Origin of the sequence: Sphingomonas sp. GCM10030256, assembly GCF_042666415.1 — a bacterium.
Taxonomy (GTDB): domain Bacteria; phylum Pseudomonadota; class Alphaproteobacteria; order Sphingomonadales; family Sphingomonadaceae; genus Sphingomicrobium.
Genome location: NZ_JBHTDI010000001.1, coordinates 750,857 through 1,191,813 on the forward strand (window position 1 = coordinate 750,857; position 440,957 = coordinate 1,191,813).

Annotated in this window: 456 protein-coding genes, 6 tRNA genes and 1 other RNA gene (2 of these 463 running past the window's edge); 290 read left to right on the forward strand and 173 right to left on the reverse strand. The window is 66.2% G+C overall.

The genetic code is table 11. The features are described 5' to 3' along the window. Positions 1-438, forward strand: the end of a protein-coding gene (gene hslU / locus ACFQPG_RS03605) for an ATP-dependent protease ATPase subunit HslU (RefSeq protein WP_380810376.1). It extends 861 nt beyond the left edge of the window; 438 of the gene's 1,299 nt are visible here — the last part of the coding sequence; its start codon lies beyond the left edge, outside the window; its stop codon occupies positions 436-438. Here the strand turns inward: hslU and ACFQPG_RS03610 are convergent. After that, positions 426-1,067: a TIGR02117 family protein gene (locus ACFQPG_RS03610; protein ID WP_380810378.1), complete on the reverse strand. Its 642-nt coding sequence runs from the start codon at positions 1,065-1,067 to the stop codon at positions 426-428. The two genes, hslU and ACFQPG_RS03610, sit on opposite strands and share 13 nt — an antisense overlap. Before the next feature lie 160 nt (positions 1,068-1,227). Between ACFQPG_RS03610 and ACFQPG_RS03615 the strand changes: the two genes are divergently transcribed. The 8 genes from ACFQPG_RS03615 to ligA all read left to right on the forward strand — a co-directional run bounded on the left by ACFQPG_RS03615 (position 1,228) and on the right by ligA (position 9,632). Next, a tRNA-Pro gene (locus ACFQPG_RS03615) sits at positions 1,228-1,304 on the forward strand. A gap of 31 nt (positions 1,305-1,335) precedes the next feature. After that, positions 1,336-1,674: a preprotein translocase subunit YajC gene (yajC, locus tag ACFQPG_RS03620; protein ID WP_380810379.1), complete on the forward strand. Its 339-nt coding sequence runs from the start codon at positions 1,336-1,338 to the stop codon at positions 1,672-1,674. Continuing rightward, positions 1,674-3,266, forward strand: a complete 1,593-nt coding sequence (secD, locus tag ACFQPG_RS03625) for a protein translocase subunit SecD (protein WP_380810381.1) — start codon at positions 1,674-1,676, stop codon at positions 3,264-3,266. Before yajC ends, secD begins: the two co-directional genes overlap by 1 nt. Positions 3,267-3,372: 106 nt before the next feature. Then, positions 3,373-4,326, forward strand: a complete 954-nt coding sequence (secF, locus tag ACFQPG_RS03630; RefSeq protein WP_380810382.1) for a protein translocase subunit SecF — start codon at positions 3,373-3,375, stop codon at positions 4,324-4,326. A 96-nt stretch (positions 4,327-4,422) separates the two neighbouring features. Beyond that, a complete protein-coding gene (locus tag ACFQPG_RS03635) occupies positions 4,423-5,214 on the forward strand; it encodes an outer membrane protein assembly factor BamD (protein WP_380810384.1) in 792 nt (263 codons plus the stop codon). Between the two features lie 20 nt (positions 5,215-5,234). Beyond that, positions 5,235-6,887: a DNA repair protein RecN gene (recN, locus tag ACFQPG_RS03640; protein ID WP_380810386.1), complete on the forward strand. Its 1,653-nt coding sequence runs from the start codon at positions 5,235-5,237 to the stop codon at positions 6,885-6,887. After that, positions 6,884-7,591, forward strand: coding sequence for a dienelactone hydrolase family protein (locus ACFQPG_RS03645; protein ID WP_380810388.1), 708 nt, complete (start codon positions 6,884-6,886; stop codon positions 7,589-7,591). Before recN ends, ACFQPG_RS03645 begins: the two co-directional genes overlap by 4 nt. A gap of 46 nt (positions 7,592-7,637) precedes the next feature. After that, positions 7,638-9,632 (forward strand): NAD-dependent DNA ligase LigA, encoded by a 1,995-nt coding sequence (gene ligA / locus ACFQPG_RS03650; protein WP_380811695.1) that lies wholly within the window; start codon positions 7,638-7,640, stop codon positions 9,630-9,632. A gap of 217 nt (positions 9,633-9,849) precedes the next feature. Here ligA and ACFQPG_RS03655 read toward each other — a convergent pair whose 3' ends face one another. The 5 genes from ACFQPG_RS03655 to ACFQPG_RS03675 form a co-directional block, all read right to left on the reverse strand. Next, positions 9,850-10,452, reverse strand: coding sequence for a cupin domain-containing protein (locus ACFQPG_RS03655; RefSeq protein WP_380810390.1), 603 nt, complete (start codon positions 10,450-10,452; stop codon positions 9,850-9,852). Between the two features lie 301 nt (positions 10,453-10,753). Beyond that, a complete protein-coding gene (locus ACFQPG_RS03660; RefSeq protein WP_380810392.1) occupies positions 10,754-11,629 on the reverse strand; it encodes a 50S ribosomal protein L11 methyltransferase in 876 nt (291 codons plus the stop codon). Next, a complete protein-coding gene (bla, locus tag ACFQPG_RS03665; protein ID WP_380810394.1) occupies positions 11,626-12,537 on the reverse strand; it encodes a subclass B3 metallo-beta-lactamase in 912 nt (303 codons plus the stop codon). Before bla ends, ACFQPG_RS03660 begins: the two co-directional genes overlap by 4 nt. Then, a complete protein-coding gene (locus tag ACFQPG_RS03670) occupies positions 12,527-13,228 on the reverse strand; it encodes an SDR family NAD(P)-dependent oxidoreductase (RefSeq protein WP_380810396.1) in 702 nt (233 codons plus the stop codon). Before ACFQPG_RS03670 ends, bla begins: the two co-directional genes overlap by 11 nt. A 57-nt stretch (positions 13,229-13,285) precedes the next feature. Next, entirely contained in the window at positions 13,286-14,626 is a 1,341-nt protein-coding gene (locus ACFQPG_RS03675; protein ID WP_380810398.1) for a methyl-accepting chemotaxis protein, read from the reverse strand. A gap of 148 nt (positions 14,627-14,774) precedes the next feature. On the opposite strand from ACFQPG_RS03675, the gene sdhC reads away from it, so the two are divergent. From sdhC to ACFQPG_RS03700, 5 genes are all read left to right on the forward strand, one after another. Further along, entirely contained in the window at positions 14,775-15,173 is a 399-nt protein-coding gene (sdhC, locus tag ACFQPG_RS03680; RefSeq protein WP_380810400.1) for a succinate dehydrogenase, cytochrome b556 subunit, read from the forward strand. Next, on the forward strand, positions 15,170-15,601 hold the full coding sequence (gene sdhD, locus ACFQPG_RS03685) for a succinate dehydrogenase, hydrophobic membrane anchor protein (RefSeq protein ID WP_380810401.1): 432 nt from the start codon (positions 15,170-15,172) through the stop codon (positions 15,599-15,601). The genes sdhC and sdhD overlap by 4 nt, the downstream gene beginning before the upstream one ends. After that, a complete protein-coding gene (gene sdhA, locus ACFQPG_RS03690; protein WP_380810402.1) occupies positions 15,601-17,406 on the forward strand; it encodes a succinate dehydrogenase flavoprotein subunit in 1,806 nt (601 codons plus the stop codon). The genes sdhD and sdhA overlap by 1 nt, the downstream gene beginning before the upstream one ends. Positions 17,407-17,500: 94 nt before the next feature. Next, positions 17,501-18,904, forward strand: a complete 1,404-nt coding sequence (gene creD, locus ACFQPG_RS03695) for a cell envelope integrity protein CreD (protein ID WP_380810404.1) — start codon at positions 17,501-17,503, stop codon at positions 18,902-18,904. Positions 18,905-18,962: 58 nt separating this feature from the next. Beyond that, on the forward strand, positions 18,963-19,844 hold the full coding sequence (locus tag ACFQPG_RS03700; RefSeq protein ID WP_380810406.1) for an LOG family protein: 882 nt from the start codon (positions 18,963-18,965) through the stop codon (positions 19,842-19,844). On the opposite strand, the gene ACFQPG_RS03705 is transcribed toward ACFQPG_RS03700, so the two are convergent. The 4 genes from ACFQPG_RS03705 to ACFQPG_RS03720 all read right to left on the reverse strand — a co-directional run bounded on the left by ACFQPG_RS03705 (position 19,820) and on the right by ACFQPG_RS03720 (position 22,912). Continuing rightward, entirely contained in the window at positions 19,820-20,263 is a 444-nt protein-coding gene (locus ACFQPG_RS03705) for a DUF1801 domain-containing protein (RefSeq protein ID WP_380810408.1), read from the reverse strand. The genes ACFQPG_RS03700 and ACFQPG_RS03705 overlap by 25 nt on opposite strands. A 13-nt stretch (positions 20,264-20,276) precedes the next feature. Next, entirely contained in the window at positions 20,277-21,017 is a 741-nt protein-coding gene (locus ACFQPG_RS03710) for a c-type cytochrome (RefSeq protein WP_380810410.1), read from the reverse strand. Between the two features lie 64 nt (positions 21,018-21,081). After that, positions 21,082-21,927, reverse strand: a complete 846-nt coding sequence (nudC, locus tag ACFQPG_RS03715; RefSeq protein WP_380810412.1) for an NAD(+) diphosphatase — start codon at positions 21,925-21,927, stop codon at positions 21,082-21,084. Beyond that, positions 21,917-22,912, reverse strand: a complete 996-nt coding sequence (locus tag ACFQPG_RS03720; RefSeq protein WP_380810414.1) for an A/G-specific adenine glycosylase — start codon at positions 22,910-22,912, stop codon at positions 21,917-21,919. The genes nudC and ACFQPG_RS03720 overlap by 11 nt, the downstream gene beginning before the upstream one ends. A gap of 27 nt (positions 22,913-22,939) precedes the next feature. On the opposite strand from ACFQPG_RS03720, the gene ACFQPG_RS03725 reads away from it, so the two are divergent. The 4 genes from ACFQPG_RS03725 to ACFQPG_RS03740 all read left to right on the forward strand — a co-directional run bounded on the left by ACFQPG_RS03725 (position 22,940) and on the right by ACFQPG_RS03740 (position 29,897). Beyond that, a complete protein-coding gene (locus ACFQPG_RS03725; RefSeq protein WP_380810415.1) occupies positions 22,940-23,488 on the forward strand; it encodes a DUF721 domain-containing protein in 549 nt (182 codons plus the stop codon). Between the two features lie 8 nt (positions 23,489-23,496). Beyond that, complete coding sequence (locus ACFQPG_RS03730; protein ID WP_380810417.1) at positions 23,497-24,243, forward strand: DsbA family protein; 747 nt, start codon at positions 23,497-23,499, stop codon at positions 24,241-24,243. 30 nt (positions 24,244-24,273) lie between these two features. Continuing rightward, entirely contained in the window at positions 24,274-27,681 is a 3,408-nt protein-coding gene (gene smc / locus ACFQPG_RS03735) for a chromosome segregation protein SMC (RefSeq protein WP_380810419.1), read from the forward strand. 119 nt (positions 27,682-27,800) lie between these two features. Further along, on the forward strand, positions 27,801-29,897 hold the full coding sequence (locus ACFQPG_RS03740) for a TonB-dependent receptor (protein ID WP_380810421.1): 2,097 nt from the start codon (positions 27,801-27,803) through the stop codon (positions 29,895-29,897). Positions 29,898-29,912: 15 nt separating this feature from the next. Here ACFQPG_RS03740 and ACFQPG_RS03745 read toward each other — a convergent pair whose 3' ends face one another. The 3 genes from ACFQPG_RS03745 to ACFQPG_RS03755 form a co-directional block, all read right to left on the reverse strand. Continuing rightward, positions 29,913-31,379 (reverse strand): UdgX family uracil-DNA binding protein, encoded by a 1,467-nt coding sequence (locus tag ACFQPG_RS03745; RefSeq protein ID WP_380810422.1) that lies wholly within the window; start codon positions 31,377-31,379, stop codon positions 29,913-29,915. Continuing rightward, positions 31,379-32,623, reverse strand: a complete 1,245-nt coding sequence (locus ACFQPG_RS03750) for a putative DNA modification/repair radical SAM protein (protein WP_380810423.1) — start codon at positions 32,621-32,623, stop codon at positions 31,379-31,381. Before ACFQPG_RS03750 ends, ACFQPG_RS03745 begins: the two co-directional genes overlap by 1 nt. A gap of 62 nt (positions 32,624-32,685) precedes the next feature. Beyond that, positions 32,686-33,483 (reverse strand): DUF1206 domain-containing protein, encoded by a 798-nt coding sequence (locus ACFQPG_RS03755; protein WP_380810424.1) that lies wholly within the window; start codon positions 33,481-33,483, stop codon positions 32,686-32,688. A gap of 113 nt (positions 33,484-33,596) precedes the next feature. Here ACFQPG_RS03755 and ACFQPG_RS03760 point away from each other — a divergent pair, with 113 nt between their 5' ends. Then, on the forward strand, positions 33,597-34,442 hold the full coding sequence (locus ACFQPG_RS03760; protein WP_380810425.1) for an MBL fold metallo-hydrolase: 846 nt from the start codon (positions 33,597-33,599) through the stop codon (positions 34,440-34,442). Here the strand turns inward: ACFQPG_RS03760 and ACFQPG_RS03765 are convergent, their stop codons facing one another. From ACFQPG_RS03765 to ACFQPG_RS03800, 8 genes are all read right to left on the reverse strand, one after another. Next, the gene (locus tag ACFQPG_RS03765; protein WP_380810426.1) at positions 34,443-34,856 is read right to left on the reverse strand and encodes a hypothetical protein; all 414 of its coding nucleotides are present in this window, start codon (positions 34,854-34,856) and stop codon (positions 34,443-34,445) included. It abuts the gene before it with no gap. 44 nt (positions 34,857-34,900) lie between these two features. Further along, entirely contained in the window at positions 34,901-35,464 is a 564-nt protein-coding gene (locus ACFQPG_RS03770; RefSeq protein ID WP_380810427.1) for a demethoxyubiquinone hydroxylase family protein, read from the reverse strand. Then, positions 35,440-35,892 (reverse strand): disulfide bond formation protein B, encoded by a 453-nt coding sequence (locus ACFQPG_RS03775; protein WP_380810428.1) that lies wholly within the window; start codon positions 35,890-35,892, stop codon positions 35,440-35,442. Before ACFQPG_RS03775 ends, ACFQPG_RS03770 begins: the two co-directional genes overlap by 25 nt. A gap of 61 nt (positions 35,893-35,953) precedes the next feature. Continuing rightward, positions 35,954-37,291 carry a S41 family peptidase gene (locus ACFQPG_RS03780; RefSeq protein WP_380810429.1) on the reverse strand — a complete coding sequence of 446 codons (1,338 nt, stop codon included), beginning with the start codon at positions 37,289-37,291 and terminating at the stop codon, positions 35,954-35,956. A 33-nt stretch (positions 37,292-37,324) separates the two neighbouring features. Next, positions 37,325-38,476 carry a murein hydrolase activator EnvC family protein gene (locus tag ACFQPG_RS03785; RefSeq protein WP_380810430.1) on the reverse strand — a complete coding sequence of 384 codons (1,152 nt, stop codon included), beginning with the start codon at positions 38,474-38,476 and terminating at the stop codon, positions 37,325-37,327. Positions 38,477-38,481: 5 nt separating this feature from the next. Beyond that, complete coding sequence (locus ACFQPG_RS03790) at positions 38,482-38,904, reverse strand: 23S rRNA (pseudouridine(1915)-N(3))-methyltransferase RlmH (RefSeq protein WP_380811697.1); 423 nt, start codon at positions 38,902-38,904, stop codon at positions 38,482-38,484. A gap of 124 nt (positions 38,905-39,028) precedes the next feature. Beyond that, positions 39,029-39,463: a ribosome silencing factor gene (gene rsfS, locus ACFQPG_RS03795; RefSeq protein WP_380810431.1), complete on the reverse strand. Its 435-nt coding sequence runs from the start codon at positions 39,461-39,463 to the stop codon at positions 39,029-39,031. After that, the gene (locus tag ACFQPG_RS03800) at positions 39,417-40,094 is read right to left on the reverse strand and encodes a nicotinate-nucleotide adenylyltransferase (protein WP_380811699.1); all 678 of its coding nucleotides are present in this window, start codon (positions 40,092-40,094) and stop codon (positions 39,417-39,419) included. The genes rsfS and ACFQPG_RS03800 overlap by 47 nt, the downstream gene beginning before the upstream one ends. Before the next feature lie 42 nt (positions 40,095-40,136). On the opposite strand from ACFQPG_RS03800, the gene ACFQPG_RS03805 reads away from it, so the two are divergent. Beyond that, a complete protein-coding gene (locus tag ACFQPG_RS03805) occupies positions 40,137-41,186 on the forward strand; it encodes a DUF3667 domain-containing protein (protein ID WP_380810432.1) in 1,050 nt (349 codons plus the stop codon). Here ACFQPG_RS03805 and ACFQPG_RS03810 read toward each other — a convergent pair. Together ACFQPG_RS03810 and ftsH are read right to left on the reverse strand one after the other, a co-directional pair. Beyond that, entirely contained in the window at positions 41,183-41,563 is a 381-nt protein-coding gene (locus ACFQPG_RS03810) for a hypothetical protein (protein WP_380810433.1), read from the reverse strand. The genes ACFQPG_RS03805 and ACFQPG_RS03810 overlap by 4 nt on opposite strands. A gap of 72 nt (positions 41,564-41,635) precedes the next feature. Then, positions 41,636-43,588 carry an ATP-dependent zinc metalloprotease FtsH gene (gene ftsH, locus ACFQPG_RS03815; RefSeq protein ID WP_380810434.1) on the reverse strand — a complete coding sequence of 651 codons (1,953 nt, stop codon included), beginning with the start codon at positions 43,586-43,588 and terminating at the stop codon, positions 41,636-41,638. A 239-nt stretch (positions 43,589-43,827) separates the two neighbouring features. Here ftsH and ACFQPG_RS03820 point away from each other — a divergent pair, with 239 nt between their 5' ends. Further along, entirely contained in the window at positions 43,828-44,694 is an 867-nt protein-coding gene (locus tag ACFQPG_RS03820; protein WP_380810435.1) for a serine hydrolase, read from the forward strand. On the opposite strand, the gene tilS is transcribed toward ACFQPG_RS03820, so the two are convergent. The 4 genes from tilS to ptsP form a co-directional block, all read right to left on the reverse strand. Further along, entirely contained in the window at positions 44,691-45,620 is a 930-nt protein-coding gene (gene tilS / locus ACFQPG_RS03825; protein WP_380810436.1) for a tRNA lysidine(34) synthetase TilS, read from the reverse strand. The genes ACFQPG_RS03820 and tilS overlap by 4 nt on opposite strands. Positions 45,621-45,649: 29 nt before the next feature. Beyond that, positions 45,650-46,522, reverse strand: a complete 873-nt coding sequence (locus tag ACFQPG_RS03830; RefSeq protein ID WP_380810437.1) for a hypothetical protein — start codon at positions 46,520-46,522, stop codon at positions 45,650-45,652. Positions 46,523-46,588: 66 nt separating this feature from the next. Then, on the reverse strand, positions 46,589-47,377 hold the full coding sequence (locus tag ACFQPG_RS03835; RefSeq protein ID WP_380810438.1) for a helix-turn-helix domain-containing protein: 789 nt from the start codon (positions 47,375-47,377) through the stop codon (positions 46,589-46,591). Between the two features lie 92 nt (positions 47,378-47,469). Next, positions 47,470-49,740: a phosphoenolpyruvate--protein phosphotransferase gene (gene ptsP, locus ACFQPG_RS03840; protein WP_380810439.1), complete on the reverse strand. Its 2,271-nt coding sequence runs from the start codon at positions 49,738-49,740 to the stop codon at positions 47,470-47,472. A 151-nt stretch (positions 49,741-49,891) separates the two neighbouring features. On the opposite strand from ptsP, the gene ACFQPG_RS03845 reads away from it, so the two are divergent. After that, a complete protein-coding gene (locus tag ACFQPG_RS03845) occupies positions 49,892-50,335 on the forward strand; it encodes a hemerythrin domain-containing protein (RefSeq protein WP_380810440.1) in 444 nt (147 codons plus the stop codon). A 3-nt stretch (positions 50,336-50,338) separates the two neighbouring features. Here the strand turns inward: ACFQPG_RS03845 and ACFQPG_RS03850 are convergent, their stop codons facing one another. Both ACFQPG_RS03850 and ACFQPG_RS03855 read right to left on the reverse strand, forming a co-directional pair. After that, a complete protein-coding gene (locus tag ACFQPG_RS03850) occupies positions 50,339-51,397 on the reverse strand; it encodes an NAD(P)H-dependent flavin oxidoreductase (RefSeq protein ID WP_380810441.1) in 1,059 nt (352 codons plus the stop codon). After that, on the reverse strand, positions 51,394-52,641 hold the full coding sequence (locus ACFQPG_RS03855) for an aspartate kinase (RefSeq protein ID WP_380810442.1): 1,248 nt from the start codon (positions 52,639-52,641) through the stop codon (positions 51,394-51,396). Before ACFQPG_RS03855 ends, ACFQPG_RS03850 begins: the two co-directional genes overlap by 4 nt. Positions 52,642-52,695: 54 nt before the next feature. On the opposite strand from ACFQPG_RS03855, the gene ubiG reads away from it, so the two are divergent. Further along, the gene (gene ubiG, locus ACFQPG_RS03860) at positions 52,696-53,415 is read left to right on the forward strand and encodes a bifunctional 2-polyprenyl-6-hydroxyphenol methylase/3-demethylubiquinol 3-O-methyltransferase UbiG (RefSeq protein WP_380810443.1); all 720 of its coding nucleotides are present in this window, start codon (positions 52,696-52,698) and stop codon (positions 53,413-53,415) included. Here ubiG and ACFQPG_RS03865 read toward each other — a convergent pair. From ACFQPG_RS03865 to ACFQPG_RS03875, 3 genes are all read right to left on the reverse strand, one after another. Then, positions 53,412-54,689: a hypothetical protein gene (locus ACFQPG_RS03865; protein ID WP_380810444.1), complete on the reverse strand. Its 1,278-nt coding sequence runs from the start codon at positions 54,687-54,689 to the stop codon at positions 53,412-53,414. The genes ubiG and ACFQPG_RS03865 overlap by 4 nt on opposite strands. Before the next feature lie 115 nt (positions 54,690-54,804). After that, positions 54,805-55,497: a pirin family protein gene (locus tag ACFQPG_RS03870; protein ID WP_380810445.1), complete on the reverse strand. Its 693-nt coding sequence runs from the start codon at positions 55,495-55,497 to the stop codon at positions 54,805-54,807. Between the two features lie 39 nt (positions 55,498-55,536). Beyond that, positions 55,537-56,064 carry a gamma carbonic anhydrase family protein gene (locus ACFQPG_RS03875; protein WP_380810446.1) on the reverse strand — a complete coding sequence of 176 codons (528 nt, stop codon included), beginning with the start codon at positions 56,062-56,064 and terminating at the stop codon, positions 55,537-55,539. A 327-nt stretch (positions 56,065-56,391) separates the two neighbouring features. On the opposite strand from ACFQPG_RS03875, the gene ACFQPG_RS03880 reads away from it, so the two are divergent. The 14 genes from ACFQPG_RS03880 to virB11 all read left to right on the forward strand — a co-directional run bounded on the left by ACFQPG_RS03880 (position 56,392) and on the right by virB11 (position 77,514). Further along, positions 56,392-57,123 carry a LuxR C-terminal-related transcriptional regulator gene (locus ACFQPG_RS03880; RefSeq protein ID WP_380810447.1) on the forward strand — a complete coding sequence of 244 codons (732 nt, stop codon included), beginning with the start codon at positions 56,392-56,394 and terminating at the stop codon, positions 57,121-57,123. 225 nt (positions 57,124-57,348) lie between these two features. After that, complete coding sequence (locus ACFQPG_RS03885) at positions 57,349-63,132, forward strand: peroxidase family protein (protein WP_380810448.1); 5,784 nt, start codon at positions 57,349-57,351, stop codon at positions 63,130-63,132. A 62-nt stretch (positions 63,133-63,194) separates the two neighbouring features. Then, positions 63,195-64,949, forward strand: a complete 1,755-nt coding sequence (locus ACFQPG_RS03890) for a type I secretion system permease/ATPase (RefSeq protein WP_380810449.1) — start codon at positions 63,195-63,197, stop codon at positions 64,947-64,949. Between the two features lie 4 nt (positions 64,950-64,953). After that, complete coding sequence (locus tag ACFQPG_RS03895) at positions 64,954-66,312, forward strand: HlyD family type I secretion periplasmic adaptor subunit (protein ID WP_380810450.1); 1,359 nt, start codon at positions 64,954-64,956, stop codon at positions 66,310-66,312. Positions 66,313-66,430: 118 nt separating this feature from the next. Then, a complete protein-coding gene (locus tag ACFQPG_RS03900) occupies positions 66,431-68,758 on the forward strand; it encodes a multicopper oxidase family protein (protein WP_380810451.1) in 2,328 nt (775 codons plus the stop codon). A 17-nt stretch (positions 68,759-68,775) separates the two neighbouring features. Beyond that, the gene (locus ACFQPG_RS03905; protein ID WP_380810452.1) at positions 68,776-69,738 is read left to right on the forward strand and encodes an SCO family protein; all 963 of its coding nucleotides are present in this window, start codon (positions 68,776-68,778) and stop codon (positions 69,736-69,738) included. 85 nt (positions 69,739-69,823) lie between these two features. Beyond that, the gene (locus ACFQPG_RS03910) at positions 69,824-70,141 is read left to right on the forward strand and encodes a TrbC/VirB2 family protein (protein ID WP_380810453.1); all 318 of its coding nucleotides are present in this window, start codon (positions 69,824-69,826) and stop codon (positions 70,139-70,141) included. A 1-nt stretch (position 70,142) separates the two neighbouring features. Next, positions 70,143-70,427, forward strand: a complete 285-nt coding sequence (locus tag ACFQPG_RS03915; protein WP_380810454.1) for a type IV secretion system protein VirB3 — start codon at positions 70,143-70,145, stop codon at positions 70,425-70,427. Next, positions 70,406-72,796: a VirB4 family type IV secretion/conjugal transfer ATPase gene (locus ACFQPG_RS03920; protein WP_380811701.1), complete on the forward strand. Its 2,391-nt coding sequence runs from the start codon at positions 70,406-70,408 to the stop codon at positions 72,794-72,796. The genes ACFQPG_RS03915 and ACFQPG_RS03920 overlap by 22 nt, the downstream gene beginning before the upstream one ends. Further along, positions 72,793-74,004, forward strand: coding sequence for a type IV secretion system protein (locus ACFQPG_RS03925; RefSeq protein WP_380810455.1), 1,212 nt, complete (start codon positions 72,793-72,795; stop codon positions 74,002-74,004). The genes ACFQPG_RS03920 and ACFQPG_RS03925 overlap by 4 nt, the downstream gene beginning before the upstream one ends. Further along, a complete protein-coding gene (locus ACFQPG_RS03930) occupies positions 74,001-74,789 on the forward strand; it encodes a virB8 family protein (protein ID WP_380810456.1) in 789 nt (262 codons plus the stop codon). Before ACFQPG_RS03925 ends, ACFQPG_RS03930 begins: the two co-directional genes overlap by 4 nt. 3 nt (positions 74,790-74,792) lie before the next feature. Next, entirely contained in the window at positions 74,793-75,455 is a 663-nt protein-coding gene (locus tag ACFQPG_RS03935) for a TrbG/VirB9 family P-type conjugative transfer protein (RefSeq protein ID WP_380810457.1), read from the forward strand. Further along, positions 75,452-76,519: a TrbI/VirB10 family protein gene (locus tag ACFQPG_RS03940; protein WP_380810458.1), complete on the forward strand. Its 1,068-nt coding sequence runs from the start codon at positions 75,452-75,454 to the stop codon at positions 76,517-76,519. Before ACFQPG_RS03935 ends, ACFQPG_RS03940 begins: the two co-directional genes overlap by 4 nt. Beyond that, positions 76,516-77,514 carry a P-type DNA transfer ATPase VirB11 gene (virB11, locus tag ACFQPG_RS03945; RefSeq protein WP_380810459.1) on the forward strand — a complete coding sequence of 333 codons (999 nt, stop codon included), beginning with the start codon at positions 76,516-76,518 and terminating at the stop codon, positions 77,512-77,514. Before ACFQPG_RS03940 ends, virB11 begins: the two co-directional genes overlap by 4 nt. A 25-nt stretch (positions 77,515-77,539) precedes the next feature. Here virB11 and ACFQPG_RS03950 read toward each other — a convergent pair. Continuing rightward, positions 77,540-77,626 (reverse strand) — tRNA-Leu (locus ACFQPG_RS03950). A gap of 92 nt (positions 77,627-77,718) precedes the next feature. On the opposite strand from ACFQPG_RS03950, the gene ACFQPG_RS03955 reads away from it, so the two are divergent. The 5 genes from ACFQPG_RS03955 to ACFQPG_RS03975 all read left to right on the forward strand — a co-directional run bounded on the left by ACFQPG_RS03955 (position 77,719) and on the right by ACFQPG_RS03975 (position 81,980). Continuing rightward, entirely contained in the window at positions 77,719-78,690 is a 972-nt protein-coding gene (locus ACFQPG_RS03955) for a complex I NDUFA9 subunit family protein (protein ID WP_380810460.1), read from the forward strand. 7 nt (positions 78,691-78,697) lie between these two features. Further along, a complete protein-coding gene (locus ACFQPG_RS03960) occupies positions 78,698-79,498 on the forward strand; it encodes an undecaprenyl-diphosphate phosphatase (RefSeq protein WP_380810461.1) in 801 nt (266 codons plus the stop codon). A gap of 69 nt (positions 79,499-79,567) precedes the next feature. Beyond that, positions 79,568-80,005, forward strand: coding sequence for a hypothetical protein (locus ACFQPG_RS03965; protein ID WP_380810462.1), 438 nt, complete (start codon positions 79,568-79,570; stop codon positions 80,003-80,005). A 58-nt stretch (positions 80,006-80,063) separates the two neighbouring features. Continuing rightward, positions 80,064-80,735, forward strand: coding sequence for a glutathione S-transferase family protein (locus ACFQPG_RS03970; protein WP_380810463.1), 672 nt, complete (start codon positions 80,064-80,066; stop codon positions 80,733-80,735). Between the two features lie 204 nt (positions 80,736-80,939). Further along, positions 80,940-81,980: a rod shape-determining protein gene (locus ACFQPG_RS03975; RefSeq protein WP_380810464.1), complete on the forward strand. Its 1,041-nt coding sequence runs from the start codon at positions 80,940-80,942 to the stop codon at positions 81,978-81,980. 11 nt (positions 81,981-81,991) lie between these two features. On the opposite strand, the gene ACFQPG_RS03980 is transcribed toward ACFQPG_RS03975, so the two are convergent. From ACFQPG_RS03980 to ACFQPG_RS04045, 14 genes are all read right to left on the reverse strand, one after another. After that, positions 81,992-82,615, reverse strand: coding sequence for a DNA-3-methyladenine glycosylase family protein (locus ACFQPG_RS03980; protein ID WP_380810465.1), 624 nt, complete (start codon positions 82,613-82,615; stop codon positions 81,992-81,994). A gap of 32 nt (positions 82,616-82,647) precedes the next feature. Beyond that, entirely contained in the window at positions 82,648-83,394 is a 747-nt protein-coding gene (gene rlmB, locus ACFQPG_RS03985; protein ID WP_380810466.1) for a 23S rRNA (guanosine(2251)-2'-O)-methyltransferase RlmB, read from the reverse strand. A gap of 68 nt (positions 83,395-83,462) precedes the next feature. Beyond that, positions 83,463-84,143 carry a phosphate regulon transcriptional regulator PhoB gene (gene phoB, locus ACFQPG_RS03990; protein WP_380810467.1) on the reverse strand — a complete coding sequence of 227 codons (681 nt, stop codon included), beginning with the start codon at positions 84,141-84,143 and terminating at the stop codon, positions 83,463-83,465. Then, positions 84,143-84,838, reverse strand: coding sequence for a phosphate signaling complex protein PhoU (gene phoU, locus ACFQPG_RS03995; RefSeq protein WP_380810468.1), 696 nt, complete (start codon positions 84,836-84,838; stop codon positions 84,143-84,145). Before phoU ends, phoB begins: the two co-directional genes overlap by 1 nt. Before the next feature lie 14 nt (positions 84,839-84,852). Then, complete coding sequence (gene pstB / locus ACFQPG_RS04000; protein WP_380811703.1) at positions 84,853-85,656, reverse strand: phosphate ABC transporter ATP-binding protein PstB; 804 nt, start codon at positions 85,654-85,656, stop codon at positions 84,853-84,855. Between the two features lie 175 nt (positions 85,657-85,831). After that, positions 85,832-86,728, reverse strand: coding sequence for a phosphate ABC transporter permease PstA (gene pstA / locus ACFQPG_RS04005; RefSeq protein ID WP_380810469.1), 897 nt, complete (start codon positions 86,726-86,728; stop codon positions 85,832-85,834). Next, the gene (gene pstC, locus ACFQPG_RS04010; RefSeq protein ID WP_380810470.1) at positions 86,721-88,100 is read right to left on the reverse strand and encodes a phosphate ABC transporter permease subunit PstC; all 1,380 of its coding nucleotides are present in this window, start codon (positions 88,098-88,100) and stop codon (positions 86,721-86,723) included. Before pstC ends, pstA begins: the two co-directional genes overlap by 8 nt. 18 nt (positions 88,101-88,118) lie before the next feature. Continuing rightward, positions 88,119-89,168, reverse strand: a complete 1,050-nt coding sequence (locus tag ACFQPG_RS04015) for a substrate-binding domain-containing protein (protein WP_380810471.1) — start codon at positions 89,166-89,168, stop codon at positions 88,119-88,121. Between the two features lie 109 nt (positions 89,169-89,277). Beyond that, the gene (locus ACFQPG_RS04020) at positions 89,278-90,282 is read right to left on the reverse strand and encodes a sensor histidine kinase (protein WP_380810472.1); all 1,005 of its coding nucleotides are present in this window, start codon (positions 90,280-90,282) and stop codon (positions 89,278-89,280) included. 34 nt (positions 90,283-90,316) lie between these two features. After that, positions 90,317-90,757 carry a hypothetical protein gene (locus ACFQPG_RS04025; RefSeq protein WP_380810473.1) on the reverse strand — a complete coding sequence of 147 codons (441 nt, stop codon included), beginning with the start codon at positions 90,755-90,757 and terminating at the stop codon, positions 90,317-90,319. 60 nt (positions 90,758-90,817) lie between these two features. After that, positions 90,818-91,159, reverse strand: coding sequence for a hypothetical protein (locus tag ACFQPG_RS04030; RefSeq protein ID WP_380810474.1), 342 nt, complete (start codon positions 91,157-91,159; stop codon positions 90,818-90,820). Positions 91,160-91,224: 65 nt separating this feature from the next. Further along, a complete protein-coding gene (locus ACFQPG_RS04035; RefSeq protein ID WP_380810475.1) occupies positions 91,225-91,836 on the reverse strand; it encodes a helix-turn-helix transcriptional regulator in 612 nt (203 codons plus the stop codon). A 97-nt stretch (positions 91,837-91,933) separates the two neighbouring features. Then, positions 91,934-92,019 (reverse strand) — tRNA-Tyr (locus ACFQPG_RS04040). Positions 92,020-92,141: 122 nt separating this feature from the next. Next, positions 92,142-92,215, reverse strand: a tRNA-Gly gene (locus tag ACFQPG_RS04045). 147 nt (positions 92,216-92,362) lie between these two features. On the opposite strand from ACFQPG_RS04045, the gene ACFQPG_RS04050 reads away from it, so the two are divergent. Continuing rightward, positions 92,363-93,274 carry a Ku protein gene (locus ACFQPG_RS04050; RefSeq protein ID WP_380810476.1) on the forward strand — a complete coding sequence of 304 codons (912 nt, stop codon included), beginning with the start codon at positions 92,363-92,365 and terminating at the stop codon, positions 93,272-93,274. A gap of 33 nt (positions 93,275-93,307) precedes the next feature. Beyond that, the gene (gene ligD, locus ACFQPG_RS04055; RefSeq protein ID WP_380810477.1) at positions 93,308-95,800 is read left to right on the forward strand and encodes a DNA ligase D; all 2,493 of its coding nucleotides are present in this window, start codon (positions 93,308-93,310) and stop codon (positions 95,798-95,800) included. Here the strand turns inward: ligD and ACFQPG_RS04060 are convergent. Further along, on the reverse strand, positions 95,797-96,765 hold the full coding sequence (locus tag ACFQPG_RS04060) for a sensor histidine kinase (RefSeq protein WP_380810478.1): 969 nt from the start codon (positions 96,763-96,765) through the stop codon (positions 95,797-95,799). The genes ligD and ACFQPG_RS04060 overlap by 4 nt on opposite strands. 52 nt (positions 96,766-96,817) lie before the next feature. Next, positions 96,818-97,786, reverse strand: coding sequence for a prolyl aminopeptidase (gene pip / locus ACFQPG_RS04065; protein ID WP_380810479.1), 969 nt, complete (start codon positions 97,784-97,786; stop codon positions 96,818-96,820). 35 nt (positions 97,787-97,821) lie between these two features. On the opposite strand from pip, the gene ACFQPG_RS04070 reads away from it, so the two are divergent. Further along, complete coding sequence (locus ACFQPG_RS04070) at positions 97,822-99,981, forward strand: penicillin acylase family protein (RefSeq protein WP_380810480.1); 2,160 nt, start codon at positions 97,822-97,824, stop codon at positions 99,979-99,981. Positions 99,982-100,009: 28 nt separating this feature from the next. On the opposite strand, the gene ACFQPG_RS04075 is transcribed toward ACFQPG_RS04070, so the two are convergent. Then, positions 100,010-101,380, reverse strand: coding sequence for a glutamate--cysteine ligase (locus ACFQPG_RS04075; RefSeq protein WP_380810481.1), 1,371 nt, complete (start codon positions 101,378-101,380; stop codon positions 100,010-100,012). 12 nt (positions 101,381-101,392) lie between these two features. Next, the gene (locus tag ACFQPG_RS04080; protein ID WP_380810482.1) at positions 101,393-102,127 is read right to left on the reverse strand and encodes a 16S rRNA (uracil(1498)-N(3))-methyltransferase; all 735 of its coding nucleotides are present in this window, start codon (positions 102,125-102,127) and stop codon (positions 101,393-101,395) included. Between the two features lie 161 nt (positions 102,128-102,288). On the opposite strand from ACFQPG_RS04080, the gene ACFQPG_RS04085 reads away from it, so the two are divergent. The 4 genes from ACFQPG_RS04085 (at position 102,289) to ACFQPG_RS04100 (ending at position 105,774) form a co-directional block, all read left to right on the forward strand. Further along, on the forward strand, positions 102,289-102,585 hold the full coding sequence (locus tag ACFQPG_RS04085; RefSeq protein WP_380810483.1) for a PspC domain-containing protein: 297 nt from the start codon (positions 102,289-102,291) through the stop codon (positions 102,583-102,585). Positions 102,586-102,676: 91 nt separating this feature from the next. Next, positions 102,677-103,387, forward strand: coding sequence for a hypothetical protein (locus tag ACFQPG_RS04090; RefSeq protein ID WP_380810484.1), 711 nt, complete (start codon positions 102,677-102,679; stop codon positions 103,385-103,387). Positions 103,388-103,425: 38 nt separating this feature from the next. Further along, positions 103,426-104,349, forward strand: a complete 924-nt coding sequence (ubiA, locus tag ACFQPG_RS04095; protein ID WP_380810485.1) for a 4-hydroxybenzoate octaprenyltransferase — start codon at positions 103,426-103,428, stop codon at positions 104,347-104,349. A 78-nt stretch (positions 104,350-104,427) separates the two neighbouring features. After that, the gene (locus tag ACFQPG_RS04100) at positions 104,428-105,774 is read left to right on the forward strand and encodes a TldD/PmbA family protein (RefSeq protein WP_380810486.1); all 1,347 of its coding nucleotides are present in this window, start codon (positions 104,428-104,430) and stop codon (positions 105,772-105,774) included. Here the strand turns inward: ACFQPG_RS04100 and ACFQPG_RS04105 are convergent. The 4 genes from ACFQPG_RS04105 to ACFQPG_RS04120 are packed head-to-tail and all read right to left on the reverse strand — an operon-like array spanning position 105,771 to position 107,707. Next, positions 105,771-106,202 (reverse strand): CoA-binding protein, encoded by a 432-nt coding sequence (locus ACFQPG_RS04105; protein ID WP_380810487.1) that lies wholly within the window; start codon positions 106,200-106,202, stop codon positions 105,771-105,773. The genes ACFQPG_RS04100 and ACFQPG_RS04105 overlap by 4 nt on opposite strands. 28 nt (positions 106,203-106,230) lie before the next feature. Then, positions 106,231-107,169 (reverse strand): Mrp/NBP35 family ATP-binding protein, encoded by a 939-nt coding sequence (locus tag ACFQPG_RS04110; RefSeq protein WP_380810488.1) that lies wholly within the window; start codon positions 107,167-107,169, stop codon positions 106,231-106,233. Beyond that, complete coding sequence (locus ACFQPG_RS04115; protein WP_380810489.1) at positions 107,169-107,462, reverse strand: CcdB family protein; 294 nt, start codon at positions 107,460-107,462, stop codon at positions 107,169-107,171. The genes ACFQPG_RS04110 and ACFQPG_RS04115 overlap by 1 nt, the downstream gene beginning before the upstream one ends. After that, entirely contained in the window at positions 107,462-107,707 is a 246-nt protein-coding gene (locus ACFQPG_RS04120) for a type II toxin-antitoxin system CcdA family antitoxin (RefSeq protein WP_380810490.1), read from the reverse strand. The genes ACFQPG_RS04115 and ACFQPG_RS04120 overlap by 1 nt, the downstream gene beginning before the upstream one ends. A gap of 93 nt (positions 107,708-107,800) precedes the next feature. On the opposite strand from ACFQPG_RS04120, the gene hflK reads away from it, so the two are divergent. The 8 genes from hflK (at position 107,801) to sseA (ending at position 117,776) form a co-directional block, all read left to right on the forward strand. Beyond that, on the forward strand, positions 107,801-108,892 hold the full coding sequence (hflK, locus tag ACFQPG_RS04125; RefSeq protein ID WP_380810491.1) for an FtsH protease activity modulator HflK: 1,092 nt from the start codon (positions 107,801-107,803) through the stop codon (positions 108,890-108,892). Continuing rightward, positions 108,889-109,728 (forward strand): protease modulator HflC, encoded by an 840-nt coding sequence (hflC, locus tag ACFQPG_RS04130; RefSeq protein ID WP_380810492.1) that lies wholly within the window; start codon positions 108,889-108,891, stop codon positions 109,726-109,728. The genes hflK and hflC overlap by 4 nt, the downstream gene beginning before the upstream one ends. A gap of 105 nt (positions 109,729-109,833) precedes the next feature. Further along, positions 109,834-111,381: a Do family serine endopeptidase gene (locus ACFQPG_RS04135; protein ID WP_380810493.1), complete on the forward strand. Its 1,548-nt coding sequence runs from the start codon at positions 109,834-109,836 to the stop codon at positions 111,379-111,381. Between the two features lie 51 nt (positions 111,382-111,432). After that, a complete protein-coding gene (locus ACFQPG_RS04140; protein WP_380810494.1) occupies positions 111,433-113,070 on the forward strand; it encodes a helicase HerA-like domain-containing protein in 1,638 nt (545 codons plus the stop codon). 67 nt (positions 113,071-113,137) lie between these two features. Further along, positions 113,138-114,343, forward strand: coding sequence for a M20 family metallopeptidase (locus tag ACFQPG_RS04145; protein WP_380810495.1), 1,206 nt, complete (start codon positions 113,138-113,140; stop codon positions 114,341-114,343). A gap of 103 nt (positions 114,344-114,446) precedes the next feature. Then, complete coding sequence (locus tag ACFQPG_RS04150) at positions 114,447-116,483, forward strand: OPT family oligopeptide transporter (RefSeq protein ID WP_380810496.1); 2,037 nt, start codon at positions 114,447-114,449, stop codon at positions 116,481-116,483. Next, positions 116,483-116,929 carry a preQ(1) synthase gene (gene queF / locus ACFQPG_RS04155; protein WP_380810497.1) on the forward strand — a complete coding sequence of 149 codons (447 nt, stop codon included), beginning with the start codon at positions 116,483-116,485 and terminating at the stop codon, positions 116,927-116,929. The genes ACFQPG_RS04150 and queF overlap by 1 nt, the downstream gene beginning before the upstream one ends. A gap of 16 nt (positions 116,930-116,945) precedes the next feature. After that, positions 116,946-117,776 (forward strand): 3-mercaptopyruvate sulfurtransferase, encoded by an 831-nt coding sequence (gene sseA, locus ACFQPG_RS04160; protein ID WP_380810498.1) that lies wholly within the window; start codon positions 116,946-116,948, stop codon positions 117,774-117,776. Here the strand turns inward: sseA and ACFQPG_RS04165 are convergent. Genes ACFQPG_RS04165 through ACFQPG_RS04190 form a run of 6 tightly spaced genes read right to left on the reverse strand, consistent with a single transcriptional unit; the run spans position 117,773 to position 123,592 of the window. Next, on the reverse strand, positions 117,773-118,138 hold the full coding sequence (locus ACFQPG_RS04165; protein ID WP_380810499.1) for a hypothetical protein: 366 nt from the start codon (positions 118,136-118,138) through the stop codon (positions 117,773-117,775). The genes sseA and ACFQPG_RS04165 overlap by 4 nt on opposite strands. A gap of 56 nt (positions 118,139-118,194) precedes the next feature. Continuing rightward, entirely contained in the window at positions 118,195-118,749 is a 555-nt protein-coding gene (locus tag ACFQPG_RS04170) for a winged helix-turn-helix domain-containing protein (protein WP_380810500.1), read from the reverse strand. 21 nt (positions 118,750-118,770) lie between these two features. Then, entirely contained in the window at positions 118,771-119,175 is a 405-nt protein-coding gene (locus tag ACFQPG_RS04175; RefSeq protein ID WP_380810501.1) for a DUF3035 domain-containing protein, read from the reverse strand. After that, positions 119,168-119,683 carry a signal peptidase II gene (gene lspA, locus ACFQPG_RS04180; RefSeq protein WP_380810502.1) on the reverse strand — a complete coding sequence of 172 codons (516 nt, stop codon included), beginning with the start codon at positions 119,681-119,683 and terminating at the stop codon, positions 119,168-119,170. The genes ACFQPG_RS04175 and lspA overlap by 8 nt, the downstream gene beginning before the upstream one ends. Then, positions 119,676-122,627: an isoleucine--tRNA ligase gene (ileS, locus tag ACFQPG_RS04185; protein WP_380810503.1), complete on the reverse strand. Its 2,952-nt coding sequence runs from the start codon at positions 122,625-122,627 to the stop codon at positions 119,676-119,678. Before ileS ends, lspA begins: the two co-directional genes overlap by 8 nt. A 38-nt stretch (positions 122,628-122,665) precedes the next feature. Continuing rightward, positions 122,666-123,592, reverse strand: a complete 927-nt coding sequence (locus tag ACFQPG_RS04190; protein ID WP_380810504.1) for a bifunctional riboflavin kinase/FAD synthetase — start codon at positions 123,590-123,592, stop codon at positions 122,666-122,668. 216 nt (positions 123,593-123,808) lie between these two features. Here ACFQPG_RS04190 and rpsM point away from each other — a divergent pair, with 216 nt between their 5' ends. From rpsM to ACFQPG_RS04250, 12 genes are all read left to right on the forward strand, one after another. Then, positions 123,809-124,177 carry a 30S ribosomal protein S13 gene (gene rpsM, locus ACFQPG_RS04195; protein ID WP_380810505.1) on the forward strand — a complete coding sequence of 123 codons (369 nt, stop codon included), beginning with the start codon at positions 123,809-123,811 and terminating at the stop codon, positions 124,175-124,177. A gap of 115 nt (positions 124,178-124,292) precedes the next feature. Beyond that, entirely contained in the window at positions 124,293-124,682 is a 390-nt protein-coding gene (gene rpsK, locus ACFQPG_RS04200; RefSeq protein WP_380810506.1) for a 30S ribosomal protein S11, read from the forward strand. A 100-nt stretch (positions 124,683-124,782) separates the two neighbouring features. Next, positions 124,783-125,853, forward strand: coding sequence for a DNA-directed RNA polymerase subunit alpha (locus tag ACFQPG_RS04205; protein ID WP_380810507.1), 1,071 nt, complete (start codon positions 124,783-124,785; stop codon positions 125,851-125,853). Between the two features lie 237 nt (positions 125,854-126,090). Continuing rightward, the gene (locus ACFQPG_RS04210; protein ID WP_380810508.1) at positions 126,091-127,407 is read left to right on the forward strand and encodes a hypothetical protein; all 1,317 of its coding nucleotides are present in this window, start codon (positions 126,091-126,093) and stop codon (positions 127,405-127,407) included. A gap of 11 nt (positions 127,408-127,418) precedes the next feature. Next, the gene (locus ACFQPG_RS04215) at positions 127,419-127,598 is read left to right on the forward strand and encodes a hypothetical protein (RefSeq protein ID WP_380810509.1); all 180 of its coding nucleotides are present in this window, start codon (positions 127,419-127,421) and stop codon (positions 127,596-127,598) included. 137 nt (positions 127,599-127,735) lie between these two features. Beyond that, the gene (locus ACFQPG_RS04220; RefSeq protein ID WP_380810510.1) at positions 127,736-128,704 is read left to right on the forward strand and encodes an acyltransferase family protein; all 969 of its coding nucleotides are present in this window, start codon (positions 127,736-127,738) and stop codon (positions 128,702-128,704) included. A gap of 395 nt (positions 128,705-129,099) precedes the next feature. After that, positions 129,100-129,519 carry a 50S ribosomal protein L17 gene (gene rplQ / locus ACFQPG_RS04225; RefSeq protein ID WP_380810511.1) on the forward strand — a complete coding sequence of 140 codons (420 nt, stop codon included), beginning with the start codon at positions 129,100-129,102 and terminating at the stop codon, positions 129,517-129,519. A 78-nt stretch (positions 129,520-129,597) separates the two neighbouring features. Continuing rightward, positions 129,598-131,793: a prolyl oligopeptidase family protein gene (locus ACFQPG_RS04230; RefSeq protein WP_380810512.1), complete on the forward strand. Its 2,196-nt coding sequence runs from the start codon at positions 129,598-129,600 to the stop codon at positions 131,791-131,793. A 16-nt stretch (positions 131,794-131,809) separates the two neighbouring features. Further along, complete coding sequence (locus ACFQPG_RS04235; RefSeq protein WP_380810513.1) at positions 131,810-132,526, forward strand: HAD family hydrolase; 717 nt, start codon at positions 131,810-131,812, stop codon at positions 132,524-132,526. A gap of 143 nt (positions 132,527-132,669) precedes the next feature. After that, positions 132,670-133,260: a hypothetical protein gene (locus ACFQPG_RS04240; RefSeq protein ID WP_380810514.1), complete on the forward strand. Its 591-nt coding sequence runs from the start codon at positions 132,670-132,672 to the stop codon at positions 133,258-133,260. 84 nt (positions 133,261-133,344) lie between these two features. Continuing rightward, complete coding sequence (gene guaA / locus ACFQPG_RS04245; RefSeq protein ID WP_380810515.1) at positions 133,345-134,904, forward strand: glutamine-hydrolyzing GMP synthase; 1,560 nt, start codon at positions 133,345-133,347, stop codon at positions 134,902-134,904. A 121-nt stretch (positions 134,905-135,025) separates the two neighbouring features. Beyond that, positions 135,026-135,601, forward strand: coding sequence for a L,D-transpeptidase family protein (locus ACFQPG_RS04250; RefSeq protein WP_380810516.1), 576 nt, complete (start codon positions 135,026-135,028; stop codon positions 135,599-135,601). Positions 135,602-135,611: 10 nt separating this feature from the next. On the opposite strand, the gene ACFQPG_RS04255 is transcribed toward ACFQPG_RS04250, so the two are convergent. After that, positions 135,612-135,794 (reverse strand): hypothetical protein, encoded by a 183-nt coding sequence (locus tag ACFQPG_RS04255; RefSeq protein WP_380810517.1) that lies wholly within the window; start codon positions 135,792-135,794, stop codon positions 135,612-135,614. Between the two features lie 199 nt (positions 135,795-135,993). Between ACFQPG_RS04255 and ACFQPG_RS04260 the strand changes: the two genes are divergently transcribed. The 6 genes from ACFQPG_RS04260 to ACFQPG_RS04285 all read left to right on the forward strand — a co-directional run bounded on the left by ACFQPG_RS04260 (position 135,994) and on the right by ACFQPG_RS04285 (position 141,448). Then, on the forward strand, positions 135,994-136,431 hold the full coding sequence (locus tag ACFQPG_RS04260; RefSeq protein WP_380810518.1) for a hypothetical protein: 438 nt from the start codon (positions 135,994-135,996) through the stop codon (positions 136,429-136,431). A gap of 4 nt (positions 136,432-136,435) precedes the next feature. Next, positions 136,436-137,308 (forward strand): 3-methyl-2-oxobutanoate hydroxymethyltransferase, encoded by an 873-nt coding sequence (gene panB, locus ACFQPG_RS04265; protein WP_380810519.1) that lies wholly within the window; start codon positions 136,436-136,438, stop codon positions 137,306-137,308. Between the two features lie 151 nt (positions 137,309-137,459). Then, entirely contained in the window at positions 137,460-138,158 is a 699-nt protein-coding gene (locus ACFQPG_RS04270; protein WP_380810520.1) for a tetratricopeptide repeat protein, read from the forward strand. A gap of 37 nt (positions 138,159-138,195) precedes the next feature. Then, positions 138,196-139,515: a PQQ-binding-like beta-propeller repeat protein gene (locus ACFQPG_RS04275; protein WP_380810521.1), complete on the forward strand. Its 1,320-nt coding sequence runs from the start codon at positions 138,196-138,198 to the stop codon at positions 139,513-139,515. A gap of 46 nt (positions 139,516-139,561) precedes the next feature. Continuing rightward, positions 139,562-140,926, forward strand: coding sequence for a ribosome biogenesis GTPase Der (gene der / locus ACFQPG_RS04280; protein ID WP_380810522.1), 1,365 nt, complete (start codon positions 139,562-139,564; stop codon positions 140,924-140,926). A gap of 84 nt (positions 140,927-141,010) precedes the next feature. Beyond that, positions 141,011-141,448: an Hpt domain-containing protein gene (locus ACFQPG_RS04285; RefSeq protein ID WP_380810523.1), complete on the forward strand. Its 438-nt coding sequence runs from the start codon at positions 141,011-141,013 to the stop codon at positions 141,446-141,448. Here ACFQPG_RS04285 and ACFQPG_RS04290 read toward each other — a convergent pair. The 3 genes from ACFQPG_RS04290 to ACFQPG_RS04300 all read right to left on the reverse strand — a co-directional run bounded on the left by ACFQPG_RS04290 (position 141,445) and on the right by ACFQPG_RS04300 (position 143,517). Beyond that, entirely contained in the window at positions 141,445-142,671 is a 1,227-nt protein-coding gene (locus ACFQPG_RS04290) for a DUF418 domain-containing protein (protein WP_380810524.1), read from the reverse strand. The two genes, ACFQPG_RS04285 and ACFQPG_RS04290, sit on opposite strands and share 4 nt — an antisense overlap. A gap of 88 nt (positions 142,672-142,759) precedes the next feature. Next, positions 142,760-143,242, reverse strand: coding sequence for a bacterioferritin (gene bfr / locus ACFQPG_RS04295; RefSeq protein WP_380810525.1), 483 nt, complete (start codon positions 143,240-143,242; stop codon positions 142,760-142,762). 74 nt (positions 143,243-143,316) lie between these two features. After that, the gene (locus ACFQPG_RS04300) at positions 143,317-143,517 is read right to left on the reverse strand and encodes a bacterioferritin-associated ferredoxin (protein WP_380810526.1); all 201 of its coding nucleotides are present in this window, start codon (positions 143,515-143,517) and stop codon (positions 143,317-143,319) included. 79 nt (positions 143,518-143,596) lie between these two features. Between ACFQPG_RS04300 and ACFQPG_RS04305 the strand changes: the two genes are divergently transcribed. Beyond that, on the forward strand, positions 143,597-144,370 hold the full coding sequence (locus ACFQPG_RS04305) for an alpha/beta fold hydrolase (RefSeq protein WP_380810527.1): 774 nt from the start codon (positions 143,597-143,599) through the stop codon (positions 144,368-144,370). A gap of 98 nt (positions 144,371-144,468) precedes the next feature. Here ACFQPG_RS04305 and purL read toward each other — a convergent pair whose 3' ends face one another. Together purL and ACFQPG_RS04315 are read right to left on the reverse strand one after the other, a co-directional pair. Beyond that, complete coding sequence (gene purL, locus ACFQPG_RS04310; RefSeq protein ID WP_380810528.1) at positions 144,469-146,706, reverse strand: phosphoribosylformylglycinamidine synthase subunit PurL; 2,238 nt, start codon at positions 146,704-146,706, stop codon at positions 144,469-144,471. Between the two features lie 79 nt (positions 146,707-146,785). Next, positions 146,786-147,181 carry a hypothetical protein gene (locus ACFQPG_RS04315; protein ID WP_380810529.1) on the reverse strand — a complete coding sequence of 132 codons (396 nt, stop codon included), beginning with the start codon at positions 147,179-147,181 and terminating at the stop codon, positions 146,786-146,788. A 137-nt stretch (positions 147,182-147,318) separates the two neighbouring features. Between ACFQPG_RS04315 and ACFQPG_RS04320 the strand changes: the two genes are divergently transcribed. The 20 genes from ACFQPG_RS04320 (at position 147,319) to ACFQPG_RS04415 (ending at position 169,806) form a co-directional block, all read left to right on the forward strand. Then, on the forward strand, positions 147,319-147,531 hold the full coding sequence (locus tag ACFQPG_RS04320; protein ID WP_380810530.1) for a hypothetical protein: 213 nt from the start codon (positions 147,319-147,321) through the stop codon (positions 147,529-147,531). Between the two features lie 119 nt (positions 147,532-147,650). Next, a complete protein-coding gene (locus ACFQPG_RS04325; RefSeq protein ID WP_380810531.1) occupies positions 147,651-148,256 on the forward strand; it encodes a hypothetical protein in 606 nt (201 codons plus the stop codon). Between the two features lie 332 nt (positions 148,257-148,588). After that, on the forward strand, positions 148,589-149,080 hold the full coding sequence (locus ACFQPG_RS04330; protein WP_380810532.1) for a division/cell wall cluster transcriptional repressor MraZ: 492 nt from the start codon (positions 148,589-148,591) through the stop codon (positions 149,078-149,080). Further along, positions 149,077-150,054: a 16S rRNA (cytosine(1402)-N(4))-methyltransferase RsmH gene (rsmH, locus tag ACFQPG_RS04335; protein WP_380810533.1), complete on the forward strand. Its 978-nt coding sequence runs from the start codon at positions 149,077-149,079 to the stop codon at positions 150,052-150,054. Before ACFQPG_RS04330 ends, rsmH begins: the two co-directional genes overlap by 4 nt. Beyond that, on the forward strand, positions 150,051-150,779 hold the full coding sequence (locus ACFQPG_RS04340; protein ID WP_380810534.1) for a hypothetical protein: 729 nt from the start codon (positions 150,051-150,053) through the stop codon (positions 150,777-150,779). Before rsmH ends, ACFQPG_RS04340 begins: the two co-directional genes overlap by 4 nt. Then, positions 150,776-152,479 (forward strand): peptidoglycan D,D-transpeptidase FtsI family protein, encoded by a 1,704-nt coding sequence (locus ACFQPG_RS04345; protein WP_380810535.1) that lies wholly within the window; start codon positions 150,776-150,778, stop codon positions 152,477-152,479. Before ACFQPG_RS04340 ends, ACFQPG_RS04345 begins: the two co-directional genes overlap by 4 nt. A gap of 4 nt (positions 152,480-152,483) precedes the next feature. Further along, on the forward strand, positions 152,484-153,899 hold the full coding sequence (locus ACFQPG_RS04350; RefSeq protein WP_380810536.1) for a UDP-N-acetylmuramoyl-L-alanyl-D-glutamate--2,6-diaminopimelate ligase: 1,416 nt from the start codon (positions 152,484-152,486) through the stop codon (positions 153,897-153,899). A gap of 130 nt (positions 153,900-154,029) precedes the next feature. Beyond that, positions 154,030-155,418, forward strand: coding sequence for a UDP-N-acetylmuramoyl-tripeptide--D-alanyl-D-alanine ligase (murF, locus tag ACFQPG_RS04355; RefSeq protein ID WP_380811705.1), 1,389 nt, complete (start codon positions 154,030-154,032; stop codon positions 155,416-155,418). Continuing rightward, positions 155,406-156,476 carry a phospho-N-acetylmuramoyl-pentapeptide-transferase gene (mraY, locus tag ACFQPG_RS04360; protein ID WP_380810537.1) on the forward strand — a complete coding sequence of 357 codons (1,071 nt, stop codon included), beginning with the start codon at positions 155,406-155,408 and terminating at the stop codon, positions 156,474-156,476. The genes murF and mraY overlap by 13 nt, the downstream gene beginning before the upstream one ends. Further along, on the forward strand, positions 156,473-157,756 hold the full coding sequence (murD, locus tag ACFQPG_RS04365; RefSeq protein ID WP_380810538.1) for a UDP-N-acetylmuramoyl-L-alanine--D-glutamate ligase: 1,284 nt from the start codon (positions 156,473-156,475) through the stop codon (positions 157,754-157,756). Before mraY ends, murD begins: the two co-directional genes overlap by 4 nt. A gap of 2 nt (positions 157,757-157,758) precedes the next feature. After that, a complete protein-coding gene (locus ACFQPG_RS04370; RefSeq protein WP_380810539.1) occupies positions 157,759-158,976 on the forward strand; it encodes an FtsW/RodA/SpoVE family cell cycle protein in 1,218 nt (405 codons plus the stop codon). Next, positions 158,973-160,133 carry an undecaprenyldiphospho-muramoylpentapeptide beta-N-acetylglucosaminyltransferase gene (gene murG / locus ACFQPG_RS04375; RefSeq protein ID WP_380810540.1) on the forward strand — a complete coding sequence of 387 codons (1,161 nt, stop codon included), beginning with the start codon at positions 158,973-158,975 and terminating at the stop codon, positions 160,131-160,133. The genes ACFQPG_RS04370 and murG overlap by 4 nt, the downstream gene beginning before the upstream one ends. Beyond that, the gene (gene murC / locus ACFQPG_RS04380) at positions 160,130-161,542 is read left to right on the forward strand and encodes a UDP-N-acetylmuramate--L-alanine ligase (RefSeq protein ID WP_380810541.1); all 1,413 of its coding nucleotides are present in this window, start codon (positions 160,130-160,132) and stop codon (positions 161,540-161,542) included. Before murG ends, murC begins: the two co-directional genes overlap by 4 nt. Next, a complete protein-coding gene (gene murB / locus ACFQPG_RS04385) occupies positions 161,539-162,480 on the forward strand; it encodes a UDP-N-acetylmuramate dehydrogenase (RefSeq protein ID WP_380810542.1) in 942 nt (313 codons plus the stop codon). The genes murC and murB overlap by 4 nt, the downstream gene beginning before the upstream one ends. Next, positions 162,459-163,427 carry a D-alanine--D-alanine ligase gene (locus ACFQPG_RS04390; protein ID WP_380810543.1) on the forward strand — a complete coding sequence of 323 codons (969 nt, stop codon included), beginning with the start codon at positions 162,459-162,461 and terminating at the stop codon, positions 163,425-163,427. The genes murB and ACFQPG_RS04390 overlap by 22 nt, the downstream gene beginning before the upstream one ends. Further along, on the forward strand, positions 163,424-164,344 hold the full coding sequence (locus ACFQPG_RS04395; RefSeq protein ID WP_380810544.1) for a cell division protein FtsQ/DivIB: 921 nt from the start codon (positions 163,424-163,426) through the stop codon (positions 164,342-164,344). The genes ACFQPG_RS04390 and ACFQPG_RS04395 overlap by 4 nt, the downstream gene beginning before the upstream one ends. Further along, a complete protein-coding gene (ftsA, locus tag ACFQPG_RS04400; protein WP_380810545.1) occupies positions 164,344-165,603 on the forward strand; it encodes a cell division protein FtsA in 1,260 nt (419 codons plus the stop codon). The genes ACFQPG_RS04395 and ftsA overlap by 1 nt, the downstream gene beginning before the upstream one ends. A gap of 162 nt (positions 165,604-165,765) precedes the next feature. Then, the gene (gene ftsZ / locus ACFQPG_RS04405) at positions 165,766-167,163 is read left to right on the forward strand and encodes a cell division protein FtsZ (RefSeq protein WP_380810546.1); all 1,398 of its coding nucleotides are present in this window, start codon (positions 165,766-165,768) and stop codon (positions 167,161-167,163) included. Between the two features lie 202 nt (positions 167,164-167,365). Next, positions 167,366-168,646 (forward strand): tetratricopeptide repeat protein, encoded by a 1,281-nt coding sequence (locus ACFQPG_RS04410; protein ID WP_380810547.1) that lies wholly within the window; start codon positions 167,366-167,368, stop codon positions 168,644-168,646. Next, entirely contained in the window at positions 168,643-169,806 is a 1,164-nt protein-coding gene (locus ACFQPG_RS04415; RefSeq protein WP_380810548.1) for a deoxyguanosinetriphosphate triphosphohydrolase, read from the forward strand. Before ACFQPG_RS04410 ends, ACFQPG_RS04415 begins: the two co-directional genes overlap by 4 nt. Before the next feature lie 3 nt (positions 169,807-169,809). Here ACFQPG_RS04415 and ACFQPG_RS04420 read toward each other — a convergent pair whose 3' ends face one another. After that, entirely contained in the window at positions 169,810-170,394 is a 585-nt protein-coding gene (locus ACFQPG_RS04420; protein ID WP_380810549.1) for a hypothetical protein, read from the reverse strand. A gap of 150 nt (positions 170,395-170,544) precedes the next feature. Here ACFQPG_RS04420 and argS point away from each other — a divergent pair, with 150 nt between their 5' ends. The 9 genes from argS (at position 170,545) to tatC (ending at position 177,682) form a co-directional block, all read left to right on the forward strand. Further along, positions 170,545-172,272, forward strand: a complete 1,728-nt coding sequence (argS, locus tag ACFQPG_RS04425; RefSeq protein ID WP_380810550.1) for an arginine--tRNA ligase — start codon at positions 170,545-170,547, stop codon at positions 172,270-172,272. 2 nt (positions 172,273-172,274) lie between these two features. Continuing rightward, positions 172,275-173,045: an SPOR domain-containing protein gene (locus ACFQPG_RS04430; protein ID WP_380810551.1), complete on the forward strand. Its 771-nt coding sequence runs from the start codon at positions 172,275-172,277 to the stop codon at positions 173,043-173,045. After that, a complete protein-coding gene (locus ACFQPG_RS04435; protein WP_380810552.1) occupies positions 173,045-173,725 on the forward strand; it encodes an SPOR domain-containing protein in 681 nt (226 codons plus the stop codon). The genes ACFQPG_RS04430 and ACFQPG_RS04435 overlap by 1 nt, the downstream gene beginning before the upstream one ends. Positions 173,726-173,727: 2 nt before the next feature. Continuing rightward, on the forward strand, positions 173,728-174,735 hold the full coding sequence (locus ACFQPG_RS04440; RefSeq protein WP_380810553.1) for a glycoside hydrolase family 3 N-terminal domain-containing protein: 1,008 nt from the start codon (positions 173,728-173,730) through the stop codon (positions 174,733-174,735). 74 nt (positions 174,736-174,809) lie between these two features. Then, positions 174,810-175,574 (forward strand): segregation and condensation protein A, encoded by a 765-nt coding sequence (locus ACFQPG_RS04445; protein WP_380810554.1) that lies wholly within the window; start codon positions 174,810-174,812, stop codon positions 175,572-175,574. Next, a complete protein-coding gene (gene scpB, locus ACFQPG_RS04450; RefSeq protein WP_380810555.1) occupies positions 175,571-176,143 on the forward strand; it encodes an SMC-Scp complex subunit ScpB in 573 nt (190 codons plus the stop codon). Before ACFQPG_RS04445 ends, scpB begins: the two co-directional genes overlap by 4 nt. 28 nt (positions 176,144-176,171) lie before the next feature. After that, positions 176,172-176,453, forward strand: a complete 282-nt coding sequence (gene tatA / locus ACFQPG_RS04455; protein ID WP_380810556.1) for a twin-arginine translocase TatA/TatE family subunit — start codon at positions 176,172-176,174, stop codon at positions 176,451-176,453. Between the two features lie 15 nt (positions 176,454-176,468). Continuing rightward, positions 176,469-176,843, forward strand: coding sequence for a Sec-independent protein translocase protein TatB (gene tatB / locus ACFQPG_RS04460; RefSeq protein WP_380810557.1), 375 nt, complete (start codon positions 176,469-176,471; stop codon positions 176,841-176,843). 29 nt (positions 176,844-176,872) lie between these two features. Further along, positions 176,873-177,682, forward strand: a complete 810-nt coding sequence (gene tatC, locus ACFQPG_RS04465) for a twin-arginine translocase subunit TatC (RefSeq protein WP_380811707.1) — start codon at positions 176,873-176,875, stop codon at positions 177,680-177,682. A gap of 99 nt (positions 177,683-177,781) precedes the next feature. Here the strand turns inward: tatC and ACFQPG_RS04470 are convergent, their stop codons facing one another. Both ACFQPG_RS04470 and ACFQPG_RS04475 read right to left on the reverse strand, forming a co-directional pair. Further along, positions 177,782-179,329: a sensor histidine kinase gene (locus tag ACFQPG_RS04470; RefSeq protein ID WP_380810558.1), complete on the reverse strand. Its 1,548-nt coding sequence runs from the start codon at positions 179,327-179,329 to the stop codon at positions 177,782-177,784. A gap of 27 nt (positions 179,330-179,356) precedes the next feature. After that, the gene (locus tag ACFQPG_RS04475; RefSeq protein ID WP_380810559.1) at positions 179,357-179,587 is read right to left on the reverse strand and encodes a NepR family anti-sigma factor; all 231 of its coding nucleotides are present in this window, start codon (positions 179,585-179,587) and stop codon (positions 179,357-179,359) included. Positions 179,588-179,842: 255 nt separating this feature from the next. Here ACFQPG_RS04475 and ACFQPG_RS04480 point away from each other — a divergent pair, with 255 nt between their 5' ends. From ACFQPG_RS04480 to ACFQPG_RS04490, 3 genes are all read left to right on the forward strand, one after another. Then, a complete protein-coding gene (locus ACFQPG_RS04480; protein ID WP_380810560.1) occupies positions 179,843-180,646 on the forward strand; it encodes a response regulator in 804 nt (267 codons plus the stop codon). Between the two features lie 76 nt (positions 180,647-180,722). Next, entirely contained in the window at positions 180,723-180,863 is a 141-nt protein-coding gene (locus tag ACFQPG_RS04485; protein ID WP_380810561.1) for a hypothetical protein, read from the forward strand. A 24-nt stretch (positions 180,864-180,887) separates the two neighbouring features. Next, positions 180,888-181,583: a sigma-70 family RNA polymerase sigma factor gene (locus ACFQPG_RS04490; protein WP_380810562.1), complete on the forward strand. Its 696-nt coding sequence runs from the start codon at positions 180,888-180,890 to the stop codon at positions 181,581-181,583. Positions 181,584-181,694: 111 nt separating this feature from the next. On the opposite strand, the gene ACFQPG_RS04495 is transcribed toward ACFQPG_RS04490, so the two are convergent. After that, positions 181,695-181,832 (reverse strand): hypothetical protein, encoded by a 138-nt coding sequence (locus ACFQPG_RS04495; protein WP_380810563.1) that lies wholly within the window; start codon positions 181,830-181,832, stop codon positions 181,695-181,697. A 110-nt stretch (positions 181,833-181,942) separates the two neighbouring features. Between ACFQPG_RS04495 and ACFQPG_RS04500 the strand changes: the two genes are divergently transcribed. The 3 genes from ACFQPG_RS04500 to ACFQPG_RS04510 are packed head-to-tail and all read left to right on the forward strand — an operon-like array spanning position 181,943 to position 185,558. After that, the gene (locus ACFQPG_RS04500; RefSeq protein ID WP_380810564.1) at positions 181,943-184,630 is read left to right on the forward strand and encodes a bifunctional [glutamine synthetase] adenylyltransferase/[glutamine synthetase]-adenylyl-L-tyrosine phosphorylase; all 2,688 of its coding nucleotides are present in this window, start codon (positions 181,943-181,945) and stop codon (positions 184,628-184,630) included. Continuing rightward, positions 184,627-185,088 carry a peroxiredoxin gene (locus ACFQPG_RS04505; RefSeq protein ID WP_380810565.1) on the forward strand — a complete coding sequence of 154 codons (462 nt, stop codon included), beginning with the start codon at positions 184,627-184,629 and terminating at the stop codon, positions 185,086-185,088. The genes ACFQPG_RS04500 and ACFQPG_RS04505 overlap by 4 nt, the downstream gene beginning before the upstream one ends. Further along, a complete protein-coding gene (locus ACFQPG_RS04510) occupies positions 185,085-185,558 on the forward strand; it encodes an MgtC/SapB family protein (protein ID WP_380810566.1) in 474 nt (157 codons plus the stop codon). The genes ACFQPG_RS04505 and ACFQPG_RS04510 overlap by 4 nt, the downstream gene beginning before the upstream one ends. Before the next feature lie 6 nt (positions 185,559-185,564). Here ACFQPG_RS04510 and ACFQPG_RS04515 read toward each other — a convergent pair whose 3' ends face one another. Beyond that, positions 185,565-186,638: a glycosyl transferase gene (locus ACFQPG_RS04515; RefSeq protein ID WP_380810567.1), complete on the reverse strand. Its 1,074-nt coding sequence runs from the start codon at positions 186,636-186,638 to the stop codon at positions 185,565-185,567. 98 nt (positions 186,639-186,736) lie between these two features. On the opposite strand from ACFQPG_RS04515, the gene ACFQPG_RS04520 reads away from it, so the two are divergent. The 3 genes from ACFQPG_RS04520 to zapE all read left to right on the forward strand — a co-directional run bounded on the left by ACFQPG_RS04520 (position 186,737) and on the right by zapE (position 189,228). Next, positions 186,737-187,519 (forward strand): succinate dehydrogenase iron-sulfur subunit, encoded by a 783-nt coding sequence (locus tag ACFQPG_RS04520; RefSeq protein ID WP_380810568.1) that lies wholly within the window; start codon positions 186,737-186,739, stop codon positions 187,517-187,519. Positions 187,520-187,663: 144 nt separating this feature from the next. Further along, positions 187,664-188,122, forward strand: a complete 459-nt coding sequence (locus ACFQPG_RS04525; protein ID WP_380810569.1) for a PaaI family thioesterase — start codon at positions 187,664-187,666, stop codon at positions 188,120-188,122. Continuing rightward, positions 188,119-189,228, forward strand: coding sequence for a cell division protein ZapE (zapE, locus tag ACFQPG_RS04530; RefSeq protein WP_380810570.1), 1,110 nt, complete (start codon positions 188,119-188,121; stop codon positions 189,226-189,228). Before ACFQPG_RS04525 ends, zapE begins: the two co-directional genes overlap by 4 nt. A gap of 73 nt (positions 189,229-189,301) precedes the next feature. On the opposite strand, the gene ACFQPG_RS04535 is transcribed toward zapE, so the two are convergent. Next, positions 189,302-189,712 (reverse strand): hypothetical protein, encoded by a 411-nt coding sequence (locus tag ACFQPG_RS04535; protein ID WP_380810571.1) that lies wholly within the window; start codon positions 189,710-189,712, stop codon positions 189,302-189,304. A gap of 145 nt (positions 189,713-189,857) precedes the next feature. Between ACFQPG_RS04535 and mdh the strand changes: the two genes are divergently transcribed. From mdh to lpdA (ACFQPG_RS04560), 5 genes are all read left to right on the forward strand, one after another. After that, a complete protein-coding gene (gene mdh, locus ACFQPG_RS04540) occupies positions 189,858-190,820 on the forward strand; it encodes a malate dehydrogenase (RefSeq protein ID WP_380811709.1) in 963 nt (320 codons plus the stop codon). 9 nt (positions 190,821-190,829) lie between these two features. Continuing rightward, entirely contained in the window at positions 190,830-191,714 is an 885-nt protein-coding gene (sucD, locus tag ACFQPG_RS04545) for a succinate--CoA ligase subunit alpha (RefSeq protein WP_380810572.1), read from the forward strand. A gap of 114 nt (positions 191,715-191,828) precedes the next feature. Beyond that, complete coding sequence (locus ACFQPG_RS04550) at positions 191,829-194,660, forward strand: 2-oxoglutarate dehydrogenase E1 component (RefSeq protein WP_380810573.1); 2,832 nt, start codon at positions 191,829-191,831, stop codon at positions 194,658-194,660. Positions 194,661-194,676: 16 nt separating this feature from the next. After that, positions 194,677-195,933 carry a 2-oxoglutarate dehydrogenase complex dihydrolipoyllysine-residue succinyltransferase gene (gene odhB / locus ACFQPG_RS04555; RefSeq protein WP_380810574.1) on the forward strand — a complete coding sequence of 419 codons (1,257 nt, stop codon included), beginning with the start codon at positions 194,677-194,679 and terminating at the stop codon, positions 195,931-195,933. A 108-nt stretch (positions 195,934-196,041) separates the two neighbouring features. Further along, on the forward strand, positions 196,042-197,442 hold the full coding sequence (lpdA, locus tag ACFQPG_RS04560; protein ID WP_380810575.1) for a dihydrolipoyl dehydrogenase: 1,401 nt from the start codon (positions 196,042-196,044) through the stop codon (positions 197,440-197,442). A 29-nt stretch (positions 197,443-197,471) separates the two neighbouring features. Here the strand turns inward: lpdA (ACFQPG_RS04560) and sppA are convergent, their stop codons facing one another. Continuing rightward, positions 197,472-199,334: a signal peptide peptidase SppA gene (sppA, locus tag ACFQPG_RS04565; RefSeq protein ID WP_380810576.1), complete on the reverse strand. Its 1,863-nt coding sequence runs from the start codon at positions 199,332-199,334 to the stop codon at positions 197,472-197,474. A gap of 199 nt (positions 199,335-199,533) precedes the next feature. Between sppA and ACFQPG_RS04570 the strand changes: the two genes are divergently transcribed. The 3 genes from ACFQPG_RS04570 to groL all read left to right on the forward strand — a co-directional run bounded on the left by ACFQPG_RS04570 (position 199,534) and on the right by groL (position 203,041). Continuing rightward, positions 199,534-200,919 (forward strand): MATE family efflux transporter, encoded by a 1,386-nt coding sequence (locus ACFQPG_RS04570; protein ID WP_380810577.1) that lies wholly within the window; start codon positions 199,534-199,536, stop codon positions 200,917-200,919. Positions 200,920-201,032: 113 nt separating this feature from the next. Continuing rightward, complete coding sequence (groES, locus tag ACFQPG_RS04575) at positions 201,033-201,320, forward strand: co-chaperone GroES (protein WP_380810578.1); 288 nt, start codon at positions 201,033-201,035, stop codon at positions 201,318-201,320. Between the two features lie 74 nt (positions 201,321-201,394). Further along, on the forward strand, positions 201,395-203,041 hold the full coding sequence (gene groL / locus ACFQPG_RS04580; protein WP_380810579.1) for a chaperonin GroEL: 1,647 nt from the start codon (positions 201,395-201,397) through the stop codon (positions 203,039-203,041). A gap of 315 nt (positions 203,042-203,356) precedes the next feature. On the opposite strand, the gene ACFQPG_RS04585 is transcribed toward groL, so the two are convergent. Then, positions 203,357-203,632, reverse strand: a complete 276-nt coding sequence (locus ACFQPG_RS04585) for a circumsporozoite protein (RefSeq protein ID WP_380810580.1) — start codon at positions 203,630-203,632, stop codon at positions 203,357-203,359. A 192-nt stretch (positions 203,633-203,824) separates the two neighbouring features. Here ACFQPG_RS04585 and ACFQPG_RS04590 point away from each other — a divergent pair, with 192 nt between their 5' ends. From ACFQPG_RS04590 to ACFQPG_RS04610, 5 genes are all read left to right on the forward strand, one after another. Beyond that, the gene (locus ACFQPG_RS04590; protein ID WP_380810581.1) at positions 203,825-204,805 is read left to right on the forward strand and encodes an ArsR/SmtB family transcription factor; all 981 of its coding nucleotides are present in this window, start codon (positions 203,825-203,827) and stop codon (positions 204,803-204,805) included. Further along, positions 204,802-205,725, forward strand: a complete 924-nt coding sequence (gene metF / locus ACFQPG_RS04595; RefSeq protein ID WP_380810582.1) for a methylenetetrahydrofolate reductase [NAD(P)H] — start codon at positions 204,802-204,804, stop codon at positions 205,723-205,725. Before ACFQPG_RS04590 ends, metF begins: the two co-directional genes overlap by 4 nt. Continuing rightward, on the forward strand, positions 205,722-206,792 hold the full coding sequence (locus ACFQPG_RS04600; protein ID WP_380810583.1) for a homocysteine S-methyltransferase family protein: 1,071 nt from the start codon (positions 205,722-205,724) through the stop codon (positions 206,790-206,792). Before metF ends, ACFQPG_RS04600 begins: the two co-directional genes overlap by 4 nt. 2 nt (positions 206,793-206,794) lie before the next feature. Further along, a complete protein-coding gene (gene metH / locus ACFQPG_RS04605; RefSeq protein WP_380810584.1) occupies positions 206,795-209,413 on the forward strand; it encodes a methionine synthase in 2,619 nt (872 codons plus the stop codon). Positions 209,414-209,513: 100 nt separating this feature from the next. After that, positions 209,514-211,514 carry a protein-disulfide reductase DsbD family protein gene (locus tag ACFQPG_RS04610; protein ID WP_380810585.1) on the forward strand — a complete coding sequence of 667 codons (2,001 nt, stop codon included), beginning with the start codon at positions 209,514-209,516 and terminating at the stop codon, positions 211,512-211,514. Here ACFQPG_RS04610 and ACFQPG_RS04615 read toward each other — a convergent pair. Further along, complete coding sequence (locus ACFQPG_RS04615; RefSeq protein WP_380810586.1) at positions 211,486-213,162, reverse strand: amidohydrolase; 1,677 nt, start codon at positions 213,160-213,162, stop codon at positions 211,486-211,488. The two genes, ACFQPG_RS04610 and ACFQPG_RS04615, sit on opposite strands and share 29 nt — an antisense overlap. Positions 213,163-213,213: 51 nt before the next feature. Between ACFQPG_RS04615 and ACFQPG_RS04620 the strand changes: the two genes are divergently transcribed. Next, positions 213,214-214,434, forward strand: a complete 1,221-nt coding sequence (locus ACFQPG_RS04620) for a threonine ammonia-lyase (protein WP_380810587.1) — start codon at positions 213,214-213,216, stop codon at positions 214,432-214,434. 135 nt (positions 214,435-214,569) lie between these two features. Then, positions 214,570-215,379 (forward strand): arginyltransferase, encoded by an 810-nt coding sequence (locus tag ACFQPG_RS04625; RefSeq protein WP_380810588.1) that lies wholly within the window; start codon positions 214,570-214,572, stop codon positions 215,377-215,379. Positions 215,380-215,400: 21 nt separating this feature from the next. Here the strand turns inward: ACFQPG_RS04625 and ACFQPG_RS04630 are convergent, their stop codons facing one another. Beyond that, on the reverse strand, positions 215,401-216,747 hold the full coding sequence (locus ACFQPG_RS04630) for an Nramp family divalent metal transporter (RefSeq protein ID WP_380810589.1): 1,347 nt from the start codon (positions 216,745-216,747) through the stop codon (positions 215,401-215,403). A 52-nt stretch (positions 216,748-216,799) separates the two neighbouring features. Next, on the reverse strand, positions 216,800-217,507 hold the full coding sequence (gene ctrA, locus ACFQPG_RS04635; RefSeq protein WP_380810590.1) for a response regulator transcription factor CtrA: 708 nt from the start codon (positions 217,505-217,507) through the stop codon (positions 216,800-216,802). A gap of 371 nt (positions 217,508-217,878) precedes the next feature. On the opposite strand from ctrA, the gene ACFQPG_RS04640 reads away from it, so the two are divergent. From ACFQPG_RS04640 to ACFQPG_RS04650, 3 genes are all read left to right on the forward strand, one after another. Beyond that, positions 217,879-218,538: an RluA family pseudouridine synthase gene (locus tag ACFQPG_RS04640; protein ID WP_380810591.1), complete on the forward strand. Its 660-nt coding sequence runs from the start codon at positions 217,879-217,881 to the stop codon at positions 218,536-218,538. Then, positions 218,528-218,938 carry an alternative ribosome rescue aminoacyl-tRNA hydrolase ArfB gene (arfB, locus tag ACFQPG_RS04645; protein WP_380810592.1) on the forward strand — a complete coding sequence of 137 codons (411 nt, stop codon included), beginning with the start codon at positions 218,528-218,530 and terminating at the stop codon, positions 218,936-218,938. Before ACFQPG_RS04640 ends, arfB begins: the two co-directional genes overlap by 11 nt. 107 nt (positions 218,939-219,045) lie before the next feature. After that, positions 219,046-219,525 carry a GAF domain-containing protein gene (locus ACFQPG_RS04650; RefSeq protein WP_380810593.1) on the forward strand — a complete coding sequence of 160 codons (480 nt, stop codon included), beginning with the start codon at positions 219,046-219,048 and terminating at the stop codon, positions 219,523-219,525. A 27-nt stretch (positions 219,526-219,552) separates the two neighbouring features. Here the strand turns inward: ACFQPG_RS04650 and ACFQPG_RS04655 are convergent, their stop codons facing one another. After that, positions 219,553-220,023, reverse strand: a complete 471-nt coding sequence (locus tag ACFQPG_RS04655) for a universal stress protein (RefSeq protein ID WP_380810594.1) — start codon at positions 220,021-220,023, stop codon at positions 219,553-219,555. 103 nt (positions 220,024-220,126) lie between these two features. Between ACFQPG_RS04655 and ACFQPG_RS04660 the strand changes: the two genes are divergently transcribed. From ACFQPG_RS04660 to ACFQPG_RS04850, 39 genes are all read left to right on the forward strand, one after another. Further along, positions 220,127-221,485 carry a pyruvate dehydrogenase complex dihydrolipoamide acetyltransferase gene (locus tag ACFQPG_RS04660; protein WP_380810595.1) on the forward strand — a complete coding sequence of 453 codons (1,359 nt, stop codon included), beginning with the start codon at positions 220,127-220,129 and terminating at the stop codon, positions 221,483-221,485. Positions 221,486-221,616: 131 nt separating this feature from the next. Further along, entirely contained in the window at positions 221,617-221,904 is a 288-nt protein-coding gene (locus ACFQPG_RS04665) for a hypothetical protein (RefSeq protein ID WP_380810596.1), read from the forward strand. Positions 221,905-222,093: 189 nt separating this feature from the next. Next, positions 222,094-222,282, forward strand: a complete 189-nt coding sequence (locus ACFQPG_RS04670; protein WP_380810597.1) for a hypothetical protein — start codon at positions 222,094-222,096, stop codon at positions 222,280-222,282. After that, positions 222,275-223,693, forward strand: coding sequence for a dihydrolipoyl dehydrogenase (gene lpdA / locus ACFQPG_RS04675; RefSeq protein ID WP_380810598.1), 1,419 nt, complete (start codon positions 222,275-222,277; stop codon positions 223,691-223,693). The genes ACFQPG_RS04670 and lpdA (ACFQPG_RS04675) overlap by 8 nt, the downstream gene beginning before the upstream one ends. A 100-nt stretch (positions 223,694-223,793) precedes the next feature. Further along, the gene (locus ACFQPG_RS04680) at positions 223,794-225,083 is read left to right on the forward strand and encodes an amidohydrolase family protein (RefSeq protein ID WP_380810599.1); all 1,290 of its coding nucleotides are present in this window, start codon (positions 223,794-223,796) and stop codon (positions 225,081-225,083) included. 63 nt (positions 225,084-225,146) lie between these two features. After that, entirely contained in the window at positions 225,147-225,737 is a 591-nt protein-coding gene (locus ACFQPG_RS04685; protein WP_380810600.1) for a DUF4142 domain-containing protein, read from the forward strand. Positions 225,738-225,768: 31 nt separating this feature from the next. Next, positions 225,769-226,170 (forward strand): cupin domain-containing protein, encoded by a 402-nt coding sequence (locus tag ACFQPG_RS04690; protein ID WP_380810601.1) that lies wholly within the window; start codon positions 225,769-225,771, stop codon positions 226,168-226,170. Between the two features lie 121 nt (positions 226,171-226,291). Beyond that, positions 226,292-227,587, forward strand: a complete 1,296-nt coding sequence (locus ACFQPG_RS04695) for an amidohydrolase family protein (protein WP_380810602.1) — start codon at positions 226,292-226,294, stop codon at positions 227,585-227,587. A 286-nt stretch (positions 227,588-227,873) separates the two neighbouring features. Beyond that, positions 227,874-230,189, forward strand: coding sequence for a M10 family metallopeptidase C-terminal domain-containing protein (locus tag ACFQPG_RS04700; protein WP_380810603.1), 2,316 nt, complete (start codon positions 227,874-227,876; stop codon positions 230,187-230,189). Positions 230,190-230,431: 242 nt separating this feature from the next. Beyond that, positions 230,432-230,803 (forward strand): 30S ribosomal protein S12, encoded by a 372-nt coding sequence (rpsL, locus tag ACFQPG_RS04705; protein WP_028969180.1) that lies wholly within the window; start codon positions 230,432-230,434, stop codon positions 230,801-230,803. 60 nt (positions 230,804-230,863) lie between these two features. Further along, positions 230,864-231,334, forward strand: coding sequence for a 30S ribosomal protein S7 (gene rpsG / locus ACFQPG_RS04710; protein WP_380810604.1), 471 nt, complete (start codon positions 230,864-230,866; stop codon positions 231,332-231,334). A gap of 107 nt (positions 231,335-231,441) precedes the next feature. Then, the gene (gene fusA / locus ACFQPG_RS04715; RefSeq protein ID WP_380811711.1) at positions 231,442-233,535 is read left to right on the forward strand and encodes an elongation factor G; all 2,094 of its coding nucleotides are present in this window, start codon (positions 231,442-231,444) and stop codon (positions 233,533-233,535) included. A gap of 76 nt (positions 233,536-233,611) precedes the next feature. Then, positions 233,612-234,802: an elongation factor Tu gene (tuf, locus tag ACFQPG_RS04720; RefSeq protein WP_380810605.1), complete on the forward strand. Its 1,191-nt coding sequence runs from the start codon at positions 233,612-233,614 to the stop codon at positions 234,800-234,802. Positions 234,803-234,934: 132 nt separating this feature from the next. Continuing rightward, entirely contained in the window at positions 234,935-235,702 is a 768-nt protein-coding gene (locus ACFQPG_RS04725) for a hypothetical protein (protein WP_380810606.1), read from the forward strand. A 169-nt stretch (positions 235,703-235,871) separates the two neighbouring features. Beyond that, on the forward strand, positions 235,872-236,183 hold the full coding sequence (rpsJ, locus tag ACFQPG_RS04730) for a 30S ribosomal protein S10 (protein WP_046347132.1): 312 nt from the start codon (positions 235,872-235,874) through the stop codon (positions 236,181-236,183). A gap of 211 nt (positions 236,184-236,394) precedes the next feature. After that, positions 236,395-237,144 carry a 50S ribosomal protein L3 gene (gene rplC, locus ACFQPG_RS04735; RefSeq protein ID WP_380810607.1) on the forward strand — a complete coding sequence of 250 codons (750 nt, stop codon included), beginning with the start codon at positions 236,395-236,397 and terminating at the stop codon, positions 237,142-237,144. A gap of 3 nt (positions 237,145-237,147) precedes the next feature. Beyond that, positions 237,148-237,774, forward strand: coding sequence for a 50S ribosomal protein L4 (gene rplD / locus ACFQPG_RS04740; RefSeq protein WP_380810608.1), 627 nt, complete (start codon positions 237,148-237,150; stop codon positions 237,772-237,774). Beyond that, on the forward strand, positions 237,767-238,087 hold the full coding sequence (locus tag ACFQPG_RS04745; RefSeq protein WP_380810609.1) for a 50S ribosomal protein L23: 321 nt from the start codon (positions 237,767-237,769) through the stop codon (positions 238,085-238,087). Before rplD ends, ACFQPG_RS04745 begins: the two co-directional genes overlap by 8 nt. 6 nt (positions 238,088-238,093) lie before the next feature. Then, entirely contained in the window at positions 238,094-238,930 is an 837-nt protein-coding gene (rplB, locus tag ACFQPG_RS04750; protein WP_380810610.1) for a 50S ribosomal protein L2, read from the forward strand. Between the two features lie 5 nt (positions 238,931-238,935). Continuing rightward, positions 238,936-239,211 (forward strand): 30S ribosomal protein S19, encoded by a 276-nt coding sequence (rpsS, locus tag ACFQPG_RS04755; protein ID WP_380810611.1) that lies wholly within the window; start codon positions 238,936-238,938, stop codon positions 239,209-239,211. Next, positions 239,211-239,588 carry a 50S ribosomal protein L22 gene (rplV, locus tag ACFQPG_RS04760; protein WP_380810612.1) on the forward strand — a complete coding sequence of 126 codons (378 nt, stop codon included), beginning with the start codon at positions 239,211-239,213 and terminating at the stop codon, positions 239,586-239,588. The genes rpsS and rplV overlap by 1 nt, the downstream gene beginning before the upstream one ends. After that, positions 239,588-240,301, forward strand: a complete 714-nt coding sequence (rpsC, locus tag ACFQPG_RS04765; RefSeq protein WP_380810613.1) for a 30S ribosomal protein S3 — start codon at positions 239,588-239,590, stop codon at positions 240,299-240,301. Before rplV ends, rpsC begins: the two co-directional genes overlap by 1 nt. 12 nt (positions 240,302-240,313) lie before the next feature. Beyond that, complete coding sequence (gene rplP, locus ACFQPG_RS04770; protein ID WP_380810614.1) at positions 240,314-240,745, forward strand: 50S ribosomal protein L16; 432 nt, start codon at positions 240,314-240,316, stop codon at positions 240,743-240,745. Between the two features lie 2 nt (positions 240,746-240,747). Further along, positions 240,748-240,972 carry a 50S ribosomal protein L29 gene (rpmC, locus tag ACFQPG_RS04775; protein ID WP_380810615.1) on the forward strand — a complete coding sequence of 75 codons (225 nt, stop codon included), beginning with the start codon at positions 240,748-240,750 and terminating at the stop codon, positions 240,970-240,972. Positions 240,973-240,984: 12 nt separating this feature from the next. Further along, on the forward strand, positions 240,985-241,260 hold the full coding sequence (rpsQ, locus tag ACFQPG_RS04780; protein WP_380810616.1) for a 30S ribosomal protein S17: 276 nt from the start codon (positions 240,985-240,987) through the stop codon (positions 241,258-241,260). 23 nt (positions 241,261-241,283) lie between these two features. Next, positions 241,284-241,652 carry a 50S ribosomal protein L14 gene (gene rplN, locus ACFQPG_RS04785; RefSeq protein ID WP_294173617.1) on the forward strand — a complete coding sequence of 123 codons (369 nt, stop codon included), beginning with the start codon at positions 241,284-241,286 and terminating at the stop codon, positions 241,650-241,652. 4 nt (positions 241,653-241,656) lie between these two features. Then, positions 241,657-241,977, forward strand: coding sequence for a 50S ribosomal protein L24 (rplX, locus tag ACFQPG_RS04790; RefSeq protein ID WP_380810617.1), 321 nt, complete (start codon positions 241,657-241,659; stop codon positions 241,975-241,977). Next, positions 241,970-242,551: a 50S ribosomal protein L5 gene (rplE, locus tag ACFQPG_RS04795; protein WP_380810618.1), complete on the forward strand. Its 582-nt coding sequence runs from the start codon at positions 241,970-241,972 to the stop codon at positions 242,549-242,551. Before rplX ends, rplE begins: the two co-directional genes overlap by 8 nt. Positions 242,552-242,580: 29 nt before the next feature. Beyond that, positions 242,581-242,886 carry a 30S ribosomal protein S14 gene (gene rpsN, locus ACFQPG_RS04800; protein WP_380810619.1) on the forward strand — a complete coding sequence of 102 codons (306 nt, stop codon included), beginning with the start codon at positions 242,581-242,583 and terminating at the stop codon, positions 242,884-242,886. Between the two features lie 9 nt (positions 242,887-242,895). Beyond that, entirely contained in the window at positions 242,896-243,291 is a 396-nt protein-coding gene (gene rpsH, locus ACFQPG_RS04805; protein WP_380810620.1) for a 30S ribosomal protein S8, read from the forward strand. Position 243,292: 1 nt separating this feature from the next. Further along, the gene (gene rplF / locus ACFQPG_RS04810) at positions 243,293-243,829 is read left to right on the forward strand and encodes a 50S ribosomal protein L6 (RefSeq protein ID WP_380810621.1); all 537 of its coding nucleotides are present in this window, start codon (positions 243,293-243,295) and stop codon (positions 243,827-243,829) included. Between the two features lie 3 nt (positions 243,830-243,832). After that, a complete protein-coding gene (gene rplR / locus ACFQPG_RS04815) occupies positions 243,833-244,186 on the forward strand; it encodes a 50S ribosomal protein L18 (RefSeq protein ID WP_380810622.1) in 354 nt (117 codons plus the stop codon). A gap of 2 nt (positions 244,187-244,188) precedes the next feature. Further along, positions 244,189-244,926 carry a 30S ribosomal protein S5 gene (rpsE, locus tag ACFQPG_RS04820; RefSeq protein ID WP_380810623.1) on the forward strand — a complete coding sequence of 246 codons (738 nt, stop codon included), beginning with the start codon at positions 244,189-244,191 and terminating at the stop codon, positions 244,924-244,926. 5 nt (positions 244,927-244,931) lie between these two features. After that, on the forward strand, positions 244,932-245,108 hold the full coding sequence (gene rpmD, locus ACFQPG_RS04825; protein ID WP_380810624.1) for a 50S ribosomal protein L30: 177 nt from the start codon (positions 244,932-244,934) through the stop codon (positions 245,106-245,108). Positions 245,109-245,172: 64 nt separating this feature from the next. Further along, entirely contained in the window at positions 245,173-245,727 is a 555-nt protein-coding gene (gene rplO / locus ACFQPG_RS04830; RefSeq protein ID WP_380810625.1) for a 50S ribosomal protein L15, read from the forward strand. A gap of 104 nt (positions 245,728-245,831) precedes the next feature. Beyond that, on the forward strand, positions 245,832-247,196 hold the full coding sequence (gene secY / locus ACFQPG_RS04835) for a preprotein translocase subunit SecY (protein WP_380810626.1): 1,365 nt from the start codon (positions 245,832-245,834) through the stop codon (positions 247,194-247,196). A 116-nt stretch (positions 247,197-247,312) separates the two neighbouring features. Further along, positions 247,313-247,999 carry an adenylate kinase gene (locus ACFQPG_RS04840; RefSeq protein ID WP_380810627.1) on the forward strand — a complete coding sequence of 229 codons (687 nt, stop codon included), beginning with the start codon at positions 247,313-247,315 and terminating at the stop codon, positions 247,997-247,999. 56 nt (positions 248,000-248,055) lie between these two features. Beyond that, positions 248,056-248,595, forward strand: a complete 540-nt coding sequence (locus ACFQPG_RS04845; protein ID WP_380810628.1) for an ATPase — start codon at positions 248,056-248,058, stop codon at positions 248,593-248,595. A gap of 116 nt (positions 248,596-248,711) precedes the next feature. Further along, positions 248,712-249,107 (forward strand): JAB domain-containing protein, encoded by a 396-nt coding sequence (locus ACFQPG_RS04850; protein WP_380810629.1) that lies wholly within the window; start codon positions 248,712-248,714, stop codon positions 249,105-249,107. Positions 249,108-249,360: 253 nt separating this feature from the next. On the opposite strand, the gene ACFQPG_RS04855 is transcribed toward ACFQPG_RS04850, so the two are convergent. The 3 genes from ACFQPG_RS04855 to ACFQPG_RS04865 form a co-directional block, all read right to left on the reverse strand. Then, positions 249,361-249,501 (reverse strand): entericidin EcnA/B family protein, encoded by a 141-nt coding sequence (locus ACFQPG_RS04855; RefSeq protein WP_380810630.1) that lies wholly within the window; start codon positions 249,499-249,501, stop codon positions 249,361-249,363. A gap of 42 nt (positions 249,502-249,543) precedes the next feature. Continuing rightward, entirely contained in the window at positions 249,544-249,669 is a 126-nt protein-coding gene (locus ACFQPG_RS04860) for an entericidin EcnA/B family protein (RefSeq protein ID WP_380810631.1), read from the reverse strand. A gap of 102 nt (positions 249,670-249,771) precedes the next feature. Then, the gene (locus ACFQPG_RS04865) at positions 249,772-249,933 is read right to left on the reverse strand and encodes a hypothetical protein (protein ID WP_380810632.1); all 162 of its coding nucleotides are present in this window, start codon (positions 249,931-249,933) and stop codon (positions 249,772-249,774) included. Between the two features lie 191 nt (positions 249,934-250,124). Between ACFQPG_RS04865 and ACFQPG_RS04870 the strand changes: the two genes are divergently transcribed. The 4 genes from ACFQPG_RS04870 (at position 250,125) to ACFQPG_RS04885 (ending at position 253,590) form a co-directional block, all read left to right on the forward strand. Continuing rightward, positions 250,125-250,265 carry a hypothetical protein gene (locus tag ACFQPG_RS04870; RefSeq protein ID WP_380810633.1) on the forward strand — a complete coding sequence of 47 codons (141 nt, stop codon included), beginning with the start codon at positions 250,125-250,127 and terminating at the stop codon, positions 250,263-250,265. A gap of 207 nt (positions 250,266-250,472) precedes the next feature. Further along, on the forward strand, positions 250,473-251,486 hold the full coding sequence (gene aroF, locus ACFQPG_RS04875; RefSeq protein WP_380810634.1) for a 3-deoxy-7-phosphoheptulonate synthase: 1,014 nt from the start codon (positions 250,473-250,475) through the stop codon (positions 251,484-251,486). Continuing rightward, complete coding sequence (locus tag ACFQPG_RS04880; protein WP_380810635.1) at positions 251,486-253,021, forward strand: anthranilate synthase component 1; 1,536 nt, start codon at positions 251,486-251,488, stop codon at positions 253,019-253,021. The genes aroF and ACFQPG_RS04880 overlap by 1 nt, the downstream gene beginning before the upstream one ends. After that, positions 253,018-253,590: an anthranilate synthase component II gene (locus ACFQPG_RS04885; RefSeq protein ID WP_380810636.1), complete on the forward strand. Its 573-nt coding sequence runs from the start codon at positions 253,018-253,020 to the stop codon at positions 253,588-253,590. Before ACFQPG_RS04880 ends, ACFQPG_RS04885 begins: the two co-directional genes overlap by 4 nt. Positions 253,591-253,603: 13 nt before the next feature. Here ACFQPG_RS04885 and ACFQPG_RS04890 read toward each other — a convergent pair whose 3' ends face one another. Further along, positions 253,604-254,500 (reverse strand): thymidylate synthase, encoded by an 897-nt coding sequence (locus ACFQPG_RS04890; RefSeq protein ID WP_380810637.1) that lies wholly within the window; start codon positions 254,498-254,500, stop codon positions 253,604-253,606. Positions 254,501-254,599: 99 nt separating this feature from the next. Beyond that, positions 254,600-255,091, reverse strand: coding sequence for a dihydrofolate reductase (locus ACFQPG_RS04895; protein WP_380810638.1), 492 nt, complete (start codon positions 255,089-255,091; stop codon positions 254,600-254,602). 55 nt (positions 255,092-255,146) lie between these two features. On the opposite strand from ACFQPG_RS04895, the gene ACFQPG_RS04900 reads away from it, so the two are divergent. After that, complete coding sequence (locus ACFQPG_RS04900) at positions 255,147-256,568, forward strand: FAD-binding oxidoreductase (protein ID WP_380810639.1); 1,422 nt, start codon at positions 255,147-255,149, stop codon at positions 256,566-256,568. A gap of 237 nt (positions 256,569-256,805) precedes the next feature. Here the strand turns inward: ACFQPG_RS04900 and ACFQPG_RS04905 are convergent, their stop codons facing one another. Then, complete coding sequence (locus ACFQPG_RS04905; RefSeq protein ID WP_380810640.1) at positions 256,806-257,669, reverse strand: outer membrane protein; 864 nt, start codon at positions 257,667-257,669, stop codon at positions 256,806-256,808. Between the two features lie 429 nt (positions 257,670-258,098). Between ACFQPG_RS04905 and ACFQPG_RS04910 the strand changes: the two genes are divergently transcribed. Continuing rightward, positions 258,099-258,788, forward strand: coding sequence for a M23 family metallopeptidase (locus ACFQPG_RS04910; protein WP_380810641.1), 690 nt, complete (start codon positions 258,099-258,101; stop codon positions 258,786-258,788). 67 nt (positions 258,789-258,855) lie between these two features. On the opposite strand, the gene ACFQPG_RS04915 is transcribed toward ACFQPG_RS04910, so the two are convergent. Continuing rightward, entirely contained in the window at positions 258,856-259,029 is a 174-nt protein-coding gene (locus ACFQPG_RS04915) for a hypothetical protein (protein ID WP_380810642.1), read from the reverse strand. Between the two features lie 61 nt (positions 259,030-259,090). Here ACFQPG_RS04915 and ACFQPG_RS04920 point away from each other — a divergent pair, with 61 nt between their 5' ends. The 11 genes from ACFQPG_RS04920 to ACFQPG_RS04970 all read left to right on the forward strand — a co-directional run bounded on the left by ACFQPG_RS04920 (position 259,091) and on the right by ACFQPG_RS04970 (position 271,543). After that, positions 259,091-259,879: an aldolase/citrate lyase family protein gene (locus ACFQPG_RS04920; protein WP_380810643.1), complete on the forward strand. Its 789-nt coding sequence runs from the start codon at positions 259,091-259,093 to the stop codon at positions 259,877-259,879. A 236-nt stretch (positions 259,880-260,115) separates the two neighbouring features. Continuing rightward, positions 260,116-262,062, forward strand: a complete 1,947-nt coding sequence (locus ACFQPG_RS04925) for an SLBB domain-containing protein (protein WP_380810644.1) — start codon at positions 260,116-260,118, stop codon at positions 262,060-262,062. Then, positions 262,059-263,198 (forward strand): capsule biosynthesis protein, encoded by a 1,140-nt coding sequence (locus ACFQPG_RS04930; protein WP_380810645.1) that lies wholly within the window; start codon positions 262,059-262,061, stop codon positions 263,196-263,198. The genes ACFQPG_RS04925 and ACFQPG_RS04930 overlap by 4 nt, the downstream gene beginning before the upstream one ends. After that, positions 263,198-264,217, forward strand: a complete 1,020-nt coding sequence (locus ACFQPG_RS04935) for a glycosyltransferase family 2 protein (RefSeq protein WP_380810646.1) — start codon at positions 263,198-263,200, stop codon at positions 264,215-264,217. Before ACFQPG_RS04930 ends, ACFQPG_RS04935 begins: the two co-directional genes overlap by 1 nt. 17 nt (positions 264,218-264,234) lie before the next feature. Next, entirely contained in the window at positions 264,235-265,578 is a 1,344-nt protein-coding gene (locus tag ACFQPG_RS04940; protein ID WP_380810647.1) for a hypothetical protein, read from the forward strand. Further along, positions 265,575-266,615 (forward strand): NAD-dependent epimerase/dehydratase family protein, encoded by a 1,041-nt coding sequence (locus ACFQPG_RS04945; RefSeq protein WP_380810648.1) that lies wholly within the window; start codon positions 265,575-265,577, stop codon positions 266,613-266,615. Before ACFQPG_RS04940 ends, ACFQPG_RS04945 begins: the two co-directional genes overlap by 4 nt. Then, a complete protein-coding gene (locus ACFQPG_RS04950; protein ID WP_380810649.1) occupies positions 266,612-268,429 on the forward strand; it encodes a thiamine pyrophosphate-binding protein in 1,818 nt (605 codons plus the stop codon). The genes ACFQPG_RS04945 and ACFQPG_RS04950 overlap by 4 nt, the downstream gene beginning before the upstream one ends. After that, a complete protein-coding gene (locus ACFQPG_RS04955) occupies positions 268,426-268,869 on the forward strand; it encodes a GtrA family protein (RefSeq protein ID WP_380810650.1) in 444 nt (147 codons plus the stop codon). The genes ACFQPG_RS04950 and ACFQPG_RS04955 overlap by 4 nt, the downstream gene beginning before the upstream one ends. A 4-nt stretch (positions 268,870-268,873) precedes the next feature. Then, on the forward strand, positions 268,874-269,791 hold the full coding sequence (locus tag ACFQPG_RS04960) for a class I SAM-dependent methyltransferase (RefSeq protein WP_380810651.1): 918 nt from the start codon (positions 268,874-268,876) through the stop codon (positions 269,789-269,791). After that, entirely contained in the window at positions 269,791-270,474 is a 684-nt protein-coding gene (locus tag ACFQPG_RS04965) for an SDR family NAD(P)-dependent oxidoreductase (protein WP_380810652.1), read from the forward strand. The genes ACFQPG_RS04960 and ACFQPG_RS04965 overlap by 1 nt, the downstream gene beginning before the upstream one ends. Further along, the gene (locus tag ACFQPG_RS04970; RefSeq protein ID WP_380810653.1) at positions 270,458-271,543 is read left to right on the forward strand and encodes a 3-dehydroquinate synthase family protein; all 1,086 of its coding nucleotides are present in this window, start codon (positions 270,458-270,460) and stop codon (positions 271,541-271,543) included. Before ACFQPG_RS04965 ends, ACFQPG_RS04970 begins: the two co-directional genes overlap by 17 nt. Before the next feature lie 16 nt (positions 271,544-271,559). Here ACFQPG_RS04970 and rfbG read toward each other — a convergent pair whose 3' ends face one another. The 5 genes from rfbG to ACFQPG_RS04995 all read right to left on the reverse strand — a co-directional run bounded on the left by rfbG (position 271,560) and on the right by ACFQPG_RS04995 (position 276,983). Next, positions 271,560-272,648, reverse strand: coding sequence for a CDP-glucose 4,6-dehydratase (gene rfbG, locus ACFQPG_RS04975; RefSeq protein ID WP_380810655.1), 1,089 nt, complete (start codon positions 272,646-272,648; stop codon positions 271,560-271,562). Further along, positions 272,615-273,382 (reverse strand): glucose-1-phosphate cytidylyltransferase, encoded by a 768-nt coding sequence (gene rfbF / locus ACFQPG_RS04980; RefSeq protein WP_380810657.1) that lies wholly within the window; start codon positions 273,380-273,382, stop codon positions 272,615-272,617. Before rfbF ends, rfbG begins: the two co-directional genes overlap by 34 nt. A 106-nt stretch (positions 273,383-273,488) precedes the next feature. Next, the gene (locus ACFQPG_RS04985; RefSeq protein ID WP_380810659.1) at positions 273,489-275,108 is read right to left on the reverse strand and encodes a glycosyltransferase family 39 protein; all 1,620 of its coding nucleotides are present in this window, start codon (positions 275,106-275,108) and stop codon (positions 273,489-273,491) included. Between the two features lie 170 nt (positions 275,109-275,278). After that, complete coding sequence (locus ACFQPG_RS04990) at positions 275,279-275,602, reverse strand: hypothetical protein (protein ID WP_380810661.1); 324 nt, start codon at positions 275,600-275,602, stop codon at positions 275,279-275,281. A 19-nt stretch (positions 275,603-275,621) separates the two neighbouring features. Then, on the reverse strand, positions 275,622-276,983 hold the full coding sequence (locus tag ACFQPG_RS04995; RefSeq protein WP_380810663.1) for a glycoside hydrolase family 43 protein: 1,362 nt from the start codon (positions 276,981-276,983) through the stop codon (positions 275,622-275,624). 75 nt (positions 276,984-277,058) lie between these two features. Between ACFQPG_RS04995 and ACFQPG_RS05000 the strand changes: the two genes are divergently transcribed. From ACFQPG_RS05000 to ACFQPG_RS05010, 3 genes are all read left to right on the forward strand, one after another. After that, complete coding sequence (locus tag ACFQPG_RS05000; protein WP_380810665.1) at positions 277,059-278,120, forward strand: glycoside hydrolase family 43 protein; 1,062 nt, start codon at positions 277,059-277,061, stop codon at positions 278,118-278,120. A 67-nt stretch (positions 278,121-278,187) separates the two neighbouring features. Next, entirely contained in the window at positions 278,188-279,105 is a 918-nt protein-coding gene (locus ACFQPG_RS05005) for an ABC transporter ATP-binding protein (protein WP_380810667.1), read from the forward strand. Next, entirely contained in the window at positions 279,102-280,595 is a 1,494-nt protein-coding gene (locus ACFQPG_RS05010) for an ABC transporter permease (protein WP_380810669.1), read from the forward strand. The genes ACFQPG_RS05005 and ACFQPG_RS05010 overlap by 4 nt, the downstream gene beginning before the upstream one ends. Before the next feature lie 15 nt (positions 280,596-280,610). On the opposite strand, the gene ACFQPG_RS05015 is transcribed toward ACFQPG_RS05010, so the two are convergent. Further along, positions 280,611-281,942, reverse strand: coding sequence for an MFS transporter (locus ACFQPG_RS05015; protein WP_380810671.1), 1,332 nt, complete (start codon positions 281,940-281,942; stop codon positions 280,611-280,613). 212 nt (positions 281,943-282,154) lie between these two features. Between ACFQPG_RS05015 and cyoA the strand changes: the two genes are divergently transcribed. From cyoA to hisIE, 15 genes are all read left to right on the forward strand, one after another. Continuing rightward, complete coding sequence (gene cyoA, locus ACFQPG_RS05020; protein ID WP_380810673.1) at positions 282,155-283,279, forward strand: ubiquinol oxidase subunit II; 1,125 nt, start codon at positions 282,155-282,157, stop codon at positions 283,277-283,279. A 19-nt stretch (positions 283,280-283,298) separates the two neighbouring features. Next, entirely contained in the window at positions 283,299-285,299 is a 2,001-nt protein-coding gene (gene cyoB / locus ACFQPG_RS05025) for a cytochrome o ubiquinol oxidase subunit I (RefSeq protein ID WP_380810675.1), read from the forward strand. 105 nt (positions 285,300-285,404) lie between these two features. Further along, positions 285,405-285,947, forward strand: coding sequence for a cytochrome o ubiquinol oxidase subunit III (gene cyoC, locus ACFQPG_RS05030; RefSeq protein ID WP_380811713.1), 543 nt, complete (start codon positions 285,405-285,407; stop codon positions 285,945-285,947). After that, the gene (cyoD, locus tag ACFQPG_RS05035; protein ID WP_380810676.1) at positions 285,944-286,336 is read left to right on the forward strand and encodes a cytochrome o ubiquinol oxidase subunit IV; all 393 of its coding nucleotides are present in this window, start codon (positions 285,944-285,946) and stop codon (positions 286,334-286,336) included. Before cyoC ends, cyoD begins: the two co-directional genes overlap by 4 nt. Next, the gene (locus tag ACFQPG_RS05040) at positions 286,333-287,049 is read left to right on the forward strand and encodes an SURF1 family protein (RefSeq protein WP_380810677.1); all 717 of its coding nucleotides are present in this window, start codon (positions 286,333-286,335) and stop codon (positions 287,047-287,049) included. The genes cyoD and ACFQPG_RS05040 overlap by 4 nt, the downstream gene beginning before the upstream one ends. Continuing rightward, positions 287,049-288,407, forward strand: a complete 1,359-nt coding sequence (locus ACFQPG_RS05045; protein WP_380810679.1) for an ATP-binding protein — start codon at positions 287,049-287,051, stop codon at positions 288,405-288,407. The genes ACFQPG_RS05040 and ACFQPG_RS05045 overlap by 1 nt, the downstream gene beginning before the upstream one ends. Then, positions 288,373-288,909, forward strand: coding sequence for a response regulator transcription factor (locus tag ACFQPG_RS05050; RefSeq protein WP_380810681.1), 537 nt, complete (start codon positions 288,373-288,375; stop codon positions 288,907-288,909). Before ACFQPG_RS05045 ends, ACFQPG_RS05050 begins: the two co-directional genes overlap by 35 nt. A gap of 111 nt (positions 288,910-289,020) precedes the next feature. Next, complete coding sequence (locus tag ACFQPG_RS05055) at positions 289,021-289,338, forward strand: YerC/YecD family TrpR-related protein (protein WP_380810683.1); 318 nt, start codon at positions 289,021-289,023, stop codon at positions 289,336-289,338. Further along, complete coding sequence (gene hisG / locus ACFQPG_RS05060) at positions 289,335-290,228, forward strand: ATP phosphoribosyltransferase (protein WP_380810685.1); 894 nt, start codon at positions 289,335-289,337, stop codon at positions 290,226-290,228. Before ACFQPG_RS05055 ends, hisG begins: the two co-directional genes overlap by 4 nt. Then, entirely contained in the window at positions 290,225-291,499 is a 1,275-nt protein-coding gene (hisD, locus tag ACFQPG_RS05065; protein ID WP_380810687.1) for a histidinol dehydrogenase, read from the forward strand. Before hisG ends, hisD begins: the two co-directional genes overlap by 4 nt. Beyond that, a complete protein-coding gene (hisC, locus tag ACFQPG_RS05070; RefSeq protein WP_380810689.1) occupies positions 291,496-293,133 on the forward strand; it encodes a histidinol-phosphate transaminase in 1,638 nt (545 codons plus the stop codon). The genes hisD and hisC overlap by 4 nt, the downstream gene beginning before the upstream one ends. Next, positions 293,130-293,717, forward strand: coding sequence for an imidazole glycerol phosphate synthase subunit HisH (gene hisH / locus ACFQPG_RS05075; protein WP_380810691.1), 588 nt, complete (start codon positions 293,130-293,132; stop codon positions 293,715-293,717). The genes hisC and hisH overlap by 4 nt, the downstream gene beginning before the upstream one ends. Beyond that, the gene (locus ACFQPG_RS05080; RefSeq protein WP_380810693.1) at positions 293,714-294,442 is read left to right on the forward strand and encodes a HisA/HisF-related TIM barrel protein; all 729 of its coding nucleotides are present in this window, start codon (positions 293,714-293,716) and stop codon (positions 294,440-294,442) included. The genes hisH and ACFQPG_RS05080 overlap by 4 nt, the downstream gene beginning before the upstream one ends. Continuing rightward, complete coding sequence (gene hisF, locus ACFQPG_RS05085; RefSeq protein ID WP_380810695.1) at positions 294,429-295,196, forward strand: imidazole glycerol phosphate synthase subunit HisF; 768 nt, start codon at positions 294,429-294,431, stop codon at positions 295,194-295,196. Before ACFQPG_RS05080 ends, hisF begins: the two co-directional genes overlap by 14 nt. Beyond that, positions 295,193-295,819: a bifunctional phosphoribosyl-AMP cyclohydrolase/phosphoribosyl-ATP diphosphatase HisIE gene (gene hisIE, locus ACFQPG_RS05090; protein WP_380810696.1), complete on the forward strand. Its 627-nt coding sequence runs from the start codon at positions 295,193-295,195 to the stop codon at positions 295,817-295,819. Before hisF ends, hisIE begins: the two co-directional genes overlap by 4 nt. On the opposite strand, the gene ACFQPG_RS05095 is transcribed toward hisIE, so the two are convergent. After that, positions 295,789-296,541 carry an inositol monophosphatase family protein gene (locus ACFQPG_RS05095; RefSeq protein WP_380810698.1) on the reverse strand — a complete coding sequence of 251 codons (753 nt, stop codon included), beginning with the start codon at positions 296,539-296,541 and terminating at the stop codon, positions 295,789-295,791. The two genes, hisIE and ACFQPG_RS05095, sit on opposite strands and share 31 nt — an antisense overlap. Positions 296,542-296,668: 127 nt before the next feature. On the opposite strand from ACFQPG_RS05095, the gene ACFQPG_RS05100 reads away from it, so the two are divergent. From ACFQPG_RS05100 to ACFQPG_RS05110, 3 genes are read left to right on the forward strand one after another with little or no spacing between them, the layout of a single operon-like run. Then, positions 296,669-297,421 (forward strand): ImuA family protein, encoded by a 753-nt coding sequence (locus tag ACFQPG_RS05100; protein ID WP_380810700.1) that lies wholly within the window; start codon positions 296,669-296,671, stop codon positions 297,419-297,421. Next, positions 297,336-299,801, forward strand: coding sequence for a DUF6504 family protein (locus tag ACFQPG_RS05105; protein ID WP_380810702.1), 2,466 nt, complete (start codon positions 297,336-297,338; stop codon positions 299,799-299,801). Before ACFQPG_RS05100 ends, ACFQPG_RS05105 begins: the two co-directional genes overlap by 86 nt. 6 nt (positions 299,802-299,807) lie before the next feature. Further along, complete coding sequence (locus ACFQPG_RS05110) at positions 299,808-303,158, forward strand: error-prone DNA polymerase (protein WP_380810704.1); 3,351 nt, start codon at positions 299,808-299,810, stop codon at positions 303,156-303,158. Positions 303,159-303,176: 18 nt separating this feature from the next. Here ACFQPG_RS05110 and ACFQPG_RS05115 read toward each other — a convergent pair. Beyond that, a tRNA-Arg gene (locus ACFQPG_RS05115) sits at positions 303,177-303,253 on the reverse strand. Between the two features lie 106 nt (positions 303,254-303,359). Here ACFQPG_RS05115 and ACFQPG_RS05120 point away from each other — a divergent pair. After that, positions 303,360-303,575 (forward strand): hypothetical protein, encoded by a 216-nt coding sequence (locus tag ACFQPG_RS05120; protein ID WP_380810706.1) that lies wholly within the window; start codon positions 303,360-303,362, stop codon positions 303,573-303,575. Here the strand turns inward: ACFQPG_RS05120 and purQ are convergent. Continuing rightward, entirely contained in the window at positions 303,572-304,237 is a 666-nt protein-coding gene (gene purQ, locus ACFQPG_RS05125) for a phosphoribosylformylglycinamidine synthase subunit PurQ (protein WP_380810708.1), read from the reverse strand. The two genes, ACFQPG_RS05120 and purQ, sit on opposite strands and share 4 nt — an antisense overlap. Positions 304,238-304,241: 4 nt before the next feature. Next, on the reverse strand, positions 304,242-304,475 hold the full coding sequence (purS, locus tag ACFQPG_RS05130; protein WP_380810709.1) for a phosphoribosylformylglycinamidine synthase subunit PurS: 234 nt from the start codon (positions 304,473-304,475) through the stop codon (positions 304,242-304,244). 125 nt (positions 304,476-304,600) lie between these two features. Between purS and ACFQPG_RS05135 the strand changes: the two genes are divergently transcribed. After that, on the forward strand, positions 304,601-304,753 hold the full coding sequence (locus ACFQPG_RS05135) for a hypothetical protein (RefSeq protein WP_380810711.1): 153 nt from the start codon (positions 304,601-304,603) through the stop codon (positions 304,751-304,753). 61 nt (positions 304,754-304,814) lie between these two features. Then, a complete protein-coding gene (gene mtnP, locus ACFQPG_RS05140; RefSeq protein WP_380810713.1) occupies positions 304,815-305,693 on the forward strand; it encodes an S-methyl-5'-thioadenosine phosphorylase in 879 nt (292 codons plus the stop codon). On the opposite strand, the gene ACFQPG_RS05145 is transcribed toward mtnP, so the two are convergent. From ACFQPG_RS05145 to msrB, 4 genes are read right to left on the reverse strand one after another with little or no spacing between them, the layout of a single operon-like run. Further along, the gene (locus tag ACFQPG_RS05145) at positions 305,608-306,309 is read right to left on the reverse strand and encodes a TIGR04283 family arsenosugar biosynthesis glycosyltransferase (RefSeq protein WP_380810714.1); all 702 of its coding nucleotides are present in this window, start codon (positions 306,307-306,309) and stop codon (positions 305,608-305,610) included. The two genes, mtnP and ACFQPG_RS05145, sit on opposite strands and share 86 nt — an antisense overlap. Next, positions 306,309-307,277, reverse strand: coding sequence for a radical SAM protein (locus tag ACFQPG_RS05150; RefSeq protein ID WP_380810716.1), 969 nt, complete (start codon positions 307,275-307,277; stop codon positions 306,309-306,311). The genes ACFQPG_RS05145 and ACFQPG_RS05150 overlap by 1 nt, the downstream gene beginning before the upstream one ends. After that, the gene (gene msrA, locus ACFQPG_RS05155) at positions 307,265-307,864 is read right to left on the reverse strand and encodes a peptide-methionine (S)-S-oxide reductase MsrA (protein ID WP_380810718.1); all 600 of its coding nucleotides are present in this window, start codon (positions 307,862-307,864) and stop codon (positions 307,265-307,267) included. The genes ACFQPG_RS05150 and msrA overlap by 13 nt, the downstream gene beginning before the upstream one ends. Beyond that, complete coding sequence (gene msrB, locus ACFQPG_RS05160; RefSeq protein WP_380810719.1) at positions 307,864-308,367, reverse strand: peptide-methionine (R)-S-oxide reductase MsrB; 504 nt, start codon at positions 308,365-308,367, stop codon at positions 307,864-307,866. Before msrB ends, msrA begins: the two co-directional genes overlap by 1 nt. A gap of 188 nt (positions 308,368-308,555) precedes the next feature. Between msrB and ACFQPG_RS05165 the strand changes: the two genes are divergently transcribed. Beyond that, the gene (locus ACFQPG_RS05165) at positions 308,556-310,664 is read left to right on the forward strand and encodes an FAD-dependent oxidoreductase (protein ID WP_380810721.1); all 2,109 of its coding nucleotides are present in this window, start codon (positions 308,556-308,558) and stop codon (positions 310,662-310,664) included. Positions 310,665-310,674: 10 nt separating this feature from the next. On the opposite strand, the gene ACFQPG_RS05170 is transcribed toward ACFQPG_RS05165, so the two are convergent. Genes ACFQPG_RS05170 through ACFQPG_RS05180 form a run of 3 tightly spaced genes read right to left on the reverse strand, consistent with a single transcriptional unit; the run spans position 310,675 to position 313,448 of the window. Continuing rightward, entirely contained in the window at positions 310,675-311,577 is a 903-nt protein-coding gene (locus ACFQPG_RS05170; protein ID WP_380810722.1) for an NAD-dependent epimerase/dehydratase family protein, read from the reverse strand. Beyond that, positions 311,574-312,617: a GTPase ObgE gene (gene obgE / locus ACFQPG_RS05175; RefSeq protein ID WP_380810723.1), complete on the reverse strand. Its 1,044-nt coding sequence runs from the start codon at positions 312,615-312,617 to the stop codon at positions 311,574-311,576. Before obgE ends, ACFQPG_RS05170 begins: the two co-directional genes overlap by 4 nt. A 45-nt stretch (positions 312,618-312,662) precedes the next feature. Further along, positions 312,663-313,448 carry a sulfite exporter TauE/SafE family protein gene (locus tag ACFQPG_RS05180; RefSeq protein ID WP_380811715.1) on the reverse strand — a complete coding sequence of 262 codons (786 nt, stop codon included), beginning with the start codon at positions 313,446-313,448 and terminating at the stop codon, positions 312,663-312,665. Between the two features lie 138 nt (positions 313,449-313,586). Between ACFQPG_RS05180 and epsC the strand changes: the two genes are divergently transcribed. Both epsC and ACFQPG_RS05190 read left to right on the forward strand, forming a co-directional pair. Next, positions 313,587-314,273: a serine O-acetyltransferase EpsC gene (epsC, locus tag ACFQPG_RS05185; protein WP_380810725.1), complete on the forward strand. Its 687-nt coding sequence runs from the start codon at positions 313,587-313,589 to the stop codon at positions 314,271-314,273. Further along, positions 314,270-314,614, forward strand: a complete 345-nt coding sequence (locus tag ACFQPG_RS05190) for a DUF2794 domain-containing protein (protein ID WP_380810726.1) — start codon at positions 314,270-314,272, stop codon at positions 314,612-314,614. Before epsC ends, ACFQPG_RS05190 begins: the two co-directional genes overlap by 4 nt. 57 nt (positions 314,615-314,671) lie before the next feature. On the opposite strand, the gene ACFQPG_RS05195 is transcribed toward ACFQPG_RS05190, so the two are convergent. The 4 genes from ACFQPG_RS05195 to ACFQPG_RS05210 form a co-directional block, all read right to left on the reverse strand. Beyond that, the gene (locus ACFQPG_RS05195) at positions 314,672-315,775 is read right to left on the reverse strand and encodes a hypothetical protein (protein WP_380810728.1); all 1,104 of its coding nucleotides are present in this window, start codon (positions 315,773-315,775) and stop codon (positions 314,672-314,674) included. 97 nt (positions 315,776-315,872) lie between these two features. Beyond that, a complete protein-coding gene (locus ACFQPG_RS05200) occupies positions 315,873-316,184 on the reverse strand; it encodes a glycine zipper 2TM domain-containing protein (RefSeq protein WP_380810729.1) in 312 nt (103 codons plus the stop codon). A 192-nt stretch (positions 316,185-316,376) separates the two neighbouring features. After that, positions 316,377-316,814, reverse strand: a complete 438-nt coding sequence (locus tag ACFQPG_RS05205) for a DUF3597 domain-containing protein (protein ID WP_380810731.1) — start codon at positions 316,812-316,814, stop codon at positions 316,377-316,379. Positions 316,815-316,817: 3 nt separating this feature from the next. Further along, entirely contained in the window at positions 316,818-317,264 is a 447-nt protein-coding gene (locus ACFQPG_RS05210; protein ID WP_380810732.1) for a PA2169 family four-helix-bundle protein, read from the reverse strand. A 145-nt stretch (positions 317,265-317,409) separates the two neighbouring features. On the opposite strand from ACFQPG_RS05210, the gene ACFQPG_RS05215 reads away from it, so the two are divergent. Both ACFQPG_RS05215 and ACFQPG_RS05220 read left to right on the forward strand, forming a co-directional pair. Continuing rightward, complete coding sequence (locus tag ACFQPG_RS05215) at positions 317,410-318,702, forward strand: dicarboxylate/amino acid:cation symporter (RefSeq protein WP_380810734.1); 1,293 nt, start codon at positions 317,410-317,412, stop codon at positions 318,700-318,702. Between the two features lie 207 nt (positions 318,703-318,909). Beyond that, on the forward strand, positions 318,910-319,236 hold the full coding sequence (locus ACFQPG_RS05220; protein WP_380810735.1) for a UrcA family protein: 327 nt from the start codon (positions 318,910-318,912) through the stop codon (positions 319,234-319,236). A 69-nt stretch (positions 319,237-319,305) separates the two neighbouring features. Here the strand turns inward: ACFQPG_RS05220 and ACFQPG_RS05225 are convergent, their stop codons facing one another. Both ACFQPG_RS05225 and ACFQPG_RS05230 read right to left on the reverse strand, forming a co-directional pair. After that, positions 319,306-320,055 (reverse strand): LytR/AlgR family response regulator transcription factor, encoded by a 750-nt coding sequence (locus ACFQPG_RS05225; protein WP_380810737.1) that lies wholly within the window; start codon positions 320,053-320,055, stop codon positions 319,306-319,308. Next, positions 320,048-321,304 (reverse strand): sensor histidine kinase, encoded by a 1,257-nt coding sequence (locus tag ACFQPG_RS05230; RefSeq protein ID WP_380810738.1) that lies wholly within the window; start codon positions 321,302-321,304, stop codon positions 320,048-320,050. Before ACFQPG_RS05230 ends, ACFQPG_RS05225 begins: the two co-directional genes overlap by 8 nt. Positions 321,305-321,455: 151 nt before the next feature. Here ACFQPG_RS05230 and ACFQPG_RS05235 point away from each other — a divergent pair, with 151 nt between their 5' ends. Both ACFQPG_RS05235 and ACFQPG_RS05240 read left to right on the forward strand, forming a co-directional pair. Continuing rightward, complete coding sequence (locus ACFQPG_RS05235) at positions 321,456-321,668, forward strand: hypothetical protein (RefSeq protein WP_380810740.1); 213 nt, start codon at positions 321,456-321,458, stop codon at positions 321,666-321,668. Between the two features lie 200 nt (positions 321,669-321,868). Further along, positions 321,869-322,420 (forward strand): hypothetical protein, encoded by a 552-nt coding sequence (locus ACFQPG_RS05240; protein ID WP_380810741.1) that lies wholly within the window; start codon positions 321,869-321,871, stop codon positions 322,418-322,420. Here the strand turns inward: ACFQPG_RS05240 and ACFQPG_RS05245 are convergent. The 3 genes from ACFQPG_RS05245 to ACFQPG_RS05255 are packed head-to-tail and all read right to left on the reverse strand — an operon-like array spanning position 322,417 to position 324,713. Further along, entirely contained in the window at positions 322,417-322,899 is a 483-nt protein-coding gene (locus tag ACFQPG_RS05245) for a hypothetical protein (protein ID WP_380810742.1), read from the reverse strand. The genes ACFQPG_RS05240 and ACFQPG_RS05245 overlap by 4 nt on opposite strands. Beyond that, positions 322,899-323,273, reverse strand: coding sequence for a hypothetical protein (locus ACFQPG_RS05250; protein WP_380810744.1), 375 nt, complete (start codon positions 323,271-323,273; stop codon positions 322,899-322,901). Before ACFQPG_RS05250 ends, ACFQPG_RS05245 begins: the two co-directional genes overlap by 1 nt. A 42-nt stretch (positions 323,274-323,315) precedes the next feature. Next, positions 323,316-324,713 (reverse strand): Mur ligase family protein, encoded by a 1,398-nt coding sequence (locus ACFQPG_RS05255; RefSeq protein WP_380810745.1) that lies wholly within the window; start codon positions 324,711-324,713, stop codon positions 323,316-323,318. Between the two features lie 48 nt (positions 324,714-324,761). Here ACFQPG_RS05255 and ACFQPG_RS05260 point away from each other — a divergent pair, with 48 nt between their 5' ends. Further along, positions 324,762-325,559: an LD-carboxypeptidase gene (locus ACFQPG_RS05260; RefSeq protein WP_380811717.1), complete on the forward strand. Its 798-nt coding sequence runs from the start codon at positions 324,762-324,764 to the stop codon at positions 325,557-325,559. An 86-nt stretch (positions 325,560-325,645) separates the two neighbouring features. Next, positions 325,646-325,921 (forward strand): SWIB/MDM2 domain-containing protein, encoded by a 276-nt coding sequence (locus ACFQPG_RS05265; protein WP_380810747.1) that lies wholly within the window; start codon positions 325,646-325,648, stop codon positions 325,919-325,921. 85 nt (positions 325,922-326,006) lie between these two features. Here the strand turns inward: ACFQPG_RS05265 and ACFQPG_RS05270 are convergent, their stop codons facing one another. The 3 genes from ACFQPG_RS05270 to ACFQPG_RS05280 form a co-directional block, all read right to left on the reverse strand. Beyond that, a complete protein-coding gene (locus tag ACFQPG_RS05270) occupies positions 326,007-326,729 on the reverse strand; it encodes an extensin family protein (RefSeq protein ID WP_380810748.1) in 723 nt (240 codons plus the stop codon). A 25-nt stretch (positions 326,730-326,754) separates the two neighbouring features. Further along, positions 326,755-327,486, reverse strand: coding sequence for an NUDIX domain-containing protein (locus ACFQPG_RS05275; RefSeq protein ID WP_380810750.1), 732 nt, complete (start codon positions 327,484-327,486; stop codon positions 326,755-326,757). Between the two features lie 108 nt (positions 327,487-327,594). Further along, positions 327,595-327,882 carry a hypothetical protein gene (locus ACFQPG_RS05280; RefSeq protein WP_380810751.1) on the reverse strand — a complete coding sequence of 96 codons (288 nt, stop codon included), beginning with the start codon at positions 327,880-327,882 and terminating at the stop codon, positions 327,595-327,597. Positions 327,883-327,992: 110 nt separating this feature from the next. Here ACFQPG_RS05280 and ssrA point away from each other — a divergent pair. The 6 genes from ssrA (at position 327,993) to ACFQPG_RS05310 (ending at position 331,651) form a co-directional block, all read left to right on the forward strand. Beyond that, positions 327,993-328,360: a transfer-messenger RNA gene (gene ssrA, locus ACFQPG_RS05285) on the forward strand. 137 nt (positions 328,361-328,497) lie between these two features. Further along, positions 328,498-329,094: a LemA family protein gene (locus ACFQPG_RS05290; RefSeq protein ID WP_380810752.1), complete on the forward strand. Its 597-nt coding sequence runs from the start codon at positions 328,498-328,500 to the stop codon at positions 329,092-329,094. Between the two features lie 10 nt (positions 329,095-329,104). Beyond that, positions 329,105-329,611, forward strand: coding sequence for a TPM domain-containing protein (locus ACFQPG_RS05295; protein ID WP_380810754.1), 507 nt, complete (start codon positions 329,105-329,107; stop codon positions 329,609-329,611). Then, on the forward strand, positions 329,608-330,429 hold the full coding sequence (locus tag ACFQPG_RS05300) for a TPM domain-containing protein (protein ID WP_380810756.1): 822 nt from the start codon (positions 329,608-329,610) through the stop codon (positions 330,427-330,429). The genes ACFQPG_RS05295 and ACFQPG_RS05300 overlap by 4 nt, the downstream gene beginning before the upstream one ends. Continuing rightward, positions 330,423-331,103 (forward strand): TPM domain-containing protein, encoded by a 681-nt coding sequence (locus tag ACFQPG_RS05305; protein WP_380810758.1) that lies wholly within the window; start codon positions 330,423-330,425, stop codon positions 331,101-331,103. Before ACFQPG_RS05300 ends, ACFQPG_RS05305 begins: the two co-directional genes overlap by 7 nt. Further along, the gene (locus ACFQPG_RS05310) at positions 331,100-331,651 is read left to right on the forward strand and encodes an NUDIX hydrolase (protein ID WP_380810760.1); all 552 of its coding nucleotides are present in this window, start codon (positions 331,100-331,102) and stop codon (positions 331,649-331,651) included. The genes ACFQPG_RS05305 and ACFQPG_RS05310 overlap by 4 nt, the downstream gene beginning before the upstream one ends. On the opposite strand, the gene ACFQPG_RS05315 is transcribed toward ACFQPG_RS05310, so the two are convergent. Next, on the reverse strand, positions 331,648-332,304 hold the full coding sequence (locus tag ACFQPG_RS05315; RefSeq protein WP_380810762.1) for a cyclic nucleotide-binding domain-containing protein: 657 nt from the start codon (positions 332,302-332,304) through the stop codon (positions 331,648-331,650). The two genes, ACFQPG_RS05310 and ACFQPG_RS05315, sit on opposite strands and share 4 nt — an antisense overlap. A gap of 154 nt (positions 332,305-332,458) precedes the next feature. Here ACFQPG_RS05315 and ACFQPG_RS05320 point away from each other — a divergent pair, with 154 nt between their 5' ends. Further along, positions 332,459-334,639, forward strand: a complete 2,181-nt coding sequence (locus tag ACFQPG_RS05320) for a M3 family metallopeptidase (RefSeq protein WP_380810764.1) — start codon at positions 332,459-332,461, stop codon at positions 334,637-334,639. 92 nt (positions 334,640-334,731) lie between these two features. On the opposite strand, the gene ACFQPG_RS05325 is transcribed toward ACFQPG_RS05320, so the two are convergent. Continuing rightward, positions 334,732-335,799, reverse strand: a complete 1,068-nt coding sequence (locus tag ACFQPG_RS05325; protein WP_380810766.1) for a phosphotransferase family protein — start codon at positions 335,797-335,799, stop codon at positions 334,732-334,734. A 139-nt stretch (positions 335,800-335,938) separates the two neighbouring features. Here ACFQPG_RS05325 and ACFQPG_RS05330 point away from each other — a divergent pair, with 139 nt between their 5' ends. From ACFQPG_RS05330 to ACFQPG_RS05360, 7 genes are all read left to right on the forward strand, one after another. Further along, positions 335,939-336,790 carry a metallophosphoesterase family protein gene (locus tag ACFQPG_RS05330; RefSeq protein ID WP_380810768.1) on the forward strand — a complete coding sequence of 284 codons (852 nt, stop codon included), beginning with the start codon at positions 335,939-335,941 and terminating at the stop codon, positions 336,788-336,790. Positions 336,791-336,835: 45 nt separating this feature from the next. Further along, entirely contained in the window at positions 336,836-337,690 is an 855-nt protein-coding gene (gene nadC / locus ACFQPG_RS05335) for a carboxylating nicotinate-nucleotide diphosphorylase (protein WP_380810770.1), read from the forward strand. Between the two features lie 98 nt (positions 337,691-337,788). Beyond that, positions 337,789-338,370, forward strand: coding sequence for a hypothetical protein (locus ACFQPG_RS05340; protein WP_380810772.1), 582 nt, complete (start codon positions 337,789-337,791; stop codon positions 338,368-338,370). A 103-nt stretch (positions 338,371-338,473) separates the two neighbouring features. Next, positions 338,474-338,881 carry a glycine zipper 2TM domain-containing protein gene (locus ACFQPG_RS05345; protein ID WP_380810774.1) on the forward strand — a complete coding sequence of 136 codons (408 nt, stop codon included), beginning with the start codon at positions 338,474-338,476 and terminating at the stop codon, positions 338,879-338,881. Positions 338,882-339,009: 128 nt separating this feature from the next. After that, the gene (locus ACFQPG_RS05350; RefSeq protein ID WP_380810776.1) at positions 339,010-340,416 is read left to right on the forward strand and encodes an NAD(P)H-dependent flavin oxidoreductase; all 1,407 of its coding nucleotides are present in this window, start codon (positions 339,010-339,012) and stop codon (positions 340,414-340,416) included. A 56-nt stretch (positions 340,417-340,472) separates the two neighbouring features. After that, a complete protein-coding gene (locus ACFQPG_RS05355) occupies positions 340,473-340,958 on the forward strand; it encodes an SH3 domain-containing protein (protein WP_380810778.1) in 486 nt (161 codons plus the stop codon). A 63-nt stretch (positions 340,959-341,021) separates the two neighbouring features. Then, positions 341,022-341,642 carry a glutathione binding-like protein gene (locus ACFQPG_RS05360; protein ID WP_380810780.1) on the forward strand — a complete coding sequence of 207 codons (621 nt, stop codon included), beginning with the start codon at positions 341,022-341,024 and terminating at the stop codon, positions 341,640-341,642. Positions 341,643-341,727: 85 nt separating this feature from the next. Here ACFQPG_RS05360 and ACFQPG_RS05365 read toward each other — a convergent pair whose 3' ends face one another. After that, complete coding sequence (locus ACFQPG_RS05365) at positions 341,728-342,921, reverse strand: thiolase family protein (protein WP_380810782.1); 1,194 nt, start codon at positions 342,919-342,921, stop codon at positions 341,728-341,730. Positions 342,922-343,120: 199 nt separating this feature from the next. Here ACFQPG_RS05365 and ACFQPG_RS05370 point away from each other — a divergent pair, with 199 nt between their 5' ends. From ACFQPG_RS05370 to ACFQPG_RS05415, 10 genes are all read left to right on the forward strand, one after another. Next, complete coding sequence (locus ACFQPG_RS05370; protein WP_380810784.1) at positions 343,121-344,278, forward strand: isovaleryl-CoA dehydrogenase; 1,158 nt, start codon at positions 343,121-343,123, stop codon at positions 344,276-344,278. Next, positions 344,275-345,876 (forward strand): carboxyl transferase domain-containing protein, encoded by a 1,602-nt coding sequence (locus ACFQPG_RS05375; protein WP_380810786.1) that lies wholly within the window; start codon positions 344,275-344,277, stop codon positions 345,874-345,876. Before ACFQPG_RS05370 ends, ACFQPG_RS05375 begins: the two co-directional genes overlap by 4 nt. Before the next feature lie 2 nt (positions 345,877-345,878). After that, complete coding sequence (locus tag ACFQPG_RS05380) at positions 345,879-346,352, forward strand: DUF4262 domain-containing protein (RefSeq protein ID WP_380810788.1); 474 nt, start codon at positions 345,879-345,881, stop codon at positions 346,350-346,352. Beyond that, positions 346,352-347,338 (forward strand): biotin synthase BioB, encoded by a 987-nt coding sequence (gene bioB / locus ACFQPG_RS05385; protein ID WP_380810789.1) that lies wholly within the window; start codon positions 346,352-346,354, stop codon positions 347,336-347,338. Before ACFQPG_RS05380 ends, bioB begins: the two co-directional genes overlap by 1 nt. Continuing rightward, positions 347,335-349,212, forward strand: a complete 1,878-nt coding sequence (locus ACFQPG_RS05390; RefSeq protein WP_380810791.1) for an acetyl/propionyl/methylcrotonyl-CoA carboxylase subunit alpha — start codon at positions 347,335-347,337, stop codon at positions 349,210-349,212. The genes bioB and ACFQPG_RS05390 overlap by 4 nt, the downstream gene beginning before the upstream one ends. An 81-nt stretch (positions 349,213-349,293) precedes the next feature. After that, positions 349,294-350,073 carry an SDR family oxidoreductase gene (locus tag ACFQPG_RS05395; protein ID WP_380810792.1) on the forward strand — a complete coding sequence of 260 codons (780 nt, stop codon included), beginning with the start codon at positions 349,294-349,296 and terminating at the stop codon, positions 350,071-350,073. A gap of 76 nt (positions 350,074-350,149) precedes the next feature. Then, on the forward strand, positions 350,150-350,974 hold the full coding sequence (cysQ, locus tag ACFQPG_RS05400; RefSeq protein WP_380810794.1) for a 3'(2'),5'-bisphosphate nucleotidase CysQ: 825 nt from the start codon (positions 350,150-350,152) through the stop codon (positions 350,972-350,974). Positions 350,975-351,348: 374 nt separating this feature from the next. Next, positions 351,349-352,047 (forward strand): hypothetical protein, encoded by a 699-nt coding sequence (locus ACFQPG_RS05405; protein ID WP_380810795.1) that lies wholly within the window; start codon positions 351,349-351,351, stop codon positions 352,045-352,047. Between the two features lie 9 nt (positions 352,048-352,056). Then, positions 352,057-352,269 carry a winged helix DNA-binding protein gene (locus tag ACFQPG_RS05410; protein WP_380810796.1) on the forward strand — a complete coding sequence of 71 codons (213 nt, stop codon included), beginning with the start codon at positions 352,057-352,059 and terminating at the stop codon, positions 352,267-352,269. A gap of 50 nt (positions 352,270-352,319) precedes the next feature. Then, positions 352,320-352,395 (forward strand) — tRNA-Val (locus tag ACFQPG_RS05415). 158 nt (positions 352,396-352,553) lie between these two features. On the opposite strand, the gene ACFQPG_RS05420 is transcribed toward ACFQPG_RS05415, so the two are convergent. After that, positions 352,554-353,117, reverse strand: coding sequence for a helix-turn-helix domain-containing protein (locus tag ACFQPG_RS05420; protein WP_380810798.1), 564 nt, complete (start codon positions 353,115-353,117; stop codon positions 352,554-352,556). A gap of 93 nt (positions 353,118-353,210) precedes the next feature. On the opposite strand from ACFQPG_RS05420, the gene ACFQPG_RS05425 reads away from it, so the two are divergent. Then, positions 353,211-353,690, forward strand: coding sequence for a DUF6456 domain-containing protein (locus ACFQPG_RS05425; protein WP_380810799.1), 480 nt, complete (start codon positions 353,211-353,213; stop codon positions 353,688-353,690). A 23-nt stretch (positions 353,691-353,713) separates the two neighbouring features. Next, a complete protein-coding gene (locus tag ACFQPG_RS05430) occupies positions 353,714-354,361 on the forward strand; it encodes a glutathione S-transferase family protein (protein WP_380810800.1) in 648 nt (215 codons plus the stop codon). Between the two features lie 41 nt (positions 354,362-354,402). Here ACFQPG_RS05430 and ACFQPG_RS05435 read toward each other — a convergent pair whose 3' ends face one another. The 4 genes from ACFQPG_RS05435 to rpsF form a co-directional block, all read right to left on the reverse strand. Beyond that, positions 354,403-354,816: a hypothetical protein gene (locus ACFQPG_RS05435; protein WP_380810802.1), complete on the reverse strand. Its 414-nt coding sequence runs from the start codon at positions 354,814-354,816 to the stop codon at positions 354,403-354,405. Between the two features lie 169 nt (positions 354,817-354,985). Next, entirely contained in the window at positions 354,986-355,591 is a 606-nt protein-coding gene (rplI, locus tag ACFQPG_RS05440) for a 50S ribosomal protein L9 (protein ID WP_380810803.1), read from the reverse strand. Positions 355,592-355,602: 11 nt separating this feature from the next. Beyond that, positions 355,603-355,827 (reverse strand): 30S ribosomal protein S18, encoded by a 225-nt coding sequence (gene rpsR, locus ACFQPG_RS05445; RefSeq protein ID WP_380810805.1) that lies wholly within the window; start codon positions 355,825-355,827, stop codon positions 355,603-355,605. 3 nt (positions 355,828-355,830) lie between these two features. Then, entirely contained in the window at positions 355,831-356,268 is a 438-nt protein-coding gene (gene rpsF, locus ACFQPG_RS05450; protein ID WP_380811719.1) for a 30S ribosomal protein S6, read from the reverse strand. A 357-nt stretch (positions 356,269-356,625) separates the two neighbouring features. On the opposite strand from rpsF, the gene ACFQPG_RS05455 reads away from it, so the two are divergent. The 3 genes from ACFQPG_RS05455 to alr are packed head-to-tail and all read left to right on the forward strand — an operon-like array spanning position 356,626 to position 358,470. Next, entirely contained in the window at positions 356,626-357,051 is a 426-nt protein-coding gene (locus ACFQPG_RS05455; protein WP_380810807.1) for an OmpA family protein, read from the forward strand. After that, the gene (locus tag ACFQPG_RS05460; protein WP_380810809.1) at positions 357,048-357,434 is read left to right on the forward strand and encodes a GFA family protein; all 387 of its coding nucleotides are present in this window, start codon (positions 357,048-357,050) and stop codon (positions 357,432-357,434) included. Before ACFQPG_RS05455 ends, ACFQPG_RS05460 begins: the two co-directional genes overlap by 4 nt. Positions 357,435-357,444: 10 nt before the next feature. Further along, positions 357,445-358,470 carry an alanine racemase gene (gene alr / locus ACFQPG_RS05465; RefSeq protein ID WP_380810811.1) on the forward strand — a complete coding sequence of 342 codons (1,026 nt, stop codon included), beginning with the start codon at positions 357,445-357,447 and terminating at the stop codon, positions 358,468-358,470. Here the strand turns inward: alr and nth are convergent. The 4 genes from nth to ACFQPG_RS05485 form a co-directional block, all read right to left on the reverse strand. After that, positions 358,426-359,112, reverse strand: coding sequence for an endonuclease III (nth, locus tag ACFQPG_RS05470; protein ID WP_380810813.1), 687 nt, complete (start codon positions 359,110-359,112; stop codon positions 358,426-358,428). The genes alr and nth overlap by 45 nt on opposite strands. Beyond that, a complete protein-coding gene (dapB, locus tag ACFQPG_RS05475) occupies positions 359,109-359,822 on the reverse strand; it encodes a 4-hydroxy-tetrahydrodipicolinate reductase (RefSeq protein ID WP_380810815.1) in 714 nt (237 codons plus the stop codon). The genes nth and dapB overlap by 4 nt, the downstream gene beginning before the upstream one ends. 73 nt (positions 359,823-359,895) lie before the next feature. Further along, the gene (locus ACFQPG_RS05480) at positions 359,896-360,666 is read right to left on the reverse strand and encodes a DUF72 domain-containing protein (protein WP_380810817.1); all 771 of its coding nucleotides are present in this window, start codon (positions 360,664-360,666) and stop codon (positions 359,896-359,898) included. Further along, a complete protein-coding gene (locus ACFQPG_RS05485) occupies positions 360,663-361,070 on the reverse strand; it encodes an acyl-CoA thioesterase (protein WP_380810819.1) in 408 nt (135 codons plus the stop codon). Before ACFQPG_RS05485 ends, ACFQPG_RS05480 begins: the two co-directional genes overlap by 4 nt. 117 nt (positions 361,071-361,187) lie before the next feature. Between ACFQPG_RS05485 and ACFQPG_RS05490 the strand changes: the two genes are divergently transcribed. Further along, complete coding sequence (locus ACFQPG_RS05490) at positions 361,188-361,892, forward strand: NAD-dependent deacylase (protein ID WP_380810821.1); 705 nt, start codon at positions 361,188-361,190, stop codon at positions 361,890-361,892. A 1-nt stretch (position 361,893) separates the two neighbouring features. On the opposite strand, the gene era is transcribed toward ACFQPG_RS05490, so the two are convergent. From era to lepB, 3 genes are read right to left on the reverse strand one after another with little or no spacing between them, the layout of a single operon-like run. Beyond that, on the reverse strand, positions 361,894-362,787 hold the full coding sequence (gene era, locus ACFQPG_RS05495; protein WP_380810823.1) for a GTPase Era: 894 nt from the start codon (positions 362,785-362,787) through the stop codon (positions 361,894-361,896). After that, positions 362,784-363,446, reverse strand: a complete 663-nt coding sequence (rnc, locus tag ACFQPG_RS05500) for a ribonuclease III (protein ID WP_380810825.1) — start codon at positions 363,444-363,446, stop codon at positions 362,784-362,786. The genes era and rnc overlap by 4 nt, the downstream gene beginning before the upstream one ends. Continuing rightward, entirely contained in the window at positions 363,443-364,246 is an 804-nt protein-coding gene (lepB, locus tag ACFQPG_RS05505) for a signal peptidase I (RefSeq protein WP_380810826.1), read from the reverse strand. The genes rnc and lepB overlap by 4 nt, the downstream gene beginning before the upstream one ends. Positions 364,247-364,347: 101 nt before the next feature. On the opposite strand from lepB, the gene pgi reads away from it, so the two are divergent. The 6 genes from pgi to ACFQPG_RS05535 all read left to right on the forward strand — a co-directional run bounded on the left by pgi (position 364,348) and on the right by ACFQPG_RS05535 (position 371,798). Next, the gene (gene pgi / locus ACFQPG_RS05510; RefSeq protein ID WP_380810827.1) at positions 364,348-365,853 is read left to right on the forward strand and encodes a glucose-6-phosphate isomerase; all 1,506 of its coding nucleotides are present in this window, start codon (positions 364,348-364,350) and stop codon (positions 365,851-365,853) included. After that, positions 365,850-367,196, forward strand: coding sequence for a glutathione-disulfide reductase (gorA, locus tag ACFQPG_RS05515; protein WP_380810829.1), 1,347 nt, complete (start codon positions 365,850-365,852; stop codon positions 367,194-367,196). The genes pgi and gorA overlap by 4 nt, the downstream gene beginning before the upstream one ends. Before the next feature lie 62 nt (positions 367,197-367,258). After that, positions 367,259-368,845: a phytoene desaturase family protein gene (locus ACFQPG_RS05520; protein WP_380810830.1), complete on the forward strand. Its 1,587-nt coding sequence runs from the start codon at positions 367,259-367,261 to the stop codon at positions 368,843-368,845. A 151-nt stretch (positions 368,846-368,996) separates the two neighbouring features. Continuing rightward, positions 368,997-370,196 carry a CaiB/BaiF CoA transferase family protein gene (locus ACFQPG_RS05525; RefSeq protein ID WP_380810831.1) on the forward strand — a complete coding sequence of 400 codons (1,200 nt, stop codon included), beginning with the start codon at positions 368,997-368,999 and terminating at the stop codon, positions 370,194-370,196. Positions 370,197-370,297: 101 nt separating this feature from the next. Then, positions 370,298-371,224, forward strand: a complete 927-nt coding sequence (locus tag ACFQPG_RS05530; protein WP_380810833.1) for a sulfotransferase domain-containing protein — start codon at positions 370,298-370,300, stop codon at positions 371,222-371,224. Between the two features lie 106 nt (positions 371,225-371,330). Beyond that, positions 371,331-371,798, forward strand: a complete 468-nt coding sequence (locus tag ACFQPG_RS05535) for a hypothetical protein (protein ID WP_380810834.1) — start codon at positions 371,331-371,333, stop codon at positions 371,796-371,798. Here ACFQPG_RS05535 and ACFQPG_RS05540 read toward each other — a convergent pair. Both ACFQPG_RS05540 and ACFQPG_RS05545 read right to left on the reverse strand, forming a co-directional pair. Continuing rightward, positions 371,758-372,489, reverse strand: coding sequence for a hypothetical protein (locus tag ACFQPG_RS05540; RefSeq protein ID WP_380810836.1), 732 nt, complete (start codon positions 372,487-372,489; stop codon positions 371,758-371,760). The genes ACFQPG_RS05535 and ACFQPG_RS05540 overlap by 41 nt on opposite strands. After that, entirely contained in the window at positions 372,486-373,679 is a 1,194-nt protein-coding gene (locus ACFQPG_RS05545) for a toxic anion resistance protein (protein WP_380810837.1), read from the reverse strand. The genes ACFQPG_RS05540 and ACFQPG_RS05545 overlap by 4 nt, the downstream gene beginning before the upstream one ends. Before the next feature lie 221 nt (positions 373,680-373,900). Between ACFQPG_RS05545 and ACFQPG_RS05550 the strand changes: the two genes are divergently transcribed. The 3 genes from ACFQPG_RS05550 to ACFQPG_RS05560 are packed head-to-tail and all read left to right on the forward strand — an operon-like array spanning position 373,901 to position 376,133. After that, entirely contained in the window at positions 373,901-375,226 is a 1,326-nt protein-coding gene (locus tag ACFQPG_RS05550; protein WP_380810838.1) for a pilus assembly protein TadG-related protein, read from the forward strand. Next, positions 375,226-375,714, forward strand: a complete 489-nt coding sequence (locus ACFQPG_RS05555; RefSeq protein WP_380810840.1) for a TadE/TadG family type IV pilus assembly protein — start codon at positions 375,226-375,228, stop codon at positions 375,712-375,714. Before ACFQPG_RS05550 ends, ACFQPG_RS05555 begins: the two co-directional genes overlap by 1 nt. After that, positions 375,711-376,133 (forward strand): TadE/TadG family type IV pilus assembly protein, encoded by a 423-nt coding sequence (locus ACFQPG_RS05560; RefSeq protein ID WP_380810841.1) that lies wholly within the window; start codon positions 375,711-375,713, stop codon positions 376,131-376,133. The genes ACFQPG_RS05555 and ACFQPG_RS05560 overlap by 4 nt, the downstream gene beginning before the upstream one ends. Here ACFQPG_RS05560 and ACFQPG_RS05565 read toward each other — a convergent pair. Further along, on the reverse strand, positions 376,130-376,891 hold the full coding sequence (locus ACFQPG_RS05565; protein WP_380810842.1) for an enoyl-CoA hydratase-related protein: 762 nt from the start codon (positions 376,889-376,891) through the stop codon (positions 376,130-376,132). The two genes, ACFQPG_RS05560 and ACFQPG_RS05565, sit on opposite strands and share 4 nt — an antisense overlap. A gap of 61 nt (positions 376,892-376,952) precedes the next feature. Here ACFQPG_RS05565 and fsa point away from each other — a divergent pair, with 61 nt between their 5' ends. From fsa to ACFQPG_RS05580, 3 genes are all read left to right on the forward strand, one after another. Beyond that, positions 376,953-377,606 carry a fructose-6-phosphate aldolase gene (fsa, locus tag ACFQPG_RS05570; RefSeq protein ID WP_380811721.1) on the forward strand — a complete coding sequence of 218 codons (654 nt, stop codon included), beginning with the start codon at positions 376,953-376,955 and terminating at the stop codon, positions 377,604-377,606. A 63-nt stretch (positions 377,607-377,669) separates the two neighbouring features. Next, a complete protein-coding gene (locus tag ACFQPG_RS05575; protein ID WP_380810844.1) occupies positions 377,670-378,227 on the forward strand; it encodes a DUF484 family protein in 558 nt (185 codons plus the stop codon). Beyond that, positions 378,209-379,135 carry a tyrosine recombinase XerC gene (locus ACFQPG_RS05580; RefSeq protein ID WP_380810845.1) on the forward strand — a complete coding sequence of 309 codons (927 nt, stop codon included), beginning with the start codon at positions 378,209-378,211 and terminating at the stop codon, positions 379,133-379,135. The genes ACFQPG_RS05575 and ACFQPG_RS05580 overlap by 19 nt, the downstream gene beginning before the upstream one ends. Before the next feature lie 105 nt (positions 379,136-379,240). Here ACFQPG_RS05580 and ACFQPG_RS05585 read toward each other — a convergent pair whose 3' ends face one another. Genes ACFQPG_RS05585 through rsmI form a run of 4 tightly spaced genes read right to left on the reverse strand, consistent with a single transcriptional unit; the run spans position 379,241 to position 382,020 of the window. Further along, a complete protein-coding gene (locus ACFQPG_RS05585) occupies positions 379,241-379,846 on the reverse strand; it encodes a DedA family protein (RefSeq protein WP_380810846.1) in 606 nt (201 codons plus the stop codon). A 2-nt stretch (positions 379,847-379,848) separates the two neighbouring features. Then, on the reverse strand, positions 379,849-380,805 hold the full coding sequence (gene gshB / locus ACFQPG_RS05590) for a glutathione synthase (RefSeq protein ID WP_380810847.1): 957 nt from the start codon (positions 380,803-380,805) through the stop codon (positions 379,849-379,851). Positions 380,806-380,839: 34 nt separating this feature from the next. Next, positions 380,840-381,190 (reverse strand): YraN family protein, encoded by a 351-nt coding sequence (locus ACFQPG_RS05595; RefSeq protein WP_380810849.1) that lies wholly within the window; start codon positions 381,188-381,190, stop codon positions 380,840-380,842. After that, the gene (gene rsmI / locus ACFQPG_RS05600; protein WP_380810850.1) at positions 381,187-382,020 is read right to left on the reverse strand and encodes a 16S rRNA (cytidine(1402)-2'-O)-methyltransferase; all 834 of its coding nucleotides are present in this window, start codon (positions 382,018-382,020) and stop codon (positions 381,187-381,189) included. The genes ACFQPG_RS05595 and rsmI overlap by 4 nt, the downstream gene beginning before the upstream one ends. A gap of 15 nt (positions 382,021-382,035) precedes the next feature. Between rsmI and ACFQPG_RS05605 the strand changes: the two genes are divergently transcribed. Next, a complete protein-coding gene (locus tag ACFQPG_RS05605) occupies positions 382,036-383,160 on the forward strand; it encodes a penicillin-binding protein activator (RefSeq protein WP_380810851.1) in 1,125 nt (374 codons plus the stop codon). Here the strand turns inward: ACFQPG_RS05605 and hemW are convergent. The 3 genes from hemW to rph all read right to left on the reverse strand — a co-directional run bounded on the left by hemW (position 383,157) and on the right by rph (position 385,794). Continuing rightward, the gene (gene hemW, locus ACFQPG_RS05610) at positions 383,157-384,344 is read right to left on the reverse strand and encodes a radical SAM family heme chaperone HemW (protein ID WP_380810853.1); all 1,188 of its coding nucleotides are present in this window, start codon (positions 384,342-384,344) and stop codon (positions 383,157-383,159) included. The genes ACFQPG_RS05605 and hemW overlap by 4 nt on opposite strands. A 134-nt stretch (positions 384,345-384,478) precedes the next feature. Further along, positions 384,479-385,087 (reverse strand): RdgB/HAM1 family non-canonical purine NTP pyrophosphatase, encoded by a 609-nt coding sequence (rdgB, locus tag ACFQPG_RS05615; protein WP_380810855.1) that lies wholly within the window; start codon positions 385,085-385,087, stop codon positions 384,479-384,481. Continuing rightward, entirely contained in the window at positions 385,084-385,794 is a 711-nt protein-coding gene (rph, locus tag ACFQPG_RS05620) for a ribonuclease PH (RefSeq protein WP_380810857.1), read from the reverse strand. Before rph ends, rdgB begins: the two co-directional genes overlap by 4 nt. Positions 385,795-385,945: 151 nt before the next feature. Here rph and hrcA point away from each other — a divergent pair, with 151 nt between their 5' ends. Next, entirely contained in the window at positions 385,946-386,977 is a 1,032-nt protein-coding gene (hrcA, locus tag ACFQPG_RS05625; RefSeq protein ID WP_380810859.1) for a heat-inducible transcriptional repressor HrcA, read from the forward strand. Continuing rightward, positions 386,974-387,516, forward strand: coding sequence for a nucleotide exchange factor GrpE (gene grpE / locus ACFQPG_RS05630; RefSeq protein WP_380810861.1), 543 nt, complete (start codon positions 386,974-386,976; stop codon positions 387,514-387,516). Before hrcA ends, grpE begins: the two co-directional genes overlap by 4 nt. A 32-nt stretch (positions 387,517-387,548) precedes the next feature. Here grpE and ACFQPG_RS05635 read toward each other — a convergent pair whose 3' ends face one another. Both ACFQPG_RS05635 and ACFQPG_RS05640 read right to left on the reverse strand, forming a co-directional pair. Then, positions 387,549-390,011, reverse strand: coding sequence for a TonB-dependent receptor (locus ACFQPG_RS05635; RefSeq protein WP_380810863.1), 2,463 nt, complete (start codon positions 390,009-390,011; stop codon positions 387,549-387,551). A 116-nt stretch (positions 390,012-390,127) separates the two neighbouring features. Then, entirely contained in the window at positions 390,128-390,604 is a 477-nt protein-coding gene (locus ACFQPG_RS05640; RefSeq protein WP_380810865.1) for a vgr related protein, read from the reverse strand. Positions 390,605-390,712: 108 nt separating this feature from the next. On the opposite strand from ACFQPG_RS05640, the gene ACFQPG_RS05645 reads away from it, so the two are divergent. The 3 genes from ACFQPG_RS05645 to mltG all read left to right on the forward strand — a co-directional run bounded on the left by ACFQPG_RS05645 (position 390,713) and on the right by mltG (position 393,323). Then, on the forward strand, positions 390,713-390,949 hold the full coding sequence (locus ACFQPG_RS05645; RefSeq protein WP_380810867.1) for an acyl carrier protein: 237 nt from the start codon (positions 390,713-390,715) through the stop codon (positions 390,947-390,949). Positions 390,950-391,051: 102 nt separating this feature from the next. Continuing rightward, positions 391,052-392,311 carry a beta-ketoacyl-ACP synthase II gene (gene fabF, locus ACFQPG_RS05650; protein WP_380810869.1) on the forward strand — a complete coding sequence of 420 codons (1,260 nt, stop codon included), beginning with the start codon at positions 391,052-391,054 and terminating at the stop codon, positions 392,309-392,311. Between the two features lie 40 nt (positions 392,312-392,351). Further along, complete coding sequence (gene mltG / locus ACFQPG_RS05655; RefSeq protein WP_380810871.1) at positions 392,352-393,323, forward strand: endolytic transglycosylase MltG; 972 nt, start codon at positions 392,352-392,354, stop codon at positions 393,321-393,323. A 55-nt stretch (positions 393,324-393,378) separates the two neighbouring features. Here mltG and ACFQPG_RS05660 read toward each other — a convergent pair whose 3' ends face one another. From ACFQPG_RS05660 to ACFQPG_RS05685, 6 genes are all read right to left on the reverse strand, one after another. Beyond that, positions 393,379-393,738 carry a hypothetical protein gene (locus ACFQPG_RS05660; protein WP_380810873.1) on the reverse strand — a complete coding sequence of 120 codons (360 nt, stop codon included), beginning with the start codon at positions 393,736-393,738 and terminating at the stop codon, positions 393,379-393,381. Then, a complete protein-coding gene (locus ACFQPG_RS05665) occupies positions 393,686-394,042 on the reverse strand; it encodes a MarR family transcriptional regulator (RefSeq protein WP_380811723.1) in 357 nt (118 codons plus the stop codon). The genes ACFQPG_RS05660 and ACFQPG_RS05665 overlap by 53 nt, the downstream gene beginning before the upstream one ends. A gap of 123 nt (positions 394,043-394,165) precedes the next feature. Further along, entirely contained in the window at positions 394,166-395,584 is a 1,419-nt protein-coding gene (locus tag ACFQPG_RS05670; RefSeq protein ID WP_380810875.1) for a leucyl aminopeptidase family protein, read from the reverse strand. 44 nt (positions 395,585-395,628) lie between these two features. Beyond that, the gene (locus ACFQPG_RS05675; protein WP_380810877.1) at positions 395,629-396,084 is read right to left on the reverse strand and encodes a CHRD domain-containing protein; all 456 of its coding nucleotides are present in this window, start codon (positions 396,082-396,084) and stop codon (positions 395,629-395,631) included. A gap of 73 nt (positions 396,085-396,157) precedes the next feature. Continuing rightward, positions 396,158-397,507, reverse strand: a complete 1,350-nt coding sequence (rimO, locus tag ACFQPG_RS05680) for a 30S ribosomal protein S12 methylthiotransferase RimO (RefSeq protein WP_380810879.1) — start codon at positions 397,505-397,507, stop codon at positions 396,158-396,160. A gap of 44 nt (positions 397,508-397,551) precedes the next feature. Then, positions 397,552-398,355 carry an energy transducer TonB gene (locus ACFQPG_RS05685; protein ID WP_380810881.1) on the reverse strand — a complete coding sequence of 268 codons (804 nt, stop codon included), beginning with the start codon at positions 398,353-398,355 and terminating at the stop codon, positions 397,552-397,554. Between the two features lie 212 nt (positions 398,356-398,567). On the opposite strand from ACFQPG_RS05685, the gene ACFQPG_RS05690 reads away from it, so the two are divergent. Further along, on the forward strand, positions 398,568-399,872 hold the full coding sequence (locus ACFQPG_RS05690; RefSeq protein ID WP_380810883.1) for a UDP-glucose dehydrogenase family protein: 1,305 nt from the start codon (positions 398,568-398,570) through the stop codon (positions 399,870-399,872). Positions 399,873-399,885: 13 nt separating this feature from the next. On the opposite strand, the gene ACFQPG_RS05695 is transcribed toward ACFQPG_RS05690, so the two are convergent. Together ACFQPG_RS05695 and parE are read right to left on the reverse strand one after the other, a co-directional pair. Beyond that, complete coding sequence (locus ACFQPG_RS05695) at positions 399,886-401,064, reverse strand: acetyl-CoA C-acetyltransferase (protein ID WP_380810885.1); 1,179 nt, start codon at positions 401,062-401,064, stop codon at positions 399,886-399,888. Continuing rightward, positions 401,057-403,036, reverse strand: a complete 1,980-nt coding sequence (parE, locus tag ACFQPG_RS05700) for a DNA topoisomerase IV subunit B (protein ID WP_380810887.1) — start codon at positions 403,034-403,036, stop codon at positions 401,057-401,059. The genes ACFQPG_RS05695 and parE overlap by 8 nt, the downstream gene beginning before the upstream one ends. A gap of 170 nt (positions 403,037-403,206) precedes the next feature. Between parE and ACFQPG_RS05705 the strand changes: the two genes are divergently transcribed. From ACFQPG_RS05705 to ACFQPG_RS05715, 3 genes are all read left to right on the forward strand, one after another. Beyond that, positions 403,207-403,689, forward strand: coding sequence for an Hsp20 family protein (locus tag ACFQPG_RS05705; RefSeq protein ID WP_380810889.1), 483 nt, complete (start codon positions 403,207-403,209; stop codon positions 403,687-403,689). Between the two features lie 361 nt (positions 403,690-404,050). After that, entirely contained in the window at positions 404,051-405,187 is a 1,137-nt protein-coding gene (locus ACFQPG_RS05710) for a cupin domain-containing protein (RefSeq protein ID WP_380810891.1), read from the forward strand. Beyond that, on the forward strand, positions 405,132-406,775 hold the full coding sequence (locus ACFQPG_RS05715) for an alpha/beta fold hydrolase (protein ID WP_380810893.1): 1,644 nt from the start codon (positions 405,132-405,134) through the stop codon (positions 406,773-406,775). The genes ACFQPG_RS05710 and ACFQPG_RS05715 overlap by 56 nt, the downstream gene beginning before the upstream one ends. Here the strand turns inward: ACFQPG_RS05715 and ACFQPG_RS05720 are convergent. Next, on the reverse strand, positions 406,772-407,494 hold the full coding sequence (locus ACFQPG_RS05720; protein ID WP_380810895.1) for a GcrA family cell cycle regulator: 723 nt from the start codon (positions 407,492-407,494) through the stop codon (positions 406,772-406,774). The two genes, ACFQPG_RS05715 and ACFQPG_RS05720, sit on opposite strands and share 4 nt — an antisense overlap. 81 nt (positions 407,495-407,575) lie before the next feature. On the opposite strand from ACFQPG_RS05720, the gene ACFQPG_RS05725 reads away from it, so the two are divergent. The 7 genes from ACFQPG_RS05725 (at position 407,576) to queE (ending at position 413,189) form a co-directional block, all read left to right on the forward strand. Beyond that, complete coding sequence (locus ACFQPG_RS05725; RefSeq protein ID WP_380810897.1) at positions 407,576-408,415, forward strand: ABC transporter permease; 840 nt, start codon at positions 407,576-407,578, stop codon at positions 408,413-408,415. A gap of 118 nt (positions 408,416-408,533) precedes the next feature. Beyond that, a complete protein-coding gene (locus tag ACFQPG_RS05730) occupies positions 408,534-409,040 on the forward strand; it encodes a hypothetical protein (protein WP_380810899.1) in 507 nt (168 codons plus the stop codon). 128 nt (positions 409,041-409,168) lie between these two features. Then, entirely contained in the window at positions 409,169-410,359 is a 1,191-nt protein-coding gene (locus tag ACFQPG_RS05735) for an aspartate aminotransferase family protein (RefSeq protein ID WP_380810901.1), read from the forward strand. A gap of 49 nt (positions 410,360-410,408) precedes the next feature. Continuing rightward, positions 410,409-411,302 (forward strand): Hsp33 family molecular chaperone HslO, encoded by an 894-nt coding sequence (locus ACFQPG_RS05740; protein WP_380810903.1) that lies wholly within the window; start codon positions 410,409-410,411, stop codon positions 411,300-411,302. 24 nt (positions 411,303-411,326) lie between these two features. Next, positions 411,327-411,722, forward strand: coding sequence for a DUF3617 domain-containing protein (locus tag ACFQPG_RS05745; protein WP_380810905.1), 396 nt, complete (start codon positions 411,327-411,329; stop codon positions 411,720-411,722). Positions 411,723-411,876: 154 nt separating this feature from the next. Next, on the forward strand, positions 411,877-412,560 hold the full coding sequence (queC, locus tag ACFQPG_RS05750; RefSeq protein WP_380810907.1) for a 7-cyano-7-deazaguanine synthase QueC: 684 nt from the start codon (positions 411,877-411,879) through the stop codon (positions 412,558-412,560). After that, entirely contained in the window at positions 412,557-413,189 is a 633-nt protein-coding gene (queE, locus tag ACFQPG_RS05755) for a 7-carboxy-7-deazaguanine synthase (RefSeq protein ID WP_380810909.1), read from the forward strand. The genes queC and queE overlap by 4 nt, the downstream gene beginning before the upstream one ends. Before the next feature lie 8 nt (positions 413,190-413,197). Here the strand turns inward: queE and ACFQPG_RS05760 are convergent, their stop codons facing one another. The 3 genes from ACFQPG_RS05760 to lipB all read right to left on the reverse strand — a co-directional run bounded on the left by ACFQPG_RS05760 (position 413,198) and on the right by lipB (position 414,564). After that, positions 413,198-413,449 (reverse strand): hypothetical protein, encoded by a 252-nt coding sequence (locus tag ACFQPG_RS05760; RefSeq protein WP_380810911.1) that lies wholly within the window; start codon positions 413,447-413,449, stop codon positions 413,198-413,200. A gap of 99 nt (positions 413,450-413,548) precedes the next feature. Continuing rightward, positions 413,549-413,821: a hypothetical protein gene (locus ACFQPG_RS05765; protein ID WP_380810913.1), complete on the reverse strand. Its 273-nt coding sequence runs from the start codon at positions 413,819-413,821 to the stop codon at positions 413,549-413,551. Between the two features lie 83 nt (positions 413,822-413,904). Next, complete coding sequence (gene lipB / locus ACFQPG_RS05770) at positions 413,905-414,564, reverse strand: lipoyl(octanoyl) transferase LipB (RefSeq protein WP_380810915.1); 660 nt, start codon at positions 414,562-414,564, stop codon at positions 413,905-413,907. A gap of 91 nt (positions 414,565-414,655) precedes the next feature. Here lipB and ACFQPG_RS05775 point away from each other — a divergent pair, with 91 nt between their 5' ends. Continuing rightward, complete coding sequence (locus ACFQPG_RS05775) at positions 414,656-415,456, forward strand: hypothetical protein (protein ID WP_380810917.1); 801 nt, start codon at positions 414,656-414,658, stop codon at positions 415,454-415,456. 1 nt (position 415,457) lies between these two features. On the opposite strand, the gene hemF is transcribed toward ACFQPG_RS05775, so the two are convergent. Continuing rightward, positions 415,458-416,300: an oxygen-dependent coproporphyrinogen oxidase gene (hemF, locus tag ACFQPG_RS05780; protein ID WP_380810919.1), complete on the reverse strand. Its 843-nt coding sequence runs from the start codon at positions 416,298-416,300 to the stop codon at positions 415,458-415,460. A 235-nt stretch (positions 416,301-416,535) separates the two neighbouring features. On the opposite strand from hemF, the gene petA reads away from it, so the two are divergent. The 4 genes from petA to ACFQPG_RS05800 all read left to right on the forward strand — a co-directional run bounded on the left by petA (position 416,536) and on the right by ACFQPG_RS05800 (position 419,990). Continuing rightward, positions 416,536-417,093, forward strand: a complete 558-nt coding sequence (gene petA / locus ACFQPG_RS05785; RefSeq protein WP_380811725.1) for a ubiquinol-cytochrome c reductase iron-sulfur subunit — start codon at positions 416,536-416,538, stop codon at positions 417,091-417,093. Between the two features lie 29 nt (positions 417,094-417,122). After that, positions 417,123-418,430 (forward strand): cytochrome bc complex cytochrome b subunit, encoded by a 1,308-nt coding sequence (locus tag ACFQPG_RS05790; protein ID WP_380810921.1) that lies wholly within the window; start codon positions 417,123-417,125, stop codon positions 418,428-418,430. Between the two features lie 15 nt (positions 418,431-418,445). Further along, positions 418,446-419,369, forward strand: a complete 924-nt coding sequence (locus ACFQPG_RS05795; RefSeq protein ID WP_380810923.1) for a cytochrome c1 — start codon at positions 418,446-418,448, stop codon at positions 419,367-419,369. A 69-nt stretch (positions 419,370-419,438) separates the two neighbouring features. After that, on the forward strand, positions 419,439-419,990 hold the full coding sequence (locus tag ACFQPG_RS05800) for an adenine phosphoribosyltransferase (RefSeq protein WP_380810925.1): 552 nt from the start codon (positions 419,439-419,441) through the stop codon (positions 419,988-419,990). On the opposite strand, the gene ACFQPG_RS05805 is transcribed toward ACFQPG_RS05800, so the two are convergent. The 3 genes from ACFQPG_RS05805 to ychF are packed head-to-tail and all read right to left on the reverse strand — an operon-like array spanning position 419,987 to position 421,917. Next, a complete protein-coding gene (locus ACFQPG_RS05805) occupies positions 419,987-420,433 on the reverse strand; it encodes a MaoC family dehydratase (protein ID WP_380810927.1) in 447 nt (148 codons plus the stop codon). The two genes, ACFQPG_RS05800 and ACFQPG_RS05805, sit on opposite strands and share 4 nt — an antisense overlap. After that, positions 420,430-420,801: a VOC family protein gene (locus ACFQPG_RS05810; RefSeq protein ID WP_380810929.1), complete on the reverse strand. Its 372-nt coding sequence runs from the start codon at positions 420,799-420,801 to the stop codon at positions 420,430-420,432. Before ACFQPG_RS05810 ends, ACFQPG_RS05805 begins: the two co-directional genes overlap by 4 nt. 15 nt (positions 420,802-420,816) lie before the next feature. Further along, the gene (gene ychF, locus ACFQPG_RS05815; RefSeq protein ID WP_380810931.1) at positions 420,817-421,917 is read right to left on the reverse strand and encodes a redox-regulated ATPase YchF; all 1,101 of its coding nucleotides are present in this window, start codon (positions 421,915-421,917) and stop codon (positions 420,817-420,819) included. 159 nt (positions 421,918-422,076) lie between these two features. Here ychF and ACFQPG_RS05820 point away from each other — a divergent pair, with 159 nt between their 5' ends. Together ACFQPG_RS05820 and ACFQPG_RS05825 are read left to right on the forward strand one after the other, a co-directional pair. Beyond that, positions 422,077-423,339: an MASE1 domain-containing protein gene (locus tag ACFQPG_RS05820; RefSeq protein WP_380810933.1), complete on the forward strand. Its 1,263-nt coding sequence runs from the start codon at positions 422,077-422,079 to the stop codon at positions 423,337-423,339. Positions 423,340-423,347: 8 nt separating this feature from the next. Further along, on the forward strand, positions 423,348-423,803 hold the full coding sequence (locus ACFQPG_RS05825) for a GGDEF domain-containing protein (RefSeq protein WP_380810935.1): 456 nt from the start codon (positions 423,348-423,350) through the stop codon (positions 423,801-423,803). A 12-nt stretch (positions 423,804-423,815) separates the two neighbouring features. Here ACFQPG_RS05825 and ACFQPG_RS05830 read toward each other — a convergent pair whose 3' ends face one another. From ACFQPG_RS05830 to ACFQPG_RS05850, 5 genes are all read right to left on the reverse strand, one after another. Continuing rightward, on the reverse strand, positions 423,816-424,412 hold the full coding sequence (locus ACFQPG_RS05830; RefSeq protein WP_380810937.1) for a TIGR02466 family protein: 597 nt from the start codon (positions 424,410-424,412) through the stop codon (positions 423,816-423,818). A gap of 8 nt (positions 424,413-424,420) precedes the next feature. Continuing rightward, entirely contained in the window at positions 424,421-425,866 is a 1,446-nt protein-coding gene (locus ACFQPG_RS05835) for a hypothetical protein (RefSeq protein ID WP_380810939.1), read from the reverse strand. Between the two features lie 96 nt (positions 425,867-425,962). Continuing rightward, positions 425,963-426,538, reverse strand: coding sequence for an aminoacyl-tRNA hydrolase (gene pth, locus ACFQPG_RS05840; RefSeq protein WP_380810941.1), 576 nt, complete (start codon positions 426,536-426,538; stop codon positions 425,963-425,965). Positions 426,539-426,620: 82 nt separating this feature from the next. Then, positions 426,621-427,259, reverse strand: coding sequence for a 50S ribosomal protein L25/general stress protein Ctc (locus ACFQPG_RS05845; RefSeq protein ID WP_380810943.1), 639 nt, complete (start codon positions 427,257-427,259; stop codon positions 426,621-426,623). A gap of 117 nt (positions 427,260-427,376) precedes the next feature. Continuing rightward, positions 427,377-428,282, reverse strand: coding sequence for a TraB/GumN family protein (locus ACFQPG_RS05850; RefSeq protein WP_380810945.1), 906 nt, complete (start codon positions 428,280-428,282; stop codon positions 427,377-427,379). Positions 428,283-428,389: 107 nt separating this feature from the next. Between ACFQPG_RS05850 and ACFQPG_RS05855 the strand changes: the two genes are divergently transcribed. After that, complete coding sequence (locus ACFQPG_RS05855) at positions 428,390-429,259, forward strand: glycine--tRNA ligase subunit alpha (protein WP_380810947.1); 870 nt, start codon at positions 428,390-428,392, stop codon at positions 429,257-429,259. 50 nt (positions 429,260-429,309) lie between these two features. Continuing rightward, positions 429,310-431,415, forward strand: a complete 2,106-nt coding sequence (gene glyS, locus ACFQPG_RS05860) for a glycine--tRNA ligase subunit beta (protein WP_380811727.1) — start codon at positions 429,310-429,312, stop codon at positions 431,413-431,415. Between the two features lie 89 nt (positions 431,416-431,504). Here the strand turns inward: glyS and ACFQPG_RS05865 are convergent, their stop codons facing one another. The 8 genes from ACFQPG_RS05865 to ACFQPG_RS05900 form a co-directional block, all read right to left on the reverse strand. Further along, on the reverse strand, positions 431,505-431,879 hold the full coding sequence (locus ACFQPG_RS05865; protein WP_380810949.1) for a hypothetical protein: 375 nt from the start codon (positions 431,877-431,879) through the stop codon (positions 431,505-431,507). A 96-nt stretch (positions 431,880-431,975) separates the two neighbouring features. Then, positions 431,976-432,965, reverse strand: coding sequence for a type II secretion system F family protein (locus tag ACFQPG_RS05870; RefSeq protein ID WP_380810950.1), 990 nt, complete (start codon positions 432,963-432,965; stop codon positions 431,976-431,978). Between the two features lie 13 nt (positions 432,966-432,978). Beyond that, complete coding sequence (locus ACFQPG_RS05875) at positions 432,979-433,953, reverse strand: type II secretion system F family protein (RefSeq protein WP_380810951.1); 975 nt, start codon at positions 433,951-433,953, stop codon at positions 432,979-432,981. A gap of 71 nt (positions 433,954-434,024) precedes the next feature. Beyond that, entirely contained in the window at positions 434,025-435,287 is a 1,263-nt protein-coding gene (locus tag ACFQPG_RS05880) for a pilus assembly protein CpaE (RefSeq protein WP_380810953.1), read from the reverse strand. Further along, a complete protein-coding gene (locus tag ACFQPG_RS05885) occupies positions 435,287-435,919 on the reverse strand; it encodes a CpaD family pilus assembly protein (RefSeq protein ID WP_380810955.1) in 633 nt (210 codons plus the stop codon). Before ACFQPG_RS05885 ends, ACFQPG_RS05880 begins: the two co-directional genes overlap by 1 nt. A 26-nt stretch (positions 435,920-435,945) precedes the next feature. Continuing rightward, the gene (locus ACFQPG_RS05890; RefSeq protein ID WP_380810957.1) at positions 435,946-437,388 is read right to left on the reverse strand and encodes a type II and III secretion system protein family protein; all 1,443 of its coding nucleotides are present in this window, start codon (positions 437,386-437,388) and stop codon (positions 435,946-435,948) included. Between the two features lies 1 nt (position 437,389). Further along, on the reverse strand, positions 437,390-438,463 hold the full coding sequence (cpaB, locus tag ACFQPG_RS05895; RefSeq protein ID WP_380810959.1) for a Flp pilus assembly protein CpaB: 1,074 nt from the start codon (positions 438,461-438,463) through the stop codon (positions 437,390-437,392). 46 nt (positions 438,464-438,509) lie between these two features. Further along, on the reverse strand, positions 438,510-438,995 hold the full coding sequence (locus tag ACFQPG_RS05900) for a prepilin peptidase (protein ID WP_380810961.1): 486 nt from the start codon (positions 438,993-438,995) through the stop codon (positions 438,510-438,512). Between ACFQPG_RS05900 and ACFQPG_RS05905 the strand changes: the two genes are divergently transcribed. Then, complete coding sequence (locus tag ACFQPG_RS05905) at positions 438,994-440,160, forward strand: NAD(P)/FAD-dependent oxidoreductase (RefSeq protein ID WP_380810963.1); 1,167 nt, start codon at positions 438,994-438,996, stop codon at positions 440,158-440,160. The genes ACFQPG_RS05900 and ACFQPG_RS05905 overlap by 2 nt on opposite strands. Here ACFQPG_RS05905 and rnhA read toward each other — a convergent pair. Both rnhA and ispH read right to left on the reverse strand, forming a co-directional pair. Next, positions 440,157-440,606, reverse strand: coding sequence for a ribonuclease HI (rnhA, locus tag ACFQPG_RS05910; RefSeq protein ID WP_380810965.1), 450 nt, complete (start codon positions 440,604-440,606; stop codon positions 440,157-440,159). The genes ACFQPG_RS05905 and rnhA overlap by 4 nt on opposite strands. A 1-nt stretch (position 440,607) precedes the next feature. Continuing rightward, positions 440,608-440,957: the 3' portion of a 4-hydroxy-3-methylbut-2-enyl diphosphate reductase gene (ispH, locus tag ACFQPG_RS05915; protein WP_380810967.1), read on the reverse strand. Its footprint extends 607 nt past the window's final position; 350 of the gene's 957 nt are visible here — the last part of the coding sequence; the start codon falls outside the window, past its right edge — the gene reads right to left on this strand; the stop codon is at positions 440,608-440,610.

The following is a 440,957-nucleotide window of genomic DNA, read 5'->3' on the forward strand; positions in this document are numbered from 1 at the left end:
ACCGACCATATCCTGTTCATCGCGTCCGGCGCGTTCCACGTGGCCAAGCCGGCCGACCTGCTGCCGGAGCTTCAGGGGCGTCTCCCCATCCGCGTTGAACTGAAAGCGCTGACCGAGGAGGATTTCGTTCGCATCCTGTCGGCGACTCGCGCCAGCCTGACCGATCAATATCGCGCGTTGCTGGGCACGGAGGGTGTGACGATCGAGTTTGCCGAGGACGGCATCCGCGGCCTGGCCCGGATCGCCGCGGAAGTGAACGAGGCGCTCGAGAATATCGGCGCGCGGCGGCTTCAGACGGTGATGGAAAAGCTGCTCGAGACGATCAGCTTCGAAGCTGAGGATCGCCGAGGCGAGACGCTGGTGGTCGATGCCGCGTTCGTCGACCAGCAGCTGGCGGGGATTGCGCGCAATGCCGATCTGAGCCGCTACGTGCTCTGATCGGCCTTCCGGTACCGCCACGTCAGCCCGAGCGGGAACGGTGGCCAGAGGCTGACCTCCACCCCGGCCAGGCGGAGCTGCTGGGCAACCCAGTTGTTGCAGGTGTTGATCGCACTGGCCGTGCCGCGCCCTTCGTAGAAGGCGTCGTTAGGTCCGTAGCCGGGATGGTCGAGGCGGATCGGCTGGCTGCGCCCGGTCAGGACGAATTGCGCCCGCACCGCGGCCCACAGGCGGCGATATTCCTCCGGCCGAAGGCGGATGGCGCGGAGGTCGGCTCCGGGGTGGACGGTCCGGTCGACGTGTACCACCCGCTCGCCGCCAGCGACGCCCGCCCACAACGTGCGCGGGCTGAGGTCCCACCAGGTCGGGGTGTCCAGATACACCCGCCGCTCGCCCGCGCCGAAGCCGAACCACTCCGGTTGAGCAGTGGCAGCGCGGAAATGACCGCCAGGAAAATAAGGCCGCCAGTCGAGCCCCTGGGCGACCGCCGGCATGACGATATCCACATGGATGCCGTTGGAACGGAGATAGACGGTGGTGCCCCGGCCGGGCTCGTTCCACTCACTATTGAGTGGCACCACCGCACCGATCAGCGCCGCCAACAGGTACAGCATGGGCACCATGGCCATTGCCCACAGCACCCGTGTCAGCGTCCTTTTCTTCCGCCCTCGTCTCCGCCGCGCCACCTTGCCCCTTTCGCCACGTCACTTGCCTTGCACCGCCGCGCCCCTTAGATGCGCCCCGTCGCTGCGAGGATTGTCCATCCGGGCATCACGCGGCGGCATCGGTCGGGGCGTAGCGCAGCCTGGTAGCGCATCACACTGGGGGTGTGGGGGTCGCTGGTTCGAATCCAGTCGCCCCGACCATTTAGGCCCGCGAAGGTTTCAACAAACGCCAATGATCAGCACCTTTTCCCTGATGACGGCCGCCGCGGCCGCTCCCGCCGGTGGCGCTTCGCCGTGGATCGGGATCCTGCCCTGGGTCCTCATCTTCGTCATCTTCTATTTCCTGATGATCCGGCCCCAGCAGAAGCGGGTGAAGGAACATCAGAAGGCGGTGGAAGGCATCGTCAAGGGCGACGAGGTGGTCACTGGCGGCGGAATCCGCGGGCGGGTCACGCGCGTGCTCGATGAGCGCGAAGCCGAGGTGGAGATCGCGCAGGGCGTCAAGGTTCGGGTCGTCAAGGCGACGATCAGCCAGGTCCTCACCGCGCCGACGAAGCCGGCCAACGACTGATGCTCGACTTTCCGCGGTGGAAGATCTGGGCGATCACCCTGACGATCGTCTTCGGCATCATCTTCGCGATCCCCAGCATCTTTCCCAAAGCCGAGGTCGCGCAATGGCCGGGCTGGGCGCCCAAGTCACAGATCAACCTTGGCCTCGACCTTGCCGGGGGAAGCCAGCTTTTGCTTGAGGCCGACCTCGCCGACGCCGCCAAGCAGCGGATCGCGGCGATGGAGGACAATGTCCAGACCGAGCTTCGGCGCAGTCCGCGGGTCGCGGTCGGCGATGTCTCGACGTCTGGCGGGCGCATCTCGTTCATGGTCCGCGATCCCGCGCAGCTCGATGACGCGGTCGAACGGATGCGTACCCTGACGCAACCCGTCGGGATGACGGGCGCGCGGACATGGGACGTGGTTCCAATCGACGGCAACCGGGTAGAGATGATCGCGACCGAAGCGGGCAATGCTCAGGCTCTCAAGGACGCGATGACCGTCGCCCGGGACGTGGTCCGCCGCCGGATCGACCCCAGCGGCACCAAGGAGATCACCGTCGTCAATCAGGGCGAGCGTCGAATCCTCGTTCAGGTGCCGGGTGTCGAGGACCCCGAGGCTCTCAAGAGCCTGATCGGTCAGACCGCACGGCTGGAGTTCAAGCTGGTCGATTTTGCTGCCGACCCGGCGCAGGTCGCGCAGGGCCGCGCCCCGGCGGGCAGCCAGGTGCTGCCGATGGCCGACGGCAGCGGCGCTATCGCCGTTCAGCGCCGGGTGATGGTGTCGGGCGAGCAACTCGTCGACGCCAAGCAGACCTTCGAGCAGCAGAGCGGCGCGCCGGTGGTCAGCATTACCTTCAACGCCGCCGGCGCCCGCCGCTTCGGCCGGGTCACGCAGGAGAATGTGGGCAAGCCGTTCGCCATCATCCTCGACGACAAGGTTTTGTCCGCGCCCAATATCAACGAGCCAATCCTCGGCGGTCAGGCGCAGATCAGCGGCAATTTCACCGTCGAGAGCGCCAACGCGCTGGCGATCAGCCTTGCCTCGGGCAAACTGCCGGTGAAGCTCAACGTCGTCGAGGAACGCACGGTCAGCGCCGAACTAGGCAAGGACTCGATCGATTCGGGAACCGTCGCCAGCATCGCCGCCACCGCAGCGGTGATCCTGTTCATGTTGGTCACCTACGGCCGCTTCGGAGTCTATGCGACCGCGGCGTTGCTGGTGAACGCGCTGCTGATCCTGGGCATCATGGCGATCTTCAACGCGACACTGACCCTGCCGGGAATCGCGGGCTTCGTGCTGACCATCGGTGCAGCGGTCGACGCCAACGTGCTGATCAACGAGCGTATCCGCGAAGAACAGAGGCGAGGACGCAAGATCCTCGACGCAATCGATACCGGCTACAAGGAGGCCTCGACGGCCATCTTCGATGCCAACATCACAAACACCATCGCCGCCGCCCTGATGTACTACTTCGGCTCGGGTCCGATCCGTGGCTTCGCGGTGGTGCTGTTCATCGGCATCATCACCTCTGTCTTCACGGCGGTGAACTTCACCCGCATGCTGGTCGCGCTGTGGGTCAAGCGCTCGCGTCCGCGGGAGCTCCACATTTGAAGACCCCCAATCTCCGGTTTGTTTCGCGCGAACCCGACAGACGCCCTGACGCCTCTCGGCTTTGCTCGGCACGAACGGGAGAGAGGGCCGTCAGGATCATGGCGTCATGAAGCTTCTCAAGCTCGTCCCGGACAACACCAACATCGACTTCATGCGCTGGCGTAACATCGCGCTGGCGATCTCGATCGCCGCGACGATCGCCAGCCTCGTGCTGGTTGGCATTCGCGGGCTGAACCTCGGCATCGACTTCGTTGGAGGACAGGTGGTTCGCGCCACCTTTGCCCAGCCGGTGGACATCGAGGAACTGCGCGGCCGCGTGGGGGCGCTGAATGTCGGGGAGGCGAGCATCCAGGAATTCGGCGATGACCGCACCTACCAGATCCGCCTGCCGCGACCGGACGGTCCCGAGTCGGCGTCCAATCGTGTGGTGACTGAAGTCCGCAGCCTGTTGCAGCGCTCCTACCCCGGGGTGCAGGTCGACGCGGGCGAGTCGGTGTCCGGCAAGGTCAGCGAAGAACTGGCGTGGGACGGCGCGCTGGCGATCAGCCTGGCGATGCTCGGGATCGCGCTCTACATCTGGTTCCGGTTCGAGTGGCAGTTCGGCGTCGGCGCGCTGGTCACCCTGTTTCACGACGTGTCGATGATCCTTGGCTTCTTTGCGTTGACCCAGATGCAGGTCGATCTGAACATCGTCGCCGCCTTCCTCGCGGTGGTCGGCTATTCGCTGAACGACACGGTGGTCATCTACGACCGCATCCGGGAGAATCTGCGCAAGTACCGGAAGATGGCGATCGTTCCCTTGCTCAACCTGTCGCTGAACGAGACGCTGTCGCGAACCATCGTCACCTCGCTGTCGATCATGATCGCGCTGGCGGTGCTGCTGTTCCTCGGTCCGGACGTGATCTTCGGGCTGACCCTGGCAATCCTGCTCGGCACCTTCATCGGGACCTATTCGTCCATCTACATCTCGGCGCCGATGCTGGTCTGGCTCGGCATCACGCCCGACAGCTTCATCAGGCTGGACGAGGAAACCCCGGCCGGCGCCAAGGCCGCGGTTTGATCCACCTGGCGGCCGGGCCGAAGACAGGCGGCATTCATCCCACGCGCGTCATTGCGCAGCTTCCCTCGCCCGATGAGCAGCGCTAGAAGGCCATCCATGCTGAAGACGTCCCGTATCGCCCTGGTTCTGGTTGCCTGCGCCGTGGTGCTTCCTGCCGGGGGCTGCGCCCGCAACAAGGTCAAGACCGATACGGCCTATGTAGCGACCGACGTGAACACGCTCTATGGCCTCGCCAAGAAGCGCATGGAGCAAGGGCGCTACGCCGAAAGCGCGAAGCTGTTCGACGAGGTCGAGCGCCAGCATCCCTATTCCGTGTGGGCTCGGCGGGCGCAGCTGATGAGCGCGTTCAGCTATTACATGGCGCGCTCCTATCCCGAGACGATCAGCTCGGCGCAGCGCTTCCTGACCATCCACCCGGGCAATAAGGATGCGCCCTACGCGCATTACCTGATTGCGATGAGCCACTACAATCAGATCGCCGATGTGACCCGCGACCAGCGGGTCACCCAGCAGGCGTCCGATGCGTTCAACGAGCTGATCCGCCGCTACCCGGAAAGCCGCTATTCGGCCGACGCGCGGCTCAAGCTGGACCTCATCAACGACCACCTTGCCGGCAAGGAGATGGAGGTCGGCCGCTTCTACCAGCGTTCGGGCAATTGGCTGGCATCGGTCAGCCGCTTCCGGGTGGTGGTCGACAAGTATCAGACCACCAGCCACACGCCCGAAGCGCTGCTGCGGCTGGTCGAGAGCTACCTGGCGCTTGGTATCCCTGCAGAAGCGCAGAAGGCCGCCGCGGTTCTCGGGCGCAACTACCCCGGCACCGACTGGTACCAGCGTGCTTACGCGCTGATCGGCCGGCACTCGCCGCAGCCCGCCGCCGCAAGCTGAGAAGGGGCTGACCCCGCGCGATGCTGAGGCAACTCGTCATCCGCGACGTGGTGCTTATCGACCGGCTGGAAATCGAATTCGGGGAGGGCCTCGGGGTTCTTACCGGCGAGACAGGCGCGGGCAAGTCGATCCTGTTGGACTCTCTTGGGCTGGCACTCGGCGCGCGGGCTGACAGTGGCCTCGTCCGGACCGGGCAGGAGGGCGCGTCGGTGTCGGCCGAGTTCGAGCTTTCGCCCGCGCATGCGGCGCTTCGGCTGCTGGACGACGCAGGCGTGGAGGTCGAGCCGGGCGAACCGCTGCTGCTGCGCCGCACGGTCAAGGCGGATGGGGGCAGCCGGGCGTTCGTCGGCGGCTCGGCAGCGCCGGCGGCGACCTTGCGCGATGTCGGCACGACCCTGGTCGAAATTCATGGCCAGCATGACGACCGCGGCCTGCTGAACCCCAAGGGTCATCGCGCGCTGCTCGACGCCTTCGGGCGCATCGACTCGCGGGAGGCGGCGGCGGCGTGGGCGGAGGTCCAGCGTCTGTCCGCCACGCTGGAGGAGCAGCGCCGTCGCACTGCCGAAGCGGAGCGCGACCGTGATTATCTGGCCCACGCCGCCGGGGAGATCGCCGCCCTCGCCCCGGAAGCGGGCGAGGAAACGCTGCTGGCCGAACAGCGCGCCGCCATGCAGGCCGGAGCCAAGGCGGGGGAAGCTTTGACCGGACTCGATGACCTGCTCGGCGGTTCGGACGGCGCCCTGGCGCAGTTGCGGCTCGCTGCGCGCAGGATAGAGCGCGGCGCAGCGGACCATCCGTTGCTCGCCGATGCGCTTGCTGCGCTGGACCGGGCACTGATCGAGGGCAGCGAAGCGGAGGACAAGATCACTCGGGCGGCCGATGCACTGGCCTTCGATCCGGCTCGCCTCGATGTGGTAGAAGCCCGGCTGTTCGATATTCGCGCGCTTGCCCGCAAGCATCGGGTGGACGCCGATGCACTCGCCGCCCTCGGCGAGGAGATGCAGGCGAAGCTTGCGGCCATCGATGCCGGCAGTCAGCAGATTGCCGAGTTGGAGCAGGCGCTGGAGCAGGCGCGCGCCGCCTTCGATGCTGCCGCGGCGCAGTTAACGGTCGCCCGCACCACTGCGGCGGCAAGGCTGGACGCCGCGGTGGAGCGGGAACTTGCGCCGTTGAAGCTTGAGGCCGCGCGGCTCCGCACGGCGGTCAGTGCAGCGGAACCGGGGCCGGCTGGCGCGGACCGGGTCGAGTTTGAGGTTTCCACCAATCCTGGCGCGCCGTTTGGACCGCTCACCAAGATCGCGTCGGGCGGCGAGCTGTCGCGCTTCATTCTCGCGCTCAAGGTGGCGTTGGCGGAGGCGGGCGGGGCAACCACCATGATCTTCGACGAGATCGACCGCGGCGTCGGCGGTGCGGTGGCGAGCGCGATCGGCGAGCGGCTGGCGCGGCTGGCGCAGCAATCGCAGCTGCTGGTGGTCACCCATTCGCCGCAGGTGGCGGCGCGGGCGGCGCATCATTACCGGATCGAGAAGAGCCACGGCCCAGGTGGCACACGGACCACTGTCCGCAAGCTGGGCACCGACGAGCGCCGCGAAGAGATTGCACGAATGCTGTCGGGCGCGGCAGTGACGGACGAAGCGCGGGCGCAGGCCGCGCGGCTATTGGAGGCAGCATGAGCGAACAGGGGATTTCACAGGAGTTCCGGGGCGAAGCGCTGGAGCATGTGTTCGTGCCGACAGCCGGCGAGGCGCGGGCCACGGTAGTGGTGGTGCCGACGGTGATGGGCGTCACCGACCTGGAGCGCGGCTTTGCCCGCCGGCTGAACGAAGGCGGCTACCACGCATTCATCGCCGACCTGTTCGGCAAGGCGTTCCGGGACGCGCCGCGCGACACGATGTTCGGTGAGATGGGACGGCTGAAGGGCGACCGCGAAGCGCTACGCGACCGGATGTTGGCGGTGGTCGAATCCGCGCGGCAGCAACAAGGTGTGGACGCGAGCCGGATCGCCGCCATCGGCTTCTGCTTCGGCGGGCTGTGCGTGCTCGATCTCGCCCGGAGCGGCGCGGACGTGGCAGGCGTGGCCAGCTTCCACGGCCTGTTCGATCCGCCGGGCCTCGCTCCGCGACCGATCAAGGCGAAAGTCGCGGCCTACCACGGCTGGGACGACCCGATGGTGCCGCCGGACGCCGTGGTTGCACTCGGCAAGGAGCTGACGGAGGCAGGCTGCGACTGGCAGATCCATGCCTATGGCCACACAGGCCATGGCTTCACCAATCCCAAGGCGCATGAGATCGGGATCGAGGGCGTCGAATATCAGGCGGCGGCTGCGCGGCGCAGCTGGGCTTCGCTGGAGCTGTTCCTGGACGAGCTGTTCGGCTGAGGTGGCGACACAGGACCTGAGCGAAGCGGAGGCCGCCAATCGCCTGATGCGGCTGGCGCGGGAGATTGCGCGCCACAACCGGCTCTACCACGACCGTGACGCGCCGGAGATCAGCGACGCCGACTATGACGCGCTGGTCCGCGAGAATGCCGAGCTGGAGGCGCGCTTCCCCCATCTGGTCCGCGCGGACTCGCCGTCCACGGTAGTCGGCGCGGCGCCTTCGTCAGCACTCGCCAAGGTCACGCACGCGCGGCCGATGCTCAGCCTGGAGAATGGCTTTTCGGCCGAGGAGGTGCGGGAGTTCGTCGCCCGGGTGCGGCGTTTCCTCAATCTGGCAGGGGATGAGCCGGTAGCGCTGACCGCCGAGCCGAAGATCGACGGGCTGAGTTGCTCGCTGCGGTACGAGGGCGGCGCGCTTGTGCTGGCCGCGACCCGGGGCGACGGAACGATCGGCGAGGACGTGACCGCGAATGTTCGGACCATCGGGGATGTGCCGCAGGAGCTGACCGGCGCACCCCGCATCCTTGAGGTGCGCGGCGAGGTGTACATGTCCAAGGCGGACTTCGCCGCACTGAACGAGCGGCAGCAGGCGAGTGGGGGGAAGGTGTTCGCCAATCCGCGCAATTCCGCGGCGGGGTCGCTCCGGCAAAAGGACCCGGACGTCACTGCGGCGCGGCCGCTGCGCTTCCTGGCCCATGGGTGGGGCGAGATCAGCGAGCCGCTCGCCGGAACCCAGCACGAGGCGGTAGACCGGCTCCGGGCGCTCGGCTTTCCCGTCGAACGGCTGTTCCGCCGCTGCGAGAGCGTGGAAGAGGCTCTCGAGCATTATGCCGCGATCGAGCATGCCCGCGCCGACCTGCCATTCGACATCGACGGGGTTGTCTACAAGGTCGACCGGCTCGATTGGCAGGAGCGGTTGGGGCAGGTCGCCCGGGCGCCACGGTGGGCGCTGGCGCACAAGTTTCCGGCGGAGCAAGCCGAGACCAGGCTGGAAAAGATCGAGATCCAGGTCGGCCGCACCGGCAAGCTGACCCCGGTCGGGCGGCTGACCCCGGTGGGCGTCGGTGGCGTGATCGTCTCCAATGTGACGCTGCACAACCGCGACGAGATCACCCGGTTGGGTTTGCGCGAGGGCGACCGGGTGCGGGTGCAGCGGGCCGGCGACGTCATCCCCCAGGTGGTCGAAAATCTGACGCGGGAGGAGCCGCGCGAACCCTACCTATTCCCCGATCACTGCCCGCAATGCGGGTCCGAAGCGGTGGCCGAGGAGGGCGAGGTCGACGTCCGCTGCACCGGCGGCCTGATCTGCCCGGCGCAGCGGTTCGAGCGGCTGCGGCACTTCGTCAGCCGAGGGGCGATGGACATCGAGGGGCTGGGCGAGAAGACGATTGCCGAGTTCCTGGGCCTCGGCTGGCTGCAGGGTCCGGCGGACATCTGGCGGTTGGCCCAGCATCGCTCCGATCTGCTCGGCCGCGAGGGGTGGAAGGAGAAGAGCGTCGACAATCTCCTCGCCGCGATTCAGGCGAAGAAGGGGTTCGACCCGGCCAGGCTGCTGTTTGGGCTCGGCATTCGCCACGTCGGCATCGTTACCGCCCGCGACTTGATGAAGTGCTTCGGGACAATCCAGGCGCTGGAAGCGGCGGCGACAGGCGGGAATGCTCAAGCCGAACTGTCCGCGGTCGAGGGCGTCGGCCCGGTGGTCGCCGAGGCCCTGCACGACTTCTTCCACGAGCCGCACAATCGCGAGGAGCTGGCGGACCTGCTTGCCGTCGCGCAGCCAGCGGCCTTCGTCAGCACCGCCCGGGAGACGGAGTGGACCGGCAAGACGATCGTCTTCACCGGGAGCCTCCAGACCATGAGCCGCGACGAGGCCAAGGCGCAAGCGGAGCGGCTTGGCGCACGCGCGGCGGGATCGGTCAGTGCCAAGACGGATCTGGTAGTCGCAGGGCCGGGGGCCGGGTCCAAGCTCAAGAAGGCCGAGGAACTTGGTGTTCGGGTGATCGGCGAGGAGGATTGGGCGCGGATCGTCGCCGAGGCGTGACCGATCGGAACCCGAGGGTGGCCGCCGGCGAATGTTCACAATGTTCACGGTGACGGCGGCGAAAAACCGCCATTTGCGCGCTGCGAGCGGGGTTGTCGCTTATTGAGCCGAGCGGGTGTTGTCGATTTCAAAGAGCCGGGCGGCAGGCCGCTAGGGCGACTGGAGCAGGCCAAATCCTATTGTTCAACGAATGTCTGCTTTGGGTGGAAAGCGGACGTTAGCGGGCCTTCGACGGTAGGGGGTCGTAGAGAACTGAGTCGGTGTGTTTCGCCCGGATGGCTGTCAGCTCCTCGACCGTGAGCGGCTTGGCTGGCTGGCCGGCTGGCACAGATATGTCCCGCTGGTATTTGTCGAAGCCCGGACGTGAGAAGATCGCCATCAGCGATATAGGCTGCTTGCCGTCATTGGTCAGGCGCACGCCTGTGTGGGGTGGCATGAAGATGATGGTGCCGGGGCCAACTTTGGCTTGCTTCCCGTCCAGCCACGCCGTGCCCGTCCCGGCATGAATGAAGAGGATCTCCTCGGAGTGCGGATGTCGGTGTGGTGAGATGGTCTGGCCGACGGGCACGTCCTCTGTGAAGATGACGAAGTCCTTGGCTCCGCCGTTCTGCTCATCCACCTTGATGAGGAACGGAGCGGCCAGTGTGGAAAGCGACGACGGCGGCGGACGCCGCATCCGCGGCTCGCCATCACCGGGCTGAAGGACGAGCGGTTTGCTTGCACCCGCAGCGGTCGGCTCCTGATGCGGTTGAGCAATGACCGGTGCCCCGCAGAGCAGTGCGGCGATAGCAAATAGAAGCGGCGAGCAGCGGTTCATCATCGGAGCACCTCCGCTACACTGGTTAACATGATTGCTGGCCGAGTGTCTGCTTTGGGTCGAAAGCTGCCACTACGCCGCTAACGGCAGGAATGGGTCGAAAGCGGACGTTGCTAGAACCTTCCCTGCTCCGCAGAGCGGAGTGGGGAAGGGGACCGCTCAGCCTTCAGGATGGGCGGTGGAGGGGCCGAACCGCTCAAGGTGGGTGCTGATTGCGGCGAGAGGATACTGGCGCGTGGACCACTCGGCTTTGCCGAGCGGTCCCTCTCCCCACCGCGCTGCGTGCGGCAAAGAGGTTCTTAGCCTACGCTCGCAGGACCAGCACCGGCCATTCGCCTGGGCCGCGCTCGACGAGGGTGAGGCCGCGGGTCGTGTAGGCCTCGGCGACCGCCTTTGCCTGCGTGTCGAGCAGGCCGGCGAGGACCAGTGTGCCGATCGGAGCCAGAGCTTTCACGAACGACTCCGCAAGCTCGATCAGCGGCCCTGCGAGGATGTTGGCGATGAGGAGGTCGTAGGGGGCTCGGGCGGTGAGGAGAGGGTGGTCCATGCCGTCGGCGACGGCGAGGAGGAGCTCGCCCGCGCCGTGTCCCAGCTTCACGCCGTTGATGGCGGCATTGTCGCGGGTGACGTCGATGCTGACGGGATCGATGTCGGTGGCGACGGACTTGGCTCGAGGCCAAAGCGCCATGGCGGCGAAGGCGAGGAGGCCGGTGCCGGTGCCGATGTCGGCGATGTTGCCGAAGCTGTTGCCCTCGCGCTCAAGCCGATCGAGCGCTTCGAGGCAGCCGGCGGTGGTGGCGTGCTGTCCGGTGCCGAAGGCGAGGCCGGCGTCGATCTCGAAATTGATCGCTTCCTCGGCCGGCGCATGGGTCGGGGTGTGAACGAAGAAGCGGCCCGCGCGGATCGGCTCGAGGCCGGACTGGCTGCGGGTGACCCAATCGTCTTCGCCCAGGCGCTCGGTGTGAGGCTCGCCGCTGGCGAGGCGGCGCAGGAGGGCGAGGTCGTCGGCCGTCGGCTCCGCTTCAAAATAGGCGTGGATCAGCCAGTCGTCGGGCCTGGCCGGGTCGGGTTCGTCGGCAACCAGAACGGGCGGGCTCTCGCGCTCCGCGAACGAGTCGTCCGCGTCGGGAAGTGCTTCGGCCTGGGCGCGGGTGCAGGCGAGGGTTACGCGGTAGCTCACCTGCCCGCCTCCTTTGCCAGCCGCTCATCGAGTTGCTTGGCCTTGGCGGCCGCATAGTTCCTGCAGCCTTCGGGGTCGAACAACGGCTGCTGGCCGGCCATTCGCTCCTTCATGGCGCTGGCGGAGGGGTGCGGGGTGAGGAGGATTTCGCAGCGGCTCGCGGCGACCTTGGCGATGGAACCCCGGTAGGCGGCAAGGTAAGGGGGGTAGTCGCTGAAGCGATAATCGTCGCGGCTGACCGGGGACAGGCTGTCGGCATAGACCATGGTCCGGCAGACCCCGCCATCGCAGCTTTCCCAGCGCCAGCTGAGCGCTCCGGCGGTGTGTCCCGGAGTGGCCAGGGCCGTGAGCATGAGGTTGCCCAGGCGGACCGTGTCTCCGTCCTTGACGATGCGGCCGGCCTGAGCGGCGGGAAACGGCTTGAACATTCCCGCCTGCGGGTCGTCGGGAGTGGCGGCGCCGGTTGCGAAGACCTTGGCGGCCACGGGCGAGGCGACCAGGGTGGCGCCGGTGAGCTGGACCAGCCGGGCAATTCCACCGACATGGTCCACATGCTCGTGGCTGTGCAGCAGATATTTCACGTCGCGGAGACGGAAGCCGAGGGCGCGGACGTTGGCGGCGACCAGCTCGGCGCCGTTCTCGGTGCCGGAGTCGATCAGGACGTGGCCGTCGCTGCCGGTGACCAGAATGGCGGAAATGCCGCAGGTGCCGACCAGATAGGTGTTGGCGTGAATGCGGACTGGTGGAGCGGGCTTGTTCCAGTCGGTCGAGTCGCCGCAGGTTCTGGCCCATTGCGGGCCGGAGCGCTCGATGGGAGCGCGGGGAAGTTCAACCTTTGGCGGGGCCTTGCCGAGCGGGACCGTGATCTGCTGCGCGGCGAGTGCGAGAAGGGCGAGGCTAGCGGACATAGCTGGCGCCGTTGACGTCGATCACCGCGCCGGTCGCGGAAGGAGGCGCGTCGGTCGCCAGCCAGCGGATGGTCTCGCCAACTTCGGCCGCGCTGGCGACACGGCCGAGCGGGATGTCCGCGAGAATCTTCTCGCCGCCGCGGCTGGCGAGATAATCTTCGGTCATTTCGGTCACCGTGAATCCGGGCGTGACCGCGAAGGCGAGGATGCCTTCCGCCGCATAGCCGCGGGCGATCGACTTGGTCATCGCGACCATGCCGCCCTTGGACGCCGCATAATGCCAGTGCGCGGGGGAGTCGCCGCGATATGCGGCGCGGCTGGCGACGTTGACGATCCGGCCGCCGGACTTGCGCTGCTGCCAGTGTTGAATGGCGAGGCGGCTGAGGTCGGCGGCGGACTGGAGGTTGACGGTCATGGTGCGCGCCCAGGCGGCGTGCCAGTCGTCGTCGCTGCCGGTCAGGTCGAACGGCTCGAACACGCCGGCATTGTTGATGAGCACGTCGATCTGACCGAGTTGGTCAAGTGCTGCGTCCCACAGCTGGCGGGGTGCTGCGGGGTCGCTGAAGTCGGCGGCGAGGAGGGTGGCGTCACCCTTGGTCGACTGGCCGGCGACGCGGTGGCCGGAGGATTCGAGCGCGGATCGGGCAGCGGCGCCGATGCCGCGGCTGGCGCCGGTGAGGAGGATATTCATGTCCACGCTCTAGCTGCTCCCCCAGAGTGGCGAAAGCCACTGCGGGGGAGGAGCTGGTTACGCCGCGAACCTCGACACGAACTCGCTGGTCGCGGTGCGGAAGTCGCTGATCTGTTCGGAGAATCGTCCGAAGCCCTGCTCGACCTGGTCGATGTCCCGGGCGACATTCTCGGTGTCGGAGCGGATCGCGGCGATGGTCGAACTCATCGAGTCGGCGGCGAGCGCTGTTTCATCGACGGCGGCGGTGATCATGGTGACGGTCTGTGCCTGGAGCTCCATCGCCTGGCGGATGCGGTCCGCGCTGGTCTGCACTTCCTCGACGGTGGTCTGGATCGAGCCGTTGGCGTCGACCGTCTGGCGGGTGGCCTGCTGGATGGCGGTGATCTTGGCGGTGATGTCGTCGGTGGCGCGGGCGGTCTGCGAAGCGAGGCTCTTCACCTCCTGCGCGACGACGGCGAAGCCGCGGCCGGCATCGCCCGCGCGCGCCGCCTCGATAGTGGCGTTGAGGGCGAGGAGGTTGGTCTGGGCGGCGATGTCGCGGATCAGGCTGAGGATCGACTCAATCGCCTCGACGTGGCCGGACAGGGCTTCGCTGACCTGCACCGCCTTGCACGCCTGGTCGCCGGCGCGGGTGGCGACGTCGGCGGCCACCTCGACTTCGGAGCGGGCGTCCTCGATGGCGCGAATCAGGCCGGCGGCGGTCTGGGCGGCTTCACGCATCGCGACGGCGGACTGTTCGGCGGCGGCGGCGACTTCGCTGGTCTTGCCCAGCATCCCGCGGGCGCTTTGCGACGTTGCGGCGGCCTGGGTGCGGAGCTGGTCGCTTTCGCCGGTGCAGCGCGAGACGACGCTCAGCACCTTGCGATTGAACTCGCCCGCCTGCTCGGCCTGGCGATGGTCGAGCTGGGTGCTGGTGAAGGCGACCGCATGGTGAACGAAGACGTCGATCTCCAGCGCTTCGACTTCGCTGAGGGTGCGGCACAGCGGTGGGATCGCGTCGGCATCGGCGACGATCTCCCGGATGGCGCGGAACGCGGCCTCGGTCTCCGCGGCCAGACCGGACAGAAGGGTTGAAAGGCTGACCTTGGCGGCGAGCGCGTCCTCGACATAGGTCCGGGCCGTATTGACCCACTCCGGGCTCCCGACGCGGGTGAACTTGTCGCGCAGGTAAGGCAGGATGCGTGCGCTCAGCTTTTCCAGCTGCTCGTCGGGAATGGACTCGCGGACCTCCGGCGAACGCCGATATCGCCGCCAGAATTCACGCGCGATCTCCATCTCGGCCTTGCCGATCAGCCGCCACAGGTCGGCCGAACGCTGGGGCAGGTCGCCACTGGTGTCGTACAGCGCCAGACCCCGCTCCAGATCGTAGCTCTGCGTCCCGCCCTGTCCTGCCGCCATGTCATCCTCTTCAAGCCAAAGTTCGTGAGGCGGCTATCGCAGCCAAGTGGTTAAAAGGGAGTTAGGGAGAAGCCGAGTGTCGTGCCTTGCCCAATCGGAGGCTGCGGCCTAATCGGCGTCAGCAATCGAACGCGCATCGGAAACCTGCATGGCTCGCAACACTTCACGGCCGCTGTCGCCGCATCTCACCATCTGGCGATGGGGGCCGCACATGCTGGTCTCGATCCTTCACCGCGCGACCGGAATGGCGCTGTCGATCGCCGGGCTGGCGCTGCTGACCTGGTGGCTGCTGGCCCTGTCCGGGCCGAGCGCAGGCTATGACGATTTCGCCTCGGCGGCCGGCCATCCGCTTGGGTTGCTGGTCCTGATTGGCCTGACCTGGGCGTTCTTCCAGCATACCCTGTCCGGCATCCGCCACCTGATCATGGACGTGGGCGCGGGCTTCGAACTCAAGACCAACAAGTCGATGGCGATCGCGACCATCGTCGGCTCCGCCCTCCTGACCGCAGGCCTGTGGGCCTATCTGCTGCTGAGCGACGCGAAATGACCGGTCCCAAGGACATCGGCGGCCACGACCGCTACAACGTGCCGGACGGCAAGACGGCGCTGGGTAAGGTCAAGGGTCTCGGCTCCGCCCACCATGGCGGCGACCACTGGATCCGCGAGCGCGTGTCGGCGGCGGCGCTTCTGCTGCTCGGGACCTGGTTCCTGGTCTCGCTGGTCCTGCTGCCCGACCTGCGCCAGGGGACGATCGTCGAATGGCTGCGCTCGCCGTTCGGGTTCGTTCCCATGGCCCTGTTCGTCTACCTCTCGTTCGAGCACAGCCTCGAAGGGGTGAAGGTGGTGATCGACGACTACCAGGGTGACGAGGGCGGTCGCATGATGTGGCACATCGTCAGCCTGTTCCTGCATGTCGGCGTCGGTGCGCTGGCGCTGTTCGCGCTGGCCCGGATCGCCTTCGGAGCTCAATCCTGATGCGTTCGACAACCTACCAGATCATCGATCATGTCTACGACGTGGTGGTCGTCGGCGCCGGCGGCGCGGGCCTCCGCGCAACCATGGGTTCGGCCGAAAAGGGCCTGAAGACCGCCTGCATCACCAAGGTCTTCCCGACCCGCAGTCACACGGTCGCGGCGCAGGGCGGAATCGCAGCCAGCCTCGGCAACATGGGCCCGGACCACTGGACCTGGCACATGTACGATACGGTCAAGGGCTCCGACTGGCTCGGCGACCAGGACGCGATCGAATATCTGACCCGCGAAGCTCCGGCGGCGGTCTACGAGCTTGAGCATTACGGCATGCCGTTCAGCCGCACCGACGACGGTCGCATCTACCAGCGCGCGTTCGGGGGCATGACCCAGAACATGGGCGAGGGCCCGGCCGCCCAGCGCACCTGCGCCGCCGCCGACCGGACTGGCCATGCGATGCTCCATACGCTGTACCAGCAGAGTCTGCGCTACGACGCCGACTTCTTCGTGGAGTATTTCGCGCTCGACCTGATCATGGTTGATGGCGAATGCCGCGGCGTGGTTGCGCTGTGCATGGACGATGGTTCGATCCATCGCTTCCGGGCGCAGGCGGTGGTCCTTGCGACCGGCGGCTATGGGCGCTGCTATTTCTCGGCGACGTCGGCGCATACCTGCACCGGCGACGGCAATGCGATGGTGCTTCGTGCCGGCCTGCCGCTGCAGGACATGGAGTTCGTCCAGTTCCACCCGACCGGCATCTACGGCGCGGGCGTGCTGATCACCGAAGGCGCGCGCGGCGAGGGCGGGTACCTCACCAACTCGGCCGGCGAGCGCTTCATGGAGCGTTACGCACCGAGCGCCAAGGATCTGGCCAGCCGCGACGTCGTGTCGCGCTCGATGGCGATGGAGATCCGCGAAGGACGGGGTGTCGGCAAGGAAGGCGACCACATCTTCCTTCACCTCGACCATATCGACCCGAAGATCCTGGCCGAGCGGCTCCCGGGCATCACCGAGACCGCGAAGATCTTCGCCGGCGTCGACCTGACCCGCGAGCCGATCCCGGTCACCCCGACCGTCCACTACAACATGGGCGGCATCCCGACGAACTATCATGGCGAAGTGGTGACGCTGCGCGACGGCAATCCGGACGCGGTGGTGCCCGGCCTGTTCGCGGTCGGCGAAGCCGCCTGCGTTTCGGTGCATGGCGCCAACCGCCTCGGCTCCAACAGCCTGATCGACCTTGTCGTGTTCGGCCGTGCCGCGGGCCATCGCCTGGGCGAAGTAGTGAAGGCAGGCGCCGCCCAGCCGGCGCTGCCGGAAGGCTCGGCCGACCTGTCGCTCCAGCGGCTCGACCGCTTCCGCCATGCCGACGGCGGCAGCTCGACATCCGAGATCCGGCTCGCGATGCAGAAGACGATGCAGGCCGACTGTGCCGTGTTCCGCACCGAGCGCAGCCTCGCCGAGGGGGTCGGCAAGATCGACGCGGTCTACAAGCGCATGGCGGACGTGAAGGTCACGGACCGCAGTCTGATCTGGAACACCGATCTGGTGGAAACGCTGGAGCTAGACAACATGCTCAGCCAGGCGGTGGTGACGATGCACTGCGCGGCCAACCGCAAGGAAAGCCGCGGCGCGCACATGCATGAGGACTATCCCAACCGCGACGATGCCGGCTGGATGAAGCACACTGTCGCCTGGGCGGACGGCTGGGGCGGTGAAGGCGGCAACGTGCGGATCGATTACCGCCCTGTCCACGAATATACGCTCACCGAGGACGTCCAGTACATCAAGCCCAAGGCACGGGTGTACTGAGCGACTGCTCAGCAACTCCTCATCGCTTGCTCATGACCGGGCGCGCCTGCACTGTCAGGCCTCCCGGCATGTGCAACGCAAGTGAGGACTGCCTGTGATCCGGATCGACGGCGAACGAACGCCTGCTTTCAAGCTTCTCATCACCATCCTGATCGGCGCGGCGCTGGCGATCCCGATCTTCATGGTCTGGTTCCTGGTCTACGACCGCGAATCGCAGTCCCGGCAGGCGCAGGCGTCGATCACCGCCGGTTGGGGCGGGCCGCAGGCGATTGCCGGGCCAGTGCTCGCCATCCCCTACCGGGCGACGGCGAGCGAAACGGTGATCGAGAACGGGCAAAGCGTGACCCGCAGCCGCGACGTCATCCGAGAGCTGACGCTGGCTCCCGAAGTCGTCCAACTGACCACCGCGATCAGCCCCGAACGCCGCCAGCGGTCGATCTACGAAGCGGTCGTCTACGACTCGCGGGTCAGCGGACAGGCCCGGTTCGCGCTTCCGCCGGACCTCGAGCGTTTTGGGCTGACCCAGGCCGACCTGCAGCTCGACCGGGCGGAGCTGCGCTTCTCGCTGAGCGATCCGCGCGGGCTTGGCGCCAATCCGCGAGTGACCGCGTTCGGCCGGCCGTTGCGGCTGCAGCCGGGCGGCGGGAGCAACGGCGGACGCGGCTTCTTCGCCTTTCTCGACTCCGCACAGCTCGCGGGCGGGGCAATCCCGGTGTCTTTCGCTTATGATTTCCGCGGCAACGGCGCGCTCGGGCTTGCACCGCAGGCGGGCGACACGCGCTGGACGGTGACCTCGCGGTGGCCGCACCCGTCGTTCGGCGGGTCGTTCCTGCCGGCCACGCGGCGCGTGGACGAGAAGGGGTTCAGCGCCTCCTACCGCATAGGCAACCTCGCGCTCGGACGGGCGCTGGTCACTACCGGTACGCCCGGCGCAGTCAGTGAGCCTCCCCCGCCGAGCACTCGCACCGAACCGCCACCACCGCCGGCTATGGCTGACCGGGGCCCCGTCCAGACGGCGGAGATCAGCCTGATCCAGCCGGTCGACCTCTACTCGCGGGTCAACCGGTCGGTGAAGTACGGCTTCCTGTTCGTCGGCTTCACCTTTCTTGCGCTGCTGATGTTCGACGTGATCGGCGGGGTGCGGGTGTCGCCGGTCGAATATCTGCTGATGGGCGCGGCGCTGGTGCTGTTCTTCGTGCTGCTGCTGGCCTTGGCGGAGGTGATCGGCTTCGCCGCGGCTTATGTGGTCGCGGCGGGAGCGATCGCGGGGCTCAACACCGCCTATGGGGCGGCGATCCTCAAGAGCTGGCGACGCGCTTACGCGATCGGAGGCCTGCTGATCGGGCTTTATGCGGTGCTCTATATCCTGCTCAGCCTGGAAGCCTTTTCGCTGCTGATCGGATCGCTTCTCCTGTTCGTCGCGCTGGCCGGGGTGATGTACGCAACCCGACGGATCGATTGGGGTCGCCGGAGTGACCCGGATGCACCCGCCGCCTGAGGCCGCAAGGGTAAGGGGCTGGTCGGGGGGAGCGGCTGCCGCTAAGCCGCTCCCCCTTATGACCGATCCAGTTCCTCCCGAGCGCATTTTCCCGTCGTCCAAGGTCGACGCGGAAGCCGCCAAGCACATCCCGTCGTCGCCGCAGACCGAGGATCCCGCCTACAAGCTGGCCTTCCAGGACAATGAGTTCCTGCTCCGCGAGGACCTGCGCCCGGTACGCTTCCAGCTCGAGCTGCTGAAGCCCGAACTGCTGCTGGACGAGCAGAAGATCGGTTCGACCTTCGTCTTCTACGGCTCCGCGCGGGTGCCCGAACCGGCCAAGGCCGATGCGTTGCTTGCAGCCGCGCAGACCGACAAGCAGCGGCTGATCGCGGAGCGGCTGAAGGCCAAGTCGCGCTACTATGATGTGGCGCGTGAATTGGCGCGAATTGCCAGCCGCGTGGATCGCGACGACGAAGGGCGCCGCCATTTCGTGGTCTGCTCCGGCGGCGGGCCGTCGTTCATGGAGGCGGCCAACCGCGGGGCGTGCGACGAGGGCGTGGATTCGATCGGCCTCAACATCGTGCTTCCGCACGAGCAATTGCCCAACCCTTATGTCACTCCGTCGCTAAGCTTCCAGTTCCACTATTTCGCGCTTCGCAAGATGCACTTCCTGCTGCGCGCGAGGGCGGTGGCGGTGTTCCCGGGCGGGTTCGGCACGTTCGACGAGATGTTCGAGCTCTTGACCCTGATCCAGACCGGCAAGGTCCGGCCGCTGCCGATCCTGCTGTACGGACGGGAGTTCTGGAACCGGGTGGTGAACTTCGAGGCGCTGGTCGAGGAGGGCGTGATCTCCGAGCGCGACCTGGACCTCATCACCTGGTGCGAAACGGCCGAGGAAGGCTGGGCAACCGTGTGCCGTTACTATGAAGAGGATCACCGCCTTCGCGTCGCCTCGTAATCGCGGATGTAGGTGTCGACCGGAACTGCGGCGATGGCGTCGCGGATTGCGGCCTCGCATAGGTCTTCGCGGCGTTTGAAGCGGAGGCAGCTCTTGCCCATGTCGAGCCGCTTGCCAGCGGCGGCGTAGGCCTGCTCAAACGCCCGGCTCCGCTGCGGCGAGAGATAAAGCCCCATCAGGTAGAGCGCGTTGTGATTCTTTTGCGCGGCCAGCGCGGCGAGCGCCAGCGGCTGCTTGTTGTAGGTGTCGGGGTATGTTTCGAGCGGAATGCTCCAGGTGATCATGCGGGGGGCGAACGATTCCCGATAACCGTCGGGAAGCGCCTGGTTCACGATCGCCCGGACCTGGGCGAGCAAGGCGCCGCGCTCCGGTTCCAGTCCGGCGATGAACTCGGCGATGGCGGCGTCTGCGCTGCTCACCGCCCGGCCCGCCTTACTGTTTCGGTGCGGGCGCTGCCGTGGTGCCGGGCGCGGTGACCTTTGGAGCGCCTTCGCCGCCGATGTTGGCGCGGCCGCCCTTTTGAGCCTCCTGCTCGGTCAGGACCGGTTCGTTCTCCGCCTTCTGAGCGCCCGCATCGTCGGCTTCGGCCGCCGACTTGTCTCCGGGGGCGCCTGGCGTGGAAGCGGTTGCGGCGGCTGCACCGGCGGCAGGCGCGGCCGGCAGCGGCAGCGGCGACGGGCTCTTGCTGTTGAGGAAAGCGATCACGTTGGCCCGGTCCTGCGGATTGGACAGGCCGGCGAAGGTCATCTTGGTGCCCGGCGCATATTTCTTCGGATTGGCCAGCCACTCGCTCATGGAATTCCAGTCCCAGCTTCCCGGAACGCCCTTGAGGGCTGGGGAATAGGCGAAGCCGGGAACATGGCCGTGCGGCTTGCCCATGGTGGCGTAGAGGTTCGGTCCGAGCCCGTTCGGCTGGCCTTGCTCCACGGTGTGGCAGGCCTGGCACTTCTTGAACACGTCGGCGCCCTTGGCCGGGTCGGCACTGGCGAGATAGAATTCGATCGGCTGTTCTGCCTCCCCACCTTCGCCTTCGGCCTCAACGCCCTCGATCGGATAGCCCATCTTCTCCGGACGCTCGCCGCGGAACACCTCGGCCGCGACAAGAGTCCCGCCGAGCGCGACGATGCCGGCGAACAGAACCCATCCCGCGGTGGTGTTGTGGCGATCGTTCATGGAGTTGGATGTCCGGACAAAAGGTGGAAAGCTGGCGCTCCTTTAAAGAGGAGGCGGGTGTTCTTCAAGCATCGAGCCAGTGCCGGATCAGGCTGTGCGCGATGGCGAATGGTGGGGGCGGCAGGAAGGCCGGATCGGCGTCGCCCGACAGTGCCGCGGCAACCTCGGCCCGGGTGAACCAGCGGGCATCGTCCAGCTCGGTGCGATCGATCGTCAGCTCGTCGCCTACCGCATGGGCAGTGCAGCCGATCATCAGCGACGACGGGAAAGGCCAGGGCTGGCTGGCGACATAGCGGACGTGCGTGACGGCGATCCCGGCTTCCTCGTGCAACTCCCGCGCGACGGCCGCTTCCAGCGTCTCGCCCACCTCGACGAAGCCGGCGAGCGCGGAATAGCGGCCGGGCGGGTACTGCGGCTGGCGGCCAAGGAGCAGGCGCCCGTCATGCTCCGCGAGCATGATCACAACTGGATCGACCCGCGGGAAATGTTCCGCTCCGCAGGCACCGCAGCGCCGCGACCAGCCGCCGCGCACGAGAGCGGTAGAGGCGCCGCAATTGGCGCAGAAGCGATGGCGGCGGTGCCAGTTGCCGAGGCTGAGCGCGGCGGCGAACAAGGGTGCGTCGTCGGGGTGGAGCAGGCCAAGGGCAGCGAACTGCGTGCGATAGTCATGCGGCGCGGCCGGGACAGTCGAAAAGCAGGGACCGCCGTCATCGAGGCCGAGGAACAGCGGATCGTCGGAAGGCGCGCGCCACTGCAGCCGGCCCGCCGGGTCCAGTTGCGGCAGCCCGTCCACCCACACGATGGCACGGGCGTCGGCCCGAGCGGCCAGATCCGCGATTGCCTGCGGATCGGCGCGGAGCAGATCGGCGCGGTCGATGCCGTTGCCGCTGAAGAAAGGTTCAGGCGGCAATCCGCGGCTCCTGCTCGGCCTGCAGGGCGGCGGCGACGGCCTTGCGGTACAGCGTCGGCAGGCCGGCCTTCTCAAGCGTGGCGAGCGGCTGCCACCAGCCATCGGGCTCCGAGTCTTCCGCGGCGACGACCTCAAGCTGGAGCGAGAAATGGGTGAAGTCGTGGCGGATCACGGCGATGGCATTCACTCGCCGCCTTTCGCCGGCCCATTCGCCGCCCGGAAGTGCCGCCATGCCGCCAAGCATCCCCTTGGGATCGCGGCGGACGAGGCGGATGTAGTCATCCTGGCGGCACCAGTAAGCGACTCCGAAACGGAGCGGACGGACGCGCTTTTCCGCCTTCGCCGGGAACGCTTCGGGGCAGCTGAGTTGCGCGGCGCGACAGTCGGCGCGAAGGGGGCAGATACCACACTGCGGCGCCTTGGGGCGGCAGATGGTGGCGCCGAGATCCATCATCGCCTGCGCGAAGTCGCCGCAGCCGCTGAGCGGCGTCAGTGCGTCGGCGCGTGGCGCGACCTCGGTCTTGTCCTTCAGCGCATGCAGGCGGGCCACGACCCGCTCGACATTGGTGTCGATCACCACCGCGCGCCGATCGAAGGCGATCGCGGCGATGGCGGCTGCGGTGTACGCGCCGACGCCGGGCAGCTTGCGAAGCTCGTCCTCTGTTTCCGGAAAGCCGCCTAACGCCGCGACTTGCCGGGCGCAGGCAATCAGGTTGCGGGCACGGGCGTAATAGCCAAGGCCGGCCCACTCGGCGAGGATGTCCTCGTCCGCCGCGGCGGCCAGCGCGCCGGCGGTCGGCCAGCGCTGTACGAAACGCTCGAAGCGGGGAGTGACTGCGGCAACCGTGGTCTGCTGCAGCATCACTTCCGACAGCCACACGCGATAGGGCTCCGGCGGCTGGCTGCCGGGCGGCGAGCGCCACGGCAGCTGCCGTGCATTGGCTCGATAATGGTCCAGCAGGCGATTTGCCGCATTGGCGTTCATGGGGCGCCTATGGCATGACCCGCCGCAATGTCGAAGCAGAAGCCAGCCGCTCAAGAGCCCAAGCGCCAAAACCGGGTCCGCTCCGCCGGCGAGATGGTCGGCGACATCGCCGGGCTGTCGTTCAAGCGGTTCGGCTTCGTCCAGGGCGCGATCGTCAGCCGGTGGACCGAGATCGTTGGTGAGCGCTACGCCCGGGTGTCGACGCCCGAATCGATCCGCTTTCCGGCCGGGCGCAAGGTTGGCGGTACGCTGACCCTGCTGGTCGAAGGCGCGCATGCGCCACTGCTGCAGCATCTGGCGCCGACCATCACCGAGCGGGTCAATCGCTTCTTCGGCTACCAGGCGGTGGCGAAGATCGCCTTTCGCCGGGGCGCTGCGGCCAAGAGCAGGCCGCGCCCGGCTCGGCCCGAGCCGGTTCCAGTGCCGACCGAACTAGGCGAGGGTCTGCGCGCAATCGCCGATCCGGGCCTCCGCGCCTGCCTCGAATCGCTCGCGTCCAGCCTGGCCGCGAGCAAGGGGCCGCCGCTGGTCGAGCGAGGTCCAATTCTTCCCAACCCGATCAACCGACCGGAGTAATCTTCACAATGACCAAACTCTCTCTGGCCGCTGCCGCGACCCTGATCGTGGCGCTTGGCGCCTGCAACGCGGAAGGTGGCAATGCCACCTCGACCGGTGCGCCCAATGTTGCGCCGGTGGCCGCGCCCAACGGGGGCGACTGGAGCAAGACGGTGTCCCAGACGCCCGAGGGCGGGGTGCTGATGGGCAATCCCGATGCCAAGGTGAAGCTGGTGGAATTCGGCTCGATGACCTGCTCCCACTGCGCGGAATTCTCCGAGGCGGGCATGCCCAAATTGGTCGACCAATACGTGAAGGCCGGCAACGTGTCGTTCGAGTTCCGCAACTTCGTGCGCGACCCGCTGGACATCACCATGGCGCTGGTCGCGCGCTGCGCCGGCGCGTCGCCGACCTTCTTCACGCTGACCGATGGCCTGTTCGCTGACCAGAAGGCGGTGTTCGAGCGCTACCAGGCGGTGCCGCAGGAGCAGCTTGCAGCATTGCAGGGGATGCAACCGGCTCAGCAGTTCGCGGCGATGGCCAAGTTCGCCAACCTGCAGGAATGGGCCGCCCAGCGGGGCGTGCCGTCGGCAAAGAGCTCGCAATGTCTTGCCAACCAGGCGGAGATCGATCGGCTGGTGCAGATGCAGAGCGATGCCGTCAGCCAGTATAACGTTCCGGGAACTCCGGCGTTCGTGATCAACGGCAAGCTGGTCGAGAATGCCGCGAACTGGGCCTCGCTGGAGCCCAAGATCAAGGAAGCGCTCGGCAGCTAGCCGGGCCTGAGTACCGGGGGGACGACAGACTTGCGCATCCGCCGGCTGAAACTCAGCGGCTTCAAGAGCTTCGTCGAGCCGGCGGAGCTGCGCATCGAGCCGGGGCTGACGGGGATCGTCGGCCCCAACGGCTGCGGCAAGTCCAACCTGCTCGAAGCCATCCGCTGGGTGATGGGCGAGGGCAGCCCCAAGTCGCTTCGCGGCGGGGGCATGGAAGACGTGATCTTCGCCGGCACCGCCACCCGTCCGCCGCGCGACTTCGCCGAAGTGTCGATGCTGCTTGAGGACGGCGGCAAGGGCGACGAGAGCGAGGTCACCCGCCGCATCGAACGCGGCGCCGGCTCCGCCTACCGGATCGACGGCCGCGACGTCCGGCAGAAGGACGTGTCACTGCTGTTCGCGGACGCGGCGACGGGGGCGCACTCGCCGGCGCTGGTCAGCCAGGGGCGGATCGGGGCGGTGATCGCCGCCAAGCCCGTCGAGCGGCGGCAGATGCTGGAGGAAGCGGCGGGCATCGCCGGCCTCCACGCCCGGCGCAAGGATGCGGAGAGCAAGCTCCGGGCGACCGAAACCAACCTTCAGCGGCTGGACGAAATCCTGACGGACCAGGAGGCACGGGCCGGCATGTTGCGGCGCCAGGCCCGCGCGGCGGAACGCTATCGCGCGCTGACCGAGCGGATCCGGCTCGCCGAGGGACGGCTGCTGTACAGCCGCTGGGCCGACGCGGATCGGCTGGCGAAGGCGGCCGCGGACGAGGCGATGGCGGCGGGGGAGGAGGTGGCGACCCTCCAGGCCAAGGCCGCGCAGGCGCGGGACGCCCAGGCCGCGGCGGCGAGCCACGTTGCCGACCGGCGCGCGGCGGCAGCACGGGCCCGGGAGGACAGCCAGGCACTGGCCCACCGGCTTGCCACCGGGCGGGCGCGGCTGGACAGTGTCCGGCGGCGGCTGGTCGAACTGGAGCGCTCGGCCCATCAGTTGGATGCGCAGCGGGCCCGCGAACAGGCGCTGCGGGAGGACGCCCTGGCGGCGCTGGCCGCACTGGAGGCGGAGCGCTCGGCGATCGAAACGCGGCTGGCGGACTCGGAAGCGCAGGGCGCCCGGATCGCGCGCAGCCTGAGCGAAGCGGAGGCCAAGTCGCGGGAGGTGGAAGCGGCGCTGGCGGGGCTGCTGGCACGCGAGGCTGCGCTGAAGGCCGAACGCAGCGTCGCCGAGGCTGCGCTTGCCGCGTCGCGGGCGCAGCAGGCGCGCACCGTTGCCGAGGCGCGGCGGCTGGACGAGCAGTTGCAGCAGCTCGGCGATGGCCGCGCCGAACGCTCGGCGATGGCAGAAGCGGCAGCGCGGCGGGGCCGGGCGCAACGGGAGCAGGTGACGGCCGAAGCGGCGCTGGCAGAGGCGGAGCAGGCGCGCGGCGCAGCGGCGGGCGAACGTGAGACTGCGGAGACGGAGGTCGCCACGGCAAGGGCCGCGCTGGCTGCGGCCCGGTCGGAACGAAGCGCTCTGGCGCAGGCGCTGGCCAAGTCAGACGGTACCGGCGTGCTCGGACAGGTGCGGGCGGCGGCAGGGTTCGAGCGCGCCCTGGCGGCTGCGCTTGGAGATGATCTGGGCGCGCCGGTTGCAACCGCGGGCGACCGTTACTGGGAGGGCAGCGAGGCGAGGGCGGACGATCCCCCGCTTGCGACTGGGTTGGCGGCGCTGTCCGAGCACGTCGAAGCGCCGCCCGAACTGAACCGCCGGTTGCGCCAGATCGGGGTGGTGGACGCCGACCAGGGCCAGCCGCTGGCGCTCGGGCAACGGCTGGTGACTCGTGACGGCAAGCTGCGGCGGTGGGACGGTTTCGTATCGCGAGGTTCGGGCGCAGCGGCGGCGGAGCAATTGCTGCGGCGGAACCGGCTGGTGGAGATCGAAGCGGCCATCCCCGCCCTTGAGGCTGCGTTGCGCGCAGCGGAGGAGCGACGCGATGCCGCGGCCGCGACCATGAATGCTGCACGAGTACGAGGCGAGGCGGCTCGCGAGGCGATCGTGATGGCCGAACGCTTTGCGCGGGATGCGGCCCGCGCCGAGGACAGTGCCGCCAACCTGCTCGATCGGCTGGAAGGGCAGAGGACCGCGCTGGAGGAGCGCCGTGCGGAGTTGCATCCGGTGGTGACGGCTGCGGCGGCGGCGGTCGCTCAGGCGGAGGGCGCGCTTGCCGGGTTGCCGGACGCCAGCCTGCTCGCCGACGGAATCGCCGCATCCCGCAAGGCTGCGGCGGACCGTGGCCAGGCGGTCGCGGAATGCCGTGCGGAAGCGGCGACTCGGGCGCGCGCCGCCGCGGCGGACCGTGAGCGGCACGCGGCGGCGGGCCGGGAGCAAGCGGCGTGGACCGAGCGGGCTGCGGCGGCGGCAAGGACCTTGGCCGATGCCGCTGGGCGCACCGAAGCGCTCGCCGCGGAGCAGGCGAGACTTGCGCGGGAACCCGACGAGCTTGCCCGCGGCATCGCCGAGCTGGAGGCCGAGAGCTGCCGAGCCGAGGGCCTCATCGCCGCCACCCTTGCCGCGGAGCGCGAGGCGGAAGGGGCGCTGGCCGAGCTTGGACAGGCGCTGTCCGCGGCGGGCGAGGCGCTGGCTGAAGCGCGCGAGCGCCGGGCTGGGGCCGACGCCCGCGCCGAGGCGCAGGTCAGCCGGCGGGTCGAGTATGGCAGCGTCTGCGGGGAAAAGTTCGAATGTCCGCCGCCTCTTCTTCCCGGCAAGCTGGGCTTTGCGGCCGACGAGCCCACCGAACCTGCCAAGGACTCCGCGTTGCTGGAGCGGCTGACCGCGGACCGCGAGCGGATCGGGCCGGTCAATCTCGTCGCTGAACAGGAACTGGCCGAGCTGGACGACAGCCGCACCCGAGGGGCGGCGGAGCGAGATGAATTACAGGAGGCGATCAACCGGCTGCGCGGCTCGATCGGCGCCTTGAACCGCGAGGGCCGGGTGCGGCTGCTGGAAGCCTACGAGCAGGTCGACCGTCATTTCCGGAGCCTGTTCACCACTCTGTTCGACGGTGGGCAGGCGCACCTGGAGCTGATCGAGAGCGACGACCCGCTTGAGGCGGGGCTGGAGATCATGGCGCAACCCCCGGGCAAGCGCCTGGCCGCGCTGACCCTGCTGTCCGGCGGTGAGCAGGCGCTGACCGCGGTGGCGCTGATCTTCGCGCTGTTCCTGACCAATCCGGCGCCGATCTGCGTGCTGGACGAGGTCGATGCGCCCTTGGACGATGCCAATGTCGAGCGGTTCTGCGACCTGCTCGCGCGGATGACCGCGGAGACCGACACGCGCTACCTGATCGTCACTCACAATGCCGTGACCATGAGCCGGATGCACCGGCTGTACGGAGTGACGATGATCGAGCGCGGTGTCAGCCGGCTGGTATCGGTCGATCTGGGCGACGCGGAGACCCTGCTGGCAGCGGAATAATCGATTGGAATTCCGCAAGCGATGAAGTTTGCCCATCACCTACTCACCCTTGTTGCGAACGACTAGCATTAGCAGTAGCAAGCCAGCGTCGAAACGATCGACCTGATGGGAGTTCAACAGTGCCTCATTCCGCTCGCGTCCTGCTCGGCGCAACGACCCTGTTCGTCTTCGCGCAGCCGGCGCTCGCCGCGGAGGAGGTCGCGGACTCCGGCGAGCAGACCATCGTCGTCACCGGCCAGCGTCCTGAATATGGAATCAAGGCGACCAGCACCGCGACAAAGACCGACACGCTGGTCCGCGACATTCCCCAAGCCATGTCGATCGTGTCCGAAGCGCAGATCGAAGACCAGTCGCTGCGTTCGATCGGCGACCTGCTGATGTTCGTGCCAGGCGCGACTCCCGGCACCGGGGAGAGCAACCGCGACCAGATCACCCTGCGCGGCAACAACACCACGGCCGACTTCTTCGTCGACGGGCTGCGCGACGACGCGCAATATTTCCGCGATTTCTACAATCTCGACCGGGTCGAGGTGCTCAAGGGCCCGAACGCGATGATCTTCGGCCGGGGCGGCGGGGGCGGTATCGTCAACCGGGTGACGAAGCGCGCGAGCTTCGGCAATCACCGGCAGGTGATCGTCAGCCACGACAGTGAAGGCGGTAACCGCGGGACGGCCGACCTGGACTTTGCGCTCGGTGGCCCCCTCGGCGTGCGGATCAACAGCGTGTGGGAAGATGCCGACAGCTTCCGCCGGGACACCCGCCTCAAGCGCTACGGCATCAATCCGACGCTTGGCGTGGCGATCGGCCGGGCCACGCGGATCGATGTCGGCTACGAATATTTCCACGATCGCCGCACCACCGACCGCGGGGTGCCTTCGCTCGACGGCAAGCCGTTGAAGGGGTTCGACCGTACCTTCTTTGGCGATCCGGACGACAGTTTCTCGGACGCCGACGTGCAGATCGGCAGCCTGGCCGTCGAACACGGCTTCAGTGACGCGCTGACGCTCCGTCACCGCACGCTGCTGGCGAACTATGACAAGTTCTACCAGAACATCTATCCAAACAGCGCAGTGACGGGGCAGGGCGGTCAGCCCGGTCTCAACCTCGGCGCCTACAACAGCCGCAACGACCGTCGGAACCTGCTCAGCCAGACCGATCTCGTCTGGACTGGCAGCCTAGCCGGCATCGACCAGACCTGGCTGGTGGGCGTGGAGCTTGGCCGGCAGACCAGCCGCAACCAGCGCTTGAGCGGAGCGATCGCAGGCGGCAACCGAATCACGCTCGCCGATCCGACGGTGGACCGCGGCGTAGTCTATGTCCGTGCCGCGAGCGATGCCGACAACCGGACCCGCACCACGGTCGCGGCCGGCTATGTCCAGACGCAGGTTCGTCCCTCCGATTTCGTCGAGATCGTTGCAGGGCTGCGCTTCGATCGCTTTCGCCTGAGCGTCGACGATGAGCGCGCGGGTGTGGCCACCGTCGGCCGCACGGACGAGCTGGTGTCGCCGCGCCTGGGCTTGATCGTGAAGCCGCGCCGCAACCTGTCGCTGTATGGCAGCTACAGCCGCTCCTACCTGCCGCAGGCGGGCGATCAGTTCAGCGGCCTGACGCCGGTGCTCGGCGAACTCAAGCCGGAGCGGTTCGACAATCTCGAGCTTGGCGCCAAGTGGGAACCGCTCGCGGGATTGCTTGCCACTGCGGCCATCTATCAGCTCGATCGCAGCAACAGCCGGGTCGGCGATCCGGCGCGGCCCGGCTTCTTCCTGCTCTCTGGCGAGCAGCGCACTCGCGGCCTGGAGCTTGGCTTGGAGCGCAGCATCAATGCGCGGTGGCAGGTGTCTGCAGGCTATGCGCTACAGGATGCCGAAGTGACCAAAGCGACCACGGCCTGCCCCAGCGGCGACTGTGAAGTGCCGGCTGTGCCGCGGCATAGCGGATCCCTGTGGACCAAGTATCAGCTGAGCAAGCCGTGGGCACTGGGGCTGGGCGTCCTCGCGAGATCGAAGAGCTACGCATCGATCAGCAATGCAGTGGAGCTGCCCGGCTATGCGCGGGTGGACGGCGCGGCCTATTACCGGGTGACCGCCGGGATCGAGGCGCAGCTCAACGTCGAGAATCTGTTCGGCGTCGATTATTTCCCGACCGCGCACAACGACAATAATATCGCGCCGGGTGCGCCGCGGACGGCCCGCCTGACCTTGCGCGCGGATTTCTAAATCTACTGCCCCGGCCTACGCCGGGGTACTCAGTTCTTCCGACCGTGCCTTGATCCGTTTCAGGTCGCTGACGAACCGCGTGCGCTCCTCGGCCCGGCGGTCCTCTTCGGGGATGCGCAGCAGGAAACTGGGGTGCACCGTCACCCAGCACTCGCTCCCGTCGGCAAGGATCAGCGGCGCTTCGCGCGCGCGGCTGATGGTCAGAGTCTTGCCAGTCAGCGAGCGTGCCGCGGTGGCGCCAAGCGCGACGGTCAGCGATGGCTTGATCAGTGCGCGTTCCTGTTCCTGCCACCAGCGGCACGCCTCGATCTCGCCGGCATCGGGCTTGCTGTGGATACGCCGCTTGCCGCGCTGCTCGAACTTGAAGTGCTTGACGGCATTGGTGACGTAGGTCTGGCTCCGGTCGATGCCGGCCTGTTCCAGCGAGGAGTTGAATAGCTGTCCGGCGGGGCCGACGAACGGCCGCCCGGCCAGATCCTCCTGGTCGCCCGGCTGCTCCCCAACGAACAGGATTCGGGCGTCCAGCGGGCCTTCGCCGAACACGGTCTGGGTGCCGCACTTGTACAGCTCGCAGCGGGTACAGGAGCGCGCGTCCGTCATCAGGGCTTCCCACGCAGCGCGCAGATTGCCGCCGGGCTCCAGCCGCCGTTCGGCTGCAATCGCGGCGTCCATGCCGTCCTTCCCGGCGCTACGGTCAATCATCTCCAGCTCCCGTGCCCGCGCTCCGGCGATCAGGGGCGCAACGAGCGAGGTTTCCGGCATGTTGCGCCAATATTTCCTGGGCATCTCCTTGGTCATCGCCTTCACCTTGAGCCGGGCCGGGTTGAAGATGGAGGCGTAATAGGTCTTCCATGTCTCCTCGAGCGGATCGCCATCGGGGGCATCGGCGCGGATGGCGCCGGGTCCCTCGGTGACAACCTCACCGTCCCAGTGGATCGACAGCTCGGGCGTCAGGATCGACCAGCGCATGTTTGCGAAGCGGCGCACAAAGAAGCCGGCCTCGCGGCGGACGATGTGGTGGTCGGGCTCGAACCATGCGATGAAGCGTGTGCCCCCATCCTCCTCCGCCACTTCGCGGAAGCGGACAAAGGCGTGCATCTTGTGCGCGTCGCGGCGGACTTCCTTGGCCAGGCGCTCCAGCCGGTCGACCAAGGGGTCGGCCCGGTCCTCGAGCGCCTGCCGATTGGTCCGGAGCTTCCACAGCAAGGCGTAGAGCAGGGCGAAACGCTCCGGGTCGGAATGACAGACCACGGCCTTGGCGAGATCGACGAAGGGACGGGGAACGGAGAAGCTTGGTGCGAGGTCGGGCTTCGGAGCCTCGCCGGCGAACAGGTCGCCGTCGCTCCCCTCGACCGTCCACACCACCCGCGCGGGCTCGACCCCGGCGTCGGCAAGGTTGCGAGCCGACTCGCGCCAGCCTTCGAAGTCGTCCGCGCCGGATACAGTAATCCGCACTGGGTCGGTCTGCGGCGGCGAGGCCATCAGGCGGCGAACAGCTCCAGCTGCTCGGTCTTGCGGTGCACCAAGCTCTTGAGGTCGGCCCGATCGGTCAGCAGTGTCGGACGCCAGTCGCTCGTGACGATGAACGGGCGCACCTTAGTGATGCTGACCGTCAGCCGGGCGACATCGTCGAGGGTGAAGGTGCGGAAGCGGCGGGACTTCAGGATGCGGTCGACTGCCTTGGTCCCGAGCCCCGGAACGCGAAGCAATTGCTCGCGGCCAGCGCGGTTGACGTCGACCGGGAAGTGCTCGCGAAACTTCAAAGCCCAGGCGAGTTTGGGGTCGATATCGAGCGGCAACATGCCGCTCTCGTCCGCAGCACTGACCACTTCGGCCGGCTTGAAGCCGTAGAAGCGCATCAGCCAATCAGACTGGTAAAGCCGATGCTCGCGCAACAGCGGCGGGCGCTGCAGCGGCAGCACCGCGCTGGCATCCGGAATCGGGGAGAAGGCGGAATAGTACACGCGACGGAGCGAGAAGCGGTCGTACAGGGTCGACGCCTTGCGGACGATGTCGCCGTCGGTGGCCGCGTCGGCGCCGACGATCATCTGCGTCGATTGGCCCCCCGGAGCGAAAAGGGGAGCGCTCTTGTACTTCTTCCTCGCGTCCTTGCCGTCCTCGATCGCGCCCTTCATGTCGCGCATCGCCCCCTCAATCCGCGGTGCGCTTTTTTCCGGCGCAAGGCGCTGCAGCCCCGGCTCGGTGGGAAGCTCGACGTTGATCGACACCCGGTCGGCATGGAGCCCGGCCTGGCGCACCAATTCGGGGTCCGCATCGGGGATGGTCTTGAGGTGAATGTAGCCACGAAAGTCGTGATCTTCGCGCAGGGAGCGGGCGACCTCGACCAGCTGCTCCATCGTGTAGTTGGATGAGCGAATGATGCCGGAGGAGAGGAACAGGCCCTCGATATAGTTGCGCTTGTAAAAGGCGAGTGTGAGCTGAACCACTTCCTGTGCCGTGAATCGGGCGCGACGGACGTTGGAGCTCTTGCGATTGATGCAATAATGACAGTCGAAGATGCAGCTGTTGGTCAGCAGGATCTTGAGCAGGCTGATGCAGCGGCCGTCGGGCGCGTAGGCGTGGCAAATACCCATGCCCTCGCTTGAACCCACGCCCTTGCCGTTGCGGCTGTCCCGTTTCGATGTTCCCGACGAAGCGCAGGACGCATCATATTTTGCCGCATCCGCGAGGATCGCCAACTTCTCGCGGGTGTCGAGCTGCGCCATCTGTTCGATATATGTTCCTGGAGCGCCTAAGTCCAGCTTTCAAGCGTTTTCCGGCGCTTAGCTCAGACCGGCAGCTTCGACCGGGCCTTGCTCGCGAGGCCATCCACAGGCACGTCGTGGATCACGCGGTACCGAGCTTCCACCAGGCTGAACAGACCAAACATCAGCAGGCCGATGGCGACGAGCACATCCCAAGGGCTGGTCAGCCAGGTGAGCGCCTCGCTCATCCCGCCGGCTTCGCTCGACCGGTCCGCCAATCCCGCCTTGGCGAGGAAGAAGCCACTGATCAGGAACACGAGGCCGCGCGCCGAATAACCGGCGCGGCCGAGCCACTTGACCCACGGCTGGCGTGCAACCGACGAATCGAGCGTGTCGCAGAAGCTATCTTTGCTCGCCTTGACGAACTGGAACAGGCCGACCCCGACGAGGATCAATCCAGCCAGCAGCAGCATCAACTGGCCCCCGGGAAGACTGAGCGTGGTCTGCGCGCCTTCTTGCGCCGCGCCGCCGCTCTCCCCGGCTGAGCCCTGGATCAGCCTCACGGCCTGCCAGGCGAGGAACAGATGAACGAGGCCGCTGGCCGCGGCTCCGACCCGCTCGCGCAGGCCCCTGTTGCCGGGTTCATGCTGTTCCACGTTGAACGCGGCATCGCTGAGCCGCCAGATGCCGTACGCGACGAAGCCGGCGGCCATCAGGATCAGCAGCCACTTGCCCCCGCCCTGACCCAAATATTCCAGCGCTCCGCTGGGGTCCTCGGCGCGTCCGGCGCGGATCACCAGGAAAGCGATCACGATGTAGAGCAGCCCCCGGGCGGCAAAGCCCAGGCGGGTCAATGTGGTCAGGCGTGCGCTTGCGGCCATGGTCGTCCCCTTGTTCGTTCCGGTAACGGTTCGCCGGCTGGTCCGTTCCGCAGGCGAAACCTCTGCGGCGCCGCACGACGTGGTTCGTTCGCGAGCGGTAAGGAGACTGGCCGGTGCGCATCCATCATCTGAATTGCGGAACCTGCTGTCCATGGGGGGGGCGGCTGTTCGACGGCGAAAGCCGGGGGCTGCTTCATGGGCACATCGTCTGCCACTGCCTGTTGATCGAAAGCGACGCCGGGCTGGTGCTGATCGATACTGGGGTCGGGCGAGGGGACATCCGCCGCCGCTCGCGCCTGTCGAAATTCTTTCGCTCGCTGAACCAGCCCCAATTTCGCGAGGAGGAGACCGCGGCCCATCAGATTCGCTCGCTTGGCTTCCGCGCCGAGGACGTGCGCCACATCATCATTTCGCACCTCGATTTCGACCACGCTGGCGGGCTGGAGGACTTTCCCAATGCGGCAGTCCACCTGACCGCTCGGGAAAAGGAGGTCGCCGACGAGCAGCGGGGCGGGGCGTTCGTCGGCACTCGCCGCTACCGGCCGGTGCAATGGGACGAGGTGGAGAATTGGAAGCTGTACCCGATGGGCCGCGGCGAGAGATGGATGGGCTTCGACGCGGTCCGGGACCTAGACGGGCTGCCGCCGGAGATCCTGCTGGTGCCACTGGCCGGGCACACCTGGGGGCATAGCGGGGTGGCGATCGACACCGGCGCGGGCTGGCTGTTCTACGCTGCCGACGCTTACTTCCACCATGGCGAGGTCGGATCGCTCAAGCGCAGCTGTACGCCCGGCATGCGCTTCTACCAGCGGATGATGGAAGTCGACCGAAGCGCGCGGCTAGCGAACCAGGCGCGGCTTCGGCGGCTATCCGTGGATCATGCGGGCGACGTCCGCCTGTTCTGCGCCCACGACCTTGCCGAGTTCGACCGCATGGCGGCCAAAGTCAGCGGAGACTGATCACAGTTCTGGCGGGGTGTTTCCGGTGGCTTCCTCGCGCTGCTCGGCGCGAGCCTGGTCGATGATCTGCTGCAAGCAGCCGGTATGCCCGCCGGGGCCGACGGCGGAACAGCTGTTGATGCCCGTGCGGCCGACGGTCTCAAAGCTCTTGGCGCGCTCCGCCCACGACTGGCGGCTTTGCAGAGAGCCACCGGCGCGCAGGGACTCCGGAATGCGGTAGCGTTCGGCTTCGGGCTTGCGGGCGCAGACCACCACTTCGTCGTCGGTCGAGCGTGGGCAGGGGTCGGTGCCATAGACGATGATCTCGGCGATCCGGCCGCTGGTGCCCTGCGCCGCCGCCGGCGCCATGCCCGCCGCGGCGAATGCGCCCGTAAGCGCGAGCGCAGCGAGAGGAGCCTGTACTCTGAACATCATTGCTTCCTTTCGAGGCTACAGCGGGCAAGCCGCCGAGCCGTTCCCTAGATCCGCTTGGAAAGTTCGATCGCCACCCGGCAGATGCCGCGGATGACGGTAGTGAAGACGGGGTATGCCGGCGCGTCCATCGCCCCCGCTTCGCGAGCGGTGTCGCGATGTTCCAGCTCCTCGGCCTGGAATTCGAGAATGTCGGCCGAAAGCTCCGGGTCGCTGTCGCCAAGCTCGCGCAGCTGCTCCTCGTAATGCTTGTCGATCTCCGTTTCGACCGCGTCGGTGCAGGCCATCGCCGCCTCTTCGGAGATCAGCGCGCTGACCGCCCCCAGCGCAAACCCGCCAACATGCCACAAGGGGTGGAGCAAAGTGGGACGCACCCGCCGCTCGGCAAGCAGATGGTTGAAGCGCTTGAGGTGACGTGCCTCCTGGCCGGCCATCCGGGCGACCAGGTGCGCTGCGGGCGACGAGCGGCGCAGTACGGCCAACTGCCCGGCATAGATGCGGGTCGCGCCGAACTCGCCGGCCTGGTCGACGCGCAGCATGGACGCGCTGTCCGGGCGGCGGTCGCCCGGCCGCCAGCGCGGCTGGGTCAGCGGCGGCGCAGGGTCAGCCATGCGACGGCTCCAGCGGTCGTGAGGGAGATGAGCGCGTTCCAGCCGGCCATGGAAATGCCGAAGAAGGCGAACTGGACCTGGTCGCAGCGGACCAGCGGCGTGTTCATGATCGAGTTGAGCAGGTCGGCGGGGCTGCCGCCGGTTGCGGTCGATGCACAGGTGGTGAGACCTTCCCACCAGCCGAGCTCTACGCCGGCATGGAACACCCCGATGGCGCCGGAGAGGGCAATGGCCAGTGCCGCCAGGATCACCAGTGGGCGCCGCGCTCCGACCGCGAAGAACGAAAATCCGGCTAGCGCGATTGCAGCCCAATGCGGGTAACGCTGCCAGTAGCACATCTCGCACGGGTGCAGGCCGCCCAGGTGCTGCGAACCAAGCGCTCCGGCGAGCAGGGCAGCCGGGACCAGCCACGCGATCCACTGCGCCATCCGCAGCGAATCGCCCGTGCGCGCCTGCGCAGCCAAGCTTCCGCTTCGCGCGTCCATGCGCCTAGCGCGACTTGGCCGGTACGCCGCCGGCCGCGGTCTGCGTTGGCGGGGCGAGCCGCTTCAGCGTCTGCAGCGCGTAGTGCAGCTGGAAGTCCTCGACGCCCTTCTTCTTCAGTTCCGCGGCGGTCATCGCGAAGCGCGGATCAGTCCCCTCGTCGCGTTCGAGCAATTTATCATCGACCTTGGCCTGGCTCAGCAGGTGGCGGCGAAGGTCGGCCTCGCGCACGGTCGGGCGGCTCTTGTAATCCTCGTCGCTGAGCTGCGGGACGGCGATGTCGGGATCGATCCCACCAGCCTGCACCGATTTGCCGGATGGGGTGAAGTAACGCGCAGTGGTCAGGCGGAGCGCGCTGTCCTGGGCGAGCTGGATGACCGTCTGGACCGAGCCCTTGCCGAAACTACGCTCGCCCATGACGATGGCGCGGCGTTGGTCTTGGAGCGCACCCGCGACGATCTCGGCGGCCGAGGCGCTGCCGGCATCCACCAGCACGATGATCGGCAGGCCGTGCGCCATGTCCCCCGGCTTGGCGTAAAAGCGCTCGATATCGCCTTTCTCGCGACCGCGTTCGGAAACGATCTCGCCACGTTCGAGGAAGGCGTCGGAGACGCGGATGGCCTGGTCAAGCAGACCGCCGGGGTTGGAGCGGAGATCGACGATGTAACCGGTCGGCCGCCCGCCCGTCGCCTTGTCGATGGCGGTCAGCGCCGCCTCGGTCGCCTCGCCGACGTTGGCCGAGAATTGGTTGATATTGAGGATTCCGACCCCGTCCTTGATCTCCCACTTCACCGGGCGGAGCTCGATCCGCTCGCGGACAATGGACAGGTCGAATGGCTTGTCGCGGCCCGGCCGGACCACCGTCAGCTTGATCGCCGACCCGGGCGCGCCGCGCATCTTTTCCACCGCCTGGTCAAGCTCGAGCCCGTAAAGCAACTCGCCATCGATGTGGGTGATATAGTCGCCGGCCTTCATCCCGGCGCGCGCGGCCGGAGTGTCCTCGGTCGGAGTGATCACCTTGACGGTGCCGTCCTCCATCGTGACCGACAGGCCAAGACCGCCGTAGTTCCCGTCGGTGGTCGTCTTCATCTGCTGGAAGTCGGACGCTTCCAGGTAGGAACTGTGCGGATCGAGTGCGGCGAGCATGCCGTCGATCGCGCCCTTGATCAGCGTATGATCGTCGACCTGGTCGACATAGTTGGCGCGCACCCGCTCGAAGACGCCCATGAACGTCTCCAGCTCCTTGTAGGTGTCGACATCGGCCGCGGCGAGCGAGCTGGTGGTCACCGGAACCAGGGCAAGCGCGCCGACCAGGGCGAGCGGGGGAAGAAGCTTGCGGATCATGAGCGCCGAATCCTTCGCTGGGCTTGATTCCATTTAGCCCGAGTTGCCGCCATTTGACAGCAAGGGAGATGAACGAGCGATGAGGGCAGCAGGTTCGGGCCGGCCGTTGCGGCTGAGCTCCACCGTGACGTCGCCGAGCGCCCGGCCGAGCGCGTCTCCGCGGACCACCCGGTCGCCGGACCGCAGGCTGGTGCGAACCTCGGTCAGCAAGGTCATCCAGCCGCTGCCATGATCGATGATCACCACTCCTTCGCGAGAGCGGAACGGGCCGGCGAAGGCGATCCGCCCATCGGCTGGAGCAGTCACGCGGGCGCCCCGCGCGGACCTCAGCTTGAGGCCGCGCGAGCGCACTCCGTTGGCGGAGATTTCACTAAGGCCGGTCAGCACTCGGCCGGACACGGGGAGTTGGTAGCGGATTGCCGGGGGCTCGGCCGAAGTGCCCGCCTGACCTGGCCGAGGCGGCGCCGGCGGCAAGGCTGCAAGCTGCGCCGCGAGTCGTGCGGTGGACCGCGCGCGTCCGCTGTTCTCGCCAAGCGCGGCTGCCAGGTCGGCACTGGCGAGCGCTACGTCGCCCGCGTTCAGGGCCTCTACCCCGAGGGCGGCAGAGCGGACGTTCGCCTGACGTTCGAGCGTCTCGAACCGCGTCTGCGCGGCGGCGAGCTGTTGGCGGCTTCGAGCGAGGTCGCCGCGCGTGGCGGCCACCGCTTCGGCGAGCCGGCGGTTCTCGTCGACCTGCGCAGCTAGCGCGGCCGAGCGGCGGCGAACCTCCGGCACCGTCATGGCGATGAGCGCACGCATGCGGACGAAATCGTCGACCGACCCACCGTCCGCCAGCGCCAGCAGAGGCGGCCGGCGGCCCATCTGCGCCAGCCCGGCGAGCAGCAAGGCAGCGGGCCGTTGCTCGCGCGCGAGCCGCGCGCGATGTTCACTCAATCTGCGCTGCAGGTTCCGACCCTCGAACTCCGCGGCGCTGATCCCCGCTTCGGCAGCCAGGATGGCGGCGGCGGCCGAGGCCTGGGCCCGACGAAAGCGCAGCGCGTCGCTGTCGGCAGACCTGGCCGCGGCGTCGAGCCGCTCGGCCTCGCGCTGCGCCTGGACCGCTTCGGCGCGAGCCTGGGCCGCCGGGTCCGCACCGGTAGCGGACAGCAAGGCCGGGGCGGCAAGCAGCAGGAGCAGGCGGTGCATCGGCCCTAGCCTTCACGATGATAGGGGTGGTTGGCAAGGATCGCGGTTGCGCGAAATAGCTGTTCGGTCAGCATCGCCCGGACCAGCAGGTGCGGCCAGGTTGCGGGACCGAAGCCAAGCAACAGGTCGGCACCTTCGCGGCCGGTGTCGCCGTGCCCGTCGGCCGCGCCGATCAGGAACCGTGCCTCGCGTTTTCCGCCGTCGCGCCAGCGCTCGAGCAGCTTGGCCAGATCGGCGGACGAGAGCGCCTTGCCGCGCTCGTCGAGCGCGACCGTGACGCTGTTGCCGGGCAGCGGGGGAATTGTACCGCCGCGGTCGGGCAGCTCCGTCAGCTTCACCGGCCAGCTGATCCGCTTTAGGTAGCGCTCGACCAGCTCAGCCTCGGGGGAGCGGCCGATCTTCCCGCGAGCAATGATGTGGAGGAGCAGAGTGCGGACCTTCAGACCGTCTGGTCCGCGCGAAGTCGAGAACCTCTATCGAGCCAAGTCGAGAACGTGGCCTCGGCTGCGCTCGGCAGTGCCCCTCGATTTCGCTCGGGCCGTACGGAAATGATCAGCCCGCCGGGCTTGAGTTCGCAGCCTGCTTCGGCGCGTCATCCCCGAACGCCCACATGCGCTCCAGATTGTAGAAGCTGCGGACCTCCGGCCTGAACAGGTGAACGATCACGTCGTCGGCGTCGATCAGCACCCAGTCGGCGGTCGGCAGCCCTTCGATCCGGACCAGGCGCCCGTGATCCTTCTTCAGCCGGTCGGCGAGCTTGGTCGCCATGCTGGCCACCTGGCGCGTCGAGCGGCCGGACGCGATCACCATATGGTCGGCGATGCTGGACTTGCCCGCCAGTGGAATGGAGATCACGTCGACCGCTTGGTCGTCGTCCAGCGACTGCAGAACGATGCGGTGCAGTTCTTCGACGTCGATCGGGGCGGCGGGTGCGCCGGCCTCAGGGGTGTCGTCGGCCAAGGGGTCTCCTGTAATTGCTGGATGCATGAACGCGCGAAAGCCGGCTTTCGGGGCCGGAGAAACGAAGATGCCAGTCGGGATCAGCCAAGCGAAGGGCGGTGGCGGAAGTCCTGTCGGGCGGAAGCCTCAGGAAGAAAATCGCCGGTGCACTCCAACGCGTCCAGCCTGGTGCCTGGCGTTGCGGCCGGACGAAGCCACGCAGCCAACCCATCGCGGGAGCCGCGCGGGCTTCACCATCATACCCGGGCCGCGAAAGCACCGCAATCGGCAGCATGGCGGCAATCCGGCGCCAGTCTTTCCACCCGTGGAACTGGGGCACGGTGTCCTCGCCCATCAGCCAGACGAAGCGGTCGCGCGGAAAGCGGGCCAGCAGCAGCCGCAGCGTGTCGACCGTGAAACGGGTCCCGTTCCGCGCTTCGAAGTCGCTGACCCGGATCCGCGCCCGCCGTGCCTCCACCCGTGCCGAGGCAAGCCGCGCGGCATAGGGCGCCATGCCCGCCTTGGGCTTGAGCGGGTTGCCGGGCGACACCAGCCACCAGACCTCGTCCAGGTCCAATGCGTCCAGCGCCGCCAGGCTCATCCGGCGGTGCGCACGGTGGGCCGGGTTGAAGGAGCCGCCAAGCAGACCGATGCGCCGCATGCGGTGAAGGGCTAGCAGCCGCGAACGGTTTGGACCACTGTGGCGCTGGGGGATGTAGAGATGACGGGCATGGAGCCGATTGCGGATGCGGTCACCGGCGGGCTGGTCGGGCGTGCGGTCGAGCCGGGCGCAGGCGAGGTCGCCGCCGACGGCCACACGCACGAAACCCGATGCCTGAATTGCGGGACTGACCTGGTCGGCGACTATTGCCATGCCTGCGGGCAGCGCGGTCATGTGCACCGCAGCCTCAGTGCCTTCGGACACGACCTCCTCCACGGCGTGTTCCACTTCGAAGGCAAGATCTGGCGAACCCTGCCGATGCTTGTCTGGCGGCCAGGAGATCTGACCCGCCGCTATATCGAAGTAGAGCGGGCCAGCTTCGTCTCGCCGATCGCGCTATTCCTGTTCAGCGTGTTCCTGATGTTCGCGGTGTTGAGCGCGACCGGAAGCGTCGTCACGCCTACCGCCGCCTCGATCGAGCAGGGAATGGAGAATAGTGCGGAGGCTCAGCAGAGGCTGATCGACAGGCTCATCGCGCAGCGGACCGAAGTCGTGTCGAGAGGAGGGTCGACTGCCGCGCTCGACCGCCGACTGGCCGCAGCGGGCGAAGAACTCGGCGTAGTTCGCGCCATGTCCGAACGTGGCATCATCGCCGGTAGTGCGGTGCGATTGTCGGACGACGTCCCGGAATTTCTCCGCGGCCCATTCGAAAAGGCCGGCAAGAACCCGGAGCTGTTGCTCTTCAAGCTGAAGACCAATGCCTACAAGTTCAGCTGGATGCTGATACCGCTGTCGGTGCCCTTCCTGTGGCTGCTGTTTCCGTTCAGCCGTCGCTTCCGGATGTACGACCACACGGTGTTCGTCACTTACTCATTGTGTTTCATGACCCTGCTTGCGCTGGTCGGGAGCCTGCTGATGGCCGCAGGATGGGGGAGCCTGGCCTCGTTCCTCTGGTTCGTGCCGCCGATCCATATGTACCGCCAGCTGCGCGACGCCTACTCGCTGTCCCGCGGATCGGCGCTGTGGCGGACACTGCTGCTGCTGGTCTTTACAATGACGGCGTTGACGGCGTTCCTGCTGATCCTCGTCGGGCTGGGGATCTTCGACTAGCCCTTGCAGGGAAATTTGACGGCGAGCACTCGCGTCGTGGCTTCTGTCATGTCGATCTTCTGCCGTTCCGCCTGCGGGATCGCGCTGAGATGCTTCATGAACTCCGTGCTGGTCATGCTTTGCGGACCTTCCGGCGGGCAGTAGCGCGGCCTGGAACCGGACTTGACCGCCGCGAGGCGGAGTTCGCGAGAGCGCTGTCCGGCCGCCTTCCCCTCGCTCATCAGTGCCTTGATCTCGCCCGGCGAGAAGACCGCCATGGCGCCCTTTTTGGTGAGCGCGGTCGCCCGCTTGTGAAAGGCTTCGGCATTCATCGACTGGGCGGACGCCGCCGCCGGGACCATCAAGAAGACAGCGGCAAGCACGATCGATTTACGCAAGAACATTCTCCCATTTCGGCGACGCGCAGAAAAGGGGAGATCGTCGCTGAATGCAACTTTAACGGTGCGTGATCAGGCGCCCGCCGGAGCCGCTCCGCCAACGCCCGCTTGCGGGCGCTTGCTCTTGGGAATGGAGGTGCCGGTCGCCGGTATGATCGGCTTGTGGCCGTGACCCCGGTCGATTGTTCCGCCGTTCAGGACCGACTTGATTTCGTCGCCGCTGAGTGTCTCATATTCCAGAAGGGCGCGGGCCAGCGTCTCCAGTTCGTCGCGATGCTCTTCCAGCAGATGCTTGGCGCGGTCGTAGCCAGTCTCGACGATCCGCCGGATTTCGGCGTCGATCGCCTGCGCGGTCTCGTTGGACATGTTCTTCTGGCGATTGACTGAATAGCCGAGGAACACCTCTTCGTCCGCTTCGGCATATTGCAGCGGCCCGAGCGCATCGGACATGCCCCACCGGGTGACCATGTCGCGCGCCAGGCCGGTGGCATACTGAATGTCAGACGAGGCGCCCGAGCTGACCTTGTCGTAGCCGAAGATCACTTCCTCGGCGACCCGGCCGCCCATGGCCACTGCCAGGTTCGCGTACATCTTGTCCCGGTGATAGCTGTAGCTGTCCCGTTCAGGCAGGCGCATGACCATGCCCAGAGCCCGGCCGCGCGGGATGATCGTCGCCTTGTGGATCGGATCGGACGCGGGCTCGTGCAGAGCGACGATCGCGTGACCGGCCTCATGGTAGGCGGTCATCTTCTTCTCATCTTCGGTCATGACCATCGAGCGTCGCTCGGTGCCCATCATGACCTTGTCCTTGGCTTCCTCGAACTCGCTCATCGCGACCAGCCGCTTGCCCTTGCGCGCGGCGAGCAGCGCCGCCTCGTTGACGAGGTTGGCGAGGTCGGCGCCGGAGAAGCCGGGCGTGCCCCGGGCGATCACCCGCGAGTCGACGTCAGGCGCGAGCGGCACCTTCTTCATGTGGACGCCCAAGATCTGCTCGCGGCCGTCGATATCGGGCCGTGGCACCACCACCTGGCGGTCGAATCGGCCCGGACGCAGCAGCGCCGGGTCGAGCACATCGGGACGGTTGGTCGCTGCGATGATGATGATGCCTTCGTTGGCCTCGAAGCCGTCCATCTCCACCAGCAGCTGGTTGAGCGTCTGCTCGCGCTCGTCGTTGCCGTTGCCGAGGCCGGCGCCGCGATGGCGGCCGACCGCGTCGATCTCGTCGATGAAGACGATGCACGGCGCCGACTTCTTGGCCTGCTCGAACATGTCGCGAACGCGGCTGGCGCCGACGCCGACAAACATCTCGACGAAGTCGGAGCCGGAGATGGTGAAGAAGGGCACTCCGGCCTCACCGGCGATAGCGCGGGCGAGCAGGGTCTTGCCGGTGCCGGGCGAGCCGACCAGCAGCGCGCCCTTGGGGATCTTGCCGCCCAGCCGGGCAAACTTGCCGGGATCCTTGAGATATTCGACGATTTCCTGAAGCTCTTCACGCGCTTCGTCGATGCCGGCGACGTCGGCGAAGGTCACACGGCCCTGCTTCTCCGTCAGCATTCGGGCGCGGCTCTTGCCGAAGCCCATCGCGCCCGACCCGGCATTCTTCTGCATCTGGCGCATGATGAAGAACGACACGCCGAGGATCAGCAGGAAGGGCAGCGACTGGTAGAGCAGGATCAGCCAGAAGCTCGACTGCTCGGCGTCCTTCGCCTGGACCTGGACGCCCTTCTGGATCAGGCGATCGGTAACCTGCGCGTCAGACGGCGCGGTGGTCGAAAAGCCGCTGCCGTTGGCCAGCTTGCCGACGATCACCTGATTGCCGCTGGCGCCGGTCGCGGTGGTGACCGAGCGAACATTGCCCTCGTCGACCTGGCGGACGAACTCGGAATAAGCGATTGGGTCTCCCGCCGCGGCGCGGCTGCCGCCGTCGATCATCTGCGCGAACAGCACCAGACCGAACAATACCGCGACCCAGATCAGCAGGCTCTTCGTCCAGGGGTTGCCGGGCTTCTTGTCCTTGTCGTTCATGACCGTCCTTTGCGTGCGTGCCGGCAAGATAGGCGCTTGGCCCTTAATGACAATGGAACGGCGACCTGTAGCCCCGCTGCAACGGCGAGCCGGTTAGCGGCGGGGTGGTTAAGCTGCGCGACAGGCCGAATCCCCGAAGGGGTGCCAGGATCGCTTTGTTCCTGCATGAAACAGGAGCCGGGCCGAATGGAACCGGCATCCTCTTTCAGGCATATTCACTTTGCCACCCGGGAGAAGAAATGCGCCTTCTTGCCCTGTTCTGCTGGCTTCTTGCATTTACCGCCCAGCCCGCGGCGGCCGCGTCGAGTGCCAACCTGCGCCCGCTGGAGCAGCAACTGGCCGCGCTGTTGGCCAATCGTCCGGGCGATTATGGGGTTTCCGCGCTCGACCTCGACACGGGTGAGGCGGTCAGCGTCAATGGCGACAAGGCGTTTCCGATGGCCAGCACGATGAAGGTCGCGGTGGCCGCCGCCTACCTGCAGCAGGTCGACTATGGCCGGCGGTCGCTCGACGACCGCATCGGCTCCCGCTCCGCGCGGCAGCTGATGGAGGCGATGCTGATCAAATCGGACAATGCCGCCACCGACATGCTGATGCGCGACCTGGGCGGACCGTCCGGCATCCAGACCTGGCTGAGCCACAACGGGTTCAGCAACATGCGTGTCGACCGCACCATCGCCCGGCTTCTCGCAGACCCGCGCGACCTGTGGGACCTGCGCGACTCGAGCACGCCCAACGCGATGGTGGCGATGTTGAAGCAGCTTGATCGCGGCCGGGTGCTGAAGCCGCACAGCCGCATGTACCTGCTGCAAACGATGGGCCGCTGCGCCACCGGGAAGAACCGCATCCGCGGCCTGCTGTCGCCCTTCACGCCGGTGCAGCACAAGACGGGCACGCTCAACAATTATACCAGCGACGTCGGCTACATCACGCTGCCGGACGGACGGCGGCTGGCGGTCGCCTTTTTCGCCCGTGGGGGCACCGACCGCCCGCGCGGGATCGCCGAAGCGGCACGCACCATCTACTACGGCTTCGCGACCATGGTCCGGCAGACCTTCACCGCTCCTGCCGTGCTCGGCGGTGCCCCGGTGCTCGGCGCCAACTAACGCCGGGGTGGCGCAGGGGCGATCCGCCATCGCTCGCCACCGCTGAGCTGGAGCCCCGACAAGGTACAACTGCCGTTTGAGCGGAGCACGGCCAGCGCACGGTCGAGGTCCGGTCCGCGCGGCGGGGGTGCGCCCAGCTTCACGAAAGCCAGCAGCATGAGGCGGCGCTGAAGCTCCGCCGGCAGGTCGGCAGCGGTCAGCAGGAGCTCAGAGGGCCGGTCCTCTGCCCGCAAACTGAACATGCTTGCGGCCGCGAATTCGAGGGCTTCCTCGGAAGCCGCAAGGTGGGCTGCGCTGGCCGCCAGCCGTGCGGGCTGTAGCCACTCCGTGCGCTCCAGCAGCTTGCGGGCAGCGGTACGATCGTGGCGCGGGTCGTGGTTCGCCGGGTCGCGGATGGGGATCAAACCGGCTGCTTCGACGATCGCCTCCAGTTCGCTCTTTCGCCAACTCAGGAGGGGCCGGAGCACCGTCGCCCCGGCCAGCGGACTGCAGGCGCGGATGCTGCTCAGCCCCGCCAGCCCCGCGCCGCGGGCCAGCCGCAACAGCAAAGTCTCGGCCTGGTCGTCGGCATGGTGGGCGGTGAGGATGGCGGCGAGGCGGCGTTCATGCGCCCATTTGGCGAGGGCGGCGTAGCGCACTTCGCGGGCCCGCGCCTGAAGGCTTGCGCCCGGCTCCACCCTGACTGGCAGGACGGCGTGCGGGATCGTCCGTTCGGCGCAGACCCGCGCAACGAACCGGGCCTCGTCCGCGCTGTCGTGCCGAAGCCCGTGGTCCACTGTCGCCGCCTCGATCTCGCCCGGGCGCGCGGCGGCGGCAAGCAACAGAAGCGCGAGGCTGTCAGGCCCGCCGGACACGGCAATACCGATCCGCCCGCCAGGCGAGAGTAAGCGGGTTAGATCGCGGTTGAAGCGCTCAAGCGGAAGCAATCCAGCCTACCGCCAGCTGTCCGATTGCCTCAGCAACCGGCCCTGCTTTTGGCTCCGGGCAACAGGCTCTTCAGCTCCCCGCGCATGTTGGCACCATAGACCTCTTCCAACTCGGCATAGGCCTTACAGGCCTGACCCGCCTGCTTGAGCGCAACGAGCGCCTGGCCGAGGTAGAACAGGCTGTCAGGCGCGCGTTCGCCCTTGGGGTTGCCGCGGTAGTTGGCGAGCAGGGCTTCCGCTGCGGCCCGCGGCTCGCCCTTGTCGAGCAGGGACCGACCAACGAGGTTGTTGGCCCAGCTCACCCGCCGGTGGCCGGGAAAAGACGAGGCCATCGCGCGCAGGGCGGTGATCGCCTGATCGTACTTCTTCTGGGTCCAGAGCTGGAAGCCGGCATCATAAGCCGCTTCGCCGTCGGCGACGAAGGTCGATCCGCTCGGGTCCGCGGGCTTGGGAGCCGCCGGCTTGGTGGCTGGCTCGGCCCTGGGTTGAACGCGCCTGGGAGCATCGGGGTCGGAGACGGTGCCGGTCGCCGGAGCAGCGGCTCGGGGAGCGTTCTCCAGGTCGCGAAGCCGCCGCTCGAGATCGCTGCGGGAGCGGGCAAGTTCGGCCTCCAGCGTCGCGACGCGGGTTCCATTCTCCTGTGCCACCCGGGTCATTTCCGCCAGCTGCCGCTCCAGATTGTCGATCCGGTTGGACAAGGCCACGACCACGATCTGGCTGGCGGCAGGGTCATCGGCGACCCCGGCGGTGTCGACCGGCTGCCCTTGCGGAAAGATGCGGCGCTGGATCTGCCGGGTCTGGCGTTCCAGCCGCTCGATCCGCTCTTCGGGCGAAATCGGGCGCTGCGCAGCCGCCGGCATGGCGAGGGACAAAGCGAGGGCGGACAGGACAATGGTGCGCATGGAGGTCTCTTGAAATGAAGGCCTTGGGACGAAGGGGTGCCGGGCGCTGCCTTGCGCGGAGATGAATCAGCGGCGCGCCGGAGTTGTTGCGGCAGGCGCTGTGGCGCCTGAGCCACGCATCAGCTCGGGCCCGAGCAGGCTGACATCGCGCACCGTGGTCGCCGCAGGGCCGATCGCCGGAGCATCGGCGGTGCCGACCGAAACGCGAAGCGCCTCAGGCTTGCCGGTGCGCAGCAACGGCGCGGTTGCCGAGGCCGGCACCTCGAAGCTCTGTCCGGCGCGGAGCTCACCCTGGAACAGAGTCTGGCCGGCGCGCTCATAGACCTGAATCCAGACCGGCTCGTTGGCGGTGATCACGACCGGCCCCGCCGCCGCCGGCGCTGGCGCCGCCGCCGGTTGAACCGGAGCCGCCTCCGTGCCCCCGGCAACCGCGACCGGGGCGGCATCGTCCGCCTCCAGGCTGCGCTCGCGCAGGAACAGCAAGGCCGCGATCAAGAGGCCGACCGCCACGACGGCCCCGATCACCAGCCACTTGGGCATGACCCGAGCCGGGTCGGCAGGCTCAAACACGTCCGGCGCAGTCGACTGCGGGCGAGTGCCGCCCATCTCGGCCCGCAGCTGGTCGCCGACTTCGGTCCGGTCCAATCCAACCGCGGAGGCGTAGGATTTGGCGAAGCCGATGGAATAAGTGGGTGCGGGAAGCTTGTCCCAGGCGCTGGCCTCGATGCTTTCCAGGTGGCGGGTTGGGATGCGGGTGCGGGCGGCCACGTCTTCAAGGCTCATGTCCTGAGCCTCCCGGGCGGCTTTCAACCGTTCGCCGACCGTCGTTTCGATACCCGCTGCCTCATCAACCATGATCGTCCCGCCTGGCCCCGTTTGCGCCTTGTCCAAACCCACGAGCAGCCTGTCAACGCCCTTCGACATCTGCGCTGGTCGCCGAGGGCTGCTCAGCCCAGCATCACACCCTGCTTCTTGCCCCATTCGGTCAGCGTCCGGCGCAGGTCGCGCGGCGGTCGCGCGAGCCATTGTTCCATCCGGGCGCGGATTGCGGAGGCATCGAGCGAGCGGATCATCGCCTTGACGGGCCCGACCGCCGCCGGCGTGATCGAGAAGTTCTCGAGCCCGATGCCGATCAGCGCCATTGCCTCGAGCGGGCGGCCGCCCATCTCCCCGCAGATGCGGACCGGCACTCCGGCAGCATCGGCCTCGCGGATCACCCGGCGCAGAAAGCGCAGGATCGCCGGGCTCAGCCAGTCGTAGCGCAGCGCCAGCCGCGGATCGGCGCGGTCGGCGGCAAACAGGAACTGGGTGAGGTCATTGGTCCCGATCGATAGGAAATCGAGCCGCGGCAGGAGCACGTCGAGCATCTCGGCTAGGCTCGGCACCTCCAGCATCGCGCCGAACTCGACCCGCGCGGGCGTCGGCCGCCCGGCCAAGCGGGCCCATTCCAGCTGATCCTCGAACAGCTTGCGAGCTTCTTCATATTCCCACGGTTCCGACACCATCGGAAACATCACCCGTAGCGTCCGCCGGTCCGCGGCTTCGATCAGGGCCCGGGCCTGGGCCTTCATCAAGGTCGAGCGTTCCAGGCTGAGCCGCAGCGCACGCCAGCCCATGGCGGGGTTCTCCGCCTCGTCCCTTTCGTCGGACAGGTAGGGCAGGGCCTTGTCGCCGCCGATGTCGACTGTGCGGAACACCACCGGCTTGTCGCCGGCGGACTCCAGCACCTGCTTGTACAGCCGGTGCTGGCTTTCGCGCCCCGGCAGCGTCGCCGCGACCAGGAACTGGAACTCTGTGCGGAACAGCCCGATGCCGTCCGCGCCGACCGCGCCGAGGCTGGCCGCGTCCTCGGCAAGCCCGGCATTGACCATCAGCGTCGTACGAAGGCCATCGCGGGTGACCGGCGGCTCGTTTCGGATCGCCGCGAACTCGGCCCGTCGGCGCTGGCTGGTCGCCATGCGGCTTTCGAACGTGGACAGGGACGCACTCGCGGGGCGGACGACAATGCTTCCCTGGTCGCCGTCGAGCAGGATGACGTCGCCCTCATTGGCGGTATGGCGGATGTCCGGCACCCGGCCGATCACCGGGACGCCCATTGCGCGGGCAACGATGGTGACGTGCGCGGTCAGCGATCCTTCCTCCAGGATCACACCCTTCAACCGCCGCCGGTCATATTCCAGCAGTTCCGCCGGCCCGAGGTTGCGCGCGATCAGGATCGTGTCACGGTTGAGGCCGGTCTGCGCCGCGGTGCCCATCCGGCCGGAGACGATGCGTTGCAGCCGGTTGGACAGGTCTTCCAGGTCGTGCATCCGCTCCTTCAGAAGCGGATCGTCGATCTCCTGCATCCGTGCTCGGGTGCGCTGCTGCACCCGCTCGATCGCGGCCTCGGCGGTGAGGCCACTGTCGATCGCCTCGTTGATTCGCCGCGCCCAGCCTTCGTCATAGGCGAACATCTTGTAGGTCTCGAGGATCTCCTGATGCTCGCCGGCTGTGCCGAACTCGGCCTCGCGCGTCATATGCTCGATCTGTTCGCGCATCTTGCGGAACGCGGCGTAGACCCGCGCACGCTCCAGCTCGGTATCCTCGGCGACCGTATGCTCCACCACGATGCGGGGTTGGTGGAACACGGCGCTGCCCTTGGCCATGCCGGTAACGAGCTTGAGCCCCGCCAGCCGCACCGTGCCGCCATCGCGCTGCCCGCGCCGGCGGTCCGACCCGTCGACCAGCCGGGCGCCGGCAATCAGTTCGGCCAGCACCATCGCCACGGTCTGCAAGGCCTCGATCTCGACATCGTCGTAGCGCCGCGCCTCCGCATGCTGGACGGCAAGCACGCCAATCGCCGTTTCGCGGCGGACGATGGGCACTCCGGCAAAGCTGTGGAAGCTTTCTTCGCCAGTTTCCGGCCGGTAGGCGAAAGCGGGGTGGCTCGACGCTTCCGCCAGGTTGAGGATCCGACCTTCGGCGGCAATGGTGCCGACCAGGCCCTGGCCCATTGCCAGCCGAGTGACATGCACCGCTTCCTTGCGCAGGCCGTGGGTCGCGAACAGTTCCAGGCTGTTGTCGCGCAGCAAGTAGATTGAGCAGACCTCACTCCTCATCGCCTCGGCGATCAGGTCCACCACGCGGTCGAGCTTGACCTGCGCCGAGCCCTTCCTGGCCATCACGTCGTGCAGACCCGTCAGGATCTCGCGGGCGGCGGTGGCGGCGGTCAGCGGCATGCAACAAGCGCTAACAGGAAGGGGCGGCGCTTCCAAGCGACAGCGGCCCGCGCCGTCGGCCGCGCGGCCGATCGGTCCGTTTCCGAGGTGATGGCAGTGTTCCGGAAAGATGGGCGGCTGCACCCGGGCGCTTCAATCGAGGAGCGGCGGCATGCCACGAACTACCCTGATGCGCGCCCAGCACGATCTTGCCGTGGCCCTTGTCGGGGAGATCGCGGCGCTGAGCCTGCAGCCGCCAAGCGAGCCGCAGGCGTTCCAGATCGTGCTCAAGCTCGCGAAGCTCACCGGCCTGCTGCGCATTCATTTCGCCCAGGAAGACCGGTTACTCTATCCGGCTCTGACCGCGGTCGACAACAGCGAAGCATCGCTCACCGCGATCCGGTTCCAGGCCGAGATGGGCGACCTGTCGCGCCGGTTCGAGGATTTCGCGCAACGCTGGTCGGCGTCGACGGTGGTGCTGGCCAACTTCGTCGAATTTCGCCGGGAGAGCCGTACGATCTTCGGCGCCCTGAAACACCGGATCGAGCAGGAGAATGCGGTCCTGTACCCGTTCGCCGACGCCCTTGACGATCCGGCGCTGGTGCGGATCGCCTAGTCGTCAGCCGCGGCTTTCCAGCGCAGCGGCGGCTTCGTCGACCAGTTCGGCAAGGATCGCTGCGACCGGCTCCTCGCGAGTGACCATGCCGACCGACTGACCCGCCATCACGCTGCCGGTCTCGACGTCACCGTCGATCACTGCTCGGCGAAGGGCGCCGGCCCAGTAATGTTCGATCTGCAGCTGCGCCTCGGCCATCTCCAGCCGCTTGCCGTCGAGATGCTCGGCGATCTCGCGCTGCTTGGCGGCGAAGCGCTCGGTTTCCTTGTTCTTGAGCGCACGGACCGGGATCACCGGCAGGCGCGGGTCGATTTGAACGCTCGGCACCGCGTCGCGGGCCGAGGCGCGCAGGAAGGCCTTCTTGAAATTGGCGTGGGCGATACTCTCGTGTGCGCAGACGAAGCGGGTGCCGAGCTGCACTCCGCTGGCGCCCATCTCGAGATAAGCGGCAATCGCTTCGCCGCGGCCGATGCCCCCGGCGACGAAGACTGGGATGTTGGCCGCCACGTGCGGCAGGATCTCCTGCGCCAGGACGGAGGTCGAGACCGGCCCGATGTGGCCGCCGGCTTCCATCCCCTCGATCACGATCGCGTCGACCCCGGAGCGCATCAGCTTTTTCGCCAGCGAGAGCGCCGGGGCGAACGCGATCAGCCTGGCTCCCCTCAGCTTGATCCGCTCGATCGCGCCACCGGGCGGCAGGCCACCGGCGAGGACGACATGGCCGACCCCATGCTTGGCACAGACGTCGATCAGTTCGGACAGCTGCGGGTGCATGGTGATGAGGTTGACGCCGAACGGCCGCTCCGTCCGCGCCCTCGTCTCGGCGATCTCGGTATCGAGCAGCTCCGGGTTCATCGCCCCGCAGGCGATCACGCCGAACCCGCCGGCATTGGAGATCGCGGAAACCAGGTGGCGTTCGCTGACCCAGCTCATCGCCCCGCCCATGATCGCCACTTCGGAGCCGAGGAACTCGGTTCCGCGCCGCCACAGATCGGCGAGGCGCTGGTGCCCGAGTGTGGCATGCACCGGGCGCGGGTTGGTGATCAGGCCTTCGCCGCTCATCGCGCGGCCTCGTCGGCCGGTTCGGGAACGGCATCGAGGCCGAAGGCGGTGTGAAGGACGCGCACGGCAAGCTCCAATTCTTCTTCTGCGATCAGGGCGCTGACCTTGATCTCGCTGGCTGAGACGGCGAGCAGGTTGATGTTGCGGTCGGCGAGCGTGTCGAACATCCGGGCGGCAAGGTCCGGATTGGAGCGGATGCCGACGCCGACGATGCTGACCTTGGCCACCGCCTGGTCGGTCATCATTTCCGAATAGCCGATCGCGGCGCGATGCTCGCCGATCACAGCCATCGCCTGCGCCAGGCTGGGGCGGGGCAGGGTGAAGGTGAGGTCGGACGCGCCCCGGTTCGGGGTGGCGGCGTGGACGATCATGTCGATGGTGATGCCCGCCTTGCTGAGCGGGCCAATGACCGCGGCGACCGTGCCCGGCCGATCGGCGATCCGGGTCAGCGTGACCCTCGCCTCGTTGCGGTCGGCGGCGATGCCGGCGATGGCGTTGCGTTCCATGTCGCTCCTCAAGGTGGTGACGATTTCGGTGCCGGGCCTGTCCTCAAACGCCGACAACACGCGCAGCGGCATGCCCTCGCGCATGGCGAGCCCGACCGAGCGGACCTGGAGCACCTTGGACCCGACTCCGGCCAGCTCCAGCATCTCCTCGAACGTGACCTGGTGCAGCTTGCGGGCGCGGGGCACGATGCGCGGGTCGGTGGTATAGACGCCGTCGATATCGGTGTAGATGTCGCAGCGGTCGGCCTTGACCCCCGCAGCAAGCGCGACCGCGCTGGTGTCCGATCCGCCGCGGCCGAGCGTTGCGATCCGGTTGTCGCCGCTGACGCCCTGGAAGCCGGGGATCACGGCCACCGTGCCGCGCTGCAGTGCTTCGTCGAGCAGCCGGTGCTCGACCGCCTCGATCCGGGCGTTGCCGTGAGCGCCGGAAGCCTGGACCAGCTGCCAGCCCATGAAGCTGCGCGCGTTCACTCCCAGGTTCTGCAGCGTCATCGCGAGCAGGCCGGCGGTGACCTGCTCCCCGCTGGCAACCACCACATCATATTCGCGCGCGTCATGGAGGGCGGCGGCTTCCCGGCACAGCTGGATCAGGCGGTCGGTTTCTCCCGCCATGGCGGAGACGACCACCAGCACCTCGTGGCCCGCTTCCGCTTCCCGCTTGACCCGCTCGGCGACGCTCCGGATGCGCTCCATTCCGGCCATGGACGTTCCGCCGAATTTCATCACGATGCGGGGCATAGGCGGAGCGGGCGGTTCCTTGGGTTGCGGGCGCCGCCCTGTTAGGGTGGGGCCATGAGCGAGACAAGTATACGCCCGTCCGAAGCCGCCCACTTCGGCGCCATGGCTGGTGACTGGTGGGACCCGGACGGTTCGTCGGCGATGCTGCACAAGCTCAACCCGGTGCGGCTATCCTATGTCCGCGACATGGTCGACCAGCATTGGCAGAGCGACGAGCGCTCGCTCCGCCCGCTGGCGGGCCGTATAGCGCTGGACGTTGGCTGCGGCGCGGGCTTGCTGGCGGAGCCGCTCAGCCGCCTGGGCGCGACGGTGACCGGAGTGGATGCCGCGCCCGAACTGATCGCGGCGGCACGCGCCCATGCGTTGGGCCAAGGGCTGGAGATCGACTATCGCGCCTGCGGGGTGGAGGATGTCGCCGGAGTGTTCGATCTGGTCACCGCGATGGAGGTGATCGAACATGTGGCCAGCCCTGCGGCCTTCGTCGCCGACCTCGCCACGCGGCTGGCGCCGGGCGGGCTGCTGATCCTGTCGACGCCGAACCGAACCGCCTGGTCGCGCCTGTTGACCATCACCCTGGCGGAAGGCCTCGGGCGCATCCCCAAGGGCACTCACGACTATGACAGCTTCATCGCTCCGGAGCAGATGAGGGACCTGCTCCATGCCGCCGGGCTGAACGTCATCGACATGGAGGGCATTGCCTTCTCGCCAATGCGCGGGCTGCACCTCAGCGAGGATCTGAGCCTCAACTACCTCGTCGCGGCGGCCCGCTCTTAGCGGCGCACCGCCGGGTCCAGGCGGCGGCGGGTCAGCCCGCGGAATTCGCGAGGGCCGAGGTCGAGGCGAAGCGGGCCCATCTTCTCGGTGTCTTCGCCGCCGCGGCCGACCAGGAAGGCAGCGCTGCTGCGGCCGGAGCCGCCGCTCCAGCGATAACCCGCGTTGAAAGCCACCACCGGCACCAACAGGCGGCGGCCCTCGACCTCATATTCGCGGATGGAGGCGCGCGGCATCCGCACCATGTTGCGCAGCGCAATCTGGCCAAGCGGAGGCACGATTTCGATTCCGCCGCCGTCGCCGTCGGGCCGCTCGTAGAACGAAGCGATCTCCTGGTCCTGCGTGTCGCCGGCGTTGAGCGGGATCGCTTCCACGACCAGGTTGCGGGCTGGAGCGCTGCCGCTGTTGGTGATCAGCAGCTCGAAATGGATGATCGCCTCGTCTTCGGTCACGGCCGCGCGCTCGGCGACCATGTCGATCTCGATCCAGGGACGCAGCCGGGTCGAGACGATGCCCGCCGGCCTAGATGGCGGAGCGGGAGTGGGGCGCGCCGCAGGAGCGGGGGCTCGAACGGGTGGAGCGGGCGCCGCGCGCGGCGGTAATGGCGCCGTCGGGGGAGCCGGGGACGGGAGACCCGCGCCGGCGAAGGCCAGATCGCCGCCCGCGTGCTGTTCACGCTGCCGGCGGACCAGGAACCAGGCGGCCCCGGCCGTGACCAGGGCAGCGAGAAGCCAAGGCAGCCAGCCGAGCGGCGACGGCCCGTCGGCCGGGTCCGCCGCAGCAAAGCTCGGGTCTTCCGCAGTGGCCGGGTCTGGCAGCGGCGGCTGGGTAAACGTTGGGGTGAAGCTCGGCTCGGCCGCGCCCGCGATCGGCGTGTCGGCCGGCGGTTGAAGGCCCAGCGTAACAGATTGCGCCGGCGAGGTGGGGCGGTTCGGCTGGTTTGGCGCCGGGCGGCTGGTCGTCACCGGCGCGGTCACGGTGCTCCGCGGGCGGTCGGGCGATGCGGCCGGGGTGCGAGCGGTGTCGCCTTGGTTGGTCGAAGGCTGCGGGCTCTGTGAAGGATCGCGCTCGGCGGGCGGCGGCGGCGCAGCGTCGGACTGCGCCGGCTCCTGCGTCCGGGTGCCGGGCAAGGAGAAATCGCGCAGCTGCTCGGGGCCGACCGTGCCTTCGCGAGGGGCTGGCGAGGGCGTCACGACATTGCTCTGCGCAGCGACACCCGAAGGGATCGCCGCGGCAGCAAGCATGATCAGGAACGGAATGCGCGAGCCGCGGGGCACAGGCAGTGATGGACCTTTCGAAGGCGCCGGCACCCCCAGGCGCCCCCGCGCCGGTCCGGCAGTCAATTGCGCGCGCCTATGCCTCGCTTCGCGCGCCGCTTCAAGCGATGCGGGATCAGCGCGCGTCCACCAGCACCAGTTCTGCGTCTTCCTGCGCCTCGATCGACAGCGCCTGCTCGCCGGTGATCGCCACCCCGTCGCGCGGCTGTGCAACCCGTCCGTTCACCGCGACTCGGCCGCTCGGGACCAGGTAGAGGTGGCGTGCGGGGTCCGTCTCCAGGCTCAGGCTCTCGCCGGCACGAAGGGTCGCGCCGAGCACCCGCACGTCGGCATTGACGGTCAGCGCGCCATCTGCCGCGTCGCCGCTGGCGAGCAGCTGAAACGCACCATTCCGGGCGTCCTTGGGGAACGGCATCGCGCCCCATGAGGGCGGTGCAGACCGGCGATCGGTGTCGATCCAGATCTGGAACAAGGTCGTTTCCTCGTCCTCCAGATTGTATTCGGCATGGGTGACCCCGGTCCCGGCGCTCATCACCTGCACGTCGCCGGCCGCGGTGCGGCCCTTGTTGCCGAGCGAATCCTGGTGGGTGATCGCGCCGGTGCGGACATAGGTGACGATCTCCATGTCGCGATGCGGATGCGGCGGGAAGCCGGACCGCGCCGCGATGCGGTCGTCGTTCCACACCCGGATCCGGCCCCAACCCATGCGGGCCGGGTCATGGTAATTGGCGAAGGAAAAATGGTGGCGGGCGTCGAGCCAGCCGTGGTCGGCGTGGCCAAGCGAGGCGAAAGGGCGAATGTCGATCATGAGCGAGGAGGTGGTGGCACAAGTCGAGCCCGCCAAGTGTCAGGGATGTAACCGGACCAGACCCTCCGCGTAGGCCTGCGCCTTGTCGGCATAATGGAGCGCCGACATCTCCAGCATGGCCAGTTCCTGCGCGGTCAGCGGGCGGGCGATCCGCGCCGGCGATCCGACCAGGAGATTGCTGCCCTCAAACGTCTTGCCTTCGGTGACCAGTGCCCCGGCCCCGACCATGCAACGCTCGCCGACGAAGGCACCGTTCAGGACCCGGGCGCCCATTCCGATCAGAGCTCCATCCCCGATCATGCAGCCGTGCAGGATCGCCTGGTGCCCGACGGTCACCCGGGCACCGATCGTCAGCGGCGCGTGCGGGTCCGAATGGCAGACGGCTCCGTCCTGGATGTTGCTCTGCGAGCCTATGACGATTGGCGTGTTGTCGGCCCGAATCACCGCCCCGAACCAGACGCTCGCGCGGGGGCCGAGACGCACGTCGCCGATCAGGTCGGCGGAAGGGGCCACCCAGGCGCCCGCCGCAAGGGAAGGGGCGTGGTCGTTCAGCGAGTAGAGCGGCATCGGCAGAGGGTAAGCGCCGCCGCATCATCTGTGAAGCGTTTCGGCCGCCGGGTGCGCAGCGCGAGCACAGCCGGTGGATGTCGCCGAATCGCCTGGCAATTTCACCAGAGTCGATGGTGCTGGATTGTTGACGGCGACTTGCAGATGGGTCTGCACGCGAGGTGCGCTGCAGCGTCCAAACCGCAGGTGTGATTAAGCATCGGCCAACGGGTCACGTTTAATCCCAGTTTAATCCCGAGCCGGATTCGGTTATTAAGTCCCACTGCTGAGTAAAGTGGCCCTAGAGCGAATGGAGTCGCTCTAGCCGGTGCGTAAACACATTTCGATGTGGGGGCGAAAGAACCGGACGTGAAGGGCTCGAGGCATGCTCGCCACATAATTGTAGCAGGCGCCCATCCGCTGGAGCGGCTTGGCTTCCGTGCAGTTCTTCGAGCAGCCTTTCAATGTGAGCGCTTCGACGATGCTTCTCACTTTTCCGAACTCCCCACCCTGCTCGGGAGGGATACCCATCTTGCGCTTTTGGATGAAAAGCTGCCGGGCCTGGCCTCATTAGAAGAACTGCGCCAGCTCAGACTTGTACATGCCACAGTCAAATTCGTCTTCATGTCAACAACTTGCACCCCCGATGAGGTATTCACAGGTCTCCTCGCGGGAGCGAATGGGTTTATCTCCAAGACTTTGTCGGAAGCCGAGATGATCGAGGCTTTGCGGCTCGTCTCTATGGGGCACATCTACGTCCCAACATGCCTTTTCAACGGGAAAGCCTTGCCCGGCGACAAAGCCACCGCACAGGACTGGGATCGAATCGCGCAGCTCAGCAGGCGTCAACGCCAGGTGCTGCAATTGGTCTGCGAAGGAGGAACGAACCGCGATATCGCCCGTAAGCTCGAGATCTCCGAGGCAACAGTCAAAGTGCATATCGGAGCAGCGTTCCGGGTGATTGGAGTGACGAGCCGCATCCAGGCAGCGGAGGTATTCCGTCACCACCGGCTGGCCCTGGATGGTGAGATGTCGAGCCTGACAAGTGTTGCAAGCCAGGACAGCGTTCCTCAAAACTGATCAAGTAATACCCGAATTAAGACCTGCAACGAGCGCCGGACTAGATCGCGCTCACCATGCGTAGACCGTTCGTCCCAATGGACCGCGGGTCAATCCTCGATCAATATCGCTTCCGGGCATAGATAAGTTCTTGGGGCGTACTCAGTTTCATTCGAGACATCGTTTGCGGGATCACCTGTGTGCGCCCTCACGAGCGATGGCTCGCGCACGGCAGGAGCAAGGGACATGGTCACCTACATCCGCAGCGATCTCGAGTTCATCCTGGAGCAGATCAAGATCGCCGAAGCGCACGCCTTGGGCGGGACGCTATACGACCTCAATGGCACCGGCCTTGTCCCCGCCTACAATCTTTCTCTCGGCCTCAGGACCGTTGACGGCTCTTACAACAATCTGCTTCCAGGGCAGGAATATTGGGGCGCATCCGGTCAGGCGTTCCCGTCCTACCTAGCCCCTAACTACCGCCCTGCGGACGGCACGCCGTTCGATCCGGACGGGCCGGGGCCGGCACAACCGATCCAGACTCAGCCAAACTATCTCCCGTCGAGCAATCCCAACTCGCTGGTGTTCGACTCGAGCCTGCGGACCATTTCCAACCTGATCGTCGATCAGACCCTCAGCAATCCGGCGGCCATCGCGGAGGCGCTGAAGCGGAACGGCATCGGGGACACCGTCGGGGAGCAGCTCGATATCGCTGCCACGATCAAGGCGAAATACGAAACTCCGCTCTCGGGCAGCGCCTACGGCGGAAAATCTATCCTGCTGCTGTTCAAGGCTGTGGATGCGGCCGATGACAAGTTGGCCGAAGCGCAAGCCGCTTATGCGGTGAACCCGACCGACACCAACCAGGCTGCGGTGTCGAGCGCGCAGAGCGCGCTGAACGCGGCGGAGGCGCTGCTCGCGGAAGCCCGCGCAGATCCCGGTGCCTTGCCTGGCGGATCGTTCAACGATCTGCTCGAAGTCCACGGCATCGAGCTGAGCGGCGCCAACGTGGTGCTGACGAACATCGCGCCCGACGTAGGTCTGTCCGCGCCGTTCAACAGCTGGTTCACCCTGTTCGGACAATTTTTCGATCACGGCCTCGACCTGATCAACAAGGGTGGCAACGGCACTGTCTTTGTTCCGCTCCAGCCGGATGATCCGTTGTACGTGCCTGGCAGCCATACGAACTTCATGGTGCTGACCCGGGCCACGGTTGCGCCCGGAGCGGATGGCGCGTTCGGCACGGCCGACGACGTGCGCCCGGTCAACACGACCACGCCGTTCGTCGATCAGAACCAGACCTACACGTCCCATCCTTCCCACCAGGTGTTCCTGCGGGAATATTCCATGGTGAATGGCCGTCCCGAAGCGACTGGGAGACTGATCGAAGGCGCCAATGGCGGAATGGCCAACTGGGGTGAGCTGAAGCAGTACACCAGGGACCATCTGGGCATCCAGCTGACCGACACGGACGTCGGCATGGTCCCGCTGCTTCGCACGGATCCATATGGCAATTTCATTCCTGGTGACCGCGGCTTCCCGCAGGTCATCATTGGAGTGGGACCTGACGGCATCCCCAACACCTCCGACGACCTGGTCGTGCAGGGCGATCCGAGTGCTAATGGCGGCCTTGGGATCAGCCTGGCCAATGCGGTCCGTACGCCCATGGCGTTCCTTGCGGACATTGCTCACAACGCCGTGCCGACTGACCTTGCCGACGGCGACATCGAGATCGGGCTCAGCAACGGCGATGGTACCCAGACCGATGGGACCTACGACAACGAGCTGCTGGACGCTCACTTCATTGCCGGCGACGGCCGGGTGAACGAGAACATCGGCCTGACCGCGGTCCACCATGTCTTCCACTCTGAGCACAACCGGCTGCTTCAGCACACCAAGGACGTCGTGCTCGGGACCGGCGACATCGCCTTCATCAATCAATGGCTGGACGCGCCGATCACGGCGATTCCGGCCGATCTGTCGACTCTCAATTGGGACGGCGAGCGCCTGTTCCAGGCGGCGAAGCTCGGCACCGAGATGCAGTACCAGCACCTCGCGTTCGAGGAATTCGCGCGCAAGATCCAGCCGGCGATCAACGTCTTCATTGTCCCGGACGGATATGATGCGACGATCAACCCTTCGATCATGGCCGAGTTCGCGCACGTCGTATACCGCTTCGGCCACTCGATGCTGACGGAGTCGATCGACCGGTTCAGCGCCGACTTCGCCGACGATTCGATCAGCCTGATCGCGGGATTCCTGAACCCCGTCGAGTTCAACAATGACGGCCAGACTGCGGACGGTCTGGCAGCCGGCGACATCATCCGCGGCATGACCCGGCAAGCCGGCAACCACATCGACGAGTTCGTCACAAGTGCGCTGCGCAACAATTTGCTCGGCCTTCCGCTCGACCTCGCGACGATCAACCTCGCGCGCGGCCGGGACACCGGCGTTCCGACCCTGCAGGCCGCACGGCGTGAGTTTTACGACGTCACGGACCACAATGGTCAGCTCAAGCCTTATGCGAGCTGGATCGACTTCGCGGACAACCTCCAGAACGAGGCATCGATCATCAACTTCATAGCGGCCTATGGCACGCATGACCTGATCACCAGCCAGACGACGGTCGAAGGCAAGCGCAACGCCGCGCTGACGATCATCACGGGCTCCAACGCATTCGGCTTCGCCGTACCCGCGGATGCCGAGGACTTCCTCAACGGCAGGAACGCTTTCGAAGACGATCTTGGCGGACTCGAAAACGTCGACCTGTGGATCGGCGGCCTGGCCGAGAAGACGATGCCATTCGGCGGGATGCTCGGCTCCACCTTCAACTTCGTCTTCGAAGTGCAGATGGAAGCGCTCCAGAACGGCGATCGGTTCTATTACCTCCAGCGCCTGGTGGGGACGAACCTGGTGACTGAGCTCGAAGGCAACACCTTCGCCTCGATCATCATGAAGAACACCAACGCGACACATCTGCCGGCGGATGTCTTCTCCACTCCGACATGGATCCTGGAGGTCGACCAATCCAAGCAGCGCAACGACGTCGATGGCGACGGCGACCTCGAAAGCACCGATCCGACGTCTGGATCGCTTACCCGCAAGCTCGTGATCCGGGATGATCCTTCGCCCACCGGCGATGACAACAATTACCTGAAGTATACCGGTGAAGACCATGTGGTCCTCGGCGGTACCAGCGCGAACAACAAGCTCATTGCTGGCGCTGGCGACGACACGGTGTACGGCGATGGCGGCAACGACATCATCGAAGGCGGCTTCGGCAACGATCTGCTCGAAGGCGGAGCCGGCGACGACATCATCACCGACACGGGTGGCGACGACAATCTCAAGGGCGGTGACGGCAACGATGCCATCCACGCCGGACCTGGCCTGGACCTCGTTCTTGCCGGCAGGGGCAATGACTTCGTGGTCCTCGGCCCGGATGTAGGCTCAGAAGCCTTCGGCGGTGAAGGCAACGACTTCATTCTCGGCAGCAGGAATTCCGAACCGAGCCGGGGTAACGAAGGTGACGACTGGCTCGAGGACGGCGCAAACGCGGCGATCGTCGGCGACAACTTCGACGATGTGAAAGCGGGAGACGCGATCCGCGGAAATGACGTTCTGATGGGCGCCGACGGCAACTTCGACGAATTCATCGCGGAGGGCGGCGACGACATCATGATCGGCAGCCCTGGGGCCGCCAAGATGGCCGGCATGTCGGGCTTCGATTGGGCGACCTTCGATCGGATGACCTTCGGGATGTCGCTCGACTTGTCCGAGGGCTTTGTCTTTGACGAAGCCCCGGCGGACACGGTCCTGAACCGCTTCGAAAGCGTTGAGGGACTGTCGGGAACCAAGTTCAACGACACTCTCGTCGGCACCGACTCTACGGCGGCCGACCGCGTTCCAGGGGGTCCCGATCATGCCGTTCTGGGCAGCGCGCTCGATGCGCAGGGCATCGCCTTGATTGGTGGATTGCAGGACCTGCTCGGCGCGGGGGTCAGCTCCTACTCGGCCGGTGACATCCTCCTCGGCGGCGGCGGAAGCGACACGATCTTCGGCGGCGGCGGCGACGATTACATCGATGGCGACAAGTTCCTCGACGTGACGATCGAGGTGCGAGGCGCTCCAGTGAATGGCGTCGCGCCGATTTTGGCCACCGCGCGCAGCATGCGGGAAATCTCTGCCGAAGTCTTGAACGGCACGTATAATCCGGGCCAGCTGTCGATCGTCCGGCAAATCAAGATCGCCACGGAAGGCGGAACGGACACCGCTGTATACACCGGAGCCCGGGCGGAATACGACATCAACATCCTCCAGGGCGGAAGAGTCCAGGTGGTCCACGCCCGCGGCACGCAGGTCGACGGCACCGATCTCCTGACGAACATCGAGTTCCTCCGGTTTGCCAATGTCACAGTCGATCTGATTGCAGGAACGCCTGCTACGGGCACCCCAGTGATCAGTGACCAGACGCCTCGCGAAGGCCTTGCTCTCACCGTCAACACGGCAAGCATCGCCGACGCGGACGGTCTGGGAGCGTTCAGCTACCAATGGCAGTCGTCAGGCAACAATGGTGGAACCTGGGACAACATCACCGGTGCCACTCTCGCGACCTTCACGCCGGTTGATGCTGCCGGCCAGATCTTCGGGCCGCAAGCGGGCAGGCTGCTGCGCGTCGTCGTGACCTTCACCGATGCCCTCGGCCACGCAGAGCGGCTGACGTCGGCGGCGACTGCTCCGGTTGGTGTGAACTGGGCAGGCAATGCTCAGCCGAACAACTTCCAGGGAACGGGCGGGGACGACACTGCCAATGGCGCGGGCGGAAACGATATCCTGTTCGGCCATGATGGTGTCGACACCCTTAATGGCGTAGGCGGCGCTGACACTCTCAACGGCGGCGGCGACAACGATGTCCTGAACGGCGGAAACGACAACGACAGCCTTACCGGCGGTGGTGGCAACGACAGCATCGCTGGTGGCGGTGGAACGGACACGGCCTTCTACGCTCTGGGTGCAGACCGCTATGTTCTGGACGAAACCGGCAACGGGCTGATCGTGACCAGCATCGACGGCTCGGAGGGAGTGGATACGGTCAACGCGGTCGAGGTCTTCCGCTTCGCCAGCATCGACTACACTCTGGTCCTCGGCACCGGCGCGAACAACATCCTCAACGGAACCGACGACAGGAGCGAGATCATCGCCGGCCGCGGCGGCGCCGATACGCTCAACGGTGGTCTTGGAAATGACATCATCCTGGGCGGCGCGGGCAACGACCGGATCAACCAGAATGCGACCGACACCGGCAAGGACTTCATCGACGGTGGCGGAGGTAATGCGGATACTTACGCACTGACCGGAACGTCGGAAGCGGAGGTGTTCCAGATCTTTGCCATCACGGCAACGGACAACTTCGGTTTCACGGATCTGCACAGCACAACCGAAATCGTGATCACCCGCAAGCTGGCAAGCGACGACCCCCTTTCCAAGGGCACGGTGATTGCCGAACTCGACAATGTCGAGGAGATCCTCGTCAACACCACCCTCAACCCAAGCAACAACAACGGCAACGGCACGGTGGATGGCGGGACAGTCGGCGGTGATACGGTGGCGGTGTTCGGCAACTTCACGCAGACCAGCCTCAACTACAGCACGATCACGGTGAACGGCGGATCGGGCACCGACATGGTCGACATCACCGGCCTGACCTCGGCCCATCGGATCGTGCTCAATGCCAATGGCGGAGCGGACGGCATCATCGGCGGGCAGCGCTCGCAGGACGTGGTCAACACCGCCGCTTCGACCTCCGGCTTCGTGCTTGACCAGGGCGCGATTGCTCATCTGCGCGGCAGTGCGCAGGCGCAGCCGCACAAGCTGTTCGACGGAGCGGAGCATCGTGCCGGTTCGCTACTGACTGCCAAGCTGGCGGCGTTGATGGCGGACCGCGGCTTCGATGGGCACTTCTCCCACGACTGGCTGCTTGAGCGGCACGAACTGCGGTTCGACGACGCGGATCACCTGTTCCCCGCTTGATGCCCTCCCCCGGAGGTCGGGCGAGCGGGCCCGACCTTCGCCAATAGGGCAGGAGACGATGAATGCGACTGATGTGGTTGCAAATTCCGGATGCGCTTGGGGAACCGGTCCGCGCCTGCCGAAGGCATTTTCTGCTTGCGGCAGGGTTCAGCGCGCTGATCAACATCCTGTACCTCGCGCCGACGATCTACATGATGCAGGTGTACGATCGGGTCGTCCCCACCGGCGGACTCATGACGCTTTACTGGATAACTCTGATCGTGGCCGTCGCGATCGGCGTGCTGGCGGCGCTGGACGCGGCCCGGGTCCGCCTGATGATGCGGGCGTCTCTGCGCCTTGATCGGCTACTCGCGCCAATGATCCTGGACCGTTCATTGTTGCAGGCCCGGCGCGGCGCCGACATTCCCCCTGGAGCCGAAGCGATGCGCCAGTTCGATGTCCTTCGGCAGGCCCTGTCGGGACCGGCGATGCTGGCAATCATGGACGCGCCCTGGGCGCCCCTGTACCTGGTGGTGGCCTTCATCATTCATCCGCTGCTTGGCGCAATCGTCGTTGCGGGTGCTGCGATCCTGGTCGTGCTGGCCAAGGGCAACGAACGCCACAACAAGCTCAGCGCGGCGCGCGCGCACGATGCGATGGCATCGGCCTATGCCTCGCAGGAGGCGAGCTACCGCGAGGCGGAAATCGTGCGCACCCTGGGAATGCGCCGCGCCCTGGTTGCTCGGCACGGCGAAGAGCGCCGGGCCGGCTTCGGGGCATCCCTCGAAACGCAGTTTTCCGGCAGCCGCTACAACGCGCTCGTGAAGTTCGTCCGCATGTTCATGCAATCCTTCGCTCTTGGCGCGGGAGCATGGCTGGCGGTCAAGGGAGAGATCTCCATCGGCGCGATCATCGCTGCGTCCGTTCTGCTGAGCCGGGCGCTCCAGCCCATCGAACAGCTGGTCACCTCCTGGCCTCAAATCGCGCAGGCGCGGAAGGCGGTTGGAACCATTGAAACCCTGTTCGACGCAACTGGAAGCGCGACCGAGCGGCGAACCGCTTTGCCCGACCCGACGGGGCATATCGAACTGGACCGGGTCGTCGTGCAAAGCCCGGACGGTGCGGCCGCGCTCCTGAAGTCCGTCTCCTTCAGCCTGGCACCGGGCCAATTGCTTGGGATCATCGGTCCGTCCGGAGCCGGCAAGACGACCCTGGCACGAGTGATCTGCGGTGCGATCGCCCCCGATCTCGGGGAAGCTCGCCTGGATGGCGCCAACATCGCGCTGTGGGATCCGGAGACACTGGCCGCGCATGTCGGCTACCTGCCGCAGACTTGCAGCCTCCTGCCCGGAACGGTCGCCGAGAACATCTCGCGCTTCGCCGTCGCCGGCGCCTCCAGCACTCACCCGATCGATGCCGAGGTTGTTCGGGCCGCCAAGATGGCGGGGGTTCACGACACGATCCTGCGCCTGCCGCACGGTTACGACACCCGCCTCGCCGGTCCGGGAGGGCACACGCTGTCCGTTGGGCAGGCCCAAAGGATCGCGCTTGCAAGAGCGCTCTACGGCAATCCCAGGGTGCTCGTTCTGGACGAACCTAATTCCGCGCTCGATGCGGAGGGGGAGGAGGCGCTGAAACGAGCGGTCGCCGCGGCTCGCCTGAATGGGGCTGCGGTGGCTATCGTTGCCCACCGCTCTTCCGCGCTCGCGGCCGCCGACCTGCTGCTGGTGCTGTCCGACGGCGCCGTCGCGCTGTTCGGTCCGCGCAACGAAGTGCTCGAGGAACTCGCCCGCAGGACCGCGAAGACGACGGTTGTGCCGCTCAAGGAAAGGGCCTGACCCCATGAACGCGATTGTGATCGACCGGAGTGCCCTTGATCCTCGGCTGCGGAGCGAGTTCGACGAGACCCCGCGGCGGGAATTCAGGCACGGTGGAATTGTGGCCGGCCTGTTCTTTGTCGGCCTGATCGGCGGAGCGGCTCTGATCCCGCTCGACGCCGGCGCCTATGCGGAGGCAGTGGTCGCGGTATCCGGACACCGGCAGGCCGTCCAGCACCGCGACGGCGGCATCGTGACGGACATCATGGTTGCCGAGGGCCAACAGGTTCGAAAGGGCGATGTGCTCCTCAAAGTCTCCGCGTCCGAGCTCGTAGCGACCGAACGCGGGATCACAGGCGAGGTTATCTCCCTGCTGGCCAACCGGGCGCGGTTGTTGGCGGAGCAGGCGGGAGCGCCTGTTGTCCACGAGCCCAAGGAATTCGGTGCGTTCAGCGGCAATGACCGCGAGCTCGCGCTGCAGGCAATGGACGGCCAGCGGCGGCTGTTCGCTGCCCGCCGCGCTTCACTCGAGACCGAGCGTGGCGTTCTGAGCCAGCGGATGCGGCAGCACTCGGAGCAGATTGGCGGCTATTCCCACCAGATGGCCGCGAACAGAGTCCAGCAGCGGTTGATCGCCGATGAGATCGGCGGCCTTCGCGAGCTGCTGCCGAAGGGTTATGTTTCCATGAATCGGCTGCGGGCCGTGGAACGCACTGCTTCCGAACTGAACGGGGCCCATGGTGCATACCGTGCGGAAATCGCGCGGTCGGCGGAAGCGCGCGGCGAGGCTCGCTTGCAGATCGTGGTGCTCGACAAGGAGCGCTTCACCGAAGTGGCCACCCAGCTGCGCGACGTGCAGGTGAGGCTGGACGAGCTGCAGCCGAAGCTGGTTGCGCTTCGCGAGCAACTCGCTCGATCGATCGTGCGCGCTCCTGCGAGCGGCAAGGTGGTCGGGCTCAAGGTGTTCACGGAAGGTGGCGTGGTCGCGGCTGGCGACAAGCTGATGGAGATTGTGCCTCAGGACCGTCAGCTGATCGTCGAAGGCAAGGCCTCGCCGACGGATGCGGACGACCTGAGGCCGGGGATGACGACCCAGGTGCGCTTCACCGGCCTGCACGAGCGTAACCTCCCGATCCTCAAGGGGCAGCTTACCAAGGTCTCTGCGGATAGTTTCGAGGACGAGCGCACCGGTGCGCGCTTCTTCCGGATCGAGGTGTCGGTTCCGCCGGAGCAGCTGGAACTCATTCGCCAGGTGCGGCCGGACGGCGGACTGCGCGCGGGGCTCCCAGCCGAGGTCCTGGTGCCGCTGAGAAAGCGGACCGCGCTCGGGTACCTCATCGAACCGGTAACCCAGAGCCTGTGGAAGGCCGGCCGCGAGCATTGAGCCGGTCACCGCGACTGTTGTGGGAGTAACTAGTGTTGGAGGCGTGATCGAACGACCTTGGTTGTGTCCGGATGGGAGGGAACCGGACACAGCCCGACGAAGACGAAGGGACATGATCGTGACCGGATTGCAAAGGCTGAGCCGCCAGAGCTTCCTCGCCTGCACCGCCCTCGGGTGCTGCATCGTCATGCCGACCCCCGCTGTGGCGCAGGTGACGGACGTCGTGGACATTCCCACCGGAGCACCGCGGAGTCCGCTGCTGAACGGCACCACCGCCTTCTCGCAGAAGCTGCTGATGCTTGAGGAATTCGGCCTGCAACCGCTGCCTGCGCAGGCGTCCGGCGCCCGCCTGCCGGTGCCCAGCGGCTGCACCAATTCGCCGGGCGCAAGCGCGCTCGACACTTTCTTGCGGCAGCCGATCGCGACCTTGCCAACGGAAGAGGCCAACATCCAGGATCAAAATCCCTGGCTCGCCAAGGTGAACGCGTGTCTCGGGCTCGGCTTAAGTACAAGCCCGATCGAGGGCCGGCCGCCGGGACGGTTCTTCGCCCATCAGCGCTTTCAGGAATTCTTTCCTGCCGTCTACTTCCAGAGCGCCACCGCCGGGGCACGGACCAACACGGGGCTGCGCGACAGCCAGCAGATGCATCGCTACGCGGCGGGCACCGAGTTCGGACCGGGCGGCCTCTACTATTCGCTGAACTCCGGTACGAGCGGGCCGCAAGGCACGACCAAGGGGGTCGCCCCAAGGCTCCATCCCAAGCTGCCGGTGCAGAACGCCAATTCGCTGTGGACCTTTGACGGCACGTTCCCGCTGAAGCTGGTGATGGCGCGCTATGGCGAGCCGGTTCTGTTCCGCCATTACAACGCCCTTCCGATCAGCCCCACCGCCAACCGCGGGTTCGGCATAAACCAGCTGACCACTCACCATCACAACGGCCACAATCCCGCCGAGAGCGATGGCTTCGCGGGCGCCTATTTCTTTCCCGGTCAGTTTTACGATTATCGCTGGCCCATGGTGCTGTCCGGCAATGACCGGCTGAACACCGATGCAAGCGGGCCGAGAGCCAAGACTCCCGACGGCCTTGGTGGCGAGAGGGGCGTCGCCGGCGACTGGCGCCAGACCATGAGCACCCACTGGTTCCACGACCATCGCATCGATCACACCGCGGAGAATGTCTACAAGGGCATGGCGGCGATGATGAATATCTACAGCGGTGTCGATCGCGGCCGCGAGGGGTTGAACTGTCACTATGCGGACCCCCAGAACAACAACAATCTCTGCCTGCCGAGCGGGACCTACCTCGACTGGGGTAATCGCGATTATGACGTGAACCTTGCCCTTGCCGACAAGGCGTGGAACTCGAAGGGGCAGCTCTACTTCAACCTGTTCAATACCGACGGCTTCCTTGGCGATCGCATCGTCGTCAACATGCAGTTCAAGCCGTTCATGGAGGTCCGGCCACGCCGCTACCGGTTCCGTATCCTGAACTCGAGCGTGTCGCGCTACTTCAAGGTTGCGGTGGTCACCGCCGGGGGTCAGCGGGTGCCCTTCCACCTGATCGGCAACGACGGCAACCTCATGGAGCACGCCGTCCGCTTTCCCAACGCGGAATCCCAGGAGTTGCCGATCCAGGGGACCGCGGAGCGGTTCGACATCATCGTCGACTTCAGCCGATATGCGCAGGGCACGAAGATCTACCTGGTGAACCTGGCCGAGCATGAGGACGGACGCCGACCGAAGAAGATCGCGGATCTCAGCAAGGCGATGAAGGGCGAGTCGGACGATCCCGGGGTCGGCAAATTCCTGGAGTTCAGGGTGGTCGCCCCACGGCCGGGCAGCACGGACTTGAGCATGAAGCCTGAGGATTATGAACCAGGCAAGCTGGCGATGGTGAATCTGCCCGAAATCCTTCCGGAAGAGCTCGCGAACGCCAAGCGCCGGACCTTTACCTTCGGGCGCAGCAACGGCACCGATGCCGACCCCTGGACGATCAAGACCGACGGGGGCCGCGGACTGACTTCGAAGCTGGAGCGGGTATCGGCCGCTCCGACGCTCGGGGCGGTCGAGATCTGGACGATCCGAACGGAGGAAGAAGGCGACCCCACCGGCTGGACTCATCCGGTGCACATTCACTTCGAGGAAGGCCAAATCCTGACCCGGGACGGCCTGCCGCCACCGATCTGGGAGCGCTGGGCCCGCAAGGACGTCTTCAACACCGGCCGGCTGGCCAGCAACGAAGTGGAAGTGGCACTCCGGTTCGGCGACTTCCTCGGCACCTACATGGAGCATTGCCACAACACGCAGCACGAAGACCATGCCATGCTTTTGCGCTGGGATGTGAACCGGCCCGGCGATCCGATGCTGATCCGCGCCCCGCTGCCGGATTGGGGCGGGGTTGGGTACGCGGACTCGTTCCTGACTTCGCCGGACGATCGGGACTAGCGGGGGAGGAGGCTCGAGTGCGCGCGATCATCACAGTTGCGGCGGTCCTGGGTTGCTCAGTGCTGGCGCTCAACCCAGGCCAGGCCCAGCAGCAATGGGGCCGGAACTATTTTCCCAACGTCCCACTGACCACGCAAGACGGCAAGAAGATCCGGTTCTACGACGACGTGCTCAAGGGCAAGGTCGTTGCCGTCAACTTCATCTACACGAGTTGCGGCGACGTCTGCCCGCTGGACACGGCAGCCCTGCGCCGGGTCCAGAAGCTGGTGGGCAACCGCATGGGCCGCGACGTCTTCTTTTACTCGATCAGCGTCGATCCGAAGACCGATACGCCGGCTGTCCTGAAGAAGTACATGAAGACCTTCGATGTCGGCCCCGGATGGACGTTCCTGACCGGCCGCGCCGAGGACATCGCGCTGATCCAGCGCAAGTTCGGCATCAGGCCGGTGTCCCCCAGCAACCTCAGCGCGCATGATACCCGCTTCGTGCTCGGCAACGAGGCCATCGCCCGCTGGGTCAAGCGCACCCCTCACGACAACCCCCACGTCCTCGCGCACATCCTGACCCGCGACCTCCCCGCCGGAGGCAAGGGCCGTGACAATCGCCAGCGCGCCAGCTTCGCCCAGGCGGAGCAGGTCAAGGGAATGACGGGGGGCGAGACCTTGTTCATGACCCGTTGCTCGGCGTGCCACTCGCTCGGCGGCGGCGATGGCCGTCTCGGGCCGGACTTGGCTGGCGTCACGGACAAGCGGCCGCGTACCTGGCTGATGCGCCGGATTAAGGAACCGGACAAGATGCGGGCGGCGAAGGACCCGGCGACCATGGCGGTGGCGGCCAAGTACCCCAACATGGCGATGCCCAACCTGAAGCTCAGCGACACCGAAGTGGCCGATATCATCGGTTATCTGGCGCAGGAGGACCGCCGCAAACGATCGCTGACGACCAAGCCGCACTCGCACACCCACGAACATCGTCAGTGAGAGAGGAGGCCGGGAGACCATATGAATCCTTGACGAAATGAGCCGTTTAACTCAGTCTGGTTAACCAATTGTTGCGAGGTCACAGATGCGCGACAAGCTTCCGCTACTCGGCGCTTTGACGGTCTCCGGCTGGTCTTCCGCCGCATCCGCCCAAGGCAGTTTCGCCGATCCGACCGGCTCCGGTCCCATTGTCGGCGCGCTGTACTGGCTCCAGGGGACATTGCTGGGAACCGTGGCGACCGTAGTTGCGGTGATCGCAGTGGCCTCGGTAGGATTCCTGATGCTCACCGGCCGCTTGAACTGGCGGTACGGTGCGACGGTCATTCTCGGATGCTTCATCCTGTTTGGGGCAGCGAGCATCGTGGGTGGAATAAGGACCACCGCCGCTTCAGGCATCTACTGACATGGACGTGCTGGAACGCGACACGCTGTTCGTGGCGCTGACCAGGCCGCAGATGCTGCTCGGCGTCAATTACGGCTACGCGATCGCCAATGCCATTGTGACGACCGAGCTGTTCCTGTTGTTCAAGTCCGTGTCGGTCCTGCTTGTGGCGATCGTGCTCCATGCGATCGGATGGATCGCGTGCCTGCGCGATCCGCACATCTTCAATCTGTGGTTCGTAAAGGTCCGACGCTGTCCTCGCGTCCGTAACTACGGAGTGTGGCGCTGCAACTCCTATCGCCCGTAAACAAGTCTTCCCGGGATTGGGGGCGAGAGAAGCCTGCCGGCGATCATCTGCCATACCTTGCACAGATTGATGACCACACTCTGCTGCTCCGCGATGGCCGGCTCATGCAGGTGCTCATGGTCGAGGGGCTCCTTTTCGAGACCTCCGACACGGACGAGCTCAACTATCGCAAGGTGCTCCGGGACGCGATGTTGCAGGCGATCGGGACCTCGCGCTTTGCCCTTTACCACCATGTGATCCGGAGGCGCGTCGAGCCCGAGCTGCATGCCAGTTTTCCGGATACCTTCACGAGCGAACTCAACGCGAGCTGGTTTCGCCGGCTGAGATCCAAGCGGCTTTTCACCAATGACCTGTTCATCGCCCTGATCAGACGGCCGCTCCAGGGTAGGAGCGGGATGGTCGACGGCTTGAGGCGGGCTGTTGGCAAGGTTTCCAGCTCCACGCGCGCTGCGGAATTTGCCCGTGAGCGGCTCGAACTGGATGCGGCGCGCCAGGCATTGCTTGCCGCGCTGACTCAATACCGGCCGCGCCTGCTGGGCACCTACGACCTTGGTGAATCCCGCTGCTCCGAGCTGCTTGAATATCTTTCCGAACTTTACAACGGGCAGCTTCGACCGGTCAGGCTTCCCGAGGCTGACATCGGCCAGTATCTCCCGTACCGTCGCGTGAGCTTCGGTGCGCAGACCGTTGAGCTCTCAGCAGCCGCCGAGCTGGGCCGCAGCTTTGTCGGCCTGATGTCCATCAAGGAATATCCGGGGCAAACCGCGGCAGGTGCGCTGGACGACTTGATGCGTCTGCCGCTGGAAATGGTGATCACGCAGAGCTTCGGCTTCGTCGACAGGCAGGCTGCGCTGGGCCGGGTGAACCTTGCTCTTCGGCGGATGCGGGCGGCCGACGATGAAGCGCTCAGCCTGCGTGGTGAACTCGCCATTGCAGGCGACGATCTTGCCGCCGGGCGGACCGTTTTTGGCGAGCACCATCTGACGGTTGCGGTTCGGGGATCCATGCCGGGCGAAGTCGACGATGGAGTGGCGGAGGTTGGAGCAGCCCTGACCGACCTGGGATGCATCGCCGTTCGCGAAGACATCGCCCTCGAGCCGGCATTCTGGTCCCAGTTCCCGGGCAACTTCGATTACATCGCTCGGCGCGGTCTTGTCGGAAGCCGCAATTTCGCCAGCCTCGCGAGCATGCATAATTTCGCGAGGGGGCAGGCCGAAGGCAATCACTGGGGGTCGGCAGTGACGGTGCTCGAGACCACCGCGGGCGGACCTTACCATTTCAACTTCCACCACGGCGATCTTGGCAATTTCACGATCATCGGTCCTTCCGGCTCCGGGAAGACCGTCGTGCTCAATTTCCTGCTCGCCCAGGCACGCAAGTTCGATCCGCGCATCGTCTTCTTCGACAAGGATCGCGGAGCCGAATTGTTCATTCGCGCGATCGGCGGCCGTTATGACGTGCTGCGCATCGGCGAACCGTCGGGGCTCAATCCGCTTCAACTGGAAGATACGCCGGACAACCGGAGCTTCCTTGTCGACTGGATCGCCTGCCTCGTCTCCGAACCCGGGCGTGATTTGGATTCCGAGGATCTCGTCGCGATCAAGGACGCGGTGGACGCGAACATGGAGGCGCCGAGATCGTTTCGGCAGCTCGGCCACTTCGCCCAGTTGCTCAGGGGAGAGAAGAGGCCGCGCCCGAACGATCTCTACGCCCGCCTGGCGCCTTGGTGGGGTACGGGTACGCGGGCCTGGCTGTTCGACAATGAGGAAGACAGGACCGACCTTGCCCAACGCGTCGTAGGCTTCGACATGACGAAGCTGCTGGACGAGCCGGCGTTGCGCACTCCGGCGATGATGTATCTGTTCCACCGTGTCGAGCAGCGGCTCGATGGGTCCTGCTCGATCATCGTCGTCGACGAAGGCTGGAAGGCTCTCGACGATCACGTGTTCACTCGCCGGATCCGCGATTGGGAAAAGACCATCCGCAAGCGCAACGGAATAGTCGGGTTCGTCACGCAAAGCGCGGAAGATGCGCTGTCGAGCAGCATTTCCTCGGCAATCGTCGAACAGTCCGCCACCCAGATCTTCATGGCCAACCCGAAGGCGCAGGCCCGCGACTATATGGAGGGTTTCGGACTTACGGCGCATGAGTTCGAACTGGTGCGCTCCATTCCGGACACCGCTCACGCCTTTCTGATCAAGCATGGGCACGAAAGCGTCGTGGCGCGCCTTGATCTGTCCGGCGACAACCATCTGCTGACGATCCTGTCAGGGCGTGAGGAGACGATCCGGCGCCTCGACGAAGTCCGGGCGCAGTCCGGCGATGACCCTGCAAGCTGGATACCCCAGATCCTGGATGCCGCGGAATGACGTTGGTGTGTCCGGCTCCGGATCTCTCGCTCGGGGTCGCGCAGCGCTTGTCGGCTTATCTCGACTGCCAGGCGAGGGCGCTTGGGGAGAATGGCTTTCAGGCCTTGGCTGGAAGCACCCTCGGTGCGACCCTTCTTTCGGCCGTCGTCACCCTCTTCATCGCGATCATCGGTTTTCGGCTGGTGCTGGGTCACATACCGGATATTCGCGACGGCGTCGGTTGGGCGTTGCGGCTTGGCTTTGTGCTCGCGCTGGTGACGAGTTGGTCGACCTTCCAGACCCTTGTCTACCGTGTCGCAGTGGATGGGCCTCAGGAGGTGGCCTCGCTGCTGATGTCGTCGGCAGCCCTGAGCGGTGATGAAGGCGCCTTTCGGGTCCAGGTGGCCTATGACCAGATCAACCTTGGCCAAGGTATCGTGGCCGATCCGGATGCGGGCGAAAGGGCGCAAGTCGAGGCCGGAACGGCGCTCGTTGAGCCGCTGCCCAAGACCGCTACCGTGTTGGTCGTATCGACCGTCGGGCTGGCAGGAGCGCTGAAGCTCGGGATCGGCTTCCTGCTGGCTTTGTCGCCGTTTGCGGTCGTGAGCCTACTGTTCAACGGCACGGTCGGTCTGTTCAGCGGGTGGTTGCGAGCCCTGACCGGCCTCGTGCTTGCGCTTGTGGGTGCAACCTTGGTCACGGCTGCCGACCTCCTGATCGTGGAAGGGGAACTGACCCGCCTGCGTACACTGGTTCTTGCCGGATCGACGCCGGCCGATGCCCAATCCCTGAGCACGATCGTGACCCTGTTCGCGCTCGTTGCCACTGTGGCGATCATTGCCGGCATGTGGATGGCAAGCTCTCTCAAGCTGCCGCCAATGGCGTCCAACCCGATGCTCGTGGAGGTTCGGCAGAGCAATCGGGTTCACAAGCGATCCGAGGGAACGACAAACCTTTATCACCGGCCGGAGCCTTCGGGAGTGGCTGCGCAGGGGCCGACACGCGCAGTGGCTGTGGCAAGGGCACTCTCTTCGTCGGTCCATCGTGAGCAGCAAGCGGCCGTCGCGGCTCAGGGGAACCCGTCACCCGGGGGCTCGGTCGGGCGGCAGGAAAGTTCTCACACCGCCAGCGCTGCGGAGGGCTCGCGCGCCGCGAGTCTTGGCTTGGCGGGCCGGCGCGGAATCGGCCGTCGAACGCGGAGTGCAACCCGAAGGGACCTGCGCGCGTGAACCGGGATCCGCACTACTTCGACCGCGCCGCCAGTTGGGCAGGCACCGTCCAGACCGAGGCGGCCCGGTCACAACGCCTGGCCTGGATCGTGGCCGGCACTGCCGCGGGCCTGGCCTTCTTCGAGGCGGTCGCCCTGGCGCTGCTTGTCCCATTGAAGACGGTCCAGCCCATCACGCTGCTTGTCGACCGGCACACCGGCTACGTTCAGGCGCTCGACCCCCAAAGCCCCAGGCGGGTCGTTGCAGACGATGCTTTGACGCAATCGTTCCTAGCCCAATATGTCACTGCGCGCGAAGGGTTCGACAGGGCCACGCTGGCGGCGAACTACCGCAAGGTCGCGATGTTGTCGGCTGGCCCCGCGCGCTCGACCTACCTGGCGGCAATGCCTGCTTCCAATCCGACGAGCCCGCTTAATCAATATCCACCCGGTACCATCGTGTCCGCGGTGGTGAAGAGCGTTTCCAAACTTGATCCCGGGGCGGCACTGGTTCGCTTCGACACGCAGCAGCAGGAACGCAGCGGTCGTCTCAGCCAGCCACAGCCGTGGATTTCGGTGATCCGGTATCGTTATGTGGACGCGCCCATGTCCGTGGAGGACCGCCTGGTGAACCCGCTCGGGTTCCAGGTGCTGACCTACCGCCGGGATGCCGAAGCACCCGTGGCCGAGCGGCTTTCGGTCCCGGCGAGCGCTACCCCGGTCGTGGCCGTGAGCCGGCCGGCCCCCGCGCCGATCCCGGTGAACGGACTGCAAGCCGTCGGGCCCGTCGCCCGCACCGGACAATGATCCATGCTTAGGCTGGCTCTCCTCGCAGCGCTGACAGCCTTCACCCAAGTCGCGCCCCTGCCGCCGCCGGCAGATCCCCGGGTTCAGCTCGTCCCGTACGATCCCCAACAGGTGGTGCCGATCGGGGTCGCGGTCGGCTTCGCGTCGATGGTGGAGTTGGGTGAAGACGAGCGCATCGAGAACATCATCGTCGGCAATAGCGCGGTCTGGCAGATCACGGCCAATCGCCAGGGGGACCGGGTCGTCATCAAACCGCTGCCCGAGGCGATCCCGACCAACATGATCATTCTGACGGGCAGCCGCCGTTACTTGTTCATGCTCTATCCTGGCGGCGAGCAGTCCGCCTTCGTGACGCGGTTCAGCTATCCGGAAGCGACGGAGCAGCAGCCCGACGAGGTTGTCGTCTCCCACTATCGCTTCCGCGGCGACAAGGCTCTTTTCCCGGTGGCGATGTACAACGAAGGGCAGAATACGGTTGTTACCTGGTCCAAGCAGACGGCGCTTCCGGCGGTGTTCGCGGTCCAGAAGGGAAGCCAGGAACAACTGGTCAACGGCCGGATGGTCGGCGACAATTTCATCATCGAGGGGATCGCCCCACGCTACAAGTTCCGGCGCGGTGATGCCGAGGCGACCGCGACACGGCGGGTACCGAGGCACGGCCGATGAGCGTCGATCTCAAAGATCGAGCAACCTTCGAGGCCGAGCACGATCCGCGCCCCGTTGTGGCTCTTCCACGACCTGCTCTGTCGGGGGCAGTTATCGGGGCCGTCGCGCTCGCCGCCGCCCTGCTGCTGTTTCTCGCCCTTGATGCCCAGCGCAGGCAAGCGCCCACCGGAGAGCAGGAGGTGGCTTCGGCTGCCTTCGCTCCGCCTCCGCCGTTGGTCGTGGCGCCAGATCCCCTGCCTCAGGCCGCGACGGTGGTTCGACCGGCGACGACCTTGATTGCGCCCAGGGTGCTTGCCCCTGAATCTCCCCGGCCGCCGGTTTCGCCGCCAATTGTTGCTCCACCTCCACCTCCACCTCCTCCGCCGGAACCCTATTATCGTCCGCTACCGCCGCCTCGGTCCGTTCCGCTTGGCCCACCTCCCGCCGCGCGCTCGGCGCCGGCCCTTGTGGTGGATACAGGTTCGTCCGGAATTGCCGTCGGCACACTCATTCCGGCGGTTCTCGAGACCCCGATCGACACGTCGAGGCCGGGCCTTGCAAGAGCCATCGTCTCCGAGGACGTCAGAGCTCAGGGCAGTCGGCGCGTGCTCGTTCCGCGAGGATCCAGGCTGATCGGGGAGTATCAATCGGCTGTGCGGTCCGGGCAGAATCGGGTTCTGGTCAACTGGACTCAACTCATCCGTCCGGATGGCCTTACCATCCGCATGGCTTCGCCCGCAGCCGATTCCATGGGAGGCGCCGGGATTCCGGGGCGGGTGAACGGCTTCTTCCTGTCACGCTTCTTCAATGCCGCATTGCAGACCGCACTGAACGTCGGTGGAAACCTCGTGAGCAGACGAGGGGGGAATACCGTGATCGTGGGGGTGCCGGGCGACGCATCGAACCTCGTCGCGGCGCAGGATCTTATCTCCGGGGACAATAACCGCCGCAAAATCACTGTCAGGCAGGGCACCGTCTTCAACGTCTTCGTTGCTCGTGAGCTGGACCTGTCGGGTGCGGCTACGCAACTGCCGGGCTCCGCAACTCAACCACCGACTCCGGTTGCCTCGGCGCCGCAACAATGACGCTCGCGGAAAGCGCTGCATCCTACCTGCGAATCTACCTCGATCCGTTCGCAGCTTTTCTGGAGCGCCCAGACGTCACGGATATCTACGTCAATGCGCCGGGCGAATTGTGGGTCGAGGCACTTGGCGGCCTGATCGTCCGTCACGATGCGCCGCAGGTCACAGAGGCGCATCTATGGAGACTCGCCCGGCAGATTGCCGCCGTTTCGAACCAGGGGATCAGTCGCGAGCATCCGTTGTTGGCAGCGACGTTGCCGACTGGAGCGCGAGTGCAGATCATTGCTCCGCCTGCCACGCGGGGCCCCTTGGCAATGGCAATCCGGAAACATGTTGTAGCCGACCTCAGCCTCGACCGCTTCGCTGCCGCCGGGGCGTTTGCCTGCGCCTCCGCTGATGCGGAGGCCGGGGACCCCGGGTCGGAGATGGAGGAGTCCTACCGCAACCAAGACTGGACAGCGTTCCTCTCCGCTGCCGTGAAGAGCCGCAAGACCATCGTCGTCTCGGGCGGCACCTCAACCGGCAAGACGACCTTCGTGAACGCGCTCATCAATGAGATCGGCTCCGATGAACGGCTGGTCCTGATTGAGGACACGCCCGAGCTCCGTTGCAGGCACGCGAACTCGGTGGGCCTCGTCGCCGCTCGGGGAAATGGTGGCGAGGCCCGGGTCGATACCGAAGACCTGTTGATTGCCTCACTCCGGCTGCGTCCGGACAGAATCATCCTTGGGGAGGTTCGCGGGCCAGAGGCTTTCACGTTCCTGCGCGCAGTGAATACCGGGCACCCGGGGTCGCTCACGACCATCCATGCCGAAAGGGCAGAGGGCGTGGTGGAGCAGATGGCGCTACTGGTCCTAGCCTCGGGAAGCCGGCTGAGCAGGGATGAAATCGCACGAAACATATCCAACGCCGTGGATGTCTTCGTGCACCTTGAGCGCGTCGACGGGCGGCGCCTCGTCACCGAGATCAGGTGGCCGAAGCAGGAGCGACCGCATTAGGCCGCGGCTGTCCGCGAACAAAGTATGGTGCCCAGGAGAGGACTCGAACCTCCACGCCCTTGCGAGCGCCAGCACCTGAAGCTGGTGCGTCTACCAATTCCGCCACCTGGGCACAGGAGCTTGTGATCGCTGGTAGGCGGCGGCGCTTAGAGGGCGGCGAGTTGGCTTGTCAACGCTGTTCGTGCGGGGCTAGGGCCGGTCGCCATGAAGGACCTCAGCATTCACGGGCGTTCGCGCATCGTCACCGTTCTCGGCGGCGGCGGCTTCATCGGCCGCTATGTCTGCGAGCAGCTGTTCAAGACCGGGGTCCGGGTCCGGGTTGCCCAGCGCCGCCCGCGCGATGCCTACTTCCTTCAGCCGCTTGCGGCGGTCGGGCAGCTCGACCTGACCACCGCCGACATGCGGCGCCCCGGTACGCTCGAGCGGGCGATCGAGGGCGCCTGGAGCGTGATCAACCTGGTCGGGGCGTTCGACGGCGACCTCCGCACGATCCACGCCCAAGCGCCCGGCAAAGCCGCCGAGCTTGCGGCACGCGGCGGTGCGGCAAGCTTCGTCCACGTCTCGGCCATCAACGCGGACCCCGGCAGCGCCAGCCTCTACGCTTCCACGAAGGGTGGGGGCGAGCAGCTCGTCCGCGACGCTTTTTCCGCAGCGACCATCATCCGGCCGAGTCTGGTGTTCGGCCAGGAAGATCAGCTCACCAACCGCTTCGCGGGTCTGGCGCGGCTGCCGTTCCTGCCGGTGATCGCGCCGCGAACCCGCTTCCAGCCGGTCTATGTCCGCGACGTCGCGGCGGCGATCGCTCAGGCAGCGGTCGACCCGCAGGCCCACGCCGGCAAAACGTACGAGATCGGCGGCCCCGAAGTGATGACCATGCACGAGCTCAACGCGGCCATCGCGCGCCTTGCCGGGCAGACCCCTGAGCTGATCGACGTGCCCGATTTTGCCGCCGATGCGCTCAGCCGGCTGGGCTTCCTGCCCGGGATGCCGCTGACCCGGGACCAGTGGACGATGCTGCAAAAGGACAATGTCGCGGACCCGGCTAACCCCGGCTTGGCGGCGTTCGGGATCAACCCGACTCCGCTCGGCGCCGTTGCCGGCGAGTGGCTGAGCCGCTTCCAGAAGGGCGGCCGGTTTCCGGCGCAACACACCCGCAGCCAGTCGACGGCGGGCTGAACGCCACGTGCCCATTCTCCTGCTGGTCGTCATCCTCGGCGTCGTCGAGGGCATCACCGAATATCTTCCGGTCTCCTCGACCGGTCACCTGATCCTCGCGACCGAGTTGCTTGGCTTCAAGGCCGCGGAATGGGAGGCGTTCAACGTCGCCATCCAGCCGGGCGCGATCCTGGCGATCGTGGTGCTGTACTGGCGGACGTTCCGGGATGTGCTCACCGGCTTGTTCGCCCGCTCCCCGGACGCATGGCGGTTCGTCCGCAACCTGGTCGTCGCCTGCATCCCCGCGATTGTCCTGGCGTTGCTGTTCGGCGACTATATCGAAGCCATGCTGGGCAGCGCGCTGGTGGTCGCCTGGGCGTTGATCATCGGCGGGGTCGCGATCCTGATCCTGGAGCGCTTGGTGAAGCCGCGCGAGTGCGGCGGGGTCGCCAACCTCAGCCTGCGACAGTCGGCCACCGTCGGCCTGGTTCAGTGCCTGGCGATGATCCCGGGGGTCAGCAGGTCCGGCGCGACCATCATGGGCGCAATGGCGATGGGAGTGGACCGCAAGACTGCGGCGGAATTCAGCTTCTTCCTCGCCATGCCGACGCTGTCCGGCGCGACCGTCTATTACCTGGCCAAGCACAACGATCGCATCCCGAGCGAGATGTACGGCCACATCCTGGTCGGCTCGCTGGTTTCATTCGTGGTGGCGCTGGTGGTGGTGAAGGCGTTCGTCGGCTTCGTGACCCGCTACGGTTTCGGACCCTTTGCCTGGTACCGGATCATCGCGGGCGCCGCCGCCCTGATCTGGCTGAACGCCGCCTGACCATTCAGGACATGGCAAGCTTGTTGCGGTAAGCTCCTGCGTTCCTTGTGTTGATTCGGATACTTACCGATGCGTGCGCTGCTCCTTCTGGTTCCTGCCGGCTTGCTGGCTGCCCCTGCGGCGGCGCAGCCCCGTGCTGCCGAACCGCCGCGGCGCGACATCGTGCTCCCGCCGGAGATCGCCGACGGTCGAATGGTCGACCAGATGGGCGACATGGTGGGCGCGCTGACCCGCGCCTTCATGAACCTGCCGGTCGGCGAAGTCGAAGCCGCGATCGAGAACCGGCCGGTCACCCGAGCCGACCGGATGAAGACCGTGCGCTCCGAAAGCGGGATGAGCGAACGCGAGCTCCAGGGAGAGATCGAGCGCAGCAAGGTGGCGATGAAGCAGGGCGGGCAAGCCATGGTCCGCGCCCTGCCGGTCATCACCGATGCGCTTAACCGCGCCGGCGACGAGATCGCCCGCGCGATCGCCAACATGCCCTCGCCGAACTACCCGCGGCGGTAGCGGAAGCGGGGCCCTGACGCTCTTGTAGCGGCGCGAACCTGCGTTAAAGCTGCCGTTCATGTGGCAGCTCCTGCAATTTCCCCTGTGCCCCTTTTCCCGCAAGGTCCGGCTGATCATGGCCGAGAAGGGCGTTCCGGTGGAGCTGGTGCGCGAGAACCCGTGGGAGCGGCGCGACGAGTTCCTCGATCTCAACCCAGCCGGCGAGACGCCGGTGCTGGTCGAGGCGGAGCAGGGAATTGCGCTGATCGGCAGCCAGCCGATTGCGGAATATTTCGACGAGACAGTCGACAAGATGCCGATGATCCACGGCAATGCGGTGATGCGGGCCGAGATTCGCCGGCTGGTAGAATGGTTCGACGAAAAACTGTTCCGCGAAGTGGTCGAGCCGCTGATGGCCGAGCGCATGCGCAAGCGGCTGGTCAGCAAGGAAAGCCCGGACACGAGGGTCCTCCGAGAAGCCATGCGGATCGGTAACAACCACCTCGATTACCTGGATTACCTGCTCGACCATCGTCGCTGGCTGGCTGGTCCGGGTCTCAGCCTGGCCGACTTCACCGCCGCGGCACACCTCAGCGTGATCGACTATCTCGGCGCGGTGGACTGGCGCGGGCACAAGCAGACCAAAGACTGGTATTCAGTGATGAAGTCGCGCCCGGCCTTTCGCCCACTGCTTGGCGAGCGGATGGAGGTGATCGTTCCCCCGACCCACTACGACAAGGTCGACTTCTAGCGAATGCCGGCGGGGTCTCACCGCTGATGCGTTCAAGCGGGAGTTAACGCCCCGCACCCGTTGTCGCCCAAAGCCCTCTCGCCAGCGACGAACCGGTTGGACGTGCAGGAACACACCTCATAAGTCTTTGGCCAGCGTTGCTTTTCGAGTGCCGGATGCCGCGGGGGCATCTCCTGGCGAAAACGGCGTGCGGGCGGGGAATATATGGGCTTTTCGTTGTTCAACTTCGGGTCGCGCGACCTGGCGATCGATCTTGGGACCTGCAACACTTTGATCTACGCGCGCGGTCGCGGGATCGTGATCGACGAACCGTCGATCGTCGCGCTGGAGAATGTCGATGGTGTTCCGACGGTGCGGGCCATCGGCGACGAAGCGCTGCCGATGCTTGGGCGCACACCGGTGGGTCTGCGCACGGTCCGTCCGCTGCGCAGTGGGGTGATCGCCGATCTGGACGTTGCCGAGCAGATGCTGAAGCACTTCATCAACAAGGCGCTCGGCCCCCGCTCGCGGCTGCCGGGCAAGCTGGAAGTGACAATCGCGATCCCTTCGGGGTCGACCAATGTGGAGCGCCACGCGATCCGCGATGCGGCCTCGAACGCCGGCGCGAACGAGATCCACTTCGTCGAGGAGCCGCTGGCCGCGGCGATCGGCGCGGACCTGCCGGTCGACGATCCATTCGGCTCGATGGTCTGCGACATCGGCGGTGGCACTACCGAGGTCGGGGTAATCTCGCTGCTCGGCCTGGCTTACTCGCGCTCAGTCCGCGTGGGCGGCGACAAGATGGACGAAGCGGTGATGGCCATGGTCCGTCGCACCCACAATCTGCAGATCGGCGAGACCACTGCGGAGCGGGTCAAGCGCGAGATAGGTTCCGCGCGTGTCCCGGCCGACGGCCGGGGCCTGTCGCTGACCGTCAAGGGGCTCGACATGGAGCGAGGCGTGCCCAAGGAAATCGAGATCACCGAAGCTGAAGTTGTGCGCGCGCTGGCCGATCCCGTCGGCCAGATCGTCAGCGCGGTGCGCACCGCCCTCGAGCATACCGCGCCGGAGATCAGCGCCGACATCATCGAGAGCGGGATCACGCTGACCGGCGGAAGCTCGCTGCTCCGCCATCTGGACGCGGTCATTGCCGAGGAGACCGGCCTTCCGGTGAACATCGCCGAGCGCCCGCTGGAATGCGTCGTGCTGGGTGCGGGCCAGGTGCTGGAGGAACGCGTCGGCCGCGGGGTGCTGCAGGCCGCCTAGCAGCGCCGCCGCTAAAGGGCTGTGCCGACCGAATTGTAGCTGTGCCAGGCGAGGACCGCCGCCGCCCCGCGGTGCGGCTTCCATGGCTCGGCCAGCTCGCGCAGCGTCTTTTCGCTTGGCTTGGCCTCAAGCCCCAGCAGGCGCCCGATTTCGATCTGCACCGCGAGATCGCCGGCCGGCCACACGTCCGGCCGCCCTTCCGCGAACAGCAGGTAGATCTCCGCTGACCAGCGGCCGATGCCCTTGATCCTGGTCAGGAGAGCGATTGCTTCCTCATCGTCGCTCGGCAGGCGGTGGAGGTCCAATTCGTCCGACAGGACCAGCCCGGCGAGGCTCCGCGCATAGCCCGCCTTCTGCCGAGACAGGCCGGCAAGGCGGAGGTCCTCGTCGGAAGCATTCAGGATCCCATGGAGGTCCGGCGGCGAACCATAGGCCGCCTCCAGCTTGTTCCACATCGAGCGGGCGGCCGCGACGCTGACCTGCTGGCCGACGATCGTCCGAAGCAGGGTGTGGGCGCCCGGCTCCGAGCAGCGCGGCTCCGGCCGGCCGTGGCGTTCGAGCACGCCGGCGAAGGCGGCGTGCGTGGCGGCGAGGTGATCGAGGCCAGCGTGGAGGGAGTCGCGTGTTCGGACCAATGAGGAAACTCCGCCGTCAGGGCATACGGTCGTTAGTTGGCCACAGTGGCCGCATAGAGCGCCACCGCCGCTGCGTTCGATACGTTCAGGCTCTCCACCGCATCGCTGATCGGCAATTTTGCCAGAGCATCGCAATGTTCGCGCGTGTTGGATCGCATGCCCGGCCCTTCGGCGCCGAGGACCAGCGCCACCCGCTTGGGTCCGAGCGCCTCCTTCAAGTCGGTCGACGCTTCCCCGGCCAGGCCAATGCGCCAGAACCCGGCTTCGGCGATCTCCTCCAGCGCGCGGGCAAGGTTCACGACCCGGGCCCAAGGCACCCGCTCCAGCGCGCCCGACGCGGCCTTGGCCAGCGCTCCGCCCTCGGGCGGGGAGTGGCGGTCCTGGGTGACGATGCCGATCGCTCCAAACGCCGCGGCCGAGCGGAGGATCGCACCGACATTATGCGGATCGGTGACCTGGTCGAGCACCAGCAGGGTCGCCCGCTCTTCGGCCTCGGCGAGCAAGTCGGCGAGCCAGATCTCCTCAAGCGGCTCGACCTCGATCACCACGCCCTGGTGGGGCGCATCGCCGGGCACCAGCCGTGCAAGGTCGGTGACATCGGCCATGGTCACCGGCACTTCGGGCGGGAATTGCATGAAGCCGGCCGCCTCACGCGTGGCCCAGGCCTTCAGGACCCGCCGGTCGGGATTGTCGAGGGCAGCAGCGACGGCATGCTTGCCCCAGAATCGGGGACGCTGCGCGCTGCCGTGGCTTTGATGCGATTTCTTGCGGCGGGACATGGGTGGGCGCTTAGCGGAGCGATTGCATCGCGTCATCCCAGCGCAGGCGACCGGCGCCGGGGCGGCGATCAGTCCGCGTCGAGGGCATAGCCGGCGCTGCGGACGGTGCGCACCAGGTCGGGTTCGCCCAACGCGAGCCGAAGCCGGCGGATGTGCACGTCCACCGTGCGCAGCTCGATCTCCTCGCTGTGCGGCCACACCGTGTCGAGCAACTGCTGGCGCGAGAACACCCGTCCGGCATTCTCCAGGAAATGGCGCAGCAGGCGATATTCCGTCGGGCCAAGCTGGATCGGCTGGCCGTCGCGGCGCACGCGATGCGCGGCCAGGTCCATCTCCAGCCCGCCATATTGCAGCGTGTCGGTTGCCAGTGCCGGGCGTACCCGGCGAAGCACCGCCCCGGCCCGGGCAACCAGTTCCTTGGGACTGAACGGCTTGGTGACATAGTCGTCCGCGCCAGTCTCAAGGCCGCGGATCCGGTCGTCCTCCTCGCCGCGCGCGGTCAGCATCACGATCGGCAGGTTGGCGGTAGTGCTTCGGCGGCGAAGGCGGCGACAGACTTCGATGCCGCTGATTCCCTCGATCATCCAGTCGAGGATCACCAGATCGGGCTTGACCTCGTCGGCGAGGATCAGCGCTTCCTCACCGTCGCCGGTGCGGGTCACCGCATAACCCGCACGCTCGAAGTGGAAGCCGACCAGCTCGGCCAGCGAGCGGTCATCCTCGACCAGCAGGAGGCGCTTGGCAGACATCAGGCCGTCGCGGCGCTGCCGCCCTTGACCCGCTCACCCATGTGCCGGCCGGTGGCTGCGTAGTAGACCATTTCGGCAATGTTGGTGGCATGATCGCCGACCCGCTCGATGTTCTTGGCGACGAACAGCAGGTGAGCCGCCTGGCCGATGGTGTGCGGATTGCCCATCATGTGGGTCAGGAGGGTGCGGAAGATGCTGTCGTAGAAATCGTCCACCGCCTTGTCTCGCTGGCACACCGCCACAGCAACGTCGGCATCGCGGTTGACGAAGGCGTTCAGGACATCGTGGACCATGCCTGCGGCGATCCGGGCCATCTCGGGAAGCAGCGAGACCGGCTCGATCTGCCGCGAGTCCTCCAGCAGCGGAACCCGCTTCGCGATGTTCTTGGCGTAATCGCCGATCCGCTCGACCACGCCGGAAATCTTGAGCGCCGCGACCACGTCGCGCAGGTCGCCCGCCATGGGCGCGCGGAGGGCGATCAGCTGGATCACGCGCTGCTCGGTCTCGATCTCAAGCGCGTCGAGCTTCTTGTCATCCTCGATAATGCGCAGCGCGCCGTCCACGTCCCGCTGCGTCAGGCAGCGCATCGCCTCACCGATCGCATGCTCAGCAAGCCCGCCCATCTCGCTGATGAGCGCGCGCAGGCGGTCGAGATCCTCATCGAACGCCTTGATCGTGTGTCCCTGGGTGGCCATCAGTTCTGCTCCGATCAGCCGTAGCGGCCGGTGATGTAGTCGGTGGTGCGCTGCTCGCGCGGATTGGTGAAGATGTCCTTGGTCTTGCCGTACTCGATCAGCTCGCCGAGGTGGAAAAAGGCGGTCCGCTGCGACACGCGCGCCGCCTGCTGCATGTTGTGGGTCACGATCGCGATGGCGTAGCGGCCGCGAAGCTCGTGGATCAGCTCCTCGATCTTGGCGGTGGCGATCGGGTCGAGCGCCGAGCAGGGCTCGTCCATCAGGATCACCTCCGGATCGACCGCGATCGCGCGGGCGATGCACAGCCGCTGTTGCTGGCCACCGGACAGCGCGGTGCCGCTTTCCTGCAGCCGGTCCTTGACCTCGTCCCACAGGCCAGCGCGCTTGAGCGACTTTTCTACGATCACGTCCATGTCGCTCTTGCCGTCCCCCAGGCCATGGATGCGCGGGCCGTAGGCGACATTCTCGTAAATGGACTTGGGGAAGGGGTTGGGCTTCTGGAACACCATGCCGACCCTGGCGCGAAGCTGGACCACGTCCATCGCAGAGGCGTGGATGTCTTCCCCTTCCAGCTCGATATGCCCGGTCACCCGCGCGCTCGGGATTGTGTCGTTCATCCGGTTGAGGGTGCGTAGGAAGGTCGACTTGCCGCAGCCGGACGGACCGATGAACGCCGTGACCCGGTCGTCATGAATGTCGATAGACACGTCCTTGAGCGCCTGCTTGTCGCCATAGAACACGCTGACGTTGCTCGCCCGCATCTTGGGGGCGCGCTCGGTTGCGGGCTCAGCCGTATCCTGCGGCTCCGGGGCCGGCATCTGAACGGTTGCGGGGGCAGGCGCCGAGGCCGGCTCCGGCTGCCCGGTCCAGGCCTCGTCCTCCTTGGCAATCCCCGCATCGTCGCGTGCGGCTTCCGCGGCCACTGCGGTGGACGGGAACGGCACCGCCTGGTTGGTGGTAATCGGCTGTTTTTCTTTGGTCATGATCTGTGGACTACCAGCGGCGCTCGAAGCGGTTGCGGAGATAGATGGCGATGCCGTTCATCAGCAGCATGAAGATCAGCAGCACGATGATGGCGGCGCTGGTCTTTTCGACAAAGGCGCGGTCGACCTCGTCCGACCAGAGGAAGATCTGCACCGGGAGCACCGTCGCCGGATCGGCAAAACCCTGGGGCGGAGCGGCGATGAACGCGCGCATGCCGATCATCAGCAGCGGAGCGGTCTCGCCGAGCGCGCGGGCAAGGCCGATGATCGTGCCCGTCAGGATTCCCGGCAGCGCGAGCGGCAGCACGTGGTGGAACACGACCTGCATCTTGGAAGCCCCCACGCCCAGCGCGGCGTCGCGGATCGACGGCGGCACAGACTTGATCGCGTTGCGGCCGGCGATGACGATCACCGGCATGGTCATCAGCGCCAGCGTCAGCCCGCCCACCAGCGGCGCGGAACGGGGCAGGTTCATGAAGTTGAGGAAGACGGCAAGGCCAAGCAGGCCGAAGATGATCGACGGCACGGCGGCGAGGTTGTTGATGCTGACCTCGATAAGGTCGGTCCAGCGGTTCCGCGGCGCGAACTCCTCCAGGTAGAGGGCGGAGAGCACGCCGATCGGAAAGGCCAGCGCCATCGTCACCAGGATGGTCAGGAAGCTGCCCTTCAGCGCTCCCCAAACGCCGGCCATAGCCGGGTCGGTGGAATCGGACCCGCTCAGGAATCCCATGCTGAGGCCGCCGGCACCCTTCACGACCATGGTTCCAAGCAGGAATACCAGGAACAGCACGCTGAGGCTGACAGCGGTCAAGCCAAGCAGCTTGAACCGGCGCTCGGCGGCGTAGCGCCTGGCGACCCGCCGCTGCATGTCCTCGCCGGTCCAACGGGAAATGGCGGTGCTACTCATAAGCTTCCCGATACTTGCGGACGACCCGCAGCGCGATGAGGTTGAGGATCAGCGTCACGATGAACAGCACCAGGCCGAGCGCAAAGGCGGCCAGCGTCTTGGGGCTGTCGAACTCCTGGTCGCCGGTCAGCAACTGGACGATCTGGGTGGTGACGGTGGTGACGCTTTCGAACGGATTTACGGTGAGATTGGCGGCGAGGCCGGCGGCCATCACCACGATCATTGTCTCGCCGATCGCCCGGCTGACGGCCAGCAGGACGCCGCCGACCACGCCCGGCAAGGCAGCCGGAAGCAGGACCTTGCGGATCGTCTCGGAGCGGGTTGCGCCGAGTGCCAGGCTGCCGTCGCGCATCGACTGCGGGACCGCGGCGATGCTGTCGTCGGCCATGGACGAGACCAGGGGGATGATCATGATCCCCATCACGAGGCCGGCCGCGAGCGCGCTTTCGCTGCTGGCCGAGGAAATCCCGATTGCGATGCCGAGATCGCGGACCATGGGCGCGACCGTCAGGGCGGCGAAATAGCCGTAGACCACCGTCGGCACACCAGCGAGGATTTCCAGCGCCGGCTTCAGCACCGAGCGCAGCTTCGCCGGCGCGTATTGCGTGAGAAAGATCGCGCTCATCAGGCCCAGCGGGATGGCGACGATCATGGCGATGATCGCGCCGATGAAGATCGTGCCCCAAAACAGGGGAATGGAGCCGAACGCGCCCGACGACCCCGCCTGGTCGGCGCGGATCGCCACCTGCGGGCTCCACTGCGTGCCGAACAGGAAGTCCGACGCCGGGACCATCGAGAAGAAGCGAAGCGTTTCGAACAGCAGCGAAAGGACGATCCCGAGCGTCGTCAGGATGGCGATCAGCGAGGCCGCGACGAGGAAGCCCATGATCCAGCGCTCGACCCCGGTCCGCGCGCGAAATGTCGGGTTGAGCCGGGTCCAGCCCCACGCCGCTCCGGCCAGCGCCAGCAGGATGGCCAGCCCTCCGCCGATCGCGGCGTAGCGGCTGGAGGCTGCCTTCCACACCGGAGCGAGCTTGTCCGCCTCCGGGTTGAATGCGGCAGCCAGTTCGCCGGTCGCGACCTGCCGGGCTTCAGACAGGATGGCGTCGCGGGCCATGTCGAAGTCGGGCAATTGCTGCCCCGCCGGGCTCGCCATCACCGCCTGGTCGACCAGACCGCCCTGGATCGGCGACCATACCGCCAGGAACAAGGCGGCGGGGAGGAAGGCCCACACGAAGCAGTACAGCCCATGGTAGATGGGCAGGGAATTCAGCCGCGCGTCGCGGCGGAGTCCCCGGGCGCGGTTGCGCCCGAGGAACCCTGCCGCCGCAGCGATCAAAACAACAGCGACGAGCGCGATCGTAAGCGACATGCGCTCGGTGCCTTCGTTTTACTTCAGTGTCGCCGCGTCGAGCGGCTTGAGCGACTCGGCCTGCGCCGTCGCGGCCTGCGCTTCGGCACCACCGAACGGTACTAGCCCGCGCTTCTGGAGCAGGCCGCCATTGCCCCATGCCTTGGCATATTCGGCGATGAAGCTCTTGATGCCCGGCTTGGCCGTCATGTGCTCGCCCTTCACGTAGACGTAGAGCTTGCGGGCCCCGGGATAGGACAGGTCCTGGATGGTCTGCTCGGTCGGAAGCACTCCGCCGATCTCCACAGGGCGGACCTTGTCCGCATTTTCCGCGAGGAAGCTGTAGCCCAGGACGCCGACCGCGCCAGGATCGGACTCGATCTTCTGGACCAGCAGATTGTCGTTCTCGCCGGCCTCGACGAAGACGCCGTCCTCGCGCACCTTGGTGCAGACATCCTTGTGCTTCTTCTCGTCGCTCTTCTTGAGCTCCTTCATTGCCGGGTCGCTTTCGCAGCCCTTGGTGAGGATGAGTTCGGCCAGGCTGTCGCGGGTGCCGGAGGTCGGCGGCGGTCCGAGCACTCGGATCTTCAGCGCCGGAAGCGCCGGGTTGACGTCCTTCCAGGTCTGCGCCTTGTTCGGGCCCTTGCCGTAGGGGTTGGCCGCGATCGCGGCATAGATGTCGGCCGCGGTCAGCTTCAACGGAGCCGCTTTGGTTGACTCGATCAAGGTCAGCCCGTCGATGCCGATCGGCACTTCGATGACGTTCTTCACCCCGGCCGCGGCGCAGGCGTCATATTCGCTCTTCTTCATCGGCCGCGACGCGTTGACCATGTCCGGGTACTGCTGGCCGACGCCTTCGCAGAACAGCTTGATGCCCGATCCCGTGCCAGTCGACTCCACGATGACGCTGGTGCCCGGATTGGCGCGCTGAAACGCCTCGGCAATCGCCGTGGTAAACGGATAAACCGTCGACGAGCCGACGATCTTCAGCTGGCCACCGGCCGCGCCGCCGCCTGCCGAGCTGCCGCCTTCGCCGCCGCAGGCCGTGAGAAGCGCGGCCAGCGGCAGCGCAAGTGCGAACTTCTTCATCGATGAAATCTCCTTGGTGGGACCTTCAGCCCCAGCCTGGCTCCACTAGCGCCGACTCGAAGCCGTCTTTGTGACCTGCGGGTTACGGTTTGATGACAGCCGCCCGGCGTCAGGCGAACGGCAAACGCACCAGCACCTCGGTTCCCTCGCCCCGCCGACTGCGGATCTCCAGCGTTCCGCGGTGCCGCTCGACGATATGCTTGACGATCGCCAGGCCAAGGCCGGTGCCGCCCCGGTCACGGCTGCGCGCGGAATCGACGCGGTAGAAGCGCTGGGTCAGGCGCGGGATATGTGCGGGCGCGATCCCTTCCCCGCGGTCGCGGACCGACAGCAGCGCCGAGGATCCGTCGCGGCGAGCGGACACCGTCACTACGCTTCCCGCCCGTGGGCAGCCGTAGCGCAGCGCGTTGGCGATCAGATTATCGAGCAATTGGCCGATCTGCCCGGCATCCCCGATCACCGAAGGCAGACCAGGCTCGACCTCCGTCTCCACCCGGCAGGCACTCGGCTCCGCCAGCCGTCCACCATGCTCGGCGGCCTTGTCGACCGCCTCTTCCAGGGACACCCGGCCGCGCGGCGCCGCGAACCGGTCGGCCTCGATCCGCGACAGGCTCATCAGGTCCTCGACGATCCGCAGCATGCGCTGGGCCTCGCGGTGGATATTCGACCCGAAGCGCTGCCGAAGCTCACGGTCGAGATGGCCATCTTCGGCGAGCGTTTCCGAGAAACCGACGATCGAGGCCAGGGGGGTCCGCAGTTCATGGCTAGCGTTGGCGACGAAATCGATCCGCGCCCGTTCAGCCGCGTGGACCGCGGACCGGTCGCTCATCCGCACCAGCTGCAACTGTCCCCCGAGCGGCGTGGCGGTCACCAGCCAGCTCTGCTCCGCCGAGCCGATGCCGCTGACCTCGACCGAGCCGCCGCGTCCGGGGAGGACGAGCTCGAGCACTCGTGGGTGACGCACGGCGAGGCGGAGGTCGCGCCCGGCGATCTGGCTACCAAGCAGACGGGTCGCGGCCGGGTTCGCGGCAAGGGTCTGCTCGCCCGAGACCAGCAGGGCTGGCTCCTCGAGCGCGTTGAGCAAGGCCAGAACGAGAGGAGGAGGTGACGCCATGCCCCGGCTTAACGCGCGGGGCCAGCGCTGCAAGCTAGCGCACCGGCTGCTCGCCCTGGAGCTGCCGCACCGCCGGCGTGCGGAGGATCGCCACGGCGATGATCAGCAAGATGACATAGCTCCAGAAGACGAGGGCCGTGCCATAGGCCATGGGAATGAGCTTCGGCTGCACGGCCTTGAGCAAGTGGCCCATCACTGTGGTCAGCTGAATGCCCGCGACCCACAGGGGCCAGAAACGCGCCGAGCGCAGGGCGATCGCCACGAAGGCGGCCAGCACCCCGACATCGATCAGGGCCACTCCCAGCTCGATGGCGGCGAAGCGCGTCGACAGCGGCGAGAGCAGAAGGGAGGTTGCAATGGTCGCCAGCAGGCAGACGTTGGCCGCGATCCGCTCCTCACGGCCGCCACGCCGAGCGGCAAACAGGGCCAGCGCGGTCAGCAGGATGTAGAAGAGGATAACTCTGGCCAGGTCCATGGATGGGCTCGGAAAGCGGCGGGACCACGGATCACGCCGCGGCCCCGCACCTGATGGGGATTAGCCGACCACGCGAAGCTGCGCGACCTGGGCGTCCGGGCACTCGCCCGCATCGCCGAACGACACGGTGCGAAGGCCGGGGACCTTCTGGCGGGCTTCCACCAGCCTGGCGTGCGCGGTGGCCATCCCGCCGCGGGCGGTGACCAGCCCATGGAGTGCGTTCGCGACCTGCTCCAGCGCTTCGTGGCCGGTGCCGATCCCGACTCCGGCGGTGGCCCGGGCGCGGATCATGCGGCTCTGGAGCTCGGCGATTTCGACCAGAGCGGTTTCGATGCTGTCCTCGACCGCGCGGACCTGGGTGGCGACCTCGAAGGCCGACTTTTCGATCATCGTCTTGCGCATAAATACTCCTTGCCGGAAGCGCGTGGCGATCCGGAGTTTCGCGCAAGCCGGGAGATCGGACTGGTTTAGCTCCTGACCAGCCGGGCGAGGCTTTCGAGCCCTGCCAGGTACATGCCGGCCGAGAAGCTTGCGCCCATTGCGATCAATACGATCCACAACAGCCGCTGTCCGACGCTCATTTCGTTGCGCGGATGGTTCCTCGTTGCGAACGGCCAGACCAGGAGAGGTCGGGACCCTGCCGTCCCCTGCTCGGTATGGAAGCCGGCTGGACCGACCCCTCCTGCACGATCAGCGTGCCGAATCTGAGAACTGATCGCCCCGTCTGGTTCGGCCGGATCGGTGGAAAGATCGATATCCGATGGTTGATGTATCAAGCGCTGAGATGAGCCCGCAACCTGCACGAACAGGCGCGCGGCCTCCTGGCGCTTGGTCACCCCAAGGATCCGGATCGCGCCGCGCAGTCGCTGGTCGACCGTGTGCGGCGAGATCCCGAGCTGCGCCGCGATTTCCTTCGAATTGAGGTGATTGTCGACCAGCTGCAGGACTTCGCGCTGGCCGTCGCTGAGGCGCGCCACGCGTTCGGCGGCGATGGCCAGCACCGCATCCTCGGTAAGTTCCGGCCGTTCGGCCAAGCTGGTCACTCCTGCCGACGCATGCCGTCGAGCGCGCACCGTCATGGGTCTGCCGCCTATCATAGCTCGGATTGGACCGCCAATGTCGCGGTTTGGTTCCACCGGCGGACCCCTGTTCGTCCACGCCGGATGGCTGATGTCATGGTGGAGAGGGCTGGATTCGAACCAGCGTACGCTTGCGCGGGCAGATTTACAGTCTGCTGCCTTTAACCACTCGGCCACCTCTCCACGAGGTGAGGGGCGCCAAATGGCGGGGCGGCTGCAGGCTGTCAACCGGCGTATGGTGCGCCTGCGGCAGCTTCGCGGGCGTCGTCAAGCGCAGCGCTCCATCCACAGCCGCCGGCGTCGAATGGAGCGGGTGAAGGGAATCGAACCCTCGTCGTAAGCTTGGAAGGCTTCTGCTCTACCATTGAGCTACACCCGCTCGGGCCCGGCCTGATGCCACCAGGGTACCACGGGCGTCAACCTTCACCAGCCACGACCTTGGCCCAGGCACCACGCAAGCGGAACGAGTCCGCCTCCCGAAGATTGAATCGGCTCGGAAACGAACTGTGGTCCTGGAGGAGCGAACATGCCGGCACGGCCATCCTGGCGCGGACAGATCAGGCTCGCATTGGTCTCGATCCCGGTGGAGATCTATCCCGCGACCAAGAGCGGGGCGAGCATCAGCTTCCACCAGATCCACGAACCGTCGGGGAAGCGGATCAAATATGAAAAGGTCGTGCCCGGCATCGGGCCGGTCGACCGCGACGAGATCATCAAGGGCTATGAAGTGAGCAAGGGCGAATATGTCCTGCTCGACCCGGAAGAGATCGAGCATGTGAAGCTGGAAAGCCGCAAGACGCTGGAACTCGCCCAGTTCGTCGACATGCACGAAATCGACCCAATCTACTTCGACAAGCCCTATTTCGTGGTTCCTGCGGACGACCTGGCGGAAGAAGCGTTCATTGTCCTGCGCGAGGCCCTGCGCCAGTCGCGCAAGGCCGGCATCGGCCAGCTGGCGATGCGCGGCCAGGAATATGTCGTCGCGCTGCAGCCATGCGGGCGGGGCATGCTGCTGGAAACGCTGCGCTATTCCGACGAGGTCAACAAGGCCTCGTCCTACTTCCGCGAGATCGACGATGCCGAGCCGGATGCCGACCTGCTCGACCTGGCTGCGACGTTGATCGAGAAAAAGTCCGCCAAGTTCGACGCGTCGGAATTCCACAACCGCTATGTCGAGGCGCTGATGGCGCTGATCGAGGAAAAGCGGAAGAGCAAGGGCGAGCTGGTGATCCAGGACCCGGACGACGAGGAGCCCAAACGCGGCTCCAACGTCATCGACCTTATGGCCGCGCTGAAGAAGAGCCTGGGGGAAAGCAACGACAACGCACCGGCGAAAAAGGCGCCAGCGAAGAAGGCTGCTCCCGCGAAGAAGCCTGCCGCGACGAAACGCGAGGCGGCTCCGAAGAAAGCCGCTGCCGGCGGGCGCAAACGGGCGTGATCGCGCTCACTTTTCCGCTCGGGGCGAACGGAAATGGGTAAGACCCCGAAACACAAAGGCCTCGACATCGAGACCTACAACGCCAAGCGTGACTTCGCGAAAACGGGCGAACCGAAGGGGCGCAAGCTCAAGGGCAGGGGCGACAGCTTCGTTGTGCAGAAGCATGACGCATCGCGCTTGCACTGGGACTTCCGTCTGGAACTGGACGGCGTGCTCAAGAGCTGGGCGGTGCCCAAGGGGCCGAGCCTTGATCCCGGCCAGAACCGGCTGGCGATGCGGACGGAGGATCATCCGCTCGACTATGCCGACTTCGAAGGCGTCATCCCCAAGGGCGAATATGGCGGCGGAACGGTGATGCTGTGGGACCAGGGACGCTGGATTCCGCACCCTGACAAGGACCCGCGCAAGACCCTGGCGGACGGCCATCTGCATTTCACCCTCGAGGGCGAGCGGATGAAGGGCGAATGGGTGATGTTCCGGATGAAGCCCAAACCCGGCGAAAAGGCCGAGCCGTGGATGCTCAAGAAGGTCACCGACGAGGAGGCCAAGCCCGACGAGGGTGATGCCCTCGTCGAGCAATGCCTGACCAGCGTCACCACCGATCGCACCATGGCGGAGATCGCGGCCGGCGAGGACGTGTGGGAGAGCAATCGCGGCGGCAAGAAAGGTGGCCGGACCAAGCGCAAGGTCGGCGTGGCGCCTCCGGCTTTCCGCGACCCGCAACTCGCCACGCTGGTGGACGAGGTGCCGACCGGCAACGAGTGGATCCATGAATATAAGTATGACGGCTACCGCTTGCTGCTTGCGACAGGCGCCACATCGGTCCTCGCCTGGACCCGCAACGGCAAGGACTGGAGCGACCATTTCAAACCGCTGGCCAAAGCTGCGGCGAAACTCCCCCCTGGCTGCCTGATCGATGGCGAGGCGGTCGCGCTAGGCGCAAACGGCAAGCCCGACTTTCAGCGGCTTCAGGCGACTCTCAAGGGAGGGGAAGCGGACCTGGCCTTTTACGCTTTCGACCTGCTCGTGGACCAGAGCGAGGACATCACCAAGCTTCCCAACATTGAGCGCAAGGAGAGGCTGGCGGCGCTGCTCAAGACCGCGCCCGCGAGCATCCTCTATGGCGACCATGTGGTCGGCCGCGGCGAGGCCTTGCTCCAGGCGATCTGCAAGGAGGGAGGCGAGGGGATCATCTCCAAACGCGCCGATGCGCCCTATCGTGGGACCCGCTCGCGCGCATGGCTGAAGATCAAGTGCATCCAGCGGCAGGAATTCGTGATCGTCGGCTGGCAGGCCAGCGACAAGCGCCGCGGCTTTCGCTCGCTCCATCTGGCAGTCCGCGAAGGCGGCGAGCTGCGGTACGTGGGCAAGGTCGGTACCGGCTTCGACACGAAGATGATCGAGGAGCTGGCGGAGCGGATGAAACCGCTTGCGCTCGACGCACCGGCGTTGGACGTGCCGCGCACCGCTCGTCGCGGATCGACCTGGATCGAGCCCAAGCTGGTCGGCGAGGTCGCGTTCACCGAATTCACCACCGATGGCGTGCTCCGCCATCCAAGCTTCATTGCGCTGCGCGAGGACAAGCGCGCGGCGCAAGTCGTGCGCGAAACTCCGAAGAAGCTCTCAAAGGCCGAGAAGACGGGGGAGCGCCCCACGCCCGAAAGCCTCGGCGTCAGGATCAGCAATGCGGACCGGATCATCTATCCCGAGGACAATCTCACCAAGGCCGACCTCGCCAACTATTATGCGGCGGTCAGCCCCCTGCTGATGGTCGACCTCGCCCGCAGGCCAATGACCCTGATCCGCTGTCCCCAAGGACGTGCGAAGAAGTGCTTTTTCCAGAAGCACGACAGTGGGACGATGGGCGAACGCGTTCTTCATGTGCCGGTCAAGGAAAGCGACGGCGAGGTTCAGGACTACCTCTATGTCGACGACATCGTCGGGGCGCTGCAGTGCGTCCAGATGGGCACGGTCGAGTTCCACGGCTGGGGCAGCCGCATCGATCCGCTGGAGAAGCCCGACCGGCTGGTGTTCGATCTCGACCCCGATGTGGGGCTGGACTTTGACCGCGTGAAGCAAGCTGCTTTGCGGCTGCAGGCGTTGCTGGCCGACCTTGGGCTGGTGACCTTTCCGATGCTTTCCGGCGGCAAGGGCATCCACGTCATCGCCCCGCTCGACCAGACTGCGGCCTGGCCGGCCGTGAAGAGCTTCGCCGAGCGCTTCACCCGCGCCATCGCGCAGGCCGAGCCGGACATGTTCACCGCCAACATCCGCAAGGTCGAGCGCAAGGATCGCATTTTCCTCGATTGGCTGCGCAATCAGCGCGGAGCGACCGCAGTGATGCCCTACAGCGCCCGCGCCCGCGAAGGCGCGCCGGTCGCGGTGCCGGTGGGATGGGACGAACTGGAGGGGATCAAGGCGGCGAACATCTATTCGATCCGCGATGCGGACACGTTGCTCACCCGTGCCTCGGGCGACCTGCTCAAGGGCTGGGGCCAGGCCAAGCAGGCCCTGCCCAACCTTTAGCCGCCGATCGGAAACCGAAGGGTGACCCGCAGCCCGTCGCGGCTGAAGTCGCGTTCGACGGTGCCGCAAAGGTCGGACTTCACGCTCATCGCGATCATCCGGTGCCCAAAACCGCTGCTCGGCACGTCCGCCTCGCACGGTGGCCCGGCTTCGGCCCAGTTCATCACAACCGTGCCGCCATCGAGGCTCCAGTCGAGCACCAGTGAGCCCTCGTCGCCGCATAGGGCGCCATACTTGACTGCGTTGGTGTAGAGTTCGTGGAGGATCATCGACAGGCCGAGCACCTGGCCGGGCTTGAGCAGCAGCTCCGGCCCCGAGAAACGTGCCCGACCACCCGCGACATCCTCGGCCAGCACCTGCTCGACCAAAGCCGTGAGCGCGACTTCCGACGAGGCCTTGCCGACCAGCAATTGGTGGGCGCGAGCCAGCGATTGCAGCCGCCCGTTGAACTTCTCCTGGAAGGTCGTGAGGTCGGGCGCGCTGCGGGCGGTCTGCTGAGCGATCGCCGACACCACGGTCAGCATGTTCTTGACCCGGTGATCGGATTCCTGGAGCGCCCGCTGCTGCCGCTCCGCCAGGGCGACGCGTTCGGAGATGTCGCGCAGAAAGCCGACGAACAGCCGCGAACCGAATTGTTCGGTGCAGGTGACGGACAGCTCTGCGGGAAACTCCTCGTCCGATCGGCGAAGCGCACTGACCTCGATCCGCCGGTTCAGCACGGGTCCTTCGCCGGTCCGCAGGAAGTGCACCCGGCCGCCCTCATGGGCGGCACGATGTTGGTCGGGGATGATGACGTCGCTGAGCTGCCGGCCGACGACCTCGGCTTCGCTCCAGCCGAAGACCTTCTCCGCGACACTGTTCCAGCCGTGGATGGTCCCGTCCTCAGCCATCACGATCACCGCGTCGAGCGCCGTGTCGAGCACCGACTGCAAGCCGGCGTGAAGAACCCCCCAGGAATAGTTCATGACGCGGGTATAAGCACTTTCCTGAGGCTTTCCAGAAACATAGTCGTTTGCACTAGCATTGTTGCTCGCACGCAACAAGCCGGTCGGTCGCCCGGATCAGACCGTCGAGGACGCCGGGCTCACTGTACAGGTGCCCGCCGTCCGGGACGATCTCCAGCTCCACTTCGGGCCACGCCTGCTTCAGCCGCCAGGCGGCAAGCGGCGGGGTGCACATGTCGTGGCGGCCCTGGACGATCACTCCGGGGATGCCGCGCAGCTTGGCCGCGCCGCGCAGCAGCTGGCCCTCTTCCAGCCAGCCGCCGTTGGCCATGTAGTGGTTCTCGATGCGCGCGATTGCGACAGCCTTGCGCGGTTCAGTAAACTCTTCGAGCGTGTCCTCGCTCGGCAGCAGGGTAACCGTTTCACCCTCCCACCTGGCCCACGCCTTGGCCGCGGCAAGCCGGACGTCGGCATCGTCCGAGGTCAACCGCCGCTGGTAGGCCGCGACCAGATCGCCGCGCTCGTCCGGCGGGATGAGGCTGACGAACTCATCCCATTTGTCGGGATAAACCGCCGCCGCGCCCCCCTCCTTGTAGAGCCAGTCCACCTCCTGCCGGTCGAACAGGAACACGCCGCGAAGCACCAGCTCCGTGACCCGCTCCGGGTAGGTCTGGGCGTAGGCCAGCGCCAGCGTTGATCCCCACGAGCCGCCAAACACCATCCACTTATCCACGCCGGCCAGCCCGCGCAGCTTCTCGATGTCCTCCACCAGGTGCCAGGTCGTGTTGGCGTCCAGGCTCGCATAGGGCATCGAGCGGCCGCAGCCGCGCTGGTCGAGCAGCCAGATGTTGTAGCGATCAGGATCGAACTGCCGCCGGTGATCGGGGCTGAACCCCCCGCCGGGACCGCCGTGCAGGAATATCACCGGTTTGCCGGCGGGATTGCCGCACTGCTCCCAGTAGATGCTGTGGCCGTCGCCCACTTCCAGCATCCCAGACCTATGCGGCTCGACAGGGGGATAGAGTGTGCGAAGTTGAGTCATTGCCGCGCAATAGCCGTTTCGCCTAGCCTTTGGCCATGCGTATGGTCCTGCCCCTCCTCGCCCTTCTTGCTGCCGCCCCGTCGCTCGCCGCCCCGCCCTCCGAGCTGCAGCGGTGGAGGGCGCAGGCAAGGCGCGTGACGATCGTCCGCGATGATTGGGGAATTGCGCACATCCGCGGCCGAAGCGACGCCGACGCGGTGTTCGGCATGATCTACGCGCAGGCCGAAGACGACTTCCCGCGCATCGAAGCCAATTACCTGACCGCTCTCGGCCGCACCGCCGAAGCGGACGGAGAGAAAGCGATCTGGCAGGATTTGCGCGCCCGCCTGTACGTCAGCGAGCCCGAGTTGAGGGCGCAATATGCCGCCAGCCCCGAGTGGCTCCGCAAGTTGATGGACAGCTGGGCCGCCGGGCTGAACTATTATCTCGCCACTCACCGCAAAGTGACCCCTCGTGTCCTGACCCGCTTCGAGCCGTGGATGGCGCTGAGTTTTACCGAGGGCAGCATCGGCGGCGACATCGAGCGTATGGACCTCAAGGCTCTCGAGGCGTTCTACTCGGGCGCACAAAGGGCAGCATATGCGGCCCCCGACGCCGAACCGCGCGGCTCCAACGGCGTCGCCATCGCACCCCCGCTGACCCGCGATGGCAAGGCGCTGCTGCTGATCAACCCGCACACCAGCTTCTTCTTCCGCTCCGAGCAGCAGGTCACCAGCGAGGAGGGGCTGAATGCCTATGGTGCGGCGACCTGGGGCCAGTTTTTCATCTACCAGGGGTTCAACGCCCATGCCGGCTGGATGCACACGTCGAGCGGGGTCGACAGCGTCGACGAGTTCACGATTGAGCCGAAGCGGGTCGGTGGCCGCTTGAGCTACGGCTACGGCAGCAGCGTTCGAGCGCTAGGTGCGCGGCCAGTCTCGATCCGCTACCGCACCGCAGACGGCAAACTCGCGGAGCGCAGCTTCACGACCTGGCGCACCCATCGCGGGCCGATCGTAAAACGGGACGACCAGGGTCGCTGGATCGCCTTTGCGATGATGGACCGGCCGGTGCCCGCGCTGCAGCAGAGCTTCCTCCGCACCAAGGCGAAGACGTTGGCGGAGTTTCTTGCGGTTGCGCGGCTGCAGGCCAACAGCTCCAACAACACGCTGTTCGCGGATCGCGACGGCGCGGTCGCCTACCTCCACCCGCAGTTCGTCCCGCGCCGCAGCGATCGCTACGACTACCGCCGACCCATCCCGCTGAACCCAGCAACGGATTGGGCCTCGCTGCATTCGGTCAGTGAGCTACCCAACAGCATCAAGCCCCCGAGCGGCTGGGTGCAGAACACCAACACCTGGCCGTACCGCGCTGCCGGCGCCGATAGTCCCGACCCGAAGCGTTTTCCGGGCTACATGGATCAGTTCGGCGAGAACTGGCGCGGGGTCCATGCGCTGAAGCTGCTGACGGGAAGCCGCGGCTGGACGCTCGACCGGCTTCAAGCCGCCGCCTACGACAGCCAGCAGCCGGGCTTTGCAGCTTTGATCCCGCCATTGATCGCCGCTTACGATGCGCTGCCGAAAGGCGATGCGCGGCGGGCCAGGCTCGCCGGGCCGATTGGCGTCCTGCGAGGCTGGGACGCACGATGGAGCGCGGCGTCGGTCGCCCAGTCCCTTGCGGTTTTCTTTGGAGACGCGCTGCTCAGACGGTTGGCTCCTCCGGCCGGCGAGCCGCGCAACGTCAGCATGATGCGCTTGGCCGGCGACACGAGTGCCGGCGCCAAGCTCGACGCGCTCGGCGACGCCGTGGGGCGGCTGCGGCGGGACTTCGGCCGCTGGCAGGTGCCGTGGGGCGAGATCAACCGCTTCCAGCGCGTCTCGCCCGTGATCGACCATCCGTTCAGCGATGCGGCGCCCAGCATTCCCGTCCCGTTCGCTTCGGGCAATTACGGGTCGTTGGCGTCCTTCGGATCGGGGCCGAAGACGGGGACGAAGAGGTGGTACGGCACCAGCGGCAACAGTTTCGTGGCGGTGGTCGAATTCGGACCGCGAGTGCGGGCCCGGGCGGTGAACGCGGGCGGGGCGAGCGGCGATCCGGCCTCGCCGCACTTCAACGACCAGGCGGCGCGCTATGCGGCCGGGGCGCTGCGGGACGTGTACTTCTATCCGGACCAGCTCAAGGGACACACCAGGCGGACGTATCGCCCGGGCGAATAGACCCTTTGAGCGTCCGCCAAGAGCGCGGTCAGAAGCTCAGTTCCTCGTAGACGTGCCGCACGTCGCCACCCCAGGCACCGTGATAATGCTGAAGCATGCGGTCGGCCGGGGTGACGCCGCTCGCCACCACTTCGCGTAATGGGTCGAGGAAGCCACCCTCATTGTCTCCGGCCGGATTCAGCCGCCCGCGTGCGGTGAGGCCGGCGGCGGCAATCTCCAGCACCCGCCCGGCAAGCTCCTTCATCGTCCCGCCGCCCGGCACGCGCGTTTCCAGCGCGAGCCGGGGAACGTCGTGGCGAAGCTGTTCCCGCTCCTCGATCGACCAGTGACGGCACAGGTCCCACGCCGCGTCGAGCGCCGCCTCGTCGTAGAGTAGCCCCACCCACAAGGCGGGAAGGGCGCAGATGCGCCCCCAACGCCCGCCGTCGGCGCCGCGCATCTCGAGAAAGCTCTTCAGCCGCACTTCCGGGAAAGCGGTCGACAAATGGTCGATGAAGTCGCTGAGTCGGGGCTTTTCACCGGGCATCTGCGGCAGCTTGCCGCCGAGGAAGTCGCGAAAGCTCTCGCCCGCGCAGTCGATATAGCGGCCGTCGCGGTAGACGAAGTACATCGGCACTTCGAGCGCATAGTCGCAGTAGCGCTCGTATCCGAAGCCGTCCTCGAACACGAACGGCAGCATGCCGGTGCGGCGCGGGTCGGTGTCTTCCCAGATATGGCTGCGGAAGCTCTTGTAGCCGTTGGGCTTGCCCTCCGTCAGCGGCGAATTCGCGAATAGCGCCGTGGCGACTGGCTGCAATGCCAACCCGACCCGGAACTTCTTGGCCATGTCGGCCTCGCTCGAATAGTCGAGGTTGACCTGGATGGTGCAGGTCCGAAGCATCATGTCGAGCCCCAGTGTGCCGACCCGCGGCATGTGGTCGAGCATGATCCTGTAGCGGCCCTTGGGCATGATCGGCAGCTCGTCGCGGCGCTTGTCCGGCCACATGCCAAGGCCGAGGAAGCCGAGGCCCAGCCGGTCGCCGACCGCCTTGCACTGCTTGAGGTGCCGCGCCGCTTCCGCACAGGTCTCGTGCAAATTCGCGAGCGGCGCTCCCGAAAGCTCGAACTGCCCGGCTGGTTCCAGGCTGATGGTGCCGTCCGCGCCGGTCAGCGCGATCACCTTGCCCCCTTCTTCCACCGGCTGCCAGCCGAACTCGGTTAGCCCGAGCAGCAGGTCGCGGATGCCGCCCGGCTCGTCCCACGACGGCGCGCGATGATCGGTGGTGCGGTACACGAACTTTTCATGCTCGGTGCCGATGCGCCACCGCTCGATCGGTTTCTCCCCGCCCGCGAAGACGGAGAGCAGGTCGTCGCGGCTCTCGATGAGCGGGCTGGGCGAAGTGTCGGTGCGCGTGGTCATGCGCGGCGGCGCTTAGCGCCAGTCTCCGGCAAGCGCCATATAGGCCGCCACCGCCGCCAGTGCGGCCGTCTCCGCCCGGAGGATCCGCGGACCGAGCGAGATGGCGCGGGCGTGGGGCAGGGCGCGGATCGCCGCACGCTCCTCGTCGGTGAAGCCGCCCTCGGGTCCGGTCAGGATCGTCGCCGGTCCCGCCTGGAACATGCTTGCAGCCGACGCACCGCCGGTCTCGTCGGCGAAGTAGAGCGCCCGGTTCGCATCGGCCAGCAACGCCTTGAGCGTCACCGGCTCGGAAATCGCCGGCAACAAGGTCCGGCCGCATTGCTCCGCGGCTTCGATCGCGATCGCTTCCAGTCGCTCGAGTTTGACCCGCTCGACGATAGTCCGCTGCGTCAGCACCGGCTGCAGCCGAGCGATGCCCAATTCGGTCGCCTTCTCGACCAGCCAGTCGACCTGCGCCCGCTTCACCGGGGCAAAGCCGAGGGTCAGGTCGGGCACCTGCTCGAGCGGCTTGGTGCGCTGCTCCACGGCAAGGCTCATCCGCTTCTTGCCCACCTCCGCGATGCGGCCAAGCCACTCGCCCGAGATGCCATCGAACAGCAGCACCTCCCCTCCGACCCCCAGCCGCAGCACGTTGCCGAGATAGTTTGCCTGGCCGGCATCCAGCTCGATCCGGGCTCCTTGATGAAGCGGATTGCGAACGAAGAGGCGGGGGAGGGACCGGGGCGGCCAGGCGGGGGTCGCGGGCATGGTCTTCACCTACCGACGTTGGTGCTGAATCCCAAACTGTCGCGGAGTCCGCCGCGCAGTCAGGAGCCGCCGCGGCTGTAACGCCTTGGAAAACCGCGTTTCCGTGCGGTTGGCATGAACCCTGCTTAACGTGTTTCACAACTCCATTGAGTAGGATCGACATGTCAGACAAACGCACTCCGCTTCCGCTCCGCAGCGACAATCTGCTCGGCGTGTGTCAGGCGATCGGCGACGACTTCGGCTTCAACCCGACCTATCTGCGGCTCCTGCTTGCGGTGCCCATGGCATGGCAGCCGCTCTACGCAGTTGCCGTCTATTTCGGGCTCGGGGTGGTCGTGCTCCTGTCGCGGCTGGTCTTTCCCGACCGGACGGTCGCTGCTGCGGACACTGCTGTGACCCCAGCCGCAATCCAGGTGCGTGCGGACGAGCCGCTGCGCGAATATGCGGAGGCGGCGTAGGCCCGCGTTCGTCGCAAGCCCAAGCCAATCGAGCCGTGCCATGACGCCAAGTCTGTTGATCGGGCAGGAGAAACCCCATCTATCCCGGACCATGACCCGCATGACGTTCGCGCATCGCTTCCCTCCGCCTCCGGGCACACCGATGGGCGATCTTGCCGCGGGCGCTGCGGACATGGCCATTTCCGCGACCCATCGCGCGATCCGCATCCTGCTGCGCCTCGCCACGGCCGGCGCGCTGGCCACCGTTGGCGGCATCGCCGTGGGCGCGATGGCGACCGACGGTGGGTTCCTGCAATTGCTGGTGACCTTCGTCGCCGCCATCGCGCTGTGGATCCCCGCCTTCATCCTGCTGTCGGGCATCGCCGGCTGGCGGCGCGGGCGGGCGGAGCGCGTCTGGCAGCTCGAGGAGCAGCGCCGCCTGGCTCCGGTCGGCGGACAGAGCTGGGTGCAGCTGCGAAGCCTCGCCGGCTATCGCGCGGAGGAGGTCCATGCCCTGTGCAGCCAGCTCGCAAGCACCCGTGAGCAACTTCCCACCCAGTCGCTCGATCCGCAGGTGCACGAACTTCGGATCCTGATCGAGAAGCGTATTCCGCAGCTGATCGATTCCGGCCTCGCCTGTCTGCCCGCCGACCCGCGGGAGCGCACCGAGGCGACCAATGAGTTGATCGACCTCGTCGGCCGCTTCGCCGCCGATTGCCGCGAGCGGGAACGGCAAGTGGCGCACGGCCACCATGCCGAGCATCAGGCGCTGCGTCGCCGGATCGAGGACCATCTCACCGACGACAGCCCGCGCCTGCACTGACGCTTCCCGCCGGGCGCCTCGCCGCGCTAGACGGCGGCATGGACATCGCCAGCGACACCGTTCCTGACAGCGAGCGCCGCGGGCTTATCGGCGCCTTGCCCGGGCCGCTGCGGCCCTATGCCTCGCTGATGCGGGTGGATCGGCCAATCGGCACCTGGCTGCTGTTCTGGCCGTGCGCATGGAGCGTCGCGCTGGCCGGGGTCTGGGAACGGTGGGATCTGTTGGCCCTGTTCGCGATCGGGGCGTTCACGATGCGCAGTGCGGGCTGCGTCTACAACGACATCGTCGACCGAAACCTCGACCGGCAGGTGGAGCGGACCCGCCTCCGTCCACTGGCGAGCGGCCGGGCCGGGCTAAGCGCGGCGTGGGGACTGACGGTCGCCTTGTGCCTGGTCGGGCTCATCGTTCTGCTGCAACTGGAGCCGGTGGCGCAGATCGTGGCGCTCGGAAGTGTCGTGCTGGTCGCCGCTTACCCGTTCATGAAGCGCATTACCTGGTGGCCGCAGGCCTGGCTTGGCCTCGTATTCTCCTGGGGAGCCTTGGTAGGCTGGCCGGCGGTTACCGGAGCCGTCGAGCCGCCCGCCTTGTGGCTCTACGCCGGCACCGTGGCGTGGGTGATCGGCTACGACACGCTGTACGCCATCCAGGACAAGGAGGATGACGCGCTGGTCGGTGTTCGGTCGTCGGCCCGCCGCCTGGGCCGCCAAGCACCGCTCGGCATCGGCATCTTCTACAGTCTCGCGCTGCTGCTGTGGGGCGCGGCGATCTGGAGCGTTCGGCCGGAATGGCTGGCGCTGCTGGCGCTGGCTCCCGCCGCGCTGCACCTGATGGGTCAGGCGCTCAATGCCGATGCCGACGATGGCGAGCGCGCGCTGAAGCTGTTCCGATCGAACCGTACGACCGGCCTGCTGGTGTTCGTGGCCATGCTGGTGGTGGGGTTGTCTTCGTCCTTGCAAGCGTAGCGAAGCAATCGGAGACTTTCACCGGCGACAAGGAAAAGCGGATTGCTTCGTCGCCGCGCTCCTCGCAATGACGCCTCCATGCTAACCCCGGACAACGCCCGCGACATCGCCGCCCGAATCGTCGAACAGGCCATCAAGGCCGGCGCCACCGCCGCCGATGCGATGGTCGTCGCGGACGCGTCCAGCGACGTGTCTGTCCGGCTCGGCGAACTGGAGGACGTCAGTCACTCGGAAGGCCAGGAGATCGGCCTTCGCGTGTTCGACGGCCAGCGCTCGGCCAGCGTCGCCTCCTCCGACCTCAGCAGCGAAACTCTCCAGGAAATGGTCCGCAGAGCCGTGGCCATGGCTCGCGAGGCACCGGAAGACCCGTACGCCGGCCTGGCTCCGGCCGATCTTCTCCTGCGGGAGATGGCGCCCGATCTCGATCAGTTCGATCCGGCTGAGCCGAGCCCTGCGGACCTGCGCGCCCGCGCACTCAGCGCCGAACAGGCGAGTCGCGCGGTTCGGGGTGTGAGCAACAGCAATGGCGCATCCGCCTCCGCTTCGTCCTCGACGGTGGCCCTGGTCACCTCCGGCGGCTTTGCCGGAGCCTATCGCGCGTCCGGCTTCGGCAATTCCGCCAGCGTCATCGCCGGCGACGGCGCGGCGATGCAGCGCGATCATGCCTTCCACAGCGCGCGGCACCTTGCCGACCTGGAGAACGCGGAAGAGATCGGCCGCCGCGCTGGGGAGCGCGCAGCGGCGCGGGTCGGCCCGGTCAAGCCGGAGCCCGGGCGCTACGCCATCCTGTTCGACCCGCGCGTGGCAGCGTCGCTGCTCGGCCACTTCACCGCGGCGATCACCGGCTCGGGCATCGCTCGCAAGACCAGCTTCCTCCAGGACAAGCTCGGCCAGCGGGTGTTCGCCCCCGGCATCATCATTCGTGACGATCCGCTTCGCGTCCGGGGTCTTCGCTCCCGCCCTTTCGACGGCGAGGGGCTGCCGGTCCGACCGATGGACCTCGTCTCCGACGGGGTGTTGACGACGTGGCTGGCCGATAGTGCCGCCGCCCGGCAGCTCGGCATCCAGCCGACCGGCCACGCCTCCCGCGGGGTCAGCGGAGCGCCCGGCGCAGGACCGAGCAACCTGTCGCTCCAGGCTGGACCGCGCAGCCGTGAGGAGTTGCTCGGCACCTTTCCGCGCGCAATCCTCGTCACCGAGTTGATCGGGCAGGGGGTCAACGGAGTGACCGGCGATTATTCTCGAGGGGCGGCCGGCTTTCTCGTGAGCGGGGGCGAGATCGGCCCGCCGGTCAGCGAGATCACCATCGCCTCCACCCTCCAGCAGATGTTCGCCACGCTGGAGCCAGGCAGCGACCTTCATTACCGCCGCGGCATCGACGCCCCGACGGTGCTGGTACCGGAGATGACGGTGGCGTCGGCCTAAGCGGCGCCCACTTCGATTCCGAACCGCGCCGCCTCGATCTTGATGCAGCGGTCCATGACCACCTTCAGCCCAGCCGCCTCGGCTCGGGCTGCCGCTTCCTCATTGACGATCCCGAGCTGAAGCCAGACCGCCTTGGCCCGCGCCGCGATCGCCTGGTCGACCGCCTGGCCAGCCTCCTCCGGCTTGCGGAAGATGTCGACGATGTCGATCGGCTCTCCGATCTGGGCCAGTTCGCGCCAGACATATTCGCCGTGGACATGCTCGCCGGTGATGGTGGGATTGACCGGCATGATCCGGAAACCACGGTCCTGCATCGCCTTCATGACGCCATAGGAGGCACGGCTCGGCCGGTCCGATGCGCCGACCACGGCAATCACGCGTGCCGAGCGCAGCAGGTCGGCGATATCTTCGTCGCGGGTCAGCGGCATGGCGTTCTCCTTATGGCGCGACAATGCTTCAGCGACCCGCCGGCTCCACCGCCGCCAGCACCTTGCGGGCGAGGTCGGCGAAGGCGGCGGCAGCCGGTCCGTCGCCGGCCGCGGGAGGCTCCCCCGCATCAGACGCGACGCGCAGGCTGGCGGACAGGGGCAGCCGGCCGAGGAATGCAATGCCGAGTTCCGCCGCCGCGGCTTCCGCGCCGCCGGAGCCGAACGGGTCGGACGCCTCGCCGCAATGCGGGCATTGGTAGCCCGCCATGTTCTCAATGATCCCGAGCACGGGCACGTCGGTCTTGCGAAACAGGTCGATGGCGCGGGTGGCGTCGATCAGCGACAGGTCCTGCGGCGTGGAGACGATCACGGCTCCCACCGGCCGCGATTTCTGGATCAGCGAGAGCTGCACGTCCCCGGTGCCCGGCGGCAGGTCGATGATGAGGATGTCGGCGTCGCCCCAGTCGCCTTCGACCAGCTGCGTCAGCGCTCCTGATGCCATGGGCCCGCGCCAGGCGAGCGCATGGCCTTCGCTGACTAGCTGTCCGACCGACAGCAGCTTCACCCCATGGGCTTTCACCGGGATAAGCTGCTTGTCCTTGGCTTCCGGCCGCTCGCTCGTGCCGAGCAGGCGCGGCTGCGAGGGGCCGTAGATATCGGCATCGATCAGCCCGACCCTGTGCCCCATCCGCGCCATCGCCACCGCCAGGTTAGCGGCCAGCGTGGATTTGCCGACGCCTCCCTTGCCGCTGCCGATGGCAATCAGCGTTCGGCCCCGTTTGGAGGCGGTGAGCGCGATGCGGACGTCGCGGACGCCGGGCTCGGCGAGTGCCGAGGCGCGAAGCCGGGCTTCCAGCGCGGAACGCTCGCCCGTCGAAAGGCCGGTCGCATCGACAACCAGCGTGGCGACGCCGTCGGTGACTTTTTGAGAGCGGATGCGGCTCTTGTCGGAGGACGGGACCGACATCAGAAACCCGCCAGAAGCATGTCGATTGCGTTCATCACCTTGTGTTGCTCATCGGCAAGGCTGCCGATCAACGCGCCAAGCTCGGCAGTCGGGATGTTGGCTGCACCCTGTGGGTAGAGGCTCATCCCGGACCCGTTGAGAACAAAGGTCGGGTTGAGACCGGGTGTTTCGAGCACCAGACCTGCGGGAAGCAAGGGTACGATGAAGCGTGTCTGCAGGAACCGCAGAACCTCCGCCTGGCAGTCGACCACGAGTCCGCCATCGGCGAGCGAATGCACATCGAACTGGGCCATCAGAAGGTGCGGTATCGGGCGAGCGGAAGGCCGTTTTCCGCGACATAACGGTTCCATGACTCGAACGCGGCCTTGTTATCCTCGATCCAGCGGCGCTCGCGCTCCACCTTGACTGCTTTGGCGAGACCTTCTTCGCAGGCGGTGGACACCGGGACGCCAAATTCCTTCGCCTGCCTGACCAGATCCTCCGACAGGGAAACGTTTGTACTTCGCTTGCGGCTCTGAACGGGCTTCATGATCGCCATGCCTGCGCATCTGACATGCGCATAGACCCTGCGCAATGGCGATTGTTCCGGCGCCCCACTGTTTTTCCCCGCAACCGCATCTATATCTGCCGCATGAGCATGATTGCGGGGTGGGCTACGTGGACGCGCGGCCTGTTTGCGGACAGCAAGGGTCCGTGGGGTCCCAGCGGATCCGATGACGGCACCAGGCCCGGCGGCAGCGAGCCGCCGCGCCCGGGAAGCCCGTGGGGCAACGGGCCGGTTCGCCGCCCGTCCGGTCCCAATCTCGGCAATGTCCACAGTCTCGATGAACTGCTGAAGCGCAGCCGGGAACGGTTCGGCGGCTCAGGCGGCGGCTCGGGACGTGCACCGAACCGGTCGCTGATCGGCTGGGCCGCAATCGCCTTCGTCCTGCTGTGGCTGGTGTTCACGTCGATGCACCGGATCGCGCCGGAAGAGCGCGGCGTGGTTACTCAGCTGGGCCGCTACAGTCGGACGCTCAGCCCCGGTATCGGCATAACCCTGCCGTCGCCGCTAGAGCGGGTCCAGAAGGTGGATGTCGAGAACATCCGCTCGATCGACCTCGGCTCGACCGCGTCGGAAACGCTGATGCTGACCGGCGACCAGAACATCATCGACATCGCTTATTCGGTTCGGTGGAACATCCGCGATCCCGAACTGTACCTGTTCGAACTCCAGAATCCGGAGGAAACCATCCAGCAGGTTGCCGAAAGCGCGATGCGCGCGGTGATCAGCGGGGTGACCCTGGACGAGGCGATCGGTGAGAAGCGCGGCGAGATCGAAGCTCGGGTGCAGGAGAATATGCAGCGCATCCTTGATAGCTATCGCTCCGGTGTCGTGATCCAGGGCATCGCCATCAAGCAGGCGGATCCGCCCGCCGCGGTCAACGACGCCTTCAAGGAGGTCACCGCCGCGCAGCAGGAAGCGCAAAGCTACATCAACCAGGCCAACGCCTACGCGCTCCAGCTCCGGCAGAAATCGCAGGGCGAAGCGACCGCGTTCGACAAGGTGTACGAGCAGTACCGCCTGTCGCCGGACGTCACGAGGCGCCGCATGTATTACGAGACCATGGAACGGGTGCTCCGCAACGTGGACAAGACCATCGTCGAAGCGCCGGGGGTCACTCCCTATCTGCCGCTGCCGCAGGTGCAGAAGAGCGTTCCGCAGGCGGAGACCCGCCGATGACCGACTTCATCCGCCGCCGCCCGATGCTGTCGGCCTTCCTCGCGCTGTTCCTGCTGACGATCCTGCTGTCGAGCGTCATCGTGGTGTCGGAAACCAAGCAGGCGGTGATCGTCCGCTTCGGCAAGCCGGACCGGATCCTCGGCGGGCAGCAGGCCGGCATCAATTGGCGCATTCCCTTCTTCGAGAACACCGTCTGGATCGACAAGCGCGTGCGCGACGTCGACATGGAACGGCAGCAGGTGCTCTCGACCGACCAGCTGCGGCTCGAGGTTGACGCCTTCGCCCGCTACCGCATCGTCGATCCGTTGCGGATGGTGATCAGCGCCCGCTCTGAGGACCGGGTCAGCGAAGCGCTCCGGCCGATCCTCGGATCCGAACTGCGCAACGAGCTTGGCCAGCGGCCGTTCGCGGCACTGTTGTCGCCCGAGCGGCAGGGGGTGATGGAGAATGTCCGCCGCGGGCTCGACCGCGTCGCCCGGCAATATGGCGCGCAGATCATCGACGTGCGGATCAAGAAGGCCGACCTGCCCGACGGGACTCCGCTGGACTCGGCCTATGAACGGATGCGTAGCGCCCGCCAGCAGGAGGCGCGCTCGATCCGCGCCGAGGGTGCCAAGGATGCGCAGATCATCCGCGCCGAAGCCGACGCAGAAGCCGCGCAGACCTATGCCGCAAGCTTCGGCAAGGACCCGCAGTTCTACGAATTCTACAGGGCTATGCAGGCCTACCAGACCACCTTCCTGGGGGAAGGCCAGGACAAGGCGGCACCGACCACCATCGTCCTGTCGCCGCAAAACGAGTTCCTCAAGGAATTCTCGGGAAGGTCGGCACGCTGATTGGCGAGCGAACGTTCAATGCACATTCAGGCGCTTGACCTAGCGTTTCGGATGAAGACCTATCAGTCGAGGAAGAGTATGACGTCGCCGAAGGAGTTTTCCAAAGTGCGCTATGCCTATGGTGTCGCGGCAGCCCTGCTGATTGGCGGGACTGCCTTTTCTGTCGCTACCGGCCCGGTCGGGGCGCAGGTCGCCCAGAATGCGCCGCTGGCCCTCGCGCCGCGGCAGGGCGCGCCCATCTCGTTCGCCGACCTTGCCGCGCGCCTGCAGCCGGCGGTGGTCAACATCTCCACCAAGCAGCGGGTCCCGGTGCGGACGCAGAACGATGCGCTGGAGGAATTCTTCCGCCGGTTCGGTGCCCCGGTTCCGCAGGGCCAGGCCCCGGGCGGGCAGGGCCAAGGTCAGGGCGGAACGGACGGGCAGCGCACCCGTGAGACCGGCTCGCTGGGCTCTGGCTTCATCATCTCCGGCGATGGCTACATCGTTACCAACAACCACCTGATCCAGGGCGCGGGCGGAACCGGAACCGTCGACCAGGTGATCGTGACTCTTCCGGACAAGCGGGAATTTCCAGCCCGGATCATCGGCCGCGACCAGCCGTCCGACCTTGCCCTGCTCAAGATCGAAGGCAGCAACCTGCCGTTCGTCAACTGGGGTGATTCCACCCGCTCACGGGTAGGCGACTGGGTAGTGGCGATCGGCAACCCCTACGGCCTCGGCGGCACCGTCACGGCCGGGATCATCTCAGCGCTTCATCGCGGGATCACTGGGGTTGGCGCCTACGACCGCTACATCCAGACCGATGCCAGCATCAACATGGGCAACTCTGGCGGCCCGATGTTCGACCTCAACGGCAACGTGATCGGGGTCAACTCGGCGCTTATCTCGCCGACTGGGGCCAGCGTCGGCATCGGCCTCGCCATCCCGGCCGAACTGGCCAAGCCCGTGATCGACTCCCTGCGCCGCGGCCAGCGTCCGCAGCGCGGCTATCTCGGCGTCGGCCTCCAGCCGCTGGAGGAGAGCCTCGCCGAACCGCTCGGCCTGCCCAAGGATCGCGGCGAGCTGGTCCGCTCCATCGTGCCCGGCGGGGCTGCGGATCGCGCCGGCATCCAGCAGGGCGACGTTATCCTCCGCGTCGGGGGCCGTGAGGTCACTCCGGACGAGACCGTGTCCTACCTGATCGCCAACAGCGGCGTCGGGTCGCGGGTGCCGATCGACCTGATCCGCGACGGCCGCCGGGTCACCGTTCAGGCCGTGGTTGCCCAGCGCCCGACGGAGGACGAGGTGGCTCGGCAGTCCGGCGTGCCGGACACGCCAGGCACCAACGACAACACCCCGGCCGTCCCGAGCAGCCAATCGCTCGGCTTGTCGCTTCAGGTTCTGACGCCGGAGATCCGCCGTGCGACCAACCTGCCAGCGGATGCGCGCGGGGTGGTGGTCTCGGCCGTCAACCCGAGCAGCGACGCCGCCGAGAAGGGCATCCAGCGTGGCGACCTGATCCTGTCGGTCAATCGCCAGGCGGTTACCGCCCCGGCCCAGGTCGCCGCCGCGGTCGACGCCGCCCGCCGCGCCGGTCGGACCAGCGTCCTGCTGCTGATCAAGCGCGGGCAAACGCCGGAGGCGTTCGTTGGGGTGGAGATCGGCGCCCGCTAGCCGGGCGGCGGCCGGCCCGCTAAGTCTCCTCTCCTACAGGAGGGGAGACCAATGGCGAGCCAGCCCACGACCAGCATCTTCATCGGCGCGGGGCCCGGCGGGCTCCAGCCGCAGCGGCTCGAACTCAGCCGGGCCAATCGCCACGGGCTGATCGCTGGGGCGACCGGCACCGGCAAGACCGTGACCCTGCAAGGGCTGGTGGAAGGCTTCTCGGCGGCTGGCGTCCCGACCTTCGTTGCCGATGTGAAGGGCGACCTGGCCGGCCTTGCCATGCCCGGATCGGCGACCTCCGGCACACACCAGCCGTTCGCCGCCCGCGCCGCGGAGATCGGCGACACGGCCTGGCGCTACGACGCGGTGCCGGTGCAATTGTGGGACCTGTTCGGCGTGGCTGGACACCCGATCCGCACTACCGTCAGCGAGATGGGGCCGTTGCTGCTCTCCCGCCTGATGAACCTCAACGAGGTTCAGGAGGGAGTGATGACGATCGCCTTCCACGTCGCCGACCGCGACGGGCTGCTGCTCCTCGACCTTGACGACCTCCAGTCGATGCTGGTTCACGTCGGGGAACGGGCGGCCGAGCTGACGCTCGAATATGGCAACGTCTCCAAGCCGTCGGTCGGCGCGATCCAGCGCTCCCTCCTGCAGCTGCGGTCCCAGGGCGGCGACCTGTTCTTCGGCGAGCCGGCGCTGGAGCTCGAGGACTTCCTCAAGCTCGACGAGAGCGGCCGCGGGATCGTCAACGTCCTTGCCGCCGACCGGCTGATGGCGTCGCCGCGCCTCTACGCGACCTTTCTGCTGTGGCTGCTCAGCGAACTGTTCGAAACCCTCCCGGAAGTGGGCGACCTGCCGAAGCCGAAGCTGTGCTTCTTCTTCGACGAGGCCCACCTTTTGTTCGAGGATGCACCCGAAGGGCTGCTGGAGAAGGTCGAGCAGGTCGTTCGCCTGATCCGCTCCAAGGGCGTCGGCGTCTACTTCATCACCCAGAACCCTATCGATATCCCCGACAAGGTCGCCGGCCAGCTCGGCAATCGCGTTCAGCACGCGCTGCGCGCCTTTACCCCGCGTGATCAGGCCGCCGTCCGCTCGGCGGCGGAGACCTTCCGCCCCAACCCCGGCGTCGATGTGGCCAGCGCGATCACCGAACTCAAGGTCGGCGAGGCGCTGGTATCGCTCCTCCTGCCCGACGGCAGCCCGAGCCCGGTCGAGCGCACCCTGATCAAGCCGCCCGCGTCGCGGGCCGGCCCGCTCACCGACCAGGAACGGCAGGTGCTGGTGCAGACCGACGCCATCGGCAGCCGCTACGACCACGCCGTGGATCGGCACAGCGCCGAGGAGATGCTCGCCGCCCGCGCCGGCGAAGCGGCTGCCGCCGCGGCTGCTGCACGGGCCGAAACCGAAGCGCAGAAGCAGACTGCGCTGGCAGCAAAGCAGCAAGCGCATCTGGAGCGGGAACGGCTCCGCACCGACGCCGCCGCGCGCCGTGAAGCCGATCGCGCCGAACGCGAACGCCTCCGCCTAGACGATCAGCGCCGCCGGATGGAAGAACGCGCCGCCCGCGAAGCCGCCAAGCCGACCATGACCGACAAGATGCTGCAAAGTGCCGGCCGGGCCGCCGCCAACAGCATCGGCCGCCAGATCGGCAACAAGCTGCTGCGGGGGATTCTCGGCGGCTTGCTGAAGGGCTGATCTCCCTTTCCCGTCGCGGGAAGGACAGATACTTGCCTCTGCCCTTAGTCAGGAGCACCACCACCGGATGACTCTCCTCAACACCGACTTCCTCGCCGCTGCCGAGGCCGAGCAGGACCAGACCCTAGCCCTGCGGCGCGCAATCCATGCCGATCCGGAGCTTGGCCTCCATTGCACGCGCACCACGGCCAAGCTGAAGGCCGCCATCGCCGGCCTGCCCCTCGAGATCCGCGACAGCACGTCCACCAGCGGCTTCGTCGCGATTCTGCGCGGTGCGCAGCCTGGCCCCACCGTGCTGCTGCGCGGCGACATGGACGCGCTTCCGATCGAGGAGGAGACCGGCCTGCCGTTCGCCAGCCAGGTCCCCGGCCACATGCACGCCTGCGGCCACGACACCCATTCCGCGATGCTGGCCAGCGCCGCCCGCATCCTCTGCGCCCAGCAGGCAAGTCTCGCCGGAACGATCCTCTTCATGTTCCAGCCGGGCGAGGAGGGCTACCACGGCGCGCGACACATGATTGCCGACGGGCTGCTCGACGATCCGCGTCCGGACGCCGCCTTCGCTCTGCATATCTTCCCGACCATCGCCGGCGGGCTCGTCACCACCCGCGCCGGAGCGCTGCTGGCCTCGACCGATGCGCTCAACGCCACCATCCATGGGCGGGGCGGCCATGCGGCGATGCCTTACGACACGCTGGACCCACTGCCGGTCGCCTGCGAAGCCGTGACTGCGCTGCAGGCGTTCATCGCGCGCCGAGTGCCATTCCATGACCCGGCCATTATCTCCGTCACCAGCATCCACGCGGGCAGCGCCTATAATGTCGTCCCGCCCGCGGTCGAACTGAAGGGCACGCTGCGCACCCTCTCCGATGAGCGCCGGGAACAGGGCCGCGCCGCCTTCCGCCGCATTGTCGAGCAGGTCGCCGCGGCTCACGAGTGCACCGCGGACGTCCACATCGACGAAGGCTATCCCGCGACTCGCAACGACGCCCGGGCCGTCCGCCTCATCGAGCAAGTGGCGACCGGGCTGTTCGGCGCCGACCAGTTTGCCGAAATGCCTACCCCGATCATGGGCGGCGAGGACTTCGCCTACGTCCTGCGCGAGATTCCGGGCGCCATGGCATTCCTAGGCGTCGCTCCTCCGGGGGAGGAAGCGGCCGGCCGCGCGCCGATCCATAACGGCCGCATGACGGTGCACGAAGACTGGCTCAGCCGGGGGGTGGCGCTGCATTGCGCCATCGCGACGCGGTTCCTGGCGAGCGGTTGGGATTGATTTCGTCGTTGCGAGAAGCGTAGCGACGAAGCAATCCAATGACTTTCCCTAGGCAGAAGCAAACTGGACTGCTTCGCTACGCTCGCAACGACGAGGAAATTGAATGGCCACTGCCGTGAACCCCGCCGTCCCGGCAGCCATGCCGCTCAAGGAACTGACCCTTCGCGGGATCGTCCTCGGCGCGATCCTGACGCTGCTGTTCACCGCCGCGAACGTCTATCTCGGCCTGAAGATCGGCATCACCTTCGCCACCTCCATCCCGGCGGCGGTGATCTCCATGGCGGTGCTGCGCTTCGTGCGTGACGCCACGATCCAGGAGAACAACATCGTCCAGACGATCGCCTCGTCCGCGGGCACGCTGAGCGCGATCATCTTCGTCTTGCCCGGCTTGGTCATGGTCGGCTGGTGGACCGGCTTTCCCTATTGGCTGAGCGTCGCGATCATCGCCATCGGGGGCATCCTCGGCGTCATGTATTCGGTCCCGCTGCGCCGCGCGCTGGTGACCGGGTCGGACCTGCCCTATCCAGAGGGCGTTGCCGCGGCCGAAGTGCTCAAGGTCGGCGCGGGCGTGGGCGGCGTCGAGGAGAACAAGAAGGGCCTCGCCGCCATCGTGATGAGTTCGCTGGTCAGCGCCGCTTATGCGATCCTCGCCCAGACAAAGATTGTCGCCGCGGAAGCCGCGACCAGCTTCCGCTTCGGCGCCGGCGCCACCACGGTTTCGACCAGCCTGTCGATGGCGCTGATCGGCGTCGGCCATCTCGTCGGCCTGGCCGTCGGCATCGCGATGTTCATCGGCCTGCTGATCAGCTGGGCGGTGCTGGTGCCGTGGCTGACCGGAGCGTCCCCGATCCCGGCCGGAACGGAACTTGGGGACTTCGTCGGCACCGTTTTCCGTGAGAAGGTCCGCTTCATCGGCGCCGGCACTATCGGCGTCGCCGCCATCTGGACCCTGCTCAAGATCCTCGGCCCGATCACCCGCGGCGTGACCAGCGCCATCGCTGCCAGCCGCGCGCGCAAGGCCAGCGGGCAGGACAGCCTGGCGCTGACCGAGCGTGACCTTCCGATCGGGATCATCTTCGGCACCATCCTCTTCTCGATGATCCCGATCGCCTTGCTCCTTTCCGCCTTCGCGCAGAGCGGTCCGATCGCGGCCAACCCGGTTCCGACCATCTCGCTGTCGATCGGCTACATCCTGATCGCCGGGGTGATCATCGCCTCCGTGTGCGGCTACATGGCTGGCCTGATCGGCGCCTCCAACAGCCCGATCTCCGGGGTCGGCATTCTTGCGGTGCTCGGGATTTCGCTGATCCTTGCTGCGCTGTTCGCCAACGGAGTAGATGCGGAGGGCACCCGCAGCCTGGTCGCGTTCGCTCTCTTCGTGACGGCCATCGTGTTCGGCATCGCGACCATCTCCAACGACAATCTCCAGGACCTCAAAACCGGGCAGCTGGTCGGCGCGACGCCATGGCGGCAGCAGGTCGCGCTGGTGCTGGGCGTCATCTTCGGCGCAATCGTCATCCCGCCTATCCTCGATCTCCTCAACGACGCCTTCGGCTTCCAGGGTGCACCCGGCGCCGGCGAGAATGCGCTGGCGGCCCCGCAGGCGGCGCTGATCTCGGCAATTGCGCAGGGCGTGCTGGGGGGCAGCCTCGACTGGAACCTGATCGGGCTCGGCGCGGGAATCGGAGTTGCTGTGATCATCGCGGACGAGCTTCTCCGCCGCAGCGGCAAGGGGCGCAGCCTGCCGCCGTTGGCGGTGGGCATGGGCATCTACCTGCCCATGGCGCTGACCCTGCTGATCCCAATTGGAGCGCTGCTCGGCCACCTCTACAACCGATGGGCGAAGAGCAGCGGCAATTTCGAGTTCAAGGAACGGCTGGGCGTGCTGATGGCCACCGGCCTGATCGTGGGCGAGAGCCTGTTCGGGGTCGCCTTCGCCGGGATCGTCGCTGCCACCGACAATGACACGCCGTTGGCACTCATGGAGGAATGGGCGCTCGCCGTACCGCTCGGCATCGCCCTGTTCGCGGGTGCCATCGCCTGGCTGTACACCTGGACCCGGCGCACTGCCGCGGCGACGCCGCCTGCCGCCGGTCACGATCCCGACGAGGTCATGCAGCGGGAGGCAAACGTCCGCTGATGGAACCGCTGCACCTCGGCAAGACCAGCGCGCTGCCCTCCTCGCCGCAGGAGGCGCGGCTCGACTATGTCCCCAATCCCCGGTCGGACGCGCTCTACCTCGTCCGCTTCGCCGCGCCCGAATTCACTTCCCTGTGCCCGGTCACCGGCCAGCCCGACTTCGCGCACCTGGTGCTCGACTATGCCCCGGGCGAGACGATCGTTGAATCAAAAAGCCTCAAGCTGTTCCTCGGCGCGTTCCGCAATCATGCGGGCTTCCACGAGGACGTGACCGTCGGCATCGGCCAGCGCCTGTTCGACGAGATGAAACCGCGCTGGCTGCGAATCGGCGGTTACTGGTATCCTCGCGGCGGCATTCCGATCGACGTCTTCTGGCAATCGAGCGAACCGCCTGCCGGGCTGTGGGTCCCGGACCAGGGCGTCGCATCCTACCGGGGGCGCGGCTGACAGGAAGGAACGGGCGATGAACGATCTCGTCACCACCGAGTGGCTGGCCAGCGAGCTCGGCGCGCCCGACCTCACCATTCTTGACGCCAGCTGGCACATGCCCGCTGCCAACCGCGCCGCCCGCGCCGAATATGAGGAGCGGCACATCCCCGGCGCGCGCTTCTTCGATATCGACACGCTGTCAGATCATGACGCTGGTAGTCCCCACATGCTCCCTCCGGCGGATCAGTTCGGTTGCGCCATGGTTCACCTTGGCGTTCGGCAGTCCGATCGCGTCGTCGTCTACGACAACAGCGACCTGCGGACCTCCGCCCGCGCCTGGTTCATGCTTCGACACTTCGGGGCGCCGCAGGTGGCGATTCTCGATGGGGGCTTCGCCAAGTGGCAGGAGGAGGGACGGCCGGTCGAATCCGGCTACCCGCCCGAGCGCGAGGGCGACTTCCGCGCGGAGGCGGGAGGCCGGGTCGTCGTCAAGACGCAGCTCCTGCAGGGAATGGACACGCCGGTGCTGGACGCTCGCGGCAAGGACCGGTTCGAAGGTAGCGAAGCCGACCCGCGGCCCGGCGTTGCGGCGGGCCACATTCCCGGCGCGCGCAATATCCCCTACGCGGCGATCTACAATCCCGACGGCACCTTCAGGTCGCCCGAAGATTTGCGCGAAGTGTTCCGGCAAGCGGGCGCCGACCCTGACCAACCGTTCGTCGCCACTTGCGGGTCGGGCGTGACCGCCAACAGCCTGATCTTCGCCGCCCACCTGCTCGGCAACGACCGCGCCCGCCTTTACGATGGAAGCTGGGCGGAGTGGGGCTCGGATGCCGTCACGCCAAAAGCGCTCGGGCCCGCCTAGGCCCGGCCGGCGAACAGCCGTTCGAGATCTTCCAGGCCGGCGCGAAGATCGTCGCTGAGAACGCCGACCGCCCTAGGATGCGCGTCCTGGCCAGCCGACTGGCAGCCGACCAGCGCTTCAAGGCCCGCAGCGGCGCCGTTGGCGACCTGCAGCGACCGGCGCTCGAAGCAGCGCCGCTTTGGCTCATCCGCCAGCGGCCAGGCCTGCTCGAACGCCATCGGCTCCACGGGCCGCGCAGGCTTGCCGTCGATCATGTCCACGATGCGCAGCGCCTGCCGAATGCTCGCCAGCCGGGCGACTGCCTCGGCATAGGGCGCGGGAGCTTCGGTCGCGGTGGCCGAGTCGGGAAGGAAATGGATCATGCCGACTCGGGTAAACCGGCATGCCTAAGGAGTCGTGAATCGCACCGATGCGGCCGTCAGGCCGCCGCGGACGGGCTTTCGATATCCCGGAGAATCCAGCCGCGTTGCGGGATGGTCTCGATGAACTCGGCTCCGTTCGACGCATTGCGCAATTTCTTGCGCAGCTTGGAGATGAACACGTCGATGATCTTGGGCTGCGGCTGGTCGTCGGACCGGCGGTACAGATGCTTCAGCAGCATCGTCCGCGTGACGACGTTGTTGCGCGCGAACGCGAGCAGCTCCAGCACGCGATATTCCATCTCGGTGATCGCGATCGGATGCCCGTCGATGCGGATCAGCCGCTGCACCTGGTCGACTGCCAGCCGCCCGCCGCACAACGTTGCCGGCATTTCCTCGCCGCTTGCCCGTAGCGAGGCGAGCAGCTTGGACGCGACCTCATCGCCATCGTCGCGGCCGCTGGTATTGGGCGCGCCGATCAGCTGCTGCTGCATGTCGGCGAGCGCCTTGTGCGCATCCTCGACCAGCCGCGAGCCTTCTTCGAAGCGCTTTCGCGAGCGGTCAAGCATCGACTCGATCTCGACGAGCCGGGCGGAAAGATTATCGTCGGCCATGCGTCCCCCCGGACAATTGCTTCATTGAGGCTGTGCCGAGGCTTCCTGCGTGTCGGCCTCCGGCGCGGCGATGATCGCTTGGGTCACGGCACCCTTGTCGACCACCTGCGTCTGCGGATCGCCGACCGTGGAACGGGCACCAAGCGCGGCATGCTCTGCTCCGGCCCGCTCCAGCAGGCTGGTTTCGCCCGGGCTGCGCGGGGCGGGGCCACCGAACAGTGCCTGGATGGCCTGCTGCTGCGCATCGGATGCCGACAAGGTCGCGGTGCCCGGCGCCGGCGGGGCCAGCGTGTAGTCGGGCGGGATCACCAGCGGCGCATTGCGCGCGACGGCAAACTCGTCGAGCGGGCGCTGGCCGCCAAACAGGGAACAGCCCCCAAGGGATAACGCCGCTGCGGTCAGCAGGAGGGCAGGGCTCTTAAGCATTCTCGATGTTCTCCTTGGGCCGGTCCTTGACCAGGAAGGCCCGCAATATCAGGATCGCGACTCCAATGCTAATCGCAGCATCCGCGACATTGAAGACCAAAAACGGTCGGAACCCGCCGACGTGGAAGTCGGCGAAGTCGAAGACGTAGCCGAGCCGCGAGCGGTCGACGATGTTGCCCAGCGCTCCGCCCAGCACCATCCCCAGCGCGATCTGGTCGCCCCGCTTCTCCTCCCGCCACATCCACCACGCCACCACAAGCGCGATTCCGACGGTAAAGGCGACCAGCAGCCAGCGGCTGGAGGAACTGCTGGCGGTCAGCAGCCCGAGCGAAATGCCGTGGTTGTGGACTCGGGTCAGGTCGAAGAAGGGGAGCAGATCGATCGTCCGCCCTTCCTCCACCAGCCCGATCGGTCCCGCCACCAGCCATTTGGTGAACTGATCCGCAAGGAATAGCGCCGCGGCGATGGCCATGCCGATGCGCGGGTGGGCGCGGACCGGCTCAGCCACCGACCACCTCCTCGCAGCGGGCGCACAGCCCCACTTCCGGCGTGACCTCCGGCAGCAGCCGCCAGCAGCGGTCGCACTTGAGATAGTCGACGCGGTGAGCGACCACCGCGGGCCCATGCGTCACTGTTCCGGTGTCAAGCAGCACCTCGGAGACGATGAACAGCTCGGCCAGATCGTCCGCCGGCAGCATCGGGCGGTCGGAGGCGTCGGCCAGGCCGACCGCAACGCGCGCTTCCAGGCTCGACCCGATCACCTTGTCCCGCCGCATCGGCTCGATCGTGGCGGTCACCTGCTCTCTAAGCTCGCGATAAGAAGCCCAGATCTCGGTCAGCCGGCGGTCGTTCCACTCGCCCACGTGCGGCCATTCGAGCAGATGCACGCTGCCCGCCTCCGGGTAGCGCGTGCTCCACACCTCTTCGGCGGTGAACACCAGCACCGGCGCGGCGTAGCGCACGAGGGCGTGGAACAGGATGTCCAGCACCGTCCGGTAACTCCGCCGCTTCATGCTGTCCGCGGCGTCGCAGTAAAGGCAGTCCTTCCGGATATCGAAGAAGAAGGCCGACAGGTCGTTGTTGGCGAAATCGCCGAGCGCCCGGGTGTAGGCGTTGAAATCATACTCATCGACCGCGCGCCGCAACTCCGCGTCCAGCCCCGCCAGCAGCGAGAGCATATATCGCTCCAGCTCTGGCATGTCGGCTACATCTGCAACGCGCTCCTCTTCGCCGAAGCCGTCCAGCGCTCCGAGCAGGTAGCGGAAGGTGTTGCGCAGCTTGCGATATTGGTCGGAGACGCCAGCCAGGATTTCCTTGCCGATGCGGTGATCCTCGGTGCTGTCGACCGATAGCGCCCACAGCCGCAGGATGTCCGCGCCCGTGTCGCGCATCAGGTCGAGCGGGTTGATCGTGTTGCCCAGCGACTTGGACATCTTCATGCCCTTGGAGTCCATGGTGAAGCCGTGGGTCAGCACCGCCTTGTAGGGCGCCCGTCCCCGAGTCCCGCAACTTTCCAGCAGGCTCGATTGAAACCAGCCGCGATGCTGGTCGGAGCCTTCGAGGTAGAGGTCGGCAGGCCAGCTTTGCTCCGGCCATTCGCCGCTTTCCAGCGTGAAGACGTGGGTGCAGCCGCTGTCGAACCAGACGTCGAGGATGTCGGTGACCTGCTCGTAATCGTCGGCCTCACGCTCGTTGCCGAGGAAGCGCTGCGCCGCGCCTTCCTCGGTCCAGGCGTCGACGCCATGCTCACGAATTGCGGCGACGATCCGGGCGTTGACCTCGGGGTCGACGAGGTAGCGACCGGTCTTTCGATCCACGAACAGGGTGATCGGCACCCCCCACGCGCGCTGGCGGGAGAGGACCCAATCGGGGCGGTCCGCGACCATGGAGCCGATCCGGTTGCGGCCCTTTTCGGGAACGAAGCGGGTGTCGGCGATGGCCTGAAGGGCGCGGTTGCGGAGGGTGTCTCCTGTGGCACGTCCCTGGACTTCGCTCGGGACGAGCGGTTCTTGTGGAACGCTTACCTCTTCTCCGCTCGTCCCGAGCGAAGTCGAGGGGCGCAACTCCTCGTCCATGGCGATGAACCACTGGGGCGTGCAGCGGTAGATCACCCGCGCCTTGGACCGCCACGAATGTGGGTACGAATGCCGGAACTCGCCCGCCGACAGCAAAGCCCCCGCCTGCCGCAGGTCGGAGCAGATCGGCCCGTCCGGCGCGTTGAATTTGGTGTTGATGACGGAGCCCTGGCCGCCGAGCCACAGCCAGTCCTCGCGATACTTGCCATCACCCTCGACCGCGAACACCGGATCGAAGCCCTGTGCCTTGCAGACCTCGAAATCCTCCTCGCCATGATCCGGAGCCATGTGGACAAGGCCGGTGCCCGCGTCGGTAGTGACGTGCTGCCCGGGGATCAGCGGACGCGGACGGGCGAAAAAGCCGCCGAGGTGGTGCATCGGGTGGCGGGCGATGGTTCCGGCGAGATCGGAGCCTTTCACCTTTCTCCGAGCGATTTCATCCGTGATGCTCTCGAGGTCGTCGGGCGAACCTTCAGGAACAAGTCTGAGGCTTATGCCCGTCCGGTTTGTGAACTGCTCTCTGAGTTCCTCAGCTAGGAGTACCTCTCGTCCGTCTGGGAGAAGGAAGCGGTGGTATTCAACATCCTCCCCATAAGCGATCGCCTGGTTGACCGGGATCGTCCACGGCGTGGTCGTCCACACCACCGCATGGGCGCCGACCAGCTCGGGGATGGGGCTTTCAACGATCTCGAACGCAACGTCGATCTGCGTCGAGGTGACGTCCTCATATTCGATCTCGGCCTCGGCTAGCGCGGTCTTTTCGACCGGGCTCCACATCACCGGCTTGGCGCCGCGGTAGATCTGACCGCTCTCCGCGAACTTCATCAGCTCGGAAACGATCGTCGCTTCCGCCTCAGGCGCCATTGTCAGATACGGCTTGTCCCACTGGCCGGTGATGCCCAGCCGCTGGAACTGCTCGCGCTGCACGTCCACCCAATGCTCGGCATAGGCGCGGCATTCGGCGCGGAACTCGGCCGCGGGAACCTCGTCCTTGTTGCGCTTCTTCTTGCGATATTGCTCCTCGACCTTCCATTCGATCGGCAGGCCGTGGCAGTCCCAACCGGGAACGTAAGGCGCATCCTTGCCCAGCAGCGTCTGCGTCCGGACGACCATGTCCTTCAGCACCTTGTTGAGCGTGTGGCCGATGTGGATGTCGCCGTTGGCGTAGGGCGGGCCGTCGTGGAGGATGAACTCCTCACGCCCCTCGCGGCTTGTCCGCACCTGTCCGTACAGATCCTCGGCCCTCCACCGCGCAAGAATGGCCGGCTCCTTCTGCGGCAGGCCGGCTTTCATCGGAAAGGCGGTCTTCGGCAAGAACACGGTGTCGCGCCAATCGCGCTTGTCAGAAACGTCGGGTTTATCAGGAGCGTCGGACATCGCGCGCGGCTCTAGCGGGTGAGGCCGCGGATGCAAACCTAGGACGGCAGAAGCAGGCGTCGAGCCTCCGCCTCGTCGCCCCGCATCTGCGCAGTCAAGGCCTCCAGGCTCTCGAACCTCACCTCTCTGCGCAGATAGTGATGCAGCGCCACCTCGATCGTTCGCCCGTAGAGGTCGCCGTCGAAGTCGAAGAGGTACGTCTCAAGCAGCTCCTTTGGCGGATCGAACGTCGGCCGCACGCCCAGGCTCGCCACGCCGGCATGCTCGCTTCCGTCGTCCAGCCGCACCCGTACCGCATAGATGCCGTAAGCGGGCCGCTGATAGCGCCCGAGCTCCATGTTCGCGGTCGGATAGCCGAGCTCTCGGCCCCGCTTGTCGCCGTGCAGCACCGCGCCCTCGATTGCGAACGGCCGCGACAGCAGCCGCGTCCCGGCGCCGGGATCGCCGCGGGCCAGCGCCTCGCGGATTCGGCTGGACGACACCGGCTCGCCGTCGAGCAGGACCGGCGCGACCGTTTCCGCGGCCATCGAGCATGCCGCGCCAAGCCTGCGGAGGATCTCGACATTGCCGCTCCGCCGCGCGCCGAAGGTGAAGTCCTCCCCGGTGACCACCCCCGCCGCACCGATCTGCTCCGCCAGCAACTGCACGAACCCGGCCGCATCGGTCCCGGCCAGCGCCGCGTCAAAGTCGAACACCAGCATCGCGTCGGCACCCGCCGCTGCGAACAGCCGCTCGCGCTGGTCCAGACTGGTCAGCCGAAAGGGGGGCAGGTCGGGCTTGAAGAAGCGAACCGGGTGCGGATCGAAGGTGGCGACGATCGCGGGGCGGCCCTCATGGTGGGCCCGCGCAACCGCCCTCCCGACCACCGCCTGGTGCCCGAGGTGAAAGCCGTCGAAATTGCCGAGTGCGACGATGCCGCCGCGAAACCGCTCCGGCACGCCGGCTGCATGGGATAGCCGCTCCATTGCCAAGCGCCTGTAAGGCCATGCGAACGAACCCGCAATTCGGCGCGCCGCGGCTTGACTCAGGCAGGCCCGGCCCATATCTGCCCGCCATCCCGTTCCTCCGGTGTCCGGCGGCGCATCACCTGCGTCCGCCGTTTTCTCGTTAGAGCGGGTCCCAGCGAAGAGATGGGCCCGGCAGCCATGCCGGCCTGTGGAGCAGACGGAGAACGACAACACATGGCACGTATTGCGGGTGTCAACATCCCGACCAACAAGCGCGTGGAGATCGCGCTGACCTACATCCACGGCATTGGCGCGACCAAGGCCAAGGAAATCACCGGCAAGCTGAACATCGCTTCAGAGCGCAGGGTCCAGGACCTGAGCGACCAGGAAGTGCTGCAGATCCGCGAGACCATCGACGCCGATCACACGGTCGAGGGCGATCTTCGCCGCGAGACCGCGATGAACATCAAGCGGCTGATGGACCTCGCCTGCTATCGCGGGCTTCGCCATCGCAAGGGCCTTCCGGTCCGCGGCCAGCGCACGCACACCAATGCGCGCACCCGCAAGGGCAAGGCCAAGCCGATCGCCGGCAAGAAGAAGTAACCAAGCTGAGGCGCTCGGCGCCACGCTTCATGCGTGGTGACGATGGCCTCCTTCTTCGAACCGCCGGAGGTCAGCCCTCCGCGAGCGCAACACAGATTTCAGGATGTAGTCACCAATGGCTCAAGCACCCCAGCGCCTTCGCCGCCGCGAGCGCAAGAACATCAGCGCCGGCGTCGCGCACGTGAACGCCAGCTTCAACAACACCATGATCACCATCACCGACGCCCAGGGCAACGCCATCGCGTGGAGCTCGGCCGGCATGATGGGCTTCAAGGGAAGCCGCAAGTCGACTCCGTATGCAGCGCAGGTCGCGGCGGAAGACGCGGGCCGCAAGGCCGCCGATCACGGCGTCCGCACCCTCGAGGTCGAAGTCAAGGGCCCCGGCTCTGGTCGTGAGTCGGCGCTTCGCGCGCTGCAGGCGGTTGGTTTCCAGATCACCTCGATCCGCGACGTGACCCCGATCCCGCACAATGGCGTTCGCCCGTCCAAGCGTCGCCGCGTCTGATCAGCAGGCCGGGGCAGACGCTCCGGCTGTGCATCGGAAACAGTTAGATACCCTCGGGGACCTGGCGGGACGCCGCCGCCCCCACTGCCAAGGAAGCAAAATGGCCGTCAACGCAAAGAACTGGCAGGAACTCAAGAAGCCGAACGCGCTGGAGCGCAAGGCCGGTGGCGATGCGCGCCGCAAGGCCGTGTTCGTCGCCGAACCGCTGGAGCGCGGCTTCGGGATGACGCTCGGCAACTCGCTGCGCCGGGTACTGCTGAGCTCGCTTCAGGGCGCCGCCGTCACTTCGATCAAGATCGAGGGCGTGCTGCATGAGTTCTCGAGCCTCGCCGGCGTTCGCGAGGACGTCACCGACATCGTCCTCAACGTCAAGCAGATCGCGCTCAAGATGGAAGGCGAGGGGCCCAAGCGCCTTCAGCTGTCCGCTACCGGTCCCGGCGAAGTCACCGCCGGGCAGATCGCCACCTCGGGCGACATCGAGATCACCAACCCGGACCTGGTGCTGTGCCACCTCGACCAGGGCGTGACGCTCAACATGGAACTGACCGCCGACATCGGAAAGGGCTATGTCCCGGCTGCCGCCAATCGTCCGGCCGACGCCGCGATCGGTCTCATCCCGATCGATGCCCTCTACAGCCCTGTCCGCCAGGTCGCCTACAAGGTGGAGAACACCCGCGTCGGCCAGGAACTGGACTATGACAAGCTGACGCTGACCGTGGAAACCGACGGCACGGTCGCTCCGGAAGAAGCGCTCGGTTACGCTGCTCGCATCCTCCAGGACCAGCTCGCTCTGTTCGTCGGCTTCGACGACGGCCAGGTTCGCGCTGCTTCGCCGATGATCGGCCAGGCCGCGACCGCCGCGGCGCCGGTCGAAACTCAGGCCGACACCAACCAGCTCAACCGCTACCTGCTCAAGAAGGTGGACGAACTGGAGCTGTCGGTCCGTTCGGCCAACTGCCTGAAGAACGACAACATCATCTACATCGGCGACCTGGTGCAGAAGACGGAAGCGGAAATGCTCCGCACGCCGAATTTCGGCCGCAAGTCGCTGAACGAGATCAAGGAAGTCCTCGCCTCGATGGGCCTCCGTCTCGGCATGGACATCCCCGGTTGGCCGCCGGAGAATATCGAGGAAATGGCCAAGAAGCTCGAGCAGGAAATGCTCGGCTAAGCGGCCGAGCGTAGCGACGCCGACGCGCAAGCGTCGTCGGAGCAGCGCGAAGAGATCGCGCAAGCCGGCCGGCCTACGGCGCAGCCGACAGGACCGACGTCACGGGATTTACTCCCGTGACGGCCAGCCTCGCGAAGAGACCAAAAGGGCCGTCCCACCAAGGGCGGCCCTTTCTCGTTGAGAACCCTCGCGCCGCGCCCCCTTGCGAACCCGCGCCGGTCAGGCAACACTCGCCCCATGGGGGAGGGGAGCAGCACAGCACCGGACGGCGCGCGCGCGCCCGACCTCGTTCCGCGCCTCGCCTTTGCGCTGGTGGCCGCGGCGGTCCTCGCCAACCTCCTCTACAACCTGCTGATGGAGCATTGGGGCCACGCCTTCCCCTACAACACGTTCGTTCATGCGCCGGAGGACCGCTTCGGGGATTTCTTCAAGATGGCGATGGGCTACCCCGGCCCGACGATCCACTCCGCCGCCAGTATCTGGCACCTCGATCAGCTGTTCCCGCGCTGGACGGAGGAGCTTGAGAGGCTCAAGGGATCGCGGTTCAATCATTTCCACATGCTGCCGGTCTCCACCCTGCTCGGCCTCGGCATCCGGGGGCTTCTGCCCTTGGTCGAGCCCTTGCTTCTGTTCCTGGCGGTGGCTGGCCTGGCCGCAGCGGCGCTGGCCTGGACGACCGCGCGCGAGGCACCGGCGGGACCCGGTCGCCTGTTCGTCGGGCTCCTGGCGCTTGGCTGCTATCCCGCCTTGTTCGCCTTCGACCGTGGCCACCTTTTCTCGGTGATCACCGCCGTTGGAGTGATCGGCGGAACGCTGCGATCATTGCGGATGGGGCGGGCGGACGCGGTCGCAATCGCTTTGTTTGCCGTGGCGATCAACATCCGGCCGAATGCGGGAGTCGTCCCTTTGGCCCTGTTCCTCGCCGGTCGGGGCTGGCGCTTCCGAGACATGGTGATCCTGGGCTGCGCAACCGCCGGGCTGTTCGTGCTCGGCTTTGCCGCAGCCCACGCCGCTTACCCCGCCTACACGCCCGAAAGCTGGCGCCAGGGCATGAGCGACTATGTCGGGGTATTCATCGTCTCCGGCTTCGGCCAAGCGTACAACAGCTCGCTCTATGGAGCATTGCTTGCCATGTACGGGCCGCAGGAGTGGACCCGCATTGTGCCACTGCTGGTCGGCGCGGCGCTGTTCGGGGCGGTGCTGCTCGCTGCCCGTCGCCGGCGGCTACCAGACTCGGCGCTGCTGTTCGTCGTCCTGGCGGTGTACGCCACCACCAGCCAGGTGTTCGCCGATTACCATCTGCTCGTGTTCCTCATCCCGGTCGTCCTGCTCGCGCGCGAGGGCAGGATGACGGGCGAGAGCGACTGGCCGGTCCTGCTCGGCGCGTGTTTTGTCCTCGCGCCCAAGAACTACCTGTTCTTCGGCGTTGACATTCCGTTCCCCTGGTCGCTCCAGGTCGTTCTCAATCCGCTGGTAATGGTCACCGTTTCGCTCCTCGTAATCCTGCGAGCCTACCGCGGCAGCGCTCCGGCCCCGCGCCTCGCTCCCGCCTGAGGGAAGATGCAATGCCCGAACGCTTCGAACGCCATCGCCAGCCCTGGACCTCCGACGAGATTCAGAAGCTCCACACGCTTGCCGGCAAAGGCATGCCGCTGAAGCAAATGGCCAAGGCCCTCACCCGCAGCGAGGAATCGATCAAGGCCCGCGCCAAGCAGGACGGCCTCAAGATCGCCAAGCTGCGATAGCTCTTTTCGAGTGATCTTGCTCGCGGCTCGCAGACCGGCATGGGTGTGGATGGCGCAGCGTTGGTCGACCAGCGCAGCATCCAAGCCTATCTCTCAGCCAGCTTTACTCGCCTGCCAACGCTGATAGGCTAGTCTCCGTGGGGCAGCTACGTTCGATCCAAGTCTTAAGAGCAGTCGCCGCAATCGGCGTCGTAATCCTGCATACGTCAACCGTCCACGGGATCGTGCCGGACGCCTCTGCAATCGGCGCCGCAGGGGTTGATCTATTCTTTGTGATTTCCGGCGTCATTATGGTGACTGTTGGAGCACACGCGACCCCGCTCGGTTTTCTGTCCCGTCGAGCCTTTCGTATCTACCCGATGTGGCTGGTAGCCGCACTCCCCTGCCTGCTGGCGGGAAACAGCAGCGCGGCTCAGGTCGCGGCTACAATCACGTTGTGGCCGGTCTATGACACCTATGTCCTCCCGGCTCTCGATCTTGGGTGGACGCTTAGTTTTGAGATGCTGTTCTACATCGCGTTCGCATTCTCATTGCGCTTTGGGGCAGCCGTTCCCCTTGTCGCCTACGCCGTGGCTTTCCTTGCTGGCCAGATCGCCCCAGGCCCGCTGCTCGACTTTATCGGCAACCCGATGATCCTGGAGTTTCTCGCCGGAGTGCTGATCGCCAGACTGCCCCGTTCAACACTTTTGGCGATCTCGGTCATTCCGGTGGCCGTGCTGCTGGCGAGCTCCGCCCCTTCAGGCCTGTACGCTGGAGATGTTGCAAGAGACGCGAACCGGGCAATATTTAGAGTTCTTTGGTGGGGGCTGCCGGCAGCGCTGATCGTCTATTCGGCGATCACCTTTGAGCGTCTTTTCAAAGCAAGCATCTGGACGGCAGCGGTTCTGCTTGGGAACGCGTCTTACGCGATATACTTGTTCCATCCTTATGTCTTGAACAGCCTCGATCTGCCGCCACGGGCCCTCGTCCTTGCCGCGGTAGCCCTGGGCGTGGCGCTTCACCTCACCCTTGAGCCGGTCCTCAATAAATTTACTGGTGCAGCACGACGAAAGATTGGAGGCTTGCGGCGCGACCCAACCCGCTACGGCATGCAGCCTGGAATATAGCGCCCAGATCGTCTTCCCACGCTGCGGAAGGCATGCTCGTGAAAGCACCCCCGTTTCTGATTGCACAATAGGATTTCACCTGCGCCGCTCCCGCAGCGGCTCACACGTGCGGCTCTTTGACACCACTGACACCATCAACAGCCAACCGTGCCGGAGGGCTAACCTTTGCCTCACCTTTGGCGATTTTCCGCGCTCGTCACCGTGAACATTGTGAACATTCGCCGCTCCAGACGACCCCGAACCTTGACTCCGGCTAGCCCTTCCGCCATCCGCGCGTCACTCGAAGGGACGGGCGCCACGCTCGTCCTTTTGCATTGGGGTCTGGGCGGTCCCCCGAAAAGCATCGCCTGGCTTGGGATACCTTACACGGTCCCCTGACGAACGGAGAAAGACTCATGCGCCATCGCGTTGGCCATCGTAAGCTGCAGCGTACTTCCAGCCACCGGGCGGCCCTGTTCCGCAACATGGCGGCGGCGCTGATCAAGCACGAGCAGATCACCACCACCGTCGCCAAGGCGAAGGAGCTCCGCCCCTACGTCGAGAAGCTGATCACGCTGGCCAAGAAGGGCGGCCTGTCGAACCGCCGTCTGGCCCACGCCCGTATCCTCGACGACACGCAGCTGGTGAAGCTGTTCGACGTGCTCGCGCCCCGCTATGCCGAGCGCAACGGCGGCTACACCCGCATCGTCAAGGCCGGCATCCGCCAGTCGGACGCCGCCCCGATCGCGATCATCGAGTTCGTCGACCGCGACATCTCGGCCAAGGGCCAGGACTCCGGCCCGGTGATGAGCGACGAGGAGCTGGAGGCCGCCTGAGCGATCTTCCAGCCTCACTTGAAGAAAAGGGCGCCGCTGCTACGCAGTTGGCGCCCTTTCCTTTTCTCCGGATGTCCCATGCGCAAGAGCCTGTTGCTGATGACCCTGCCGACCATCGCCGCCTGCACCACCACCGCCAACCCGCCGGTCACCGCAGCCGAGGCCGCCGCGCCCGTCTCGGCCGAGGCTCCTGCGCAACAACATACCGACACGGTCGTCGCCTTGAGCTATCCGGACACCCGCCGCACCGACGTTGCGGAGACGCAGTTCGGCACGGCCGTCGCCGATCCGTACCGCTGGCTGGAGAACGACGTCCGCACCGACGCCGAAGTCCGCTCCTGGGTCGAGGCGCAGAACAAGGTCACCGACGCGTTCCTCGACACCCTGCCGGGGCGCGACGCGCTGAAGGCGCGGATGACTCAGCTCTATGATTACGAGCGGACCGGAGTGCCGGTCGAAAAGGGCGGTCGCTACTTCTATCAGCGCAACGACGGCCTGCAGAACCAGTCGCCGCTCTATGTCCGCGACAGCGTTGACGGCGCGCCGCGGCTGCTGATCGATCCCAACGGCTGGTCCAAGGACGGCGCCACGGCGCTGGCCGAATGGGCGCCGAGCGAGGATGGCAAGTATCTCGCCTATGCGGTGCAGGACGGCGGCACCGACTGGCGCACGATCAAGGTGCTGGAAGTCGCCACCGGCAAGGTGCTGTCCGACGAGGTCAAGTGGGTGAAGTTCTCGGCCCTGTCCTGGGCCAAGGACGGGAGCGGCTTCGTCTACTCCCGCTTCGACGAGCCCGCCGCGGGACAGACCTTCCAATCCTTGAACCGCAACCAGCAGGTCTTCTTTCACAAACTGGGGGCGTCGCAAGCGCAGGACCGGCTGCTCTTCGCCACCCCGGCCAAGCCCGAGCTGAACCATATCGGCCAGATCAGTGACGACGGATCGACGCTGGTGGTCACGTCCTCCAGCGGCACCGACGACCGCTACGAGGTGACCCTGCTGGATTGGCAGAAGAAGGCCGCAAAGCCGCGGGTGCTGATCCCCGGCTTCCAGAACAACTACAGCTACATCGGCAACCGCGGCTCGACTTACTACTTCTTCACCAACGACAATGCGCCGAAGCTGAAGGTCGTTTCCATCGACGTGCTGGCGGCCAAGCCGAACCGCCGCACCCTCATCGCGGAAGACGCCGCGACCCTGGACGGCGCGAGCCTCGTCGGGGGCAAGCTGATCGCTTCCTACCTCAAGGATGCCAGCACCGAGGTTCGGGTCCACAGCCTGAGCGGCGCGCGAGAGCGGGTGATCGATCTGCCGGGCATCGGCACCGCCAGCGGGTTCAGCGGCGAGATCGACGATCCGCAGACCTTCTTCGCCTTCACCAGCTTCAACCGGCCGACCACCGTCTATCGCTACGACGTGCGGATGGGCGAGGCGACCCCTTGGGCCACTCCGAAGGTCGCCTTCAATCCCGAGGATTACGGTGTCGAGCAGCGTTTCTTTGCGTCGAAGGACGGCACCCGTGTGCCGATGTTTATCGTCCGCAAGAAGGGCACGACGGGTCCGGCGCCGACGCTGCTCTACGGTTATGGCGGGTTCAACGCCTCCATGACCCCCAGCTTCTCGCCGACCCGGCTCGCCTGGCTGGAAGCCGGCGGAGTATGGGTGCTCGCCAACATCCGCGGTGGCGGCGAGTATGGCAAGGCGTGGCACGACGCTGGCCGCCTGGCCAACAAGCAGAACGTGTTCGACGACTTCATCGGTGCCGGCGAATATCTCATTGCCAACGGCATCACGCCGAAGGGCGGGCTGGCAATCCAGGGCGGCTCCAACGGCGGCCTGCTGGTCGGCGCGGTGGTCAATCAGCGCCCGGACCTGTTCGCCGCGGCCGCCCCGGCAGTCGGGGTCATGGACATGCTGCGCTTCGACCGCTTCACTGCCGGACGCTACTGGGTCGACGACTACGGCTATCCCAACAAGGAAGCCGACTTCCGCACGCTGATGACCTATTCGCCCTATCACAACATCAAGGGTGGGCGGGACTATCCGGCGGTGCTGGTGACCACCGCCGACACCGACGACCGGGTCGTTCCAGGACATAGCTTCAAGTACATCTCGATGCTCCAGAACACCGCCGGGGTCGGCAGCAAGCCGCATCTGATCCGCATCGAAACGCGCGCCGGGCATGGCTCCGGCAAGCCGACCGACAAGATCATCGAGGAAGCGGCCGACGTCTATGCCTTCCTGGCGAAGCACACCGGCCTGGCCATCCGGTAGGGAACTGGGGCGAGCCATGGCGATCGAGCTCATCTGTCTCGATGCCGACGACACGCTATGGCACAACATGCGCTTCTTCGACGAGACCGAGGAAGCGCTTGTCGCCATGCTGGAGCCCTTCGCCGAGGCCGAGGTCGCGAGGGAGCGCCTGGCGGAGTGCGAGGCCGGGAACCTTCGCCTGTACGGCTACGGGGCGAAGGGCTTCACCCTGTCGATGATCGAGACGGCCGTGGACCTGGCCGGCCCGGCGCTCGATGCGGGGCTGGTGAGTGCCATGCTGGAGGCGGGGAAGCGCTTGCTCGCCCATCCGGTGGAATTGCTGGCCGGCATCGAGCAGACGCTCGACGCCCTGGCCGAGCGCGGCAAGCTCGTGCTGGTGACCAAGGGCGACCTCCTCCACCAGGAGGCAAAGCTGGCCGCTTCGGGTCTGGGGGATCGCTTCACCGGCATCGAGATCGTCAGCGACAAGACCGCCGCAACCTTCGGTCGGATCTTCGCTCGCTACGGAGTCGAGCCGGCGCAGGCGATCATGGCCGGGGACAGCATGCGTTCGGATGTGTTGCCGGCGCTGCATGCGGGAGCCTGGGCCGGCTTCGTCCCGCACGCCTCCGCCTGGGTGCATGAGCATGCCCCCGCACCAGAGGGCCAGAGTCGCTATCGGGAGCTTCCTTCGCTCGCGGTCCTGCCGTGGTGGATCGACGCGATCAATGCGGGTCAGGGCTCCAGCGGGTAGACAGAGTGCGCTTGATGCCTGTTCCGGGCGTTAATCAAGCTGAACCAATGCCTTCAGCCTCATTCAGAGGCGGTGCAGCCCCTTGCTTCCATAAGCGTTCCCACTGGCGATCCTGTCGCCTGGACGCAACAAGGAGAGTGGCCATGAAGGCTGTCTACAAGTTCCTGATCGGTGCCGCCGGCGTGGCGGCGGCGGCCGGTGGGTTCGCGGCTCCGGCCGCTGCTCAATATTATCCGCCCTACGGCGGCGGTTATGGTTCCGGCAACGTGATCGTCGGCGCGATCCTCGACTCGATCCTGCGCGGCCGTCAGGGAGGCTACGGTAGCCAATATGGCTATGGCTACGCCAACGAACGCGTCGCCATCGACCAGTGCGCCCGCGCAGCCGAAGCCCGCCTCAACGGCGGCTACGGCAATTATGGCGGCTACGGCAATTACGGCGGCTACAATGGCGGCTACGGCTACAACAATGGTGGCGCGATCCGGGTGAACCAGATCGAGCGCGTCGAGCGGACCCGCAACGGCAACTTCCGGGTCGTCGGCTGGGCCGGAGAGTCCGGCTGGCGCGGCAATTACGGCGGCTATGGCGGCTACAATGCGCCCTACGGCGGCTACCAGAACAACGCCGCTGCCCCGCAGTACCGCTTCAGCTGCAAATTCGATCGCCGGACCGGGCGCATCAGCGACCTGGACCTCGATCGTCAGCGCTACGCCGGGTACGGCTACCGCTACTAAGCCGCTGCCAAGTGGACAGAGGAGTGCGCGGGTCCTAGTGGCTCGCGCACTTTCTTTTTGCGCGGGGAATCGATGAGCGTCCAAATGTCGGAGACCTTTGGCGAGACCATCCTGATCGTCGATTTCGGCAGCCAGGTGACCCAGCTGATCGCCCGCCGCATCCGCGAAGCCGGCGTGTATTGCGAGATCGCTCCGTTCAACGCGGCGGAGGAAGCGTTCCGGCGGCTCAACCCCAAGGGCATCATCTTTTCCGGCGGTCCGTCTTCAGTGACCTCGGAAGACAGCCCGCGCGCTCCACAGGCATTATTCGACAGCGGCCTGCCCCTGCTCGGCATCTGCTACGGCCAGCAGACGCTGCACCAGCAGCTTGGCGGCAAGGTCGTGACGTCGGACCAGAAGGAGTTCGGGCGCGCCTTCATCGAGGTGGTGGCGCCTTCCGCGCTGTTCGACGGGCTGTGGCAGGTCGGCGAGAAGCACCAGGTCTGGATGAGCCACGGCGACCGGGTCGAAAGCCTCGCGCCCGGGTTCCAGATCGTGGCCCGGTCGGAAGGCGCGCCCTTCGCCATCGCCACCAATGAGGAGGCGAGGCGCTACAGCCTGATGTTCCACCCCGAGGTGGTCCACACGCCCGACGGCGGCAAGCTGCTGGCCAACTTCGCGCGGCATATCTGCGGCTGCGCAGGCACCTGGAGCATGGAAGCGTTCCGGGACACCAAGATTCGCGAGATCCGCGAACAGGTTGGTGCCGGCAAGGTGATCTGCGGCCTGTCCGGCGGCGTGGATAGCGCCGTGGCCGCCGTGCTGATCCACGAGGCGATCGGCGAGCAATTGACCTGCGTGTTCGTGGACCATGGTCTGATGCGGGCCGGCGAGGCGGAGCAGGTCGTGAGCCTGTTCCGCAACAGCTACAACATCCCGCTTGTGCATGTGGACGCCAGCGCCGACTTCCTTGGCGGTCTCGCCGGCGTCACCGACCCCGAAAAGAAGCGCAAGTTCATCGGCGCGGAATTCATCAACGTCTTCGAGGCCGAGGCCAACAAGATCGGGGGAGCGGACTTCCTGGCACAGGGCACGCTTTATCCGGATGTGATCGAAAGCGTCAGCTTCACCGGTGGACCGTCTGTGACGATCAAGAGCCACCACAATGTCGGCGGCCTGCCCGAGCGCATGAACATGAAGCTGGTCGAGCCGTTGCGCGAGTTATTCAAGGACGAGGTGCGCGAACTTGGCCGTGAGCTTGGCCTTCCGGGCGCCTTTGTCGGCCGTCATCCGTTTCCGGGCCCAGGGCTTGCCATCCGCATCCCCGGCGAGGTCACAGCGGAACGCTGCGACATCCTTCGCAAGGCGGACTCCATCTATCTGGAGGAGATCCGCAACGCCGGCCTGTACGACGCCATCTGGCAGGCCTTTGCCGTGCTCCTGCCGGTCCGCACGGTCGGAGTTATGGGCGACGCCCGCACCTATGACAGCGTCTGTGCGCTGCGGGCGGTGACCAGCGTCGATGGCATGACCGCGGACGTCTACCCGTTCGACGCCGCCTTCCTCAGCCGCGTTGCGACTCGGATCGTCAACGAGGTCCAGGGGATCAATCGTGTCGTCTACGACTATACGTCTAAGCCACCGGGAACGATTGAGTGGGAGTGAGGGCGAGCCGCGGGTTCATCGCGCAACTGCCGGAAAGTTAACGCTTACCGTCCGTTTACCGGGATATTGACGCGGTGCCACCGCTGCGCTGTTGAAGGTTGAATTGTTCGGGAGTCGGGGCATGCGGTTGATTCGCAAGGGGATGGTGGTTGCGGTTGGGGCGGCGTTGCTGGCCGGTTGTTCGACCACTCCCCCACCGCCGCCGCCGGTCGTTGCGCAACCCAAGCCGCAGGAACTGCCTTACCGCTGGACCCAAGGCAACGCGCCTCAGGCCCACAAGGACTCGCTTGCCTTGTTTGGCCCTGTTTCGATGAAGCCGGGCGATTACTACTGGGCCTCGGCAATGCCCGAAAGCGGCGAAGCCAAGGTGGTGATCGACCTGCTGACCCAGCGCTTCTACATCTATCGGGGCGACAAGCTGGCGGGCATGTCGACGATCTCGTCCGGCAAGAAGGGTCACGAAACGCCGCTCGGCTTCTGGAAGATCTTCCGCAAGCAGGTGAAGGGCTTCAGCCGCAAGTATGACAACGCGCCCATGCCCTACATGCAGATGTACGACGAAATGGGCATAGCCTTTCACGGAGGCAAGCTGCCCGGTTACCCGGCCAGCCATGGGTGCGTGCGCCTGCCGGTCGAATTCGCGAAGAAGCTCTACGGCCTGACCAAGCTCGGCACCGAAGTGATCATCGAAGGCTGACCGTCAGCGTTCAGGCGACCGCGAGCGGCCTCTCGCGATCCTCGATGTCGCGGGCAAGCTCCTTGGCCCGCTCCGAATGAAGCGTTGCAAGCTTCAGGTGCGCGCGGGCTGCGGCAAGGTTGTCGGTGCTGAGTCCGAGGTCCAGCTCCCGGCTGGCGCGCGTCTGATGATAAAGGATGTCGTCGTACAGCATGTGCGAAGTATCCCCCCTCCGCATGTCGGTTGAAGGACGGCGGCATGACTGTCCCGAGTCGAGCCGATATCCACGACGAAGTGTCTCAAGAAACGGTGATTATGTCGAATCCGCTGAACGCGTGATAAAGACAATCTGTCGCCGATTGCACGCGGCTGTCGGCGGAGTATGACTGGCGAAATAAGAAGAGGGGGCAAGCATGACCGAAGCGGACACCTACGCGCCACGTCCGGTTGCCGGCTGGTTCAAGCCGGCGGCGATCGCCACCGCAGTGTGGATGATGTTCGGCTGCGCCGTCTATCTCTACCAGGTCACCGTTGACCCTGCCGAGCTTCCGCTCGACCAGCGGGCGATGTTGGACGCGGCGCCCACCTGGATGTGGGGCGCTTTCGCCATCGCCGTATGGGTTGGCCTGGCCGGAGCGGTTATGCTGCTGATGCGGCGCAAGATTGCCGAGCCGCTACTGCTGGTGTCGCTGATCGCCGTCCTGGTGCAATTTTCGGCTTACTTCCTCGACCCGGAGCTTCGCCAGTCGATGAGCTCCGACCAGCTGCTCATGCCGATCATCGTCGTGGCACTGGGGTGGACCATCTATTTCTTCGCGCGCCACTCGCGGATGCGCGGATGGTTGAAGTAGGGCGTTGAGCACTTTCACTCTCGACACGGCGACCAGCCGGGCGACACCGACACCGGTTCCCGGCAAACGCATGACCGTGCCGGCGCTGCGTGCCCGTAAGGCCGCCGGGAAGACTGAGCAGCCGATCGTGATGCTGACCGCCTACACGATGCGGATGGCGCAGCTGCTCGATCCCCATTGCGACCTACTGCTGGTCGGCGACAGCTTGGGCCAAGTGATCTACGGCCTGCCGTCAACCGTGCCGGTGACGCTCGACATGATGTGCGCGCACGGCGCGGCGGTGGTTCGCGGCAGCTGGCATTCGCTAGTGGCGGTGGACATGCCGTTCGGCTCGTACGAGGCGTCGCCCCAGCAGGCGTTCGACTCCGCGTCGCGGGTGATGAAGGAGACCGGCTGCGCGGCGGTGAAGCTGGAGGGCGGAGCGGCGATGGCGGAGACCATCGCCTTTCTGTCGCAGCGCGGGATCCCGGTGATCGGCCATGTAGGCCTCACCCCGCAGGCGGTGAACATGCTCGGGGGATATGGTGCGCGTGGGCGCAGCGAGGCAGAGGCAGCCAAGATCCTCGCCGACGCTCAGGCCGTGGCTGACGCGGGCGCCTTCGCCATCGTGGTCGAGGGCGTGCTGGAGGATATAGCCACGCAGGTCACCCGGGAGGTCGCTCCACCGGTGATCGGCATTGGCGCGTCGGCGAAGTGCGATGGTCAGGTGCTGGTGACCGAGGACATGCTGGGCCTGTTCGAGCGCACGCCCAGATTCGTGAAGCGTTACGACGATCTTGCCGCGCGCATCGTCGCCGCTGTCGAGACCTACGCCGGCGAAGTCCGGGGCCGCTCGTTCCCGACCGCCGACCAGACCTATCGTCCCAAGCCCGCCTGACAGTCTGCCGCCGGACACTTTGCCGCCGGACACTTTGCCGTTTGACGCAAAGCCGGTTAGACGCCCTTTCCGCCAAGCTTCTGTTCATCTCCGGCCATGGAAATGAGCAGCCGCGGCAGCGGATCCAATCAGCAACAAAGGTTCAGTTCATTTGGCCCTCGCCCCCGGTGAAACCAACGAAAGCTTCATCCGCGAAGTCGACGAGAATCTGCGCCGCAGCCAGGCGGAAGATTTCTTCAAGCGGTACGGCGGCTGGCTGATCGCCGCCGCGGTGCTGGTCCTCGCGCTCGCAGCCGGCATCCTTTACTGGCGCAACCATCAAGTCGAAGTCGCCCAAGGGCAGAGCGAAGCGCTGGCGCAGGTGATCACCGACATCGGTAACGGCAAGACCGGCAACGCGGATGCGCGGCTGGCGGCGATGGCGAAGAATGCGCCCGATGCGTACCGCGGCGCAGCCTTGCTGTCGCAGGCGGCACTCGCGCTGCAGAGCGGCAATCGCACCAAGGCCGCCGACGCCTATCGCGCCGTTTCGCAGGACGACGATCTGCCGGAGGGTCTCCGTCAGGCGGCGCTGGTTCGCGGCACGGCCGTCGAATTTGACACGCTGAAACCGGAAGAGGTCGTCAGCCGCCTTCAGGAACTCGCCAAGCCGGGCAATCCCTGGTTCGGCAGCGCCGGGGAACTGAGCGCCATGGCCATGCTGAAGCAGAACCGGACCGCCGAGGCGGGCCGGCTGTTCGCCGCGATCGGGAACGACAAGACGGCCCCGGCGTCGCTCCGCGGGCGAGCTCAGCAGATCGCGGGTTCGCTGGGGGTGGAACCGGCGTCGCCGCCGGCTCCCCGCACCTGATCCCATCAAGCCAAACATCGCCAAGGGCATGAGATCCATGAACAACAAGATCGTCACGATCACGCTTGCGGCCGCGTTGCTGGCCGGGTGTAACCCGTTCAACAAGGCGCGTCCCAAGACCCCAGTCCTTGGTGAACGAGTGTCCGTGCTGACCAGCGAAGTCGACATCGCCATTGATCCGGCGACCGCTTCGGCACCGTTCAGCCTGCCCGCTGCCGCCGGAAATTCCGAATGGTCGCAGCCGGGGGGCAACGCCTCCAAGTCGATGGGCCACGTGGCGCTTGGCGCCGCACTGGGCACAGCCTTCTCGGTTCAGGCCGGCAGCGGCAGCAGCGTCGATGCACGGCTTGCGTCTCCCCCGGTCGTTGCCGACGGCAAGGTCTTCACCATTGACACCACCGCAACGGTGCGCGCGTTCGACGGCCAGAGCGGCCGGCAATTGTGGGCGACCCAGTTCGGCACGGAGCGCGGCAACAGCGCATCGCTGTTTGGCGGCGGCGTCTCGGTCGCGAACGGCCGGGTCTACGCCACCAACGGCCTTGGCTTCGTTGCGGCGCTTGACGCTGGCAATGGCGGCATCGCGTGGCAGGTGCGTCCGGGCGGCCCGCTGCGCGGCGCGCCGACGGTGACGGCCGATACGCTCTACGTCATGAGCCAGGACAACCAAATCTACTCGCTCAAGATGGCCGACGGCACGGCTAACTGGTCCAGCTCGGCCGCCCTGGAGATCGCCGGCGTGTTTGGAACCGCGTCCCCCGCAGTCGCGCAGGGTACCGTAGTCGCCGGTTTCTCCTCGGGTGAACTCAACGCCTACCGTTACGAGAACGGCCGGGTGGTGTGGCAGGATGCCCTCGCGCGGACCAGCATTTCAACCAGCGTCGCCAACCTGTCGGACATCGACGCAAGCCCGGTGATCGATGGCGGGCAGGTGTTCGCGGTGGGGCAGGGCGGCCGGATGGTCTCGCTCGACCTGATCAGCGGCCAGCGCATCTGGGAACTCAACATCGCCGGCATTTCCACGCCGTGGGTGGCAGGCGACTGGGTGTTCGTGGTGAGCGACGATGCCAAGCTGGTCGCCATCGCGCGCAGCACCGGCAAGGTCCGCTGGATCAATCAGCTCCCGGCGTTCGAGAATCCCAAGGGGAAGCGCGGCCCGATCAGCTATGTCGGCCCGGTGCTGGCCGGTGACCGGCTGATTGTCGCTGGGTCGAACGGCGTGCTGATCAACGTCGACCCCTCGACCGGCAGCTTCCAGTCGCAGACAAATGTCGGAGCCGGCATCAGTCTTGCCCCTGCGGTGGCGAACTCGACGCTCTACATTTTGGACAACCGCGGCCGGCTGCACGCCTTCCGGTGATGCCGTGCTCCTCGCAATGAGGGGCAGGTTTCGCTAGGGGCGTGCCATGCCTCTTCCAACCGTTGCCATCGTCGGCCGTCCCAACGTGGGCAAGTCGACCCTGTTCAATCGCCTTGTCGGCAGGCGTGCCGCCCTGGTGGACGATCGCCCCGGCGTGACCCGCGACCGGCGCGAGGGGGAGGGCAAGCTGCTCGGCCTGGAGTTCCGGGTGATGGACACCGCGGGCTTTGAGGACGAGGATCCTGCCAGCCTGCCCGGCCGGATGCGGGCGCAGACCGAGGCTGCGGTGCGCGAGGCAGATGTCGCGCTGTTCCTGATCGATGCGCGTGAAGGCGTCACTCCTTTGGACGAGGAAATCGCCCGCTGGCTGCGCAGCGAGGATACACCGATCATCGTTGCAGCCAACAAGGCCGAAGGACGTGCCGGCGAAGCCGGGCGACTGGAGGCGTTCGCCTTTGGCTTCGGCGAGCCGATTGCGCTTAGTGCCGAGCACGGCGAAGGGGTGGTCGACCTGTTCGAGTCCCTCCGCCCGTTCGTTGAACGCGAAGACAGCGAGGACGAGGACGAGCAGGACGACGAGGATGGGCCGCTGAAGCTCGCGATCGTCGGCCGGCCGAACGCGGGCAAGTCGACCCTGGTCAACCGAATGCTCGGCGAGGAGCGGATGATCACCGGACCGGAAGCCGGGATCACGCGCGACAGCATCAGCGTGGACTGGGACTGGCGCGACAAGGATGGCGAGGTGCGGCGGGTCCGGTTGGTCGACACCGCAGGCCTGCGCAAGCGCGCCAAGGTGGACGACAAGCTGGAATGGCTGTCGGCGCAGGACACGCGCCGCTCGATTGACCGGGCTGAGGTCGTGGTGCTGCTGCTCGATGCGACCCGAGGACTGGAGGTGCAGGACCTGAAGATTGCCGATGCGGTGATCGAGGAAGGCCGCGGACTGGTTATCGCGCTCAACAAATGGGATGTCGCCGACAATGCGTCGTCCCTGTTCAACGGGGTCAAAGCGGCGCTGGAAGAGGGGCTCTCGCAGCTCAAAGGGGTGCCCGTGCTGACCGTGTCAGCCAAGACCGGCAAGGGCATCGACCAGTTGATCGGTGCGGCGTTCGAGATTCGGGAGGGCTGGTCGCGCCGGGTAGCGACGGGCGAACTCAACCGCTGGTTCGAACGGGCTGTGGAGGCCAACGCGCCGCCTGCCCCGGGCGGCAAGCGGATCAAGCTGCGCTACATCACCCAGGTGAAGACTCGGCCGCCCAGCTTTGTGGTGTTCGGCACCCGCGTCGACCAGCTGCCCGAAAGCTACCGCCGTTACCTACTCAACTCCATGCGCCGGGACCTCGGCCTTGGCGCGGTGCCGCTGCGGATGACCCTGCGGGCACCCAAGAATCCGTATCACGACAAGGCCTGACGCTAACCCGCTCTTTACGCTTTGCGGGCTAGGAATGCTGCGTGGCACCATCGGCCGCCAGACGCAGACCGGAGAAGTTGGATCGTGGAGGGGGGAAGCGCTGACATTGTCGACTGGCTGCACTTCGAGAAGTGCCGGGCCGAGCTTGGCCCCGGGTTCATCCGGATCCTAAGCTACTTCCGGGAGGACGGCGCCAAGTCGCTAGCCCAGATCGAACAAGCGATGCGCGAGCAGAACACGGTCGGCTTGGTCATGCCGGCGCATACCATCAAGGGTGAGGCGCGCCAGTTCGGAGCGCAGCCGCTGGCCAAGGTCGCCGAACTGATCGAGAACACGGCCCGGACGTGCATCGAAACCCGGCGCTTCCCCGACGAGCTGGTCAAGGACGTGGTCGAGATGCGGCGGCTGTTCAGCTGCACGGTCGAGCTGTTCGACAAGGCCACCAATCCGCTGGTGGCGCGAGCGTCTGTGGCGGGCGGGTTCGGCCGCCGGGTCGCGAACCAGGATTTCGGGCGGATCTAGGCGACGGGCACGCGTCGCATTGGTTGAACCTCGCCACGTGCGAGGGTTCGCCACAGCCACTCCAGCGGTCCGAACCGGTAGCGCTCCAGCCACGGCCTGGACCATAGCAGCATCAGCAGCCAGGCCAGCGGCGCCAGCAGATACATTTGAGCGCGTGACATCAAGCCGAACAGCCCCAGGCCCCAGCCGTAGAAAACTGCCGTCATCAGGACGGACGTGCCGAGATAGTTGGAAAAGGCTGCCCGGCCGACTGCTGCGATGCGTTCGGTCAGCCAACCGCCAGGCCGAAGCAGCAGGATGATCAGGGCCGCATAGCCCAAGACGCCGAGCATTCGGAACGGCACGGAACCGACGATGCTGCCGACAAACACCCAACGCTGATCGAAATCGTGCGCAATCGTCACCAGACCCAGCAGCAGATAGGCGGGTAGGGCGAGGCCGAGGCCAATCGCTGCCGCCCGCCGATAGGTGGAACGGGGCCATGCGCCGGTGAGGAAGCCGGAGCGGAATGCCGCCATCCCCAGCAGCATTGCCGAAAATGTCTCGAGCCCCACGGTCTTGAGGAAGGCAAGAGGACCTGCCAGGGTCCGCCAACGGTAGCTTACCTCGCCAGGCCAGGGGCCCTTCATGGCGGTGATCTCCGCCAGGATCGCGTCGCGGCCGGGCACGCCGAAGGCTTGGGCGAAGCCGTTCCAGGTTGCGATTCGCCCCTGCGTGTCGCGGGCGGCGCTGTCGATCAAGGCGAGCAGGCCCATGCCGTTCCACAACAGCGTCACGACAAGCGCTGCGAGTCCGAGCGCGAGCAACTGCCACGCCGACCAGCGGCGGAACAGGAAGGCGACCGCCCCAACCAGCGCGTAATGAGCAAGGATATCGCCCCACCAGATCAGGTACATGTGGAGCAGACCGATCGCGAAGAGCACCGCCATCCGGGCGTAGTGGATGGGAGCAGCGCTCTGCCCGCTGCTGCCCGCCCGGTCGATCACCAGCAGCATCGAGGCGCCGAACAGCAAGGAGAACAGGCCGCGCATCTTGCCTTCAATCAAGACAAAGGTGCCGAGCCACACCGCGACATCGGCCGGCGTGGTGCCGCCCCATGCTAGCGGTGAGAAATAGGCTGCTTGCGGCAATGCGAACGCAGGCAGGTTGGCGACCAGGATGCCCATCACGGCAACCCCGCGAATGACGTCCAGGCTGAGGTGGCGATCGGGAGCTGTGGTCATGCGAACTCTGTGCTCCTGCGAAGGCAGGAGCACAGGTCGCGAATGCGAGGACAACTGGGCCCCTGCCTTTGCAGGGGCAAACCATGCACTACTCCGAGTCCGCCGGCTTGCTCTGCAGCTGGATGTAATTCTCCAGCCCCATGCGCCCGATCAGCTCGATCTGGGTCTCGAGGAAGTCGACATGGCCTTCCTCGTCCTGGAGGATTTCGGCGGCAAGGTCGCGGGTGACGAAGTCGCGGACGCTCTCGGCATGAGCGATGATCTCGCGGTACAGCTTGCACGCCTCATACTCGGCCTCGAGATCGGCCTTGAGGATTTCAGGCACATTCTCGCCGATCCGCAGGCGCCCGAGCATCTGGAAGTTGGGCAGGCCATCGAGGAACAGGATGCGCTCAGCTATTCGGTCGGCGTGCTTCATCTCGTCGATGGACTCGTGCCGCTCGAACGCGGCCAGCTTGTCGATTCCCCAATTGTCCAGCAGCCGGTAGTGCAGCCAATATTGGTTGATCGCGGTCAACTCGTCCCGGAGCGCTTGGTTGAGCAGCTCGATGACGCGCACATCGCCCTTCATGTGGATCCCCTTTCGCGGACCGCATCTACTCCAGGGGATGGGCCGAACGAAGCGCTAACAACTCGCAAGAAGGCTCAGGCGGCGCGGACCGGCGCGAGCGCTTCTTCGAGTGCATCCAGTTCCTCGTCGATGATCGCTCGGGCGAAAGGGAGACATGATCCGCACTTGGCCTTGCAGCCGAGCTGGGCATAAGCGCGGCCGGGCGAAGTCGCGCCGCGGCGAGCCTCGGCCCGAAGCTGCTCCTCGCGAATCGCATTGCAGACGCAGACGATCATGAGCTCAACGTAGTCGATAATGCGAGGCGTTCGCAAGATGGCGGCGGACCGAAGTGCATGCCTGCGGCGTTGGCCTGGAATGAAACTGGTTGAACATGGGCGGGGCAAGCCGCTGCTGATGATTCACGGCCTGGGTGGCAGCACGCGGTCCTGGGACACAGTCGCTGATGCGCTCGCGGCGGAACGGCGGCTGCTGCTGTTCGACATTCCGGGACATGGCGAGGCGCCCGCCGAGCCGGACAGCGGCACTTTTACGGGGCTTTGCAGGAGCGTGTCGGAGTTGATCGTCGACAATGGCCTGCGCGGGGTCGACATGATCGGCAGCTCGATGGGCGCTCGGATGGTGCTGGAGCTGGCTCGGCGGGGACTTGCGGGCAATGTCGTGTCGCTTGATCCGGGAGGCTTCTGGGTCGGATGGGAGCGGGCTTACCTGCGCAACACGCTTTCTGCGTCCGTTTGGCTATTGCGAAGTGTTCGGCCGGCCCTTTCGGGCTTGGCCCACAATGCTGTGTCGCGCTCGGCCCTGCTGGCGCAGCTGTCCGCCAGGCCGTGGGCGCTGGATGGCGATGTGGTCGCACGTGAGCTCCAAAGCTTTGCCTCCTGCCGGACGTTCGACGCTCTGGTGGAGGACTTGGCCGCGGGTCCAGCCCAGCAAGGCCCGTCGGCTCCGGGCAGCGGGCGGGTGACGATTGTCTGGGGCAAGCAGGACCGCCTCTGCCTGCCCCAGCAGGCGGAACGGGCAAAGGCGGCGTTTCCGGAAGCGGAGCTGGTCTGGTTTGATCGCTGCGGTCACTTCCCGATGTGGGATCAGCCGGAGGATACGGTAGAGTTGGTGCTGCGGGCGACTGCTTGAATCCGTCATTGCGAGGAGAGTAGCGACTCTGCAATCCAGTCACTTCGGCTGTAGCGAACAAGAACTGATTGCTTCGCTGCGCTCCCACTGACGAGGGGTCAGGCGACCGGATGCTCCCCGCCCATCAGCCTGGGGAAGAAGCCTTCGTGGGCCGCGCGGAGATCGGTGAGGGAGACGGAGCCATGCAGCTTGTCCTCAACTGTGACGACAACTTCATTTCCGCCCGTGCTGCCCATGCAAATCGCAGTGACACCGGGCGTCGTCAGCTCACGAACGAACTTCAACCCATCGGGCACGGTGACAACATAGCATCCCTGGTCTTCAGCGAAGGCCCATGCGGTGGCGCCGCTCCGGTCACCCAAAGAAATGGTCGCGCCAACGCCTGATGCCAACGCCATTTCAGTAACAGCGACAAGGAAGCCGCCGTCCGAAATGTCATGGACCGCCGTGACAGTCTCACTCGCAATAGCTTCCCGTATGTATCGGCCGACGTTCAACTCATCACCGAGACTGACAGATGGCGGCCGACCTGCACGACGGTTTTGGCAAACCTCAACCCAAAGTGACTGGCCGAGATTTGCTGGCTTGTGTCCGAAGATCAGAACAATGTCTTCGCCCGCAGCCTTGAACGGAATCGTCGCGCTCTTCCGCCAGTCCTTGAGCAGCCCAACGCCACCAATCGCGGGCGTAGGCAGAATCGCGCTCCCGCCGCCGGTCGCCTTGCTCTCGTTGTAAAGGCTGACATTGCCGCTCACGATCGGAAAATCCAGGGCACGGCAGGCGTCGGCCATGCCTTCGAGGCAGCCGGTAATCTGCGCCATGATCTCCGGCCGCTGCGGGTTGCCAAAGTTGAGGCAGTTTGTAATCGCGAGCGGCATCGCCCCGACCGCGCACAGGTTGCGGTACGCCTCAGCGACCGCCTGCTTTCCGCCCTCGTACGGGTCGGCGTAGCAGTAGCGCGGGGTGCAATCGGTGGTGATCGCCAGCGCCTTGTCGGTGCCGTGCACCCGTACGACCGCGGCATCGCCGCCGGGGCGCTGGACAGTATTGCCGCCAACCTGCTGGTCGTATTGCTCGTAGATCCAGCGGCGGCTGGCGAGGTGGGGGGAGGCCAGCAGCTTCAGGAGGTCCGCGCCAATGTCGGTGCTCTCCGGCACCTCGTCGAGCGGCTTGACCTGCGCCCAGGTCTTGTACTCCTCTCGACTGAGGTGCGGGCGGTCGTACAGCGGCGCTTCGTCCGCGAGTGGCCCAAGCGGAATGTCGGCGACGGTCTCGCCCTTCCATTCCAGCACCATCCGCCCGGTTTCGGTCACCTCGCCGATCACCGCGAAGTCGAGTTCCCATTTGCGGAAGATCGCCTCGGCCTCAGCCTCGCGGCCGGGCTTCAGGACCATCAGCATGCGCTCCTGGCTTTCGGAGAGCATCATCTCGTAGGGCGTCATGCCCTCCTCGCGGCAGGGCACCTGGTCCATGATCAGCTTGATGCCGACGCCGCCCTTGCTGGCCATCTCGACCGAGGAGGAGGTGAGGCCGGCCGCGCCCATGTCCTGGATGGCGACGATCGCGTCCGAGGCCATTAATTCGAGGCAGGCTTCGATCAACAGCTTCTCGGTGAAGGGATCGCCGACCTGGACGGTTGGCCGCTTCTCCTCGCTGTCCGCCCCGAAGTCAGCCGAGGCCATGGTCGCGCCATGAATGCCGTCGCGGCCCGTCCTGGAACCGACGTAGACCACCGGGTTCCCGATCCCCGCGGCCGCCGAGTAGAAGATCTTGTCCTGCTTCGCGACGCCCACGGTCATCGCGTTGACGAGGATGTTGCCGTTGTAGGCCGGGTCGAAATTCACCTCGCCGCCCACCGTCGGCACGCCGACACAATTACCATAGCCGCCGATGCCGGCGACCACGCCGCTGATCAGGTGGCGCATCCTGGGGTGCTCGGGATCACCGAACCGCAGCGCGTTCAGGTTGGCGACCGGGCGCGCTCCCATGGTGAAGACGTCGCGCAGAATGCCGCCGACCCCGGTTGCAGCGCCTTGGTAGGGCTCAATGTACGAGGGGTGGTTGTGACTCTCCATCTTGAAGATCGCCGCGTCGCCATCGCCGATGTCGATCACGCCCGCATTTTCACCGGGGCCGCAGATCACCCACGGCGCTTCGGTCGGCAGTTTCTTGAGGTGGACGCGCGATGATTTGTAGGAGCAATGCTCCGACCACATAACCGAAAAGATGCCGAGCTCGACCAGGTTCGGCTCGCGGCCGAGGGCGTGGAGGAGCCGCTGGTACTCGTCTTCGGAAAGGCCGTGCTCGGCGACGATATCGGGCGTGATCTGCGACATGGCCGGGCACTAGCGATGCGGGGGCCATAAAAAAACCCCCGGCCGAAGCCGGGGGCGATGTGCTTCGACGTAGCTCGGCTCAGCCCCGCTTGCAGCTCTGGCCTTCCTTGCCGGCCAGGGCGATGGTGACGCTGGCGTCCTCCACCGAGCCGGAGACGCTGTAGCCCCCTTCGGCCGTGAAGGGCGGCTTTCCATCGGCGCCCGGCTTGAGGGGCGTCGACGCGGACGTCTTCTCGGTGCGCACGTTCGCGCCCGAATTCTCGGCCAGCCAGTCGATGTAGACCAAACTGTTGTCCTTGCAGCGGTAGGAGTGCGACGCGACGATCGGCTTCGGCAGCTCCACCGGCGGAGCGGCGGCGAGTTCGTTCGCCATCGGGTCAGGGGGACCATTCTGGACGATGGTGTGGCTGCCCTGGTCGCAGCCGGCTAGCGCGGCGGCTGCTGCAAGGGTGAGGAGCAATGGGGTGCGAATCATGGAGCGCATGTCGGGAGTGCGACGACCCCCGTCAATGGCCGTTCGACAGGCCCCTGGCGCGTCTTTGTTGCCATGGGAAAAAAGCGGGCATAGGCTGCTGGCTTCCGCGGGGGTTGGGGAATGACCGCTTGAATTCCATGCAGCGTATCCGGATTGGCCTGACGGGACTGGCGTTCGTCTTCCTGTTGGTGTTGCTCGGCACGGTGATCCTGCGCAGCAGCGGCGACGACGCAGCCGGGCAGGGGGAGCCAAATCTCTCGGCTCCGAACGAGCCGCTCGCCGAACTGGGTGTGGCTCCCGCCCAGGAAGACGGCGCGAACACGGGCTCGGCCGCCAACAACGCTCTATGAGACGGACTCTCGCCGCGCTGGCGGCGCTGGCAACGCTGGCGTGCCGCGGCGAAGAGGCACCATCAACCGATCGGGAGCGACCGCCCCAAGCTGCCCGGTCTGGGAAGCCGGAGCTTGCGTTGCTCACCTCACTGCCGATCGCGTTCGCGGAGGGCTTCAGCCTGGACTCGGTAGCTCACCCGGCGATGGTGGAGCTGGAGAAGCAATATGCGGTTCGGCTGGTCGATGGACCCGAACAGCTCGCGGCAAGAGGCCTGCTACTCGCCATCCAGCCCCGGGCGTTCCCGGCCGAGCGGCTCGTCGCGCTGGACACATGGGTACGGGACGGAGGTCGGATCGTTCTGCTCGCCGATCCGTCGCTGGGCTGGGAAAGCGAGCGGCCGCTCGGCGACGTTCTTCGGCCGCCGGCAGCTTTCCCGGATACTGGCCTGCTCAAACATTGGGGCCTGACGCTTTACGCTCCGGAGAAGGCGGGGCCGCAAACCGGCACCCTGTCCGGGCATGAGGTCATAACAGGCTCTCCCGGAACTCTGGCCTCGAGCATCGGCAATTGCCGCATCGAGGACTCCGGCCTGGTTGCGCGCTGCCGGATCGGAGATGGCTGGGCGGTGGTGATCGCCGATGCCGACTTCCTCAACTTGCGCGGCAGCGGCGCACTGGATGGCCCGACCTCGGAGAACCTGAGCGCCCTCCTTGCCGTTCTGAGCAGCCTACCAGCCAAGTAAAACACCAATGAAGCGGGCGAGTGGCATTTGTCGGCACTTGCCCCGATTCTTGCTGGAAAGTAGGCCACGCACAGACTTATCCACAATCAATCAAGAAAGAACGAAAGGAGAACCGGAGTATCGTTGAGACCGGAAAACGCGCAGAAATCCGCCACTGCCCATGAATATCCATGAAGTGGCATCAAATCCCATTGTATCCCTGACCTTCTCGCGTTACACACATGGAGTAGCGCGGGGCTAACCCATCATTGGCCAACAGCGCCGGTTTTCACGGGGACCCCGTGCATCCGGCGAACGGGGAAGGCTTGCCGCGCGGCGGGAGTGGCAAGTCGGTGGCACTTGAGCATCTGTTTCAGGGCAGCGCGCTCAACGCGGTAGACGCCAAGGGCCGCGTCTCCGTCCCCGCGTTCCTGCGCACCGTGATCGAGCGCCGCGGCGATTCCCGCACAATCGTCCTCGCCAAGCACGAACAGTTTGCGGCTCTCAGCGCCTACGACCCCGCGTATGCGGCGCTGAAGCATTCGAAACTGGAACGGCTGCTCGAGAAGGAAGAGCTGAATGCCGAGGCGCACCTCGAATATCAGCAGCGCAACCTGATGGCGTTCGCCGCGACGGAGGAAGTGCCCTACGACAGCTCCGGCCGCATCGTTCTTCCGCCGATGATGCGCCGCAAGGGCGGGATCGCCGACCTCGCCCTGTTTCTCGGCACCGGCGAAACCTTTCAGATTTGGAATCCCATGACCTTCCTGGAGGATCCGCGGATCCCCGAGGACATGAAGGATATCGCCCGCTACCGGCTGGAAGAGCGGGGGGTCAGCGCGTGAGCGCCGTCCCCACCTCCCGCTCGTCCCATGCGCCGGTGCTGGTTGATGAGGTCGTCGAAGCGCTCGCCATTGTCCCTGGCGAAACGCACGTCGACGGCACCTTCGGGGCTGGCGGCTATACGCGCGCCATGCTCGGGGCGGGGGCGGGACGAGTGATTGCGTTCGATCGTGATCCAAATGCGATCGCAGCCGGACCGTCACTCGTCCCGGACGCTCTCGGGGGGGAGGGACGTCTGACCCTCATCGAAGAGCGGTTCAGTCAGATGGACCGGGTGCTTGCCGAACGCGGCCTGTCCCCTGTCGACGGGATCACGCTCGACATCGGCGTGTCCTCGATGCAGCTGGATCAGGCGGAGCGCGGCTTTTCCTTCCAGAACGACGGCCCGCTCGATATGCGGATGAGCCAGTCGGGCGAGACCGCCGCTGACTTCCTCAACACTGCCGAAGAATCAGAGATCGCGCGCGTAATACGTGACTATGGCGAGGAGCCACGCGCGCGAACCATTGCCCGAGCGATCGTCGCTGCGCGGCCACTGGCCCGCACGTCAGAGCTCGCAGCGCTGCTGCGTAAGGTGCTCGGGCACCATGCGGGAATGAAGACCGATCCTGCGACCAGGACGTTCCAGGCCATTCGCATTCACCTCAATGCCGAGTTGGACGAACTGGAGCAGGGCCTCGCAGCGGCCGAGCGTAGCCTCCGCCCGGGCGGGCGGCTCGCGGTGGTGACGTTCCACAGCCTGGAGGATCGCATCGTGAAGCGCTTCCTCAAGGTCCGCAGCGGCGATGTGCCCGCCGGCTCGCGCCACCGGCCCGCCGTGCAGGCTGGCCCTGCGCCGACGTTCCGCAATGTCGCGAAGCCGGTCTCACCCTCCGAGGCCGAACTCCACCGCAATCCGCGCGCCCGGTCCGCCCGGCTGCGCTCCGCCATTCGTACCGATGCCCCGCCGTGGGGCCGCAAGGAGACATTGTCATGAGCGCCCGGGGTTTCCGCTCCATCACCATGGTTGCCGGCGTCGCGGGTGCGGCGTTGAGTTGCTACATGGTGTCGCTCCGTGTCGCGTCGGAGCGGGCTGCGCTGGAGGACGTGGAGAACCGGATCGTGCTGGCCCAGCGCGACATCCGCGTCCTGCAGACCGAGATCGGGACCCGGGGGCGGCTGGCGCAGCTGGAAAGCTGGAACGTCAAGGTGCTGGCGCTGTCCGCGCCCGAGGCGAACCAGTTCGTCGAGGGTGGTTTTGCCCTGGCCAGCATGGTTGCGCCGAAGAAGACGGTCGATCCGGCGGCGCCGGTCGTCCTGGCGTCGGCCCCTGCGCCGGAGAACAGGCCCCGTCTGACCAGCGATGGGCCCGACGCCGGCGTCGCCGCCAAGGACCTGATGCGGGTGGCAAGCTTCCGCCGTGACCTCGGCGCTGCCGCGCCGGAGCCGAAGCTGGCTGCTCCGGCCGTCAAGCCGGCTGCTGAAAACGCAAAGAAAACTGTGGAAAAAACCGCGGTGACCAAGGCGTCCAGCGAGGCAAAGCCGATCAAGGCTGCTAAGCCCAAGCCCGTTACGGTGAAGGAGACTGCGGTGGTGAAGCCGACAGGCAAGGCGGCGGGAGCGGCAACCAAGCCCGCGCCCGCCAAGCCCGCCACCGCAAGCAAGGCTTCCAGCCCAGCGAAGTCGGCAATCGGCACCAAGGACGTCAAAGCGAAGCAATGAACGCCCCGACGCCCAATCTCGTCGCCCGGCCCGACCGGCTTCGGCTCGTAGGGCAGCGGCAGAAGATTCTCGCGGTTATGCACCAGCGGCTGATGTTCGGCATGCTGGTCTATGCGGGCGTGATCGGCCTCATCCTGGTCCGGTTGTTCTACCTTGCTGCCTTTGGCGATCATGCCGGGCGCAAGGTGACCGCCATGGCCGACGTGCCCGAGCGCGGCGACATCGTCGATCGCGACGGTCAGCCGCTGGCCCGGACCATCGATGCCTGGACGGTCGCACTGCACCCGGGCAAGGTCATCGGCGACAAGCTCGATCTGGCGCGCAGACTGGCGGTGTTGATGCCGGAACGCGACGAAGCCGGCTGGATGGCGCTGCTGCGGTCGAAGAAGAATTTCATCTACCTCCGCCGCCGCGCCGCGCCCAACCTGGTGCAGGCGGTGAATGCGCTCGGGGAGCCCGGCCTCGCGCTGGAGCGGGAGCCGGACCGGCTCTACCCACAGACGTCGCTGGCGGCGCACGTGCTCGGCTTCACTGACATCGACGGGCATGGCGCCGCCGGCATGGAGCGGGCGCTCGACAAGCAGCTGACCGATCCTGCCACTCGCGGCAAGCCGGTGGTCCTGTCGATCTCCAGCCGAATCCAGCAGGCGCTCGAGCACGAACTTCTCGCGGCGAAGACCACCTATTCGGCAATCGGCGCGGCCGGCGTGATCATGGACATCCACACCGGCGAGTTGCTGGCGATGACCAGCCTGCCGCAGCTCAATCCAAACATCGCTGGCAACATGGACCCGGAAGCGCGCTTCAATCGCGCGACGCTTGGCGTCTACGAACTCGGCTCAACCTTCAAGCCGTTCACTGTCGCCATGGCGATGGACGCGGGCGTGGTGAAGTCGATGGGGCAGATGTATCCCTGTCCGGGCCAGCTTCATGTGTCCGGCCGGACGATCGGCGACACCCATCCGTTCAACCGCGCCTGCTCGGTCGCGGAGATCATGAAGGAAAGCTCCAATGTCGGCACCGCGCAGATCGCCGACCAGATCGGCGCGACCCGGCAGAAGGCGTTCCTCAAGAAGATGGGCTTTCTCGATCCGCTCGCAATCGAGCTGAAGGAGCGGGGACGTACCCTGACGCCGCGCGAGTGGAGCCGCACGGACGTGATGACCGTTGGTTTCGGCCACTCGATCGCGGTCACCCCGGTGCACCTCGCCAGCGGCTACGCGACCTTGTTCAATGGCGGCATCTTCCGGCCGGCGACCCTGCTCAAGGTCGACCGCAACCACCGGGCAGGCGGCGGGCAGCGGGCGTTCAGCGAGGACACCAGCTACAAGATGCGCTCCTTGCTGCGGCTGGTGGTCACCGAGGGCACCGGCAAGAAAGCGGATGCGAAAGGCTATCGGATCGGCGGCAAGACTGGCTCCGCCGAGAAGATCATCGGCGGCCGCTATTCCAAGAATGTGGTGGTCACCAGCTTTGCCGGCGTTTTCCCCATGGACGAGCCGCGCTATGTGATCGTTGTGATGCTCGACGAACCCAAGGCCACTGCCGAAACCTTCGGCTTCCGCACGGCCGGCTGGAACGTCGCCCCGGTGGTTAGCAAGACCGTCAGCCGGATCGCCCCGATGCTGGGCGTTCGCCCCGACATGCGCCGGGAGCCCAACATGGCCGAGGTGCTGCCTTTCGTCCGCAAGGAAGACTGATCCCGTGCGATTGGCGGACCTTGCTGGGATCGAGAGCGATTCCGAGGTGACGGGCTTCGCCATCGATCATCGCAAGGTCGCACCCGGGACTGTCTTCGGAGCGTTCCCCGGCACGCGCTTCAATGGCGAGGATTTCATCGCACGGGCGGTTCGCCATGGCGCGGTGGCAGTGGTCGCCCGACCCGAAGCGCAGGTCGAAGGGGCGGTTCACCTTGCCGATCCGGAGCCGCGGCGGCTGTTCGCCCGCCTCGCCGCACGATTCTTCGCGCCCTACCCGGAGGTGGTCGTCGCCGTCACCGGCACCAACGGCAAGACTTCCACTGTCGAAATGACCCGGCAGTTGTGGCGCATGGCCGGGCATCGCTCGGCGTCGGTGGGGACTCTTGGGGTCACCACCGCCGACGATCAGGTCAAGACCGGACTGACTACCCCCGACATCGTCACCTTTCTCAGCAACTTGGCGGGACTGGAGCGCATGGGCATCGGCCATGTCGCCTACGAGGCGTCCAGCCATGGCCTCGACCAGTATCGCAGCGAAGGGCTGCCGGTGAACGCGGCCGCCTTTACGAATTTCTCGCGCGACCACCTCGACTACCATCCCGACATGACCGCTTACTTCGAGGCCAAGATGCGGCTGTTCGACGAGGTGGTGCAGGACGGCGGAACGGCGGTGATCTGGACCGACGATCCGAAGAGCAAAGAGGTGATCGAACGCGCTCGCCGGCGTGGGCTCCAGTTACTCACGGTCGGTGGAAGCGGCGAGACCATCCGGCTCAAGAGCCAGGTTCCGAGTCCGTTGGGGCAGGTGCTCATCGTCGAGCATGACGGCAAGGAGCATAAGCTCAGCTTGCCGCTGATCGGCGCCTACCAGGCCGCGAACGTGCTGGTCGCGGCCGGGCTGGTGCTGGCGACCGGCGGCGAATGGGGACAGACGTTCGCCGGCATGGGGCGGCTGGCGCCTGTTCGTGGTCGGCTGGAGCGGGCCGTGATCACGTCGGCCGGAGCGCCGGTCTATGTCGACTATGCCCACACCGCCGACGCGCTGGAGGCGGCAATCGCGGCGCTTCGCCCCCACGTGGAAGGCAAGCTGATCGCTGTGTTCGGGGCCGGCGGCGATCGCGACGAGGGCAAGCGGCCGGAGATGGGGCGCGTGGCCGCCGCAGCCAGTGACGTCGTGATCGTCACCGACGACAATCCGCGCGGCGAGGATCCGGCCGCGATCCGCCGTGCCGTGCTGGCCGGCGCCCCCGGCGCGCGGGAGATCGGTGGCAGGCGCGAGGCGATTGCGGCGGCGATCGCTTTGGCTGGCAAGGGCGACATCATCCTGCTCGCGGGCAAGGGCCACGAGACGGGCCAGATCATAGGAGACCAGGTGCTTCCGTTCGATGATGTGCTTGTGGCCCGGGAGTGCGCAGCTTGATTACTCCCGACATGCTATCCCGCTCGTCCCGAGCGGAGCGGAAAGCGCCTAGTCGAGGGGCGTTGGGCAGCGACCTGGTTTGCACGCGCCTCGACTTCGCACGGGACGAGCGTGTTGGAGGCGCTAAGTGATCCATGCCCTGTGGACCTCCGCCGAGATTGAAGCCGCTACCGGCGGCCGCGCGTCCCAGCCGTTCGAGGTGGACGGTGTTACGTTCGACAGCCGGGAGGTCGAGCCGGGCCACCTGTTCGTCGCCATGCCCGGCACTGTCGCCGACGGCCATCAGTTCGTGGAACGCGCGTTCGCGGCCGGAGCGGCGGGCGCAATTGTGTCGCAGCCGGTGGACGGGCCGCATGTTCTGGTCGAGGATACCGCCGCCGCACTGACCGCGCTCGCCGTTGCTGCCCGCAACCGTGTCGATGCGAAAGTCATCGGCGTGACCGGCTCCGTCGGCAAAACCAGCACCAAGGAAGCACTCGCTGCCGCGCTCGAGCGGCGTTGCCGTGGGCGGGTGCATCGGTCGGTGAAGAGCTACAACAACCATACCGGTGTTCCGCTGAGCCTCGCCCGGATGCCGCGCGAGACGAAATACGGCGTGTTCGAGATGGGGATGAACAATGCGGCCGAAATCCGCGCGCTGACGGCGCTGGTTCGACCGCATATCGCGCTGGTCGTCAGCATCGCCCCCGCTCACATCGAGAACCTGGGCTCGATTGAGGCGATCGCCGATGCCAAGGCCGAGATCTACGAGGGGCTGGAGCCGGGAGGCACCGCCATTCTGCCCAACGACGTGGACCAGCGTGACCGGCTGCTCAAGGCGGCGCGGCGTCACGCCGACCAGATCATCACCTTTGGCACGGGCGACGCCGACGTGACCGCGCTACACGCTGTTCGCTCCGACGGCGGCGGCAGTCTGGTCACGGCACGGCTGATAGAAAGCGAACTGACCTTCACCATCAGCCAGCCAGGCGAGCATTGGGTGTCCAACTCGCTTGCAGTACTTGCGGCGGTGGAGGCAGTCGGCGCAGATCTTGCCGCGGCCGGCCTCGCACTTGGCGACCTTGGTGGAATGAAGGGTCGCGGCGAGCGCCTTCATGTTCCGGTCGAGGGCGGCGAAGCCCTGCTGATCGACGAAAGCTACAATGCCAACCCGGCGAGCATGCGGGCAACCCTGCGCAACCTCGCCGCCGAGCCGGTCACAGGCCGCCGGATCGCGGTGCTCGGGACCATGCTGGAGTTGGGCGAGCATAGCGAGCGGGAGCATGCCGGGCTCGCTCCAGCGGTCCTCGACGCGGGGGTCGACCGGCTCATCCTTGTTGGCGATGCGACTCGACCGCTGTGCGAGGCGCTCGCTGGCCAGGTGCCGACGGACGTCGTGACCGGCGCGGCGGAGGCGACCGCCCTTCTGTTGAACACGATTCGCCCTGGCGACGCGGTGCTGGTCAAGGCGTCGAACGGCGTCGGGCTTGCAAGGCTGGTCGAGCGAGTGGCAGGGGGCGCCGCGACATGCTCTACCTGATCGCCGAACAGCTTGGCTTCCCCGGGCTCCTCAACTTGGTTCGCTACATCACGTTCCGGGCGGGTGCGGCGACCGCGACGGCGTTGGCGATAGGCCTGCTGTTCGGGCCGTTGTTCATCAACTGGCTTCGCGTTCGGCAGGGCAAGGGTCAGCCGATCCGCGCCGACGGGCCGCAGACCCACCTCGCCAAGCGCGGTACCCCGACCATGGGCGGGCTGCTGATCCTGGTCAGCGTCTCCGTCTCCGTCCTGCTTTGGATGGACCTGGGCAATCCCTACGTCTGGGCGTGCCTGCTGGTCACGGCCGGTTTCGGTGCGATCGGGTTCCTCGACGATTACGACAAAGTGAAGAAGGCGCACCATGCCGGAATTCCCGGCAAGGTCCGGCTGCTGCTGGAGTTCCTGATCGCCGGCTTTGCGACCTGGCTGATGGTCCGGGTCAGCGGGACCAACCTGTACCTGCCGTTCGTGCAGGGCGCGGTGTTCGACATCGGCTGGTTTTACGTCCTTTTCGGAGCCTTCGTGATCGTGGCGTTCGGAAATGCGGTGAACCTGACCGACGGGCTTGATGGTCTCGCCACCATGCCGGTCATCATCGCCAGCCTGGCGTTCGTGCTGATCGCCTATCTCGTCGGCAACGCACGCTTCGCCAGCTATCTCGGCATCCCGCATGTGTTGGGCGTTGGCGACCTTACGGTACTGCTGCTGGCGATCGTCGGCGGGTGCCTTGCTTTCCTGTGGTTCAATGCACCGCCTGCCGCCGTCTTCATGGGCGATACCGGTAGCCTGGCCCTGGGCGGAGCGCTTGGCGCGGTCGCCGTCGCAACCCACCACGAGTTCGTCCTAGCGGTGGTCGGCGGCCTGTTCGTGGTCGAAGCGCTCAGCGTCGTCCTTCAGGTCGCGGTGTACAAGCGCACCGGCAAGCGGGTGTTCCTGATGGCCCCGATCCACCACCATTTCGAGCATAAGGGCTGGAGCGAGCCGACGGTGGTGATCCGCTTCTGGATCATCGCCTTCGTGCTGGCGCTGGCCGGGCTCAGCACGCTCAAGCTGCGGTGATCACGGCCAGGGCCTGGGCCGGAAAGCATTACGCGGTCTACGGTCTGGCACGGTCGGGACTGGCGACGGTGCGTGCGCTGCTGGCGAGCGGGGCCCGAGTGACGGCCTGGGATGAGCGGGAGGAGGCGCGGGCGCAGGCGGACGGGGTTGAGCTGCTCGACTTCAACACTGCCGAACTCTCCGCTTTCGACTCCCTGATCATCTCGCCCGGGGTGCCTCTCAACACCCACCCGCTCGCCGCCCGGGCCCGCGAAGCCGGCGTCGAGATCATCGGCGACATCGAACTCTTCGCCCGGGCCCGGCCGGAGCTTCCGCCGCACAAGGTGGTCGGGATCACCGGCACCAACGGCAAGAGCACGACCACGGCGCTGGTCCACCACATCCTCAAGACCGCGGGCGTGCCGACGACCATGGGCGGCAACATCGGCCTGCCGATCCTTGCGCAGGATCCGTTGCCGGAGGGCGGCGTCTATGTGCTGGAGCTGTCCAGCTACCAAATCGATCTGACACAGAGCCTCGACTGCGACGTGGCGGTGCTGCTCAACATCACGCCGGATCACCTTGATCGGTACGAGAGCTTCGAGGCGTATGCAGCGTCGAAGCGCCGCTTGTTCGAGATGCAGTCGAGCGAGTCCATCGCTGTCATCCCCGACCATCGCTGGTCAGTCCAGGATCACATGGACACTTGGAGTGTCTGGGGCGCCGATGGTGAAGTGCGAGACCCGCGGCCATTGGGAACTCAGCGAGACTGGCCAGCGCTGCAAGGGCGGCACAACGCCCAGAATGCACAAGCTGCTATTGCAGTGGCCCAGGACCTCGATCTGACTGAGGAAGTAATAGCGGAGGCGCTTCGCACTTATCCTGGCCTCCCGCATCGCATGGAGCGTGTTAGGGAGAAGGACGGCGTCCTCTTCATCAACGACAGCAAGGCCACCAACGCCGAAGCCGCCGCTCCCGCACTCGCAGCTTACCCGCACGTCCGATGGATCGTGGGCGGCCAAGCCAAGACCCCGGACCTCGGCGACACGGCAAAGCACCTCGACCATGTGATGCACGCCTACACCATCGGTGAGGCGGGGCCGATGTTCGCCCGGCTCCTCCGCGACGAAGGCGTGGAGGTCACCGAGTCCGAAACGCTTGAAAATGCGGTGAATCGCGCCGCGGCGGATTCACAGGCGGGGGATGTTGTTCTACTCTCCCCGGCCTGCGCTTCGTTCGACCAGTTCCGGGACTTCGAAGCGCGCGGGGATGCCTTCAAGAAGGCAGTGGGGGACCTTTAGAAATGGCAACGCTGGCAGGCGCGCTGAAGCCCAAGCAATTGATCGATCCAAACCGCTACGGCCGTTCCGACCGGTCGGCGCTGGGTCGCTGGTTCTGGGAGATCGACCGGGTCCTGCTGCTGCTCGTCACGGTCTTGATCGGCATCGGCCTAATTGGCGTCGCCGCCGCTTCTCCCGCAGCTGCGGAGCGTTATTCCGGCGGGTCGGTGACCTTCGCTCCGCTGCATTATTTCTACCGCCAGGTCGTGTGGATCGCGCTCAGCCTGCCGGTGATGATCGCTATTTCCATGATGCCGCGCGAGCGGGCGAAGCGAGCATCGCTGATCGGCGCGGCCTTCTTCCTCGTGATGCTGATGCTGGTTCCGGCGATCGGACCCGAGATCAACGGCGCCAAGCGCTGGATCGGCGTCGGTTTCACCCAGTTCCAGCCCTCGGAGTTCCTGAAGCCGTTCTTCGTCGTGGCCATGGCCTGGCTGCTCAGCCTCCACGAAAGGGACAAAGGCCTGCCGGTCTTCTGGCTGTCGGGCGGACTGGTGGGAATGGTCGCCGTCCTGCTGATGATGCAGCCCGACTTCGGCTCCACCATCATCTTCGGCGCGGTATGGATCGCGATGCTCGCCCTCGCCGGGCTCAACCTGCGCGTCCTCGGCTTCCTGGGTGTCGCAGCGCTGGTCGGTGTGGTGCTCGCCTACTTCTTCTACCCGGTCGCCACCGTCCGCATCGACGGCTTTCTGTTCGGCGAAGGCGACAATTTTCAGGTCGAGAACGCCATGCGGACGCTCACCGCGGGCGGGCTGTTCGGCATGGGACCGGGCGGCGGCACGCGCAAATTCGGCCTGCCGGAACCGCACACGGACTACATTTTCTCGGTCATCGGCGAGGAATTCGGTCTGATCGCCTGCATCGCGATCGCCGGCCTGTACATGGCGATCGTCGCCCGCGTCCTCATCAAGTTGCTGGACGAGGAGAACACCTTCGCGCTGCTGGCCGCGGCGGGGCTGGTCATCCAGTTTGGGCTCCAGGCGCTGATCAACATGGCGGTCAACGTCCAGATCGCGCCGTCCAAGGGCATGACCCTGCCGTTCATCTCCTACGGCGGAAGCTCGATGCTGGCCCTGTCGATCGGGGTCGGCTTGCTGCTCGCATTCACGCGCCGGAACCCGTATCTGAAGCGCTCACCCTACGTCGTGAAGTGGAGCGGGGATTGCCTTCCGGGATGAATTTCGTACTCGCCGCCGGGGGCACCGGCGGCCACATGATCCCGGCCCATGCGCTTGCCGCCGAGCTCAAGAGCCGCGGACACGGCGTGCTGCTGATCACGGACGAGCGCGGCGCCAAAATCCCCGCCCTGTTCAAGGACGTGCCGGTGCACATCCTGTCGGCAGGGCGGATCACCAGCAACCCGATCGCGCTGCTCAAGGGTGTCGGCAGCGTGATTGCCGGACGGAGGCAGGCAAAGGCGCTGTACCGGCAGCACCGCCCGGACGCAGTCATCGGCTTCGGCGGATATCCCGCATTCCCCGCGCTTCTCGCCGCCAGTGCGGCTGGTGTCCCCACCGTCCTGCACGAGCAGAATGCGGTGCTCGGCCGGGTCAACCGCCTGCTAGCCGGCAAGGCTGCGGCAATCGCGACCGCTTACGAACGGGTGGAGCGGCTGAAGCCCCGCCATGCGAAGAAGGCGGTGCTGGTCGGCAATCCCGTGCGGGAAAGCGTCGTCCGGTTGGGCGAAATGCCGTTCCCGCCGTTCGATGAGTTTGCGCCGCTCAAGATCCTCGTCACCGGCGGTAGCCAGGGGGCGTCCATCCTCAGCCAGGTGGTCCCCCAGGGCCTTGGCGGGCTTCAGTCCTCGCTTCGTCACCGCCTTCAGGTCGTGCAGCAGTGCCGGCCCGACGAAATCGAGCCAGTGCGCGAGACGTACAGGAAGCTCGAGATTCCCGCAGACCTGTCGACCTATATCGAGGACATGCCAGCTCGCCTCGGGGAAGCGCATCTGGTGATCGGTCGCGCGGGCGCCTCGACCATTGCCGAACTGACCGCCGCTGGACGCCCCGCCATCCTTGTGCCGCTGCCGATTGCCACCGACGATCATCAGACCGCAAACGCGCGGGAAATGGCGCGGGCCGGCGGAGCGCGGATGATTCCGCAGAGCGAGTTCACCTGGCACACGCTGGCGCGGCAGGTGGAGGCGCTTGCCGCCGATCCGGAGGCTCTGTCCAACGCAGCGGCTCGCGCCCTGTCGGTCGGGCGCCCGCATGCCGCCCGCGACCTCGCCGATCTCGTCGAGCAGATCGTGAATCGCTCGGCGCCGATGGCGGTGGGCTTGGCCCAGGCGGAGACGAATGGTCTCGGCCTGGCCCCGGCCGGAGTTCCCGCGTGAAGGCGTTCGGGACCGATATCGGCACCATCCACTTCGTTGGGATCGGCGGCATCGGCATGTCCGGTATCGCCGAGGTGATGCACCAGCTCGGCTACAAGGTGCAGGGCTCGGACCAGGCTGACAGCTATGTCACCGAAGGCCTGCGCAAGGCCGGTATTCCCGTCATGATAGGGCAGGATGCCGCAAACCTCGGTGATGCCGCCGTGGTGGTCTGCTCGACCGCGATCAAGTCCGACAACCCCGAGATCCAGGCAGCTGCCGAGCGCCGCTTGCCCCGGGTCCGCCGCGCCGAAATGCTGGCCGAGCTGATGCGGATGCAGAACACCATCGCGGTGGCGGGCACCCACGGCAAGACGACCACCACTTCCATGATCGCCGCCCTGTTGGACGCGGGCGGGATCGATCCGACTGTGATCAACGGCGGGATCATCAACAGCTACGGTTCCAATGCCCGCCTCGGCAAGTCGGACTGGATGGTGGTCGAGGCCGACGAAAGCGATGGCAGCTTTCTTCGCCTGGACGGCACCATCGCCGTCGTCACCAACATCGATCCGGAGCACCTTGAACATTACGGAAGCTTCGACCGGGCCAAGCAGGCTTACGTCGAGTTCGTGGAGAACGTACCTTTCTACGGGCTGGCGGTGATGTGCGTCGATCACCCCGAGGTGCAGAACATCCTCTCGCAGATCCGCGATCGGCGGGTGGTAACCTATGGCTTCTCGGCCTTGGCCGACCTGCGCGCCGCGAACGTCGAGACAGTGGACGGTGGCTCGCGCTTCGACGCGCACGTGCTCGAGCGCTCTGGGGAGCGGCGGGTGATCGAGGGCATTCGCCTGCCGATGCCGGGCCGTCACAATGTCCAGAACGCCCTTGCAGCGATCGCGGTCGGGATCGAACTTGGCATGGATGATGCCACCATCGCCCGCGGGTTCGAGCGATTCGGCGGGGTCAAGCGCCGCTTCACTCGCGTCGGCGAAGTCGATGGCGCGGTGATCATCGACGATTACGCCCACCATCCCGTGGAGATCCGCGCGGTCCTTTCCGCTGCCCGGGACAGCGCCCAGGGACGGGTGATCGCCGTGGTTCAGCCGCACCGCTTCAGCCGGCTGCAAGCGCTGATGGAAGACTTCCAGAATGCCTTCAACGATGCCGATGTCGTGCTGGTGACGCCCGTCTACGCCGCCGGGGAACAGCCCATCGACGGAGTCGACTCGGCCGCCTTGGCCGAAGGGCTGCGCGCCCACGGCCACCGTTTGGTGCGAACCGTCGAGCATGTGGACGACCTGTGCCTTGGCCTGCGCGACCTTGCCGCGGAGGGCGACATGGTCATCTGCATGGGCGCGGGCGACATCACGAAATGGGCGGCGGCCCTGGCCGACGGCATCTGCGCTGCGAGGGCGGCGAAGTGAGTGCGCCGGCAGAGAAGAACCGGACTGCGGTGAGAGGGAAGCTCAAATTCCACGCCCCCTTGGCGCCCCTGGTCTGGTTCAAATCCGGTGGCCCGGCCGAACATCTGTTCGAGCCGGCAGATCTCGACGATCTCACCGGCTTCCTCCGGCAGCTCGATCCAGCAATCCCGGTCATGGCCCTTGGCCTCGGCTCCAACCTCATCGTCCGCGACGGGGGCGTTCCTGGGGTGGTTGTCCGCCTCGGCAAGGCCTTCGCCAAGGTCGAGCAACTGGATGAAACCACCATCCGGTGCGGCGGTGGGGCTAGCGGAATCCTCGTGTCTTCCACCGCCCGCGACGCCTGCATCGGCGGCATTGAATTCCTTCGCTCAATCCCCGGAACGGTCGGCGGCTTCGTACGGATGAACGGCGGTGCTTACGGCCGCGAGGTCAAGGACATCCTTGTCGAGGCGGAAGTGGTGCTCCGCTCCGGCGAACTCCGGACCCTGCAGGTCGAAGAGCTCGGCTATACCTACCGCCACAGCGAACTTCCGGACGGCGCGATCGTGGTCGGCGCGACGTTCCGCGGCTTCCCCAAGGACCCGACCGACATTCAGACCGAGATGGACCGGATCGCCCAGAGCCGCGAGGAATCCCAGCCGCTGCGCAGCCGGACCGGGGGCTCGACCTTCAAGAACCCGCTCCCCCAGAAAGCGTGGCAGGTGATCGACGCCGCCGGCTGTCGCGGGCTCACGATGGGCGATGCACAAGTCTCGGAAAAGCATTGCAACTTCCTTCTCAATCTCGGAAGCGCGACCAGCGCCGACATCGAGCAGCTTGGCGAGGAAGTGCGCCGCCGCGTGAAGGAACACAGCGGGGTCGAGCTCCAGTGGGAAATCCAGCGTGTCGGCACCTTCGCCGAGGACGCCAACCAGGAATGTGTGGGAGTGGAAGGTTGAACGCGCTCGACAAGGACCTGCAGATCGTCGTGCTGATGGGCGGCTGGTCGTCCGAGCGCGAGGTGTCGCTGATGAGCGGCAAGGGCGTGGCAGCGGCGCTGCGGGAGCGTGGCTTTGCCAACGTCAGCGAAGTCGACATGGATCGCAACGTCGCTCAGGTTCTGACCGCGCTCCGGCCGGACATCGTGTTCAATGCGTTGCACGGTACACCGGGCGAGGACGGAACGGTCCAGGGCATGCTCGACCTGATGCAGATTCCCTACACTCATTCCGGGCTCGAGACGTCGGTCATTGCGATTGACAAGGAGCTCACCAAGATGGTGCTGGTCCCCGGCGGCATCCGCATGCCGGTCGGCACAATTGTCGAAAGCGAAAGCCTGTACGAGCGCGATCCCATCGCCCGGCCCTATGTGCTGAAGCCGGTCAACGAGGGCTCTTCAGTGGGGGTGGCCATCGTCACCGACAACGGCAACCACGGTTCGCCGATCGGCCGCGAGGTGCCGGGTCCGTGGCATGAGTTCGACCGATTGCTGGCCGAACCCTTCATCCGCGGCCGCGAGTTGACCGTTGCAGTGCTCAACGACGAGCCGCTGCTGGTGACCGAGTTGGTGCCGCACGGCGAGTTCTACGATTACGCCGCCAAATATACCGACGGCCAGACCGATCACATCTGCCCGGCGCAGATTCCGGGCGAAATCGCGCAGGCGATGATGGACATGGCGGCCAAGGCGCATCGGCTGCTCGGCTGCAAGGGCGCGTCGCGCTCCGACTTCCGCTGGGACGACAGCCAGGGCGAGGCCGGCATCTACCTGCTCGAGGTGAACACCCAGCCCGGCATGACCCCGCTCAGCCTGGTTCCCGAGCAGGCCCGCCAGCGCGGCATCTCCTATGGCGAGCTGTGCGAGCGGATCGTGGCCGAAGCGCTCGAGGGAGCGAAGGTCCGGTGAACGCCCAGGCGGTCCGGCGTGGGAATGGCGGCGGCGCGCGCGGGCGCTCGCGCAAGGCCTCCTCGCGCTCGGCCGGCACCGCCACGGCCAGGGCGCTGCCCGTGAGCGCACGTGGCGCCGGCCGTCTGGCTCGCTGGGCAGTGGGCCTGTTCGTGCTGGCGATGGTCGCCGTCGCCCTGGTAGCGCTGGATATCCCTGCAAAGATCGGGCGTGCGCTCGGGTCGGCCACCGGCGAGGTCGGGTTCGGGGTCGGCGGCTACCAGATCGTCGGGCTCGACCATATGGACCGAAAATTGGTCGATGGAGTCGTGACGGAGGAGCTTCGCCGCGCCGGCGAACTGTCCTCGGGGACCGGGAAGCCGCCCCAGGCACTGGTCGATCTCGACCGGATCCGCGACGAATTGCTGCAGTTCGGTTGGGTCAAGGATGCGCGGGTGTCGCGACGCCTGCCCGATACCTTGGTCGTCGACATCGTTGAGCGCACCCCCGCCGCCGTCTGGCAGAACCGGCAACAGCTTTCGCTGATCGATGCCGAGGGCGTCGTGCTGGACCGGGTCCCGCTCGACCGCATGCCCGACCTCCCGCTGGTGATCGGGCCCGCGGCCAACCGCCAAGCCCTGGGACTCGGCCAGTTGATGGAGGCCGTCCCGACGCTTAAGCCGCAACTCGCCTCGGCCAGCTGGGTTGGTGGTCGCCGCTGGGACCTCAACTTCCAGTCGGGCGAGACGGTGGCGCTGCCGGAAGGCGAGGATGCCGCCAGCACCGCGCTTCGTCGCTTTGCCAAAATGGATCGCTCGACCGGCTTGCTTGGCCGCGGCATGGTCCGGTTCGACCTGCGCAAGCCCGGGCAGATGACGGTCCGCCTTCCGCGTGCCGCGGGCGAGACGGTCGTCACCGATACGGAGACCCCGAGCTGATGCCCGCCAATTCCGACCGTGCGCTGATCGGGGCGCTCGACATCGGCTCGTCCAAAGTATCCGCTCTGATCGTGACGCGGGACGACGACGGTCGGCTGCGCGTGCTCGGCACCGGCCAGCGGGAAAGCCGCGGGGTCAAGCGCGGCTATATCACCGACATGGACGCGAGTGAGATTGCCGTGCGCGAAGCGGTCGAACAGGCGGAGCGCATGGCAAACGCCACCATCGACGACGTCTGGGCGAGCTTCGGCGCGGGTGGCCTCGTCAGCGACATTGCAAATGTCGAGGTAGAGCTTGGCGGGCACCAGATCGAGCAGTCGGATGTCAACGAATTGCTGGTCACCGGCCGAGACGCGCTCGATCGCAACGGCCAGGTCGTGCTGCACGCTCATCCGGCGCTCTACACGCTCGACGGAGTCGAGGGCGTCGGTCATCCGGTGGGGCTCCACGCCGACCGGCTGGGCGTCGACATCCACGTCGTCGCTGCCGATCCTGCCCCGTTGCGCAACATCGACCTGACCATCCGCCAGGCGCATCTCGGCGTGAAGGCGATCGTCGCCTCGCCGGTGGCGGCGGCGCTGGCTTGCCTCAGCCAGGAAGAGCGCGAGCTTGGGGTGGCGCTGGTGGAGCTCGGCGCCGAGGTGACCAACGTGTCGCTGCACGCCGGCGGGATGCTGGTCGGGCTGCGCTCGATTCCGCTGGGTGCGCGCGACATCACCGACGACATCGCCTGCGCCTTTGGCGTCCGCCGCCGCGACGCGGAGCGGATGAAATGCTTCCACGGCTCGGCGATGACCTCCCCACGTGACAATCACGAGATGATCGAGGCGGTGGGCATCGGCGCCGAGGACGGGGCGGAGCCGATGCGGATCAGCCGCGCGCAGCTGATGACTGTAATTCGCCAGCGGGTGGAAGAAGTCACCGGACAGGTGGAATCGGCGTTGAAAGAGTTGGGCTTCACCGGGCCGGTCGGGCGGCAGGTGGTGCTGACCGGCGGCGGAGCGGAGCTCAAGAATATCGCCGATTATATGCAGGGCGTGCTCGGCCGCGCGGTTCGGGTCGGTCGGCCAAAGGCGATCACCGGCTTGCCCGATGCGCACAGCGGGCCCGCGTTTACCACGTTGGTCGGCCTCGCGATGCTCGCCGGCGGCGGTACCAGCGACATCCGCGATATTGCGCTGGGCAAGCTCACCGACAAGAAGAAGCCGGCGACTGGGATAGTCGGCCGCCTCGTCGCGGCGATGAAGGGAGGCTTCTGAGCAAAGCTGTCCCAATCTGAATCAACTGACTCCCCATGGCCACGCCCGATGGGAAATTTTGCTTCAATATTAACTTTTTCCCTTGTGCCGCCGACTCCGGCGATTCATAGATTCGGGTTGAGGGTTCAACGCGCTAGGCAAGCGCATTCGGGGGAAGTCCGCATGAGCATCGATTTCATCCGTCCGGCTGTGGACGAGCTCCGGCCGCGGATCACCGTCATCGGCGTCGGCGGCGCCGGCGGCAACGCCATCGCCAACATGATCCGCCGCGACGTGCAGGGCGTGGACTTTCTCGTCGCCAACACCGACGCGCAGGCGCTCAACCAGTCGCTGGCGGATCGGCGAATCCAGCTTGGTCCCAAGATCACCCAAGGCCTCGGTGCGGGCTCGCGGCCGGAGATCGGCCGAGCCGCCGCCGAAGAGACCCTGGAAGACCTCGAGCGTTCGCTTGATGGCGCCCACATGTGCTTCATCGCCGCTGGCATGGGGGGCGGCACCGGCACCGGTGCGGCGCCGGTCATCGCCAAGGCAGCGCGGGATCGCGGAATCCTGACGGTTGGCGTGGTCACCAAGCCGTTCGCCTTCGAAGGCGCACGCCGCTCGCGCTCGGCCGATGCCGGCATCGATGAGCTCCAGCAGCACGTCGACACGCTGATCGTCATCCCCAACCAGAACCTGTTCCGCCTCGCCAATTCGGACACGACCTTCAAGGAAGCGTTCGAGATGGCCGACGAGGTCCTCCAGCAGGGCGTCCGCGGGATCACCGATCTCATGGTCATGCCTGGCCTCATCAACCTCGACTTCGCCGACGTCCGCTCGGTGATGAGCGAGATGGGTAAGGCGATGATGGGCACCGGCGAAGCGTCGGGCGACAATCGCGCGATCGAGGCGGCCGAGAAAGCGATCAGCAATCCACTGCTCGATGGCGTCAGCATGAAGGGCGCCAAGGGCGTCATCATCTCGATCACCGGCGGCGAGGACATGCGCCTGATGGAGGTCGACGAGGCCGCCAGCCACATCAAGGAACTGGTCGATCCCGACGCCAACATCATCTGGGGTTCGGCGTTCAACAACGACCTCGACGGCAAGATCCGCGTGTCGGTCGTTGCGACCGGTATCGAGGCCGAGGTCGGCCAGCAGCCGGTCTCCGGCGGCGGCAGCAAGGTCTTTACCTTCCCTGCATCGCGCTCAACCGGCGCCTCGGCTGCGCCTGCCGCGTCTGCTCCGTCGTCTCCGACCCAGTCCGCACCGCCAGCCCCGATCGCCGCCATCAAGGAGGAGCCCGTGGCGGACCTCGGCAGCGACGACGAGGGCGACGAACTGCTGCTCGACAGTGACGATATCCTGACCACGCCGGTCGGAACGCCGCCGATTGCCCCGCCGCGCGGCGACGAGGACGAGGCGCAGCGGCCCCGCGCCGCCCGCGACAGTGGCACCCTGTTCGAGCGCATGTCCAACATCGCCCGCGGCGCCGCCAAGGTCGAGGACGAGCCCGCGCCGTCTGTTCGCCGCGAGCCGCTGGACATCCCGCGCTTCCTCAACCGTCAGAACAATCAGTAAAGACCCGGCCCTTCGAGGTTAGTCAGAGACGCAATGAAAGAGGGCGGGCTGCGGTTCGCCCTCTTTTTGCGTGCGGGTTCGCCACAGCCTTCCGGAGAGCCGGAGCTGCAGCCTTTCCATTCATCCCTCTTCGCAAACGGCCTGTCGCTCCACTCCCTTCCGGCAAGCTTTGCGCAAGCTAGACGCGGCCATAGGGATGGGGATGATCCGGAAATCTTTGCTGGCGGTCGCCACGGCCTCGGTTCTGCCGGGCGTCGCGCAGGCCCAATATATCGGCGGCAGCGCGCCTCCTCCTCCGGCCGCGCCGGCGTACGGCCTTCGCGAAAGTCCCGAGGCATCCTTGTCCCGCCACGTGCGGCTGCTGGCGATCAATCCGCGCAATTATGAGGCGCTGCTGGGCGCCGGACGGGCCGCGCTTGCACTGGGCGATACCCAGGCCGCGGTGGGGTTCTTCGGCCGCGCCGAGGAAGTGAACCCGCGCAGCTGGGTGCCCAAGTGGGGGCAGGGGGCGGCGCTGGTCCAGATGGAGGATCCCCAGGCGGCGCTGCAGGCCTTTTCGGCCGCCCAGGCGCTCGGCGCGACGCAGGTCAGCGTCGCGCTGGATCGCGGTCTCGCCTTCGACCTGACCGGCGATCAGGCGCGGGCGCAGGCGGACTATCGCGCTGCGCTGAATGGACCGGACGCCAACGAGGCCCGCCGGCGCTTGGCGCTGAGCCTGGCCATCAGCGGCAACAAGACCGAGGCGCTGAAAACACTCGATCCGCTGCTGGCGCGCCGCGATCCGGGCGCGTCCCGATGCCGCGCGTTCGTCCTTGCGCTGACCGGCGATGTGGAAGGGGCACGGAGCGCAGTCAACGCGGCGCTCCCCGGGCTGGCTGGCAACCTCGATCCTTTTCTGCGTCGCCTGCCGGCTCTGCGCCCGGCGGAGAAAGCAGCGGCGGTCAATTTCGGTCACATGCCAGGGGCAGGAGGCGGGCAGGTCGCCGGCGTCCTGCCGTCAGGGCCGCGCGCCGACCGGCTGGCCGACCTCGATTCCATTCTCAACAGCGGCGCTCCGGTTGCGTCACCGCCCGTCGCGGCTCGGCCGAGCGCTCCAACGTGGTCACCGCCACAGCCGGTGCGGGTCGCCACGGTTGTTCCAACTCCATCGACGGCGATCAGGCCCACTCCTCCGCCGAGCGCCGCTCCTGCGGCCGGGACCGGCTTTTCCCTGAAGCGCTTCTGGGTTCAGCTCGCCAGCGGCAACAATGCCGACGCCCTGAACGACCAGTTCCGCCGGCTGAAGTTGCGCAACCGGGACTTGCTCAAGAACATCAACGGCTATGTCGCCGAGGAGCCAGCCAAGGCACGGCTACTGATCGGCCCGTTCAAGAGCGTCGACGACGCACGGATTTTTGCCGATGACCTTGAATCAATCGACGTTGACGCCTTTAGCTGGACTAGCGCGCCCGGCCAGATGATCAGGAAATTGCCCGACCAATGACGCTTCTCAAGGACCTTGCCGCGACTCCGGATCGATCGCGCGGCAGGGCCTTCAGGGAAGGGGCCGCGGGTCCGCGCGGGCCGCGCGATTGCTTCCAGCGCGACCGCGACCGGATCATCCATTCGGTGGCGTTCCGCCGCCTCCGCCACAAGACGCAGGTGTTCGTCGCCCCTGACGGCGATCACTTCCGGGTCCGCTTGACCCATTCCATCGAGGTCGCGCAGATCGGCCGGACCATCGCCCGGGTGCTCGGCCTCAACGAGGATCTGACGGAAGCCCTGTGCCTGGCGCACGACCTTGGCCACCCGCCGTTCGGCCACGCGGGCGAGGATGCATTGACGACGGCGCTGGCTCCCTGGGGCGGGTTCGATCACAACGGCCATTCGCTGCGGCTGGTGACCTGCCTGGAAACGCCCTATCCGGAGTTCGACGGCCTCAATCTTACCTGGGAAACGCTGGAAGGGCTGGCCAAGCATAATGGTCCGGCCATCTCGCCCGGATGGGCTCTGGCCGAGGCGGACCATGCATTCGGGCTTGCGCTCCACACCTGGCCCAGCCTCGAGGCGCAGGTGGCGGCGCTGGCCGACGACATCGCCTACGACAACCATGATATCGACGACGGCCTGCGCTCGGGCGTGCTGCGGTTTGAGGAACTGCTGGAGGTGCCGCTGGTGGCGCGCCACTGGGCCGCAATGGAGGCGCGCCACCCGGGACTGCCGCTCGACCGCAAGCTGCGGGCGCTGGTCCGCGACCAGATCGGCACCATGGTAGGCGACCTGATCGCAGAGACCCAGCGGCGGGTGAACGCGATCGGGGTCGCGACGATCGACCAGGTGCGTGACTGCGGCCAGCCGCTGGTTGGCTTATCCGAGGCGCTCGCCGCCGAGGAGCGCGACCTCAAGCGCTTCCTTTATGCGCGGCTGTACAATGCCCCTCCGCTACAGCCGATCCGGCACGAAGCGGAGCGGATCGTGACCAATCTCGCGCAAGCCTATCTCGCCGAGCCTCGCCTCCTCCCCGATGGGTGGAGCCATATGGACGCCGAAGAGACCCAGCGGGCCAGGGATATCGCCGATTACATCGCGGGGATGACCGACCCATTCGCGATCCGCCGCCACGAGGAACTGGTCGGGCCGGTCAGGCTGCCCGATCGCTTCTAATCCTCAGTCGTCGCGGTCGCGGCGATTCTCGCGACGCAACTCCCTGCGGTCCTGCCGCTGGTCGCGCCGATACTCGCGCCGGTCCTGCCGTCGATCCTGGCGGAACTGTTCCTGCGTGACCTGGCCCTGGCGCAGCGCCTCCCGGTCGTCGCGCCGCTCGGTGCGGTAGGCGCGGCGATCGTCACGGCGCTCGACCCGGAAGTCACGCCAGTTTTCGCGGACCTGACGCCGGTCCTGCCGCACGTCGCGGCGGCTCTCCCAGTAGCGCCGGTGCGAGTCGTTCCACCGGACGGCGCGTCGGTTGCGATCGTAGACGTAGATGCCGGTGCCCGGGTAGTAATAGCCGTTGTACCAGCCATAGGACGGGCGGTAGCCGCCATAATAGTCGGAATAGCCACCGTAGGAGCCGTAACCGCCGTAGGTTCCGTAGCCGTAGGGCGTACCGTAGCCGTAACCATAGGGCGAGCCGTAGCCCACGGACACGCCGCCGCCGTAGCCGCCGTAAGGATCATAATAGCTGGCGCATCCACCCAACGCGGCGGACCCGATGACCGCCAGAATGGCGGTGCGAACACGAGGCGAGAACATGGTCGACTCTCCGAACAAACACGCCCCCGATAAGTCCTGCTGTGCTCCCGGCATTGAACGCGCCATGAACCGGGCACGCGCCGGCGGAGGTGACGCCGAACGGCCGCTGCGCTAACGGGCGCGCTTCCTTTATGCATTGGTGACCCGACGTTGAGCCTCTACGCCCGTTTTTCCGATCTGCTCGCAACTCTGCTGGACCAACTGGAGGGCGAGGGCGTGCTTCCGCCCGGACTGCCGCGCAAGGCGGTGTCGGTGGAACCCCCGCGCGATCCAAGCCACGGCGACCTTGCGACCAATGCCGCGATGGTGCTCGCCAAGCCTGCGGGCACCAATCCGCGCGCCTTGGCCGAGGCGCTCAAGCCCAAGCTGGAGGCGCTGTCCGAAGTGATCTCGGTTGAGATCGCCGGCCCGGGCTTCATCAACCTTTGCCTGACGCCGGAAGTCTGGCGTGCCGAACTGGCGGCCATCCTCGAAGAAGGCGACCGCTACGGGCAGCGCGACATCGGACAGGGCAGCCAGGTCAACGTCGAATATGTCTCCGCCAATCCAACGGGGCCGATGCACATGGGCCACTGCCGCGGGGCGGTGGTGGGCGACGCGCTCGCCAACGTGCTTCAGGCGGCAGGATTCGGCGTTACCCGCGAATATTACGTCAACGATGCCGGCAGCCAGGTCGACACGCTCGCCCGGTCAGCGCACCTCCGCTACCGCGAGGCATTGGGCGAGGACATCGGCGCGATCCCGGAAGGGCTGTATCCGGGCGACTATCTGAAGCCGGTCGGCGCTTTGCTCGCAAGCGAGTACGGCGACCGCTTCATCGGACGGCCAGAGACGGAGTGGCTGGCGGAGTTCAGGCAGCGCACCGTCGCGGCGATGCTGGACCTCATCCGCCACGACCTCGGCCTCCTCGGCGTGCATCACGACCTCTTCTCCTCCGAGGCCGAGGTCGTCGCTTCGGGAGCAGCGGACCGCGCCGTGGCAGCGCTGCGGGAGAAGGGGCTCGTCTACGAAGGCGTACTCGAAGCGCCGAAGGGAAAGGTAGTCGAGGATTGGGAGCCGGTCGAACTGACCCTGTTCCGCTCGACCCGGTTCGGCGACGACCAGGATCGGCCGATGAAGAAATCGGATGGCAGCTGGACCTATTTCGGGGTCGACACCGCTTATCACCTCCAAAAGCTCGAACGCTCGACCGACCTGGTCAACGTCTGGGGCGCGGACCACGCCGGAACCGTCAAGCGGACCCAGGCGGCGGTTGCAGCGCTGGCCGAACGCGATGCGCTGGACGTCAAGATCGTCCAGATGGTGCGCCTGTTCCGCGCCGGCGAGCCGGTCAAGATGAGCAAGCGCTCCGGCTCCTTCGTGACGCTCGCGGACGTGGTCCGCGAGGTCGGCAAGGACGTGGTCCGCTTCATGATGCTGACCAAGCGCGCCGACACGCCGCTCGACTTCGACTTCGCCAAGGTAGTCGAGGCATCTAAGGACAATCCGGTCTTCTACGTCCAATATGCCCACGCAAGGATCAGCTCGCTACAGCGCAAGGCAGCGGCGGGCACGATGGCGATCGCCGACGCCGCCGACCTGTCGCTGCTGGATGACGAGGAGCTTGGGCTGGTGAAGCTGGCGGCCCAGTACCCACGCGTCGTCGAGGGCGCGGCGCTTTCGCATGAGCCGCACCGCATCGCCTTTTACCTGTACGATCTCGCAGCAGCCTTCCACGCCTTGTGGAACCGTGGCAACGACGACCCATCGCGCCGCTTTCTGGTTGAGGACGAACCGGAAATCAGCCGGGCGCGGATTGAGCTTGCCACCGGAATCGCGCAGATCATCCGCAGCGGCTTGCGGCTGATGGGAGTCGAGGCCGCGGAGGAGCTGCGTTAGCCATGGCAGATGGGTCGGAGCGACTTCCCTGGCTGGACGAGCGCCGATCGCCACCTGCGTCCGCCGGGCGCGCTGCGGCTCCGTGGGGCTGGGCTGCCGGCGCGCTTGCCGTCCTCGGCGTAGCGGCAGGAGCCTATTTGTTCGGGACCAGGACCACGGAACGCTCGCCCGCGCCCGCTCCGCAGATCGTCGAGCGTGCTCCGTCGATCCCTCCCGCCCTGCCAGTGGAACAGCCACCGGTCGACGTGGTGCCCGAGCCCCCATTGGCCGAACTGGAAGACTTGCCCACGCCGCCGCCCCTGCAGCGCAGCCGGGATGCGGTCCGTGAGATCCGGGAATCCGCAGCCCGCGCCCGCGCCGCGGAAGCAAGCACGCAGGAGGAACTCGCGCTGGCCGAAGGCTCCGAAGAGCAGGCGCAAGCGTCTGGCGGGGAGTTCACGCGCCCCAGGTCCGCGGCTACTGACTCGCCGCCGCCGGTGGTCGGCCCCGTCCCCGTCATCATCCGCACGCCCGCGCAAAGCTGGGGCCGGAAGGTGCAGCTCGGCGCCTACCGCAGCCCGGCCATGGCCGACACCGTGTGGCGTGGTTTGGTCAAGCGCTATCCGTATCTCGCGGGCAAGCCCAAGCTGGTGACAGGCATCGACGTCCGCAGCACCGATGGGAAAGCGACCAGAATGTATCGCCTGCAGCTTGCGGCGGCTTCGCAAGCCCAGGCTGTTGTCATATGCCAGCAGCTGCAAAGGGCCGGTCAGAGTTGCGTGGTGGTTTACTGATGGATGCGAGGAATTTGCGCGGCAGGGACGAAGAAGCGCTGCCGTGGCTGGCGGCAGTGGACGACGAGGACGGTCCGCCCGCCCTCTCTGCGCGCAAGATGCTGGCGGCGCTGGTGGTGGTTCTGCTCGCCGCAGCGATCGTTGCGGGCACCCTGTTCTGGCTTGGCCGGCAGGGCAGCGGCGGCGGCAGCGGCCCGCCCGAGCTGATCCGCGCCGAACCCGGGCCGTACAAGGTCAAGCCGACCGATCCGGGTGGCCTGGATGTCGCGGGCGAGAGCGAAACGGCTTTCGCGACTGGAGCCGGGGAGGAACCGGATGCCCAGCTCGACCTGGACGCAGTGCCCGAACAACCGATCGCCCGGCCGCAGCCGCGCGAAGACGCGCCGTCGAAGAGCCTTCCCGGCGGCGAGGAAAAGGTTCCGGCCGACGAGCCTGCTGCCCCGCCGGCAGGGGGTTCGGGCAGCGTCATCCAGCTCGGCTTCTACGACAATGGTGCGCAGGCGCAGGCGGAGTGGGACGCCTTGTCCAAGCGCTTTTCGAGCATCGCTGGAATGAGCAAGATCGTCGTTCCCTATCAGACCGGCTTCCGTCTGCGCGCTGGAGCCGCCTCGCCCGCGGAAGCGCAGCGGGCCTGCCAACTGCTCAAGGTCGCGGGCGAGAACTGCTTCGTGGTCCGCTGACGATGCAAGCCGCGATCTATGGCCTGTCCGGGCCCGAGCTGACCGTGAACGAGCGCGCCTTTTTTGCGGCGGCTGACCCTGCGGGCTACATCCTGTTCAAGCGCAACTGCGTCACGCAGGAGCAATTGCAGCGGCTGACGAGCGACCTGCGCGACGTGCATGGCCGTGCCGACCTGCCGATCCTGATCGACCAGGAAGGCGGGCGCGTGGTCCGGATGCAGCCGCCCGAATGGCCGGCCTTTCCGCGCGGGGAAGCGTTCGACCGGCTGTATCGGCTCGCCCCCTCCTCGGCGATCGAGGCGGCACGGATGAATGCGCGGGCGCTGGGACTGGTGCTCAAGGCGGCGGGGGTCAACGTCAACTGCCTGCCGATGCTTGACGTTCGGCAGCCGGGCGCGAGTGACATCGTCGGCGATCGGGCGATGGGATCGGAGCCGATGCAGGTCGCCGCGCTGGGCCGGGCGGTGCTGGACGGCATGAGGTCCGCCGGGGTTGTCGGTGTGATCAAGCATATTCCGGGCCACGGCCGGGCGCTGGTCGACAGCCACAAGGAACTGCCGATCGTCACCGCCACCGACGCTGAGTTGGAGGTCGACCTCGAACCATTCGAGCGGCTGCGCGACGCGCCGATGGGCATGGTCGCGCATATCCTGTTCACCGCTTGGGACGCCGACCGTCCGTCGAGCCAGTCCCCGCGGATCATCGAGGAGATCATCCGCGGCCGGATCGGCTTCGGCGGCTTCCTGATGACCGACGACATCAACATGGAAGCGCTGAGCGGAAGCGTCGGCGAGCGCTCCGCTGCGGCGCTGGCCGCCGGCTGCGACGCCACCCTGCACTGCTCGGGCAAGCTCGACGAAATGGTCGACGTTGCCAACCACGTGGGTGCTCTCACCGCCGAAGCTGAGGCGCGGCTGGCGCGGGCGATGGCGGGGGCGATGGTCGAAGGGGAGGGACCGGAGCTGTCCGAGGCTACCGCGAAGAGGGACGAACTGTTGGCCCTGGCCTGAGTGTCAGTATCCCGGGGCGGGGCTTCGGTACGGCACTTCGCCGCTACGCAGCATCAGCGGTTTTGTTTTGCCGAATGCCCGCTACTCTCAACCCGATGACCGCCCACCTTCCGCTCCAGCGTGCCGATGAGTTGACGCTCAGCCTTGGCGCCTGGGAAGGGCCGCTCGACCTGCTGCTCAATCTCGCGCGGACGCAGAAGGTCGATCTCGCGCAAATCTCCATCCTCGAGCTGGTTGAGCAATATCTCGCCTTCATCGGCGAGGCGCGGGTGCTGAAGCTGGAGATCGCCGCCGACTATCTCGTCATGGCCGCCTGGCTGGCATACCTCAAGTCGTGTCTGCTGCTGCCCAAGGATCCGGAGCAGGACCCAAGCCCCGAAGAGCTCGCGGCGCGCCTGCAGCTGAGGCTGCAACGGCTGGATGCGATGCGGGACGCTGGGGCGCGGCTGATGAACCGCGATCGCATTGGCCGCGACGTATTCGTTCGCGGCGCACCGGAAGGGCTGCGGCTGGTGCGCAAGGCGCAGTGGCGGGCCGATGCGTTTGATCTTTACGCTGCGTACGGAGCCGTTCGGGCCCGGTCAGCGCCGGCGGTGCATGTCATTGCAAATCGCGCCGTCCTCACCCTCGACGAAGCGATCGAGCGGGTGGCGCGGCTGCTCGGCACTCGGGTCGAGTGGACCCGGCTGGAGGCGTTTCTCCCCGCGACCCAGGATCCGGCCTTTCGTCGCTCGGCGCTCGCCTCGTCCTTCGCCGCGACGCTGGAGCTTGCCCGCAAGGGGCGGCTGGAGCTTCAGCAGGATGCGCCGTTCGCACCGATCCGGGTTCGCGCCGCATGACCGGCGACGACTTCGCTCGCGCGGTCGAGGCGACCCTGTTCGCCTCGGCCGAGCCGCTCACTCCCGAGGAGATTGCCCTGCATGCCGGTGACGGCGACGTGGCGACCGCCCTCCAGTCGCTCGCCGACGACTATGCCGGCCGGGGCATCCAGCTCGTGGAGCGCGGCGGCAAGTGGCACTTCCAGACCGCGCCGGACCTTGCCCACCTGCTCCGCCGTACCCGGGAAGAGCCGCGCCGCCTGTCCCGCGCCGCGACCGAGACCCTCGCGATCATCGCCTATCACGAGCCGGTCAGCCGGGCCGAGATCGAGGCGATCCGCGGAGTGCAGATCTCCAGGGGCACGCTCGACGTGCTGATGGAAGCGGGTTGGGTTCGCCCCGCCGGCCGCCGCGAAGGACCGGGGCGCCCCTTGCTGTACGCCACCACCGGTGAGTTCCTCGCCCACTTCAACCTGGGGTCCCGCCGCGACCTTCCGGGCATCGACGATCTCCGGGCTGCGGGGCTGCTCGATCCGCTCGACGAGGCGCTCGGCCAGCTGCAACTGGAAAGCCCGGGCGAAGAGGACTAGGTTGGGGTGAATAAAGGAGTTTACGCAGATGGGCGGCTTCAGCCTCATTCACTGGATCATTCTCGGCGTCATCATCCTGCTGCTGTTCGGCGGCAACCGTTTCTCGGCGATGATGAGCGACGTTGCCAAGGGGCTGAAAAGCTTCAAGCAGGGCCTCTCGGAAGACGACGAGGAGGCCAGTCGCCGTGCCGCCGAGCAGCATAGGCTGGGTCAACCCGACCGGCCGATCGACGTCACGCCCAACCCGCGGGTAGCGGATCCGGTCGCACCTCCGCCGCCGGGGCCGGGTTCGGACCAGCAGCCCCGCTAGGCCGGGCGGGGAACCATGTTCGGCGTCGACACGACCGAACTCCTTATCGTCGCGGTGGCGGCACTGATCTTCATCGGGCCCAAGGATCTTCCGGTCGCCATGCGGACGGTTGGCCGCTGGGTGGGGAAGATCCGCGCCCATGCGCGCCATTTCACCGCCGGCGTCGAGACCATGATGCGGGAGGCGGAACTCGAGGAGATGGAGAAGAAGTGGCGGGAAGAGAATGAGCGGATCATGCGCGAATTCCCGACCGCCCTGCCCTATCCCGGCGCGGACCCGCAGGCGGTGATGCTGCCGCAAGCACAACCGGCTGCGCCTCTCGCTGGGGAAGAGCCCCAGCTCCCGCTCGGCGATCCGATGCCCCCGCCGGCGGACCGTCCGCTGCCGTGAAGGACATCGACGACACCAAGCAGCCGCTGATGCAGCACCTGGTCGAGCTTCGCGGCCGGCTGCTGCTGTCGCTTGCAGTGTTGGTCGCGGCTTTCTTCGTCTGCTATTATTTCGTCCAGCCTATCCTGGCCGTGCTGGTCCAGCCTCTGCTCGCGGCAGGGCAGGGCAAGCTCATCTACACCGACGTGTTCGAAGCCTTCTGGGTGCGGGTGAAAGTCGCCTTGTTCGCCGCGCTCATGGTCTGCTTCCCGGTGTTCGCGATCCAGATCTGGCGGTTCGTTGCGCCGGGGCTCTACGCGAAGGAGAAATGGGCGCTTCTGCCGTTCCTGCTGGCGACCCCGCTGTTCTTCGGCGGCGGCGCCTGCTTCGCTTACTTCGTCGCCATGCCGTGGGCCCTGCATTTCCTGCTCGGTTTCGAGGGCGATGTGGGCGGCGTCCAGCAGGAGGCGCTTCCCGCGATCGGCAATTACCTGTCGTTCGTGACCCGCTTCCTGTTCGGGTTCGGGGTGGCCTTCCTGCTCCCAATCCTGCTGATGGTGATGGAGCGTGCGGGCCTGGTCACTCGCGAGCAGCTCGCCGCCAAGCGGCGCTATGCGATCGTGGGCGCGTTCGCGATCGCCGCAGTGCTTACCCCGCCCGACGCCATCTCCCAGTTCATGCTCGCGGTGCCGCTGTACGCGCTTTACGAGCTGGCGATCCTCGCAATCCGGCTGACCCATTGGCGCGAGAGCCGCCGGTCGGCAGCGTCTTCTTCAACGGTGGTGGAAGTGGCCCAGACGCAAGTGGGCCCGGAAACGCCACCGGGGGGGGGGAGGGTTGGCGGTTCCGGGCCCATGTAATCGGATAGCGAGAGCGGGGGGGCAAAAGGTCACTATCCGAATAGCACAACGGCCCTTCTGGCTTGTGGTTCCGAGCCGAGCGAACTTTCAAAAAAAAAATCACGGGCGCGCCGGAAACACCGGCAACTCGACACCGTAGCGACCCAGCTTCCGCTCCAGATTCGAGCGCAGCTGCTTGGCAAGTCCGGCGATGATCCGCTCGAACTGCCGCCGTTGGGGATCGTCGATCGCTTCGGGATTGAGCACCGCGCTGGCGATCTGGAACCCGGCTGTCAGTTCGCCGCTTCGGCGCAGAGTCAGTTCGACCGGGTCGTTCGGCCGACTCAGCATTGCGAATTCGACGATCTCGGTCACCAGAAAGGCCACCGCCACGGCGACGTCCTGGGTGGTCTGCAAACTCTCCAGGTCAAGGTCGATGTTGACGCCACGCGCGCTATCCGGCGCGCTTGCCCGGAGGGATGCCGCCAGTTCGCTGAGCAGAGGGCGGAGCGCGATTCCGCGGTTCTCCTCCAGCTCGGCGTAATGGTTGCGGTGAACCACCGCGAGCGCATCGACCCGCCGCCCGATCGATGAATAAGCATCGCGCGCATCTTGCGAGGTTGCGGTCCGCCCATGGATGTTGAGGAGGCTGGCGACTACCTGCAGATTGTTCTTTACGCGGTGGTGCACCTCGCGGACCAGCTTGCGCTGTCCTTCCAGCGCATCGCTCATCTCATGTTCGGACTGTTCGATCCGGTCCACGGCACGAGCAAAGGCGTGGCCGAGCTCGCGAATCTCGGTCGCAGAACCGAGCCGGTCCGGCAACTCGAGTGGCCCCTGGCCCGGTTCGTAGAGGCTGACTGCCGTCTGGACCCGGCGGAGCGGCCGGAGCAGGAAGCGGCTGACCAGCAACCAGCTGAGCAACGCGGCGGCGATCCACATCAGCACTGGCAGCAGGATGATCAAACGGTCGACGTAGGCGATGCGTGGAATGGTGATGGTGCTTCGCGCCGTCAGTTGCGCGTTACCGAGCCGGTGCTCGCGCGTGACCTGCTCAAGCCGCAGCCCGCTTTGCGCGCCGTCCGCGATCAACGGCATCTCGCGAGCGCCGTCGCTGAGAACCAGGTCGGCCACTACGGCCTGGCTGGCAAGCGCCGCTTCGCGCAACTCCTCCTGGCTGAGGACTCCGGTGGCGTGTCCGCCGTTGAGGCCGACCCGATAATAAAGGAACCGGCCCCCGTCGCTGAGCCACAGGCGGATGTCTCCCGGCGCGACCAGCAGGTTCGCCCGTTCGTTGCGGAATGTCGGCGGAACGCCGCAGATCGGCAGGCCGCGCGCATCCTGAAGAAGGAAACTGTCGCTCACCGCAGAGGACACGGCCAGCGACTGTGCAACATAGTCGCACGGATTGTCGCCAGCTTGCCGCAAGGCGCCGCTGCCGGCGATCCTCAGGGCCAGCGCGTTGCGCCCGACCAGGCTTTCCACCGCTCGGGCGGCCGCCCGGCCCTGATCGTTGGCCCTCGCCACCAGCACTGAATTGGCCTGGTTGATGCCGCTCGTGGCAGCCCAGATGAGGACCAGTCCGAGCGGAAGGACCGCGGCGGAAAGAATCACCATTAGCTTGCCGGTGGTCGGCAAGCGGTCGAACCACCGCCTGACTGAACTCACTTGCCGCTGCCTCGACCGGTCAACGCGTCAAACAAGCTTCCCCAGGAGGTCGAGGAAATCGGCGGGAACATCTTCTTGAACGGTTTCGTCATAGACACTGCGCAACGCGCGCGACACGTCTTCGGGCGCGTCGCCGCGCTTGCGCCTTGGTTTGACGTCCGCCTTGTCGATTGCCGCTGTCGAGCCCTCGAACTTGTCGGAGCTCGCACGGCGCGAATCGGCACGCTTACCTTCACTCAACCTCTCGTCCCCCCCCAACGCCGGTGCCCCGTGTGGCGTAATTGAATCATCGCAAACACGAACCGATCGACGCGCGAGCGGTTTCCCTAAAAGTGGGGGAGCCGACTCGTCAATCGAGACGGCATGACCCTCGCGTGAAACCAAAGGCCAAGAGGTTAGTTCCGCAGCCGACATCGATTTCCATCGAGGCGCGGCACATCCGTCGCAGGCTTGCACAAAAAGCGATGCGCTCCCAATAGGGACGCCGATATTCAATGGAGCAACGAGACCATCATGTCGCTTGGCCAGGAACTCGCGCCGCACCTGCCTTTTCTGCGCCGCTATGCGCGCGCTCTCACCGGTAGCCAGACCCATGGCGATGCCTTCGTGCGGGCGGCCCTGGAAGCCATCGTCGCATCGCCGGAGAGCTTCCCCCGTGAAGTCGAGCCGCGGCTGGGCCTATACAAGACGTTTCACGCCATCTGGTCGACTGCCAATATCGAGGAGGGAGAAGATCTCGACGACGGTAGCCTCGGCAATCCGGAGGGCATCGCCCAGGCCCGCTTGTCGCGGATCACGCCGTTATCGCGCCAGGCCCTGCTGCTTACTGCTCTCGAAGGCTTTTCCTCGCGCGATGCCGGTTATCTGATCGGGGCTTCCGGCGAGGAGGTCGACAATCTCGTCGCCGAAGCGCTGGAGGAGATCGAGCGCCAGACGCTGGCCGATGTGCTCATCATTGAGGATGAGCCGATCATCGCCATGGATATCGAGACCATCGTTCGCGACCTCGGCCACAATGTCACTGGAGTGGCGGTGACCCGCGACGAGGCGGTAGCCCAAGCGCGCGCCCATCCGCCCGGCCTGGTGCTCGCCGACATCCAGCTTGCTGACGACAGCAGCGGCATCGACGCCGCGCGCGACATCCTCGCGGAATTCGCGGTTCCGGTGATCTTCATCACGGCATTTCCCGAGCGGCTGCTGACCGGAACCCGGCCGGAGCCGACCTTTCTGATCACCAAGCCGTTCCAGCGGGCCACGGTGAAGGCGGCGATCGCGCAAGCCCTGTTCTTCGACGCGGCAACCGTTCCGGCGGGATAACATTTCCCGTCCGAAACGGGAACATGGCGGCGCGGCGGCGCGTTGGCTGGCTTCAAGATTGGGGAAGCCTTCACTTATGCAAGACGACACGCCGGAACACCTGACCGGAACTGAGGCACGCGCGGGAACCACCCCGGGCGTCGCCCGAGTGGCCTTGATCGGAGGCCTGCTGCTGGTGGTGGTGATCTTTGCCGTCATCTTGTTCGTCGCCGGCTGATTTCCTATATTCGTGACCAGCGTGATGACGAACGCGGCAGCCGTGCACCATCGGCACGGCGTTAAAGACGGGCGGGGTTCAGTGAACGACGAGGATGAGCAGCAGGCGGAGGACGCCGAGCGCGCGGAACTCGTGCCGCTGTCGGATCCTGAGTTCAAGGATCAGCTCGGCCAGGTTATCCCGCATTTGCGTGCGTTCGGGCGCTCGCTGTCGGGCAGCCGCGATCTGGCCGACGATCTTGTTCAGGAGACTTTGCTCAAGGCGTGGGCAGCGCGGAAGCGCTTCCAGGCTGGGACCAACATGCGCGCCTGGACCTTCATCATCCTGCGCAACCTGTTCCTCAGCCAGATGCGCCGCGCTCGGTTCAAGGGCGAATGGGACGAACTGACCGCCTCCAAGATCCTGGCGGCTCCGGCAAGCCAAGACCGGCACGTGGAGCTTGGCGATATGCAGCGCGCTCTGCTGCACCTTCCCCAGCCGCAGCGTGAAGCGCTGATCCTGGTTGGCGCGGGCGGCTTCGCCTATGAGGAAGCAGCGGAAATCTGCGGTTGCGCCGTCGGTACGATCAAGAGCCGCGTCGCGCGCGGTCGGGTCGCGCTGGAACAGCTTCTGTCAGGCGGCAAGCTGCCCTCACGGCGCCAGCACAAGACCGATCCGAATGTGTCGGCGCTGTCGCAGATCATGGGCGAAGTCGAGGAACTGTCGCGGGATCGGGGCTGAACACTGAACTCCCGCCAGGCGGTATAAAAGCGGCAGCGCCGCTTCGATCCTTATTCCTGACGTGAGTGCCTTCCGTTGACTGACCCGCGTCCGGCAGAGTGGCGCAGCGGGTTAGCCCAGGCGGGCCAGCAATTCGTCAAGCTCACGATCGGCTTGCGTCGGCGGAACGGCCCCAAAGGCCTTGCGCAACGCAGCGGTTACTCCGGCATGTGCTGGCGGAAGCTCGACTCGGATGATCCTGCGATCCATCGATTGTTCCGTCGCCGCCCTGATGTTTGGGTCGGATTTCATTTGCACTGTTCAACGCCGAAGGGGCGAACAGGTTTCGTTTAAACGACCGATCGGGCAAGAAGAGCGGCATGGATGCAACGCTTGTCCGCCGCCATCGTGAGGCGGCGCTGGACCGTGCGGGACGTTACTCCCCGTTCTTGCGGCAGGCGGTTGCGCTTCGTCCGGCCATCGCCGACCTGTTTCTCGAGCAGGGCTCGTCGGCGGCGATCGCGGCGGCGCTGCAGGCCGGTGGTGCCGACACCGCTTCACGCCTCCGTCATCAGCGTCACTCGCTGGCCCTCGCGGTGGCGCTTGGCGATCTTGCCGGTGAGCTGAGCCTGGAAGAGGTCACCGCCGCGCTCAGCGACTTCGCGGACCGGGCGATCGACGAGGCGCTGCGAACCGCAGTTGCCGAGCGCCTGCCGGATGCCCCGTTCGCCGGTCTCACCGCCCTCGCGCTGGGCAAGCTCGGCAGCCGCGAACTCAACTATTCATCGGACGTCGATCTCATCCTGTTGTTCGATCCTGCGACGCTCCCGCGGTCGGGGCGCGATGAGCCCGGACAAGCGGCGGTGCGTTATGCCCGGCGCTTCATCGAGCTGCTCCAGGCCCGCACCGCCGACGGCTATGTAGCCCGGGTCGACTTGCGCCTCCGGCCTTCGCCCGAGGTAACGCCGATCGCACTCAGCCTCGGTGCAGCGATCTCCTACTACGAATCCAGCGCGCTGCCATGGGAACGGGCAGCGTTCATTCGCGCCCGGGCATGTGGCGGCGACATCGAGCTGGGCGAGCGCTTCCTGGCGGAGATCAAGCCCTTCATCTGGCGCCGGGCCCTCGATTTCGGCGCGATCGACGAGATTCGCGACATCTCGCTGCGCATCCGTGACCATTATGCCCAAGGGCAGGGTTTCGGCCCCGGCTTCGACCTGAAGCGGGGTCGGGGCGGGATCCGCGAGGCGGAATTCTTCACCCAGGTGCAGCAGCTCGTCCACGGTGGCCGCGACCCGGCGTTGCGGCCTTCGGCGACCCTCGACGCGCTCGACCGGCTTGCCGCCGCGGGCCGGCTGGATCCAGAGGTCGCCCAAGCCGTGGGTGAAGGATACCGCGCGCTCCGCACTGCCGAGCACCGCGTTCAGATGATCGGCGACAAGCAGGAGCACCGGCTTCCCGGTACCCGAGCCGAACTGGATGGTTTGGCGCGGCTGCACGGGGCCGAGGACGCCGAGGCGCTGCTGGCCTGGCTCCGCCCGCATGCCGACGCAGTTGCCGCTCAGTTCGATGGCCTGGTCACCGAGCAGCGCGCTCACCTGTCCAACGATCCCGATCTTCTCCGGTCGGAACTGGCCACGCTGGGCTTCGCCGATCCGACGGAAGCAGCACGGCGGGTCGCCGACTGGCGCTCCGGTCGTCCCCGCTCGCTTCGTTCGCCGGCGGCCCGGTCCGCGTTCGAGGCGATGCTGCCGACGCTGCTGCGCGAACTGGGCGCCGCGCCCGACCCGCACCGGGCCTTGAACCGGTTCAGCGACGTCGTCGATCGCCTGTCCAGCGGGGTCAATCTCTACCGGCTGCTGGAGGCCCGGCCGCAACTTGCGTCTCATCTGGCGCTGATCCTCGCCCACGCCCCGGCGCTCGCCGACCACCTGGCGCGCCGGCCAACCCTTCTCGACGGGCTGATCGACGCGTCCAGCTTCGCCCTTCCGCCGGACGCGCGGACGCTGGCAGAACAGTTCCAGGAGACGATCGCCGAAGACCCGTTCGACGTCGCGCTTGACCGCGTCCGGAGGATGGTTGGGGAGCGCCGGTTCGCGTTGGGCGTGCAGCTGATCGCCGCTCATCGCGATCCGATCGAGGTGGCGGAAGGCTATAGCGACCTTGCCGAGGCATCGGTCATTGCCTTGGCTGCGGCAACCGAGCGCGAGTTTGCCCGCGCTCATGGCCGAATCGCCGATGGCGAGTTGGTCGTACTGGCGCTGGGCCGGCTGGGTGGGCGCGCGCTGACCTATGCCAGCGATCTGGACCTTATCCTGCTGTTCGACGCGCCGCCGGGGAGCCGCTCTGACGGCCCGCGCCCGCTCAGCGCGACCGACTATTACAACCGTCTGGGCAGCCGGATGGTCGCCGCGCTCAGCGTCCCGACCGCCGCCGGACCGCTCTACGAGGTCGACACAAGGCTTCGGCCGCAGGGCACGCAGGGAATGCTTGCGGTCAGCCTCGAGGCCTTTGCCGACTATCAGCGACGCGAGGCGTGGACCTGGGAGCATCTCGCGCTGTGCCGGGCAAGGCCGCTGACCGGCTCGGACGCCGCGCGCGCGAAAGTGCGCGGGCTGGTGTGCGACATCCTCCAGACCCCGCGCGATCCGCACAAGGCTCGCGCCGACGCGGCGGCGATGCGGCTCGACATGGCGCGCCACAAGCCGCCCGCGGGGCCGCTCGACATCAAGCTCGGCCCGGGCGGGCTGGTCGACCTCGAGTTCGCGACCCACACCCTGCAACTGACCACCCACGCCGGGCTCGACCCCCGCCTCGAAGTTGCGATTGCCGCACTGCACGAGGCGGGGCTCGTGGATGCCCAGGCCGATCCGGACCTGCGCCTGCTCAGCCGCATGCTGGTCGTGATGCGGCTGGTCTCGCCGGGCGCGCTCGACCCGCACGAGCAGAGCCGGCCCTTGGTCGCCTCCCTGTGCGGCTACCCTGATTGGGACGCACTGCTTGCGGCCCATGACGCGGCGCGGCACAGGATCGCGGAGCTTTGGAACAGGGTTAAGGAAGAACGATGATCGAAGAAGGCGGCCAGGCACCGGACCTCACCATCACCGGCAGCGATGGCAAGGCGATCCACCTTGCCGCTCCCGGCGCCCCCTTGGTGCTGTTCTTCTATCCCAAGGACGATACCTCCGGCTGCACCCGAGAGGCGCAGGACTTCACCGCGCTGGCCCCCGAGTTCGCCACCGCCGGCGTAAAGGTGGTGGGCGTGTCCCGCGATCCGATGAAGAGCCATGAGAAGTTCATCGCCAAGTATGATCTCGCCGTGCCGCTGGCGTCGGACCTGGACGGAGCGGTGAGCGACGCGTTCGGCACCTGGGTGGAGAAGTCGATGTACGGCCGCAAGTACATGGGCATGGAGCGTGCGAGCTACCTCCTCGCCGGCGACGGCCGCGTCCTCCGCTGCTGGCGCAAGGTCAAGGTGCCGGGCCACGCCGCCGAGGTGCTCGCAGCCGCAAAGGCTGCCGCGTGACCGAGCTGCTCGGGGCCGAAGAGTTCAACGTCCTGCCGCACCTTGCCGCCATGCTCATCGCCTATCTGCTGGCGCTTCCGATCGGCTGGAACCGCGAAAAGGAAGAACGCAGCGCCGGGCTTCGCACCTTCCCGCTCGTGGCGGTCGCGACCTGCGGCTTCATCCAGGCAGTGGAGGGCATGGCCGGCGACGATCCCGGTGCGATGGCGCGAGTCATTGAAGGGCTGATCACCGGCATGGGCTTCATCGGCGGCGGAGCGATCCTCAAGGTCAAGGAAAGCGTCCGTGGCACAGCCACCGCGGCCAGCCTGTGGGTCACCGGCGCAATCGGCGTTGCGGTCGGGGTCGGCAGCATCGACGTCGCGGTGATGCTGACCATAGCCGCGTTCGTCACCTTGGTCGTGCTTGCGCCGCTCAAGAAGATCGTCGACTTAGACGACGACAAGGCTGAGCCGCACGCCCGCGAGTGAGCGGCTTCAGCCGCGACGGGTGCGGACGAACTCCAGGATCGCTGCCGCCTGCCGCTCGGATGCGGGAACTGGCGAGGGGTCGATCGAGCGCTGGAGCGCCGCGCGCTGCACCGGCTCGAACTGTGGCTGCAACTCCGCCGCCCGGTTCAGCGCCGGCCCCAGCTCGGCCGCCTGTTCGATCACCTGGCCGAACTTCCAGTGCGCGTAATGCTCGTCATCCTGCCATTCGACCCGGTCGAGGTTGAGGAAGATGCACGGCCGCGGCTGGCGGATGAACTCGTACACTTGGCTCGACACGTCGCCGATGTAGACGGACGCCGCGCTGGTGTAGCTCATGTCGATCGAGCGCATGCTCCCCGGATCGACGAGGACGTTTGCTGTGGGCGCGGTGAGGCGAGGCCCGCCGCTGAGCTTCACGTGTGGCGCGACGATGAAGTTCCAGCCGTCGATCCGGGCAAGCTCAGTCAGCACCTCGCGGCCGTGGCGATGCCAGGAGCTCAGCTTGGGATCGAAGTGCGGATTGTAGAGCGCAATCGGCCGCCCGTCGTCGAAGAGTTGGCGCGCCGGCGGGACGATCTCGAACTTGGCATAGCCCGTTACCTTGACCTGCTCGGGGGTCCGCAAGCCCCGCGCGACCAGCCGCTCCTTGTTCTTCTCCCCGCCCACCAGGGTGAGGTCAAAGAAGCGATGCTTGCGGTTGTAGCCGCGCGCCCGGTCGCCGGCACCATGCATCATGTGGATCACCGGCGCGGTGAAGCCCGGCATGCGCTTGAGGATGCTGCTGGTCCGCTCCGTCGTGACGATCGCATCGAAGCCATTGATCAGCCGCAGGTGGTAGATCAGCGCCCAGATCCGCTTGGGCGGGCTGAACAGCCCGTCGCGCCGCAACGACGGCACGAAGATGCGCTTGAGGTGCAGCGAGCGGTCCGGATCAAATTCGCGGATTAGCGCCAGCGCCGACCTGCTTGCGGACAGGACGTGCACTTCTACGCCCGGCTCCTTCGCCAGGCGGAGCGCGGCCGGGAGCCAATGGAAGATCTGATGAGCCTGGGCAATGGCCAGGAAGGCGATACGGATCATTCAGTCGGGTTCATAATTGTCGATGCACGCGGCCTTAGCCAAGGGCTGGCCAATTGGCGAACCGGCCACTATCTCGGCCGCAACGCACAGGATGGATCATGGCCGAGTTCACGCTTCCCAAGAACAGCAAGATCACCAAGGGACGGACATTCAAGTCCGACGCCCCTAAGGGGCAGGTCAAGAGCTTCAAGATCTACCGCTACGATCCGGATAGCGGTGCCAATCCGCGCTACGACACCTTTGAGGTGGACACCGCCGAATGCGGCCCGATGGTGCTCGACGCGCTTATCAAGATCAAGAACGAGATCGACCCCACGCTGACCTTCCGCCGCTCCTGCCGCGAAGGCATCTGCGGCTCCTGTTCGATGAACATGGCCGGCCGCAATGGCCTCGCCTGCACCACAGCGATCGAGGACATCAAGGGAGAGGTGCGCATAACGCCGCTTCCGCACATGGACGTGATCAAGGACCTGGTGCCCGACTTCACCCATTTCTACGCGCAATATGCCTCGATCCAGCCGTGGCTGAAGACCGCCACCCCGGCGCCCTCGGGCAAGGAACGGCTGCAGTCGCCGGACGATCGGGACAAGCTCAACGGCCTGTACGAGTGCATCCTGTGCGCCTGCTGCTCGACAAGCTGCCCGAGCTACTGGTGGAACGGCGACCGCTTCCTTGGGCCAGCGATCCTTCTTCAGGCCTATCGGTGGCTGGCGGACAGCCGCGACGAGATGACCGGCGAGCGGCTCGACCAGCTGGAGGACCCATTCCGTCTGTACCGCTGCCACACCATCATGAACTGCGCCAATGTCTGCCCGAAAGGGCTGAACCCGGCCAAGGCAATCGCGGAAACCAAGAAGCTGATCGCGGAGCGCGCCGCTTAGTACCTTGCTCCTCCCCCTTGGGGGAGGTTGCGAAGCGCCGGAGGGGTGCGCCTTACCCCTCTGTCATGCTCCGCACGACATCTCCCCCACGGGGGAGAAGCTGCCGTGTTGCACCCCCGCACATCCCCCACTAACCCACCGCACATGGACGACGTCCCGAACCGCCCCACGGGCGCCGCTCCCGACCCCCGCAACCCCGGCTGGCTCAGCTACGGCGAGTTCCCGCGCGGCAGCTTTGCAGCCGCCACCGGCAAGCTCCTCTTCCGCCCCGACGGCCCCGGCCGCGGCATCTGCCGCATGCAGGTGGAGGACCACCATCTCAATCTCGGCGGATCGATCCACGGCGGCGCGGTGATGAGCTTCATCGACATGGCTTTGTTCGCGGCTGGCCGCTGCGCCGGGATGAGCGAAGGTCATTACGTCACCCTCGACCTCACTACCCACTTCGTTGCACGCGGCCGGGCCGGATTGCCGCTCGACGCCCATGTCGAACTCGTCCGCCAGACCCGCAGCATGGCGTTCCTCCAGGGCGTGGTCAGGCAGGAGGGCGAGCCATGCTACAGCTTCACCGGCACCCTGAAGCGCCTCCGCGACCGCGCATGATTGGTCCGGTCGAGACCGCTTACCAGGAGTTGCTGAGGGCAGGGGAGGTCAAGGCCGATCCCGACCAGGCGCGGGCGGTGAAGGCACTGGGCCGCCTTGCCAGCGACCTGGCCGAGTCCTCAGGCCTGCTCACGCGCCTGTTCCGACGGAAGCAGCAGCACGTTTGCGGCGTCTACCTGTGGGGCGGGGTAGGGCGCGGCAAGTCGATGCTGATGGATCTGGCGTTCGACCACATTCCAGCCGAACGAAAGCGGCGGGTGCACTTCCATGCCTTCATGCTCGACGTCCACCAGCGCCTGCGCCGCATCCGGACGAATGGAAACGGTGACCCCATCCCGCCGCTGGTCGGGGAGCTTGCGTCCGAGGCGAGACTGCTCGCGTTCGACGAGATGGTGATCAACAATACCGCCGATGCAATGATCCTGTCGCGGCTGTTCACCGCTCTGCTCGACGAGGGTGTGGCGGTGGTTACTACGTCCAACCGCCGGCCGCGTGATCTCTACAAGGACGGTCTCAATCGCGAGCTGTTCCTGCCGTTCATCGCGCTGGTCGAGCAGCGCCTGCAGGTGGTCGAGCTCAACGGCCCGACCGACTACCGTCTCGACCGCCTGAAGGGGGTGGGCACGTGGCATGTCCCGAACGGTCCGGTCGCCACCGCCGCGCTGAGCGAAGCCTTCTTCCGGCTGACCGACTATCCGGTCGAAGACCGGGCGCATGTCCCGACCGAAGAACTGGAGGTCGGCGGCGGACGCGAATTGCATGTGCCCAAAAGCCTAAAGGGCGTCGCCGTCTTCTCGTTCAAGCGGCTGTGCGGCGAAGCTCGCGGCGCGGCCGATTATCTCGCCATCGCCCAGCGCTTCCATACCGTGATCCTGGTCGGCATCCCGGTGCTCGGCCCCGAGAAGCGCAACGAGGCGGCCCGTTTCGTGACGCTGATCGACGCACTCTACGAGCACAAGGTGAAACTTCTCGCCGCCGCTGATGCCGAGCCCGCCGGCCTTTATCCAGCGGGCCATGGTGCCTTCGAATTCCAGCGCACAGTCAGCCGCCTGGAGGAGATGCAAAGCGCCGACTACCTCGCCGAAGGACATGGGACCGCTGCCTGAAAGGCGCACGCCCTCAACGAAAAGGCCGCCCGAACTCTCGTCCGAACGGCCTCCTGTGAGTCTGCGAAACGGGTCAGCGAAGCAGGGCGCTGATCACCTGCTGGACGATAAGCGTCCTGGGATCGACCTGATACAGATAGCCATCGTTGTAGTAATAACGGTCGTCCGCATCGAGGTCATACTGACGCCGCAGGTCGTAGGGCAGGCGGTTGTAGGCATAGCGGTCGTAGCCGTAGCTGGACACGTAGCGCTGGCCGCGCGCCAGCTTCTTGGCCTGTCCCGGTGGCATGCAGCCCTTCTTGGCCAGACCTGGCGGGCAATTGCCGACGCCATAGCCCGAATGGCCCATGGCGCGATGATCGACATGCTTGCCATGCTTGGCATGCTTTGCGTGATCGCCATGCCCGTTGCCGGGCTTGGCTACGGCCGAAGCCGCGGTGAAGGCGAGGGCCGCAGCGCTCGCAACAAGAAGTGCATGTTTCATAACTGGATCAATGCCTGAAAGGCGCTGAACGATCCCTGAGGCGTTCGTTCATCGGGTTGCCCCTTTTGCTCTCACCGGTTAGAGCGCGCGGCACATTCCGCCCGCCCGGGCCGGACTCCACATGAACAAGGGACGCGTCACCCCAATGGCTCGCAAGAAGATCGCGCTGATCGGCGCCGGCAACATCGGCGGCACCCTGGCCCACCTCGCCGCGCAGAAGGAGTTGGGCGACATCGTCCTGTTCGACGTGGTCGAAGGAATCCCCCAGGGCAAGGCACTCGACCTGTCGCAGTGCGGACCGATCGAAGGCTTCGATGCCAAGGTCACCGGTTCGAATGACTATGCCGACATTGCCGGGGCGGATGTCATCATCGTCACCGCCGGCGTCGCCCGCAAGCCGGGCATGAGTCGCGACGACCTCATCGGCATCAATCTGAAGGTGATGAAGGCGGTAGGCGAGGGCATCAAGGCCAAGGCTCCCGACGCGTTCGTGATCTGCATCACCAATCCGCTCGACGCGATGGTTTGGGCGCTCCGCGAATTCTCCGGCCTGCCGCACAACAAGGTGGTCGGCATGGCGGGCGTGCTGGACTCGGCTCGCTTCGCCCACTTCCTCGCCGACGAATTCAAGGTGTCGGTCAAGGACGTGAACGCCTTCGTGCTCGGCGGCCACGGCGACACGATGGTTCCGGTGACCAGCTACACCACCGTCAGCGGCATTCCGGTCGACGACCTCGTCAAGATGGGCCGGTCGTCGAAGGAGAAGATCGACGCGATCGTCAAGCGCACCCGCGGCGGCGGCGGCGAGATCGTGGCCTTGCTGAAGACCGGCTCGGCCTATTACGCTCCGGCCACCAGCGCTATCGCCATGGCCGAAGCCTATTTGGGCGACCAGAAGCGCATTCTGCCCTGCGCGGTCTATGTTGAGGGCAAGTACGGCCTCGACGGCCTCTACGTCGGTGTGCCGGTGGTCATCGGCGCCGGCGGCGCGGAGGAGGTGATCGAGATCGACCTCGACGAGGAGGCCAAGCAGAACCTTCAGGTCAGCGTCGGCGAAGTGAGGGGCCTGCTGGAGGCCTGCAAGCAGATCGACAGCTCGCTGGCTTAAGGATTTCTCATGAGCATCCTCGTTAATAAGAACACCCGCGTCATCACGCAGGGCATGACCGGTGAGACCGGCACTTTCCACACGCAACAGGCGCTCGCCTACGGCACGCAGATGGTCGGCGGCGTGACTCCGGGGAAGGGCGGGACGACCCACCTCGACCTGCCGGTGTTCGACACCGTCGAAGAAGCGGTCGAGAAGACCGGCGCGGACGCGTCCGTCATCTACGTTCCGCCGCCCTTCGCCGCGGACTCGATCCTGGAGGCGATCGACGCCGAGGTGCCGCTGATCGTCTGCATCACGGAAGGGATTCCGGTGCTCGACATGGTCAAGGTCAAGCGCGCTCTCTCCGGCTCCAAGTCGCGGCTGATCGGGCCGAACTGCCCGGGCGTGCTGACGCCCGACGAGTGCAAGATCGGCATCATGCCGGGCAACATCTTCTCCAAGGGCAGCGTCGGTGTGGTCTCGCGTTCGGGCACGCTGACCTATGAGGCGGTGTTCCAGACCACCAACGAGGGCCTCGGCCAGACCACCGCGGTCGGCATCGGCGGCGACCCGGTCAAGGGCACCGAGTTCATCGACATGCTCGAGATGTTCCTGGCTGACGACGAAACCAAGTCGATCATCATGATCGGCGAAATCGGCGGCGCGGCCGAAGAAGAAGCCGCCCAGTTCCTCGCCGACGAAGCCAGGCGCGGCCGAAGCAAGCCGACCGTCGGCTTCATCGCCGGCCGCACCGCGCCTCCCGGCCGCCGCATGGGCCATGCCGGCGCGATCGTTTCCGGCGGCAAGGGCGATGCGGAATCGAAGATCGCCGCGATGGAAGCCGCTGGCATTCGCGTGTCCCCGAGCCCATCTGAGCTTGGCCGCACGTTGACGGAGCTGTTGAAGGGCTAGGGCTGTGCTCCCGCGCAGGCGGGAACCTAGACAGGCCGCACAGCGGCCTTCCTGCTGCCGCAGGAGTTGTTGATGAGGTCTGGACCCCCGCCTTCGCGGGGGTGCGAGGTTGAGATGAACGAGTTGTACGAGACCGAGCAGGGACCAAGCTGGCAGCGGCCGAACTGGCCGGTGGCGGTGCTCGACGACGTCAATCTCGGGCTCGATCCCACAGAGGCGACCATCGAGAAGGTCGCTTCTAAGGCAAGGGAAGCGGCCAAGTCTTCCGGGGTCACCGACGAAGCCGCGATCCGCCGCGCCGCGGAGGACAGCATCCGCGCGATGATGCTGATCCGCACCTACCGGGTACGGGGGCACCTTGCCGCCGACCTCGACCCACTCGGCCTTGCCAAGCGCGATCTCCCCGCCGACCTTACGCCGGAATATCACGGCTTCACCGCCACCGACCTCGACCGCCCGATCTACATTGGCGGAACCCTCGGCCTGCAGCAGGCCACCGTCCGAGAGATCGTCCGCATCCTCCAGGCCAACTACTGCGGCAAGGTCGGTCTCGAATATATGCACATCAACGACCTGGAGGAGCGCCGCTTCCTTCAGGAACGGATGGAAGGCCGCGACAAGGCGATCAGCTTCACCGCCGAGGGCAAGCAGGCGATCCTCGAAAAGGTCATACACGGCGAGCAGTGGGAGAAATTCCTCGCCCGCAAGTATGTCGGCACCAAGCGCTTCGGCCTGGACGGCGGCGAAAGCATGATCCCGGCGCTCGAGGCGGTGATCAAATATGGCGGGCAGCTCGGAGTCACCGAGGTGGTCGTCGGAATGGCCCACCGCGGGCGGCTGAACGTGCTCGCGAACGTGATGGGCAAGCCCTATCGCGCCATCTTCAACGAATTCGCGGGCGGCAGCGCGAATCCGGACGATGTCGGCGGCTCGGGCGACGTCAAATATCACCTCGGCACCTCTTCGGACCGCGAGTTCGACGGCATCAAGGTGCACCTGTCACTGCAGGCCAATCCGTCGCACCTGGAGGCGGTGAACCCGGTCGTGCTCGGCAAGGCCCGCGCGGTGCAGACCATCGTCGGCGACAAGCATGGCGACACCGTCCTGCCGGTGCTGCTCCACGGTGACGCGGCCTTTGCTGGCCAGGGCGTAGTCTGGGAGTGCCTCGGTTTCTCCGGCCTGCCCGGCTATGGCACCGGGGGCTGCCTGCATTTCGTCATCAACAACCAGGTCGGCTTCACCACGTCGCCGCAGTTCGCGCGCTCGTCGCCCTATCCGTCTGACGTCGCCAAGGGCATCCAGGCGCCGATCCTGCACGTGAATGGCGACGATCCCGAAGCGGTCACTTTCTGCTGCAAGCTCGCCATCGAGTTCCGCCAGCAATTCAACCGCGACATTGTCATCGACATGTGGTGCTATCGCCGCTTCGGCCACAACGAAGGCGACGAGCCGAGCTTCACCCAGCCGCTGATGTACGACGCGATCCGCAATCATCCGCCGGTCAGCAAGCTGTACGGCGACCGGCTGGTGGCGGAAGGCGTGGTCGACCAGGGCTGGATCGATGCTCGGACGAAGCAGTTCGTCGACCATCTGGAAGGCGAGTTCGAGGCGGGGGCCAGCTACCTGCCGAACAAGGCGGACTGGTTCGAAGGACGTTGGGCGGGCCTCAACCGTCCCGACGAGCCGGTCGAAGGCCGCCGCAACATCCAGACCTGCGTCACCGACGAACAGCTCGATCGGGCCGCGAGAGTGCTGACGACCGTTCCGGAGGGGGTCACGGTCCACAAGACGCTGCAGCGCATCCTCGACGCCAAGAAGGCGATGTTCGAGAGCGGCAGCGGCTTTGACTGGGCGACTGCCGAGGCGCTGGCGTTCGGCACCCTACTGGCCGAGGGGCACAACGTCCGCCTGTCCGGCCAGGACAGCGGCCGCGGCACCTTCAGCCATCGCCACGCCGCCTGGACCGACCAGAAAACGGGCGAGAAGTTCATTCCGCTGCAGACGATGGAAGGCGGACGCTTCGAGGTACGCGACAGCCCGTTATCCGAGTTCGGGGTGCTCGGCTTCGAATATGGCTACAGCCTGGCCGACCCGCGCACCCTGGTGCTCTGGGAAGCGCAGTTCGGCGACTTCGCCAATGGCGCGCAGGTGATCATCGACCAGTTCATAGCCAGTGGAGAGGCCAAGTGGCTGCGCGCCAGCGGGCTCGTCCTGCTGCTGCCGCATGGTTACGAGGGGCAGGGGCCGGAGCATAGCTCGGCGCGGCTCGAGCGCTATCTGCAGCTGTGCGCCGACGATAATATGCAGGTCGTCAACTGCACCACCCCCGCCAACTATTTCCACCTGCTGCGGCGACAGCTGCTCCGCGATTTCCGCAAGCCGCTGGTCGTGATGACGCCCAAGTCGCTGCTGCGCCACAAGCTGGCGGTGTCGAGCCGAGCCGACTTCACCGGGGAAAGCCACTTTCGCCGGCTGTTGTCCGATCTCAACCCGCCGGCGGAAGGCGCGACGAAGCGTCTGGTCCTGTGTTCGGGCAAGATCGGCTACGAGCTCATGGAGGCGCGTGATGTCGCCGGGCTGACCGACGTGGAGATCATCCGGGTCGAGCAGCTCTACCCTTTCCCGTCGGAGCCGCTGGTCAAGCGCCTGCGGGCGATGCCGAACCTGCAGGACTTGGTGTGGGCTCAGGAAGAGCCCCGCAACAACGGCAGCTGGTTCTTCGTCGAGCCGTTCATCGAGGCGTGCCTGAACGAAAGCGGCCATGGGCTGCGTCCCCGCTTTGCCGGGCGCTCCGCCGCCGCCTCGCCCGCGACGGGCCTTGCCAAGCGGCACGTTGCCGAGCAGGCGGCGCTGGTGGCCGCTGCGTTGGGCACGGGCGAGGCCAAGGCCGCCGCAGCGGACAATGCGGCCGATACCGTGCGCAAGGCCGGTAAGGCCGCAAGCTGAGGACGAGACGAGAACCATGGGTATCGAAGTAAAAGTCCCCGCGCTCGGCGAGAGCATCACCGAAGCGACGCTTGGCCAATGGCTCAAGAAGCCGGGCGATGCCGTTGCCGTGGACGAGCCGGTTGCCAGTCTGGAAACGGACAAAGTCAGCATCGAGGTTCCGTCCCCGGTCGCCGGCAGGTTCGGCGAAGCTCTGGTGGCGGAAGGCGACACGGTCAACGTCGGCGCGGTGATCGCGACCATCGGCGAGGACGCGGGTGCCCGGGCACAGGCCGGCGGCCAGGCAGCGGCGCCAGCGGCTGAGAGCGCTGCGCCTGCAGCAGCCGCTCCGCAGCAGCAACGTGACCTCACGGACGACCAGGCCGCCGCCCTCCGCCTGTCCCCGGCAGTCCGTCGCGCAGTGCAGGAAAGCGGCGTCGATCCGGCGGCGCTCACCGGCAGCGGCAAGGACGGGCGGCTGACCAAGGAAGACGTGCTCGCCGCGGCGACGGCGAAGGCGCCCAGCGCTCCCGCGGAGGCGGGAGCCCAGACCGGGCAGGCTACACCGGCGCAGCCGTCCGCTTCTTCCGCTGAGCGCAAGGAAGAGCGGGTCAAGATGACGCGCCTGCGCCAGACCATCGCGACCCGGCTCAAGGAAGCGCAGAACACCGCTGCGCTGCTGACCACCTTCAACGACGTCGACATGACGGAGGTGATCGCCGCCCGCACCCGCTACAAGGACCTGTTCGAGAAGAAGCACGGTATCCGCCTCGGCTTCATGGGCTTTTTCGTGAAGGCGGTGGCACTCGCCGCCCGCGATGTGCCCGCGGTCAACGCCCGGATCGAAGGCGATGAAATCGTCTATCACGACTATCTCGACGTTTCGGTCGCCGTCTCCGCGCCGAAGGGCCTGGTGGTGCCGGTGATCCGCTCCGCCGACCGGATGAGCTTCGCAGAGATCGAGCAAGCGATCGCCGGCTATGGCAAGAAGGCCAAAGACGGCGCTCTCACGGCCGAGGACATGAAGGGTGGTACCTTCACCATCTCCAACGGCGGTGTGTTCGGTTCGCTTCTCTCCACGCCGATCATCAATCCGCCGCAATCGGCAGTGCTCGGTATGCACCGGATCGAGGAGCGGCCGGTGGTCAGGGACGGCCAGATCGTCGCCCGCCCGATGATGTATCTGGCGCTCAGCTACGACCACCGCCTGGTCGACGGCCGTGAGGCGGTCACCTTCCTCGTCCGCATCAAGGAAGCCATCGAGGACCCGACGCGCCTGTTGATCGATCTGTAAACGCACCCACACCCGTATGGGCTGAGCCTGTCGAAGCCCTGTCCTTCTGATCGAAGGCGAAACAAGAAAACCAGCCCTCCGACAGGCTCAGGGCATACGGAGTTTGTAATGGCTGACGGTGACTACGACTTCGACGTTCTGGTAATCGGCGCGGGCCCCGGCGGCTACGTCGCCGCAATCCGCGCCGCCCAGCTTGGCCTCAAGACCGCCTGCGCGGAAAGCCGAGAGACGCTTGGCGGCACCTGCCTCAATGTCGGCTGCATCCCGTCCAAAGCCTTGCTCCACGCCTCCGAACTGTTCGAGGAAGCCGCGCATGGCACCATGGCGAAGTGGGGCATCAAGGCGGACAACGTCACGCTCGACCTGGGCGCCATGCACGGGACCCGCCTCGAAGCGGTCAAGGGCCTGACTCAGGGCATCGAATTCCTGTTCAAGAAGAACAAGGTCGAATGGCTCAGGGGTCTCGCCACCTTCGAAAGCAAGGACACCGTCCGCGTCGGCGACCGCACCGTCCGCGCCAAGAACATCGTCATCGCCACGGGCTCGTCGGTTACCCCGCTGCCAGGCGTTGACGTCGACCAGCAGCGGATCGTGGATTCCACCGGCGCGCTCGAGCTGCCGGAGGTGCCGGAGCATCTCGTCGTCATCGGCGGCGGGGTGATCGGGCTGGAACTCGGCTCCGTCTGGCGGCGCCTCGGCTCCAGGGTCACGGTCGTCGAATATCTCGACCAGATCCTGCCGGGCATGGACGCGGAGGTCCGCAAGGAGTCCAACAAGATCTTCAAGAAGCAGGGCTTCGAGCTCAAGCTCGGCACCAAGGTCACCGGCGCGCAGGCGAACGGCAGCGGCGTCACCCTGACGGTTGAACCCGCAGCGGGCGGCGCGGCCGAGACGATCGAGGCCAGCCATGTCCTCGTCTCTATCGGCCGCCGTCCCAACACTGATGGCCTTGGCCTCGACAAGGCCGGCCTGCAGGTCAACAACCGCGCCCAGATCGAGACCGACCACAGCTTCCGCACCGCCGTTCCCGGCATCTGGGCGATCGGCGACGTGATCCCCGGCCCGATGCTCGCCCACAAGGCGGAAGACGAGGGTATCGCGGTGGCCGAGAATATCGCCGGCCAGACCGGGATCGTGAACCACGCCGTGATTCCCTCGGTCGTCTACACCATGCCGGAAATCGCCGGCGTCGGGCTGACCGAAGAGGACGCGCGCAAGGCTGGCGAGGTCAAGGTCGGCAAGTTCCCGATGATGGCCAACAGCCGCGCCAAGACCAACCGTGAGCCGGACGGCTTCGTCAAGGTCATCGCCGATGCCAAGACCGACCGCGTGCTCGGCGTGTGGATCATCTCATCGTTGGCCGGCACCATGATCGCCCAGGCCGCCCAGGCGATGGAGTTCGGCGCCACCAGCGAGGACATCGCCTACACCTGCCACGCCCACCCCACCCATTCGGAAGCGCTCAAGGAGGCGGCAATGGCGGTGACTGGCAAGCCGATCCACATCTAGGCGCGCCGGGGCCTGGCCGGGGCGCAGGGCTAGCTCAACCAGCCCAGCAGCCTTTCGACCAGACCCAGTTCCTTTGCCGCGACCCGGACGGGCACGACCGGCGGGCACTCCAGGCAGCGGACCTGCAGCGTCGGGCCGTTCAGCACCGCCCGCGCCTCCATGATCGCGGCGAACAGCTCGCGGTTCGCGCTTCCCGCCAGGCCGGCAAAGGCGTCCGGCGCCGCGCCTTCGTCGCTTTCCTCGCCGCGGAGGAATTCGGCCATCTGCTCGGTGAAGCTCTTCGGCCGCTCGAGGTATGTGACCTCCCGCTCGTCGCCGAGCTTGGCCAGCTGCGCCGCCTTGGCGATCGCATCGTCCATCCCGCCGAAGCCGTCGATCAGCCCGATCTGCCGCGCCGTTCCGCCGGCCCATACCCGGCCCTGGGCGATCTGGTTGATCTGCTGCGGGGTCCGGCCGCGGTTGTGCGCGACGATGCCTACGAAGCGGCGGTAGATGCTCTCAACGCCCATCTGCACCAGCTGGGAGGCTTCGGGGGAGGGGCCGTTGAGCAGGTCCGGCTCGCCCGACAGCGCAGTCGTCTTCACCCCGTCGGCGCCCAGCCCAAGCTTCTCCAGCGAGCCTTGAAAGCTCGGCAGGATCCCGAACACTCCGATTGATCCGGTGACCGTCGACGGCTCGGCCATGATGAAATCGCCGGCAGTGGCGATCCAGTAGCCGCCAGATGCGGCGACATTGCCCATCGAGACCACGACGGGGATGTCCTTCGCCTTGGCCTGGAGCAGGGCCTGGCGGATGCGTTCGGAGGCGAGCACCGCGCCGCCCGGACTGTCGACCCGCACCACCAGCGCTTTCAACTTGTCGGCCCGGACCGCCTTGTCGATCGCCTCCGCGATGCTATCCCCGCCAGCTGTGCCGAGCGGCGCCTTGCCGTCGACGATGGTGCCGGCGACGGTGACCAGGCCGATCGGCCCGTCGGGCGAAGCGTCCAGCCGTTCCGCGGCATAGGCGTCGAGCTTGATCCGCTTGAACCCGCCGCGCGCCTTGCTGTCCGCCCCGCCAAGCTGGGCCAGCCTGGCCTCGAATGCATGCCGCTCGCCGACCTTGTCGACCAGCCCGGCCCGCTGCGCCGCCGCTGCAAAGTCCCCGCCCGCTGCCTGCGCGACCGCGAGTGGGTTGCGCAGATAGGCGTCAAGCGCGGCCTTGGGCCGGGCCATCCGGACGTTGTCGCGCCAGGTCTCGAACAGCGAAGATGCCAGCGCCTGCGCGTCCTGCCGCGCTTCGGGCGACATGTCCTCGCGGATGAACGGCTCGACCGCCGCTTTGTAGGTGCCGACGCGGTACACGTTGGCGGTGACTCCCAACTTGTCGAGCAGGCCCTTGAAGTAGAGGTTGTTGCCGCCAGGCCCCCGCAGCAGCACGGTGCCGAGCGGGTTGATCCACACCTCGGACGCATGGGCCGCCAGCTGGTAGCTGTCGTCGGTATAGCCGGTGGCATAAGCCAGCACCGGCTTGCCCGACTTGCGGACCGCATCGATCGCCTCGCCCAACTCGGCCATGGCGGTCTGGCCGCCGCCGACGAACGCGTCCAGATCCAGCGCCACCGCCTTGACCCGGCTGTCGTCCCTGGCTTCGAGCAGCGCCAGCCGCAGGTTGCGCAGCGAATATTCCTTCGGGCCGCTGCTCCCGCCCATCAGGCTGAACGGGTCCGCCGCCGCGGGCTGCTCGACCACGCTTCCCTTGAGGTCCATCACCAGCACGCCACTGCCGAACGTTGGGGACGGGCGGGCCGACAGGATCGCGTACAGCCCGCCAAAGAACAGCAGCATCAGCAGCAGCACCAATGCGTCCTTGACGCCGACCAGCAGCTTCCAGATCGCCTTCAGGATACGCATCGTTGTCAGAACCCTTGTTTGCTTGGGCCCGTGGCTAGCCGAGCGTTCAATCGCAGGTAAGAGAAATTCGACCAACGAGAGCCCATCGCGCCGGGCCTGCCCCAGCGAGCGCCTGCGCCTTTCTCGGAGTAAGAAGAGGAAAGGCGGGCCTCGCGGAGTCCGGGGTGACGGCGGCGATTGCGGCGGCTAGTGCCGCCCCATGCCCGCCGTCCTCGCCCATGCGCCCGCGTCCTGGCGGGACGAGCTTCGGGCGACCCTGCGCCTCGCCCTGCCTCTGGTCGGGACCAACCTCTTGCAGATGGCGATCTACGCGGTGGACGTCATCTTCATCGCCCGCCTTGGGCCGGAACCACTCGCCGCCTCCTCGCTCAGCGTGTCCCTCTCCGGGCTGTTGATGTGGGCGATGAGTGGGCTGGTCGGCGCCGCCTCGGCGATCATGGCGGCCGAGCTTGGCCGTCATCGGCACGCCGTCCGCGAAGTGCGGCGGACATTCCGCATGGGCGTGTGGCTGTCGGTGCTGAGTGGGCTCGTCGGGATGGGCGTCTGCATGACCGGCGAGACGATCATGCTGGCGACAGGGCAGAACCCGCGTGTCGCGGCAATGGCGGGGGATTTCCTCCTCGTCCTGATGTGGACGATGATCCCGCTGGTCCTGTCCAGCCATCTCCGCAACACGGTCTCTGCTCTCGGCCGACCGGCCGTGTCGACCGCAATCGCGGGGTTTGCGGTCGCGGTGAACGCACTCGGCAACTATGCCCTGGTGTTCGGCAACTTCGGCCTGCCGGCGCTCGGCCTGCAGGGCTCCGCGATCGCCAGCGTCATCACCAGCTTCGCCATGCTTGGTGCCTACGTCATCGTCATCCAGTCAAACCGCCGGCTACGGCGCTTCGCCTTGTGGGGCCGATGGTGGAGGACCGAGACGCAGCGCCTGCGTCAGATGCTCCGCATCGGGCTGCCGATTGCCGGGACCATCCTGGCCGAGGCCGGGCTGTTCAGCGGCGCCGCTTTCCTCATGGGCCGGATCGGCGAGGCGGAGTTGGCGGGGCACACCATTGCGCTTCAGCTCGCCGCACTCGCCTTCCAGGTGCCGTTCGGAATCGCCCAGGCGACGACCATCCGGGTGGGCATGGCCTATGGCGCGGGCGACCGCCTGTGGATTACCCGCGCAGGCAATATTGGGATCGTGCTGGGGATCGGCTTCATGGCTTTCACCGCCGTATTGATGTGGGGCTTTCCACGCACGGTGCTGCGCTTGTACGTTGATCCGGCCGCCCCGGAGAATGCGCTGATGGTCGGCTTCGCGGTCCAGTACCTGGTGGTCGCCGCCGCCTTTCAACTGTTCGACGGAGCCCAGGCGGTCGCAGCCGGTGCTCTGCGCGGGCTCCAGGACACCCGCATCCCGATGATGATCGCCATCTTCAGCTATTGGGTGCCGGGGTTCGGGCTCGCGGTCTGGCTTGGCCTTTATACCCCGCTGCGCGGAACAGGGGTGTGGATTGGCCTCGCGGTGGGACTGGTGTTCGCGGCCGCGCTGCTGCTCTGGCGTTGGCTGTGGCGAGGTAGACTGCGGCTGATCCCTGCCTGAACGCGCCATTGACGTGTTGGATTGCCCCACCCATATGCCGGCCATCGCTGGCACTCGCCTACTTTGAGTGCCAACGGCCAACATCAACCCAAGAGAGACAGAGGGGCTAGCACATGGCTTTCAGGCCGCTTCACGACCGCGTTCTCGTTCGCCGCGTCGAGGCAGAAGAGAAGACCGCGGGCGGGATCATCATTCCCGACACTGCCAAGGAAAAGCCGCAGGAAGGCGAAGTCGTTGCCGTCGGTTCGGGCGCCCGCGCCGAGAACGGCTCCATCACCCCGATGGACGTCAAGGCCGGTGACCGCATCCTGTTCGGCAAGTGGTCGGGCACCGAGGTCAAGGTCGATGGCGAAGACCTCATCATCATGAAGGAAAGCGACATCCTCGGGATCGTCGGCTGACCTCTTCGACTTGCGCAAAACCGCGCTTGTCACCGTGAACATTGTGAACATTCGAAATCGGAAAGGGTAGCCAGATGGCAGCCAAGGACGTGAAATTCAGCCGCGATGCGCGTGAACGCATCCTCAAGGGCGTCGACATCCTCGCCGACGCCGTCAAGGTGACGCTCGGTCCCAAGGGCCGCAACGTCGTCATCGACAAGAGCTTCGGTGCACCGCGCATCACCAAGGACGGCGTCACGGTCGCCAAGGAGATCGAGCTCAAGGACAAGTTCGAGAACATGGGCGCGCAGATGCTGCGCGAAGTGGCCTCCAAGACCAACGACATCGCCGGTGACGGCACCACCACGGCCACCGTGCTCGCCCAGGCGATTGTCCGCGAGGGCATGAAGTCGGTCGCGGCCGGCATGAACCCGATGGACCTGAAGCGCGGCATCGACCTTGCGGTCACCCGGGTTGTCGAGGACCTCAAGGGTCGCTCCAAGCCGGTCGCCGGCTCCAACGAGATCGCCCAGGTCGGCATCATCTCGGCCAACGGCGACCGCGAAGTCGGCGAGAAGATCGCCGAGGCGATGGACAAGGTCGGCAAGGAAGGCGTCATCACCGTCGAGGAGGCCAAGGGTCTCGAGTTCGAGCTGGACGTCGTCGAAGGCATGCAGTTCGACCGCGGCTACCTGTCGCCCTACTTCATCACCAATCCGGAAAAGATGCAGGTCGAGCTCAACGACCCGTACATCCTGATCCACGAGAAGAAGCTGTCGAACCTGCAGGCGATGCTCCCGATCCTGGAAGCGGTCGTCCAGTCGGGCCGCCCGCTGCTGATCATTGCCGAGGACATCGAGGGCGAGGCTCTGGCCACGCTGGTCGTCAACAAGCTGCGTGGCGGCCTCAAGGTCGCGGCCGTCAAGGCTCCGGGCTTCGGCGATCGCCGCAAGGCGATGCTCGAGGACATTGCGATCCTCACGGGCGGCGAGATGATCTCCGAGGATCTCGGCATCAAGCTCGAAAACGTCACGGTTGGCATGCTCGGCACCGCCAAGCGCGTCACCATCGACAAGGACAACACCACTCTCGTCGATGGCGCCGGCACCCGCGAGAACATCGAGGGTCGCGTTGCGGCAATCCGCCAGCAGATCGAAGTCACCACCTCCGATTACGACCGTGAGAAGCTCCAGGAGCGTCTCGCCAAGCTGGCCGGCGGTGTGGCGGTGATCAAGGTCGGCGGTTCGACCGAGGTTGAGGTGAAGGAGCGCAAGGATCGCGTGGACGACGCTCTCCATGCCACCCGCGCCGCGGTCGAGGAAGGCATCGTCCCTGGCGGCGGTACCGCTCTCCTCTACGCGACCAAGGCCATCGAGGGTCTCAAGGGCGAGAATGACGACCAGACCCGCGGCGTCGATATCGTCCGCAAGGCGCTCTACTCGCCGGTCCGCCAGATCGCGGCCAACGCCGGTCACGATGGTGCGGTGATCTCGGGCAAGCTGCTCGAGGGCAACGATGCCTCGCTCGGCTTCAACGCCCAGACCGACACCTACGAGAACCTCGTCACTGCCGGCGTGATCGACCCCACCAAGGTCGTCCGCACCGCGCTCCAGGACGCGGCCTCGGTCGCGGGCCTGCTCATCACCACCGAAGCGGCGGTCAGCGAGATGCCGGACGACAAGCCGGCGATGGGCGGAATGCCCGGCGGCGGCATGGGCGGCATGGGCGGAATGGACTTCTAACGAACCGGCCGGGGCTAGCGCAACAGACCGTCAGGTCTGCGAGCTAGTCCCGGACTCGGCGAAGTTCGGCTGGCCAGGCGAACCGCCCTCAGGCTGGTCGAGCCGGTCCAACGTCCAGCGCGGGCTTTGCCCGTGCTCACTGCCTACCCCAACTCAGAAAGGCCGGCGTCCCTCGGGCTCCGGCCTTTCTTTATCCAAACCGTTTCGCCTCGCTCGCGCATCTGCCGCCCGGCAACCCTCGAGCAGGCATGCAAAAAGGGCCGCCCGGCTGCCCGGACGGCCCTTCCTGTTTCGTCAGCGACGAACGTCTGGGGCTTACTGGCCCGCGACGTTGTCCTGGCCGTTGGCTACGTCCTCAGCCGCGTTCTCGATGGCTTCGCCGGCGTTCTCGACGGCGTTGCCGGCAGCGTCCAGCGCGTTGTCGGCGGTGGCGCCGAGGTTGTCGGTCGCGTTCAGAGCCGCATTGGTGTCGGCGGCAGCTTCGGTCTCGATCGTGTTCTCGGTCGAAACAGCGTTGTCAGCGGCATTGTCCTGGCAAGCAGCAAGGCCGAGACCGAGGACCGCAACGGCGGTGAGAGCAATCTTGTTCATGATCGTCCATCCCTATCAGTGGTGCCGCCACCCGGCGGCACTGCTCGACCCGCCGCATATTTGCGGTCAGGCCAGCGGGCGGATTTAGGTAAGCACGTGCCGTCACGCAATCGTCAAATGCGACGAACGGAGAATCATGCTTCCAGCGCAAGAGAGTGCGTTGACGATATAAAGATATCTTTATATCCTTAAATGATGCCCCCAACGCTCTCCAGCGACCTTCCTCTTGCCGAACTGTTCCAGGCCCTGGCGGACCCGACTCGGCTGCGGATTCTCGCGCTTCTACGCGAGATGGAATTGTCCGTCGGTGAGCTGGCGCAGGTCTTGGGCCAGAGCCAGCCGCGGGTCTCTCGTCATATCAAGATCCTGACCGACGCCCGCCTGGTGGAGCGCCGCAAGGAAGGCAGCTGGGTGTTCCTTGCGCTCGGCCAGGCGGCTCTCACCGACGCGCTATTCGCCCTGACCGATGTTGCCGGCGAGTCGCAGACGGCCGCGGTCTTTGCGGCCGATGAGGCTCGCCTGGCCGCTGTGCGGAACGATCGTGCCGAAGCTGCCGAACGCTATTTCGCGGCACATGCGGAGGAATGGGACTCGATCCGCTCGCTTCACGTTGCCGAAAGCGAAGTGGAGCAGGCCATCGCCCGAGCCCTTGGTTCCGAGCCGCTCGGCCGGCTGGTCGACATTGGCACCGGCACCGGCCGAATGATCGAACTGTTCGGCCCGAGCGCCGAAAGCGCGGTCGGCATCGACAAGTCCTCCGAGATGCTCCGGCTTGCCCGTGCCAAGCTGCAGGCGGCCGGGATCGCCTCGAGCCTTCGGCAAGGCGACATGTACGCTCTTCCGCTGCCCGACGAGTGCGCGGACGTCATCCTCCTTCATCAGGTCCTTCACTATGCCCATGCCCCCGCGGCAGCCATTGCCGAGTCCGCCCGCTTGCTCGCACCCGATGGACGGTTGCTGATCGTGGACTTCGCACTTCACGATCGGGAGGAGTTGCGCGAGCGCGCTCAGCATGCGCGTCTCGGCTTTGCGGACGAGTCCATCTTCGGGTGGATCGAGGCGGCCGGCCTCCAGCCGAGCAAGATCGACCAGCTTGCCGGCGGCGAGTTGACGGTGACCTTGTGGGCCGGAGAGCGCGTGCCGGACCTGCGCCAGGTACGGAGGGCGGCATGACCCTCCCCGCGCTGGCCCCATTTCCGTACTCTGATCCGGCGCCCCTGTTCGCCCACGCTTGCGGCGACATCGCGGTCAGCTTTGAATTCTTCCCGCCCAAGTCGGACGCGATGGCGCAGACCTTGTGGCAGTCGATCGAAACGCTGGCCCCACTGTCCCCGCGCTTCGTCTCGGTGACCTATGGTGCGGGCGGGTCGACCCGCGAGCGGACCCATGCGACGGTGGAGCGGATCGTCCGCGAGACCGATCTTGCCGCGGCCGCGCACCTGACCTGCGTCGACGCCACCAAGGAGGAGATCGACTCGGTTGCACGGGCATATTGGGAGGCCGGCGTTCGCCACATCGTCGCGCTGCGCGGCGATCCACCCGTTCCCGGCACGCCGTACCAGCCCCACCCAGACGGCTATGCCGATGCGGCGGCGTTGGTCGCGGGCCTCAAGCAGGTAGCGCCGTTCGAGATTTCGGTCGCATGTTATCCGGAAGTCCACCCGCAGGCGAGTTGCCCGGAAGCCGACCTTGATAATCTGAAACGCAAGGTGGACGCGGGCGCCGACCGGGCGATCAGCCAGTTCTTCTTCTCGCCCGAGGCGTTCCTCCGCTTTCAGGATCGCGCGGCCGCGGCTGGGATCGCCGCGGAGATCGTGCCGGGCATCCTGCCTGTCAGCAGCGTCGCCCAGACCCGCCGCTTCGCGGGCCAGTGCGGTGCGGCGATCCCCGAATGGATGGATGCCATGTTTGAAGACCTCGACGATCACCCGACCGCGCGCCAGCTGATTGCTGCCACGGTCGCCGCCGAACTGTGCGGCCAGCTATACGCCCGCGGGGTGCGGCACTTCCACTTCTATACGCTTAACCGCGCCGAGCTGGCTTACGCAATCTGCCACCTGTTGGGCGTTCGTGCCAAGGCGGTGGCCCGATGAGCCTCTCTGCCAGCCTGGGACAGGGCGTTGCCGAGGCACTGCGCGCAGCCGCCGCGCAGCGGGTGCTGATCAAGGACGGTGCGTTCGGGACCACCATCCAGAACGTCGGACTGGAAGCGGGCGATTATCGCGGTACCTTCGATCTCGCCAAGGACCAGAAGGGCAACAACGACCTGCTCTGCCTCACCCGACCGGACGTGATCGAGGCGATCACCGACGGCTATGCGGCGGCCGGCGCAGACGTGCTGGGCACCAACAGCTTCAACGCCAACCGGATCAGCCAGGCCGATTATGACGCCGAGCATCTGGTTGGCGACATCAACCGCGCGGCGGCACGGATCGCCCGCGACGTTGCGGACCGCTACGGCGAGCGCGACGGCCGACGCCGGTTCGTCGCGGGGGGCCTCGGCCCTACCAACAAGACCTTGTCGCTGTCGCCCGACGTCAACGATCCAGGCTTCCGCGAGGTCGATTTCGACGAAGTGAAGACGGTCTATCGCGAGCAGGTGGATGCGCTGGTCGAAGGCGGCGTGGACTTCATCCTGATCGAGACGATCTTCGACACGCTCAATGCCAAGGCCGCGATCATGGCCACGCTGGAGGCGGAACGGGTGCTCGGCCGCGAGCTTCCGCTGATGATCTCCATGACGCTGACGGACCTTAGCGGGCGCAACCTGTCCGGTCACACGGTTGAAGCCTTTTGGGCTAGCGTCCGCCACGCCCGTCCGGTAACGATCGGCCTGAACTGCTCGTTCGGAGCGGCCCAGCTCCGGCCGCATCTGGCGGCTCTGGCAAGGCAGGCCGACACGTTGATCATGGCCTACCCGAACGCCGGGCTTCCCAACGAACTCGGCCAGTATGACGAAGCGGCGGAAGAAACCGCGGCGCAGGTCCGCGAGTGGGCGGACGAAGGACTGATCAATATCGTTGGCGGCTGCTGCGGGACCACCGCAGCGCATATCGCCGCGATCGCTGGGGCGGTGCGCGATTGCACGCCGCGTACCGTCCCGGCTGCTTCCCGCCGAACGGTCCTCGCCGGGCTGGAACCGATGGTGCTGGCAGCCTAGACATGAGTGAACAGGACAAGTCCCTCGCCGCCAGCGCGGCCACCGCCTTCGTCAACATCGGCGAACGCACCAACGTGACCGGCTCTGCGCGATTCAAGAAGCTGGTCATTGCCGGCGACTATGACGCCGCGGTGGAAGTCGCTCGGCAGCAGGTCGAGAACGGCGCGCAGATCGTCGACGTGAACATGGACGAGGCTTTGCTCGACAGCGAGCTTGCCATGACCACCTTCCTCAAGCGCATTGCCGCGGAGCCCGACATCGCCCGGGTGCCGGTGATGATCGACAGCTCCAAGTGGACGGTGATCGAGGCCGGGCTGAAGTGCGTCTCGGGCAAGCCGATCGTCAATTCGATCAGCCTCAAGGAAGGCGAAGAGCCGTTCCTGGAACAGGCCCGCGCCTGCCGCTCCTACGGCGCCGCGGCGGTCGTGATGGCGTTCGACGAGACCGGCCAGGCCGACACAGCGGCGCGCAAGATCGAGATTTGCGAGCGCGCCTACAAGCTGCTGACCTCCAACGGCTTTCCCGGCGAAGACATCATCTTCGATCCGAACGTCTTTGCCGTGGCCACTGGGATCGACGAGCATCGTCGCTACGCGCTCGACTTCATCGAGGCGACGCGGGAGATCCGCCGCCGCTGCCCCAGGGCCCATGTCTCCGGCGGGTTGTCGAACCTCAGCTTCTCGTTTCGCGGCAACGAGACGGTGCGCCGGGCCATGCACTCGGTGTTCCTCTACCATGCCATTCCCGCCGGGCTCGACATGGCGATCGTCAACGCCGGGCAGCTTGACGTGTACGACGCGATCGATCCGGAGCTTCGCGACGCCTGCGAAGACGTGATCCTCGACCGCCGCGACGATGCGACGGAGCGGCTGATCGCACTTGCCGAGCGGTTCAAGGGCAGCGATCCGGTGGCGGAAAAGGCCGCCGCCGAATGGCGCGGCTGGCCGGTTGGTCAGCGGCTGGCGCATGCGCTGGTCAAGGGCATCGACGCTCATATCGTTGAGGATGCCGAAGAGGCCCGGCTGGAAGCGTCGCGTCCGATCGCGGTCATCGAAGGTCCGCTGATGGACGGCATGAACGTGGTCGGCGACCTGTTCGGGTCGGGCAAGATGTTCCTGCCGCAGGTGGTGAAGTCCGCCCGGGTGATGAAAAAAGCAGTCGCCCACCTGCTGCCGTTCATCGAACTCGAAAAGGACGAGGGCGCCAAGGGCAAGGGCAAGATCGTCATGGCGACGGTCAAGGGCGACGTCCACGATATCGGCAAGAACATCGTCGGCGTGGTCCTGCAGTGCAACGGCTATGAGGTCGTCGACCTGGGCGTGATGACACCGTGGACCAGGATTCTGGAGGCGGCGAACGAGAATGGCGCCGACATGATCGGCCTGTCCGGGCTGATCACTCCCTCGCTTGACGAGATGGTGACGGTCGCGAGCGAGATGGAGCGAGCGGCGATGAGCATGCCGCTGCTGATCGGCGGCGCGACCACCAGCCGGGCGCACACCGCGTTGCGCATCGCTCCGGCCTATAGCGGACCGGTGATCCACGTGCTGGACGCAAGCCGGGCGGTGGGCGTTGCCTCGGCGCTGGTCAGCGATGGCCCGCAGAAGGCCGAGCTGATCACTCGCACCGCCGACGATTACCAGGCGCTGCGCGATTCCCGAGCGGGCCGCGGCGCGCAAGACCTTGCCTTGCTGGAGCAAGCGCGGGCGAACCGCTTGCGCGTCGACCCGGAGCGCAAGGCCCCGGCGCCCGCCCGACCTGGGCTGCATAGCTTCGGCGAGTGGCCGCTGCGCGACCTTCGCGCGCATATCGACTGGACACCCTTCTTCCGCGCATGGGAACTGCACGGCAACTACCCGGCGATCCTCGAGGATCCGGTGGTCGGCGAAAGCGCCAGCAGCCTTTTCAACGATGCCGAAGCGATGCTCGACCGAATTATCGCCGAGCATTGGCTGACCCCGCGTGGGACCGTCGGCCTGTGGCGCTGCCGCCGCGATGGTGACGACGTGTACGTCCTTGCCGGTAATCACGAGACCCGCCTGCCGTTCCTTCGCCAGCAGGTGAAGAAGCGCGAGGGCCGCCCCAACATGTGCCTGGCCGATTTCATCGTCGAAGAAGGCGAGGACTGGATCGGCGGGTTCGCCGTCGGCATCCATGGCATGGAGCCGCACCTCGGGCGCTTCCGGCAGGCCAACGACGACTATAGCGACATCATGCTGAAGGCGCTGTCGGACCGCTTGGCCGAAGCGTTTGCCGAGCGGCTGCACCACCACGTCCGCACCAGCATCTGGGGATATGCGGAAGAGCATCTGTCCAACCAGGACCTCATCCGTGAGCATTATACCGGTATCCGGCCGGCCCCCGGCTACCCGGCCTGCCCGGACCATAGCCTCAAGCCCGTGCTGTTCGACATGCTCGGCGGCGAGCCGTCCGGCGTCACCCTGACTGAGAGCTTCGCGATGCTTCCGACCTCGGCGGTCAGCGGCTTCTACTTTGCGCACCCGGAGAGCGCTTACTTCGGCGTCGCCAAAATCGGGCAGGACCAGCTCGAAGATTACGCCGAACGGCGCGGTGTTGACGTGGAGACGGCCACCCGCTGGCTACGGCCGAATTTGGATTAGGTTAGCGTAGTCGCGAGCGCAGAGATGCGATCCAGTGGCTCTCGAAGTTGAAACTGGATCGCTTCCCCTTCGGCTCGCAATGACGGTAAAGCGCGCATCGATGTTCCGGCTCTTGGCCTTCCTGCTCGCGCTGCTCTCCACGCCCGCAGCCGCACAATTGCGTTCGACGGGTTCCACGGCGATCACGCCGCAGCTGGTCGTCGACGGCCCGGTCATCCCCGGGCGCGAGGTCGACCTCGCCATTCTGATGACTCCGGAACCGGGATGGCACGGATATTGGCTCAATCCGGGCGATGCCGGGCAGCCGATGAGCATCGACTGGCAGCTTCCTCGCGGAGCGTCGGTCGGCCCGCTGCGCTATCCGGTGCCGACCCGACTAACGATCGCGGGGCTGATGAACTATGTCTACAAGGGGCCCTACGCCATCCTGACCCGCCTCCGGGTGCCTGCCGATGCGACCGGGGCCTTGCCGGTCAGGGCCAGTGCGCAGTGGCTTGCCTGCACCGACAAGATCTGCGTTCCCGAGCAGGGCGCGCTGGCGCTCGACGTCCCGATCGGGTCGGCCGGTGCCACCTCTGAGAGCCGCTTCGACGAATGGCGCCGGCGCCTGCCACGCCCGCTGGGCTCACCGGCGCGGCTACAAGCCGACGGGACAACTCTGCGGGTCGCCATTCCGCTGCCGCACTCCATTACCGTGGGCGAGACCTACGTCTATCCGGCCACCGACGGGTCGGTGGACTATGCCGCCCCCCAGCGTTTTCGCCGCACCGGAGATACTCTGGTCGCCGAACTGCCGGCGAGAGGAAGCGCGCCGGAGACCTTCGCCGGTGTTCTCGCGCTGGGCGAGGGCCAGCCTGGCCTGTGGTTCAAAGCTCGCCCGGGCCCTGTTCCGGAAGGCGGGTCACCGGTCAGCGAGCGCGTGGCGTTGGCGGCGCTGTTGGCGCTCATCGGCGCCGTGGCCGGCGGCTTGCTGCTCAACCTCATGCCGTGCGTGTTCCCGATCCTGGCGCTGAAGGCGCTTAGCCTTGCTCGGGCGGGCGCGGGGGAGAAAGCGGCTCGCAAGGACGCACTGGCCTACACGCTCGGAGCGATCGTTGGGACCGGTCTGTTGGGTGTGGCCTTGCTCGCCGTGCGTGCCGGGGGAAGCGCGGCGGGATGGGCCTTCCAGCTGCAGGACCCGCGCACCATCCTGCTGCTGCTGCTGCTGACGGTGGTGATCACGCTCAACCTGCTCGGCGCCTTCCGCTTGCCGGTGGTCGGCGGCGAGAGCAGCCCGCGCGGCGGCTTCGCAACCGGTGCGCTGGCGGCCTTCGTCGCGACACCCTGCGCGGGGCCGTTCCTCGGCGCGGCGCTCGGCTCCGCGCTGCTGCTCCCGGCAGCCGCAGCGGTGCTGGTCTTTGCGGGGCTTGGACTGGGGCTCGCCTTGCCGTTCCTGCTGGTCGCCTTCGTTCCCGCACTTCGCTCGCGCCTGCCGCGCCCCGGACCCTGGATGCAGCGTCTCCAACGCATTCTCGCGATCCCGATGGCCGCCACCGCGGCCGGCTGCCTATGGCTGCTGTGGCGGCAGGGGGGCGAGCCGACGCTGACGACGGGAGTGCTGGCGGCGGTCCTGCTGACGCTGGTGCTACTGGCCGCCGGGCTGTGGCAACGACGGGGCCGGGCGGTCGCGCTGGTCGCCGTCCCCGCAGCGCTCGGCATTGCCGCGGCGGCGGTGCTGACAATCGATGCGCAGCCCGCCAGTTCCGCCGGCCGAAGCCTCGCGGGAGCCGAGCCATGGAGCGAAGCCGGCGTTGCCGACCATCTGCGGCGCGGGCGACCGGTGTTCGTTTATTTCACCGCCGACTGGTGCCTCACCTGCAAGGTCAACGAAGCCGGCGCAATTGATCGGGACGCGGTTCGCGACGCCTTTCGCGCGGCCGGGGTCAAAGTGCTGGCCGGCGATTGGACCAACGGCGACCCGGCCATCACCCGGTTCCTCGAAAGCCGCGGCAGGGCCGGCGTGCCGCTCTACCTGTGGTATGCGCCAGGGCGACCGGTGCGGGAATTGCCGCAAATCCTCACTCCGGGAACGCTCATCGAGCTTGCCCGACGCCCGGCGTAGCGGTGCGCTCCCAAGCCTTCTTCCCCGCGATCCAGGTCTGCAGCACCTGCGTCCGAGCGAGCTCGTTAGGCGTAACGGCCGCGACGTCCCGGTCCACCAGGATGAAGTCCGCCCATTTCCCTGGTTCCAGGCTGCCGACCTTCGTCTCGGCAAAACCTGCCCATGCCGCATCGCGAGTGAATCCACCAAGAGCCTGGGCGAAAGTCATGCGCTCCCAAGGCCGCCAGCCGCCCGTGGGTTGATCGTCCAGCCCCTGTCGGCTGATCGCCGCCGCCAGCCCGTGAAAGGGGTTGGGATGCTCCACCGGGAAATCGGACCCGAGCGCCAGCCGCGCTCCGCTCTTGTCGAGCGTCTGCCAGGCGTAAGCGCCATCCAGCCGCTTGGGACCGAGCCGCGCCTCAGCCATCGTCCGGTCGCTGGTCTGGTGGACCGGTTGCATCGACGGGATGACCTTGCCTGCAGCGAAGCGCTTGAGGTCGGCCGTGTCCACCACCTGCGCATGCTCGACCCGCCAGCGCTTGTCGCCCTGCGCGCTGCCGAGCGCCTCGTAGCTGTCGAGAACCATGGCATTGGCAGCGTCGCCAATGGCGTGCACGGCAAGCTGGAACCCGCCCGCGGCCGCGATGCCGGCCTGCCGCCTGAGTTCCTGCGGCGTGAGCAGGGCCAGGCCACGCGTCGGAGCGTCGGCATAGGGCTGCTTGAGCCAGGCTCCACGCGACCCCAGCGCGCCGTCGGAGTAGAGCTTGACCCCGCCCATCCGCAACCGGTCGCCGTACAGCCACGGCGTTGGTTCAGTCCCGGCCACCGCCAGCAAGTTTTCGATGCCGCCGCCGTAGGCCATGATCCGCACTTGCAGCCGCGCACCGTCGTACAGTCGCCGCATCGCCAGCCAGTCCTCCGCCGACGTGCCCATGTCGCCCACGGCGGTGAGGCCGTTCTCCAGGAGCAATGCCTGGGCGGCAAGAAGCGCCGCCTCCTGCTGGGCTGGAGGAGCGGGAGGGACCTTTCCGTCGATCAGAGCGGTTGCGGCATCGACGAACAGGCCAGTCGGCCGGCCCGCCTTGTCCCGCTCGATCTTGCCGCCCGCCGGTGCCTTGGTTGCTGCGGTCACACCTGCAGCCTTGAGGGCGGCACTGTTCGCCACCGATGCGTGCCCATCGACCCGCTCCAGCCACACCGGCCGGTCAGGCACGGCGGCGTCCAGGTCGGCCGCGGTCGGGAAGCGCTTGCCCGGCCACATCTCCTGGTTCCAGCCGCGGCCGGTGATCCAGGGCAGGTCCGGGTTCTTCGCCGCATAGTCGCGCAGCCGCTGCTGAAGCTCTGCGACGGACTTGGTTCCGGTCACGTCCAGCCGGGTCAGCGCCTGGCCGAGGCCCATCACATGGCCATGCGCGTCGATCAGGCCCGGCAGCAGGGTCCGCCCACCCCCGTCGACCACTGACGTCCCCCCGGGCAGCTTGAGCTGCTCGCCACGAAGGACCTGCTTCACCTTGCCGCCATCGTCGAGCAGCAGGCCGGTGAAGCGATCCAGGGTTCCGTCGGATGCGACCTGCACCCCTCGCACATTGGTGACCAACGTGTCCGCTTTCGCGGCGGAAAGGGGCACCAGCAGAGCGGCTGTGGCAAGCAAGAGGGCGGTTCCGTTCATGGCCTTTGCCTAGCATTGTTTGCCCGGCGGGGAAGGGCTACGCGCCTGATCATGACGACCAGGCCGCCGACGATCGACGACATCCGCACCGCCGCAACGCGCATCGAGGGCGCCGTCCTGCGCACCCCGATGCTGAAGAGCCGCACCCTGTCCGAGATCACCGGCGCCGAAATCTGGCTGAAGTTCGAGAACCTCCAGTTCACTGCCGCCTACAAGGAGCGCGGCGCGCTCAACAAACTGCTCCAGTTGACCGACGACGAGCGCCGCCGCGGGGTCATCGCGGCGTCGGCCGGCAACCATGCCCAGGCGGTCGCCTACCATGGCCGCCGGCTCGGCATTCCAGTGACCATTGTGATGCCGACCAACACGCCGACGGTGAAGGTCATGCAGACCGAGGAGCATGGCGCCCGGGTGGTCCTCCACGGCGAGCGGTTCGACGATGCATATGCTCTCGCCCGCGAGATGGAGGGCAAGGAAAGCCTGGTCTTCGTCCATCCGTTCGACGATCCGGCAATCGTTGCCGGCACCGGCACCATCGCCTTGGAAATGCTGGCGGACATGCCGGAACTCGACGTGCTGGTGATCCCGATCGGCGGGGGCGGGCTGATCTCCGGCATCGGCATCGCTGCCAAAACGCTTCGTCCCGAGATCGAGGTGATCGGCGTGGAGGCGGAACTCTACCCGTCGATGAAGAACGTCATCGACGGCACCACCACAGCGATCGGCGGCGACACGCTGGCCGAGGGCATTGCGGTCAAGGAGCCGGGGCATCTTACCCGCCGGATCATCGCCGAACGGGTCGACCGCATCGAGCTCGTCGCCGAGCGCGACATCGAACATGCCGTCGCGCTGCTGGTGGCGATCGAGAAGACCGTCGTTGAAGGGGCGGGTGCCGCCGGGCTGGCGCTGCTGCTCGCTCAACCTGAGCGCTTCAAAGGTCGCAAGGTCGGCACCGTGCTGTGCGGCGGCAACATCGACACGCACCTGCTCGCCAACGTGCTGATCCGCGAACTCGTCCGCTGCGGCCGGATCGCCCGGCTGCGGATTGCGGCGCAGGACCGGCCTGGCGCACTGGCGGCGATCACGGCCAAATTTCACGAGGCCGGCGTCAACATCATTGAGACAAACCACCAGCGGATCTTCTCACGCCTGCCGGCCAAGGACACGATCATCGAAGTCGAATGCGAGGCGCGCGATGCCGAGGCGATTCAGGCGCTTATCGGCAGGCTGGAGGATGCCGGCTTCAGGGTGGAACGGGCGGAACTGGACTGACTGTCAAGCGAGCCCTTGCCCCATCCCGGCACAGCCTGTCGCATTAACTACTTTCCTCATGGCTCCACCTCTTTCCAAGAGCGTTGGACAGACGCATAAACATTTCCGTAACCATCTTCAGGAGCCGGTGGTCGGGTGAGCGCGCCGTTTCGTTTTCCGAAGTTCTTCGTGACCAGTCCGAGCCCTTGCCCCTACCTCCCGGGCAAGATGGAGCGGAAGGTGTTCACCGAATTGTCGGGGCATCATGCCACCGAGCTGAATGAGGCGCTCGGCCGCATCGGCTTCCGCCGCAGCCAGTCGGTCGCCTACCGCCCGAGCTGCATCGATTGTTCGGCCTGCGTGTCGGTCCGCGTCGCAGCCGAAGAATTCCAGCCAAGCGCCACCCAGCGCAAGCTGATCCGCCGCTACGCCGACCTCGAAGTCACGGCCTGCAAACCATGGACCACCGAGGAGCAGTTTGAACTGCTGCGTCGCTACCTCGCGATCCGCCATCCCGGCGGCGGGATGGCGGAAATGGACGAGAACGACTTTGCCGACATGGTCGAGCAGACTCCGGTCCGCACTTATGTCGTCGAGTATCGCGAGCCGTCGGTGAACGGGCGCCCCGGTCGGCTGGTCGGCGCCTGCCTGTCGGACCAGCAGAGCGACGGGCTGAGCATGATCTACAGCTTCTACGACGCCGGGCCCGAGGCGCGGAGGGGGCTTGGGACGTTCATCATCCTCGACCACATCATTCGCGCGGCGCGCTCCGGCCTGCCTTATGTCTATCTTGGTTACTGGGTCGAGGGGTCGGATCGGATGGCCTACAAGGCGAGCTTCCGGCCGCTCGAGCGCCTTGGCCGCGACGGCTGGCGGCGGTTTGACACGGCCACTGCCGCGCCTCCCGAGCGGCGCATGGTCCAGCAGCCGGTCGGGGTCGAGCGGCGGGGGCTGCTCAAGGTCTGAGCCGCCCCTTCACCCGAATGCCTAGAAGAAGACCGTCGACAGCAGCTTCAGGTTGAGGCTGATGATCACGGCCGAGATAAGCCATGCCGCACCCTTCAGCCAGGCCGGATTGACGAACTGACCCATCTTGGTGCGGTCGCTGGTGAACTGGACCAGCGGGACCACCGCGAACGGGAGCTGCAGGCTGAGGATGACCTGGCTCAGCACCAGCAACTTGGCGGTGCCGCTTTCGCCGTAATAGGCCGCGACCAGCACCGCCGGGATGATCGCCAGCAGGCGGGTGACCATTCGCCGAAGCCAGGCGGGCAGGCGGATGTTGAGGAATCCTTCCATCACGATCTGCCCGGCGAGCGTCGCAGTGATGGTGCTGTTCTGGCCCGACGCCAGGAGCGCGACGGCGAACAGCGTGCTGGCCGCGCCAACGCCGAGTACCGGGGCCAGCAGGTAGTAGGCGTCCTGGATTTCGGCGACCTCGGTGCGCCCGGTCCCATGGAAGGCCGCGGCGGCGAGAATCAGGATCGAGGCGTTGATGAAAAGCGCGAAGAACAGCGCCACGCTGCTGTCCAGCGTTGCGAAGCGGAGCGCCTCCCTTTTATCCCTGAACGTCCGGCCGAAAGCGCGGGTCTGGACGATCGAGCTGTGCAGGTAGAGGTTGTGCGGCATCACGGTGGCGCCAAGAATACCAATGGCGATGTAGAGCATCGCCGGGTTGGAGACGATTTCGGGCGAGGGGATCAGGCCACCCGCAATGGCGCCGAGGCTCGGCTGGGCCAGTGCGAGCTCAACCGCGAAACAGCCGGCGATGATGATCAGGAGGGCGATGACGAACGCCTCCAGCTTGCGAAAGCCGCGCTGCTGGAGGAGCAGGATCAGCAGCACGTCGGCCGCCGTCAGCACCACGCCCCACACTAGGGGGATGCCGAACAGCAATTGCAGCGCAATGGCGGTGCCGATCACCTCGGCCAGGTCGCAGGCGACGATCGCCAGCTCGCACAACACCCATAGAACCATCCGAACCGGTGGCGAGTAATGGGCGCGGCAGGCCTGGGCGAGGTCCATGCCGGTGACGATGCCGAGCTTGGCGGCAAGCGCCTGGAGCACCATCGCCATGATGTTGGACAGCAGGATGACCGACAGCAGGGTGTAGCCGAAGGCGGAGCCGCCGGCGATGTCGGTCGCCCAGTTGCCCGGGTCCATGTAGCCGACGGCGACGAGGTAGCCGGGCCCCGCGAAGGCTCCGACCTTGCGCCAGAAAGAGGCGCCGGAAGCGGGCACCGGGACCGAGGAATAGGACTCCGGCAGGCTTGGCCGGAACGCCGGCGACGGGGGCTCCGTGACGGCTTCCAGATCTCTCGGCGGCGGAGTCATCGCCAAGCTGTAGCCTAGCTTGGCGGTTCAGTTCACCATCTTTTGCCGCCCGTCAGGCGACGGCGGCTTCCGGCAGTTCGGCTTCGTTGCTGTCGCGAAGGACGTAGCCACGGCCCCATACCGTTTCGATGTAATTGTCGCCGCCGCAGGCAAGGCTCAGCTTCTTGCGCAGCTTGCAGATGAAGACGTCGATGATCTTGAGCTCCGGCTCGTCCATACCGCCATAGAGATGATTGAGGAACATCTCCTTGGTCAGGGTAGTGCCCTTGCGGAGCGAGAGGAGCTCCAGCATCGCATATTCCTTGCCGGTCAGGTGGACGCGGCTGCCGTCGACCTCGACCGTCTTGGCGTCCAGGTTGACCGCCAGCTTGCCGGTGCGGATGACCGACTGGCTGTGCCCCTTGGAGCGGCGGACGATGGCGTGGATGCGGGCGACCAGCTCGTCGCGGTGGAACGGCTTGGTGACGTAATCGTCGGCGCCGAAGCCCAGCGCACGGACCTTGGAGTCCATCTCGTTCAGGCCCGACAGGATCAGGACTGGAGTGCCGACCTTGGCCGTGCGCAGCTTCTTCAGCACGTCATAGCCGTGCATGTCCGGCAGGTTGAGGTCGAGCAGGATGATGTCGTAATCATACAGCTTGCCGAGATCGAGGCCTTCCTCGCCCAGGTCGGTGGTGTAGACGTTGAAGCCTTCGGTGCCGAGCATCAGCTCGATGCTCTTGGCCGTGGTCGGCTCGTCCTCGATCAGCAGAACCCGCATGATTGTCCCCCCGTTCAGAGAGCCGAAAAGCGTTACGGCGGCTTAACGGCCCTGAAGCGTGCATTAACCATTCCGATCTGAAGGACAAAGGTTAATAAGCTGTAAAGCGCTGGAATCCGGCAGAATCGTTGCGCGGCTGCATCAGTGTGGGTTGCCAATGTTCACAATGTTCACGGTAACGAAGCCACTTTTTCCTCGCCGAGCCGAGGGAAGATGGGTGGGCCGCGATAAAGAGCGTTGCCGGGAAGCGCCGACATCCAAGCAGATGCGATCCTACATTGGAAGCCGTGTCTTCTGGCGCTTTACGCCCTCGACTGCGCCGGACGAACGGAAATGTTGTGCTTTGAGGAGGGCAGGCTACGGGGACGGCCATGCTATCCGACCGTATCCTGTTCATCGACGGTGACGCGCTGGTGATCAACAAGCCGGCGGGATTGCCGGTCGACACGCCGCGAGCGGGTGGCGACAGCATCGAACGACGGCTGGACGAACTGAAGTGCGGCTTCAAGCGGCCGCCTACCGCCATGCATCGCCTGGACCAGGACACGTCCGGATGCCTGCTGTTCGCCCGCAACCCGCGCGCCCGCGCCGATCTGCAGCAGGCGTTTGAAGGACGGCGGGTCGAGAAGAGCTATCTTGCGCTGATCGGAGTGGCTGTCGCCGAGGAAAGCGGAACCATCGACCTGCCGTTGGCCAAGCGATCGAGTGCCGACGCGGGTTGGCGCATGGTGGGGGATGCCAAGGGCCAGGAAGCCGTGACCCACTGGCGCCGCTTGGCAGTGCTTGATGGTCGGACGCTGGTCGAATTTCGTCCGGTCACGGGGCGTACCCACCAGATACGCGTGCATGCGCGGGAAGCGTTCGGGACGGGGATCGTCGGCGATCGGGTCTATGGCATCCCTGGTGGGGCGATGCTGCTCCATGCCTCCCGGCTGGTGGTGCCCCGCGAGGGCAAGACAACGATCGATGTCGCGGCTCCACTGCCGGAGCATTGGCCCGACGATATTCGCGCGTCGCTCGATGAAGCCTGACGAAGTGATCATCCCGGAAGAGGCGCTGAGCGAGCGCTTCCTGGCGGCAACCGGTCCGGGCGGGCAGAACGTCAACAAGGTCGCCACGGCCTGCCAGCTGCGCTGCGACGTGTTCCGCCTGGGCCTGCCGCCGCACGCCTACGAAAAACTGAAGAGCCTCGCGGGTAGTCGCCTGACCAGCGGCGGCGAGCTGCTGATCACGGCGCGTAACTACCGCACGCAGGAGGCGAACCGGGAAGATGCGCGGCGCAGGCTGGCAGAACTGATCGCGGCTGCCCATGTGCGGCAGGCCAAGCGGCGCCCGACCAAGCCCTCGCGCGCCGCCAAGGCAAGGCGGGTGGATGCCAAGAAGGGGCGGAGCGTGGTGAAGGCGGGACGGGGAAGGGTGACGGATTACTGACCGTCATGCTGAACTGGATCCAGCATCCATGCCTCCGCCGGCGCTGCAATCAACGTTGACAGATGGGCCCGAAAACAAGTTCAGGGCGACGCCAGAGAAAGATCGCAATGTACGACTTCAAGATCGCGGCCCCGGACAAGGTCACGCTTTACCGCGACCTCCGGGCCGCGCTGGAAAGCCTGGTCGCCGGGGAGCCGGACCCGATCGCCAACATGGCCAATTTCTCCGCTCTGATCATGGAAAGCCTGCCCGATCTCAACTGGGCCGGCTTCTACCGTAACGTCGGCGGAGAACTTGTGCTCGGGCCCTTCCAGGGGCGCGCGGCGTGCATTCGTATTCCGTTCGGCAAGGGTGTGTGCGGCGCCGCTGCGGCCACGCTTCGGGTGCAGCGAGTGGAGGATGTCCACGCCTTTCCTGGACACATCGCCTGCGACGCGGCGAGTGCCAGCGAGCTGGTGGTGCCAATCGTGCGCGATGGCGAGCTGATCGCGGTCCTGGACCTGGACAGTCCGACCGTGGGCCGCTTCGATGCGGAGGATGAGGCAGGGTGCGTCGCGCTGGGCGAGGTGCTGGCGCGGGTCTTGTGACTTGCTCCTCCTCCTTTGGGGGAGAAGCTAGCTTAACTGTTCCAGCCGCTCGTCGCTGAGTGAGCCCGGAATGATCATTACCGGGCACGGCAGCTTGCCCGCGTCCTGGCCGGTAAGGTCGGCGACCAGCGGACCGGGGTCGCCATGCGGTGCGGCCCCCAGGACCAGCGCTGCGATGTCGTCGCGGGTGCCGACGAGTGCCCGCACCACGTCGACCCGGTCTCCTTCCTGGACGATGATCTTGGGAGCAATGCCCGCTGCGTCGACGATCTCGCCCACCGCGGAGGCGACGCTGGCCTCGATCCGGAGGCGCTGTTCCTCCTCGATCGCGGCCTGGACCCCGCCCCATTGAACGAAGTCCTGGGGCTCCACCACGGCGAGCACCTCGATCGCGCCGCCGGTCTTGACCGCACGGCGCGCGGCGAAGCGCAGCGCAGTGCGGGCTTCGGCGCTGTCGTCAATCACGACCAGATAGGTCCGCGTTGGCTCTTCCCCCATGGCGGCCTTGGTGCGCGAAGGCGGCGGCGAGCGCAAGCTTGACGGGCATCGGAAGCTGGTCTTTGAGCGGACCGATCCATCCGCTCACCCGAGGCCGCGCCCCATGCCCGTCGAACTGAAGATGCCCGCTTTGTCCCCGACGATGGAGGAGGGCACGCTCGCCAAATGGCTGGTGAAGGAGGGCGATGAGGTCAAGTCGGGGGATATCCTGGCCGAGATCGAGACCGACAAGGCGACCATGGAGTTCGAGGCCGTGGACGAGGGCACCGTCGCCAGGATCCTGGTGGCGGAAGGAACGGATGGCGTGAAGGTCGGCACGGCCATTGCGCTGATTGCCGCTGAGGGGGAGGATGCTGGTGCGGCTTCCGCGGCGGCTCCGGCTGTTTCTGGTCCTGCTCCGCAGAAGGACGAAGCGCGGGCCAGCGAGCATGAGGGGATGTCGGGCGAGAAGGGGCCGACGAGCGCTCCACCGCAGCAGAGCGGCGGTGAGACGCCGGCGGCTCCGAGCGCGCCTGCCGCAGCCCCTCAGCCAGCGGCTGAGTCGCCATCAGCCGGCCGGGGAGAGGGGCAGGACCGCATCAAGGCATCGCCGCTCGCTCGCCGTCTGGCGCAGGCGCAAGGGGTCGACCTGTCGACGCTGAAGGGCAGCGGGCCGGGCGGGCGGATCGTTCGAGCCGATCTTGGCCAGGCTGCGGGTGGAGCGCTGGCTAAGCCGCGGGCTCAAGCGGCTGCGCCCGCTCCTCAGGCTCCCGCGCCAGCATTTGAGACCGAAATCCCGCACGAAGCGGTCAAGCTTTCCAACATGCGCAAAACCATTGCGCGCCGCCTGACCGAGTCCAAGCAGCAGGTGCCGCACATCTACCTGACGGTGGACGTCCGCCTGGACGCGCTGCTGAAGCTGCGGGGCGAGCTTAATGCTTCGCTGAGCAGCCGGGGCGTGAAGCTGTCGGTAAACGATATGCTGATCAAGGCGCTGGCGCTGGCACTGATCGAGGTGCCCGAGTGCAACGTCAGCTTCGCCGGCGACCAGCTGATCAAGTACAGCCGCGCGGATATTTCGGTGGCGGTGAGCATCCCGAACGGCCTGATTACGCCGATCGTCGCGGATGCGAACTCCAAGTCGCTATCGAAAATCTCGACCGAAGTGACCGATCTGGCCGGCCGCGCGAAGGAGGGCAAGCTCCAGCCGCATGAATATCAGGGCGGCACCGCAAGCATCTCCAACATGGGCATGTTCGGGATCAAGCAGTTCGACGCCGTCATCAACCCGCCGCAGGGCATGATCCTGGCGATCGGAGCGGGCGAGAAGCGCCCCTATGTCGAGGGCGACCAGCTGACCGTCGCCACCGTGATGAGCGCCACCGGCAGCTTCGACCACCGCGCCATCGACGGTGCCGACGGGGCGCGGTTCATGAAGGCATTCAAGGCATTGGTGGAGAACCCGCTGGGGTTGGTGGCTTGAGGCTAACGCGACCTACCAGAGCGGCAATCTCGTTTGTCTTTGGGCCGCTGTTGGTTCTTGTGGCTTTGATCGGGTGGGTCTTGGTGTCCGAAGGCTTTGCGGATGCGACGGATCCAGAGGGTCTAGCTTACTTGATCGTTTTTGCCGGCTTAGCGTTGCCGGGCGTGTTCTTAGCGCTGCTCCTCACCTGGTTCTTAGAGGCGCGGACAACCGGATTCGCTGCCGTCGTGCGGCTAGCCTTTGCCGGCCTCGCAGGGATTGTCGTAACCTGCGGCGTATTCTTGATCGTTATGGCCTCAATTGTTGGGTGGGATCTGACCTCTGATCCAGCTGTGCTAGTTCTGCCCGCTCTTTTCGGCGCTGTAAGTTGCGTCTTATTCGCTGTTCTCGGTGGTGGCTCACGGGAGATTGCTGCGTGAGGGGAGAGCCACTCATCCGCACCACGGCCATGCCGGCCGACACCAACCCGTACGGCGGGGTATTCGGCGGCTGGCTGATGGGGCAGATGGGGCTCCACTGCGGGTCTTTCGCTTCGCGTCACGCCAAGGGCAAGGCGATCCTGGTGGCGGCCGACGAGCTTCGCTTTCCGGGCGCGATGGCGGTCGGGGATGAGCTCCGTCTATGTCGAGCTTATGCGGCAGGGGCGGACCTCGCTTCGGCTGAAGGCGGAGGCGATTGCGCGGGAGCGGGACGGGGAGGCGGAGAAGCTCGTCGCCTCCGGAGAATTCACCTTTGTTGCGCTGGACAACAATGATCGGCCGCGAACGATTGCGGCAGGGGAAATGACGAATGGCTGACCAGTTTGATGTGATCGTGCTCGGCTCTGGGCCGGGCGGCTATGTCGCGGCGATCCGCTGTGCGCAGCTCGGCCTCAAGACCGCGATCGTCGAGCGCGAGAACCTCGGCGGCATCTGCCTCAACTGGGGGTGCATCCCGACCAAGGCGCTGCTGCGCTCGGGCGAGATGCTGCACCACATGCGCCACGCCGACAGCTTCGGACTGGTCGCGACGGGTGAGGTGAAGCCGGACCTCGGCAAGATCGTCGGGCGCAGCCGCGCGGTTGCCAAGCAGCTCAACCAGGGCGTCGGCCACCTGATGAAGAAGAACAAGATTGCCGTGCACATGGGCACCGGCAGGCTGACCGCGCCGGGCAAGCTCCAGGTCGCTGCCGCCGATGGCAAGACCACTGACCTCCAGGCCAGGCACATCATCGTCGCCACCGGCGCCCGCGCCCGTGACCTGCCGTTCGCCAAGGCCGACGGCAAGCGCATCTGGACCTATCGGCACGCGATGGTGCCCGAGGAGATGCCGAGCGAACTGCTCGTGATCGGCTCCGGCGCGATTGGGATCGAGTTCGCCAGCTTCTACAACGACTGCGGGGCCAAGGTGACCGTGGTCGAGATGCTCGACCGCATCGTTCCGGTGGAAGACGCCGAAATCTCCGCCGCGCTACAGAAGAGCCTCGAAAAACAGGGCATGACGATCCTGACCTCGGCGGGGGTCGAGAGCCTCGCCAGCGACGGCAAGGGGGTCGCGGCGAAGATCAAGGCGAAGGACGGCAAGGTTGCCGAGCAGCGGTTCAGCCATGCCATCGTCGCAATCGGCATCGTCCACAATATCGAGGGCATCGGGCTCGAGGAGCTGGGCGTCGGCGTCGAGAAGGGGCGGATCACGATCGACCCGTACGGCCGCACCAACGTGCCCGGCCTGTGGGCGATCGGCGACGTGACCGGCGCGCCCTGGCTGGCGCACAAGGCGAGCCACGAGGGCATCATCGCCGCCGAGAGCATCGCCAAGGAACTGGGCAACAAGGATGTTCATCCGCACACGATGGATGTCTCCAACATCCCGGGCTGCACCTATTGCCACCCGCAGGTCGCGTCCGTCGGCCTGACCGAGGCCAAGGCCAAGGAAGCGGGCTACGAGGTGCGTATCGGCAAGTTCCCCTTCATCGGCAACGGCAAGGCGATTGCGCTTGGCGAGACCGAGGGGTTCATCAAGACGGTGTTCGACGCCAAGACCGGCGAGTTGCTCGGCGCGCACATGATCGGCGCCGAGGTGACGGAGTTGATCCAGGGCTACACGCTGGGCAAGACCGCGGAACTGGTGGAGGAAGACTTCATCAACACGGTCTACCCGCACCCGACGCTATCCGAGATGATGCACGAAAGCGTGCTTGGCGCCTACGCTAGGGTAATCCACATCTGAAGTGCCGTCATTCCCGCGAAGGCGGGAATCCATGTCCGGGAACCCTTCACATGCGATCAGTTCGGGAGATGGGCTCCCGCTTTCGCGGGAGCGACGAAGAATGAATAAACTGCTTGCCGCCGGCTTCGCCGCCCTCTGGATCGCCACTCCGGCGCAAGCCGAAAAAGTGGTCGTGACCGCGGACCGCATGATCGACGTGCTGACCGGCAAGGTGGTGGAAAGCCCGGCGGTGTTCATTGGCGACGACGGCCGGATCACCTCCGTCGCCGATGCGCGGACGGTGCGATGGGGCGCCGATGTCCGGCACATCGACATGAGCGGGCGCACGCTGCTGCCGGGGTTCATCGACATGCATGTGCACCTGGCTGGAAGCCCGTACATCCGCGGCTACAAGAGCTTCGAATATAACGACGCCTTCTGGCCGACGCTGGGAGTGGTCAACGCCAGGGCGATGCTGGAAGCGGGCTTCACCACCGTCCGCAACCTCGGATCGTCCGATTATGCCGACGTGGCGCTGAAGCAGGGCATCGAGGCTGGCTTCTACCCTGGCCCCCGGATCGTGCCCGCGACGTGGAGCTTCGGCGCGACCGGCGGGCATTGCGGCGGCGGCAACCTGCTTCCGCCAAAGTACAAGAGCCTGACCGAGCGGGGCGTCAACGGCGCCGAGGCGATCCGCTTCCAGGTTCGCGAGAACCGCAAATATGGCGCGGAGGTGATCAAGGTCTGTGCCACCGGCGGCGTTTTCTCCAAGAACACCGAGCCTGGTCAGCAGCAGATGACCGAGGACGAGCTCCGAGCAGCCGCCCAGGAAGCGCACATGCTCGGTCTGCGGGTCGCCGCGCACGCTCATGGTGCCGACGGTATCAAGGCCGCGATCCGCGCCGGCATCGACACGATCGAACATGCCAGCATCGTCGACGACGAGGGCATCAGGCTGGCGGCGCAGCGCAAGCGGCCGGTGTGGTTCTCCATGGACATCTACAACACCGAATTCACGCAGTCCGAAGGCAGGAAGACCGGCGCGCTGGAGGAGAACCTCCGCAAGGACCGAGAGGTGGCGCAGGTCCAGCGCGACAATTTCCGCAAGGCGCACCGGGCCGGCGTTCGCATGGTGTTCGGCAGCGACGCCGGCGTCATGCCGCACGGTACCGCCGCTGGCCAGTTCAAGACGATGGTCGCCTACGGCATGACCCCGCTGGAAGCGATCCAGGCCGCGACCCGCAACGCCGCCGAAGCGCTCGGCCGGGAGCGGGATGTGGGCGCCATCGCCCCGGGGCGGTTGGGCGACATGGTCGCGGTCGCCGGCGATCCGTTGCGCGATGTCGCGTTGCTCACCCGGGTCGATGCCGTGATCAAGGGCGGCCAGCTGGTGAAAGGCGCCGGGCGCTAGGGAACGTCTCTCCGCCGCTGCGGTTCTGCAGTGCGGGCCGGATAGCGGCCTCGAGGAGAGAATATGCGTCTTCTGGCAACCGCGGCCGCGGCCGTGCTGACGATCGGCCTGACTGCCTGCAACCAATCGGAAACAAGCGTTTCCAACAATGTCGCGGGAACTCCTGACGGCGGGGTGGACGAGCCCGGGGTCGCGAACATGGCGGACAATGTGGTGGGCGCAACCTCGGCAGGCGCGGAGGCCTATGTCACCGCCGCTGCCGCCTCGGACATGTTCGAGATCGAGACCAGCAAGCTGGCCCAGCAGAAGGGGCAGAGCGGGGCGGTGAAGAGCTACGCCAAGATGATGATCGACGAGCACACGAAATCGTCAACCGAACTCAAGGCAGCTGTTCAGGGCATCAGCCCAGCTCCGGCGATCCCGACCGTGCTGCCGGCCGACAAGCAGACCAAGGTCGATGCATTGAAGACCCTGAGCGGGGCGGCGTTCGATCGACAATATCTCGCCGATCAGCAGGCGGGGCACCAAGAAACTCTGGCGAAGGTCAACTCGTTCCTGGCGTCGGCCCAGTCGGGGCCGCTCAAGGATCATGCCTCCAAGACGACCGGCGTGGTCCAGAAGCACCTCAACGAACTGCAGAAGATCAACAAGTAAAGGCGGGCAGCGCTCGTCGCAGGAGGACCTCTTGAAGGGCTATCACGACAATATCGAAGCGGAAACCGTCTCCAACGAGGATTTCCGGCGGGTGCTGTACACCGGCAAGAACCTCCAGCTGGTGGTCATGTCCCTCGAACCCGGCGATGAGATCGGGGAGGAGGTCCATGAGGATCGCGACCAGTTCTTCCGCTTCGAGGACGGCACCGGCGAGGTCAAGGTCGACGACAATGTTTATCCGGTCGAGGACGGAAGCGCGGTGGTCGTCCCCGCCGGTGCCCGCCACAATGTGCGCAATACCGGGGACCTTCCGCTGAAGCTGTACACCCTCTACGGGCCCCCTGAGCATCTGGACGCGATCACCCAGTCGACCAAGGAAGAAGCAGACCGCCGCCACGCGGACGAAGAGTGGGACGGCAAGACCACGGAGTAGCGCTGTCCCCTCCGTCCTGACCTGGTCGGGTGCGCAGTTGACCGAAGGACAAGGACTGCTTGCCTTTCGTGCCAAGCTCAAGAACAAGTACGGCCCTTCAGCAAGCTCAGGGCGGACGGTGATGACCAGGACAGCAAGTCTTTTCGCGGCAGTCTTCGGTTGCGCCGCCGCGACCGCTGTTGCTGCGCCCACCTACATCCATGCCGGAAAACTGATCGCCGTACCCGGCCAAGCAGTTCGCGGGCCGTCGACCATCATCGTCGACAGTGGCCGGATTGTCGCCGTGCGGGACGGCCATGTTGCGCCCGAGCCCGGCGCGTCGCTCGTCGACCTCAAGGACAAGACCGTGTTGCCGGGCCTGATCGACTCCCACGTCCATCTCGCGTCCGACCGGGGCGGAGAAGCCAACCTCCTCTCGATGATGCGCGAGGAGCCGCAGATGAATGCGCTGGAGGCGCAATGGAACGGGATAAAGACGCTGCGGGCGGGCTTCACCACGGTGCGGAACCTCGGCGACGAGGGCGCGACTCTGGCGTTGCGGGAGGCGATCAAGCGCGGCTGGGTGCAGGGCCCGCGGATCGTCGACGCGGCGAGCAGCATCTCGACCACCGGTGGGCACATGGATGGGCGTGGCAGCCTCAACGACGATCTGATAGCCCATCTGCCCGCGCCCGAGAATTTGTGCGACAGCGCCGAAAGCTGCCGCCGGACAGTTCGCCGCCAGATCGACCGGGGCGCGGACGTGATCAAGTTCGCGACGACCGGCGGCGTCAACAGCGGTACCGGGCTTGCCACCCGCATGGTGGAGGAAGAGGCGCGGGCGTTGGTTCAGACCGCTCATGCGTATGGCCGCAAGGTCGCGGTCCACGCGCATGGCGCCGACGGGATCAAGCTTGCGCTTCGGGCCGGCGCGGACTCGATCGAGCATGGGACCGTCATGGACGACGAGATCCTCCGCCTGATGAAGCAGGGGGGCACTTATTATGTGCCGACGCTTTCGACAGTGAACGGCTATCTGGAGCGGCTCGGCAAGGATCCCAATGCCTATGCGCCGGACGTGAAGAAGCAGATCGACTGGCGGATCGGAATCACCGGCCAGTCGCTCGCCAAAGCCTATCCGGCGGGCGTGAAGATTGCCTTCGGAACCGACGCTGGCGTCTCGAAGCACGGCCGCAATGCTGATGAATTCGAATTGCTCGTCAAATACGGCATGCCGCCAGTGGAGGCGCTCAAGGCGGCGACGGTGAATGCGGCGGACCTTCTGGGACTGGCCAGCGAGATCGGCACGGTTGAAGCCGGCAAGAGCGCGGACATCATCGCGGTAGCGGGCGACCCGCTCACCGACGTTCGCACGCTGAAGACGGTCGACTTCGTGATGGCACGCGGTGAGGTCATCACGCTGCCTCAAAAGCGCTGATCAAGACCGGGAGCATCAACTCACCTGTTAGATGCAACGGTCCGTCGCGGGGCCGTGAACCCGAATTCCTGTTGTATTCGTAATGTGGTGGCTGGCCGGCGCCAGTACAACAGGGTAAAAGTTTGTTAAACGCCACAGACTTAACAATCTTTATCAGGCGGGCCTGCATCGAGGTCTGCGCTTCCTGCGTACATTCTGTTGTGACTGACTTCGCGAACCACGAGTTGTTCGCGGGTTTCACTGCGCCGCGTCCAAGCCGGACCTTATACATTTAGGAGAGACTTGGATGTGCTCAATCTGTGCCGTCAACAAATCAAAGCTCGCTGAGAACTACTGGAGCACGAAGCTCGGCGCGCACTACCAACGACCGAGCACAGATGCAGCCAGCAATCCGGCGCTGACCACCGAAACCGCCTGGCTCTCGACGAGCACGAAAGGCTATGATGCCTTTCCGGCGGACGGTGTCGGCGACTTCAAGCCGCTGACCACCTCCAACGTGCTGCTCCTCACTCCCGACAATGTCGCGGACAATATCGGCACTACGGCGACCATTGGGGTCGACGCCGGCAGCATTGTTTCGACCATCAACACGATCGGCGACCAGGATTTCTTCAAGGTCGAGCTGGTCGCGGGCAAGACCTACGACATCGGCCAATATGCGGTGATCGGCGGGCCCGGCGGTACCCCGCTGACGGACGCTTATATCGAGCTGTTCGATGCAGCCGGCAACCTGGTCACGACTGCTGACGGCGGCGGGCCGAACACCCCAAGCGGCCTGGATGCGCTGCTGACCTTCACCGCCCAGACCAGCGGCACCTATTACATCAACGCCCGTGCCTTCGACCAGGACGGCACCAACGGCACCACCGGCGACGCGGTCGGAGACTATGAGCTGTTCGTCCACGACGTCACGGGCAAGGCGACCTACCAACCCTATTATGACGTCGACAGTCCTCTTCACTCGCTCGACTGGGGCAGTCAGGTCGACCGCACGTCGCGCAACCCTGACGGCCAGGAGGGGCCGCGGGTGACCGGCAATGCGTTCACCGGGGTCGGCAGCAATCCTTTCGGGATCGAGGGGAAGAACGTCATCACCGTCTACTTCGCCAAGGCCGGCGACATCTTCGTGAGCGAAAACCCGACCAGCCCGGGCCTGACGGAGAACATCGTCGCCAAGGGACTCGTAGCGTGGGAGAAGCAGGCGTTCCTCAACGCATTCGACCTGTACGAGCAGGTTGCGGACCTGGTGTTCGTGGAGGTTGGCGACCGCTCGGCGGCCGACTTCAAGATCATCACCTACAACGGCACGCCCGGCGCCGGCGCGTCCCTGCTCGGACGGATGAGCCCGCCCAACGAGCAGAACGAGGGGCAGGCAGAGTTCAACTCGGGCGACGTGCGCTGGACCGAGGAAGGGCTCCAGCCTGGCGGTTTCTACTTCCCGACGCTGCTGCATGAGTTCGGCCACGGCCTCGGCATGGCCCACCCGCACGACAATGGCGGCCGGTCGAGCATCATGCGCGGCGCCGGCGGCGGAACCGGCGGAATCGGCGGAGGCTATGGCGACTTCGACCTCAGCCAGCAGGTCCATACCATCATGTCGTACAACGACGGCTGGTCGAAATCCCCTTACGGGCAGCCGAAGTCCGGCGGGCTCACCGGCACCGACGTGGAGCATTTCGGCTGGGCCGCCACGCTCGCGCCGCTCGATATCGCCGTGATCCAGGACAAGTATGGCGTCAACGAGGAGTGGGCGACCGGCGACGACGTATACACGATCAAGGACGTCAACGGCCCGGGCAATTTCTATTCCTCGATCTGGGATGCGGGTGGAAACGACCAGATCGTCTACAATGGAACGGCCGACGCGACGATCGACCTTCGTCCGGCGACTCTCCAGTATGAGCAAGGCGGCGGCGGTCGGGTGTCCTACGCTTACGGCATCCACGGCGGCTTCACCGTCGCAAACGGAGTGACGATCGAACAGGCGCGGTCCGGCTCGGGCAACGACACTTTGTTCGGCAACGATGCGGCCAACCAGCTGTTCGGCAACGACGGCAACGATGTGATCGACGGCGGTGGCGGCGCGGACACGATCGTCGGTGGGCGTGGCACGGATACGCTGACCGGGGGAGCGGGAGCCGACGTTTTCCAGTTCGGGGCCGTCGAGGACAGCCGAGCCGGCATCGGCCGCGACGTCATCACCGATTTCACCAAGGGGAGCGACCTGATCGACCTGTCGGCGCTCACGGCCGACCGGTTCATCGGAACCGGGGCGTTCTCCGGGCGGGCCGGGGAAGTCCGTTATGCGGCCTTTGATGGCGGAACGATCATCGAGGTCGACACCAACGGCGACCGGCTGAGCGACTTCCAGCTGCAGTTGGACGACTTGGTGGCGCTGACGATCGGCGACTTCCGGGGAGTCGAGACGGACGCCTCCGGACGCAGCGGCGGCGGCGGCAAGAAGATCGCACTGGCGGGAAGCTCGCCTGCCGAGGGCGGCCGGGCCGATCAGCCGTCCGCGGACAGCTATGGCTCGCAGGACAGTTACGACTGGGGCCGCACTTCGCTGAGCCACAACGACAACCTCCTCTACGCCGGCTAGTCGGATCGTCGCAGGAGCCCTCGTCACCCCGGCGGCGGGGGCTCCTTCCCGAGCGGGAGCGGTTGACCGCCCCGCGTGCGCCTTGTAAGGGGCCGCTCGTCCGCGGGGCTGCGCTTTCGTACCTCCGGCGGGCAAGAGCTGAACATTGCTCCACGACGCGATGGCCGGTGACCGCAAGGCTGCCGGCATGTCGCGCATTTCGCGTGGGGCAAAGTAACCGCACTTTGAAAGGTGAAGGCTTCATGCCGACGATCAACCAGCTGATCCGCAAGGGTCGCGAACCGCAGAAGGCCAAGTCCAAGGTCCCTGCGATGGAACAGAACCCGCAGAAGCGTGGTGTTTGCACCCGCGTCTACACGACGACCCCCAAGAAGCCGAACTCGGCGCTGCGCAAGGTGGCCAAGGTCCGCCTGACCAACCAGCGCGAAGTGATCAGCTACATCCCGGGCGAAGGCCACAACCTCCAGGAGCACAGCGTCGTGCTGATCCGCGGCGGCCGTGTGCGCGACCTTCCCGGGGTTCGCTATCACGTGCTTCGCGGTGTGCTCGACACGCAGGGCGTGAAGGACCGTCGTCAGTCGCGTTCGAAGTACGGCGCCAAGCGCCCGAAGTAAGCTGGTCAGCTGGAAGCGCCGCCGCAGGGCTGGCGCGCCGCTCGTCAAAAGGAATTCACTATGTCCCGTCGTCGTCGCCCAGAAAAGCGCGAGATCCTGCCTGATCCGAAGTTCGGCGATCAGGTCCTGTCCAAGTTCATGAATTCGGTCATGCTGGACGGCAAGAAGTCGGTTGCCGAGAGCATCGTGTACGGTGCCTTGGAAAACGTGGAATCGCGTCTCAAGAAGGACCCGATTCAGGTGTTCCACGATGCGCTGAACAATGTGAAGCCGGGCATCGAGGTCCGCAGCCGCCGCGTCGGCGGCGCGACCTACCAGGTGCCGGTCGAGGTCCGCGTCGAGCGCGCCCAGGCACTGGCGATCCGCTGGCTGATCTCGGCGGCACGCGCCCGTTCAGAGAAGACCATGGCCGGCCGCCTGTCGGGCGAGTTGATGGACGCCTCGCAGAACCGCGGCAACGCGGTGAAGAAGCGCGAAGACACGCACCGCATGGCCGAAGCCAACCGCGCCTTCAGCCATTATCGTTGGTAAGAAGGACCCTTCCGGCGGCCGCCTCCCGGTGGCGCTGGTAAAAACGACACCTATATCGTGGGGAGCCGGCGATGCTGGCCCCCCGCATCGCTAAGGAAGATACGATCATGGCCCGCAGCCATCCGCTCGAGCGTTACCGCAATATCGGCATCATGGCTCACATCGATGCCGGCAAGACCACGACGACCGAGCGCATCCTTTACTACACCGGCAAGTCCTACAAGATCGGCGAAGTGCATGAAGGCACGGCGACGATGGACTGGATGGAGCAGGAGCAGGAGCGCGGGATCACGATCACGTCGGCCGCGACGACCTGCGTGTGGCGGGCCGAAGAAGGCAAGGGCGAAGAGCACCGCATCAACATCATCGACACTCCGGGCCACGTCGACTTCACCATCGAAGTCGAGCGCTCGTTGCGCGTGCTCGACGGCGCGGTTGCTTGCTTCGACGGCGTCGCCGGGGTCGAGCCGCAGTCCGAAACCGTGTGGCGCCAGGCCGACAAGTATGGCGTGCCGCGGATGTGCTTCGTCAACAAGCTGGACCGTACCGGCGCCAACTTCGAATATTGCGTCCAGTCGATCATCGATCGCCTCGGCGCGCGGCCGGCGGTGCTGTATCTGCCGATCGGCATCGAGGGCGGCTTCAAGGGGCTCGTCGACCTGGTCGAAAACCGCGCCATCATCTGGCTGGAAGAAAGCCTGGGCGCCAAGTTCGAATATCAGGAGATCCCTGACGACCTGAAGGACAAGGCCGCCGAAGCGCGCACCACGCTCATCGAGATCGCCGTCGAGCAGGACGACGCGGCGATGGAAGCCTACCTTGAAGGCACCGAGCCGGACACGGCCACGCTCAAGAAGCTGATCCGCAAGGGCACGCTCAACATGGCGTTCGTTCCGGTGGTCTGTGGCTCCGCGTTCAAGAACAAGGGCGTTCAGCCGTTGCTCGACGCCGTGGTGGACTATCTGCCGAGCCCGCTCGACGTGCCGGCGATCAAGGGCATCCTGCCCAACGGCAGCGAAGACTCGCGCGCCTCGGACGACGCGGCGCCATTCTCCGCCCTGGCGTTCAAGATCATGAACGACCCGTTCGTCGGGACGCTGACCTTCGCGCGCATTTATTCGGGCAAGCTTGAGACCGCGTCGCAGGTCATGAACAGCGTCAAGGACAAGAAGGAAAAGGTCGGACGCATGCTGCTGATGCATGCCAACGAGCGCGAGGACATCCAGGTGGCCTACGCCGGCGACATCGTCGCTTTGGCGGGTCTCAAGGACACCACCACCGGCGACACTCTGTGCGCGACCAATGCGCCGATCATCCTGGAGCGGATGGAGTTCCCGGATCCGGTCATCGAACTGTCGGTGGAGCCCAAGACCAAGGCCGACCAGGAGAAGATGGGCGTTGCGCTTAATCGTCTCGCCCGCGAGGATCCGTCGTTCCGCGTGACCAGCGACCATGAATCGGGCCAGACCATCATCAAGGGGATGGGCGAACTCCACCTCGAGATCCTGGTCGACCGCATGAAGCGCGAGTTCAAGGTCGAAGCCAACGTTGGTGCGCCGCAGGTCGCCTATCGCGAATATCTCGCGAAACCGGTCGAGCTCACCTACACCCACAAGAAGCAGTCGGGCGGCTCCGGCCAGTTCGCCGAGATCCGCATCAACGTCACTCCGGGCGAGCGCGGGTCGGGCTTCGTCTTCTCCGACGAGATCAAGGGCGGCAACGTGCCGAAGGAATATATTCCTTCGGTCGAGAAGGGCATGCGTGAAACCGCCGAGACCGGGTCGCTGATCGGCTTCCCGATCATCGATTTCGAGGTCAAGCTGACCGACGGCAAGTACCACGACGTCGACTCTTCGGCGCTGGCATTCGAGATCTGTGCCCGCGGCGCAATGCGCGAAGCGGCCCAGAAGGCCGGCATCAAGCTGCTCGAGCCGATCATGAAGGTCGAGGTTGTGACTCCCGAGGATTACCTCGGCGACGTCATCGGCGACCTTAACAGCCGTCGCGGCCAGATCCAGGGCACCGACACCCGCGGCAACGCGCAGGCGGTCGAGGCCATGGTCCCGCTGGCCAACATGTTCGGCTATGTGAACCAGCTCCGCTCGTTCACCCAGGGCCGGGCCCAGTACAGCATGCAGTTCTCGCATTACGACGAAGTTCCGGCGAACGTCGCGGACGAGGTCAAGGCGAAGCTGGCGTAACCCGTTTTTTGTGGCTATGGGCGCGCTCGCAATGGGCGGGCCGCCCAGTTCAAACCTACCCTAGAAGAGGCGTAAAATGGCGAAGGCGAAATTCGAGCGGAATAAGCCGCACTGCAACATCGGCACCATCGGTCACGTCGACCATGGCAAGACGTCGCTGACCGCGGCGATCACCAAGGTGCTGGCCGAGACCGGCGGCGGCGTCGCCGTCGACTTCGCCAACATCGACAAGGCTCCGGAAGAGCGCGAGCGTGGCATCACCATCTCGACCGCGCACGTCGAGTACGAGACCGCCGCGCGCCACTATGCGCACGTCGATTGCCCGGGCCACGCCGACTATGTGAAGAACATGATCACCGGTGCCGCCCAGATGGACGGCGCGATCCTGGTGGTGTCGGCCGCCGACGGCCCGATGCCGCAGACCAAGGAGCACATCCTGCTCGCGGCCCAGGTCGGCGTCCCGACCATGGTCGTGTTCCTCAACAAGGTGGACCAGGTCGACGATCCCGAGCTGCTCGAGCTGGTCGAGCTGGAAATCCGCGAGGAGCTTTCCAAGCGCGGCTTCGACGGTGACAACATTCCGATCGTCGCCGGTTCGGCGCTCGCGGTCCTCGAAGACCGTGACGAGAACATCGGCAAGGAAGCGATTCTGAAGCTGATGCAGGCGGTCGACGACTGGATCCCGCAGCCGGAGCGTCCGCTCGACAAGCCGTTCCTGATGCCGATCGAGGACGTGTTCTCGATTTCGGGCCGCGGCACCGTGGTGACCGGCCGCGTCGAGACCGGCATCGTCAAGGTTGGCGAAGAAGTCGAGATCGTCGGCATCAAGGACACCAAGAAGACGGTCGTGACCGGCGTCGAGATGTTCCGCAAGCTGCTCGATCAGGGCCAGGCCGGCGACAACATCGGTGCGCTGATCCGCGGCGTTGCGCGTGACGAAGTCGAGCGTGGCCAGGTTCTCTGCAAGCCGGGCTCGATCACCCCGCACACCGACTTCCAGGCCGAGGTTTACGTCCTGTCGAAGGACGAGGGTGGCCGTCACACGCCGTTCTTCGCCAACTACCGTCCGCAGTTCTACTTCCGCACAACCGACGTGACGGGCGAAGTGCAGCTGCCGGAAGGGACCGAGATGGTCATGCCGGGCGACAACGTGTCGTTGGGCGTGAAGCTGATCGCTCCGATCGCGATGGACCAGGGCCTGCGCTTCGCGATCCGCGAAGGCGGCCGGACCGTCGGCGCCGGCGTCGTCGGCACCATCACGAAGTAAGCTTCGGCGCTTCACAGCGCTGAACGAAAAAGGGCTCGGTACTCGCAAGAGTGCCGGGCCTTTTTGCTTTCTGGCGGTTGAGCAGGGGACGTCCGCTTTGCATCCATTGCGGACGTCAGCTCACCATGCGAGATGGCAACCATGTACTCGCGTCCTCACCGCTTGCTTCTCGCAGCGGTTGCAGCCAGCTCCACGACTGCTAGCCACGCCCAGCATCCGCTCATTCTCCAGCGGCTCACGGTTTGGAATGCGGCGGCGCCGCAGCCCGCCTCAACGACCGTCCAAGAACAGGTGGTGCAGGCCGCAACGGTCGCCCAGAAGCGCTCGGGCGGCTGCGTTCCGACCAGCGCGGTCATCGACAGTGTCGTACCGGCGACCAGCGTCAGGTTCATCTTTCAGGGCATTCTCGCCGGCCAATTGAAGAATGGCTGGACTGTCACCGCTCGCCATCCGAACTGCGGCGCCACGCCCGCCCGTTATACCATTGCTGAGGACAAGGCTGGGGCATTCACCACCATCCGTACCAACCAGGGGCGGTCGCTCGCTAATGAATCGCTGATCGGTGACACTTGGCCGCTCGCCGTCATACAGGCTGCCGCGACCGCCAAGCGCAATGGATTTGAGTGCGACCCGACGCGCGCGAACCTCGGCGTAATCCGCATCGCTAAGGAAGAGCCGAGTCTCGGCGCCGATGTCTTTGGGGTTCGTTACACCGGTTCGTGGAGCGAGATCTGGCCCGTTGAACTGTGCGGCCGCACCGTCGAAGTCGTGGTACGCTTCACCGCAGACGGTGATGGCGGCGCCTATACCGATCTTCAGGGTACGGAAGCGAAATTGCTGCCCTCGGCGACGAAGACCAAAGCAGATATGAGCCTCGCCCAGCGTCCGCATGGGGGTTGATCAAGCGCACCATCCTCTGTAGAGGCGCCTCCACAGACGGAGATTCGTCCCCGTCACCAAACTTTTAGCGTTGAGGTCGTCCGCCTCGGGAAACCGGGGTCAAACGAGTGCGGCCTCTTGTTGTTCGGGCTGGCAACAGCCTGGTGGCTCTTTCGCATCGGTAGTGGACATGGAAACGCAGAATATCCGGATTCGTCTGAAAGCCTTCGATCACCGCGTGCTCGACCAGGCGACCGGCGACATTGCCGACACGGCTCGCCGTACCGGCGCCCTGATCCGCGGACCCATCCCGCTCCCGACGCGCATCGAGAAGTTCACCGTGAACCGCTCGCCGCACGTCGACAAGAAGTCGCGCGAGCAGTTCGAGGTCCGCACCTACAAGCGGATGCTGGACATTGTTCAGCCGACCCCGCAGACGGTCGATGCGCTAATGAAGCTTGATCTTGCTGCCGGGGTGGACGTGGAGATCAAGCTGGCCTAAAGGGCCGGTGCACAGCGGTTGAATCGCTTCCAAGGCGATCCTGCTGCGAAAGAACGACAAGGGATACCGCGGGCGGCCTTCGGGTCACCCGGTCTGCGTCCCCCGCTTCCTGCCCTTCCGGGCGGGAATAGCCCAAGCGGGGCGACGCACTTTTCATGGGCTGCAAGCCCGCCGCGGCAACGGGGCGGGCCTCTGTGAGGGAGTGTGGATCATGCGCAGTGGCGTGATCGCGAAGAAAGTGGGAATGACCCGCCTGTTCCAGGCAGACGGTCGGCACGTGCCGGTTACCGTTCTGCAGCTGGAGGGCCTGCAGGTCGTCGGCCGCCGCGAGGCCGATCGTGATGGATATACCGCCGTTCAGCTCGGCGCCGGCAAGGCCAAGGCGAAGAATGTCGCCAAGCCTCAGCGTGGCGCCTTCGGCAAGGCCGAAGTCGAGCCCAAGGCGAAGGTTGTCGAGTTCCGGGTGGCCGAAGACGCGTTGCTCGACCTCGGCGCCGAGATTTCGGCCGACCACTTCATTGCTGGTCAGCATGTCGATATTTCGGGCGTGACCCAGGGCAAGGGCTTTGCCGGCGCCATGAAGCGCTGGGGCTTCGGCGGTCTGCGTGCCACCCACGGCGTGTCCGTGTCGCACCGCTCGCACGGCTCGACCGGCAACCGCCAGGATCCGGGCCGCGTCTTCAAGAACAAGAAGATGGCCGGCCACATGGGCGCACGCAATCGCACCCAGCAGAACCTCGAGATCGTACGCACGGACGCCGAGCGCGGCCTGCTGTTCGTCAAGGGCTCGGTTCCCGGCCACAAGGGTGGCTGGCTGACCGTCCAGGACGCGGTGAAGCTGCCTCGCAACGAGAATGCGCCTTACCCGGCTGGCCTCAAGCAGGCTGCCCAGAACAATGACACCGCTGGTGAAGCTCAGGTCGCGGACAACGCGCCGGCCACCGAAAGCACGGAAGGCTAAGCGATGAAGGTCCCTGTAAAGACCCTCGACGCGCAGGCTGGCGGCGACCTGGAGCTCAACGATGCCGTGTTCGGCGTCGAGCCCCGCGCCGACATCCTGCACCGCGTCGTCACCTGGCAGCTGTGGAATCGCCGCGCTCCCGCTCGCGCCACCCGCGAGCGGTCGGACGTGGCCCGCACCGGCAAGAAGTTCGGTCGCCAGAAGGGCGGCGGAACGGCTCGTCACGGCGATCGTCGCGCCCCGATCTTCGTCGGCGGCGGCAAGGCCCACGGTGCCCGTGCCCGCATCTTCAGCGCTTCGCTGAACAAGAAGGTGCGTGCTCTCGGTCTCAAGATGGCGCTGTCGTCCAAGGCCCAGTCGGGCAACCTGGTGGTCGTCGACAATCTCGACGTCGCCGAGGGCAAGACCAAGGCGCTGCGCGAGAAGCTGGGACAACTCGGCTTCGGCAAGACCGCGCTGGTGATCGACGGCGACGCGCTGAACGTTTCGTTTGCTCGTGCGTCCTCGAACCTCGGCAGCATCAACCTGATGCCGGCGGTCGGTGCCAACGTGTACGACATCATGCGCCACGAGACGCTGGTCCTGACCCGCGCCGCGGTCGAGAAGCTGGAGGCCCGGTTCAATGGCTAAGAAGCCAACCACGCAGGCGATCGACAATCGCCACTACGACGTCGTCCTGGCGCCGCACATCACCGAAAAGTCGACCATGCTGTCGGACCATAATGCGGTGGTGTTCAAGGTCGCCGGCACGGCGTCCAAGCCGGAGATCAAGGCTGCTGTGGAAGCGCTGTTCAACCGCAAGGTTGCGGGCGTCAACACCATGGTCACCAAGGGCAAGTCGAAGCGCTGGAAGGGCAAGCCCTACCAGCGGTCCGACGAGAAGAAGGCGATCGTCACCCTGGCTCCGGGCCAGGACCCGATCGACATCACGAGCGGGATCTAACGAGCCATGGCACTCAAAGCATATAAGCCGACGAGCCCGGCCCGCCGTGGCCTGATCCTCGTCGACAAGTCATCCCTGTGGAAGGGCAAGCCGGTCAAGGCGCTGACCGAAGGAAAGCGCAAGACTGGCGGCCGCAACAACAAGGGCCATGTGACCAGCCGCGGCATCGCGGGCGGCCACAAGCAGAAGTACCGGATTATCGACTTCAAGCGTCGGACCTGGGACGTAAGCGCGACGGTAGAGCGGATCGAATATGATCCCAACCGCTCGGCGTTCATCGCCCTGGTGACCTACGACGGCGGCGAGCAGGCCTACATCCTGGCTCCGCAGCGCTTGGCTCCGGGCGACAAGATCGTCGCCGGTCGCAAGGTCGACGTGAAGCCGGGCAACGCCATGGAAATCGGCCAGATGCCAGTCGGCACCATCGTCCACAATGTGGAGATGAAGCCGGGCAAGGGCGGCCAGATCGCTCGCGCCGCGGGGACCTACGTCCAGGTGGTCGGCCGCGACAAGGGCATGGTCATTGTTCGCCTGAACTCGGGTGAGCAGCGCTATGTCCGTGCGGACTGCATGGCCACCGTTGGTGCGGTGTCCAACCCGGACAACGGCAACCAGACGCTGGCCAAGGCGGGTCGGACCCGTTGGATGGGCCGCCGTCCGCTGACCCGCGGCGTCGCCAAGAACCCGGTCGACCACCCGCACGGCGGTGGTGAAGGCCGGACCTCGGGCGGCCGTCATCCGGTCACCCCGTGGGGCAAGCCGACCAAGGGTGCCCGCACCCGTCACAACAAGGCGACCGACAAGTTCATCATCCGGTCGCGTCACGCGAAGAAGAAGGGCTAATCGAGATGGCTCGTTCCGTTTGGAAAGGCCCGTTCGTCGAGCTGTCGCTCCTGAAGAAGGCGGAAGCCGCTCAGGACAACAGCAAGCGCGCGCCGATCAAGACCTGGTCGCGCCGTTCGACCATCCTGCCGCAGTTCGTCGGCTTGACGTTCAACGTCTACAACGGCCGCAAGTTCGTCCCGGTGAGCGTTAACGAAGACATGGTCGGCATGAAGCTCGGCGAGTTCGCGCCCACGCGCTACTTCCCGGGTCACGCCGCCGACAAGAAGGGCAAGCGCTAATGTCCAAGCCAGCATCACCCCGCAAGGTGGGCGACAAGGAAGCGCTCGCCATCGGCAACACCATTCGTGGTTCGGCCCGCAAGCTGAACCTGGTGGCCGGCCTGATCCGCGGGCGCCGCGTCGAAGAGGCCCTGAACATCCTTAAGTTCAGCCCGAAGGGGATGAGCGAGGACGTTTACAAGGTGCTCGCGTCGGCCGTCGCCAACGCCGAGAACAACCACAACCTCGACGTCGACGCGCTGGTCGTCGCCGAGGCGAGCGTCGGCAAGTCGATCTCGATGAAGCGCTTCGCCACCCGCGCCCGCGGCCGGTCGAGCCGCATCGTCAAGCCGTTCAGCCGCATCCGCGTCGTCGTTCGCGAGCAGGAAGAAGCGTAATGGGTAACAAGTCATCCGCGATCGGCCTCCGGCTGCAGATCAACCGTACCTGGGACAGCCGCTGGTTCGCGGAAGGTCAGGACTACGGCCGTCTGCTCCTCGAGGATCTGAAGATCCGCCGCCACATCATGAAGGCGCTGCCGCAGGCCGCGATCTCCAAGGTTGTGATCGAGCGTCCGGCCAAGCTGTGCCGCATCTCCATCTATGCCGCGCGTCCGGGCGTGATCATCGGCAAGAAGGGCTCGGACATCGAGAAGCTGAAGAAGATCATCGGCAAGATGACCTCTTCTGAAGTCAGCCTCAACATCGTCGAAATCCGTAAGCCGGAAGTTGACGCCCGCCTGATTGCCCAGGGCATCGCCGACCAGCTGGAGCGCCGGATCGCGTTCCGCCGGGCGATGAAGCGCGCGGTGCAGTCGGCCATGCGCCTCGGTGCGGAAGGCATCCGGATCAATTGCGGCGGCCGCCTCGGCGGCGCCGAGATCGCCCGCTCCGAATGGTATCGCGAAGGCCGCGTTCCGCTGCACACGCTGCGCGGCAACGTCGATTATGCCGAGGCGCAGGCCCACACCGCTTACGGCGTGTGCGGCGTGAAGTGCTGGGTCTTCAAGGGCGAGATTCTCGGCCATGACCCGCTCGCGCAGGATCGGCTGATGATGGAAGCGCAGACCTCGGGCGTCCGCCCGGCACGTGACGACGACCGGCGCCGGTAAGGAAACAAACAGATGTTGCAGCCTAAGCGCACCAAATTCCGCAAGGCCTTCAAGGGCCGGATCCACGGCAACGCCAAGGGCGGGACCGAGCTCAACTTCGGCGCCTTCGGCCTGAAGGCGATGGAGCCTGAGCGGATCACCGCGCGCCAGATCGAAGCGGCCCGCCGCGCGATCACGCGTCACATCCGCCGTCAGGGCCGTCTCTGGATCCGCATCTTCCCGGACGTTCCGGTGTCGAGCAAGCCGGCCGAAGTCCGCATGGGCTCCGGGAAGGGCTCGCCCGAGTTCTGGGTCGCCCGCGTCAAGCCGGGCCGAATCCTGTTCGAGCTGGACGGTGTTCCCGGGCCGCTCGCCAAGGTTGCTTTCGAGCGTGCCGCGGAAAAGCTCCCAATCAAGGTCAAGGTGGTGGCCCGCCTTGGCGAAACCATGGTCGAGGCCGACTAATCATGGCGAAGCGTGAAGACCTGTCGGTGAAGACCGACGACCAGCTGTCCCAGCAGCTTGGCGAGCTCAAGCGCGAGCAGTTCAACCTCCGCTTCCAGGCGGCGACGAACCAGCTCGAGAAGCCGTCGCGGGTGCGCGAGGTGCGCCGCACCATCGCCCGTATCAAGACGCTGCAGAACCAGCGCTCCGGGACGACCGACGCAACCGCGTCGTCGGCCCAGGCGTAAGGAGAAGACGAGATGCCAAAGCGCGTCCTGACCGGCACCGTGGTGTCCGACAAGGCCGACAAGACCGTGGTGGTCCGCGTCGAGCGGCGGGTGAAGCACCCGCTGTACGGCAAGATCATCAAGCTGTCGAAGAAGTACCACGCTCACGACGAGGGTAATGCCTATTCGGTCGGAGAGCAGGTTCGCATTGAGGAATGCGCGCCGATTTCGAAGCAGAAGAGCTGGACCGTGATCGAGCGGGTCAATGCGGCGAAGGCCGCCGACCTCGCCGAAGCGGCCAACGCTTGAACCGCGAAGGATAGGGAAGACCCATGATCCAGATGCAGTCCAACCTGGACGTCGCGGACAACAGCGGCGCCAAGCGCGTCCAGTGCATCAAGGTGCTTGGCGGGTCCAAGCGCCGAGTTGCCGGCGTCGGTGATATCATCGTCGTGTCCGTCAAGGAAGCCGCTCCGCGCGGCCGCGTGAAGAAGGGCGACGTTCACCGTGCCGTCATCGTCCGTACCGCCAAGGACATCCGCCGTCCCGACGGATCGGTGATCCGCTTCGACGGCAATGCCGCGGTGCTGGTCAACAAGAACGAGGAGCCGATCGGCACCCGTATCTTTGGGCCCGTCGTCCGCGAGCTGCGCGCGAAGAAGCACATGAAGATCATCTCTCTCGCGCCGGAGGTGCTGTAACATCATGGCCGCTGCGAAGATCAAGAAGGGCGACAAGGTCGTCGTCCTGTCCGGCAAGGACAAAGGCAAGACGGGTGAAGTCACCCAGTCGATGCCGAAGGAATCCAAGGTCGTGGTGTCCGGCGTCAACATCGCCGTTCGCCACAAGAAGGCGACCCAGACCAACCCGCAAGGTGGCCTGGAGCGCAAGGAAGCGCCGCTGCACGTGTCCAAGGTCGCGATTGCCGACCCCAAGACCGGCAAGCCGACCCGCGTCCGCTTTGAGGAGCGCGACGGCAAGAAGGTTCGGGTCGCGGCCAAGTCCGGGGAGCTGATCAATGGCTGATGGATATACTCCGCGGCTGCGGAAGGATTACGACGAGCGCATCGCCAAGGCGATGACCGAGAAGTTCGGCTACAAGAACGCTCTTGAAGTGCCGCGTCTCGACAAGATCGTCATCAACATGGGCGTCGGCGAGGCGACCCAGGACAAGAAGAAGGTCGAGCAGGCCGCCAGCGAGATGGAAAAGATCGCTGGCCAGAAGCCGGTGATCACCAAGGCGAAGACCTCGATCGCGCAGTTCAAGCTGCGCGAGGGCATGCCGATCGGCTGCAAGGTTACCCTGCGCCGCGAGCGGATGTACGAGTTCCTCGACCGCCTCGTGACGATCGCGCTTCCCCGCGTTCGCGACTTCCGGGGCCTCAACCCCAAGTCGTTCGACGGCCGCGGCAACTATGCGATGGGTCTCAAGGAACAGATCGTGTTCCCCGAGATCAACTATGACCAGATCGACAAGGTCCGGGGCATGGACATCATCATCACCACGACCGCCAGGACGGACGAGGAAGCGCGCGAGCTGCTGCGCCTCTTCAACTTCCCGTTCCCCGCGGCCGAGACCGAGACCAAGCAGGCTGCGTAAGCGGCTGCGTTAGGAGAAGAACTTAAGTCATGGCGAAACTGAGTTCGATCAACAAGAACGAGCGTCGCAAGAAGCTCGTCGAGAAGACCGCACCGAAGCTCGAAAAGCTGAAGGCGAAGGCGAACGACAAGTCTCTTGATGAGACGGAACGTCTGATCGCCCGGTTGAAGATGGCGGAGCTGCCGCGCAACGGCAACAAGACCCGCGTCCGCAACCGGTGCGAGCTGACCGGACGGTCGCGCGCTTATTATCGCAAGTTCCGCCTGTCGCGGATCATGCTCCGGGAAATGGGCAACAAGGGCCTCATCCCGGGTCTCACGAAGTCGAGCTGGTAAGGGCACCTTATGCCGATGACCGATCCCTTGGGTGATATGCTCACCCGCATCCGCAATGGCCAGCAGGCGCGCAAGGACTCGATCCTGACGCCGGCTTCCAAGCTGCGAGCCAACGTCCTCGACGTGCTGCAGCGCGAAGGCTATATCCGCGGATATTCCGAAGAGCAGGTCGCGGGCCAGAACGGCCTGCGCATCGAGCTCAAATATTTTGAAGGCGAGCCGGCGATCCGTCACCTCGCGCGTGTGTCGAAGCCCGGTCGCCGGGTCTATTCGGCCTCGCGGGAGCTGCCGCGGGTTCGCAATGGGCTTGGCATGACCATCGTCTCGACGCCTCGTGGCGTTCTGTCCGACGCGGAAGCGCGCGACCAGAACGTCGGCGGCGAGGTGCTGGCGGAGGTGTTCTAAGATGTCCCGTATCGGCAAAAAGCCGGTTCCGGTGCCGGCAGGCGTTACCGCGAACCTGGAAGGCTCCACGCTCTCCGTGAAGGGACCCAAGGGCACGCTCTCGATGACCGTGATGGACGACCTCGTCCAGACCGCCATCGAGGACGGCCAGATCAGCGTCACGCCGGTCGGCACCAGCCAGCGGGCCCGTGCGGCCTGGGGCATGCAGCGGACCAACGTGCAGAACCTGGTCAGCGGTGTCACCGACGGCTTCACCAAGGTGCTGGAGATCACCGGCGTTGGCTATCGCGCCGCGGCCCAGGGCAAGAACCTGCGCCTGCAGCTCGGCTACAGCCACGACGTCAACTATGCGGTGCCGGAAGGCGTCGAGGTCAAGACTCCCGACCCCAACACGGTCGAGATCAGCGGCATCGACAAGCAGAAGGTTGGTCAGGTCGCAGCCGAAATCCGCCGCTGGCGCAAGCCGGAGCCCTACAAGGGCAAGGGCATCAAGTATCGCGGTGAGTTCATCTTCCGCAAAGAAGGCAAGAAGAAGTAAGCCATGGCGAAACTCTCTCTCTTCGATCGTCGCCGCCGCCGGGTCCGGACCGCGCTCAAGGCCCGTGCTTCGGGCAAGCCGCGGCTGTCAGTCCACCGGTCCGGCCGGCACATCTACGCCCAAGTCATCGACGACGCCGCCGGGAAGACCGTTGCCGCCGCCTCTACCCTGGACAAGGATCTCCGGGGCAAGACGGGCGCCACCCGCGACGGCGCTGCCGAAGTCGGCAAGGCGTTGGCCGAGCGCGCCAAGGCTGCGGGCGTCGACCGGGTCGTGTTCGACCGTGGCGGCTTTCTTTTCCATGGCCGGGTCAAGGCCCTGGCCGATGCCGCCCGTGAAGGCGGGCTGGAGTTCTGATCATGGCTGACGAAAACCAGACCCCTGAAACCAACACCTCCGCTCCCGCAGCTGCGGCGGCTCCGGAAGGCGCTCCGGCGCAGCCGGAAGGCCGCGGTCCGCGCGGTCCGCGCGGCGGACGCGGTGGCGGACGCGACAATCGCGGCGGCGGCAACCGCGGGCGTCGCGACGACCGCCGCGGCGGACCGAACCGCGAGGACGATGGCGAGGAGCTGATCGAGAAGCTCGTCCACATCAACCGGGTGTCCAAGACCGTTAAGGGCGGCAAGCGCTTCGGCTTTGCGGCGCTGGTCGTGGTTGGCGACGGCAAGGGCCGCGCCGGCTTCGGCCATGGCAAGGCCCGCGAAGTGCCGGAAGCAATCAGCAAGGCGACCGCCGCCGCCAAGAAGGCGATGGTCCGCGTTCCGCTGCGTGACGGCCGCACCCTGCACCATGACGGCCTCGGCCACTTCGGCGCCGGTCGCGTGGCGGTCCGCTCGGCTCCGGCCGGGACCGGCATCATCGCCGGCGGTCCGATGCGCGCCGTGTTCGAAAGCCTTGGCGTGGCGGACGTGGTTACCAAGTCGGTCGGCACGTCGAACCCCTACAACATGATCCGGGCGACTTTCGAGGCGCTCAAGGAACAGACGAGCCCCCGTTCGGTGGCGCAGCGTCGGGGCAAGAAGGTCGCCGACCTGCTCGGCCGTGGCGGTATGGGCAGCGCCGAGGCGGAAGCGACCGCCGAAGCGATCGCGGAGTAATCGTCATGGCAACCATCAAGATCACGCAGACCGGATCCCCGATCCGCCGCGACAAGACCCAGCGCGCGACCCTGGTCGGGCTGGGCCTCAACAAGATGCACCGCACCGTGGAAGTGGAGGAGACCCCCGAGGTTCTCGGCCAGGTCCGCAAGGTGCAGCATCTGGTGAGCGTGGAACGCTAAACCAATTCGTGCCTCCGCTTCGGCGGGGGCACCAGCGCGACAAAAGCGAAAGCGAGTGCAAGACATGAAACTGAACGAACTCCGCGATAATGAAGGTGCCCGCAAGTCCCGCATGCGCGTCGGACGGGGCATCGGCTCAGGCAAGGGCAAGACCGCCGGTCGCGGCCAGAAGGGCCAGACCAGCCGTTCCGGCGTGTCGATCTTCGGCTTCGAGGGCGGCCAGATGCCGCTCCACATGCGGATCCCGAAGCGTGGCTTCAACAACATCTTCGCCCGCGATCATGCCGAGGTGAACCTGGGCGCGATCCAGAAGATGATCGATGCCGGCAAGCTCAAGACGGGTGGCACGATCGACCATGACCGGCTCAAGGCCGCCGGCCTCGCCCGTGGTGGCAAGGACGGCGTCCGCCTGCTCGGCAAGGGCGAACTGACCAGCAAGGTGAGCTTCAGGGTCGCCGGTGCGTCGAAGGGCGCCCGCGAAGCGGTCGAGAAGCTGGGCGGATCGATCGAGCTGATCGAGCGCAAGGACCCGGCCGAGCTCGCCGCCGCCAAGAAGGGCAAGGCGCGCGAAGTGCGTCTCGCCGACAAGGCGGCCAAGTCCGGCAGGTCGGCGAAGTAACCGCCGCTCGAACCGTGATCGCTTCTCAAGCGCGCACGGCAGACTATATGGGGCGGCGGGGGGCGCACAGCCTTTCGCCGCCTTTGTCTCATTAAGGACCACGAATGGCATCCGCAGCCGAACAACTGGCCGCCAACATCAGCCTGTCGAGCTTCGGGAAGGCGACCGAGCTCAAGAAGCGCATCTGGTTCACGCTGGGTGCGCTGATCCTGTTCCGGCTGCTCAGCCACGTGCCGATGCCGGGGATCGATCCGCGGGCGATGGCGGCGCTGTTCGACACTCAGCGGGGCGGGGTCCTCGATTTCTTCAATACATTTTCGGGCGGCAGCCTGGAGCGGATGAGCATCATTGCGCTCGGCGTTATGCCGTACATCACCGCCTCGATCGTGGTGCAGCTCGGCTCCACCATGTACGGTCCGTGGCAGGCTCTCAAGAAAGAGGGCGAGACCGGGCGCAAGAAGCTCAACCAATATACTCGCTACCTGACCGTCGTCCTGACCACCGTGCAGGGCTACTTCATCGCGGTCGGTCTGGAAGGGCTGGGCGCGACGCAGGGCATCAGCGCGGTGGTCGAGCCGGGGATGACTTTCCGGGTCGCGGCCACGGTCAGCCTGGTCGGCGGCACCCTGTTCCTGATGTGGATCGGTGAGCAGATCACCAGCCGCGGAATCGGCAATGGCGTGTCCCTGATCATCATGGCAGGCATCGTCGCCAGCCTGCCGCGGGGCCTTGCCCAGCTGTTCGAAGGCGGGCGCAGCGGGACCATGGACCCGCTGCTGATCGCGCTGATCATTGCCCTGGTGGTCGGCCTGATCCTGTTCATCTGCTTCATGGAGCGGGCCCAGCGCCGGGTGCTGATCCAGTATCCCAAGCGCCAGACCGCGCGCGGGATGATGCAGCAGGAGCGCAGCCACCTTCCGATCAAGATCAACACTGCGGGCGTGATCCCGCCGATCTTCGCGTCGTCGCTGCTGCTGATGCCGCTGACCGTCATCCAGATGGCCGGCGCCACTCCGCAGGGCGAAGGCGGCAGCGAGTGGCTGATCACGCTCAGCACCTACCTGCAGCACGGCAGCCCGGTGTTCATGACGCTCTACGGTCTGGGCATCGCCTTTTTCTGCTTCTTCTACACGGCGGTGCAGTTCAACAGCGAGGAGACCGCCGACCAGCTCAAGAAGCACGGCGGCTTCATCCCCGGCGTCCGCCCGGGCAAGGCGACTGAGGGCTACTTCGATTATCTGCTGAACCGGATCACGGTGATCGGCGCCGCCTACCTGGTTGCGATCTGCCTGGTCCCCGAGATCCTGTTCGCGCAGGCCGGCATTCCGTTCTACCTGGGTGGCACCAGCCTGCTGATCGTGGTCAACGTGACGATGGACACGGTCAGTCAAATCCAGAGCCACCTGATCGCGCATCAGTATGGCGACCTGATCAAGAAGGCCAAGCTCAAGGGCGGCAAGCGGCGCTAAGGCAAGCAGCGGGTCATTTCTCGCTTGGGCCGAGCGTGGCGAAGCCTGATTTCTCTTGCGGGGGCGACCGAAAGCAGGCCAGCCTTTCGGCAGGCAGCGGAAACGGGGTTAAGTCGTTGAACATCATCCTTCTTGGCCCGCCGGGTGCCGGCAAGGGAACACAGGCGCAGCGGCTCGAGCAGGCCCGCGGCATGGTTCAGCTGTCGACCGGCGACATGCTGCGTCACGCGGTTGCGGCGGGAACGCCGATCGGCCTCAAGGCCAAGGCGGTGATGGATGCGGGCGAGTTAGTCAGCGACGCGATCGTGTCCGCGCTGATTGGAGAGCGCCTCGACGGCTCGGCTGGCAACGGCGCGATCTTCGACGGCTTCCCTCGCACCCAGCACCAGGCCGAGGCGCTTGATCTTCTGCTCGCCGATCGCGGGCGCAAGCTGGACTATGTGATCGAATTGCAGGTCGACGAGGAGGCGCTGGTGGACCGGATTACCGGCCGCTTCTCCTGCGCCAAGTGCGGCGTCGGCTACCACGACAAGTTCAAGCTGCCGAGGGTCGAGGGAACCTGTGACGCCTGCGGGGCGCACGAGTTCAAGCGCCGGCCGGACGACAATGAGACGACGGTGCGGACACGGATGGCGGAGTATCGCGCCAAGACCGCTCCGATCTTGCCGTACTACGAGGAGCGTGGCCTCGTCCGTCGGATCGACGGTATGGCCAGCGTTGAGGAAGTCGCGCGGCAGATCGACGCCGTCCTGGACGGGGAGGGCGCGCAGCAGCCTGGCGAAGGACGGTCTCTCCAGCTGTAGCTCGGCAACTGCGCTGCCGGATTGCGCGAGCCGGCCAGCGATGACAGTCTGACGACATGCGCAACATTCTTTTTCTCCTCACCGCCCTGCTTGCCACTCCGGCCGCCGCCGAGGTCAAGAGCAGCTCCGCCAATGCATTCGAGATCGAGCATCGCGTGCAGACGGTGGTCCCACCGACGGCACTGTTTGATGCGTTCGGACGAATTGGCAGCTGGTGGAGCCCGGATCACACCTACTCGGGGGATGCCGCCAACCTGTCTCTCAAGCTGGTTGCAGGGGGCTGTTTCTGCGAGCGGTTGAAAGGCGGCGGCGGGGTCGAGCATCTGAGGGTCAGCTATGTCGATCCGGTCAAGCACATGGCGGTGCTGAGCGGCGCGCTAGGGCCATTGCTGTTCGAGGGCGCCACCGGAGCGATGACGGTGCGGGTGGAGCCGATCGCCGGGGGTTCGCGGCTGACGCTGAACTATCGCGTGGCTGGCTTCGTGCAGGGCAACGGGGCAAAGCTCGCTCCACTGGTCGATCAGGTGCTGGGTGAGCAGATGAAGCGACTGCGGAGCTTCGCGGCGGCAAGCAACGGTCGAGCAGCGCGTCCCTGACAATATCAATCCGCCCCGGAGCAACTTTGGTCGGATATTCGGACGGCTGTTCGAGCAAGGTTGATAATGGACCAGCTTGAACTGGCTCGGGACTGTCGGAACGCTAGCCTTCCCGGATGCTTCAGCGTGCCGAAACACCCGTCAAGCTTGCCGGCGTCGAAGCATCCAGGGCGTTCTTCGCGACCTGCTTCAAGTCGGCGCGACCGCAAACGCTGATGGTGGCGCACCTCGATGAGCAGGCCCGCTGCATCCACCTATCGACCTTTGACGACGGGCACGGCTCCGCTGGCCTGCCGATCCGGGAGATCCTCGCCGATGCCGCGCGGCTGGTCAGCGCAGGGATCGTGCTGGCTCACAGCCAGACTGGCGATCCGTCCTCACCGGACCCCACCGACCGGGATGCTGTGAGGCGCCTCGCCCGCGCCGCCGACGCGATCGACGTGACCGTGGTCGACCATCTGGTGCTCGCCGGCGAGCGCTGCTCCAGCTTTCGGCGGATGGGATTGCTCTAGCCCGCTGCCATCTCGCCGCCGGCGTGGTGACCGCTTCGGAGCCCATTCAACCGCCACCGGTGCGGCACAGGACGGCATTGCCCAGGACGACATTAGCAAGCAGGGCGCGAAGCTTAGGTGCACCCCTGATCCCAAGGCCGCGCTCAAGGCGATCATTGCCTGGCACCCGCTGGACGCCAAAGAAGACAAAAGCCCCGCCAGTCGAAACCGACGGGGCTCTGCCGAACTGCGTTCTGGCGCTTGAGGCGTCTGCTTAGCAGCGGCCGCCGTTCATCGTGTTCTCGGTGCAATTGGCAGCGGAGTTGATATCCCGCGCCGCACCGCGAACGGTGTTGCAGGCCGCGAGGACCAGCGAACTGCCGATGAGCGCCAGAGCAACACACTTACGAACCATGGTCATCTCTCCATCACGAACACGAAATGACCATGGCGCAGATCAGGTCGCGTTGTCGACCGCGTTTGCCGCCGAGTTCACGTCCGAAGCCGCACCGCGAACGGTGTTGCAGGCTGCAACGCCGAGGCTCCCGGCGATCAGCACCAAAGTCATTACCTTGCGAACCATGGATTCTTCTCCTGTCTAGCGGCTGAACAAACGCGCGGTCGTCCAAGGGTTTCCATAACGGGTGCGTTATTTTCCGGTTCAGGCTGGGAAGGTCAGCGCCGGTCAGGTCCGGCCGGATCCCTCCCGGCGGCGCTTCTCTTCCTGCCACCAGACGTAACCGGCGCCGGCCGCGGCACCGATGATTGGGCCGATGATCGGAACGGGGATGGCGATAATGGCGCCAACCGCCGCATATTTGGCCATTCGCTTGCCGGTCGGGGTCATGACTTCTGGCTCCTTTTCCACCTAAACGCCCCGACGGCGGCGAACGCTCCCATGCCTCACGAGCCAAGTGGCATTCAGGCCGCCCGGCATCCTCGGGCACGTTCCCATGCTGGCGTATGCGGGCATGGCGCGGGCGATGCAGGCGGTCGGAGAGCTTGGCCTGCGCGATCGCGGCGGGCCAGGGGGACTGGGTGGCCCGCCCCTACTGGCACACCGTCGAGTTCGGCCTTTGCCGGGGTGGGGGCGAGGTGCGGATCCTTGGGGCCGGGCTCGCCTTCAGCTTCGGCGAAGCGCGCCCAAGCCGCTTGACGCGCAGTGACCGCCGCACCTAGTTGGAGGGAATGAGGATGCGCGCCCTTTCTCTGTCCGCTGCTGCCGAAGGGCGCGTGGCTGGTCGCTGGTGGCGCTGGTGTGTTCCTGGCCCCAACGGCGCGCCTGCCTGAGATCGACTCCGCTTTTCCGCGAGACTCCCGGTCGCCCGCAAGCCCGCCTTTGGCGGGCTTTTTGTCGTTCTGCCTCCCATCGAAAGCACCAATCCCATGATCATCGTCCTCAAGCATGATGCGCCCGCCCAAAGTGCCGAGCGCCTCCTCGAACGGATCGAGGCCGCCGGGCTTCAGCCGCTGCACATGCCCGGGTCCGAGCGGGTGGTGCTCGGCGCCCTTGGCGACGAACGCGTGCTCGCTGAGCTTGCCCTCGACAGCGACCCGGACGTGGAATCGGTCAAGCCGATCTTGGCGCCCTATAAGCTGGTCAGCCGAGAGCTTCACCCACACGACACGGTGGTGCGGATTGGCTCGGTTGCGATCGGCGGCACTGCGCTGGCGGTGATCGCCGGTCCGTGCGCGGTGGAAAGCGCGGAGCAGCTTCGCGCAAGCGCGGAGGCGGCACGGGACGCGGGCGCGACCATCCTCCGGGCGGGGGCCTACAAGCCGCGGACCAGCCCGTACGGGTTCAGCGGCCATGGTCCCGAGGGTCTCGCGATCCTCCGTGAAGTCGGTGACGCCCTGGGCATGCCGGTGGTCACCGAAGTCATGGATACGGCCGATGTGGAGCTGATCGCGGAGCATGCCGACGCGCTGCAGATCGGCGCCCGCAACATGCAGAACTTTGCCTTGCTGCGGGCGGTCGGGAAGACCCGCAAGCCTGTGGTGCTGAAACGCGGCCTGTCGGCGAAGATCGAGGAATGGCTGCTCGCCGCCGAATATCTGCTGAGCGCCGGCAACAGCCAGGTGGTGCTGTGCGAGCGCGGGATTCGGACGTTCGAGACCGCCACCCGCAACACGCTCGACCTCAATGCCGTGCCCTACGTCAAGGGCAAGACCCACCTGCCGGTGATTGTAGATCCGTCCCACGGGACCGGGATCCGTGAGCTCGTGACTCCGATGGCGCTGGCGGCGACGGCGGCGGGGGCCGACGGACTGATGATCGAGGTCCACAACGATCCGTCTGCGGCCCTCTCGGACGGGGCGCAGTCATTGTATCCGCAGCAGTTCACCGCGCTGATGACCGCGCTGCGGCCGGTGGCGCAGGTGGTCGGCAAGAGCGTTTGATGTCATCCCAACCCGAACAACCACGCGGCGAGCTCGTGCAGCGGCGGCTGGTTGGCCCGCTTGATCCGCTTGCCCTGCTTGCGGCCCTGCCCGATGCGGGGAGCGACCGTGCCCTGTTCGAGGGCAAGGATGGCGTGACGCTGGCGATGTCGCGGGCAGCGGTCCGGGCGGAATGCCGCGGCGAGGTGGTCACGCTGCGGGCCCAGAACGCAAACGGGCAAAGCCTGCTTCGTGCGGTTCGGGGTCTCGTCGGCGAGTGGCTGACGGGTGCCGAAGAGACGGTACTGACGCTTGGCATCCCGATCAGCCGCAGTCTCGATGCTGAGGAACGGCTGGCCGCACCTGCTCCGCTGCATGCGCTCCGCTGCCTCCTCCGCGCCGCTCTGCCGGACAGCGCCGATCCGTTCGCCACCGCGCTGATCGGGGTGGTGGCGTTCGACCATGCGGCGCTGGCGGAGGATTTGCCGGGCTGCCAGGGCGACCCGCTCGGCTTCCCGGACTTCCTCTTCTGGGTGCCCGACACCCTGCTGCTGTTCGATGCCGGCGGGCGGGGGCGGGTGCTATGTTCGGCGTTCCCGGATCCGGACCCGGGCTGCGCCGAGCGCAACCTCCACGATGCCGTCAACCGTCTGTCGGATGTGGTGACCGCGTGCGAGTCCAGTCCGGCTCCAGTCGAGCCCGCTGGCCACAATCCGGACGGGCGGTTCGCCTGCGACCTCGACGATGCCCAGTTCGCGGAGGTGGTCGGCCGGATGAAGCATCAGATCGCGGCCGGCGAGGTCTACCAGGTGGTGCCCTCGCGAACATTTCGGGCGGCTTGTCCCGACCCGCTGCGGGCCTATGCGGCGCTGCGGACGGTGGAGCCGAGTTCATACCGCTTCTTCGTGGAGTCTGAGGAGTTCACTCTGTTCGGAGCCTCGCCCGAGACTTCGGTCCGGATCGCTTCCGAGGGCGGATCGCTCGAGGTCGAGGTTAGGCCGATTGCCGGTACCCGGGCGCGCGGCGAAACGGCGGACGAAGACGACCGGATCGAGGCCGAGATGCGGCTCGACGACAAGGAAACCGCCGAGCACATGATGTTGGTGGACCTGGCCCGCAACGACGTTGCGCGGGTAAGCGTCGCGGGCACCCGCCACGTTGCCCGGCTTCTCACGGTCGAGCGCTACGCCCGGGTCATGCACCTGGTGTCGTCGGTGACCGGTCGGCTGAAGCCGGAGTTCGATGCGCTGCACGCCCTAGCCGCCTGCCTCAATGTCGGCACGCTGACCGGGGCTCCCAAGGTGCGCGCGACGGAGCTGCTGCGCGAGGCGGAAGCGACCAAGCGCGGCCCCTACGGCGGCGCGATCGGCTGGATCAATGGCGCAGGAAGCATGGACACGGCGGTCGTGATCCGCTCGGCGATGGTTCGTGACGGGGTCGCCTTTGTCCGCGCCGGCGCGGGCGTGGTGCATGATTCCGATCCGCTGGCCGAGGCGGAGGAAACGCGGCGCAAGGCGTCGGCCTTGCTGTCGATCCTGGGAGATGAGCCGCAATGACCCGCGACGTCCTCCTGATCGACAATGTCGACAGCTTCACCTTCAATTTGGTGGAGGCATTCCAGCGGCTCGGATGCAGGGTGCGGACGATGCGCAACGGCGTCCCCGCCGCCCGCGCATTCCGGCTAGCCGAACGGAGCGGAGCGCTGATCGTGCTTTCCCCCGGGCCGGGCGGGCCGGACGATGCCGGCTGCTGCCTCGAGCTGATTGGGCAGGCGAGGGGGATCGTGCCGCTGCTAGGCATCTGCCTTGGTCACCAGGCCATCGTGCAGGAAGCGGGTGGCAGGGTAACGCGGGCGGACAAGCCGGTGCACGGCAAGATCAGTCTCCTGCGGCACGATGGGGGCGGCCCCTTCGCCGGGCTGGCCGCTCCGCTCCGGGTTGGGCGCTACCACTCCCTCTGTACCCGGGAGGTCCCCACTCGCTTCACCGTTCATGCGTCGATCGACGGCATGGCGATGGCGATCAGCGATCATCGGGCTCGCCAGACCGGGCTGCAGTTTCACCCGGAGTCGATCCTGACGACCCACGGCGACCACATGCTGGCCAACGTTCTCGCCAACTGTTGAACCCCTTGGTGGCTCAAACCGCCACGTCGGCCTGGATCGGGGGATGCGGGTCGTAGCCCGTCACTTCGAAATCCTCGATGCGGTAGTCGTCGATTGAGGAGGCTTCGCGGATCAGGCGCACCGTCGGAAAGGGCCGCGGTTCCCGCGCCAGCTGCTCGCGCACCTGGTCAAGGTGGTTGAGGTAGAGGTGGACGTCGCCGCCCATCCACACCAGCTCGCCTGGCTTGAGGCCGGCCTGCTGGGCAAGCATCAGCAGCAGTGCGGAGCCGCCGACGAAGTTGAAAGGAGCGCCAAGGAACAGGTCGCAGGAGCGCTGGAAGACCAGGCAGCTCAACTCCTGCCGGGAGTTTACGTGAAACTGATAGACCATGTGGCACGGCGGCAGGGCCATCTGGCCCAATTCTCCGATATTCCAGGCATGAAACAGCATGCGCCGGCTGGACGGGTTCTGCCGGAGGGTCTCGACCAAGGTGCCGATCTGGTCATGCTCCCGGCCGTCAGCGTCGAGCCAGCGGCGCCACTGCTTTCCGTAGACTGGGCCGAGGTTGCCCCATCGGGTCGCGAACTCCTCATCGGCGACAATCCGGGCTTCGAACTCGGCGAGCGACAGCTGGTCTCCAGTCTCCTTCAGGTAGCGGGCGTGCGGCCAGTCGCTCCAGATCCGGACGTTGTTGAGGAGGAGTTCACGGATGTTGGTTCGTCCCGTGAGGAACCACAACATCTCCTTGACCGCAGTCTTCCAATAGACGCGCTTGGTGGTGAGGACGGGGAGGCGGCCGGCGCTCAGGTCAAACCGCAGCACCTCTCCGAACAGCGACTTGGTGCCGACCCCGGTGCGGTCGATGCGCTCGTCCCCCTTGTCGAGGGCGCGCTGCATGAGGTCGAGATAGGATTCTTCGGGGTGGAGCACCGGCGGTTGGTCCTGTGTTGGTTGAAGCCGCCTGAGGCAGCGGCGATGAGCAGGCTAGGCGCGCTTCGACCGGCCAGCAACGCCCGTCGGGACGGCAGATCAGGGGCGGTGCAGAGTGACGAAAGCGAACGGCAGACGGCCCTCGGCGGCAGGATGCTCCTCACGGGCGACTTCGCGCCAGCGGCCTTCGGCGCGCGGGTCCGGCATCCGGGTGTCGCCCTCGAGGTCGGCCAGCACGTCGGTCAGCTCGATCCGGTCCGCACGGCCTTCGAACAGAGCGAAGATCTCGGCGCCCCCAATGACGCTGACCGGCTGGTCGCCAGCGGCGGCAAGCGCCTGCTCGACGTCATGGACGACCTCCGCGCCGGGAGCGCTCCAGTGTGGATCGCGGGTGAGAACCACGTGGCGGCGGCCCGGGAGCAAGCCGGGCAGGCTGTCGAACGTGCGCCGGCCCATCACCATGACGCTGCCGGTGGTCAGCGCCTTGAAGCGCTTGAGATCGGCTGGCAGGTGCCACGGCAGCTTGCCGTCGCGGCCGATGACTCCGTTGCGGGCGCGGGCGACGATCAGGCTGACGGCGGGGCGAGGCATCCGCTTCCCAGACCTCCGGCTCGCGCCCATGTCAATCAGGGCTTAAGAGACGGGAATGAGTAACGCCAGCGACAGAAGGGCTTTGATCGAGCGGCTACGCACCCGTTTCGGGGAGCGGACGGTCGTAACGGATGCGGCAGCGATCGAGCCGTGGCTGACCGACTGGCGGGGCCGCTGGCACGGCGCGGCGGAGGCCATGCTGCAGCCCTCGACCACCGACGAGGTGGCGGCGATCGTCCGCAGCGCGGCTCAAGCCGGGGTGGCGCTTGTGCCTCAGGGCGGCAACACGTCGATGGTCGGCGGGGCCACTCCGCCGGAAGACGGGTCCGCCCTGCTGCTGTCGCTGCGCAGGATGAACCGCATTCGCGAGATTGACGATGATCACGCGGTCGCCGAGGCCGGCGTGATCCTGGCCGACCTCCACCAGAGCGCGGGGGAACGGGGTGCCCGGTTCCCCCTGACGCTCGGCTCGCGGGGGAGCTGCACGATCGGCGGCCTGACGGCAGCCAATGCCGGCGGGACGCAGGTGCTCCGGTTCGGAACCATGCGCAGCCTCGTGCTGGGGATCGAAGCGGTGCTCGCCGACGGGTCGGTCCACAATGGCCTTAGGCCGTTGAAGAAGGACAACCGCGGCTACGATCTGGATGGATTGCTGGTCGGATCGGAAGGAACGCTCGGGATCATCACCGCCGTCAACCTGCGGCTGGTGCCGGCCGTGCGCGAGCGCGCGGTGGCCTGGGTCGGGGTAGACGATCCGCAGGATGCGTTGGACCTGCTGCGCGGGATGCAGCGGGAAACCACTGCAGTGGAAGCCTTCGAAATCCTACCCGAGGACAGCCTTCAGCGGGTTCTTCACCACATCCCAGGCACCCGCCCGCCACTGCCAGGCAATCACCGCTGGCATGTGCTGGTTGAGGCCGTAGCCGCGCCACGGGACGCTGCCGCACCCGACCTGTTGCTTCAGCAGCTGCTCGAACGCGCGATCGCGGCCGGCATCGTCCGGGACGCCGTCATTGCCGCCAACGAGAGGCAGGCCGAGGCTTTCTGGCGCATACGCGACAGCATCTCGGAAGCGGAGCGGGCGAGCGGTCCGGCGGCCCAGCACGACATCTCGGTTCCGGTCGATGCCATGCCGCGCTTCATGATTGAGGCCGCGGCTGCCGTGGAGCAGGCCTTTCAGGGCACCCAGGCGTCCGGGTTCGGCCATCTGGGCGACGGCAACGTCCACTTTCATGTACGGGCTCCGCAGGACCGGGGGGCGGAGTGGATCAGGAACGAGGCCCCGGCGGCAATCCGCCTGGTCCACGACCTCGTCACCGCAGAGGGCGGCTCGATCTCGGCTGAGCACGGCATCGGCCAAATGAAGAAGGAAGAGCTGCTCAGGACCGCTCCGGCGGCGCGCATCCAAGCGCTCCGGGCGATCAAGCACGCGCTTGATCCGTGCGGCCTGATGAACCCGGGCAAGTTGATCGACTAGGGCGCGACGGCTCCTCCGGTGATGAAGCCGGCCAGCGACCAGCAGGTCCTAGGGAAGCGAGCACCTCTATCGGCGGGCAGGCGGCGGTTCAGGCACGAGGCGAGCTGCAACCCTGCGACCGTCCCATAACGAATGCAGGGCCAAGAAAAAGGCCCGCCTCCACGAGGGAGGCGGGCCCGATTGGACGCGCTAGGATTGCGAAAGGGCTATAAGCGCGCCCGGCTTTTCAGCCTGCCCTTAGCCACGAACCGGCGGCGGCGGCGGCGGCGGCGGCGGCGGCGGCGGCAGCGGGCAGCTGTCCGTCGCCAGGATCACCGAACCGTCCGGGCAGGTCTGCGTCGGCGGCGGGGGCGGCGGGGGCGGAGGCGGCGGGGGCGGCGGCGGCGGCGGCGGAGCCGCAACCGCACCGAAGTTGTACGCGAGCGACGCCATCAGCGAGTGCGAGTGCACGAACGAACGCGCGTCGAACGAATGGTCGTACAGGTCGCCCTTCAGGGTACCGGCCGAGAAGTAGCGATACTTCAGGCCCGCATCCAGGCTCTCCGACACCGGAACGCGAACACCGGCCAGCAGCTGCCAGGCGAGGTCGCGATCCTTCAGGTGGTAAGCCGAGTCACCAAGCTGATCGATGGTCATGCTGACCCGGGCGATGCCCGCGCCGGCGCCGGCGAAGAAGTTGACGCCGTCGTCGCTGCCCAGATCGAACAGAACGTTGACCATGCCCGAGGTGACGCTGGTGCGACCGTCGGCGTCATATTCGCCGCCCGGGACGATCCCGGCCGGGAACGGACCCGGGGCATTCACGTCAATCTCGTACTCCTTGTGCTTGGCGCGCTTGTAAGCGAGCTCGCCCTCGACGCGGATCAAACCGAAGTCGTAGCCGGCAACCAGGTCGACGTCGTAGCCCAGGTTATGCTCCTGATCGAGCCAATCGGCCCAGATGCCGGTGGTGACCGGCGGTCCGCGACGATCAGCGTCGGAGTCCCGAGCGAGAAGAGCGCCGGCATCAATGCCGACGTACGGCGACCCGTCGCGTGCCGCGGCGGGCGTCGCAGCGGCAACGGCAGCGGCCGCTCCAGCTGCCAAAAGATATTTCTTCATTCAATTACTCCGTTACAGTTGGCAGTAAGTAAATCTTCCTGGCCCCAAGCGTGCGGCACAATCGCTATTCGACCCGCACACGCCCAACGCTCTCCAGAAATGGTCAAAAGTCCCCTGTTCTGCAAATGCGTAATTCGTAATGGCAACTTTGGTTGCGTTGCCAAGTCAGGCGCCTCGGAACCGAGCGCAGCGACCGCTAGCCGATTTATCTGGCGCAATGAAGGGCTTAATGGCAGCAGCAGCCGGTCCGCAGTGCTGAATCGCAGTTCCAGCCGACCACTCTTTTGCGGATGTTGTTGCCGGTTTGCCACAGGGCCCAAGCCGCCGCAACCGTTCACATTGGCGTCACGGCAGATCGCCCATTACAGGCGCCCTATGCATCGATCCGAAGCTTTCGTCCGCCCTGTCGCGGGATCCGTAGGCGCATTCTTGCTGATCCTGTCTGGCACCGTCTCTGCAGCCGAGCCTTCTTCTCAGCCGCAACCCCAGGCCGCCGCGGCGTCACGCGTCCTTCCCTCGGGAAGCGACCTCGCGTTCCGCAGCGGCATGCTGGACTGGACCCCGCCGCCTGCCGACCGGTCGCTCGTGACCATCGAGCGCGTTGGTGGAGGCGAGCGCGCAACCGTGCAGCTGCAGCGGCTGCGGATTTCATCGCCGTTCGGCTGGCGCTCCGATCCCCTGCGCGGGGGCAAGCGGCGGCATGCCGGGATCGACCTTCCGGGTCCCGCGGGTGCGCGCGTGCTTGCGACGGGGGACGGGATCGTCCGCGTCGCCGGTTGGGCCGGCGGCTACGGCCGGCTGATCGAACTGGACCATGGCAACGGGGTCAGCACGCGATACGGGCATCTTGCGTCGGTCCACGTCGCGCCCGGCCAGCGAGTGGCGACGGGCCAGGTGATCGGCGGCATGGGCTCGACCGGCCGTTCCACTGGCACTCACCTCCATTACGAGGTCCGGCTGAACGGCCTTCCGGTGGACCCGCTCTTGGCGGCCTCAACAGCCCACATCCCGGCGAGTGAGTTCAAGACGATCTGGGGGACCGAGGCCAAGGTGGCACCGCGCTGGCAGGGGTGGGCGACGGATACCTCGTCGGCACTTCCCGAGGCCCGGATTCGCTAACTTCCCGGCAAGGTGACTCGTTAAGTTTCCGAGGCGTAACAAGAAGTTGCTGAAATCTATGTGGTATTCAGGCAACGGCGTCCTGAATAATTTGAGGTGGCAAGCTGGGGCGGGAACCGACGTTGACCGCCGTCCCCAAGTGTAGAAAGTGGCTTTGCTGCGCATGGCCGATCGTTTGAGCAACGTTCGTGGGCTGGCCGGCAATCTCTTCGTCATTGACGCAAAGGTTGTTGGCAGTCATCAGGCTTGCGCTCGGATAGTTAACAATGATGAGGCGTGACGTGAATCCTCTCGAAGCAAGAATGTTCGACCTCCTGAAGCGCGGCCGGGACGAGCATGGCGTTGTGGCCGTCAAGGCGGAGTTCGAAGCGGAGGGCACACGTCCAGACGAGCTGTTGCGCCTTCTGGAAATGACTCACCGGGCCGACCTCAAGGTCGCGCTCAAGATCGGCGGCTGCGAAGCTGTGTCGGATCTTCTCGCCAGCCGCTTGTATGGTGTCGACTACATCATCGCGCCGATGGTTGAGACGCCCTACGCGCTGTCCAAGTTCATCGAGGCCAAGACCAAGACTCACGGGTCGACCGGGCACAGCACCGAGTTCCTGTTCAACCTGGAAACCGAGACCACGCTGCAGAACCTCCCGGCGATGATCGCCACTGCCAAGGGCGGCGTGGACGGCGTCGTGTTCGGCCGGGTCGATTTCACCCTGTCTCGCGGCCTTCCGCGTGGCGCGGTCAACGACCGTCAGATCACCGACGCGGTGCTGCAGGTCGCCAAGGCGTGCGTTGAGAACGACCTGGAACTGGTCGTGGGCGGCTCCGTGTCGATCGACGCCATCTCCGCCCTGCGCGAGATTCAGGCCGTGCGGCTTGACCGGTTCGAGACCCGCAAGGTAATATTCGCGGGCGAGGCGATCCGCAGCCACTCGATCGAGGACGGCATCAACAATGCGGTCGACTTCGAACTGTGCTGGCTCAAGAACAAGCGCGACTATTACGGCGCGATCGCCGTGGAGGACAACAAGCGCATCGAGATGATGGAAGCGCGGCTGGCCACTCCGCAGCCGGCGCGCTTCGCGAAAGTCGCATAAGGACGTCAACGCTTGAGCGGCAGTGACAGCAGGGGGCTGGCGTTCGGCTGGAGCCCTCGCTACGGGCAGCTGCCTGAATCGCTGCATCTGCTGGTCGGCTCATGCGCAAGCGACTGTTGTCCGCGGACGAGGCGTCTCTGACCACCGACAGGGCATTGTCGGTGGTCGGCTGTAGCAGCGAGCGGGGGAGGGATCGGCTTGGCCGGCCCAGTGAGTGAGCAATGAGCGGAATTGTAATGGCACCTCGGCCCCGTCTGGCAGTTTGGCTTCTGCCGCTTCTTCTAGCGTCTACCTCGGCCCCCGCGCAGGTCTACGGCTATCCGATCGATCCGTCGCAACAGACGGGCAGGGACAGCGGGCGGTCGTCGTCTGACAGAAATGGCGGGCAGAACTCAGAGCGAACTGGCGAAGATGCCGCGCGCACTCAGAGCAGCACGGGAACGACTGGGTCTTTCTCCCGCTACGAGCCCGACGAAATCCAGGACCGCAGTGGCAACCGGGAACCGGCGGATGACCGGGACCGCGCGCTGACCGATCGCGAGCGTCTGCGGGATGACGTTCGGCCGCTGGTGCAGGCCGCTCCCCCGGCGAGCGAGTTCGAGCGCTACGTGTCGGAGATTGTCGATAAGCCGCTGCGGCGGTTCGGATCGAATCTCCTCGTCCCAGGGTCGCGTGACTTCACTGCTCCGCCGACCGCGGCCGTTCCGCCGGACTACCGGCTGAACCCGGGCGACGAAATCCTGGTCGGCCTCAGCGGGTCGGTTGAAGCGACCAACCTGCGTCTGGTGATCGATTCCGAAGGCCGGGTATTCATCCCTCGCGTTGGCGCGGTGAATGTCGCCGGGTCGCGTTACGGCGACCTCCAGGCGCTGATCTCCCGAGCTGTGTCGCGCCAGTATCGCAACTTCCGCGTGGCAGTGACCATTGGCGAACTGCACGGGATCACTGTTTACGTGACCGGCTTCGCCCGCGTTCCGGGGTCATACACGGTCAGCAGCCTGTCGACCCTGGTCAATGCGGTGCTGGCCGCAGGCGGCCCATCCGCAGGCGGCAGCTTCCGCTCCATTCAGGTCCGCCGCAACGGCAAGCTGGTGTCTGACTTCGACCTGTACGAGCTGCTGTTGAAGGGCGACCGGAGCGCCGATATCGTGCTCCAGAATGGGGACGTGCTCTACATCGCCCCGGCCGGGCCGCAGGTCGCGGTAGTCGGCAGCGTCAACGTCGAGGCGATCTACGAAGCGCGCGCCAACGAGTCGCTCCAGGATATGCTGCTCTATGCAGGCGGCGTGAACACGGTGGCGGACAACACCCGTCTGCTGGTCCTGGATCCGACCAAGGCGGGCGGCTGGCAGGAGCTGGCGCCCGCGCAGGTGGAGCAGCGGACAGCGTCGCGCGGCGAGATCCTGCGCGTTCTCCCGGCGATCGGCATCGTCCAGCCCCAGGCGAGGCAGCCGGCGCTCGTGATGATCAACGGCGAGGTCGCTCGGCCCGGACGCTATTATGTCCAGCCGGGAACGCCGCTCAGCAGCGTAATCGCGCAGGCTGGCGGCCTGACGCCACAGGCGTATGTGTACGGAACGGTGTTCACCCGCGAAACGGTGAAGCAAACGCAGCGGACCAGCTATCGGCGCGCCGTTAGCGACCTTGAGCTGCTTCTTACCACCCAGCCGCTGACATCGGTCCAGACCGACCAGCTGCAGCCGGCACGGCTCCAAGCGGTGCAGTCGATCGTCGATCAGCTGGAGCGGCGCGAGCCGGACGGCCGCATGGTACTGAACGTGCAGCCGGCAAGCAACGGGCTGCCAGGCGAGATGATCGTCGAGAACAACGACACCATTTACGTTCCGCCGCAGCCGGTCACGGTAGGCGTGTTTGGAGCGGTGCCGAGTCCGGCTTCGTTCCAGTATGTTCGCGGGGAGACCATCGGCGATTACCTCCGCCGCGCGGGCGGGGTCCAGAAGATCGGCGACCGCAAGCAGATGTTCGTGATCCGCGCCAACGGCACCCTGATCGCGCAGACCGGCGGCCTGTTCCGGGGCAGCGTGCTCAAGGCGCCGGCGCTTCCGGGCGACCTGATCTTCGTGCCGGTCAATGCCACCCGCGGGGAGTTCTGGGCCCGGCTTCGAGATATAAGCTCGGCGCTGACCCCGGCGATCTTCACTGCAGCGGCTATTGCAAAATGAGGATTGTCGACAACACGATCGTGCTGGTCAAAAACCCGTTGTACCGCCGGCTGGCATACCTTGCCGTGGCGCTCGTCGCAGCTTTCCTGATATTCTTCCCACGACCGTATGTGGCTCGCGCGAAGATCGTGCCACAAGACACGAGCGCGACCGCTGCGAGCACCACCAGCCTCCTCGGCGCCCTGGGTGGCGGATCGCAGTCGATCGGTAGCCTCCTGACGGGAGGCAAGCCGTCAAACGAAGTTTATATGATCATTGGACGGAGCGACACCGTTCAGGAAGACGTGATCAAGGCTTTGGATCTGGTCGGCGCCGGGAAACCGTTCGAGGACGAACGTAAAGCAAAGATTTGGCTTGGCAAGAAGGTCGATGTTCACCTGCTGCTTGGCGGCGTAATGGAAATCGAGACTAAGCTATTCGACCCGTCCGAAGCGGTTCGGATTACAAGTGCCTATGCAAACGCCATCAGTACCAATCTTGCACGATTCGGTCAGCAGCTGATCACGAACAAGAGCCGGATAGTTCAACGGCGCTTCGATGATGCGGCTCAGCGGGTGTCGGTTGCAGAGGCGCAGCTGAATACATTCCGGCGCGCAAACAACCTTGCTGATCCGGAAGCTCAGTTGGGTTCGGCGCTGGCGCAGCGCGCCCAGCTGGAAGCGCAGCTCAAGTCGAAGCAGGTCGAATATCAAACACTCAGCCAGTTCCGCGGGCCTGAAAGTAACGAGCTTGCGGCGATTCAGAGCGACATCGCCGGGCTCCAGGCGCAGATTGCCCGTTCGGCCACTCCTCGGACGAGCGCGTCCGGGCCAAACGTTGCGGGTCTGACAGCAGTCGAACTGCGCTACCTGAATTTATTCCGAGATCTCCGCTTCCAGCAAGCGATCTACGACGTTTATCAGCGTTCGCGCGAGCAGGTTGAAGTGGAAGAACTGGCGGCGGAAAGCGCTTCTTATATCCAGGTGATCGACCCCGCGGGACTTGATCCTAAGCGGCAGTACAACGTTTGGGCCATCGCCGTGTTCGCGGGCGTGTTACTGCTGGCGCTGTTCACCGAATGGTACGGACCTGCAACAGGTCTGTTTCGCCGCCGGGGTCACCGAGTGGAAGCCTCGCCGGTTGAAGAGTTTGCCTGATGTCGTTGCTCGCGGCAGTCGGCGAGCGCGGGTTGTCGCAGCCCGAGCTTAGCTTCGCCATTCCTTGCTACAACGAGGAAGCCAACGTCGTTGCGATGTACGAGGCGGTGACGGCCGAGGCGGAGCGCCACGCCGCCAGCCACGAGATCATTTTCATCGACAATTGCTCGTCGGACCGCACCCGCGAACTCCTCCGCGAGTTGTGCGCACGCGATCGCCGCGTCAGGGCCATCTTCAACAATAAGAACTACGGCCAGATGCGCTCGCCGACCCACGCCATCTATCAGGCGGAAGGGCAGGCGGTGATCGCGCTGTGCTGCGACTTCCAGGATCCGCCGGCACTAATCGGCGACCTAGTGCGGCAATGGCGCGCGGGTGCCCAAGTCGTCCTGGGGCAAAGACGGTCAGAAAAGACCGGTTTGCTGCTCGGCCTGATCCGTCGCATGGGATACGGATTCTTCCGGCGGTTCACGGAAACGCCGTTGATTCCCGGCGCGACGGGCTTTGGCCTGTTCGACCGCGAAGTCGTGGACATGCTCGCATCGTGGAACGAGCCCGAACCGTTTGTGCGAGGGATGGTGGTCGAAAGCGGCTACCGGGTTGCCGTCGTTCCCTACGACCGACCGGAACGCGCTGGAGGCAAGAGCAGCAATGGCTTCTGGACTCTGATCAACTTTGCCCTCTCCGGGGTTGGAGTTTCCGCCAAGTCGCTCCTCCGACTGCAGCTCGTGATGGCGATCTACATGATCCTGCTTGCGGGGGTCCTGGCGGTCGCGACCGTGATCCGGTTTATGGTCATCGGCTATTCGCCGCTGCTTCTTGCGCTGACCGTCATGTTCGGTCTGTTCGCGATCGTGCTGCTGTTCCTTGGCTTGATCGGAGACCAGGTCCGCTTGATCGCCGAGCGTTTGCGCAACGTGCCATTGGTCATCGAGGACGAGCGGCTGAATTTTCCAGGTGATCGGGGACTTCCGTCAGAGCGGTCGGTTAACCGGCGACGCTTGCCGCAACGGCCGTGAAGGATCCCCGGCCCGCCTTGATGCACCTTACCGAGTTTCTCGGGATGGTGCTGGTCCTTGCCGGGCTGCTGCGAGTGTACATGCTGTTTAACAGCAACGGTTATCTGCCGGCACCCTTCGTATTCGATGTCGCCGATACGTTCATGGACTGGTTCAATACCGCGTTCTGGGCGCATAATGGAGACGCCTATTCCAGCTGGCGCACCATTTATCTTCCGCTCTCGTTCGTGATCACGGGTTTTTTCGGGGACCCACGCTGCTACGGCAATCGTCCCTACGATGCACGAGACTGCGACATCTTCGGCATCGTTTTTATCCTGCTCATGTATGCAGGATGCGTCCTGGTGAGCTGGCTTGCCTTTCGCAAACAGGATCGATCGACGGCATTCTTCCGCACCGTCGCTATCGGTGCAGGCGGGCCCTTGCTGTATGCGCTCGAACGCGGGCAGCTGATCATGCTGACCTACATTGCCATGGTCATGCTGTATGGCAACCTGATCACAACGCGTAATCAATATATCGCCACTGCTGCCTTTATGGCGAACACCAAAGTTTACATGGTGTTTCCGTTATTTTCACTAGTGATCAAGCGTCGGTGGAGACTTTTTGAACTCTGCGGCTTCGCAAGCGTTGCTCTGTACGTTGTAACCTTGGCGATTGTTAACGAAGGTACCCCGCTGGAGATTGTATCCAACCTCCAGAACTGGTTTTCAGTCCGGCTTGGAACGGTCTGGGATGAGATGCTTTACAGCACGACTTACAAGCCGTTCCTGCAGTTAGATGTTTATCAGTTCCCCGTACGCGATTTCATCAATCAAGAATACGTCGATGCCGCTGTCATATTTATAAAATCCTACGTAATTTCCTCGAGACTTGCCGCATTCATTTGCATTGGTCTAGCGTGGCTTTATCCCAAGGCGATTACTACCCCGAGGCTGGTCTACTTCATCCTGATGCAATCGTTCATCAACCAGAATCCCGGCGGCTACGCGATCACATTGATCGCATTTCTGCTGCTTCTGGAGAAAGCGCGCAATCCTGCCACGACGATAGCTGTTATCGGGGCCTATCTCATGAGCGTTCCCGGCGACGTTCCATTGGTCAAGCTTATTGACGTGACGCGCACCTCCTGGCTGAGCGGCCAATATGTTTTGAGCGAGTATGTCGCTCCATGGGGTGCGCTGATCCGGCCAGGGATCATCGCCATTGTGCTGTGGGCCTTGGTCATCGACAGTATGATCGCGTTCCACCGTGCGATGAGGAGCGGGCCAGCGACTTGGGGTCTGGCCGGCCGCTATCCCGTAGTTGAGGAGGAGGTCAGCACTCCGCCACGACAACCCGCGCGGGAAGCTCAAACGTGACCGCCTGGACATTCAACGAAGACCTCGCGGGAATGTCCGAGGCGCTAACAGGTAGCTGGCCGCAGCTTGCGGGCAAGCGGCTGTTCATGACCGGCGGGACGGGTTTCATTGGCCGCTGGATGCTGGAGGCGCTGCGGGAAGCAGACCGGCGGATGGGTCTCGGCGTGACCGTCGACATCCTCACCCGCAATCCGGCCGCCTTCGCCGCCAAGGCTCCGCATCTGGTCAATCATCCCGGGTTCAACTTCATCGCCGGCGACGTTCTGTCGCTGCGAGCTAACGGGGAGCGCTACGATTATGTGCTCCATGCCGCCACCGACGCCAGCGCGGACCTCAACGAGAACGATCCGCTGCGGATGTTCGACACCATCGTTGCGGGCACGCGAGCGGCGCTGGACCTTGCGGTGAGGAGCAAGGCGAAGCGCTTCTTCTTCTTCTCGTCGGGCGCGATCTACGGGGCGCAGCCGTGGGAGGTGACCCACGTCGCGGAGGATTATCGCGGCGCCCCGGACCTCGGCACCCACCGCTCGGCTTATGCCGAGGGCAAGCGCGCGGCGGAGATGCTGTGCACCATCTATGCACGGCAGCAGGGTCTGAACATCGTCAACGCGCGCATCTTCGCGCTTCTTGGGCCGTTGCTATCGCTCGACATCCACTTTGCTGCGGGCAATTTCATCCGCGACGCGATGGCCGGCCGCAAGGTCGTGGTGCAGGGCGCCGGGACTGCGGTTCGCAGCTACCTTTACGCGGCGGACCTGACCGTCTGGTTGTGGAAGATCCTGCTGGAGGCGCCGCCCGGGGGGACCTATAATGTTGGATCCGAGGACGGAATCTCGATCGCAGAGCTTGCTAGGCGCACCGCAACCCTGCTTGGGGATGCAGGCTTCGAGATCTTGGGACGGGAAGATTCGGGTTGGAATCCCGGACGGTACGTCCCCTCGACGCGCAAGATTCAGGATGAATTGGGAGTGGCGCCGACCGTCGGCCTCGATGAGGCGATCGTCCGCACAGCCCGCTGGAATGGATGGAACGGATGACCAAGGTGAAGCTTTCGGCGTGGGTCGCGGAGCAGCTAGTGCAACATGGCATTCGCGATTCCTTCATGCTGACAGGTGGAGGTGCGATGCACCTCAACCATTCGATCGGCACCCATCCCCAAATCAAGACGACCTTCTGCCACCATGAGCAGGCGCTGGCGATGGCGGCCGAGGCCTATGCCCGGCTGACCGGACGCGTGGCGCTGGTCAACGTCACCTCGGGCCCTGGCGGAACCAATGCCATCACCGGCGTCTATGGCGCGTTCGTCGATTCAATCGCGATGCTGGTCATTTCCGGCCAGGTGAAGACGGAGACGACCGTCCGTCACACCGGCCTGCCGTTGCGCCAGTTCGGCGATCAGGAGCTCGATATCGAGCCGATCGTCACCCCGATCACCAAATATGCGGCGATGGTCACCGATCCGCTGCAGATCCGCTACGAGCTGGAGAAGGCGATCTACCTGGCGACCACCGGTCGGCCCGGTCCGGTGTGGCTAGACATTCCGCTGGATGTCCAGGCGGCGATGATCGACCCGGCTGAACTCGCGCCCGGCTACGATCCGGCCGAGCTGGACGAGCCATGGAAGAAGACCGACCTGCAGGCTGCGGCCACTGCGATCGTCGAGCGGCTGCAGGAGGCCGAGCGGCCGGTGGTGTTCGCCGGTGGCGGGGTGCGGATCAGCGGTGCGCACGCGGAGTTCATCAAGCTGGTCGAGAAGCTGGGCGTGCCCGTGGTGACCGGCTGGAACGCGCACGACGTGATCTGGAACGACCATCCGCTCTACTGCGGCCGGCCCGGCACGATTGGCGACCGCGGCGGGAACATGGTGACCCAGAGCGCCGACTTCCTGCTGATTCTCGGCAGCCGTCTCAACATCCGCCAGGTCAGCTACAATTGGACCAGCTTCGCTCGGGCGGCATACAAGGCTTGGGTGGATATTGACCCAATCGAGCTGCAGAAGCCGACGGTGAAGCCCGACCTGCCCGTCTGCGCCGACCTCAAGGATCTGCTGCCCGCGCTGATCGACGCGGCTCCGGACGGTCCAACCGAGCAGCAGCGCGACTGGCTGGCGTGGGCGAAGGAGCGGAACGCGCGCTTCCCGACAGTCCTGCCCGAGTATCACGACAACGAACCGTGCCATCCCTATGTTGCGATGGATGCACTGTTCGACCAGCTAGCCGACGACGACGTGATCGTCACCGGCAACGGCAGCGCGTGCGTGGTCGGGTTCCAGACTGCCAAGCTGAAGCAGGGCCAGCGGTTGTGGACCAATTCCGGTTGCGCCACGATGGGCTACGACCTGCCAGCGGCGGTCGGCATTTGCGCAGCTCGGGGGTTCGACAAGCGCGTGATCTGCATTGCGGGCGATGGCAGCATCATGATGAACATCCAGGAGATGCAGACCATCGCCGGCTACGGCCTGCCTGTGAAGGTCTTCCTGCTCAACAACAACGGCTACGTCTCGATCTTCCAGACCCACCGCAACTTCTTCAACGGGGTCGAGGTCGGCGGCGGCCCGAAGAGCAACGTGACCTTCCCGGACTTTTCCAAGGTCGCCGGTGCGTTCGGCTTCGCTTATGCGCGGGCGCAGCGGCACGAGGAACTGGCGGATGCGATCCGGGCGACGCTCGACGCGCCCGGCGCGGCCATGTGCGAGATCTTCATCGACGAGGCGGTGTCGTTCGCGCCCAAGCTCGGGGCCAAGCAGCATCCCGATGGGCGGATCACCTCGCCGGCGCTGGAGGATCTGTCACCGTTCCTGCCGCGCGAAGTGCTTCGCGAGAACATGCTGATCGATTTGATGGAGGAATGAGCGAGGTGCCGATCCTCGACGCTCCGGGAGCGAAGCCGTCGGCCCTGTCAATCGGCGGACGCCCGGTGCGCTACCTCGCGGCGGCGGTGCTGAACACGGGCTTCGGTCTGGCGATCTATCCGCTGTTGTTGTGGAGCAGTGCCTGGCTGACTGAGCATTACATGGTCGCGCTTGTGATCGCCCAGGCGGTCAGCCTGCTGTTCGCCTTCACCACTTACCGCCTCGGGGTGTTCCGGGCGAGCGGCGACACGGCGCGGCAGTTCGGGCTCTTTTCGTCCTTCTACTTGTTCAACTATGTCGCCAACTGGGCCGCGCTGCCGCTGCTGGTGGAAGTGGGCGGCATTTCACCGATCGTGGCGCAGCTCGGCTTCGCGCTGGTGCTGATGGTCGGTAGCTATTTCTGGCACAGCCGTGTCACCTTTCGAAACCGAGGGACCTAGACCGTTGATTCAGGAAGCATTCCCCCGCCGCGACTGTCCCGCCTGCGGGGCCGACGAACCACGCGATGAAGTGTTCAGCGACCGCCGTGCCGAAGCGATCAGCATGGACGAACTGAAGCCGTTCTGGTCGGGACTGTTCAAGGAGAAGGTGTTCTTCACCTATTCCCGCTGCCAATCGTGCGAGCAGATGTATGCGCCGCACTTTTTCACCAACGAGCAATTGGGCGAGCTGTACGCCGACATGGCGCCGAACATGGAGGACGTGCCCGGCCCGGCGCTGGAGGCAACCCAGCGGGGTTATTGGCGCGAGGCGAAAAAGGCCGCGCCTCTGGATGGCGGTTTCCTCGAGATCGGGCCGGACGTCGGCTACATCGTCCGCGATGCGGCGAGGGAGGCCGGCTACGACCATTACTGGTTGTTCGAGCCGAACCGCGCTGTTCATGCCGAGCTGGCATCCGCAACCAATGGCAAGCCGCACACGATTTCGACGGAGATGGACGACCTGTCGCCGGTGCCCGACGGGAGCATCGGGCTAGCGGTGATGATCCATGTGCTGGACCACCTGCTCGATCCGCTGGCGATGCTGACGCAGATCCGTACCAAGCTGAAGCCGGGCGGAACCTTGATGATCGTCACGCACAACGAAAAGTCGCTGCTGCGCTCGGCGATGGGGGTGAAGTTCCCGCCCTTCTGCCTGCAGCACCCGGAGCTCTATAATCCGAACTCGATGACCCGGCTGGTGAAGCGCGCCGGCTACGACACGGTGAAGGTAGGCCGCAGCCGCAACTACTTCCCGATCGCGTTCATGGTTCGGCAGGCGGCGTGGACGGTCGGCATCGACCTTGCCAAGGCGCCGCTGCCGCAGAAGCCTGTGGGCCTGAAGCTCGGCAATATGCTGACGATCGCCAAGGTCGCGGGTTGATGGCCCACGCGCTGGTCTTTGGCGGCGGGGGGCAGATCGGTGCGGCTTGCGGCGAAGCGCTGGCGCGGCTGGGCTTCTCCGTCCTGGGGACCGGCCGGCGCGCCGATCCTGTTGCGGGCATTCATGCCTATGATCCGCTGTCGGACGCGGCCGAGATCCCAGGTGACGACCCGTTCGAAGCGGTGGTCTGGGCGCAAGGGGCAAACCTCAACGACAGCGTGATCGACTTCGATGTAGAGCGGCATCGGGCCCTGTACGAAGCCAACGTCCTTTATGTCGCCGCGAGCATGAATGCTCTTCTGACTTCCGGGCGGGTACGAGACGGCGCGCGGATGGTCGTTATCAGCTCGGTGTGGCAGCGGATCGCGCGGCGCAACAAATTTTCCTACATGGTGACCAAGGCAGCGCTTCAGGGGCTGGTGCAGTCGGCGGCCCTCGACCTTGCCGAGCAGGGCATCATGGTCAACGCGGTGCTGCCCGGAGCGCTGGACACGCCGATGACCCGCGCCAACCTCACGGTCGAGCAAATCGACCGGCTGGCCGGAATGACTCCGTTCAACCGCTTGCCGGCCATCGCCGATGTCGCCAATCTCACCGCTTTCCTGTGCAGCGAGCAGAACAGCAGCATCACTGGCCAGTTCGTGTCGGTGGACTTGGGATTCGAGAATGCAAAGCTTGTTTGAGATTCGCGCCGCGTCCGGAAGCCATCCGGTCAGTCTGTCCGGCCGCCCGGTTCGCGAAGTGGTCGATGCGTCCGACGGGACCATCGTTCTGGCCGACGCCTTCTTCCGCGACCAGCTGGAAGGGCTGGCGCGCCCGGTCGTGTTTATCGAGGCGACCGAGGAGGCCAAGGATTTCGCCGCCGTGGCCCCCGTAATCGAGGAATGCCGGCGGCTGGGCCTCGCCCGCAACGGACATATCTTGGCGGTTGGTGGCGGCGTGGTGCAGGACATCGCCTGCTTTATCGCCACCGTCTACATGCGCGGGGTCAAGTGGACGTTCTTGCCCACCACGCTTCTAGCCATGGTTGACAGCTGCATCGGCGGTAAAAGCTCGATCAACGTCGGGGCGTTCAAAAATTTGGCAGGCTCCTTCTTCCCGCCGAATGCCATCGTGGTTCCCGTGGCCGCGGTGGAGACGCTGCCCGCCGAGCATGTGGCGGCGGGCAAGTGCGAGGCCGCCAAGATCTGCTTCGCCCGGTCGGACGAGGTGTTCTCCGATTATCTGGCGCAGGCAACGGAGTCCGGCGACGTCGGGGCGATGGTGTCACTCTCGCTTGGCGCGAAGAAGTGGTTCGTCGAAGTCGACGAATTCGACCAGAACGAACGCCTGCTGCTGAACTTCGGTCACAGCTTCGGCCATGCGCTGGAGAGCTGCACCGATTATCTGGTCACTCACGGGGTTGCGGTTGGGGTCGGCTGCTTGGCGGCGGTCGAGATGAGCGCCGCGCGCAATCCGGCCATTCGCCAGAAACCGCGGGTCGCGGCCTTGATCAACGATCTGCATGCGACGCTGAGTTCGCTGGACGGCCTACCGAGCGCGCTCCGGACGGTCCGCCGCGCGGACTTCTTCCGCTACTGGCAGAGCGACAAGAAGCACAATCCCCAAGCGTATCGTCCCATCCTGCTCGACGACGATGGCTATCTGTATCGGGCCGAGCTGGCCCGCGACGAAGCCGCTGACGATGCTATCTGGGGCGGGTTCGAGGCCGCCCGCGACCAGCTGGCGAACCGCGCCCGGATCGCGGCCTGAGCCGAGACGGCAGCGGTCAGGCTGAGGCTAGCCGCTGCTGATAATCCTCGATCTGCGCCAGGGAGATCGTCCGCGCGTCGCCCGAGCGATCGACCTCCTTGTGCCATTCGACTACCTTGGCGAGCGCTTCCTCGAGCCGCAGCCGCGGCTTCCAGTTGAGCTCGGCGCGCGCCTTGCTGCAGTCGAGGCGGAGCAGGGTGGCTTCATGCGGCTGGGCGCCTTCGGGCTTTACCCAGGTCGACGAGCCGCCCCACGCCCGCAGCATCTTCTCGACGACCCAGCTGACCGGCTGGGTGTCGTCGTCCGAGGGGCCGAAATTGTAGGCGGTGGCAACGCTGCGGTCGTTCTGCAGCAGCCGTCCGGCGATGATCAGATAACCGCCGAGCGCTTCCAGCACATGCTGCCAAGGCCGAACCGAGTTGGGATTGCGAACCTCGACATTGCGCCCGGCGAGCATGGCGCGGACGATGTCCGGCACTAGCCGGTCCAGCGCCCAGTCGCCGCCGCCGATGACATTGCCGGCGCGAACGGAGGCAAGGCTCGGGCCATCCGGATAGGAGCGGCGGTAGGCGGAGATAACCAGCTCCGCCGCGCCCTTGCTGCTGCTGTAGGGGTCGTAGCCGCCCATCGGATCATTCTCGCGATAGGGCCAGATCCACTCGCGGTTTTCGTAACATTTGTCGGTGGTGATCGAGACCACCGCCTTGACGCTGGGGGTGTGCCGGCAGGCCTCCAGCACGTGGACCGTACCCATGACGTTGGTGGCGTAGGTTTCCACCGGATTGTCGTAGGAATAGCGGACCAGCGGCTGGGCGGCGAGGTGGAGAACGACTTCGGGCCGTGCGTCGGCGATCGCCTCCCGGACGATGCTCTCGTCGCGCACGTCGCCGATGCGATGATCGATTAGTTCCGCAAGGCCGGTCTGCTCGAAGAAGCTGGGCTCGGTTGGGGCAGGCAGTGACAGGCCGATGACCTGCGCCCCCATCTTGTGCAGCCACAAGCTCAGCCAGCCACCTTTGAAGCCCGTGTGGCCGGTGACCAGAACCCGGCGACCGCGCCAGCTTTCGGGGTTCACCAGCACTTCCACGGCGCTCCCTGCTGCCACAGCTCCTCGAGGTGGAGCTTGTCGCGGAGCGTGTCCATCGGCTGCCAGAAACCGTCATGGCGGAAGGCGACCAACTCGCCGTCGGCCGCAAGCCGTTCCAGCGGGCCCTGTTCCCAGATCGTGTCCGGGCCGCCGACGAGGTCCACGACGGACGGGTCGAGCACGAAGAACCCGCCGTTGATCAGGCCGCCGTCGCCCGCTGGCTTTTCCTTGAATGAACGGATGAGATCGCCCTCGAACTCCAGCGCGCCGAACCGGCCCGGTGGAGCGACGGCGGCGATGGTCGCCTTCTTGCCGTGGGCGCGGTGAAATGCCAGCTCGGCAGTGATGTCGATCCCGGCGACGCCGTCGCCGTAGGTGAAGCAGAAAGGTTCGTCAGGGTTGAGAAATTGGCTGACCGCCTTCAGCCGCCCGCCCGTCATGGTGTCCGCGCCGGTGTCCACCAGCGTCACCTTCCACGGTTCGCTGCGCCCCTGGTGCACCTCCATGGCATTGCGCGACAGGTCGATCGTCACATCCGCGGTATGGAGGAAGTAATTCGCGAAATATTCCTTGATGATGTAGCCCTTGTACCCAAGGCAGACGATGAAGTCGTTCACGCCGTGGGCGGAATAGATCTTCATGATGTGCCACAGGATCGGCATTCCGCCGACCTCGACCATCGGCTTGGGCCGAACGGACGTTTCTTCACCAAGTCGGGTCCCGAGACCGCCGGCCAGAATCACTGCTTGCATTCACCAACCTCATTCGCACGCGCGCCACCGAGCACGGCGCCCGAACCTCTGTTACCGATGGGCTTGTCTGACCGCCTCTAGTCAGACCCGCCGCTCGCTTCCAGCATCAGCGCAGATCAACGCTTTTTGTGGCCTTCTGTGGCGGCAGGGCCACGATACGGACAACAGGACCGCCTGCCCGTCCGCCAACGGGGCGAAACAGCGCCGCGGTATGCCCCCCTTCAAGCACGCGGCGATAGGTAGTGAGCTGATCGGGCCACCGTGCCTGTTCGAGCAGGTAGAGGTCGTAATAGGTCAGAATCGCGAAATCGGCGCGGCAGGTCGAGACGCGGTCGCTACCGACGTTGCCGAGGTCGACAATCGGGCTGGCCCCCCGGGCTTGCTGGAGATCGTCATATTCGACCCCGCCCTTGAGCAGGCCTTCGCCGTCGAGGCAGCCGGCGCGGCCGATCGGAAACAGGAAGCGGAAGGGATGGGAGCGCAGCTTGAGTTCGAGATGCTCGAGCACGATCCGGCTTCCGGGCGGTGCGTTGGCGACGACCCAGGCGACGGCCTGAGCGCGCGTGTCATTGGCTCGCTCCCGTGACTGGTCGAGGGCTCCGGCGGCGGACGGCAGGAGCGCCATTGCCGCTGCGAGCCCGGCAAGCGCCGGACGCGCCTTCGCGGGCACGCGCCCGACGAGCCAGCGGACGCCTGCCATGACGGCCACCGCGGCGAACAGTGACAGGAAGGGCAGCCCGGGCAGCAGCCACCGCGACCAGATCAAATGCTGGGCGCAGATGCCCACGAAAAAGGCGACTGTCGCGGGAAGCAGGATGGCGCCCCCCTCAGCCGAACGGAGGGCGACCACGGCGATGCCGACGAGGGCGAGGGCCAGGCCGAGCCAGCCCATCGACTCGGCGGCATGCACCCCGAGGTAGGTGCCGAGGTTGGACAGAAAGCCGCCGCCGGTGTGGCCGAGGTGAAATGGCCGCGCTTCGCCGGACAGGTTGGACAGGACCGTCGGATAATCGATGAAGACGAAGGGCGAGGCGAGGAACAGCCCGGCGATCGTCGCCGCTCCGGAGGCGCCAACAAGCATGGCCCCGCGGCGCATGGTGATGGCTCGCGACAAGGCGAGGTGCGCCGTTGCGCCGATGATCCCGACGAACACCGTCGCAGCCGGCCACTTGGTGGCGATCGCGAATCCGGTGAGGACGCCCGCGGCCACTGCGTCGCGCATCCTTCCGCCGCCACGAACGAGGCGGGCGGCGAAAAGCAGGGCGGCGAGCATGAAGACGCTGGCATGAATGTCGGTGCGGATCACCTGCGACCAGGCGATGTGCAGGCCGTTCAAGGCCAGGAAGCCCGCCGCGAGCAGCCCTTCGGGGCGGCCGAACAGGCGGCGACCGAGAAGGTAGGTGAGAGCCACGCAGGCGGTGCCGAGCAAGGCCATGACCACCCGCACCGGCAGGAACAGCATCGCCGGGTCCGCATAGGCGGCTGCGATGAAGTCCTTCACGCCAGCATATTGGCCGGTAACCAGCCCAGTCAGGAACACCAGTGCTTGGATCAGCGCGGTGAGGTAGATGGTGGTCGAACCCGGGTGCCCGAACCAGCGCGGATTGTAGGTCGGCTCGCTCAGCAGGGTGGCGGCCTTGACCATGAACAGAGGCTCGTCCGGATCGTACAGGCTGGGCAGCCCGAACCCGACATTGTTGAGGCGGAGAACGAGCGCGATTGCCACCACCAGCAGCGGCAGAATGGCATTGCGCAGGCGTGTTCGGGCAGGGGAGGGTTCACCCGTCCGGGCAGCCGCTTCGGAATTGTGCGGGATGATCTTGTGTCCTGCCGATCAGGAATTGTCGGCGCGCATCGGTCGGTGAAAAGCCGCTGCCGGTCAAGTGCGGGCGCCGGTCACAGGGAGATGCAGCGGATTTTTGCCGGCGGACGTTGCCGACCGGGATCTTTCTTGTAAGGTGAAACCCGGCTTGGCCCAGCGGCCGAGCATCGGAAGTCCGTAGCGCTTGTCCTCTTGGCGTCGCGCACCCATGCCCAGCTGACCAGGTCGCGGCTGGTCGCCATCGGCAGGTTCGGTCCATCTCTGGTCGCGTAGGCGATGAACTCGCCTTGGTGCTCGACGATGAACGGATCCGGGAAGTTCTCCTCGAAAACAGGGACGAACAGGGGCCGGTCGGCGGCGAGCGCCGCGGGTGCTGCCAGCAGCAGCGCGGCGGGCATTGCGATCCGGAAACGCGACTCAGACGGCGCGGAGCTCCACGCCCTCCCTGGAGAACTCGAGCCCAACCGTCAGGAGTGCTCGGAACTCGTTATACCCGCCGGTCCCCGGATGATAAGCGTGAAAGAACAGCTGCGGACGGCCGTCCGGGCCCACGGCCACGGAGGCGTGCCCGGGTGCCAGCCAGTTGGGTGTCGAGTGCAGCAATGGCTCGTCCCGCTTGACGTACGGCCCGAGCAAGCGGTCGCTCACCGCCACTCCGATCCCGTACGACGGGCTGGTGAAATCATTGCCGGCGTAGAACAGCCAGTAGCGTCCGTCCTGGCGGGTCACCCAGGGGCCTTCGATCAGGTGCCCTTCCCAGTCGCGGTCGTTGGCCAGCACTTGCGTCGGCTCGCCGAGAAGACGGCCGCCATCCGGGTCAAGCCGCTGCGCCATGATCGGCGTCGCCATGTCCTCGACGATCTGTGTCGCCACTCCCGATGCGGCGAGCACGGCGCGTACCTGGCTCCAGTTGCCAAGCGCGGCGCGGATCAGCGGCTGCATCAGGAAGAAGCGCTCCATCGGGCGGCGGCCGTTGGCCCACGACTGCACTGCGGCGCAGAAGGCGGCGGTGCGCCGGTCGGCCCCCCGATCGAACAGCTCGGCGATCAGGTCCGGCCGCTCGCGAAGCAGGCCCGCCAGCGGGCGCGGCCAATGGCTGTTGGTGTCCTTTTTCCAGAACAGCCACGGAGCGCCGTCTTCGTCGACATGGATGTGGCTGTCGATCACGCTTCCGGTCAGCAGCGGGCGACCGAGATCGGTGTAGGGGCCTTCAGGACTCGAAGCTTTAGCCAGGCCCATGGAGAGGGTCCGATCCTTGGCGCGAGCGGTGTAGCTGAGCCAATACTCGCCACCCACGCGGGCCATTTCGGGCGCCCAGAAGTCACCGACCTGGATGCCGGCCGCGGTCCACTCCGGAGTCTGTCCCTCTTCGAAGACGAAGCCGACCGGCTCCCAGCTGTGCAGGTCGGCGGAGCGCAGGATGGGAAAAGCGTCAGGGGCGTCGTTGGATGTCGCCACAAGGTACCAGCCGCCTTCGGTGCGGAGCACCGCGGGGTCGCCGTAGCCGGACAGGATCCGCGGATGGAGGTTGCCGGTGATCAGCGGCTTCCACGGCGGCTCCCGGCCGGGCGCCGCGACCTGGTCGAAATGCCGGGGGCGCCGAGTTCCGAAATCGCGGGCAAGTTCTTCATAGAATTGTTCGTAGTGGAGCCGGTCGCCGCCGGGCACGTGATACTCGCGCTCGGGACCCATGCCGTCGGACACCTTGAACCTCGTCCCCTCGCCATCCTCGACAGCATGAACGGTGAACGCGACCGGGTCGGCGGACTGAAGGACCATCGGCCAAGGATAGGGCTTGCGTTCAAGGGTTTAAAGGTCGTTTGCGCATCGGGGCGGCGGGGCTACGCAGGCGGCATGCGAAGGTTCCTGCTCGTATCAGCGCTCGCCGCTCTGTCAGCCTGTGCAACGCCGCTGCGGCAGCCGGCGCCCGCCACCAGCTACAGCAACCCGGTGATCGACAGTGACTTCCCCGACCCTGCCGTCATGCGAGCGGCGGACGGGCACTTCTACGTTTATGCGACCCAGGGCGGGGAGCCGATGCGCAACATCCAGGTGGCGCGCTCGGCCGATCTCGTGACCTGGCAGATGCTGGGCGATGCGCTTCCGACCAAGCCGTCGTGGGCGAGCAGGACCCAGGACTTCTGGGCGCCCGACGTCCACAGCGCGGGCGGCAGCTATTACCTCTACTATTCCGCCAAGCCGGATGCGGCATTGTCCGACCAATCGCGCGGGCTGTGCCTGGCGGTTGCGACCTCCGCTTCGCCAGTCGGGCCGTTCCTGGACAGCGGCCGCCCGCTGCAGTGCGGCGAAGGGTTCGTGAACATCGACCCGTTCGCCTACGACGATCCCGCGACCGGGCGAAAACTGCTTTACTGGGGATCGGGCTTCGGGCCCATCAAGGTGCAGGAGCTGGCGGACGACCGCATGTCGTTCAAGCGCGGGAGCAAGCCGGTCGACCTGGTTCCGGCGATCAAGAGCGAGGACCCAGGCGAGTATCAGCGACTGGTCGAAGGGGCGTGGGTGGCCCGGCGCGACGGCTATTACTACCTGTTCTATTCCGGCGACAATTGCTGCGGACCCAAGGCGCATTACGCGGTGATGGTCGCTCGCTCGCGAAGTGCGACTGGCCCGTTCGAGCTTCGGCCACGCCCCTTGTATCTGGTTGTCGAAGCAGGCGGCCGGTGGGTCGCACCCGGCCACAATGCGGTGGTCGAGAATGACCGCGGCGAGCATTGGATCGTCTATCACGGCGTCGATCGCCAGCGCCCGCGGGGCAAGGCGATCGACGACGTGAACACGCGGCGGGTGATGCTGATGGACCGGCTGGTCTGGCGCGAAGGCTGGCGGGAGGTCGCGGGCAAGCAGCCGTCGTCCGGTCTGCAGGCGGGTCCGGCCATTCGACGGACGGGGCGCTAGCCACCGACTGGTCCTTGCGCTTCGCGCCGTTGCCATCGACAACGGGGCCGAACGGCGGGGGCTCCAAGTGACGGCACTGAAACTCGATCGGGTGACCAAGCGCTTCGATGCGGTCACGGCGGTTGATCAACTCGACTTCGAGGTGCCCGAGGGCGAAGTGTTCGGCTTCCTCGGCGGCAATGGCGCGGGCAAGACCACTTCGCTGCGCATGGTGCTCGACATCATTCGGCCGACCGAGGGCCGGATCGAGGTGCTGGGTCGCCCGCCGGGACGCGACAATGCGGCCGCGATCGGCTTCCTGCCGGAGGAGCGCGGCCTTTACCGCCGAATGTCGGCGCTCGACACGATCGTCTATTTCGGCCGGCTGAAAGGCATGACCCCGGGCGACGCGCGCAGGGAAGGGCTGGCGCTGCTCGACCGCTTCGGGCTCGCCGCCAACGCCAGGTCGACCGTCGACAAGCTTTCCAAGGGCATGGCGCAGAAGGTCCAGCTGGCCACCGCGGTGGTGAACCGGCCGCGGTTGCTGATCCTGGACGAGCCGTTTTCCGGGCTCGACCCAGTCAATCAGGGGCTGCTGGAGGATGAGATCAAGCGCGCGTCCGCGAGTGGCGCCACGGTCGTGTTCTCCACCCATGTGATGCAGCATGCCGAACGGCTGTGCGACCGCCTGCTGCTACTCGCCAAGGGGCGCAAGAAGTTCGAGGGCACCCTGGACGAGGCGCGAGGCCAACTGCCCTCGCGCTTGTCGGTCGTTGCGCGGCAGTCCCTGGATGGCGTGGCGGGCGTCGAGGCTGCGGAAGCCGGGACCGAGCATGGCGACGGCTGGCGCGAGTGGATCGTGCGCCTGCGGCCCGGCGTCGCCGCCGGCGACGTGCTCGAGCGCTGCTCCACCGACGGGATCGCGCTTCGGCGCTTCGATGAACAGCGCCCGAGCCTGCACGACGTCTTCCTCCACCTCGTCGGCCCAGCGGAGGCGCGCGCATGAAGAACATCCTGATCGTCGCCGCCCGCGAATTTCGCCAGATCGCCGGGATGCGCAGCTTCTGGCTGACCCTGCTGATCCTGCCGCTCGCCTTCGCCATCGCGCCATTGGCGCAGAGGTTCATGGAAAAGGACGAGCCCGACCGGCTGATGATCATCGACCGAAGCGGAAGCGGGGTCGCCGAAGCGATGGCCGAGCGCTTGTCGCTCGACCACCAGCGCGCCGTTCTGAACGACCTGTCCCGCTATGTGCAACGCCACAAGCTGGAGCGAGCGGCTCCGCAAGCGCTGTGGGCAAGCCACGACCGCTGGTTCACTGACGCGGAGGTGCGGCAATTCGCTGCGGAGGGTGGCGCCCAGGCTGCGATCGCGACGCTTCGGCCGAGACTGGAAAAGGGTACTCCTCAGTTCGATCCCGCCAAGCCCGAATACCAGCTTGTCCGCGTGCCGACGGACGTGGCGGCGCTGCCGGACGGGCAACTCGACCAGCGGCTGCAAGCGGTACTGCGGCCTACTGACGAGGCTGCCAAGCCGGTCGACTATGTGGTGCTGATCCCAGCGGAGTTCGGCCGCAGCCCGCTGGTGCGGCTGTGGAGCAACCGCGCCCCGAGCCCGCGGTTCATCGCCACGGTGCAGGACGTCCTCACCCGCGACCTGCGTGCGCAATATCTGGCGGAGCGCGGCCTGGCCCGCGGCGAGGCGGAAACCGCGGCGGCGCTCACTCCGGCGCTGGCCATCTCCCAGCCCCCACCGGGAGGAGGGGTGCGCGAGGCGATGCTGGTGCGGTCGATCCTGCCGCTGGCCGCGGCCTATCTGCTGATGATGAGCCTGATGCTGTCCGGCAGCTGGATGCTCCAGGGGACGGTCGAGGAGCGGTCGAACAAGTTGCTCGAAACGGTGCTCGCCTGCGTCAGCCCGGAGGAGCTGATGTATGGCAAGTTGCTCGGGATCGTCGCCGTCGGACTGACGATGATCGCGGTGTGGGTCGGGTGCGGAGCCGTCGCCGCTTACGCCACCCAGGGCGCGATCGCCGACCTGATCCGGCCGGCGCTCGATCCGCTGACCTCCTTCGGCACGGTGGCGGCGATGATCTACTTCTTCATCGTTGGCTATGTAGCCATCGCCGTCTTCTTCCTGGCGGTCGGCGCGGTCAGCGAGTCGATGAACGACGCGCAGGGCTATCTGATGCCGATCATCCTCGTCATCCTGCTTCCGATCACCCTGCTGATCCAGAGCGTGCTGGAAGGCGGGGGAGGAGTCGGGATCACTGTCCTCACCTGGGTGCCAATCTGGACCCCGTTTGCGGTTCTCGCGCGGCTCGGTACCGGCATTCCGGCATGGGAAGTGATCGGGGCGGGGCTGTTGCTCGCGGCCTTCGTCGCGCTCGAGCTGATCCTGCTTGGCCGGCTGTTCCGGGCGAGCCTGCTGGCCCAAGGGCAGCGGCCGAGCCTTGGTGAAGTGGTGGCGAGGATGCGGCGGGCGCCGCAGTCGTGACGGGTCGGCCGCGGCTCACTCGTGCCGGGCGGCCCACTCCTTGTTGATCCCGAGCGCTACCAGGGTGCAGACCACGCCAGACAGCAGGTAGAGTCCGACCGACCACAGCCCGAACCGGCTGGCCAGGAACAGTGCGACGAGCGGAGCGAAGCCGGCGCCGATGAACCAGGCCGAGTTCGAGACGATCGCCGCTCCGGTGTAGCGGTAGGTGGCGGAGAAGCTGCCGTTCACGACCCCCGACGACTGGCCGAATGCCAGGCCGAGCAGGATGAAGCCGACGATCATGTACACCGCCTCCCCAACAGGACCGGCACCGAGCAGCTGTGGGGCGAAGCCGCTGTAGGCTCCGATCAGCACCGCCGAAACGCCCAGCACCGCGCGCCGGCCGACCCGGTCGGCGATGAAGCCGGACGCCATGATCGCGAGCACGCACACTGCCGCGCCGAAGGCTTCGATGACCAGGAAGCGGACCACGGCTTCGTCGGTATAGAGCTGGACCCACGACAAGGGAAAAACGGCGACCAGGTGGAACAGGGCAAAGCTCGCGAGCGGGGCGAAGGCGCCGAGCAGGATTGTCCGCCATTCGCTGAACAAGGTCTCGAACGGCGGTGAGGGTTGCAGCTCGCGAGTTTCGAACAGGCGCTGGAACTCCGGCGTGGCGACGATCCGCAGGCGCGCGAACAAGGCGACCACGTTGATCGCCAGCGCCACGAAGAAGGGATAGCGCCAGCCCCAGGCAATGAAGTCGTCCGCGGTGAGCAGGGCGAGAAAGTAAGCGAACAAGGCGCTCGCCACCAGCAGTCCGAGCGGGGCGCCGAGCTGCGGCACCATGGCGTACCAGCCGCGCTTCTCGGGCGGTGAATTCAGTGCCAGCAGCGAGGGAAGGCCGTCCCAGGCTCCGCCGAGGGCGATCCCCTGGCAGAGGCGGAAGAAGCCGAGGATCCACGCACTGGCCGCGCCGACCTGTGCGTAACCGGGCAGCAGCGCGATCGCCATGGTCGACCCGCCAAGCAGGAACAGGGCGATGGTCAGCTTGACGCCGCGGCCATGGTGCTGGTCGACCCAGGTGAAGATCAAGGTTCCGATCGGGCGCCCGATGAACGCCAGGGAGAAGAGCGCGAAGGAATAGAGCGTTCCGGTCAGCGGATCGACGAACGGGAACACCAGCTGGGGGAAAACCAGCACCGACGCGATCGCATAGACGAAGAAGTCGAAGAATTCGCTCGTGCGGCCGATGATGACCCCAACCGCGATCTCGCCAGGCCGGATGGTGCCGTGGCGCGCGTTGACCAGGGCCGCGTCACGTTCAAGCGGCGTGGAGCTGGACGCGGAAGCAGGAGCTGTCATCTGGCGAGTGTCTCCAAGGGACGCGATCATTGTCCCTCGCGCGTCGGGCACGCGCAAGGGCCATGTGATTGGCGTCCTTGCCTCATCGGCGGGCAGAATGGGATTGGACAAAATGTCCAATGTCGGGGATTGTCGCCCCCGGCTAGGGGAGCGGCATGCTGCAGCGATTCACTCCTTGTGCACGACGCGTGAAAGCCTTGGCTTTTGTGTCCATGGCCGCACTGGTCGCCGCTTGCGACCGGGGAGTCCTCAACCCGGCCGGCGATGTTGCGCGGCAGCAGCGCGACATCATCTACATCTCGACCGGGCTCATGCTGCTGATCATCGTGCCGGTGCTCATCCTGATCGTCCTGTTCGCGTGGCGCTATCGCAAGGGCAAGGGCGGAACCTACGATCCCGAGTTCGACCACTCCACAAGCCTGGAGCTGGTGATCTGGTCGGCGCCGCTGCTGATCATCATCATGCTGGGCGCGCTGACCTGGTCGAGTACTCACCTGCTGGACCCGTTCCGGCCGCTCGACCGCGCCGCCGCCGCGCAGGACGCGGATGCTCCCCGGGAGAAGCCGTTGCAGGTCCAGGTGGTGTCGCTCGACTGGAAGTGGCTGTTCATCTACCCGGAACAGGGCATCGCGACGGTCAACGAACTGGTGCTTCCGGTGGGCCGCCAGGTGCGGTTCGACCTCACCTCCACCAACATGATGAACACCTTCTACGCGCCGACGATGGCGGGGATGATCTACACCATGCCGGGAATGCAGAGCACGCTTCATGCGGTGCTCGACCGGCCGGTGAGCGACGAGGGTTTCTCCGCGAACTATAGTGGCGCCGGGTTCAGCGACATGCGGTTCAAGATCCACGGAGTCCCGCAGGGGCGCTTCGACCAGTGGGTCGCTTCGGCCAAGGGTTCCGGCCGTGCCCTCGATCTCGCAGCCTATTCGCAGCTGGTGAAGCCGAGCGAGAAGGTGCCGCCGATGCGCTTTGCCGCCGTGCCCTCGGACCTGTTCCGTCGCATCGTCGAGCGCTGCGTCGAGCCGGGCAAGCCGTGCATGAGCGATGTCATGCGCCGCGACATGGGCCACGGCGGCGGCAGCCCGCATGATGTCCGCCCGGGTGCGGGCATGCCCCCGGGGCGCGGCTCGGCACCGCTTCACGGCGATAAGCCGGAAGGCGCGATCTTCAAGTCGCCCGAGGAAAAGGGCTCGGGGCCGAACGTCACCAAGCCGACTAACCCCAACCGCGCCAAAGGCGTGACCGAGCCCGGCGCTCCCGAGAACCGGAACATGACCTCGATCGTCCCGCCAACGTCCCCGCTCGCACCCGCAACGGCCAGCGCCTAGTTCTTCGGAGCAAGCTTCAGTGTTCGACCAATCGCTCGCCAAGACCGTCTTCGGCCGACTGACCTGGGAGTCGTTCCCGGTCCATGAGCCGATCCTGCTCGTCACCTTCGCGGTAGTGATGCTGGGTGGGGTCGGGATTGTCGCCGCGCTTACCAAGTATCGGCTGTGGGGCTGGCTGTGGCGCGAGTGGATCACCACCGTCGACCACAAGAAGATCGGGATCATGTACATGATCCTGGGTATCATCATGCTTCTCCGCGGCTTTGCCGATGCGCTGATGATGCGTCTTCAACAGGCGATCGCCTTTGGTGGCAGCGAGGGCTATCTCAACGCCCACCATTACGATCAGATCTTCACCGCCCACGGGACGATCATGATCTTCTTCGTGGCTATTCCGCTGATCTCCGGCGTGATCAACTTCGTCATGCCGCTGCAGATCGGCGCGCGCGACGTGGCGTTCCCGTTCCTCAATTCGCTGAGCTTCTGGCTGACGGTCGCGGGTGCGATGCTGGTGATGATCAGCCTGTTCGTTGGCGAGTTCTCAACCGCCGGCTGGCTGAACTACGTGCCGGTGGCCAACCTCCAGAACAGTCCGGGCACCGGGCCCGATTATTACCTGTGGGCGCTGCAGATAGCCGGGGTTGGGACGACCTTATCCGCGATCAACATGGTGACCACGGTCATCAAGATGCGCGCCCCGGGCATGACCATGATGAAGATGCCGGTGTTCACCTGGACCGCGCTGTGCAGCCAGGTGCTGGCGATTGCCATCTTCCCGGCGCTGACCGGCGCCTTCGCCCTGCTGATGCTGGACCGCTACGTCGGGACCAATTTCTTCACCAACGATCTCGGCGGCAACCCGATGATGTACTGGAACCTGGTGTGGATCTGGGGCCACCCCGAGGTGTACGTCCTGGTCCTGCCGGTGTTCGGCATCTATTCGGAGATCACCTCCACCTTCTCCGGCAAACGGCTGTTCGGCTATTCGTCGATGGTCTACGCGACCGTGGTCATCACCATCCTCAGCTACCTCGTCTGGCTGCACCATTTCTTCACCATGGGGTCGGGCGCCAGCGTCAACAGCTTCTTCGGCATTGCCACCATGGTGATCTCCATCCCTACGGGTGCGAAGATCTTCAACTGGCTGTTTACCATGTACCGCGGCTCGATCCGGTTCGAGCTGCCGATGATGTGGGTGGTGGCGTTCATGATCACCTTCGTCGTGGGCGGGATGACCGGCGTGCTGCTGGCGGTGCCGCCGGCCGATTTCGTGTTGCACAACTCGCTGTTCCTGGTCGCTCACTTCCACAACGTGATCATCGGCGGCGTGGTGTTCGGCCTGTTTGCCGGCATGTACTACTGGTTTCCCAAGGCGTTCGGCTTCAAGCTCGACCCGTTCTGGGGCAAGGTCAGCTTCTGGGGCTGGGTGATCGGCTACTGGGTGGCGTGGACCCCGATCTACATCGTCGGCCTTATGGGCACTACGCGCCGGGTCCGGCAGTTCGACGATCCGTCCATGCAAATCTGGTTCGTTATCGCGGGCATCGGAGCGCTGATCATCCTGGTCGGGATCCTGGCGTTCGTGATCCAGATCGCGGTCAGCATCAAGAACCGCGAGGCGCTGAGGGACACCACCGGCGATCCGTGGGACGGGCGCACCCTGGAATGGTCCACCTCATCCCCGCCGCCCGCATATAATTTCGCGTTTACCCCCGTGGTCCACGATCTGGACGCCTGGTACGACATGAAGAAGCGCGGCGCCGAGCGGCCGGTGAATGGTTACAAACCGATCCACATGCCGCGGAACACCGGCTCAGGAGTGATCCTGTCGGCGCTGGCGATGGCCCTAGGCTTCGCGATGGTCTGGTACATGTGGTGGCTTGCGGCGGCCTCGTTCGCGGCACTGGTCGGCTACGCAATCGCGCACACGTTCAACTACAACCGCGACTTCCACATTCCCGTGGATGAGGTCGAGCGAACCGAGGGCGGACGCACCCGCCTCCTGGCGGCGGGGGCCTGAGCGATGGACCGGTTCGAACGCGAGATGCAGGCCGAAGCGGCGGCCAACCCGACCTTCTTCCTGGTCGACCAGGACGATGACCACGCCCATTCCGGAAGTCCGACGATGCTCGGCTTCTGGATCTACCTGATGAGCGACGCGCTGATCTTCGCGGCGCTGTTCGCGACCTTCGGAGTGCTCAGCACCAGCTATGCCGGCGGGCCGTCCCCGCGGGAGATCTTCGAGCTGGAGCTCGTGGCGCTCAACACGGCCATCCTGCTGGTGTCGTCGATCACCTACGGCTTCGGCATGCTGGCGATGGAGGAGAACAAGGTTCGCGCCACGCAGATGTGGCTGTTGGTCACCGGTCTCCTCGGTGCGGCGTTCGTCGGCATCGAGCTTTACGAGTTCGGCAAGCTGATCGCGGAGGGGGCAACCCCGCAGCGCAGCGGTTTCCTGTCCGGCTTCTTCACCCTGGTTGCGACGCACGGGCTGCACGTCACGTTCGGGATCATCTGGATCGTGGTGATGATGGTCCAGGTCGGGCAGCGGGGATTGATCCTCGAGAACAAGCGCCGGCTGATGTGCCTCAGCATGTTCTGGCACTTCCTGGACGTCATCTGGATCGGCGTCTTCACCTTCGTCTACCTGCTTGGAATGCTGCGATGAGCTCCGCCACCGACGTCAACATCGATCCCGCCCTGCACGCGCATGGCGACACCCACGGTCATGGCTCCAAGCGGAGCTACCTCGTCGGGTTTGCCCTGTCGGCAGTGCTGACGGCGATTCCGTTCTGGCTGGTGATGGCCAAGCCGATCGCCAGCATGGGCGTGACCGCGGCACTGGTGATCGCCTTCGCGGTGATCCAGATCCTGGTGCACACCGTCTGCTTCCTGCACGTGAACACGCAGGGCGAGGGCGGCTGGACGTTGATCGCTTATGTCTTCACCGGAGTGATCCTGCTGATCACGATCGCGGGGTCGCTGTGGATCATGTATCACCTCAACACCAACATGATGCCGGGCATGATGACGGGGCAGGTCGCCACCACCCCGTGACCCACCGCAGGGGCAAGCGCCATGCGCTGCTGCTGCTGTGCCTTCTTTGCACCCTGCTGTTCGGCGGGCTTGGCATCTGGCAGGTCGAACGCCGGGCGTGGAAGCTCGATCTGATCGCGCGGGTGAACGCCCGCCTTCAGGCGGCCCCGGTCGCTGTGCCGCCGCGACGGCAATGGGCGGCGTTCGACGCCGCCGCGGCAGAGTACAGCCGGGTCAAGCTCAGCGGGCGGTTCCTTCATGATCGCGAGACCCTCGTCCAGGCGCTGACCGAGCGCGGGCCCGGGTTCTGGGTGATGACGCCGTTGGAAACGCCGGAGGGCATTGTCCTGGTCAACCGCGGGTTTGTGCCGCCGGACCGCATGGCTCCCGCGATCCGGGCCCAGGGGCAGGCCGGAGGGGTGCGGACGCTCACGGGGCTGCTCCGGCCGACCGAACCGAAGGGGCGTTTTCTTCGCCCGAACCGGCCTGCCGAGAACCGCTGGTACTCGCGCGACGTTGCCGCCATCGTCAAGGCGCGCGGGCTGGCTGCGACCGCTCCCTTCTTCGTCGATGCGGAGGCCGCGCCGAACCCAGGCGGCTTGCCGGTCGGCGGCATGACGGTGGTCCGGTTCCGCAACACCCATCTGGTCTATGCCTTGACCTGGTTCGGGCTAGCGGCGCTGTCGGTCCTGGGACTGGTGCTTCTGCTCAAGCCGAGGCAGGCGGGCGGCTGATGGACGCACCTTTGCTCGCCTTGACCCGCCCGCAATCCGGCGGACTGCCGCGCCGATCGCCCAAGGATGCGGCTGCAGAAAACATGCGGCAGCTGGTGCAACTGCGCTGGCTCGCCGCGGCGGGCCAGTTGGTGGCGATCCTGGTCGTGCATTTCGGGCTTGGCGTGGCGCTGCCGATTGCGCCCATGCTGGGCATTATCGTGCTGCTGGCGCTGGCGAACCTGTTCTTCGCCTGGACCCTCCGCCGCTACTGGGTCGTGCGCGGCGAGATCCTGCTGGCGCTGCTGCTCGATATGGTGGCACTGACGGCTCAGCTTTACCTTAGCGGCGGGGCAGGTAACCCGTTCGTCGCGCTGTTCCTGCTGCAAGTGGTGCTGGGGTCGATCCTGTTGAGTTCGGCGATGGTCTGGCTGCTGGTCGCCGCGGGTTGTCTGTGTCTTGCGTTCCTCAGCCAGTACCACCGTCCATTGGTGCTGCCTGACCGCATTCGCGGCGTGCCGGTCGACCTCCCGCTGATCGGCGAGTGGATCAGCTTCGCCATGGTCGCGGTGCTGTTGGTGCTGTTCATCACCCGGATCAGCCGTAACCTGCGGGCGCGCGACGCTTATGTCGCGGAGCTCGGCCAGCGCGCCGCCGAGGAAGACGGGATTGTCCGCATGGGCTTGTTCGCGAGCGGCGCGGCGCATGAATTGGGCACGCCCCTGTCGTCTCTGTCGGTGTTGCTCTCCGACTGGCGGCGACACCCGGCGCTAGCCGGCGATCCGCAGTTGAGCGAGGAACTGGCGGAGGCCCAGGCAGAACTTCGCCGCTGCACGCAGATCGTCGCCAACATTCTCCACTCCGCGGGCCAGGCGCGCGGGGAGGCAATGCAGTCCGGCCCCGCCCGAACCCTGCTCGGTGAAGTGCTGAGCGAATGGCGGGCAGCCCGCCCGGGCACACCGATCGAGGTCGCGGTAGAAGGCATCTCGAACACCCGGATCGCGGCCGATCCGTCGCTCCGCCAGGCGATCTGGAGCCTGCTGGAGAATGCCGCGGAGGAGTCGCCCGGCGGGATCGAGCTGCATGCGGAGGTCAGCGGGGAGCAGTTGATCATTGCCGTGCTCGACCGCGGTCCCGGTTTCTCGGACGACCAGCTGTCGGCGGTCGGTCGGCTGTATCAGTCGAACAAGGGGCCGGGCCGTGGGCTTGGCCTATTCCTCGCCGCGAACGTCGCCCGCCGCCTCGGGGGCAGCCTCGAGGTGGCGAACCGCGAGGATGGCGGCGCGGTCGTCCGGCTGATACTGCCCGCCGCATCGACGGAGCGGCTGAAGGACAAGCAAGGTGATGGAGGATCCGGCGAATCGTCTCCTGATCGTTGAAGACGACGAGACGTTCGCACGCACCCTGTCCCGCTCCTTCGAGCGGCGCGGCTACCGGGTGCATGTCGCCGGCAGCCTGGAGCAGGTCCAGCAGATGCTTGGCTCCGAGCGGCCGGACTATGCGGTGGTCGATCTCAAGCTCGGCACCGCGTCCGGGCTGGAATGCGTCCGCGCGCTGCACGCCTTTCACCCGGACATCAGGATCGTCGTGCTGACCGGCTACGCCAGCATCGCGACGGCGGTGGAGTCGATCAAGCTGGGTGCGTCCCATTATCTGCCCAAGCCGGCGAACACCGACGAGATCGAGGCCGCCTTCGGCAAGGCCGATGGCGACACGGCCGCCCCGATCACCAATCAGCCGACCAGCATCAAGACGCTGGAATGGGAGCATATCCATCAGACGCTGGCGGACACCGGCTTCAACGTGTCGGAAACAGCGAGGCGACTGGGGATGCATCGCCGCACGCTTGCCCGCAAGCTGGAGAAGCGGCCGCTCAGGTAAAGGCGGGACAGACTGGTCTCGGCCGGTTCCAGAAAGAAGCAGAAGGGGGGGGTTGCGGCGCCCGTACCCCCGCGCTACCGCGTTTCATTGTTCTAACACGTTGAAACAAGAATGCTGCTTCCCACCAACCCGTCGAACGATCCTGCCGACCTTGCTGCACAGCTTGCCGAAGCGCTCGTCCACCTGGACGATCGCGAGGCGGCGCTGCGGTTCCTGTCCGACCTGTGCACCCCGGCCGAGGTGCACACGCTGGCCGAGCGTTGGCAGGTCGCGCGCCTGCTCGACGAAAACGAGCTTACCTATCGTGAGATCCACGAGAAGACCGGCGTCAGCACCACCACCGTGGTGCGGGTGGCGCGCTTCCTTCGGCAGGAGGGCAATGGCGGCTACCGCCGGCTGCTCGATCGGATGAAGGAACGAGCGAAGTGAGCTTCGACCGCGACCGGCTCCACCTCGCCATTCAGAAATCGGGGCGTCTGGCCGACCAGAGCAGGCAGTTGCTCAAGGATGCCGGCCTCAAGCTCCAGCAGGGCGGCAGGAACGAGCTTGCCGCCCGGGCTGAGAACTTCCCGCTCGACCTGATGCTGGTGCGCGACGACGACATCCCCACCTTTGTCGCCGACGGCGTGTGCGAGCTGGGGATCGTCGGGCAGAACGTGCTCGACGAATATGCGCTCGGCCGACCGGAACTGCGGATCGAACAGGTGGCGAAGCTCGGCTTCGGCCGGTGTTCGCTCAAGATTGCCGCGCCCGACAGCCTGGGCCGCTTCGAGCTGGCGATGCTCCAGGGGCAGCGGATCGCGACCAGCTACCCACGGCTGCTCGGCCGCTTCCTGGCCGACAATCGGATCGCCGCGGAAGTGGTGACCATGCGCGGCGCGGTGGAACTGGCGCCCAGGCTGGGTATCGCGGGCTTTGTCTGCGACCTGGTTTCCACCGGAGCGACGCTCGACGCCAACGGTTTGATGCCGGTCGCCGACGTGTTCGACAGCGAAGCCGTGCTGATACGGACGCCGCGCCCGCTCGATGCCGCCCACGCTGAAAAGGCAGCGGCGCTGCTGACCCGCATCGACGGCGTCATCGCCACCGCTGAGAGCAAATATATCGTACTCAACGCACCGGAGAGCGCGCTCCCGGCCATTGTCCAGATTTTGCCGGGGGCGGAAGCGCCGACGGTGATCCCGCTGATCGGCCGGGAAGGGCAGGTGGCGGTCCAGGCGGTGTGCCAGGAGTCGGTGTTCTGGGAGACGCTGGAGCGGCTCAAGGCGGCCGGAGCCTCCGCCATCCTGGTGATGCCGATCGAAAAGATGATGCTGTGATCGAGCGCTTCGATTGGACGGCCGCGGGCAGTGCCGAGCGCCGCGCGATCCTTGCCCGGCCGCGGGGCCGCGAGGACGAGGCGCTGCTCGAAACCGTCCGAATTATCGTCGACGACGTGCGAACGCGCGGCTGGGACGCGCTGGTCGAAAAAGCGGTCCGGATCGATGGACACCCGCCGTGCTGCGTCGCGGTTGAGCCCTTTGCCGAGCAGGCGCGCCGCTTGTTGCCGCCAGCGGCCTTGGCTGCGTTGGAGCTTGCACGGGCCAACATTGAGGCGTTCCACCGCGCGACCGCTCCGCAGGATGTCGCGGTGCAGACGATGCCTGGCCTGAGCGTCGCCAAGCAGTGGCGGCCGCTTGGCAGTGCCGGGCTGTACGTGCCGGGCGGCAAGGCGCCGCTCTTCTCGACCCTGCTGATGCTGGCCATACCGGCGAGTGTCGCCGGGGTTCAGACCCTGACCGTCGTGACCCCGCCCAGAGCGGACGGCGGCCTCGATCCCGCCGTGGCGCTGGCGGCCGAGATGTGCGGCATCGCGCAAATCTGGACGGTCGGCGGGGCGCAGGCGATCGCGGCGCTGGCGTTCGGCGCCGGCGACATTCCGCCGGTCGATCGGATTTGCGGCCCCGGGAATGTGTGGGTGGCGGCCGCAAAGGCGCTGGTCGCGGCGATGCCCCAGGGACCGGGGATCGACCTGCCGGCGGGGCCGTCCGAGCTGATGGTGATCGGAGACTGGAGCGCCGATCCGGCGGTTGTCGCGGCCGATCTGCTCAGCCAGGCCGAACATGACCCCGACGCGCAGGTGCTGCTTGTCACGCCGGACGCGGGCCTGATCGATGCCGTGGAGCGCGAGTTCGACCGGCAGGGTGCCGCGATGGGCGGGAGCTTCGCACCGGCGCGCGCGATCCTGTGCGCAGACCTGCGGCAGGCGGTCGCGATCGCCAACGCCTACGCTCCCGAACATCTCAGCCTGGCGACCGATGAAGCCGATGCCTTGGTCGCCGACGTCGCGAATGCCGGCGCCGTGTTCGTCGGCCACCGCGCGGCCGAGACGTTCGGCGACTATCTGGTGGGGTCAAGTCATGTCCTGCCCACTGATGGCGCCGCCCGCTTCACGGGAGGAGTCTCGACGCTCACCTTCATGAAGGCGATCACCGTCCAACATGCCACGCGCGAAACAGCCGCGGCGCTTGCTGCGCCGGCCGCGGCGCTGGCCCGGCTGGAAGGGCTGGAAGCACACGCGCGCGCCGCCGAGGCGAGGTCCGCGGCATGAGCCTCGCCGAGCGCCTCGCCAGGCCGGATATCCTCGCTCTGCCCCCGGTGGACATTGCCGGGGCGCCGCTCGAGGGCACGATCCGGCTCGACGCCAACGAAAATCCGTTCGGTTCGCTGGTTCCTGGGCGGCCGGAGATCAACCGCTACCCGGAGCCGCAGCCGGTCGCGCTTCGGCGGCGGCTGGCCGAGCTGTACGGCGTGCCTGCAGAGAGCCTGTGGGTCGCCCGTGGAAGCGACGATGCGATCGATCTCCTGATCCGCGCCTTTTGCCGCGCCGGGCAGGATAGCATCGCCGTCGTTGAGCCGACTTTCTCCGCCTATGCGCAGTTCGCGCGGGTGCAGGGCGCCCGCGTCATCACGGCGCGGCTGACCGCCGACCTCGAGTTCGACCCGGAGGCAGTGCTCGCGGCGGTCGCGCCGGCCGGGCCCAAATTGCTGTTCCTGTGCACGCCGAACAATCCTACCGGGACCCCGGTCGAGCCGGCAGACGTGCGCCGCCTCGCCGCCGCGCTGCCGGACACGCTGGTGGTCGCGGACGAAGCTTACGGCGAGTTCTCGGACCAGCCCAGCCTTGCCGCGGAAGCCGGCCCGATTCCCAACCTGGTGGTGCTGCGGACGCTGTCCAAAGCGTACGGGCTGGCGGGGGCGAGGATTGGGTGCGCGGTCGCCGATCCGGCGATCATCGCCACCATTGCGCGGGTGTCGCCGCCCTACCCGCTGCCCGGGCCGTCGATCGCCGCGGCGCTGACGGTGCTTGGTCCCGAGCGCATGGCGATTCAGGCCGAGAGGACTGCCCGCATCCTCGCCGGCCGGGAGTGGCTGGCGCGGGAGCTTGCCGGGGTTTCGGAGATCAAGCGCGTCCGGCAGGGCGGCAACTTCCTGTTCCTCGAGGTCGCTGATCCTGGCGATCTCGCCCGTCGCCTGAAGGCCGCAGCGATCCGGGTCCGCTTCCGGCCCAACGCCGCGCCCGGCGGCGTTCGGGTGACGGTCGGGACCGAGGCGGAGAACCGCGCGCTGCTGGCGGTGTTCGGGCTCGGCAAGCAGGGCCGGCCATCCCGCCGCGCCGATCTGGTGCGCGACACCAACGAGACCCGCATCGCACTGGCGATCGACCTTGATAGCGCTGAACCGCGACGGATCGGGACCGGCATTCCCTTCTACGACCACATGCTTGACCAGGTCGCGGCGCACGGCGGGTTCAGCCTGGTACTGAGCTGCCAGGGCGATCTCGGCGTCGATCCGCACCACAGCATCGAGGATGTCGCCATCGCGCTTGGCGAGGGGCTCCGTCAGGCGCTTGGCGACAAGAGCGGGATCGGCCGGTTCGGCTTTGCCCTGCCGATGGACGAGACCCGCGCCGAGGTGCTGATAGACCTGTCGGGACGCCCCTTCGCCCGCTTCGACGGCCAGTTCGCAACCGAGGCGGTGGGGGGGCTGCCGACACAGATGGTGCCGCACGTGTTCCGCAGCCTGGCTGACAGCTTGCGGGCCGCGATCCACGTCCGGGTCGAGGGCGACAACGACCACCACAAGGTAGAAGGCTGCTTCAAGGCGTTCGGCCGGGCGCTCCGGTCCGGGCTGGCGATCGAGGGCAAGGCGGGCGAACTGCCGAGCACCAAGGGCACGCTGTGAATTCGCTTGCGATCCTTGATGTCGGCTACGGCAACACCGACTCCATCCGGCTCGGCTTTGCCCGGCTTGGCGCCGAGGCGGCACTCGCCTCCGACGCGAAGCAGGTCGAGGGGGCGGAGCGGCTGGTGATCCCGGGGGTCGGTTCGGCGGGGTTCGCGATGGCGCGCCTGGCGGAGCTAGCGCTGGTCGAGCCGCTCCGCCGCCGGACGGGGCCGACGCTTGGCATCTGCCTTGGCATGCAGCTGATGTTCGACCATTCGGAGGAGAGCGACACGGCTTGTCTCGGCCTCGTCGAGGGGCGGGTTCGCGGCCTCTCGCCGGCGCCGGGCCATCCGGTGCCGCACATGGGCTGGAGCCGGCTGGAGTGGGTGCACGGCGAGATCGGGCTTGCCGAATCAGATTATCTCTACTTCGCGCACAGCTTCGCCTGCGACGACGGTCCGGCCACGGCCGCCCGCGCAAGCTACGGTCAGGCGAGCATTCCCGCCGCCCTCCGCTCCGCACGCTTGTGGGGTGCGCAATTCCACCCGGAGCGCTCGGCGGCGGCCGGCGCGCGCTTCCTCCAGGCGTTCCTGAGCGCATGAAGCTCATCCCGGCCATCGATCTGATCGGCGGCCGCTGCGTGCGCCTGGCGCAAGGCGATTTCGCGCGCGAGACCATCTACTCGGACGACCCGGCCGCGGCGCTGGCCGGCTTCGCCGAGGGTGGGGCGGAGGTCGCGCACCTCGTCGACCTCGACGGAGCCCGCGCCGGCGAGCCGCGGCAGCACGACCTGTTCGCCCGCCTGGCGAAAAGCTCGCCTCTCGCGCTCCAGGTTGCCGGCGGGTTCCGGACCGAGGTGCAGGTTTCGCAGGTGCTCGACGCGGGAGTGGAACGGGTGGTGATCGGAAGCCTGGCGCTGACCGATCCGGAGGCGTTCGCCCGCATGCTCGACCGCTTTGGAGCGGAGCGGCTGACGCTGGCGCTGGATGTCCGGCTGGAGAACGGCTCCGCGATGGTGGCGACGCACGGGTGGAGCCTGGGATCGAGCCAGACCCTGGCCGAAGTGTTGCGCCGCTTTCCCGCAGTCCGGCACCTGCTGGTCACCGACATCGATCGCGACGGCATGCTGAGCGGTCCCAACACGCCGCTGATGCAGGGCATTGTCAGGGACTTCCCGCAAGTGGACCTGCAAGCTTCCGGGGGGGTGGCGACGATCGGCGATCTCGATGCCCTGCGGCGGGCCGGAGCTTCGGCGGCGATTGTCGGGAAGGCGATCTGGGAAGGCCGGTTCACGGTTGCCGAAGGGGTCGCCCATGCCCGCGGCTAGGATCATCCCCTGCCTGGACGTGGCCAATGGGCGGGTGGTCAAGGGCGTCCGCTTTCGCGACCATCGCGATGTCGGCGATATCGTCGATCATGCGCTCCGCTACCGCGACGAAGGCGCCGACGAACTGGTGTTCTACGACATTACCGCCAGCCCCGACGGGCGCAGCGTGGACACTGGATGGGTGCGGCGGGTGTCGGCACTGATCGATATTCCGTTCGCTGTTGCCGGCGGCATTCGCGACGTCGAAACCGCCGCGCGTTGCCTTGCCGCCGGCGCGGACAAGATCAGCATCAACTCCCCGGCGCTCGAACGGCCGGAGCTGGTCGCCGAGCTGGCCGAGGCGTTCGGGCGACAGTGCGTCGTTCTCGGCATCGACAGCCGCCGTGGGCCCGACGGCCGGCTGACCGTCAAACAATATAGCGGCAGCCCCGACGCGGCCCGCGACTCCGGACGCGAGACGGTGGCGTGGGCACGAGAAGCGGTGAGTCTTGGCGCCGGCGAGATCGTGCTCAACTGCGTCGAGCGCGATGGCGTTCGGCAGGGCTACGATCTCGATCAGTTGGCGGAGCTGATCGCGGCGGTGGAGGTGCCGGTGATCATCTCGGGCGGCGCGGGGGAGGAGAAGCATTTCGCCGAGGCCTTTGCCGCCGGTGCGAGTGGCGCGCTGGCCGCCAGCGTGTTCCATGATCGCCGGATCGCGATCCCTGAACTCAAGCGTTACCTCGCCGGGCGCGGCATCGAGGTGCGCCCATGATCGATCCGGCCACTCTGGACTGGACCAAGGCTGACGGCCTCATTCCCGCGATCGTACAGGACTCCGCCAGCGGCGAGGTGCGGATGCTGGGCTACATGGACCGGGGTGCCCTAGAGGCCACGCTCCGCGATGGCTTCGTCACTTTCTTCAGCCGGTCGCGCAGCGCCCTGTGGCGCAAGGGGGAGAGCAGCGGCAACCTGCTCGAGCTGGTCGAGGTCCGCACCGACTGCGACCGCGATGCGCTCCTGGTCCTCGCCCGTGCGCGGGGTCCGACGTGCCACACCGGAAGCGAGAGCTGCTTCGGCAACGAGGCTGTGCCCGGGACCGGCTTCCTGGCCAGCCTCGCGGCAATGCTGGCCGAGCGCGCCAAGGCCGATCCCGGGCAGAGCTATACCGCCCGGCTGGTCTCCGGCGGGGTCAAGCGAATCGCGCAGAAGGTCGGTGAAGAAGGCGTGGAGGTCGCGCTGGCGGCGGTCGGCGGAACCCCGGACGAGGTCACGTCGGAAACGGCGGACCTCCTGTACCACCTGAGCGTGCTGCTGCCCGAGGCGGGCAGCTCGTGGGAGGAGGTAATGGTGGAGCTGAAGCGCCGTCACGCGAGCAGCGCGACCGCCTCTTCGTAGAGTTCGCGGCTGGCGGCTGCGACCACGTGTCCGCCTTCGAACGTCGTGCCACCCGTCCAGTCGCCGATCGCTCCACCGGCCCCACGCACGACCGCGACCAGCGCGTCATAATCGTGCGGGTGGAGCCCGCTTTCGATCACCAGGTCGATGTCCCCGGTCGCGACCCGGGCGTAGGCCATGGCGTCAAGTCCGTAGCGGGTCAGCCGGACGGCCCGCCGGACCCGGTTCACCGCTTCCAACTCCTCCCAAGGGAAGAGGAACGGGTCGGTGGTCGAGAAGCGCGCGTCCGCCAAGGTGGTGCAGCCGCTGGTGCGGACGGGCGCGCCGTTGCGGCGGGTCTCGCCATCGACGGCGATCAGGGTTTCCTCGATCGCGGGAAGGTCGATCATCCCGGCGATATGCCGCCCTTTGTCCAGCAGTCCGACCAGCACCGCCCAGCTCGGCAGCCCGCAAATCAGCGCTCGGGTGCCATCGACCGGATCCAGGCTCCAGCGGATTGGCGAGTCGCCGCGGGCGAGGCCATATTCCTCACCCCAGATGCCGTGATCTGCGAAGGTCCGTTCGATCAGGCTCCGTAATGCCCGCTCGGCGGACCGGTCCGCGGCGGTGACGGGATCGTAGCCGCTGGCCGCCTTGTTCTCACCGACCAGGCCGGCGGCGGTCTCCTGCCGGATCGCGGCCCGGGCTGCGGCGGAAAGCTGTTCGAAGAAGGCGCGGTCCACCGTGCGCCATCAGCAGGTCGGCAGGGGATGGGCAAGTCATTGGCGCATGAAAGGACTCGCTGAACCCGCATTGACTCCCATCGGCAGCAGGAACAAAACACGAACATCTGCTGTTCCGAGTCGAGCCGTGACTGTTCAACCCTCTACCATTGCCGAGTTGCGTGCCAAGTTGCGCGCCATCGAAGGCGACGGGCAATGCTCGCGGCCGGTGCTTCCGTTCGCCCTCGACGCGGTGGACGGGCGGCTTGCCGATGGGGGCGTTCGGCTGGATGCGCTGCACGAGGTGGCGGGGGAGGGCGCCGGCTGGGGCGACGATGCCGCGGCGGTGCTGTTCATGGCCGCCATTGCCGCGCGGACCGGAGGGCCGATCCTGTGGGCGGTCCGTTCCCGCGACCTGTTCGCGCCCGGGCTCTATCAGGCCGGGCTGGACCCCAAGCGGGTGCTGTACGCCGAGGCGCGGGACGATGCCGAGTTGCTCGCGCTGATGGAGGAAGGACTGCGCCACCGTGGCCTAGGGGCGGTGATCGGCGAGGCCAAGCGGGTCGCCATGGCCTCGACCCGCCGGCTGCAGCTTGCCGCAGAGGGCGGTGGCACAATCGCCCTGCTGCTGAAGCGCGCGGCGCGGGGAGGCGGCGATCCGCTCGGCATCCCCTCTGCCGCCGTGACCCGCTGGCGGGTGGCGAGCGCGCCGTCTGTGCCGGTCCCGTGGGACGGGCTCGGCCGCGCCTGCTGGCGCCTGGCCTGCGTCCGCCAGCGCGGCGGCGATCCTTTCGAACTGCAAGTGGAGGCTCCAGATGAGACGGGTCGCCTCGCTCTACCTGCCGGACTGGTCGATCGACCGGCTGCGGCGGACCGAGCGCCGCTCCGCGCCGTCGGCTGAAGCTGACGGCCGGGCCGCTTTCGATGCTCTCGGCGCCGAGGCTGCAGCCGAGCGGGCGAATCACTGCTCCGTGCCCAGGGAGGGCGGCTGGCGCCCCGGTGCGCGCTGGGCGCAACAAAGACAGCCGGATCCGGGCAGTAGCCTTGCCGACTCACGTGAGGAGGTCGAGGCGGCGATCGAGGGGCTGCCGCAGCACCGCCGCCCGCCGCAGCGCGAGCTTGGCCGGGTCAGCGTCGCCGCCGACAATCCGTTCAAGAAGCCTGTCCTGAGCGGGGTCGGAGAAGGACTGTCGCGCCCGCCCGAGGAGAGGGTTGCTCCACCGGCCATGCTGCGCGAGCTGTCGCGCCGCACGGAGGCGGTCGAGCACCCGTTCAGAGCGATGCAGTCGGACGAGGTTCGAATGAACCTTTCGCAGGCAGCGGCCCTGCCCCCGCTGCAATTTCCCGGCGAGGATGCGCCGGCCAAGGCTGGTCGCGGGGCCGCGCTGCGGAGCGGCAGCAAGCGCGATCGCTACCGCAAGGAGGCGCCGCACGGCTCGCTTTCCATCCAGCGCGCCGCCGCGATGCCGCCAGTGCAATTTCCCGGCGAGGACATGGCGGCACGCCGCGCCCGGCACTCTCCCCGCCGCAGCGCTCGCGATGGGCATGGCGGCGAGGCGGGCTATATCGCTCCGCCCTCTTTGGCGCAGCTTGCCGCCATGCCCGCAGTGCAGTTCCCGGGCGAAGGGCCGCATCCCGACAATCATGGCAAGAGCGAGCCGACCGCGCCGACTTACGGCCAGGGGCGCTTTTTCCAGACCGGCCGGACGCTGGGCAGCATGGTGGCGCGGGTCTGCCGCGACGATGAGGCGGGCACCGCGGCCGACTTCCTGCCGCCGAACGAGCCGCCGCTGGTTACCACCCACAAGGTCGGCCCGCGGGTGGAGATCGCCGCCGTCAATCCGACAGCCCGTGCGCTTGGCCTGACACCTGGCACCGCGCTGACCATGGCTCGCGCGCAAGTGCCGGGGTTGGAGGTTCGCGCTGCCGATCCGGACGGCGACGCTGCCGACCTCCGTGCGCTGGCTGAACTGCTCGCCCGCCGCTGGGCTCCGACCGTGGCGATCTCCGATGCGGACGGACTGTTCATCGACCTGACCGGGGTTGCGCACCTTCACGGCGGGGAACAGCGGTTCGCCCGCCGTCTCGTCCGCCTGCTCGCCCGGCACGGCTTTGCCGCGCGAGTGGCGATTGCCGACACCATCGGCGCGGCCTGGGCGCTGGCGCGGTTCGGGGCGGGAGCCATCCAGATCGTCCAGCCCGGCAGGCACGGGGATGCAGTTGCCGCTTTTCCCGTGTCCGCGCTGCGTCTTCAACCCGCCGCACTGGAACTGCTCGCCCGCCTTGGTGTCGACCGGATCGGCCAGCTGTTCGCCATGCCGCGTGCCCCCTTGGTACGACGGTTCGGGCAGGCGATCGTGCAGCGGCTGGATCATGCCACCGGTCGCTCGCCTGAACCATTGGATCCGGTGGTGCCGCCCACCGCCGTTGTCGTGGAGCAGCGCTTCGCCGAGCCGATCGCCACGGCCGAAGCGATCGAACATTGGCTCGGCATCCTGATGCCGCGGCTTGCTGGCGCGCTGGCCGAGGAGGGACAGGGCGCGCGGGCGGTCGAGTTGATCGCGGCGCGGGTGGACGGGGTGCCCCAGCGTCTGCGCCTCGGCTTCGCGCGGCCAACCCGCGATGCCGCTCACATGCTGCGCCTGGTGCTTCGCCGCATCGAGGAGATCGAGCCCGGATACGGGATCGATGCGATAGCGCTCCACGTCCGGCGCGCCGATCCTCTCGGGGCCGAAGCCTTCGGTGCCGCGCTGGCGGAGGGCGAGGAGCCGGACCTGGCCCCGCTGGTCGATGCGCTCGCCAACCGGATCGGGGCGGAGCGGGTGTGGCGGATGGAGCCGGTGGAAAGCGAGGTGCCCGAACGGTCGGTCGCCACCGCTCCGCCGCTCGAACCGCCACGCGCGCGCGGCCCAAGGCTCAAGGCTGACGACGTCCGCTTGCTGGATGGCCGCGCGCCCGACCACCCCTGGCACCCGCGCTGGCCCCGCCCGGTTCGGCTGCTGCGCCGGCCCGAGAGGGTCCAGCATGTGATGGCCGAGCTGCCCGATCTTCCTCCCCGCCGGTTCACCTGGCGCGGCACCGCCTACCGCGTGGTCCGCGCCGACGGTCCCGAACGGATCGCTGGGGAATGGTGGCGCCGCGCCGCCGAGCGGCAGGCCGTCCGCGACTATTTCCGAGTCGAAGTGGAAAGCGGTCAGCGCTTCTGGCTGTACCGCCGCGGCGACGGCGTGCGCACCGAAACGGGCGATCTCAGCTGGTTCCTTCATGGCCGGGCCGACTGACGCGGCATGGCCTATTGCGAACTTCAGACCACAACCAACTTCAGCTTCCTGCGCGGGGCGTCCGATCCCGAGGAGCTGTTCTCCACGGCCTCGATGATGGGCATGCCGGCGCTTGGCGTGACCGACCGCAACTCCGTCGCCGGCCTGGTACGAGCGATGGTCAAGGCGGAGGAGGTGTCGGCCCAGCATGCGCCTATCCGCCTGATTGCCGGCTGCCGTCTTGATCTGGTCACCGGCGCCTCGCTGCTGGTCTGGCCGGAGGACCTTGCCGCCTGGTCGCGGCTGACCCGCTTGCTGACGCTCGGCAAGAGCCGGGCCCGGTCGCAGCATGGCGAAAAGGGCCAATGTTTTCTCCATTGGGAAGATGTCGCGGATCATGCCGAGGGCATGGTCGGGGCGCTGGTTCCGAACCTGTCGGGCATACAAGACGGCGAGCTCCGCTGGATGGCGGACATTTTGGGGGCCAAGAGTGGCCATGTCTGCCTGACCCATTATCGCCGCCCCAATGAAGCGATGCGGCTGCAGCATATGGTGGAGGCGGCCCACCGCTTCGGCCTTCGCCCGCTCGCGACCAATGACGTGCTTTATCACCGCCCCGACCGCCGGATGCTGCAGGATGTGGTCACCGCTATCCGGGAGAAGCGGACCATCGATGCGCTGGGCCTGAAGCGGGAGCGTTCGGCCGACCGCTCATTGCAGCCGCCAGCAGAGATGGAGCGACGCTTCGCGGCTTATCCGGAAGCGCTGGCCGCGGTCGACGCCATCGTGGAACGCTGCACCTTTTCCCTGCGCCACCTCAAGGACCAGTATCTCTACCCTGAAGAGATAGTGATGAGCGGCAAGTCGCCGCAAAAAGCACTGGAGAAGCTTGCCTGGCGGGCGCTCAACAAACGCTACGAGGTCCGTCCGCCTGCCGCCTATCGCAAGCTGCTGAGCAAGGAGCTGCGGCTGGTCCGCAAGCTCAACTATGCGGCCTATTTCCTCACCGTCCATTCAATCGTCGAATATGCGCAAAGCCAGCAGATTCTCTGCCAGGGGCGGGGCAGCGCCGCCAATTCGGTGATCTGCTTCGTGCTCGGGATCACCTCGATCGACCCGGTCAAGCACCAACTGCTGTTCGAGCGCTTCCTGTCGGAAAGCCGCGCCGAACCGCCGGATATCGACATCGATTTCGAACATGAACGCCGCGAGGAGGTGATCCAGTGGATCTACGAGACGTACGGGCATGATCATGCCGCGCTGACAGCCGTGATCAGCCGCTTTCGCGCACGCGGTGCGGTGCGGGAGGTGGGCAAGGCGCTCGGCCTGCCCGAGGACATGACGGCAGCGCTGGCCGGGCAGGTGTGGGGCTGGTCGGAAGAAGGCGTCGCCGACAAGCATGTGGACGCGCTCAACCTCGACCGCGGCGATCCGCGGCTGGCGCTGACACTGGAGCTGGCGCGCGAGCTGATCGGAACTCCGCGGCACCTGTCGCAGCATCCGGGCGGCTTCGTCCTGACCCGCGACCCGTTGCACAGCCTGGTGCCGATCGAACCTGCCTCCATGCCCAACCGCCGGGTCGTCGAATGGGAAAAAGAGGACATCGAGGAGGCCGGGATGATGAAAGTCGACATCCTTGGCCTCGGCATGCTTGGCTGCATGCGAAGGGCGTTCGACCTGCTGGCGCAGCACAAAGGGCTGAGGCTGACGCTGGACTGTCTCGAGCTGCAGACCGACGATCCGGCCACCTTTGCCATGATCCAGAAGGCCGACACGCTCGGCACGTTCCAGATCGAGTCCCGCGCGCAGATGGCGATGCTGCCGCGGATGAAGCCTGAGACCTTCTACGACATCGCTATCCAGGTCGCGATCGTCCGCCCCGGCCCGATCCAGGGCGACATGGTCCACCCCTACCTCAAACGCCGCGAACAGAAGCGGAAGAACCCGGACATCGAGTTCGAATATCCCAGCGCCAAACTGAAGGCGGTGCTGGAGAAGACACTCGGCGTGCCGCTGTTCCAGGAACAGGCAATGAAGGTCGCGATCGAGGGAGCGGGCTTCTCCCCGGCACGCGCGGACGAGCTTCGCAAGGCAATGGCGACGTTCAAATACACCCAAGGCGTCGGCCAGTTCAAAGAAGAGCTGATGTCCGGCATGGCGAGGAACGGCATCAATCCCGAGTTCGCCGAGCGGCTGGTCAAGCAGATTGAGGGGTTCGGCTCCTACGGCTTTCCCGAAAGCCATGCGGCGAGCTTCGCCAAGATTGCCTACGCCTCGTCGTGGATGAAGTGCCACCATCCCGATGTCTTCTGCGCGGCGCTGCTGAACGCCCAGCCGATGGGCTTCTACGCCCCGGCCCAGATCGTCCGCGATGCGAAGGAGCATGAGGTGGAGATCCGGCCGGTGTGCGTCAACGACAGCGGGTGGGACACGCGGTTGGTGTCTCCCCCTCCCGCTTGCGGGAGGGGGTTGGGGGGTGGATCCGAGGTGGAAAAGCTTGGACAGGCCCACCCCCAGCTTCTCCCTCTCCGCCTTGGCATGAAGATCGTCCACGGCCTGCCCGAAGTGCATGCCGCCCGCATCCTCGCCGCGCGCGACCAGCGTCCGTTCACGTCGGTGGAGGATCTGTGGCGCCGCTCCGGCGTGCCTCTGGCCACGCTGGAGAAGCTGGCCAAGGCGGACGCCTTCCAGGCGATGGGGCTGAACCGGCGACAGGCGCTGTGGGCGATCCGAGGTCTTGGCGAGACTCCTTTGCCGCTGCTGGAAGCCGCCGAGCGCCGCGAGGAACCGGTCAGCCTCGTTCCGCTCACTGCCGGACGCGAAGTGGTCGAGGATTACCGCGCGACCCAACTCACCCTGCGCGAGCATCCGCTGTTCTTCCTGCGCGGGGAGCTCACCCGCCGCGGAATCATCCGCTGCGGCGACCTCAAGGCGACCAGGGACGGCCGCAAGGTCGAGGTCGCCGGTATCATCCTCGTCCGGCAAAAGCCCGGCAGCGCCAAGGGCGTGCTGTTCATCACCATCGAGGACGAAACGGGCGTCGCAAACATCATCCTGTGGCCCGACCGCTTCGAGGCGCAGCGTACGGTGGTCATGTCCTCGGCGATGATCAGCGTGAAGGGCACGGTGCAGCGCGAAGGGGAGGTGATCCACGTCATCGCCGACCGGATCGAAGATCAGACCGGCCTGCTGCGCCAGGTAGGCGACATCGACCTGCCGCGCCTGACCAGTCGCGGTGATGGGGCGTCCAGCGGAGGCACACCCGACAGCCGCGACCCGCACTGGCAGCCCAAGGTGCGCAGCCTTTACCACCCGCCCTTCCGCACCGGCTGCGACCCGGAGGAAGTGATCCCGATCCGCAGCCATGACTTCCATTGATGGCGCAACAGGAGGGAATGGCGCGCCCGGCAGGATTCGAACCTGCGACCACAAGCTTAGAAGGCTCGTGCTCTATCCAACTGAGCTACGGGCGCCCGAGGGTGCTGTTAGCCGCTCCTGGTGGGGGCGCAAAGCCGCGACGTTCATCTGGCATTAAATCCACGACGCGCTATTCTGCCAATGATTACTTGGGGGTGATCGATGCGAGTCCTTCCGTGCATCACTTTGGCAGCGCTGCTGGCGATTCCGTCGGTGGCGCAGGCGATGATCGTCGTCGTCTTCACCGAACCGATGAGTCTCGAAAAGCGGGCGATCGTGCTTGGCTCGTCCGGACCTGACCGGCTGGTGATGTGCCCCTCGCCGACGGCCGTGAACCGGTGCAAGGAAGTGCCGGTCGTCCGACGCGGCAAACGCTAGGCAACGGCTTCCAGCAACCCTTCGAACAGCCGCCGCCCGTCGGTGTTGCCGTGCGCGTCTTCCATCGCCCGCTCCGGATGCGGCATCATCCCGAGTACGTTGCCCGCTTCGTTGACGATCCCCGCGATGGAGTTGGCCGACCCATTCACCTCGTGGAAGTAGCGGAAGGCGACGCGGCCTTCGCCTTCGATCCTTTCGAGGGTGGCGGCATCCGCCTGGTAGTTGCCGTCATGGTGGGCAACCGGGATCACGATCTCCTCGCCCTTGCGGTAGCGGGCGGTGAACAGCGTCTGGCTGTTCTCGACGGTCAGGTGCGCCGGTCGGCAGACGAAGGTCAGGCCGGAGTTGCGCATCAGGGCGCCCGGCAGCAGCCCGGCTTCGGTCAGGACCTGGAAACCGTTGCAGATGCCAAGCACCGGAACGCCGCGTGCCGCCTTCTCTGCGACGGCCCGCATCACCGGCGATCGCGCCGCCATCGCACCCGACCGGAGGTAATCGCCGTAGGAAAAGCCGCCCGGAATGCCGATGAAATCGGTCCCGTCCGGAAGCTCGGTCTCGCGGTGCCACACCATGGCCGGCTTGCGTCCGGTGACCTGCTCCAGAGCCACTGCCAGGTCGCGGTCGCAATTGGAGCCCGGGAAAACGATCACCGCAGTCTTCATCGCCTTACCCCAGCCGTTCGATCCGATAATTTTCGATCACCGTGTTGGCCAGCAGCTTGCGGCACATGGCGTCGATGTCGGCCTCGGCCGTACCCTCGGCCAGTTCCAGTTCGATCAGCTTGCCGGCGCGCACTTCCTCGACGCCGCCGAAGCCCAGGCCCTCAAGCGCATGGTGGATCGCCTTGCCCTGCGGGTCCAGCACTCCAGGCTTCAGGGTGACGAACACGCGGGCCTTCATGACTTGCTTTCCCTCGAAGCTGAACTGCGTCCCGCCCTATGGCGGAGCCTGCCGATGAGCAAGCTTTACCCGCCTTTTACCATTGCGGGGGCATGGTCCCGGACCGACAGGAATGGGGGCGTGGCATGATCAGCAGCATTGCGATGGCGATCTTTGTACTCCTGTTCGCCTTCGGGGAAAATTACTTCGGCTGGTCCGACGTCGGTGGCAAGGTGCAGCTGGCGCTGTTCACCTGCTTCGTGCTTGGGACCGTGTGCGGCTACAAGACCCGCGGCTGAACCGAGCTTTTCACCCCTCGCGCCACGCCGTAAGCCGATCCTTTGAAGCGAGGGACGGCGGATGGCGGAATGGTGCATCGGGGTGCTGGGCGGGTCGGGCTTGTACGAGCTTGCCGGGCTGGAAGACGCCGAGCAACTGTCGCTGCCGACGCCCTGGGGTGCCCCGTCCGCGCCGGTGACGCGCGGCCGGATTGGAGGTCGGCGCTTCGTCTTTCTTCCCCGCCACGGAGCCGGGCACGGGATCGGGCCCAGCCAGGTCAACGCTCGCGCCAATGTCGACGCCCTGAAGCGTGCCGGCGCCACCGACCTGCTGGCCATTTCCGCAGTCGGCTCGCTCCGGGAGGAACTGGTCCCGGGCGAGTTCGTGCTGGTCGACCAGTTCGTCGATCGCACGCGCGGGCGGCCATCCAGCTTCTTCGGAGACGGCATCGTCGCCCACGTGTCGATGGCGGACCCGGTCTGTCCCCGGCTGAGCGGCCTGGCGGGAGAGGCCGCCCGACAGGCGGGCGCAAAGGCTCATGACGGTGGAACCTATCTGGCGATGGAGGGACCGCAATTCTCCACTCGCGCCGAGAGCCGCCTGTACCGCCAGTGGGGCTGCGACGTGATCGGAATGACCGCCATGCCCGAGGCAAAGCTCGCGCGGGAGGCGGAGCTGCCTTACGCGCTGGTGGCGATGGTCACCGACTATGATTGCTGGCGCGACGGCCAGGCCGCGGTCGAGGTGGAGTCGGTGCTGGCGACGATGCGGGCCAACGCCAAGGCCGCGGCACGGATGCTGGTCGCGCTGGCGGCAGCGCTCCCGGAAAGACGTGAAGCATCACAGCTGGACACGGTGCTGGACTATGCCATCGTCACTCCGCCGGCTGAGCGCGATGCGCGGGCGTGCGAGCGGCTCGACGCGGTCGCGGGTAGAGCCTTGCGATCCGCTCCGGCCTGACTCCAGCGCGCCACAAGGCAAGGCACAGCAGGTTGCGGGCGGAACGGTGAACCCAGCCGTCGCTGCGCCAGCGCTCGGCAGAGGTATGGGCCTCGTGCGGGAGCATGACGACCGGCGGCAGGCGCCCGATGAGGTCAACATCCTCCATCAACGGCAGCGGCCGAAAGCCGCCCATTTGCTCGTAGACGGCACGGCGAACCGCGAGCGCCTGATCGCCATAAGGCAGGCGGAAGAGGCTGGTTCGGACCGCCACCGCGCTCTCGACCAGCCGAGCCTGCCAGGCCTCGTCGTCGAGCCGCAGCGCGAAGCAGGCGGGGCGGGCGGACCTTGCCAGATGCGCCCGCACATGCTCCACCGCGCCGGGGGAGAGCCGAGTGTCGGCATGGACGAACAGCAGTCCATCGTGAGCCGCGGCGGCAACCCCCGCTGCCAGCTGAACGCCGCGCCCGGCGGGGCCGCTCACCACCCGGGCCCCGGCGCCCCGGGCGATCGCTAGCGTCTCGTCCGTCGACCCGCCATCGGTGACGATGATCTCATCCGCGCCGCCAAGCGCCGCGAGGCAGGGTTCGAGGTGAGCCGCGGCGTTGAGCGTCGGAACGATGGCGCTGATGCGCATCAGCCGCTGCAGCGCGCCCCGCCGAGCACGCAGAAGCGGGCGCAATGCGGGTGGTTGAGCGCAACGGTGCGCCGCGCCTCGCCAAGCGAGCGACCGAGGAGGAATTGCTCGTCGTAGGGCAGCAGGGTGCAGGCGGCGACCTCGGCCCCGGCCATGCCGTTTCGGTGCACGATCATCCGGCTGCTGGAGCACATCGCCACCGCGGGGGTGAGGCCAAGCACGTCCCAGCAGGCGGTGCTGATCTCCGGCACATCGGCCGAGGCGTCCATTTCCGGGAAGATGACCAGGTCGGCGGGATGGAGCGCATCAATCGTCAGGCCCAGTTCGGCAAACAGGGCCGCGTAGGCCCGACGCGCGTCTGCCTCCGCTTCGCCCGGCAGCAGGCGGCCGGCGATCGCCAGCGGAACGGCGTTGGCGTGCAGCCATGCGACTCCGTCCAGCGCCTTGGCCCAGGTGCCGGGCCCGCGCTCGGCTTCGTGGACCGCGCGGGTGTGGTGATCAAGGCTGACACGGATGGTCAGGCGTTCGGGGAAACTTCGAGCCAGGCCGACGATTGGAGCCTCATGGCGCCGCATCGGCCGCATGGCGTTGCTGAGCACCAGCACCCGATGGCCGCGGGCCAGCGCGCTTTCGAGCATGGCGATGATGTCGGGGTTCATGAATGGCTCGCCGCCGGTGAACCCGATCTCGATCGGCGCGGTCAATTCATCGAGGAAGCGGTCGGCCTCCTGCAGGCTCAGGTAGAGCAAGGCGTCGTTGCGCGGGCTGCTTTCGATATAGCAACTCGCGCAGGCCAGGTTGCACAAGGTGCCGGTGTTCAGCCACAGGGTTCGAAGCTCGCCCAGAGTGACGGTGGCGCGGGGCTCGCCCCTGGCCGTCACCTGCGGATCGCGAAACTTGTCCCCGGGCAACGGGCGCTCGGCGGGGTCGATGAAGGGCGACGCGGCGGGCGGGGCTAGCGTTGCCACAGCGCCTTCAGCCGCTGATCGCGGCCGCAGTTCCAGCGGTAGAACTTATAGCGGACCGCGTTCTTGCGGTAATAGTCCTGGTGATATCCTTCGGCGGCAGTGAAGGTCCGTGCGGGCAGGATCTCCGTCGCGACCTTCTGCTTCAGCTGTGCGGAGGCCTGGCGGATGGCTGCCGTAGCCGCAGCGCGTTCGGCCGGGGTGGCGACGAAGATGGCGGAACGATACTGATCGCTGCGGTCGCAGAACTGGCCGCCGCCATCCACCGCGTCGACCGTCCGCAGGAACCGGCGGGCAAGTTCGGCATAGCTTATCCTGGTCGGATCGTAGGTGACCCTGACCGCCTCCAGATGGCCGGTGCCGCCGGCGCTGACCTGCTTGTAGGTCGGGTTGCGAAGTGTGCCGCCGGTGTAGCCGGACACCGTATCCAGCACTCCGGGCATGTGGTCGAAGTCGCTTTCCGTGCACCAGAAGCAGCCGCCGGCGAACACCGCCGTCGCGCGCTGCCCGGCTTGCGGAGCGGCGGCGGGTGCATCGCTGCCGCAAGCGGCCAGGATCAGCGCTCCCGACGCGATGAGGAACCTTCGCATCACGCCGACCGTCCCGGCACGAAGCGCATAGCCAGGCCGTTCATGCAGTAGCGCTTGCCGGTCGGCGGTGGGCCGTCGTCGAAGACATGGCCGAGGTGACCGCCGCAGCGCCGGCAATGCACCTCCGTCCGGGTCACGAACCAGCCCTTGTCCGGCTTGGTGCGAACGGCGTTGGGGAGCGGCTTGAAGAAGCTCGGCCATCCGGTCCCACTGTCATACTTTGCCGCCGAACCATAGAGCGGCAGGGCGCAGCCCGCGCAGACGAAGATGCCCTTGCGATGCTCCTTGTCCAGCGGTGACGATCCGGCGCGCTCGGTGCCGGCTTCCCGCAGGATGGCATAGCGTTGTGGCCCAAGCAGGCGCTTCCATTCGGTCGGTGTGCGGGTGACCTCGAAGCGTTCGGCCGCCTCGGCTCCCTTCGCCCGGCCGCAGCCGCCGATCGCCAGGCCGGCGATCGCCGACGCCGTCCAGCCCAGGAACGATCTCTTGTTCATCGGGTCCATCTTCGTGCCTCTTGCGCAATGATCTTCGTTCACCGGCTAGATACGGCTACACCCGCCGCAATGATGCAAAGCTGAATGGTGCATGCTGGAAACATCCGGGCGGCGATTGCCAGCGTAACTGGGGCAAACTTCAGGCAAGGAATGCAGTTGGCGATGGAACGGATCGTACCCCGGCGGACACCGCTGACGTGAGCGGCAAGGCGGGGCGGATCGGCCTGTTGGTGCTGATCGCAGGCGCGGTCGCCGCATTCCTGCTGCTGGGCGGGCGAGACTACCTCAGCCTGGAAGCGCTGAAAGGAGGCAGCGAGGCGCTGCGCCAGTGGATCGCGGCGCATCCGGTGCTGGCCCCCGCCGCCTTTGCCGCCGCTTATCTTCTGGTGGTGGCCCTGTCGCTGCCTGGAGCGGCGGTGATGACTTTGGCCGGCGGAGCGCTGTTCGGACTGGTCGGCGGGACGGTGCTGGCAAGCCTCTCGTCAACCGCCGGCGCGACGCTGGCCATGCTGAGCGCCCGGTTTCTCGCCCGGGACTGGGTGGCGCAGCGCTTTCCCAAGGCGGTCCAGGCGATCGATCAGGGCATCGAGCGGGACGGCAGCCTTTACCTGCTCAGCCTGCGCCTGGCGCCGATCTTTCCCTTCTTCCTGATCAACCTCGCCATTGGCCTGACCGCCATGCCGGCCGGGCGGTTCTTCCTTCTGACCATGGCCGGGGCGCTACCCGGGACGATCGTCTACACCGCCGCGGGAACGGCCCTCGCCTCCATCGACAGCTTGGGCGACGTTCTCTCGCCGAAGTTGCTTGGCGCCTTTCTCGCGCTGGCGCTGCTTCCGCTGGTTGGCAAGGCGGCGAGCGGCTGGCTGCAGCGGCGGCGGGCGTTGCACGGCTTCCGGCGCCCACGCCGGTTCGACGCCAACCTGATCGTCATCGGTGCGGGATCTGGCGGCCTCGTCGCCAGCCTGGTGGCAGCTGAACTCAAGGCCAAGGTGATCCTTGTCGAACGGGGCGAGATGGGCGGTGACTGCCTCAACACCGGCTGCGTTCCATCCAAGAGCCTGCTCCGCGCCGCAAAGGCGGCGGCCGAAGTGCGCCGCGCGGGCCGGTTCGGGGTGGAGGCCGAACTCTGCGCCGTCGACTTTCGCAACACCATGGCGCACCTGCGCGGCGCGATCGCCGCGATCGCTCCGAACGACAGCGTCGAGCGTTTCCGTGGGCTAGGCGTGGACGTTCGACAGGCCAGCGCCCGGCTGGTCGATCCGTGGACGATCGAGATTGACAGCAGAGAGAGGCTCACCGCGCGGGCCATCCTGCTCGCCACCGGCGCCGACCCGGTCGTCCCCTTGATTCCAGGGCTAGCGGAGAGCGGCTTCGTGACCAGCGAAACGCTGTGGGACCGCCTCGACCAATTCGATCGAGTGCCGCAGCGGGTCGCGATTCTCGGGACCGGCCCGATCGGCTGCGAACTCGGTCAGGCGCTGGGCAGGCTGGGGGCTGACGTAACCCTGGTCAGCCATGCCGAGCGCATCCTAGATCGCGATGAACCGGAAGCGTCGGCGATTGTCGCGCAGGCGCTCGCGACGGATGGAGTGACCATCCTGACCGGCCGCAAGGTCGAGCGGTCAACGACCAGTGCGCTTCACCTGGACACAGGCGAGGCAATCCCGTTCGACCTGCTGATCGTCGCGGCAGGGCGCAAGCCTCACCTCCGCGGGCTAGGACTCGAGGATCTCGGCCTCGATCCGGACACTCTGGCTGTCGACGGACGCGGGCGCGGTCCCTTTGGCCATGTCTTCGTGGCAGGAGACGCCGCCGGAGGACCGCAGTTCACCCATTATGCGGGCCATTCGGGAGCGATCGCGGGCATCAATGCCCTCTTGGGCCCGCTCGGCCGGCTGAAGCTGGACACGCTGGTGCCGCGGGTGACCTACACCTCACCTGAAGTCGCTTCGATTGGCATGACGGGCGCAGATGCTCCGGCCGATGCCGAGATCGCGACGTTCGATGTCGCTCACAACGATCGCAACATCGCGGACGCGGGCGCTCCGGGGATGGTCAAGCTCGTGGTCCGCAAGGGGAGGGTGCTCGGCGCCACGATCGTCGCCGACCATGCCGGCGAACTGATTATGCCGTGGGTGCTGGCGATCAAGCGCCGCATCCCACTGTCGCAGATGATGTCGGTCATCTACCCCTATCCGACCTTGTCCGAGGTCAGCCGGGCCGCAGCGGGCGAGTGGCGCAGGGCCCATCGCCCCGAGCGCGTGCTGCGCCTGGCGGAGCTCTTCCACAGCTGGCGGCGGGGCTGACGACCGGCGGCTAGAGCCAGCCTTCCTTGCAGTACCAGTCGGCTGTCTCGGCAAGCCCCCTGGGGGTCGGAACATCAGGCTGCCACAGCTCAGCCGGCGGTTTCCTGGTGGGATCCGCCACCCAGTCGGGATGGCAGAAGTAGGCGGCCCGGTCGGCCGTGAGCTTGGCCTTGTCCCGGCGCACCAGCTGGTCGATCCGAGCGCCTGCGAGAAGCAGCACGGCGGGCAGCGGGACGATGAACGGACGGCGATCGACGGCTTCACCGATCATTCGGGCGAACTCCTGATGCGAATAGCCGCCCTCATGGCCATCGTCGGGTTCATAGATCACCCGGGACGGAGCCCCCGGCTCCGCCAGCGCGAGCAGCAGTCGCCCGAGATCGTCGACATGGATGGCGGACAGGCGCCCGGCCGGGGGCAGCGGCATGATCCCGACGCAGGCGGCCTTGAACAATTCAAGGGTTTCGCGATCGCCCGGCCCGTAGACTGCCGGCGGCCGGACGATCGCCCAGTCGAGCCCGGAGTCGGCTATGAGCCGCTCTGCCCGGGCCTTTGACGCGCCATAGAGCGACAGATCGGGCTCTCGGGCGGCAAGGGTGGAGACATGAACGAACCGCCGGGCTCCACTTGCGGTGATGGCCGCGAGCAGCGCGAGCGTGCCGCCGACGTTGCCCTCGTCGAACGCCCTGCGGTCTGGCGCGTTGATCACTCCGGCAACGTGAATGGCCGCATCCGCGTCGCTGACCAGCTCGCGCAACGCATCGCGGTCGGACAGGTCGCCTGCGATCCACTGGACGCCGTGGGGCGGTTGAGGGCGCCGGGTGAGCGCCTTCACCTGGTGGCCGGCTTCGACCGCCAGCCTGAGCAGGCGGGTGCCGACGAAACCGGTGCCGCCCGTGATGGCCAGCTTCACAGCGGCGACCAGCTCTTGTCCTCGGCAAGCTCCTCCACCTCGCGCGCGACCTCGCCGCTGAGCCGCTCGACGATGGTGTCGAGCAGCGCTTCGATCCCGTCACCCGTCGCCGCGGAGACCACCAGCGGCGGTGCGCCGGTCAGCTTGGCGAATTTCCTGGCGAGCTTCGCGACCTCCTCGGCGTCGACCAGGTCGGCGCGGCTCAGGGCGACGATCTCAGGCTTGCCCTCGAGGTCGGCGCCGTACGCCTCCAGCTCGCCTCGCACGACTTCATAGGCCTCGACCGGATCGTCGCCGGCGGCGTCGACCAGGTGAAGCAGCAGCTTGCAGCGTTCGACGTGGCCCAGGAAGCGGTCGCCGATTCCGGCACCCTCCGCGGCTCCTTCGATCAGGCCCGGAATGTCGGCGAGGACGAACTCCTGCCCCTTGTGCCGCACCACGCCCAGTTGCGGGCGCAGGGTGGTGAACGGGTAGGCGCCGACCTTGGCAACGGCGTTGGTCGTGCGGTTGAGCAGCGTTGACTTGCCTGCGTTGGGCAGCCCGATGAGCCCGACGTCGGCGAGCAGCTTGAGCCGCAACCACACCCATTGCTCCTCGCCCGGCCAGCCGGTGCCGTGCTGGCGCGGGGCACGGTTGGTGGAACTCTTGTAGCTGGCATTGCCGCGACCGCCATCGCCACCCTTCAGAAAGACGATCCGCTGCCCTTCCTCCGTGAGGTCGGCAAGCAGGGTGCGCTCCTCGTCGTCGGCCAGGATCTGGGTCCCGATCGGCACCTTGATGACCAGGTCGTCACCCCCCGCGCCGGTCCGGTTCGACCCTGCGCCGCCCTTGCCCCGGGGCGCGCGGAAGTGCTGCGTGTAACGGAAGTCGATCAGCGTATTGAGGCCCGGGACGGCTTCGAAGATGATGTCGCCGCCCTTGCCGCCTTCACCGCCGTCGGGACCGCCATATTCGATGAACTTCTCGCGCCGGAAGCTGACCGCTCCCGGCCCGCCCGCTCCCGAGCGGATGAAAATCTTGGCTTGATCGAGGAAATGCATGGTGGCCCATGTAAGGCGTGCGGCCCCGAAAGGCGAGCCGAGCGGTTAGTTCAGGACGCGGTACAGGCCCCAGGCACTGGTCATCGTCACCAGCGCGCCGACGAAGGCGAGCAGCCGGTCGGGATTGACTCGCTTGGCGATCATCGCGCCCAGCGGGGCAGCGATCACGCCGCCGATGAGCAGGCCCACGGTCGCCTTGGCCAGCAGTCCGCGGGCTTCACCGTTGCCGAAGAAGGTCAGGGTGGCGAGGAAGGTCGCCGAAATGGTGATGGTGACGAAGAATTCGGCCGTGTTGACCGTGCCGATCGTCTTGCGGGGGTTGCTGCCCTGCACCAGCAGGTTGGTGGTGACGATCGCTCCCCAACCGCCGCCGCCGGCCGCGTCGAGGAAACCGCCGGCCAGCCCGAGCGGCTCCACCACCTTGGGCTGGCGCTCGGTATGGCGGTGCATGATCCCGCGATAGAAGAGGTACAGGCCGAGCACGGTCAGATAGGCGAGGACGAGCGGCTTGGCGACCTCCGGATGGATGTGCGTCAGCACGTAGGCGCCGAGGATCCCGCCGATCACACCGGGAATGACGATCCGCCAGAACAGCCGCCAATCCACGTTGCGGTGGGCGATATGACTGATCCCAGAGACTCCGGTGGTGAACGTCTCGACGGTGTGGACACCGGCCGAAGCCGCCGCTGGAGGCACGCCCATCACGATCAACATCGTGCTGCTGATCTGCCCGAACGCCATGCCCAGCGCGCCGTCGATCAACTGCGCGGCAAAGCCGATCAGGACAAAAGGGAGCAGGACGGCCGGATCGGCCAGGATTTCCGCGAAGATGAAGGCGCCCTTTCCCCTGCGACGTTGGGCACTTCTGCCCGATGCTTCCGCGCTCGCCAAGCGGCTTCACGCCGATTTGCTGGCAATCGCGGCCGGTGCGACTTACATTAGGGGCAAGAACTGCTGAGGATTGGCGGCTTGGCCCTCGCCTTTTTGGATTATCTGGACTCGGTGAAGGCGCGGGATCCCGCCGCACGGTCGCGCTGGGAAGTGCTGCTTTACCCGGGCGTGTTGGCACTCGGGCTGCACCGCATCGCGCACTGGCTGTTCGTCGGGCGCTTGTATTTGCTGGCCAGGTTCATCAACCATCTAGCCCGCTTCCTGACCGCGATCGACATTCACCCAGGGGCCCGCATCGGGAAGAATTTCTTCATCGACCACGGTTTCACGGTGATCGGCGAGACAGCCGAGATCGAAGACGATGTCACGATCTACCAGAATGTGACCCTGGGCGGGACCAACCCCTCCACCGGGATTGGCGGCAAGCGCCATCCGACTTTGCGCTCGGGCGTGGTGATCGGGTCCGGCGCCCAGGTGCTTGGACCGATCGATGTCGGCGCCGGGGCGAAGATCGGCGCCAATGCGGTGGTGACCAAGGATGTGGCGCCCGGCAGCACCATGGTCGGCATTCCGGCCAAGCCGGTGCCGGTGGATGCCGTTCATTACAGCCCCGGCTTCGTGCCCTATGGCACCCCGTGCGGCGAAGACGTCGATCCGGCCCGCGCCCGCCAGTGCGAGCTGGAAGCCGAGATCGAGGCGTTGCGCAAGGATGTGGCGATGCTCAAGGCGCTGCGGGAGGATGCTCCGGAGGCCAAGGCTTCGTGAGCGTGATTACCCCCTTTCCGGCCCCCAAGGACCGGAAAGCCGTTGCCACTTTCGACCGGACCGAGCTGCAGCGCATTCTCGACCTGTACGGGCGGATGGTCGCGGCCGGGCACTGGCGGGATTATGCCATGCACTTCGACCCGGAGGTGGCGAGCTTTGCCGCATTCCGCCGCGCGACCGAGCGGCCCGAGGTGCGCATTGAAAAGCGCCCCTCGCTGCGGGTGCGGCAGGGCGTGTGGGCGCTGATCAGCGAGCATGGCGCGGTGCTGAAGCGCGGCCACGAACTGCAGCCGGTGCTCGCACCGCTGGAACGCCGGCTGATCCGCCTGATCGACGAATAGCAAAACGCCCCGCCGGACCTGCCGACGGGGCGCTTTCTCTCGCTCAGGTTGCGAAGGTCAGGCTGGAACTGCCGCGAGCTGTCCGTGAGTGGTCGGAAGCCGGTCCTGCAGGCTGCCGGGCAAGCGATCGACGATCGCCGCCCGCGCCTGGTGCCAGAAGGCGGACAGCAGCAGCAGGCCCGAGCCGATCACCAAGGCGGTCAGTGCGACGTTGAGCTCGACCGCGCCGAACTGCCGGAACAGTTCGTTCAGCGCGAACAGCACATAGGCCAGGGCCGAGACGAGCAGCGCGCGGCGGTCGACTGCCAGGGCGGTGATCGCCAGGACGACGTAGAGGACGATCACGACCAGCCCTTCGCCGATGGTCGCCCGGCCGTCGTTGAGGCCGAGCAGGGTGAACACCGGGTGCACGATCATCGGCGCGGCGAGCAGGTGCAGCCAGAAGGCGACGTCGCTTCGACGGGTGATGCGGCTGCGGTCGGATGAATCCCAGCGCATGGCGAACAGGAAGACGCCAACGCCGAGCACCAGCACCGTTGCGAGAAGGACGTTGCGCTGACCCTCGAAGTCGTTGCCCAGGGCAGCCATCAGCAGGCTGGTCAGGATGCCTGCCACCGCGGCGGCTCCGGCTGCAACGGTGATCGGCACGCGGAAGCGGCGCCAGTGAAGCGAGGCCCCGGCGGCGGCCACTGCGGCAGCCACCGCCAGGACGACCATCACTCCGCTGTCGTTATTGTCGAAGAAGGCACCACCAACGGCCAGGCCAATCGTCAGGGCCGCGGTTCCGAATACGCCGCCGACAAAGGCGAGCAGCAGCAGGATCGAGGGCAGCGCCATGCGCCGCTTCGCGGTGAAGAATAGCGCCAAGCCCCATGCCACGGCAGCAACAGCGGCCGGCGAGATCGGGCTGGGTCCGTCCCGGCCAATCGTCAGGCCTGAGGATTGGCCGATCGACTGGCCGATCCAGCCGACCGCGAACAGCAGGATCGCCCCGGCGATCGAAACGAAGATGTCATTGAAACCGGTGATCAGCCGGAACTGCTCTTCGTCCACGGCGGGCGAGGCTCGCTGCCGGTCGATATGCGCGCGAAAGGCGGTCGCCGCATCGGCGCTTAGCACGCCAGCGGAGACCGCCTCATCGAGATCATTCTGAGAATACATGGTCCACCTCCCTGTTGGCGCAAGCCTAGGGATAAGTGTATTACCATGTCAATACAGCGCTGCCCTCACCAGAGTTGACCGGTGAGGGCGGCTGTTTTTAGCGGCAGCGGCGGGTGCTGCGTCCACGTTCGACCTGGCGCCCGAGAAGGGCACCGGCGGCGGCACCCAGGATGGTGCCCGTCGCCCGCTCGCCGCGCGTGTCGATGGCCCGGCCGACCAGCGCACCGCCGGCGGCGCCGACGATCAGGCCGGTGGTGCCATTGGAGCGACGGCAGCGGAGGCGACCCTGGCTGTCGTACCAGGTCTTGCCCGAGTAAGCGCGCGCTTGGTGAGCCGCGGCCGGGGTGGCGACGGTGACTGCAGGAACAGTCAGCGAAGTGGCGGCAAGCGCCAGCATCATGGTCCGCATTGTGGATCTCCTCTTCTCGTTGCGGTGTGGTGAGACTGTGGCCGGTTGAACATGAACGGGCTGCAACCGGCAGGACAGTTAACAAGGTTTTAGTGCTCTTTACGACGAACGGAGCCTTGCGAGGTGGCAGGGCTCCGTCCTTGTCGCTGGCCAACTTGACGGACGCCGAAGGGTGCCCGCCGCGCGACCAGGTTAATCGGTCATGCTCGCCGGCACCTTTCCGCCGTTGGCGGCGAGCTGACGCATCACCGCCTTGTGCAGCCATATGTTCATTTCGGCACTGCCGTCGGTCGCGCCGGTATAGCCGAGCTCGCGGGCGAGCTCCTTGCGGTTGTCGAGACTGGAATCGATGCCGAGCAGCTTCATCAGATCGACGATCGACGAGCGGTAGTTGAGGTCCGGATTGCCCTTCTGCTGGGCCATCTGGCCAAGCACCTGCTCCACATCGACCTGCTGCTGCCCTTGTTGACCCTGCTGGCCCTGCTGCTGGAACTGCGGTTGGCTACCCGGCTGCTGGCCTGGCTGCAGGGGAGGGCCGCCGGCCATGCCCGCGGGAATGGTCGGACGATTGCCCGGCCCCGGATCCTTGTGACCGAAGATGGCGCCCTTGATCTTGTCGAAGATACCCATGGCTTACGCCTCCATGCCATGCTTGAGGTCGCGGATCTGGTCGTGGCCCTGGCGAACCGACTGGTAGACCCGCTCGACCACCGAGCGGCTTTCCGGCTGCAGGTCGACATTGTTCAGTGCGGTCTCGAACTTCTCCTTGAGGTAGTCCTCGCCGCGCTCGACCTCGTTGATGATCGCCTTGTCGTCGCGCCCCGTGATCGCCGACTTCAGGTCCATGAAGCGCTGGTGAGCTGCCCCCAGGAAGCTGCCATCGTCTTCCGGGTTGCCGCCCAGACGGCGGACCTCGGCGCGCAGCTCCTCGGCGAGCTTGCTGCGCTCGTCGGCGCGTTGGCGGAAGATCTGCTGGAAGCGGCCAAGCTGGGCGTCTTCGGCCGCATCGCTATAGCCGTTGACGCTGTCGATCAGGGTGGCGGTGAGCGTATTCAGGGTGGCAGTACCGTCGCCGGCCATTTTTCTCTCCATTGGATGAGGATGTTACGGGCCTAGAACGCTGAAATGCGTGGATCGGTCCGCGCCAGCGCTATCCTGTGCGGAAATCGCTTTGCTCCGTTGGCGCTGCCTGCCAGAGCTTCTCGCCAGCCTGGGAGATTGAAGGATGACGAGTGCGGAAGCAGAGCGCGCGCCGCCAGCGCAAGGCCGGTCGGGGCGCGCGGCACTGCTGATGCTGTTGTCGCTGGTTGCGGGCCTGTTGCTCGGCGTGCTGGCCGCAGGCGGAGCCGACGGCTGGCGCGAGCCGCTGATCCAGGCCGCCGGCGTGGTCGGCGGAGTGTGGCTCGACGCTCTCAAGATGACCGTGATCCCACTGATCGTGTCGCTGCTGGTGACCGGGATCGTGGGCGGCTCAGACGCCGCAAAGGCCGGGGGTTTGGCCGGACGGGCGGTGGCCTGGTTCCTGGCCATCTACGTCCTGTCGGCGCTGTTCGGCGCAACGGCCATGCCGGCACTGTTGTCCCTGTTCCCGCTTCCGGAAGCCGCGGCGGAGGCGCTGCGCGTGGGGTTGGCCGGGGTCGATCCGGCGACCACGGCGGCGGCGGTGCCGACCGTGGCCGACTTCTTCCGCTCGATCGTTCCCACCAATCCGGTCGCCGCGGCGGCAAACGACCAAATCCTGCCGCTGGTGGTATTCACCGTCGTGTTCGCCTTTGCACTGGCGCGGGTCGACCGGCCCAAGCGGGTGACGGCGTTGACCTTCTTCGAAGCGGTCGGCGACGCCATGCTGCTGGTGATCGGCTGGGTGCTGTGGCTCGCCCCGATCGGCGTGTTCGCGCTCGCCTTCGCAGTCGGTGCGGGGGCGGGCGGCTCGGCGCTGGGGGCGGTGGTGCACTATGTCATCCTGATCTCGCTTCTGGGGATCGTGCTGACGCTGGTCGGCTACGTCATCGCCGCGCTGTTCGCCCGCTTCGGGCTTGCGGAGTTCGCCAGGGCGATGGCCGCGCCGTCCGCGGTTGCCATCTCCTCCCGGTCCTCGCTGGCCTCGCTTCCGGCGATGCTGAGCGCGGCTTCGGCCCTCGGGATCAGCCAGCGCCGCGCCGACATCCTGCTGCCCCTGGCCGTGGCGCTGTTCCGCGCGACCGGTCCAGCGATGAACATTGGCGTCGTCTTCTACGTCGCGCATTGGCTTGGAGTGGAGATCACGCCGCTTGGCTTCGCGGCCGGCGTGGCGGTCGCCGCCATGGCCTCGATCGGCGCGGTCAGCCTTCCCGGGCAGATCAGCTTCGTCACTTCCATCGCTCCGATCGCGATCGCAATGGGCGTGCCGATCGAGCCGCTCGCCCTGCTGCTGGCGCTGGAAACCATTCCCGACATCTTCCGCACACTCGGCAACGTGACCATGGACGTGGCGGTGACCGGGGCCGTGTCGCGCCAGGCCGGCGACGATTCGGACTGAAACGGCCGCCATTCGTCGATTGGTGCGCGCACGAACGCCATTCGTCGCGCTGCCGTAACGGCTGCCGACGGCCGCCCTTCGCTGGTCGACATGGCCGCGACGAAAATGCCGATTCGACCTACCCGACATGAGCGGCGCGGGCGAAGGGACCTTCGCTCCCCTCGGGCGAAGGGCTCGCGCCGCAACCCTTTTCGGAAGGACCGAGCCATGAAAAACAATCTGATCCTGGGATTGGCGGCGATGGCCGCTTCCACCACGCTGATCGCGCCGACGGTCGCCCGGGCAGGCACGCCCGACGTCGACCTGCTGTCGGAGCGTGTGCCCTATGCCGACCTCAACCTGGCAACGGCCAAGGGGCAAGTGCGGCTGGAAAGCCGGGTTGCGGCCAGTCTTCGCCGGGTGTGCGACAACGGCCTGCGCGACGCTCGCTCACGCCAGTTGACCAATGAATGCATCGACCGCGCCCGGCAGAAGGTCGACGGCCAGGTTCAACTGGCGGTGCTGACCTTCAAGACGCGGACTCGCCGTGCCTGACCATCTCCCCAGCGGCTGTTTCTCCGTTCCCGATGCGGCAGAACAGCAAGGTCCGGCAATCCGCCGGACCTAACGCCCAGCGATTGCCCGGACGCTGTCGGAATAGAGTCGCCCCACCGGCTGCTCGTTTCCGTCCGCGAGCCGGGCGATCCAGCGTCCCGACGGGTTGCGCTGGAAACCGGCGATGAAGTCGCGGCGGACGATGGCCGATCGGTGAAGGCGCACGAACAGTTCGGGGTCCAGTCCCTCTTCCAGCGCGCTCATGCTGTGGTGGATCAGCCAGCTGCGTGGACCGACGTGCAAGCGCATATAGTCGCGTTCGGCGGAGATGCGGTCGATGTCCCGGCTGGCGATTCGGACCAGCCCGGTCAGGTCGGACGCCCAGAATTCCTCGAGGAAGGGGGAACTGCCCGGCAGCCGTTGTTCGGGGCTCTCGTCACGATGCCGCAGGTAGGAGCGTGCCCGGTCGAGGGCGCGACCGAGCCGGTCCGGATCGACCGGCTTCATCAGATAGTCGACCGCCTGAACCTCGAACGCAGCGACCGCAAATTGGTCGAATGCGGTGACGAACACCACTGCGGGGCAGGGGCGGCGGCTAGCGAGCGCACGGGCGACGTCGATCCCGTCCATCCCCGGCATCGCGATGTCCAGCAGCATCAGGTCGGGGCCGAGCGCCTCCGCCATCCGCACCGCGCCTTCGCCGTCCGATGCGGTTCCGACAAGGTCGACCCCACCACTCCTGGCAAGGAGCAATTGCAGGCGTTCGGTAGCAAGCGGCTCGTCATCAACGACGAGCACTTTCAAATGTGGTTCATCCATCCGCGCGGGTCACCGGCAAGGTCATGACCACACGATAGCCGCCGTCTGGCGAAGGTCCAAATTCACAGTGCGCGGCGCTTCCGAACCGGACCTCCAGCCGCTGGCAGACGTTGGCCAGGCCGACTCCGGTGCCTTCGGGGCAATTCCGCTCACGCGGCCTCGTTCCGCCGGCCGCGGCGACCTTGCTGTTGTTGCTGACCTCGAGCCGCATCCGTCCGGGCAGCGGCTCTTCGGCGGCGATTCGCAGGGTCACCTTGTCGCGGGCCTGCGACACCCCGTACTTGATCGCATTCTCGACGATCGGCTGCAGGATCAGCGCCGGAAGCCGGGCCGACAGCAGGTGCGGCGGGACGTCGATCTCCACCTTCAGCCGACGCGGAAAGCGGACCTTTTCGATCTCGAGGTACAATCGCTGAAGCGCAATCTCCTCGTCCAGCGACACGTCGGCGGTGGGATCGAGCGACAGGCTGGTGCGGAAAAAGGTCGACAGCTTCAGGATCATCGACTCCGCTTCTTCCGGCCTGCCGGTCATCACCAGCGACGACAGGCTGTTCAGCGTATTGAACAGGAAGTGCGGATTGACCTGGTAGCGAAGCGCCCGGACCTGGGCGACCTGCGCCGCATTCTCCGCTTCCGCCGCCCGGCGCTGCAAGGCCAAAGCCTGCGCCTGGCTGACCGCGGCGAGATAGAACGCGCTCCATGCCGCGAAGAAGAACAGCCAGACTACGGCAGTATCAGCGGCGATCCGGAACTGCTCCCATTGGTGAAGCTGGTTCATCTTGGGCATGGTCAGGACGACCGGCTCGGCGGCGTTGCGCTCGATCCGGATCTGCTGGCCCTTCTGAACCACCACGAAGCCCTCGTTGGCCTTGAAGCGGAACTCCTCTTTCGACGCTCGCAAATGCCCTTCGGTGAGCACGAGGGCTGACGCCATCGCCGCCGCGGCGATCACCGACGCGGCTCCCGCAATCAGCGCCTTGACCCGCAAGCTGGATCGGCGCGCAAGCAAAGCGATCGCCAGGTAGATGCCGATGGTCAGCGTCAGGCCGGCGACGAAGGTGATGACCTTGTTCTGCAGGATCGTCATCGGGTCGTCGCCGAGGTAGGCGCGGGCGACCACCGTCACCGAGTAGATGAACCAGAAGGCAAGGATCGACTTGGCCGCAAGGCGCCAGTCGGACAGGCGGCTCGCGACTGGCTTGGGCGGGCGCGATGCGACCAGCGAATCTACGTTGGGGTGCATGTTCATCGTCGGGCAGTCTGCCCCTCTTGCGCCGCCCCTGCAATCACCCGCCGGTCCCTTCGCAGACAGGCCTGCGCCACCCGTCGAATTTCCGCGGGCCCAAAGCACGGAACGCGGTGCCGCCATGGTCGTTCGGCAACCGGAAGGACCTTCAACAATGCCCAACGAAAGTAATGATCAACTCCGCCCCGCAACTCTCTCGGGTGATCCGGAAAAGGGGCTGGAGAAGAAGCTTCGCAAGAACCCCGACGATCAGGATGCAAAGGCCGACGTCGGAAGCGACGAATCCATGGATGCGTCCGATCCCCCGGCTGCAGCCCAGCCCGGGCAATCCGACGAGCCGGTGCCATCGTCCGGCTTCCCGGAATAAGAGCCTCGCTCCGCGTCAAGGTGAACAACTGGCACGTTGCCCAAATGCTTCACTGCGGACCCAAGCGACGAGTTGTGACAGATTGATGTTGCGAGCGCGCAACCCCTCTGATTCAATGTGAACGGGGGGTGGGAGTGTGGTTAAGCTTGATGCAACCAGTTTGACCGCAAGATCCTGCCTGAAGTGAAGGAGTCGGGGTCATGAAGACGCGGACGAGCCAGCCGGCGGGCGGCACGCTGCTGCTGAGCGAGATCAAGGAATTCGCGGCGTTTCCGAAGGCGACGCAGCGGTACATCCGCCGCTCGCTGGACGTGGCGTACGGCCGGCGCGACGCCATTGGCTGCTGGGCTCGGGACGAAGGAGAAGCGGCATCGATCCGCGCGCAGGGCCGCCTGTACAAGCAGATCGAAGCGCTCCGTCTTCAGGTTCCCGACGACAGCGGGCTGGACACGATCGAGCCGTTCGTCGGCTTGCTGATCACCTTGACCGCCTTCGACCTCGGGCAGGACCGGATCCCGAACTTCGCGGCATACCGCTTCCTGTACGAACGCCTGCTCGGAGCGGCGGTTCGGCCTTGGTTGCCGGCCGCGTTCTGCGCCGCCGCGGCGCTGCCGCACCTCCACCCGGACCGCCGCCGCCTGCTCCTGCAGTCGATCAGCGAAAGCGCCGCCACCGCGCCCGGCTGGTCCAACCGCGAGCCGGTGTTCTGGCCCGAGTGGGTCGAAAAGGTCGACGTCGCGGCGGCTGCCTAAACGCTGACCGTTATTGACGGAAAGATCCGGGCGAGCTCTTCCAGGCTTGCCCGTGCCGTCTTGTGGTGGACGAACACGCCCCCCGCATCCTCCCACTTGCCGCGATGATCCTCGCGATCGTCGACCAGCACGTCGCCAGCGGTCATGTGCCGGTACTTGTCGCGCGCCATGCAGGTGATGATCGGGACGCCCGGGAAATGCTCCGCCGCCCAGCGCACCTTTTGCGGCGCCGCCCAATTGCCGAGCGGCAAGCCGGTCAGGATCGTCGGCCTGAGGTGCTGGACCGCCTCGAACAACTCGCGCGCATCCGCCATTTCGGGAAGCGTCGCATAGAAGTCGCGGTCGCCGGAGATGCGCCGCCAGAACTCGCGCTTGTTGTGCCGCTCCTCGAATGCTCGCGGGCTCATGCCCAGCACACGCCTGGCACCGGCATCGAAATCGGCCAGCACGCCGTCGCAGTCGAGGAACAGATGGGGCATCAGAAGCGCGCCGGCTCCACCTCGACTGGCACCGGATGGTCCAGTTCCTGCCAACCGCGCTCCTTCAGCACGTCGTTGCTTTCCCGTGCCTTGCGGCCAGGCCCCAGCGACCAGGTGATGTGAAAGGTGGACCCGTCCGGGCGATCGGCGGTGCCGTCGATCGTCACTACCATCGCCTCGACTCCTCCCTCGTCATCCGTTCGGCCGACGATCGCTGCCTTGGCGGCCGGGGGTAGCGGCTCGCGCTGGGCGTCCGTGCGCAGCGTGACATGATCGGCGACCGCCTGGCTGTAGCGAGGGGGAAATTGCTTCAAGAGTTCGTCGCGCTGGCTGCGGTCGAGCTTCCAGCCGATCACCGTTCCGGGTCGTGCCATGGCAGGCATAACCGCAGTCCGCGACCTTTGTTTCCACCCGGTTCAGCCCGCCGGCTGAAGCCGCCGCAGCAGGTCCCGGGCGAATTCGCTCAGCGTGTCGTCGCGCGCGCCGAGGATGGCGATTCGGTCGCCGGACCGGGCCTCGGCGATCAGCCGCTCGCCGATCGCGGTGCGCTCCGGGACATGCTCGGCCCTCCCGCCGGCATTGCGGGTGGCCTCGGCCAGCCAGTCGGATCCGCGGCTGCGGTCGACGGTGCCGCCCTGATATACGGGATCAGACAGGAGCAGCAGGTCGTCGGGACGCAGTCCGCGCGCAAAGGTTTCGCTCAGCTCCTGCCCCATCTTGGCCAAAGGGCCGAAGCCATGCGGCTGAAAGAAGACCAGCAGCCGGCCCGGTTGGCCGGTGAGGGTGGCAAGCGTGGCGGCGATCTTGTCGGGGTTGTGGGCGAAATCGTCGATCACCGTCACGCCCTCGGTGCTGCCGACCGTTTCCAGCCGGCGGCTGAGCCCGGCGAACTGCTCCAGCGCCGCGGCGGCGTCCTTGAGGTCGACGCCGAGCGCGATCGCAGCAGCCAGCGCGGCCAGCGCGTTGGAAGCGTTGTGGCGTCCCGGGACCTGCAGGACCACGTTGGTGCTCGCCTCGCCATGCGTAGCCGTGAAGCGCGATCCGTCCGGCAGCAGTTGAAGATCGCGCCCGACAAGAGCGGCGCCCGGACTGTCGAAGCCGTAGCCGAGGCGTTGTTCGGCAGGCACCAGGTCAGCCAGCGCGCGGGTCTCCGGGTCATCAAGGTTGAGCACGGCGCGCCGAGCCTTGCCCAGGAAACCCCCGAACAGCGTCCGGAGTTCGTCCATCGCCAGATGGTCCAGGCTGACATTGTTCAGGACCGCCACGTCCGGACGGTAGAGCGCGATCGAACCGTCGCTCTCGTCGACCTCGCTGACGAACAGCTCCGGATCCCCGACTAGGGCGCTTGCAAAGGGGCAATCCGCCGACACGAAATTCTTCATCACCGCGCCGTTCATCACTGTCGGCTGGCGGTTCAGCGCATGGAGGATCCAGCCGATCATGCCGGTGACGGTCGACTTGCCGCTGGTCCCGCCAACAGCGACGCTGCGCTCCGCCGCGTTGAGCAGTTCGGCCAGCAGCTGCGGACGGGTGAGATGATGCAGTTCCAGCTCCCTGGCGCGGCGCACGTCGGGGATGCTTTCCTCAACCGCCGCGGAGGTGACCAGGGTCATGCCTTCCCGCAGACCGCTGCCGTCCTGCGGGCATAGCTCGATGCCGAGCGAGCGGAGGAAATCGAACTTGGGCGCGAGCCGGCCGGCGTCGAGCGCCCGGTCGGAACCGGACACGCGGCCGCCGCGCGCGCGAACGATGCAGGCGAGGGGGAGCATGCCGCTGCCGCCGATCCCGCAGAAGAAGGTGCTGGATTGAGTCATCGCGCTCGCCCTATTGGACGGGAGGGGTGCAAGGCAAACGGAGTGAGCATGCGAATTGCGGTGATTGCGCCCAGTTGCCCGTTGAATCGGGAAGCGGCCGAGGCCGTGGCGGCGATCGCGGCGGCGCGGGGCGATTGCGAGCTGCTGATCCACTCCCAATGCTTTTCGTCCGATGGCCATTTCGCTGGACCCGACGAGGAGCGCCTTGCCGCCTTGCGACAGGTGATGGCCGACGACAGCGTCGACGCGATCTGGTTTGCCCGCGGCGGCTATGGCTCCAACCGGATCGCTGAAGCTGCTGCCGCACACTTGCCGGCGGGCGCCCGGGACAAGCTGTTCATGGGCTACAGCGACGGCGGTTTCCTGCTGGCCGCTTTGCATCGCGCCGGATGCCGGGTTGCGCACGGGCCGATGCCGATGGACATCATGCGCGACGGGGGCGAGGCGGCGATCGCACGTGCGCTCGACTGGCTGGTCGGTGGCGAGGCGACCGCGTTGGAGCCGGACCTTGCGGGTCCAACAATGGCTTTCAACCTGACCGTTCTGTCGAGCCTGCTCGGGACGGCATTGGAGCCCGACTTCACCGGCCGCGAGCTGCTGATCGAGGAACTGGACGAGGAGCATTACCGGATCGACCGGTTCATGTTCCACCTCACCAGCCAGCCCGCGGTGCGGCGAGCGTCCTCGCTCCGGCTCGGCCGCTGCCGGGTGCCGGAGAACGACCGTCCGTTCGGCAGCGACGAGGAGGGCATCGTTCGCGATTGGTGCCGCCGATCCGGCATCCCTTACCGCGGCCGGGCGGACATTGGCCACGATGCCGCGAACAAGGTCGTGCCGTTCAGCTGATCTGGGTTAACGGTCCCTCTCTGCGGCACCATTGCAAAGCGCCCCGGATTGCGCTCTATCCACAGGCGAAACAACAGGAGGGCCACATGGCAAAAGAATCGAGCGGGACTGGGCGTAAGGCAGGGGGCGGTCTCGCGCGTCCGGTAACTCCGTCGCCGGATCTGGCGCAGATCGTCGGCAAGGACCCGCTGCCGCGCAGCGAAGTCGTCTCGAAAGTGTGGGATCACATTCGCAAGAACAACCTGCAAAACCCGCAGAACAAGCGGGAAATCGTCGCCGACGACAAGCTGCAGAAGATTTTCGGCAAGGACCGCTGCACGATGTTCGAGATGAACAAGCACCTGTCCAAGCACCTCTCGTAAGACCCTCCGAACAGGGGGTTTTCGAGGAGGGACTCGCCGGAAGGCGGGTCCCTTCTCTTATGGGCCGAACGCGACTCGGCTGTCCCTAGCGGCAGGCTTTCCACCCCGCCGCGCCCCGGTCGGCCATGTCGAGGTGAAGGTGATCCCGGTGCGCCGCGTTGTAATCGGGTGACAAAACGGTCGAGAACATGGCGCAGGCGCCGTCCCGAACGTCGCGCAGGAAAGCGGCGCCTGACCCGCCGGCCGACCAGTCACGGAGGACCGAGACGGTGCGGTCGTTGCCCAAGCGGAAGCCGACGATGTCGACGGCGTCCGCGGTCGCATGTTCGCTCCACGGTCCGCTCGCTCTGCCGTAAAGCCGGCGGCAGGAAAAGCTGCCGGCGTGCAGCACCTGCTCAACCCCCGTACCGAAATGGCGTTGCGCTGCCGGTTGCAGCACTCGCTTGTCCCACAGCAGGAGAGCGGCGGCCGTGGGGCAGGACGTGATCAGCTCCGCGGGGGCGAAACCGGCCAAGCGGGCATTGTCGCCGCGCAGCCGAATGCCGTCGCGATAGCCGCATCGATTGCTGGAAATCCTTGCAGGAGCGGGCACGTCGAGCGTCCCTCCCTCAGCCAGCAGCAGGCGGCACTGCGCCGGGGCTTTGCCAAGTCTGGCAAGCTTGGAGGCGGTAAACCGACCGAGCGGGTCGTCCAGGCTCAGCGCCGTCCAGGGCAGGTCCTGCGGGTGCCGGTCCATCCACGATCGCGCCTCGATCAAGGCGACGGCAGCCGCGGCGAGGACGATTAACCACAAGATCGCGCGGCGCATGGTCGCCGAACGCGCGAAGGAGGATTCAGGCCCGCACCGCGTCCGTCAGCCGTTCGCGGGTGACCGGATAGCCCAGGTGATCGGGAATCCGCAGCCACTTCTCCCCGTTCACTTCCTCGACCCAAGGGCTGATCGTCTCCACCGGATGAGCCAGCGCATGGTCGCGGGCTTCCTCGAAGCTTCCGAATTGCGCCAGCCGTTCCAGGTTGCGCACCGTCGGGAAGATGGCGCTGGCCGTGCCCGCCGCGATCCGGGCCAGCACGTCGGCGGCCGTGATCCATTCGGCGGCGTCGCATTCACCTTCTTGCGGGCGCAGCGGCCAGTCGCCGTCGGCTGCGCGGGCGATGAAGAAGCGCGTGTCGAAGCGACGCGGCTGGTGAAAGGCCGGCTTCCAGCGCGCGAACGGGACGAGCTGGGGCAGGTCGAGGTCGAGGCCATGTCGGTCCAGCAGATCGGCGAAACCGGCGCCTCGAACCAGTTCCTCCTGCAGTTCCCGCGTATCGATGGGCGTGGTCCGCAGGCCGACCGGCAAGCCGGTCTCCTCCAGCGTCTCCCGCACGGCGGCGATCTTGGCAGCTTCGCCCGGCTTCCCCGCGAGTACCCGGTCACCTTTGTCGATCCTGCCGCCGGGAAACACCATCGCCCCGCCGGCGAACGCCATTCCGCGCGTTCGGGTGACCATCAACAGCTCGGGCGCCTGCCGCGGACGGTCGCGAATCACGACCAGGGTCGCGGCGGGGATGGCGTCGTCGCTCATGGAGTGGCCCTAATCCTCCCGCTCACAAACAAAAAGGCCGGCCTCCTCGAGGGAGACCGACCCTTTCGTCCGAATCGTTGCCGCCCCGATTGCCGGAGCGGCAGCGAATTACATCGCGTTGACGGCCGCGTTGGCTTCGGCCGGGTTGGCGGCGTTCACGTCGGCCTCGTCGATGGCCTCTTCCTTGCGAGCGCCTTCGGCTTCGAGTGCGTCGGCCTGGTTCTCCAGGGTCGCGGCAGCCGCGCCCGAGGTGTTGTCGGACATGGCGTCGAGGTTCTCGGCAGCGGCCTCGTAATTCTCCTGGACGTTTTCGCCCAGAGCGTCGTCACCCTTGCCGCCGCAAGCAGCCAGAGCCAGCGAAGCCGCGCCGATCAGCGCGAAAGAAAGCTTGTTCATTGGAGCATTCCCCTTGGTATGTTTTGGTACAGCGGGTCGTTGCATATCCGCATGGCCGGTTGGAACGCCAGCACTTTCAATTCGGTTCCGTCACGGCACCGGCACGGCTCGTCCTTGAGAAACGGACGGATCAGGCCTAAATAGGGCGTGCCGGGCAACCGGCTATGCTGGTAGAGTGCGGTTTGGAATAGGCATTTCGGACCCGGGGGGCAGTACCCCGGCGCCTCCACCAGCAGCGGCGTTCAAGAGATTCGAGCGGGGGCTCGGAGCGCCGTTGCTGATGGGGGCGAAACAGGATCGACGAGTGCAATAAAGATTCTGCTGCCAGTCGGCTGAGGTGAGCCGTAAAACCGCCTTTCACACAAGTGCCAACGATAACGAGGCGCTCGCAATTGCTGCGTAACTGACGGCCTAACGGTCTGACGTTACAATGACAAAAGCGCGGTCGGACCCCACCGGGCAACAGAAGGGGATTCCAGCGGCACGGGAGGCGCCGGGCAACAGAAGCCTCCCACTTTCTTTATCTTCGTTGGTCCGGTCAGCCGCTTTTCATTGAAAGGCGTCACTGTGTCATCTACCTAAGGCAGCGAGTTCGTTGTTCAGGGGAAACGAAAGATGACCGTTGTTCGCCGCCTCGGCCTGCTTGCGCCGCTTGCTGCTTTCACTCTTGCGGGCTGCGGCCTCAACTCGGTTCCAACCGCCGAGGAAAATGTGAACGCCAAATGGGCGCAGGTGCAGAGCGAGTATCAGCGCCGCGCGGACCTCGTCCCCAATCTGGTCCGCACGGTCGATCGGTTCGCCGATCAGGAGCGGGACGTCCTCGTCCAGGTGACGCAGGCGCGTGCCAATGCGTCGCGGGTGCAATTGAACGCCGGTGACCTCGACGATCCCGCCAAGGTGCGGGCGTTCAACGAGGCGCAGACCCAGCTCGGCGGGTCGCTCGGCCGGCTGCTCGTGACGATGGAGCAATACCCCGACCTCAAGTCGAACCAGAACTTCCTGACCCTCCAGTCACAGCTGGAAGGGACGGAGAACAGCATCCTGGTCGCGCGCAAGGATTATAACGAGGCAGTGCAGGCGTATAACACCCGCATCCGTACCTTCCCCGACGCGATCGGAGCCAAGATCTTCTATGGCGCCAAGCCCAAGGTCCCCTTCGAAGCCGCCGCCGGCGCGCAGAACGCGCCGACGGTCGACTTCAACGCGCAGTAAGGACGGGCGCTTGCGGCTCCTGCTGGCTGTTACTCTGGCTGCTACGGCGGCTTGTGACGGGAGTGCAGGGGCTGGCGGGTCTCGGCTGATCGCCGAACGCGACACGGTTACCGATGGGCGTGAGAAGAAAATGATCGTCTCCCCCGGGCGGATCATCGATCAAGCGGGCGCGCTGGACGGGGTCGCCCGCAAAGCCCTGGGGGAGCGTCTCGACCGCCTCGACAAACAGAAAGGTGTATCGGCCGCCGTGGTTCTGCTGAAGCCGACCCAAGGGACGTCGCTGGAGGTGGTGGGCTGGGCTGTCGGGGGACAGAACCCCAACCGCCAGTTGCTGATCATGATCGAGCCGGAAACACGCCAGGTCAGGATCGAAGCGGCTGGCCAGCTGTCGCCGGAGCAGTCTGCTCGCGTGGCTGCGGCGATGCGCGCAGATCTTGCTAGGGGGCACGTCCGGTCTGCCATCGAGAACGGCATTTCCGCACTTGAGCGGAGTCTTGATGAAAGGGCTGCAGCATGACCGCCGTGCGTCGGCTAGTCGCTGTCTTCCTGCTGCTGCTTGCCACCCCGCTCGCCGCGCAGACTTTCCCGCAGCTGACCGGCCGCGTGGTCGATGCCGCCGGCATCATCCCGGCTGCTGACGAGGCGGCCCTGACCGCCAAGCTGGAGAACCTCGAGCAACAGAGCGGGCGGCAGTTGGTGGTCGCCACCGTGCCGAGCCTGGAAGGCCGCCCTATCGAGGATTATGGCTACCGGCTCGGCCGCACCTGGGGCATCGGCAGCGCCGAAAAGGATGACGGCGTGGTCCTGCTGGTCGCGCCCAACGAGCGCAAGGTGCGGATCGAGACCGGCTACGGCGCGCGCGTGTTCCTTACCGATGCCTTGTCCAGCATCATAATCCGAAACGCGATCACGCCGCGCTTCAAGAATGGTGACATGGCTGGTGGGATCAACGCCGGAGTGGACGCGATCATCACCCAGATGACCTTGCCTGCCGCCGAGGCGCAGAAGCGGCTGCAGCAAGCTGAGGCACAGCAGGTTCAGCGCGGCAGCGGCGGTGATGGCAACTTCGGCTCCCTGATCGTCTTCGCCATTATTTTCTTCTTCGTCATCCTGCCGCTGCTGCGTGGCGCCGGCGGCCGCCGCTACCGCGGCAAGCGGCGGCGCGGCGGCATCGACCCGGTGGTGGTCCTCTGGGGCCTGGACGCGCTCAGCCGCGCCTCCCGTGGTGGGGGAGGCGGCTTCGGCGGGTTTGGCGGCGGAGGAGGCGGAGGGTTCGGCGGCTTCTCGGGCGGAGGCGGCTCGTTCGGCGGGGGAGGAGCGTCGGGGTCATGGTAAGCGTCCGCATCACCGAGGCCGACCACCAGCGAGTCAGCGGCGCCATCGCCGCCGCGGAAGCGAAGAGCGATGGCGAGATCGTCACCATGGTGACCGAACTCAGCGACTCCTATCATGACGTGGCGCTGCATTGGGCGGTGGCCGTGCTGATTGCCGTACTCGCCTGGACCGCGGCTTTCCCAATGGCGCTGCAATGGGGGTATTCCCAGCTGTTCGGGGGCTGGGGAGTCGAGCCCGGTCTTGGAGCGCTGTTGTTCTTTCTTATGGTGCTCGCCGTACTGAAGTTCACCGTCGTGCTGCTGGTGCTGCGGTATATGCAGCTGCGCTTGACGCTCACCCCGGCGGCGACCAAGCAGCGGCGGGTCCGGCGACGCGCAATCTCCATGTTCAAGGCAGCGGCGGAGCGGCGCACAGTTGGCCGCACCGGCATCCTCATCTACCTGTCGCTTGGCGAGCATCGAGCAGAGATTGTCGCCGACGAAGCCATCCATGACGTCACCACCCCGGAGACCTGGGGCGAAGCGATGGCCGCCCTCGTGGCGGAGGTGAAGGAAGGCCGGCCGGCTGACGGCATGATCGCCGCGATCGGGCTCGTCGGCGAGGTGCTTGCCGAGCATTTCCCCCGCTCGTCAACCGATACCAACGAAATTCCCGACAAGCTCATAGAACTATGACCCTTGGGTCGGCCGAGGAGGGATGGGGCCCCGATTTCGACGCTCCGCTTGAGGTGATGTGGGAGGGCCGCTTCGTTCGCGCCCTTCGCCGCGGCAAATGGGAATTCGCCGGCCGAACGCGCGGCATCCGCGCCGTGGTGATCCTGGCCGAGCATGACGGCTGCTACATCCTGGTGGAACAGCATCGGGTCGCGGTCGGCGGCCCTTGCCTGGAGCTACCCGCCGGTCTGATCGGCGACGTTCATGAAGGCGCAACCGCCGAGAGCACGGCGGTTCACGAGCTTGAGGAAGAGACCGGCTTCACTGCCGAGCGGATCGAAACACTCGGCGATTTCCACGCCTCGCCGGGAATGCTGAGCGAAAGCTTCACCCTGGTTCGCGCGCACGGTGTACGCCGCATCGGGGAGGGCGGAGGAGTGGACGGGGAACGGATCACCACCCACCTGGTGCCCAAGGCGGAGGTGGCGGCGTTCGTTGCCGGGCGGCGGGATGCCGGGGTCGCGGTGGACGTCAAGCTGCTGGTGCTGCTCGCCCCGAGCTGGCTCTAGCCGTCCACTTCCTCGCGGTTGGACGCTTTGAGCTTCTCCCGCAGCGACAAGGTGAGGCAATGCTCCAGCGCATGGCGTACGTCGTCATGAGCCTCCAGATACGATCCCAGCGCCTCACCCGGCGCGCTCCACAGCCGCGAACGGCAGGCCAAGCGAACGGTCGCGGTCGGCACGTCGTCGGCCAGGATCGCGCCTTCGCCGACCAGCTGGCCCGGCAGGCAACTGCCGACCTGCTGCCCCTCGACCGAGACTTCGGCCCGGCCGCTGGCGAGATAGAACAACCGGCGCTCGGGCTTGCCTTCTTCGATCAGCGTGTCTCCGGCATCGCCATCGATCCAGTCCCCTTGATCCAGGAACAGGCGGGCATGGGCGCGAGGAATGCCGTTCAGCGGTCCGGCCAGCATGCGTTCTTCATCGGCCGTGAAACGCGCCTTGCGCTCCGCCAGATAGCGCGACGCCGCTTGCGTGGCGGCGACCAGTACCACCAGGAAAGGCGCCAGCAGGACCAGCGGGCCATGTTCGCGCGCGCCATAGGCTAGGCCGACTGCGCCGGCGAGGCCGATCAGCAGGTGCCCCAACCGCTCGCTGCGCACCAGCAGGGCGAACAGCAGCAGCGCGAAGACCGCTTGGAACAGTAGCTGCGAACCGCTCACCGCGTGACCCCCTTGGCGATGTCACCTGTTGTTCAGGCGCCGATCGCTTAAATGACAGAGAAATCAACCGCCTGTCCATTCGTCGAGAGCACGCTTGCGTGGCCTCGCCCGGACGGGCAGTGCGACGCTCGAAACTAGCTCGTGAGGCGATTGGATGATCAAGACTTTGTTGTTGGCCGGTTCTGCGCTCGTTGTGCTGGCCGGGTGCGCGACCACGGCCGACCCCGCCGCCGTGCAGCCCGCTTCCCCTGAAGTGGAGGCTGCCGTGGCCCCGATCCATTCCGCTGCGCCCGTGGTTCCCGACAATATCCTCCTGGCCGACTGGTCCGGGCCGTTCGACGGGGTTCCGCCCTGGGACAAGGTGACGCCCGAACTGTTCCCCCAAGCCATCCAGTTCGGCATTGACGAGCAGCGCCGGGAATACCAGGCGATCGCCAACAATCCGGAGGCACCGACTTTCGCCAACACGGTGGAGGCGATGGAACGGACCGGGCAGCGCCTGGACCGCGTGCTGTCCGTGTTCGGGGTGATGACCGACAACATGTCGACCCCGGCCTATCAGGCGCTCGACAAGGAATGGTCGCCCAAGCTGTCGGCGGCCTTCGACGAGATCCGCCTCAACCCCAAGCTGTTCGAGCGCATCTCCACGCTGCATGCGCAGAAGGACTCGCTTGGCCTGGACGCCAAGCAGAACCGCCTGCTGACCCGCCTGTACGAAAGCTATGTCCGGAACGGCGCTCGGCTGAATCCCGAGCAGAAGCAGCAGCTGAGCGGGTACAATCAGCAGCTCGCCGGGCTGTTTTCCGACTTCAACGCACGGCTGCTGGCGGACGAGGGCACCTTCACCACCGCCACCGCGGCGGAGATGAAGGGCGTTCCGCAGGACGTGCGCGATGCCGCGGCCGCCACCGCCAAGGACAAGGGCCTGCCCGCCGGCACCTTCGCCATCCGCAACACGCGTTCGGCGGTGGAGCCGGTGCTGACTTTTGGGGACAATCGTGCGCTGCGCGAGAAGGTATTCAACGCGTTCGTCAATCGCGGTGACAACGGCAATGCCAACGACACCAACCAGCTGATTGCGCAGATCGTGAAGCTGCGCGCCGACCGCGCCAAGCTGCTCGGCTACGCCACGCACGCCGACTGGCGGATGCAGGACACGATGGCCAAGACTCCGGCCCGCGGCATGGAGCTGATGATGCGGGTGTGGCCGGCGGCGGTTGCGCGGGTCAAGGAAGAGGTCCGTGACCAGCAGCCCTTCGCCAAGCGCGACGGCGTGTCGACCATCGAGCCCTGGGACTATCGCTACTATCAGGAGAAGGTCCGCAAGGCGAAGTACGACCTGTCCGAAGCGGAGATCAAGCCGTACTTCGAGCTGTCGAACCTGGTGAACGGCATGTTCTGGTCGGCCGAGCAATTGTACGACCTCAAGTTTACCGAGAACACCGGGCAGGTTCCGACCTGGCATCCCGACATCCGCACCTTTGTCGTCAGCAATGCGAAGACAGGCGAGCAGACTGGCCTGTTCTACTTCGACACTTACGCCCGCGAGGGTAAGCGGTCGGGCGCGTGGGCAACCACCTTCCGCAGCCGGGCACGCCTGCTGGACGACAACATCGTCCTGGGCTCCAACAACAACAATTTCACCAAGCCTGCGGCCGGCCAGCCGGTGCTGGTCAGCCTGGACGATGCCTCGACCCTGTTCCACGAGTTCGGGCACGCGATCCACTACTACCTCAATGACGTGAAGTACCCATCGCTGGGCGGATCGCAGCGCGACTTCGTGGAGTATCCAAGCCAGGTCAACGAGAACTGGCTGCTGACCCGGCCGGTGCTCGAGCGCTTTGCCAAGCATTACAAGACCGGTCAGCCGATGCCGCAGAAGCTGGTCGCCAAGATCAAGGCCGCGGACACGTTCAACCAGGGCTTTTCGACGGTGGAATATCTGTCGTCCGCGCTGGTCGACATGAAACTGCATACCCAGCCGGGCGGCGTGGTCGATCCGGACGCGTTCGAGAAGCAGGCGCTCGCGGAACTCGGGATGCCGCGTGAAATGGTGATGCGCCACCGCCTGCCGCAGTTCGGCCACCTGTTCTCATCCGATGCCTACTCCGCCGGCTACTATTCCTACCTGTGGTCGGAGACGATGGACGCCGACACCTGGGCAGCGTTCGAAGAAGCAGGCAACCCGTTCGACCGAGCCACCGCCGACAAGTTCCGCACCCTGCTGCTGTCGACCGGCAACGAGACCGATCGCGCGGAGGCCTATCGCGCCTTCCGCGGCCGCGACCCGGACGTGAATGCCTTGCTGAAGCGCCGGGGTTTCCCGACGAAGTAAGCTGATTGCAGTTCCTCCCCAGCCCTTGCTGGGGAGGGGACATCCGCAGGATGGTGGAGGGGTTCCTCGGCGTACGGCGCGGGAGGAAGTGCTTAGAGCCGCGCCTTGCCTGCTTCGCTCGACGCCAGCGCAGCAAGAGGCTCAAGCCCCTTCACCATCTCCGCGGCATGGGCGCTGCTGGCGCTGCCTCGCGCCAGACGGCCCTTGATGCCGTGGAGAATGGCGGCGAGCCGGAACAGGTTGAAAACGATCAGATAGTCGAAATTGGCGATGCGCTCCCGCCCGCTGCGGCGGCAGTAGGCGGCGATGTACTCTTCCTCCGACGGGATGCCGAGCGTGCCGAGGTCGAGGCCGGCCAGCCCCGTGAAGATCCCGGCCGGCATCCGGTACATGAGGCAATGATAGGTGAAGTCCGCTGCCGGATCGCCGAGCGTTGACAGCTCCCAGTCCAGCACCGCTCGGACGACGGGCGTGTCCGGGTCGAAAATCATGTTGTCGCAGCGGAAGTCGCCGTGCGCGATTCGCGCCTCGCCGCTGTCCGGCGGCAGGTGCTTGCCGAGCCATTCGACCAGCCGGTCCATGTCCCTGACCCGCCCAGCATCGACATCGCTCAGATATTGCTTGGACCAGCGGGCCACCTGCCGCTCCACGAAGCCGGTTGCCTTGCCGTAGTCGCCAAGACCGATCGCCTGCGGATCGAAGCTGTGCAGCCGGGCCAGGGTGGCATTCATGGCGTCGAAGTGCGCTGCGCGCGATGCTTGCTCGAGACCTGGGAAACTCGCTTCCCAGATGATCCGGCCAGGCACCATGTCCATTACGTAGAAGGCCGTCCCGATGACGCCCTCGTCATCGCACAGGGCATGGACGCGAGGCACCGGAAAACCCTGCTCCCCAAGCGCCGCCAACACCCGATATTCGCGGTCTACCGCATGAGCGCCGGGGAGCGTCTTGCCCGGGGGCTTGCGGCGCAGGACGAAGGAACGGCCGGGCGTGTCGAGCTTGTAGGTCGGGTTTGACTGGCCACCCTTGAACTGGCTCACGGTCAGCGGTCCCTCGAAGCCGGAAACATGCTGTTCCACCCAGCGCGTCAGTGCCGCCTCGTCGAAGCGAAGCCGCTCGCTTACCTGGCGGGTGCCGCTGTTGGCTTGGGTCCGGTCCATTTGATCCCGTCATGCTGAATTTGTTTCAGCATCCATGCCGCGCCACGAACAGCTGCCTTTGCGGACAAGTGGATGCTGAAACGAGTTCAGCATGACCCGGTCAGGGAAACAAGTTCGGCTGTCAGGCAGTTATCCAAACATGCCTCGTATCCTTCACCTGTCCGACCTTCATTTCGGCGCCCACGACCCCAGGTTGGTTGCGGCTGTGGAAGCGGAAGCCGATGCGGCCAGGGCCGATCTCGTCGTGATCAGCGGCGACTTCACCCAACGCGCCCGGACCGAGCAGTTCGAGGAAGCCTGTGAGTTCCTCAGCCGGCTGCGCGATGCCGGGCACGAGGTGTTGGCGGTGCCGGGCAATCATGATGTTCCGCTCTACGACGTGCTTCGCCGCTTTCTGTCGCCTCTGACTCGCTACAAGCGCTTCATCGACGACACCCTTTGCCCGTTCCATCAGCTTGACGGTGCCGCCGTGTTGGGCATCAACACCGCCCGGTCGCTGACGTTCAAGGATGGGCGCATCAACCGGGAGCAGGTCGACTTCATCACCGAGACCTTTTCCAAGGTCGCGCCCGGCATGCCGCGGATCCTGGTGACGCATCACCCGCTGTTCGCATTGCCGGTCAACGATGGCGGCGAGTTGGGCGAAGCGATCGGACGACAGGAGCTGGCACTGGACGCGATCGCGGAGGTGGGGGTCGATCTGTTGCTCGCCGGGCACAATCATCGGGCGTCCACCCACCATGCCCGCGACTTGGTGGTGCGCGCCGGGCACGCGCTGGTGGTGCAGGCCGGAACCGCCACCTCGGTACGGCTGCGCGAGGAGGAGCAGAGCTTCAACCTGATCGACGTCGATGGGGATACTGTATCGATCAGCCTGCTGACCTGGACCGGCGAGCGGTATGAACCCGGCGTACCTGCCCAGTTCCGAAAGCAGGACGGCAGCTGGCTTCAATCCAGCCAGGCGCAGGCGGATGCGGATGCGCCGGCTTGATCTGTGTGTCTGGTCTTGCGCAGCGGGGCCGCTTATCGGCGGCACATGAACCCAGCTAGCTTCGACCTTCACGAATTCGTCCGTCGGGTCCTTGCCGAGGACATGGGCTCGGGCGGAGACGTCACGTCGGCCGCCACCATCGAAGCCGACGCCCGCTTCGTCGCCGCGATGAACTGCCGTGAGCCAATCACAGTCGCCGGTCTGGACATCGCTGCCGCCTTTTTCCGTGAGCTCGATCGCGAAATGATGATCGAACTTTGCGTCAGGGACGGGGATCGCGCGGAGGCCGGAACGGTGCTGATGCGGCTCGAAGGCAACGCGCGGGCGATGCTGACGGCCGAACGGTCGGCCCTGAACACGCTGCAGCACCTGTCGGGGATCGCGACTCTTACCCGCCGCTATGTCGATGCGATCGCGGGGACTGGAGCAGTCCTGCTCGACACGCGCAAGACGATCCCCGGCCTGCGCCTGCTCGACAAATATGCGGCGCGGATGGGTGGGGCCGAAAATCATCGGATGCGGCTCGACGATGGCGTGCTGATCAAGGACAACCATGTCGCCGTGAACGGCGGGGTGGGGCAGGCGGTGCGCAGGGCGAAGGCAGCGAACACTGGGCTCCAGGTGCAGGTCGAAGTCGACCAGCTGGAGCAGATCATACCTGCCCTGGAGGCCGGAGCCGACCGCTTGCTGCTCGACAACATGGAGCCCCAGACCCTTCGTCAGGCGGTGGCGATCGTAGGCGGCCGAGTGCCCTTGGAGGCATCCGGCGGCGTCAACCTCGACACGATCCGCGGCATCGCCGAATCCGGCGTCGACTACATCTCGGTCGGGCGGATCACGCAATCGGCACCGGCCGTCGACATCGGGCTGGATTTTGCTCTCAAGCCTTACCCCAGCTGAACGGACCATTCACCAGCCGCTCACCTGACGGAGCGCAGCCTTCGGTTCTGAAGCTGGCTGAGTCGGCCAGTTTCCTTCGCGATGCAGGAGTGGCCACGATGGTCAGCAAGATCCTCCTCGCGCTCTCCGCCGCGTCATTGGTGGCGCTGCCGGCGACGGCGAACGCGAAACACAAGAACCACAGCGGCTGGCACAAGCAGCACCACGGCAAGTGGCACAAGCACGGCGACTGGCGCCGCTCAGCCTTTTACGGCGCTGACCGCCAACGCTATGCGCGGCACCATTATCGCACCAGGTACGGTGGCTATGAGCGCCGTGATCGATATCGCGGCTACCATTACGCTCGGCCTTATTACCGCGGCTATTACGCCGTCCCGTACGGCGGCTATTACGAACCTTACTGGGGGAGCGGATACCGCAGTCGCTATTACGGGCGGTCCTACTACGGTGACCGCTACTATGGCGACCGCTACTACGGCCGGCGCTATTACCGTCATCGCTGCGGCAACGGCACAGCCGGAGCCGTGATCGGGGGAGCGGCCGGAGCGCTGATCGGGCGCGAGATCGGCCGCGGCGGCCGGCGCGGTTATTACGGCCGCGGCGGGGACGGCACTGCCGCAGCGATCGTCGGCGGCGCGATCGGTGCCATTGCCGGACGCGAAATCGCGCGCGACTGCTGAACGGCGGGGAAGGCTCAACCTTTCCCGCTGATGACCGGAACATTCAGGGCGATGTCAGGGCGTTGGCTTCAGGGTGGCTCCACATTGTTTCAGGAGTACCCCCATGTTCAAGAAAGCCATCCTGGCAGCCTCGGCCCTGTCGCTGTTCGCCATCCCCTCGACCGCCAGCGCGCAATATTATCCTGCGCCCGCTTACGGTGGCGGTTATTCCAACGGCGGTTACGGCAACGGCTATTATGGCCAGCGTTACGGCCGGCGCTATGCCAATCGCTACCAGGGCCAGACCTACTATGGTCAGCGCAACTACCGCTACAACAACCGCCGCTGCTCCGGCACGACCGGAACCATCGTTGGCGGTGCGGCCGGTGCGCTGATCGGCCGGCAGGTGGCTGGCGGACGCCGCGACTATTATGGCTACCGCCGCGGCGGCGACCGGACCACGGGCGCGATCATCGGCGGCGCGATCGGAGCGCTCGTCGGGCGCCAGGTCGGCAAGTCGACCTGCCGCTAAGGCACCGCCTCGGGGCAGGCGAGAGGGCTGCGGGAGCGATTCCGCGGCCCTTTTCGTTACTCATCGAAACAGTAGCGTTTTGCGCTTGACCGGCTGTATAGCGCGGCCAAGTTTTCAGGAGACGAACGGTGTTCAAGGGCCTTCAGCCCATCATGTACGGCGGCCGCGAAGTGTGGCCGCTGGTGGAAGGCGGCAAGGGCGTCAGCGCGACCAATCACGCCAGCTCCGGCGCCTGGGCGGCGGCCGGGGGCATCGGCACGGTCAGTGCGGTCAACGCCGACAGCTACGATCCCGAAGGCCGCATCATTCCGCAGGTATACAGCGGCATGACCCGGCGCGAGCGGCATGAGGAACTGATCCACTACGGGATCGAGGGCGCCGTGGCGCAAGTCGAGCGAGCCTACGACATCGCGGACGGCAGAGGCGCCATCAACATCAACGTGTTGTGGGAAATGGGCGGCGCGCAGCCGATTCTCCATGGGGTGCTGGAGCGCACCCGCGGCAAGGTCGCGGGCGTCACCTGCGGCGCGGGAATGCCCTACAAGCTGTCCGAGATCGCGGCGCAATATGGCGTCCAGTACCTTCCCATCGTATCCTCCGGACGGGCGTTCCGGGCATTGTGGAAGCGGGCCTATTCCAAGGTTCCCGACCTGCTCGGCGCAGTGGTCTACGAAGATCCGTGGCTTGCCGGAGGGCACAACGGGCTGTCCAACGCCGAAGACCCTCGCAAGCCGCAGGACCCTTACCCCCGCGTTGCCGAACTGCGCGCCGCCATGCGTGATGGCGGTGTTCCCGACACGGTGCCGATCGTGATGGCGGGCGGGGTGTGGCGGCTCGACGAGTGGGATAACTGGATCGACAATCCCGAGCTGGGGGCGATCATGTTCCAGTTCGGTACCCGTCCGCTGCTGACCCAGGAAAGCCCGATTCCGCCGGAATGGAAGGCGCGGCTGATGACTCTGGAGGAGGGCGATGTCCTGCTCCACAAGTTCTCGCCGACCGGCTTCTATTCCTCGGCCGTGCGCAACACATTCCTGCGCTGGCTCGAAGCGCGCAGCGAGCGCCAGATCGCGTTCACCAAGGAACAGGTCGGCGATCACGCGTTCCAGCTGGATGTCGGGATTGGTACCAAGAAGAACTATTGGGTAACGCGCGGCGACCTGCAGCACGCCCGCGAATGGTATGGTGCCGGTTACACCAATGCGATGAAGACTCCGGACGAGACGCTCGTGTTCGTTACGCCCGAGGACGAGAAGATCATCCGCAAGGACCAGGCAGATTGCATGGGCTGCCTCAGCCAGTGTGCCTTTTCATCATGGGCGGACAATGAGAAGAACAGCACCGGTCGGCTGGCCGATCCGCGCAGCTTCTGCATCCAGAAGGCCCTGCAGAACATCGCCCATGGCGAGCCGGTCGACGAGAACCTGATGTTCGCCGGGCATGCCGCCTTCCGGTTCAAGCAAGACCCCTTCTACTCGAACGGCTTCGTCCCTACGGTGAAACAGTTGGTCGATCGGATCCTGACGGGGGCGTGATGTTTTTTTTGACCGTCACCCCTCCGAAGGCGAGCGGCCCGCCTTGGAGGCGTTGGTTGAACAAGGGCTGGGTACCCGCCTTTGCCGGAATGACGTTGTTGGCCTTGGTCTCGCCAGCCAGCGCGCAGGACAAGCCGGTACCGTACTGGGCCTCGATCGCGTCGGGCGAGGCCATGACCCGCACCGGTCCGGCCAAATCCTATCCGGGGACCTGGCTCTACAAGCGCCGCGACCTGCCTGTGCGCGTGCTCAAGCGGCACGAGAGCTGGCGCTTGATTGAGGACTCTGATGGCGCGCGTGGATGGATGCTCGTCACGCTGCTCAGCGACCGTCGGACGGCGTTGGTCCGCGGATCAAGCCCGCGCCCGATCCACGAGCAGCCGACCGCTACGAGCCGTATCGCATACACGGCCGAGCCCGGGGTGGTGGCACGGATCGAGGATTGCAACGCCGGCTGGTGCCGCATCGAGGTCGGCAAGCGGCAGGGACACATCCGCATCGCCGACATCTGGGGTGTGTCGGACGGCGAAACCGTAGACTAGTTACCTGCCCGTTCCTTGAAAGCCAGGCACGCAGGTCCACCTTGCCTGCCCCACCCAACAAGGATGAGCATCATGAAGCTCTACTACGCACCCGGCGCATGCTCCATGGCATCGCGCATTTCGCTGTACGAGATCGGGCAGGACGCGGAGTTCGTGAAGACGGACATCCGGGCCAAGCGGACCGAAGATGGCCGCGATTTCCGTGAGATCAACCCGCTCGGCTACGTGCCCGCTCTGGAGCTCGACGGGGGCGAAATCCTGACGGAGAATGGGGCGATCCTGCCCTATATCGCCGGGCTGAAGCCGGGTGCGCCGGGCCCGCAGAGCAACCCGTTGGCCGAAGCGCGGCTTCACCAGGCGCTCGGCTTCCTCTCGAGCGAACTGCACAAGGCGTTCGGCCCGTTCTTCGGCAACCCGCAGGGCGACGCGCGCGACGCAGCGATGACGCGGCTCAACTTACGGCTGGACTATGTCGAGCGGTATCTGGGCGACGGTCGGGAACATTGGTTGGGCGACCGGTTCAGCGTCGCCGACGCCTACGCCTTCGTGATTCTGAAGTGGGCGAACCATTTCGGCATCAGCTACTCCGCCCGGCCGAACATCGCCCGCTATGTCGAGCGGATCGGCGGGCGCGACTCGGTCCGCAAGGCACTTGCCGACGAGGGCCTGCTGCAACCGGCCTGAACGACACCCGCTCTCACGCGCGGCAGGACTGCTTCCGATGAAGCTGCAGCACGGGGCGGAGCCCCTGCCTGCGCAGGGGCACAGTTTAGACCAGCTCCACCGCTACGGCGGTGGCTTCGCCACCGCCGATGCAGAGGCTGGCGACCCCGCGCTTGAGGCCCTTCTGCTTTAGGGCATTGAGGAGCGTGACGATGATCCGGGTGCCGCTGGCGCCGATCGGGTGGCCGAGCGCGGTCGCGCCACCATGGATGTTGATCTTGTCGTGCCCGATGCCGAGGTCCTTCATCGCGAACATGGCGACGCAGGCGAACGCCTCGTTGACCTCGAACAGATCGACGTCCCCGATCTTCCAGCCGGCCTTGTCGAGCACCTTGTGGATGGCGCCAATTGGCGCGACGGTGAACTCGGCCGGAGCCTGGGCATGGGCGGCGGTCGCCACGATCCGCGCGACCGGCTTGAGGCCTTGCTCGAGGGCTGCCGATTCGCGCGCCAGAACCACGGCGGCGGCGCCGTCGGAGATGGACGAGCTGGTCGCGGCGGTGATTGTGCCTTCCTTGGCGAACGCCGGCTTCAATTGCGGGATCTTGTCGGGGCGGCCGCGGCCCGGGGCCTCGTCGGTGTCGACGACGGTCTCGCCGGCCCGGCTCTTGATGGTGACGGGCACGATCTCGTCCGCAAAGCCGCCATTGTCGATCGCCGCCTTGGCGCGGCTGAGCGACTCGATCGCATAGCTGTCCATCGACTCGCGGGTCAGCTGATATTCGTCGGCGGTGCACTGGGCGAAGCTGCCCATGGCGCGACCTTCCTCGTAGGCGTCTTCCAGCCCGTCGAGGAACATATGGTCGTAGGCCTTGTCATGGCCGATCCGCGCGCCGGAGCGATGCTTCTTCAAGAGGTACGGCGCGTTAGTCATCGACTCCATGCCGCCGGCGATGATCAGGTCGGCATTGCCCATCGCGATTGCTTCGGAGCCCATGATGACCGTCTGCATGCCCGAACCGCAGACCTTGTTCACGGTGGTCGCCTGGACCGAAGTCGGCAGCCCGGCCTTGATCGCTGCCTGCCGCGCGGGCGCCTGGCCGAGACCGGCCGGGAGAACGCAGCCCATGTAGATGCGATCAATATCCTCGCCGGAAATCCCTGCGCGCTCCACCGCGGCCTTGACGGCCGTCGCGCCGAGGTCCGTGGCGGAGGCGTCGGCGAGAGCACCCTGCATGGCTCCCATGGGCGTGCGGGCGTAGGAGAGGATGACGACGGGATCGTTCGCTGCGGTGGCCATGGGCGGACCTCACTAGGAGACGCGCTCATCCTGAGGAGCCGAGCAAACAGCGCACCGGAGGACTTGCTTCGATACGAGCCTACCGGCCCTGCTCAGCACGAGCGGTCGGGTTGGTGTTGCGCCGCACATAAGCCTGCGCCACGCCTTGTTCAAACGCTTCCCGCTCTGCTAGCGCCGTGGGCGAACAGGAGGCCCTTGCATGTCCGCACCCGGACTTGAATTCGACCTTGGGGAGATGGCGGACACCATCCGCGAGAGCACCGAGCGGTTCGCGCGCGAGAGGATCGCGCCGCTCGCCGCCGAGATTGACCGCGAGGATCGCTTCCCGGTCGAGCTGTGGCCCCAGATGGGTGAGCTTGGCCTGCACGGCATCACGGTCGAAGAGGAATGGGGCGGCCTTGGCCTGGGCTATCTCGAACATGTCGTCGCCCAGGAAGAGGTTGCGCGGGCCTCGGCCTCGGTCGGACTCAGCTACGGCGCGCACTCCAACCTGTGCGTCAACCAGATCCGCCGCTGGGCGAATGACGAACAGAAGCGCAAGTACCTGCCCAAGCTGATCAGCGGCGAGCATGTCGGCGCGCTGGCGATGAGCGAGGCGGGGGCGGGCTCGGACGTCGTGTCGATGAAGCTGCGGGCCGACAAGAGCGGCAACGGCTATCGCCTGAACGGAACCAAGTTCTGGATCACCAATGGGTCGGAAGCCGACGTGTTGGTGGTCTATGCGAAGACCTCACCCGAAGCGGGAAGCCGGGGAATCACCACCTTCCTGATCGAGAAAGGGATGCAGGGGTTCTCGGTCGGCCAGAAGGTCGACAAGATGGGCATTCGCGGCTCGCCCACGGCGGAGCTGGTGTTCGAGGATTGCTTCGTTCCGCCCGAGAACGTCATGGGTCCGGAGAATGGCGGGGTCGGCGTTCTGATGAGCGGCCTCGACTACGAACGCACGGTGCTCGCAGGGCTGCAGCTAGGCATCATGCAGGCGTGCCTCGACGTGGTCGTGCCCTTCGTTCGGGAGCGCAAGCAGTTCGGCAAGCCGATCGGCGCATTCCAGCTGATGCAGGCCAAGGTCGCCGACATGTATGTCGCGCTGAATTCGGCCCGCGCCTACGTCTACCAGGTCGCGAAGGCCTGCGATTCGGGCAAGACGACCCGCTTCGACGCGGCGGGCGCCATCCTGCTGGCGAGCGAAAGTGCGGTGAAGGTCGCCAACGAAGCGGTGCAGGCGCTGGGCGGGGCCGGTTACACCAAGGACTGGCCGGTCGAGCGCTATTACCGCGACGCCAAGCTGCTCGACATTGGCGCGGGGACGAACGAGATCCGGCGGATGCTGATCGGACGTGAGCTGATCGGCGCATGAGCGCACCGCGGATCGACAGCAAGGTCCAGCCGGAGAGCGAAGAATATCGCGCCCGCTTCCGGCACAATCGCGCCTTGGCCGAGAGGCTGCGCGCCGATGTCGCCCAGGCGGCGCTAGGCGGGAACGAGAAGTCGCGGGAGCGGCATACGTCGCGGGGCAAATTGCTGCCGCGGGAGCGGGTGGAGCGGCTGCTCGATCCCGGCTCGCCGTTCCTCGAGATCGGGCAGCTCGCGGCGTGTGACATGTACCACCGCGAGGTGCCCGGCGCGGGGATGATTGCGGGCATCGGCCGCGTGTCCGGGAAGCCGGTGATGATCGTCGCCAATGACGCGACGGTGAAGGGCGGCACCTACTATCCCATGACGGTCAAGAAGCATCTACGCGCGCAGGAGATCGCCGAGCAGAACCGCTTGCCGTGCATCTATCTGGTGGACAGCGGCGGCGCCAACCTGCCGCACCAGGCGGAGGTGTTCCCCGATCGCGATCACTTCGGGCGCATCTTCTTCAACCAGGCGAACATGTCCGCGAAGGGCATCGCCCAGATCGCCTGCGTCATGGGTAGCTGCACCGCGGGGGGCGCCTACGTGCCCGCAATGAGTGACGAGAGCGTGATCGTCCGCAATCAGGGCACGATCTTCCTCGCCGGCCCGCCGCTGGTGAAAGCCGCGACGGGAGAGGAGATCAGCGCCGAGGACCTGGGGGGCGGCGATTTGCATGCACGCAAGTCGGGCGTGGTCGATCACCTGGCCGAGAACGACGAGCATGCGCTGACCATCGTGCGGGATATCGTTAGCCATCTTGGCGACGAGAGTGGCGCTGGCGTCGGCACGCGCGAACCGCGCCCTACGCACTACGATCCCGAAGAGCTCTACGGCATCATCCCCGAGGACGTCCGCGCGCCCTACGACGTGCGCGAGGTTATCGCCCGCATCGTCGACGGCTCCGAGCTGCACGAGTTCAAGCCATTGTTCGGCACCACCCTAGTGTGCGGCTTCGCGCACATCTGGGGCATGCCGGTGGCGATCCTGGCCAACAACGGCGTGCTGTTCAGCGAGAGCGCGGTCAAGGGAGCGCACTTCATCGAGCTCGCCTGCCAGCGGCGCGTGCCGCTGCTGTTCCTGCAGAATATCTCCGGCTTCATGGTCGGTGGAAAGTATGAGGCAGAGGGCATCGCCAAGCATGGCGCCAAGCTGGTGACGGCGGTGGCGACGGCGAGCGTGCCCAAGATCACCGTCTTGATCGGCGGCAGCTTCGGCGCTGGCAATTACGGCATGGCCGGCCGCGCCTACTCGCCGCGATTCCTGTTCACCTGGCCCAACAGCCGCATCAGCGTCATGGGTGGCGAGCAGGCGGCGAGCGTGCTCGCAACCGTCCACCGCGACGCCGACAAGTGGACTGCGGAGGAAGCGGAGGCCTTCAAGGCTCCTGTCCGCCAGCGTTACGAGGACGAGGGTAACCCCTGGCACGCCACGGCGCGGCTGTGGGACGACGGAATCATTGATCCCGTGCAGACGCGGGACGTGCTGGGGCTGGCGTTTACGGCGTGCCTCAACGCGCCGATCCCGGAGCGTCCGCAGTTCGGCGTGTTCAGGATGTGACGATGCTCAGTGGACCAGAGCAGAAAATTTTGGATGACGTTGAGGATTATGGCTGGTCGGCCATGAGCGTTGCGCCTCGTGTGGAGAGCGATGACGCGAAAGAATGGTTCACGTACACCATCGGTCTTCCCAAGAGCTACTCGTGGCCGGAGATCGTCTGTTTCGGCATCGATGGTCAGACCGCGCACGGCATCCTGACCGACGCGATCGCCGAGTGTAAAGAGAGGGGTGCTCGACCCCATGCCGCGATGCTGCTGCACAAGACGCTCGGTGGGCAAGACGCGCTGCTCGCGGACGGCTCGCGGATCCCTGACCCCTATCTAGGCAGCGCGATCTGGTATGCGAGATACGCGGGCTTGGATGGCCCACCCGAAAAGCTGCAGCTTCTGTGGCCGGACGAGAACGGCAGGTTCCCTCATGATCCGGCGTGCGATCCCGAGGTTCGGCAACTGCAAACTCCCATGGGAATCGTTTGATGCGTACCGACTGGACCCGTGTGGAGATCGCCGAACTCTTCGACCTGCCTTTCACCGCACTCGTGTTTCTTGCGGCGCAGGTGCATCGTGCCAACCACGCCGCCGGCGAAGTGCAGCTTTGCACCCTGCTCTCGATCAAGACCGGTGGGTGTCCGGAGGATTGCGGTTATTGCTCGCAATCGGCTTACGCTGAGAGCGGGCTCAAGGCCGAGAAGCTGATGGATGTCGACGCCGTCCTCGCCTCCGCCGCCGAGGCCAAGGCGGCCGGCTCGCAGCGTTTCTGCATGGGCGCGGCGTGGCGCTCTCCCAAGGACCGCGACATGGACAAGGTCTGCGCGATGATCGCGGGTGTGAAAGCCATGGGGCTGGAGACCTGCATGACGCTGGGTATGCTGACCGGCGACCAGGCGCGGCAGCTGAAGGACGCCGGCCTCGATTATTACAACCACAACATCGACACCTCGCCGGAGCATTATGGCGACGTGATCACGACGCGGACGTTCCAGGACCGGCTCGACACGCTTGAAGAGGTACGCTCCGCAGGGATCAGCGTCTGTTGCGGCGGGATCGTCGGGATGGGCGAGAGCCGGGAGGACCGCGTCGGTTTCATCCACGCGCTCGCTACTCTGCCGCGCCATCCCGAGAGTGTGCCGGTCAACGCGCTGGTGCCGGTCAAGGGCACGGTGCTTGGCGACATGTTCGCGGGCGAGCGGCTGATCGACGATATCGAGTTCGTGCGCACGGTTGCGGTGGCGCGGATCACCATGCCGAAGTCGATGGTGCGCCTGTCTGCTGGGCGCGAGAGCATGAGCGCGGCGACGCAGGCGCTGTGCTTCCTCGCGGGTGCGAACAGTATCTTCACGGGCGACAAGCTGCTGACCACGGCCAACACCGGCGACAGCGCGGATGCGGCGTTGTTTGCGAAGCTCGGGTTAAAGCCGATGGAGGCGGAGGAGCCGATGCGGACACTAGAGGCTGCCGAATGATCCAGTCGCTCCTCATCGCCAACCGCGGGGAGATCGCGTGCCGGATCATTCGCACCGCACGAAAACTCGGCGTGCGCACCGTGGCTATCTATTCCGACGCGGATGCCAAGGCGCTCCACGTGCGGATGGCCGACGAGGCGGTGCACATCGGGCCGAGCCCGGCGCGGGAGAGCTACCTCGTCGGCGAGAACATCATAGCCGCGGCCAGGCAAACTGGCGCGGATGCCATCCATCCTGGCTACGGCTTCCTGTCGGAAAACGCCGACTTTGCGCAGGCGGTGCTCGATGCGGGGCTGGTCTGGGTTGGGCCGAAGCCGGACTCGATCCGCGCCATGGGCCTCAAGGACGCAGCCAAGACGTTGATGGCCGATGCGGGCGTGCCGGTCACGCCGGGCTATCTCGGCGAAGACCAGTCGCCGGAGCGGCTCAGGGCCGAGGCGGATGCGATCGGCTATCCGGTGCTGATCAAGGCGGTCGCGGGGGGCGGCGGCAAGGGTATGCGGCGGGTCGACGAGGCCGCGGCGTTCCTGGACGCGCTGGAGAGTTGCAAGCGCGAGGCAGCTTCGAGCTTCGGGAACGACATCGTCCTGCTGGAAAAATACATCCTCTCGCCGCGCCACATCGAAGTGCAGGTGTTCGGCGATGCTCACGGCAACGTCGTCCACCTGTTCGAGCGCGACTGCTCGCTGCAGCGGCGGCACCAGAAGGTGATCGAGGAAGCGCCCGCGCCCGGCATGGACGAGGCCACGCGCGAGGCGGTGTGCTCGGCAGCGGTGCGCGCGGCGCAAGCCGTGAACTACGAAGGCGCGGGGACGATCGAGTTCATCGCCGACGCGAGCGAGGGCCTTCGCGCCGACCGCATCTGGTTCATGGAAATGAACACCCGCCTGCAGGTCGAGCATCCGGTGACGGAGGAGATCACCGGCCAGGACTTGGTGGAGTGGCAGCTCCGCGTTGCGAGCGGCGAGCCTCTGCCTAAGCGGCAGGACGAGCTTTCGATCAACGGCTGGGCGATCGAAGCGCGGCTCTATGCGGAGGATCCGGCGAAGGGATTCCTGCCAAGTGTCGGGCGGCTGGAGCATTTCGACCTGGGCGAGGACGGCCGCATCGAGACGGGGGTGGAGGAGGGCGACGCCATTTCCCCGTACTACGACCCGATGATCGCCAAGCTGGTTGCGCGCGGCAACGACCGCGACGAGGCTATTGGCGAGCTGGCAGCGATCCTCGATGAAGTCGAAGTCTGGCCCGTTCGGACCAACGCCGCCTTCCTGTTCAACGCTCTGCTCGATGAGGATTTCGGCAGCGCGCTCCTCGATACCGGCTTTATCGAGCGGAAGCTCGACAGCCTTGTTCCCGCTGCAGAGGCGGACGAGTTCGTGCAACGCGGCGCCGTCATGGTCGCTCTGGCGGAGGTTGAAGAAAGCTCGACCGGCGATCTGGCGGGGTTTCGGCTCAATGCCGCTCCCCGCCGCAGCGTGGCGCTGGGAGCGGCCGGCACTTTCGAAACCGTCTCACTTGACGATGGGCCCGCAGCGGCCGTGTCGGGTTTCACCGATGGCGAGCGTGTCGTCACCTTCTACGAAGGGGAAGCGTACGAGTTCGCGCTGTCTTCGCGGGGCAGCGTTGGGGGGCATGGCGCATCCGACGGCGCGCTTGTCGCCCCCATGCCCGGCAAGGTGACCAGCGTGGACGTGGCCGCGGGTGAGCAGGTGGCCAAGGGCCAGCGGCTCCTCACGCTGGAGGCAATGAAAATGGAGCATGCGATGGTGGCTCCGTTCGATGGCGTGGTGGCGGAGCTGAACGTGGAGGCTGGCGCGCAGGTGCAGGTGGAGGCGGTGCTTGCCCGGGTGGAGGCTTCCACTACCCCGGCGTAGGCCGGGGTCCAGGCGGCGCTACCGCGCCGATTCTTTGTTTTGGACTGGGCCCCGGCCTTCGCCGGGGAACAAGGAGGAAGAATGAACATCGAAGGCATTGCGGCAGTAGTCACCGGAGCGGCTTCCGGGCTTGGCGAGGCGACGGCGCGGGCGCTTGCGGCCAAGGGCGCCAAGGTCGCGGTGTTCGATCGCGACCAGGAACGCGGGGAAAAGGTTGCCGCCGACATCGGGGGTATCTTCTGCGAGTGCGACGTGACTAGCGAGGAGAAGGTCGCCGCTGCCTTCGCCAAGGCGCGCGACGCGCATGGGCAGGAGCGGGTGCTGGTCAATTGTGCCGGCGTCGCCAATGCGGTGAAGACCGTCGGCCGCGACCGCGAGACGAAAGAAGTCAAAAAGTATCCGCTGCACCAGTTCGAGCTGGTGATCGGCATCAATCTCATCGGCACCTTCCGCTGCATCGCCCATTCCGCTGCCGGCATGGTCGATGCAGAGCCGCTGGAGGATGGCGAGAAGGGCGTGATCATCAACACCGCCTCGGTTGCGGCGGAAGACGGGCAGATCGGGCAGGCGGCCTATTCCGCGTCCAAGGGCGGCGTGCTGGCCATGACTCTGCCGATCGCGCGCGACCTGATGAACGAGGGCGTGCGGGTCAACACTATCCTGCCGGGCGTGTTCAAGACGCCGATGGTGGCCATGATGCCCGACAACGTGCAGGATGCGCTCGCCGCGCAGGTGCCATTCCCCAAGCGGCTTGGCCGACCCGAGGAATATGCGGAGCTGGCGGTGTTCATGGTCGAGAGCGGGTACATGAACGCGGAGCACATTCGCCTGGATGGCGGGATCCGGATGGCACCACGGTAAGAGGGACAGGGGCCAACCCGGCCGGTAACGAGCTCGGACGCGCGGAGCCAGGCGCTTGGCATACATGGAGTAAGGCATGGCTGATAACGCTCTCCTCGACGCCATCGTCAACGCCGCTCTGGAGGCGGGCGAGGCGATTCTGGCTGTTCGGCGGCGCGGCTTTGACGTCGAGCAGAAGGGTGACAGTTCGCCGGTCACCGAGGCGGATCGCGCGGCGGAGCGCATCATTTTGGCGGCACTGCTCCACGCTGCGCCGGGAGTTCCCGTCATTGCCGAGGAAGAGGTAGCGGCTGGGCGCATCCCGCTCCACGACGACACCTATTTCCTCGTCGATCCGCTCGACGGCACCAAGGAATTCGTCCGGGGTGGTGACGATTACACGGTCAATATCGGCTTGATCAGCTCGGGCCGGCCCACGCTCGGCATCGTCCTCGCGCCGGAAACCGGCCGCATGCATGGCGGCATCGTTGGACAGGGGGCGTGGGTGGCCGAGAATGGGGCGCGGCAGACCATTGCGACTCGTCCGCGCGGGGAAGACTTGATCGCGGTCGCGTCCAAGTCGCACTTCACCCAAAATACGGCCGATTACCTCGACAGCATCCGCCCGGGGTGCGGCCACGTGGCGATCGGTTCCAGCCTCAAATTCTGTATCGTTGCGGAAGGAAAAGCCGACATCTACCCCCGGCTGGGGCCGACGAGCGAGTGGGACACTGCGGCCGGGCACGCCGTGCTACTTGCCGCGGGCGGGCAGTGCGACGGCCCTGATGGGACCTTCCTGCGCTACGGCAAGCGCGCCTTTTTCAACCGGGCGTTCGTCGCGACCGCAGGCTGGCAGGCCCCCGCCTTGCAGCCCTTCCTGGAGGAGTTCGCCGGCGGCGGGGACCTGCCGCAAGGTGTCTAGCAGGCTTCGCCGCGGGCGAGTTTGATCCAGAACGGGTAAAGTTCGCCGGCGACGGGCGCGCCCCGCGGTCCATCCAGGCGGTCGACTTCATCGCGGAGCTCGTCAGGCGAACAAGCAGCGGGAGCACTTCGTCGGCCCGTGCGGGCGTGCCGTCACAAAGCGAACGAGCCGCGTTCGCTGCGTTGGCAATCGCGGCGCGGAGCGCGGCGACGGAGTCTGGATCGAGTTTCGGCTGCATGTCGAAGCAAGCAGAAGACGACGCTTCCTTGCCACAATCCATAGCTCCGAACCGAAACGGATCGATATCTGGTGACTTGGCGGAGCCAGAGCGCGTAGAGCGGACCAGCTCGGTTCATGTATGTTGCAGGATCGCCATGACCGTAGCCTATCCAACCACCTTTCAGCCTGTTCGCACGGCGAGTCCTGTCAACGTCCTGGTCGTCGCGAATACCGATGCGGCAGTGAGCCGCGCTCGGCGGACGATCGAGGGCGGGGGGCATCATGGCGGCCGGCCGATGTCTATCGCGGAGGCTGGCGAGAGGCTGGATACCGCCGCTCAGACCGGCCTGATCTGGATCGAGATCGAGGAACTGGACAGTCAGGCGGAGCAACTGCTCCAGCGGGTCGACGCGGAGGTTGGCTCCGGACGGTATGGCGCGGTGGTGGCGGCGCCTCCGGAGTTGATCGATCCGGTGACCGCATGGATCCTCCATCCCGATGTCGAACTCGTGATCGGCCGGAATGAAATCGATCGCGCGGCGGCGCTGTCGCTGGCTACACTCAGGGCTCCCAATACGGCCGTGCGGGACAGCAATGCGGATGAAGGCGCCGCCCGGCTACGGCAGCTGAGTGAGGAAGTGAGCCGCATCGCGTCTACCCTCGCTCGTCTGTCGGGTGAGGCGGGACCAGCTTCGCCTGCCTCCGTCCTCCAGGCTCCGGCTACGGCCGAGCTGCCGGCGGTCCCAGGCGATGCGGTTCGCTCGATCATTCGGGCGCGGCGGGCACGGGGCAATTACCTTCCGGCGGACCTGTTCGCCGATCCGGCCTGGGACATGCTGCTGGACCTGCTTTAGGCGGAGCTGATGCAGCACCGGGTGCCGGTGTCCAGCCTCTGCATCGCCGCTGCGGTGCCGGCCACAACCGCCTTGCGCTGGATCAAGACAATGACCGAGCGCGGCTTGCTGGTGCGGCGTCCCGATCCGCACGACGGCCGGCGCATCTTCATCGAAATGTCGCACGCTACGAGCCACGCGGTTCGGCGCTTCTTCTCGGAAGTGGGCCTGGCGCTTGTCTGATGCGGCTTGCGCCGACTGAACATCCGTGACACGAGCCGCCGTTCAAGAGCGGGCGCTTAGCTCAGTTGGTAGAGCATCTCGTTTACACCGAGAGGGTCGGCGGTTCGAGCCCGTCAGCGCCCACCACCGCACGGCACGCTACAGCCTGATCCAGCCGAACAGCAACAGCAACAGCAATGTGCCGACTGCGGTAATGAGCAGAGATCCGAGGCAGCCTGTACGGTTCGAAAAGAAGAAAAGCATAGCAGGCCTCCAAGGTGAGGCTGCGGTAACGGACAGAAGCGTCAGAGGCTCCGGATCAGTGTGACCGCCACCGCCACCCACGGCGGATCGGCAACGACGCTCTGGCGACCGCCGGCGCCCGGTGGAAGCAGATGGAGCTTCCCTCCGTCCCGACCGATCAGGCGGCCAAAGAGGAACCGGCCGGCAGGACGGGGAACCAGAACATCGCGGTTCATGGCGCGGCCGAAGTCCGCCGGCTCCAGACGCTCGCACCAGATCGCATCGCCGGCGCGGTAGTCACCGAGGCTCGCGGAAACCGTAATTGCCATCTGACCCCGCGCATTGCGCGGCGGAACGATCCGCAACGGTGAACGCGGTGCCGCTGCCCCGTGGTGGGTCAAGGTCGCGACCACCTCGAGATCCGACCGATCCGGATGATCGACCAGATCACCCGCATCCACCCCAAGCGCCGCTGCGATCCTGTTCAACCATCCGATCGACACCGTCCGCATTCCCGTTTCCAGACGGCCGACAGTTTGCGCGGTGGTTGGCGGCACGCACGCGCGCGCAACGTCGTCCAAAGTCATGCCGCGCGCCTTCCGGACCTCACGGATGCGGGTGATCATAAAGTTCTCCACAAACCATATAGGTTTAGTGCTGTCCTACACTTTATCGTTTGTGGCAAGGCCTGTGGGGCGTTGGGAACGAAGGAGCATGGGATGGCGAGCGGACGACTGTTGGCAGAACTACCGGTCGGAGCAGACAGGCAGAGCTCGGGCAAGGCGCCCACCCGCAGCGTGACGGTGAATACAACCGAGTCTCCGTTGGGTTGGCTGCTGGGGCGTGGGCATGTCACCCGGCGGCAGTTCCAAGCCGGTGAGCAATTGCGGGATGATTGGGAAGGAGCGAAGCTTGCGCCGTCGGTGACCATGCGGTGGGACCCGGCACCCGTGAACAAGGGAAGTGGTGGGCGAGCGCCAAGGCTGACTCCGAGCGAACGGCAATGCCATGCAAAGAGGAGGTTCGATGACGCTCTGGCTGCGACCGGCCCTGGGCTGACCGACATTCTCTGGCGAGTGGTTTGTGCCGGGGAGGGAATGCGCGATGCTGAAACAGCTCTTGGGTGGCCGGCGCGGGCCGGCAAGCTGGTCCTGACCATCGCGCTGGACCGCGTCGCAGACTATTACCGCATCCGCTGAGAGGCGTGCCGGGAGAAAAGGCAATGATCGTTTATGGTTCGTCCATGTCGCCCTTCGTGCGCAAGGTGCTTGCCTACGCGAGCGAGAAGGGCATCGGACTGGAATCGCGCGCGGTTGGCATGGCGGACCAAGATCCAGAGTTTCGCGCGGCCAGTCCGTTCGGCAAGATGCCTGCTCTGGCGGACGGTGACTACCGGTTGGCGGATTCCAGTGCGATCATCCACTATCTGGAAGCGCGCTACCCTGAGCCCATGCTGATCCCGGCAGAAGCTCGCGCGCGCGGACGGGTCATCTGGTTCGAAGAGTTCGCGGACACGATCCTAAGCGCTTGCGGGGCGAAGATGTTCTTCAACCGTGTGGTCGCGCCCATCTTCCTGAAGCGATCCGGCGATCTTGAGGTTGCCAACAACGCCGAGCGGGAAGAGCTGCCGAAGCTGCTCGACTATTTGGAGAGCGTAATCCCCGACGTGGGGTTCCTGGTCGGCGAGACCCTGACCCTGGCCGACATTGCGGTCGCCAGTCCCCTAGCTAACCTGGGGCATGTCGATGTGGAGATCGATTGCGCCCGACATCCCCGGACGGCGGCTTACGCGGAGCGGATCTTGAACCGACCGAGCTTCGCGTCTCTTGTCGCGAAAGAGCGAGCGTTCTTGGCCCGCGCTCGGGCGTAACTAAAGCCGCGGCGCTGAATGAGCGCCGCGGCTTCAAGAGGCTAGAGGGAGCTTCCCTCGATGTCGGTTTCTCGGCCCTGCGAGCGTTCGGTTTCCACGTCCACGTCGCCGGAACTGTCGCTCTGTCCCGTGGAGGCACCTTGGCCCTGTTCGGCATAGCTCTGGTGGCCGGCGCTGGACTGTTGGTAGTTGGGATCCTGTTCCTTGTCAGGCTGGTCCTGGCTCTGGGGCTGAGTGACGGCTTCACCGCTATTGCCGTACGAAGCCTGACCGGTGGACGAGGCACCCGCATCGCCAGTCGACGTTCCGGCGCTCAGGGTCGTACCTGTTCCAGCGTTGCTGTCATTGCCGCCGATCGGCTGCCCCTTTTGCTGGGGCTGCTGCTCACCGTGGGGCGGCTGCTGTCGCGATGCTTCTTCGTGCGAACCATGATCGGAGCGATTTTCGCTATTCATCGCGTTCTCCTCTTCGATGCCCTGCTCTGGGGAAGAACACGGCGCGGAAAGGAGGCGTTCCGCTGAAACGGCGTATTCCGCGACGAGCGGCGGCGCGTGCGACGAACGGAAAAAGGGCCGCCGGATCGCTCCGACGGCCCTTTTTACTGATTGATGAGAAGGGCGAGGCTTAGGCCTGCGCCGGTTCCTCACCTTCCGCAGGAGCAGCAGCTGCCTCGGCGGTCGCGCCTGGCTCGGCGTTGGGATCATAATCCTCGGTGAAGCCGGCGTTATCACGCTCGAACATCTGGGCCATGACGTCCACGCCCTGAGCCTGTAGCTCGGCCTCTTCGGGCGAACGGGCGACGTTGACCTTCACCTGGATCGAAACCTCGGCGTGCAGGCTGACCTTCACCTCGTGCATGCCGATCGACTTGATCGGACGATCAAGGACGATCTGGCTCTTGGACACCTTGGCGCCATCGGCCTCCAACGCATCAACGATGTCGCGGGCACTGACCGAGCCATACAGCTGGCCGGTGTTCGAGGCCTGACGAATGAGCTGCACCGTCTTGCCGTCGACACCCTTGGCCGACTTCTCGGCTTCGGTGCGGCGTTCGGCGTTGTCGGCTTCGATCTTGGCGCGGTTCGCCTCGAACAGCTTGCGGTTCGACTCGTTTGCCCGAAGCGCCTTCTTGTTCGGGAGCAGATAGTTGCGTGCGAAACCGTTCTTGACGGTGACTACGTCACCGATCGCGCCCAGCTTTTCGACGCGCTCTAGCAGGATAACTTCCATGGGAGCGCTCCTTACTTCACGACATAGGGAAGCAGGCCGATGTGGCGGGCGCGCTTGATCGCCTTCGCCAGCTCACGCTGCTTCTTGGTGGAGACCGCGGTGATGCGGCTGGGGACGATCTTGCCACGCTCGGACACGAAGCCCTGGAGCAGACGGACGTCCTTGTAGTCGATTCGGGGAGCTTCCTTGCCCGAGAAGGGGCAGCTCTTGCGGCGGCGGAAAAATGCACGGGCCATGAGTTATGCTCCCATTTCTTCGCGCGGAGCGCGGTCGGCGCGGTCTCCACGATCCGGACGGTCACCGCGATCCGGGCGGTCACCGCGGTCGCCCCTCGGGCCGCGTTCACGATCGCGCTCCGAACGGCGCATCATGGCCGACGGACCCTTCTCATGATCCTCGACGCGGATGGTCATGAAGCGGATGATGTCTTCGTTGATCCCGGTCTGGCGCTCGAGCTCGGCCAGTGCCGGAGCCGGGGCGTCGATGTCGAGCATCACGTAATGCGCCTTGCGGTTCTTGGCGATTCGGTAGGCGAGGCTGCGCAGGCCCCAGGTTTCGGTCTTGGCGATCTTGCCGCCATTGTCTTCAATGATCTTGGTTGCGGTTTCCGCAAGCGCATCGACCTGGGCCTGAGCCAGATCCTGACGCGCGAGGAAAACATGCTCGTAGAGCGGCATGCCTGTTCTCACATGTTGGCCGATCGCTGACGGGCGCCCCATGCGCACCGCCCCTCCGGCTGTCGTTCCAAAGCAAAACCGGAGCTGGACGAGCCGCGCTCCGGAGCGGCGCCTATGCGCGAGGAGCCGCGAAAAGGCAAGCGCACGCAAGGGGCGGAGCCGAACACGAACCACATAGGCACAAGAGTGTTGACATCGTCACGCTCTTCCGGCACATACATGGCTATTATGTAGCTAACCAACCCAATGCGATTTACACAGGTATCCCAGCGCCTTGATGAATGGTCCGGACCAGATCGTCTTGCAATCGATGGAACGACACCCGTCCCGTGCCGTCCGAAAATCCGGAAGAGCAACTTGAAACTGACGTTGGCACTGGCTTTGGCTACCAGTCTGATCTCGACAAGCACGGCTTCGGCCCAACAGCCGAGATCATTGGCCGGGCCGACCTACGTCTTCTTTGATTTCGGCAAGCTGGCCTTGAGCCGGGATGCGGAGGCGTCGCTCACCGAACTGATCGCCTCCATCCCGCGTCGATCGGGGGCGGTCGTGGAAGTCGTCGGGTTTAGCGACACAGCCGGGTCTACGGGCGCTAACCGCTCCATTGCCCTTAAGCGAGCCATTGCCGTTCGCGACTTTCTCCAGGCCCGCGGACTAGCGACCGAAACGATCCGGATATCCGCCCATGGAGAGCAGCAACTGCTTGTTGCAACCGCAGACGGAGTTAGAGAGGCGCAGAACCGACGGGTTGAAGTCCGGGTGCTCGGCCAGGATCCTAGATGACCCAGGTCACTGGTGGTTGCCATTGTGGGTCGGTGCGCTTTCAAGCCGAGGTACCCGACGGAAGCGTTCAAGCCTTGGCTTGTAATTGCTCGATCTGCCAAATGACCGGTTTCGTTCACATTATCGTGCCTCATGACCGCTTCACGCTGTTAAACGGTGGCGGCCAACTCACCTCCTACAGGTTTGGCACCGGAACGGCCGAGCACCTGTTCTGCTCTCGCTGCGGTGTGAAGAGCTTCTACCAGCCGCGCTCCCATGCCGACTTCTGGAGCCTTAATGCCAACTGCATCGATCAGCAGCTGAACCTGAGCGTTGAGCAGTTCGACGGGCGCAACTGGGAGAATGCCAAGGTCCACCTCGACGGGAATGCGCGCGGCGGCTAGGCCGCCGTCCATGCATCGCCCGCTCCGATTGACCTGCAGCAAGGATGCGCTTGCGGCTAACTGGCGCTGGCTTGCCAGTAAGTCGGGCGTGCCCTGCGGCGCGGCCGTAAAGGCCGATGGCTATGGGCTCGGTGCTCGCGACGTCGTCGGCGTTTTGCTCGAAGCCGGTTGCGGCGACTTCTTCGTGTCGAGTTGGTGGGAAGCAGAGCAGCTTGCGGGTATCAGCCAAGGCGCTGACCTGGCAGTGCTTCACGGCTTCGGCCCAGATGATCTTCCCGCGCTTGAACTGGCTGCCCGACCTGTTCTCAACTCCACTGAGCAGGTCGCGCGGTGGAAAGAGGTGGCTCCTCAACGGCCGTGCGACGTGATGATCGACACCGGCATGAACCGGCTTGGGTTGCGGGAGGCTGAGGCGGGAGTTCTCGACGGACTACGCATTCATACCCTGCACACCCATTTGGCCTGCGCGGACGAAGACCATCCGTTGAACAGCCTGCAGTTGGAGAGATTCCGCGCAGCGGCGGCCTCCATTCCAGCCGAGAGGTACAGCCTTGCAAACACGGCCGGTATACTGCTCGGGTCGGAATATGCCTTCGATCTTACCCGCCCCGGCCTGGGCCTGTACGGTGGGGTGACCGGCGAGTCGGCCCGCGTTCACATCCAGCAGGTGGCGCACCTGGAGGCGCAGATCGTACAACGGCGCACGATCCGCTCCGGGGAGAGCTGCGGCTACAGCGCCACGTACGTCGCACCTTCGGACATCCAGGCTGCGGTGCTGAACATCGGCTATGCAGATGGGTATTGGCGCGGCTTTTCCGCCCGCGGCTCCGCTCGATGCGGCGATGCGCTGCTGCCGGTCCTTGGCCGCGTGTCGATGGATCTCGTGATCACCGATTGCAGCGCGGCCCCGGATCTCAAGGAGGGTGACTGGGTCGCGATCGACTTCTCACTTGAGGAAGCGGCGACAGTGTCCGGCAAATCGCAATATGAGCTATTGACCGGGCTTGGCCGCCGCTTCGAGCGCAGCTGGCTGTGACCTTTTCGGTGCCGGCGTCTTCGGCTGGTATCGGCATAGATCGGCAACCGGGCAGCGCCAGCATTCCGGCTTCCGGGCCTTGCAGATGTATCGCCCGTGCAGAATTAGCCAATGATGGGCGTGGCGCCGGAACAGGTCTGGCGTAACCCGCTCGAGGGCAAGCTCCACCTCTAGCGGCGCCTTGCCTGGCGCGAGCCCGGTTCGATTGGCCACTCTGAAGACGTGCGTGTCCACGGCGATAGTCTGTTGTCCAAAGGCGATATTGAGGACCACGTTGGCGGTTTTTCGGCCGACGCCGGGCAATAGTTCCAGGGCGTCCCGAGATTGCGGAACGGTTCCGCCGTGCTCGTCGACCAAGATGCGCGACAAGGCGATGACGTTCCGCGCCTTGGTGTTGAACAGGCCGATGGTCCTGATGTGCTCGCGGACGCCATCTTCCCCAAGGCTGATCATGGCATCTGGACTGCTGGCGAGTGCGAACAGCCCGCGAGTGGCCAAGTTGACACTGATGTCGGTCGCCTGCGCGGACAAGGCCACCGCGACAAGCAGGGTATATGGATTGACCCACTCCAGCTCGCCCTGAGGCTCAGGATTAAGTTCGGCCAACCGTTGGTAGAATTCGAAGACTTCCGCCTGCTTCACGCCGCCACGACATCGCGCATCGAGTAGAGCCCAGGCTCGCGGCCTGCGAGAAAGCGGGCCGCGGCGAGAGCGCCGCGCGCGAATACAGCGCGGCTCTCCGCCCGATGGGAGAGGATCAACCGCTCCTCAGAGCCGGCGAAGATCACATCATGGTCGCCGACCACTGTTCCGCCGCGCAACGCGGCAAAGCCGATCGCGCCTTCCCTCCGAACAAGTCCGGTGCCGTCGCGCGCGCGGTCAGCCTGCGCGGCCAACACTTGGCCGCGGCCTCGCGCGGCTGCCTCGCCAAGGGCCAGAGCTGTCCCGGACGGCGCGTCAGCCTTCAGGCGGTGGTGCATTTCGAGGATCTCGACGTCCCATTCCGTTCCCAGAACCCGCGCTGCCCGCTCCACAAGGTCCGCGAGGAGCGCCACCCCGAGCGAGGTGTTGGCGGCGTGCAGGACGGGCACGGTCCGGGCCGCTTCCGCTATTCGGGAAGCCGCGAGGTCGTCCAACCCAGTAGTCCCGATCAGGATCGGAGTTGCCGAGGCGATCGCCCGATCGAGACTTCCGGCTAGCGCATCCGGCGCCGAGAAGTCGACCAGCACGTCACCATGGTCCTGGTCGATGGCAAAGCGGGGATCGGTCTCCACGGTCGTTGCGATTGCCTGGCCCATCCGCCCATTTGGCGCGACCAGCGTGAGACGAAGTGGTTGATGGGGGGTGCGCATTGGTGGCTTGTGGCTTACCGCTGCTTCCCACGCAATGCGGCTTGCAGCCTGCGGCGTCCCTGCGCCGCGTTGATCATGCCGTGCCGAGGCGTGGGCGATCGGCAAGCTTTTCCTGCAATCGCAGTGCCGCGGCGGGGGCTCGAACCTTGGAACCGTTGATCATGAAGACGTAGGTGTCGCGCCCCTCCGCCAACCACGAGCTAGCCAGTTCCGCGAACCGGTCCAGATCCGCGTCCGAATAGCCGGTCTGGACCTCCTCCTGCATCCGCTGCAGCCGCGCGTAGCGAAAGCTGGCGGTGTCCGCGCCGATGCAGGGGAATTCGTCATCGTCGCCGTAGACCACTGCCACGTCGTGCTCGCGGCAGATTGCGAAGAAGTCTTCGTCCCTGAAACTCTCATGGCGAGGTTCGATCGCGTGCCGGAGCGTGACACCGTTCCACTCGCGCGGAAGAGCTTCGGCAAAGCGCGCGATGTCGTCACGGTCGAATTTGCGGCGCGACGCCAACATCCACAGGATCGGGCCCAGCTTCGGGCCCAGTGCGGTCAGTCCTTGATCCAGGAAAGTGGTGATCCCTTCTCCCGCGTCGCCGAGCTTGGGACGGGTAACGCAGAAGCGGCTCGCCTTGATCGCGAATTGGAAGCCCTCGGGCACCACCGCCGCCCAATTCTCCCAGCTTGCGAGGCTTTGGCGGCCATAGAAGGTCGCGTTGATTTCGATGGCGCCAAGCTGCCGCGAGGCGTGTTCCAGTTCGCGTGATTGCGGAAGCTTGTCCGGATAGAATGTCCCGCGCCACGGTGGATAGGTCCACCCGCCGATGCCGACGCGGACCCGGCCTTCGCTCACGCGTCCGGCTGAGGCGGCAGAAAGCGGCTGACGATGTCCTTGGCAAGCCGCGCCGGTCGGTGGGACACCGCATCGAGGCAACACCAGGTGCTCTTGATCTCGGCCACTACGTCTTCGCCACGCTTGATCACGGTGGTGAAGAATGCCCGCGCGCCCTGCACCTGTTCGGCGATGACGTCGGCCACTACGCTGTCCTCCAGGAAAGCGGGCCGGCGATAGCTGATCTCATGCTTCAGGGCGACCCACAGGTGCGACGACACAGCCTCCGCGGGCGCGACCTTCTCCCAGTAACGCACGACCGCCTCCTGTACCCACTTCAGGTACACGCTGTTGTTGACATGACCCATATGGTCAATGTCGGCTGGTTCGATCCCGATAGCGTGGCGGTACATCACCTGGTCCATGCCGCAGCGTGAATGCTGCTGACAATGTTGTCAACAAACGTCGCGGTCGAAGGTTGCGGAGCGCTGTCGCATGCGAGGTGCATTCCGTCCCCAGCGCCGCTGCGCTAGGTAGCCGGCATGGCAGACAGCATCGTGATCCTGACCGGCGCCGGCATTTCCGCGGACAGCGGTGTCGCGACCTTTCGCGGGCCAGATGGCCTCTGGGAGGGGCACCGGGTGGAGGATGTCGCAACGCCAGAGGCTTTTGCGCGTGACCCGGTGCTGGTCCACGCCTTTTATGACGCTCGGCGCTTCCGCCTTGCCGAGGTGAAGCCCAATGCGGCCCACCACGCACTGGCCCGCCTGGACGCGGAGTGGCCCGGTGACGTGCTGATCGTCACCCAGAATGTCGACGATCTTCACGAGCGGGCAGGGGCCCGGCGACTCCTCCACATGCATGGTGAGTTGTTGAAAGGCTGGTGCCTGGCCTGTGATGGGCGTTTCGCCTGGGATGGGCCAATGGGCAGTCGAGCCGTTTGCCCGTCCTGCCGCGCCGTCGGTCAGGTCAGGCCCGACATCGTCTGGTTCGGCGAGATGCCGTACGACATGGAGCGGATCGACGAGGCGCTGCAGCGTGCGGACCTGTTCGCATCCATCGGCACTTCCGGTGCGGTTTACCCCGCCGCCGGCTTCGTCCAGACCGCCCGCTACTGTGGCGCGCGTACGATCGAGATGAACCTGGAGCCGAGCCAGGGCAGTATCTTCTTTCACGAAAGCCGGATGGGGCGGGCGTCCGAGCTGGTGCCGGCGTGGGTCGACCAGCTCCTCGCGAGCCGGGGCTGACCTACTCCGACCACTCGAGGCCAATCTCGCGGTAGAGGCCGCGATCCTCATCCCAGCGCGGATTGACCTTGACGTGCAGGAACAGGTGCACCTTGCGGCCGAGATGCTCCGCAATCGCCTCGCGCGCCGCGGCACCGATCGCCTTCAGCCGCGCTCCACCCTTACCGAGCACGATGGCCTTCTGGCTGTCCCGCTCGATCAGGATCTGCTGGTGGATCACGGTCGACCCATCCTTGCGATCCTCCCACTTCTCCGTTTCGACGGCGGAGGAATAAGGCAGTTCGGCGTGCAGTTGCAGGTAGAGTTGCTCGCGCGTCATCTCCGCCGCGACCATCCGGTCAGTCGCATCCGATAGCTGGTCCTCGGGGAAGTGCCACGGGCCATCGGGCATGGCCGCCGCCAAGTGCGCCTTGACGTCGGCCACGCCGTCGCCGGCGGTTGCAGAGACCATGAACACCTGCTCGGGCTTCAGCCGTTCGGCAAGCCGTGCCGCGAAGACCAACAGGTCCTCCTTGCGGGCGATATCGACCTTGTTGAGGACCAGGATCTTGGGCTCCGGACGATCCTCGATTCCGGCCAGCATGCCTTCGACGCGCTCACCGACCTTGGCCGCGGCATCGATCACGATCAGCAGCCGGTCCGCATCCTCGGCGCCTTCCCACGCCGCCTGCACCATCGCCCGGTCCAGCCGGCGGCGCGGGGCGAAGATGCCGGGCGTATCCACCAGCAGGATCTGCGCCTCGCCTTCGATCGCGATACCCATCAGGCGGGCGCGCGTGGTCTGCGCCTTCGGGCTGACGATCGCGACCTTCTGCCCGACCAGGGCATTGACCAGTGTCGACTTGCCGGCGTTCGGCGCACCCAGCACCGCGACCAGTCCGCAACGTTCACTCACTTCATCAACTCCAGCAAGGCGGCAGCCGCCGCTTTTTCGGCGTCCTGTTTGCTTGCACCTTCGGCCTCTGCTTCGCCCATTCCGGCAACAGAGACCTTGACCCGAAAAGTCGGAGCGTGGTGCGCCCCGAAACGGCTCATCAGATCATACTCCGGTGCCTTCAAACCGCGCGCAGCGGCAATCTCCTGCAGCAATGATTTGGGGTGCTGCGGCGCCCGTTTCTGGCTGTCGAGATAAGGCGCCCACAACTTCCGGACCAGCTTTTCTGCCACTTCGAACCCGCCTTCGATCAGGATCGCGCCAAGCAACGCTTCGACCACGTCCCCGATCACGTTTTCGCTGAGGCTAGCGCCGTCTTCGCGCGCCTGCTTGCCCAGCCGGATCAGTCTCGGAAGGCCGAGTTCCCGGCCGACTTCCGCGCAGGTCTCCCGCGCGACCAGCGCATTGTAGCGCCGGGACATCTTGCCTTCGGGCTCATCTGGAAACCGCTCGAAGAGCCAACGAGCCACGGCAAGTCCAAGCACACGATCGCCGAGGAACTCCAGCCTCTCGTAACTATCCTTGCCCGCGCTGGAATGGCTCAATGCCCGTTGGAACAGCTTGGGATCGCGCGGCTTGTGATCCAGGGCCAATTCGACCCACTGCGTCAGCTCGCTCATGAGAACGTCTTTCCCATCCGCTCCGGCCGAAGCGCGGTGAACCACGTCCATGGCTGCAGCCATTCGGCGCTTCCGTCGGTCGACCAGAAGCTGACCAGCGCCCGCCCGACCAGCGCGTCGACCGGCACGAACCCCATTCCGCCTAGTGCCGGTGGGATCCGGCTGTCGGCGCTGTCGTCGCGATTGTCGCCCATCAGGAAGATCGTTCCGGCCGGCACGGTGACCGGACCGAAATCGTCCACGATCGGACTTTCAATCTGGTCGATGACCTCATACGCACGGCCGCCTGGAAGCGTTTCGCGGTATACGGCGAACACGCAGCTTTCGCCCTCGCTGGACGGGAGGATGCGCTGGTTTGCCGGCGGAACCACCCGGCAAGGGCTATTGGGCGAGATCGGCATCGCGAAATCACGGACCTGGACGCGCGGCACCGGGCGGCCGTTCAGCACCAGCATCCCGCCGCTGGTCGCCACCGTGTCACCCGGCAGTCCGATCACCCGCTTGATCACGTCCGAGCCTTCCGGACCCTCGAAGACCACCACGTCCCCGCGCTTCGGAAGATTGCTGAACAGCCGCCCCTTGATTGGCGGAACGCCGAACAGGAAGCTCGCCCGCGAGTAGCCGTAGGGCCATTTGGCGACCAGCAGATAGTCGCCGATGAACAGCCGCGGCAGCATCGATCCAGAAGGAATGCTGAAGGGCGCGATGATCAGGCTGCGCAGCACCCACGCGAACAGCACCAGGATCAGGAGCGACTTCAGGAACCCGCCACGCTTCTCCGCTCGTTCGCTTCCTGCCATGCCCGGCTTCTTCCGGGCCGAGGGCCCAAGGTCAAGCAATGTCCTTGTCCCCGGCGCGGCGAAGGGCTGGTTTTTGCCCGCCGCCCGCCTATGAGGCCATCATGCCACTCTCCCCCGAGCATTGGCGCCTGCTGGAGCAGGCCGAACATGCCCCGCTCACCCAGCTGTTCGCCGATGAGCCCGATCGGCTGGACCGGCTTTCCCTCACTGCTGCCGGCGTTCGCTTCGATTTCAGCAAGACGCACCTTGGGCGCTCGCTCCACGACCGAGCCGGCGACCTCGCCGCCGCTGCCGGCCTTGCCGAAGCGCAGGAGCGGCTGTTCGGCGGCGAGATCGTCAATCCAACGGAGGGACGGGCGGCCGAACACCCGGCGGAGCGTGGCAGCGGCTCGCCGGAGGCGGTCGAGCTTGCCGGCGCCCGGCACAGCCGCATGCGCGCGCTGATCGACGCGATCGAGGCCGGCGCGTTCGGTGACGTCACCGGGGTGCTGCACATTGGCATTGGCGGCTCGGCGCTTGGGCCGGCGCTGCTGGTCGACGCCCTTGGCCGGCACGAGCGGCGCTACAAGGTCGAAGTGCTGTCCAATATCGACGGCCAGGCCTTCGACGCTGCGGTCGCCAATCTCGATCCTGCCACGACCCTGGTGGCGATCGCGTCCAAGACCTTCACCACCTCCGAGACCCTCCGCAACGCACGATCCGCGTTGCAATGGCTTGGGGAGGCGGACGTCGAGGACCCTTACGGCCAATTGGTCGCCATCACGGCCGCACCGGAGCAGGCCGTCGCCTTCGGAATCGACGAGACTCGGGTGCTGCCGTTCGCCGACAGCGTCGGCGGGCGTTACTCTCTGTGGTCGACCATCGGCTTCCCCGCGGCCTTGGCACTCGGCTTTGGCGCGTTCGAGGAGCTGCTCGAGGGGGCGGCGGAGATGGACCGCCATTTCCGCCTCGCTCCTCCGGACGCAAACGCGCCGTTCATCGCCGCGCTGGCCGACCTCCTCTACACGCAGGGCCTCCGTGCCGGGACGCGCGGCGTGTTCGCCTATGACGAGCGCCTGCGCCTGCTGCCACCCTACCTTCAGCAGCTGGTAATGGAATCGAACGGCAAGTCGGTCACTGCCGATGGCCAGCCGCTCGGCCGTGCCAGCTCCGCCATCCTGTGGGGCGGCACCGGCACCGACGCACAGCATGCCGTCTTCCAGCTCCTCCACCAGGGCACCCACCTGGTGCCGGTGGAGTTCGTCGCGATCGCCGAAGCGGACGACGATCAGGAACCCGCTCACCATCGCGAGCTGCTGCTCAACGCCTTCGCTCAAGGCGCGGCGCTGATGACCGGGCGCTCCAGCGATGACCCAGCGCGCAACTATCCGGGCGACCGGCCCTCCACGACCATCCTCCTCCAGCGGCTCGATCCCCGCAGCCTCGGCGCCCTGCTGGCGTTCTACGAACATCGCACCTTCGCCGAGGCGGTGTTGCTCGGGATCAACCCGTTCGATCAGTTCGGGGTGGAGCTCGGCAAGTCGATTGCCCGAGCGATCGACGATCTGGACCAGCGTGCCTCGTTCGATCCTTCCACCCGCGCTCTCATCGAGGAGGCCGGCCTGTGAGCGAATTCGACTATGGCCTGTTCGTGATCGGCGCGGGGTCGGGAGGGGTGCGCGCGGCGCGCATCGCCGCCGCTCATGGGGCCAGGGTAGCGGTGGCCGAGGAGCATCGCGTGGGCGGCACCTGCGTGATCCGCGGCTGCGTGCCGAAAAAGCTGCTGGTCTATGGCGCCCATTTCGCCGAGGACCTCGACGATGCGGCCATGTTCGGCTGGGACGTGCCGGAGAAGCGGTTCGACTGGCCGGTGCTGCGCGACAATGTCCTGGCCGAGGTCAGCCGGCTGGAAGGCCTGTACGGCCAGACGCTTGGCAACCATCATGTCGAGATCATCAAGGAACGCGCCGCCGTCGCCGGTCCGAACCAGCTTCGCCTCGCCGGCGGGCGAGCGGTCACCGCGCGCAAGATCCTGATCGCCGTCGGCGCTCGTCCGGCCTTGCCGAACATCGACGGTATCGAGCACGCGATCACCTCCAACGAGGTGTTCCATCTCGACCGCATGCCAAAGCGCGTGGTCATCGCCGGTGGCGGCTACATCGCCAACGAGTTCGCCGGCATCTTCCACCAGTTCGGTGCCCATGTGACGCTGGTCAACCGCTCGGACACCATGCTGCGCGGCTATGACGAACAGATCGTCGACCGGTTGGTGAAGATCAGTCTCGCCAAGGGTCTCGACATCCGCTTCAACGCCGGCTTCGACCGGATCGAGAAGAATGAGGACGGTAGCCTCACCTGCGTGATGAAGGGCTGCGATGCGATCCACGCCGACGAAGTGCTGTTCGCGATCGGCCGTCAGCCCAACACCGAAGGACTGGGCCTCGCAGAAGCGGGGGTGGCGCTCGGCGAGAACGGGGCGGTGATCGTCGACGACGACTACCGCACCAACGTGCCGTCGATCTTCGCAGTCGGTGACGTGACCAACCGCGTCCAGCTGACCCCGGTCGCGATCCGGGAGGGCCAAGCCTTCGCCGACTCGCAGTTCGGCAACAAGCCCACCCGTGTCGACTACCGCTGCATCCCCAGCGCCGTGTTCAGCCACCCGCCCATCGCCTCGGTCGGCTTGACCGAGGGGCAGGCCCGCAACCGCCTGGGCAGCGCGAAGACGTTCACCTCCGACTTCCGGGCGATGAAGAACGTCCTCGCCGGGCGTAATGAGCGCTCGCTCTACAAGCTGGTGGTGGACGAGGGCACCGACGAGGTGGTCGGCCTCCACATGATCGGCCCGGATGCTCCCGAAATCCTTCAGGCCGCCGCGGTCGCGGTCAAGGCGCGATTGAAGAAGGCCGATTTCGACGCCACGGTCGCGCTACATCCGAGCATGGCGGAAGAGCTGGTCCTGATGCGCTAAGGTCCTTGCGAGCGAAGCGAAGCAATCCAGGTCTCCTCGCAAAGACAATCGACGAGGGATAGTTGAACCACGACGCGATCATCATCGGCGGCGGCCATAACGGCCTGACCTGCGCCTTTTACCTGGCAAAGAAGGGCCTCAAGGTCGCTGTGCTCGAGGCGCAACCGGTCGTTGGAGGCGCCGCGGTCACCGACGAGTTCCTCCCTGGCTTCCGCAACTCGGCCGCCAGCTACACCGTCAGCCTGCTCCAGCCCAAGGTCATCCGCGACATGGCGCTGGAACGCCACGGCCTTCGCGTGGTCCTCCGCAAGGTCGACAACTTCCTGCCGGGCGACGGCGACTATCTGCTGTCCGGACGGGGCGGCCTGACCCGCAAGGAGCTTGTCCGCCACTGCAAGGCGGACGGCGAGGGCTACGACCGGTACATGGCCGAGCTGGAAACCGTCGTTCCGCTGATCCGCAAGTGGCTGCTCAAAGCCCCGCCGGAGGTTGGGTCAGGCATAGCCGGACTGCCATCGCTGCTCAGCCTCGCCAGAGATGTTCGCGGCCTATCGACGGACGAGCTCCGCATCGTCCACGAATATGCGACGAAGTCCGCCGGCGACATCCTCGACCGCCACTTCCGGGGCGACCTCGCCAAGGCCCTGTTCGGGTTTGACGGCGTGGTCGGCAACTTTGCCTCGCCCTACACGCCCGGCACCGCCTACGTCCTGCTCCACCATCTGTTCGGCGAAGCAGCCGGCGTGCCCGGTGCGTGGGGGCACGCAGTCGGCGGAATGGGCTCCATCACGCAAGCCATGGCCGCGGCCGCCCGCGAGGCTGGCGCGGACATCCTCCTCAACACCCCTGTCGAAGAGGTCATTGTCGAACGGGGCAGGGCGGCCGGTGTGGTTGCCGGCGGCAAGGCGTGGCGCGCGACAAGCATCATAGCCGGCGTGAACCCTCGCCTCCTGTTCGACAGGCTCGTCCCGAAAGGCGCGGTCGACCTTGCCGTCGAGCGGCACATGAGCGGCTGGTCCTGCGAGAGCGCAACCTTCCGCATGAACGTCGCTCTGTCCGAACTGCCTCGCTTCACCGTTCTTCCGAAGCGGGGCCAGCACCTCACCGGCGGCGTCATCCTTGCCCCGAGCCTCGACTCTATGGACCGCGCCTTCCTCGACGCGAAGCGCGACGGCTGGTCTCAGGAGCCGATCGTCGAAATGCTCATCCCCTCCACGCTCGACGACAGCCTCGCGCCCAAGGGCAAGCACGTTGCCTCGCTGTTCTGCCAGCATTTCCGCTTCCAGCTGCCGGGCGGCCGCAGTTGGGACGACGAGCGGGAGAAGGCCGCCGACCACGTCATTGCAACGGTCGACCGCCACGCCCCCGGCTTCGCCGGCTCGGTAATCGGCCGTCAGATCCACTCGCCGCTCGATCTCGAGCGCCGCTTCGGCCTGATCGGCGGCGATATCTTCCACGGGAAGATGGGCCTCGACCAGTTGTTCAGCGCCCGGCCCATGATCGGCGCCGCCAGCTACCGCCTCCCGCTTCGCGGACTGTACCTGTGCGGTTCCGGAGCCCACCCCGGCGGCGGAGTCACCGGCGCCCCGGGCCACAATGCCGCACAGGCGGTGCTGGCGGATCGCAAGCCATGGCGGAGGAGGGGGTGAGCCGCTCTTGTGACTCTGTTCGCGCTCATCCTGAGGAGCCACTCAGCGAAGTCGAAGTGGCGTCCCGGAGAAACCGGTGCTTCGAGACTGGCCTTCGGGGCGCTTCGCGTGCTCCGTCCTCCCTCGGCCTGAGCGGATTGGAACGGACCCCATGAACAAACCTCTCTCCGGGATCCGCGTCCTCGACCTCAGCCGGGTGCTGGCCGGCCCGTGGTGCACGCAACTCCTCGCCGACCTTGGCGCCGACGTGATCAAGATCGAGCGGCCCGGCGTTGGCGACGACACCCGCCACTGGGGACCGCCGTGGCACGGTGAGGGCGAGGAGCGCGTCGCGGCCTATTTCCTCGCCGCCAACCGGGGCAAGCGCTCTGTGGCGATCGACTTCAGCAAGCCGGAAGGAGCCGACCTGGTTCGTCGCCTCGCTGGCAAGAGCGATGTGGTGGTCGAAAACTTCAAGGTCGGCGCACTGAAGAAATTCGGCCTCGACCCGGACTCCCTACGCACGGCCGACCCCCAGCTCGTCTACGCGTCGATCACCGGCTTTGGCCAGGACGGCCCGTACAAGGATCGCGCCGGCTACGACTACATCATCCAGGGCATGAGTGGGCTGATGAGCATTACCGGCCAGCCGGACGGAGCCCCGGGCGGTGAGCCGATGCGCGTCGGGGTGGCGGTGATCGACCTGTTCACGGGCATGTACACCGCCAGCGCCATCCTCGCCGCACTGGTTCGCCGGGGCGTGAGCGGGGAGGGCGCACACATCGACAGCGCGCTGTTCGACGTCAGCCTTGCCCTTCTCGCCAACCAGGCCAGCAACGCGCTCGTCTCCGGCCAGACCCCGCCGCGCCAGGGCAACACCCACCCGAATATCGCGCCCTACCAACCGTTCCAGACCGCGGATCAGCCCCTGATTATCGCCGTCGGCAACGACCGCCAGTTCGCGAAATTGGCCGCCCTCCTCGGCGCGCCGGAGTGGGCGCAGGACGAACGCTTCGCCACCAACCCCGCCCGCGTCGCAAACCGAGCCACCCTTATCCCCCTAATCGAAGCGAGGCTTGCGGAGCGCTCAGCCGCGGACTGGTTCGCGGAGCTGGACGCCGCTGGCATCCCTGCAGGGCCGATCAACACCGTCAGCCAGGCTTTGGGAGACCCGCAGGCGGCATATCGGCAGGTCGTGGAGGAGATGGACCGATACCGCCTCGTGAGGTCGCCGCTAAGGCTTGATGGTGAGCCTGCCAGCTCAACTCTGCCACCGCCCCGGCTTGGCAGCCACACTGCCGAGGTGCTGGCGGAGCTCGGACTCGAGGAAAGCGAACGCGATCGGCTGAAGGCCCTGAACGCAATCGGGTGAATATAGGGTGCGAGCGAAGCTACCGCCCTCCTCCATTCGGATGATTGTAGCCGAACTCCTTCCGCCGCATGATCGTCTCTCCTTTAGCCCGGGGGCAGTGAGTGGACGGATCGACGGCGGCGAGGAAGCCCGACGACCTAGGCATCGACCTTTCCGCTGCCAGCTCAAGGAAAGGAGATTGGGGGCCGCACCAATCTTTAGCCAAGTTCCTCTACATCGGGACTAGCAAGGCGGGGTCGACATGGATCTTCCACCTTCTCTCCCATCATCCCGAAATTTTTACGTACCCCGGCAAGAACCTCGGGTTCTTCTCCAACCGATTCGCCAATGGCTGGGCCTGGTATGTGAACCACTTCGATCCTGGTCCTGAGCACAGGATCATGGGAGAGATCTGCCACAGCTACCTGCCTTCGCAGCATGCTGCGGAACGCGTTTACGATCTGATGCCCGATGCCAGGCTGATCGCCTGTCTGCGCGAGCCGGTTGCGCGGACCTTCTCGGACTATCTCGACGGGATCAAGAACGGGAAGATCGAGGGGACCTTCGAGGAGGCGCTGGAGCGCTTTCCCAAGATCGTCGAGCGCAGCAAGTATGCGTCCCATCTCGAACGATATTTGACGCGATTCCCGCGCGACCAAATCCATATCGCACCGTTCGATGAACTCGTGTCGTCGCCCGAGAAGTTCGCGGCCCGCCTGTTCGAGTTCCTTGGCGCCACCCCGATCGATTTGCCTCCGGGCGCCATGGACAAGGTTCTTCCCGCAGGCCGTCCGCGTTCGAAGGCGGTTGTGCGACTGACCAAGATGGTAGCGCTCCTCGCCTATCGGAACGGACTGCGGGAGCTACGCGGCCGGCTCAAAACATCGAGGACGCTGCGCAACTTGCTGTATCAACCCTATTCCGAAGCGTCGCGTCCGAAGATGGGCCCCGCAACCCGCGAGCGTCTGCGCACGATCATGCGCCCGGAAGTGCTTCGGCTGGACGATCTCGCCGGCACGAATTTCCGTCGGCTTTGGGGTTATGTCTAGCGACCGGGCCCGCGGTACCTCAGTTCAGCGCGATCAAGACGGTCTGTGAAGTGATAGGAGTTGAATAATCCGGGAAGTCTTCGCCACCGATTTGTCGGTTTTCGCCATGGTCAGTGCGCTGGGCTTCGCGGGCGCTGTGTTCTTCATGTGGCGAGCCTTGCTGCGCGAGTGGCGCTTCGTCCGCCTGGCCCGCCGGATCAGCGTGCGGCGGGCCTTGAGGAGGCGCGCCTTCGTCACCCTGCGCCAAGCCTATCATTGCGCGACGGACCCGACCTACTATCTGTCGCGCGTCAGCCTGATGATCTGCATGAACCTTGTGGCTGCGACCGCGGTGATCTTTGCATCTGTCGGACTTGCGGCGGGCGAGCACTCCTCGGGCGGGTCGGAAATCGTCGCGACAGGCGCGCTTCTGTTGTTCGTACTGTTCTTCGCGTGGAGTGTTGCGAGGATCTCCAAGCTGGCTCGGCGAGTGCTTCGGGTCCGCCGCAAGCTTCGCGCGGTCGACGCCCGCAAGCGTCAGCGCAGTTGCGGGCCTAGGCCTGTGGTCCCGCTTCGCCATATCTCGACTGGATGAACCGCCCGTGCGTCTGGAACGCGTCCATATCGCGCTTGGCGAGCCGCTGATTGACCTCGCCCAAGGCCGACTTGGCCGCATCCAAGCCTTCGACCAGCCTCTGGTCGACCGTCAGCCCTTCCGCGTCCGGCTCGCTGCGGTATCCCGGGGGGACGTTGACGTAGCGTTCCACCAGCCCCGGGAGGTGCACGCTCATAAGGCGCCGGGCGTCCTGCGCATCGGGATCGAGCGGGTCGACCCGCTCCAGCGTGGTCTTCAGCGTTCCCAGTTCCGCGCTGATGCCGTCCACCACCGTCTGTGCCGGCGCAGGGAGGGCGCGGCGGGTCTTGTAGAGGAAGCTGTCGAACCGCTGCACCATCTCGGTGTTGCCGACGTCCTTCGGCACGGTTGGCGTCGCGTTCTCGCCCGGCCAGAAGAACAGCAGCGCCGCAATCCCGATTGCGATCCCGACCGCGGCCAGGAAGCCGAACATGCCGATCGGCATGATCAATCCCACCACAATCGTGAGCAGCGAGATCACTCCAACCGCGACGCCCACCGTGGCTAGCCTGCGCCCGATCGCACGGTTCACCCGCTGCCGCTCGCGTCTTCGCGCCGCCGCGACCTCACCGCCTTTCTCGTCGAGCGAGCGGTTGACCCGGTCGACCATCTCGAGCGTACGCTCGACCTTGCGGGTGAGCTCCGTGCTCATTTTACCTCAAGGGGCGTGAATGCCGACGGCCCTTGAAGCTTGGCCTGTGCCGCGCCCTCGGTCCTTGCGATATAGCCGCGCGACTTCTCCACCTCGTTGCCGAGCGTGTCGACCGTCTGCTTCATGTTGGTCAGCGCCTGCAGCTTGAATGCGTCGATCTGGTCCATCGTGTCATAGATGTTCTGAAACGCCCGCTGCAGGGTTTCCAGCGGGATGGTCGAACTTGCCGCCTGCTCGTGGATTGCGGCCGACTGGGCCCGCAGCATCTCGCCGGTGGAATCGATCATCCCCGCAGTGGTCGTGTTGAGTGCTCCGATCTGCTCCAGTACCAGCCGCTGGTTGGTCAGCGCCTGCGCCACCGTGACCGCCGTGCGGAGTGCCGACACGGTGGTGGTCGACGCGCGGTCGACGCCCTTCACCAGTTCGACGTTGTTCTTCTTGACCAGGTCCAGCGCCAGATAGCCCTGCACCGTTACCGCCATCTGGGTCAGCAGGTCGGTTGTCCGTTGCCGCGTGTAGAACAGGGCCGTCTCGCGGATCGCCTTGGCCTTGGCCGGCTCGGTCGAGTCCAGCTCGTTGGCCTTCTCCTCCAGCTTGGCATCGAGCGCCTTGGAGATGTGGATCATCTGCTCCAGCCGGTGCATCGTTTTCCACAGGTTAGCCCGCTCGGTGTCGATAGCGGCATTGTCCATCAGCAGCTCGTCCTTGCCCGAGGCGAGGCGCGCCAGGATCTGCGAGATGTGGGTCTGCGAGCTCTGATATTGCCGAAAGTAGTTGGTCAGCTTGTTGCCGAACGGGATCAGGCCGAACAGCTTGCGTCCGGGCGACAGGCTGCCGTTGCGCTTGGGATCGAGCTTTTCCACCGTTCGGCGTAGCTCGGTAAGGTCCGCGCCGATGCCGGTGTCGCTGTCGATCGCCTTGACCGGGCGGTCGAGGAAGCGGTTCGACGCGCCGGCCGCTTCCGCGATCTCCTTGCGGCCCATGGCGGTCAGCTGGTCGACCTTCTTGCCGAAGTCGGGGCTATTGGCGTCCAGCGCCACCAGCTCGTTCACGAACGTATCGACCTTCTGCTCGAGCTGGGTCTGTTCCGCTTCCTTGAGGGGAACCAGCCCCGCGGCCTCCGCTGGCGGCACCGGCTGAAGAACGTCGGGAGCTTCCAGCTTCAGCTTGGTTTCGGTGGTAGTCGCCATTCTTCTCGTCCCCTGTGATCGCCCGAGGGCTCGCCCAAGATGGCCAGCCGCCGCGACCCACGCAAGCGGTTCCGCTGTATTATAATGATGACACACGTGGCTTCAAGGCGGGCGGCCCATCTTGTGGGTTCATTAACCACGTTCCTCAGCCAATTGCTCACCCTGTTCGCACTATTTGTCGTCCAAAGAACCGCGAGTGGCGGTGCTGACGGGAGCAGGTCATGGGCTTTTTCACGAAGCTTCGGAGGGATCAGCGGGGGAATGTGCTGATCCTGACGGCGGCGGTCATGCCGCTGCTGATCGCCGCGGCGGGCTTTGCCACGGACACGATCCAATGGGCCCTGTGGAAGCGTCAGTTGCAGCGGGCGGCCGATTCCGCAGCGATTGCGGGAGTGTACGAGCGCAATGTCGCGGAGGGTGCAACAGCAGGGGTTCCGGCCGCCGTCGATCGCGATCTTGCGCTCAACCAGCATGCCGGAGTGCTCAAGGAAGCGGTGGCGCTTGCCTATCCGGCCGATGTGGCCGGAATAGCCCCGGCCGCTCGCAAGAACCAGGTTTCCGTGACTCTGAAGCTGCAGAAGCCGCTGGTGTTCAGCTCCTTCTTCCTGAGCACCGCACCGACTATCGTTGTCAACGCCACGGCGGCCAGCGTTCCGGGGGGCGAATATTGCGTGATCGCGCTCGACAAGAAAAAGGTGGTGGGTCTTGAGGTTGCCGGCAGCACAGAGGTCGACATCGGCGACTGTTGCATGATCGCCAACTCGACGCACGAAAACCAGGCGTTCCGCAACAACGGGGTCGGGTCTACCGTGAAGGCGGGCTGCATTGCAGCGGCAGGCGGGGTTGAGAAGTCAAAGGATCCGACTTGGGACGTGGACAGCTACAACCCCTACAGCGAGCCGGCCAAGGACCCATTCGCCACGTTGCCCATGCCTACCAAGGCGGACTGCCATAAAGAAATCACGATCTCCGACAAGCAGAGCGATTATCCCATCGATCGGGCCAGCAGCGAGGGTGATCATGGCAAGACGATTTGCATCACGGGAGGTCTGACCGTCCCGAAGGGCACGTTGACATTAGGAGCCGCAACGTATGTGCTCGACGGCGGCGACCTTACAATGAGCGCCAGTGACGCCAAGATCACCTGCGACGGCTGCACCATCATCCTCACCAACTTCACCGACAAGACCCAGACCGGCAATCTCAAGATCACCGGGGGCGTACTTGACATCAAGGCGCCGACCACGACCGGCGCAACCTATCGCGGCATCGCCATCTACCAGGATCGTCTCGCTGGCGACGACGGCAAGCGCGGGACCAATCATATCAACGGCAACAGCACCGGGGGTGTTCAGGGAGTGGTCTACACGCCCAGCCGATCGATCCTGTACAACGGCGGGGGAAGCAGCACCGCCATCTGCATGCAGCTTGTCGCCATGCGGGTCGACTTTAGCGGCAACAGCAAGATGAAGATGGGCAGCGAGTGCGCGGCCGAAGGACTCAATCCGATTACCGGCGCCGGCAGCCGCATCCGATTGGTGGCCTGATGCTCCCGCTGCTTCCGAATCTCGCCCAGGACCAGCGCGGCGCTGCCGTCATCGAGCTTGCCTTTGCCGCTCCGATTCTCGCCGGCCTCATCATGGTCGTGACGGACGTCAGCAATGCCTACAGCCGAAAGCTCGCGCTGGAGCAGGGGGCGCACCGCGCCATCGAAAAGGTCATGCAGACGACCGAACTCAAGACCGTGCAGGGGACCATTGCCGATGAGGTGGCGCTTCAGGCCAACGTCAAGGCCAGCCAGGTGTCGGTGCAATTCCCCCGTTACTGCGACGGCAAGAAGATGCCCGACACGACAGTCGATGCCGAAGGCTACTCGGACGGAACGCCTTGCGCATCCACCGAGCGGGAGTCCCATTACATTTTGATCACCGTCACCGACAACTACAAGCCATTCTTCTCGAGCCTGAACCTCGGCACCAAGCAAGCGGACGGCACCTACCTGATCAGGGCCGAGGCCGGAATGAGGACCGCATGAAGTGCTCACCTACTCTCTTTCGGGACCAGCAGGGGACGGCGATCATCGAGCTGGCCTTTGCTCTGCCCTGCTTCGTCATCCTGATCTGGACGATCCTTCAGCTTGGGCTTGTCTACAATGCCAACTCGGGGATTCAGAATGCCTTGGGGCAGGGCGCGCGCTATGCAACCCTGTTTCCGAAGCCGACCAACAGCCAGATTGAAACCAAGATGTCAGCGTCGGTCTGGGGCATCAAATCGGGCACGTTCACCAACAAGGCGGCAGATCCGGTGGACGATCCTGCCACGGCAGGCGTCGACGAAAGCAAGGCCGGCTACAAGGACCTGACGGTCACCTATACCCAGCCGACTACCCTTCTGATCTTCCCCGGGCCGAACGTCACAATCACCAAGTCGAAGCGGGTCTGGGTCGCCAGCTAGGCTCGGCTTGCACGGGCAGCGAAAAACGCCTGGATCGCCCCCTTCACCCCGTCGGACGTCAACCGTTCCGAGAAGTGCCGGTTCTCCAGCTCCATGCGGGCAAGCACGTCGGCCTGATCTCTTCCGCGCAGCAGCGCCTGCGTCAGCCGCAGCGCTTCGGCCGGCTTGGCAAGCAGCGCAGCGACGACGGCCTCAAGTGTTGCGCCAAGTTCGCCCTTTGCCGCGCTGTGGCTGACCAGCCCGTAACGCTCCGCCTCCACCACACCGAATGCCTCGCCCAGCAGCAGGTGCCGCGCTGCCGCGCGGCGACCCGCCAGCCGGGGGAAGAGGAGGGAGCTTGCGGCTTCTGGAACCAGACCCAGGTCTACGAACGGCATGTGGAAGCGGCTGCCGTCCTCGGCCACCACCAGGTCACAGTGGAACAGCATGGTGGTTCCGATACCGACTGCATTGCCGTGGACCGCGGCGACCAGCGGCACGGGGTTGACCGCCAGAGCGCGAAGCAGGCGCCACACCGGAATATCGCTGCCGTCCTGCGGCAGCTCGTTCATGAAGTCGCCAAGGTCGTTGCCGGCCGTGAAATCCTCGCCTGCGCCCTCCAGGGTGATCACCCGAACGCTCTCATCCGCGGCGGCCGCGGCGATGGCATCGGCAAGCGCCGCATACATCGCCACGGTGATGGCATTGCGGCGCTCCGGACGGTTCATGGTGAGGGCCAGACGTGCCCCGCGGCGTTCGACGAGCAGATGTTCGGTCATGGACGCTCTTGTGCCCAGCCGCTAAGGCCCGCGCAACTTTTCCGCACCACAGGACACCATGATGAAGTTCTTCGCCGACACCGCCGATAGCGCCGAGATCCGCGAGCTTGCCGAGACTGGCCTGCTCGACGGCGTGACGACCAATCCGACGCTGGTGCACAAGGCCGGACGCGACTTCATCGAAACGGTTCGCGAGATCGCCGCGATCTGCCCGGGTCCGGTCAGCGCCGAGGTGGTCGCACTGGACCATGACGAAATGATGCGCGAGGCAGAGGTTCTGCGGAAAATCGCCGACAACGTGGCTATCAAGGTGCCGCTGACCCCGGCCGGGCTCAAGACCTGCGCCAGGCTGACGGGTGAGGGGACCCAGGTGAACGTCACCCTGTGCTTCTCCGCCGCTCAGGCACTGCTCGCCGCCAAGGCGGGCGCGACCTACATCTCGCCGTTCGTCGGCCGCCACGACGACGTCGGATTCAACGGCATGGACCTGATCGCCGACATTCGGATGATCTACGACAATTACGATTTCCCAACGCAGATACTGGTCGCCAGCGTGCGCCATCCGATGCACGTCGTCGAAGCCGCCAAGCTCGGTGCGGACGTGATGACCGCGCCGCCCAAGATCATCCACCAGTTGTTCAAGCATCCGCTGACCGACAACGGTATCGCCAGCTTCCTCAAGGACTGGCAGGCGACGGGACAGTCGATCGGCTAGCTGCGGCTGGCGCAGTGTACCCAGCCACTGGAAATTAACCTTCTCCTGCGACATCCTCTCGGTATGGGACGGGTGATCCAGTTCGAGGACCATGCGCTGGCCAGGCTGCGCGAGCGGTGCGCCGCGGCCGAAGAAGCCAATCAGGATCTGCTCGCCTTTGCCCGCGGCCATTCGGGTGCCGTGTCGTCGATCCACTCCGCCGTCCTGTCGGCAATGGAGGCGGACAGCTTCGACTCCCTTCTGCATGTGGTGACGCAGGAATGGCCGCTGATGCTCGGAATCGATGCCGTCGCCCTGGCGCTGATTGTCGGCGAGCGTGGCTTCCGGGTTGATTCAGGCGGGGTGCAGCTGGTCGATCCGCAGATGCTGCAGCGCTCGCTTCGGCAGGTCGACGGAGTCGTTTTGCGCAGCGTCGATCGCGGCCATCCCCTGTTCGGCCCGGCCTGCGACCTGATCCGCGCCGAAGCGCTGATCCGGCTCGAAAGCGACGCTCCTGTCGGTCTGATCGCGCTCGGCCAGCGTGCCGGGCAGCAGCTCGACGGCCGGCATGGGTCGGAATTGCTGCTGTTCCTCGGCCGCAGCCTGTCCGCTATGATCCAGCGGTGGACGCTGAACCCCTAGACCCCGATCCCGTTCGGCAACTCGCCGCCCGCTTCGGGCAGCATCTCGCCCACGACCGTCGGCGCAGCGCTCATACCGTGCGCGCCTATCTTTCGACCGCTCACCGCTTCCTCGACTTTCTGGCGCGGCACCGCGGCGAGGCGCTTGGCCGGTTCTCGCTGCTGGCCGTCGAGCCGGTCGACATGCGCGCCTTTCTTGCCGATCGCCGCTCAAGCGGTCTCGGGCCATCGTCCGCTGCTCGCGAACTGTCCGCTGTTCGTGCCTTCCTTCGCTTCGCCGCGGAGGAGATGGGCGAAGCGCCGCAACTGCCGCGTACCCGTGCGCCGCGCCGCCCGCGCACCTTGCCGCGCCCGGCGGCTCCGGATGATGCGGTCGCTCTGGCGGAAGATGCGGGGGAATGGGCGTCCCAGCCATGGATCGGCGCGCGCGACACGGCCATCCTGCTGTTGCTCTACGGCTCTGGCCTGCGGGTTGCGGAAGCCATGTCGCTGACTGCCCGAGACCTGCCGCTAGGGCCGACGCTGCGAGTGGTCGGCAAGCGCAACAAGCCGCGGGTGGTGCCGCTGATCCCGGCAGTGCGCGAGGCGATCGCCGACTATGTCCGGCAGTGTCCATGGCCGATCGCCGGCAAAGCGCCCTTGTTTGTCGGCGCGCGCGGCGGGCCGCTCAACGCCGACCTGGTCCGCCGCGCCGTGCAGGCGGCGCGGCGGCGTCTTGGTTTACCCGACAGCCTTACGCCCCACGCCCTGCGACACAGTTTCGCCACCCACCTGCTGGCGGGAGGAGCCGATCTGCGCTCGCTTCAGGAGTTGCTCGGGCACGCCAGCCTGTCGTCGACCCAGATCTACACCGGGGTCGATGCCGCTCGGCTCCTCGACGTTTACCGCCACGCGCACCCGCGGGCGTGATGCCGCGCGGCCGTGCCGGTGGGGAGCGGCACCGCAGCGCGGACAAGCCCGCCTAACCGGCCGACCCTTGCCGCGACCCTGTCAGCCCGTCCAAAGCGGTGCGGACTACTTCTTTTCCGCCGGCTTGTAGGTCCACAGCCGCCACAGATAGCCGAGCGCCAGCGTCAGCAGAATGGCGTTGGAAACCGGCCCCAGCCATTGGTCCACTTCGGTGAAGTTCTCGCGCAGCTTGAAGCCGGCGTAAGCGAGCATGGTGGTCCACCCGGCAGTGCCGATGGTGGATGCTACCAGAAAGGTGCGGAAGCGCATCTTCAGCAGACCCGCCGGTACGGACACCAGACTGCGAACCGTCGGCAGCATCCGGCCGAGGAAGACGAAGAAGGTGCCGTGGGTGCGGAACCAGCGCTCTGCACGCTCTACCTCGTGCCAGTTCATGGTCAGCCACCGGCCGTGCTTGTCGATCAAAGGTCGAAGCCGGATGATCCCAAGCGCGCGCGCGGCGAGGTACCAGACGATGTTGCCCAGCATTGCCCCCGCGGTCCCGCTGGCGATGACCCCGGGCAGCCACAGATCTCCCCGCGCCGCCGCGACTCCCGCGACAGGCATGATCACCTCCGACGGAATCGGCGGGAAGATCGTCTCGAGGAACATCAGGAAGGCGACGCCCAGGTAGCCGGCCTGCTCGATCAGCTCGATTACCCAATCGGCCATGGTCAGGCCACCTCGGCAGCGGCAAGGCGCTCGATTGCATCCCAGATCAGCCCGGGCGTATTTCCGCCGGTGAAGCGGTCCATTGCGACGATGCCGGTTGGCGAGGTCACGTTGATCTCGGTCAGCATGCCGCCGATCACGTCGATGCCGACTAAGAGCAGTCCGCGCGCCTTCAGCTCCGGACCGAGCGCTGCGCAGATCTCCCGCTCTCGCTGGGTCAGATCAGTCGGTTCGGCGGTGCCCCCTGCGGCGAGGTTAGAGCGGATTTCTCCATGGCTCGGCCTCCGGTTGATCGCGCCAGCCGGCTCTCCGTCGACGAGGATGATGCGCTTGTCGCCGTCCGTGACCGCCGGAAGAAAGGCTTGGGCGATGAATGGTTCTTTCCACACTTCGGAGAACAGCTCGGCCAGCGCCCGCAGATTGCCCCCGTCTTCGCCGATCTTGAACACGGCGGCGCCGGCATTGCCGTGCAGCGGCTTCAGCACGATTTGGCCATGAAGCCGGTGAAAGGCGCTCAGTTCCTCCCACGACCGCGTGATCATGGTCGGCGGCATGAATTCCGCGAAGTCGAGGACGAACAGTTTTTCCGGCGCGTCGCGGACGCTGCGGGGATTGTTCACGACCAGGGTCTTGCCCTCGAGCCGCTCGAGCAGATGCGCTGCGGTGATGTAGGCGATGTCGAACGGCGGGTCCTGCCGCATCAGCACGGCGTCCGCTGCGCCCTCCAGGTCGAGGACACTGTCCGGCTCCGCGCGGAAGTGATCGCCTTCGGTGCGCTGGACGGTGACGAAGCGCCCCGCAGCGCGAAGCCGCCCATTTTCGTAGGTCAGGTCCTGCGGCAGATAGTGGAACAGCCGGTGTCCGCGGGCCTGCGCCTCCAGCATCAGCGCAAAGGTGGAATCGCCCGCGATGGCGATCGACTCCAACGGATCCATCTGGACGGCAACGGTCAACGGCATAGGGTGAGCCGCCTAGTGGAGCGTCAGGGCTTTGTCACCCGCTCCAAACATCGGCGATGTGACGAGGCAGTCGGCGTGGCACAACGTAGATTGCGTCGAGCCGGATGGTGTCGCAGCCTTCTCCATATCGCGCACTCAGCCGCTCGGCCGCGACTGCAACCCGTCGCAGGCGGTTGCGGTCAAGGCTGAGCGCCGCCGATTGCTCGCTTGCCCGCGCCTTGACCTCGACGAAGGCGAGGGTGCGGCCCCGCCGAGCGACCAGGTCGACCTCGCCGCCTGGCACCCGCGCGCGCTGCGCAAGAATGCGCCACCCCTTGAGCCGCAACCACCAGGCAGCAAGCGTCTCCGCCTTGCGTCCGCGTCGTTCCGCGGAGTGCCGGTTCATCGCGCCCGCTCGAGCGCCCGGGCGTATGCCCGCTTCCGCGGCACGCCCAAGTTGGCGGCGACGGCGGCGGCGGCGCGTGAGGCGGTCATGCTCTTCAGCGCCTCGTCCAAGGCCTGGTCCAGCGCCGCGTCACTCGCCTCTTCAACGGCGGGAGGAGGACCGACCACGATTACAATCTCTCCCTTTGGCGGAGCCTCGACATAGCGGTCCGCGAGTTCCGCCAGGGTGCCGGTGACGCATTCCTCGTAAAGCTTGCTGATCTCCCGCGCGACTGCCCCATCCCGCTTGCCCAGCCCAATGGAAAGGTCGCCGAGCGCTTCGGCAAGGCGTGGTCCACTTTCATAGAATACCAGGCTGGCGCGGATCGCGTTCAACTCCGCGATCGCTTCCTGCCGCGCCTTTGCCTTGACCGGCAGGAAGCCGGCGAACAGGAATCGATCGGTTGGCAGTCCAGCCAGGGTCAGGGCCGCAATCGCGGCGCAGGGACCTGGGATCGTATGGATCGCGTGCCCGGCGGCGCGGGCGGCGCGAACCAGCTTGTATCCGGGGTCGGAAATCAGCGGCGTACCAGCATCGCTGACCAGCGCCACGGCTTCTCCAGCTAGCCGGGCTAGAACCAAATCCCGCTGCGCCTCGCTTGAATGGTCGTGGTAAGCCATCATCCTTGCGGTCGATCCGGCATGAGCGAGCAGGCGCGCGCTGACCCTCTTGTCCTCGGCCAGGACCAGTTGCACCCGCCGCAGCGTGTCCGCGGCCCTCGGGCTCAGGTCGCCAAGATTGCCGATGGGCGTGGCGACGATGTACAAACCGGGGGGAAGGGGATCGTTCATGAGGGTGGTCAGGCCATGACACCAACCCTGCCTTCGCCGCAAGCGCGCCACCGGTTCGCATTCGTCGCGGTTGCGGTTGGAATGCTGATGCTCGCGAACTGCCGCGGCGGTCCGCGAGCCGACTTCCCCCGACCTGAACCTGGCGTCCCCTCGGTCCACGAAGTCGCGGTGCTGGTGCCAATGACCGGCCCCGACGCGGCGGTCGGCGGAGCGATCGCCAATGCGGCGCAACTCGCTTTGCAGGACAGCGGCAACCGCTCGATCCGCCTCAGCCTCTACGACACGATGGAGGCTGGAGCCGCGGCGGCTGCGTCCCGGGCGATCGGCGACGGCAGCCGGCTCATCTTGGGGCCATTGCTGGCCGACGAAGCCCGCGCCGTCGCGCCGATTGCCCGCCGCGCCCGGGTGCCGGTGATCTCCTATTCCAATGACGTCACGGTCGCTGGCGACGGCGTGTACATCCTGGGCTTCGTTCCCGGACAAGCGATCGAGCGGGTGATCGGCCATGCCCGGCAGGCCGGCGCCGTGCGGTTCGCCGGCCTGGTTCCGGCAAACCCATACGGTCAGCGCTCGAGCGAGGCATTGCTCGCTGGTGCGCAGCGGTCGGGAGGACAGGTGGTTCGGGTCGAAACCTATGCTCGGCCGGAAGACGCGCGCGCCGCGGCTCGGCGGCTTAACGCCGCTGGCGGGTTCGATGCGGCCCTCATCGCCGAGGGCGGCCGGCCAGCTGCCGCCGCGGCCCCGCAGATCAGGGCCGGGCCGCGGCTATTGGGCTCCACCCTATGGGCGGGTGACCGGACACTGGGCAGAATCGCCCGCCTTCGCGGCGCCTGGTTCGCGGCACCGTCCGACACCCGCTTCGGCCAGTTCGCGAGCCGCTACAAGGCACGCTACGATGCCTCACCAGTGCGGCTGGCGACGCTCGGCTACGACTCGGTCCTGCTCACCGTCCGCGCGGCCCGGGACTGGTCGCTCGGCCGCCGCTTTCCCGAGCGCGGATTGCTGGAAGGGGATGGGTATGAGGGGGTCGACGGCATCTTCCGCTTCGGTCGAAACGGCATCGTCCAGCGCGCATTCGAGGTGCGGCAGGTGACGGCGGGCGGAAGCACGGTCGTCTCGCCTGCGCCGGCGCACTTCTAGGCGATTGCCGGGACCTCGCGTCTCAGCATTGGCTGAACCGCCGCGATCGCGCCAAGGACATGGTCCAGCAGCAATCGCCCGGCCGCGGTGGTGCGGAGCCGTGAGCCGACCCACTCCAGGTGACCGCTGGCGACCAGTCTGGCAACAGCGCGCTGGTCCACGACGGAGGCCAGCCCGAAGCGACCGGCGATCGCGGCGGGATCGATCCCCTCCGCCAGCCGCAATCCCATCACCAGCGCCTCGTCCGCGGCCTCGATCGGGGAGAGCGCTTCTTCCTCCACCATGCCATGGCCGTTGCGCGCAACTGCGGCAGTGAAGTTCTCCGGCTTGCGATGACGCACCGTCCGCAGGCCAAGCCGCCGGCCGTGCGCCCCGGGGCCCACGCCCGCATAATCGCCATAACGCCAGTAGGTCAGGTTGTGGCGGCTTTCTTGCCCGGCGCGCGCATGGTTGCTGATCTCGTAAGCGGGAATTCCGGCAGCGTCGGTCATTGCCGCGGTCAGCTCGAACAGGTCGGCAGATGCGTCAGCGTTGAGTGGCGTAAACTTCCCCGCCGCAAGCAGCGTGGCAAAGCGCGTCCCCGGCTCGATGGTCAGCTGATAAAGGGACAGATGGCCCGTGCCGAACGCGAGCCCCCGCTGCAGCATCGCCTGCCACTCCGCGATAGTCTGACCGGGCAGGGCATAGATAAGGTCGAAGCTCACCCGCTTGAAGCTGTGTTGCGCAATGTCCAGTGCTTGGAGGCTTTCGCCGACCGAGTGCGCCCGGCCAAGAAAGGCAAGCGCGTCGTCGTCGAGCGACTGGAGCCCCAGGCTGACCCGGTTCACCCCCGCCGCTGCCAAATCGGCGAAACGCTCCGCCTCGACCGAGGAGGGATTGGCTTCGAGCGTGATCTCCAGGTCGTCCGCCGGCGCCCAGTGCCCGGTCGCCGCCCGGATGATCGCTTCGGCGGTGGCCGGCTCCATCAGCGAAGGCGTACCTCCCCCGAAGAAGATGCTGGTCAGCCGGCGCCCCGGGAGCAGTGCCGCTTCATGAGCCAGGTCCGCGAGCAAGGCGTCGCGCCAGGCGTCCTGATCGATCGAGGCGCGCACATGACTGTTGAAGTCGCAGTAAGGGCACTTGCTGACGCAGAACGGCCAGTGGACGTAGAGCGCCAGGTCCACGCCTTGGACGCGAATGTTCACAATGTTCTCACTGACGCGGGTGTCTGTCGGGCAGCAGCAAGGGCGCGCCATTCGCTCACTTGATCAGCCGGGGAGGGGCGGACACGCATCATCTCCGCGCCGATAGCGCAAGGAGCATGCTGTAGGACAGGGCTTCAGCCGAGCGCCTCGACCAGCTTGCGGAACGCATCGGCCCGATGGCTGATCGCATGCTTGTCCGCAGGCGCCATTTCTCCGAACGTCTGCTCGCCGTCGGTCGGTACGAAGATCGGATCGTAGCCGAAGCCATTTTCCCCGCGCGGCGGCCACACGAGCGTTCCATGGACCTTGCCCTCGAACGCCTCGGCCTGTCCGTCCTCGGGCCAGGCGAGCGCCAGGGCGCAAACAAAATGCGCGTCGCGGCTGGCGTCCGGTCCGGCCGCTTCGAGTTCAGACTGCACCCTTTCCATCGCCCGCATCCAGTCGCGCGTGCCGGCCTCATCTTCCGCCCAGCGTGCCGAATGGATGCCGGGCCGGCCGCCCAGCGCATCGATGCAGAGCCCGCTGTCGTCGGCGAGCGCCGGCAAGCCGGACAGGTCGGCCGCCTCGCGCGCCTTCAGTTCCGCATTGTCGACGAAGGTGACCCCGGTTTCCTCCGGCTCGGGGAGGTCGAGCTCGCCAGCGCCGACGCACTCGATATTGAACGGGGCCAGCAGCTCACGGATCTCGCGCAGCTTGCCCGCATTATGAGTCGCGATGACCAGCTTGGGGCCGATGCTCCTCATCGCGCGACAGCCTTGCGCTGCGCTTCGAAGATTTCGCCGCATCCGATCTTCGCCAGGCGCAGCAGCCGGAGCAGGCCTTCCTCGTCAAAGGTCTCGCCCTCGGCCGTCAGCTGCGCTTCGACGATCGCGCCATCGGCGGTGAGCACGAAATTACCGTCGCTCCCGGCGGTGGAATCCTCGACATAATCCAGGTCGAGCACGGGCGAGCCGCCATGAATGCCGCACGAGACCGCCGCGACCTGGGTGCGGATCGGGTCGCCCGAAAGCTGCGGCATCAGGCCGTTTACAGCCAGGCGCAAAGCCACCCAGGCGCCGGAGATCGCGGCTGTCCGCGTCCCACCATCCGCCTGGATCACGTCGCAATCGACCACGATCTGCCGCTCGCCCAGCTTCTGCAGGTCGACTACCGCCCGGAGCGAGCGGCCGATCAGGCGCTGAATTTCCTGCGTTCGACCCGATTGCTTGCCCTTGGCCGCCTCGCGCGCGCCGCGGGTGTGGGTGGCCCGCGGCAGCATGCCGTATTCGGCGGTGACCCAGCCCTGGCCCTTGCCGCGCAGGAAAGGCGGCACCTTCTCCTCCACCGAGGCGGTAACCAGCACGCGCGTGTCGCCGAAGCCGACCAGGCAGCTGCCTTCGGCGTGGCGGGTAAAGCCGGGCTCAAAGCTCAGCTGGCGCATCTGGTCGGGGGCGCGGCCGCTCGGGCGCATTGAGGTCTCCTGATAATGGTGTGCGCCGCCCCTTACCCGTTCGCCCCGAGCGAAGTCGAGGGGCACTGCCGAGCGCAGTCGAGGCTGTTTCTCGGCGTCGCTCGAACCTGACGGATTGAGGGGACGGCGGCGCTCGCCTACATCCACGCCCATGTCCCCACCGATCGGAGAACTTACCGACCGCATGCGGTCCATCTTCGGCCTGGTGGTTGAGGCGTATCTGGAGCGCGGCCAGCCGGTCGGATCGAAGATCCTTGCCGGAACCGTGAACCTCTCGCCAGCCTCGATCCGCTCCGTGATGCAGGAGCTGGAGGAGCGCGGACTCCTCACTCATCCGCATACCTCGGCCGGCCGGATCCCAACCGAGAGCGGCCTGCGCCTGTTCGTCGATGGGATCATGCAGGCCCACTTGCCCGGCAAGCAGGAGCGCGCCGTGATCGAGCGGCAGATTCGCGACCGGCCGATCGAGGAAGCGCTCGCCAACGCCACCGCCGCCCTGTCCGGCCTGTCGGCCTGCGCCGGCGTGGTGGTCGCACCGAAGGCGGAGCTGCAGTTGCGGCAGTTGTCGTTCGTGCCGCTAGGTCCGGGGCAGGCGCTCGCAGTGCTGGTCGGGGCGGACGGAAACGTCGAGAATCGCGTTGTCGACCTGCCGCCCGGCATGGCCGCCCCGGCGCTGGCCGAAGTGGCGAACTACGTCACCAGCCGCTTGTCCGGCCTGACCCTCGCCGAGGCCGAGGCGCGGCTGCGCACAGAAATCCGGGAGCGGCGCGAGGCGATCGACCTTGCCGCCGCCGAACTGGTCGCTTCCGGCATGGCCGAGTGGCGCGAGGACGGAAGCCGGCGCCCGATCCTGATCGTCCGTGGTCAGGCGAACCTTATCGACGAGGCGGCCGCTGCCGACCTCGACCGGGTCCGCCGGCTGCTGGACGAGCTTGAGGACCGGCAGGAAATCGTCCGCCTGCTGGAAGGCGCGCGCGACGGGCAGGGGTGCCGGATATTCATCGGCAGCGAGAACCGGATGTTCGCCCTTTCGGGCTCCAGTGTCATTGCCGCGCCCTATCGCGGGAGTGAGGGGCAAGTCATAGGGGTCGTCGGCGTGATTGGCCCCACGCGGTTGAACTATGCGCGCGTGGTGCCCATGGTGGATTACACAGCTCAAGCACTTACGAGATTGATGGGATGATGAACGACAAGCTTCATGACGAGGCCAAGGAAATTCGCGCCGAAACCGCCGCCGACGCTCCGGAACTGCAGGAGCATGATCGGGTGGCGGAACTTGAAAAGCAGCTGGAGGAGGCGAACGCGAAGGCGCTCTACGCCGCTGCCGAGGTGCAGAACGTCCGCCGCCGGCTGGAGGGCGAGAAGGTCCAGGCCGCGGCTTATGCAAACACCGGCTTTGCCCGCGACATGTTGAGCGTGAAGGACAATCTCGACCGCGCGCTGTCGCACGTGCCGGATGGCGCGCGCGAAGACGAACGGTTCCGCAACTTCCTGGAGGGCATCGAGGCCACCGCGCGCGAGCTTGACGCGATTTTCGCGCGCAACGGCATCACGAGGGTCGAGGCCAAGGGCCAGGCGCTCGACCCCAACAAGCATCAGGCGATGATCGAAGTTCCGCACGCGGAGGCCGAGCCGGGCACGATCGTCGAGGAGATGCAGGCCGGCTACATGCTCAAGGATCGCCTCCTGCGGCCCGCGCTGGTCGGAGTAGCCAAGGCCTGAGCCCCTCTCCCGCAAGCGGGAGAGGGTTTGAGTTATTGCCCGAACCGCTGCCGGATCGTCAGGCCGATGGTCCGCGGCTGACCCACGTTGAAGCCGAGCCGCGCTCGCCCACCGCGCTCCTTGTCGAACGACAGCTTGGGATTCTCGTCGAATAGGTTGTTGGCGTAAGCCACCAGCTCAAGCCCGGTGTCGAAGCTCATCCCTGCGGACAGGCTGACCAGGTCGTAGGCTGGCAGCTTCAGGTCCAGCGTGGTCCCGGCAGTCGCCGGGATCCCGCCGAAATTGTTGCCGTAGAAGAACGTCCGCGGATTGTTCTCCTGGTCCGCCGGCTGGGTGAAGCGGCTTCCGACCCTTTGATAGCTGGCGTTCACATACCAGTCGCCCGTTCCCCAGCGCTGGCCATAATTGGCCGTGAACGCGAACTGGTACTTTGGCACGGTGGGCAGCCGGTTGCCGTCGCGGATACCGGTTGTGGTGGCAAGCGCGCCCGGCAGCGTCGTGTCGAACTCCGCCTCAACCAGGCTTCCAGCGAACGACAGGTCGAGCCCCTGTGCCGGGCGGACGTTGAACTCCGCTTCCACGCCCTGAGTATGGGCCTTGTCGACGTTGAACACGATTCGCGAGGAACAGCTCCCCGCGTCCAGTGTGACCTGCAGGTCCTTGATCTTCGTCTTGAACGCCGCGGCGTTGAACGTCACCGGTCCCCGCGAGTATTTCACGCCGGCTTCGTAGTTCCACAGTGTTTCATCATCATAGGCGCCAGCAAACGGGCCGAACAGCGCCTCGTCAGTGTCCGAGCAAAGCGGCAGGTTAAGCGGGTCGTTGACCCCGCCCAGGCGAAAGCCCTTCGCCGCCTGGACGTTGACGCTGAGGTTGCGGTTCGCTTCGTAGGTGACGATCGCGCGTGGGCTGACGCCCTTCGACGACGTCTTGTCGCCGATCCGGGTGTCGCCATTGGAGAACAGACCGCCCGAAACGAAGTCGCGCTTCTCGTCGAAGTCGTAATATCGCGCGCCGCCAGTCAGCTTGATCTGGCCGAAGTCATAACTCGCTTCCCCGAACACCGCCCTTTGCTTGATGTCGTAGGGCAGGTCGGCGTTGTAGGGCGAATCCGCCGGGAAGCCGTTAGCGAGATCGGACGACTGGAGCGGCACTCCCGGCGAGCGGCAGGCGGGCTGTGAGCCGGGTGCCGGGGTGAAGCACAGCCCGGCGAGGAACGCGTCGTCGAACGCGTCGTAGCCGGGAGTGGGAAGGCGCTGGCGATATTTGCGGTCGACGGTCGAATAGAAGCCGCCGAGGACCCACTGGAATGGGCTGTCGCCCGTGGAGGCCAGCCGCAACTCCTGCGTCCATTGCTTGAGGTCCGTCCGGTCGCGAAGGTTGGACGGAAGCAGGATCGCCGCATCGACGAAGCCGAGATCGTCCGACACCGACCCGGACAAAGCGGAGGCATCGCGGCTGACCAGGATGTCGCGGTTGATGTAGCTTGTGACGGAGGCGAGCTCGACGCCGCCAAGGTCGATACTGCCGGTCAGATCGGCCAGCAGTGTCTCGTCCTTGAAATCCTCTTCGAGCAGCAGGAACTGCTCGCGCTTGCCGAGGTCCACCTGCGGGCGGGTGGTGGTAAGCGGGTTGGCGTAGAGGTTGAACACCTCCTCGCGGTTGAAGCCATTGGCGCGGATCACCTGATAAACGGCGCGCGGAGTGATCTTGATGGCGTCGGTGGGCTCCCACAGCAGCGATAGCCGGCCGCCCACCCGCGAGCCGTCGTTGACGTCCTTGCCGCCCCCCGGCCCCTCCGCGTCGATGAAGCCGGCATAATGGGTGCCGTAAGCCACTGCGCGGATCGCTGCGGTCGAACCGAGCGGAACGTTGATAGCACCCTTGAGATGGTAGCCGAGGTCCCCTTCGTCGACGATGTTGACGTTCCCCTCAACCAGCCCTTCCGTGCGGCCGAGCCGAGGCTGGTTGGTGATGTAGCGTACGGTGCCGCCGACCGAGCCCGAGCCGAATAGGGTGCCCTGCGGCCCGCGCAGGGTCTCCACGCGGTTCAGGTCGAACAGGTCGAAGTCGGGCGTGAACAGCGACACGGAGACCACGCTCTCGTCGAGATAGACGCCGACCTGTTCCTTGACGCCTGGCTGGTCGCGGACGATCTGCCCGGCCGAAACGCCGCGGACCGAAACCTGGCTCTGGCCCGGCCCCAGGTTCTGGATCGTTAGGCCCGCGACATTGCGGCTGATGTCCTCGATCGTCTGCGCATTCGCTCGCTGGATGTCTTCCTGAGTTTGCGCGTTGATCGAAAAGGGGACGTCCTGGACGGTCGACGCACGCTTGGTCGCGGTGACGATGATCTCGGTCGGAGCGATATCGTCGGGCTGGTTCGCAGCTTGGGCCGACTCCTCCTGGGTGGTCTGGGCAAGCGCCGAATTGGGAACCGCGATCAATGCAGTGCCGGCAAGCAGGCCCTGAACGAGAACTTTGCAATGTCCCATCGATCGATCCCCCTGAAGTTTGCTGGAGGGGAGGCTATCTTGCGCAGGAGGGAACGAAAAGGTTGCGCTCCCGAACCGACCTTGTTCTGACGCACATTGTTGCGACTAGGTGACAGTCAGGCAGTGGCGCTCGTGTCTGCGGCTGCGACGAAGGGCAGGATCGCGGGATCCGCCATGCCGGCAAGCTTGATACCGCGGCTTTGCAGAAAGGCGTGGCGGACGATCTCGGCCTGTTGCTCCAACCCGTACCGGTCGAAGGTCCGGCCCGGGACGAACTGGTAGGCGTAGCGGCAGAAAGGGTGCCGCATCAGCGGCAGATAGAACCGCCCGCGAGTCTGTGTCTGCCAGACGTGGGTCATCTCATGGATGAACAGGCCTTGGAGGCTGAGCGACGCCTGGACGAAATCGTCCGACCAGCGCGGGTCTGCCGGGTGGAAATGGATGTTGCCGGTCGGCGCCATGACGATCCCGCGGGGCTGGAGCGGCCACCACTTCCCCCGCACCAGCCGCACGCGGTCGTACTCCACGGCGTCGCCGAAGACGCTTCGGCACAGCTCGATTTCACCAGCAGTAAGTGGGCGTGCGACCTTCATCCTGGGGAGGCCTAAGCGGCGCATTCCCACAAGCCAAGCCGAGACTTGCCGCCGCTCCGCGCCGCCGCTAGGGCAGAGCCCAAATTCCATACAGGAGGAAAGACTGACATGAGCGAGACCGCGGAACGCGTAAAGAAGATCGTCGTCGAGCATCTCGGCGTGGAAGCCGATAAGGTGACCGAGGACGCCAGCTTCATCGACGACCTGGGTGCCGACAGCCTCGACATCGTCGAGCTGGTCATGGCGTTCGAGGAAGAGTTCGGGGTCGAAATCCCCGATGACGCCGCGGAAAAGATCACCACCGTCAAGGACGCGATCAGCTACATCGACCAGAACCAGGGCTGATTGGCCGACTGCCGCCTGACAGTGGACGAAAGACAAGGCGGCACGAACGGCTTCCCGGCTCATCGGGAGGCCGTTTGCATATGAGCGAGATGGAGTGAGGCGATGCGCCGAGTAGTGGTCACTGGTCTAGGCCTCGTCACCCCGTTGGGGGCTGACGTGGAAACCACCTGGTCAAACATCCTTGCAGCCAAGAGCGGCGCGGGGCCCATCACACGTTTCGACGCATCCGATCAGAAGTGCCGCATCGCTTGCGAGGTGAAGCCCAAGGATCACGAATACGGCTTCGACCCGGACCGGCGCGTCGACCACAAGGTCCAGCGGCAGGTCGACCCGTTCATCGTCTATGGCATCGACGCGGCCGGGCAGGCCATCGAGGATGCTGGTCTGAGCGAGATGGGCGAGGCGATGCGGCTGCGCGCCGGCTGTTCGATCGGCTCCGGAATCGGCGGCCTGCCGGGGATCGAAAAGGAGTCGCTGATCCTGGCCGACAAGGGGCCGAGCCGGGTCAGCCCGCACTTTGTCCATGGGCGGCTGATCAACCTCATCTCGGGGCAGGTGAGCATCAAGTACGGCCTGATGGGGCCCAATCACTCGGTCGTGACCGCCTGCTCGACTGGCGCGCACTCGATTGGCGACGCGGCGCGGATGATCCGCGAAGACGATGCTGATATCATGCTGGCGGGCGGGGCCGAGGCGACCATCTGCCCGATCGGCGTTGCCGGCTTCGCGCAGGCGCGAGCGCTCAACATGAGCTTCAACGACCGTCCGGAGCAGGCGAGCCGGCCGTACGACAAGGGGCGCGACGGGTTCGTCATGGGCGAAGGGGCGGGCGTCATCGTGCTCGAGGAATATGAGCACGCCAAGGCGCGCGGAGCGAAGATATACGCTGAGGTGGTCGGCTATGGCCTGTCGGGCGATGCTTATCACGTCACTGCGCCGCACCCGGAGGGGAAAGGTGCCGAGCTGGCGATGCTGATGGCGCTGAGGAAGGCCGGCCTGCAACCGGGCGACATCGACTATATCAATGCCCACGGCACCTCGACGATGGCCGACACGATCGAGCTTGGCGCGGCCAAGCGCGTGTTCGGCGACGACCTGGGCGGGGCGTCGATGAGCAGCACCAAGTCGGCGATCGGGCATCTGCTGGGCGGTGCCGGAGCCGTGGAGAGCATCTTCTGCATTCTCGCGATCCGCGACCAGATCGTGCCGCCGACGCTCAATCTGGACGATCCCGACGAGGGCACCGATGGCGTGGACCTTGTCCCGCACAAGGCCAGGAAGCGCAGGGTCCGTGCTGTGCTGAACAACAGTTTCGGCTTCGGCGGCACCAATGCTTCGCTGGTGATGCGGGCGGTCGATTGATGGACGTGCCCCGGCCTGCGCCGGGGTACAATGGACCCAGATGCTGAAACGCGCACTCCTGATCGCCGCCGTCTTCGGCTCCCTGCTCGGAGCCGGTGCCTATTACCTCCTGTGGGCCGCTCCCGGTCCCAAGGATGGTCCGCACACGGTGGTCGTCGAGGAAGGCTCAACCCTCACCAAGGTCGCTGCACAACTCGAGCGGCAGGGGGTGATCCCGGGCAGCGCCCGTACCTACCGGTTGATGGCCCGGCTGTTCGGCTCGGGGGATCCGGTCCAGGCCGGCGAGTTCGAGATTCCAAAAGGCATGGGCGGCGCCAAGGTGCTCGCCCTGCTCCAGCATGGACAGCCGGTGCAGCGCCTGGTGACGATCCCGGAGGGCACACCCTCGATCATCGTGCAGGAAAAGCTTGCCGGCTTGCAGCACGCCAGCGGCGCGGTTCCATTCATTCCGGAAGGCGCGGTGCTGCCCGACAGCTACAGCTACAAACGGGGCGAAAGCCGCGCCGCCATCGCCGCGCGCATGCAGGCCGCGATGACCCGCACGCTAGACCAGCTCTGGGCCAAGCGGACGAACAACAATTGTCCGGTCGCCTCCAGGGCCGACGCCGTAACCCTCGCCTCGATCGTCGAGAAGGAGACTGGCAAACCGTCCGAGCGGCGCACGGTCGCGGGCGTCTATTGCAACCGCCTGCGCATCGGAATGAAGCTGGATGCCGATCCCACGGTGATTTACCCTATCACGAAGGGCAAGCCGCTCGGCCGTCGCATCCGTCGCTCCGAGCTGAACGCCGACACCGGCTACAACACCTACCGCAAGCCAGGGCTGCCCGACGGTCCGATCGCCAATCCGGGCCGTGACAGCATCGCGGCCGTTCTCGATCCTGCTCCGACCAAGGCGCTGTACTTCGTCGCGGATGGGACCGGGGGTCATGTGTTCGCCGAGACCCTCGCCGAGCACAACGCCAACGTCCAGAAATGGTACGCGCTGCGCCGGTCACGCGGCGAGATGTAAGGGATGTGCTCCTGCGCTGACAGGAGCCCAGGTATGCGTTGCCCTCGGACAAACGCTAGCCGCCGATCGCGGCGCTCTTCACATAACCGACGCGCCGCTCCGGCCCGGCATAGCCCCACGCCCAGCCGCGGCTGTTGTCCAGCATCTCCAGCAGGTCGCCAGGCTGCAACTCGGCCAGCACCGCCGCCGCCTCATCAGGTCCGGCAAGCAGCGGTGCGGCGAATGCCAGACGGCGCTCCAGCGGGTCGGCGTAGTGGGATGCGATCACCTGTCCGGCGAGAGCAGCGTCCGCGAGGTCACGGCGATAGGCGTGAAACGCCGCATCCGGCAGGTTGGATGGCCCAGCAAGCCGGAAGCCGCCCTCAGCTGCCCGCGTGGGCGAGTTGCGACAGGGCAGGGCGCCTTCCGCTCCCATCGTCTCCGCCGCGCTCAGTGCCGCGGATGTTGCGCTTGAAGCCTTCAAGGAAATCTGCCCCGCTGTTGGTGCGGACGACGAACACATTGCGACGGTCGTCCTGGTCGCGTTCGCGGCGCAGATAGCCGAGAGCACCAAGCGTGTTCAAGGCGCGGGTCACGACGGGCTTGGAGACACCGAGCATCCGCGCGAGCCCTCGCACCGTGTGCGGCCCGGGCGTCAGATACACGATCATCAGCAAAGCCATCTGCCGATTGGTGAGATCCGGCTCGCCGGAGCGGACATATCCGACCAGCGCCCGCATCCACCCGCTCAGCGATACTTCGCTCATTGGACTGGACTCTCCTTGGATTGGCGCAGTCCACGGTTAACCGGTCAGGGCCGGAATTGTTGCGTATCCGACAGGGTTTGGGTCGAAAAAGAACGCTCAAGGCCTGGGCAGGCCGCTGCCGAACAGCCGCTCCAGAGCCGCAAAAGCGGCCCGCAGACCAAGCGCATCGCCGCCCGCCGGACGGCCCGGCTTAGCCGACGGACGCCACGCGAAGGTGTCGAAGTGCGCCCATGCGGTGCCCTCCGGCACGAACCGGCGAAGGAACAAGGCGGCCGTGACGCAGCCGGCCATGGGCGAGTTGGCGCTGTTGGCGAAGTCGGCGATGTCCGACTTCAGCATCTCCTCATAGCGGTCCCACAAAGGCATCCGCCACACTGGGTCGTCCACAGCCTTTGCACCGGCAAGAATCGCCTCCGCCACCGGCTCGTCGTTGCAGAACAGCGGCGGCAGGTCGGGGCCGAGCGCAACTCGCGCGGCTCCGGTCAGGGTGGCGAAGTCGATCATCAGCGCCGGCTTTTCCTCGCCGGCCCGAGTCAGCGCGTCACCCAGGATCAACCGGCCTTCCGCATCCGTGTTGTCGATCTCCACCGTCACTCCGGAGCGGGCGGTCAGCACGTCGCCCGGCCGGAAGGCGTTTCCGGAAACCGCATTCTCGACCGCCGGGATCAGCAGGTGCAGCCGGACGGGCAGCCGACCGCCGACGATCAGTCCGGCCAGCGCCAGCGCGTGCGCCGCGCCGCCCATGTCCTTCTTCATCAGCCGCATGCCGCTGGCCGGCTTGATGTCCAGCCCGCCGCTGTCGAAGCAGACGCCCTTGCCGATCACCGCCACTCGCGGGTTCTTTGGATCGCCCCATGTCAGCTCGATCATCCGTGGTGCCCGCTGCGGTACGGCCGCGCGTCCAACGGCGGCGACCATCGGATAGCCTTGCTCCAGCGCGTCGCCCTTCGTGACGCTGATCTCGGCCCCCCAATCAGCGGATCGGTCGCGGACGGCCTGCTCCAGCTCGGCCGGGCCGAGGTCGGCGGCGGGCGTGTCGACCAGATCGCGGACCAGTGTGGTCGCCTCGGCAAGCCGGACCGTCTCCCCGATCCGCGCAGCGTCGCCGCTCAGCAGCACCCGCGGGCCGCGCTCCGGTGCCGGCTTGGTCTTGTAACGGTCGAACCGGTGCTGCTCCAGCAGCCAGCCCAGGGCGGCGGGTCCTGGCTGATGCCCACCTGCAAGGCGATAGCGGGCTTCAGGCAGCGCCTGGCCCAGTTTCGCAAGGCACCAGGGCGACAGGCTCGACACGTTCGCAACCGTTGCGACGATCTCGAACTCGTCGCTGCCCTGACCGGCGGGCAGGATTGCAAACTGGTAAGGAGTCTTGCCCTCGAAGTGCATGGCCGCCAACAGCGCCCGCCGCGACGCGGACTGACGCTTGGCCCAGTCGTCGAACCCGGCCTTGTCAACCAAATGAATGGTACGGGCATCCTGGCCGCGGTCGGGCTGCAGCAGCTCGGCAAAGTCGGTCATCGTCCGCCCTTAGCCAAGCCGGAGGGCGAGCGATAGCCGAGAGCTTATTTGCTGAGTTGGCCGCGCAGCGCTCCGCCGGGGAATTCGGGGTTGTGGATGTTGACGTAATAGTCTTGCGGCCGCTTGATGATCTCCTTGATCTGGGCGCGGTCAACATCGGTGCAGCCGGACAGTGCCACATTGTTCGCTTCGAAGAAGCCGACCGCGATTGCGCCATTCTGACCGGTCGGCGCCTCATGGATATGGCCGCGAGTTGGCGCAGCGATCCCGGACACGGTGATGTCCCAGCAAACCCGGCCCTGTCCCGGGTTGAGCGTGACCTGAGCCGTGCCGGTTCCGTCCAGGTCGCCCTGGTTTGGCACGCCCTGGGCATTGACCTCGGCCTCTCCGGTCAACTCGGTCGTGAACTTGCGGCCGCCCTCCGCGACTGGCGCCGACAACGCCACTCCGGTGAGCACAGCAGACATGAAGGTTGCATAAGCGAATGTTTTCAAGGCCATCGCGCGGTCTCCTGCGTTCCCCGGCGAGCAAGTTCTTAACACAGGTAAGTCAAATCCGCGGCTTGCGGATGGTCTAGGCCGCCGCGGCGATCCGCTCCGGAACGCCGAACAGGTCGTGCTCGTCGCTGTCCTCGACCGTTACCTGGACGACGTCGCCGGTCTGAAGGTGCCCGGCGTCGCGCAGGTGGACCTCGCCGTCGATCTCGGGAGCGTCGGCCTTGCTCCGGCCAGTCGCGCCGCCGGTCTCGGCATCGACCGCATCGATGATCACGTCCAGCGACTTGCCGACCTTCGCGGCCAGCTTCTCGGCCGAAATACGAGCGGTCAGTTCCATCACCCGGGCGTAGCGCTCTTCCTTCACCTCCTCCGCCACCGCGTCCGGCAGGTCGTTGGCGGCGGCGCCCTCGACAGGCTCGAACCGGAACGCCCCGACCCGGTCGAGCTGCGCTTCCTCGAGCCACTCGAGCAGGTAGCGGAAGTCGTCCTCGGTCTCGCCGGGGAAACCGACCACGAAGCTGGAGCGGATGGCGATGTCCGGGACCATCGCGCGCCATTCCTTCAGGCGCTCCAGGACCCGAGCTTCATTCGCCGGCCGCCTCATCGCACGAAGCACCTTGGGGCTGGCATGCTGGAACGGAATGTCGAGGTAGGGGAGTACCAGCCCCTCTGCCATCAACGGCATGATCCGGTCGACATGGGGATAGGGGTATACATAGTGGAGCCGCACCCACGCGCCGAGCTTGCCGAGCTCGCGCGCCACGTCGGTCATGTGCGCCCTGACCTCGCCGCCCTTCCACGGCCAGGCCGCGTGCTTCAGGTCCAGTCCGTAGGCGCTGGTGTCCTGGCTGATGACCAGCAGCTCGCGCGTGCCGGCGGCCATCAGCTTCTCCGCCTCGCGAAGGATCGCGTCCGGCCGGCGGCTAACAAGGTCGCCGCGCAGCTGCGGGATGATGCAGAAGGCGCAGCGATGGTTGCAGCCCTCGGAAATCTTGAGATAGCTGTAGTGCCGCGGAGTAAGCTTCAGCCCGGCTTCCGGCATCAGGTCCAGGAACGGCGAGGGCACCGGCGGCGCTGCCTCGTGCACCGCCGAAACTACGTCCTCATACTGGTGCGCGCCGGTCACCGCGAGCACGTTGGGGAAGCGGGCGCGGATCACTTCGGCTTCCTTGCCCATGCATCCGGTGACGATCACACGGCCGTTCTCGGCGATGGCCTCACCGATCGCTTCCAGGCTTTCCTCCTTGGCGCTGTCCAGGAAGCCGCAGGTATTGACCAGCACGACGTCCGCGCCGGAATAGTCCGCGGACATCTGGTAGCCTTCGGCGCGCAGCTTGGTGAGGATGCGCTCGCTGTCGACCAGGTTCTTGGGACAGCCGAGCGAAACCATGCCGACGCGCGGCGGGGAGGGGAGTATCGTTGCCATGGGAGGGGGCCCCCTAGCGGATTTTTGGGGCAAAATCGAGACGGTTAGTCGCGCACCTCTTCGGGCTCGTACCAGCGGTCGGGCGGAGGCGCTTTGGGAATCCACTCGTTCTCGCCGACCGTCCATGCCTCGACCGGGCGTCCGGCTGTGTTCCGGGCCGGTGCGTAGCGCAGCCGCCTGACGGCTGCCTGGCAAGTCGCGGCGTCAAGGCCGCGATGGCCGCTCGATGCCGTGACCCGGCAGTCGCGGACTCGTCCGTCGCGACCGACCAGTAGCCGGAAACGAACCGTGCCGCGGGGACGGGTCGCAAGCACGGGTGCCGGGACGTCGCGCCAGTCGATCCGCCCGCGCAGATACTCCGGCTCCCGCGCCAGTCCGCCGCCGCCGCCTCCGCCCGTGCCGCTACCGAAGCGTCCCGCGCCCAGTCCTTCGCCAGTCCCGCCGCGCCCCGTACCTGGTCCGGGGATTGGCGCCGCACCTGCGGCCGGGGCGGTTCCTTCCCCCGGGACCGGAGCCGCGGCCAGGGGCGGCGGAATGGGCAGCTCGATCACTGGCTCGGGCGCAATGATTGGTTTCGGGCTGTTGCGCAGCGCCGGCGGAGCAGCGGCGCCTTCGGGATCCTTGGGGCGCTCGGTCAACTCCTGGGTCCGTTCGGGGAGCATTGGTGCCGCCGGCTCGGGCTCCGGTTCGTCAATCAAATCGATCAGCGCCAGCGGTTCCTGCAACCTCGGTACGACCGACACGCCCAGCCCGCTCACCAATGCATATCCCAGCGCCAAGTGCACCGCTGCGACAATCGCGGCCGATCGCCAGCGGTCCTTGGGATCGACGATGGAGCGGGCCGGCATGGAACAATCATAACCTCGTCCGAGCGCCCAGGCCATTGTCTTTGCAGGCGTTCGGCGGCCTGAACGAGCTGGTTCGGTACTTCGCCACACGTCAGGCGCCCGTCGGTCTGGTCGCGCAGGGTGGAAGTTCGGAACGGCCCTGCCACGGCTGGCCAGCCAGGAAGTTGCTGGTTACAGCTTGCGCCAACCCATTCGGCCTTCGGAGACTGCCCATGCGTATTGCGATGATCGGAACCGGCTATGTAGGCCTGGTCTCAGGCGCCTGCTTTGCCGACTTCGGCCATCACGTCACCTGCGTGGACAAGGACGAGGGCAAGATCGCGGGGCTTCACGCCGGCCGCATGCCGATCTGGGAGCCGGGCCTGGAGGCCTTGGTCGCCAACAATGTCGCGCGCGGCCGGTTGCAGTTCACCACCGACCTGCGCAAGGGGATCGAAGGCGCTGACGCCATCTTCATCGCCGTCGGCACGCCCGCCCGCCGCGGCGACGGCCATGCCGATCTCAGCTATGTCTTCGCCGCTGCCAAGGAGATCGCCGAGGCGCTGACCCGCCCCGCGGTGATCGTCACCAAGTCCACCGTCCCGGTCGGCACCGGGGACGAGATCACTCGCATCCTCATGGAAAATGGCGCGCCCGAAGGGACCAGCGTCGCCTCCAACCCCGAATTCCTCCGCGAAGGCGCCGCCATCCGCGACTTCAAGATTCCCGACCGCATCGTCATCGGCGCCGAGGACGACCACGCCCGCGAAGTGCTGCGCGAAGTCTACCGTCCCTTGTTCCTCAACAAGGCCCCGATCCTGTTCACCGGCCGCCGCACGGCCGAACTCACCAAATACGCCGCCAACGCCTTCCTCGCGACCAAGATCAGCTTCATCAACGAAGTCGCGGATTTGTGCGAGGCGGTCGGCGCCGACGTCCAGGAAGTCGCGCGCGGCATCGGCCTCGATAACCGCATTGGGCCGAAGTTCCTGCACGCCGGCCCCGGCTATGGCGGCAGCTGCTTCCCCAAGGATACGCTGGCCCTGCTCCAGACGGCGCAGCAGCACGGTGCGCCGATGCGGATCGTCAATTCGGTGGTCGAGGTCAACGACGCGCGGAAGGCCGGCATGGCCGACCGCGTTGCCGAAGCGCTCGGCGGGGAGCTCAACGGCAAGCGCGTCGCTGTCCTCGGCCTGACCTTCAAGCCCAACACCGACGACATGCGCGACGCGCCGAGTCTCGCCCTGATCAAGCGGCTCGAGGAAGGTGGGGCAAGGGTCGCCGCTTTCGACCCTATCGGGCACGAGCAGGCCGAGCCTCTGCTTCCCAACGTCGAGTTCGCCGCCGACCCGCTCGCTGCGGTGAAGGACGCCGATGCCCTCGTCCTGGTTACGGAGTGGGATGAATTCCGTGCGCTCGACCTCCGAGAGATCGCCGCGGCGATGAAGGGCAACGCACTCATCGACCTGCGCAACATCTACGAGCCCGAAGAGGTCAAGCGCGCCGGACTCACCTATCGGGGGATCGGCCGGGGGTAGGAGCCTCGCGGCCTCAGCCCAGCGCCTCGACGATCGTCACATTGGCGATGCCGCCGCCTTCGCACATGGTCTGGAGGCCGAAGCGCTTGCCGCCGGCACGAAGGGCATGAAGCAAGGTGGTCATCAGTTTCGTCCCGCTGGCGCCCAGCGGGTGACCCAGGGCGATTGCGCCGCCATTGACGTTCAAGCGGCCGGGATCGGCCCCAAGTTCGCGAAGCCAGGCCAGGGGCACGGGGGCGAAGGCCTCGTTCACTTCGTACAGGTCGATGTCCTCGATCCGGCGGCCCGACCTCTGCAGCGCTCGGCGAGTAGCGGGGATTGGTTCCATCAGCATGATCACCGGGTCCCCGGCAGTGACCGTCAGTTGGTCCACTCGCGCCAGCGGCTGCAGGCCATGGACCTTCAACGCGCGCTCGCTGACCACCAGCACCCCGGACGCGCCGTCGCAGATCTGGCTGGCGTTGCCGGCGGTGACCACGCCGTCGGGCGTCAGCGTCTTGAGCCCGCCTAAGCCCTCCATCGACGCATCGAAGCGAATGCCTTCGTCATGGGTGTGCAGGCTTTCGTTGCCGTCAGCGTCGACCACCTTCAACGGCACGATTTCGTCCCTGAAGGCCCCGCTCTCCGTCGCCGCCGCCGCCTTGCGGTGGCTGCCCAGCGCAAGGGCGTCCAGTTCCTCACGGTTCATCTGGTAGTTGCGGGCGATCATCTCGGCCCCGGTGAACTGGCTGAACTGGTCGACCCCGTAGCGGTCCTTGATCGACTGCGGCCACGGCCCGGTACCCATCCCGGCGTGCATCGGTAGGAACACCGGCGTTCCCATCGGCACGCGGGTCATGCTCTCCACTCCGGCGGCGATCACCACGTCCTGCGTCCCGCTCATCACCGCCTGAGCCGCGAAGTGAAGGGCCTGCTGCGAGGAGCCGCATTGCCGGTCGATGCTGACCGCCGGCACGCTGTCGGGGAGGCTCGAGGCCATCACCATGTTGCGGCCGATGTGGAAGCTCTGCTCGCCGACCTGGCTGACACAGCCGGCGATCACGTCCTCGACCACCGCCGGATCGATCCCGCTCCGCTCCACCAGCGCATCGAGAACCGCCGCTCCCAGATCCGCCGGGTGCCAGTCCTTCAACGCGCCGCCGCGTTTTCCGCCAGCGGTGCGGGCGGCTGCAACGATGTAGGCTTCAGGCATCGATCGCCTCGTCGTCCACCGCCGCGGCGCGGTTCTGGATGAAGGCGAAGCGGTGCTCGGGGTTCCTGCCCATCAGCCGCTCGACCAGATCCTTGACCGGCTGGCGGTCTTCGTACTGAGAGGGGAGGGTGATGCGGAGAAGGCTCCGGCTCGCCGGGTCCATGGTGGTTTCCTTGAGCTGGTTGGGGTTCATCTCGCCAAGCCCCTTAAAGCGGCTGACTTCGACCTTCTTGCCCTTGAACTCCCGCGCCTCGATCTCCTCCCGGTGGGCGTCGTCGCGGGCATAGAGGCTTTTCGACCCGGCGGTGATCCGGTAGAGCGGAGGCTGGGCCAGGAAGAGGTGACCGCGGCGGACCAACTCCGGCATCTCCTGGAAGAAGAAGGTCATCAGCAGGGTCGCGATGTGGGCGCCGTCGACATCCGCGTCGGTCATGATGATGATCCGCTCGTACCGCAGTGCCGCTTCGTCCCACTTGTCGCGGGTGCCGCAGCCGAGTGCCTGGATCAGGTCCGCAACCTCGCTGTTGGCGCGGATCTTCTCGGCGGTGGCGCTGGCGACGTTGAGAATTTTGCCGCGGATCGGAAGGATCGCCTGCGTCTTGCGGTCGCGCGCCTGCTTGGCCGATCCGCCTGCGCTGTCCCCCTCGACGATGAACAATTCGGTGCCTTCGGGGTCGTCGCTGGCGCAATCGGTGAGCTTGCCTGGTAGCCGCAGCTTGCGGGCGGAAGTGGCTGTCTTGCGCTTGACCTCCCGCTCGGCCCGGCGCTTGAGGCGCTCTTCCATCCGCTCGACGATCGAGCCGAGCAGCGCGCGGCCGCGATCCATGTTGTCGGCCAGGTAATGGTCGAAATGGTCCCGCACCGCACCTTCCACGAAGCGCGCGGCTTCCAGGCTGGTCAGCCGGTCCTTGGTCTGGCTCTGGAAATGGGGATTGCGGATGAACACGCTGAGCATCAGCTCGACGCCGTTGAACACGTCGTCGGCCGTGATATCCTTCGCGCGCTTGTTGCCGACCAGCTCGCCGAACGCACGGATGCCCTTGGTCAGCGCGGACCGAAGCCCCGCCTCGTGGGTGCCGCCGTCCGGGGTCGGGATGGTGTTGCAATAGTAGCTTTCCGACCCGTCCGAGTAGAGCGGCCAAGCCACCGCCCATTCGGCGCTGCCCTGCGCGTCGGGGAAGTCCTGCCTGCCCGCGAACGGCTGGTTGGTGACGCACGGCCGCTCGCCGATCTGCTCGGCCAGGTGATCGGCCAAGCCATTGGCAAACTGGAAGGTCGCCGTTTCCGGAACCGCCGCGGAGGCCAGCGCCGGGTCGCAGCGCCACCGGATTTCGACCCCGGCGAACAGGTAGGCCTTTGAGCGCGCCAGCTTGTACAGCCGCTCCGGCTCGAAGCTCAGCTCCCCGAAGATTTCGGGATCGGGGTGGAAGTGAACGGTGGTCCCGCGCCGGTTCGGAGCGGCTCCGACCTCCTCCAGCGGCCCCGTTGCAACCCCCTTCGCAAAGCGCTGGCGGTAGAGCTTCCGGTCACGGGCGACTTCGACAACGGTCTCTGTCGACAGAGCGTTGACCACCGACACGCCAACGCCGTGCAGCCCGCCCGAGGTGCTGTAGGCCTTGCCCTCGAACTTGCCGCCCGAATGGAGCGTCGTGAGGATGACTTCCAGCGCTGACTTGCCGGGGTACTTTGGGTGCGGATCGACCGGGATGCCGCGTCCATTGTCGGCGACCGCCAGCCGGTTGCCCGGCTCCAGCATCACCTCGATGCGGCTGGCGTGGCCTGCTACCGCCTCGTCCATCGCATTGTCGATGACCTCGGCGGCCAAGTGGTGCAGCGCCCGCGCGTCCGTGCCGCCGATGTACATGCCGGGCCGGCGCCGGACCGGCTCCAGACCCTCCAGCACCTCGATCGCGGAGGCGTCGTAAGCGTCGGGGATGGGCGAGGCGGCGGCTGAGCCGAAGAGGTCGGTCATTTGAACGAAGCTATAGGGCCGCGACCCGCGGGAAGCCAAGCGGTCGACCCTCTTGAAGTTTGTTGCTCGAAAACCACATCAGCGCCGCCCGGTGCTTCCATTGGAGGCCGGGTGACGGGGCCGCCCAATGCGGCGGGCCTCGCCTTGTTGCTCATACAGGAGGACAAGACATGCGTACTGCTTTCGACTTCGCCCCGTTCCGCCGTTCCAGCGTGGGCTTCGACCGGCTGTTCGACATGCTGGAGAACAGCGCCACCGGCGGCAATACGGAGAACTACCCGCCGTTCGACCTCATCCAGGCGGATGAGAACAACTACCGGATCGAGATCGCCGTCGCGGGCTTCAAGCGCAACGAGATCGACATCACGGCCCATGAGAATTCGCTGATCATCCGCGGTGAAAAGTCCGAGGAGAACGGCAACAATTACGTCCACCGCGGGATCGCGACCCGCTCGTTCGAGCGCCGTTTCGCGCTTGCCGACCACATCAAGGTGACCGGCGCGGACATGGCCGACGGGATGCTGTCCATCCAGCTGGTCCGGGAAATCCCTGAAGCAATGAAGCCTCGCAAGATCGACATCGGCGGGGATCCCTCCAGGCCGGCAAAGGTGGAGCAGCCGACGATCGACGCAAAGGTTCACGAAACCGCCTAATCGTCTCGGCGGCGACTCGAAAGGGCTCCGGGAGTGCTCCCGGAGCCCTTTTTCATGCTTCCCGCAATGGCTTCAGACAACCGGCAGCAGAAACGGAGCGAGGGCGGCGGCACTGCTCAAGACGCCGCAAAGGATTGCGCTGAACAGGATGCCAAAGCTGGGGCGGCGGAGTTCGAAATGGATGTCGTTCATCGTCACAAGATCCTCTGATTGAAGGTCGAGTTACGCCGTTCTTCGCCGCTACCTCCCGCGAAGCCCTGCCGAGCATTGCTCTTGCTGAGGAGGTCCGTTTACGCCTTTTGCTCATTTGCCAAAATGACCGGATTGCCGGATGATTTGACCGAAACGCCGGAGAACGGTGGTGGACGTCGTTAGCGACATCCTGTCCTCCCTCCGCCTGACAGGCGGCATCGTGATCGACGCCGAGGCAAGCGGCGCCTGGTGCATGATGTCGCAGTTCGGCCCGGAGCATTGCGCGCCTTTCTTTCCCACGCCGGGCGATCTCATCGGCTATCATTACGTCCGTTGCGGGCGGCTGTGGGCCCAGGTCGAGGGCATGCCGGCGGCCGAAGCCCAGGCCGGTTCCGTCCTTCTGTTCCCGCGCAACGACCCGCACCTGTTGTTCAGCGAACCGGGGCGCGAGCCCGTCAACGCGAACGATCTCGTCACGCCGGCCCGAAGGGGAGAGCCCGCTCGGATCGTGATCGCGGGGGAGGGAAACAAGTGCTGCATCCATTGCGGCTTCCTCGGAGTGTCGGCGGCCCGCCACCCGCTGCTGGCCAGCTTGCCGTCGATGCTGGTGCTGCACGAGGATGATCGCGCGCGTGGAGAATGGCTCTCGACCTCCCTGCGCTTAGTGGCGAAGGAGCTGAACTCCAATCCCTTGGCGGTCGCACGGCTCGCCGAGCTTTTCTTCGCGGAGGCCATCCGCCGTTACATGGAGCAATTGCCAGCGGGGGAGGGCGGCTGGCTGGCGGGGCTCAAGGATCCCGCTGTCGCCAGGGCGCTGACCATGGTTCACTCGCGCTATGCAGAAGAGCTCGATGTCGACCAGATGGCACGCGAAGCGGGCGTGTCACGGACCGTGCTCGGAGAGCGCTTCGTAGAGCTGCTCGGCGAACCACCGATGAAATATTGCGCGCACTGGCGAATGCGAGTGGCGGCGAACCTGCTGCTCGAGGGCAAGGAAAGCACGGCCAACATCGCCTACGCCGTCGGTTTCCACTCGGAGGCCGCTTTCAACCGGGCGTTCAAACGGGAGTACGGGCAACCGCCCATAGCTTGGAAGCGGAGGCGCGAGGAGCAGGAGCGGGAGGCACGGAACCTCGCCGCCGGACGGCTGCCCGCCCAGCAGGTGCGCTTCTGCACAGCCCAGGACGGTACCCCGGCTCGCCTGGAGCCGCGTCGGCGAGGGGCCGGTCCTGGTAAAGACCGCCAATTGGATGAACCACATCGAGTACGACTGGAACAGCCCGATCTGGCGGCACTGGCTTCGTGAGCTGGTTCATGGTCACCAGCTGATCCGCTACGACGAGCGCGCCAACGGTCTGTCCGACTGGGACAGCGCCGACATCTCCTTCGAGGCGTTCGTCGACGATCTGGAAAACGTCGCCGATGCCGCCGGAGCCGAGCGTTTCGACCTGCTCGGCATCAGCCAGGGCGCCGCGGTGGCGATCGCTTATGCGGTGCGTCACCCGGACCGGGTCCGCAAGCTGCTGATCTGGGGCGGCTATGCGGCCGGGTGGAAGGCGCGCGGCTCGCCGGAGGAGGTCGCGCGCCGCGAAGCCATGCTGACCCTGACCGAGGTCGGCTGGGGCAGCGACAATCCGGCCTACCGCCACATGTTCACCGGCCTCTACATCCCGGGCGGGAGCCAGGAACAGGCGAGCTGGTTCGACGAGCTGCAGCGGGTTTCCACGTCGCCGGCCAACGCGGTCCGGCTGCAGCGCGCCCTGTCGCTGATCGACGTGCGCCACCTGCTCGGCCAAGTGAAGGTTCCAACGCTGATCATGCACGCGCGCGGCGACCAGGTCGTGCCCTTCTCCTGCGGTGAGGACCTGGCCCGCGGAATCCCGGGAGCGAAGTTCCTGCCCCTCGACGGCCGTAATCATATCCTGCTGGAGGACGAACCCGCTTGGCCGGCGTTCGTCCGTGCGGCACGGCAGTTCCTGGGCGACGGAACCGCCCTGGTGGCCGAGCCGCCGCGGGCGGAGGAGCGGACCGGTCAATTCCGCTCGGCCGACGGAACACTGGTCGGCTATGCGGCAACCGGCTACGGCTGGCCGATCGCCATGCCGGCGGTCTGGTACCATGATGTCGCCAGCGACTGCGCCAGTCCGGTGTGGCGCCATTGGCTGACCGAAGCGATGACCGATCGGCAGCTGATCCGTACCGACCTGCGCGGCTGGGGTCTGTCCGGTCCGCGCCACGGCGACTGGTCGCTCGAGGGGCTGATCGACGATTTCACCTGCGTGCTCGACGGGCTCGGTGTCGAGCAGTGCGACCTGATCGCCTTCGCGCATGGTTCGCTGGTGGCCCTTGCCGTCGCGGCTCGGCAGCCGGAGCGGGTCCGCAAGCTGGTCGTCGTCGGTGGCTATGCCCAGGGCTTCGGAGTGCGCGGCGATCCCCAGGAGATTGGCCGGCGCGAGAGCCTCACCGCCCTAGCGCGCAACTTCAAGGGGCGGGAGGACGCCACCTTCGCACAGATGCTCGGCGCGATGTACTGGCCCGGCGCGCGGGGCGAAACGGTGGACTGGCTCCGCGGGCGGCTGCAGGCGATCAACAGCCTGGACGAAGGCTTGCAGGAGGTGCTCCGGACGGCGGACCTGATGCCGGAACTGGGTCGGATCGCAGCGGACACCCTGTTCCTGCACAGCAAGGGCGACCGGATCATCAACCTTGCGTGCGCGCGGGAGGCTGCCGCTGCGATCCGCGCCGCCCGCCTGGTCGAGCTCGACAGCGAGAACCACCTGCTGATCGCGAGCGAGCCGGCCTGGGACGTCGCCCGCCGGGAGCTCCGGTCCTTCCTGTCGCGCGGTGCCGCGCTGCCGGCCGGGCAAGGCCGGCAGGCCGCAACGATCAATTAACGGACGCGCGGTCCCCCGAAAGGCAGTGGTGGGGGCGGCCGGCGGTCGCGGCGCGGCAGCTGCGCCTGGTAGGCGACGCCGCAATGCTGGACGCAGTAGGGGAAGCCGGGATTGGCCGGATTGCCGCAGAAGTGGAAGTCCGGCTCACCCGGGTGGCCCATCGGCCACTTGCAGATGCGGTCGTTCAGATCGAGCAGGCTGGTCTTGTTGGCCACCTCCGCGCTCGGCTTGGCCGGCACCAGCCGCCGCGGCGGGGCCGGGGGGATGGGCGCCTGTGTGTCGCCAGGGCCTTGCCGGATAAAGCCGCCGGGGCCGACCGAGCGATACTGCATGGTGCCTTCGCCCGCCTTCGGCTGCTGCTGGGCACCACGCTGCTGATGCTGCTGCTGCGGCGACGGCATCGGCGCCGCCACTTCCAGCACGGAGGCGATGGCCGGCTTTTCCTTCACCCGGTCCTTGGCAATGTCCGGGGCCGGAGTCGCCTCGGCTTTTGCAGGAGGTTCTGAGCGCGAAACGGGTGCATCGGCGCGCGGTGCCGGGGCGGCCTTGTCTTCGCCCGCCTTTACCGGGGACGGGCGGGCTTCCAGGCCCAACCGGTGAGCCTTGCCAATCACCGCGTTCCGGCTGACGCCGCCAAGCTCCTCGGCGATCTGGCTGGCGGTCGCGCCTTCGGCCCACCGCGCCTTCAACCGCTCGATCCGCTCTTCCGTCCAGGACATCCTAGTTCCTCTTTTCGCGCCTGCCACGCTGCAGCACGCCGCTGTTGCGACCTTCGGCCGTAGCCGATAGGCGCTTTGCCTGTGAACAACCAGCCTTCCAAGAACGCCCCATGGGCCACCGGAACCCCGCCGGGCGAGGTCCGTCTCCACGGGATCAACTGGGGAGGGCTGAAGACCCTCTATATCAAGGAGGTGCGCCGTTTCTTCAAGGTCCAGACACAGACCGTATGGGCCCCGGCCGTCACCACCCTGCTGTTCCTGGTGATTTTCACCGTGGCTTTGGGCGGGGCCAGGCGGGAAGTCATGGGCGTCCCCTTCGCCGACTTCATCGCCCCCGGCCTGATCGTCATGGCGATGATCCAGAATGCCTTCGCGAACTCCAGCTTTTCGCTGCTGGTCGGCAAGATTCAGGGCACGATCGTCGATTATCTGATGCCGCCATTGTCCCCTGGCGAGCTGATCGCAGGGCTGGTCGCAGCGGCCGTGACGCGGGCCTTTCTGGTCGGTGGTGCGGTCTGGCTCGCCTGCGCCTTGTGGCCGGGGGTGCATGTCGCCGTTCAGCACCCGCTCACCGCGCTCTGGTTCGGGCTGATGGGCGCGCTTATGCTGAGCTTCCTCGGCCTGATGACCTCGATCTGGGCGGAGAAGTTCGACCATGCCGCGGCAATCACCAACTTTGTCGTCGCGCCCCTCTCGCTGCTGTCAGGCACCTTCTATTCGGTGGATGCGCTGTCGCCGCTGTTCCGGGCGGTGAGCCACGCCAACCCGTTCTTCTACGTCATCTCGGGCTTCCGCTACGGCTTCCTGCGCGAGGCTGACTCGCCGGTGCTGTTCGGCGCCGGCCTGCTGCTGGTGCTCAACCTGGTCCTGTTCGGGGCCTGCTACGGGCTCCTGCGCAGCGGCTGGAAGATAAAGAACTGACGGGCTCGTTCCGTGCGTTGCGCTTAACCATTGTGAACTGCCGATAACGGCAGCGTTCAGGCTCGCCTCAAGGGGTGATTCGTAGAAGAAGCGCATCAACGCTCGAAAGGAGAGTGTCATGCGTAAGTTTCTGATCGCTGCCGCAGTCGCCACCACCGCCCTGACTGCTGCCGCGCCTGCATCGGCCCAGTATTACCCGCAGCCCCAGCAGCCTTACGGCTATGGCTACAACTATCAGAATCAGCACGGTTTGGTTCGCAGCTACATCGTACGGGCGGACCAGCTGCGCCATCGTGTAGACCGGCTCGACAACCGGGACCGGATCACCGAGCGCGAGGCTCGCCGCCTGCGGGAGGATGCACGCGAGCTGCAGGCCCGGGTTCGGGATTATGCCCGCAACGGCCTGAGCTTCCGGGAGCGCCAGGACCTCGACTATCGCTTTGCGCGGCTGCAGGATCGCCTCCGTCGCGACGTTCGCGACGGGCGGGACGGCCGCTGGCAGGATGGCTACGGACGTGACCGCGACCGTGATGGCGTCCGGGACGGCCGCGATGGTTGGATCGACCGTGACCGTGACGGCATGGACGACCGCCGCGAAGACGACCGCGGCCGCTACCCTGGCTAAGCGGTTGGTCTAAAGGGATTGGCGCTCCGGGCAACCGGGGCGCCTTTTCTTTTCGCCACCTCCCCGGCTATAGCTCGCCTGGCGACGGAGACCGCTCGCGACAACCCAAATCAGCAAAAGGACGCCCCATGGCCATCACCCCGCTCATGCCCGTTTATCCGCGGAGCGAAGTGCGGCCGGTGAAGGGGGAGGGCGCCTACCTGATCGGCGAAGGGGGCGAGCGCTATCTCGATTTTGCCAGCGGCATCGCGGTCAACCTGCTCGGACACAGCCACCCGCACCTGATCGGGGCGATCCAGAAGCAGGCCGAGACGCTAATGCACGTCTCCAATCTGTACGGCTCGCCGCAGGGCGAGGCGCTGGCCAAGCGCCTGACCGAGCTGACCTTTGCCGATACCGTCTTCTTTACCAATTCGGGTGCCGAAGCCGTGGAATGCGCGATCAAGACGGCTCGCCGCTACCACCATGTTCACGGCAATCCGCACAAGAATGTGCTGATCACCTTTTCCAACGCGTTCCACGGTCGGACGATGGCCACGATCAGCGCCACCGACCAGACCAAGCTGCGCGACGGCTTCGCTCCGCTGCTTGAAGGGTTCGAGGTCGTCGAGTTCGACAATCTCGAGGCCGCTCGCGCTGCTGTCGGGCCGAACACCGCCGGCTTCCTGGTCGAGCCGGTCCAGGGCGAGGGCGGTATTCGCCCTGCCTCGCCTGAGTTCATGAAGGGCCTGCGGGCAATCTGCGACGAGAACGACCTGATGCTGGTGTTGGACGAAGTGCAGTGCGGCGTTGCCCGCACCGGCGCTCTCTACGCCCATGAGCATTACGGCATCACGCCGGACATCATGGCCTCCGCCAAGGGCATCGGCGGCGGCTTTCCCCTGGGTGCGTGCCTGGCGACCGAGAAGGCAGCGGTTGGCATGGTGATCGGGACGCATGGGTCGACCTACGGCGGCAATCCGCTGGCGATGGCGGCCGGTGGCGCGGTGCTGGATGTCGTCGCGTCGCCCGAGTTCCTGGCGCAGGTCCGCGAAACCGGTGAGCGGCTGCGCGCCGCGCTGGAGCAGATGATGCCCAACCACGATCATCTGTTCGATAGCGTCCGCGGCCTCGGGCTGATGCTGGGGATCAAGATGAAGACCGATAGCCGGGCGTTCGTGGGCTACCTGCGCACCCGGGGCATCCTGACGGTCGCCGCCGGCGACAACGTCGTGCGCGTCTTGCCGCCGCTGATCATCGACGAGCAGCATATCCGCGAGTTCGTGGACGGGCTTAGTGCCGCAGCGTCGGAGTATGAGGTGCCGGCCGCCGCGGCCTGAACCGGAAGACGAGTTGCAGGTCGGGGCGCCGATTCCTATCTCGCGCCCGATGCTCCAGAACAACCTGACCCTCGACGTCGCGCTTGGCGTGACGATTCCACTGCGCCATGCGCGAGGTCGCGTGGTGCGCGTCGGCCCGGCGCTCGATGCGATCCTCGCCAACCACAACTACCCGGCGCCGCTCGAAAGGATGCTGGCGGAAGCGCTCGCGCTAACGGCGCTGCTCGGGTCCTTGCTCAAGGATCCGAACGGCCAACTCACCCTCCAGGCCCAGACCAAGGGCGGCATCGTCGATCTGCTGGTCTGCGATTACCTGGGCGGGGAGCTGCGTGGCTACGTGCGCCATGATCCGGCCGCGCTGGCCGACTCGCCGCGCGATCCGTCGCTGCGCTCGCTGTTCGGCGATGGCTATCTGGCCATTACCTTCGACCAGCCGGCCACCGACGAGCGCTACCAGGGGATCGTTCCGCTGGAGGGTGAAAGCCTGGCTGAGGCAGCCCAGTCCTATTTCGCCCAGTCGGAGCAGATTCCCAGCATCGTTCGGCTGGCCGCGCGCAGGACGGAAGGCGGTTGGACGGCCGGCGGCCTGCTATTCCAGCATCTCCCGGAAGGTGAGGAAGGGCGCGAGCGCTTGCATACCCGCATGGACCATCCGGAGTGGGACCATGTCGCCGTGCTTGCCGGCTCGATCCGTGCGGAGGAACTCACCGATCCCACCCTGCCGCTCGACGATCTGGCCTGGCGCCTGTTTCACGAGGAAGGGGAGGTGCGGATGCTGGCTCCCGTTTCGCTTGATCGGGGGTGCCGCTGCGATCCGGAGTACGTGCGGTCGGTGATCGCCCGTTTCCCGGTCGAGGAGCGCGCGGAGATGGCCGATGAGGAAGGCGTGATCCGCGTCAACTGCGAGTTTTGCGCGACCAGCTTTCCGATCAACTTCGATTAATCCACTTGTGATAATGGGCGCTGCATGACCGGTCGGGTCGCGAAATCCAGTGTGGCAGCGTCAGCGGCGATCGTGTTGATCGCCGCCGGAGCGCCGCTGGCGTTGCGCGGAGTCGAAGGCGGCCGCTGGGAAATCAGCCGCTCGGCGTCCGGTGCCGGAGCGTCGCGTTTGTGCGTAGCCGATGTCACCGCACTCGCCCAGTACGAGCATCGCGGCCAAGCCTGCACCCGCATGGTTCTGTCGGACAAGGGCGACGAGACCGTCATCCACTACACCTGCCCGGCGGGCGACTTCGGACGCACCAGCATCACCGTGATCACCCCGCGGAGCCTTCGCCTCAAGACGCACGGTATCCATGGGCGCGGACCGTTCGACTATACACTTTATGCCCGCCGCGTCGGAAATTGCCCGTCTCATTAAGGCCACGTTTACCAAACAGTGGGTAGAAAGATCGGGTGTCTTCGACGAGACACGCTTTCCTCCCTATCGGGCATCCCCCGAAACCTGGGCCGTTCCGACGAAAGCCGGTGCGGCCCTTCTTTTTGCATTGCCCCTTTGCTAGCGCCCGCCCGCCATGAACCACCCCCACCGCAATGCCGTGGTCCTGCTTTCAGGCGGGCTCGACTCGATGGTCTGCGCCGCCCTAGCGCGCGAAGCCGGCTTCGGCGTGCTCGCGCTGACCGTCGACTATAACCAGCGGCACCGCGTCGAGCTGGAAGCGGCGAGACGGATCGCGGCTGAACTGGCCGATCGCCACATCGTCCTGCCGCTCGACCTCACCGCCTTCGGCGGATCGGCGCTGACCAGCGATGTTGCCGTGCCGAAGGGAGGGGTGGAGGCAGGCATCCCCGTGACCTACGTGCCGGCCCGCAATACCATCTTCCTCAGCCTCGCGCTGGGCTGGGCTGAGGCCGCCGGAGCCCGCGACCTGTTCGTCGGCGTCAACGCGCTCGATTACTCCGGCTACCCCGATTGCCGGCCCGAGTTCATCGCCGCCTTCGAGGATCTTGCCAATCGGGCGACCAAGGCCGGATCGGAAGGGGAACGCTTCACCGTCCATGCGCCGCTGCAGGAGATGAGCAAGGCCGATATTGCTCGCGAGGCGGCCCGGCTCGGGCTGGACGCGGCGATAAGCCACAGCTGCTACGACCCGGCCGCGGACGGCGGGGCATGCGGGCTGTGCGACGCCTGCCGGCTGCGAGCCAAGGGCTTCGCGGAGGCGGGCCTGCCCGATCCGACGCGCTACACGGTTCCATGACCTACGCCGTCAAGGAAAGCTTCCTCACCCTCCAGGGCGAGGGGGTGCAGGCCGGAAGCCGGGCGGTGTTCCTGCGCTTTGCCGGCTGCAACTTGTGGAGCGGGCGAGAAGAAGACCGCGCCGTGGCGCAATGCCGCTTCTGCGATACCGACTTTGTCGGCACCGACGGCGTTGGCGGGGGCAAGTTCCGCTCGCCGGAGGAGCTTGCGGCCCATGTCGAGCGCGTGTGGGCCGGCGGACCCGAGCGGCGGCTGGTGGTGATCACCGGCGGAGAGCCGATGCTTCAGCTCGACACGCCGCTGATCGATGCGCTGCATGCCCGGGGCTTTCGGGTGGCGGTGGAAAGCAACGGGACGCTGCCTGCGGTGCCGGGGATCGACTGGTTGTGCATCAGCCCCAAGGCCGGCACGCAAGTGGTTCAGCGCTCGGGCGATGAGCTGAAGCTGGTATGGCCGCAGGAGGGCCTCGACCCGGCGGCCCTGGAGCAATGGGAGTTCGCCCACTTCCTGGTGCAGCCAAAGGATTGCGTCGAGCGTGAGCAGGCGGTCCGAGCGGCAATTGCACTGGCGATGCAGCGGCCGCTGTGGCGGCTGACGTTGCAGGCTCACAAGGTCGTGGGACTGGCCTGACGCCCGGGTCAGCGGGCCGTGTTTGACTCGGCGGTGTTGGTCTCGTCGAGTTCGTTCAACAGGTCGGCTTCGTTCATCGTGAACTCGACGTCGGCTGCCATGTTAGCCGAATCGTTGGTCGCGGCATCGATGGCGGTCACGTCGTTGCCGCGCAGCCCTTCCGACACGACGGCGCCATCCGCAGTAGCGACATTGGCCGCCTGGTCGTCCCTGCAGGCACCAAGCAACAGAGCGCAGGTGAGGAGGATCGGAAGTCGCATTCTTGGCCGGTATCCTGGTCCAAATGGAAAGGGGCCGCCGGTGTCCGACAGCCCCCCAACAAACGCCAACGCCCCCGACAATCGGGGGCGTTGAAGGCATTACATGCCGTTGGCGAGGTTGGTGTCGGGTTCGTTCGACATCATGTCGTTCGCCATCATGTTGGCGGTGGTGTCGTTCGCCATCATGTTCATGTCGGCACCGTTCATGGTCATGTTGGCGTCCATCATGTTCATGTCGGTCGCGTTCATGTCGGTCATGAGGGTGTTGTCAGTCGCCAGCATGTTGGCGTCTTCCATGTTGTTCGCGGCTTCGTTGCTGCTGCAAGCCGAAACCGCCAGGGCCGCACCAGCGACCAGGATAAGAGCACGCATTCAAAACTCCCTTGAAAAATCGATCTGGCGTGGCTGTTCCACGTCGCAAATCGCCGGCACAATAGTGTTCAACGCACACGCCCTCAAGGGGCAATGTCCTTGCCGACTATTTCCGCAAGGAAATCAGGACATTTGCGCTTCAACGCTTGGTCGAGTTCAGCTGTTCCCAGCCCGTTTCCTAGCGCGCGCAGGCTCGTCACTCCATGAGTTGCGATTCCACACGGGACAATGCCTCCAAAATGAGAAAGATCCGGCTGCACGTTGACTGAGAAGCCATGCAAGGTGACCCAGCGGCGGACCCGCACCCCGATCGCCGCGATCTTGGCTTCGGCCGGTCCTTCGCCGACCCATATGCCGATCCGCCCGGGCGACCGGTGAGCGGACACGCCCAGCTCGGCGAGCGCGGCGATCATCCAACCTTCCAGGGCATGGACGAACCGGCGGATGTCCTTGCCGCGCCTCTCCAGGTCCAGCATCAGATAGCCGACCCGCTGCCCCGGGCCATGGTAGGTGTAGCGCCCGCCGCGCCCGGCTTCGAACACCGGAAAGCCCAGCGGGTTGAACAGCTCGGCCGGATCCGCGCTGGTGCCGGCGGTAAACAGCGGCGGATGCTCCAGCAGCCAGATGCATTCGGGCGCGCCGTTGTCGCGGATCGCCGCGGCCCGCTGCTCCATGAAGGCCAGCGCGTCGGGGTAGGGCACCAGCCCGTCACTTGTCCGCCACTCGATGTCCGTGTCGCTCACCGTTCCGCCATGCCGCGCAGCACCTGCAACCGCAAGGATTGCCAGCGAAGGGGAGGCTCCCCATAAGCCGCCGCAAAGGAGAGACGAGCAGATGGCGGCCTTGTCGATTTCGCGGGCATGGGACGAGACCAAGGCGGTGCTGAAAAGCGACGGCAAGCTGTTCGTGCCGCTGGTGCTGGCTTTCATGGTCCTGCCTGGAGTGCTGGTCGGTCTGGCTCGGCCCCGCCTGGGCAGCGCGGAGGACGGTTCGGGCACGGCACTGTTGATCATGGTCGGAGTGTCGCTGATTGCTTTGGTTGGGCAGCTTGCGGTGCAATGGCTGACCGTTCGGCCCGGGGCGCGGGTGGCCGATTCCCTTCGCCAAGGCGCCCGAGCCACTCCTTGGGTGTTCCTGGCCATCATGCTGCTGGTCATCCCCTTGTCGATCGTGGCGGCCCCTTTCGCGGCTCCGCTGGTGACAGGCGCCGACGAAGCAGCCCAGGCGCGGGCCGCTCTGTTCATCCTGCTTATCCTCGCCGTTGCGCTGATCGCGCTGGTCCGATTCACCACGGTCGGCCCGGCAGCGGTTGCCGAGCGCCTGGGACCCGTTGCCATGCTGCGGCGGAGCTGGACGCTGACCAAGGGCAGCACCGTCAAGCTCTACGGCTTGTTCATCCTGTTCCTGCTGGTGCTTCTGCTGGTCAACTGGGCGGCGATGGCGTCGCTCGGGTCGGTCATCTTGCTGGCGTTCGGCCAGCCGGAGCCGTGGAGCGTGTCCGCCCTGCTGCTAGCTCTGGTCGCGCAACTGGCGCAGGTCGCGGTGACCCTGCCGATGGCGGTTCTCCTGGCCCGGATCTATGCGCAGCTGGCCGGGGTGGGCGCGGTCGAAACTTCGGTCCCGCACGCACCCTGAGCTACTTCCAGCGCGCGAGCGGCGGCAGGCTCATCAGGATCGCGTCGATGTTGCCGCCGGTCTTGAGCCCGAACAGGGTTCCGCGATCGTAGAGCAGGTTGAACTCGACGTACCGCCCGCGGAACTCGAGCAGCCGCTCCATCTCGGCATCGGAGTAGGGGGTATCCATCCGCCTGCGGACGATCTGCGGGAAGATATCGAGAAAGGCCTCGCCGACGTCTCGGGTGAAGGCGAAATGCTCGTCGAAATGCCCTTCCAGCCGGTCGTAGAAGATACCGCCCACCCCGCGCGCGACGTTGCGATGGGGTAGCCAGAAATACTCCTCCGCCCATTTGGAGAACCGCGGGTAGAAGGTCGGATCGTGGGCTGCGCAGGCGGCGCGCAGCCGCGCGTGGAACGCCTCCCGGTCGTCGTCGTAGGGGATCGCCGGGTTCAGGTCGGCTCCGCCCCCGAACCAGCGCCGGGTGGTGGTCAGGAAGCGGGTGTTCATGTGCACGGCGGGGACGTGCGGATTGGCCATGTGGGCAACCAGGCTGATCCCGGTCGCGAAGAAGCTCGGGTCCTCTTCGGCGCCGGGGATTGCCTTGGCGAACTCCTGGCTGAAACGACCGCCAACGGTGGACACGTTCACGCCCACCTTCTCGAACACCTTGCCGGTCATCTGCCCGCGAACGCCACCGCCGCCGGGCTCGCCGCTCTCGTCCGTGCGGTCCCACGGCGTGAAGGTGAAAGAAGCCTGGCTGCCGGCCTCGCGCTCGATAGCTTCGAACGCGGCACAGATTCGATCGCGGAGGTCTTCGAACCAGGCCCGGGTGGCGGTTTGCTGATCGTCGAGAGGTTGCATGCCCCTTGCCTACCGTTGGCGCGGGCCACTGGCCATGGGACAGATTGTCTCAAGCTGAACGGCAGCAAAATGTCAGTTGGCAAAGAGCGCTTCCGCCGTCTATCAGGCGCGCCAATCCGCTCCGGGGGCGACCCATGGGCGGCTTTCGTCATAGGCGGTCCGCTGTCCCGGCCCGCCACCACGACAGAAGCGTCAAAGGTTAAGCATGGCCACTGTGGAACAAACCCAACCGATGATGCCGGGCGAACCGGTTGAGGACACGGTCGGTGGGGACGGGGTTCGCCGCCGCGACTTCATCAACATCGCCGCGGTCAGCTTCGCGGGAGTAGGCGGCGCCATCGCGGTGCTTCCTCTGGTCAGCCAGATGAGCCCCTCGGCAGATGTGCTGGCGCAGGCCTCGACCGAGGTCGACATCTCCAAAATCCAGCCTGGGCAGGGCATCAAGACCGTCTGGCGCAAGCAGCCGGTCTTCATTCGCAACCTCACTCCCAAGGAGATTGCGGAGGCCAATGCGGTGCCGGTGGGCGAACTGCGCGATCCGCAGTCGCTTGCCGACCGGACCAAGCCGGGCAAGCAGAACTGGCTGGTGACGCTGGGCGTCTGCACTCACCTGGGCTGCGTCCCGCTCGGCATTGGCGAAGGTGAGAACAAGGGCGCTTACGGCGGCTATTTCTGCCCGTGCCACGGCTCGCACTATGACACGGCGGCACGCATCCGGAAGGGTCCGGCGCCAACCAACCTGCTGGTGCCGGAGTATGAATTCGCGTCCGACACGGTCGTCCGGATCGGTTGAGCCCAAAGAGACTTAGGAAAGACCAAGCGATGAGCTTTGCCTGGGCCAAGCCCTACGAACCCAAGTCCTCGTTCATGCAGTGGCTGGATGAGCGCCTCCCGCTCCCCAGGCTCGTCTATGGCGCGATCGGCGGCGGCTACCCGGTGCCGCGCAACCTAAACTATTTCTGGAACTTCGGTGTTCTTGCCGGCCTGGCCCTGATGATCCAGATCATCACCGGCATTGTGCTAGCGATGCATTATTACAGCTACGCCGGCGGAGCGTTCGAGAGCGTCGAGAAGACCATTATGCGCGATGTCAGCGCGGGCTGGCTGCTGCGCTACGTCCACCAGAACGGCGCGAGCTTCTTCTTCGTGGTCGTCTACATCCACATCTTCCGCGGGCTGTACTTCGGCTCGTACAAGGCGCCGCGTGAGATGGTCTGGATGCTCGGCCTGGTCATCTACCTGCTGATGATGGCAACCGCATTCATGGGCTACGTCCTGCCGTGGGGCCAGATGAGCTTCTGGGGCGCGCAGGTCATCACCGGCTTCTTCTCGGCGATTCCGCTCGTCGGAGAGCCCATCCGCGTTTGGCTGCTCGGCGGCTATGCGCCGGACCAGGCCGCACTGACCCGCTTCTTCTCGCTGCACTACCTGTTGCCGTTCGTGATCGCGGGCGTGGTGATCCTGCACATCTGGGCGCTGCACATCCCGGGATCGGGCAATCCCACGGGTGTCGACGTAAAGGACGAGAAGGACACGCTGCCGTTCCACCCGTTCTACACGGCCAAGGACGGCTTCGGCGTCGGCGTCGCGCTGCTCCTCTTCTCGATCTTCATCTTCTTCCTGCCCTACAGCCTGGGCCATCCGGACAATTACATCGAGGCGAACCCGCTGGTGACCCCGGCGCACATCGTCCCGGAATGGTATTTCTGGCCGTTCTACGCGATCCTGCGCGCCTTCACCGTGGACTTCATCCTGCCGGCGAAGCTGTGGGGCGTGCTGGCGATGTTCAGCTCCATCCTGCTGCTGTTCTTCCTGCCCTGGCTCGACCGATCGCCGGTCCGCTCGGGCAATTACCGGCCGTTGTTCAAGATCTTCTTCTGGATCCTGGTCGCCGACGTGGCCCTGCTCGGAATGTGCGGCGTGATGCCGGCCGAGCAGCCGTGGGTGGCGCTCAGCCAGCTCGCCGCGGCTTACTATTTCGCGCACTTCCTGATCATCCTGCCGCTGATCTCCAAGTTCGAGCGGCCGCTGCCGATGCCGAACTCCATCTCGGAGTCCGTGCTTCACGGAGAATCAGAGGAAAGCGCGCCCTACGGCCTCGCCAAAACCGCGCCTGCGGCCGCTGAATAAAGGGATACTGGACAGATGGTCCGCATCATTGGTTTTCTCGTCGGCCTGGGCTTTGTCGGCGTCCTGCTCATCTCGTTGGCGGTGAATGCGCTGGATTATTTCCAGAACCCACCGGCCCGCACCGCGGAGCATGAGTTCCACCGCGAAGCGAAGCATGCCGATTTCTCCTTTGCGGGACCGTTCGGCAAATACGACAAGGCGCAGCTGCAGCGCGGCTTTCAAGTGTACAAGGAAGTTTGCGCCGCCTGCCACGGCCTGAAATACGCCAGCTTCTACGAACTGGAGCAGCTCGGCTACAACGAGGCGGAGGTGAAGGCGATCGCAAACCAGTGGGCGATCGAGGTTCCCTCGGTGAACCCCGAGACAGGCGAGGCGGCAACCCGCAAGGCGCTTCCGTCCGACCGCTTCCCCAGCCCCTACGCCAACGAGACCGCTGCTCGGGCAGCGAACAACAACGCTTATCCGCCGGACCTGTCGCTGATCGCGGAAGCGCGGGAAGGCGGAGCGGACTACGTCTACTCGCTGCTCACCGGTTACGAGAAACAGCCGGCCAAGTTGCTGCGCGAGTTCCCGGACGTGAAGACCCCGGCCGGGCTGCATTACAATCCGTACTTCGCGAACCTCAACATCGCCATGCCTCCGCCGCTGACCGCGGATGGACAGGTCACCTACGCCGATGGCACCCGAGCGACGGTGGACCAGATGGCCAAGGATGTGTCCGCCTTCCTGCGCTGGACGTCCGAGCCAAACCTGGAGCGCCGTCATGCGGCAGGCTGGGCGGTAATGCTGTTCCTGCTGGTTGCGACTGTACTCGCCTATCTCGCCTATCGTAACATCTGGGCGAACGCGAAGCGGGTCGTGGCGCCCAAGGGGCCGCTCGATCCGGACCACCGGGCGATGATGGACCAGCAAAAGGCTGAGCGCGGCATCGCTGGATAGACCTTTCACCATCAGGATCGGCAGCGTAGCGAAGCAATCGAGTTCCAAGACTGGATTGCTTGTGTGGTCATGACCTCTTTCGACCAGCTTTCGATCGCCGAACTGAAGGCCTTGGTCCGGACCATCCCGGATTACCCGCAGACCGGAATCCAGTTCCGTGACATCACGACGCTGCTGCTGCACGGCGGCGGGTTTGCGACGGTCATCGAACGTCTTGCGGCTTCGGTGCCGGGCAAGCCTGACCTGATCGCCGCGATCGAAGCACGCGGCTTTGCGATCGGCGCGGCTATGGCAATGCGGCTTGGCTGCGGACTGCTGCTGATCCGCAAGGACGGCAAGCTCCCAGGCGAAACCATCGCTGAGGATTACGCGCTGGAATATGGCCGCGACCGGCTCACGATGCATGTCGATGCCTGCACTCCGGGCGCCCGGGTGCTGATCGTGGACGACCTGCTGGCGACCGGCGGGACCGCGTTGGCCGCTGCACGCCTGGTCTGCCGCGCGGGCGGCGAGATCGTCGGTGCCCGATTTGTGATCGACTTGCCTACCCTTGGAGGCGCGGCTGCGCTGCGGGCAGCGGGTATTGAAATTCGTGCGCTGATGGAGTTCGACGGCGACTAGGCGGGCCGTCGCCGTATCAGCACGATGGAGGTGAAGTGCATCACCTCGATCCCGTTCTGGTTGGTTACCACTGTCCGCGTCCGGAACGAGCCGATCTCCGGCTTGGAGCGGGACGGAGTCTTGTCGATCACGGTACCACGAACGGTCAGCGTGTCGCCGGGATAAACCGGCTTCAGCCAACGCAACTCGTCCAGTCCCGGCGAGCCAAGGCCGGCCTGCTGCTCCTGAACGACCCGGCGGGCGATCACGCCCATGGTCATCGCGCACGTGTGCCAGCCGCTTGCCGCGAGGCGACCGAAGTGGGTCTTGGCGGCTTCCTCGTCGGACAGGTGGAACGGCTGCGGGTCCCAGCGCCGGGCGAAGTCGATCACTTCCTCGCGCGTGACCTCAACGGAGCCGAAGACCTCTTCCCTGCCGATCTCCAGATCCTCGAAATAGATCATGACAACTCCCCGTAGCCAGGCGAACTCTTCACCTCGAACAGGTGGCCATCGGGCGTCCGGAAGTAGAGCCACTCATGGCCGTTCCATGAGCCGATATCGCCGACCAGCTCGGCGCCGCCGGCCGTCAACGCAGTCGCAGCCTCAGGCACATCGTCCACCTCGAAGGCAATCGTCGGCACCGCGTTCAGCGTCTTGCCGCGACCATCTCTGCCGAAAATCTCCAGCTGCTGGCCTGGAGCCACTCGCAAGATCGCCTGGTGGTCGCTTTCGACCTCGATCTCCAGCCCCAGCGTCTGAGTGAAAAAGGACAAGGTGCGTGGGTAGTCGTCAGTGCCGACACCGACCCAGCTGAGCCCTTTGACCTTCATGCCTCGTCCCGGTCCTCAGACGTTGAACTTGAAGTGGAGGACGTCGCCGTCCTTGACGAAGTACTCCTTGCCTTCTTGGCGCAGCTTGCCGGCATCGCGGGCTCCCGCTTCGCCGTTCAGCGCGACATAGTCGTCGTAGGCGATGGTCTCGGCTCGAATGAACCCCCGTTCGAAGTCGCTGTGGATCGCACCTGCGGCCTGCGGAGCCTTGGCGCCTTTCTCAACCGTCCACGCCCGCGCCTCCTTCGGCCCAACGGTGAAGAAGGTGATCAGGTGGAGCAGGTCGTACCCGGCGCGGATCACCCGGGCGAGACCGGTCTCTTCCAGGCCTAGCTCGCCCAGGAACATCAGCCGCTCGTCCATGTCCATAGCCACGAGCTCGGATTCGATCGCCGCCGAGACGACAACCGCGTTCGCGCCCTCGGACTTGGCTTTGTCGAACACCCGGGCGCTGTAGGCATTGCCGTTCGAAGCATCTTCCTCGTTGACGTTGCAGACGTAGAGGACTGGCTTGGCGGTAATCAGTTGCGCCTGCGCGAACAGCCGCGCCTCTTCCTCGTCCTTGGGCTGGGTCAGCCGGGCGGGCTTGCCTTCGCGCAGCAGCTCGAGCGCCTGGCCAAGCACCGAGGCCGAGATCCTTGCCTCCTTGTCGCCCTGCTGGCCGCGCTTGACGAGGTTCGGCACGCGCTTCTCCAAGCTCTCGAGGTCGGACAGCAGCAGCTCGGTTTCGACGGTCTCGGCATCGGCAATGGGGTCGACCCGGTTGTCGACGTGCTGGATGTCGTCATTCTCGAAGCAGCGCAGGACATGGACGATGGCATCCACCTCGCGGATGTTGCCGAGGAACTGATTGCCCAGCCCTTCACCCTTGGAGGCGCCCTTCACCAGTCCGGCGATGTCGACGAAGCCCAGTTGCGTGTTGATAATCTTGGCCGACCCGGCGATCGCCGCAAGCTTGTCGAGCCGCGGGTCGGGAACGGCGACCTGTCCGACGTTCGGCTCGATGGTGCAGAACGGATAGTTCGCCGCTTGCGCCGCCGCGGTCTCGGTCAGTGCATTGAAGAGTGTGGACTTGCCGACGTTCGGCAGGCCCACGATGCCACATTGAAAGCCCATGATGGTTCCACGCGAGGAAGGAAGGTTCGCGGCCCTGTATCGTCATGCGCCCGACGGCGCCACCCCGCGGCCGGGGCCGGAGAAAGAACCGGAACGCACCAATGACCGAGTTCGCAGTTACGCTGTTCCTGCCATGGGATGGTCATGACGGGGATAAGATTGATCAAGCGGCAGTGGGCGCTGGCGTTGACGTACTTCGGTGCCGCTTGGGCGGCCGTGTCGCTGACCCGGTTCGAAGGCGGCGTCGCCTTCCTGTGGGTGGCGACCGCAGTCCTGATCGCCACGCTGCTGCGAACCCCCGTTCGGCGGTGGCCCGAACCGTTGTTGGTGTGCGGCGTGGTCGGCATTCTCGTGACCGGCTCGGTTGGTCTCGGCTGGGCGCTGGCGGTGCCGTTTGCCGCGATCAACCTGTTTGAAGCGGCGCTCGCCGCCTGGTTGCTAAGGCGCTTGGGCGCTCCGGGAGAACCGATGGAGTCGCTCGGCTGGTTCTTCCGCTTCGTCCTGGTCGTCGGCTTAGTCGCTCCGCTGCTCGGCGCTTCTGCGGCGGCGGTGGCCACAAGCGCCGCCGGGCTGAACGGGTGGAGCACGCTGCTTCATTTTTTCACCGGCCATTCGCTTGGCAACCTGACCTTCACGCCGATTGCGATGCTGGTTGCCGGCCGGCAAGCGCGAGGCCGGACCTGGGCGGTGCTGAAGCATCGCTGGAAGGCAATGGCCGCGGTCCTTCTGCTGGTGGCCGCCACTTGCGCTCTAGTGTTCGGTCAACGCACGCTGCCGATGCTGTTCCTGCCCGTTTTAACCGTGATCCTGGCAACCTTCCGCGGTGGACGGGAAGGGGCAGCCATCGCCCTGGTGGTGGTTGCCCTGGCGGGCGGGGCGGCTACCTTAAGCGGTTTCGGTCCGGTGCAGCTCGTTCCAGGCGGCATCGGCGGCAAGCTGCAGTTCCTGCAGTTCTACCTCGCGGCAACCGTCCTGACCGTCCTTCCGGTTTCCGCTGACCTTCAGAACCGCCGCCGGGTGCTTCGCGCGCTGCGCGAGAGCGAGGAACGCTTTCGGCTGCTCGCCGAACACTCGACCGACATCCTGATGCACATCGATGTCGAGGGCCGGGTCCGTTACATATCCCCGTCCATCCGGAATCTGACAGGGCATTCGCCCGCCCGCCTGCTTCGCCGCAACGGGCTCGAGTTTATCGCGCCCGAACATGTCGAACGCGTCCGGGATGCCCACCGCCGGGTGCTCGAAGGTGAATTGGTCAGCTTTCGCTACTTGGGCTGCTCGGGTCCGGGGAGCGGCGCTGGTTCGAAACGCAGTCGCGCGCGATCCTCGACGAGCATGGCGCGGTCGAGGGCGTGTTGTCGCTGTCGCGGGACATTGCGGATCAGAAGGCCCGCGAGGGCCGGCTGTCCGCCGCAGCCCTGAGCGACTCGTTGACCGGCCTCCCGAATCGCCGCGCCTTTCACGCTTTCGCGCAAGGGCGTGCAGCCAACGGCGCAGACTGCATCGCCTTGCTCGACATTGATCATTTCAAGATCATCAACGACACCTTCGGTCATGGGACCGGCGACGAGGTCCTGCGCGGCTTCGCGCAGGCCGCTCGCCAGGTGGTCCGGCAAGGCGACATGCTGGCCCGCGTCGGTGGAGAGGAGTTCGCCATCTTCTTCCCCGACACCTCAATCGACCAGGCGCTTGCCATATGCGAGCGGCTGCGACGGGTGGTGGCCGCGGCGCCGCTGGCAAATGCCGGACAGGCAATTCATGTGACCGTCAGCGGCGGCGTGGCCCGGCTTGGGCCCGAGGGGCTCGACGACGCCATGCGAACGGCTGACACCGCGCTTTATCGGGCCAAGCAGGCTGGACGAAACAGGCTGGCACTGGCCGCCTGATCGCGCTTGGTGTCAGGCCAAGTTGAAGCTGACGCTCAGCCGCTCGCCGCGCCCGGTGCCGGGCAGCACCTCGTGCCGCAGCCAGCTTTCCCACAGCAGCAGCAAGCCCGGGCGAGGCTGCACGGTCACGAACGGCTGCAACTCTTCCCGTGCATCGGACCGGCGCATCGGTGCCGCCATCATCATAGCCAGGCGGGGGTCCTCAAAGCGGATAGCACCGCTTCCCGTCGGCACGTCGAGGTACAAGGTGCCGGAGATGATGCTGTGGGGATGGACGTGCGCCGAATGCGCTCCGCCGCCTTTCAGCAGGTTGACCCACAGGCTGTCGAGCCGCGGCTTGCGGCGCAGGTCAAAGGCGCATTCCTCGGCAAAGCGGACGGAATGACGCACCAGATGACGGGCAAGATCGGCGAAGGCGGGGTCGCGCCGGGGCAGATCATTCAACGACGCATAGCTGGTGTAACCGCGGTAGTTCTTCTCCCGACACCATCTCTGGCCGGCGGCGTCATCGGCTGCCAGGCTGCGGACCGAGTGCGCGAGTTGTGCGCACAATGTGTCGTCGCCAAGGTCGGCTTCGTACAGGCGGGTGGCGAACAGGGTCCGGGACATGCCGTGCCCTAGCGCGAGCGGTTGCGACGAATCCATACCTCGATCTCGCCTGCCTGCTCGGCGAAGCGATAATCCCGCATTGCACCGGCCAGGACAGGCTCGCGGAACATCCACTGTTTCTCCGGCCGCTCGACCAAGACCACGTCCGGACGGTTCCGGGCGACGTCGATCGCGAACGAGCGGAGATCGGCTTGATACCATTGCTCCAGCTTCCGGCGCTTGTCGGGCGAGCGCGCGGCCGGCCGGGCATTCTGCACCCCGGCGGCGATGAACAGCGACGCCCGGGAGCCGGCCCAGCTCCCATCGACATGGCGAACGGCGGGATGCCCGGTGACCAGTTCGGTTCCAAGGGTGATCATCGAGGGGCGGGGTGGGGCAACCCGCCGAATGCTTTGCGCAAGTCCCGGACGTGGCAAGATGCTGTGGGTCACGTACAGCTGCCCGGCGAGAAGCACCGCTGCGGCGAGTGCAACCAGCCGCCGCCGCTCTGGTGCTGCACTTGCGGTCATCCACAGGCACGCGAGGGCAGCAAATGCTAGGATGGATCCGGGCAGGCCATGATTGCCGTAGCCCTTGCCCTGGATTACCCCAGCAAGGACGAAGCCGGCGGAGCCGAGGAACAAGGCCACGGCCAGCAAAGGCCAGGGCCGCGCTCGCAGGACAAAGGCTAATGCAAACAGGGCGGCGGGGATGAAGACAACGGGCCCGGCAAGCAGCAGATACCACTTCTCCCGCATCGGCACGTAGGTCTCGCGCAGAACCGGAATGTAGCCGAGGTAATCCCTGGCGAGGAGCAGTAAGGCCGCCGCATAGGCGAGCAGCACCAGGGCCGCCGCGCTGAGCGCTGGAAGGAAAGGGCGCAGCGAGCGACACCGCCACGCCGCCCAGCTGCCGGGGAGCGCTACCGCCAGTGCCAAATGCGGCTTCAGGACCGCGATGGCTCCGGCCGCCGCTCCAAGTAGCAGCTCGGTGCGGAGCGGGAGGCGGTTGCCTCGAGCGGAGATCGCCAGTCCAGTGACCACGGGAAGCGCGAGGATCGCCGCGAAATGCTCGCGCTGGGCGAACAGGCCACCGGGATAAAGAAGCAGCAGGAAGGCGGCGATGCCTGCCAGCCAGCGCGGATCGGGGGCTCGGTCCAGCCGCGTTGCCAGTCGCATGGTGGCGGCGATCGAAACCAGCGCTGCAAGGATCGCCGTTCCCGCCACGGCTCCCTCAGGGCGAGCTCCGATCAGCTGGGCCAGCCACACGGGCGGGATGTACAGCCAGACGGAAGCGGGGGGATTGACCTCGAAGATGTCGCGGTAGAGCCGCTGACCACCGAGCACCCGTTCAGCGACCGTGATCAGCCAGGACACGTCGCCGTCGATGGGAACCGCCAGGCTCTGCACTGCCACTGCCATGCAGGCGAACAGGGCGGCGATCGTGAATGGCGTCAGGCCGCGCCCGCGATCCACGATAGTGGGTTCCAGACTGGTTGCGGCAACTTCCATCGCGCAAAACTGCCACACAGGAGCTAAGAAGCGCTTACGCTAGCGGAAAGGCCGGAACGCTCAAGCGGAGTCGGCCAGGCGCCGGGCGATCTCGCTCATGAACCGGGCATCGTCACCGTCTGCGAGCCATGGTGCTTCGGCAGCAATTGCGCCGAGCAGGTCGCTGAGCGGCTCCATTTCGGACTTGGCGTAGTTGCCGAGCACATGCGGGGTGACGCGGTCCTTGTGACCCGGATGCCCGATGCCGATGCGCACCCGCCGGAAGTCTGGCCCTAGCGCTGCGTTGATCGAGCGGAGGCCGTTATGTCCGGCAAGGCCCCCACCGACGCGGACCTTGACCTTGAAGGGCGCAAGGTCGAGCTCGTCGTGGAAGACGGTCAGCGAGTCCACGTCGGCCTTGAAGAAGCGGAGCGCCTGCTGAACCGCATCGCCGCTATCGTTCATGAAGGTCTGCGGCTTGAGCAGCAGCACGCGATGGCGACCGACGCGGCCTTCCGCGACGAGGCTGCGGAACTTCTTCTGCCAAGGGCCAAAGCCATGCACTTCGGCGATCGCATCGGCCGCGATGAAGCCGACATTATGGCGGTGTAGCGCATATTGCGCGCCTGGATTTCCAAGGCCTGCCCAGATCTGCATCGATGATCCTAGCATTCAACGCGGGGCAAAAAGAAACCGCCCACCCGAAGGTGAGCGGTCGCTTTCAACCGTTCGGACAGCGTCAGGCTTCCTCGCCGCCCTCGGCTGCTTCGCCGGCGGCTTCGATGCTGGTGTCGCCTTCTTCGCTCTTCAACGCGGACGGGGCGACGATCGTCGCGATGGTAAAGTCGCGGTCGGTGATCGCGCTTTCCACGCCCTGCGGCAGCGTGACGGCCGAAATGTGCAGGCTCTCGCCCACGTCCAGGCCCGCCAGGCTGATGTGGATCTCGTCCGGAATGCTGGCCGCGTCGCAGATCACTTCCAGCTCGTGGCGAACGACATTGAGAACGCCGCCGCGGGTGATGCCCGGGCTATCGTCCTCGTCGTCGAAGCGAACCGGAACGGCGACCGTGACCTTGCTGTGCTCACTGATGCGCAGAAAGTCGACGTGCGTCGGGCGGCTGGTGACAGGGTGGAACTGCACGTCCTTCGGCAGGGTGCGGGTGGTCTGGCCACCGGCGTCGATCATCACCACCGTGTTCATGAAGTGGCCGGTGCTCAGCACCTTCGCGAGGAGCTTCTCCTCGACGTGGATGCTCAGAGGCTCCTGATTGCCGCCATAAACGACGGCGGGTACCCGACCTTCACGACGCAGTGCACGGGAGGCTCCCTTGCCAGCCCGGTCGCGCGTCTCAGCGGTCAGCGTCAGCTGTTCGCTCATCTCGCAAATTCCTTTGGTTCAAGTGTGTGCGGACCCCCACGCCTCCAGGGATGACCATGGGGGGCCGCGCGCCTGTAGCGAACGAGGCGCGGATTGGCAACCAAGCGGCTGCCCGGCCTACTGGATGCGGGTGACCTTCAACCCACGCTGCTGGAGCAAGGCCTGGACCGACGCATCGCCCGCCAAATGGCCGGCGCCGACAGCGACCATTACTGCACCGGGCTGCGCCAGACGGCGCTGGATCCACCCCGCCCAGTTGGCGTTGCGGCGACGAAGCAGGGCGTCCTCGAGGGCAGGCGAGCCTTCCATCTCGGTGTTGAAGGTCTGGGCAATCGCATTCACATCACCCCGCGCCCAGGCGGCCAACATGCCGTCGAACTGCTGACGGACCTCCTCCGGCCGCTCGATCGCGCCCTCCAGCAGCTTAAGCTGGGCGTCGGCCGGCAGCGTGTCGAAGAAGGACAATTGCTCGGAATTGGTTTCCAGCTGGTCGACCGGCTTGCCGGCTGCGGTGAAAGCCTGGCGGAGCACTGTTTCGACCCCTTGATCACTCTGTAGACCAAGCGAGCGGAATTGCGTGCCGATCAGGGTGAAGGCCGCTGCCCAGGTTTCCATCCGGTCGAGCGCCGCCATTGGAACGCCGGAGCGCTGCACCGCCGCCTGGAGAGCGGCGCGCTTGTCCGGTGAAACGCGGTTCAGCAGCGGCGGGAGGTTGGAGCTGAGGCCGAGGCGCATCAGCTCGCCGAGCAAGGCGGCCGGGTTCTTCTCGTCGACGAGGGTCTCGACAACCAGCGCGTTGGAGCGTTGCACCGCAGCTTCGAACTTCGGGCTGCGCCAGCTGTAGTTCTGCGGCAGCAGGTGGATCGTCCCGAACAGATAAACGGTCGTGTCGCGGTCGGCGACCTGCCACAGCGCCGGCTTCGGTCCTTGCTGCGCCGCAGTGGTGTCGGCCGTGGTGCAGGCGCTGGCAGCCGCCGCCAATCCGAATGCCGCAAGGCCGCGCTTCAGCCACTTCAACGCCATGATCACCCTTCCAGAACACCGTACCGAGCAGCAGATGTAGGGGCTCCGCGCGCGCTGTCCACCGGCGCCCTTGCCGCCCCGCGCCGCTCCTGTGTAAGGCCGCGCCCGTGACAAGCCATGCCCTCAGCTTCCAGGACCTGATCCTGACCCTGCACCGCTACTGGTCGGACCGCGGCTGCTTGATCCTGCAGCCGTATGACATGGAGATGGGGGCGGGCACGTTCCATCCGGCGACTGTGCTGCGTGCGCTGGGACCCGATCCGTGGAAGTGCGCCTACGTCCAGCCGTGCCGCCGTCCGACCGACGGCCGCTATGGCGAAAACCCGAACCGGCTTGGCCACTACTACCAATATCAAGTGATGCTGAAGCCGAGCCCGCCGGACCTGCAGGCGCTGTACCTGGGCTCGCTCGACGCGATCGGCATCGACCCGCTCAAGCACGACATCCGCTTCGTCGAGGACGATTGGGAGAGCCCGACGCTTGGCGCCTGGGGGCTCGGCTGGGAAGTCTGGTGCGATGGGATGGAGGTGACGCAGTTCACCTATTTCCAGCAGGTCGGCGGGTTCGACTGCAAGCCAGTGGCGGGCGAGCTGACCTACGGGCTCGAGCGGCTGGCGATGTACATCCAAGGCGTCGACAATGTCTTCGACCTCAAGTTCAACAGCGACGGCGTGAGCTACGGCGACGTGTTCCTCGACAATGAAAAGCAGATGTCGGCGTGGAATTTCGAAACGGCCGATACGGAGGCGCTGTTTGACCTCTTCCGCAAGGCCGTCAGTGAAGCGGAGAACAGCCTGGAGGCGAAACTGCCGATCGCGGCGTACGAGCAGGCGATCAAGGCAAGCCATGTGTTCAACACCCTGCAGGCCCGCGGAGTGATCTCCGTTGCCGAGCGTCAGGCCTATATCGGACGGGTGCGCGACCTTGCGAAGGGCGCCTGCGGGGCGTGGATGGAATATAAGGGGTACGCCGCGTGAGCCGGGCCGATTTCCTGCTGGAGCTGCGGTCGGAGGAGATTCCGGCGCGCATGCAGGCCAAGGCGCGCAATGACCTGGCGCGGATGTTCGCGGAGGAGTTGGACAGGGCGGGCCTTGCTGCGGATGCGATCGCGACCTTCGCCGCCCCGCGGCGGCTGGCGCTGATCGCGCGCGGGCTGCCAGCGGCGACCGAAGGCCAGTCTGAAGAGATCAGGGGTCCGCGGGCGTCGGCTCCGCCGCAGGCGCTGGAAGGCTTCCTGCGCAAGACGGGACTGACGCGCGAGCAACTGGTGGAGCGTGACGGCGTGTTCTTCGCGGTCATCGATCGGCCGGGGCAGGGGACGGCCGCGGTGCTCGGGCCGGCGGTCGAGCGGATCGTTCGCGGCTTTCCCTGGCCCAAGTCGATCCGCTGGGGCGAGGCGTCGTCCAGCATGGCGGTGCTCCGGTGGGTGCGTCCGCTGCACGGAATTGTGGCACTGCTGGGCGAGGAGATCGTCCCCGTTTCAATTGACGGAATTCGGAGCGGCGCTGCTACGCTAGGCCACCGCTTCCACCATCCGGGACCGATCACTCTCGGTGGTGCTCACGACTATGTAGAGAAGCTGCGCGCCTGCCATGTCGTCGTCGACTACGACGAGCGGGCCAACATCATTCGCGAAGGCCCACGCGCGCTGGCTTCGTCGGCCGGGCTGGAACTGGTCGAGGACGAGGGATTGGTCGCGGAGAATGCTGGGCTGACCGAGTGGCCCGTCCCGCTGCTCGGCCGGTTCGATCCAGACTATCTGGATGTGCCGCCGGAGGTCATCCAGCTGACCGCGCGGGTAAACCAGAAGTATTTCGTGCTGCGCGGAGCGGACGGTGGCCTCGCGCCGGCCTTCATCTGCACGGCGAATATCGACGCGAACGACGGCGGCGCGGCGATCGTCGCCGGCAACGAGCGGGTGCTTGCCGCGCGGCTGAGCGATGCGCGCTTCTTCTGGGAGCAGGATCTCAAGGTCCCCCTGCAGGAGCAGGCGAAGAAGCTCGAGCAGATCGTGTTTCACGAGAAGCTTGGTACGGTCGCGGACAAGGTCGAGCGGGTGGCGAAGCTGGCGCGCTGGCTGGTGGAAGAGGGCGTCGTCCAAGGCGCCGATCCGGACCAGGCGGAACGCGCCGCGCGGTTGGCAAAGGCCGACCTAGTCACCGGCATGGTCGGCGAGTTCCCCGAACTGCAAGGCACCATCGGTGGTTACCTCGCGGCGGCGCAAGGCGAATTGAAGGCGATCTCGGATGCAGTTCGAGATCACTACAAGCCGGTCGGACAGGGCGATGAGGTTCCAACCGAGCCGGTAACGGTCGCTGTCGCCCTGGCCGATAAGCTGGATAGTCTGATCCGGTTCTTTGCCATCGATGAGAGGCCGACCGGCTCAAAGGACCCGTTTGCGCTTCGCCGGGCAATGCTGGGCGTGATCGCAATTACGCTGCAGAACGCGCTCCGACTGCCCCTCCACCGACTCCTCGAGACCTACCTCGATCGGTTCGTGGTTGGTGCTGGAACGGCGTTCATGGACTTCGCTGTTGATCGTTTAAAGGTTCAGCAACGCGACGCAGGCGTGCGTCACGACATTGTCGACGCGGTTTTCTCCGAAAACCCGGAAGACGACCTTGTGCGCCTGCTCACGCAAGTCACTGCGCTTCAAAGCTTCGTCGAGACCGCGGACGGCACCAACCTTCTCGCCGGCTACAAGCGGGCGGCGAACATCCTCAAGAAGGAGAAGTGGGATCTGCCGCGGATCATGGCGGCTCCGGGAGAGCCGGCCATTCCGCAGACTGGCGTGGAAGACCCGTTGGCGCTAGTCGAGGAGCCGATGATCGCGCGCGCGCTGACGGAGATGGCGCAGGGCTCATCCGCACCGGCCGATGCTCCGGAAGAGGAGAAGGCACTCGTGACTGCGCTGGCTTCGGCCGAGCCACGCGCCCGGGAGGCCGTTGCTGCCGAGGACTTCCGCTCCGCGATGCAGGCGCTCGCCTCGCTGCGTGGTCCCATCGACGCATTCTTCGACAAGGTAACAGTCAACCACCCCGAGCCGCAGGTCCGGGTGCGGCGGCTGAACCTGCTGGCCCGCTTTCGCGATGCGGTTCACGCGGTCGCCGACTTCTCGAAAATCGAGGGGTAATCGATCGCCATTGCGAGCGCAGCAAAGCAATCCAGTTTACTTCATGAAATACTGGATTGCCCTTTCGCTGCGCTCCTCTCGATGACGCCTCAGTAGCGCCGGTCGTCGTCGGGGCGACGGTCGCGGTTGTCGGGCACGCCGTCGCGGTCGTAGTCGCCACGGTTCAGCGGAGTCTCGCGGCGGTCGGGAATGCCGTCCCGATCATAGTCGCCGCGGGCGGTGTCGCGGTCGCGGAGCGCCGCAGTGCGAACGCTGTCCTGTTCCCGCCATTCCTTTTCACGCTCCGCCCAATGCGCTTCGCGCTCCTTGTGTGTCTTCTCGAGCGTGCGGCGCTGTTCCAGTTCCTCGTTGTAGCGGGTCTTCCACTTGCGGCGGCCGCCCGAGGTCATCCACATCCCGACCAGCAGGCCGAGCACGAAAACCAGCGCCAGGATGATCCACTGGTCGGTCGTGAAATTCAGCATGATTGAAGCGCCCCTTGTCGCGTATCCGTAACGACCAAGACGTGGAGCGTGGCGGTTGGTTCCCTGCCGGCGCATGTCCGCCGGCAGGGAAGGCCATCAGGAGCCCTTCAGGAAGCTGTCGCTGATCGAGCAGGCCGCCGGCCCGAGGATGACGACAAACAGCGTCGGAAGAATGAACAGGATCAGCGGAACCGTCATGATCGCCGGCAACCGCGCCGCCTTTTCCTCCGCCCGCATCATCCGTTCGTTGCGGAATTCCGCCGACAGAACACGCAGCGCCGAGGCGAGCGGCGTGCCGTACTTTTCGGTCTGGATCATGGTGGTGACCACGCCGCGGACGGATTCCAGGTCCACGCGCGTGGCGAGGTTCTCGAACGCCTGGCGGCGCTCGCTGAGGAAGCCGAGCTCAATCGCGGTCAGGCCGAACTCGTCGCCGAGTTCCGGATAGGCTTTGCCGAGCTCCTTTGAGACGCGATTGAAAGCGGCGTCCACTGTGAGGCCGGCTTCGGCGCAGATGACCAGCAAATCGAGCGCGTCGGGCAGGCCCTTGCGAATGGCATGGCTGCGCTTGGTGACCTTGTTCTTCAGCCACAGGTCGGGTGCCTTGTAGCTGAGCAACAGGGTGCCGGCGACAACCACATATTTCTTGAAGGCACCCCAGTCGGGCCAAAGGACGAACACGTAGACGGCGAGGATGGCGGCGGTGCCGAGCACGACCGGCATGACGAAGCGCAGGAAGATGATGATGAACGCCAGGTCCTTGGCCCGGATGCCGGCCTGCATCAGGCGCAGCTGAGTCTTCTGGATCTGGTCATCCTGAAGCATCTTGAAGCTGGACAGGATCCCGCGGACCTTGTCGGCCGCCTGGTTCTTGTTGGTCAGCTTCTTGCGCTTGTTGGTCGATGCAACGATGCCGGCCTTGAGCTGCTCGCGGCGTTCGTTCAGCGCCTTGACGCGGCGGGCCATCGGATCGCGGACGGTCGTCGCGGCGTAAAGCGCGGTCAGCACTGCCAGCGTAGCGACTGCACTCAGCACGGTGGCGACCCAGATGATATCGACGCCGAGAAGGGTGGGGTGTGAGTTCATGGTTCTTGCCGCCCTAGATCTCGAAGTTGATCATGCGTGACATGATGAACACGCCCATGCCCATCCAGGCGAGGCCGCCCAGACCCGCGACAATCAGCCGCTGGTCGACGAAGAAGCCGTGCATGTATTCGGGGTTCATCATGTAGACCAAGCCGAACACGATGAAGGGAAGGGCGCCGACGATCATCGCCGAAGCCTTGCCTTCCGAACTCATCGCCTTGATCTTGAGCTTCATCTGCGCCCGTTTGCGCAGCACGTCGGCGAGGTTGGACAGGGTCTCGGCGAGATTGCCGCCGGTCTCCCGCTGAATGGCGAGAGTGATGACGAAGAATTGGAACTCGGCGGTGCCCAGCCGCTCCGCGGTTTCCTGCAGCGCAGCCTCCATGGTGCGGCCAATCTTCATCTTGTCCGCGACCGCCCGAAACTCAATCCCAACCGGGCCCGGAACTTCACCGGAAACGATGCCCAACGTCTCCGTGATGGGAAGACCAGAGCGCAGGCCGCGCACCATCAGTTCGATGGCGTCTGGAAAGTTGGCGGTGAACTTGGCGACGCGGCGGGCGATCAACTTGCCGATCACGAAGTGCGGCAGCCCGACCCCGACGAACAGGCTGATGAACACGGACAGCACTGGCGGCAAGCCCTGGCTCATCATCAGCGCTGCGGTCGTGATCATCAGTCCGCCGGAGACCAGCATATACTGACCGAGGCTCCAGGTCCGCCCAGTCTGCTCAAGCCGCTGACGGAGCAGGGCCGGCTTCGGGATCAGGGTGGATGCCAGGCTTTCGACCTTGCTGTTGCGGGTTGCGAACAGCTTGCGGATCTGCGCGTTGGCGCTAGCGGCCAGAACTCCCTCGGCGTGACGCTCCTTGATCAGCTCGAGACGACGCTTGCTGGCCTTGCTGGAGGATGGCCCGCTGAAGGTCATGAACAGCATGAACAGAGTGCCGAGCACTCCGGCGCCTAGAATGATTGCCATCATCGACATGGGTTCACACCGTTCCTTGTTCGTACCGGCTGACGCGAACGGGCGGCCGCGCTGCAGCCGCCCGCTTCAACTCAGGCGGCTTGCTTGGGCTTGGCGAGCATCGACTTGAGGTTGCCCATCAGCGACTTGGCGGAAGCCGCCTTCGGCTCGGTCGAAGCGCCTTCCTCCGTCGCATGGCTCAACACCATGTTGCAGAGGGTTTGGTAGGGCTGGGCAGCCTTTCCGCTGGCTATCTCCGCGACCGGCTTGCCGAGCTTGGCGGCCTGCGCCGCGAGCTTGCCATCGTCGGCGAAGATCACGTCCACCGTCCGCTCGATCGATTGCTCGAAGTCCTTGCGGCTGATCTCCAGCGCCCCGCCCGAGGGAACCCGGTTGGCCGCGACGATGACCTTGGTCTGCGGAGCGTTCGACTTCAGCCAGGCCAGGATGCGGATCGCATCGCGAGTCCCGGCAAGGGTCAGTTCCGACACCACCACTGCCACATGCGCATCATGCACCATGTGCGGATACTGGATCAGCATCTGCCGCGGCAGGTCGAGCACGGTGGATTCGAACGCGTTGCGCATCTCCTCCTGAAGCTGGAAGAAGGCGGTTCCGTCCGTGATCAACGGCTGATTGATCGGGGCCTCTGCCGAGAGGACGGACAATCGCTCGTTAGCCCGCACCATGGCCCGTTCGATGAACAGGCCGTCGATGCGGCTCGGGTTCTCGATCGCGTCGGTCAGGCCGCGACCCGGTTCCAGGTCGAGCGCGAGGGCGCCGGTCCCGAAGTGGATGTCGAGGTCGAGCAGCGCGGTGGTCCGCTGCGCCTTTTCGCCGAGCATCCATGCCAGCGAAGTGGCAATGGTGGACGCGCCAACGCCGCCCCGAACGCCGACCACGGTGGCCATGACATGGGGCTTTTCGACCTGCGCCTCGCCCCGCGGCCCGGACAGGATCATCTGGGCGTTGGCGAACGTGTCGCGTAGCTGATCGACCGTGAACGGCTTGAGCAGATAGTCGTGGATGCCGCTGGCGACCAGGTCGCGATACAGCCGGACGTCGTTGACGCCCCCGGCCGCGATCACGATCGTGCCAGGCTCGCAGACTTCGGCCAACGCGTTGATGTCGTTCAGCGGATCGCCGGACTCAGTCAGGTCCACGAACAGGATGTTCGGGGAGGCCGACACCGACAGGGACTGGACCGCGTTGCGCAATCCGCCCTTGTTGACCTTCTCGGGGCTCCACCCATGCTCGACCGCAACCGGGCGGAGCATGTCGGCAGTGGCGTCGTCACACACAAAAGCGGTGAACGGATCGCGAAGGCCCGCGCGAGCGTGAAACGGCGCGTTCATCAATTGCCTCCCTTGGTGCTGATGTCCTTGAGGCCGTTCTCACCGGTGGGACGGGCCGCCCGATACGAGTTGATGGCCTTAGCTCCGGTCAGGGCATCGACAACGCCGGTGCCTTCACGGCCATGGATGAGGTCGGTCGGGTTCGCGACCATCGCCGCCATATTGCTGTTTAGCGCGCAGCCGGAATTCGACATCATGCGGTTCTGAAAGTTCGGCGACGCCGGTTCCGACCAGTTCGGGCAGCCGGGCACCGCGGCCCGCGTACGGCTGACCACCACCCGGACGGTGCCCGGCTGAACGGTTCCGAGCGTAACCGGAGCAGCGGACGAGACCAGCAGGCCATACTGTCCAGCGATCCGGGCTACATCGGCGCGCGCCGCGTCCGAATACGGGCCGTCGACGTAGATGGTGTCGCCGTAGCCGAGCTCCATCCCGCGGAACCAGCCGTCCAGGCGCGCCGCTTCCGACGGGCCGAGACGTCCGTCCGGCGCGGATGCGTCGAAGGCGTAATCAGTGCGGCTGATCACCGGCACGTTGACCGTGGACATCCCGCGTGAGGGTTGATCCTGAACCGTGTAACCGCAAGCGGCCAGGGTTGAGGCGAGAAGCACGATGGCAAATTTCGAACGCATGATGCGATCCTCTCTCTTCCTGGCGATCACAGCTTGAAGCCGGGGTTGACGGAGGCGGCGGAAGTGCTTGCGCCCGTGGTCACCGCGACACCGGGCCGGGGCGAAGCGGAGGCTGTCGGGCGCGGGCCACTCACGCCCTTGAAGGTCTGACCTTCCAGGTTCAGCTCGGGGTCGCTGGGCGCGCGGTAGCCATCGGTCGGGAGCGCCAGCTGGCCGGACACCGGCCGAACCAGGTAGGGCGTGACGATGATCACCAGCTCCGTCTCGGCCCGGCGGAAGCGGGTCGAGCGGAACAGGGCCCCAAGGATCGGCAGGTCGCCGAGGAAAGGCGCCTTGCTGACGTCGTTCGTGTTGGCGTTGCGCAGCAGTCCAGCGATCATGAAGCTCTGGCCCGAGCCAAGCTCCACCGTGGTTTCCGCCCGGCGGGTGGTGATCGCGGGAACCACGAAGCCATTCAGGCGAACCGAGCCTTCGTTGGCAAGCTCGCTGACCTCGGGCCGGACGCGCATCGAGATGCGGCCGTCGGCAAGCACGATGGGAGTGAACGCGAGGCCCACGCCATACTGCTTGTACTCGATGGTCACGGAACCAAGCGCCTGCGAGATCGGGACCGGGAATTCGCCGCCGGCCAGGAAGCTGGCAGTCTCGCCCGAGAGCGCGGTCAGGGTGGGCTCTGCGAGGACCGTGACCAGGCCGTCCTGCGCGGCAAGGTCGAGGGTGCTGAGGATGTCGAGGCCAAGCAGCTTCCCGGCAATGCCGAGAGTTGTTCCGCCAGCGATTCCTTTGACGGAGAAGGGGCTCGTCGCGACTTCACCGGCGCCTTGCGTGACACCGAACCGGGTTCCACCGGTCGGATCGCTGCTGAACAGATTGACGCCCACCGACTTGACCACGCTCCGGTTGACCTCGGCGATGCGCACCTTGAGGCTGACCTGCAGCGGCGTTGCCGAGCGGAGCCGGCTGACGATCTGAGTGCCGTCACCGACATAAGCCTGGACCAGACGCTGTGCTTCGGCGGCGTCCTCGGGCGAGGCGACGGTTCCGGTGAGCAGCACGAGGTTGTTCATCGGGGTGGCCTGGATCTGCGCTTCCGGCATCGCCAGCCGCAGCATCTCGTCAACCGAGCCCAGGTTGCTTCCGACGCGGACGGTGGCGGCATAGACCACCCGGCCCGACTTGTCGGTCGCATAGACCGTGGTTTCGCCGCGGCTCTTGCCGAAGACGTACAACTGGTTCGACGAGCGGACCTGGACGTCTGCGATCGTGTCGTTGGCAACGAACAGGTCGGTCATCGGCGAGGACAGGCGGACCATCGATCCGGTGCCCTGCGACAGGTTGAGCGTTTCCGACGGACGGGCAGCCATCGGCTGCGCCGCGGCGGGACTGGCGAGCATCGCCGGGGCGACGCCGAGGGCCAGGGCGGCGAGAGCGAGGCTCACCCGCGTCTGGCGGTTCTTGCGAGTGATCATCTTAACGTGCCCCCACTGGAACGTAGCTGACGTTGTTGCCGCGAGCGACGCGGACCACCGGACCGGCCGGAGCGGACGAAGCCGATCCGCCCTGCGAGGTCCCGCTCTGCGACGGGCGGCCGCTCAGCATCGTGCCGAGCGCGTTGCCGAACTTGGCCATCGCGTCGCCGTCACCCGAAGGGCGTGCCGCCGACTTGGCCGGAATGGACCGCCGCTGGAACCGGGATACGTCGCCGCCCGTGGTGTAGGTCGTTCCCGAGTCGATCGGCTGGTTGGCCACCGCCAGGAGCATCTTTCGCTCCTCGGCCGGGTTGGTGCCCGCCGGGACCTTGATCTGACCCGAGGCAACCGCCCGCTCGAGCTCGGCGGTGCTGTCCGCGATGGAGCGGAGCGAAAGGGTAATCTGGCCGAGGCTTTGCGCGACTGCGATCTTTTCCGCGATGCGCGGGGTGGCTTCCATGGTCACGCTGGCGAAAGTGCGAACTTCCGTCTTGCCATCCTCGCCCTTGCTGTCGACCCGCTGGTCGGTGGCAAGTACGCGCATGTTGCGGACGATGGTCTCGGAAACCTTGAGCGCGGGGCCTTCACCGCCGCCTTCGACCTGCTGGGTCAGGACCACGTCGACCCGGTCGCCCGGGAAGATGAAGCCGGCAACGCCGCTGGTGGCAGTGACCGGCACCGTGACCGCACGCATCCCAGGTCCCAGCGCCGCGGCGAGGAAGCCGCGATCCTGGGGACCGACCAGGGCGCCGCGGGTCAGCGGCTGGCCCGCGGTGACCGCATTGCGAACGACCGTGCCGAGCAGTTTGCTGATGTCACCATCGGGGCTGCCTTCGAGGTAGTAGGCGTTCTGCACCAGCTCCTGCGGCCAGGATTGGTAGGTCAGGCTTTCCGCATCGATGATGGTGCCCACCGGCAGGGCCTTGCGCGCCACCAGGATCTTGGGACCGACCGGGACGGCCGCTGCCTGGGCCTCAGGCGCTCCCGCTCCTGCAAACATGTTCTTTGCCATGACAGCGGTCACCGCCGCCACCAGCAACGCTCCAACCAGAAGCGCGATCTTCTTCACATCCATGGCGCAATCGCCTCCCCAGAGAGGGTCCCCTCAATGTTCACAGACATCAGGCAAAATGGTTAAGAAACCGTTCGGCGAGAATCGCGCATCCGCCGAATGCGATGGCGACGCCGTAAGGGATCTTGGGACGGCCCGGCCGCCCGCGGCTGCGGTGCGCGACCAGCGCGAGAAGCGTCACAACGCCGCCGGCGATCGACATCCAGATCAGGAACTTGGCGGTGGCTCCTGGCGGAAACCACAAGGCCAGCGCGGCTGCGAGCTTCACGTCGCCGCCGCCCATCATTCCGGCGTAGAAGGCCAGCGCGAGCAGGACGAACACGCCCACAGCCACCGCCACCTGCAGCGCGGCATCCGGCCACAAGGGCAGGCCCGACGCCCACCAGTAAGCGGGGGCCAGTGAGGCCACGACCAGGTTCAGCCGATTGGAGATGGTGAAGGTGCGAACGTCGATCGCTGCGGCGATCAGCAGCAGCGCGGCAAGGCCGCCAAGCAGCAGGTCGGGCAGCAATTGGGTGAATCCGGCGTTCATCATGCGCCAGCGTCTAGACGGCGCGGCTTTCCAAACCGTAACCAGCGTCGGCATGGCAGTGGAAACGGACGTCCTGATCGTCGGCGGGGGCATCGCCGGAGCAAGCCTTGGCGCCCGGCTGGCCGCGCACAAGCGGGTCACGATCATCGAGGCGGAGGATCTTTGCGGGCGCCATGCGACTGGTCGCTCAGCCGCTTTCTGGCAGGCGAGCCTCGGCGGCGCCACTGCGGAGCGGCGGCTGAGCCTGGCGTCCAAGCCGATGTTCGATGCGGGTTGGCCAGGCTCGGACACCGCGCTGCTGCGGCATCGCGGGGCGCTGCATCTGACATGGGAGGGGCGAACCGAATTCGACGGGGCCGACGACCTGCCGCCCGGATATGCGGTAAACTTGATCGACCGGCAGGAGCTCGACCGCTTGATTCCGGCGCTAAGAGAGCATTGGACCGGCGCATGGTGGGAGCCGAGCTGCGCCGACATCGAGGTGGCGGCGTTTCACGCGGCTTGCCTGGCAGCGGTGCGCCGGAGCGGGGGAATCGTCCACACGGACGCTGAGTTCGTGTCGGCTGTCCGCGGAAACGGGGAGTGGGTCGCGCAAACGGCGGCTGGCGAACTCCGCGCAACGGTGCTGGTCAACACCGCCGGGGCCTGGGCGGACACGGTCGCGCGGCGCGCCGGGGTCGCTCCCCTGGCCCTGGAGCCGCGGCGGCGGACTGTGGTCCAGCTGCGCGTCGATCGTTCAGGACTGAAGGACCTGCCGTTCGTCACCGACCTTCACGAGAGCTTTTATTTCAAGGGCGAGGGCGACAGGAGCGTGTGGGTCTGCCCGCTCGACGAAACGCTGGTCGATCCGTGCGATGCAGCGCCCGAGGAAATTGACGTGGCAGTCGCCATCGACCGGTTCGAACAGGCGGTCGGCTGGAAGGTCGAGGCGGTGGAGCGCAAGTGGGCGGGGCTGCGCACCTTCGCGCCCGACCGGCACATGCTGTTCGGCTTCGATCCGGAGGCCGAGGGCTTTTTCTGGTGTGCGGGGCAGGGCGGGATGGGAATCCAGACCGCTCCCGCCGCGTCATTGCTGTGTGCAAGCCTGATACAGGGTGAGGCGCTGCCGGTTGAGTTGGAGGGGATCGAGCCCACCGACTTCGCTCCCGATCGGCTTCGCGGGCTCTAGGCCGCCCGCATCTGGTCCGCGGCGGCGCAGGCGAGAGCGTCAACGCGATCGTTCTCCGGGTGGCCGGCATGACCCTTGACCCACCGCCAGTCGATCCGGTGCCTCTCCGCCGCCTTGCAGAGTTCCTGCCACAGGTCGGCGTTCTTGACCGGCTTGCGGTCGGACGTCTTCCACCCGTTGCGCGTCCAGCCGTGGATCCACTTGGTAATCCCGTCGCGGACATACATGCTGTCGGTGTGGAGCGTCACCCGGCACGGCCTGGTCAGCGCGTCCAGCCCGCGGATCGCGGCCAGCAGTTCCATCCGGTTGTTGGTGGTGTGCGGCTCGCCGCCGGATAATTCCTTTTCCTTGTCGCCCATGCGCAGCAGTGCTCCCCAACCGCCTGGGCCGGGGTTGCCGCGGCAGGCGCCATCGGTGAACATCTCGACGTACGGCAATTCGCTCATGTCAGGCGACGAGTTCGCGCGGCAGCTTGAAGGTCAGGCCCTCCGGCACATGCTCGGCTTCCTCGACCCGCAGGGTGAAGCGGGTGCCGAGCGCATCCAGCACTTCCTGGACCAGGACCTCGGGTGCGGATGCACCGGCGGTCAGGCCCAGCGCCGACGGCTCTCCGAGCCACTCCCATTCGATGTCCGCCGCGCGCTGGATCAGCGCCGCGGGCACGCCCTCGCGCTCAGCCACCTCGACCAGGCGCAGGGAATTACTGCTGTTCGGAGCGCCGATAACCAGCATCCTCTCGCATCGTGCGGCGATCGCCTTGACCGCCGCTTGCCGGTTCGACGTGGCGTAGCAGATGT

What these genes read in the sequence shown, in the direction of transcription:
- ACFQPG_RS05225 (WP_380810737.1), bottom strand. Translation starts at nt 320,055, where the DNA reads ATGGATGAACCACATTTGAAAGTGCTCGTCGTTGATGACGAGCCGCTT.
- ACFQPG_RS05210 (WP_380810732.1), bottom strand. Translation starts at nt 317,264, where the DNA reads ATGGCCGGCGACGGTACTGCCACCCTGAATACGCTCACCGCCACCCTG.
- rpsM (WP_380810505.1), top strand. Translation starts at nt 123,809, where the DNA reads ATGGCACGTATTGCGGGTGTCAACATCCCGACCAACAAGCGCGTGGAG.
- ACFQPG_RS05645 (WP_380810867.1), top strand. Translation starts at nt 390,713, where the DNA reads ATGAGCGAGACCGCGGAACGCGTAAAGAAGATCGTCGTCGAGCATCTC.
- ACFQPG_RS05485 (WP_380810819.1), bottom strand. Translation starts at nt 361,070, where the DNA reads ATGGACCAGGTGATGTACCGCCACGCTATCGGGATCGAACCAGCCGAC.
- ACFQPG_RS05805 (WP_380810927.1), bottom strand. Translation starts at nt 420,433, where the DNA reads ATGATCTATTTCGAGGATCTGGAGATCGGCAGGGAAGAGGTCTTCGGC.
- der (WP_380810522.1), top strand. Translation starts at nt 139,562, where the DNA reads ATGCCTCTTCCAACCGTTGCCATCGTCGGCCGTCCCAACGTGGGCAAG.
- ACFQPG_RS05575 (WP_380810844.1), top strand. Translation starts at nt 377,670, where the DNA reads ATGGGACGGGTGATCCAGTTCGAGGACCATGCGCTGGCCAGGCTGCGC.
- ACFQPG_RS04920 (WP_380810643.1), top strand. Translation starts at nt 259,091, where the DNA reads ATGTTCGACCTCCTGAAGCGCGGCCGGGACGAGCATGGCGTTGTGGCC.
- rplI (WP_380810803.1), bottom strand. Translation starts at nt 355,591, where the DNA reads ATGGAAGTTATCCTGCTAGAGCGCGTCGAAAAGCTGGGCGCGATCGGT.
- ACFQPG_RS04215 (WP_380810509.1), top strand. Translation starts at nt 127,419, where the DNA reads ATGCCCGAACGCTTCGAACGCCATCGCCAGCCCTGGACCTCCGACGAG.
- ACFQPG_RS05735 (WP_380810901.1), top strand. Translation starts at nt 409,169, where the DNA reads ATGGCCATCACCCCGCTCATGCCCGTTTATCCGCGGAGCGAAGTGCGG.
- ACFQPG_RS04420 (WP_380810549.1), bottom strand. Translation starts at nt 170,394, where the DNA reads ATGTTCTCGCCTCGTGTTCGCACCGCCATTCTGGCGGTCATCGGGTCC.
- ACFQPG_RS04485 (WP_380810561.1), top strand. Translation starts at nt 180,723, where the DNA reads ATGCAAGACGACACGCCGGAACACCTGACCGGAACTGAGGCACGCGCG.
- ACFQPG_RS05660 (WP_380810873.1), bottom strand. Translation starts at nt 393,738, where the DNA reads ATGGGAGCGGAAGGCGCCCTGCCCTGTCGCAACTCGCCCACGCGGGCA.
- purQ (WP_380810708.1), bottom strand. Translation starts at nt 304,237, where the DNA reads ATGAAGACTGCGGTGATCGTTTTCCCGGGCTCCAATTGCGACCGCGAC.
- rpsG (WP_380810604.1), top strand. Translation starts at nt 230,864, where the DNA reads ATGTCCCGTCGTCGTCGCCCAGAAAAGCGCGAGATCCTGCCTGATCCG.
- ACFQPG_RS05605 (WP_380810851.1), top strand. Translation starts at nt 382,036, where the DNA reads ATGACACCAACCCTGCCTTCGCCGCAAGCGCGCCACCGGTTCGCATTC.
- alr (WP_380810811.1), top strand. Translation starts at nt 357,445, where the DNA reads ATGCATCGCCCGCTCCGATTGACCTGCAGCAAGGATGCGCTTGCGGCT.
- ACFQPG_RS05135 (WP_380810711.1), top strand. Translation starts at nt 304,601, where the DNA reads ATGATCAGCAGCATTGCGATGGCGATCTTTGTACTCCTGTTCGCCTTC.
- rplD (WP_380810608.1), top strand. Translation starts at nt 237,148, where the DNA reads ATGAAGGTCCCTGTAAAGACCCTCGACGCGCAGGCTGGCGGCGACCTG.
- metF (WP_380810582.1), top strand. Translation starts at nt 204,802, where the DNA reads ATGACCCTCCCCGCGCTGGCCCCATTTCCGTACTCTGATCCGGCGCCC.
- sucD (WP_380810572.1), top strand. Translation starts at nt 190,830, where the DNA reads ATGAGCATCCTCGTTAATAAGAACACCCGCGTCATCACGCAGGGCATG.
- ACFQPG_RS05740 (WP_380810903.1), top strand. Translation starts at nt 410,409, where the DNA reads ATGCTCCAGAACAACCTGACCCTCGACGTCGCGCTTGGCGTGACGATT.
- ACFQPG_RS04390 (WP_380810543.1), top strand. Translation starts at nt 162,459, where the DNA reads ATGTGTGGGAGTGGAAGGTTGAACGCGCTCGACAAGGACCTGCAGATC.
- phoB (WP_380810467.1), bottom strand. Translation starts at nt 84,143, where the DNA reads ATGTCTGCCAAGCGCCTCCTGCTGGTCGAGGATGACCGCTCGCTGGCC.
- lpdA (WP_380810575.1), top strand. Translation starts at nt 196,042, where the DNA reads ATGGCTGACGGTGACTACGACTTCGACGTTCTGGTAATCGGCGCGGGC.
- ACFQPG_RS05705 (WP_380810889.1), top strand. Translation starts at nt 403,207, where the DNA reads ATGCGTACTGCTTTCGACTTCGCCCCGTTCCGCCGTTCCAGCGTGGGC.
- ACFQPG_RS04150 (WP_380810496.1), top strand. Translation starts at nt 114,447, where the DNA reads ATGGCCACTGCCGTGAACCCCGCCGTCCCGGCAGCCATGCCGCTCAAG.
- tatA (WP_380810556.1), top strand. Translation starts at nt 176,172, where the DNA reads ATGGGCGGCTTCAGCCTCATTCACTGGATCATTCTCGGCGTCATCATC.
- ACFQPG_RS04430 (WP_380810551.1), top strand. Translation starts at nt 172,275, where the DNA reads ATGGCAGATGGGTCGGAGCGACTTCCCTGGCTGGACGAGCGCCGATCG.
- nadC (WP_380810770.1), top strand. Translation starts at nt 336,836, where the DNA reads ATGAACCCAGCTAGCTTCGACCTTCACGAATTCGTCCGTCGGGTCCTT.
- pstA (WP_380810469.1), bottom strand. Translation starts at nt 86,728, where the DNA reads ATGAGTAGCACCGCCATTTCCCGTTGGACCGGCGAGGACATGCAGCGG.
- ACFQPG_RS04550 (WP_380810573.1), top strand. Translation starts at nt 191,829, where the DNA reads ATGAACGAGTTGTACGAGACCGAGCAGGGACCAAGCTGGCAGCGGCCG.
- metH (WP_380810584.1), top strand. Translation starts at nt 206,795, where the DNA reads ATGAGTGAACAGGACAAGTCCCTCGCCGCCAGCGCGGCCACCGCCTTC.
- ACFQPG_RS04615 (WP_380810586.1), bottom strand. Translation starts at nt 213,162, where the DNA reads ATGAACGGAACCGCCCTCTTGCTTGCCACAGCCGCTCTGCTGGTGCCC.
- ACFQPG_RS05330 (WP_380810768.1), top strand. Translation starts at nt 335,939, where the DNA reads ATGCCTCGTATCCTTCACCTGTCCGACCTTCATTTCGGCGCCCACGAC.
- ACFQPG_RS04905 (WP_380810640.1), bottom strand. Translation starts at nt 257,669, where the DNA reads ATGAAGAAATATCTTTTGGCAGCTGGAGCGGCCGCTGCCGTTGCCGCT.
- ACFQPG_RS04660 (WP_380810595.1), top strand. Translation starts at nt 220,127, where the DNA reads ATGCCCGTCGAACTGAAGATGCCCGCTTTGTCCCCGACGATGGAGGAG.
- ACFQPG_RS05250 (WP_380810744.1), bottom strand. Translation starts at nt 323,273, where the DNA reads ATGGCACGACCCGGAACGGTGATCGGCTGGAAGCTCGACCGCAGCCAG.
- rpsN (WP_380810619.1), top strand. Translation starts at nt 242,581, where the DNA reads ATGGCGAAACTGAGTTCGATCAACAAGAACGAGCGTCGCAAGAAGCTC.
- ACFQPG_RS04995 (WP_380810663.1), bottom strand. Translation starts at nt 276,983, where the DNA reads ATGGTCCTTCAGTCCGCCGACCCGGTCGCGTTCACCGTTCATGCTGTC.
- ftsA (WP_380810545.1), top strand. Translation starts at nt 164,344, where the DNA reads ATGCCCGCCAATTCCGACCGTGCGCTGATCGGGGCGCTCGACATCGGC.
- ubiG (WP_380810443.1), top strand. Translation starts at nt 52,696, where the DNA reads ATGAGCGAGACAAGTATACGCCCGTCCGAAGCCGCCCACTTCGGCGCC.
- sdhC (WP_380810400.1), top strand. Translation starts at nt 14,775, where the DNA reads ATGGCTCGCAACACTTCACGGCCGCTGTCGCCGCATCTCACCATCTGG.
- ACFQPG_RS05215 (WP_380810734.1), top strand. Translation starts at nt 317,410, where the DNA reads ATGACGAGTGCGGAAGCAGAGCGCGCGCCGCCAGCGCAAGGCCGGTCG.
- ACFQPG_RS04255 (WP_380810517.1), bottom strand. Translation starts at nt 135,794, where the DNA reads ATGCTGTACGACGACATCCTTTATCATCAGACGCGCGCCAGCCGGGAG.
- ACFQPG_RS04520 (WP_380810568.1), top strand. Translation starts at nt 186,737, where the DNA reads ATGGCCGAGTTCACGCTTCCCAAGAACAGCAAGATCACCAAGGGACGG.
- ACFQPG_RS04435 (WP_380810552.1), top strand. Translation starts at nt 173,045, where the DNA reads ATGGATGCGAGGAATTTGCGCGGCAGGGACGAAGAAGCGCTGCCGTGG.
- ACFQPG_RS04090 (WP_380810484.1), top strand. Translation starts at nt 102,677, where the DNA reads ATGACCCGCATGACGTTCGCGCATCGCTTCCCTCCGCCTCCGGGCACA.
- ACFQPG_RS05460 (WP_380810809.1), top strand. Translation starts at nt 357,048, where the DNA reads ATGACCCAGGTCACTGGTGGTTGCCATTGTGGGTCGGTGCGCTTTCAA.
- ACFQPG_RS03770 (WP_380810427.1), bottom strand. Translation starts at nt 35,464, where the DNA reads ATGGCTGACCCTGCGCCGCCGCTGACCCAGCCGCGCTGGCGGCCGGGC.
- ACFQPG_RS05875 (WP_380810951.1), bottom strand. Translation starts at nt 433,953, where the DNA reads ATGTCGATGATGGCAATCATTCTAGGCGCCGGAGTGCTCGGCACTCTG.
- ACFQPG_RS04865 (WP_380810632.1), bottom strand. Translation starts at nt 249,933, where the DNA reads ATGACCCCGACCGGCAAGCGAATGGCCAAATATGCGGCGGTTGGCGCC.
- ACFQPG_RS05760 (WP_380810911.1), bottom strand. Translation starts at nt 413,449, where the DNA reads ATGCGACTTCCGATCCTCCTCACCTGCGCTCTGTTGCTTGGTGCCTGC.
- ACFQPG_RS04070 (WP_380810480.1), top strand. Translation starts at nt 97,822, where the DNA reads ATGCGTATGGTCCTGCCCCTCCTCGCCCTTCTTGCTGCCGCCCCGTCG.
- rplX (WP_380810617.1), top strand. Translation starts at nt 241,657, where the DNA reads ATGGCCGCTGCGAAGATCAAGAAGGGCGACAAGGTCGTCGTCCTGTCC.
- ACFQPG_RS04275 (WP_380810521.1), top strand. Translation starts at nt 138,196, where the DNA reads ATGAACAACAAGATCGTCACGATCACGCTTGCGGCCGCGTTGCTGGCC.
- ACFQPG_RS03845 (WP_380810440.1), top strand. Translation starts at nt 49,892, where the DNA reads ATGCCACGAACTACCCTGATGCGCGCCCAGCACGATCTTGCCGTGGCC.
- ACFQPG_RS04025 (WP_380810473.1), bottom strand. Translation starts at nt 90,757, where the DNA reads ATGGACCTGGCCAGAGTTATCCTCTTCTACATCCTGCTGACCGCGCTG.
- msrA (WP_380810718.1), bottom strand. Translation starts at nt 307,864, where the DNA reads ATGCGAAGGTTCCTCATCGCGTCGGGAGCGCTGATCCTGGCCGCTTGC.
- ACFQPG_RS05320 (WP_380810764.1), top strand. Translation starts at nt 332,459, where the DNA reads ATGATCAAGACTTTGTTGTTGGCCGGTTCTGCGCTCGTTGTGCTGGCC.
- ACFQPG_RS04140 (WP_380810494.1), top strand. Translation starts at nt 111,433, where the DNA reads ATGGCGAGCCAGCCCACGACCAGCATCTTCATCGGCGCGGGGCCCGGC.
- ACFQPG_RS05595 (WP_380810849.1), bottom strand. Translation starts at nt 381,190, where the DNA reads ATGAACCGGCACTCCGCGGAACGACGCGGACGCAAGGCGGAGACGCTT.
- ACFQPG_RS05310 (WP_380810760.1), top strand. Translation starts at nt 331,100, where the DNA reads ATGACCCTTGGGTCGGCCGAGGAGGGATGGGGCCCCGATTTCGACGCT.
- ACFQPG_RS04260 (WP_380810518.1), top strand. Translation starts at nt 135,994, where the DNA reads ATGACCGAAGCGGACACCTACGCGCCACGTCCGGTTGCCGGCTGGTTC.
- queC (WP_380810907.1), top strand. Translation starts at nt 411,877, where the DNA reads ATGAACCACCCCCACCGCAATGCCGTGGTCCTGCTTTCAGGCGGGCTC.
- ACFQPG_RS05670 (WP_380810875.1), bottom strand. Translation starts at nt 395,584, where the DNA reads ATGACCGACTTTGCCGAGCTGCTGCAGCCCGACCGCGGCCAGGATGCC.
- ACFQPG_RS05790 (WP_380810921.1), top strand. Translation starts at nt 417,123, where the DNA reads ATGAGCTTTGCCTGGGCCAAGCCCTACGAACCCAAGTCCTCGTTCATG.
- ACFQPG_RS05395 (WP_380810792.1), top strand. Translation starts at nt 349,294, where the DNA reads ATGAACATCGAAGGCATTGCGGCAGTAGTCACCGGAGCGGCTTCCGGG.
- ACFQPG_RS03890 (WP_380810449.1), top strand. Translation starts at nt 63,195, where the DNA reads ATGCGACTGATGTGGTTGCAAATTCCGGATGCGCTTGGGGAACCGGTC.
- ftsZ (WP_380810546.1), top strand. Translation starts at nt 165,766, where the DNA reads ATGAGCATCGATTTCATCCGTCCGGCTGTGGACGAGCTCCGGCCGCGG.
- ACFQPG_RS04685 (WP_380810600.1), top strand. Translation starts at nt 225,147, where the DNA reads ATGCGTCTTCTGGCAACCGCGGCCGCGGCCGTGCTGACGATCGGCCTG.
- petA (WP_380811725.1), top strand. Translation starts at nt 416,536, where the DNA reads ATGCCGGGCGAACCGGTTGAGGACACGGTCGGTGGGGACGGGGTTCGC.
- bfr (WP_380810525.1), bottom strand. Translation starts at nt 143,242, where the DNA reads ATGAAGGGCGATGTGCGCGTCATCGAGCTGCTCAACCAAGCGCTCCGG.
- rplQ (WP_380810511.1), top strand. Translation starts at nt 129,100, where the DNA reads ATGCGCCATCGCGTTGGCCATCGTAAGCTGCAGCGTACTTCCAGCCAC.
- ACFQPG_RS05685 (WP_380810881.1), bottom strand. Translation starts at nt 398,355, where the DNA reads ATGCCGGCCCGCTCCATCGTCGATCCCAAGGACCGCTGGCGATCGGCC.
- ACFQPG_RS04935 (WP_380810646.1), top strand. Translation starts at nt 263,198, where the DNA reads ATGTCGTTGCTCGCGGCAGTCGGCGAGCGCGGGTTGTCGCAGCCCGAG.
- ftsH (WP_380810434.1), bottom strand. Translation starts at nt 43,588, where the DNA reads ATGAACGACAAGGACAAGAAGCCCGGCAACCCCTGGACGAAGAGCCTG.
- secY (WP_380810626.1), top strand. Translation starts at nt 245,832, where the DNA reads ATGGCATCCGCAGCCGAACAACTGGCCGCCAACATCAGCCTGTCGAGC.
- ACFQPG_RS05230 (WP_380810738.1), bottom strand. Translation starts at nt 321,304, where the DNA reads ATGAACATGCACCCCAACGTAGATTCGCTGGTCGCATCGCGCCCGCCC.
- rpsS (WP_380810611.1), top strand. Translation starts at nt 238,936, where the DNA reads ATGGCTCGTTCCGTTTGGAAAGGCCCGTTCGTCGAGCTGTCGCTCCTG.
- ACFQPG_RS05795 (WP_380810923.1), top strand. Translation starts at nt 418,446, where the DNA reads ATGGTCCGCATCATTGGTTTTCTCGTCGGCCTGGGCTTTGTCGGCGTC.
- ACFQPG_RS05845 (WP_380810943.1), bottom strand. Translation starts at nt 427,259, where the DNA reads ATGAGCGAACAGCTGACGCTGACCGCTGAGACGCGCGACCGGGCTGGC.
- rsfS (WP_380810431.1), bottom strand. Translation starts at nt 39,463, where the DNA reads ATGCATCCAGCAATTACAGGAGACCCCTTGGCCGACGACACCCCTGAG.
- ACFQPG_RS04700 (WP_380810603.1), top strand. Translation starts at nt 227,874, where the DNA reads ATGTGCTCAATCTGTGCCGTCAACAAATCAAAGCTCGCTGAGAACTAC.
- ACFQPG_RS04120 (WP_380810490.1), bottom strand. Translation starts at nt 107,707, where the DNA reads ATGGCGATCATGAAGCCCGTTCAGAGCCGCAAGCGAAGTACAAACGTT.
- ACFQPG_RS04505 (WP_380810565.1), top strand. Translation starts at nt 184,627, where the DNA reads ATGATCGAAGAAGGCGGCCAGGCACCGGACCTCACCATCACCGGCAGC.
- ACFQPG_RS04950 (WP_380810649.1), top strand. Translation starts at nt 266,612, where the DNA reads ATGACCAAGGTGAAGCTTTCGGCGTGGGTCGCGGAGCAGCTAGTGCAA.
- gshB (WP_380810847.1), bottom strand. Translation starts at nt 380,805, where the DNA reads ATGCCGTTGACCGTTGCCGTCCAGATGGATCCGTTGGAGTCGATCGCC.
- rimO (WP_380810879.1), bottom strand. Translation starts at nt 397,507, where the DNA reads ATGGCAACGATACTCCCCTCCCCGCCGCGCGTCGGCATGGTTTCGCTC.
- ACFQPG_RS05885 (WP_380810955.1), bottom strand. Translation starts at nt 435,919, where the DNA reads ATGCGTTCGAAATTTGCCATCGTGCTTCTCGCCTCAACCCTGGCCGCT.
- ACFQPG_RS05345 (WP_380810774.1), top strand. Translation starts at nt 338,474, where the DNA reads ATGTTCAAGAAAGCCATCCTGGCAGCCTCGGCCCTGTCGCTGTTCGCC.
- hisIE (WP_380810696.1), top strand. Translation starts at nt 295,193, where the DNA reads ATGATCGATCCGGCCACTCTGGACTGGACCAAGGCTGACGGCCTCATT.
- ACFQPG_RS04190 (WP_380810504.1), bottom strand. Translation starts at nt 123,592, where the DNA reads ATGGAGCGGCTATCCCATGCAGCCGGCGTGCCGGAGCGGTTTCGCGGC.
- ACFQPG_RS04110 (WP_380810488.1), bottom strand. Translation starts at nt 107,169, where the DNA reads ATGTCGGTCCCGTCCTCCGACAAGAGCCGCATCCGCTCTCAAAAAGTC.
- ACFQPG_RS05300 (WP_380810756.1), top strand. Translation starts at nt 329,608, where the DNA reads ATGACCGCCGTGCGTCGGCTAGTCGCTGTCTTCCTGCTGCTGCTTGCC.
- ACFQPG_RS05260 (WP_380811717.1), top strand. Translation starts at nt 324,762, where the DNA reads ATGCGAATTGCGGTGATTGCGCCCAGTTGCCCGTTGAATCGGGAAGCG.
- ACFQPG_RS05195 (WP_380810728.1), bottom strand. Translation starts at nt 315,775, where the DNA reads ATGTATTCTCAGAATGATCTCGATGAGGCGGTCTCCGCTGGCGTGCTA.
- rpsE (WP_380810623.1), top strand. Translation starts at nt 244,189, where the DNA reads ATGGCTGACGAAAACCAGACCCCTGAAACCAACACCTCCGCTCCCGCA.
- ACFQPG_RS05425 (WP_380810799.1), top strand. Translation starts at nt 353,211, where the DNA reads ATGGCGAGCGGACGACTGTTGGCAGAACTACCGGTCGGAGCAGACAGG.
- ACFQPG_RS04955 (WP_380810650.1), top strand. Translation starts at nt 268,426, where the DNA reads ATGAGCGAGGTGCCGATCCTCGACGCTCCGGGAGCGAAGCCGTCGGCC.
- rpsF (WP_380811719.1), bottom strand. Translation starts at nt 356,268, where the DNA reads ATGCCGCTCTACGAGCATGTTTTCCTCGCGCGTCAGGATCTGGCTCAG.
- ACFQPG_RS03780 (WP_380810429.1), bottom strand. Translation starts at nt 37,291, where the DNA reads ATGATCCGCAAGCTTCTTCCCCCGCTCGCCCTGGTCGGCGCGCTTGCC.
- ptsP (WP_380810439.1), bottom strand. Translation starts at nt 49,740, where the DNA reads ATGCCGCTGACCGCCGCCACCGCCGCCCGCGAGATCCTGACGGGTCTG.
- ACFQPG_RS04610 (WP_380810585.1), top strand. Translation starts at nt 209,514, where the DNA reads ATGTTCCGGCTCTTGGCCTTCCTGCTCGCGCTGCTCTCCACGCCCGCA.
- mtnP (WP_380810713.1), top strand. Translation starts at nt 304,815, where the DNA reads ATGGCGGAATGGTGCATCGGGGTGCTGGGCGGGTCGGGCTTGTACGAG.
- pstB (WP_380811703.1), bottom strand. Translation starts at nt 85,656, where the DNA reads ATGCCGGCCCCGGAGCCGCAGGATACGGCTGAGCCCGCAACCGAGCGC.
- lepB (WP_380810826.1), bottom strand. Translation starts at nt 364,246, where the DNA reads ATGGCAGGAAGCGAACGAGCGGAGAAGCGTGGCGGGTTCCTGAAGTCG.
- mraY (WP_380810537.1), top strand. Translation starts at nt 155,406, where the DNA reads ATGCTCTACCTGATCGCCGAACAGCTTGGCTTCCCCGGGCTCCTCAAC.
- ACFQPG_RS05050 (WP_380810681.1), top strand. Translation starts at nt 288,373, where the DNA reads ATGGAGGATCCGGCGAATCGTCTCCTGATCGTTGAAGACGACGAGACG.
- sppA (WP_380810576.1), bottom strand. Translation starts at nt 199,334, where the DNA reads ATGCGTATCCTGAAGGCGATCTGGAAGCTGCTGGTCGGCGTCAAGGAC.
- cyoC (WP_380811713.1), top strand. Translation starts at nt 285,405, where the DNA reads ATGCTCGGCTTCTGGATCTACCTGATGAGCGACGCGCTGATCTTCGCG.
- ctrA (WP_380810590.1), bottom strand. Translation starts at nt 217,507, where the DNA reads ATGCGGGTTCTGCTGATCGAGGACGAGCCGACCACGGCCAAGAGCATC.
- ACFQPG_RS03785 (WP_380810430.1), bottom strand. Translation starts at nt 38,476, where the DNA reads ATGCACCGCCTGCTCCTGCTGCTTGCCGCCCCGGCCTTGCTGTCCGCT.
- rpsC (WP_380810613.1), top strand. Translation starts at nt 239,588, where the DNA reads ATGGGTAACAAGTCATCCGCGATCGGCCTCCGGCTGCAGATCAACCGT.
- ACFQPG_RS03875 (WP_380810446.1), bottom strand. Translation starts at nt 56,064, where the DNA reads ATGCCGCTCTACTCGCTGAACGACCACGCCCCTTCCCTTGCGGCGGGC.
- ACFQPG_RS03895 (WP_380810450.1), top strand. Translation starts at nt 64,954, where the DNA reads ATGAACGCGATTGTGATCGACCGGAGTGCCCTTGATCCTCGGCTGCGG.
- purL (WP_380810528.1), bottom strand. Translation starts at nt 146,706, where the DNA reads ATGTCGCAGATCACGCCCGATATCGTCGCCGAGCACGGCCTTTCCGAA.
- ACFQPG_RS03910 (WP_380810453.1), top strand. Translation starts at nt 69,824, where the DNA reads ATGCGCGACAAGCTTCCGCTACTCGGCGCTTTGACGGTCTCCGGCTGG.
- ACFQPG_RS04100 (WP_380810486.1), top strand. Translation starts at nt 104,428, where the DNA reads ATGCTAACCCCGGACAACGCCCGCGACATCGCCGCCCGAATCGTCGAA.
- ACFQPG_RS03710 (WP_380810410.1), bottom strand. Translation starts at nt 21,017, where the DNA reads ATGAACGATCGCCACAACACCACCGCGGGATGGGTTCTGTTCGCCGGC.
- ubiA (WP_380810485.1), top strand. Translation starts at nt 103,426, where the DNA reads ATGGACATCGCCAGCGACACCGTTCCTGACAGCGAGCGCCGCGGGCTT.
- ACFQPG_RS05390 (WP_380810791.1), top strand. Translation starts at nt 347,335, where the DNA reads ATGATCCAGTCGCTCCTCATCGCCAACCGCGGGGAGATCGCGTGCCGG.
- rplB (WP_380810610.1), top strand. Translation starts at nt 238,094, where the DNA reads ATGGCACTCAAAGCATATAAGCCGACGAGCCCGGCCCGCCGTGGCCTG.
- ACFQPG_RS04030 (WP_380810474.1), bottom strand. Translation starts at nt 91,159, where the DNA reads ATGCGCAAGACGATGATCGAAAAGTCGGCCTTCGAGGTCGCCACCCAG.
- ACFQPG_RS05205 (WP_380810731.1), bottom strand. Translation starts at nt 316,814, where the DNA reads ATGGGTATCTTCGACAAGATCAAGGGCGCCATCTTCGGTCACAAGGAT.
- groES (WP_380810578.1), top strand. Translation starts at nt 201,033, where the DNA reads ATGGCTTTCAGGCCGCTTCACGACCGCGTTCTCGTTCGCCGCGTCGAG.
- ACFQPG_RS04015 (WP_380810471.1), bottom strand. Translation starts at nt 89,168, where the DNA reads ATGAAGAAGTTCGCACTTGCGCTGCCGCTGGCCGCGCTTCTCACGGCC.
- ACFQPG_RS04630 (WP_380810589.1), bottom strand. Translation starts at nt 216,747, where the DNA reads ATGACTCCGCCGCCGAGAGATCTGGAAGCCGTCACGGAGCCCCCGTCG.
- ACFQPG_RS03775 (WP_380810428.1), bottom strand. Translation starts at nt 35,892, where the DNA reads ATGGCGCAGTGGATCGCGTGGCTGGTCCCGGCTGCCCTGCTCGCCGGA.
- ACFQPG_RS04570 (WP_380810577.1), top strand. Translation starts at nt 199,534, where the DNA reads ATGCCCGCCGTCCTCGCCCATGCGCCCGCGTCCTGGCGGGACGAGCTT.
- ACFQPG_RS04205 (WP_380810507.1), top strand. Translation starts at nt 124,783, where the DNA reads ATGGCCGTCAACGCAAAGAACTGGCAGGAACTCAAGAAGCCGAACGCG.
- ACFQPG_RS04230 (WP_380810512.1), top strand. Translation starts at nt 129,598, where the DNA reads ATGCGCAAGAGCCTGTTGCTGATGACCCTGCCGACCATCGCCGCCTGC.
- murG (WP_380810540.1), top strand. Translation starts at nt 158,973, where the DNA reads ATGAATTTCGTACTCGCCGCCGGGGGCACCGGCGGCCACATGATCCCG.
- ACFQPG_RS04020 (WP_380810472.1), bottom strand. Translation starts at nt 90,282, where the DNA reads ATGGCGTCACCTCCTCCTCTCGTTCTGGCCTTGCTCAACGCGCTCGAG.
- ACFQPG_RS04650 (WP_380810593.1), top strand. Translation starts at nt 219,046, where the DNA reads ATGTACGACTTCAAGATCGCGGCCCCGGACAAGGTCACGCTTTACCGC.
- ACFQPG_RS03870 (WP_380810445.1), bottom strand. Translation starts at nt 55,497, where the DNA reads ATGATCGACATTCGCCCTTTCGCCTCGCTTGGCCACGCCGACCACGGC.
- rplR (WP_380810622.1), top strand. Translation starts at nt 243,833, where the DNA reads ATGGCGAAACTCTCTCTCTTCGATCGTCGCCGCCGCCGGGTCCGGACC.
- ACFQPG_RS04695 (WP_380810602.1), top strand. Translation starts at nt 226,292, where the DNA reads ATGACCAGGACAGCAAGTCTTTTCGCGGCAGTCTTCGGTTGCGCCGCC.
- rpmC (WP_380810615.1), top strand. Translation starts at nt 240,748, where the DNA reads ATGGCGAAGCGTGAAGACCTGTCGGTGAAGACCGACGACCAGCTGTCC.
- ACFQPG_RS05545 (WP_380810837.1), bottom strand. Translation starts at nt 373,679, where the DNA reads ATGGCGACTACCACCGAAACCAAGCTGAAGCTGGAAGCTCCCGACGTT.
- ACFQPG_RS04415 (WP_380810548.1), top strand. Translation starts at nt 168,643, where the DNA reads ATGACGCTTCTCAAGGACCTTGCCGCGACTCCGGATCGATCGCGCGGC.
- ACFQPG_RS05055 (WP_380810683.1), top strand. Translation starts at nt 289,021, where the DNA reads ATGCTGCTTCCCACCAACCCGTCGAACGATCCTGCCGACCTTGCTGCA.
- ACFQPG_RS03675 (WP_380810398.1), bottom strand. Translation starts at nt 14,626, where the DNA reads ATGGCGGCAGGACAGGGCGGGACGCAGAGCTACGATCTGGAGCGGGGT.
- ACFQPG_RS03635 (WP_380810384.1), top strand. Translation starts at nt 4,423, where the DNA reads ATGCTGAAGACGTCCCGTATCGCCCTGGTTCTGGTTGCCTGCGCCGTG.
- ACFQPG_RS05110 (WP_380810704.1), top strand. Translation starts at nt 299,808, where the DNA reads ATGGCCTATTGCGAACTTCAGACCACAACCAACTTCAGCTTCCTGCGC.
- ACFQPG_RS05280 (WP_380810751.1), bottom strand. Translation starts at nt 327,882, where the DNA reads ATGAACAAGCTTTCTTTCGCGCTGATCGGCGCGGCTTCGCTGGCTCTG.
- bioB (WP_380810789.1), top strand. Translation starts at nt 346,352, where the DNA reads ATGCGTACCGACTGGACCCGTGTGGAGATCGCCGAACTCTTCGACCTG.
- ACFQPG_RS05730 (WP_380810899.1), top strand. Translation starts at nt 408,534, where the DNA reads ATGCGTAAGTTTCTGATCGCTGCCGCAGTCGCCACCACCGCCCTGACT.
- ACFQPG_RS05080 (WP_380810693.1), top strand. Translation starts at nt 293,714, where the DNA reads ATGAAGCTCATCCCGGCCATCGATCTGATCGGCGGCCGCTGCGTGCGC.
- ACFQPG_RS04305 (WP_380810527.1), top strand. Translation starts at nt 143,597, where the DNA reads ATGAAACTGGTTGAACATGGGCGGGGCAAGCCGCTGCTGATGATTCAC.
- guaA (WP_380810515.1), top strand. Translation starts at nt 133,345, where the DNA reads ATGTCGGAGACCTTTGGCGAGACCATCCTGATCGTCGATTTCGGCAGC.
- ACFQPG_RS04965 (WP_380810652.1), top strand. Translation starts at nt 269,791, where the DNA reads ATGGCCCACGCGCTGGTCTTTGGCGGCGGGGGGCAGATCGGTGCGGCT.
- ACFQPG_RS04060 (WP_380810478.1), bottom strand. Translation starts at nt 96,765, where the DNA reads ATGAACTATTCCTGGGGGGTTCTTCACGCCGGCTTGCAGTCGGTGCTC.
- ACFQPG_RS03940 (WP_380810458.1), top strand. Translation starts at nt 75,452, where the DNA reads ATGAGCGTCGATCTCAAAGATCGAGCAACCTTCGAGGCCGAGCACGAT.
- ACFQPG_RS03955 (WP_380810460.1), top strand. Translation starts at nt 77,719, where the DNA reads ATGAAGGACCTCAGCATTCACGGGCGTTCGCGCATCGTCACCGTTCTC.
- ACFQPG_RS04855 (WP_380810630.1), bottom strand. Translation starts at nt 249,501, where the DNA reads ATGGTTCGTAAGTGTGTTGCTCTGGCGCTCATCGGCAGTTCGCTGGTC.
- rpmD (WP_380810624.1), top strand. Translation starts at nt 244,932, where the DNA reads ATGGCAACCATCAAGATCACGCAGACCGGATCCCCGATCCGCCGCGAC.
- ACFQPG_RS03700 (WP_380810406.1), top strand. Translation starts at nt 18,963, where the DNA reads ATGACCGATCCAGTTCCTCCCGAGCGCATTTTCCCGTCGTCCAAGGTC.
- cyoD (WP_380810676.1), top strand. Translation starts at nt 285,944, where the DNA reads ATGAGCTCCGCCACCGACGTCAACATCGATCCCGCCCTGCACGCGCAT.
- ACFQPG_RS05410 (WP_380810796.1), top strand. Translation starts at nt 352,057, where the DNA reads ATGCAGCACCGGGTGCCGGTGTCCAGCCTCTGCATCGCCGCTGCGGTG.
- ACFQPG_RS04035 (WP_380810475.1), bottom strand. Translation starts at nt 91,836, where the DNA reads ATGACGGTGCGCGCTCGACGGCATGCGTCGGCAGGAGTGACCAGCTTG.
- ACFQPG_RS04105 (WP_380810487.1), bottom strand. Translation starts at nt 106,202, where the DNA reads ATGCCGCTGACCCGCGACGAAGATATCGCCGACCTGCTGCGCTCGGCA.
- ACFQPG_RS05405 (WP_380810795.1), top strand. Translation starts at nt 351,349, where the DNA reads ATGACCGTAGCCTATCCAACCACCTTTCAGCCTGTTCGCACGGCGAGT.
- ACFQPG_RS05585 (WP_380810846.1), bottom strand. Translation starts at nt 379,846, where the DNA reads ATGGCCGATTGGGTAATCGAGCTGATCGAGCAGGCCGGCTACCTGGGC.
- ACFQPG_RS05380 (WP_380810788.1), top strand. Translation starts at nt 345,879, where the DNA reads ATGCTCAGTGGACCAGAGCAGAAAATTTTGGATGACGTTGAGGATTAT.
- ACFQPG_RS05220 (WP_380810735.1), top strand. Translation starts at nt 318,910, where the DNA reads ATGAAAAACAATCTGATCCTGGGATTGGCGGCGATGGCCGCTTCCACC.
- ACFQPG_RS03645 (WP_380810388.1), top strand. Translation starts at nt 6,884, where the DNA reads ATGAGCGAACAGGGGATTTCACAGGAGTTCCGGGGCGAAGCGCTGGAG.
- queF (WP_380810497.1), top strand. Translation starts at nt 116,483, where the DNA reads ATGGAACCGCTGCACCTCGGCAAGACCAGCGCGCTGCCCTCCTCGCCG.
- ACFQPG_RS04080 (WP_380810482.1), bottom strand. Translation starts at nt 102,127, where the DNA reads ATGCCCGCGACCCCCGCCTGGCCGCCCCGGTCCCTCCCCCGCCTCTTC.
- recN (WP_380810386.1), top strand. Translation starts at nt 5,235, where the DNA reads ATGCTGAGGCAACTCGTCATCCGCGACGTGGTGCTTATCGACCGGCTG.
- ACFQPG_RS05235 (WP_380810740.1), top strand. Translation starts at nt 321,456, where the DNA reads ATGCCCAACGAAAGTAATGATCAACTCCGCCCCGCAACTCTCTCGGGT.
- rsmI (WP_380810850.1), bottom strand. Translation starts at nt 382,020, where the DNA reads ATGAACGATCCCCTTCCCCCCGGTTTGTACATCGTCGCCACGCCCATC.
- ACFQPG_RS03805 (WP_380810432.1), top strand. Translation starts at nt 40,137, where the DNA reads ATGACGGGCATGGAGCCGATTGCGGATGCGGTCACCGGCGGGCTGGTC.
- ACFQPG_RS03850 (WP_380810441.1), bottom strand. Translation starts at nt 51,397, where the DNA reads ATGAGCGGCGAAGGCCTGATCACCAACCCGCGCCCGGTGCATGCCACA.
- ACFQPG_RS03975 (WP_380810464.1), top strand. Translation starts at nt 80,940, where the DNA reads ATGGGCTTTTCGTTGTTCAACTTCGGGTCGCGCGACCTGGCGATCGAT.
- lpdA (WP_380810598.1), top strand. Translation starts at nt 222,275, where the DNA reads ATGGCTGACCAGTTTGATGTGATCGTGCTCGGCTCTGGGCCGGGCGGC.
- ACFQPG_RS05635 (WP_380810863.1), bottom strand. Translation starts at nt 390,011, where the DNA reads ATGGGACATTGCAAAGTTCTCGTTCAGGGCCTGCTTGCCGGCACTGCA.
- ACFQPG_RS05690 (WP_380810883.1), top strand. Translation starts at nt 398,568, where the DNA reads ATGCGTATTGCGATGATCGGAACCGGCTATGTAGGCCTGGTCTCAGGC.
- ACFQPG_RS05145 (WP_380810714.1), bottom strand. Translation starts at nt 306,309, where the DNA reads ATGCGCATCAGCGCCATCGTTCCGACGCTCAACGCCGCGGCTCACCTC.
- ACFQPG_RS04930 (WP_380810645.1), top strand. Translation starts at nt 262,059, where the DNA reads ATGAGGATTGTCGACAACACGATCGTGCTGGTCAAAAACCCGTTGTAC.
- ACFQPG_RS05905 (WP_380810963.1), top strand. Translation starts at nt 438,994, where the DNA reads ATGCGCCAGCGTCTAGACGGCGCGGCTTTCCAAACCGTAACCAGCGTC.
- ACFQPG_RS04590 (WP_380810581.1), top strand. Translation starts at nt 203,825, where the DNA reads ATGATGCCCCCAACGCTCTCCAGCGACCTTCCTCTTGCCGAACTGTTC.
- dapB (WP_380810815.1), bottom strand. Translation starts at nt 359,822, where the DNA reads ATGCGCACCCCCCATCAACCACTTCGTCTCACGCTGGTCGCGCCAAAT.
- cpaB (WP_380810959.1), bottom strand. Translation starts at nt 438,463, where the DNA reads ATGGATGTGAAGAAGATCGCGCTTCTGGTTGGAGCGTTGCTGGTGGCG.
- ACFQPG_RS04210 (WP_380810508.1), top strand. Translation starts at nt 126,091, where the DNA reads ATGGGGGAGGGGAGCAGCACAGCACCGGACGGCGCGCGCGCGCCCGAC.
- hrcA (WP_380810859.1), top strand. Translation starts at nt 385,946, where the DNA reads ATGTCCCCACCGATCGGAGAACTTACCGACCGCATGCGGTCCATCTTC.
- ACFQPG_RS04970 (WP_380810653.1), top strand. Translation starts at nt 270,458, where the DNA reads ATGCAAAGCTTGTTTGAGATTCGCGCCGCGTCCGGAAGCCATCCGGTC.
- ACFQPG_RS03830 (WP_380810437.1), bottom strand. Translation starts at nt 46,522, where the DNA reads ATGCGCACCATTGTCCTGTCCGCCCTCGCTTTGTCCCTCGCCATGCCG.
- ACFQPG_RS04640 (WP_380810591.1), top strand. Translation starts at nt 217,879, where the DNA reads ATGCTATCCGACCGTATCCTGTTCATCGACGGTGACGCGCTGGTGATC.
- rpsQ (WP_380810616.1), top strand. Translation starts at nt 240,985, where the DNA reads ATGCCAAAGCGCGTCCTGACCGGCACCGTGGTGTCCGACAAGGCCGAC.
- ACFQPG_RS05800 (WP_380810925.1), top strand. Translation starts at nt 419,439, where the DNA reads ATGACCTCTTTCGACCAGCTTTCGATCGCCGAACTGAAGGCCTTGGTC.
- ACFQPG_RS04410 (WP_380810547.1), top strand. Translation starts at nt 167,366, where the DNA reads ATGATCCGGAAATCTTTGCTGGCGGTCGCCACGGCCTCGGTTCTGCCG.
- ACFQPG_RS03965 (WP_380810462.1), top strand. Translation starts at nt 79,568, where the DNA reads ATGCGTGCGCTGCTCCTTCTGGTTCCTGCCGGCTTGCTGGCTGCCCCT.
- rplF (WP_380810621.1), top strand. Translation starts at nt 243,293, where the DNA reads ATGTCCCGTATCGGCAAAAAGCCGGTTCCGGTGCCGGCAGGCGTTACC.
- zapE (WP_380810570.1), top strand. Translation starts at nt 188,119, where the DNA reads ATGATTGGTCCGGTCGAGACCGCTTACCAGGAGTTGCTGAGGGCAGGG.
- ACFQPG_RS03835 (WP_380810438.1), bottom strand. Translation starts at nt 47,377, where the DNA reads ATGGTTGATGAGGCAGCGGGTATCGAAACGACGGTCGGCGAACGGTTG.
- ACFQPG_RS05370 (WP_380810784.1), top strand. Translation starts at nt 343,121, where the DNA reads ATGTCCGCACCCGGACTTGAATTCGACCTTGGGGAGATGGCGGACACC.
- hflK (WP_380810491.1), top strand. Translation starts at nt 107,801, where the DNA reads ATGAGCATGATTGCGGGGTGGGCTACGTGGACGCGCGGCCTGTTTGCG.
- sseA (WP_380810498.1), top strand. Translation starts at nt 116,946, where the DNA reads ATGAACGATCTCGTCACCACCGAGTGGCTGGCCAGCGAGCTCGGCGCG.
- ACFQPG_RS05550 (WP_380810838.1), top strand. Translation starts at nt 373,901, where the DNA reads ATGGGCTTTTTCACGAAGCTTCGGAGGGATCAGCGGGGGAATGTGCTG.
- ACFQPG_RS03725 (WP_380810415.1), top strand. Translation starts at nt 22,940, where the DNA reads ATGTCGAAGCAGAAGCCAGCCGCTCAAGAGCCCAAGCGCCAAAACCGG.
- mdh (WP_380811709.1), top strand. Translation starts at nt 189,858, where the DNA reads ATGGCTCGCAAGAAGATCGCGCTGATCGGCGCCGGCAACATCGGCGGC.
- ACFQPG_RS04170 (WP_380810500.1), bottom strand. Translation starts at nt 118,749, where the DNA reads ATGGCCGACGATAATCTTTCCGCCCGGCTCGTCGAGATCGAGTCGATG.
- ACFQPG_RS05360 (WP_380810780.1), top strand. Translation starts at nt 341,022, where the DNA reads ATGAGCATCATGAAGCTCTACTACGCACCCGGCGCATGCTCCATGGCA.
- ACFQPG_RS05490 (WP_380810821.1), top strand. Translation starts at nt 361,188, where the DNA reads ATGGCAGACAGCATCGTGATCCTGACCGGCGCCGGCATTTCCGCGGAC.
- ACFQPG_RS05015 (WP_380810671.1), bottom strand. Translation starts at nt 281,942, where the DNA reads ATGACAGCTCCTGCTTCCGCGTCCAGCTCCACGCCGCTTGAACGTGAC.
- ACFQPG_RS05525 (WP_380810831.1), top strand. Translation starts at nt 368,997, where the DNA reads ATGAACAAACCTCTCTCCGGGATCCGCGTCCTCGACCTCAGCCGGGTG.
- sdhA (WP_380810402.1), top strand. Translation starts at nt 15,601, where the DNA reads ATGCGTTCGACAACCTACCAGATCATCGATCATGTCTACGACGTGGTG.
- ACFQPG_RS05045 (WP_380810679.1), top strand. Translation starts at nt 287,049, where the DNA reads ATGGACGCACCTTTGCTCGCCTTGACCCGCCCGCAATCCGGCGGACTG.
- rpsH (WP_380810620.1), top strand. Translation starts at nt 242,896, where the DNA reads ATGCCGATGACCGATCCCTTGGGTGATATGCTCACCCGCATCCGCAAT.
- ACFQPG_RS05010 (WP_380810669.1), top strand. Translation starts at nt 279,102, where the DNA reads ATGAAGAACATCCTGATCGTCGCCGCCCGCGAATTTCGCCAGATCGCC.
- ACFQPG_RS04085 (WP_380810483.1), top strand. Translation starts at nt 102,289, where the DNA reads ATGTCAGACAAACGCACTCCGCTTCCGCTCCGCAGCGACAATCTGCTC.
- ACFQPG_RS05265 (WP_380810747.1), top strand. Translation starts at nt 325,646, where the DNA reads ATGGCAAAAGAATCGAGCGGGACTGGGCGTAAGGCAGGGGGCGGTCTC.
- rplE (WP_380810618.1), top strand. Translation starts at nt 241,970, where the DNA reads ATGGCTGATGGATATACTCCGCGGCTGCGGAAGGATTACGACGAGCGC.
- bla (WP_380810394.1), bottom strand. Translation starts at nt 12,537, where the DNA reads ATGTCCGCTAGCCTCGCCCTTCTCGCACTCGCCGCGCAGCAGATCACG.
- ACFQPG_RS04860 (WP_380810631.1), bottom strand. Translation starts at nt 249,669, where the DNA reads ATGGTTCGCAAGGTAATGACTTTGGTGCTGATCGCCGGGAGCCTCGGC.
- rpsK (WP_380810506.1), top strand. Translation starts at nt 124,293, where the DNA reads ATGGCTCAAGCACCCCAGCGCCTTCGCCGCCGCGAGCGCAAGAACATC.
- ACFQPG_RS03750 (WP_380810423.1), bottom strand. Translation starts at nt 32,623, where the DNA reads ATGGCGCAGCTCGACACCCGCGAGAAGTTGGCGATCCTCGCGGATGCG.
- ACFQPG_RS05775 (WP_380810917.1), top strand. Translation starts at nt 414,656, where the DNA reads ATGGCGGCCTTGTCGATTTCGCGGGCATGGGACGAGACCAAGGCGGTG.
- rpsL (WP_028969180.1), top strand. Translation starts at nt 230,432, where the DNA reads ATGCCGACGATCAACCAGCTGATCCGCAAGGGTCGCGAACCGCAGAAG.
- ACFQPG_RS04880 (WP_380810635.1), top strand. Translation starts at nt 251,486, where the DNA reads ATGTCATCCCAACCCGAACAACCACGCGGCGAGCTCGTGCAGCGGCGG.
- pgi (WP_380810827.1), top strand. Translation starts at nt 364,348, where the DNA reads ATGCCACTCTCCCCCGAGCATTGGCGCCTGCTGGAGCAGGCCGAACAT.
- secD (WP_380810381.1), top strand. Translation starts at nt 1,674, where the DNA reads ATGCTCGACTTTCCGCGGTGGAAGATCTGGGCGATCACCCTGACGATC.
- rplN (WP_294173617.1), top strand. Translation starts at nt 241,284, where the DNA reads ATGATCCAGATGCAGTCCAACCTGGACGTCGCGGACAACAGCGGCGCC.
- ACFQPG_RS05120 (WP_380810706.1), top strand. Translation starts at nt 303,360, where the DNA reads ATGCGAGTCCTTCCGTGCATCACTTTGGCAGCGCTGCTGGCGATTCCG.
- tatB (WP_380810557.1), top strand. Translation starts at nt 176,469, where the DNA reads ATGTTCGGCGTCGACACGACCGAACTCCTTATCGTCGCGGTGGCGGCA.
- ACFQPG_RS04900 (WP_380810639.1), top strand. Translation starts at nt 255,147, where the DNA reads ATGAGTAACGCCAGCGACAGAAGGGCTTTGATCGAGCGGCTACGCACC.
- ACFQPG_RS05715 (WP_380810893.1), top strand. Translation starts at nt 405,132, where the DNA reads ATGAACCACATCGAGTACGACTGGAACAGCCCGATCTGGCGGCACTGG.
- ACFQPG_RS04480 (WP_380810560.1), top strand. Translation starts at nt 179,843, where the DNA reads ATGTCGCTTGGCCAGGAACTCGCGCCGCACCTGCCTTTTCTGCGCCGC.
- ACFQPG_RS04585 (WP_380810580.1), bottom strand. Translation starts at nt 203,632, where the DNA reads ATGAACAAGATTGCTCTCACCGCCGTTGCGGTCCTCGGTCTCGGCCTT.
- queE (WP_380810909.1), top strand. Translation starts at nt 412,557, where the DNA reads ATGACCTACGCCGTCAAGGAAAGCTTCCTCACCCTCCAGGGCGAGGGG.
- ACFQPG_RS05375 (WP_380810786.1), top strand. Translation starts at nt 344,275, where the DNA reads ATGAGCGCACCGCGGATCGACAGCAAGGTCCAGCCGGAGAGCGAAGAA.
- virB11 (WP_380810459.1), top strand. Translation starts at nt 76,516, where the DNA reads ATGACGCTCGCGGAAAGCGCTGCATCCTACCTGCGAATCTACCTCGAT.
- ACFQPG_RS04240 (WP_380810514.1), top strand. Translation starts at nt 132,670, where the DNA reads ATGAAGGCTGTCTACAAGTTCCTGATCGGTGCCGCCGGCGTGGCGGCG.
- ACFQPG_RS05830 (WP_380810937.1), bottom strand. Translation starts at nt 424,412, where the DNA reads ATGTCCCGGACCCTGTTCGCCACCCGCCTGTACGAAGCCGACCTTGGC.
- odhB (WP_380810574.1), top strand. Translation starts at nt 194,677, where the DNA reads ATGGGTATCGAAGTAAAAGTCCCCGCGCTCGGCGAGAGCATCACCGAA.
- arfB (WP_380810592.1), top strand. Translation starts at nt 218,528, where the DNA reads ATGAAGCCTGACGAAGTGATCATCCCGGAAGAGGCGCTGAGCGAGCGC.
- ACFQPG_RS03970 (WP_380810463.1), top strand. Translation starts at nt 80,064, where the DNA reads ATGTGGCAGCTCCTGCAATTTCCCCTGTGCCCCTTTTCCCGCAAGGTC.
- ACFQPG_RS05245 (WP_380810742.1), bottom strand. Translation starts at nt 322,899, where the DNA reads ATGCCCCATCTGTTCCTCGACTGCGACGGCGTGCTGGCCGATTTCGAT.
- ACFQPG_RS05870 (WP_380810950.1), bottom strand. Translation starts at nt 432,965, where the DNA reads ATGAACTCACACCCCACCCTTCTCGGCGTCGATATCATCTGGGTCGCC.
- ACFQPG_RS05665 (WP_380811723.1), bottom strand. Translation starts at nt 394,042, where the DNA reads ATGCGGGCGCTGGTCGGATATGTCCGCTCCGGCGAGCCGGATCTCACC.
- ACFQPG_RS04500 (WP_380810564.1), top strand. Translation starts at nt 181,943, where the DNA reads ATGGATGCAACGCTTGTCCGCCGCCATCGTGAGGCGGCGCTGGACCGT.
- hflC (WP_380810492.1), top strand. Translation starts at nt 108,889, where the DNA reads ATGACCGACTTCATCCGCCGCCGCCCGATGCTGTCGGCCTTCCTCGCG.
- ACFQPG_RS04370 (WP_380810539.1), top strand. Translation starts at nt 157,759, where the DNA reads ATGGCAACGCTGGCAGGCGCGCTGAAGCCCAAGCAATTGATCGATCCA.
- ACFQPG_RS05365 (WP_380810782.1), bottom strand. Translation starts at nt 342,921, where the DNA reads ATGGCCACCGCAGCGAACGATCCCGTCGTCATCCTCTCCTACGCCCGC.
- ACFQPG_RS03855 (WP_380810442.1), bottom strand. Translation starts at nt 52,641, where the DNA reads ATGCCCCGCATCGTGATGAAATTCGGCGGAACGTCCATGGCCGGAATG.
- ACFQPG_RS05720 (WP_380810895.1), bottom strand. Translation starts at nt 407,494, where the DNA reads ATGTCCTGGACGGAAGAGCGGATCGAGCGGTTGAAGGCGCGGTGGGCC.
- pstC (WP_380810470.1), bottom strand. Translation starts at nt 88,100, where the DNA reads ATGTCGCTTACGATCGCGCTCGTCGCTGTTGTTTTGATCGCTGCGGCG.
- cyoA (WP_380810673.1), top strand. Translation starts at nt 282,155, where the DNA reads ATGGCCGCACTGGTCGCCGCTTGCGACCGGGGAGTCCTCAACCCGGCC.
- ACFQPG_RS04490 (WP_380810562.1), top strand. Translation starts at nt 180,888, where the DNA reads ATGACGAACGCGGCAGCCGTGCACCATCGGCACGGCGTTAAAGACGGG.
- msrB (WP_380810719.1), bottom strand. Translation starts at nt 308,367, where the DNA reads ATGGACCCGATGAACAAGAGATCGTTCCTGGGCTGGACGGCGTCGGCG.
- ACFQPG_RS05430 (WP_380810800.1), top strand. Translation starts at nt 353,714, where the DNA reads ATGATCGTTTATGGTTCGTCCATGTCGCCCTTCGTGCGCAAGGTGCTT.
- ACFQPG_RS05765 (WP_380810913.1), bottom strand. Translation starts at nt 413,821, where the DNA reads ATGCGTGCTCTTATCCTGGTCGCTGGTGCGGCCCTGGCGGTTTCGGCT.
- ACFQPG_RS04600 (WP_380810583.1), top strand. Translation starts at nt 205,722, where the DNA reads ATGAGCCTCTCTGCCAGCCTGGGACAGGGCGTTGCCGAGGCACTGCGC.
- ACFQPG_RS03935 (WP_380810457.1), top strand. Translation starts at nt 74,793, where the DNA reads ATGCTTAGGCTGGCTCTCCTCGCAGCGCTGACAGCCTTCACCCAAGTC.
- tatC (WP_380811707.1), top strand. Translation starts at nt 176,873, where the DNA reads ATGCAGCACCTGGTCGAGCTTCGCGGCCGGCTGCTGCTGTCGCTTGCA.
- ACFQPG_RS05890 (WP_380810957.1), bottom strand. Translation starts at nt 437,388, where the DNA reads ATGATCACTCGCAAGAACCGCCAGACGCGGGTGAGCCTCGCTCTCGCC.
- grpE (WP_380810861.1), top strand. Translation starts at nt 386,974, where the DNA reads ATGATGAACGACAAGCTTCATGACGAGGCCAAGGAAATTCGCGCCGAA.
- ACFQPG_RS04845 (WP_380810628.1), top strand. Translation starts at nt 248,056, where the DNA reads ATGCGCAACATTCTTTTTCTCCTCACCGCCCTGCTTGCCACTCCGGCC.
- ACFQPG_RS04515 (WP_380810567.1), bottom strand. Translation starts at nt 186,638, where the DNA reads ATGATCCGTATCGCCTTCCTGGCCATTGCCCAGGCTCATCAGATCTTC.
- ACFQPG_RS04345 (WP_380810535.1), top strand. Translation starts at nt 150,776, where the DNA reads ATGAACGCCCCGACGCCCAATCTCGTCGCCCGGCCCGACCGGCTTCGG.
- ACFQPG_RS05850 (WP_380810945.1), bottom strand. Translation starts at nt 428,282, where the DNA reads ATGGCGTTGAAGTGGCTGAAGCGCGGCCTTGCGGCATTCGGATTGGCG.
- ACFQPG_RS04050 (WP_380810476.1), top strand. Translation starts at nt 92,363, where the DNA reads ATGCCGGCACGGCCATCCTGGCGCGGACAGATCAGGCTCGCATTGGTC.
- ACFQPG_RS05290 (WP_380810752.1), top strand. Translation starts at nt 328,498, where the DNA reads ATGACCGTTGTTCGCCGCCTCGGCCTGCTTGCGCCGCTTGCTGCTTTC.
- ACFQPG_RS03820 (WP_380810435.1), top strand. Translation starts at nt 43,828, where the DNA reads ATGCGCCTTCTTGCCCTGTTCTGCTGGCTTCTTGCATTTACCGCCCAG.
- ACFQPG_RS04340 (WP_380810534.1), top strand. Translation starts at nt 150,051, where the DNA reads ATGAGCGCCCGGGGTTTCCGCTCCATCACCATGGTTGCCGGCGTCGCG.
- ACFQPG_RS03765 (WP_380810426.1), bottom strand. Translation starts at nt 34,856, where the DNA reads ATGATGTTCAGAGTACAGGCTCCTCTCGCTGCGCTCGCGCTTACGGGC.
- ACFQPG_RS05540 (WP_380810836.1), bottom strand. Translation starts at nt 372,489, where the DNA reads ATGAGCACGGAGCTCACCCGCAAGGTCGAGCGTACGCTCGAGATGGTC.
- ACFQPG_RS05435 (WP_380810802.1), bottom strand. Translation starts at nt 354,816, where the DNA reads ATGAATAGCGAAAATCGCTCCGATCATGGTTCGCACGAAGAAGCATCG.
- ACFQPG_RS04290 (WP_380810524.1), bottom strand. Translation starts at nt 142,671, where the DNA reads ATGACCACAGCTCCCGATCGCCACCTCAGCCTGGACGTCATTCGCGGG.
- ACFQPG_RS03745 (WP_380810422.1), bottom strand. Translation starts at nt 31,379, where the DNA reads ATGGCCTCGCCGCCGCAGACCGACCCAGTGCGGATTACTGTATCCGGC.
- ACFQPG_RS05865 (WP_380810949.1), bottom strand. Translation starts at nt 431,879, where the DNA reads ATGCTGAATTTCACGACCGACCAGTGGATCATCCTGGCGCTGGTTTTC.
- fsa (WP_380811721.1), top strand. Translation starts at nt 376,953, where the DNA reads ATGAAGTTCTTCGCCGACACCGCCGATAGCGCCGAGATCCGCGAGCTT.
- ACFQPG_RS03655 (WP_380810390.1), bottom strand. Translation starts at nt 10,452, where the DNA reads ATGATGAACCGCTGCTCGCCGCTTCTATTTGCTATCGCCGCACTGCTC.
- rpsJ (WP_046347132.1), top strand. Translation starts at nt 235,872, where the DNA reads ATGGAAACGCAGAATATCCGGATTCGTCTGAAAGCCTTCGATCACCGC.
- ACFQPG_RS05900 (WP_380810961.1), bottom strand. Translation starts at nt 438,995, where the DNA reads ATGATGAACGCCGGATTCACCCAATTGCTGCCCGACCTGCTGCTTGGC.
- rplO (WP_380810625.1), top strand. Translation starts at nt 245,173, where the DNA reads ATGAAACTGAACGAACTCCGCGATAATGAAGGTGCCCGCAAGTCCCGC.
- ACFQPG_RS04895 (WP_380810638.1), bottom strand. Translation starts at nt 255,091, where the DNA reads ATGCCTCGCCCCGCCGTCAGCCTGATCGTCGCCCGCGCCCGCAACGGA.
- ACFQPG_RS05255 (WP_380810745.1), bottom strand. Translation starts at nt 324,713, where the DNA reads ATGACTCAATCCAGCACCTTCTTCTGCGGGATCGGCGGCAGCGGCATG.
- ACFQPG_RS04725 (WP_380810606.1), top strand. Translation starts at nt 234,935, where the DNA reads ATGGCAACCATGTACTCGCGTCCTCACCGCTTGCTTCTCGCAGCGGTT.
- groL (WP_380810579.1), top strand. Translation starts at nt 201,395, where the DNA reads ATGGCAGCCAAGGACGTGAAATTCAGCCGCGATGCGCGTGAACGCATC.
- pip (WP_380810479.1), bottom strand. Translation starts at nt 97,786, where the DNA reads ATGACTCAACTTCGCACACTCTATCCCCCTGTCGAGCCGCATAGGTCT.
- ACFQPG_RS03670 (WP_380810396.1), bottom strand. Translation starts at nt 13,228, where the DNA reads ATGAATATCCTCCTCACCGGCGCCAGCCGCGGCATCGGCGCCGCTGCC.
- obgE (WP_380810723.1), bottom strand. Translation starts at nt 312,617, where the DNA reads ATGCATTTCCTCGATCAAGCCAAGATTTTCATCCGCTCGGGAGCGGGC.
- ACFQPG_RS04315 (WP_380810529.1), bottom strand. Translation starts at nt 147,181, where the DNA reads ATGATTCGCACCCCATTGCTCCTCACCCTTGCAGCAGCCGCCGCGCTA.
- ACFQPG_RS05745 (WP_380810905.1), top strand. Translation starts at nt 411,327, where the DNA reads ATGACCGGTCGGGTCGCGAAATCCAGTGTGGCAGCGTCAGCGGCGATC.
- ACFQPG_RS05325 (WP_380810766.1), bottom strand. Translation starts at nt 335,799, where the DNA reads ATGGACCGGACCCAAGCCAACAGCGGCACCCGCCAGGTAAGCGAGCGG.
- ACFQPG_RS04655 (WP_380810594.1), bottom strand. Translation starts at nt 220,023, where the DNA reads ATGGGGGAAGAGCCAACGCGGACCTATCTGGTCGTGATTGACGACAGC.
- ACFQPG_RS05305 (WP_380810758.1), top strand. Translation starts at nt 330,423, where the DNA reads ATGGTAAGCGTCCGCATCACCGAGGCCGACCACCAGCGAGTCAGCGGC.
- ileS (WP_380810503.1), bottom strand. Translation starts at nt 122,627, where the DNA reads ATGTCCGACGCTCCTGATAAACCCGACGTTTCTGACAAGCGCGATTGG.
- ACFQPG_RS04440 (WP_380810553.1), top strand. Translation starts at nt 173,728, where the DNA reads ATGCAAGCCGCGATCTATGGCCTGTCCGGGCCCGAGCTGACCGTGAAC.
- ACFQPG_RS05640 (WP_380810865.1), bottom strand. Translation starts at nt 390,604, where the DNA reads ATGAAGGTCGCACGCCCACTTACTGCTGGTGAAATCGAGCTGTGCCGA.
- ACFQPG_RS05880 (WP_380810953.1), bottom strand. Translation starts at nt 435,287, where the DNA reads ATGAACGCGCCGTTTCACGCTCGCGCGGGCCTTCGCGATCCGTTCACC.
- ACFQPG_RS04235 (WP_380810513.1), top strand. Translation starts at nt 131,810, where the DNA reads ATGGCGATCGAGCTCATCTGTCTCGATGCCGACGACACGCTATGGCAC.
- rplC (WP_380810607.1), top strand. Translation starts at nt 236,395, where the DNA reads ATGCGCAGTGGCGTGATCGCGAAGAAAGTGGGAATGACCCGCCTGTTC.
- ACFQPG_RS04850 (WP_380810629.1), top strand. Translation starts at nt 248,712, where the DNA reads ATGCTTCAGCGTGCCGAAACACCCGTCAAGCTTGCCGGCGTCGAAGCA.
- ACFQPG_RS05000 (WP_380810665.1), top strand. Translation starts at nt 277,059, where the DNA reads ATGCGAAGGTTCCTGCTCGTATCAGCGCTCGCCGCTCTGTCAGCCTGT.
- ACFQPG_RS04075 (WP_380810481.1), bottom strand. Translation starts at nt 101,380, where the DNA reads ATGACCACGCGCACCGACACTTCGCCCAGCCCGCTCATCGAGAGCCGC.
- ACFQPG_RS03720 (WP_380810414.1), bottom strand. Translation starts at nt 22,912, where the DNA reads ATGAACGCCAATGCGGCAAATCGCCTGCTGGACCATTATCGAGCCAAT.
- ACFQPG_RS03925 (WP_380810455.1), top strand. Translation starts at nt 72,793, where the DNA reads ATGACGTTGGTGTGTCCGGCTCCGGATCTCTCGCTCGGGGTCGCGCAG.
- ligD (WP_380810477.1), top strand. Translation starts at nt 93,308, where the DNA reads ATGGGTAAGACCCCGAAACACAAAGGCCTCGACATCGAGACCTACAAC.
- ACFQPG_RS04535 (WP_380810571.1), bottom strand. Translation starts at nt 189,712, where the DNA reads ATGAAACATGCACTTCTTGTTGCGAGCGCTGCGGCCCTCGCCTTCACC.
- rnhA (WP_380810965.1), bottom strand. Translation starts at nt 440,606, where the DNA reads ATGAGCGAATTGCCGTACGTCGAGATGTTCACCGATGGCGCCTGCCGC.
- ACFQPG_RS04680 (WP_380810599.1), top strand. Translation starts at nt 223,794, where the DNA reads ATGAATAAACTGCTTGCCGCCGGCTTCGCCGCCCTCTGGATCGCCACT.
- ACFQPG_RS04990 (WP_380810661.1), bottom strand. Translation starts at nt 275,602, where the DNA reads ATGCCCGCCGCGCTGCTGCTGGCAGCACCCGCGGCGCTCGCCGCCGAC.
- ACFQPG_RS04165 (WP_380810499.1), bottom strand. Translation starts at nt 118,138, where the DNA reads ATGATCCATTTCCTTCCCGACTCGGCCACCGCGACCGAAGCTCCCGCG.
- aroF (WP_380810634.1), top strand. Translation starts at nt 250,473, where the DNA reads ATGATCATCGTCCTCAAGCATGATGCGCCCGCCCAAAGTGCCGAGCGC.
- ACFQPG_RS03755 (WP_380810424.1), bottom strand. Translation starts at nt 33,483, where the DNA reads ATGGCCGCAAGCGCACGCCTGACCACATTGACCCGCCTGGGCTTTGCC.
- parE (WP_380810887.1), bottom strand. Translation starts at nt 403,036, where the DNA reads ATGACCGACCTCTTCGGCTCAGCCGCCGCCTCGCCCATCCCCGACGCT.
- ligA (WP_380811695.1), top strand. Translation starts at nt 7,638, where the DNA reads ATGCGGCTGGCGCGGGAGATTGCGCGCCACAACCGGCTCTACCACGAC.
- ACFQPG_RS05675 (WP_380810877.1), bottom strand. Translation starts at nt 396,084, where the DNA reads ATGGCCTTGAAAACATTCGCTTATGCAACCTTCATGTCTGCTGTGCTC.
- rfbF (WP_380810657.1), bottom strand. Translation starts at nt 273,382, where the DNA reads ATGCAAGCAGTGATTCTGGCCGGCGGTCTCGGGACCCGACTTGGTGAA.
- ACFQPG_RS04300 (WP_380810526.1), bottom strand. Translation starts at nt 143,517, where the DNA reads ATGATCGTCTGCGTCTGCAATGCGATTCGCGAGGAGCAGCTTCGGGCC.
- rdgB (WP_380810855.1), bottom strand. Translation starts at nt 385,087, where the DNA reads ATGAGGAGCATCGGCCCCAAGCTGGTCATCGCGACTCATAATGCGGGC.
- phoU (WP_380810468.1), bottom strand. Translation starts at nt 84,838, where the DNA reads ATGGCCACCCAGGGACACACGATCAAGGCGTTCGATGAGGATCTCGAC.
- fusA (WP_380811711.1), top strand. Translation starts at nt 231,442, where the DNA reads ATGGCCCGCAGCCATCCGCTCGAGCGTTACCGCAATATCGGCATCATG.
- ACFQPG_RS05105 (WP_380810702.1), top strand. Translation starts at nt 297,336, where the DNA reads ATGAGACGGGTCGCCTCGCTCTACCTGCCGGACTGGTCGATCGACCGG.
- hemF (WP_380810919.1), bottom strand. Translation starts at nt 416,300, where the DNA reads ATGCAACCTCTCGACGATCAGCAAACCGCCACCCGGGCCTGGTTCGAA.
- ACFQPG_RS03730 (WP_380810417.1), top strand. Translation starts at nt 23,497, where the DNA reads ATGACCAAACTCTCTCTGGCCGCTGCCGCGACCCTGATCGTGGCGCTT.
- ACFQPG_RS03915 (WP_380810454.1), top strand. Translation starts at nt 70,143, where the DNA reads ATGGACGTGCTGGAACGCGACACGCTGTTCGTGGCGCTGACCAGGCCG.
- ACFQPG_RS04445 (WP_380810554.1), top strand. Translation starts at nt 174,810, where the DNA reads ATGCCCGCTACTCTCAACCCGATGACCGCCCACCTTCCGCTCCAGCGT.
- ACFQPG_RS04745 (WP_380810609.1), top strand. Translation starts at nt 237,767, where the DNA reads ATGGCTAAGAAGCCAACCACGCAGGCGATCGACAATCGCCACTACGAC.
- ACFQPG_RS05200 (WP_380810729.1), bottom strand. Translation starts at nt 316,184, where the DNA reads ATGCGGACCATGATGCTGGCGCTTGCCGCCACTTCGCTGACTGTTCCT.
- ACFQPG_RS04175 (WP_380810501.1), bottom strand. Translation starts at nt 119,175, where the DNA reads ATGCTTAAGAGCCCTGCCCTCCTGCTGACCGCAGCGGCGTTATCCCTT.
- ACFQPG_RS05535 (WP_380810834.1), top strand. Translation starts at nt 371,331, where the DNA reads ATGGTCAGTGCGCTGGGCTTCGCGGGCGCTGTGTTCTTCATGTGGCGA.
- ACFQPG_RS04915 (WP_380810642.1), bottom strand. Translation starts at nt 259,029, where the DNA reads ATGACTGCCAACAACCTTTGCGTCAATGACGAAGAGATTGCCGGCCAG.
- ACFQPG_RS05275 (WP_380810750.1), bottom strand. Translation starts at nt 327,486, where the DNA reads ATGAGCGACGACGCCATCCCCGCCGCGACCCTGGTCGTGATTCGCGAC.
- glyS (WP_380811727.1), top strand. Translation starts at nt 429,310, where the DNA reads ATGCAGGCCAAGGCGCGCAATGACCTGGCGCGGATGTTCGCGGAGGAG.
- ychF (WP_380810931.1), bottom strand. Translation starts at nt 421,917, where the DNA reads ATGGGCTTTCAATGTGGCATCGTGGGCCTGCCGAACGTCGGCAAGTCC.
- rnc (WP_380810825.1), bottom strand. Translation starts at nt 363,446, where the DNA reads ATGAGCGAGCTGACGCAGTGGGTCGAATTGGCCCTGGATCACAAGCCG.
- hisF (WP_380810695.1), top strand. Translation starts at nt 294,429, where the DNA reads ATGCCCGCGGCTAGGATCATCCCCTGCCTGGACGTGGCCAATGGGCGG.
- ACFQPG_RS05420 (WP_380810798.1), bottom strand. Translation starts at nt 353,117, where the DNA reads ATGATCACCCGCATCCGTGAGGTCCGGAAGGCGCGCGGCATGACTTTG.
- rpsR (WP_380810805.1), bottom strand. Translation starts at nt 355,827, where the DNA reads ATGGCCCGTGCATTTTTCCGCCGCCGCAAGAGCTGCCCCTTCTCGGGC.
- ACFQPG_RS04115 (WP_380810489.1), bottom strand. Translation starts at nt 107,462, where the DNA reads ATGGCCCAGTTCGATGTGCATTCGCTCGCCGATGGCGGACTCGTGGTC.
- yajC (WP_380810379.1), top strand. Translation starts at nt 1,336, where the DNA reads ATGATCAGCACCTTTTCCCTGATGACGGCCGCCGCGGCCGCTCCCGCC.
- sdhD (WP_380810401.1), top strand. Translation starts at nt 15,170, where the DNA reads ATGACCGGTCCCAAGGACATCGGCGGCCACGACCGCTACAACGTGCCG.
- ACFQPG_RS05565 (WP_380810842.1), bottom strand. Translation starts at nt 376,891, where the DNA reads ATGACCGAACATCTGCTCGTCGAACGCCGCGGGGCACGTCTGGCCCTC.
- purS (WP_380810709.1), bottom strand. Translation starts at nt 304,475, where the DNA reads ATGAAGGCCCGCGTGTTCGTCACCCTGAAGCCTGGAGTGCTGGACCCG.
- ACFQPG_RS05560 (WP_380810841.1), top strand. Translation starts at nt 375,711, where the DNA reads ATGAAGTGCTCACCTACTCTCTTTCGGGACCAGCAGGGGACGGCGATC.
- rplV (WP_380810612.1), top strand. Translation starts at nt 239,211, where the DNA reads ATGTCCAAGCCAGCATCACCCCGCAAGGTGGGCGACAAGGAAGCGCTC.
- ACFQPG_RS04670 (WP_380810597.1), top strand. Translation starts at nt 222,094, where the DNA reads ATGAGCTCCGTCTATGTCGAGCTTATGCGGCAGGGGCGGACCTCGCTT.
- ACFQPG_RS04495 (WP_380810563.1), bottom strand. Translation starts at nt 181,832, where the DNA reads ATGGATCGCAGGATCATCCGAGTCGAGCTTCCGCCAGCACATGCCGGA.
- ACFQPG_RS05240 (WP_380810741.1), top strand. Translation starts at nt 321,869, where the DNA reads ATGAAGACGCGGACGAGCCAGCCGGCGGGCGGCACGCTGCTGCTGAGC.
- tuf (WP_380810605.1), top strand. Translation starts at nt 233,612, where the DNA reads ATGGCGAAGGCGAAATTCGAGCGGAATAAGCCGCACTGCAACATCGGC.
- ACFQPG_RS05555 (WP_380810840.1), top strand. Translation starts at nt 375,226, where the DNA reads ATGCTCCCGCTGCTTCCGAATCTCGCCCAGGACCAGCGCGGCGCTGCC.
- ACFQPG_RS04620 (WP_380810587.1), top strand. Translation starts at nt 213,214, where the DNA reads ATGACGACCAGGCCGCCGACGATCGACGACATCCGCACCGCCGCAACG.
- ACFQPG_RS05810 (WP_380810929.1), bottom strand. Translation starts at nt 420,801, where the DNA reads ATGAAGGTCAAAGGGCTCAGCTGGGTCGGTGTCGGCACTGACGACTAC.
- ACFQPG_RS03610 (WP_380810378.1), bottom strand. Translation starts at nt 1,067, where the DNA reads ATGGCCATGGTGCCCATGCTGTACCTGTTGGCGGCGCTGATCGGTGCG.
- ACFQPG_RS04145 (WP_380810495.1), top strand. Translation starts at nt 113,138, where the DNA reads ATGACTCTCCTCAACACCGACTTCCTCGCCGCTGCCGAGGCCGAGCAG.
- ACFQPG_RS04925 (WP_380810644.1), top strand. Translation starts at nt 260,116, where the DNA reads ATGGCACCTCGGCCCCGTCTGGCAGTTTGGCTTCTGCCGCTTCTTCTA.
- ACFQPG_RS04250 (WP_380810516.1), top strand. Translation starts at nt 135,026, where the DNA reads ATGCGGTTGATTCGCAAGGGGATGGTGGTTGCGGTTGGGGCGGCGTTG.
- ACFQPG_RS05695 (WP_380810885.1), bottom strand. Translation starts at nt 401,064, where the DNA reads ATGCCTGAAGCCTACATCGTTGCAGCCGCCCGCACCGCTGGCGGAAAA.
- ACFQPG_RS03885 (WP_380810448.1), top strand. Translation starts at nt 57,349, where the DNA reads ATGGTCACCTACATCCGCAGCGATCTCGAGTTCATCCTGGAGCAGATC.
- pth (WP_380810941.1), bottom strand. Translation starts at nt 426,538, where the DNA reads ATGCAGATCTGGGCAGGCCTTGGAAATCCAGGCGCGCAATATGCGCTA.
- ACFQPG_RS05270 (WP_380810748.1), bottom strand. Translation starts at nt 326,729, where the DNA reads ATGCGCCGCGCGATCTTGTGGTTAATCGTCCTCGCCGCGGCTGCCGTC.
- rlmB (WP_380810466.1), bottom strand. Translation starts at nt 83,394, where the DNA reads ATGTCCCGCCGCAAGAAATCGCATCAAAGCCACGGCAGCGCGCAGCGT.
- rph (WP_380810857.1), bottom strand. Translation starts at nt 385,794, where the DNA reads ATGCGCCCGAGCGGCCGCGCCCCCGACCAGATGCGCCAGCTGAGCTTT.
- ACFQPG_RS04885 (WP_380810636.1), top strand. Translation starts at nt 253,018, where the DNA reads ATGACCCGCGACGTCCTCCTGATCGACAATGTCGACAGCTTCACCTTC.
- hisC (WP_380810689.1), top strand. Translation starts at nt 291,496, where the DNA reads ATGAGCCTCGCCGAGCGCCTCGCCAGGCCGGATATCCTCGCTCTGCCC.
- ACFQPG_RS04525 (WP_380810569.1), top strand. Translation starts at nt 187,664, where the DNA reads ATGGACGACGTCCCGAACCGCCCCACGGGCGCCGCTCCCGACCCCCGC.
- ACFQPG_RS05340 (WP_380810772.1), top strand. Translation starts at nt 337,789, where the DNA reads ATGGTCAGCAAGATCCTCCTCGCGCTCTCCGCCGCGTCATTGGTGGCG.
- scpB (WP_380810555.1), top strand. Translation starts at nt 175,571, where the DNA reads ATGACCGGCGACGACTTCGCTCGCGCGGTCGAGGCGACCCTGTTCGCC.
- fabF (WP_380810869.1), top strand. Translation starts at nt 391,052, where the DNA reads ATGCGCCGAGTAGTGGTCACTGGTCTAGGCCTCGTCACCCCGTTGGGG.
- ACFQPG_RS04320 (WP_380810530.1), top strand. Translation starts at nt 147,319, where the DNA reads ATGCAGCGTATCCGGATTGGCCTGACGGGACTGGCGTTCGTCTTCCTG.
- cysQ (WP_380810794.1), top strand. Translation starts at nt 350,150, where the DNA reads ATGGCTGATAACGCTCTCCTCGACGCCATCGTCAACGCCGCTCTGGAG.
- mltG (WP_380810871.1), top strand. Translation starts at nt 392,352, where the DNA reads ATGCTGAAACGCGCACTCCTGATCGCCGCCGTCTTCGGCTCCCTGCTC.
- secF (WP_380810382.1), top strand. Translation starts at nt 3,373, where the DNA reads ATGAAGCTTCTCAAGCTCGTCCCGGACAACACCAACATCGACTTCATG.
- rplP (WP_380810614.1), top strand. Translation starts at nt 240,314, where the DNA reads ATGTTGCAGCCTAAGCGCACCAAATTCCGCAAGGCCTTCAAGGGCCGG.